This window comes from Natronoarchaeum rubrum, from assembly GCF_024494695.1.
Genome location: NZ_JANHDP010000001.1, coordinates 1 through 445,910, shown reverse-complemented (window position 1 = coordinate 445,910; position 445,910 = coordinate 1). Strand labels below are relative to the sequence as shown.

463 protein-coding genes, 5 tRNA genes, 1 rRNA gene, 1 other RNA gene and 4 pseudogenes (1 of these 474 running past the window's edge) are annotated in these 445,910 nt (G+C 67.5%); 224 read left to right on the top strand and 250 right to left on the bottom strand.

Annotation, left to right across the window (positions count from 1 at the left end):
- Positions 1–487, top strand: partial view of a metallophosphoesterase gene (locus NO931_RS02365; protein ID WP_256391018.1) — the 3' portion only. Its footprint begins 236 nt before the window's first position; 487 of the gene's 723 nt are visible here — the last part of the coding sequence; the start codon falls outside the window, past its left edge; the stop codon is at positions 485–487.
- An 81-nt stretch (positions 488–568) separates the two neighbouring features.
- Positions 569–1,027 (top strand): SHOCT domain-containing protein, encoded by a 459-nt coding sequence (locus NO931_RS02360; protein WP_256391017.1) that lies wholly within the window; start codon positions 569–571, stop codon positions 1,025–1,027.
- A 46-nt stretch (positions 1,028–1,073) separates the two neighbouring features.
- Here NO931_RS02360 and NO931_RS02355 read toward each other — a convergent pair whose 3' ends face one another.
- Positions 1,074–2,345, bottom strand: a complete 1,272-nt coding sequence (locus tag NO931_RS02355; protein WP_256391016.1) for an NAD(P)/FAD-dependent oxidoreductase — start codon at positions 2,343–2,345, stop codon at positions 1,074–1,076.
- 254 nt (positions 2,346–2,599) lie between these two features.
- Here NO931_RS02355 and NO931_RS02350 point away from each other — a divergent pair, with 254 nt between their 5' ends.
- Positions 2,600–3,838, top strand: a complete 1,239-nt coding sequence (locus NO931_RS02350; protein ID WP_256391015.1) for a threonine synthase — start codon at positions 2,600–2,602, stop codon at positions 3,836–3,838.
- 83 nt (positions 3,839–3,921) lie between these two features.
- Here the strand turns inward: NO931_RS02350 and NO931_RS02345 are convergent, their stop codons facing one another.
- On the bottom strand, positions 3,922–4,230 hold the full coding sequence (locus tag NO931_RS02345) for a HalOD1 output domain-containing protein (protein WP_256391014.1): 309 nt from the start codon (positions 4,228–4,230) through the stop codon (positions 3,922–3,924).
- Between the two features lie 133 nt (positions 4,231–4,363).
- Positions 4,364–5,044 (bottom strand): HD domain-containing protein, encoded by a 681-nt coding sequence (locus NO931_RS02340; protein ID WP_256391013.1) that lies wholly within the window; start codon positions 5,042–5,044, stop codon positions 4,364–4,366.
- Between the two features lie 251 nt (positions 5,045–5,295).
- Here NO931_RS02340 and NO931_RS02335 point away from each other — a divergent pair, with 251 nt between their 5' ends.
- Positions 5,296–7,113, top strand: coding sequence for an ATP-binding protein (locus NO931_RS02335; protein WP_256391012.1), 1,818 nt, complete (start codon positions 5,296–5,298; stop codon positions 7,111–7,113).
- An 80-nt stretch (positions 7,114–7,193) separates the two neighbouring features.
- Positions 7,194–8,258 carry an HTH-type sugar sensing transcriptional regulator TrmB gene (gene trmB / locus NO931_RS02330; protein WP_256391011.1) on the top strand — a complete coding sequence of 355 codons (1,065 nt, stop codon included), beginning with the start codon at positions 7,194–7,196 and terminating at the stop codon, positions 8,256–8,258.
- An 87-nt stretch (positions 8,259–8,345) separates the two neighbouring features.
- Here the strand turns inward: trmB and NO931_RS02325 are convergent, their stop codons facing one another.
- The 3 genes from NO931_RS02325 to NO931_RS02315 form a co-directional block, all read right to left on the bottom strand.
- Complete coding sequence (locus NO931_RS02325; RefSeq protein ID WP_256391010.1) at positions 8,346–11,099, bottom strand: hypothetical protein; 2,754 nt, start codon at positions 11,097–11,099, stop codon at positions 8,346–8,348.
- A gap of 120 nt (positions 11,100–11,219) precedes the next feature.
- The gene (locus tag NO931_RS02320) at positions 11,220–11,849 is read right to left on the bottom strand and encodes a fibrillarin-like rRNA/tRNA 2'-O-methyltransferase (RefSeq protein ID WP_256391009.1); all 630 of its coding nucleotides are present in this window, start codon (positions 11,847–11,849) and stop codon (positions 11,220–11,222) included.
- Entirely contained in the window at positions 11,846–12,685 is an 840-nt protein-coding gene (locus NO931_RS02315) for an NOP5/NOP56 family protein (protein ID WP_256391008.1), read from the bottom strand. The genes NO931_RS02320 and NO931_RS02315 overlap by 4 nt, the downstream gene beginning before the upstream one ends.
- Before the next feature lie 188 nt (positions 12,686–12,873).
- On the opposite strand from NO931_RS02315, the gene NO931_RS02310 reads away from it, so the two are divergent.
- Positions 12,874–13,971 (top strand): Gfo/Idh/MocA family protein, encoded by a 1,098-nt coding sequence (locus tag NO931_RS02310; RefSeq protein WP_256391007.1) that lies wholly within the window; start codon positions 12,874–12,876, stop codon positions 13,969–13,971.
- A 39-nt stretch (positions 13,972–14,010) separates the two neighbouring features.
- Here the strand turns inward: NO931_RS02310 and NO931_RS02305 are convergent, their stop codons facing one another.
- Positions 14,011–15,240 carry an MFS transporter gene (locus tag NO931_RS02305; protein WP_256391006.1) on the bottom strand — a complete coding sequence of 410 codons (1,230 nt, stop codon included), beginning with the start codon at positions 15,238–15,240 and terminating at the stop codon, positions 14,011–14,013.
- A 379-nt stretch (positions 15,241–15,619) separates the two neighbouring features.
- Here NO931_RS02305 and NO931_RS02300 point away from each other — a divergent pair, with 379 nt between their 5' ends.
- The gene (locus tag NO931_RS02300; RefSeq protein WP_256391005.1) at positions 15,620–17,107 is read left to right on the top strand and encodes a proton-conducting transporter transmembrane domain-containing protein; all 1,488 of its coding nucleotides are present in this window, start codon (positions 15,620–15,622) and stop codon (positions 17,105–17,107) included.
- Positions 17,097–19,526, top strand: a complete 2,430-nt coding sequence (locus tag NO931_RS02295) for a DUF2309 domain-containing protein (protein WP_256391004.1) — start codon at positions 17,097–17,099, stop codon at positions 19,524–19,526. Before NO931_RS02300 ends, NO931_RS02295 begins: the two co-directional genes overlap by 11 nt.
- Before the next feature lie 152 nt (positions 19,527–19,678).
- Here the strand turns inward: NO931_RS02295 and NO931_RS02290 are convergent, their stop codons facing one another.
- Positions 19,679–20,401 (bottom strand): hypothetical protein, encoded by a 723-nt coding sequence (locus NO931_RS02290; protein ID WP_256391003.1) that lies wholly within the window; start codon positions 20,399–20,401, stop codon positions 19,679–19,681.
- 187 nt (positions 20,402–20,588) lie between these two features.
- Here NO931_RS02290 and NO931_RS02285 point away from each other — a divergent pair, with 187 nt between their 5' ends.
- Positions 20,589–22,370: an acyl-CoA dehydrogenase family protein gene (locus NO931_RS02285; RefSeq protein ID WP_256391002.1), complete on the top strand. Its 1,782-nt coding sequence runs from the start codon at positions 20,589–20,591 to the stop codon at positions 22,368–22,370.
- Positions 22,371–22,383: 13 nt separating this feature from the next.
- Here NO931_RS02285 and NO931_RS02280 read toward each other — a convergent pair whose 3' ends face one another.
- Positions 22,384–23,301 (bottom strand): HhH-GPD family protein, encoded by a 918-nt coding sequence (locus NO931_RS02280; protein WP_256391001.1) that lies wholly within the window; start codon positions 23,299–23,301, stop codon positions 22,384–22,386.
- Positions 23,302–23,525: 224 nt separating this feature from the next.
- Between NO931_RS02280 and NO931_RS02275 the strand changes: the two genes are divergently transcribed.
- The 3 genes from NO931_RS02275 to NO931_RS02265 all read left to right on the top strand — a co-directional run bounded on the left by NO931_RS02275 (position 23,526) and on the right by NO931_RS02265 (position 26,241).
- On the top strand, positions 23,526–25,310 hold the full coding sequence (locus tag NO931_RS02275; RefSeq protein ID WP_256391000.1) for a sensor histidine kinase: 1,785 nt from the start codon (positions 23,526–23,528) through the stop codon (positions 25,308–25,310).
- 50 nt (positions 25,311–25,360) lie between these two features.
- Complete coding sequence (locus NO931_RS02270) at positions 25,361–25,690, top strand: ribbon-helix-helix protein (RefSeq protein WP_256390999.1); 330 nt, start codon at positions 25,361–25,363, stop codon at positions 25,688–25,690.
- Between the two features lie 119 nt (positions 25,691–25,809).
- Positions 25,810–26,241 (top strand): type 2 periplasmic-binding domain-containing protein, encoded by a 432-nt coding sequence (locus tag NO931_RS02265; RefSeq protein WP_256390998.1) that lies wholly within the window; start codon positions 25,810–25,812, stop codon positions 26,239–26,241.
- A 99-nt stretch (positions 26,242–26,340) separates the two neighbouring features.
- Here the strand turns inward: NO931_RS02265 and NO931_RS02260 are convergent, their stop codons facing one another.
- The 3 genes from NO931_RS02260 to NO931_RS02250 all read right to left on the bottom strand — a co-directional run bounded on the left by NO931_RS02260 (position 26,341) and on the right by NO931_RS02250 (position 29,351).
- Complete coding sequence (locus tag NO931_RS02260) at positions 26,341–26,694, bottom strand: cupin domain-containing protein (protein WP_256390997.1); 354 nt, start codon at positions 26,692–26,694, stop codon at positions 26,341–26,343.
- A 156-nt stretch (positions 26,695–26,850) separates the two neighbouring features.
- Positions 26,851–29,112 (bottom strand): CDC48 family AAA ATPase, encoded by a 2,262-nt coding sequence (locus NO931_RS02255; protein WP_256390996.1) that lies wholly within the window; start codon positions 29,110–29,112, stop codon positions 26,851–26,853.
- Positions 29,109–29,351, bottom strand: a complete 243-nt coding sequence (locus NO931_RS02250; protein ID WP_256390995.1) for a DUF7127 family protein — start codon at positions 29,349–29,351, stop codon at positions 29,109–29,111. Before NO931_RS02250 ends, NO931_RS02255 begins: the two co-directional genes overlap by 4 nt.
- 184 nt (positions 29,352–29,535) lie before the next feature.
- Between NO931_RS02250 and NO931_RS02245 the strand changes: the two genes are divergently transcribed.
- The 7 genes from NO931_RS02245 (at position 29,536) to ggt (ending at position 37,278) form a co-directional block, all read left to right on the top strand.
- Positions 29,536–30,327, top strand: a complete 792-nt coding sequence (locus tag NO931_RS02245) for an alpha/beta fold hydrolase (protein ID WP_256390994.1) — start codon at positions 29,536–29,538, stop codon at positions 30,325–30,327.
- 123 nt (positions 30,328–30,450) lie between these two features.
- Positions 30,451–30,681 (top strand): hypothetical protein, encoded by a 231-nt coding sequence (locus tag NO931_RS02240; RefSeq protein WP_256390993.1) that lies wholly within the window; start codon positions 30,451–30,453, stop codon positions 30,679–30,681.
- A gap of 228 nt (positions 30,682–30,909) precedes the next feature.
- Positions 30,910–31,983, top strand: a complete 1,074-nt coding sequence (locus tag NO931_RS02235; protein ID WP_256390992.1) for a PstS family phosphate ABC transporter substrate-binding protein — start codon at positions 30,910–30,912, stop codon at positions 31,981–31,983.
- A 30-nt stretch (positions 31,984–32,013) separates the two neighbouring features.
- Positions 32,014–33,090, top strand: a complete 1,077-nt coding sequence (gene pstC, locus NO931_RS02230) for a phosphate ABC transporter permease subunit PstC (protein ID WP_375142017.1) — start codon at positions 32,014–32,016, stop codon at positions 33,088–33,090.
- Positions 33,087–34,640, top strand: coding sequence for a phosphate ABC transporter permease PstA (gene pstA / locus NO931_RS02225; protein ID WP_256390991.1), 1,554 nt, complete (start codon positions 33,087–33,089; stop codon positions 34,638–34,640). Before pstC ends, pstA begins: the two co-directional genes overlap by 4 nt.
- Complete coding sequence (pstB, locus tag NO931_RS02220; RefSeq protein ID WP_256390990.1) at positions 34,637–35,575, top strand: phosphate ABC transporter ATP-binding protein PstB; 939 nt, start codon at positions 34,637–34,639, stop codon at positions 35,573–35,575. Before pstA ends, pstB begins: the two co-directional genes overlap by 4 nt.
- Before the next feature lie 71 nt (positions 35,576–35,646).
- Positions 35,647–37,278, top strand: a complete 1,632-nt coding sequence (ggt, locus tag NO931_RS02215) for a gamma-glutamyltransferase (protein ID WP_256390989.1) — start codon at positions 35,647–35,649, stop codon at positions 37,276–37,278.
- A 12-nt stretch (positions 37,279–37,290) separates the two neighbouring features.
- Here ggt and NO931_RS02210 read toward each other — a convergent pair whose 3' ends face one another.
- The 3 genes from NO931_RS02210 to NO931_RS02200 all read right to left on the bottom strand — a co-directional run bounded on the left by NO931_RS02210 (position 37,291) and on the right by NO931_RS02200 (position 38,919).
- Entirely contained in the window at positions 37,291–37,428 is a 138-nt protein-coding gene (locus NO931_RS02210) for a hypothetical protein (RefSeq protein WP_256390988.1), read from the bottom strand.
- Positions 37,429–37,525: 97 nt separating this feature from the next.
- Entirely contained in the window at positions 37,526–38,491 is a 966-nt protein-coding gene (locus tag NO931_RS02205; RefSeq protein ID WP_256390987.1) for an alpha/beta fold hydrolase, read from the bottom strand.
- On the bottom strand, positions 38,488–38,919 hold the full coding sequence (locus tag NO931_RS02200; protein ID WP_256390986.1) for a hypothetical protein: 432 nt from the start codon (positions 38,917–38,919) through the stop codon (positions 38,488–38,490). The genes NO931_RS02205 and NO931_RS02200 overlap by 4 nt, the downstream gene beginning before the upstream one ends.
- 232 nt (positions 38,920–39,151) lie before the next feature.
- Between NO931_RS02200 and pyrB the strand changes: the two genes are divergently transcribed.
- The 3 genes from pyrB (at position 39,152) to NO931_RS02185 (ending at position 43,458) form a co-directional block, all read left to right on the top strand.
- Positions 39,152–40,081 (top strand): aspartate carbamoyltransferase, encoded by a 930-nt coding sequence (gene pyrB / locus NO931_RS02195; protein ID WP_256390985.1) that lies wholly within the window; start codon positions 39,152–39,154, stop codon positions 40,079–40,081.
- Entirely contained in the window at positions 40,078–40,536 is a 459-nt protein-coding gene (gene pyrI, locus NO931_RS02190; RefSeq protein ID WP_256390984.1) for an aspartate carbamoyltransferase regulatory subunit, read from the top strand. The genes pyrB and pyrI overlap by 4 nt, the downstream gene beginning before the upstream one ends.
- Before the next feature lie 249 nt (positions 40,537–40,785).
- On the top strand, positions 40,786–43,458 hold the full coding sequence (locus NO931_RS02185) for an alpha-amylase family glycosyl hydrolase (protein WP_256390983.1): 2,673 nt from the start codon (positions 40,786–40,788) through the stop codon (positions 43,456–43,458).
- A gap of 57 nt (positions 43,459–43,515) precedes the next feature.
- Here the strand turns inward: NO931_RS02185 and NO931_RS02180 are convergent.
- The 5 genes and pseudogenes from NO931_RS02180 to rpl7ae form a co-directional block, all read right to left on the bottom strand.
- Positions 43,516–44,472: pseudogene (locus NO931_RS02180) on the bottom strand (formate/nitrite transporter family protein); the annotation flags it as partial.
- 154 nt (positions 44,473–44,626) lie between these two features.
- Entirely contained in the window at positions 44,627–45,091 is a 465-nt protein-coding gene (gene ndk, locus NO931_RS02175) for a nucleoside-diphosphate kinase (RefSeq protein ID WP_256390981.1), read from the bottom strand.
- Positions 45,088–45,411, bottom strand: a complete 324-nt coding sequence (locus NO931_RS02170) for a 50S ribosomal protein L24e (RefSeq protein WP_256390980.1) — start codon at positions 45,409–45,411, stop codon at positions 45,088–45,090. Before NO931_RS02170 ends, ndk begins: the two co-directional genes overlap by 4 nt.
- Positions 45,412–45,413: 2 nt before the next feature.
- Positions 45,414–45,638, bottom strand: a complete 225-nt coding sequence (locus NO931_RS02165; RefSeq protein WP_097007461.1) for a 30S ribosomal protein S28e — start codon at positions 45,636–45,638, stop codon at positions 45,414–45,416.
- Positions 45,639–45,647: 9 nt separating this feature from the next.
- Complete coding sequence (gene rpl7ae / locus NO931_RS02160) at positions 45,648–46,010, bottom strand: 50S ribosomal protein L7Ae (protein WP_256390979.1); 363 nt, start codon at positions 46,008–46,010, stop codon at positions 45,648–45,650.
- A 261-nt stretch (positions 46,011–46,271) separates the two neighbouring features.
- On the opposite strand from rpl7ae, the gene tmcA reads away from it, so the two are divergent.
- Positions 46,272–48,650: a tRNA(Met) cytidine acetyltransferase TmcA gene (tmcA, locus tag NO931_RS02155; protein ID WP_375142027.1), complete on the top strand. Its 2,379-nt coding sequence runs from the start codon at positions 46,272–46,274 to the stop codon at positions 48,648–48,650.
- Between the two features lie 9 nt (positions 48,651–48,659).
- Here tmcA and NO931_RS02150 read toward each other — a convergent pair whose 3' ends face one another.
- Positions 48,660–49,385, bottom strand: a complete 726-nt coding sequence (locus NO931_RS02150) for an SDR family NAD(P)-dependent oxidoreductase (RefSeq protein WP_256390977.1) — start codon at positions 49,383–49,385, stop codon at positions 48,660–48,662.
- A gap of 113 nt (positions 49,386–49,498) precedes the next feature.
- Between NO931_RS02150 and NO931_RS02145 the strand changes: the two genes are divergently transcribed.
- Both NO931_RS02145 and NO931_RS02140 read left to right on the top strand, forming a co-directional pair.
- Positions 49,499–49,978 (top strand): DUF456 domain-containing protein, encoded by a 480-nt coding sequence (locus tag NO931_RS02145; RefSeq protein ID WP_256390976.1) that lies wholly within the window; start codon positions 49,499–49,501, stop codon positions 49,976–49,978.
- A gap of 54 nt (positions 49,979–50,032) precedes the next feature.
- Positions 50,033–50,248, top strand: a complete 216-nt coding sequence (locus NO931_RS02140; RefSeq protein ID WP_256390975.1) for a hypothetical protein — start codon at positions 50,033–50,035, stop codon at positions 50,246–50,248.
- 65 nt (positions 50,249–50,313) lie between these two features.
- Here NO931_RS02140 and NO931_RS02135 read toward each other — a convergent pair whose 3' ends face one another.
- Both NO931_RS02135 and NO931_RS02130 read right to left on the bottom strand, forming a co-directional pair.
- Positions 50,314–51,144: an ABC transporter ATP-binding protein gene (locus tag NO931_RS02135; RefSeq protein WP_256390974.1), complete on the bottom strand. Its 831-nt coding sequence runs from the start codon at positions 51,142–51,144 to the stop codon at positions 50,314–50,316.
- Between the two features lie 10 nt (positions 51,145–51,154).
- On the bottom strand, positions 51,155–52,795 hold the full coding sequence (locus NO931_RS02130; RefSeq protein ID WP_256390973.1) for a hypothetical protein: 1,641 nt from the start codon (positions 52,793–52,795) through the stop codon (positions 51,155–51,157).
- A gap of 174 nt (positions 52,796–52,969) precedes the next feature.
- Between NO931_RS02130 and rtcA the strand changes: the two genes are divergently transcribed.
- A complete protein-coding gene (rtcA, locus tag NO931_RS02125; RefSeq protein ID WP_256390972.1) occupies positions 52,970–53,998 on the top strand; it encodes an RNA 3'-terminal phosphate cyclase in 1,029 nt (342 codons plus the stop codon).
- Positions 53,999–54,024: 26 nt separating this feature from the next.
- Here the strand turns inward: rtcA and NO931_RS02120 are convergent, their stop codons facing one another.
- Both NO931_RS02120 and NO931_RS02115 read right to left on the bottom strand, forming a co-directional pair.
- Entirely contained in the window at positions 54,025–55,743 is a 1,719-nt protein-coding gene (locus NO931_RS02120; RefSeq protein WP_256390971.1) for a glutamate--tRNA ligase, read from the bottom strand.
- 119 nt (positions 55,744–55,862) lie between these two features.
- Positions 55,863–56,384 (bottom strand): HPP family protein, encoded by a 522-nt coding sequence (locus tag NO931_RS02115; RefSeq protein WP_256390970.1) that lies wholly within the window; start codon positions 56,382–56,384, stop codon positions 55,863–55,865.
- A 90-nt stretch (positions 56,385–56,474) separates the two neighbouring features.
- On the opposite strand from NO931_RS02115, the gene nucS reads away from it, so the two are divergent.
- Positions 56,475–57,227: an endonuclease NucS gene (gene nucS / locus NO931_RS02110; RefSeq protein WP_256390969.1), complete on the top strand. Its 753-nt coding sequence runs from the start codon at positions 56,475–56,477 to the stop codon at positions 57,225–57,227.
- Positions 57,228–57,242: 15 nt separating this feature from the next.
- On the opposite strand, the gene mutS is transcribed toward nucS, so the two are convergent.
- The 3 genes from mutS to dacZ form a co-directional block, all read right to left on the bottom strand.
- Positions 57,243–59,990 carry a DNA mismatch repair protein MutS gene (mutS, locus tag NO931_RS02105; protein WP_256390968.1) on the bottom strand — a complete coding sequence of 916 codons (2,748 nt, stop codon included), beginning with the start codon at positions 59,988–59,990 and terminating at the stop codon, positions 57,243–57,245.
- A 66-nt stretch (positions 59,991–60,056) separates the two neighbouring features.
- Positions 60,057–60,839 carry a mechanosensitive ion channel family protein gene (locus tag NO931_RS02100; protein ID WP_256390967.1) on the bottom strand — a complete coding sequence of 261 codons (783 nt, stop codon included), beginning with the start codon at positions 60,837–60,839 and terminating at the stop codon, positions 60,057–60,059.
- Position 60,840: 1 nt separating this feature from the next.
- Entirely contained in the window at positions 60,841–61,659 is an 819-nt protein-coding gene (dacZ, locus tag NO931_RS02095) for a diadenylate cyclase DacZ (RefSeq protein ID WP_256390966.1), read from the bottom strand.
- 132 nt (positions 61,660–61,791) lie between these two features.
- Between dacZ and NO931_RS02090 the strand changes: the two genes are divergently transcribed.
- The gene (locus NO931_RS02090) at positions 61,792–62,517 is read left to right on the top strand and encodes a ribosome assembly factor SBDS (RefSeq protein WP_256390965.1); all 726 of its coding nucleotides are present in this window, start codon (positions 61,792–61,794) and stop codon (positions 62,515–62,517) included.
- Between the two features lie 27 nt (positions 62,518–62,544).
- Here NO931_RS02090 and NO931_RS02085 read toward each other — a convergent pair whose 3' ends face one another.
- Positions 62,545–62,850 carry an FUN14 domain-containing protein gene (locus NO931_RS02085; protein ID WP_256390964.1) on the bottom strand — a complete coding sequence of 102 codons (306 nt, stop codon included), beginning with the start codon at positions 62,848–62,850 and terminating at the stop codon, positions 62,545–62,547.
- A gap of 280 nt (positions 62,851–63,130) precedes the next feature.
- Between NO931_RS02085 and hflX the strand changes: the two genes are divergently transcribed.
- Positions 63,131–64,429, top strand: a complete 1,299-nt coding sequence (gene hflX / locus NO931_RS02080) for a GTPase HflX (protein WP_256391381.1) — start codon at positions 63,131–63,133, stop codon at positions 64,427–64,429.
- Positions 64,430–64,685: 256 nt separating this feature from the next.
- Here the strand turns inward: hflX and NO931_RS02075 are convergent, their stop codons facing one another.
- Entirely contained in the window at positions 64,686–66,125 is a 1,440-nt protein-coding gene (locus tag NO931_RS02075) for an NAD(P)H-hydrate dehydratase (RefSeq protein ID WP_256390963.1), read from the bottom strand.
- 71 nt (positions 66,126–66,196) lie between these two features.
- Entirely contained in the window at positions 66,197–66,475 is a 279-nt protein-coding gene (locus tag NO931_RS02070; RefSeq protein ID WP_256390962.1) for an acylphosphatase, read from the bottom strand.
- A gap of 87 nt (positions 66,476–66,562) precedes the next feature.
- On the opposite strand from NO931_RS02070, the gene NO931_RS02065 reads away from it, so the two are divergent.
- The gene (locus NO931_RS02065) at positions 66,563–67,648 is read left to right on the top strand and encodes a presenilin family intramembrane aspartyl protease PSH (RefSeq protein ID WP_256390961.1); all 1,086 of its coding nucleotides are present in this window, start codon (positions 66,563–66,565) and stop codon (positions 67,646–67,648) included.
- Positions 67,649–67,657: 9 nt separating this feature from the next.
- Here NO931_RS02065 and NO931_RS02060 read toward each other — a convergent pair whose 3' ends face one another.
- Both NO931_RS02060 and NO931_RS02055 read right to left on the bottom strand, forming a co-directional pair.
- Positions 67,658–68,656 carry an ornithine cyclodeaminase family protein gene (locus NO931_RS02060; RefSeq protein WP_256390960.1) on the bottom strand — a complete coding sequence of 333 codons (999 nt, stop codon included), beginning with the start codon at positions 68,654–68,656 and terminating at the stop codon, positions 67,658–67,660.
- Positions 68,657–68,727: 71 nt separating this feature from the next.
- Positions 68,728–68,967 (bottom strand): DUF8015 family protein, encoded by a 240-nt coding sequence (locus tag NO931_RS02055; RefSeq protein ID WP_256390959.1) that lies wholly within the window; start codon positions 68,965–68,967, stop codon positions 68,728–68,730.
- Between the two features lie 390 nt (positions 68,968–69,357).
- Between NO931_RS02055 and NO931_RS02050 the strand changes: the two genes are divergently transcribed.
- A complete protein-coding gene (locus tag NO931_RS02050) occupies positions 69,358–70,665 on the top strand; it encodes an MFS transporter (RefSeq protein WP_256390958.1) in 1,308 nt (435 codons plus the stop codon).
- Positions 70,666–70,700: 35 nt separating this feature from the next.
- On the opposite strand, the gene NO931_RS02045 is transcribed toward NO931_RS02050, so the two are convergent.
- On the bottom strand, positions 70,701–71,144 hold the full coding sequence (locus tag NO931_RS02045; protein ID WP_256390957.1) for a DUF3054 domain-containing protein: 444 nt from the start codon (positions 71,142–71,144) through the stop codon (positions 70,701–70,703).
- An 85-nt stretch (positions 71,145–71,229) separates the two neighbouring features.
- Here NO931_RS02045 and NO931_RS02040 point away from each other — a divergent pair, with 85 nt between their 5' ends.
- From NO931_RS02040 to NO931_RS02030, 3 genes are all read left to right on the top strand, one after another.
- Positions 71,230–71,667, top strand: coding sequence for an acyl-CoA thioesterase (locus NO931_RS02040; RefSeq protein ID WP_256390956.1), 438 nt, complete (start codon positions 71,230–71,232; stop codon positions 71,665–71,667).
- A 126-nt stretch (positions 71,668–71,793) separates the two neighbouring features.
- Positions 71,794–72,144 carry a helix-turn-helix transcriptional regulator gene (locus NO931_RS02035; RefSeq protein WP_256390955.1) on the top strand — a complete coding sequence of 117 codons (351 nt, stop codon included), beginning with the start codon at positions 71,794–71,796 and terminating at the stop codon, positions 72,142–72,144.
- Between the two features lie 47 nt (positions 72,145–72,191).
- The gene (locus tag NO931_RS02030) at positions 72,192–72,446 is read left to right on the top strand and encodes a hypothetical protein (protein ID WP_256390954.1); all 255 of its coding nucleotides are present in this window, start codon (positions 72,192–72,194) and stop codon (positions 72,444–72,446) included.
- A gap of 50 nt (positions 72,447–72,496) precedes the next feature.
- Here the strand turns inward: NO931_RS02030 and NO931_RS02025 are convergent, their stop codons facing one another.
- Positions 72,497–73,147, bottom strand: a complete 651-nt coding sequence (locus NO931_RS02025) for a DUF8170 family protein (protein ID WP_256390953.1) — start codon at positions 73,145–73,147, stop codon at positions 72,497–72,499.
- Between the two features lie 125 nt (positions 73,148–73,272).
- On the opposite strand from NO931_RS02025, the gene NO931_RS02020 reads away from it, so the two are divergent.
- Positions 73,273–73,683: a helix-turn-helix domain-containing protein gene (locus NO931_RS02020; RefSeq protein WP_256390952.1), complete on the top strand. Its 411-nt coding sequence runs from the start codon at positions 73,273–73,275 to the stop codon at positions 73,681–73,683.
- Positions 73,684–73,721: 38 nt separating this feature from the next.
- On the opposite strand, the gene NO931_RS02015 is transcribed toward NO931_RS02020, so the two are convergent.
- Positions 73,722–74,606 carry an alpha/beta fold hydrolase gene (locus NO931_RS02015; RefSeq protein ID WP_256390951.1) on the bottom strand — a complete coding sequence of 295 codons (885 nt, stop codon included), beginning with the start codon at positions 74,604–74,606 and terminating at the stop codon, positions 73,722–73,724.
- Positions 74,607–74,704: 98 nt separating this feature from the next.
- On the opposite strand from NO931_RS02015, the gene NO931_RS02010 reads away from it, so the two are divergent.
- Positions 74,705–75,094, top strand: a complete 390-nt coding sequence (locus NO931_RS02010) for a DUF3006 domain-containing protein (protein ID WP_256390950.1) — start codon at positions 74,705–74,707, stop codon at positions 75,092–75,094.
- Positions 75,095–75,163: 69 nt separating this feature from the next.
- Entirely contained in the window at positions 75,164–76,201 is a 1,038-nt protein-coding gene (locus NO931_RS02005; protein WP_256390949.1) for a ComEC/Rec2 family competence protein, read from the top strand.
- Between the two features lie 29 nt (positions 76,202–76,230).
- Here the strand turns inward: NO931_RS02005 and purF are convergent, their stop codons facing one another.
- The 4 genes from purF to NO931_RS01985 form a co-directional block, all read right to left on the bottom strand.
- Positions 76,231–77,673: an amidophosphoribosyltransferase gene (purF, locus tag NO931_RS02000; RefSeq protein ID WP_256391380.1), complete on the bottom strand. Its 1,443-nt coding sequence runs from the start codon at positions 77,671–77,673 to the stop codon at positions 76,231–76,233.
- A gap of 321 nt (positions 77,674–77,994) precedes the next feature.
- The gene (locus tag NO931_RS01995; protein WP_256390948.1) at positions 77,995–78,168 is read right to left on the bottom strand and encodes a 50S ribosomal protein L37e; all 174 of its coding nucleotides are present in this window, start codon (positions 78,166–78,168) and stop codon (positions 77,995–77,997) included.
- Positions 78,165–78,404 carry an LSM domain-containing protein gene (locus tag NO931_RS01990; protein ID WP_256390947.1) on the bottom strand — a complete coding sequence of 80 codons (240 nt, stop codon included), beginning with the start codon at positions 78,402–78,404 and terminating at the stop codon, positions 78,165–78,167. The genes NO931_RS01995 and NO931_RS01990 overlap by 4 nt, the downstream gene beginning before the upstream one ends.
- Before the next feature lie 149 nt (positions 78,405–78,553).
- Positions 78,554–79,228: a helix-turn-helix domain-containing protein gene (locus tag NO931_RS01985; protein WP_256390946.1), complete on the bottom strand. Its 675-nt coding sequence runs from the start codon at positions 79,226–79,228 to the stop codon at positions 78,554–78,556.
- Between the two features lie 93 nt (positions 79,229–79,321).
- Between NO931_RS01985 and NO931_RS01980 the strand changes: the two genes are divergently transcribed.
- Both NO931_RS01980 and NO931_RS01975 read left to right on the top strand, forming a co-directional pair.
- Positions 79,322–80,416, top strand: a complete 1,095-nt coding sequence (locus NO931_RS01980; RefSeq protein WP_256390945.1) for an ABC transporter ATP-binding protein — start codon at positions 79,322–79,324, stop codon at positions 80,414–80,416.
- A complete protein-coding gene (locus NO931_RS01975) occupies positions 80,413–81,270 on the top strand; it encodes an ABC transporter permease (RefSeq protein WP_256390944.1) in 858 nt (285 codons plus the stop codon). The genes NO931_RS01980 and NO931_RS01975 overlap by 4 nt, the downstream gene beginning before the upstream one ends.
- Before the next feature lies 1 nt (position 81,271).
- Here the strand turns inward: NO931_RS01975 and NO931_RS01970 are convergent, their stop codons facing one another.
- Complete coding sequence (locus tag NO931_RS01970) at positions 81,272–82,333, bottom strand: M20/M25/M40 family metallo-hydrolase (protein ID WP_256390943.1); 1,062 nt, start codon at positions 82,331–82,333, stop codon at positions 81,272–81,274.
- A 103-nt stretch (positions 82,334–82,436) separates the two neighbouring features.
- Between NO931_RS01970 and NO931_RS01965 the strand changes: the two genes are divergently transcribed.
- The gene (locus tag NO931_RS01965; RefSeq protein ID WP_256390942.1) at positions 82,437–82,730 is read left to right on the top strand and encodes a hypothetical protein; all 294 of its coding nucleotides are present in this window, start codon (positions 82,437–82,439) and stop codon (positions 82,728–82,730) included.
- 100 nt (positions 82,731–82,830) lie between these two features.
- Positions 82,831–83,787 carry an Rv3626c family coenzyme F420 biosynthesis-associated protein gene (locus NO931_RS01960; protein ID WP_256390941.1) on the top strand — a complete coding sequence of 319 codons (957 nt, stop codon included), beginning with the start codon at positions 82,831–82,833 and terminating at the stop codon, positions 83,785–83,787.
- Positions 83,788–83,837: 50 nt separating this feature from the next.
- On the opposite strand, the gene NO931_RS01955 is transcribed toward NO931_RS01960, so the two are convergent.
- From NO931_RS01955 to NO931_RS01945, 3 genes are all read right to left on the bottom strand, one after another.
- Positions 83,838–84,044, bottom strand: a complete 207-nt coding sequence (locus NO931_RS01955) for a DUF8527 family protein (protein WP_256390940.1) — start codon at positions 84,042–84,044, stop codon at positions 83,838–83,840.
- Positions 84,045–84,046: 2 nt separating this feature from the next.
- Positions 84,047–84,418 carry a nuclear transport factor 2 family protein gene (locus tag NO931_RS01950; RefSeq protein ID WP_256390939.1) on the bottom strand — a complete coding sequence of 124 codons (372 nt, stop codon included), beginning with the start codon at positions 84,416–84,418 and terminating at the stop codon, positions 84,047–84,049.
- Positions 84,419–84,491: 73 nt separating this feature from the next.
- Positions 84,492–84,668 (bottom strand): hypothetical protein, encoded by a 177-nt coding sequence (locus NO931_RS01945; RefSeq protein WP_256390938.1) that lies wholly within the window; start codon positions 84,666–84,668, stop codon positions 84,492–84,494.
- A 112-nt stretch (positions 84,669–84,780) separates the two neighbouring features.
- On the opposite strand from NO931_RS01945, the gene NO931_RS01940 reads away from it, so the two are divergent.
- Positions 84,781–85,167 carry a DUF7987 family protein gene (locus tag NO931_RS01940; protein WP_256390937.1) on the top strand — a complete coding sequence of 129 codons (387 nt, stop codon included), beginning with the start codon at positions 84,781–84,783 and terminating at the stop codon, positions 85,165–85,167.
- Positions 85,168–85,233: 66 nt separating this feature from the next.
- Here the strand turns inward: NO931_RS01940 and purM are convergent, their stop codons facing one another.
- Complete coding sequence (purM, locus tag NO931_RS01935) at positions 85,234–86,208, bottom strand: phosphoribosylformylglycinamidine cyclo-ligase (RefSeq protein ID WP_256390936.1); 975 nt, start codon at positions 86,206–86,208, stop codon at positions 85,234–85,236.
- Positions 86,209–86,353: 145 nt separating this feature from the next.
- Here purM and NO931_RS01930 point away from each other — a divergent pair, with 145 nt between their 5' ends.
- Positions 86,354–86,581 carry a DUF2249 domain-containing protein gene (locus tag NO931_RS01930; protein ID WP_256390935.1) on the top strand — a complete coding sequence of 76 codons (228 nt, stop codon included), beginning with the start codon at positions 86,354–86,356 and terminating at the stop codon, positions 86,579–86,581.
- Positions 86,581–86,880, top strand: coding sequence for a cupin domain-containing protein (locus NO931_RS01925; protein WP_256390934.1), 300 nt, complete (start codon positions 86,581–86,583; stop codon positions 86,878–86,880). Before NO931_RS01930 ends, NO931_RS01925 begins: the two co-directional genes overlap by 1 nt.
- Before the next feature lie 52 nt (positions 86,881–86,932).
- Here the strand turns inward: NO931_RS01925 and NO931_RS01920 are convergent, their stop codons facing one another.
- The 7 genes from NO931_RS01920 to NO931_RS01890 all read right to left on the bottom strand — a co-directional run bounded on the left by NO931_RS01920 (position 86,933) and on the right by NO931_RS01890 (position 96,100).
- The gene (locus NO931_RS01920; RefSeq protein WP_256390933.1) at positions 86,933–87,640 is read right to left on the bottom strand and encodes a hypothetical protein; all 708 of its coding nucleotides are present in this window, start codon (positions 87,638–87,640) and stop codon (positions 86,933–86,935) included.
- Positions 87,641–87,769: 129 nt separating this feature from the next.
- A complete protein-coding gene (locus NO931_RS01915; RefSeq protein ID WP_256390932.1) occupies positions 87,770–89,458 on the bottom strand; it encodes a bacterio-opsin activator domain-containing protein in 1,689 nt (562 codons plus the stop codon).
- Positions 89,455–89,937: a response regulator gene (locus NO931_RS01910; RefSeq protein WP_256390931.1), complete on the bottom strand. Its 483-nt coding sequence runs from the start codon at positions 89,935–89,937 to the stop codon at positions 89,455–89,457. The genes NO931_RS01915 and NO931_RS01910 overlap by 4 nt, the downstream gene beginning before the upstream one ends.
- Positions 89,930–93,295 carry a PAS domain S-box protein gene (locus NO931_RS01905; RefSeq protein WP_256390930.1) on the bottom strand — a complete coding sequence of 1,122 codons (3,366 nt, stop codon included), beginning with the start codon at positions 93,293–93,295 and terminating at the stop codon, positions 89,930–89,932. Before NO931_RS01905 ends, NO931_RS01910 begins: the two co-directional genes overlap by 8 nt.
- Before the next feature lie 137 nt (positions 93,296–93,432).
- Positions 93,433–94,719: an O-acetylhomoserine aminocarboxypropyltransferase/cysteine synthase family protein gene (locus NO931_RS01900; protein ID WP_256390929.1), complete on the bottom strand. Its 1,287-nt coding sequence runs from the start codon at positions 94,717–94,719 to the stop codon at positions 93,433–93,435.
- Positions 94,720–94,917: 198 nt separating this feature from the next.
- Complete coding sequence (locus NO931_RS01895) at positions 94,918–95,226, bottom strand: DUF7521 family protein (RefSeq protein WP_256390928.1); 309 nt, start codon at positions 95,224–95,226, stop codon at positions 94,918–94,920.
- A 208-nt stretch (positions 95,227–95,434) separates the two neighbouring features.
- Positions 95,435–96,100 carry a helix-turn-helix domain-containing protein gene (locus tag NO931_RS01890; RefSeq protein ID WP_256390927.1) on the bottom strand — a complete coding sequence of 222 codons (666 nt, stop codon included), beginning with the start codon at positions 96,098–96,100 and terminating at the stop codon, positions 95,435–95,437.
- A 169-nt stretch (positions 96,101–96,269) separates the two neighbouring features.
- Here NO931_RS01890 and NO931_RS01885 point away from each other — a divergent pair, with 169 nt between their 5' ends.
- Positions 96,270–96,539, top strand: coding sequence for a DUF2249 domain-containing protein (locus NO931_RS01885; protein ID WP_256390926.1), 270 nt, complete (start codon positions 96,270–96,272; stop codon positions 96,537–96,539).
- A gap of 212 nt (positions 96,540–96,751) precedes the next feature.
- Here the strand turns inward: NO931_RS01885 and NO931_RS01880 are convergent, their stop codons facing one another.
- Both NO931_RS01880 and NO931_RS01875 read right to left on the bottom strand, forming a co-directional pair.
- A complete protein-coding gene (locus tag NO931_RS01880; protein WP_256390925.1) occupies positions 96,752–97,963 on the bottom strand; it encodes a TIGR04347 family pseudo-SAM/SPASM protein in 1,212 nt (403 codons plus the stop codon).
- Positions 97,960–98,379, bottom strand: coding sequence for an Htur_1727 family rSAM-partnered candidate RiPP (locus NO931_RS01875; protein ID WP_256390924.1), 420 nt, complete (start codon positions 98,377–98,379; stop codon positions 97,960–97,962). The genes NO931_RS01880 and NO931_RS01875 overlap by 4 nt, the downstream gene beginning before the upstream one ends.
- Positions 98,380–98,510: 131 nt before the next feature.
- Between NO931_RS01875 and NO931_RS01870 the strand changes: the two genes are divergently transcribed.
- Positions 98,511–99,602 carry a TIGR04053 family radical SAM/SPASM domain-containing protein gene (locus NO931_RS01870; RefSeq protein ID WP_256391379.1) on the top strand — a complete coding sequence of 364 codons (1,092 nt, stop codon included), beginning with the start codon at positions 98,511–98,513 and terminating at the stop codon, positions 99,600–99,602.
- Between the two features lie 287 nt (positions 99,603–99,889).
- A complete protein-coding gene (locus NO931_RS01865; protein ID WP_256390923.1) occupies positions 99,890–100,735 on the top strand; it encodes a M14 family metallopeptidase in 846 nt (281 codons plus the stop codon).
- Positions 100,736–100,931: 196 nt separating this feature from the next.
- Here NO931_RS01865 and NO931_RS01860 read toward each other — a convergent pair whose 3' ends face one another.
- Positions 100,932–101,381: a UPF0179 family protein gene (locus tag NO931_RS01860; RefSeq protein WP_256390922.1), complete on the bottom strand. Its 450-nt coding sequence runs from the start codon at positions 101,379–101,381 to the stop codon at positions 100,932–100,934.
- 347 nt (positions 101,382–101,728) lie between these two features.
- On the opposite strand from NO931_RS01860, the gene NO931_RS01855 reads away from it, so the two are divergent.
- Complete coding sequence (locus NO931_RS01855) at positions 101,729–102,967, top strand: MFS transporter (protein WP_375142016.1); 1,239 nt, start codon at positions 101,729–101,731, stop codon at positions 102,965–102,967.
- Between the two features lie 278 nt (positions 102,968–103,245).
- Positions 103,246–104,163, top strand: a complete 918-nt coding sequence (gene uvsE / locus NO931_RS01850; RefSeq protein WP_256391378.1) for a UV DNA damage repair endonuclease UvsE — start codon at positions 103,246–103,248, stop codon at positions 104,161–104,163.
- A gap of 39 nt (positions 104,164–104,202) precedes the next feature.
- Here the strand turns inward: uvsE and NO931_RS01845 are convergent, their stop codons facing one another.
- From NO931_RS01845 to NO931_RS01835, 3 genes are all read right to left on the bottom strand, one after another.
- Entirely contained in the window at positions 104,203–104,595 is a 393-nt protein-coding gene (locus NO931_RS01845) for a DUF5820 family protein (RefSeq protein WP_256390920.1), read from the bottom strand.
- A gap of 64 nt (positions 104,596–104,659) precedes the next feature.
- Positions 104,660–107,338 carry an AAA domain-containing protein gene (locus NO931_RS01840; protein ID WP_256390919.1) on the bottom strand — a complete coding sequence of 893 codons (2,679 nt, stop codon included), beginning with the start codon at positions 107,336–107,338 and terminating at the stop codon, positions 104,660–104,662.
- Positions 107,339–107,428: 90 nt separating this feature from the next.
- Positions 107,429–108,325, bottom strand: a complete 897-nt coding sequence (locus NO931_RS01835; protein ID WP_256390918.1) for a DUF8048 family protein — start codon at positions 108,323–108,325, stop codon at positions 107,429–107,431.
- Between the two features lie 151 nt (positions 108,326–108,476).
- Here NO931_RS01835 and NO931_RS01830 point away from each other — a divergent pair.
- Positions 108,477–108,549, top strand: a tRNA-Gln gene (locus tag NO931_RS01830).
- Positions 108,550–108,739: 190 nt separating this feature from the next.
- Entirely contained in the window at positions 108,740–109,792 is a 1,053-nt protein-coding gene (locus NO931_RS01825) for an NAD(P)/FAD-dependent oxidoreductase (RefSeq protein ID WP_256390917.1), read from the top strand.
- A gap of 69 nt (positions 109,793–109,861) precedes the next feature.
- Here the strand turns inward: NO931_RS01825 and NO931_RS01820 are convergent, their stop codons facing one another.
- Positions 109,862–111,412 (bottom strand): multicopper oxidase family protein, encoded by a 1,551-nt coding sequence (locus NO931_RS01820; protein WP_256390916.1) that lies wholly within the window; start codon positions 111,410–111,412, stop codon positions 109,862–109,864.
- Positions 111,409–111,792, bottom strand: coding sequence for a DUF302 domain-containing protein (locus NO931_RS01815; protein WP_256390915.1), 384 nt, complete (start codon positions 111,790–111,792; stop codon positions 111,409–111,411). Before NO931_RS01815 ends, NO931_RS01820 begins: the two co-directional genes overlap by 4 nt.
- A 269-nt stretch (positions 111,793–112,061) precedes the next feature.
- Here NO931_RS01815 and NO931_RS01810 point away from each other — a divergent pair, with 269 nt between their 5' ends.
- Positions 112,062–112,988: a complex I NDUFA9 subunit family protein gene (locus tag NO931_RS01810; RefSeq protein ID WP_256390914.1), complete on the top strand. Its 927-nt coding sequence runs from the start codon at positions 112,062–112,064 to the stop codon at positions 112,986–112,988.
- Between the two features lie 78 nt (positions 112,989–113,066).
- Here NO931_RS01810 and NO931_RS01805 read toward each other — a convergent pair whose 3' ends face one another.
- Positions 113,067–113,564 carry a redoxin domain-containing protein gene (locus NO931_RS01805; protein ID WP_256390913.1) on the bottom strand — a complete coding sequence of 166 codons (498 nt, stop codon included), beginning with the start codon at positions 113,562–113,564 and terminating at the stop codon, positions 113,067–113,069.
- Between the two features lie 171 nt (positions 113,565–113,735).
- On the opposite strand from NO931_RS01805, the gene NO931_RS01800 reads away from it, so the two are divergent.
- Positions 113,736–114,005 carry a DUF7571 family protein gene (locus tag NO931_RS01800; protein WP_256390912.1) on the top strand — a complete coding sequence of 90 codons (270 nt, stop codon included), beginning with the start codon at positions 113,736–113,738 and terminating at the stop codon, positions 114,003–114,005.
- A 246-nt stretch (positions 114,006–114,251) separates the two neighbouring features.
- Positions 114,252–115,055: a DnaJ domain-containing protein gene (locus NO931_RS01795; RefSeq protein WP_256390911.1), complete on the top strand. Its 804-nt coding sequence runs from the start codon at positions 114,252–114,254 to the stop codon at positions 115,053–115,055.
- A gap of 50 nt (positions 115,056–115,105) precedes the next feature.
- Here NO931_RS01795 and NO931_RS01790 read toward each other — a convergent pair whose 3' ends face one another.
- Positions 115,106–116,305 (bottom strand): tRNA sulfurtransferase, encoded by a 1,200-nt coding sequence (locus NO931_RS01790; RefSeq protein ID WP_256390910.1) that lies wholly within the window; start codon positions 116,303–116,305, stop codon positions 115,106–115,108.
- Between the two features lie 131 nt (positions 116,306–116,436).
- Between NO931_RS01790 and NO931_RS01785 the strand changes: the two genes are divergently transcribed.
- Positions 116,437–116,604: a hypothetical protein gene (locus tag NO931_RS01785; protein ID WP_256390909.1), complete on the top strand. Its 168-nt coding sequence runs from the start codon at positions 116,437–116,439 to the stop codon at positions 116,602–116,604.
- Between the two features lie 148 nt (positions 116,605–116,752).
- Here the strand turns inward: NO931_RS01785 and dpsA are convergent, their stop codons facing one another.
- Both dpsA and NO931_RS01775 read right to left on the bottom strand, forming a co-directional pair.
- Complete coding sequence (dpsA, locus tag NO931_RS01780; protein WP_256390908.1) at positions 116,753–117,286, bottom strand: DNA starvation/stationary phase protection protein DpsA; 534 nt, start codon at positions 117,284–117,286, stop codon at positions 116,753–116,755.
- A gap of 126 nt (positions 117,287–117,412) precedes the next feature.
- Entirely contained in the window at positions 117,413–117,670 is a 258-nt protein-coding gene (locus NO931_RS01775; protein ID WP_256390907.1) for a DUF8593 domain-containing protein, read from the bottom strand.
- Between the two features lie 287 nt (positions 117,671–117,957).
- On the opposite strand from NO931_RS01775, the gene NO931_RS01770 reads away from it, so the two are divergent.
- The 3 genes from NO931_RS01770 to NO931_RS01760 all read left to right on the top strand — a co-directional run bounded on the left by NO931_RS01770 (position 117,958) and on the right by NO931_RS01760 (position 122,553).
- Positions 117,958–119,925, top strand: a complete 1,968-nt coding sequence (locus NO931_RS01770) for a PAS domain S-box protein (RefSeq protein WP_256390906.1) — start codon at positions 117,958–117,960, stop codon at positions 119,923–119,925.
- Positions 119,926–120,009: 84 nt separating this feature from the next.
- The gene (locus tag NO931_RS01765) at positions 120,010–121,299 is read left to right on the top strand and encodes a DUF7405 family protein (protein WP_256390905.1); all 1,290 of its coding nucleotides are present in this window, start codon (positions 120,010–120,012) and stop codon (positions 121,297–121,299) included.
- Positions 121,300–121,479: 180 nt separating this feature from the next.
- Positions 121,480–122,553: a DUF7350 domain-containing protein gene (locus tag NO931_RS01760; RefSeq protein ID WP_256390904.1), complete on the top strand. Its 1,074-nt coding sequence runs from the start codon at positions 121,480–121,482 to the stop codon at positions 122,551–122,553.
- A gap of 84 nt (positions 122,554–122,637) precedes the next feature.
- On the opposite strand, the gene NO931_RS01755 is transcribed toward NO931_RS01760, so the two are convergent.
- Together NO931_RS01755 and NO931_RS01750 are read right to left on the bottom strand one after the other, a co-directional pair.
- Positions 122,638–124,074, bottom strand: a complete 1,437-nt coding sequence (locus tag NO931_RS01755; RefSeq protein WP_256390903.1) for a hypothetical protein — start codon at positions 124,072–124,074, stop codon at positions 122,638–122,640.
- Between the two features lie 2 nt (positions 124,075–124,076).
- Positions 124,077–125,351, bottom strand: coding sequence for an outer membrane protein assembly factor BamB family protein (locus NO931_RS01750; RefSeq protein WP_256390902.1), 1,275 nt, complete (start codon positions 125,349–125,351; stop codon positions 124,077–124,079).
- A 93-nt stretch (positions 125,352–125,444) separates the two neighbouring features.
- On the opposite strand from NO931_RS01750, the gene NO931_RS01745 reads away from it, so the two are divergent.
- A complete protein-coding gene (locus NO931_RS01745) occupies positions 125,445–126,563 on the top strand; it encodes an aminotransferase class V-fold PLP-dependent enzyme (RefSeq protein WP_256390901.1) in 1,119 nt (372 codons plus the stop codon).
- A gap of 31 nt (positions 126,564–126,594) precedes the next feature.
- Here the strand turns inward: NO931_RS01745 and NO931_RS01740 are convergent, their stop codons facing one another.
- Positions 126,595–127,014, bottom strand: coding sequence for a VOC family protein (locus tag NO931_RS01740; RefSeq protein WP_256390900.1), 420 nt, complete (start codon positions 127,012–127,014; stop codon positions 126,595–126,597).
- 86 nt (positions 127,015–127,100) lie between these two features.
- A complete protein-coding gene (locus NO931_RS01735) occupies positions 127,101–127,328 on the bottom strand; it encodes a hypothetical protein (protein ID WP_256390899.1) in 228 nt (75 codons plus the stop codon).
- A 124-nt stretch (positions 127,329–127,452) separates the two neighbouring features.
- Between NO931_RS01735 and NO931_RS01730 the strand changes: the two genes are divergently transcribed.
- Positions 127,453–128,088 carry an SDR family oxidoreductase gene (locus NO931_RS01730; RefSeq protein ID WP_256390898.1) on the top strand — a complete coding sequence of 212 codons (636 nt, stop codon included), beginning with the start codon at positions 127,453–127,455 and terminating at the stop codon, positions 128,086–128,088.
- A gap of 19 nt (positions 128,089–128,107) precedes the next feature.
- Here the strand turns inward: NO931_RS01730 and NO931_RS01725 are convergent, their stop codons facing one another.
- Positions 128,108–128,524 (bottom strand): DoxX family protein, encoded by a 417-nt coding sequence (locus tag NO931_RS01725; protein ID WP_256390897.1) that lies wholly within the window; start codon positions 128,522–128,524, stop codon positions 128,108–128,110.
- A gap of 170 nt (positions 128,525–128,694) precedes the next feature.
- Positions 128,695–128,769, bottom strand: a tRNA-Arg gene (locus NO931_RS01720).
- 96 nt (positions 128,770–128,865) lie between these two features.
- Between NO931_RS01720 and NO931_RS01715 the strand changes: the two genes are divergently transcribed.
- The 3 genes from NO931_RS01715 (at position 128,866) to NO931_RS01705 (ending at position 130,934) form a co-directional block, all read left to right on the top strand.
- Complete coding sequence (locus NO931_RS01715; RefSeq protein WP_256390896.1) at positions 128,866–129,720, top strand: geranylgeranylglycerol-phosphate geranylgeranyltransferase; 855 nt, start codon at positions 128,866–128,868, stop codon at positions 129,718–129,720.
- A 141-nt stretch (positions 129,721–129,861) separates the two neighbouring features.
- Entirely contained in the window at positions 129,862–130,479 is a 618-nt protein-coding gene (locus NO931_RS01710; protein ID WP_256390895.1) for an RAD55 family ATPase, read from the top strand.
- A 47-nt stretch (positions 130,480–130,526) separates the two neighbouring features.
- The gene (locus tag NO931_RS01705; RefSeq protein ID WP_256390894.1) at positions 130,527–130,934 is read left to right on the top strand and encodes a CoA-binding protein; all 408 of its coding nucleotides are present in this window, start codon (positions 130,527–130,529) and stop codon (positions 130,932–130,934) included.
- A gap of 27 nt (positions 130,935–130,961) precedes the next feature.
- Here NO931_RS01705 and NO931_RS01700 read toward each other — a convergent pair whose 3' ends face one another.
- Positions 130,962–131,312, bottom strand: a complete 351-nt coding sequence (locus tag NO931_RS01700) for a DUF5798 family protein (RefSeq protein ID WP_256390893.1) — start codon at positions 131,310–131,312, stop codon at positions 130,962–130,964.
- A gap of 100 nt (positions 131,313–131,412) precedes the next feature.
- On the opposite strand from NO931_RS01700, the gene NO931_RS01695 reads away from it, so the two are divergent.
- Both NO931_RS01695 and ffs read left to right on the top strand, forming a co-directional pair.
- Positions 131,413–131,832 (top strand): DUF7548 family protein, encoded by a 420-nt coding sequence (locus tag NO931_RS01695; RefSeq protein WP_256390892.1) that lies wholly within the window; start codon positions 131,413–131,415, stop codon positions 131,830–131,832.
- Between the two features lie 167 nt (positions 131,833–131,999).
- Positions 132,000–132,311: signal recognition particle sRNA (gene ffs / locus NO931_RS01690), an RNA gene on the top strand.
- 156 nt (positions 132,312–132,467) lie between these two features.
- Here ffs and NO931_RS01685 read toward each other — a convergent pair.
- The 3 genes from NO931_RS01685 to NO931_RS01675 all read right to left on the bottom strand — a co-directional run bounded on the left by NO931_RS01685 (position 132,468) and on the right by NO931_RS01675 (position 133,975).
- A complete protein-coding gene (locus tag NO931_RS01685) occupies positions 132,468–133,343 on the bottom strand; it encodes a mechanosensitive ion channel family protein (RefSeq protein ID WP_256390891.1) in 876 nt (291 codons plus the stop codon).
- A complete protein-coding gene (locus NO931_RS01680; RefSeq protein ID WP_256390890.1) occupies positions 133,343–133,588 on the bottom strand; it encodes a YhbY family RNA-binding protein in 246 nt (81 codons plus the stop codon). The genes NO931_RS01685 and NO931_RS01680 overlap by 1 nt, the downstream gene beginning before the upstream one ends.
- Before the next feature lie 114 nt (positions 133,589–133,702).
- A complete protein-coding gene (locus NO931_RS01675; RefSeq protein WP_256390889.1) occupies positions 133,703–133,975 on the bottom strand; it encodes a ribonuclease P protein component 4 in 273 nt (90 codons plus the stop codon).
- A gap of 274 nt (positions 133,976–134,249) precedes the next feature.
- On the opposite strand from NO931_RS01675, the gene NO931_RS01670 reads away from it, so the two are divergent.
- The gene (locus NO931_RS01670; protein WP_256390888.1) at positions 134,250–134,624 is read left to right on the top strand and encodes a DUF7344 domain-containing protein; all 375 of its coding nucleotides are present in this window, start codon (positions 134,250–134,252) and stop codon (positions 134,622–134,624) included.
- A gap of 124 nt (positions 134,625–134,748) precedes the next feature.
- Here NO931_RS01670 and NO931_RS01665 read toward each other — a convergent pair whose 3' ends face one another.
- Positions 134,749–135,153 carry a hypothetical protein gene (locus NO931_RS01665; protein WP_256390887.1) on the bottom strand — a complete coding sequence of 135 codons (405 nt, stop codon included), beginning with the start codon at positions 135,151–135,153 and terminating at the stop codon, positions 134,749–134,751.
- Positions 135,154–135,236: 83 nt separating this feature from the next.
- Here NO931_RS01665 and NO931_RS01660 point away from each other — a divergent pair, with 83 nt between their 5' ends.
- Both NO931_RS01660 and fen read left to right on the top strand, forming a co-directional pair.
- A complete protein-coding gene (locus tag NO931_RS01660) occupies positions 135,237–135,839 on the top strand; it encodes a GNAT family N-acetyltransferase (protein WP_256390886.1) in 603 nt (200 codons plus the stop codon).
- A gap of 132 nt (positions 135,840–135,971) precedes the next feature.
- A complete protein-coding gene (gene fen / locus NO931_RS01655) occupies positions 135,972–136,952 on the top strand; it encodes a flap endonuclease-1 (protein ID WP_256390885.1) in 981 nt (326 codons plus the stop codon).
- A gap of 43 nt (positions 136,953–136,995) precedes the next feature.
- Here fen and NO931_RS01650 read toward each other — a convergent pair whose 3' ends face one another.
- The 5 genes from NO931_RS01650 to NO931_RS01630 form a co-directional block, all read right to left on the bottom strand.
- Complete coding sequence (locus NO931_RS01650) at positions 136,996–138,141, bottom strand: ABC transporter ATP-binding protein (protein WP_256390884.1); 1,146 nt, start codon at positions 138,139–138,141, stop codon at positions 136,996–136,998.
- A gap of 36 nt (positions 138,142–138,177) precedes the next feature.
- Entirely contained in the window at positions 138,178–139,101 is a 924-nt protein-coding gene (locus NO931_RS01645; RefSeq protein ID WP_256390883.1) for a carbohydrate ABC transporter permease, read from the bottom strand.
- Positions 139,098–140,087 (bottom strand): carbohydrate ABC transporter permease, encoded by a 990-nt coding sequence (locus NO931_RS01640; RefSeq protein ID WP_256390882.1) that lies wholly within the window; start codon positions 140,085–140,087, stop codon positions 139,098–139,100. Before NO931_RS01640 ends, NO931_RS01645 begins: the two co-directional genes overlap by 4 nt.
- Positions 140,088–140,105: 18 nt before the next feature.
- Positions 140,106–141,416, bottom strand: a complete 1,311-nt coding sequence (locus NO931_RS01635) for an ABC transporter substrate-binding protein (protein ID WP_256390881.1) — start codon at positions 141,414–141,416, stop codon at positions 140,106–140,108.
- Positions 141,417–141,718: 302 nt separating this feature from the next.
- Positions 141,719–142,162, bottom strand: coding sequence for a hypothetical protein (locus tag NO931_RS01630; RefSeq protein WP_256390880.1), 444 nt, complete (start codon positions 142,160–142,162; stop codon positions 141,719–141,721).
- Between the two features lie 151 nt (positions 142,163–142,313).
- Between NO931_RS01630 and NO931_RS01625 the strand changes: the two genes are divergently transcribed.
- The 4 genes from NO931_RS01625 to NO931_RS01610 all read left to right on the top strand — a co-directional run bounded on the left by NO931_RS01625 (position 142,314) and on the right by NO931_RS01610 (position 146,684).
- The gene (locus tag NO931_RS01625; protein WP_256390879.1) at positions 142,314–143,720 is read left to right on the top strand and encodes a class II fumarate hydratase; all 1,407 of its coding nucleotides are present in this window, start codon (positions 142,314–142,316) and stop codon (positions 143,718–143,720) included.
- 256 nt (positions 143,721–143,976) lie between these two features.
- Positions 143,977–144,213 (top strand): HVO_2901 family zinc finger protein, encoded by a 237-nt coding sequence (locus NO931_RS01620; RefSeq protein WP_256390878.1) that lies wholly within the window; start codon positions 143,977–143,979, stop codon positions 144,211–144,213.
- A 111-nt stretch (positions 144,214–144,324) separates the two neighbouring features.
- Positions 144,325–146,241, top strand: a complete 1,917-nt coding sequence (gatE, locus tag NO931_RS01615; RefSeq protein WP_256390877.1) for a Glu-tRNA(Gln) amidotransferase subunit GatE — start codon at positions 144,325–144,327, stop codon at positions 146,239–146,241.
- Between the two features lie 158 nt (positions 146,242–146,399).
- Complete coding sequence (locus tag NO931_RS01610; RefSeq protein WP_256390876.1) at positions 146,400–146,684, top strand: hypothetical protein; 285 nt, start codon at positions 146,400–146,402, stop codon at positions 146,682–146,684.
- On the opposite strand, the gene NO931_RS01605 is transcribed toward NO931_RS01610, so the two are convergent.
- From NO931_RS01605 to NO931_RS01595, 3 genes are all read right to left on the bottom strand, one after another.
- Positions 146,681–147,562, bottom strand: a complete 882-nt coding sequence (locus NO931_RS01605; protein WP_256390875.1) for an RNA methyltransferase — start codon at positions 147,560–147,562, stop codon at positions 146,681–146,683. The two genes, NO931_RS01610 and NO931_RS01605, sit on opposite strands and share 4 nt — an antisense overlap.
- Positions 147,555–148,088, bottom strand: coding sequence for a DUF8114 family protein (locus NO931_RS01600; RefSeq protein ID WP_256390874.1), 534 nt, complete (start codon positions 148,086–148,088; stop codon positions 147,555–147,557). The genes NO931_RS01605 and NO931_RS01600 overlap by 8 nt, the downstream gene beginning before the upstream one ends.
- A gap of 75 nt (positions 148,089–148,163) precedes the next feature.
- Positions 148,164–149,264, bottom strand: coding sequence for a GNAT family N-acetyltransferase (locus tag NO931_RS01595; protein WP_256390873.1), 1,101 nt, complete (start codon positions 149,262–149,264; stop codon positions 148,164–148,166).
- Positions 149,265–149,577: 313 nt separating this feature from the next.
- Between NO931_RS01595 and folP the strand changes: the two genes are divergently transcribed.
- Both folP and NO931_RS01585 read left to right on the top strand, forming a co-directional pair.
- Complete coding sequence (folP, locus tag NO931_RS01590; protein WP_256390872.1) at positions 149,578–150,798, top strand: dihydropteroate synthase; 1,221 nt, start codon at positions 149,578–149,580, stop codon at positions 150,796–150,798.
- A gap of 168 nt (positions 150,799–150,966) precedes the next feature.
- Positions 150,967–151,644, top strand: a complete 678-nt coding sequence (locus NO931_RS01585) for a 6-hydroxymethylpterin diphosphokinase MptE-like protein (protein ID WP_256390871.1) — start codon at positions 150,967–150,969, stop codon at positions 151,642–151,644.
- A gap of 66 nt (positions 151,645–151,710) precedes the next feature.
- Here the strand turns inward: NO931_RS01585 and NO931_RS01580 are convergent, their stop codons facing one another.
- The 4 genes from NO931_RS01580 to NO931_RS01565 form a co-directional block, all read right to left on the bottom strand.
- Positions 151,711–152,682, bottom strand: coding sequence for a quinone oxidoreductase family protein (locus tag NO931_RS01580; RefSeq protein ID WP_256390870.1), 972 nt, complete (start codon positions 152,680–152,682; stop codon positions 151,711–151,713).
- 135 nt (positions 152,683–152,817) lie between these two features.
- Positions 152,818–153,840, bottom strand: a complete 1,023-nt coding sequence (locus tag NO931_RS01575) for a TIGR04024 family LLM class F420-dependent oxidoreductase (protein WP_256390869.1) — start codon at positions 153,838–153,840, stop codon at positions 152,818–152,820.
- Complete coding sequence (locus tag NO931_RS01570; RefSeq protein ID WP_256390868.1) at positions 153,837–154,613, bottom strand: SDR family NAD(P)-dependent oxidoreductase; 777 nt, start codon at positions 154,611–154,613, stop codon at positions 153,837–153,839. Before NO931_RS01570 ends, NO931_RS01575 begins: the two co-directional genes overlap by 4 nt.
- Before the next feature lie 128 nt (positions 154,614–154,741).
- Entirely contained in the window at positions 154,742–156,286 is a 1,545-nt protein-coding gene (locus NO931_RS01565; RefSeq protein WP_256390867.1) for a hypothetical protein, read from the bottom strand.
- Between the two features lie 392 nt (positions 156,287–156,678).
- Between NO931_RS01565 and priS the strand changes: the two genes are divergently transcribed.
- The 7 genes from priS to bcp all read left to right on the top strand — a co-directional run bounded on the left by priS (position 156,679) and on the right by bcp (position 163,281).
- Complete coding sequence (gene priS / locus NO931_RS01560; RefSeq protein WP_256390866.1) at positions 156,679–157,887, top strand: DNA primase small subunit PriS; 1,209 nt, start codon at positions 156,679–156,681, stop codon at positions 157,885–157,887.
- On the top strand, positions 157,884–158,882 hold the full coding sequence (locus NO931_RS01555; protein ID WP_256390865.1) for a DNA replication complex subunit Gins51: 999 nt from the start codon (positions 157,884–157,886) through the stop codon (positions 158,880–158,882). The genes priS and NO931_RS01555 overlap by 4 nt, the downstream gene beginning before the upstream one ends.
- Positions 158,883–159,067: 185 nt before the next feature.
- Entirely contained in the window at positions 159,068–160,633 is a 1,566-nt protein-coding gene (locus NO931_RS01550; protein WP_256390864.1) for a methyl-accepting chemotaxis protein, read from the top strand.
- A complete protein-coding gene (locus tag NO931_RS01545) occupies positions 160,633–161,487 on the top strand; it encodes a 2Fe-2S iron-sulfur cluster-binding protein (RefSeq protein ID WP_256390863.1) in 855 nt (284 codons plus the stop codon). The genes NO931_RS01550 and NO931_RS01545 overlap by 1 nt, the downstream gene beginning before the upstream one ends.
- Positions 161,484–162,116: a hypothetical protein gene (locus NO931_RS01540; RefSeq protein WP_256390862.1), complete on the top strand. Its 633-nt coding sequence runs from the start codon at positions 161,484–161,486 to the stop codon at positions 162,114–162,116. The genes NO931_RS01545 and NO931_RS01540 overlap by 4 nt, the downstream gene beginning before the upstream one ends.
- Positions 162,113–162,700: a plastocyanin/azurin family copper-binding protein gene (locus NO931_RS01535; RefSeq protein ID WP_256390861.1), complete on the top strand. Its 588-nt coding sequence runs from the start codon at positions 162,113–162,115 to the stop codon at positions 162,698–162,700. Before NO931_RS01540 ends, NO931_RS01535 begins: the two co-directional genes overlap by 4 nt.
- 95 nt (positions 162,701–162,795) lie before the next feature.
- Entirely contained in the window at positions 162,796–163,281 is a 486-nt protein-coding gene (gene bcp, locus NO931_RS01530) for a thioredoxin-dependent thiol peroxidase (RefSeq protein WP_256390860.1), read from the top strand.
- Between the two features lie 15 nt (positions 163,282–163,296).
- Here the strand turns inward: bcp and NO931_RS01525 are convergent, their stop codons facing one another.
- Together NO931_RS01525 and glpK are read right to left on the bottom strand one after the other, a co-directional pair.
- Positions 163,297–164,361: a DUF7973 family transport facilitator gene (locus NO931_RS01525; protein WP_375142015.1), complete on the bottom strand. Its 1,065-nt coding sequence runs from the start codon at positions 164,359–164,361 to the stop codon at positions 163,297–163,299.
- Positions 164,362–164,363: 2 nt separating this feature from the next.
- Positions 164,364–165,902: a glycerol kinase GlpK gene (glpK, locus tag NO931_RS01520; RefSeq protein ID WP_256390859.1), complete on the bottom strand. Its 1,539-nt coding sequence runs from the start codon at positions 165,900–165,902 to the stop codon at positions 164,364–164,366.
- A 253-nt stretch (positions 165,903–166,155) separates the two neighbouring features.
- Here glpK and glpA point away from each other — a divergent pair, with 253 nt between their 5' ends.
- The 4 genes from glpA to NO931_RS01500 are packed head-to-tail and all read left to right on the top strand — an operon-like array spanning position 166,156 to position 171,793.
- Positions 166,156–167,946: an anaerobic glycerol-3-phosphate dehydrogenase subunit GlpA gene (gene glpA / locus NO931_RS01515; RefSeq protein WP_256390858.1), complete on the top strand. Its 1,791-nt coding sequence runs from the start codon at positions 166,156–166,158 to the stop codon at positions 167,944–167,946.
- Entirely contained in the window at positions 167,936–169,231 is a 1,296-nt protein-coding gene (glpB, locus tag NO931_RS01510; RefSeq protein ID WP_256390857.1) for a glycerol-3-phosphate dehydrogenase subunit GlpB, read from the top strand. Before glpA ends, glpB begins: the two co-directional genes overlap by 11 nt.
- A 49-nt stretch (positions 169,232–169,280) precedes the next feature.
- The gene (locus NO931_RS01505; RefSeq protein WP_256390856.1) at positions 169,281–170,621 is read left to right on the top strand and encodes an anaerobic glycerol-3-phosphate dehydrogenase subunit C; all 1,341 of its coding nucleotides are present in this window, start codon (positions 169,281–169,283) and stop codon (positions 170,619–170,621) included.
- A gap of 17 nt (positions 170,622–170,638) precedes the next feature.
- A complete protein-coding gene (locus tag NO931_RS01500; RefSeq protein ID WP_256390855.1) occupies positions 170,639–171,793 on the top strand; it encodes a Cdc6/Cdc18 family protein in 1,155 nt (384 codons plus the stop codon).
- A gap of 31 nt (positions 171,794–171,824) precedes the next feature.
- Here NO931_RS01500 and NO931_RS01495 read toward each other — a convergent pair whose 3' ends face one another.
- Both NO931_RS01495 and NO931_RS01490 read right to left on the bottom strand, forming a co-directional pair.
- On the bottom strand, positions 171,825–172,901 hold the full coding sequence (locus NO931_RS01495) for a DUF368 domain-containing protein (protein ID WP_256390854.1): 1,077 nt from the start codon (positions 172,899–172,901) through the stop codon (positions 171,825–171,827).
- A 118-nt stretch (positions 172,902–173,019) separates the two neighbouring features.
- On the bottom strand, positions 173,020–175,854 hold the full coding sequence (locus NO931_RS01490; protein ID WP_256390853.1) for an oligosaccharyl transferase, archaeosortase A system-associated: 2,835 nt from the start codon (positions 175,852–175,854) through the stop codon (positions 173,020–173,022).
- Between the two features lie 339 nt (positions 175,855–176,193).
- On the opposite strand from NO931_RS01490, the gene NO931_RS01485 reads away from it, so the two are divergent.
- Entirely contained in the window at positions 176,194–176,976 is a 783-nt protein-coding gene (locus NO931_RS01485; protein WP_256390852.1) for an HAD-IIA family hydrolase, read from the top strand.
- A 194-nt stretch (positions 176,977–177,170) separates the two neighbouring features.
- Entirely contained in the window at positions 177,171–178,064 is an 894-nt protein-coding gene (locus tag NO931_RS01480; RefSeq protein WP_256390851.1) for a hypothetical protein, read from the top strand.
- Between the two features lie 176 nt (positions 178,065–178,240).
- Here NO931_RS01480 and NO931_RS01475 read toward each other — a convergent pair whose 3' ends face one another.
- The 7 genes from NO931_RS01475 to NO931_RS01445 all read right to left on the bottom strand — a co-directional run bounded on the left by NO931_RS01475 (position 178,241) and on the right by NO931_RS01445 (position 187,550).
- Positions 178,241–178,693, bottom strand: coding sequence for a universal stress protein (locus tag NO931_RS01475; RefSeq protein WP_256390850.1), 453 nt, complete (start codon positions 178,691–178,693; stop codon positions 178,241–178,243).
- Between the two features lie 5 nt (positions 178,694–178,698).
- On the bottom strand, positions 178,699–180,384 hold the full coding sequence (locus tag NO931_RS01470; RefSeq protein WP_256390849.1) for a VC_2705 family sodium/solute symporter: 1,686 nt from the start codon (positions 180,382–180,384) through the stop codon (positions 178,699–178,701).
- Entirely contained in the window at positions 180,381–180,845 is a 465-nt protein-coding gene (locus NO931_RS01465) for a DUF4212 domain-containing protein (RefSeq protein WP_256390848.1), read from the bottom strand. The genes NO931_RS01470 and NO931_RS01465 overlap by 4 nt, the downstream gene beginning before the upstream one ends.
- A 23-nt stretch (positions 180,846–180,868) precedes the next feature.
- A complete protein-coding gene (gene acs / locus NO931_RS01460) occupies positions 180,869–182,854 on the bottom strand; it encodes an acetate--CoA ligase (RefSeq protein WP_256390847.1) in 1,986 nt (661 codons plus the stop codon).
- A 263-nt stretch (positions 182,855–183,117) separates the two neighbouring features.
- On the bottom strand, positions 183,118–185,022 hold the full coding sequence (locus NO931_RS01455) for a bacterio-opsin activator domain-containing protein (protein WP_256390846.1): 1,905 nt from the start codon (positions 185,020–185,022) through the stop codon (positions 183,118–183,120).
- Positions 185,023–185,168: 146 nt separating this feature from the next.
- Positions 185,169–187,127, bottom strand: a complete 1,959-nt coding sequence (acs, locus tag NO931_RS01450) for an acetate--CoA ligase (RefSeq protein WP_375142014.1) — start codon at positions 187,125–187,127, stop codon at positions 185,169–185,171.
- Between the two features lie 90 nt (positions 187,128–187,217).
- Positions 187,218–187,550 (bottom strand): BsuPI-related putative proteinase inhibitor, encoded by a 333-nt coding sequence (locus tag NO931_RS01445; protein ID WP_256390844.1) that lies wholly within the window; start codon positions 187,548–187,550, stop codon positions 187,218–187,220.
- A gap of 116 nt (positions 187,551–187,666) precedes the next feature.
- On the opposite strand from NO931_RS01445, the gene NO931_RS01440 reads away from it, so the two are divergent.
- A complete protein-coding gene (locus NO931_RS01440) occupies positions 187,667–188,434 on the top strand; it encodes a DUF2797 domain-containing protein (RefSeq protein ID WP_256390843.1) in 768 nt (255 codons plus the stop codon).
- A 24-nt stretch (positions 188,435–188,458) separates the two neighbouring features.
- Here the strand turns inward: NO931_RS01440 and NO931_RS01435 are convergent, their stop codons facing one another.
- Entirely contained in the window at positions 188,459–188,944 is a 486-nt protein-coding gene (locus NO931_RS01435; protein ID WP_256390842.1) for a hypothetical protein, read from the bottom strand.
- Between the two features lie 159 nt (positions 188,945–189,103).
- On the opposite strand from NO931_RS01435, the gene NO931_RS01430 reads away from it, so the two are divergent.
- Positions 189,104–189,511 (top strand): DUF7994 family protein, encoded by a 408-nt coding sequence (locus NO931_RS01430; protein ID WP_256390841.1) that lies wholly within the window; start codon positions 189,104–189,106, stop codon positions 189,509–189,511.
- 37 nt (positions 189,512–189,548) lie between these two features.
- Here the strand turns inward: NO931_RS01430 and NO931_RS01425 are convergent, their stop codons facing one another.
- The 4 genes from NO931_RS01425 to NO931_RS01410 form a co-directional block, all read right to left on the bottom strand.
- On the bottom strand, positions 189,549–190,682 hold the full coding sequence (locus NO931_RS01425) for a multicopper oxidase domain-containing protein (protein WP_256390840.1): 1,134 nt from the start codon (positions 190,680–190,682) through the stop codon (positions 189,549–189,551).
- A 145-nt stretch (positions 190,683–190,827) separates the two neighbouring features.
- Entirely contained in the window at positions 190,828–191,247 is a 420-nt protein-coding gene (locus NO931_RS01420) for a universal stress protein (protein ID WP_256390839.1), read from the bottom strand.
- Between the two features lie 72 nt (positions 191,248–191,319).
- Positions 191,320–192,072, bottom strand: coding sequence for an SDR family NAD(P)-dependent oxidoreductase (locus tag NO931_RS01415; RefSeq protein ID WP_256390838.1), 753 nt, complete (start codon positions 192,070–192,072; stop codon positions 191,320–191,322).
- 181 nt (positions 192,073–192,253) lie between these two features.
- Positions 192,254–192,700 (bottom strand): universal stress protein, encoded by a 447-nt coding sequence (locus NO931_RS01410; RefSeq protein WP_256390837.1) that lies wholly within the window; start codon positions 192,698–192,700, stop codon positions 192,254–192,256.
- 131 nt (positions 192,701–192,831) lie between these two features.
- Between NO931_RS01410 and NO931_RS01405 the strand changes: the two genes are divergently transcribed.
- From NO931_RS01405 to NO931_RS01395, 3 genes are all read left to right on the top strand, one after another.
- Positions 192,832–193,848: a DUF7544 domain-containing protein gene (locus NO931_RS01405; RefSeq protein WP_256390836.1), complete on the top strand. Its 1,017-nt coding sequence runs from the start codon at positions 192,832–192,834 to the stop codon at positions 193,846–193,848.
- 77 nt (positions 193,849–193,925) lie between these two features.
- Positions 193,926–195,029 carry an NAD(P)/FAD-dependent oxidoreductase gene (locus tag NO931_RS01400; RefSeq protein WP_256390835.1) on the top strand — a complete coding sequence of 368 codons (1,104 nt, stop codon included), beginning with the start codon at positions 193,926–193,928 and terminating at the stop codon, positions 195,027–195,029.
- A 64-nt stretch (positions 195,030–195,093) separates the two neighbouring features.
- Positions 195,094–195,453: a thioredoxin family protein gene (locus NO931_RS01395; protein ID WP_256390834.1), complete on the top strand. Its 360-nt coding sequence runs from the start codon at positions 195,094–195,096 to the stop codon at positions 195,451–195,453.
- A gap of 31 nt (positions 195,454–195,484) precedes the next feature.
- Here the strand turns inward: NO931_RS01395 and NO931_RS01390 are convergent, their stop codons facing one another.
- Positions 195,485–195,721: a DUF2249 domain-containing protein gene (locus tag NO931_RS01390; RefSeq protein ID WP_256390833.1), complete on the bottom strand. Its 237-nt coding sequence runs from the start codon at positions 195,719–195,721 to the stop codon at positions 195,485–195,487.
- A gap of 136 nt (positions 195,722–195,857) precedes the next feature.
- On the opposite strand from NO931_RS01390, the gene NO931_RS01385 reads away from it, so the two are divergent.
- Positions 195,858–196,556 carry an SDR family NAD(P)-dependent oxidoreductase gene (locus tag NO931_RS01385; RefSeq protein WP_256390832.1) on the top strand — a complete coding sequence of 233 codons (699 nt, stop codon included), beginning with the start codon at positions 195,858–195,860 and terminating at the stop codon, positions 196,554–196,556.
- Positions 196,557–196,614: 58 nt separating this feature from the next.
- Positions 196,615–196,704: pseudogene (locus NO931_RS20795) on the top strand (helix-turn-helix domain-containing protein); the annotation flags it as partial.
- A gap of 69 nt (positions 196,705–196,773) precedes the next feature.
- On the opposite strand, the gene NO931_RS01380 reads toward NO931_RS20795, so the two are convergent.
- Both NO931_RS01380 and NO931_RS01375 read right to left on the bottom strand, forming a co-directional pair.
- Positions 196,774–197,265 (bottom strand): histidine kinase, encoded by a 492-nt coding sequence (locus tag NO931_RS01380; protein WP_256390831.1) that lies wholly within the window; start codon positions 197,263–197,265, stop codon positions 196,774–196,776.
- 164 nt (positions 197,266–197,429) lie between these two features.
- Positions 197,430–197,621, bottom strand: coding sequence for a hypothetical protein (locus NO931_RS01375; protein ID WP_256390830.1), 192 nt, complete (start codon positions 197,619–197,621; stop codon positions 197,430–197,432).
- 146 nt (positions 197,622–197,767) lie between these two features.
- On the opposite strand from NO931_RS01375, the gene NO931_RS01370 reads away from it, so the two are divergent.
- A complete protein-coding gene (locus tag NO931_RS01370; protein WP_256390829.1) occupies positions 197,768–198,277 on the top strand; it encodes a hypothetical protein in 510 nt (169 codons plus the stop codon).
- 162 nt (positions 198,278–198,439) lie between these two features.
- Here the strand turns inward: NO931_RS01370 and NO931_RS01365 are convergent, their stop codons facing one another.
- Together NO931_RS01365 and NO931_RS01360 are read right to left on the bottom strand one after the other, a co-directional pair.
- On the bottom strand, positions 198,440–198,586 hold the full coding sequence (locus NO931_RS01365; protein WP_256390828.1) for a zinc ribbon domain-containing protein: 147 nt from the start codon (positions 198,584–198,586) through the stop codon (positions 198,440–198,442).
- The gene (locus NO931_RS01360; RefSeq protein ID WP_256390827.1) at positions 198,583–198,735 is read right to left on the bottom strand and encodes a DUF7837 family putative zinc-binding protein; all 153 of its coding nucleotides are present in this window, start codon (positions 198,733–198,735) and stop codon (positions 198,583–198,585) included. The genes NO931_RS01365 and NO931_RS01360 overlap by 4 nt, the downstream gene beginning before the upstream one ends.
- Positions 198,736–198,917: 182 nt before the next feature.
- On the opposite strand from NO931_RS01360, the gene NO931_RS01355 reads away from it, so the two are divergent.
- Both NO931_RS01355 and NO931_RS01350 read left to right on the top strand, forming a co-directional pair.
- Positions 198,918–200,216 carry an inorganic phosphate transporter gene (locus NO931_RS01355; RefSeq protein ID WP_256390826.1) on the top strand — a complete coding sequence of 433 codons (1,299 nt, stop codon included), beginning with the start codon at positions 198,918–198,920 and terminating at the stop codon, positions 200,214–200,216.
- 72 nt (positions 200,217–200,288) lie between these two features.
- Entirely contained in the window at positions 200,289–200,738 is a 450-nt protein-coding gene (locus NO931_RS01350) for a universal stress protein (RefSeq protein WP_256390825.1), read from the top strand.
- Positions 200,739–200,811: 73 nt separating this feature from the next.
- Here NO931_RS01350 and NO931_RS01345 read toward each other — a convergent pair whose 3' ends face one another.
- Positions 200,812–201,660, bottom strand: a complete 849-nt coding sequence (locus NO931_RS01345; protein WP_256390824.1) for a GNAT family N-acetyltransferase — start codon at positions 201,658–201,660, stop codon at positions 200,812–200,814.
- A gap of 221 nt (positions 201,661–201,881) precedes the next feature.
- Here NO931_RS01345 and NO931_RS01340 point away from each other — a divergent pair, with 221 nt between their 5' ends.
- Both NO931_RS01340 and NO931_RS01335 read left to right on the top strand, forming a co-directional pair.
- Entirely contained in the window at positions 201,882–202,667 is a 786-nt protein-coding gene (locus NO931_RS01340) for an HpcH/HpaI aldolase family protein (protein ID WP_256390823.1), read from the top strand.
- A 31-nt stretch (positions 202,668–202,698) separates the two neighbouring features.
- On the top strand, positions 202,699–204,606 hold the full coding sequence (locus NO931_RS01335) for a formate/nitrite transporter family protein (protein WP_256390822.1): 1,908 nt from the start codon (positions 202,699–202,701) through the stop codon (positions 204,604–204,606).
- A gap of 11 nt (positions 204,607–204,617) precedes the next feature.
- Here the strand turns inward: NO931_RS01335 and NO931_RS01330 are convergent, their stop codons facing one another.
- Positions 204,618–206,051, bottom strand: a complete 1,434-nt coding sequence (locus NO931_RS01330) for a dihydrolipoyl dehydrogenase (protein ID WP_256390821.1) — start codon at positions 206,049–206,051, stop codon at positions 204,618–204,620.
- Between the two features lie 105 nt (positions 206,052–206,156).
- Here NO931_RS01330 and NO931_RS01325 point away from each other — a divergent pair, with 105 nt between their 5' ends.
- The 3 genes from NO931_RS01325 (at position 206,157) to NO931_RS01315 (ending at position 210,383) form a co-directional block, all read left to right on the top strand.
- The gene (locus NO931_RS01325; protein WP_256390820.1) at positions 206,157–207,749 is read left to right on the top strand and encodes a succinic semialdehyde dehydrogenase; all 1,593 of its coding nucleotides are present in this window, start codon (positions 206,157–206,159) and stop codon (positions 207,747–207,749) included.
- Complete coding sequence (locus NO931_RS01320; RefSeq protein ID WP_256390819.1) at positions 207,746–208,822, top strand: SDR family oxidoreductase; 1,077 nt, start codon at positions 207,746–207,748, stop codon at positions 208,820–208,822. Before NO931_RS01325 ends, NO931_RS01320 begins: the two co-directional genes overlap by 4 nt.
- Positions 208,823–208,910: 88 nt before the next feature.
- Positions 208,911–210,383, top strand: a complete 1,473-nt coding sequence (locus NO931_RS01315) for a lipase maturation factor family protein (protein WP_256390818.1) — start codon at positions 208,911–208,913, stop codon at positions 210,381–210,383.
- Between the two features lie 23 nt (positions 210,384–210,406).
- Here the strand turns inward: NO931_RS01315 and NO931_RS01310 are convergent, their stop codons facing one another.
- The gene (locus tag NO931_RS01310; RefSeq protein ID WP_256390817.1) at positions 210,407–210,811 is read right to left on the bottom strand and encodes a DCC1-like thiol-disulfide oxidoreductase family protein; all 405 of its coding nucleotides are present in this window, start codon (positions 210,809–210,811) and stop codon (positions 210,407–210,409) included.
- Between the two features lie 154 nt (positions 210,812–210,965).
- Between NO931_RS01310 and NO931_RS01305 the strand changes: the two genes are divergently transcribed.
- Positions 210,966–211,136, top strand: coding sequence for a hypothetical protein (locus NO931_RS01305; protein ID WP_256390816.1), 171 nt, complete (start codon positions 210,966–210,968; stop codon positions 211,134–211,136).
- A gap of 55 nt (positions 211,137–211,191) precedes the next feature.
- Here NO931_RS01305 and NO931_RS01300 read toward each other — a convergent pair whose 3' ends face one another.
- Positions 211,192–211,377: a hypothetical protein gene (locus tag NO931_RS01300; RefSeq protein ID WP_256390815.1), complete on the bottom strand. Its 186-nt coding sequence runs from the start codon at positions 211,375–211,377 to the stop codon at positions 211,192–211,194.
- A gap of 136 nt (positions 211,378–211,513) precedes the next feature.
- Here NO931_RS01300 and NO931_RS01295 point away from each other — a divergent pair, with 136 nt between their 5' ends.
- Positions 211,514–212,236, top strand: a complete 723-nt coding sequence (locus tag NO931_RS01295; RefSeq protein WP_256390814.1) for a DUF8081 domain-containing protein — start codon at positions 211,514–211,516, stop codon at positions 212,234–212,236.
- Between the two features lie 8 nt (positions 212,237–212,244).
- On the opposite strand, the gene NO931_RS01290 is transcribed toward NO931_RS01295, so the two are convergent.
- A complete protein-coding gene (locus tag NO931_RS01290) occupies positions 212,245–213,216 on the bottom strand; it encodes an MBL fold metallo-hydrolase (protein ID WP_256390813.1) in 972 nt (323 codons plus the stop codon).
- A 91-nt stretch (positions 213,217–213,307) separates the two neighbouring features.
- Positions 213,308–214,195: a DUF6920 family protein gene (locus tag NO931_RS01285; protein ID WP_256390812.1), complete on the bottom strand. Its 888-nt coding sequence runs from the start codon at positions 214,193–214,195 to the stop codon at positions 213,308–213,310.
- Between the two features lie 94 nt (positions 214,196–214,289).
- Here NO931_RS01285 and NO931_RS01280 point away from each other — a divergent pair, with 94 nt between their 5' ends.
- The 6 genes from NO931_RS01280 to NO931_RS01255 all read left to right on the top strand — a co-directional run bounded on the left by NO931_RS01280 (position 214,290) and on the right by NO931_RS01255 (position 221,010).
- On the top strand, positions 214,290–214,868 hold the full coding sequence (locus NO931_RS01280) for a DUF7978 family protein (protein ID WP_256390811.1): 579 nt from the start codon (positions 214,290–214,292) through the stop codon (positions 214,866–214,868).
- Between the two features lie 65 nt (positions 214,869–214,933).
- Positions 214,934–217,411, top strand: a complete 2,478-nt coding sequence (locus NO931_RS01275; RefSeq protein ID WP_256390810.1) for a penicillin acylase family protein — start codon at positions 214,934–214,936, stop codon at positions 217,409–217,411.
- A complete protein-coding gene (locus NO931_RS01270) occupies positions 217,408–217,836 on the top strand; it encodes a hypothetical protein (RefSeq protein ID WP_256390809.1) in 429 nt (142 codons plus the stop codon). Before NO931_RS01275 ends, NO931_RS01270 begins: the two co-directional genes overlap by 4 nt.
- An 87-nt stretch (positions 217,837–217,923) precedes the next feature.
- The gene (locus NO931_RS01265; protein WP_256390808.1) at positions 217,924–219,297 is read left to right on the top strand and encodes an MATE family efflux transporter; all 1,374 of its coding nucleotides are present in this window, start codon (positions 217,924–217,926) and stop codon (positions 219,295–219,297) included.
- An 85-nt stretch (positions 219,298–219,382) separates the two neighbouring features.
- On the top strand, positions 219,383–219,604 hold the full coding sequence (locus tag NO931_RS01260; protein ID WP_256390807.1) for a YMGG-like glycine zipper-containing protein: 222 nt from the start codon (positions 219,383–219,385) through the stop codon (positions 219,602–219,604).
- A gap of 197 nt (positions 219,605–219,801) precedes the next feature.
- A complete protein-coding gene (locus tag NO931_RS01255) occupies positions 219,802–221,010 on the top strand; it encodes an AI-2E family transporter (RefSeq protein ID WP_256390806.1) in 1,209 nt (402 codons plus the stop codon).
- A gap of 72 nt (positions 221,011–221,082) precedes the next feature.
- Here the strand turns inward: NO931_RS01255 and NO931_RS01250 are convergent, their stop codons facing one another.
- Positions 221,083–222,357, bottom strand: coding sequence for a metallophosphoesterase (locus tag NO931_RS01250; RefSeq protein ID WP_256390805.1), 1,275 nt, complete (start codon positions 222,355–222,357; stop codon positions 221,083–221,085).
- Between the two features lie 206 nt (positions 222,358–222,563).
- Positions 222,564–222,737, bottom strand: a complete 174-nt coding sequence (locus tag NO931_RS01245; protein WP_256390804.1) for a hypothetical protein — start codon at positions 222,735–222,737, stop codon at positions 222,564–222,566.
- A gap of 95 nt (positions 222,738–222,832) precedes the next feature.
- On the opposite strand from NO931_RS01245, the gene NO931_RS01240 reads away from it, so the two are divergent.
- Positions 222,833–224,254 carry a carotenoid oxygenase family protein gene (locus tag NO931_RS01240; RefSeq protein WP_256390803.1) on the top strand — a complete coding sequence of 474 codons (1,422 nt, stop codon included), beginning with the start codon at positions 222,833–222,835 and terminating at the stop codon, positions 224,252–224,254.
- A gap of 305 nt (positions 224,255–224,559) precedes the next feature.
- On the opposite strand, the gene NO931_RS01235 is transcribed toward NO931_RS01240, so the two are convergent.
- From NO931_RS01235 to NO931_RS01225, 3 genes are read right to left on the bottom strand one after another with little or no spacing between them, the layout of a single operon-like run.
- Entirely contained in the window at positions 224,560–225,465 is a 906-nt protein-coding gene (locus tag NO931_RS01235) for a carbohydrate ABC transporter permease (RefSeq protein ID WP_256390802.1), read from the bottom strand.
- Between the two features lies 1 nt (position 225,466).
- Positions 225,467–226,387 (bottom strand): carbohydrate ABC transporter permease, encoded by a 921-nt coding sequence (locus tag NO931_RS01230; protein WP_256390801.1) that lies wholly within the window; start codon positions 226,385–226,387, stop codon positions 225,467–225,469.
- 14 nt (positions 226,388–226,401) lie between these two features.
- Entirely contained in the window at positions 226,402–227,730 is a 1,329-nt protein-coding gene (locus NO931_RS01225; RefSeq protein ID WP_256390800.1) for an ABC transporter substrate-binding protein, read from the bottom strand.
- A 130-nt stretch (positions 227,731–227,860) separates the two neighbouring features.
- Between NO931_RS01225 and melA the strand changes: the two genes are divergently transcribed.
- Positions 227,861–229,168: an alpha-galactosidase gene (gene melA, locus NO931_RS01220; protein ID WP_256390799.1), complete on the top strand. Its 1,308-nt coding sequence runs from the start codon at positions 227,861–227,863 to the stop codon at positions 229,166–229,168.
- A 240-nt stretch (positions 229,169–229,408) separates the two neighbouring features.
- Here melA and NO931_RS01215 read toward each other — a convergent pair whose 3' ends face one another.
- From NO931_RS01215 to NO931_RS01200, 4 genes are all read right to left on the bottom strand, one after another.
- A complete protein-coding gene (locus NO931_RS01215) occupies positions 229,409–230,590 on the bottom strand; it encodes an ABC transporter ATP-binding protein (RefSeq protein ID WP_256390798.1) in 1,182 nt (393 codons plus the stop codon).
- A 128-nt stretch (positions 230,591–230,718) separates the two neighbouring features.
- Positions 230,719–231,534: an SDR family NAD(P)-dependent oxidoreductase gene (locus NO931_RS01210; protein ID WP_256390797.1), complete on the bottom strand. Its 816-nt coding sequence runs from the start codon at positions 231,532–231,534 to the stop codon at positions 230,719–230,721.
- A gap of 49 nt (positions 231,535–231,583) precedes the next feature.
- Positions 231,584–232,765 carry a galactonate dehydratase gene (gene dgoD, locus NO931_RS01205; RefSeq protein ID WP_256390796.1) on the bottom strand — a complete coding sequence of 394 codons (1,182 nt, stop codon included), beginning with the start codon at positions 232,763–232,765 and terminating at the stop codon, positions 231,584–231,586.
- 815 nt (positions 232,766–233,580) lie between these two features.
- Positions 233,581–235,572 carry a beta-galactosidase gene (locus NO931_RS01200; protein WP_256390795.1) on the bottom strand — a complete coding sequence of 664 codons (1,992 nt, stop codon included), beginning with the start codon at positions 235,570–235,572 and terminating at the stop codon, positions 233,581–233,583.
- A gap of 97 nt (positions 235,573–235,669) precedes the next feature.
- Between NO931_RS01200 and NO931_RS01195 the strand changes: the two genes are divergently transcribed.
- The 5 genes from NO931_RS01195 to NO931_RS01175 all read left to right on the top strand — a co-directional run bounded on the left by NO931_RS01195 (position 235,670) and on the right by NO931_RS01175 (position 239,677).
- Positions 235,670–236,455: an IclR family transcriptional regulator gene (locus tag NO931_RS01195; protein ID WP_256390794.1), complete on the top strand. Its 786-nt coding sequence runs from the start codon at positions 235,670–235,672 to the stop codon at positions 236,453–236,455.
- Between the two features lie 43 nt (positions 236,456–236,498).
- Positions 236,499–237,869 (top strand): sulfatase family protein, encoded by a 1,371-nt coding sequence (locus tag NO931_RS01190; RefSeq protein WP_256390793.1) that lies wholly within the window; start codon positions 236,499–236,501, stop codon positions 237,867–237,869.
- A gap of 152 nt (positions 237,870–238,021) precedes the next feature.
- Complete coding sequence (rdfA, locus tag NO931_RS01185) at positions 238,022–238,630, top strand: rod-determining factor RdfA (protein ID WP_256390792.1); 609 nt, start codon at positions 238,022–238,024, stop codon at positions 238,628–238,630.
- A 154-nt stretch (positions 238,631–238,784) separates the two neighbouring features.
- Entirely contained in the window at positions 238,785–239,114 is a 330-nt protein-coding gene (locus tag NO931_RS01180; protein WP_256390791.1) for a hypothetical protein, read from the top strand.
- An 83-nt stretch (positions 239,115–239,197) separates the two neighbouring features.
- Complete coding sequence (locus NO931_RS01175) at positions 239,198–239,677, top strand: pyridoxamine 5'-phosphate oxidase family protein (RefSeq protein WP_256390790.1); 480 nt, start codon at positions 239,198–239,200, stop codon at positions 239,675–239,677.
- Between the two features lie 52 nt (positions 239,678–239,729).
- Here the strand turns inward: NO931_RS01175 and NO931_RS01170 are convergent, their stop codons facing one another.
- From NO931_RS01170 to NO931_RS01155, 4 genes are all read right to left on the bottom strand, one after another.
- Positions 239,730–240,605 (bottom strand): CBS domain-containing protein, encoded by an 876-nt coding sequence (locus tag NO931_RS01170; RefSeq protein WP_256390789.1) that lies wholly within the window; start codon positions 240,603–240,605, stop codon positions 239,730–239,732.
- Between the two features lie 65 nt (positions 240,606–240,670).
- A complete protein-coding gene (locus tag NO931_RS01165; RefSeq protein ID WP_256390788.1) occupies positions 240,671–241,156 on the bottom strand; it encodes a universal stress protein in 486 nt (161 codons plus the stop codon).
- A 109-nt stretch (positions 241,157–241,265) separates the two neighbouring features.
- Positions 241,266–242,510 carry a hypothetical protein gene (locus NO931_RS01160; protein WP_256390787.1) on the bottom strand — a complete coding sequence of 415 codons (1,245 nt, stop codon included), beginning with the start codon at positions 242,508–242,510 and terminating at the stop codon, positions 241,266–241,268.
- A 77-nt stretch (positions 242,511–242,587) separates the two neighbouring features.
- Positions 242,588–243,385 carry a VOC family protein gene (locus NO931_RS01155; RefSeq protein ID WP_256390786.1) on the bottom strand — a complete coding sequence of 266 codons (798 nt, stop codon included), beginning with the start codon at positions 243,383–243,385 and terminating at the stop codon, positions 242,588–242,590.
- Between the two features lie 118 nt (positions 243,386–243,503).
- On the opposite strand from NO931_RS01155, the gene NO931_RS01150 reads away from it, so the two are divergent.
- Positions 243,504–244,217: a peptide-methionine (S)-S-oxide reductase MsrA gene (locus tag NO931_RS01150; RefSeq protein ID WP_256390785.1), complete on the top strand. Its 714-nt coding sequence runs from the start codon at positions 243,504–243,506 to the stop codon at positions 244,215–244,217.
- A gap of 37 nt (positions 244,218–244,254) precedes the next feature.
- Here the strand turns inward: NO931_RS01150 and NO931_RS01145 are convergent, their stop codons facing one another.
- Both NO931_RS01145 and NO931_RS01140 read right to left on the bottom strand, forming a co-directional pair.
- Positions 244,255–244,593, bottom strand: coding sequence for a DUF7853 family protein (locus NO931_RS01145; protein WP_256390784.1), 339 nt, complete (start codon positions 244,591–244,593; stop codon positions 244,255–244,257).
- Between the two features lie 110 nt (positions 244,594–244,703).
- Positions 244,704–245,048 (bottom strand): 2Fe-2S iron-sulfur cluster-binding protein, encoded by a 345-nt coding sequence (locus tag NO931_RS01140; protein ID WP_256390783.1) that lies wholly within the window; start codon positions 245,046–245,048, stop codon positions 244,704–244,706.
- Positions 245,049–245,126: 78 nt separating this feature from the next.
- On the opposite strand from NO931_RS01140, the gene NO931_RS01135 reads away from it, so the two are divergent.
- Together NO931_RS01135 and NO931_RS01130 are read left to right on the top strand one after the other, a co-directional pair.
- Entirely contained in the window at positions 245,127–245,303 is a 177-nt protein-coding gene (locus NO931_RS01135) for a hypothetical protein (RefSeq protein WP_256390782.1), read from the top strand.
- A 35-nt stretch (positions 245,304–245,338) separates the two neighbouring features.
- A pseudogene (locus NO931_RS01130) lies at positions 245,339–245,636 on the top strand (heavy metal translocating P-type ATPase); the annotation flags it as partial.
- A gap of 66 nt (positions 245,637–245,702) precedes the next feature.
- On the opposite strand, the gene NO931_RS01125 reads toward NO931_RS01130, so the two are convergent.
- The 3 genes from NO931_RS01125 to NO931_RS01115 form a co-directional block, all read right to left on the bottom strand.
- The gene (locus NO931_RS01125) at positions 245,703–246,695 is read right to left on the bottom strand and encodes a glycerophosphodiester phosphodiesterase (protein WP_256390781.1); all 993 of its coding nucleotides are present in this window, start codon (positions 246,693–246,695) and stop codon (positions 245,703–245,705) included.
- Positions 246,696–246,833: 138 nt separating this feature from the next.
- On the bottom strand, positions 246,834–247,913 hold the full coding sequence (locus NO931_RS01120; RefSeq protein WP_256390780.1) for an inositol monophosphatase family protein: 1,080 nt from the start codon (positions 247,911–247,913) through the stop codon (positions 246,834–246,836).
- Positions 247,914–248,155: 242 nt separating this feature from the next.
- Positions 248,156–248,230, bottom strand: a tRNA-Glu gene (locus NO931_RS01115).
- A gap of 197 nt (positions 248,231–248,427) precedes the next feature.
- On the opposite strand from NO931_RS01115, the gene NO931_RS01110 reads away from it, so the two are divergent.
- The 3 genes from NO931_RS01110 to NO931_RS01100 are packed head-to-tail and all read left to right on the top strand — an operon-like array spanning position 248,428 to position 250,844.
- Positions 248,428–249,180, top strand: a complete 753-nt coding sequence (locus NO931_RS01110; protein WP_256390779.1) for a sensor domain-containing protein — start codon at positions 248,428–248,430, stop codon at positions 249,178–249,180.
- Positions 249,181–249,215: 35 nt separating this feature from the next.
- The gene (locus tag NO931_RS01105; RefSeq protein WP_256390778.1) at positions 249,216–250,100 is read left to right on the top strand and encodes an aldo/keto reductase; all 885 of its coding nucleotides are present in this window, start codon (positions 249,216–249,218) and stop codon (positions 250,098–250,100) included.
- Between the two features lie 24 nt (positions 250,101–250,124).
- Positions 250,125–250,844: a class I SAM-dependent methyltransferase gene (locus NO931_RS01100; RefSeq protein ID WP_256390777.1), complete on the top strand. Its 720-nt coding sequence runs from the start codon at positions 250,125–250,127 to the stop codon at positions 250,842–250,844.
- Between the two features lie 86 nt (positions 250,845–250,930).
- Here the strand turns inward: NO931_RS01100 and NO931_RS01095 are convergent, their stop codons facing one another.
- On the bottom strand, positions 250,931–251,617 hold the full coding sequence (locus tag NO931_RS01095) for a DUF5518 domain-containing protein (protein ID WP_256390776.1): 687 nt from the start codon (positions 251,615–251,617) through the stop codon (positions 250,931–250,933).
- Positions 251,618–251,873: 256 nt separating this feature from the next.
- On the opposite strand from NO931_RS01095, the gene NO931_RS01090 reads away from it, so the two are divergent.
- The 3 genes from NO931_RS01090 to NO931_RS01080 all read left to right on the top strand — a co-directional run bounded on the left by NO931_RS01090 (position 251,874) and on the right by NO931_RS01080 (position 257,874).
- A complete protein-coding gene (locus NO931_RS01090; protein WP_375142026.1) occupies positions 251,874–253,565 on the top strand; it encodes a Na+/H+ antiporter NhaC family protein in 1,692 nt (563 codons plus the stop codon).
- 134 nt (positions 253,566–253,699) lie between these two features.
- Positions 253,700–257,608 (top strand): glycoside hydrolase family 97 N-terminal domain-containing protein, encoded by a 3,909-nt coding sequence (locus tag NO931_RS01085; RefSeq protein WP_256390774.1) that lies wholly within the window; start codon positions 253,700–253,702, stop codon positions 257,606–257,608.
- A gap of 68 nt (positions 257,609–257,676) precedes the next feature.
- Entirely contained in the window at positions 257,677–257,874 is a 198-nt protein-coding gene (locus NO931_RS01080; RefSeq protein WP_256390773.1) for a hypothetical protein, read from the top strand.
- Positions 257,875–257,937: 63 nt separating this feature from the next.
- Here the strand turns inward: NO931_RS01080 and NO931_RS01075 are convergent, their stop codons facing one another.
- The gene (locus NO931_RS01075; RefSeq protein WP_256390772.1) at positions 257,938–258,186 is read right to left on the bottom strand and encodes a hypothetical protein; all 249 of its coding nucleotides are present in this window, start codon (positions 258,184–258,186) and stop codon (positions 257,938–257,940) included.
- A gap of 111 nt (positions 258,187–258,297) precedes the next feature.
- Positions 258,298–259,812 (bottom strand): glutamate-cysteine ligase family protein, encoded by a 1,515-nt coding sequence (locus tag NO931_RS01070; protein WP_256390771.1) that lies wholly within the window; start codon positions 259,810–259,812, stop codon positions 258,298–258,300.
- Positions 259,813–259,915: 103 nt separating this feature from the next.
- On the opposite strand from NO931_RS01070, the gene NO931_RS01065 reads away from it, so the two are divergent.
- Positions 259,916–260,323, top strand: coding sequence for an HIT family protein (locus NO931_RS01065; protein ID WP_256390770.1), 408 nt, complete (start codon positions 259,916–259,918; stop codon positions 260,321–260,323).
- Between the two features lie 73 nt (positions 260,324–260,396).
- Positions 260,397–260,912 (top strand): DUF8173 domain-containing protein, encoded by a 516-nt coding sequence (locus tag NO931_RS01060; protein WP_256390769.1) that lies wholly within the window; start codon positions 260,397–260,399, stop codon positions 260,910–260,912.
- A 28-nt stretch (positions 260,913–260,940) separates the two neighbouring features.
- Here NO931_RS01060 and NO931_RS01055 read toward each other — a convergent pair whose 3' ends face one another.
- Genes NO931_RS01055 through NO931_RS01040 form a run of 4 tightly spaced genes read right to left on the bottom strand, consistent with a single transcriptional unit; the run spans position 260,941 to position 263,564 of the window.
- On the bottom strand, positions 260,941–261,348 hold the full coding sequence (locus NO931_RS01055; RefSeq protein ID WP_256390768.1) for a DUF7577 domain-containing protein: 408 nt from the start codon (positions 261,346–261,348) through the stop codon (positions 260,941–260,943).
- 42 nt (positions 261,349–261,390) lie between these two features.
- Entirely contained in the window at positions 261,391–262,101 is a 711-nt protein-coding gene (locus NO931_RS01050) for a LysE family translocator (RefSeq protein ID WP_256390767.1), read from the bottom strand.
- 52 nt (positions 262,102–262,153) lie between these two features.
- Positions 262,154–262,981 (bottom strand): arylamine N-acetyltransferase family protein, encoded by an 828-nt coding sequence (locus NO931_RS01045; RefSeq protein WP_256390766.1) that lies wholly within the window; start codon positions 262,979–262,981, stop codon positions 262,154–262,156.
- Entirely contained in the window at positions 262,974–263,564 is a 591-nt protein-coding gene (locus NO931_RS01040) for an NADPH-dependent FMN reductase (RefSeq protein ID WP_256390765.1), read from the bottom strand. Before NO931_RS01040 ends, NO931_RS01045 begins: the two co-directional genes overlap by 8 nt.
- Before the next feature lie 208 nt (positions 263,565–263,772).
- On the opposite strand from NO931_RS01040, the gene cysK reads away from it, so the two are divergent.
- On the top strand, positions 263,773–264,720 hold the full coding sequence (gene cysK / locus NO931_RS01035; RefSeq protein ID WP_256390764.1) for a cysteine synthase A: 948 nt from the start codon (positions 263,773–263,775) through the stop codon (positions 264,718–264,720).
- A 115-nt stretch (positions 264,721–264,835) separates the two neighbouring features.
- Positions 264,836–265,399 (top strand): PH domain-containing protein, encoded by a 564-nt coding sequence (locus NO931_RS01030; protein ID WP_256390763.1) that lies wholly within the window; start codon positions 264,836–264,838, stop codon positions 265,397–265,399.
- Positions 265,400–265,438: 39 nt separating this feature from the next.
- On the opposite strand, the gene NO931_RS01025 is transcribed toward NO931_RS01030, so the two are convergent.
- Both NO931_RS01025 and NO931_RS01020 read right to left on the bottom strand, forming a co-directional pair.
- On the bottom strand, positions 265,439–266,662 hold the full coding sequence (locus tag NO931_RS01025; RefSeq protein WP_256390762.1) for a helix-turn-helix transcriptional regulator: 1,224 nt from the start codon (positions 266,660–266,662) through the stop codon (positions 265,439–265,441).
- 91 nt (positions 266,663–266,753) lie between these two features.
- Positions 266,754–267,089: a DUF7344 domain-containing protein gene (locus tag NO931_RS01020; protein WP_256390761.1), complete on the bottom strand. Its 336-nt coding sequence runs from the start codon at positions 267,087–267,089 to the stop codon at positions 266,754–266,756.
- Between the two features lie 218 nt (positions 267,090–267,307).
- Here NO931_RS01020 and NO931_RS01015 point away from each other — a divergent pair, with 218 nt between their 5' ends.
- The 3 genes from NO931_RS01015 (at position 267,308) to NO931_RS01005 (ending at position 270,626) form a co-directional block, all read left to right on the top strand.
- Positions 267,308–269,545: a bacterio-opsin activator domain-containing protein gene (locus tag NO931_RS01015; protein ID WP_256390760.1), complete on the top strand. Its 2,238-nt coding sequence runs from the start codon at positions 267,308–267,310 to the stop codon at positions 269,543–269,545.
- A 44-nt stretch (positions 269,546–269,589) separates the two neighbouring features.
- Positions 269,590–269,952, top strand: coding sequence for a cupin domain-containing protein (locus tag NO931_RS01010; protein ID WP_256390759.1), 363 nt, complete (start codon positions 269,590–269,592; stop codon positions 269,950–269,952).
- 95 nt (positions 269,953–270,047) lie between these two features.
- Positions 270,048–270,626 (top strand): MBL fold metallo-hydrolase, encoded by a 579-nt coding sequence (locus NO931_RS01005; protein ID WP_256390758.1) that lies wholly within the window; start codon positions 270,048–270,050, stop codon positions 270,624–270,626.
- Positions 270,627–270,654: 28 nt separating this feature from the next.
- On the opposite strand, the gene NO931_RS01000 is transcribed toward NO931_RS01005, so the two are convergent.
- The 3 genes from NO931_RS01000 to NO931_RS00990 form a co-directional block, all read right to left on the bottom strand.
- Positions 270,655–271,455 carry an ATPase gene (locus tag NO931_RS01000; protein WP_256390757.1) on the bottom strand — a complete coding sequence of 267 codons (801 nt, stop codon included), beginning with the start codon at positions 271,453–271,455 and terminating at the stop codon, positions 270,655–270,657.
- Positions 271,452–271,724, bottom strand: coding sequence for a DUF5827 family protein (locus tag NO931_RS00995; RefSeq protein ID WP_256390756.1), 273 nt, complete (start codon positions 271,722–271,724; stop codon positions 271,452–271,454). Before NO931_RS00995 ends, NO931_RS01000 begins: the two co-directional genes overlap by 4 nt.
- A 94-nt stretch (positions 271,725–271,818) precedes the next feature.
- Positions 271,819–272,493, bottom strand: a complete 675-nt coding sequence (locus NO931_RS00990) for a DUF2391 family protein (protein WP_256390755.1) — start codon at positions 272,491–272,493, stop codon at positions 271,819–271,821.
- 115 nt (positions 272,494–272,608) lie between these two features.
- Here NO931_RS00990 and NO931_RS00985 point away from each other — a divergent pair, with 115 nt between their 5' ends.
- Positions 272,609–272,821, top strand: a complete 213-nt coding sequence (locus NO931_RS00985; protein WP_256390754.1) for a DUF7120 family protein — start codon at positions 272,609–272,611, stop codon at positions 272,819–272,821.
- Between the two features lie 155 nt (positions 272,822–272,976).
- Entirely contained in the window at positions 272,977–273,702 is a 726-nt protein-coding gene (locus NO931_RS00980) for a ThuA domain-containing protein (protein WP_256390753.1), read from the top strand.
- A 74-nt stretch (positions 273,703–273,776) separates the two neighbouring features.
- Here the strand turns inward: NO931_RS00980 and NO931_RS00975 are convergent, their stop codons facing one another.
- Positions 273,777–274,235 (bottom strand): DUF7992 family protein, encoded by a 459-nt coding sequence (locus NO931_RS00975; protein ID WP_256390752.1) that lies wholly within the window; start codon positions 274,233–274,235, stop codon positions 273,777–273,779.
- A gap of 225 nt (positions 274,236–274,460) precedes the next feature.
- Between NO931_RS00975 and NO931_RS00970 the strand changes: the two genes are divergently transcribed.
- Positions 274,461–274,682: a hypothetical protein gene (locus tag NO931_RS00970; protein ID WP_256390751.1), complete on the top strand. Its 222-nt coding sequence runs from the start codon at positions 274,461–274,463 to the stop codon at positions 274,680–274,682.
- Positions 274,683–274,744: 62 nt separating this feature from the next.
- Here the strand turns inward: NO931_RS00970 and NO931_RS00965 are convergent, their stop codons facing one another.
- Positions 274,745–275,911, bottom strand: a complete 1,167-nt coding sequence (locus NO931_RS00965; RefSeq protein ID WP_256390750.1) for a phytoene/squalene synthase family protein — start codon at positions 275,909–275,911, stop codon at positions 274,745–274,747.
- A 132-nt stretch (positions 275,912–276,043) separates the two neighbouring features.
- Here NO931_RS00965 and NO931_RS00960 point away from each other — a divergent pair, with 132 nt between their 5' ends.
- Positions 276,044–277,210, top strand: coding sequence for an acyl-CoA dehydrogenase family protein (locus NO931_RS00960; protein WP_256390749.1), 1,167 nt, complete (start codon positions 276,044–276,046; stop codon positions 277,208–277,210).
- A 2-nt stretch (positions 277,211–277,212) separates the two neighbouring features.
- Here NO931_RS00960 and NO931_RS00955 read toward each other — a convergent pair whose 3' ends face one another.
- Positions 277,213–277,512, bottom strand: a complete 300-nt coding sequence (locus tag NO931_RS00955; protein WP_256390748.1) for a PadR family transcriptional regulator — start codon at positions 277,510–277,512, stop codon at positions 277,213–277,215.
- Positions 277,513–277,633: 121 nt separating this feature from the next.
- Between NO931_RS00955 and NO931_RS00950 the strand changes: the two genes are divergently transcribed.
- Positions 277,634–277,975, top strand: coding sequence for a DUF7111 family protein (locus NO931_RS00950; RefSeq protein ID WP_259371386.1), 342 nt, complete (start codon positions 277,634–277,636; stop codon positions 277,973–277,975).
- 110 nt (positions 277,976–278,085) lie between these two features.
- The gene (locus NO931_RS00945) at positions 278,086–279,105 is read left to right on the top strand and encodes an alpha/beta fold hydrolase (protein ID WP_256390747.1); all 1,020 of its coding nucleotides are present in this window, start codon (positions 278,086–278,088) and stop codon (positions 279,103–279,105) included.
- A 48-nt stretch (positions 279,106–279,153) separates the two neighbouring features.
- On the opposite strand, the gene NO931_RS00940 is transcribed toward NO931_RS00945, so the two are convergent.
- The 3 genes from NO931_RS00940 to coxB (NO931_RS00930) form a co-directional block, all read right to left on the bottom strand.
- Complete coding sequence (locus NO931_RS00940) at positions 279,154–279,423, bottom strand: DUF7410 domain-containing protein (protein ID WP_256390746.1); 270 nt, start codon at positions 279,421–279,423, stop codon at positions 279,154–279,156.
- A gap of 35 nt (positions 279,424–279,458) precedes the next feature.
- Complete coding sequence (locus NO931_RS00935; RefSeq protein WP_256390745.1) at positions 279,459–280,304, bottom strand: cytochrome c oxidase subunit 3; 846 nt, start codon at positions 280,302–280,304, stop codon at positions 279,459–279,461.
- Between the two features lie 125 nt (positions 280,305–280,429).
- A complete protein-coding gene (gene coxB / locus NO931_RS00930) occupies positions 280,430–281,179 on the bottom strand; it encodes a cytochrome c oxidase subunit II (protein ID WP_256390744.1) in 750 nt (249 codons plus the stop codon).
- Between the two features lie 206 nt (positions 281,180–281,385).
- On the opposite strand from coxB (NO931_RS00930), the gene NO931_RS00925 reads away from it, so the two are divergent.
- From NO931_RS00925 to NO931_RS00905, 5 genes are all read left to right on the top strand, one after another.
- Positions 281,386–282,876 (top strand): heme o synthase, encoded by a 1,491-nt coding sequence (locus tag NO931_RS00925; RefSeq protein WP_375142013.1) that lies wholly within the window; start codon positions 281,386–281,388, stop codon positions 282,874–282,876.
- Positions 282,877–282,904: 28 nt separating this feature from the next.
- Positions 282,905–283,621, top strand: a complete 717-nt coding sequence (locus NO931_RS00920) for a DUF7546 family protein (RefSeq protein WP_256390743.1) — start codon at positions 282,905–282,907, stop codon at positions 283,619–283,621.
- 43 nt (positions 283,622–283,664) lie between these two features.
- Entirely contained in the window at positions 283,665–285,917 is a 2,253-nt protein-coding gene (locus tag NO931_RS00915) for a PAS domain S-box protein (protein WP_256390742.1), read from the top strand.
- Between the two features lie 84 nt (positions 285,918–286,001).
- The gene (locus NO931_RS00910) at positions 286,002–286,670 is read left to right on the top strand and encodes a response regulator (protein WP_256390741.1); all 669 of its coding nucleotides are present in this window, start codon (positions 286,002–286,004) and stop codon (positions 286,668–286,670) included.
- Positions 286,667–287,329, top strand: coding sequence for an RAD55 family ATPase (locus NO931_RS00905; protein ID WP_256390740.1), 663 nt, complete (start codon positions 286,667–286,669; stop codon positions 287,327–287,329). Before NO931_RS00910 ends, NO931_RS00905 begins: the two co-directional genes overlap by 4 nt.
- Before the next feature lie 69 nt (positions 287,330–287,398).
- Here NO931_RS00905 and NO931_RS00900 read toward each other — a convergent pair whose 3' ends face one another.
- Positions 287,399–288,418: an aldo/keto reductase gene (locus NO931_RS00900; RefSeq protein WP_256390739.1), complete on the bottom strand. Its 1,020-nt coding sequence runs from the start codon at positions 288,416–288,418 to the stop codon at positions 287,399–287,401.
- A gap of 218 nt (positions 288,419–288,636) precedes the next feature.
- On the opposite strand from NO931_RS00900, the gene NO931_RS00895 reads away from it, so the two are divergent.
- Entirely contained in the window at positions 288,637–289,086 is a 450-nt protein-coding gene (locus NO931_RS00895) for a universal stress protein (RefSeq protein ID WP_256390738.1), read from the top strand.
- Between the two features lie 54 nt (positions 289,087–289,140).
- Here the strand turns inward: NO931_RS00895 and NO931_RS00890 are convergent, their stop codons facing one another.
- Positions 289,141–289,545, bottom strand: coding sequence for a DUF5518 domain-containing protein (locus NO931_RS00890; protein ID WP_256390737.1), 405 nt, complete (start codon positions 289,543–289,545; stop codon positions 289,141–289,143).
- A 176-nt stretch (positions 289,546–289,721) separates the two neighbouring features.
- Positions 289,722–290,339: a GAP family protein gene (locus tag NO931_RS00885; protein WP_256390736.1), complete on the bottom strand. Its 618-nt coding sequence runs from the start codon at positions 290,337–290,339 to the stop codon at positions 289,722–289,724.
- Between the two features lie 220 nt (positions 290,340–290,559).
- On the opposite strand from NO931_RS00885, the gene NO931_RS00880 reads away from it, so the two are divergent.
- The 4 genes from NO931_RS00880 (at position 290,560) to NO931_RS00865 (ending at position 294,713) form a co-directional block, all read left to right on the top strand.
- The gene (locus NO931_RS00880) at positions 290,560–291,588 is read left to right on the top strand and encodes a Gfo/Idh/MocA family protein (RefSeq protein ID WP_256390735.1); all 1,029 of its coding nucleotides are present in this window, start codon (positions 290,560–290,562) and stop codon (positions 291,586–291,588) included.
- A 178-nt stretch (positions 291,589–291,766) separates the two neighbouring features.
- Positions 291,767–292,819, top strand: coding sequence for an ABC transporter ATP-binding protein (locus NO931_RS00875; protein ID WP_256390734.1), 1,053 nt, complete (start codon positions 291,767–291,769; stop codon positions 292,817–292,819).
- The gene (locus NO931_RS00870; RefSeq protein ID WP_256390733.1) at positions 292,816–293,565 is read left to right on the top strand and encodes an ABC transporter permease; all 750 of its coding nucleotides are present in this window, start codon (positions 292,816–292,818) and stop codon (positions 293,563–293,565) included. The genes NO931_RS00875 and NO931_RS00870 overlap by 4 nt, the downstream gene beginning before the upstream one ends.
- A 98-nt stretch (positions 293,566–293,663) precedes the next feature.
- Complete coding sequence (locus tag NO931_RS00865; protein WP_256390732.1) at positions 293,664–294,713, top strand: PAS domain-containing sensor histidine kinase; 1,050 nt, start codon at positions 293,664–293,666, stop codon at positions 294,711–294,713.
- A gap of 50 nt (positions 294,714–294,763) precedes the next feature.
- Here the strand turns inward: NO931_RS00865 and NO931_RS00860 are convergent, their stop codons facing one another.
- Positions 294,764–295,375 carry a DUF420 domain-containing protein gene (locus tag NO931_RS00860; protein WP_256390731.1) on the bottom strand — a complete coding sequence of 204 codons (612 nt, stop codon included), beginning with the start codon at positions 295,373–295,375 and terminating at the stop codon, positions 294,764–294,766.
- A 239-nt stretch (positions 295,376–295,614) separates the two neighbouring features.
- Here NO931_RS00860 and NO931_RS00855 point away from each other — a divergent pair, with 239 nt between their 5' ends.
- The 3 genes from NO931_RS00855 (at position 295,615) to NO931_RS00845 (ending at position 298,169) form a co-directional block, all read left to right on the top strand.
- Positions 295,615–296,031, top strand: a complete 417-nt coding sequence (locus NO931_RS00855) for a cobalamin B12-binding domain-containing protein (RefSeq protein ID WP_256390730.1) — start codon at positions 295,615–295,617, stop codon at positions 296,029–296,031.
- Entirely contained in the window at positions 296,028–297,161 is a 1,134-nt protein-coding gene (gene meaB / locus NO931_RS00850) for a methylmalonyl Co-A mutase-associated GTPase MeaB (protein ID WP_256390729.1), read from the top strand. The genes NO931_RS00855 and meaB overlap by 4 nt, the downstream gene beginning before the upstream one ends.
- Before the next feature lie 69 nt (positions 297,162–297,230).
- On the top strand, positions 297,231–298,169 hold the full coding sequence (locus tag NO931_RS00845; RefSeq protein ID WP_256390728.1) for an alpha/beta fold hydrolase: 939 nt from the start codon (positions 297,231–297,233) through the stop codon (positions 298,167–298,169).
- Positions 298,170–298,217: 48 nt separating this feature from the next.
- Here the strand turns inward: NO931_RS00845 and NO931_RS00840 are convergent, their stop codons facing one another.
- Positions 298,218–298,610, bottom strand: a complete 393-nt coding sequence (locus tag NO931_RS00840; protein WP_256390727.1) for a Zn-ribbon domain-containing OB-fold protein — start codon at positions 298,608–298,610, stop codon at positions 298,218–298,220.
- Entirely contained in the window at positions 298,607–299,773 is a 1,167-nt protein-coding gene (locus NO931_RS00835) for a thiolase domain-containing protein (RefSeq protein WP_256390726.1), read from the bottom strand. The genes NO931_RS00840 and NO931_RS00835 overlap by 4 nt, the downstream gene beginning before the upstream one ends.
- A 228-nt stretch (positions 299,774–300,001) precedes the next feature.
- On the opposite strand from NO931_RS00835, the gene NO931_RS00830 reads away from it, so the two are divergent.
- The 6 genes from NO931_RS00830 (at position 300,002) to NO931_RS00805 (ending at position 305,125) form a co-directional block, all read left to right on the top strand.
- The gene (locus tag NO931_RS00830) at positions 300,002–300,409 is read left to right on the top strand and encodes a DUF7541 family protein (protein ID WP_256390725.1); all 408 of its coding nucleotides are present in this window, start codon (positions 300,002–300,004) and stop codon (positions 300,407–300,409) included.
- A 67-nt stretch (positions 300,410–300,476) separates the two neighbouring features.
- Complete coding sequence (locus NO931_RS00825; protein WP_256390724.1) at positions 300,477–301,079, top strand: HAD family hydrolase; 603 nt, start codon at positions 300,477–300,479, stop codon at positions 301,077–301,079.
- A gap of 86 nt (positions 301,080–301,165) precedes the next feature.
- Complete coding sequence (locus NO931_RS00820) at positions 301,166–301,411, top strand: DUF6684 family protein (RefSeq protein WP_256390723.1); 246 nt, start codon at positions 301,166–301,168, stop codon at positions 301,409–301,411.
- A 200-nt stretch (positions 301,412–301,611) separates the two neighbouring features.
- Complete coding sequence (locus tag NO931_RS00815; protein ID WP_256390722.1) at positions 301,612–303,405, top strand: cbb3-type cytochrome c oxidase subunit I; 1,794 nt, start codon at positions 301,612–301,614, stop codon at positions 303,403–303,405.
- Positions 303,406–303,508: 103 nt separating this feature from the next.
- Complete coding sequence (locus tag NO931_RS00810; RefSeq protein WP_256390721.1) at positions 303,509–304,663, top strand: hypothetical protein; 1,155 nt, start codon at positions 303,509–303,511, stop codon at positions 304,661–304,663.
- A gap of 180 nt (positions 304,664–304,843) precedes the next feature.
- Complete coding sequence (locus NO931_RS00805) at positions 304,844–305,125, top strand: DUF7520 family protein (RefSeq protein ID WP_256390720.1); 282 nt, start codon at positions 304,844–304,846, stop codon at positions 305,123–305,125.
- A gap of 29 nt (positions 305,126–305,154) precedes the next feature.
- Here the strand turns inward: NO931_RS00805 and acs (NO931_RS00800) are convergent, their stop codons facing one another.
- The 5 genes from acs (NO931_RS00800) to NO931_RS00780 form a co-directional block, all read right to left on the bottom strand.
- Positions 305,155–307,134 carry an acetate--CoA ligase gene (gene acs, locus NO931_RS00800; RefSeq protein ID WP_256390719.1) on the bottom strand — a complete coding sequence of 660 codons (1,980 nt, stop codon included), beginning with the start codon at positions 307,132–307,134 and terminating at the stop codon, positions 305,155–305,157.
- Between the two features lie 134 nt (positions 307,135–307,268).
- Positions 307,269–308,969, bottom strand: a complete 1,701-nt coding sequence (locus NO931_RS00795; RefSeq protein ID WP_256390718.1) for an acyl-CoA mutase large subunit family protein — start codon at positions 308,967–308,969, stop codon at positions 307,269–307,271.
- A gap of 98 nt (positions 308,970–309,067) precedes the next feature.
- Positions 309,068–309,379 (bottom strand): PDGLE domain-containing protein, encoded by a 312-nt coding sequence (locus NO931_RS00790; RefSeq protein WP_256390717.1) that lies wholly within the window; start codon positions 309,377–309,379, stop codon positions 309,068–309,070.
- Positions 309,376–310,014, bottom strand: coding sequence for an energy-coupling factor ABC transporter permease (locus NO931_RS00785; RefSeq protein WP_256390716.1), 639 nt, complete (start codon positions 310,012–310,014; stop codon positions 309,376–309,378). The genes NO931_RS00790 and NO931_RS00785 overlap by 4 nt, the downstream gene beginning before the upstream one ends.
- Before the next feature lie 61 nt (positions 310,015–310,075).
- Positions 310,076–310,621: a tRNA (cytidine(56)-2'-O)-methyltransferase gene (locus tag NO931_RS00780; RefSeq protein ID WP_256390715.1), complete on the bottom strand. Its 546-nt coding sequence runs from the start codon at positions 310,619–310,621 to the stop codon at positions 310,076–310,078.
- A 177-nt stretch (positions 310,622–310,798) separates the two neighbouring features.
- On the opposite strand from NO931_RS00780, the gene NO931_RS00775 reads away from it, so the two are divergent.
- Entirely contained in the window at positions 310,799–310,951 is a 153-nt protein-coding gene (locus NO931_RS00775) for a hypothetical protein (RefSeq protein ID WP_256390714.1), read from the top strand.
- A gap of 96 nt (positions 310,952–311,047) precedes the next feature.
- Here the strand turns inward: NO931_RS00775 and NO931_RS00770 are convergent, their stop codons facing one another.
- Positions 311,048–311,833 carry a DUF7344 domain-containing protein gene (locus tag NO931_RS00770; protein WP_256390713.1) on the bottom strand — a complete coding sequence of 262 codons (786 nt, stop codon included), beginning with the start codon at positions 311,831–311,833 and terminating at the stop codon, positions 311,048–311,050.
- A gap of 180 nt (positions 311,834–312,013) precedes the next feature.
- On the opposite strand from NO931_RS00770, the gene NO931_RS00765 reads away from it, so the two are divergent.
- Together NO931_RS00765 and NO931_RS00760 are read left to right on the top strand one after the other, a co-directional pair.
- Positions 312,014–312,499, top strand: coding sequence for an Lrp/AsnC family transcriptional regulator (locus tag NO931_RS00765; RefSeq protein ID WP_256390712.1), 486 nt, complete (start codon positions 312,014–312,016; stop codon positions 312,497–312,499).
- Complete coding sequence (locus NO931_RS00760; protein ID WP_256390711.1) at positions 312,496–313,632, top strand: pyridoxal phosphate-dependent aminotransferase; 1,137 nt, start codon at positions 312,496–312,498, stop codon at positions 313,630–313,632. Before NO931_RS00765 ends, NO931_RS00760 begins: the two co-directional genes overlap by 4 nt.
- 101 nt (positions 313,633–313,733) lie before the next feature.
- Here NO931_RS00760 and NO931_RS00755 read toward each other — a convergent pair whose 3' ends face one another.
- Positions 313,734–314,672 (bottom strand): DNA-3-methyladenine glycosylase family protein, encoded by a 939-nt coding sequence (locus tag NO931_RS00755; protein ID WP_256390710.1) that lies wholly within the window; start codon positions 314,670–314,672, stop codon positions 313,734–313,736.
- Positions 314,673–314,777: 105 nt separating this feature from the next.
- Between NO931_RS00755 and cysS the strand changes: the two genes are divergently transcribed.
- Positions 314,778–316,223 carry a cysteine--tRNA ligase gene (cysS, locus tag NO931_RS00750; protein WP_256390709.1) on the top strand — a complete coding sequence of 482 codons (1,446 nt, stop codon included), beginning with the start codon at positions 314,778–314,780 and terminating at the stop codon, positions 316,221–316,223.
- 51 nt (positions 316,224–316,274) lie between these two features.
- Here cysS and NO931_RS00745 read toward each other — a convergent pair whose 3' ends face one another.
- From NO931_RS00745 to gatC, 3 genes are all read right to left on the bottom strand, one after another.
- Positions 316,275–319,553, bottom strand: a complete 3,279-nt coding sequence (locus NO931_RS00745) for a DUF7289 family protein (protein WP_256390708.1) — start codon at positions 319,551–319,553, stop codon at positions 316,275–316,277.
- Positions 319,554–319,692: 139 nt separating this feature from the next.
- Positions 319,693–320,961, bottom strand: a complete 1,269-nt coding sequence (gene gatA, locus NO931_RS00740; protein ID WP_256390707.1) for an Asp-tRNA(Asn)/Glu-tRNA(Gln) amidotransferase subunit GatA — start codon at positions 320,959–320,961, stop codon at positions 319,693–319,695.
- 2 nt (positions 320,962–320,963) lie between these two features.
- Positions 320,964–321,242 carry an Asp-tRNA(Asn)/Glu-tRNA(Gln) amidotransferase subunit GatC gene (gene gatC, locus NO931_RS00735; protein ID WP_256390706.1) on the bottom strand — a complete coding sequence of 93 codons (279 nt, stop codon included), beginning with the start codon at positions 321,240–321,242 and terminating at the stop codon, positions 320,964–320,966.
- A 349-nt stretch (positions 321,243–321,591) separates the two neighbouring features.
- Between gatC and NO931_RS00730 the strand changes: the two genes are divergently transcribed.
- Positions 321,592–322,551, top strand: coding sequence for a transcription initiation factor IIB (locus tag NO931_RS00730; RefSeq protein WP_256390705.1), 960 nt, complete (start codon positions 321,592–321,594; stop codon positions 322,549–322,551).
- A 73-nt stretch (positions 322,552–322,624) separates the two neighbouring features.
- On the opposite strand, the gene NO931_RS00725 is transcribed toward NO931_RS00730, so the two are convergent.
- Positions 322,625–323,500: a universal stress protein gene (locus NO931_RS00725; protein ID WP_256390704.1), complete on the bottom strand. Its 876-nt coding sequence runs from the start codon at positions 323,498–323,500 to the stop codon at positions 322,625–322,627.
- A gap of 175 nt (positions 323,501–323,675) precedes the next feature.
- On the opposite strand from NO931_RS00725, the gene NO931_RS00720 reads away from it, so the two are divergent.
- Together NO931_RS00720 and NO931_RS00715 are read left to right on the top strand one after the other, a co-directional pair.
- The gene (locus tag NO931_RS00720; RefSeq protein WP_256390703.1) at positions 323,676–324,152 is read left to right on the top strand and encodes an NUDIX hydrolase; all 477 of its coding nucleotides are present in this window, start codon (positions 323,676–323,678) and stop codon (positions 324,150–324,152) included.
- Between the two features lie 191 nt (positions 324,153–324,343).
- Positions 324,344–325,360, top strand: coding sequence for a Na/Pi cotransporter family protein (locus tag NO931_RS00715; RefSeq protein ID WP_256390702.1), 1,017 nt, complete (start codon positions 324,344–324,346; stop codon positions 325,358–325,360).
- A gap of 42 nt (positions 325,361–325,402) precedes the next feature.
- Here the strand turns inward: NO931_RS00715 and NO931_RS00710 are convergent, their stop codons facing one another.
- Complete coding sequence (locus tag NO931_RS00710) at positions 325,403–326,476, bottom strand: sodium:calcium antiporter (protein ID WP_256390701.1); 1,074 nt, start codon at positions 326,474–326,476, stop codon at positions 325,403–325,405.
- Positions 326,477–326,557: 81 nt separating this feature from the next.
- Positions 326,558–326,737 carry a hypothetical protein gene (locus NO931_RS00705; RefSeq protein WP_256390700.1) on the bottom strand — a complete coding sequence of 60 codons (180 nt, stop codon included), beginning with the start codon at positions 326,735–326,737 and terminating at the stop codon, positions 326,558–326,560.
- Positions 326,738–326,807: 70 nt separating this feature from the next.
- On the opposite strand from NO931_RS00705, the gene NO931_RS00700 reads away from it, so the two are divergent.
- Entirely contained in the window at positions 326,808–327,602 is a 795-nt protein-coding gene (locus NO931_RS00700) for a CBS domain-containing protein (protein WP_375142025.1), read from the top strand.
- 59 nt (positions 327,603–327,661) lie between these two features.
- On the opposite strand, the gene NO931_RS00695 is transcribed toward NO931_RS00700, so the two are convergent.
- From NO931_RS00695 to NO931_RS00685, 3 genes are all read right to left on the bottom strand, one after another.
- On the bottom strand, positions 327,662–328,018 hold the full coding sequence (locus tag NO931_RS00695) for a DUF7522 family protein (protein ID WP_256390698.1): 357 nt from the start codon (positions 328,016–328,018) through the stop codon (positions 327,662–327,664).
- Between the two features lie 69 nt (positions 328,019–328,087).
- On the bottom strand, positions 328,088–328,348 hold the full coding sequence (locus tag NO931_RS00690) for a hypothetical protein (RefSeq protein WP_256390697.1): 261 nt from the start codon (positions 328,346–328,348) through the stop codon (positions 328,088–328,090).
- 128 nt (positions 328,349–328,476) lie between these two features.
- Entirely contained in the window at positions 328,477–329,538 is a 1,062-nt protein-coding gene (locus tag NO931_RS00685; RefSeq protein ID WP_256390696.1) for a phosphotransferase family protein, read from the bottom strand.
- 268 nt (positions 329,539–329,806) lie between these two features.
- On the opposite strand from NO931_RS00685, the gene NO931_RS00680 reads away from it, so the two are divergent.
- On the top strand, positions 329,807–331,024 hold the full coding sequence (locus NO931_RS00680) for an acyl-CoA dehydrogenase family protein (protein ID WP_256390695.1): 1,218 nt from the start codon (positions 329,807–329,809) through the stop codon (positions 331,022–331,024).
- 48 nt (positions 331,025–331,072) lie between these two features.
- Here NO931_RS00680 and NO931_RS00675 read toward each other — a convergent pair whose 3' ends face one another.
- Genes NO931_RS00675 through NO931_RS00665 form a run of 3 tightly spaced genes read right to left on the bottom strand, consistent with a single transcriptional unit; the run spans position 331,073 to position 333,418 of the window.
- Positions 331,073–331,564: a small multi-drug export protein gene (locus NO931_RS00675; protein WP_256390694.1), complete on the bottom strand. Its 492-nt coding sequence runs from the start codon at positions 331,562–331,564 to the stop codon at positions 331,073–331,075.
- 28 nt (positions 331,565–331,592) lie between these two features.
- Complete coding sequence (locus NO931_RS00670) at positions 331,593–332,735, bottom strand: asparagine synthase C-terminal domain-containing protein (RefSeq protein ID WP_256390693.1); 1,143 nt, start codon at positions 332,733–332,735, stop codon at positions 331,593–331,595.
- Positions 332,735–333,418, bottom strand: coding sequence for a PHP domain-containing protein (locus NO931_RS00665; protein ID WP_256390692.1), 684 nt, complete (start codon positions 333,416–333,418; stop codon positions 332,735–332,737). The genes NO931_RS00670 and NO931_RS00665 overlap by 1 nt, the downstream gene beginning before the upstream one ends.
- A 165-nt stretch (positions 333,419–333,583) precedes the next feature.
- Between NO931_RS00665 and purL the strand changes: the two genes are divergently transcribed.
- A complete protein-coding gene (gene purL, locus NO931_RS00660; protein ID WP_256390691.1) occupies positions 333,584–335,782 on the top strand; it encodes a phosphoribosylformylglycinamidine synthase subunit PurL in 2,199 nt (732 codons plus the stop codon).
- A gap of 134 nt (positions 335,783–335,916) precedes the next feature.
- On the top strand, positions 335,917–336,489 hold the full coding sequence (locus tag NO931_RS00655) for a HalX domain-containing protein (RefSeq protein ID WP_256390690.1): 573 nt from the start codon (positions 335,917–335,919) through the stop codon (positions 336,487–336,489).
- Between the two features lie 24 nt (positions 336,490–336,513).
- Here NO931_RS00655 and NO931_RS00650 read toward each other — a convergent pair whose 3' ends face one another.
- The 4 genes from NO931_RS00650 to NO931_RS00635 form a co-directional block, all read right to left on the bottom strand.
- Complete coding sequence (locus tag NO931_RS00650; protein WP_256390689.1) at positions 336,514–338,547, bottom strand: GAF domain-containing protein; 2,034 nt, start codon at positions 338,545–338,547, stop codon at positions 336,514–336,516.
- Positions 338,548–338,600: 53 nt separating this feature from the next.
- On the bottom strand, positions 338,601–339,536 hold the full coding sequence (locus NO931_RS00645) for a thiamine-phosphate synthase family protein (RefSeq protein WP_256390688.1): 936 nt from the start codon (positions 339,534–339,536) through the stop codon (positions 338,601–338,603).
- Between the two features lie 49 nt (positions 339,537–339,585).
- Entirely contained in the window at positions 339,586–340,230 is a 645-nt protein-coding gene (locus NO931_RS00640) for an HTH domain-containing protein (RefSeq protein WP_256390687.1), read from the bottom strand.
- 82 nt (positions 340,231–340,312) lie between these two features.
- The gene (locus NO931_RS00635) at positions 340,313–341,104 is read right to left on the bottom strand and encodes an SDR family oxidoreductase (RefSeq protein ID WP_256390686.1); all 792 of its coding nucleotides are present in this window, start codon (positions 341,102–341,104) and stop codon (positions 340,313–340,315) included.
- A 122-nt stretch (positions 341,105–341,226) separates the two neighbouring features.
- On the opposite strand from NO931_RS00635, the gene NO931_RS00630 reads away from it, so the two are divergent.
- Positions 341,227–341,427 (top strand): TRAM domain-containing protein, encoded by a 201-nt coding sequence (locus tag NO931_RS00630; RefSeq protein WP_256390685.1) that lies wholly within the window; start codon positions 341,227–341,229, stop codon positions 341,425–341,427.
- 10 nt (positions 341,428–341,437) lie between these two features.
- On the opposite strand, the gene NO931_RS00625 is transcribed toward NO931_RS00630, so the two are convergent.
- From NO931_RS00625 to NO931_RS00615, 3 genes are all read right to left on the bottom strand, one after another.
- Entirely contained in the window at positions 341,438–342,208 is a 771-nt protein-coding gene (locus tag NO931_RS00625; protein ID WP_256390684.1) for a class I SAM-dependent DNA methyltransferase, read from the bottom strand.
- A 60-nt stretch (positions 342,209–342,268) separates the two neighbouring features.
- Positions 342,269–342,610 carry a glutaredoxin family protein gene (locus tag NO931_RS00620; RefSeq protein ID WP_256390683.1) on the bottom strand — a complete coding sequence of 114 codons (342 nt, stop codon included), beginning with the start codon at positions 342,608–342,610 and terminating at the stop codon, positions 342,269–342,271.
- Positions 342,611–342,715: 105 nt separating this feature from the next.
- The gene (locus tag NO931_RS00615; protein ID WP_256390682.1) at positions 342,716–342,961 is read right to left on the bottom strand and encodes a BolA family protein; all 246 of its coding nucleotides are present in this window, start codon (positions 342,959–342,961) and stop codon (positions 342,716–342,718) included.
- A 106-nt stretch (positions 342,962–343,067) separates the two neighbouring features.
- Here NO931_RS00615 and NO931_RS00610 point away from each other — a divergent pair, with 106 nt between their 5' ends.
- Positions 343,068–343,652 carry a cupin domain-containing protein gene (locus NO931_RS00610; RefSeq protein ID WP_256390681.1) on the top strand — a complete coding sequence of 195 codons (585 nt, stop codon included), beginning with the start codon at positions 343,068–343,070 and terminating at the stop codon, positions 343,650–343,652.
- Between the two features lie 6 nt (positions 343,653–343,658).
- Here NO931_RS00610 and NO931_RS00605 read toward each other — a convergent pair whose 3' ends face one another.
- Entirely contained in the window at positions 343,659–344,219 is a 561-nt protein-coding gene (locus NO931_RS00605) for a uracil-DNA glycosylase (protein ID WP_256390680.1), read from the bottom strand.
- A gap of 780 nt (positions 344,220–344,999) precedes the next feature.
- Here NO931_RS00605 and NO931_RS00600 point away from each other — a divergent pair.
- The 9 genes from NO931_RS00600 (at position 345,000) to NO931_RS00560 (ending at position 350,562) form a co-directional block, all read left to right on the top strand.
- Positions 345,000–345,179 (top strand): DUF1918 domain-containing protein, encoded by a 180-nt coding sequence (locus NO931_RS00600; RefSeq protein WP_256390679.1) that lies wholly within the window; start codon positions 345,000–345,002, stop codon positions 345,177–345,179.
- Between the two features lie 8 nt (positions 345,180–345,187).
- A complete protein-coding gene (locus NO931_RS00595) occupies positions 345,188–345,628 on the top strand; it encodes an RNA-binding protein (RefSeq protein ID WP_256390678.1) in 441 nt (146 codons plus the stop codon).
- A 359-nt stretch (positions 345,629–345,987) separates the two neighbouring features.
- Positions 345,988–346,692, top strand: coding sequence for an RNase P subunit p30 family protein (locus NO931_RS00590; RefSeq protein WP_256390677.1), 705 nt, complete (start codon positions 345,988–345,990; stop codon positions 346,690–346,692).
- Entirely contained in the window at positions 346,676–347,353 is a 678-nt protein-coding gene (locus tag NO931_RS00585; RefSeq protein WP_256390676.1) for a class I SAM-dependent methyltransferase, read from the top strand. Before NO931_RS00590 ends, NO931_RS00585 begins: the two co-directional genes overlap by 17 nt.
- Entirely contained in the window at positions 347,350–347,829 is a 480-nt protein-coding gene (locus tag NO931_RS00580) for an Rpp14/Pop5 family protein (protein WP_256390675.1), read from the top strand. The genes NO931_RS00585 and NO931_RS00580 overlap by 4 nt, the downstream gene beginning before the upstream one ends.
- Positions 347,830–347,833: 4 nt before the next feature.
- Complete coding sequence (psmA, locus tag NO931_RS00575; protein WP_256390674.1) at positions 347,834–348,613, top strand: archaeal proteasome endopeptidase complex subunit alpha; 780 nt, start codon at positions 347,834–347,836, stop codon at positions 348,611–348,613.
- Positions 348,614–348,760: 147 nt separating this feature from the next.
- Positions 348,761–349,345 (top strand): hypothetical protein, encoded by a 585-nt coding sequence (locus NO931_RS00570; RefSeq protein WP_256390673.1) that lies wholly within the window; start codon positions 348,761–348,763, stop codon positions 349,343–349,345.
- Positions 349,342–349,983, top strand: a complete 642-nt coding sequence (locus NO931_RS00565) for a DUF2238 domain-containing protein (protein ID WP_256390672.1) — start codon at positions 349,342–349,344, stop codon at positions 349,981–349,983. Before NO931_RS00570 ends, NO931_RS00565 begins: the two co-directional genes overlap by 4 nt.
- A gap of 72 nt (positions 349,984–350,055) precedes the next feature.
- Positions 350,056–350,562: a DUF3592 domain-containing protein gene (locus tag NO931_RS00560; protein ID WP_256390671.1), complete on the top strand. Its 507-nt coding sequence runs from the start codon at positions 350,056–350,058 to the stop codon at positions 350,560–350,562.
- A 174-nt stretch (positions 350,563–350,736) separates the two neighbouring features.
- Here the strand turns inward: NO931_RS00560 and NO931_RS00555 are convergent.
- Positions 350,737–350,821, bottom strand: a tRNA-Leu gene (locus NO931_RS00555).
- 83 nt (positions 350,822–350,904) lie between these two features.
- Here NO931_RS00555 and NO931_RS00550 point away from each other — a divergent pair.
- A complete protein-coding gene (locus tag NO931_RS00550) occupies positions 350,905–351,213 on the top strand; it encodes a transcription initiation factor IIB family protein (protein WP_256390670.1) in 309 nt (102 codons plus the stop codon).
- Here the strand turns inward: NO931_RS00550 and NO931_RS00545 are convergent, their stop codons facing one another.
- The 4 genes from NO931_RS00545 to NO931_RS00530 all read right to left on the bottom strand — a co-directional run bounded on the left by NO931_RS00545 (position 351,214) and on the right by NO931_RS00530 (position 354,193).
- Positions 351,214–351,708, bottom strand: coding sequence for a phosphopantetheine adenylyltransferase (locus tag NO931_RS00545; RefSeq protein WP_256390669.1), 495 nt, complete (start codon positions 351,706–351,708; stop codon positions 351,214–351,216).
- A gap of 63 nt (positions 351,709–351,771) precedes the next feature.
- Complete coding sequence (locus NO931_RS00540; RefSeq protein WP_256390668.1) at positions 351,772–352,452, bottom strand: winged helix-turn-helix domain-containing protein; 681 nt, start codon at positions 352,450–352,452, stop codon at positions 351,772–351,774.
- 47 nt (positions 352,453–352,499) lie between these two features.
- The gene (locus NO931_RS00535; protein ID WP_256390667.1) at positions 352,500–353,570 is read right to left on the bottom strand and encodes a glutamate--cysteine ligase; all 1,071 of its coding nucleotides are present in this window, start codon (positions 353,568–353,570) and stop codon (positions 352,500–352,502) included.
- A gap of 107 nt (positions 353,571–353,677) precedes the next feature.
- Positions 353,678–354,193: a metal-dependent hydrolase gene (locus NO931_RS00530; protein ID WP_256390666.1), complete on the bottom strand. Its 516-nt coding sequence runs from the start codon at positions 354,191–354,193 to the stop codon at positions 353,678–353,680.
- Positions 354,194–354,417: 224 nt separating this feature from the next.
- Between NO931_RS00530 and NO931_RS00525 the strand changes: the two genes are divergently transcribed.
- The 8 genes from NO931_RS00525 to NO931_RS00490 all read left to right on the top strand — a co-directional run bounded on the left by NO931_RS00525 (position 354,418) and on the right by NO931_RS00490 (position 362,865).
- A complete protein-coding gene (locus NO931_RS00525; RefSeq protein WP_256390665.1) occupies positions 354,418–355,008 on the top strand; it encodes an AsnC family transcriptional regulator in 591 nt (196 codons plus the stop codon).
- A gap of 207 nt (positions 355,009–355,215) precedes the next feature.
- Positions 355,216–355,773: a plastocyanin/azurin family copper-binding protein gene (locus tag NO931_RS00520; protein ID WP_256390664.1), complete on the top strand. Its 558-nt coding sequence runs from the start codon at positions 355,216–355,218 to the stop codon at positions 355,771–355,773.
- A gap of 206 nt (positions 355,774–355,979) precedes the next feature.
- Positions 355,980–356,969, top strand: coding sequence for a metal ABC transporter substrate-binding protein (locus NO931_RS00515; RefSeq protein WP_256390663.1), 990 nt, complete (start codon positions 355,980–355,982; stop codon positions 356,967–356,969).
- Positions 356,966–357,739 carry a metal ABC transporter ATP-binding protein gene (locus tag NO931_RS00510; protein ID WP_256390662.1) on the top strand — a complete coding sequence of 258 codons (774 nt, stop codon included), beginning with the start codon at positions 356,966–356,968 and terminating at the stop codon, positions 357,737–357,739. The genes NO931_RS00515 and NO931_RS00510 overlap by 4 nt, the downstream gene beginning before the upstream one ends.
- A complete protein-coding gene (locus NO931_RS00505; protein ID WP_256390661.1) occupies positions 357,736–358,572 on the top strand; it encodes a metal ABC transporter permease in 837 nt (278 codons plus the stop codon). Before NO931_RS00510 ends, NO931_RS00505 begins: the two co-directional genes overlap by 4 nt.
- A 286-nt stretch (positions 358,573–358,858) precedes the next feature.
- Positions 358,859–360,955: an acetate--CoA ligase family protein gene (locus NO931_RS00500; RefSeq protein ID WP_256390660.1), complete on the top strand. Its 2,097-nt coding sequence runs from the start codon at positions 358,859–358,861 to the stop codon at positions 360,953–360,955.
- The gene (locus NO931_RS00495) at positions 360,952–362,037 is read left to right on the top strand and encodes a phosphotransacetylase family protein (RefSeq protein ID WP_256390659.1); all 1,086 of its coding nucleotides are present in this window, start codon (positions 360,952–360,954) and stop codon (positions 362,035–362,037) included. The genes NO931_RS00500 and NO931_RS00495 overlap by 4 nt, the downstream gene beginning before the upstream one ends.
- A gap of 90 nt (positions 362,038–362,127) precedes the next feature.
- Entirely contained in the window at positions 362,128–362,865 is a 738-nt protein-coding gene (locus NO931_RS00490) for a DUF7547 family protein (protein ID WP_256390658.1), read from the top strand.
- Between the two features lie 18 nt (positions 362,866–362,883).
- Here the strand turns inward: NO931_RS00490 and NO931_RS00485 are convergent, their stop codons facing one another.
- The 9 genes from NO931_RS00485 to NO931_RS00445 form a co-directional block, all read right to left on the bottom strand.
- The gene (locus NO931_RS00485; protein ID WP_256390657.1) at positions 362,884–363,471 is read right to left on the bottom strand and encodes a DUF8121 family protein; all 588 of its coding nucleotides are present in this window, start codon (positions 363,469–363,471) and stop codon (positions 362,884–362,886) included.
- Positions 363,472–363,588: 117 nt separating this feature from the next.
- Positions 363,589–363,966: a hypothetical protein gene (locus NO931_RS00480; RefSeq protein ID WP_256390656.1), complete on the bottom strand. Its 378-nt coding sequence runs from the start codon at positions 363,964–363,966 to the stop codon at positions 363,589–363,591.
- 169 nt (positions 363,967–364,135) lie between these two features.
- Positions 364,136–364,522 carry an OB-fold domain-containing protein gene (locus tag NO931_RS00475; protein WP_256390655.1) on the bottom strand — a complete coding sequence of 129 codons (387 nt, stop codon included), beginning with the start codon at positions 364,520–364,522 and terminating at the stop codon, positions 364,136–364,138.
- Positions 364,519–365,673: a thiolase family protein gene (locus NO931_RS00470; protein WP_256390654.1), complete on the bottom strand. Its 1,155-nt coding sequence runs from the start codon at positions 365,671–365,673 to the stop codon at positions 364,519–364,521. Before NO931_RS00470 ends, NO931_RS00475 begins: the two co-directional genes overlap by 4 nt.
- A gap of 294 nt (positions 365,674–365,967) precedes the next feature.
- The gene (locus NO931_RS00465) at positions 365,968–366,729 is read right to left on the bottom strand and encodes a proteasome assembly chaperone family protein (RefSeq protein ID WP_256390653.1); all 762 of its coding nucleotides are present in this window, start codon (positions 366,727–366,729) and stop codon (positions 365,968–365,970) included.
- A gap of 5 nt (positions 366,730–366,734) precedes the next feature.
- Positions 366,735–366,917: an RNA-protein complex protein Nop10 gene (locus NO931_RS00460; RefSeq protein ID WP_256390652.1), complete on the bottom strand. Its 183-nt coding sequence runs from the start codon at positions 366,915–366,917 to the stop codon at positions 366,735–366,737.
- Entirely contained in the window at positions 366,914–367,714 is an 801-nt protein-coding gene (locus NO931_RS00455) for a translation initiation factor IF-2 subunit alpha (RefSeq protein WP_256390651.1), read from the bottom strand. The genes NO931_RS00460 and NO931_RS00455 overlap by 4 nt, the downstream gene beginning before the upstream one ends.
- Positions 367,715–367,735: 21 nt before the next feature.
- Positions 367,736–367,909, bottom strand: coding sequence for a 30S ribosomal protein S27e (locus tag NO931_RS00450; RefSeq protein WP_256390650.1), 174 nt, complete (start codon positions 367,907–367,909; stop codon positions 367,736–367,738).
- Between the two features lie 5 nt (positions 367,910–367,914).
- Positions 367,915–368,193: a 50S ribosomal protein L44e gene (locus NO931_RS00445; RefSeq protein WP_256390649.1), complete on the bottom strand. Its 279-nt coding sequence runs from the start codon at positions 368,191–368,193 to the stop codon at positions 367,915–367,917.
- A 150-nt stretch (positions 368,194–368,343) separates the two neighbouring features.
- Between NO931_RS00445 and NO931_RS00440 the strand changes: the two genes are divergently transcribed.
- Complete coding sequence (locus NO931_RS00440) at positions 368,344–368,598, top strand: HAH_0734 family protein (RefSeq protein WP_256390648.1); 255 nt, start codon at positions 368,344–368,346, stop codon at positions 368,596–368,598.
- Positions 368,599–368,622: 24 nt separating this feature from the next.
- Here the strand turns inward: NO931_RS00440 and NO931_RS00435 are convergent, their stop codons facing one another.
- Positions 368,623–368,991 carry a methylglyoxal synthase gene (locus NO931_RS00435; protein ID WP_256390647.1) on the bottom strand — a complete coding sequence of 123 codons (369 nt, stop codon included), beginning with the start codon at positions 368,989–368,991 and terminating at the stop codon, positions 368,623–368,625.
- Between the two features lie 219 nt (positions 368,992–369,210).
- On the opposite strand from NO931_RS00435, the gene NO931_RS00430 reads away from it, so the two are divergent.
- Together NO931_RS00430 and NO931_RS00425 are read left to right on the top strand one after the other, a co-directional pair.
- The gene (locus tag NO931_RS00430; RefSeq protein WP_256390646.1) at positions 369,211–369,609 is read left to right on the top strand and encodes a GtrA family protein; all 399 of its coding nucleotides are present in this window, start codon (positions 369,211–369,213) and stop codon (positions 369,607–369,609) included.
- Positions 369,610–369,669: 60 nt separating this feature from the next.
- Positions 369,670–369,744 (top strand) — tRNA-Met (locus tag NO931_RS00425).
- 215 nt (positions 369,745–369,959) lie between these two features.
- Here the strand turns inward: NO931_RS00425 and NO931_RS00420 are convergent.
- Positions 369,960–370,658 (bottom strand): DUF7344 domain-containing protein, encoded by a 699-nt coding sequence (locus tag NO931_RS00420; RefSeq protein ID WP_256390645.1) that lies wholly within the window; start codon positions 370,656–370,658, stop codon positions 369,960–369,962.
- A gap of 429 nt (positions 370,659–371,087) precedes the next feature.
- On the opposite strand from NO931_RS00420, the gene NO931_RS00415 reads away from it, so the two are divergent.
- Both NO931_RS00415 and NO931_RS00410 read left to right on the top strand, forming a co-directional pair.
- On the top strand, positions 371,088–372,134 hold the full coding sequence (locus NO931_RS00415) for a DUF8173 domain-containing protein (protein ID WP_256390644.1): 1,047 nt from the start codon (positions 371,088–371,090) through the stop codon (positions 372,132–372,134).
- 37 nt (positions 372,135–372,171) lie between these two features.
- On the top strand, positions 372,172–373,104 hold the full coding sequence (locus NO931_RS00410) for a DUF8054 domain-containing protein (RefSeq protein WP_256390643.1): 933 nt from the start codon (positions 372,172–372,174) through the stop codon (positions 373,102–373,104).
- Between the two features lie 18 nt (positions 373,105–373,122).
- On the opposite strand, the gene hpt is transcribed toward NO931_RS00410, so the two are convergent.
- Positions 373,123–373,692 (bottom strand): hypoxanthine/guanine phosphoribosyltransferase, encoded by a 570-nt coding sequence (gene hpt, locus NO931_RS00405; protein WP_256390642.1) that lies wholly within the window; start codon positions 373,690–373,692, stop codon positions 373,123–373,125.
- 112 nt (positions 373,693–373,804) lie between these two features.
- Here hpt and NO931_RS00400 point away from each other — a divergent pair, with 112 nt between their 5' ends.
- A complete protein-coding gene (locus tag NO931_RS00400) occupies positions 373,805–374,146 on the top strand; it encodes a DUF8106 domain-containing protein (protein WP_256390641.1) in 342 nt (113 codons plus the stop codon).
- Here the strand turns inward: NO931_RS00400 and NO931_RS00395 are convergent.
- From NO931_RS00395 to NO931_RS00315, 17 genes and pseudogenes are all read right to left on the bottom strand, one after another.
- Positions 374,143–374,556, bottom strand: coding sequence for a type IV pilin domain-containing protein (locus NO931_RS00395; protein ID WP_256390640.1), 414 nt, complete (start codon positions 374,554–374,556; stop codon positions 374,143–374,145). The two genes, NO931_RS00400 and NO931_RS00395, sit on opposite strands and share 4 nt — an antisense overlap.
- Positions 374,557–374,649: 93 nt before the next feature.
- Positions 374,650–375,153 (bottom strand): hypothetical protein, encoded by a 504-nt coding sequence (locus NO931_RS00390; RefSeq protein WP_256390639.1) that lies wholly within the window; start codon positions 375,151–375,153, stop codon positions 374,650–374,652.
- 27 nt (positions 375,154–375,180) lie between these two features.
- Positions 375,181–375,675: a type IV pilin domain-containing protein gene (locus NO931_RS00385; RefSeq protein WP_256390638.1), complete on the bottom strand. Its 495-nt coding sequence runs from the start codon at positions 375,673–375,675 to the stop codon at positions 375,181–375,183.
- 84 nt (positions 375,676–375,759) lie between these two features.
- Positions 375,760–376,197, bottom strand: coding sequence for a type IV pilin domain-containing protein (locus NO931_RS00380; RefSeq protein ID WP_256390637.1), 438 nt, complete (start codon positions 376,195–376,197; stop codon positions 375,760–375,762).
- A 147-nt stretch (positions 376,198–376,344) separates the two neighbouring features.
- The gene (locus NO931_RS00375) at positions 376,345–377,826 is read right to left on the bottom strand and encodes an oligosaccharide flippase family protein (protein ID WP_256390636.1); all 1,482 of its coding nucleotides are present in this window, start codon (positions 377,824–377,826) and stop codon (positions 376,345–376,347) included.
- Between the two features lie 214 nt (positions 377,827–378,040).
- Entirely contained in the window at positions 378,041–379,801 is a 1,761-nt protein-coding gene (locus NO931_RS00370) for a Na(+)/H(+) antiporter subunit D (protein WP_256390635.1), read from the bottom strand.
- Positions 379,801–381,648 carry a proton-conducting transporter transmembrane domain-containing protein gene (locus NO931_RS00365; RefSeq protein ID WP_256390634.1) on the bottom strand — a complete coding sequence of 616 codons (1,848 nt, stop codon included), beginning with the start codon at positions 381,646–381,648 and terminating at the stop codon, positions 379,801–379,803. The genes NO931_RS00370 and NO931_RS00365 overlap by 1 nt, the downstream gene beginning before the upstream one ends.
- Positions 381,649–383,325 (bottom strand): proton-conducting transporter transmembrane domain-containing protein, encoded by a 1,677-nt coding sequence (locus NO931_RS00360; protein WP_256390633.1) that lies wholly within the window; start codon positions 383,323–383,325, stop codon positions 381,649–381,651.
- A complete protein-coding gene (locus NO931_RS00355; RefSeq protein ID WP_375142024.1) occupies positions 383,318–383,680 on the bottom strand; it encodes a cation:proton antiporter subunit C in 363 nt (120 codons plus the stop codon). The genes NO931_RS00360 and NO931_RS00355 overlap by 8 nt, the downstream gene beginning before the upstream one ends.
- A gap of 2 nt (positions 383,681–383,682) precedes the next feature.
- The gene (locus tag NO931_RS00350) at positions 383,683–384,246 is read right to left on the bottom strand and encodes an MnhB domain-containing protein (protein WP_256390631.1); all 564 of its coding nucleotides are present in this window, start codon (positions 384,244–384,246) and stop codon (positions 383,683–383,685) included.
- A complete protein-coding gene (locus NO931_RS00345; RefSeq protein ID WP_375142023.1) occupies positions 384,239–384,781 on the bottom strand; it encodes a DUF4040 domain-containing protein in 543 nt (180 codons plus the stop codon). Before NO931_RS00345 ends, NO931_RS00350 begins: the two co-directional genes overlap by 8 nt.
- Positions 384,782–384,927: 146 nt before the next feature.
- Positions 384,928–385,248, bottom strand: a pseudogene (mnhG, locus tag NO931_RS00340) (monovalent cation/H(+) antiporter subunit G); the annotation flags it as partial.
- Positions 385,245–385,535 carry a cation:proton antiporter gene (locus tag NO931_RS00335; protein ID WP_256390629.1) on the bottom strand — a complete coding sequence of 97 codons (291 nt, stop codon included), beginning with the start codon at positions 385,533–385,535 and terminating at the stop codon, positions 385,245–385,247. The pseudogene mnhG and the gene NO931_RS00335, both read right to left, overlap by 4 nt.
- Positions 385,532–386,623: a monovalent cation/H+ antiporter subunit E gene (locus tag NO931_RS00330; protein ID WP_256390628.1), complete on the bottom strand. Its 1,092-nt coding sequence runs from the start codon at positions 386,621–386,623 to the stop codon at positions 385,532–385,534. Before NO931_RS00330 ends, NO931_RS00335 begins: the two co-directional genes overlap by 4 nt.
- A gap of 233 nt (positions 386,624–386,856) precedes the next feature.
- The gene (gene coaBC, locus NO931_RS00325; protein ID WP_256390627.1) at positions 386,857–388,098 is read right to left on the bottom strand and encodes a bifunctional phosphopantothenoylcysteine decarboxylase/phosphopantothenate--cysteine ligase CoaBC; all 1,242 of its coding nucleotides are present in this window, start codon (positions 388,096–388,098) and stop codon (positions 386,857–386,859) included.
- A 91-nt stretch (positions 388,099–388,189) separates the two neighbouring features.
- On the bottom strand, positions 388,190–388,756 hold the full coding sequence (locus NO931_RS00320) for a HalX domain-containing protein (protein WP_256390626.1): 567 nt from the start codon (positions 388,754–388,756) through the stop codon (positions 388,190–388,192).
- A gap of 61 nt (positions 388,757–388,817) precedes the next feature.
- On the bottom strand, positions 388,818–389,576 hold the full coding sequence (locus NO931_RS00315; RefSeq protein ID WP_256390625.1) for an NAD(P)/FAD-dependent oxidoreductase: 759 nt from the start codon (positions 389,574–389,576) through the stop codon (positions 388,818–388,820).
- A 214-nt stretch (positions 389,577–389,790) separates the two neighbouring features.
- Between NO931_RS00315 and NO931_RS00310 the strand changes: the two genes are divergently transcribed.
- The 4 genes from NO931_RS00310 (at position 389,791) to NO931_RS00295 (ending at position 393,551) form a co-directional block, all read left to right on the top strand.
- Positions 389,791–390,321 (top strand): type II toxin-antitoxin system RatA family toxin, encoded by a 531-nt coding sequence (locus tag NO931_RS00310; protein WP_256390624.1) that lies wholly within the window; start codon positions 389,791–389,793, stop codon positions 390,319–390,321.
- A gap of 121 nt (positions 390,322–390,442) precedes the next feature.
- Positions 390,443–391,780 carry a Trk system potassium transporter TrkA gene (trkA, locus tag NO931_RS00305; RefSeq protein WP_256390623.1) on the top strand — a complete coding sequence of 446 codons (1,338 nt, stop codon included), beginning with the start codon at positions 390,443–390,445 and terminating at the stop codon, positions 391,778–391,780.
- Positions 391,777–393,312, top strand: a complete 1,536-nt coding sequence (locus NO931_RS00300; RefSeq protein WP_256390622.1) for a TrkH family potassium uptake protein — start codon at positions 391,777–391,779, stop codon at positions 393,310–393,312. Before trkA ends, NO931_RS00300 begins: the two co-directional genes overlap by 4 nt.
- A 92-nt stretch (positions 393,313–393,404) precedes the next feature.
- The gene (locus NO931_RS00295) at positions 393,405–393,551 is read left to right on the top strand and encodes a hypothetical protein (RefSeq protein ID WP_256390621.1); all 147 of its coding nucleotides are present in this window, start codon (positions 393,405–393,407) and stop codon (positions 393,549–393,551) included.
- Positions 393,552–393,593: 42 nt separating this feature from the next.
- Here NO931_RS00295 and NO931_RS00290 read toward each other — a convergent pair whose 3' ends face one another.
- The gene (locus NO931_RS00290; protein ID WP_256390620.1) at positions 393,594–394,424 is read right to left on the bottom strand and encodes a cytochrome c oxidase subunit 3; all 831 of its coding nucleotides are present in this window, start codon (positions 394,422–394,424) and stop codon (positions 393,594–393,596) included.
- Between the two features lie 108 nt (positions 394,425–394,532).
- Here NO931_RS00290 and NO931_RS00285 point away from each other — a divergent pair, with 108 nt between their 5' ends.
- Entirely contained in the window at positions 394,533–395,054 is a 522-nt protein-coding gene (locus NO931_RS00285; RefSeq protein WP_256390619.1) for a DUF6789 family protein, read from the top strand.
- A gap of 3 nt (positions 395,055–395,057) precedes the next feature.
- On the opposite strand, the gene NO931_RS00280 is transcribed toward NO931_RS00285, so the two are convergent.
- Both NO931_RS00280 and NO931_RS00275 read right to left on the bottom strand, forming a co-directional pair.
- The gene (locus NO931_RS00280; protein ID WP_256390618.1) at positions 395,058–395,183 is read right to left on the bottom strand and encodes a hypothetical protein; all 126 of its coding nucleotides are present in this window, start codon (positions 395,181–395,183) and stop codon (positions 395,058–395,060) included.
- A 51-nt stretch (positions 395,184–395,234) separates the two neighbouring features.
- The gene (locus tag NO931_RS00275; protein WP_256390617.1) at positions 395,235–395,465 is read right to left on the bottom strand and encodes a DUF6684 family protein; all 231 of its coding nucleotides are present in this window, start codon (positions 395,463–395,465) and stop codon (positions 395,235–395,237) included.
- 95 nt (positions 395,466–395,560) lie between these two features.
- Here NO931_RS00275 and coxB (NO931_RS00270) point away from each other — a divergent pair, with 95 nt between their 5' ends.
- The 3 genes from coxB (NO931_RS00270) to NO931_RS00260 all read left to right on the top strand — a co-directional run bounded on the left by coxB (NO931_RS00270) (position 395,561) and on the right by NO931_RS00260 (position 398,882).
- Entirely contained in the window at positions 395,561–396,448 is an 888-nt protein-coding gene (gene coxB, locus NO931_RS00270; protein WP_256390616.1) for a cytochrome c oxidase subunit II, read from the top strand.
- Entirely contained in the window at positions 396,445–396,903 is a 459-nt protein-coding gene (locus tag NO931_RS00265; protein ID WP_256390615.1) for a DUF6789 family protein, read from the top strand. The genes coxB (NO931_RS00270) and NO931_RS00265 overlap by 4 nt, the downstream gene beginning before the upstream one ends.
- 101 nt (positions 396,904–397,004) lie before the next feature.
- Positions 397,005–398,882: a cbb3-type cytochrome c oxidase subunit I gene (locus NO931_RS00260; protein WP_256390614.1), complete on the top strand. Its 1,878-nt coding sequence runs from the start codon at positions 397,005–397,007 to the stop codon at positions 398,880–398,882.
- Positions 398,883–398,901: 19 nt separating this feature from the next.
- Here NO931_RS00260 and NO931_RS00255 read toward each other — a convergent pair whose 3' ends face one another.
- A complete protein-coding gene (locus tag NO931_RS00255) occupies positions 398,902–399,534 on the bottom strand; it encodes a plastocyanin/azurin family copper-binding protein (protein WP_256390613.1) in 633 nt (210 codons plus the stop codon).
- A 221-nt stretch (positions 399,535–399,755) separates the two neighbouring features.
- Between NO931_RS00255 and NO931_RS00250 the strand changes: the two genes are divergently transcribed.
- Positions 399,756–400,514, top strand: a complete 759-nt coding sequence (locus NO931_RS00250) for an NAD(+)/NADH kinase (protein WP_256390612.1) — start codon at positions 399,756–399,758, stop codon at positions 400,512–400,514.
- 94 nt (positions 400,515–400,608) lie between these two features.
- Entirely contained in the window at positions 400,609–401,049 is a 441-nt protein-coding gene (locus tag NO931_RS00245; RefSeq protein ID WP_256390611.1) for a DUF7313 family protein, read from the top strand.
- A gap of 501 nt (positions 401,050–401,550) precedes the next feature.
- Here NO931_RS00245 and NO931_RS00240 read toward each other — a convergent pair.
- From NO931_RS00240 to NO931_RS00205, 8 genes are read right to left on the bottom strand one after another with little or no spacing between them, the layout of a single operon-like run.
- Positions 401,551–401,808: a DUF7314 family protein gene (locus NO931_RS00240; protein WP_256390610.1), complete on the bottom strand. Its 258-nt coding sequence runs from the start codon at positions 401,806–401,808 to the stop codon at positions 401,551–401,553.
- Positions 401,801–402,115 carry a DUF7315 family membrane protein gene (locus NO931_RS00235; RefSeq protein WP_256390609.1) on the bottom strand — a complete coding sequence of 105 codons (315 nt, stop codon included), beginning with the start codon at positions 402,113–402,115 and terminating at the stop codon, positions 401,801–401,803. The genes NO931_RS00240 and NO931_RS00235 overlap by 8 nt, the downstream gene beginning before the upstream one ends.
- A gap of 7 nt (positions 402,116–402,122) precedes the next feature.
- Positions 402,123–402,899: a cytochrome b family protein gene (locus NO931_RS00230; RefSeq protein ID WP_256390608.1), complete on the bottom strand. Its 777-nt coding sequence runs from the start codon at positions 402,897–402,899 to the stop codon at positions 402,123–402,125.
- 4 nt (positions 402,900–402,903) lie between these two features.
- The gene (locus tag NO931_RS00225; RefSeq protein WP_256390607.1) at positions 402,904–403,710 is read right to left on the bottom strand and encodes a cytochrome b; all 807 of its coding nucleotides are present in this window, start codon (positions 403,708–403,710) and stop codon (positions 402,904–402,906) included.
- Between the two features lie 2 nt (positions 403,711–403,712).
- Positions 403,713–404,579, bottom strand: coding sequence for a ubiquinol-cytochrome c reductase iron-sulfur subunit (locus NO931_RS00220; protein WP_256390606.1), 867 nt, complete (start codon positions 404,577–404,579; stop codon positions 403,713–403,715).
- 1 nt (position 404,580) lies between these two features.
- Positions 404,581–404,976, bottom strand: a complete 396-nt coding sequence (locus NO931_RS00215; RefSeq protein WP_256390605.1) for a DUF7318 family protein — start codon at positions 404,974–404,976, stop codon at positions 404,581–404,583.
- Positions 404,977–404,979: 3 nt separating this feature from the next.
- Complete coding sequence (locus tag NO931_RS00210) at positions 404,980–405,639, bottom strand: plastocyanin/azurin family copper-binding protein (protein WP_256390604.1); 660 nt, start codon at positions 405,637–405,639, stop codon at positions 404,980–404,982.
- Between the two features lie 59 nt (positions 405,640–405,698).
- A complete protein-coding gene (locus NO931_RS00205; RefSeq protein ID WP_256390603.1) occupies positions 405,699–406,553 on the bottom strand; it encodes a DUF7319 domain-containing protein in 855 nt (284 codons plus the stop codon).
- 156 nt (positions 406,554–406,709) lie between these two features.
- Between NO931_RS00205 and NO931_RS00200 the strand changes: the two genes are divergently transcribed.
- Positions 406,710–407,204: a DUF7321 family protein gene (locus tag NO931_RS00200; protein WP_256390602.1), complete on the top strand. Its 495-nt coding sequence runs from the start codon at positions 406,710–406,712 to the stop codon at positions 407,202–407,204.
- Between the two features lie 17 nt (positions 407,205–407,221).
- On the opposite strand, the gene NO931_RS00195 is transcribed toward NO931_RS00200, so the two are convergent.
- Together NO931_RS00195 and nth are read right to left on the bottom strand one after the other, a co-directional pair.
- Positions 407,222–407,497, bottom strand: coding sequence for a hypothetical protein (locus tag NO931_RS00195; RefSeq protein WP_256390601.1), 276 nt, complete (start codon positions 407,495–407,497; stop codon positions 407,222–407,224).
- 215 nt (positions 407,498–407,712) lie between these two features.
- Complete coding sequence (gene nth / locus NO931_RS00190) at positions 407,713–408,396, bottom strand: endonuclease III (protein ID WP_256390600.1); 684 nt, start codon at positions 408,394–408,396, stop codon at positions 407,713–407,715.
- A gap of 335 nt (positions 408,397–408,731) precedes the next feature.
- Between nth and NO931_RS00185 the strand changes: the two genes are divergently transcribed.
- The 6 genes from NO931_RS00185 to NO931_RS00160 all read left to right on the top strand — a co-directional run bounded on the left by NO931_RS00185 (position 408,732) and on the right by NO931_RS00160 (position 413,905).
- Positions 408,732–409,265 (top strand): DoxX family membrane protein, encoded by a 534-nt coding sequence (locus NO931_RS00185; RefSeq protein WP_256390599.1) that lies wholly within the window; start codon positions 408,732–408,734, stop codon positions 409,263–409,265.
- Between the two features lie 13 nt (positions 409,266–409,278).
- Positions 409,279–409,575 (top strand): hypothetical protein, encoded by a 297-nt coding sequence (locus NO931_RS00180; protein WP_256390598.1) that lies wholly within the window; start codon positions 409,279–409,281, stop codon positions 409,573–409,575.
- A gap of 172 nt (positions 409,576–409,747) precedes the next feature.
- Positions 409,748–410,731 (top strand): phosphomevalonate decarboxylase MvaD, encoded by a 984-nt coding sequence (gene mvaD / locus NO931_RS00175; protein ID WP_256390597.1) that lies wholly within the window; start codon positions 409,748–409,750, stop codon positions 410,729–410,731.
- A 69-nt stretch (positions 410,732–410,800) separates the two neighbouring features.
- The gene (locus NO931_RS00170; protein WP_256390596.1) at positions 410,801–411,241 is read left to right on the top strand and encodes an SRPBCC domain-containing protein; all 441 of its coding nucleotides are present in this window, start codon (positions 410,801–410,803) and stop codon (positions 411,239–411,241) included.
- A gap of 102 nt (positions 411,242–411,343) precedes the next feature.
- Positions 411,344–412,642, top strand: coding sequence for an outer membrane protein assembly factor BamB family protein (locus NO931_RS00165; protein WP_256390595.1), 1,299 nt, complete (start codon positions 411,344–411,346; stop codon positions 412,640–412,642).
- Positions 412,643–412,726: 84 nt separating this feature from the next.
- The gene (locus tag NO931_RS00160) at positions 412,727–413,905 is read left to right on the top strand and encodes an NAD(P)/FAD-dependent oxidoreductase (protein ID WP_256390594.1); all 1,179 of its coding nucleotides are present in this window, start codon (positions 412,727–412,729) and stop codon (positions 413,903–413,905) included.
- 48 nt (positions 413,906–413,953) lie between these two features.
- Here the strand turns inward: NO931_RS00160 and NO931_RS00155 are convergent, their stop codons facing one another.
- The 3 genes from NO931_RS00155 to NO931_RS00145 form a co-directional block, all read right to left on the bottom strand.
- On the bottom strand, positions 413,954–414,301 hold the full coding sequence (locus NO931_RS00155) for a hypothetical protein (protein WP_375142022.1): 348 nt from the start codon (positions 414,299–414,301) through the stop codon (positions 413,954–413,956).
- 142 nt (positions 414,302–414,443) lie between these two features.
- Positions 414,444–414,671: a DUF8119 family protein gene (locus NO931_RS00150; protein ID WP_256390592.1), complete on the bottom strand. Its 228-nt coding sequence runs from the start codon at positions 414,669–414,671 to the stop codon at positions 414,444–414,446.
- Positions 414,671–415,825, bottom strand: coding sequence for a hypothetical protein (locus tag NO931_RS00145; RefSeq protein WP_256390591.1), 1,155 nt, complete (start codon positions 415,823–415,825; stop codon positions 414,671–414,673). Before NO931_RS00145 ends, NO931_RS00150 begins: the two co-directional genes overlap by 1 nt.
- Positions 415,826–416,014: 189 nt before the next feature.
- On the opposite strand from NO931_RS00145, the gene NO931_RS00140 reads away from it, so the two are divergent.
- Both NO931_RS00140 and NO931_RS00135 read left to right on the top strand, forming a co-directional pair.
- Positions 416,015–416,539 carry a JAB/MPN domain protein-containing protein gene (locus NO931_RS00140; protein WP_256390590.1) on the top strand — a complete coding sequence of 175 codons (525 nt, stop codon included), beginning with the start codon at positions 416,015–416,017 and terminating at the stop codon, positions 416,537–416,539.
- Positions 416,533–416,961 carry an FAD synthase family protein gene (locus tag NO931_RS00135; protein WP_256390589.1) on the top strand — a complete coding sequence of 143 codons (429 nt, stop codon included), beginning with the start codon at positions 416,533–416,535 and terminating at the stop codon, positions 416,959–416,961. The genes NO931_RS00140 and NO931_RS00135 overlap by 7 nt, the downstream gene beginning before the upstream one ends.
- Positions 416,962–416,982: 21 nt before the next feature.
- Here the strand turns inward: NO931_RS00135 and NO931_RS00130 are convergent, their stop codons facing one another.
- Complete coding sequence (locus NO931_RS00130) at positions 416,983–418,236, bottom strand: MFS transporter (protein WP_256390588.1); 1,254 nt, start codon at positions 418,234–418,236, stop codon at positions 416,983–416,985.
- Between the two features lie 79 nt (positions 418,237–418,315).
- The gene (locus NO931_RS00125) at positions 418,316–418,909 is read right to left on the bottom strand and encodes a DUF7509 family protein (protein WP_256390587.1); all 594 of its coding nucleotides are present in this window, start codon (positions 418,907–418,909) and stop codon (positions 418,316–418,318) included.
- A gap of 95 nt (positions 418,910–419,004) precedes the next feature.
- On the opposite strand from NO931_RS00125, the gene NO931_RS00120 reads away from it, so the two are divergent.
- On the top strand, positions 419,005–419,406 hold the full coding sequence (locus tag NO931_RS00120; RefSeq protein ID WP_256390586.1) for an ArsR/SmtB family transcription factor: 402 nt from the start codon (positions 419,005–419,007) through the stop codon (positions 419,404–419,406).
- 22 nt (positions 419,407–419,428) lie between these two features.
- On the opposite strand, the gene NO931_RS00115 is transcribed toward NO931_RS00120, so the two are convergent.
- Both NO931_RS00115 and ribH read right to left on the bottom strand, forming a co-directional pair.
- Complete coding sequence (locus NO931_RS00115; RefSeq protein WP_256390585.1) at positions 419,429–420,574, bottom strand: pyridoxal phosphate-dependent aminotransferase; 1,146 nt, start codon at positions 420,572–420,574, stop codon at positions 419,429–419,431.
- On the bottom strand, positions 420,575–420,985 hold the full coding sequence (gene ribH / locus NO931_RS00110; RefSeq protein ID WP_256390584.1) for a 6,7-dimethyl-8-ribityllumazine synthase: 411 nt from the start codon (positions 420,983–420,985) through the stop codon (positions 420,575–420,577). It lies immediately after the preceding gene.
- Positions 420,986–421,219: 234 nt separating this feature from the next.
- On the opposite strand from ribH, the gene NO931_RS00105 reads away from it, so the two are divergent.
- The 4 genes from NO931_RS00105 (at position 421,220) to NO931_RS00090 (ending at position 426,215) form a co-directional block, all read left to right on the top strand.
- Complete coding sequence (locus NO931_RS00105; protein WP_256390583.1) at positions 421,220–421,630, top strand: CBS domain-containing protein; 411 nt, start codon at positions 421,220–421,222, stop codon at positions 421,628–421,630.
- 59 nt (positions 421,631–421,689) lie between these two features.
- On the top strand, positions 421,690–423,039 hold the full coding sequence (locus NO931_RS00100) for a type I restriction enzyme HsdR N-terminal domain-containing protein (protein ID WP_256390582.1): 1,350 nt from the start codon (positions 421,690–421,692) through the stop codon (positions 423,037–423,039).
- 305 nt (positions 423,040–423,344) lie between these two features.
- The gene (locus NO931_RS00095) at positions 423,345–424,334 is read left to right on the top strand and encodes a glutathione S-transferase family protein (protein WP_256390581.1); all 990 of its coding nucleotides are present in this window, start codon (positions 423,345–423,347) and stop codon (positions 424,332–424,334) included.
- 93 nt (positions 424,335–424,427) lie between these two features.
- Complete coding sequence (locus NO931_RS00090) at positions 424,428–426,215, top strand: phospholipase D-like domain-containing protein (protein ID WP_256390580.1); 1,788 nt, start codon at positions 424,428–424,430, stop codon at positions 426,213–426,215.
- Positions 426,216–426,249: 34 nt separating this feature from the next.
- On the opposite strand, the gene han is transcribed toward NO931_RS00090, so the two are convergent.
- From han to NO931_RS00075, 3 genes are all read right to left on the bottom strand, one after another.
- The gene (han, locus tag NO931_RS00085) at positions 426,250–428,154 is read right to left on the bottom strand and encodes a Hef-associated nuclease (RefSeq protein WP_256390579.1); all 1,905 of its coding nucleotides are present in this window, start codon (positions 428,152–428,154) and stop codon (positions 426,250–426,252) included.
- A gap of 96 nt (positions 428,155–428,250) precedes the next feature.
- Positions 428,251–429,606 (bottom strand): MBL fold metallo-hydrolase, encoded by a 1,356-nt coding sequence (locus tag NO931_RS00080; RefSeq protein WP_256390578.1) that lies wholly within the window; start codon positions 429,604–429,606, stop codon positions 428,251–428,253.
- Positions 429,607–429,875: 269 nt separating this feature from the next.
- Positions 429,876–430,967, bottom strand: coding sequence for a DUF7350 domain-containing protein (locus NO931_RS00075; protein WP_256390577.1), 1,092 nt, complete (start codon positions 430,965–430,967; stop codon positions 429,876–429,878).
- 199 nt (positions 430,968–431,166) lie between these two features.
- Between NO931_RS00075 and NO931_RS00070 the strand changes: the two genes are divergently transcribed.
- A complete protein-coding gene (locus NO931_RS00070; protein WP_256390576.1) occupies positions 431,167–431,391 on the top strand; it encodes a DUF8119 family protein in 225 nt (74 codons plus the stop codon).
- Positions 431,392–431,395: 4 nt separating this feature from the next.
- Here NO931_RS00070 and NO931_RS00065 read toward each other — a convergent pair whose 3' ends face one another.
- From NO931_RS00065 to NO931_RS00045, 5 genes are all read right to left on the bottom strand, one after another.
- Positions 431,396–432,016 carry a hypothetical protein gene (locus NO931_RS00065; protein WP_256390575.1) on the bottom strand — a complete coding sequence of 207 codons (621 nt, stop codon included), beginning with the start codon at positions 432,014–432,016 and terminating at the stop codon, positions 431,396–431,398.
- Between the two features lie 308 nt (positions 432,017–432,324).
- Entirely contained in the window at positions 432,325–435,354 is a 3,030-nt protein-coding gene (locus NO931_RS00060) for a PKD domain-containing protein (RefSeq protein ID WP_256390574.1), read from the bottom strand.
- Between the two features lie 201 nt (positions 435,355–435,555).
- A complete protein-coding gene (locus NO931_RS00055) occupies positions 435,556–436,131 on the bottom strand; it encodes a HalX domain-containing protein (protein WP_256390573.1) in 576 nt (191 codons plus the stop codon).
- Between the two features lie 114 nt (positions 436,132–436,245).
- The gene (locus tag NO931_RS00050; RefSeq protein ID WP_256390572.1) at positions 436,246–436,926 is read right to left on the bottom strand and encodes a hypothetical protein; all 681 of its coding nucleotides are present in this window, start codon (positions 436,924–436,926) and stop codon (positions 436,246–436,248) included.
- Between the two features lie 85 nt (positions 436,927–437,011).
- A complete protein-coding gene (locus NO931_RS00045) occupies positions 437,012–438,988 on the bottom strand; it encodes a 3-hydroxyacyl-CoA dehydrogenase/enoyl-CoA hydratase family protein (RefSeq protein WP_256390571.1) in 1,977 nt (658 codons plus the stop codon).
- Between the two features lie 115 nt (positions 438,989–439,103).
- Between NO931_RS00045 and NO931_RS00040 the strand changes: the two genes are divergently transcribed.
- On the top strand, positions 439,104–440,255 hold the full coding sequence (locus tag NO931_RS00040; protein WP_256390570.1) for an acyl-CoA dehydrogenase family protein: 1,152 nt from the start codon (positions 439,104–439,106) through the stop codon (positions 440,253–440,255).
- Positions 440,256–440,273: 18 nt separating this feature from the next.
- On the opposite strand, the gene NO931_RS00035 is transcribed toward NO931_RS00040, so the two are convergent.
- On the bottom strand, positions 440,274–440,585 hold the full coding sequence (locus NO931_RS00035) for a hypothetical protein (RefSeq protein ID WP_256390569.1): 312 nt from the start codon (positions 440,583–440,585) through the stop codon (positions 440,274–440,276).
- Between the two features lie 193 nt (positions 440,586–440,778).
- Between NO931_RS00035 and NO931_RS00030 the strand changes: the two genes are divergently transcribed.
- The gene (locus NO931_RS00030) at positions 440,779–441,333 is read left to right on the top strand and encodes a DNA-3-methyladenine glycosylase family protein (protein WP_256391374.1); all 555 of its coding nucleotides are present in this window, start codon (positions 440,779–440,781) and stop codon (positions 441,331–441,333) included.
- A gap of 3 nt (positions 441,334–441,336) precedes the next feature.
- Here NO931_RS00030 and NO931_RS00025 read toward each other — a convergent pair whose 3' ends face one another.
- Complete coding sequence (locus NO931_RS00025; RefSeq protein ID WP_256390568.1) at positions 441,337–442,317, bottom strand: transcription initiation factor IIB; 981 nt, start codon at positions 442,315–442,317, stop codon at positions 441,337–441,339.
- A 166-nt stretch (positions 442,318–442,483) separates the two neighbouring features.
- Entirely contained in the window at positions 442,484–443,824 is a 1,341-nt protein-coding gene (locus NO931_RS00020; protein WP_256390567.1) for a RimK family alpha-L-glutamate ligase, read from the bottom strand.
- A gap of 94 nt (positions 443,825–443,918) precedes the next feature.
- Here NO931_RS00020 and NO931_RS00015 point away from each other — a divergent pair, with 94 nt between their 5' ends.
- Together NO931_RS00015 and NO931_RS00010 are read left to right on the top strand one after the other, a co-directional pair.
- Entirely contained in the window at positions 443,919–444,989 is a 1,071-nt protein-coding gene (locus NO931_RS00015; RefSeq protein WP_256390566.1) for a succinylglutamate desuccinylase/aspartoacylase family protein, read from the top strand.
- Between the two features lie 174 nt (positions 444,990–445,163).
- Complete coding sequence (locus tag NO931_RS00010; protein ID WP_256390565.1) at positions 445,164–445,472, top strand: DUF8112 family protein; 309 nt, start codon at positions 445,164–445,166, stop codon at positions 445,470–445,472.
- A 124-nt stretch (positions 445,473–445,596) separates the two neighbouring features.
- Here NO931_RS00010 and rrf read toward each other — a convergent pair.
- Positions 445,597–445,718 (bottom strand): 5S ribosomal RNA (gene rrf / locus NO931_RS00005).
- Between the last annotated feature and the right edge of the window lie 192 nt (positions 445,719–445,910).

Here is a 445,910-nt window from a genome sequence, read left to right as displayed (position 1 = left end):
CGAACGGACCGTCGGCGACCTCGCGGACGCCGTCGCGGACGCCGGCGCCGAGTGCTCGCTCGTCGCGGGAAACCACGATACGATGCTCGACGCCGTCGTCGAGGGGCCCGCGGGCGAGCGCGTCGGGAGCGTCGGCGCCGAACGGCGGCTTCCCGGCGCCGACGCCCTCGTCCTGCACGGCCACGAGCGGCCGGACGCCGACGCCGAACTGTACGTCTGCGGGCACGACCACCCCGCGATCGAGATCGAGGGGCGGCGTCGCCCCTGCTATCTCTACGGCGAGGGCGTCCGCGACGGCGCCGACGTGCTGGTACTCCCCGCCTTCACCCGCCTCGCGCCGGGGACGCTCGTGAACCGCGCCCGGCGCGACCGGTTCCAGTCGCCGCTGCTCGATCGCGCCGGCGCGTTCCGGCCGGTCGTTCGCGACGACGACGCCGCGGAGACGTTCTGGTTCCCGCCGCTCGACGAGCTTCGGTCGATGCTGTGATCCGGATCGTCGGCGCCGAGCGGGAGCGAACGCCCCTCTGGCACCGTCAGTAGTTACTGTCTACGCGAGAGAGCGCCACACATGGTCGATGTGAGCCACGAGTTCGTGGCCGAGAAGCTCTGGCTGGTCGTCGCCATCGTGACCCTCCCGCTGACGTCGCTGGTTGCTGTGAGCGGCGCGGTGCTCCCCGAGGTGCTGGCGGAACTGCTGGTCACGAGCATCCCCATCGTCGGCTGGTTCCTCCTCACGCCGCTGCTGTTGTTCTTCGGCGAGGAGATCGCGGACTGGCTCGTCGGCACTGACGCCGATACGGTCGACGCCGACGGCGAACCCGCCGACCGGTCCGACGACCCCGTCGAGTCGCTCAAGCGACGGTACGCCGCCGGAGAGATCGGCGAGGCCGAGTTCGAGCGCCGGCTCGACCGGTTGCTCTCACAGGGGGACGGCGAGGCGACGGTCGACGGCCGAGACGCGCCGCTCTCGGATGATCGAGCGGGCGAGCTGTCGACGGAGGACGAGGACCTGCTCGAACGCGAGTAAGCGGCGCGGGCGCCGCTGGTCGCGAGCGTTCGGCGCACAGGAGCGGTCAGAGATCGGCGAGCGCGGTCTGTGCGGCGTCCCGCCCGCTTTCCATCGCCCCTTGGATCGACGACCAGCGGGTGTAATCGCCCGCGAGGTAACAGCGACCCTCGGGCGCGTCCACGCCGGGCAGGTCGTCGAGGCTGCCCGGCGGCTGGGCGAACTGCGAGAACGGGACGCGCTCGGTGCCCAGCAGCTCGAAGTCCGCAAAGGAGCGCTCGGGGTACCACGACGACAGCGCGCGCCGCGTCATGTCGTCGAACCGGGCGGGCTGCTCGTCGCGGTCGCCGAGGAACGTCGCGCTCACGAGGTGGCGGTCATCGGGCGCGTGTTCGGGGGCGATTTCGGAGTTGACGACGACGTGGTTCGGGTCCTCGCCACCGGCGTTCAGAATCAGGCGCTTCCCGGCGTCGAGCGATTCGGAGCGAGGCATCGAGTAGTACTGCGTGACACAGCCCTCGCCCTCGGTCGGGATCGCCTCGACGCCGGTGAGATCGCGCGCCGTCGGCGGATCGGTCGCGACGACGACCGCGTCGGCCGATCGCGTCTCGCCGCCGATCTCGACGGTCGCCTCGGCGTCGTCGGCGTCCACCGAATCGACCGTCTCGCCGGTCGCGATCGTCGCCCCGGCCTCGCGAGCGTGCTGGGCGAGCTGCTCGGGGATCACGCCCATCCCGGCGGCCGGTACCGCGATCCGGCCCTCCGAGAGCATCTTGAAGGTGTACTCGAACACCGTGCTGGAACTCGACAGCGACCGATCGAGCGTGATGCCGCCGTAGAACGGCGCGGCGAAGTTTTCGACGAATCGGTCGGAAAAGCCCCGACCGTGGAGGTACTCGCGGATCGAGCTATCGCTCCCGCTGAAGATCGCCGTCGGCGTCTTGTCTGCGAGATCGCGTCGGAGCTTCAGCGTCCGGAGCTTGTCGGTCGTCGACACCTCGGTGTTGAGTGCCGAGGACAGCAGCGCCGAGCGGTCGCGGAACGGATCCGAGAGGATCGAGCGCTCGCCCTCGCGGGCGATGCAGGCGCCCGGCGTGTAGTAGCGCAGGTCCAGGTCGTCGTAGTCCAACTCGCGCTTCGCCGCAGGATAGGCGGTAAAAAGCACCTGAAACCCCCGATCCATCACGAACCCGTCCTCCCGGGTCGTCCGCACGCGGCCGCCGACCTCGTCCTCGCGTTCGACGATATCGACGTCGACGCCGGCGTCCGCGAGATGCCGCGCGGCGACGAGCCCCGACAGGCCCGCGCCGGCGACGATCACCCGCTGGTCAGTTGACATACCGCTCCGTTGGGACTCCCGGGTCAAAACTTCACGCGTATCGGCGTCGCAGCAGGCTGGTTTGGTGCCGCGAGGCCTAACTCGGACCCGTCAGTAGTCGCCACGCAGCGTGATTTCCCGAGGTGCGAGCCGACGCCGTAGCGACGGGTAAATCCCTCAGTGCGATATCAAATCCGGAGAACGGCGTTTCGGCGGACCGCCCAGCGCAGCATCCGATGGACAGGGCTTAGGGTCCGGCACCGAAAGCGACGACCATGCAAACCAGCGACGCCTTCGCCGGGCTGGAGTGTCAGGAGTGCGGCGAGCGGTTCGACGCCGACGAGCTTCGCCCGTCGAGCCCTGACTCGCAAACTCGTCAGGACGCGGCCGACGCCGCCGGGCGCTGTCCCGACTGCGGCGGCGCGCTCGCGCCGACCTACGACTACGACCGGATCGATCTCGACAGGGAGACGCTCGCGGACCGATCCTTCGACAGCCAGTGGCGCTACCGCGAACTGCTGCCGTTCGAACCTTCGGCCGCGGTGAGCGCCGACGAGGGCGGGACGCCGCTGGTCGAGGGGTCGTCGCTGGCCGACGAGCTCGGCGTCGGCGAACTGTACGTCAAAGACGACGGGCGAAACCCGACCGGATCGACGGCCGACCGCGGGCTGTCGGTCGCGCTGACCGCGGCGCGCGAGCGCGGCGTCGAGGCGGTCGCGCTGGCGTCGACCGGCGATGGCGGGCAGTCCGCGGCCGCGTACGCGGCGCGCGCCGACGTCGACGCCCACGCGTTTCTGCCCTCGCGCTCGACGTTCACGAACAAGGCGATGGTCAACGTCCACGACGGCGAGATGACGGTCGTCGGCGGGCGGATCGGCGACGCGCTCGACGCCGCCGCAGAATCGATCGCGGAGGAGGGCTGGCACGACCTGGGCTGGTTCGCGACGCCGTACCGCCACGAGGGCGCGAAGACGGCGTTGTTCGAGATCGTCGAGCAACTGGACTGGGAGATTCCCGACGCCGTCGTCGTGCCGACCGGCGCCGGCGTCGCGGCCGTCGGCGTCCACCGGGCGGCGACGGAACTGGAGCGACTCGGATTGATCGACGAACTGCCCGCGATCTACGTCGCGCAGGCCGCCGGCTGCGCGCCGATCGTCGACGCCTGGGAGGCCGGACACGACGAGCCCGAGCCGGTCGAGTATCCCGACACGATCTGCGGCGGCATCGAGATCCCCGATCCGCCGGGCGGCGCGCTCGCGCTCGACGCCGTCGCCGAATCGGGCGGCGGCGCCGTCGCGACCGAGGATCCGGACATCCTGGACAGCGCGATCGCGGTCGCCGCCAACGAGGGGCTGGAGGTCGACGCCAGCGCCGCCGCGGCGGTCAGCGGCGCCTGGGAGCTCTCGCGGACCGGCGAGTTCGACGACTCGGACACGGTCGTCGTACTCAACACCGGCGCCGGATCCAAAACCGACGACGTGCTCAGGAGCCACCTGATGGGCCAGGGGATCTGAGCCGTAGTCCGACGGAGACGCGCCGCTGACGGTGCCGTACTCGGAGCGCAGAACGCGGCCGCTAGCGGCGTCACCTGGCGTTCTCACTCGTCGACCGGCCGCGCCGCTATCGCCGCCGCGGTGACCGTGATCTCGTACCCGGCGTACGGAAAGACGACGGTGCTGCCGGCGTCAGACCCGACCAGCGACTCGTGGAGCGAATCCAGCGCCTCCGGATCCACGCTGTCGTACAGCGGCGCGAGATCGGCCGACGGGACACCCTCCAGCGTCCCGACGAGGGCGACGACGGCGATCGACGGCGCGTCGCCCGGACACGCCTCTAGCTGAACCCTGTACGCGCCGTCAGCGTCGTCGTACTCGATGACAGCGTCCGGCAAGTTGGGGGCCGCCATGACAGCCAGGTCATTTAAACACCATGGATGATCAACCTTTGGATTAATAAGTTAGGCAAAATCCGAAGTGTCGGGCTCTCGGGTGAGCAGTAGTCCGTGTGGGCGGCAGAACGCTCGTCCGCTGGTCACCGCCTCACTCGCCGCTGTCGATCGCCGCGACTTCGTCGTCGAGCCAGTCCTGAAACCAGCGGACGCGCTTGAGCCGCCGGTGGGCGATGCTTTCGGCGGCGTCGGTCTCGACGCGCTCGGCGGCGTCCCGCCCGCGTTCGAGCACGCGTTCGACCATCTGTCCGGCGTCCATATGCGTCCGGGCCTCGTAGCCCATGCGCAGCAACATCAGCGCCGTGCCGTTGGCGCCGACCTTGTCGAGCAGGTCCGCCTCGATCACACACCGCGTTTCGAGCGACAGGTCAGTCAGATCACCCTGGTAGGAGTGGTCGCGGACGGCGCGACAGACCTCGTCGACGAACGACTCGGGATACTCTCCCCGGTTCTCGAGGTACTGCCGCGCGACGCGCGCGCCCTCCTCGGCGTGGACGTCCTGATCGGCGTCGAGCTTGGCCACGTCGTGGAACAGCGCGGCGACGCGCGTGACGTCGACGTCGGCGCCCTCGGCGCGCGCGATCTCCTCGGCCAACTCGACCACGTTCAGGATGTGGTTGTGGCGGTACTCCGCGGAGTGCCACGGGTACCACCGCATCCGCCCGCCCTCGTCCTCGTTCTCGACGCTGGCGGCGAGATACTCGTAGACGAACTCGGACATGTCCGCGAACTCCTCGGCGGAGACTCGGGAGTCCTTTATTTCAACCCCCACGGAACCACCTCAGAGAGACGAATCCGGTACTCATTCTTGTCCGAACAAAGGCGTGTTCGACTCTTTAGCGTTACGCAGGCGTCGCCGCCGCTTCACGCCCGCCTCGAAACCGGTCCGAGAGCATACTCTTCCCGCGACAGACCTCCGCAAACGGGGTCCGACCCGCGGCTTCGGAGCCGCAGCGGTCGACTCGTCACCCCCGGCGCAGGCGAGGCCGAGTGACGCGAAGCTATATGCCCGTCGAGCGGCGTATGACCAAGCCAGCGATGCAACTCCGGCGAAAATTCCTGTTGGCGTTCGTACTCGTCGCGCTGACGATCGCCGGAGTGCTCGTCGTCACGTTCGACTCCCAGCGCGACGCCGCCGTGGCGTCGGCCAGCGAGGACGCGGCCGAACAGGCCGAGCTGGCGGCCTCGACGATCGACCGACAGCTGGTCGAGAAGCGACAGTCGATCGCGATCGCGGCCGATCACCCGGAGCTCGTCGACCCGGACCGTGTCACGCGGCGCCAGCGCGTCGCGACGATCAGAGAGCAGACCGACTTCGAGGGAGTGTCGGTCGTCGCGGCCAACGGGACGATGACGGCGCTCGCCAACGAGGACGGGACCGGCGGCGACGCCGTCGGCGGGGACTTCAGCGATCGGGCGTACGTTCAGGCGGCACTGAACGGGAGGGTGTACGTCAGCGATCCGTTCACGGCCAGGACCGGCAATCGCATCGTCGTCGTGAGCGCGCCGATCCGATCGGACGGCGAGATCGTCGGGACGCTCAACGGGGCGTTCTACCTCTCGGGCAGCGCGCTGTTCGCTCCGATCGAGAGACAGAGCAACTACGACACCCAGATACAGGTCACAGAGGACGGTGAGGCGCTGTACGCGGACGAGGAGGCGATCGACTCGCCGGTCGATGGGAGAGCGATCGTCCACACGACCGGTTGGACTGTCACCGTCGACCGGCGCCGGTCGACCGTCACGGCCCAGATCCGCCGCCTCGCCGTCGCGCAAGCCGTCGCGGGCATCGTGATGCTCGGGGCAGTCGCGCTGTTCGGCCTCTGGATCTACCGGTCGGACATCAGGCAGGCCGAGCGACTGCGCGACCAGTTCCGCCGCATCGAGAACAGGGAGTACGACCACCGCGTCGATCTCTCGGGAAGCACGGAATGGTCGGAGATCGGCGCGAGCGCCAACCGCTTGACCGAGACACTGGCGCGCCGCGAGCAGATGCTACTCGTGCTCAACAGGCTGCTCCGACACAATCTCAGGAACTCGCTGAACGTCATCGTAGGTCGTGCGGACCTGATCGCCGGCGGCGACGGCGACCGTGACGAGGACCACGCCGACGAGATCCGATCGACTGCCGGGGAGTTGCTCCACCTCAGCGGCCGCGCCCGAAAGACCGAGGCGTTGATCACCGACGACCACGCGGGTTTCGGAACGCCGGTCGACGTCGCCTCCGTCGTCGCCAAGAGAGTGGCGGCGTTTCGGAAGAACAACCCGGACGCGACCGTCGAGGTCGACGCGTCCGACTCGGCGTACGCGACTGTCGGGAGCGAGTTCACGACGGTGGTCGACGAGTTGCTCGCAAACACGGTCGATCACGCCGGTCCGGCGCCGAACGTGCGCGTCACCGTCGCCCGCGTCGACGGGTGTCTCGGCGACGCGACGGCCGAGCGGTCGAATACCATCCGCTGGAACTGGTCCGGCGGAAACGCGGCGTCGGCGGACGCTGCGGGTAGCCGAATCGCGGCGTCAGAGTCCTGGTTCTCGCAGGACCGCGACGACGCCGACGGACGGGATCCACAGCGTCTCGGCGCGGCGTCACCGCGGCGCGACGACGAGGTCGTCGAGATTCGCGTCACCGACGACGGGCCGGGCGTTCCGCCCGAAGAGCGCGCCGTGCTGTCTGGCGAGCGCGAGATCGACCCGCTCCACCACACCGCCGGTCTGGGCCTGTGGCTCACGGACTGGATCATCTCGCAGGCCGGCGGAACCGTCGACATCGACTGCGACGACGGGACGACGGTGATCGTCCGGCTCCCGGTCGCGTCGGCGCCCGAGGACGGCGATTGAGCGGTCCCAACTGCGTTCGATAACTGAGTGCTACTGCGCTTTCAATAAATCATTTACCACGAGAGGTTCGGTACTACGGTATGAGCTCCGACGACCTGCGCGTGACGATGAAACGTGTCGGCGACCGCTTCGATCTCGGGGAGTACGAGATCGACGCGTATCTCGCGGTGATGGAACACGGGACGCTGACGGCCAGCGAGATCGCCGAGCGGACCGACATTCCACAGCCTCGGGTGTACGACACGGTGCGCAGCCTCAGCGACCGCGGGCTGGTCGAACTGCGCGAGTCGCGGCCGATGAAGATCATGGCCGTCGACCCGGGAGACGCGTTCTCGGACGTACGCACGTCGCTGACAGACATGATCGACGAACTGGAGGCCCGCTACACCGCGCCGGCGCGGGACACGGAAGCCGTCTCGCTCGTGAAGTCCCGATCGACGATCCTCCGGTACGTCGAGGAGGTGATCGAGGCCGCCGAGTACGAACTCGCGCTGTCGCTGACGCCGGAGCTGCTGGAGCGCTACGAGGACGAACTCGCGGCCCAGCGGGCCAACGGCGTCAGCATCGACCTGCTGTTGACGCCGGGACGGGACGCGCCCAGCCCGGACGAGTTCGAGTATCTCGACGTCTGCACGGCTGCGCGGGCGCGACGCGGGATCACGACGCCCGTGATCGCGGTCGCCGACGGCGAGTACTCGATCTATGCGACCCAGGACGCGATCCGGGACAACGACCGGGATCGCTACGGCGTGATCTTCAATCGCTCGGCGCTCGGCTTTCTCATCTCGGGCTTTTTCGGGACCGTACTCTGGACGACGGCCATGGAGACGCTCGCCGAGGACGGCACCGACCGGCCGTTCCCCCGGCGGTACGCGTCGATCCGTCGCTGCGTGAAGGATCTGCTCGACGTCGAGGGCAATCTCTACGCCACGATCGAGGGCCGGGACGTGGAGACGGGCGAGTCGCGGCTGGTCAAAGGCCGCATCGTCGACCTGTCGTTCGAGACGAACGAGGAGGTCGCCGGCCTGACCGTCGACACCGGCGACAGGCGCGTCGAGATCGGCGGCCAGGTCGCCGCCTACGAGGCCGTCGAGGCCCACGAGATCAGGATCGGCCGCAACGAGCCGCCGGCGCCCGTTCGCTGATCGGGCGCCGCCAGTTCGGCACCGGAACCGCCCGCTACTGCGCTCGACTACCGACGACTGGCCCGTCGCGAGGACGCGCTCGCGCGGTCAGCCGTCGACCGGAATCGCCGCGATGACGTGGTGTTCGCGGTAGACGAGGCGGACGACGCGAACGTCCCCGGAGGCCTCGACGGTCGTCGTGTCGCCTTCAGTGACGGTGTCGTCACCCCAGTCGAGCGATCCGTTGGACCCCTCGCCGGCGTACACCGACAGCCGGTCGGCGTCGATCTCGTCGCCGCCCGCGTGTTCGATGGTGACGGTCCCGGCGTCGGCGTCGTAGTCGGCCTCGAAGGTGGCGTCGGGCGCGACGACGTGCGTCCGGACGTCGACAGGCTCGTCGGGCAGAGTCCACTGGACGACGAGTTCGGTACCGGCCTCGAACTCCCCGAGTTCGATCTCGTCATCCTGTTCGAGCGTGTCGTGGCTGTCGGCCGGCTGCACGTCGGTCGCGTCGCCGTCGGCGAGCACTCGGAACCCGTCGGCCTCCCGCTCGACCTGCTGGTGGTACGTTGCGACGACCTCGCCGTCCCGGCGCTCGAAGGAGAACGCGCTCTGGGGCTCGGTGGTGAACCGGAAGACCGGCCAGCGGTGTTCGGTCTCTTTCGGCAACACCACGCGAACGTGCTCGTCGACCCCCACGTCCTCGAGCGTGACGCTGTCGCCGTCGCTCAGGCTGTCGTACTTCTCGGCGAAAGGTCGGGCGCCGTCGTCGCCGTTCGGGTACCCGTCGCCTCGCCGGACGACCAGTCGGTCGGGATCGGCCTCCTGTCGGCCGACGTAGACGAGTTCGAGCGTCTCGTCGTCGGCGTCGTAGACGCCCTCGATGGACTCGTCGGCGGTGAGCGTCCGGCCGAGGATGTCCGCGGAGTCGCGACCGGCGTTCCAGACGAGCTCGACGAAGGAGAACGGGTCGGCGTCGATCGTCAGCGCGTCGCCGGGAGCGAAACTGTCGTACTCGTCGACGGGCTGGACGGACGCCGGGTCGCCGTCGACCCGCAGCGTGAGCGACTCGGCGGGGATCGCTTCGCCGTCCTCGTGCTCGACGGTGACGGTCCCGGCGTCGGCGTCGTACGTCGTCGCGACGCGCGCGTGCGGCGTCACGGTGTGTCGTGCCACCTCGACCGGCTCGTCGGGAACGGTCCACTCGACGACGACCTCGCTTCCGGTCGGGACTTCGCCGAGATCGACCGTCTCGCCTCGGTCGAGCGTCTCCGTGACGTCCGCCAGCTGGGTGTCGGCGGCGTCGCCGTCGACGAGGACGCGGAACTCGTCGGCGGGACGCGACTGGTCGCCGTAGTAGTCCGCGACCAGCCGATCCTCGCGCCGGTAGAGATGGAGCCGCGGCGGCGAGGCGTTGAAGTACAGCAGCGTCGGTCGCCCGCCGGACGGACCGGCGGGAACGTCGAGCCTGAGTGTGACGGCGTCGCCGATTTCGACGCCCTCGACGGTGACGGCGTCGCCCGCGGTGAGCGTGTCGTAGGCGTCCGCGAACTGCTCGGTCGTCGCGGTCCCGTCGGCGCTCCGGTGGACGAGCTGCAGCTTTTCGGGGTCGGCCGCGCGGTCCCCTCGATACGCGATCTCGACGGTACCGGCGTCGTGGTCGAACTCGGTTTCGAACTGGTCCTCGCCGACGACGTCCCGGGCGTAGACGTACTGCACGTCCTCGTCCTCGTCGTACCAGCGCAGCGCGGTCGCGGCCAGCGGGTCGGTTTCTAGGGCGAGAGTGTCGCCGACGCCGAACTCGTCGAACTCGTCGGCCGGCTGGCTGTCGGCGCGCTCGCCGTCGTGCCACAGCTCCAGCTCCGCGGCGTCGACGCTCTCGCCGCGGCGGTGTTCGTACTCGACCCGGCCCTCGCCGGCGTCGACCGCGGCGCGGATCGTCGCGTCCGGCGCGGCCTCGCGGTCGCGCTCGGGCGGCAGTTCGGAGACCGTCTCGACGTAGATCGCGTCGCCGCGTTCCACGTCGGTCTCGGTGACGGTGCCCGGATCGATCTCGCGCAGCATCGCGTCGAGTTCGTCGTCGTCGATGCTCGCGCCGTCCGCGGGGTACAGCAGATACGCGTTCTCGACGGTCCCGGTCTGCTGGCTCGGATACGCCTCGAATCCGGCGGCCACCGCCGCCAGTCGGTCCTGCCCGATCGCCGGGAAGATCGGCCCCTCGACGGTCGGGAGGTAGGTCACGAAGGTGCTGTCGCTCAGCCGGGCGAACGTCTCGGGCAGGCGGTCGTCCGATTCGACGATGGCGTCGACGTCACCCCGCGCCGCGTCGGCGGCGGTCCGAACGCGATCGACCGGGGGTTCGTCGGCGGTGGCGCTGGCGAACGCGATCAGGTCGTCGGTGCTGGCGAACGCGAGGGTCTCGCCCTCGGCGATCCGCCACTCGTCGCCGGCATCGATCTCGGTACCGGGCTCGGGACTGTCGAACGACCCCGTCGCGACGCCGAACGTGTTCTCGTAATCGCTCGATCTGACCAACAGGATTCGGTCGACGTTCTCGGGATCGACGCCGTCGATCGAGTCCGTAACGCCGACGAGTTGCGGCCCGAAGTCCTCGCTCGCGTCGGCGTCGTCGGGCTGGGAGAGCGCGATCGACCGGTACTCGACGTCGACAGCCGATTCCGCGGGCACCGCTGCGAGGGCCGCGGCGAGCCCGTCCGGAACGTCTTCCTCGGCCTCGATCGTGGCCGGCTTCGGCTCGCTGTTCGGCGAATCGTCTACGTTCTGGTCGCTGACGCAGCCGCCCAGGGCGGCGATCGTGACGACGCTTCCGGAGAGAAAGTGTCGCCTGGAGGGATTTTGCACGCTATCGACACGTATCCGTCGTTCCGAATAAAGTTTCCGCAAATTCTCCGAAATTATAACGAACCGGCCGTAGCTGACCGGGCACGATCCGAGCGGAGTACTCCGTCGGGCAGCGCTCCATCACTTCGGCGTCGCGACGACGCCGAGGTGGTCGTTGTGGAACAGGTCGAGCCGCTCGGTGTCGAGGATTTCGAACTCCTCGTCGAGTTCGGCGAGCACGTCGTCGAACACGTCGCCGGGCTCGGCGGTCACGTCCTCGCTGCGGGCCTTGTACGCGGCGATGAGCCGGCCGTCGTCCGCCAGGAACTGCCGGTTGAGCGTCGACACGCGGGCCTGTCCGCTGGTCGCGACGTCCTGCACGACGGCGTCGAGATCACTCTCGACGACGTGGGCGTACGTCTCAGGTTTGCGGGCGTCCTTGACCAGGGGGAACAGCCGGTCGCGGTCCGCCGCGGCGTCGAGCAGGTCGCGCGCGGGGCGGCTCGCGAACTCGACGGCGTAGGTCGGCCCGGCGAAGTCGGCGACGTGGCTGACGGTGGTCCCGCTCGCGGCGCCGAGATAGAGGACGCGGTCGCCGCCAGAGAGCCCGGTGTCCATCCCGAGTTCCAGCATCGCGCCGAGCTTCGAGCGGCGGGCGTCCCAGAGGCGCCACCCCTCGTCGGTCGGCTCGCCGTACACCGGCGTCCCGCGCGTCGCGAGCCGGTCCTCCTCGTCGAACTCGCGCCGCGTGACGCCGTCGGGGAGGCTCACGCGTCCTCACCTCGCGAGCGGATGCGCTCGATGCGCCCGTCGAGTTCGGCGTCGAGTTCGGGCTTGCGCTCGCCCGAGTAGTGATCGACGCGGGCGGCAATCGAGAGTTTGCCCGCCAGCGCTCTCGCCGCCGAGCCGCGTTCGTCGGGGTCGGTGCCTCGCACGTACTCGTGGGTGAAGATCACGCCGTGCTTGGGCGAGGGACCGCGTCCTCGGAGGTGTGCGAACAGCGCGTCTTCGGCGCCGAGCACCTGAACGGTGCCGCTTGGCTTCCTGGCGAGCGACTTCAGGTCGCCGGCCAGCGCGATCAATCGAGCGGCCAGCACCGGCCCGGCGAGCGCCGAGAGGTTCGGTGCCACTTCGGCGGCCCGGCGCTCGACGAAGCCGCGGAGCTCGTCGCGCTCCTCGGCGAGGTCGTCGACGCGCTCGGCCAGCGAGACGAGTCGGCGCTCGGTCGGCTCCTCGGGGTCCCTGTCGGCGAGATTGCGGGCGTAGGAGACGCCCGTTCCGGCGTCGTCGTACAGGCTGCCGGCCCACTCGGCGACGCGCTCGGCGAGTTCGTTGGCGGTGCGCTCGCAGTCGTCCATCGATCGGACGGCGTGGACGAGTTGCTTGTCGTCGGCGCCCTCGGACGCCGAAACTTCCTCGCGCGCCGCGGCGAGCGCGGCGTCCCGAAGCGCGTCGTAGTACGACTCGGCGTCGTCGGCGAAGCCCGACTCGACGGCTCGTGCCGGCCAGTCGTCCGGCGTCTCCGTCGCGCCGGATCGGACCCGCTCGGCGGCCGCGTCGGCGTCGCCGGGGTCGAGTCCGGCGAACCAGCCCTGATCGCTGCTCATGGGCGTCGATTGCGGGCGGGGGCGATTAACCCCTTTGTTGTCGCCGTCGCGGCGAGGTGTCACCGCGGTGTCGCCCCGGCTCGTCGTGACAGCTCGTCGTCGTAGACCGCGGCGTCGCGATGCCGACGCCGCCCCCGGGGCTGCCGCCCGCCCCCGTCGCTTTTGTCGCCTGCAGGCGAATATACGGTATGAGCGACCCAGACCGTGACGCCGTGCGCGTTGGCGTCGTCGGCCTCGGAGGGATGGGGCGCATCCACGCCGAGAACGTCCGGGACTTCAACCACGAGATCCGGGCGGGGGTCGACGTCGCCGCCGACACGCGCGAGAGCTTCGAGCGGGACTTCGACGCCCGGACCTACGAGAGCCACGAGGAGATGTACGACCGCGAGGACCTTGACGCGGTCATCGTCACGACGCCGAACAAGTACCACGAACCGGTCGCAGTCGGGGCGCTGGAGAACGGCCTGAACGTGCTCGTCGAGAAGCCCCTGGCCCACACGCTCGACAGCGCCGAGCGCATCGCCGAGACTGCCCAGGCCGCGGAGGGATTCTGCATGGTCGGCTTTCACTACCGCTTCTCGGGCGCGTCGTCGATGTTCAAGGCCTACCAGCGCAAGGGCCAGTTCGGCGAGATCAAGCATATCGAGGCAAACTACGTGCGCCGGCGCGGCATCCCGGCGCCGGGGTCGTGGTTCACGAACCGCGAACTCGCCGGCGGCGGCGCGTTGCTGGATCTGGGCGTCCACGCGGTCGACCTGGCGCTGTACCTGCTCGATTTCCCCGAGGTGACCGAAGTGGTCGGCGAGACGCGCTCGGAGTTCGGCGCCGACGAGCAGTACGCCGACCCCGACAACTGGAGCAGCGAGTGGACCGTCGGCTCGGAGACGTTCGACGTCGACGACTCGGTCAGCGCCTTCCTCAAGTGCGAGAACGGCGCCACCGTCTCGCTGGAGTCGGCGTGGGCGACCAACCGCGAGTCGATCGACGAGTTCACCGTCCGCGGGACGGAGTCGGGCGCGCGCTTCCAGATGGGCGAGGACGACCTGACGATTTTCGACACCGGCCTCGACGGCGGCGACCACTACATCGACAGCGAACAGACCGCCCACCCGGAGGTGACCGGCTGGCGCGCCGAGAGCAAGACGTTCCTCGACGCCGTCCTCGCGGGACAGCCGCCGGTCCAGAACTCCGTCGAGGAGGGCGTGCAGGTCCAGCGCGTGCTCGACGCGATCTACGAGTCGAGCGAGCGGGGCGACGAGCACGCGCTGCGGGTGTCTCGGGAGTGAGCCGCGGCGTCCGTTCGTCGGCGTCCGGCCCACCTCCCGTCAGTCGCTGGTTTGGGCCTCCAGCGACGGGTTGACCTCGCCCGTCTCGGCGCGGACGCCGACCAGCAGGACGACGCCCGCGGCGACCGGGATCAGCGCGCAAGCGACGTACACCGGCGCGAAGCCGACGGACTCGACCAGCGGCAGGGAGACGAGCGGGCCGAGCGCGCCGCCGACGTCGCCGAGCACGTTGTTCGTCCCCATCGCTCGACCCATGCGCTCGTCGGGGGTGAGGTCGGCGATCAGCGCCATCATCGGGCCGGTCGTGCCGCCCTGTCCGGCGCCGATCAGCACGCACGCCGCGACGATCCCGGCGACGCCGTCGGGGCGGGGCAACAGCAGGAAGCCGACGCCCGAAATCAGGAGCGATCCGAGGACGATCGGCACGCGGTAGCCGTACAGGTCGCTGAGCTTGCCGCCCGCGAGCATCGAGATTGAGCCGGCCAGCACGGTCACCGCCATGAGAGCGCCGGAGGTGCCCTGCGCGTCGAACCCGAACAGGCCGATCTCCCGGAACTCTAAAAATAGCACGAGCGTCGAGAACAGCGCGCCCACGTACGCGAAGAAGACGCCGAAGTTGACGAGGCCGACCGTCAGCGCCGGCAGGCTTCGTTCGATCTCCCACGGCTTGACCGAGCCGCTCGCAGCCTCGACCGCGTCGCCGTGGGTCTCGGGGACGATCCGGTAGGCCAGCACGCTCGCGAACAGCGCGAACCCGGCCGCGAGCACGAACGCCACGGCGACGCTGTAGAGTTCGCTGACGACGCCGCCCAGCACCAGCCCGGCGGGGAAGCCGAAGGTGATGCCGGCGCGGACGACGCCCATGCTCGTGCCCCGCGAGGCCGACTCGCTGACGTCGGCGGTGATGGTGTAGGCCGTCGCGAACACGAGCGCGCTCCCGATCCCCCAGCAGACGCGGGCGACCAGAAACCAGAACTCGGGGAACGGCGCCGTGACGGCGACGACGTACCCGAGCGTGGCGACGCCCTCGACGAACAGCCCGACGACGAACGGCGTCCGCGTTCCCGCACGATCGACGAGCGCGCCAGCGGGCGCGTTCGCGAACAGCCGCGTGATCCGGTTGGCGCTCAGGATGACGCCGACGAGGAACGGCGATATTCCGAGCACCGCACCGAGATTCGGCAGGATCGGGAAGACGACGCCGCCGCCGAAGCCGACGAAGAACGTACAGGCGATGACGGCTGCGACGATGCGGCGGCTGTCATTCACTGTGCTCCTGACTAACCGGTCAGCCGGTATAACGCCTGTGAAGACGGCCGTACGACGCCGACGAAAGCGTGAGCGTCCGCGGGCGCCCGTCCCACCGCAATCGAGGCCGATCGGCCCGACCGATCGCGCGAAACGGGACGGTTCGACCTCTCTGGAACGAGCGGTGGCTGTCGTGGTCAAAAGTATTCGTGCCGATAGATCCGCGATCTGCAAGATCATAATGTTCTTTAACGACAGTCTAAGGAACGATTTGTTCGTACCAAAGGCTATAATAACCAGTTCGTTCTATAGTGCTGGTAACCACGACCGGTTCGCGCGAACCCGCCGCGGCGTCGCGCCGAGGACTCGGGTCGCTCGGACCGGTCGGGACGACCGAACAATGGCTGGCCACACACGCTCGAACGACGCGGGATCGCTCTCGGAGACGACGACGCCGTCGCGGTCGGCCCTCCCGCGAGCCTCGACCCTCGCGGTCTGGACGCTGTTCGTCCTCGGCCTCGGGACGCTCGCGCTGTCGATCCGAACCGGGAACGCGTGGGCGATCGAGGGGATCGTCCGGATCGACGGGCTGACCGCGCTGATGTGGGTCGTGGTCACCTTCTTCAGCGGCATCGTCCACAGCTACTCGCGGCGCTACATGGCCGGCGACGCCCGGATCGAGGGCTTTTTCGCTCGCGTGCTGGCGTTCACGCTCGTCGTGATGACGATGGCAGCGGCCGATCACGTCGCGCTGTTCGCCGCGACGTGGCTGGCGATGGGGCTGCTCATGGCCGACCTGATCGGCCACGAGCGCGACTGGAAGCAGGCACGGGTGGCCGCCGGCGTCGCGCGCAGACACTTCCTCGCCAGCAGCGGGCTGCTCGCCGCCGGGATCGCCGTGCTGGGCTGGACGACCGGCGCGACCTCGATCAGCGGCATCCTCGGGAGTCTGGGCGAGGTCCCGACGACCGCCGCGCTGGTCGCCGGCGGGGCGATCTTCCTCGCGGCGATCGTCCAGTCGGCGCTGTTCCCGTTCCAGACGTGGCTACTCTCCTCGATGACGGCGCCGACGCCGGCCTCGGCGCTGATGCACGCCGGCTTCGTCAACGCCGGCGGCGTCCTGCTCACCCGGTTCGCGCCGCTGTTCGCGGACCGCACGGCGGCGATGTCGCTCATCGTCGCCGTCGGCGCCGTCAGCGCCCTGCTCGGGCAGGCGCTGTTGCTCGTCCAGACCGACATCAAGAGCGAGCTCGGCGCCTCGACGCTCGCGCAGATGGGATTCATGATCCTGCAGTGTGGCCTCGGCTTCTTCGCGGCGGCGATCACCCACCTGATCCTCCACGGGTTCTACAAAGCGTACCTGTTCCTGTCCTCGGGCGCGACCGTCGAGCAGACGACGCCCGGCGGCCACCACCACGACGCGACCGACCCGCTCGGCGTCGGCGTCGGGCTGCTGACGGCGCTGGGTGGCGGCGTCCTGTTCGCCGTGCTGACCGGGAAGGGGACCGAGCTGAACAGCGGCCTCGTGCTGACGCTCGTCGTCGTCCTGACGACGCTGCACGCGACTCGCGACGTGCTCCGCCGGTCGACGCTCCCGCCGACGATCAGGCTCGTCGGGACGCCGCTGGTCGTGCTGACGGCCATCGGCACCTACGCCGCGATGTTCAACGCCATCTCGACGCTGCTGTCGGACGTCCCGGCGACGACGGCGCCGACCGAGCTGACGGTCGTCCACTACGGCGTCGCCGCCGCGTTCGCGCTGGCCTACGTCGTGACGACGCTGGGCTGGCATCGCAAGAGCAGGCGCCTGTACGTGGCGCTCGTGAATCTCTCGCAGCCGGATCCGGACACCCTTCTCACCACCAAGGAGGACTACAATGACGCTTGAACAGGACCACGTCGACGACAGCATCGAACGCGCCGCCGAGGCGGTCGGCTCGGTCTGGCCCATCCACTCCTTCGTCACGGCCAACCCGCTCGCCGGGCTGGAGGACCGCTCGTTCGACGAGGCGGTCGCGGAGGCGAACGAACTGTTCGGTGGCCGGGGCTACCCCGAGGCCTCGACGTTCCGTCGCGCCTGGGCGGACGGCCGGATCGATCCGGACGTGCTGCGCTCGGTGCTGGACGACCACGGAGTCGAGGGCGAGCCGGCGGAGCTTCTCGACGAGTTGGAGGCCGCCGAGTCGCGTAGCGAGGGCGACGCCGAGACGAGTAACCACGCCGACCCGGCGACCGAGGCGGTCGATCAGGTCCTGACGAAGTGGCTCGCCAAGTTCCTCGACGAGGGGCTGGCCGAGTGGTCGATGCCCGACCGCGAGGAGGGCTTTTACGCCGCGTGGCGCAAGATGGCGCCGCACGACGACGAGATCCCGAACTGCGGGGCGGCGTCGGACCTCCCCGAGACGCCGACGGCGGCGATCGAAACGGCCCTGTCGGACTACCCGCAGGGGCGCTGGGAGCCGATCTTCGAGCACCACCTCGCCGCGCTGCCGGGCTGGACCGGCTTCCTCAAGCAGCGCGCCGACGCCGACGGCGATCCCTGGCAGGCGGCCCACCCGATCTCGCTGACCGAGTATCTCGCGGTGCGCCTGACGCTCGCGGAACTGCTGGACGCCCCGATCGAGCCGGACGATCCGGAAGCCGGTGCCGGAGCGAGCGACGCGGAGGCCCGTGAGGGGCCGCCGCTGGCCGAACTCTGGCTCACCGCCTGGGAGAAGAGCTACCGCCGGCAGCTCGTCGACGACGTCGATCGCTCGGCCGACGAGTCGGAGGGCGACGCGACGAACGAGCGCCCCGCCTCGCAGCTGGTGTTTTGCATCGACACGCGCTCGGAGATCATCCGCCGCCACATCGAGGCCGCCGGGCCGCACGAGACTCACGGCTACGCCGGCTTCTTCGGCGTCCCGATGCGCTACAGCGAGTACGATTCGGACGTCGAGATCGACGCCTGCCCGCCGATCGTCGACGCCGAACACCGGATCGAGGATCGCCCGGCCGAGGGGCACCACGAGCACGCCGAGACGTACGACATGTGGACCCGGCTGGCGTCCGCGGGCCGGAAGCACCTCAAGGCGCTCAAGACCAACGTCGCCGCGGCGTTCACGTTCGTCGAGGGCGCCGGGAGCGCCTACGGCGCCGCGATGGCGTCGCGCACGCTCGCGCCCTCGGCCGTCCACGACCTGACCGACGCCGTCGACGGGCGGCTCCCCTCCGCGGCCGAGTTCTGCTCGCCGACGGTCGATCGCCCGGCCGACGCCCACGATCACGGCGACGCGCTCCCCCGCGGGCTGACGCTGGAGCAAAAGGTCGAGTACGCCAGATCGGCGTTCGAGCTGATGGGCTGGGAGCAGTTCGCGCGCCTGGTCGTGTTCACGGGCCACGCCAGCGAGACGACGAACAACCAGTTCGCGTCGAGCCTGGACTGTGGCGCCTGCGCCGGCAACCCCGGCGGCCCGAGCGCCCGCGTGCTCGCGGCGATCTGCAACGACTCCGAGGTCAAGGCGGCGCTCCGCGAGTCGGGGATCGACGTGCCCGAGGACACCCTCTTCCTCGCGGCCGAACACAACACGACGACCGACGAGATCGAACTGTACGATGAGAGTGCGCCCGAGAGCCACCGCGAGGATATTCAGCGCCTGCGCGAGGATCTCGCGGACGCCCGCGAGGCCGCCACCGCCGAGCGCACCGAATCGATGCGCGCCGACGACGACGACGGCGTCCGCGAGACCGAGCGCCGCGCCGCCGACTGGGCGGAGACGCGCCCCGAGTGGGGCCTCTCTGGCAACGCCTCGTTCGTGATCGGCCCGCGCGACCTGACCGAGGGCGTCGATCTCGACGGCCGCGCGTTCCTGCACTCCTACGACTGGTCGACCGATCCCGACGGCGACGCGCTGGAAGCCATCATGACCGGGCCGCTGGTCGTCACCCAGTGGATCAACAACCAGTATTACTTCGCCACGGTGGACAACGGCGTCTACGGCAGCGGCTCGAAGGTCACTCAGAACCAGGTCGGCAACGTCGGCGTCTACCAGGGCAACGGCGGCGACCTGATGACCGGGCTTCCGCTCCAGTCGCTCAACGTCGACGACGAGCAGCCCTACCACCAGCCGCTGCGCCTGCAGACCGTGATCCACGCCCCGACCGAGCGCGTCACCGAGATCATCGCCGAGCACGAGGACGTGGCGCGCCTGCTCGACAACGGCTGGCTCGACCTGTCGGTGATGGATCCCACGAAGGACGACGACGTGTTCCACTACGAGGGCGACCTGGAGTGGGAGCCGAGACTGCCGATCCCCGTTGCTCACTGAGAACCGCGGTCACGCCCCGCGACGCAGCAGGTTTCGTTCTCGGAGTCCCGCCGAGCTACGTCCGAGTCCGAGGCGTGATCGGTCGCCACCCGGATCTCGGCGGCGTTCCACACACCCCGATCACTCGTCGGCATCGGCGCCCGCTCTTTTGATCACTCGTCGGCGCCGGCGCCCGAACGACGGGCGAAGGCGTACGCCAGCCCGCCGACGCTTGCGAGAGCGGTTCCGACGCCGAAGCCCGGCATCCCCGAGTCGGCGGACGCTTCACCGTCAGTCTCGGCATCCTCGTCGGCGGCGTCGCGCTCGTTCAGATCGCTCACCTCGTCGACGGCGTCTGGCTCACTGACCTCGACGACATCATCAGCGGTCGCGTCGCTTCCCGAGGTTTCGCCTGTTGCGGTTTCGTTCGAGACCGATCCGTCGGCGGCGTCCGAATCCGCTTGCTCGCCCAGCAGGGTCACTTCCGCCGTATCCCCGACGAGCGGGGAGCCGTCGTCGAGTCGAGAGAGCGAAATCGATAGCGTCTGGTCCCGCTCGATTCGCTCCTCGAGCCGGATGGTGACGTTCCGGCGTCTGGTGCCGGCGTTGAACGTTCCCTCTGCAAGTGTTCGATCGGAATCCTGCGACCGGATAACGTAGGCGACGTCGATCCCGGTCCGCACCGCCGCGAGCTGTATCGCGACGCCGTCGCTCGTCTGATCGGCGAACAGCACCGCCGCGTCCCCCTCCTGGGCTGCGCCGGTGCCTGCGATGCCGAGCGCTGTCAGGCCCGTTCCGATCGCCCGGAGCAGGCAACGACGACTGCAGCGGTCGCTCTCGTCAGCGGGCATCGTCGATCGCCCCTCGATCGCGAGGTCGGTGCATCGATCGATCACTTGGCAGTCCACGGAAATAAACGTGGGCGTGAAGCTCGATGTGGCGTTCTCGGTCGTGACCGTTGCAGACGGGGCAGCGCACGCGTCGTATCCCTCTGCCGCGACGGGGCCTCGCGTCGGGGGCGCCGCACGCGGTGGGCCCAGAACGCCGATGGTTTATCATATTTCACACCAACTATCATCTACAATGACGTCGGGTTCGATCGACTACGGGCGGCTGGACGAGGGGCGGAACTGCAACTACTGGGAGGTCGATCCGACGCTCCAGTTCGAGGCGCGGCGGATCTACCCGGACGCCGAGTTCGAGTGGGCCGAGGACGTGCTCTCCGAGTTCGGGGCGGTGCTCGGGGAGCGGATGGCCGACACGGCCGACCGCATCGACGAAGCGGGCCACGAACTCCGTTCGTTCGACAAGTACGGGAACCGCCGCAACGAGGTCGAGTACCACCCGCTGCTCCGCGAGCAAGAGGAGATCGTCTACGAGCGGTTCGGCGTCACCCACGACGCCTTCCACGCGCCGCCGGGTCGCGACGAGCCGGTCGGGTTGAGTCACACGCTGTTGATGCAGGCGCTGCTGTCGTACGTCGACAGCGGCTTTTGCTGTCCCGTCTCCATGACGACCGGCGCCGCGATCGTCCTCGACAAATTCGACGACGGCGACTTGGAGGAGTACTTCGAGGCGCTGACCGCCCGCGGCCTCGACGAGCACATCGAGGGCGCGATGTTTCTGACCGAGGAACAGGGCGGGTCGGACGTGGGGGCCAACGAGACGCGAGCCGAGCGCACCGACGACGACGGCGTGTACGAACTGTACGGCGAGAAGTGGTTCTGCTCGAACATCGACGCCGAAGGCGCGCTCGCCCTCGCGCGGACGCCGGACGCGCCCGAGGGCACCGAGGGGCTGTCGCTGTTCCTCGTCCCGCGGACGAAGCCGAACGGCGCGGTCAACGACTCGCACTTCCGTCGGCTGAAGGACAAACTCGGCACCACGTCCGTCCCGACGGGCGAGATCGAGTTCGAGGGCGCGGAGGCGTACCTCGTCGGCGAGGAGCGGAAGGGGTTCAAGTACATGGCGGAGATGATGAACTTCGAGCGGCTGACGAACGCCACGGGCGCGGTCGGCGTGATGGGACGCGCGCTACTGGAGGCGAAGGTCCGCGCCGCCAACCGCGAGGCGTTCGGCAGTCCGATCGAGGAGTACCCGCTGATGCGACGCGATCTCGTGGACCTCTCGGTCGATTACGAGGCCGCAGTGGCCTTTTCGTTCGAGGCGGCGCGGCTGTACGACGAGCGCGAACACGTCGGCGACGACGCTGCAGCCTACCAGTTGATGCGTCTGTTCGTCCCCGTGGCGAAGTACAAGACGGCCCGGATGGCAGTCGACACGACCTCCTACGCGATGGAGATTCTGGGGGGCAACGGGTACGTTCGCGAACACACGACCGAACGCCTACTTCGGGACGCGCAGGTGCTCCCGATCTGGGAGGGGCCGTCGAACGTTCTCGCGCTCGACGTGCTTCGGGCGCTGAACCGGGAGAACGCCCACGAGGCGCTGCTCCCCTACGTTCGGAAGAAACTCGACGCCGTCGAGCACCCGGCGCTCGAATCGGTGGCCGCCGAAGTGGAGTCGGCGTTCCGCGACCTGCAGGACGCGCTGGGGACGCTCGCCGTCGAGGACGACGAGTACGCGCAGTACCACGCCAAGCGGCTGTCGGACCTGCTCTTCGACGTGGTGACGGCCGCGCTGTTCCTCGACGAAGCCCAGTGGCAGATCGACGAGGAAGCGGACGGACGCAAAGCGCTCGTCGCACGCCGGTTCGTGGAAACGCGGTTCGGCGACGACGACGCCTACGGCGTCACGTCCGGCAGTCGATTCGCCACGGAGGACGACGTTTTCGCGTCGATCGTCAAGTACGATTCCGTCGAGCCCGCGTCGCTGCTCGACGCCGAAGCCCGAGCGAGCGAGTGAGTCGGGCGACGCGCTACTGCCGAAGTCGGGCGACGACGCCGTTCTCGCGCTCCTCGGTCTCGACGAGTTCGTCGCCTTCGAGATCGTCGAGCAGGCCGCGCAGCCACTCCCGGCCGTACTCGCCTCCGGGTGCGTAGTCCACTCGGATCCGCGGCCCGATCTCGTCGAGTTCGAGTTCGTCGTGTTCGCCCAGCAGCTTCACGACGCGCCCGCGGAACTGCCGGCGACTTCCCTCGAAGCTGGGCTGCGTGGGAACGTCGGGCGCGGTGAAATCGCCCGTCTCGTAGGCGTGACACCACGTCCGCCACGGGCAGCCCGCCTCGTCGCAGGCCGGCGTCTTCTCGCAGGCCACCCCGCCGAGTTCCATGATCGCGTTGTTCCAGACGCGGGACTCGCCCTCGGGCATGAGTTCGGCGGCGGCGTCCTCGAAGGCGGCGTCGTCGTCCGGCACGTCGAACGCCCGATAGAGGACGCGCTTGACGTTCGTGTCGACGACGGCGTCGCCGTTGTTGAACGCGAAGCTCGCGACCGCGTTGGCGGTGTACGGTCCGACGCCTTGCAGCTCTTGCAGCCCGTCGGGCGTCGTCGGGAACTCGCCCCCGTGATCGTCGACGACCTGTCCGGCGGCTTCGTGGAGGTACCGCGCACGGTTGTTGTACCCGAGGCTGTGGTCGGTCCAGAACGCGACGACCGCCGAGCGGTCGGCGGCCGCCAGATCCGCGACCGCGGGCCACCGATCGAGGAACTCGGCCCAGGCCGTCTCGACCCGCGAGAGCTGGGTCTGCTGGCTCATCACTTCCGAGACGAGAATCTCGTAGGGGTCGGTCGTTTCCCGCCACGGGAACGACCGGTGGTCCGCCTCGTACCACTCGATCAGGGCCCGCTGAACGGCGTCCGGCTCCTCGGGGACTGCGCCCGGCGCTTCGCTCATCAGCGTACCGGAGGCGCCTACTGCAGTTGGGTCTGGCGGTTCGTCTCGTCGGACGGTCGAAGCGTGCCCGAATCGCCAAGTTCGATGCGGTCGCGGTCGGGACGTATCTTTTTGGTATCGGAGCGGCAACGTGCGATCCAGTACTACGCAACAATCGGGAGCTATCGAGGAGTCCACCCGGTGACTGATCGCGACGCCGACCGCGGTCGAGATGCGAGACGAACATGGCACTCGAATACACGCACTACGTCGTTCCGTACGTGCTGGCCCTGTTGATCAGCGTCGCGCTCGTCGCCAGACTGTGGCGCTACCGGGACCGGCGGGGTGCCACCGGGTTCATCTTCGACGTGACGGGGCTGATACTGCTCTCGGCCGTCTACATCGTCCAGCTCGTCTCGACGGATCTCTCGGCCAAGCTGTTCTGGTGGAACTGGCGGTTCGTCCCGATGACGTTCATGGCCGCGGGCTACATGATCACCGCGATCGAGTACACCGACCACGAGGAGTGGCTCACCTACCGGACCGGCGCCGCCATCGCCGCCATCCCGGTGCTTTCGCAGTTGCTCGTCTGGACGAACGACGCCCACGGCCTGTTTTACGGCTACGAGTACGACGCCGCCGCGAACCTGCTGATTCCCTCCTTCGGGCCGCTCTACTGGCTGTTCGCCTCGGTCGCGGTCGGCTATCTCCTCGTCGGCATCTACCTTCTCCTCGAGCTGTCGCTGACCCAGCGAGCGTTCGTCAAGCAATCGACCATCCTGGTGGGCAGCATCCTCCTCGTGCTGGTCGGCGAGTTCGTCTGGTGGCTCGGCCTCGTTCCGATCGATCCGCTCCCGCTGACGAGCACGGTCAAGGTCGTCGGCTTCCTCTTCGGCGTCGCCCGGTTCGAACTGCTCGACATCGTTCCCGTTGCCAGAAACAAGGTCATCGAGAACATGCGCGACGGCGTGTTCGTCGTCGACCGGACGAACCGGGTCGTCGACGTCAACGACGCCGGGCGCCGGCTCGCGAACGATCCCGATCCCGTCCGAAAGCCCGTCGACGACGTGTTCGACGCCGACCTCCTCGCGCAGGGAGACGACGACTCGCGCACCGAAATCGAGCTCTCGGTCGGCGGCGATCCTCGGCACTTCGATTTTCAGGTCACGCCCCTGTACGACCGGGCGGGAGCACAGAACGGGCGCCTGCTGGTCTTCCGTGACATCACGGAGCTGAAGCGCCGCGAGGAAGAGCTATCCATCCTGAATCGTATCGTCCGCCACGACATCCGAAACGACATGACGATCATCGGGGGCCGGGCCGACCTGCTCGCGGAGCACGTCGACGATGCGGGACGGGTACATCTCGACGCGATGGACGAGAGCAGTCGACACGTCGTCGAACTGACCGAGAACGTCGGCGATCTCATGGCTGCGATCACCGGCGACGAGTCGATCGAGCTCGAACCGATCGACGCGGTCGGGGTCCTCCGGACGCAACTGGAGCAGGCGCGCCAGCGCTTCGACGACGCCGAGTTCGTGGTCGAGGAGGAACTTCCCGAGGGCTGCTACGTCGCGGCCAACCAGATGTTCTCGTCGGTGTTCACGAACCTGTTCAACAACGCCGTCCAGCACCACGACGACCCGCCCTGTCGCGTTCGCGTCTCGGTCGAGTGCGACGATACGACGGTGCGCATCGAGGTCGCCGACGACGGGCCGGGGATCCTCGAATCGCGGCGCAAGGAGGTGTTCGGCCGCGGCGAGAAGGGGTTGGACAGTACCGGGACCGGCGTCGGGCTGTATCTCGTCGATACGCTCGTCGAGCAGTACGGCGGCGAGATTTCGGTGGGGGAAAGCGAGTCGGGCGGGGCGCGGTTCGTCATCGAACTCCCGCTGGTCGAAGATCCGTTCGGGCGCCCATCTGCGCGGTCGACCGGAGCGGCGGCGCGCGATGCGTCAGCGGCTTCCGACGCCGATGCCGCGACGGCACCGGATGCCGACGTGCCGCCCACGCCTGACCACGACGAGTGAGATATCGCGCAGCCGAAAGCCGTTTCATCCCGCTCGTCCCAACTGGAGGTATGACACTCGACGACCTGACCGAGGACATCGAGGAGAGGTACGAAGCGCTGGACGGCGACCTCGACGCCGATCTCGACGAGGGGACCCGCCGAGAGCTGACGATGCTGTTGACCGCGCTCGACGAGGACGACGCCGAGGACATGATCGAGGAGGCGGTCAGCCTGCTGTTTCAGAGCACCGTCGAGTCCGGCAAGCTCGATTTCCACCTCCGCAGCGCCTACGACGTGACCTACGACGAGTACCTCTCGGGAATGACCTACGAGGAGATGACCGGCGCCGCGCAGTTCCCGCAGGCCCAGCAGAAAGACGAGCGGCGGTATCAGTTCTGACGGTCGGATGAGTTTCCGGGCCAGTGCTGAATCAGGCGATTCGGTAGCTACGCGGGTGAGTTGAACACTGCCTCGATGTACCGGGAACGTTTTTATCGCTTCGCTCGCCACAAATTCATGTGAATCGTCGATCGACTCTCTCGATGATCGGCTCCGGGATGACGCTGGGGGCCGCTGGCTGTCTGTCTTTGGAAGCCGCCGGACCTGTGAATTTTGAGCTCCTGAACTTCACCGAAGACCGACACCAAATCGAAATCACGATATCCGAACGGGAGGGCGATATCGTGCTGGACGATACCTACGAAATCTCCGAGCGGAGCCGGGGACCTGCCGTTATTCGGGAAGCGGGAATTACCGAGGCGAGGAACGGAGACTGGTTTACAATCTCTATCGCGCGTCAGGGAACCGACCCCGAAGAAGGAGGGTACCGAGTGACGTGCAATAAAACCGAGTCGACGGAAAATCTGTTCCTGGCCGAGATTCGGGAGTACGAGGACAGAGACTACGTTTATTTTGAATTTGACCAGTCTACCTGTAGCGGCGGTCTCTGACATAGTGTCCGAACAGGTCCCATCTCACCGTTCACTCGACGCGGCTCCCGTAACGACCGCTACTCTCACGACTGATCGGATGAAATACGCCCTCGGCCACTAGTCGACCACCACCGCGTCGTCGGCCTCGTTCGGCGCACCCACCACGAACAGGCGCGCGGGCTCCAGCGCCGTCACCTGCCGCTCGGTCGATGGCTCGACGACCAGCACGTCGCCTTCCGCTAGCTCGAACCCTTCCTCGCCGACCGAGACGTGAAAGCGACCGTCCAGCACGAGATACAGCTCCTCCTGGTGCTCGTGGTAGTGGCGATTGTTCTCCTCGCCCTCCTCGAACTCCCAGACGCTCGGACGCATCTCCTCGGGCCGCGTCTCGTAGCCGATCGCCCTGATCGTCGGTTCGATCCCCTCGACCTCTCGCTCCTCGATCTCGTCGACGGTGACTTTCGAGTACACGATCCGAATGTCGGCGTCGAACGCAAAAAATCCCGGTCGCGCGGCGGCAGGGCTGGCGAATCTGCGGTGTGGAGAGAACTGCCGTTCGGCGTCGAGACGCCGCGGCGAAAATGAAAGTGACGCGTCAGCGGGGCGGTGCCGAGCGAGTGCGGGCGCTTACTGGAACGTCCGGGTGACGTCGCTTTCACCCGTGTCGGGCTCGGTTCGGTCGAGTTCGCTTTCCAGTTCCTCGTAGCGCTCGCGCACCTCGTCGGTGACGCTCGGACCGACCTCGTCGAGCGCCTGCTCGAAGTGCTCGCGGCTGATGCGGACGTTTCCGACGCTCTCGTCGATCTCCTCGGGGCTCACCGAGTTGATGAACTCCCGGGAGGCCGCCATCGAGGCCTCGCGCGTGATCGCCTCGATGTCGGCGCCGACGTAGCCCTCGGTCCGGCTCGCGAGCCACCCGAGGTCGACGTCGTCGGCCAGGGGCTTGTTGCGGGTGTGGACCTCGAAGATCGCCTCGCGGGCGTCCTCGTCGGGCACCGGCACGTGGACGTGGCGGTCCAGGCGACCGGGGCGCAACAGCGCCGAGTCGATCAGGTCCGGCCGGTTGGTCGTCGCGATCACGACGACGTCCTCCAGCTGTTCGAGCCCGTCGAGCTCGGTCAGCAGCTGCGAGACGACCCGTTCGCCGACGTTCGAGTCGCCGCCGCCGCTGCCGCGCTCGGTGGCGATCGAGTCGATCTCGTCGAAGAACACCACGGTCGGGGCGTTCTCCCGGGCCTTGCTGAACACCTCGCGGATGCCCTTCTCGGACTCGCCGACCCACTTGCTGAGCAGCTCGGGGCCCTTGATCGAGATGAAGTTGGACTCGGCCTCGTTGGCGACGGCTTTCGCCATCAGCGTCTTGCCGGTCCCCGGCGGGCCGTACAGCAGGACGCCCTTCGCGGCCTCCATGTCCATCGTCTCGAACACCTCGGGGTACTCGAGGGGCCACTGGATCGTCTCGCGCAGGCGCTCTTTGGTGTCCTCGAGGCCGCCGACGCTGTTCCAGGTGACGTCGGGCACCTCGACGAACACCTCGCGCAGCGCGGAGGGCTCGATGCCCTTCATCGCCTCGCGGAAGTCGTCGTTGGTGACCTGCAGCGATTCGAGCAGCTCGGCGTCGATCTCGTCGGCTTCGAGGTCGATCTCCGGGCGCACCCGGCGCAGGGCGTTCATCGCGCCCTCCTTGGTCAGCGACGCCAGATCGGCGCCGACGAACCCGTGGGTGTTCTCGGCGTACTCCTCGAGATCGATGCCGTCGGCCAGCGGCATCCCGCGGGTGTGGACCTGCAGGATCTCCTGGCGACCCTCCTTGTCGGGCACCGAGATCTCGATCTCGCGGTCGAAGCGGCCGCCGCGGCGCAGCGCCGGGTCGATGGCGTCGACGCGGTTCGTCGCGGCGATCACGGTGACCTCGCCGCGCTCCTCGAGCCCGTCCATCAGGCTCAGGAGCTGGGCGACCACGCGGCGTTCGACGTCGCCGCCGGCCTCCTCGCGCTTGGGCGCGATCGAGTCGATCTCGTCGATGAAGATGATCGCGGGCGACTGTTCTTCTGCCTCCTCGAACACCTCGCGGAGCTGCTCCTCGCTCTCGCCGTAGTACTTCGACATGATCTCCGGGCCGGAGATCGTCTCGAAGTGGGCGTCGACCTCGTTGGCGACGGCTTTCGCCATCAGCGTCTTGCCGGTCCCCGGCGGGCCGTGCAGCAGGACGCCCTTCGGCGGCTCGATACCGAGCTGCTGGAACAGCTCGGGGTGGCGCATCGGCAGCTCGATCATCTCGCGAACCTGTTCGAGCTCGCTGTCGAGGCCGCCGATGTCCTCGTAGGTGACGCTGGGGGTACCCTCGCTGGTGGGGCCCTCGGCGCTGATCTGCTCGGCGGGCGTCTCGCTGATCTGGATGTCCGTCGAGTCGGTGATGACGACCGTCCCACCGGGCTCGCTGCTGGCGATCTTCAGCGGGACCGACCGGCCGTTACCGGACATCGGGCCAAAGGAGAGCGGGAACGGGACCGTCTGGCCCTCGGTGACCGCCTGGCCGCTGAGCTTGTCGCGCACCAGCGGGCCGATGTTGCCCCGGATCCGAAGGTTCTGGGGGAGCGCGACCGTCACGCTGGTCGCGGGCTGGACGTCGGCCTTCTCGACCTCGACGCGGTCGTCGATGCCGACGCTTGCCTCCTGGCGGAGTCGGCCGTCGATGCGGATGACGCCCTGCCCCTCGTCCTCGGGGTAGCCCGGCCAGACGCGCGCGACCGCGCGGCTGTCGTTGTCGCCCTCGATGACGATGTAGTCGCCGTTCTCGAGGTCGAGCTCGCGCATCGACCCCCGGTCGATCGCGGCGAGTCCGCGACCGGCGTCTTTCTGTTTGAGTGGTTTTACGGTAAGTCTCATGCCTCGGCCTCCAGTTCGATGGTGAGCACGCCGTTTTTGATAAACGCTTGCGCGCCCGTCTCGGGGATGTCGAGTTCGAACTCTTCACCGTCCTCGGTGACGACGATCACCGCGTCGTCGAGGACGTCAACGGTGCCGTCGACGCCGACGCCGAGGTCGGCGACGATTTCCGTTTCGTCGTCGTATTCGAAGCGTCGAGCGTACTGCCCGTCGCGCTCCGAGAACTGTTCTACGTTCATTCCTAACCATAAGTTAGTCAGCATACTATATATACCTTTCGCAGAAAATCGGGATATAACGGGGGTTCTGCGGCTATCGGATGAAATGCGGTTCACACCGGAAACGCGCAGGGTAGTACCGACGGCGAACTCCGTCGAGCGCGCATCGCGGGGGTTTATGTCCGCTACGATCCAACGTATCTTTATGAACGAGGTCACCCAGCACGGTCGATCGACGGCGTACCGTCGGTTCGACCGGGACGCCGAGGGACCGACGCTGCTGTTCGTCCACGGGAGCGGCGGGTCGAGCGCGGTCTGGAAGAGCCAGGCCAGGCTGGCCGACGAGTATCCCGTCGTCGCGATGGATCTGAGCGGCCACGGCGACTCCGAGGACATCGACGCCGACCCCGGCTATTCGACGCTGTCAGTGTACGCCGACGACGTCATCGCGGTCGCGCGCGAGGTCGACGCCGAGGTGCTGGTCGGTAACTCGCTGGGCGGCGCCGTGTTGCTCCACGTCGCGCTCGAACGCGATTACGAGCCCGACGCGCTCGTGCTGGCGGGCACCGGCGCCAGACTCTCGGTGCTCGATGACCTGCTCGACTGGCTCGACGACGACTTCGAGCGGGCCGTCGAGTTTCTCCACGGCCCGGATCGACTCTTTCACGACCCGGACGAGGAACTTCGCGAGGCATCGAGCGCGATGTTCCGCGCGACCGGGCAGGACGTCGTTCGGCGGGATTTCCGAACCGTCCACGAGTTCGACGTTCGGGGCGAGCTTGATCGCGTCGACGCCCCGGCGCTCGCGGTCTGTGGCGCCGAAGACCAGTTGACGCCGCCGTGGTTCCACGAGTACCTCGCCGAGAATCTCCCCGACGCCGCCTACGCCGCGATCGAGGACGCCGCACACATGGCGATGCTCGAACGCCCCGGCGCGTTCAACCGCGTGCTGACGCGGTTCGTCGAAGGGCTGGAGGACAACGGGACGATCGAGTAAGATCGCTCGATCCGAGCGAACGACGGCAGCGACCCCGTCGGTCACCGAGACGCGACGCCGATCGCAAGCGGAGATTCGACGCCGACCGCAAGCATTTCGTATACTTTTTCGGAACAGTCGTGTATGTCCACCGACCCGTACGTCCGGTCGATACGCGATATTCTGCTCGTGGTCGTGATCCAGCTGGGGATGTGTCTCTTCCTCCTCGCCGAAATCGCGAGCGCGGTCAACGACTACGGGACGTCTTTCGGATCGCTCGCCGTGCTCGTCGGTGCCCTGACGGCGGGCGGAGCGTTGCTGGTTCTGGGGTGGGGGCCGGAGCCGGGGTCCGACGCCGACGCGCCGTCGGAGTAGCGTCGGCGCCACGACGAAGTGACTCGACCCACCGAGCGACGAACCGCGACGAACGACACACGACATAGCTTTTCTGTCACTACCCGTGGGCGGTGCGATCGCAGACGAGTTGCCGGAATCCGGTGACGAAGACCAGTCCGTACCGGTACATAGCGGTACGCGGTACTCCGTCGCCGAATATATAAAAATTATAACACTACTTGTAGGGGCAGCGGGTTTCTTCACTCGATGGCACCCAACCGATCCGACTCCGACCGGTCGAACTCCTCCCGACGAACGTTCCTCGCCACGACTGGCGTCGCCGCGAGCGCGGCGCTCGTCGGCTGCCTCGGACAGGGCGAAGAGGGAAGCGGCGGTACGGGACCGCTGACCGCCGACGGCTCCTCGACGGTGTACCCGATCACGTCCGACGGCGCGTCGGTGTGGAACTCTAATCCGCCCGCCGACGACGAGGAGTACTGGGGCCCCAGTCAGTACGGCATCGACACGGACAAGCCGATGGCCGATTACTGGGCCGGCCTCTACGGCTTCGAGGCCAACGACGACGGCACGCCGCCGCTTCAGGTCAACGTCGGCCTCAGCCACTCCGGTACGGGTATCGAGAAGGTCGCGAACGGACAGGTCGACATCGGCGACGCCAGTTCGAACGTGGCCAGCGAGCTGCCCGACGCCAGCGAGGAAGAACTCGAGAAGTACACCGACCACGTCGTCGGCCGCGACGGCCAGCCGGTCGTCGTCAGCAAGGAGATCTACGACGCGGGCGTGACTGAACTCAACGGCGACCAGGTCCGTGGCATCTACACCGGCGAGATCACCGAGTGGTCCCAGATCGACAAGTACGACGGGCCCGACAAGGAGATTCAGGCGGTCGGCCGCGCGGTCGGCTCCGGTACCGACACGGCGTTCCGCGCCAACATGCTCGGCGACCCCGAGGCAGAGATGGAAGTCGACGTCCGGCAGGGCCAGAATCAGCAGGTCCAGACGACCGTCGCCAACTCCGACAACGCCATCGCGTACATGGCGCTGGCGTTCGTCGACGAAAATCGCGTCCCGGCGATTTCGCTGACACTGGAGGGCACGACGTACACGCTGGGCGAGAACCTCGGTTCTGAGGATTACCCGCTCTCGCGTGACCTCCACTGCTACACCTACGAGGGTACCAGCGAGAAGGAGGCTGCGTTCCTCCGCATGTTGCTCAGTGAGTACGGACAGCAGAACTTCGTCGCGCCGAACAACTACTTCAAGATCCCGCCCGCAGAGCGCGAGGAGCAGCGCTCGAAGCTGCCCGAGCCGTCGAACTGAGCCGCGTCGCCGTTCAATCACCGATATTTTATGTCAATATCAGGACCACACCAACAACTGAAAGATCGATTCGGGGTCGAGACGGCCGACGACAGCGTCGTCGCAGCGGCCGCCGCTGGAGGACTGTGCCTCGTCGCCACTGCGGGGATGTTCCTGCTCGGCTCGCAACTTACCGCGATTCCGCTCGCGGGGTTCCTGTTCACCGTCGGGTACGGCCTGTTCGTCCATCAGGCCCAGACTGCGAAGGCGCTGAGCTTCCTCGCGACGATCGCGACCGGAGCCGTGCTCGCGCTGATCTCGGTCTACCTGATCATCGAGGCGCTCCCGGCGATACGCGAGATGGGTCTCGGAATGTTCACCAAGGCGTCCGAACCGATGTGGCGAACCCGCGGCGAGGAAGTGTACTCCCTCGTGCCGATGATGTGGGGCACGCTCGTGACGACGATTCTGGCGATGCTGATCGCCGGGCCGCTCGGCGTCGCGGGCGCGCTGTTCATCAGCGAGATCGCGCCCGACGCCGTCCGCGAGATCGTCAAGCCCGCCGTCGAGACGCTCGCAGGTATTCCATCGATCGTCTACGGGTTCATCGGCTTCACGATCCTCAACGACTACATGATGGCGAACATGGACCTGCCGACGTCGGGCAGCTTGGTCATCGTCGGGCTCGTGGTCGGACTGATGGCGCTCCCGACGGTCGTCTCCGTCGCGGAAGACGCCATCTCCAGCGTCCCCGAGTCGATGAAAAGCGGCTCGCTCGCGCTCGGCACGACCGACTGGCAGACGATCAAGAGCATCACGATCCCGACGGCGTTCTCGGGCGTCTCCGCCGCGGTGCTGCTCGGCGTCGGTCGCGCGGTCGGGGAGACGATGGCGGCGACCGTGATTCTGGGCCACGCCCAACGTCTCCCAGAGCCGCTGTACGACGTCTTCGGTAACACCGAGACGCTGACCAGTCTCATCGCGAGCCAGTACGGCGTCGCGAGCAGCACGCACATGAGCGCGCTGTTCGCCGCCGGGGTCGTGCTGTTCGTCAGCGTGACGGCGCTCTCGATCGCATCGCAGTACGTCGAAAACCGCATGCAACACCAGTTGCAGGGTGACTCATGAGCGGCGAAGCCGATACTCGAACCGCCGCGCCCGCTCTCGGCGCGTTCGACCGCGTCGCGCTGGGCATCGTCGGCCTCTCGATCGTGACGTTCCTGCTCGGCTGGACGACGCTGTTCGAGCGCACGGCCCCCGACACCGCCGTCGCGGGCCTCTCGCTGTTCACGCTCTTCGGCGCAGTGTTCCTGTTGGCGGGTGCCGGACTGGTCGGCGCCGGGCTCGCGTCGTACGTCGGCGTCTTCGAGACCACCGCCGACCAGTACACCGGGATCGGAACCGGCGTCGGGTTCGGCGTTCTCGGGTTCGCGGTCGGCGGGCTGGTGACGACGATCGCCTTCGGCGTCGGCGCGACCGGCAGCGTCGCGGCGGGGATCGGCCTCGCGCTCGTGACCGTTGCAGTGGTCGCCGTCCTTCCCGAAGACCTCGGTACGACCCTCCCGGTCGGGCTGCTCTCGCTGGCCTGGGGCGCGCTGCTGGTCGCGGGCATCGTCGACGCGAGCTGGTTCTGGAACCCGCCGTCGCTGGAGGCGACGTTCCACGCGCCGATCGTCGTTCCGCTGGTAACGATCGCGCTCAGTCTGCTCGTCGCCTGGAGCGGCGCGATCGTCGCGGAAGGGTTCGGCAGTCAGGGCCGCCAGAACGGCGCGTACCTGCTAATCGGGCTGAACGCCTTCGGCATGATCGCGGTGCTGCTGTTGCTGATCCTTTTCGTGGTGCGCAAGGGGCTGCCGAAGCTTCTGGAGGGCGCGCAGTTCGGTCCCGGACTGAGCATCTCCGTTCCGTTCATCACGAACGGCGTCTCGCTGAGCCAGCAGTTCAACGGCATCTTCCCGGCGATCGTCGGCACGGTCTGGCTGGTGATCGGCGCCGTCCTGTTCGCGGTTCCGATGGGGATCGGCGCCGCCGTGTTCCTCACCGAGTACGCCGAGCAGGGCCGGTTCACGGCAGTCGTCGAGACCGCCACCAACGCGCTCTGGAGCACGCCCAGCATCGTCTACGGCCTGTTCGGCTACGCGTTCCTGGTTCCCCGGTTCGGCAACAGCAACTCGCTGCTGGCCGGGATGTTCGTGCTCGGGTTCATGCTGCTCCCGCTGGTCGTGATCACGAGCCGGGAATCGATCAAGAGCGTCCCCGACGAGTACCGCGACGCCAGCGCCGCGCTCGGCGTCAACCAGTGGCAGACGATTCGCAGCGTCGTCCTGCCCGCGGCCATGCCGGGCGTGATCACCGGCGTCATCCTCGGCGTCGGCCGGATCGCCGGCGAAACGGCGCCGATTCTACTCGTGACGAGCGGTCAGCCGTTCCCGTCGCGCGCGCCCAGCGTGCTCGGCTCGTTCCGGTTCGTCGCGACGCCGCCGTTCGTCCAGAACGAGGCGCTGCTGCAGGCGTCCAGCGCGCTTCCCTACCAGCTTTACGCCGTCATCACGGCCGGCGTCGGACAGGAAGAAGCGTTCGGGTGGGGGACCGCCCTCGTGCTGCTGATGGTGGTGCTCGGCTTCTACGCGATCGGCATCGCCTCGCGGATCTACTTCAGGAGGAAACTACACCAATGAGTGAACAATCGACGACATCGACGCAGGTGGAACAGCCGACGGACGACTTCGGGAGCGGCGACCCCGCCGCGAACACGCACACGGTCGACGCCGAAACCGACGAACAGCTCGACGAGTCGTGGGTCGAGTACGAGTTCGAGGACGACGCCGCGATCTCGGTTTCGGATCTGGACGTCTACTACGGCGACGACCACGCGATCGACGGCATCTCGATGGAGATCCCCGAGGAGAGCGTGACCGCGCTGATCGGGCCGTCGGGCTGCGGGAAGTCGACGTTCCTCCGGTGTCTCAACCGGATGAACGACCGCATCGACAGCGCCCGCGTGGAAGGCACCGTCGAGGTCGGCGAGGAGAACATCTACGAGGGCGACACCGATCTGGTGAAGCTTCGGAAGCGCGTCGGGATGGTGTTTCAGAGTCCGAACCCGTTCCCGAAGTCGGTGCGGGACAACATCGCCTACGGCCCGCGGAAACACGGCGACCTGAACACCGGCCTGCTCGGGCGGCTGCTCGGCAACGACGACCGGCAGCGCGAGGACGAACTCGTCGAGCGCTGTCTGCGACAGGCGGCCCTGTGGGACGAGGTCAACGATCGACTCGACGACAACGCGCTCGGCCTCTCGGGCGGACAGCAACAGCGCCTCTGCATCGCGCGCTGTCTCGCCGTCGATCCCGACGTGATCCTGATGGACGAGCCCGCGAGCGCGCTCGACCCCGTCGCGACGGCGAAGATCGAGGATTTGATCGAGGAACTCGCCGAGGAGTACACCGTCGTCGTCGTCACGCACAACATGCAGCAGGCCGCGCGGATCAGCGACCAGACCGCGGTGTTTCTCACCGGCGGCCAGCTCGTCGAGTACGACCGGACCGACAAGATCTTCGAGAACCCCGAGAGCGACCGGGTCGAGGACTACGTCACCGGGAAGTTCGGATAACACCGCCGCGTCGCCGCCGCGTCGCCGTCGCCGCCGAAGGATTTTCCTGCCGTCCGCGCGGGCACGGAGGTATGCCGGACGCCGACCCCGATCTCGACCGCTTTACTTCCCGCCGGTCGACCGTCTACGCCCCGAACGGAATCGTCGCGACGAGCCAGCCCCTCGCAGCGGAAGCCGGAATCGAACTGCTCCGCTCGGGCGGCAACGCGTTCGACGCCGCCGTCGCGACCGCCGCCGCGCTCAACGTCGTCGAACCGACCAGCACCGGACTCGGCGGCGACGTGTTCGCCCTCTACCGGACCGCCGACGGCGACGTCGGCGCGATGCGAAGCTGCGGCGGCGCGCCCGCCGACGCGACGCTCGAACGCGTCCGCGACGCCGTCGCGGAGAATCGGGACGCCGACCCCGAGGACGTGACGATGCCCGAAACCGGCCCGCACACGGTCACGGTTCCGGGAACGGCGCGGGGGTGGGAAGCCACCGTCGAGGAGCTCGGGCGGCGTTCGCTGGCCGACGCGCTCGCACCCGCGATCCGGTACGCGACCGACGGCTACCCGGTCTCGGAGGTGATCGCGGACGCGTGGCGTCACGGCGAGGAGCTGTTCGAGGACCCGAACGCTCGCGAGGCGTACCTCGTCGACGCCGAGCGCGCGCCCCGCGTGGGCGAGACGGTGCGATTGCCGGCGCTCGGCGAGACGATGGAGCGGATCGCCGAGTCGGGGGCCGACGTCGTCTACGAGGGCGAAATCGGCGAACAGATCGTCGACGCGGTGCGGTCGAAGGGCGGGTTCCTCTCAGAATCGGACCTCGCAGCGTTCGACCCCGAGTTCCTCGATCCCGTCAGCGCGACGTACCGCGGGACCGAGGTGTACGAGCTGCCGCCGAACAATCAGGGGCTGATCGCGCTGGAAGCCCTGAAGATCGCCGAGGAGCTGGGGGCGGGCGACGAGCCGTACGACTCACCCGAGCGCGTCCACAAGTTCGCCGAGGCGGCGAAGCTCGCGTTCCACGACGGCCACCGGTACGTCACCGACCCGGAGTACGAATCGATCCCGCCGCTGCTCGACGACGACTACGTCCGCGAGCGCGCCGGCGCGGTCGGCCGCGAGGCGATCGACGACGTGGACGTGGGAGCGCCCCGCGGCGCCGGCGAGGACGCCGACACGGTTCTGCTGACCGTCGCCGACGACGAGGGCAACGTCGTGTCCTACATCAACTCCCGGTTCGCGGGCTTTGGCAGCGGCATCGTCGCGGGCGACACCGGCATCGCGCTCCAGAACCGCGGCTGGTCGTTCTCGCTCGACCCCGACCATCCCAACCGGCTCGAACCGGGCAAGCGGCCGTTCCACACGCTGATCCCCGCAATCGCGCGGTTCGACGCCGACGACTGGGCCGCATTCGGCGTCATGGGCGGGTACATGCAGCCCCAGGGCCACGTCCAGGTGCTGTCTAATCTCGTCGACTACGGCATGCCGCTCCAGCGCGCGCTCGACGAACCGCGCTGGCGCTACCGCGAGGAGGGACGACTCGCGGTCGAGGGACGGTTCGACGGCAACCTCGCGACGAAGTTAGTGCGCAGGGGTCACGACGTATCCGTCCTGGAACCGGCGAAGTTCGGCGGCGCCCAGATCGTCCGGAACCGCGAGGGGACGCTCTCGGGCGCGACCGAGCCGCGTAAGGACGGCACCGTCAGCGGCTTCTGAACGCCGATCGCCTCAGGCCTGCCACGCCCGGTGCATCGTCGTGTCCGACCGGATCCAGGCGTCGTCGTTTTCGGCGTCGTAGATCTCGATGTCGCCGCTCTCGGTCTCGCGGCCCTGGTACCTGCCCGGCCCGTCCGATCGTTCTGCCATGCTGTCTCACAGAGTAAGCTGATGCTATATGAGAGTAACGGCAGATCGGACGCCGGAAATCTGACACTGACCGACAAAAAAGAGACCCCGATCGCCGTCAGTCGGCTTCTTCGGACACTGCGCCGGCTTTGACCTTCTCGACCTCGACGCCGACGTCCTCGGGCGTGATGGTGTCGGGCAGCGCCTCGTCGCGCTCGCCGGTCACGTCCGCGAGGATCTCCTTGAGGTAGGCGTTGAACAGCGTCGGATTCTCGCTCATCGGGAAGTGGCCGATGTCGGCCATCTCCATCGCCGTCGCGCCCTCGCCGACGCCCTCGGCGATGTCGCGGGCGTCTTCGGGCGTCGTCAGGTAGTCGTACTCGCCGTTGATCGCGTACAGCGGCGTCTCGCTCGCGTCGATATCACCGAGCTTGTCGCGGTAGTCGTGGTCGACCGAGTAGTAGTACAGGTCGCCCTTGAACACGCCGTTGGCGCCCTGCTCGTAGTGGTACATCGTCTCCCTGCGGGCGTGTTCGGGCCCCTGGGGCGCCATCAGCCCCCAGCAGGAGTAGGCGTTGACCTCGGTCGTGTTGACCTCCGGGTGGTCGAGCCAGTCGATGTAGAAGCCGGGACTGTGCGCGCCGGCCTCCAGTCCGATGATCGCGCGGAACCGCTCGGGGTACCAGTCGGCCAGCTCCAGCGAGACGTTCCCGCCCATCGAACAGCCCATGTAGATCGGGTCCTCGAGTTCGAGCGCGTCGGCGATGGCGACGATCCGCTCGGCGAACTCCTCGCCGGTCATCGAGTAGTCCTCCTCCCACCACTCCTGGCTCGTCGGCGGCGCCGACTTGCCGTGATACGGGAGATCGTAGGCGATCACGCGGAACTCGTCGGTGATCTCCTCGTCGCGGAGCACCTCGCGCCACTCCTGGTTGTTACAGCCCGCGGTGTGCTGGCACAGCAGCGGGATGCCGTCCTCCGGGCCGTTCTCCTCGAAGTACACCCGGTGCTCGACGCCCCCGACGTCGACGGTGACGTAGCGACCGGTGACCTCGTCGACGGCGTCGATGTCTGCGGCGCTCATGAGCCACCTCCGTCGTTGTGGGCCTCGCGCATCAGATCCAGCGCGCGCTGGAACGCCCGCAGGTTCTGGAAGATCTTCTTGTTGTCGCCCGTCAGTTCGAGGCGATTCTCCTCGTTCCGGACCGCGGCCCGGTAGTTCGAGGCGATGATCTCGTGGTTGAACGCCGGCGGCGTCTCGGCGACGAACTCCTCCCAGGTCTCGCGGTCGCCCTCGACGCCGAACTCCCAGCGGTTGTTCAGCGCCGGGCTCGGGACGACTTCGTCGATCTTGCCGCCGTCCATCTCGATCAGGAACCGCTCGTCGCCGATGTCGACGTAGAAGTTGGTGTCGAACTTGTCGTGGCCCCGCACCTCCATCTCGGGGTCCTCGTTAACCGTCTCCTTGTACTGTTCCCACCAGCCGTGGCTTGCGAACTCGGTCGTTGACACGTAGTATCACGCCCGTTCGGGCTCGCTGTGGTACCACCACGCTCCGGATAAACCGGGTCGATAGTTCGTCCGTTCCCGGCACCGGTACCGCGCGCGTACCGCGGGTAAGGTCGGAGTGTCGACGGTTAACGGCGGACTGGCTGGCGGTCGACCCCCACTGGCGAGTCCGACTGCGAGCACGGATCGGACTCAATGGGGAGATTCAAGAGGGACCGGCGACGCCAAGCTAACAATGCGGCACGAGCACCTCGTCACTGCGAAACAGCTGTCCCGGGACGACGTCGAGGCGGTTCTCGACCGCGCGGCAGAGATCGCCGCGAACCCGGCGGCCGTCCGGGAGCGCCACGCGGACAAGCTGCTCGGTCTGCTCTTTTTCGAGCCGAGCACGCGAACGAAGATGAGCTTCGAGACGGCGATCAAGCGCCTCGGCGGCGACGTCGTCGACATGGGGTCGGTCGACTCCTCGAGCGTCAAGAAAGGCGAGAGCCTCGCGGACACCGTCCGCGTGATCGAGGGGTACGCCGACGCGCTGGTGCTGCGCCACCCCCAAGAGGGATCGGCCCGGATGGCCAGCGAGTTCGTCGACGTCCCGCTGGTCAACGCGGGCGACGGCGCCGGCCACCACCCGACCCAGACGCTGCTGGACCTGTACACGATGCGCGAGGCCGCCGACGGGCTGGACGACCTGACCGTCGGCATCATGGGCGACCTGAAGTACGGCCGGACGGTCCACTCGCTGGCGAACGTGCTGACGAACTTCGACGCCCGCCAGCACTTCGTCAGCCCGGAGAGCCTCAAGCTCCCGCGAAGCGTCCGCTACGACCTCCACGAGGCCGGCGCGAAAGTGCGGCAACACACAGATCTGGAGACGATCCTCCCCGAACTCGACGTGCTCTACGTCACGCGGATCCAGCGCGAGCGGTTCCCCGACGAGAACGAGTACCGGGCCATCGCGGGCGAGTATCAGATCGACGCCGACACGCTGGAACAGGCGTCCGACGACCTCGTCGTGATGCACCCGCTGCCCCGCGTCGACGAGATCGCCCCCGAGATCGACGAGACCGACTACGCCCACTACTTCGAGCAGGCGCACAACGGCGTCCCGGTGCGGATGGCGCTGCTGGACATGCTTCTGGAGAACGCACGGGGTGACGAGGAATGAGCGAACACGAGCTGCGCGTCAGCAAGATCCGCAACGGCACCGTGATCGACCACGTCCCCGGCGGGCAGGCGCTGAACGTGCTCGCGATTCTCGGCATCGACGGCTCGGGCGGCGAGGAGGTCAGCGTCGGCATGAACGTTCCCAGCGACCGACTCGGCCGCAAGGACATCGTCAAGGTCGAGGGCCGCGAACTCAGTCAGGGCGAAGTCGACGTGCTCTCGCTGATCGCGCCCGACGCGACGATCAACATCGTCGACGAGTACGACGTCGTCGACAAGCGCCGACTCGACCGCCCCGAGTTCGTCGAGGGGATCCTCTCGTGTCCGAACCGCAACTGCATCACGACCGACGACGAGCCCGTCGACTCGAAGTTCGAGGTGCTCGACGACGAAGTTCGGTGCGTCTACTGCGAGACGATCATCCGCGAGGAGCTGGCGGCACACATCGACAGCTGACCCTCCGACGCGACGCCCGTTCGGGTCCGTCCCCCGATATTCCTACACGATTTTATCTAATTTTTCTAGACTGTAAGCGTGTATTACAAGTGTGAAGAACTATCTCGTAACACGTATCGTGCTAGCGAAATCCGATCTGCGGTCGTTTGTTGACGGCTCCCGAGTATGCTCCCCGTTCGTCGGTGCTGACGCCGACGACGCCCCCCGCTCCGGCGCTTCGGAGCGGACCGAACGGGGGTCGGTGGCCGCGTGAGTTCGGACGACGACGGTCCCGACGGCGGAGTTCGACGCCGGTCGTTCCTCGGCGGCCTCGCCGGCCTCGGGGCGCTCTCGCTGGCTGCGGGCGAGCGTTCCGCCGTCGGAATCGAAGCTGCCGACGGCCACGCGGGCGAGACGAGCGCCGGGCCGCCCCGGTTCACGAACGCGGGCGGCGGAATGGCCGCGCTCGACGACCCGCTCGGGACCGACGCCGACCATCCCGCGGCGGCCAAGTACAACTGGTCCGACGACACCGGAACCGAATCCTACCCTCGCGACGGGCTCGCACCGTGGAATCCGAACCCCGACGCCGACTACGAGTGGTCGGTAGTCGACAGTCCGTCCGGTAGCTCCGATCCGCTCGGCGTGTACGAAGACGCCGTCGCCGAGCCCGACGGCAGCGTCGTGAGCTTCGAGGCCGAGGTGCCCGGCACCTACCGGCTGGAGCTGACCGAACGCGCGCCCGACGGCGAGACATCGACCTACGAGAAGACGATCCGAGTGTTCCCGGAACCCTCGGTCGATCCCAACTACCCCCAAGAGCAGACGCGTCCGCGGATCCGGCTCGACGGCGAGTACGACGTCGACGCCGGAGCGGTCGTCGTCGACGCCGACGTCGCGGCGAACCCCGACAACCTCGTCGCGGCGTCGCAGCTCGACGTCGAGTTCCTCGTCGACGACCGGTCGTCGATCGACGGCATCGACGAGGACTGGATCGTCCGCGAGCCCCGCGACGGCGGCCGATACGAGGTCGCGCGGCGCCTCGAAATTCCCGAGAGCGAGCTGGACGCCGACGACGAACAGCTCTCGGTGTACGGTGTCGCCTACGAGCATCCGGATCACACGGCCTCCGACGACGGCGAACCGTACCACGCGCCGAGCGTCGCCGATCAGGTCCGGGTCGACTACGAGAGCGGCTCGGCGACGGTGAGCCGGGCGAACGAGCCGCCCGAGTGGCTGTCGAACGCGACAATCTACGAGATTTTCACCCGTCGGTTCGCGGGCGGTCCCGAGGATCAGACGACGTTCGGCAAGCTCGAAGAGCGCGTCAAGCACCTGTCGGAGCTGGGCGTCGACGCGCTGTGGATGACGCCGATCCACCCGGCCTTCGCGACCGACGAGCGCAGCGACGGGTTCGTCCACGGGTACAACATCACCGATCACGGCACCGTCGATCCCGGGCTGGGGACGATGGCGGAGTTCGAGTCGTTCGTCGAGACGTGCCACGAGAACGATATCCGGGTCGTGTTCGACCTCGTGCTCAACCACACCGCCGACGGCGAGCATCCCAACCACGACGAGGCCGCAGACTGGTACCGCTGGCAGGCCCAAGGCGAGGTCGGCGACTACTACGGCTGGGGCGACCTCGCGAACCTCAACTACAACAACACCGCCGTGCGCCGGTGGGCGCTCGACGTGGTCGATCAGTGGGCCGGCATCGTCGACGGCTTCCGCTGCGACGTCGCCTGGGGCGTCCAGCACAGCATGTGGAAGGAACTCTCCGAGCGCGTCCGGCGCGAGCACTCGACGTACGACGGCGAGCGCATGCTCATGCTCGACGAGTCGTTGCCGCCGGACCCGCGCTACGACGAGGCCGAGTTCAACCTCGACTACGGACGGGACGCCTCCTACGCGTTCCGGAACCAGATGGTCTCCGGGGACGCTCCCTGGTGGGGCGACGGCGGCACGATCGCCGACCTCGCGACGATCGACGAGAACCGGAACGGCAACGGCTTCCCCGAGCACGCCCGGTTCCTGCAGTTCATCGAGAACCACGACGAGTCCCGGACGATCGTCGACGTCATGGAGACCCGCGGGGTCGACTACGAGACCGCCAAGTCGATCCAGAAAGCCGGCGGCGCGGCGACGTTTACGCTCCCCGGCGTCCCGCTGCTGTACTACGGCCAGGAGTCGGGAATGCGAACACCACCGGGCGAGCTCGACTACATCAGCCACTACATCGAGAACGCTCGGGGCTACATGAACTGGCCCGACCGCACAAACCCCGAGGAGGGCGAGTGGGACCAGGAACTCGTCGACTTCTACGCGAGCCTGATCGAGACCCACGACCTGCCCGCGCTGGCCGCCGACGCCGCGATCGACCCGGTCGAGCACGAGAGCGACGACGACCGGGCGTTCGCGTTCGTCCGATCGATCGACCCGTCCGACGACGACCCCGATCCCGGACAGCGCGTGTACGTGTTCCTCAACTTCGCCCCCGAACCCGCGACGGTGTCGGTCGAAGGCGACCTGAGCGCCGCGGAGTACGTCGGCGAGGCGGGAACGAGCGTCGACGCGACCGACGCCGGCATCGAGGCCACCGTCGAGAGCGTCGCGGTCGTCGACGCCGTCGAGACGATCGACCCCGCAGACGCTCGCGATCCGACCGAGGAGCAACCCGACGACGGTCGGGACGACAGCGACGGCGGCCAGAGCGATGACAGCGACGGCCTGCAGGACGGCGACGACGCCGATGGCGGGAGTGGTTCGAACGGGAGCGGCGCTGACGGCACCGACGAGGACGACGGCACAAACAGTTCGGAGACGGACGATTCGAGTAGTGACGACGGCCTGCCCGGCTTCGGCGTCGGAACCGGGCTGCTCGGCGCGGTCGGCGGCGCCGGTCTCGCAGCAAAACGGCTCGTCGAGGACGACGAGGAGTAAGACCCCGTCAGTGCGGCGTCAGTCGTCGCTTTTTTGCGGATTCGCGCTCTCCGGGTCCCCGTGTTCCGGCTCGTTCGCCGGCACGTACGAGCGTCCGACGAACCCGCCCAACAGCCACTCGCGGACGCCGAGCTGTCGCTTCGGACCGCTCTCGCGGGCAGTTTCGAGGCGGCGCTCGGTCGTCTGGAAGTAGTTGACGACGGTGACCAGCAGGACGCCGCCGAGCGTGTTGCCCAGCAGAACGGGCAGCACGAACCCAGTGAGGCCGGGCCACAGCGCGGCCTGGCCCTGGATCACGAGATACAGCATCTCGGTGAACGAGACGACGACGTGGAATAAGTTCCCGAACGGGACCGCCAGAAAGGCGATGTAGACGAGCGCGAGCCGGGAGATCGTGTCCCGCGCGGAGAAGTCGAGCCAGACGACGCCCGCGACGATCAGCCCGGCGAAGCCGGCCTTGAAGAACAGGTCCCAGAACGGCGTCTCAATCCCCTTCATCGCGATCGACGTGGCCGCCGCGGCGCCGCCGCTGGACAGCACGCCGGTTTCGGCCAGCACGAGCGCGCCCAGCCCGCCGCCGACGAAGTTGCCGATCAGGACGATCGTCCAGACGCGAAACAGCGCCGGGAAGCTCGCGAGCCGTTCGAGCACGAGCACGACCGGCGGGAGCGTGTTCTCGGTGTAGAGCTGGTAGCCGCCGAGGATGATGTAGATGAATCCGAGCGGGTACAGCAGCGCGCTCAGGATCGGGTTGCCGCCGGTCTCGGCGTACAGCGAGGCGTACAGCAGGAACGTGATCGTGATCGCGAAGCCGGCGGCGAGCCCGCTGAAGAACAGCTCGCGCGGACGCGTGCCAATCTCCTCGTCGGCCGCGACGATGATCCGTTGAAATATCTCGTGGGTCTCGAACCGGTCGCGGACGACAGCCCCGGCGGCCGGCGCCCCGTGACGCGACCGCTCGACGGCGTCCCGGATCGACTCGTCGGCGTCGTCGGGCTCCTTCGCATCGCTCATGGACGGGCGCAATCCTTCCTCGGCCAAAACAGATTCCCTTTCGCGCGGGTCGGGCGACGAGCGCGGCGAGCGACGAGAATCCACTGCGTCGTGACGCCGACGCGAAGACGGCAGTCGCTGTCGACGCTGCGTTACGAAAGAGAAACCGACGGCGCTACTCGTAGAGCCAGCTCGCGTCGTGCTGGTCGTACTCGACGAGTTCGTCGTCGTCGAAGAACAGCTCGATCTCGCGTTCGTTCGCGCCCTCGTCCTCGTGGTCGGCGGCGTGAACGACGTTCCGGCCGAGATCCAGCGCGTAGTCGCCCCGGATCGTGCCGGGTGCGGCCTCCGCGGGATCGGTCGCGCCGATCATCTGGCGGACCTGCCGGGTGGCGTCCTCGCCCTCCCAGACCATCGGGACGACGGGACCGGACGTGATGAACTCGACGAGGTCGTCGAAGAACGGCTTGTCCTCGTGCTCGCCGTAGTGCTCTTCGGCGTGCTCGCGGTCGAGCACTTCGAGCTTCATGCCGACGAGCTTCAGGCCGCGCTCCTCGAACCGGGAGATGATCTCGCCGGCGAGCCCGCGCTGGAACGCGTCGGGCTTGACCATCACGAAGGTTCGTTCGCGCTCGCTCATTCTTCGTCGTCCTCGGACTCGGCGTCCTCGTCAGCCTCGGTGTCGGACTCCGAGTCCTCCTCGGCCTCGACGCCTTGCTCTGCGTCCTGTTCGTCCTCGGCTTCCTCGGCGGCTTCGGCCTCGGCGTCCGCGGCGCGGCGCTCGCGGCTTCCGCCGGACTCGGTCCACTCGACGTCGCGAGGTTCGCGACCGAGGTCGGCGTTCTTCTCGCACTTACTGGAGCAGTAGTGGATCGTCTGGCCGCTCGTTCGGACGAGCATCGTGCCCGTTCCCGGGGGGATGTCGCCGCCGCAGTAGTCACATTCTCTCGTCTGGGGCATCGTCACTGACCTCCGATGGAGTCGGCTTCGCGTGCGGTCTCGCGGAGCTGGAGGACGTCGCCCTCTCGGACGGGGCCCAGAACGTTCCGCGTGATGATGCGGCCCTGGTTTTCGCCCTCCCGGATGCGGCACTTGACCTGCATGGCCTCGCCGTGCATCCCGGTCTTGCCCACGATCTCGATCACTTCGGCGGGCGTGGATCCGCTTTCAGACTCTTCTGCGCTCATGGGAGATCTCTACTGAAGGTCCTCGACCTTGTTGGCGATCTCCTCGACGTCGTCGGACGCCTCGCCGGCGTCGACGATCGCCGCGGCGGCGCTACCGACTTCCAGCCCGGCAGCGTGACCCACGTCGTCCTGGGTCTCGATGAAGACGACCGGAATACCCTTCTCGTCGGCGAGCTCGGGCAGGTGCATCACGATCTCCTCGGGCTGGACGTCCTCGGCGACGTAGACGAGCTCGGCGTTGCCGCGCTCGACCGCCTTGGTCGTCTCGTTGGTTCCTTTCTTCACGCTTCCTGTATCTCGGGCGACTTCCAGGGTGTCAACGGCGTCGTCCTGGAGGTCGGCTGGGACGTCGAAGTCTACGTATACTGGCATGTGTTGGATCACCTCCCGCGCGTGGGCTCGCGCTCCCCTGCCGTCCGGACGGCGTGTTGGGCCGTCCGCTCCGACCGCCGCGACGGCGGCCGGCGACTGTCCTGTGTGGCTAGGAGCATCATCAACCCCGCGCAGGCTGTAACCTTTCGTTGCACACCACCCCATAAAAGCGCTTTCAAACGCGAGAGGCCGTGGGAGGGCGACACACGCCGGGCAGCGCCGCTCCGCCGTCGCGCCACGACCACGCGCCGAGGACAAGAGATTACTTCGCCACCCGACAACGGACCGACAGTGACTACTCCCGCCGTCGCCGCCGCGCTTCGCGAGGAGGCCGCCGCGCTCGACGAGCGCCGCCTGCTGGTGCTCGCGGGCGACCGAGACCGCTGTTACGACGCCGCAGCCGAATCGCTCGACGCCGCGGACGTCAACCGCGGCGCGACGACGCTGCTGGGTCCCGACGACCGCCTGGGCTGCGAGCAGGTCGAGCAGCGCCGCGCGATCGAACTGCTCGGAACCACTCGCGACGCAGTCGCGATCGACTGCCACGACGCGCTGCGACCGAACGCGGTCGGTCGGGTAGTCGGCGCGGTCGACGGCGGCGGCCTGCTCGTCCTGCTCGCGCCGCCGCTGGACGAGTGGCCCGAGCGCCGCGACGGCTTCGACGAGAGCCTTGCCGTCCCGCCGTTCGCGGTCGACGACGTGACGGGGCACTTCAGGCGACGGTTTGTCGAGACGCTGCGCGCCCACCGCGGCGTCGCGATCGTCGACGTCGACGCCGGCACCGTCGAGGACGACGGGCTCACCGATCCGGCTCCCCGACTCGTCGGGCGGGACGCCGAAGCGACCGCGGCGTCGGCCGCCGGAGGCCCGTTCCCGGCCGAAGCGTACGAAGCGTGCCTGACCGGCGATCAGGCCGACGCCCTGAGCGCGCTGGCGGCGCTCGGGACTGCCGGGGACGACCGGTGCGAAGGAGATGTCGGTGACGAACAGGCAGTCGTCATCGAGGCCGACCGGGGCCGGGGAAAGTCCAGCGCGGCGGGGCTGGCCGCCGGGAGCCTCGTCGCCGACGGCGCCGACGTGCTCGTGACCGCGGCGGAGTTCCGTGGCGCCCGCGAACTCTTCGCGCGCGCCGACGAGCTGCTGGCCGAACTGGACGCGAACGGCCGGAACGACGCCGACACAGCGGCGTCGAACGGTCGAGACGTTCCGCGTCGGATCGACCGCCCCGGGGGAGGTTCGCTAACCTTCGCGGAGCCGACCGACGCCGTCGAGCGAGTCGGCGAGGCCGACGCGGTGATCGTCGACGAGGCCGCCGCGCTGCCGGTCCGCCTGCTCGAAGGCTTTCTCGACGCCGATCGCGTCGCCTTCGCGACGACCGTCCACGGCTACGAGGGCGCGGGCCGGGGGTTCTCGGTTCGGTTCCGCGATCGACTCGGCGAGAGCCGCCACGAGGTGACCGACGCGACGCTCGCCGAGCCGATCCGCTACGCGGCTGGCGATCCGGTGGAAGTCTGGGCGTTCGACGCCCTGCTGCTGGACGCCCGCCCGCCGGTCGAGCAACTGGTCGCCGACGCCGATCCCGAGACCGCCGAACGGCGTCGGCTCGACGCCGACGATCTGCTGGCCGACCCGACCCTGCTGCGCGAGACGTTCGGCCTGCTCGTGCTCGCTCACTACCGCACCGAGCCGAACGACCTCGCACGGCTACTGGACGCGCCGAATCTCGCCGTCGAGGCGCTGCTCGTCGACGGTCACGTCGTCTCGGTCGCGCTGCTGGCCCGCGAGGGCGGCCTGCCGGCGGCCCTGCGCGCCGACATGTACGACGGCGAGCGCGTGCGCGGGAACATGCTGCCCGACGTGCTGACGACGCAGCTCCGCGACGAGGACGCCGCGGCGCCCGCCGGCTGGCGCGTCCTCCGGATCGCCACGCATCACGCCGCGCGCTCGCGCGGGCTGGGCTCCGAACTCCTCTCGGCCGTCCGCGAGCGGGCGAGCGCGGCCGACGGCGCGGGCCTCGACTGGGTCGGCGTCGGCTACGGCGCCACGCCGGAGCTCCTCGATTTCTGGGCATCGAACGGCTTCGCGACGCTACACCTCTCGACGACGCGCAACGACGCCAGCGGCGAGTACTCGGCGATCATGCTCGATCCGCTGACCGACGCCGGCCGCGATCTGCGAGATCGGACCGCGGCGCGGTTCGCGCGCCGGATCCCTTCGGTGCTCTCGGATCGGTTGGCCGATCTCGATCCCGACGTCGTGCGGGCTGCGCTGCGAGCTGTCGACGCCGACCCCGAGCTGGAGCTGACCGACTGGGAGTGGCGCGTCGTCGTCGGGTCGTCCTACGGGCCGGGACTGTTCGACGTCTCGCCGCGGCCGTTCAGACGGCTCGCCGCGGCGTACTTCCTCGACTCGGATTCGCGCTCCGACGGCGACGCCGGGGAACGGCGTCTCGACGACCGTCAGGAACGCCTGCTCGTCCTGCGCGTTCTGCAGGCCCGCGACTGGGAGACGGTCGAGGAACGCCTCGGCTTCCACTCGTCGGGCCAGTGCATGCGCGCGGTCGGCGCCGCGTTCCGGCCGCTCGTCGATCGATACGGCGGCGACGTGGCGCTGGCCGAGCGCGAGCGGTACCGGGAGTAGCGACGGCGCTCAGGCGAAGATCCGCTTGCGGACGAACTCCGGCATCGCGCGGATGAGCCACGATACGAGCCGCCAGCGCCGCGTGACGTAGGCGTGCGAGCGCTCTTTCTCGATCGCTCGCCGGATCTGCGCGGCGGCGGTCTCGGGCGAACACATCCAGAACAGGTTCTCGCCCATCGCCATCTCGGTGTCGACGAAGCCGGGCTCGATCGTCGTCACGGTTATTTCACCCGCACCGTTCGCAGCGTTGTACCGCAACCCCTCCAGGTAGTTCGAGACGAACGCCTTCGAGGCGCTGTAGGCCGGCGCGCCGCCGTTGCCGAAGCGCGAAGCGACCGAGGAGATGCCGACGAGATGGCCGCCGCCCCGTTCGCGGAAGTACTCCATCGACGCCGTCGCGAGGGCGGCGAACCCGCGGACGTTCACGTCGATCGTATCTCGCTCGGGCTCCCACTCGGCGTCCCGGTTCTCGTACCCGACGCCGGCGCTGAGCACGACGAGGTCGACGCCGCCCATCGCCTCGGCGAGTTCTCGGAACCCCGCTCGCGCGTCCTCGGCGTCGGTCACGTCCATCGCGGCGACGTAGGCGTGCGTCGACAACTCGCCGCCGATCTGTTCGAGCAACTCGGTGCGCCGAGCCGCGAGGCCGACGTCGTAGCCCGCCTCCGCGAGTTCGTGCGCGAGCGCTCGGCCGATCCCCGACGACGCGCCGACGATCACGGCGTTTTTCGTCATACCACGGGATTGCGAGGGTCGGCCCCTAATCGTTGCGCTCGTTGTCGGGCGCTGGTCGCTCTCGGACGGCTGTGAGGCCAATTCCTATACGGTTCCCGCACATTCCGTCGGGTATGGTAGACGTCGCGTTGCTGGTCGCCGTCGCGCTGCTGATCGTCGGCGTCGTCGGAAGCATCGTTCCGCTCGCGCCCGGCCCGCCGGTCTCGGTCGTGGCGGTGCTGGGCTACTGGGCCTACAGCGGCTTCTCGGAACCCAGTGCGTTCACCGTGGTCGGCCTGGTGCTCGTCGGCGTCGTCGCGTTCTCGGCGGACTTCCTCGCGAGCGCCGTCTCGGCCAAGGCCGGCGGCGCGTCGTGGGGCGTCTCTGCGATCGCGAGCGTCGTCGGGATCGCACTGCTGCTGGTCACGGGCCCGCTCGGGATGATTCTGGGCGTCGCCGTCGCCGTATTCCTGCTCGAACTGCGGCGCCACCAGGACGTCCGCCGCGGGCTGCGCACCGCGGCGGCGACGACGATCGGCATCCTCGGCGGGACGGCCGTCCAGGCGCTGTTGACCTTCGGGATGCTGATCGGGTTCGTGCTCGCGGTGACGTAACGGCGATAGTGGATCGTCCGAACCGTTATACATCGAACCGATCTACAGCGAGGTATGTCGACCGATGGATCGGAGTCGAACGGAGGCCTGTACGGCCGCCTCCCGTTCGGCGTGAAACTCGGATTTGCAGTGATCGCTTTGGTCTACGGCGCGGCGATACTGACCGACACGATCGAGGACCCGATTCCATCGGACGTGTGGGCGGTCGTGTACTTCGCGGTAGCTGGTGGACTCCTCCTCCGCGCGGTGCGTCTGCACAGGCAGTCGTGAGTAACCGAGTAGGCAGCCGTGAGTGACTCGCTGTGATCGAATCCCGGAACGGGAGGCCGGATTCCCTATGCGGAGTCTGCGGAGGATTCCGCTTCGGAGTGCGCGTTCTCGGTCGTGACATCCAAGAACACGTCTTCTAGCGTCCCGTCGTCGCCTGTTTCCATGCGGTCTTTGAGTTCGGTGGGCGAACCTTCCGCGACGAGTCGACCGTCGTAGAGGATGCCGATCTCCGTGGCGATGTCTTCGACGACAGGAAGGATGTGTGTCGAGAGGAAGACGGTGGTGTCGCGGGCCGCGAGGTCGGTGATCGTCTCCCGAACCGTTCGAGCGGCGCGTGGATCGAGCCCGGACGTCGGCTCGTCGAGGAAAACCACGTCGGGGTCGTGCATAATCGCCTGTATCAAGCCGGTCTTCTGTCGCATTCCTTTCGAGTACGTTGCGATCCGCTGATCGGCCGCGTCGGCCAGATCGAATCGGTTGAGCAGGCCTTCGATCCGGTCCTCGATCGCGGCCGGAGTCATGTCGCGCAACCCGCCGTGGTATTCGAGTTGTTCGCGGGCGGTGAACTCCTCGTGGAGCGGCGGTGACTCGGGCAAGTACCCGATGTGTTCGATGAGGGCCTCGCGGTCGGTGACCGACACTCCGGCGACGCGTCCGAAGCCGTTCGTCGGTGGCAGTAACGCCGTTAGCATCCGCACCGTGGTCGTCTTCCCCGCGCCGTTCGGACCGAGAAACCCGTACACGGACCCGCGTTCGACCGTGAGATCGAGGCCGTTGACCGCCGTCGTCTCGCCGTACTCCTTCGTCAGCGTTTCCGTGCTAATCGCCGGTCGATCACGCCTTCCGGTATCGGTCTCGTACTCGTTCGCCGTCGGTGTGTTCGCGCTGTCGGTCATCGTTCCGTAGTCACCCGATCTGGTAGTCCCGAAATCGCCGTACAGCCGTTCTGAATGCCGCCCTCGTGACGGCGCCGACGAGGAGAATAGTGAGAAAGAGAGAGCCGATCTGAACGGCGAGGGCAGGCACGCCACGCGCTGCGACGGACTCGTAGACGGACGGAGCGTTTCCGAGGAAAGCCGGCACACTGGCGAGCACCACGATGGCGAAGACCGATCCGAGTCGCAGGAACGGACTCAGCCCGTGTTCCGCGAACACCGGAACGTCAGTGAAGAAAAACGGTGTGGGAACGAACTCGTGGCGATCGACACCGAGACCGACCGCGAGTGCGACCGATGCGGTACAGGTCGACACCGCAACGCCGACCAGAGTGATCGCGATCGTCTGTACGGCCCCGACGACGCTCCCGAGTCCGAGCGGGACGACGACGAGCACGACGAGCGGCGTACCGACGACGGTCGCGGCCAGCACCAGACCGCCGACGAACTGCCGCCCGTCGACTGTCGTGAACAGCATCGGCAAGGTTCGGTACTCCGTTCCGAGCGGTGCAGACGCGAAGGCGATGCCGGCCGTAAGTCCAAGGCCGATCGAGAACAACAACAGGAGGCCGTTGGGCCCCGCGCCGCCGAGAGCGACCGCCGGGAATCCGATCACGCCGACGAGAAGTAGTACGTATCCGATCGACAGCAGGCCACGCGGGACGCGGCGCTCCATCAGCCAACGCTCCCTGGCAATAGTGAGTACGGGCCGAGAGACGTACTCCCCGAGAAGACGCTCTATCCAGCCCTCGCTAATCAGCGAGTGAGAGCCGTCGATTCCGGTCGAACTGACTGGATCGCTCTCCCACACCCTGCGAGCGAGGGCCGTAGTCCCGGCCGCGAGGAACGGGAGCGAGACGACGAGGAGTCCCAGTGCACCCGCCGCGTACCGAACCGACCCGACCGAGTACTCGAGGCTTCCGGCGAGCGCCAGGTCGACGAACCACGCCAGCGGAAACGCGCCGAACGCCGCGACCAGCGGGGCAATCGAGGGGGACAGTTCCTCGAGAATGTTGACGCCGACAATGAGCGGTATCCAGCCGAACACGACGAGGAGGTCCCTGTAGAAGCCGACGCGCGCGAGTCGGAGTGCGACGAGACGAATCGTGAGCCTGCCGATGGTTCCGAGTGCGGCGGCGAGCGTCGCCAGGCCCGCAACCGCCACGACGACCGTGACCGCGACGACCGGCGATCGGAGCCCGACCGCGATACCGACGGCGACGCCGAGTGTCGGCACGGCGAGGGTGGCGAGCAGTCGCGCGTAGACGAATCCCAGAAGTCCCAGCGCGGCCGTCCGTTCGGGGACGGTCGTCAACAGCAGGTCCGGGTTCAGCCGCTCGATCCGAACCTGTGTGTACTGTGAGCTTCGCCACGCGAGCCAGACGAACGCGAGACTCGCGAGGAGGCTCAGTTCGCCGTCGGGGAGAGGCTGGCCCGCAGCGAGATCGCGTCCCAGTGAGCGGCCGAGCCAGCCGAGGCCGACGGCGAGTGCGATGAGGACTACAAGGAGGACGGGTCGGCCGGTCAGCGGACTTCCGAATTCACGATGCTGGCGCGTCCACTCGACCCGTGCGATCTCTGCCCCCTGCCGAAGCCACGTTCGAACGTTCATCGTACTGGTCGAATCCGTATCCGCCGTGGGAGCCAGGACCGTCCGTTCACGGTGATGTCAGTGTATTTACACCGTTCATCCTATAATAGTCTCACGGATAGTCGGCGAGCGCTGTCGGTCGTCCGAACGGCGACCGCGCGATGGACTTTTAGTTCGCCGAGTGGACGTATCGCCGTGATCGAACTCGACGGCGCCGAGGGCGGCGGCCAGATCGTTCGCTCGGCGCTCTCGCTGGCCGCGCTCACCGGTAAATCCGTCCGCATCGAGAACGTCCGCGGCGCCCGAGACGACCCCGGCCTCAAGCACCAGCACCTCGCGGCGGTCGAGCTTCTCACCGCAGTCTGCGACGCCGATGTCGAGGGCGCCGAACTCGACGCCGAGACGCTGACGTTCGACCCGGAGCCGCCGTCCGGCGGCCGGTACGAGGTCGACGTCGGAACCGCCGGCAGCGTGACGCTCGTGTTCGACGCCGTGCTCCCGCTGACGGCGGCGATCGACGAGCCGCTCGCGGTGACGGTGGGGGGCGGCACCGACGTCGAGTGGTCGCCGCCGATGGACTACTTCCGAACGGTCAAGCTGCCGCTGCTCGAACGGTTCGGCGTCGACGCCGCGGTCGAGGTCGAACGGCGCGGCTTCTTTCCCGAGGGCGGCGGCACGGCGACGCTGGAACTGTCGCCGTCCGATCCGGATTCGATCCGGCTGGTTGAGCGAGGGGAGCGACGCGGCGTTCGCGTCTGCTCGGTCGCCTCGGAGAACCTCGCCGACGCCGAGGTCGCGGAGCGACAGGTGAAGGGCACAGCGGCCGCACTCCCGGCCGCCATGGACGTCCTCGACCGTTCGGCGCGGTACGTCGAGAGCCCGTCGACCGGCACCGCGCTGACGATCCGCGCCGAGTACGAGCGCTCGCTGGCGGGCGCCAGCGCGCTCGGCGAGCGCGGGAAGCCGGCCGAGGAGGTCGGCGAGGACGCAGTCCGCGAGTTCGCCGCGTTCGACGAGAGCGCGGCCGCAGTGGATCGCCACATGGCCGACCAGTTGCTCGTCTGGCTGGCGCTGGCTGGCGGCGAACTTACGATTCCGGAGGTCACGAATCACGTCGCGTCGAGCGTCGATCTGTTCGGCGCGTTCGGCGTCGACGTCGAGATAGAGCGCGGTAGAGAAAACGAAGCGACGCGAGTGTCAGTCGGCGAGACGCTCGATAGGTGACGGTTCCGCCGGCAGCTGAACCGATCTCAGGGGTGCGCGTAGTACGCGACCGACTCCTCGTCGTCGTGGCGATCGACTCTCGCGAAGCCGATGCGCTCGAACTGGACGACCTCGTCGGCGTCGGTGTCGGCGAACTCGGGTTCGGCGGCGCCCTCGACGTCGCCCTCGGGCGTTCGCATCCGGACGGGAACGGACTCGTCGGCGGGCGCCCAGTGGATCACGTCGACCCCCTCATCGCGGACGGCGTCGATGTCGTCGCCGGTGAACTGGAAGGCGTCGCGCGTGTAGCGCACGCAGCCCAGTCCCTTCAGCCAGACGCGCTCCTCGCGGTCGGGCAGGTCCTCGGGTTCGACGAGCACGGCGCCGCCGACGGGGATCTCGCGGGTGCCGCGGTCCTCGTGGTCGGGGTGGCGCGCCGGCTCGGCGGCATCCGGGCCGCCGCCGGTCAGCGCGACTTCGGTCCCCTCGCGGACGAAGAAGTACCGGTCGGCGCCGTCGTCGACGAGATCGCGGTTGTTGGCGTAGACGCTCGACATCGCGAGGTCGACGTTGCTCGTCGACGTTCCGAGTTCGACCATCGCGTCGGTGACGGCCTCGCCGCGGATGCCGCGCCGACTGACGCTCGCGAGCGTGGGGGCGCGCGGGTCGTCCCAGCCGTCGAGGTCGCCGTCGTCGATCAGCTCCTTGATCGTCGACGTGCTCATCTTCACGTCGTAGGCGTCGATCTGGACGTGGCCCCAGTGGATCACTTCGGGGTACTCCCAGTCGAAGTAGTCGTAGACGAACCGCTGGCGCTTCGCGGAGTCCTGCAGGTCGATCCCTCTGATGATGTGCGTGATGCCCAGCAGGTGATCGTCGATACCGCTCTGGAAGTCCAGCATCGGCCAGCAGCGGTACTCGGCGGCCTCCTCGCGCGGGTGGGGCGTGTCGATCATCCGGAACGCGACGAAGTCCCGGAGCGCGGGGTTCTTGTGCTCGATGTCGGTCCGGACGCGCAGGACCATCTCGCCGCTCTCGTACTCGCCGTCGACCATCGCCTCGAACTCCTCGCGGGTGGTCTCGGCGTCCTTGTCGCGGTGGGGGCAGGCCTCGCCGGAGTTCTTGAGATTCGAGAACTCCTCGCCGGAACACGAGCAAGTGTACGCGCCGCCGGCCTCGATCAGCTCGCGGGCGTGCTCGTAGTACGTCTCGACGCGGTCGCTGGCGAGATACGTTTCGTCGGGCTCGAAGCCGAGGTACTCGATGGCGTCGAGGATCTCGTCGTAGGCGTCAAGGTCGGGGCGCTTGGTTTCGGGGTCGGTGTCGTCGAAGCGGACGCAGAACCAGCCGTCGTACAGCTCCTTGTACGTCCCGATCACCGCGGGCATCCGAGCGTGGCCCAGATGCCAGGGGCCGTTCGGGTTCGGTGCGACGCGCATCCGGATCTGGTCGTACTCGTCTGCGTTGGGCAACTCGGGAAGGATCTCTTCCTCTTCGTCGTCCTCGCTGTCGAGTTCGTCGAGTTCCTCGGGCGCGATCTCGCCGAGGCGCTCGCGGCGCTCCTCGTGGTCCAGTCCGTTGATCTCCGCGATGACGCCGCCCGCGACGCCGGGGATCTCGTCGCCGTGCTCCCGGAACTCGGGGTTCTCGCCCATCAGCGGACCCATGATCGCGCCGACGTCGGCGTCGCTCTCGTGCTTGACGGCGTTGATCAGGGCGTGCTTCTCGGCCTCGCGCTCGATTTGCTCTCGGAGGTCGTCGTTCATTACTCCGGAGTATCGGCCGGGGCGTCAAAACTGCGGTGGATTGGCGTCGACGAGCGGCCCGGTTGCCGAGTGCGCGTCGGCGTCACCGTCGCCGGGCCGACGCCGAAGCGACAGCGGCGTCACGATCGAATGGTCATCGACTCGGACGTGGCGGCGTCGAACGTCGCCCACGCTCGCAGCGCGAGTTGGTGGAACCCGACCAGCGTCGTCACGGCCGCGAGGATGATCGCACCGGTCCGCGGGCTCGGCAGGATGCCGAGCGAGACGATCAGCGTCGTCGCACAGGCCGGCGGGTGGTTCACGTCGGCGGCGAGCATCCCGACGCTCGTCGCGGCGACCGACAGCCCGCCGGCGACCGCCATGCGCAGCACGCTCGTCGAGAACGGCGCGAGCGCGACCGACAGCGAGACGCCCGGCGCGACGAGCCAGTGGGCCGCCAGCCCGGCGACGACGCCGACCGCGTGGCCCCCGATCACTCGCCGCGGCGCGACGACGGCACCGGTGCGCGAGCGCGCCAGCAGAAACGCTGTGGGACCCAGGCTCGGGAACACGAGCGGGCTTCCGGTCGCCCACGCGAACGCGCCCAGTACCCCGACGAGGACGCCGGCGTACGCGCCCGTGAATCCGGTGTCGCGGAGCACGGGGACTACTTCTCGGGATGCCGGAAAAGCCTCTCGCCTTCCGACGGCCGAACGGTCGCCTTATGCCCGTGAGGGCGCTACGCAGGGCCAGTGACAGCAAGGGAAAACCACCGGTCGGCGCGCGCCGACACCGTCGTCGACCCGGACCCTGACGCGGCCGCCGAGCGCGTCGACGACGGCATCGAGGAGGGGGCGTTGATCACCGTTTTCGGCCGCTGTACCGTCGAGTACGACGGGCGAGCGTCGAGCACGCTCGGGCCGGGCGACCGCCACGTCATGCTCAAACCCGACGGGTCGATCCTCGTCCACACCGACGAGGGCCAGCAACCCGTCAACTGGCAGCCGCCGGGCTGCACGCAGGACGCCGAACTGGCGGACGGCGACCTCAGAATCCGGAGCCGCCGTTCGACGCCCGACGAGCGCCTCGACGTCCGGTTCGAGCGCGTGATCCAGATCTCGGCGTTCGCGGTCGACGACGCCAGCGAGCTTGCAATTTCGGGCACCGAGGAGGACCTCCGCGAGCGCATCCTCGACGACCCCGAACTGCTCGAAGCCGGCTTCACGCCGCTGGCCACCGAGCGCCAGACGAGCGCCGGCGCGGTCGACATCTACGGCGAGGATCACTCGGGCCGGACGGTCGCCGTCGAACTCAAGCGCAAGCGCGTCGGGCCGGACGCGGTCGGCCAGCTCCGGCGGTACGTCGACGCCCTGGAACGGGATCTCCACGACGACGCCGAGCTCCGAGGGATGCTCGTCGCGCCGTCGGTGACCGACCGAGCCAGAGAGCTGCTCGAACGGAACGGGCTGGAGTTCGTCTCGCTGACGCCGAAGACGAGCGAGTAAGGGCGGGCGCAGGAATCAGTTTTCGAGTTCGCGCTGGAGCTCGTCGAGCAGCTGCAGGGCCTCCAGCGGCGTCGTGTCGGCGAGGTTGGCGTCGCGGAGCTTCGCCGCGACGGAGTTCGGGACGCGGTCGCCGCCGTCGCCGACGGCCTGCCGGATCGCGGCGTCGCCCGCTCCCTCCGCGAACGGCGGTTCGTCGGCGTCCGGCGCGCTCGCGGCGCCAGCATCCGACGGCGCCGCGGACGCGTCGGCGTCCTCGTCGAGCAGCGTCCGCGCCCGCTCGACGACGGCGTCGGGCACGCCCGCCATCTTCGCGACCTCGACGCCGTAGGACGCCGTCGCCGGGCCGCGGCTGAGCTCGTGATCGAAGGTCACGTCGTCGCCCTCGCGGTGGGCGGCGAAGTGCAGGTTGGCGACCCGATCGAGGTCGTCGGCGATCGCGGTCAGGTCGTGGTGGTGGGTCGCGAACAGCGTCGTCGCGCCGACCTCGTCGTGGACGTACTCGGTGACCGCCTGCGCGATGGCGAGCCCGTCGGCCGTGCTCGTGCCGCGGCCCACCTCGTCGAGCAGGACCAGCGAGCGCTCGGTGGCGGCGTCGAGGATCTCCGCGAGCTCGGTCATCTCGACCATGAACGTCGACTTCCCGCTGGCGATGTCGTCGCTCGCGCCGACGCGAGTGAACACCCGATCCACGAGCCGCAACTCGGCGCGCTCGGCGGGAACGAAGCTGCCGAGCTGGGCGAGCACGACGATCAGCGCGACCTGGCGCATGTACGTCGACTTGCCGGACATGTTGGGGCCGGTGATGACCGCGAAGTCCTCCGCCGGCCCGAGGTCGGCGTCGTTCGGCCGGAACCGCTCCTCGGTGCGCTCGACGACCGGATGGCGGCCCGTCTCGATCCGGATGCCGTCGCCGCCGAGTTGCGGGCGCGAGTAGTCGTGCTGGGCGGCGACCGTGGCGAGCGAGACGAGCGCGTCCAGTTCAGCCAGCGTGGTCGCGAGCGCCTGCACGCGCTCGGCCTCGTCGGCGACAGCGGATCGGACCTCTCGGAATAGCTCGTACTCCAGATCGTCGGCGCGCTGCTCGGCGCTGATGATCTCGTCCTCCCGTTCCTTGAGTTCGGGCGTGTAGAACCGCTCGGAGTTCTTCAGCGTCTGGCGGCGCTGGTAGTCCTCGGGAACGGCGTCGAGATTGGGGTTCGTGACCTCGATGTAGTAGCCGTGGACCGAGTTGTGGCCGACCTTCAGCGAGTCGACGCCGGTGCGCTCGCGCTCGGTGGCTTCGAGGTCGTCGATCCACTGCTTGCCCGAGCGTTCGGTCGCGCGCAGCTCGTCGAGCTCGTCGCTGTACCCCTCGCAGATCACGCCGCCCTCGGTGACCTCGATCGGCGGATCCTGCTGTATCGCGCCGCCGATCAGTTCGCGGACGTCCGCCATCTCGTCGAGGCGCTCGCGGAGGTCGACCAGCCGGTCGCACTCGACGCCCGAGAGCACGTCGCGCAGTTCGGGAACGACGTCGAGCGTGTCCTTGAGCGATCGGAGGTCCCGGGCGTTCGCCCGGCCGCGGGCGACCCGAGCGATCAGGCGCTCGACGTCGTACACGTCCCGGAGGAGGTCGCTCGCGGCTTCGCGCCGCTGGAGGCTCCCGACGAGTTCCTCGACGGCGTCGTGGCGCGCTTCGATCTCCTCGCGGTCGATCAGCGGCCGGCGCAGCCAGTCTTTGAGTTCGCGGCTCCCCATCGCGCAGGACGTCTCGTCGAGCACGTCGATCAGCGCCGACCCGGCCTGATCGTGGACCGACCGGCGCTCGAACAGTTCGAGGCTGCGGATCGCGACCCGATCGAGCACCATGTACTCGCGCGGGTCGTAGCGAGTGAGCCGATTGATGTAGTCGAGCGAGCCGACCGCCGGATCGTCGCCCGAGTCGGACGCCGAAGCGTCCGCGTCGTCCCCATCTTCGGCGTCAGCATCGCTTTCGGCGGCGGCGTCGGGATGCAGTTCGGTGTAGCGTCCACCGCGCGTGTACTCGGCGTACGCCAGCAGGGCGCCGCAGGCGCGCACCTCGACGTCGCTCGCGAGCAGCGAGTCGGGCGCCCCGAAGTACGCCGCGACGCGCTCGGCGGCGGCGTCGAACTCGAACGTGCGCTCGTCGTGTGGCGTCACCATGCAGTTCGCGGGGAACGGCTCGCCCGAGGCGTCCGGCCCGAGGATCGCCTCCTCGGGGTCGAACCGGCTGATCTCGTCGCGCAAGGCGGCGTCGGCGTCGACCGCGGTGGCGTAGAAGTCGCCCGTCGAGACGTCGAGCAGCGCGAGGCCGTGCTCCTCGCCGTCGGAGGCCAGCGCCGCGACGAAGTTGTTGTCCTCGGTGTCGAGCAGTTCGTCCTCGGTGAGGGTTCCGGGCGTGACGATCCGGGTGACAGCGCGGTCGACGACGCCGCTGACCTCGTCGGGGTCCTGTACCTGATCGGCAATCGCGACCCGATACCCGGCGTCGAGCAGCGTCTCGACGTACGACTCGGCGTTGTCGATCGGGATGCCGGCCATCGGGTACGTCCCGGTGGAGTCCTCGCGCTTGGTGAGCGTGATCTCCAGCAGGCGCGCGATGGCTTCGGCCGCATCGCAGAATGCCTCGTAGAAGTCGCCGACCTGAAAGAGCACGAGCGAGTCGTCGTAGCGATCGCAGAGCTCGTAGTACTGGGACATCATCGGCGTCAGATCCTCGCGCCGATCCGCCATCTTCTCGGGGGGCCCGAGCGCCGCGTCCATGCCAGAGACCAGCAGTCGGGCGCAAAAATACCCTCCGCTCCGGGGTCGCCGCGACGCCGATCGGTCCTACCGCGTCCGCGCGATGCCGTGCTCGAACACCTTGCGATTTGGAACGATGAACTCCTCCTCGTCGTTCTCGATCCGGGTCACCAGCAGGTCGACCTCCTGGACGATCCCCTCGCGGTCGCCGATCCGCACCTCGTCGCCGATGCCGTAGGGCTGATTCAACAGGAGGTACATCCCCGCGGCGGCCGAGGACAGGAAGTCCTTGAACGCGAGCCCGCCGAGGAACACGATGCCGAAGAAGTACACGGCCAGCAAGACGAGCAGCGCGAGCGTGTTGACGCCGACCTGACTGAGTGCGATCAACAGAGCGACGTACAGCACGGTGTATTTCACCGCGAGCGGGAGAAGGGTGATCTCGGGCAGCTTGACGTCGCGCAGACGCTCGCTGGTGACCAGTTCGGCCTTGTCGGCGACGATAAATCCGAGAATCATCACCACTACCGCGACGAACAGCTTCGGGACGAACGCGGCGACGCCGACCCAGAACGACGGCGCCTCGAAGAAGTTCGCGACGCGGATCGCCGCCAGGATCGAGACGCCGTAGACGAACCACGAGGTGAGCCGGGCCAGTAGCGACACCGTCGACGTCCCGAGGCTTCGCGCGGTGCGCTCGAAGGGCGTCCCCTCGACCGCGTCGGGTACGCCCGCGGCGACCAGTATCTGCTTGTTCACGCGCCCGACCACCAGCCCCAGTGCGAGCCCGACCACCAGCAGGATCAGCGCGACGACGACGGGTTCCTGGAACACCGAGAATCCGTCGGTGAGCGCCTGCAGCGGGAGCATGTCAGTAGTTCTCCGGGTCGATCTCGAGCACCAGTTCCCCGCCCTTGAACGCCCGCACGAGCCCGTCGCTCTCGCTGAGGACGATCGCCGTCGCGTTGGTGTCGCGGGTGATCGCCCCGGCGGCCATGTGCCGGGTTCCGAGCCCCTTCGGGATGTCGACGCCCTCCGCGGCTGGTTCGAGGTAGCGGTAGGCGCTGACGATCTTGCCGGCGTCGCTGATGACGAAGGCGCCGTCGAGCCGCGAGAACTCCTTGAGCATCACCCGCACGATCGGATCGCCGACGTGGACGTGGGACTTCTCGAAGGGGTTGTAGCTCAGCGGGCGGGACTTGTTCATCACCTTCCCGGCGTCGCCGACGACGAACAGGGCGCCGACTGGCTTGCCCTTCTGGCCCTTCTGCCCGAGCTCGATCGCGACGTCGAACACGGCCCGGATGACGTCCGGCTCGGCCCTGGAGTTGACGAACAGGTCGTAAATGCCGGACCCCTCGGCGGGGTTCGCCCTGACGCGCGTGATAGAGTCCACGTCGTCGGCGAACAGGCCCATCGCGCACAGCAGATCGTCGCCCTCGTCGACGGTCCCTTCGTCGACGGCGCCCTCGATCGCGAACTCGATGCGTTCCGACGCGTTCTCGAACTGGACGGGCAACTCGACGTAGGCGTCGGCGCCGTGGACGTTCTCCGGTCCGACGAGGATCACGTCGGGGTCGTCCTCGTCGAGGTCGTCGAACCGCTCGTAGTAGGAACTGCTCGGCGAGAACAGTAAGATCCCGTCCACGTCGTCGAACAGATCGCCGAACAGTTCGCGTAGGTCCGACATCGGCCGTACCAACTTGGCGGCGGGAGAAAAGGTTTTTGTGAACGACCGATTCCGGCGACGACCGCGAAAATCGAAGAACTGCGAGGCGCCGTCGGGAAACACATTTTTATCCCCGCCGCTTTACCCACAGATATGATATCGCTTGACGATGCGGTGACGGCGCGCCTCGAATCCCACGGAGAACGGTTCGAGGTGCTCGTGGATCCCGACGCCGCCCTCGAAATCAAACGCGGCGAGTTCGACGGCGAGCTAGAGGACGTGATCGCCGCGGAGGACGTCTTCGAGAACGCGAGCCGGGGCGACCGACCGGCCGAATCCGACCTCGAGGAGGTGTTCGGGACGACCGAGCCGCTGGAGATCATCCCCGAGGTGATCCAGCGCGGTGAGATCCAGATCACGGCCGAACAGCGCCGCGAGATGCAAGAACAGAAGCACAAGCAGCTGGTCAACCAGATCACGCGCAACGCCGTCAACCCCCAGATGGACGACGCGCCCCACCCGCCCGACCGGATCGAAAGCGCGCTGGAGGACGCCGGCTTCGACGTCGATCCGATGGAACCGGTAGAAGAGCAGGTCGACGAGGCCCTCGACGCGCTCCGACCGATCATTCCCATTCGGTTCGACGAGGTCACAGTCGCCGTGCAGGTTCCCCCGGATCAGGCCGGCAGCGCGCAGGCCCAGCTCCGGGAGTTCGGCGATCTCCAGAGCGAGGAGTGGCAGGGCGACGGCTCGTGGATCGGCGTGCTCCAGTTCCCCGCGGGACTACAGAACGAGTTTTTCGACCGTGCGAACGAAGTCACCGGCGGCGAAGCCGAGACGCGAATCGTCCGGGACGAAGACGACATCAAGACGCAGTAGCGCCCGAATACCGGCGGTCGGAGCCGACTATCCCCGCTTGAAGCCGATCAGGAAGCCGCCGGTGAACCCGGCGCCGATCGACAGCGAGGAGATGATCGGCTCGATCCACCCCGGATCCTGCACCTTTTCCTGCGTGCTGACCAGACCGTTCGTCAGCCGGTTCCAGTCGACGGTGAGAATTCCCTTCGATTCGAGGAACCGAAACACCGCGAGCTGGACGCCGACGATCACCGCGAGCAGCTTCGCGATCTTCTTGGCGGCGAAGCCGATCAGCGCGCCGATCGCGGCGCCGCTGCCGAGTTCTAGACCCAGTTGCTGGGGGTCAAGTTCCATACCTGAACAAGGTAACCCTACCTTATATGACCTTTGTGGCTCGTCGTGCCGCCGAAAGACTGTCCTACTCCGGATTCTCTCGAAAAATCCGGCCCGAAAGTAGCCACTAACGGTAGTTATATTGTCAACACGACGGGGATCGGACCGCCGTTCGGCGTCTTGCCCCGGGGACGCGTCTGACTGTCGGTTGCCGTTTCGGACCGGCGTCGCCACCTGCCGACGTTTAAATACGACGAGCGCCTACGTGAGCGCACGAAGCGACCGCTCGAACGCACCCCACATGATCGCGATAATCGCCAAGCGTGTCGACGACGGAACCGCCGATACGTCCGAGATCAGCGAACTGGCGCGCGCGGCGGGCTACACCGTCGCGGGCGAAGTCACCCAGAAGCGCCGCGAGGATCCCGCGCTCGAAATCGGCGAGGGCAAGGCCGAGGAGATGGCCGCCCGCGTCGTCGAGGCCGACGCGGACGCGGTGATCTTCGACAACCGACTCGATCCGTATCAGACGTACAACCTCGGGAAGAAGCTACCCGAGGGCGTCGAGGTGATCGACCGGTTCACGCTGATCCTCGACATCTTCGGCCAGCGCGCCCAGACTCGGAAAGCGCAGCTGCAGGTCGAACTCGCCGAGCTACGGTACGAACTTCCGCGCGCCGAAGCCAAGGCGAGCCTGGCGAAGCGCGAGGAGCGGCCCGGGTTCATGGGGCTCGGCGAGTACGACGAGAGCCGCGAAGAGGACATCAAAAAGCAGATCAGCCGGATCAAAGACGAGCTCGACCGGATCGCGGTGACCGAGGAGCAGCGCCGCGAGCAGCGCCGCGAGTCCGGGTTCGATCTGGTCGCGTTGGCGGGCTACACGAACGCCGGCAAGTCGACGCTGATGCGCCGGCTCGCCGCCGACGTCGACGTCGACGAGAACGAGGATCTCCACCCGGACCTCGACACGACGGCCGAGAGCGAGGACCGGCTCTTTACGACCCTCGGGACGACGACGCGCAAGCTCGACTTCGACCGGCGCAACGTGCTGTTGACCGACACGGTCGGGTTCATCAGCGACCTGCCCCACTGGCTCGTCGAGTCGTTCAAGTCGACGCTCGACGAGGTGTACCGGGCCGATCTCGTCTTGCTCGTCGTCGACGTCAGCGACCCCGTCGAGGAGATCCGCGAGAAGCTCGTCACCAGCCACGACACGCTCTACGAGCGCAACGAGGCGCCGATCGTCACGGTGCTCAACAAGATCGACAAGGTCGACGACGAAGAGCTCGCCGAGAAGCGGGAGGCGCTCTCGGCGCTGGCGCCGAATCCGATCGCGGTCAGCGGCAAGGAAGGCCGAAACGCCGAGGAACTCCTCGCGCGGATCGACGACGAACTGCCCGACTGGGAACGCGAGCGGCTCGTCCTACCGATGACCGAGGACACGATGAGCGTCGTCTCCTGGATCCACGACAACGCCCGAGTCAACGACGTCACCTACGGCGACGAGGACGTCGTCGTCGACTTCGAGGCGCGCCCGGCGATCGTCGAGCAGTCTCGCGCTCGCGCCGGCGATCTCTCCCGCCCCGTCGAGTCGGCGTGACGCTCGCACCACCGTAGCGACGTGACGCTCGCACCACCGTAGCGACGTGACACTCACACCACCGTAGCGGCGTGCCGCCGCCGCTGCGCGAACGCTCTGTTCTACAGGTTTATCCGCGATCGGGCGGCCACCCGGCGTATGTCCTGACGGATCGTCCCGCGGCGAGCAGCGAGTGCGCGACGCACCGCCGCGAGATTCCCGACCGCGTCGCCTGTTCGCTATCCTCCGTACGGCGACCGCCGTGGACGTCGATTGCTCACTCGGCGTCGTTCCACAGCGCGTCGGCAACAAGCGGTGGCAGGTCGGTCGCCACCAGCCCGTAGCCGTGCTCCTCGACGGCGAGATCGCCCGCCCGCCCGTTGGCGTACGCCCCCACGCCGGCGGCCTGCACCGAGTCGTCGATCGCGGTGACCAGCGCGCTCGTCACGCCCGCCAACACGTCGCCGGTGCCTCCGACCGTCATGCCGGGATTGCCGGTGCGGTTGACGCGCGTCGTCTCGCCGTCCGATATCACGTCGTGAGCGCCCTTGACCAGTAGCGTCGCACCGATCTCGCCGGCGAACGACTCCACGAGGTCGGCCCGCTCCTCCCAGTCGTCGGCCGCCGGACCGCCCATCTTCTGGAGCTCGCCCTGGTGGGGCGTACAGACGATTTCGGCCTCCCTGTCGACCTCGGGGACGACCTGTAAGGCGTCGGCGTCGACAATGACCCGGCCGCCGTAGGAAGCGAGGAACTCCCCCACCGCGTCGAGCGTTCCCTCGTCGTCGCCGAGTCCCGGCCCGATCAGCACCGCGTCCTGGTCGGCGGCGAGATCGAGCAGCTCGTCGACGTGACCAGGTGCGAGCGCGTCGCCGGTGAGCGGTTCGACGATGAAGTTCTCCGAGAACCCGCGCACGTCCGGGGCAATCGCCTCGGGGACGGCGACGCGAACGAGATCGGCACCCGCCCGAAACGCCGCCTGTGCCGACAGCGCTGGTGCGCCGGAGTAGGGCCCGCCGCCGATCACCAGCACCTCGCCGTGGTCGCCCTTGTGACTCTGCGGGTCGCGTTCGAGCGCGAAAAGGTCGCCGCGTTCGACGAACAGCTCCGCCGCCTCGGGGATGCCGATGTCGGCCACCGTCACGTCGGCGTCGAGCTCGGTCAGCCCCGGTTTCTGGTCGTGGAACGTCACGACGCGGTCGGCCTCGACAGCCCCGCCGGGCGCTTCCCCGGTGTCAGCGTCGACGCCGGAGGGTACGTCGACCGCGATCACCGTCGCATCGGCGTCGTTGATCGCGCTGGCGGCCGTCGCGGCGGGCTCGCGTAGCGCGCCGGCGACGCCGGTGCCCAGCATCGCGTCGACGATCACGTCGGCGTCGGGCAGGTCCAGAGCCCGGGAGTCTTTGACCTCCACGGTCTCGTAGTCGCCCGCTTCCAGCGCCTCCCAGTTCTCGCGGGCGATCTCGGTCCCGATCGTCTCGGCCCGCCCGAGCAGGTGGACCGAAACGTCGTACTCGTCGAGAAAGCGCGCCGCGACGAACGCGTCGCCGCCGTTGTTGCCGCGGCCGGCGACGATCGCGACCGTAGATTCCGGCTCGGCGTGCTCGCGGACGGCCCGGGCGACGGCGTTGCCGCTCGACTCCATGAGTTGCTTGCGCGGGACGCCGAGCGCCTCGGCGTTGGCGTCGACAGCCGCCATGCGATCGCTCGTGATCATGGTCGCCGCTTCGCCGCGCGGCGGCAAAATGATGCCGGAGCGCGTTCTCCCGTCGATCGCCGGGGGCCCGGCTATCGCCTGATGGAGAACTCGTCTTCGCCCTGCGGGTCGCCGTACTCGACCTCGATGTCCTCGACGTCCGCGGCGGGGCTGCCGGTGTGGCACCACTCGACCATCTCCTCGACGGCGTCTTCGGGACCCTCGAAGACGGCTTCGACGCGGCCGTCCTCCAGGTTCTTCACCCATCCGTCGACGCCGCGCTCGCGGGCGTTCTCCCGCGTGTTGGCGCGGTAGAACACGCCCTGAACGCGGCCGGAAACGAACACGTGTGCGCGCGTACGCTCTGCCATAGGTGAGTGGTCTCTCGCCGCCTTGAAAAAGGACCGGGACCGGCCGACAGCGCAACGCCGATAACCCCGGGGTCGCAATCGGCAGGTATGAACGATCGCGCGCGGCTCTACGCCGCCGTCGCCGGAACGGTCCTGCTGTTCCTCCTGGTGCAGTTGGGCGCGCTGGCGCTCGTCGAGCCGTTCGTACAGAACGACTATCAGGCCGTCGAGGATCCGTCGGACCCGACCAACGGGCTCATGTTCTTCGCCGTGATCCTCGCCGCGACGGGCGGGATGTTGCTGATCATCAAGTACGACTCCGAGTGGCTGATCCGCGCGATGATCATCGGGACGAGCGGAATGCTGGCGTGGTACGTCGTCGCGGCGATCGCGCCGGTCGGCGTCGTCTCGATCGGCGGAGGATCCGTCGCGCTGCTGCCGATCCTGACGGCCGTCGCAGTATCCGGGGGACTGCTCGTCCATCCGGAGTGGTACGTCATCGACACCGCGGGCGTGTTGATGGGCGCCGGCGCGGCGGGGATGTTCGGCATCAGCTTCGGAATTCTGCCGGCAATCCTGTTCCTGCTCGTTCTCGCGGTGTACGACGCGATCAGCGTCTACGGCACCGAGCACATGCTCACCCTCGCGGAGGGCGTGATGGACCTGAACGTGCCCGTGCTGTTCGTGATCCCGACGAGCCTGTCGTACTCCTTTCGCGACCTCGGCGCCGGCCAGGAAATGACCGACGACGTGTCGGACGAAGCTGCCGACGGCGGGATGGCTTCCGAGACGATCGAGAGCGACGACACGACGGAAGACGAGGTGGCCGACGGCGATACTGCCGACGAGAAAGCGGCAGCCGGGCCAGCCGAGGACGAGGGAGTCCGCGACGCGCTGTACATCGGCCTCGGCGACGCCGTCATGCCGACGATTCTGGTTGCGAGCGCCGCCGCCTTTCTCCCCGTTGACGCCGTGCCGCAGCTCTCGGTTCCGGTGGTCACCCTGAACCTCCCGGCGCTGACGGCGATGCTCGGGACGCTCACCGGCCTCCTAATCTTGCTCCGGATGGTGCTGAAAGGGCGCGCCCACGCCGGGCTCCCGCTTCTCAACGGCGGGGCGATCCTGGGCTATCTCGTCGGCGCGCTCGCGAGCGGCGTCACGTTCGCCCAGGCGGTCGGGATCGCGTCGTTCTGATTCTCTCTCCTACTTGCCCGTGAGGGCCTCGCTGGCGGCGGCGAACTCGATCTCCGTTCCGAGCCCGCGTTCCTCAGCTTTCTCGTAGAGTAGCTGCGCGCCGGCGACCGTCTCGATGCCGGTACCGCCGCTGTCGAACACCGTGATCTCGTCGGTCGACTGGCGGCCCGGCCGCTTCCCGGCGACGACCTCGCCGAGTTCGGCGTGGACGTGCTCCTCGGTGACCGCCCCCTCCTCGACGGCGTGGATGAACGAGCCGGCGTCCGCGTCGACGCGCTCGCGGAGGTCGACGACGTACGTCGAGCGCTCGATCGTCGTGGCGTCGAGCTCGAACTTCTGGGGGTTGTACTGGCCCATCGCGGTGACGTGCGCGCCCGGTTCGAGGTCGTCGCCGTCGAACACCGGCCGGTTGGCGTTCGTGGCGGTGATCACCACGTCGGCATCCTCGATGGCGGCGGCGCTCGACTCGACCGGCCGGACTTCGGCGTCGAGCCGGTCGTCCATCTCGTCGGCGAAGCGCTCGCGGTGCTCGCGGGTCGGCGAGAACACGTCGACGGTCTCGAACTCGCGAACCGTCGCGGTCGCCCGGACCTGCCCTCTGGCCTGGGCACCGCTGCCGATCACCGCCATCGAATCGGCGTCCTCGCGAGCCAGCGCGTCGACGCCGACCGCGCCCGCGGCGCCGGTCTTGAACGGGTTCATGCTAGCGCCGTCGAGCACGGCGCGGGGCTCGCCCGTCTCGGCGTCGAACAACTGCGTCATGAACCAGGCGTCCGCGGCGCCGAAGCCGGCTGAGTAGACGTACCCGCCCATCGCGCCGGTGTCGGGGAGTACGGCGGCGTACTCGGTGAGCATGCCGGGCGGCTCCGACTGCAGCAGCTTCGTGCGCGGTTCGGCCGGCGCGCCCTCGCCGCGCTGTCGGTACCCCTCGCGGACCGCGTCGACGTACTCGGCAGGATCGGCCAGACCGTCGACGGCGTCGCTGCTCAGAAATCGTGCGGTGACCATGTCAGGCAGTTAGCGGCGAGAACAAAAAGCGTGGCCGGTTACAGACGGAGAGAGATAGCGAAGGAGAACGTTCAGTCGGCGTTGACCGGGCCGACCTGCGGCGACGCCGACGCGTCGTCGGCGGCCGGGGCGGTGGCCTCCTGACCGACCGGCGCGTTGACGAACAGCGCGTGCCCGACGATCAGCAGACCGACCGTGGCGGCGACGGTGACTGCGCTGGTGATAGTGACGCCGGCCATCGAGAGCGATCCGGAGAGGCCGAGGAGGGTGAGCGGGATGAGGCCGAGGACGAGGTCGTAGTAGCCAGTCATAATGTATTCTATAGTATGAGGAATATGCATATAAGAGTTTCCCATAGGAGGGCGATATTTCATCAGTTAGCGATCCATAGTCAATCTATTCTCAACACGACCTGTATACAGTGAATCTCTATATCCAACTCATAACTTATGAGAATATAGATGGCGATGGGTTCTCTAAGTAGGTGGTCGTAATTTATCCACGCAAACGCTCGTAGTCCAAAAAACAGGATCTGAGGAAAAGTCGATCTTCAACTCTCCGAAGGCGGTCGAAAGAGTCGATGCACGAAACGAATATTCGACCGGTAGATAGTTCCGATATATCAGTTTCCGTAGATCGATCGCCGGTGACGGGCGGCGGGTACCGACGCCTTGAACAGAGTGTCCACGCTACGCACACCCGTGAACTCGAACGACCGAGCGATCGTCGGGCTGGTGGTACTCGGTCACGCCGCCGTCCACACCTACGAACTATCGATCCCGGTGCTGGTGACCGTCTGGCTGACCGAGTTCGGGACGACCGAGGCGGTGATCGGCGGCGTCGTCACGGCTGGCTACGCGCTGTTCGGACTCGGCGCGGTCCCCGGCGGCGTGCTGGCCGATCGGCTCGGCTCGCGCACGCTGATCGCCGCCTGTCTGGCTGGTATGGGCGGTTCGTTCGCGCTGCTCGGCCTGACGCCGACGGCGCCGACGCTCGGCCTGGTTGTGATCGCTCTCTCGCTCGTGCTCTGGGGTGCCGCTGCGAGCGTCTATCACCCCTCTGGCCTGTCCCTGATCAGCACCGGCGTCGAGGAGCGCGGCACCGCCTTCGCCTACCACGGGATGGCGGGCAACGTCGGCATCGCGTTCGGCCCGCTGGCGACGCTGGTGCTGCTCGAAGTGCTCCCGTGGCGCGTCGTGACGCTGCTACTCGCCGCCCCGGCCGCCATCGGCGTCGCGCTGGCGCTGCGGATCGATGTCGACGAGACGGCCGCCGTCGACGAGAGCGACGCCGAAGCTCTCGGAAGCGACGCTGGGGCCGCGGACGGTGAGCCGAGCGCCGACGCCGATGCGCGCCCCGACGGCGGCTCGAAGACCGACACGGTCGACAGCCTCCCGGCGTTCCGCCGCGGGACCCGGGAGCTGTTCGCCGGGCCGTTCGTCGCCATCTTCGCGATCGTGATCCTCTCGGGGCTGTTCTACCGCGGGTTCCTGACGTTCCTGCCGGACATCCTCGGCGGGTTCGAGGTGTTCGAGACGGTTCGCATCGCGGGCACGGCGTTCGCGCCCGATCGGTACGTCTACGTCGGCATCCTGACCGTCGGCGTCGCCGGGCAGTACGCGGGCGGCAAGCTCACGGATCGAGCGCGACCGGAGGTCGGCATCGCGATCGCGATGACCGCCCTCGCCACGCTGGCGATCGCGTTCCTTCCGGCGTCGAACGCAGGGATCGTCGCGTTTCTCGCAGTCTGTGCGCTGCTGGGCTTTTTCCTCTTTTTCGTCCAGCCCCAGTACCAGGCGGCCGTCGCCGACGCGACGCCCGCGGGGCGACGGGGGCTCTCGTACGGCTACACCTATCTGGGCGTGTTCGGCGTCGGCGCGCTGGGCGGCGGCGTCGCCGGCGCGATCCTGACGTGGGGCTCGCCCGGCGCGCTGTTCGCCGTCCTCGCGGCGATCGCAGGGACGGCTGCGGTCGTTGCGACGCTGGCGCTGCGAGCGCGATCAGGATAATAAGGCCGTCCGAGAGACGGGCAGATGCAGTTCGATCAGTCGAGGAGACTCGCGACGGCGACGCGCCAACCCAGCAGCACGACGAACACGCTTCCGGTCACGACGAGCGGGAACGGCCAGGCCGCCGACCCCTCGAACAGCGGTGACGTCCGCAGGATCAGGCTGATGTTCGCGCCGGCGATCCACGCGACGGTCACGTACCGCGCGGTGGCGAGCGGATCGTCGATCACGCCGTCCTCGTACACCCCGGCGAGGACGGCGGGGATCGGCCAGCCGAGCGCAAAGGGGAGGACGGTCATCAACGAGTCGACCGGCGTCGCGAACGCCGCGGCGCCGTAGTGGCTGTACAGCCCCCAGCCGACGACCGCGACGATCGCGAGCAGATCCCCGGCCGCGACGGCCAGCGCCCGCCGCGGGTCGCCGACCGTGGGCCGAAGCCGTTCCCCGACGGAGCGAGCCTGCGCGCTTTGGCGTGACATGTGGATGGCTCGGGACTCCAGAACTATCGGTGTGCGGGTTTCGGCTCGACGCTGCACTTTTCCATTTCGCCGGGGAAGTGTACCCATGCCAGCGCTCTGCGACACGTACCTCGAGAACCGCCACCGCGTCCAGCCCAACCACGCGAACAACTACGAGACGGCCCACGGGGGCAACGTGATGAAGTGGATGGACGAGGACGGCGCGATGTCGGCGATGCGCTTTGCCGGCCATCCCTGCGTCACCGCGAACGTCGACGAACTCGACTTCAAGCGACCGGTGCCCGTCGGCGACACCGTCCTCGTGGAGGCGTTCGTCTACGACGCCGGGCGCACGAGCGTCCGGGTGTGGCTCAGAGCCTACCGAGAGAACCCCCGTACCGGCGAGACCGAACTGACGACCGAATCGGACTTCGTGTTCGTCGCCGTCGAGGACGGCACCCCGGTCGAGGTTCCGGAACTGTCGGTCGAGAGCGAGCGCGGGGAGGAACTCCACCAGTACGCTCTGGAGAACACCCAGAGCTGAATTACGCGTCGCGATCATCGGCGTCCGGATCCGCCCCGCCGGGAAGGCCACTTTTATGCGGGTCGATCCTCGTAGTTGAGGTATGCACGTAGTTTCCCGTCTCGCGTCCCCCGGGGGGTGGTGCCTGTGAGCGTCTCCGAGGCCGAAGCGGAGCTCTCGGAGGACGAGCGCGCCGGTCTGGAGCTGGTCCGGGAAACCGGCGGGATCCACCAGAGCGAGTTCTGGAAGGAGCTGGACATCTCGTCGCGCAAGGGGAGTCGCATCATCGAGTCGCTGGCCGAGAAGGAACTCGTCGATCGCGAGGAGACGATCTACGAGGGACACAACACCTACCACATCTCGCCGACCGCACGCGACCTCGATTTCTCCCTGCTGATGGCCGGCGACATGCTCTCGCCCTTTATCGGCGAGGAGGAGATCGACGGCCAGAGCGACGCCTTCTCGCAGTGGATGATGAACCTCGCCTACGAGGAGTAGTCGGTCCCGCTGTTACGTTTATTTACCACCTTGCTCTACCGTCAGGTATGGCGCTAGAACGACTGCGCAGGTCCGCCGCACAGCCCGACGACCGACACGACGACGAGACCGACGCGACATCCGGTGAAGACGCCGACGCGACGTCCGGCGAGGAGGCCGCCCCGGCGTCCGCGGACGACATCCCCGAACTCGACACCGGCGGCGCCCGGCTCGGGACGATCAAGAAGGCAGCCGGCGTCGCACTCGCGGCCGCGACGGTCATCGTGGCCGTCCGCCGACTCCGGGGCCCCGGCGACGAGTAGCCGCAATCGGAACTCGCCGCGAGCCGCTCCGGTCCTCGCGTCGATCGTTGTTACGGTAGTTCCTCGACACCGGCTGCCAGTTCGGACTCCGTCCGCCAGACGTGGAGCCGACCGGCCTCGTCCGCTAGCTCGAACAGCGGCGTCTGCATCCCGCTGTAGGGGTTCGCCGGATCGGCGTCTGTGTCGATCGCCGCGGCGTCGAGCCCGTCGTACTCGCGCTTGAGAAAGTGCGTCTTCTCGAAGTAGTCGGGTTCGGTGACGACCGTCCCCTGCTCGACGAGGAAGCCGCCGCCGTCGTGCTCGGCGACGCCGACGATCAGGTCGGCGTAGTCCGCCAGCAGCCGGAACTTCAGGTAGGTGTTCGTCCACTCGCGGCGCACGTCGACCATCAGGAACGCGTAGGCGTCGCGTCGGCGGTTGAGCCGGTCCTTGACCAGCTGGAGCCGGCGAACCTCCGGCGTCCCGTAGCTGCCGAGTACGAAGTACGACCGGTCGTGTCTGAAGACCGGCGTCAGCTCGGCGACGGCGCGCTTGAGGTGTTCGTACTCCTCGGGCGTCAGCGAGCGGCCCGGCAGGTGCTCCTCGGCGTCCGCGAGCACGGCATCGGGGTCGGGGGCATCGGAGTCAGCGGTAGCAGCGTCGGCAGCACCTCCGGAGGGCTCCGGGGCGGCGTCGCGCGACGGCGTCTCGTCGTCGACCATGTCCGGCGGCTCTCGCGGAGCGGTCAAATAGCTGTTCCTCCCGGCGGGACGCCGACGATGTTTCGCCGACAACCGATTTGGTTGCCACCGAAACGGTTATTGTCGAACGGGAACAACGTAGTCGTATGAGCCGCACCGACGCGCCCCCGGCGGAGATCGAGCGCGAGCGCCGGCGCCTCGACGTCGTCACGCAGGAGACCCGCTTCGCCCTGCTCCAGGATCTGCTGGGCCACCCCGAGGGGCTACCGTCGCTCAAGGAACTCGACTACGTCAACCCCTCCAAGAGCCGGTCGACGATCCACGGCCACCTCCAGACGCTGATCGAGGCCGGCATCGTCGAAGCGGTGACGCTGTCCGAGGACCGCCGGAGCCGCGACCTGCCGTACACGTTCTACGGCGTCACCGAGGCGGGCCGCGAGTTCCTCGATCGGCACGATCTGCTGCGGGCCGAGTCGACGCTCCGCGAAATCTACGATCGCGTCGAGACGACCGACGAGATCGAACGCTACGAGCGGGCGCCCCGGCCCGAGCGCTGACGCCGGCGTCCCCGTCGCGTCGAAGCCGTTTCGCGCCGTTAGCCGTCGAGGTGCTCCAGCAACAGCTCGTTCACCGCCTCGGGCGCTTCCACGTGGACCCAGTGGCTCCGCGTCGGAAACCGCTCGACGCGCACGTCGTCGCAGTACCGCGCGCTCTTCTCGACGAGTTCCGGCACGAGCGCCGGGTCCTTCTCGCCCCACGCGATCAGCGTCGGCGCCGTGACGCGCTCGCGCGGCGGCTCGTCGGGGCGGCGGGCCATCGCCCGGTACCAGTCGAGCATCGCCGTCAACGCGCCCGGCTCGGCCCAGCTCTCGCGATAGCGATCGAGATCGGCGTCGTCGAACGTGTCGATGCGCGCGGTTTCCTCCAGCGCGCGAGCGAGCCCGGCGAACTCGTCGCGCGCGAGCCACCACTCCGGAATCCGAGGGAGCTGAAACGCGAAGACGTACCAGCTCCGGAGCACCTGGCGCGGGCTCGACCGGAGCGTCTCGCGAAAGGCGGTGGGATGAGGAACGTTCAGGATGCCGAGTCGATCGACGTACTCGGGGCGCCGCAGCGCGAGGTCCCAGGCGACCATGGCGCCCCAGTCGTGGCCGACGACGTGCGCCGACGACTCGCCCTCGGAGTCGATCAGCGCCGCGATGTCGGCCGAGAGTCGACTGACCTGGTAGGCGTCGAGTCCGGCGGGCTTGTCGCTCAGGTTGTACCCGCGCTGGTCCGGCACCAGCACCCGGTAGCCGGCGTCGACCAGCGGCTCGATCTGGTGGCGCCACCCGTAGAAGCAGTCGGGGAACCCGTGCAGGAGCACGACCAGCGGGTCGTCCGCGTCACCGGCGGCGACGACGTGCAGGTCGACGCCGTTCCCCGATCGCCGGATCGATTCGGCCGACTCCATTTCGAGCGCGTCGGCGTCGATACCCATAGGCGTCCTGACGAGATGCACGACAAAGTGGTTCCGGGACCGCAGTCGCCGCCCGGGAGCCGCCACAGGTTCAAATACGACTCCGCACCACGCGGCGTATGACGTTCGCTCGACGCGAGTTCGTCGCGACGCTCGTATCGTTCGCCGGAGCCGCGCTGCCGTTCGATATCGGCAGTTCCGACCCCGAGCAGGACGCCGATGCCGCTGATCGATTGGGCGACGCCGAACTGACCGGCGTCGTCGACAGGATCGAGGGCGAACTGGCGGTCGTCCTGCTCGAACGGGCGGAGGAGACGATCGCGCAGCGACTCGTCCAACTCGATCGGCTCCCGGCGAGTGCCCGCGAGGATGGAGCCGTCCTCTCGGTGCGGCTTTCGGACGGCGAGATCGACGGGCTGCGACACGACGCCGCGGCGACGCGGCGCCGACGCGTCGCGGCCCGGGAGCGGTTGAACGACCTCGCGGAGGACGGGTCGGACGCATCGTGACGAGCGCGGCGCATCCGACCAGCGCGGCCGCCACAACGACCAAGAGGGGCCAAACCATGGGTTCAGTGAATGGATCGGCGATCGGCCACCGGCGTCGTGGTCGTCGTCGCGCTCCTGTCCGGCTGCGTGGCGGGAGTCGGCGACCCCGGCAGCGGCGCCGATACGGACGACACGGGAGAGCTGAACGTCCACACGATCGACGTCGGACAGGCCGACGCGACGCTCGTGGTCGGGCCGACCGGCGAGACAATGTTGATCGACTCGGGCCACTGGACCGACGACGGCGAGATCGTCCTTTCGTACCTGCGGGACCGGGGCATCGAGCGGCTCGACTACCTCGTGACGACCCACGCCCACGCCGACCACGTCGGCGGTCACGCCGAGGTGATCGAGTACTACGAGACCGAGGCCGAGGGGATCGGCGCGATCTACGACTCCGGGACGGTGTCCACGTCGGAAACGTACGGCGACTACCTCGACGCGGTCGAGCAGTACGACGTGACGCTGCACCGTGCACAGGAGGGCGACGAAATTCCGATGGAAGGTGTCGACGCCGACGTGCTGCATCCGACCGCCGACAGCGATCTGGAGGAACTCAACGAGAACAGTCTCGTCGTCCACCTCGAACACGACAACGCCGGGTTTCTGTTCACCGGCGATGTCGGCACCGAGGAGGAACGTCGCCTCGTCGACGAGTACGACGACGACCTCTCGTCGACCGTCTACCAGGTCGGCCACCACGGCAGCTACTCCAGTTCCTCCGACGCGCTGCTCGACGCCGCGAGCCCGTCGCTCGCGGTGATCTCGGCGCCCTACGACTCGCCGTACGACCACCCGCACGACGAACCCCTGGAACGGCTCGCCGCGCGCGACGTCACCACCTACTGGACCGCGATCCACGGCACCGTCGTCTTCACCAGCGACGGCGACGCCGTGCGGGTCGCCACGCAGAGCGAGGCGACGACGGATCCCGCCGAGTTCGAGGACGCCGAGCCGTCCAACGCCGATCCGACCGATCCGGTCGAAGAGCGGGGCACCACGGCGCCATCGCTCGGCGGGCCAGCGGCTTCCAGTCCCGCGGCTCCGGGTGGGCAGGTCGTCGGATGAGATAGAATCTTGCGGCAGAACGAGCGCGCTCAGTCGTCGGCCAGCGGCGACGCTCCCTCGATCTCCGGGCGGGTGACGTCGCGGTCGGTCTCCTCGCCCTCGATGTCGTAGGGGTACTCGCCGGTGACACAGCCCAGACAGAGATCGCCCCGCGAGGAGTCCAGCGCCTCGGCGACGGCGTCGATCGAGAGATACGAGAGGCTGTCGGCCTGAATCTCCTCGCGAATCTCTTCTGTCGAGCGGTCGGACGCGATCAGCTCCTCACGGGTCGCCATGTCGATGCCCATGTAGCAGGGCGCGATGATCTGGGGCGCGCCGATCCGGACGTGAACTTCCTCGGCGCCGACGTCTTTGAGAAGCTGGATGAGCTGCGTCGAGGTCGTGCCCCGTACGATGCTGTCGTCGATGATCGTGACGGTCTTGCCCTCGATCGTGCTCTTGATCGGGTTGAGCTTCAGGCGCACCGCGCGCTCGCGCTCGTCCTGCGTCGGCATGATGAACGTTCGGCCGACGTAGCGGTTCTTCATCAGCCCCTCGGCGAACTCCAGATCCTCGCCCTCTTCCTGTGCGGCCTCGGCGTAGCCGCTGGCGAAGGCCCGCCCCGAGTCGGGGACCGGCATCACGACGTCGGATTCGACGCCGCTTTCGGACCAGAGCTGGCGGCCCAGTTCGCGGCGCACCTCGTAGACCAGCTTCTCGTCGATGACGCTGTCGGGGCGCGCGAAGTAGACGTGTTCGAAGAAGCAGTGAGCCGTGTCGTCGCGGTCGAACAGCTGATAGGTGTCGTAGCCTGTCCCGTCCTTGTGGAGGACGACCAGCTCGCCGGGCTCGACGTCGCGGACGAGCTCGCCGTCGAGCGTGTCGATGGCGGCGCTCTCGCTAGCGAGGATGTAGCCGTCTTCGAGTTCGCCGATACAGAGTGGCCGATTTCCTTCGGGGTCGCGGACGCCCAGCACGGTGTCGTCGTGCATGATCGTCAGCGAGTACGAGCCGTGGATCCGCTCCATCGTCCGCTTCACAGCGCGCACGAGGTCCTCCTCCAGCAGGTTCCGCGCGAGGTCGTGGGCGATCACTTCGGTGTCGCCATCGGAAGTAAAGGCGTGGCCCATGTTCGCGAGCTCGTCTCGGATCTCGTCGGCGTTGACGAGGTTGCCGTTGTGGGAGAGCCCGAGCGACCCGCTCTTGAACGACACCGAGAACGGCTGCGCGCACGAGGAGTCGACGCTGCCCGCCGTCGGGTAGCGGACGTGGCCGATCCCGACCGAGCCGTTGAGCTCCTCGACGTCGGACTGGTCGAACGCGTCGCCGACCAGCCCCATCTCGACGTGGGTGTGTTGCTGGAAGCCGTCGTGCGTGATTACGCCTGCCGACTCCTGGCCGCGGTGCTGGAGCGCGTACAGGGAGTAGTAAAGCGGCCGCGCGGCGGCGCGGTCTCGCAGCGAGACGCCGACGACGCCGCACTTCTCGGTCATACCGTCCGGGTTCGCGACCCGCCCGTCTGACATGGGCGTTCGTACCCGACCATCGGGGATAAATCCTCGCAAATGTGTTTCGACCGGGGCGTCCACCGGCAAATACTATACACGATCGTGCATACGACAGCACCGTCGACCGACGCGACGGCGCGACGCTAGCGTGGCCGGTCAGGGTGGTCGGAATGAGGTGATTGGGCATCCCGCGTTCGCCAGGCGTCCGATTATCTCGGCAGTCGCGCTGCGAGGGGATGCTCCTCTTTAGCGATCGATGAAGCCGACGCTACGCGGTCGACGAACGAGAAGAAAGAACGGTCGAGATTACTCGCCGGCCTTCGACTGCCACTCGTAGCCGCGGCGCTTGGCGGACTTGCCGAAGCCACACGACGAGCACTTCTTTTTCTTCACGTGGTAGGACTTCTCGCCGCAGCGGCGGCACTTCACGTGAGTCGTCTTGTTCTTTTTGCCCTGGCTCGGGGTTCCTGCACCAGTCATGGATTGATCGAAACGACGTTATCGCCGCGTATAATGGTTGTGTCTTCGACCGACTCCTCCTCGGAGACGGTGTCGGGCGTGTCGCTCGCGGACCCCTCGACGGCGTCTTCCAGCACGAGATTCATGTGCTGATCGTAGCCGGCGAGGGTCCCCTCGAAGATTTCGCCCCCCTTGAGCTGCACCTGTACGTCGTCGCCGAGTGACGCCTCGAGCACGTCCAGCGGTCGTCCGCTCATACGCCAATTCGCACCCGACGTGCGTATAAACGTACCGGTGGAGAGTCGACGCCGGCGGGGTTCGACTGCCTCAGATCGGCCCACACCGGTGTCGAAGGCGTTCTGTGGGGCGATTCGACGGGAACGTGCTGCAGCAGTGGTCCCGGCTGTCAGCCGGTCGGGCCGGGACCGTCCAGGGCGGCGTCGACGAGCTTCGCCTCGGCTTTCTGGAGGTGATCGCTGGCCGTCTGGGGAGCACAGCCGAGTTCCTCGGCGATCTCCTCGTGGGTCGCGCCGCGCGGCTGGTCGTAGTACCCAAGCTCTTGTGCAACCTGGAGCGCCTCGTGTTGCCGGTCGGACAGCGCGGTCGCCGGGTCGTCCCGAGTGCCGCGGAAGCGCCCGATCTCGTCGATCCGGACGTCGATCGCGTCGGGCACGTTCTCGATGGCGTCCTGCAGCGGTCCGGTGTCACCCACGACTCGACCGTGCATGGCTCCGTCGCGGTAGACGACAGGCGTCCGGAGAACGAAGCCGCCCTGGTGGCCGGCTTCGTGGATCGCATCGAACAGCGGCGTCTCCAGGGGTCGCATCACGAGGAGAGCGTACGCCCGCCGGTCGTCGATCTCGGAGACCTGCACCGACTCGACGCCGGGAGTGTCGATAGCCTCCGCGGAGAACGCCGCGGCGTCGCCGTTGATGGCGAACAGCAGCGTCTCGACCCCGTCGATGGTAGTGTTCGCCTCCAGTATGCGGGCCTCCTCCACCTCGGGCGTGTTCGCGAGCAAATTGAAAAACGCCGGCGCCCGTTCGGGGTCGATCCGGGCACTCGCTCGAATGTGTTTCACGGGTTATCTCGTCGTTCGTCGCCATTAATAAAGGGCGCTTCTATACCTCACGGAACGCTCTCCGTCGAGACGCCAGTAGCATCTTCCGAGACGATGTCGAGAACATCACGGAACCAGACCGACGGCGATGCGGAGGAACCAACCGACGTCGCGGACCGGCAGACCGCCCCGGTGGACGAATCAGACGACGGAGCGAACGGAATCTCACTGTCGATCGCAGTGGACAGCCTCTCGCTGACCTACGGGGACGGGACGGAAGCGATACGCGACATCTCACTGACGGTTCCCGATGGTGAATTTTTCGGCTTCCTCGGCCCGAACGGCGCCGGCAAGACGACGACGATCAAGGTGCTGGCGACGCTGCTGGAACCGACCGGCGGCACCGTGGTCGTCAACGGCTACGACGTGGCCGAGGCACGAACGGCCGTCAGGGCGTCCGTCGGCTACATGGCCCAGGAGACCAGCGTCGACGAGGAGCTGAGTGCGCGCGAGAATCTCGAGTTCGCGTGCGCAGCCTACGGCGTCGCGCGCCGTCGGCGAGACGAGCGGATCGAGGAACTGCTCGATCTCGTGGATCTCGCTGACGTCGCGGACGTGCCGGCCGAGCGGTTCTCCGGAGGGATGAAAAAGCGCCTCGACGCCGCGACCGCGCTCGTCCACGACCCCGAGCTGGTTTTTCTGGACGAACCGACGACGGGCCTCGATCCGAAGGCGCGGAACCGACTCTGGGACTACTTCGAGCGCATCAACGACGCGGGGACGACGATATTTCTCACGACTCAGTATCTGGAGGAGGCGGACGCGCTGTGTGATCGGCTGGCGGTCATCCGCGACGGCGCCATCGTCGCGGACGGCACCCCCGACGAGTTGAAGCGCCGCATCGGCGGCGAACGCGCCGAGATCGAGGTCGACGGGGGACGACGAGCCGTCGAGTCGGCAACGACGGTCGCTCGCGACAGCGGCGTCCTCGGACCGGCGGCGTCAGTCGAGGCGACGGACGCCGGCGTCGGCGTCTCCGCCCCCGACGCCGGCAAACTGGGACCGGACCTGCTCGTCGCGCTCCGCGAGGCTGGCATCACCGTGACCGGGTTCGACATCGAGGAGCCGACGCTCGACGACGTCTTTCTGGCGATCGCCGACGGGAGAACCGACGACCTCGACGCGGCCAGCGAGGAGGAGGCGGCATGAGCGCGACGGACATCGACGCCGAGGCGCCGACGGGGAACACGTTCGCCGGCGACGTCTTCGTCAACTTCAGACGGTGGAACCGCAAGGTGGTACGGAGCCCGACCGCGTTCGTCGTCGAAATCGTCGTCGGGGCGCTATCGCTGCTCCTGTTCGCGACGGTGTTCGGTGACGTCGGCGAGATCGCGCTGGAACGTGCGGGCTTTACCGGCGTCGACTACGTCACGTACCTGCTCCCGGCGGTGTTGCTACAGGCGACGATCGGGTCGTCGTTCAACTCGGGGATGGGGCTGGTCGGCGACCTCGAGAGCGGCATGTTCGAGAAGACCGTGGCGTCCCCGATGAGCTGGACGGCGGTACTCGCCGGCAAGTCCGCCTCGGAGCTGCTTCGTATCGTCGTGCAGGTGCTCGTCGTCCTCGGGTTCGGCGTCGCGGCGGGCGCGACCGTCCGGACGGGACTGGCGGGCGTCGTCGGCGTCGTCGGAATCTGCCTGCTCGTCGCCGGCCTGTTCGTGTCGATCGCGAACGCGATCGGGGTCGTGACCGGCGACGAGGAGGTGGTCAACGCCGCGACGATGCTGTTCATGTTTCCGCTGCTGTTTCTCTCGCCAGCGTTCATCCCGATGACCGACGGCGTCGAGACGCTGGCGACGTTCAATCCGGTGACCTACGGCGTCGACGCGATCCGGGCGCTGGTGCTGGGCGAGGACGTGATGACCGTTCTGGAGGTGACGCGCTTCGGCGGCATCTACGACACGCTCGTTCCGGCCGTGGGCGTGCTGGTCGCGCTGAACCTCATTTCTGGCACGATCGCCGTCTCGCTGCTGGCGCGGGCCAGTAGCGCGAGCGCGACCTGAGTCAGGACAGGTCGACGCCGAACTCCTCGTACTCGCCGGCCAGCTCGGCGAAGCCGGCGAGCAGTGCGGCGGCGGCGTCCAGATCGGACGCGTCGATCACCTCGACCGGCGTGTGCATGTAGCGGTTCGGCAGTCCGAGGTTGAGCGAGGGGATCCCGCCCTGCTGGACGTAGAACGCGTCGGCGTCGGTGCCGGTCCGGATGCCCGCCGCTTCGAGCTGGACGTCCACGTCCTCGCTTTCGGCGGCTTCGCGAACGGCGTCGACGACGACCGGGTGGTTCGCGCTCCCGCGCGTGACGACCGGCCCCTCGCCCAGCGACACGTCGCCCGTCCGGTCGTTCGGCGCGCCGGGATGGTCGGCTGCGTGGGTCACGTCGACAGCCACCACGGCGTCCGGCGCGAGGTCGAACCCGACCATGCGCGCGCCCTGAAGGCCGACTTCCTCCTGAACGGTGCTGACCGCACAGACCGTCGCGTCGACGTCCCGCTCGGCCGCTCGGCGGAGCGCCTCGGCGGCGGTCCAGACGCCGACGCGGTTGTCGACGCCGCGCGCGGCGAGCCGGTCGCCTTCGAGATCCTCGATCGTCGTCGAGACGGTGATCGGGTCGCCGACCTCGACGAGGTCGCGGGCCGACTCGCCGTCCTCGACGCCGATGTCGACGTGTTGCTCGCGCACGTCGTCGTACCCGTCGTCGCCTTCCTCGCGGAGGTGGATTGCGGTCTGGCCGACGACGCCGCTAACCGGGCCGTCGGCGCCGTGGATCGTGACGTGCTGGCCCTTCGAGACCGACTTGTCCGAGCCGCCGATCCGTCCGAGGTGGACGAACCCGTCGTCGTCGATCCGCCGGACTATAAATCCGATCTCGTCGGCGTGCCCGGCGATCGCCACCGTCGGGTCGCCGCCCTCCAGCACCGCGACCGCGTTGCCGTACTCGTCGGTCCGAACGTCGTCGGCGAACTCGGAGACGTAGTCGACCCAGACGCGCTGGGCGGCGGTCTCGTAGCCGGAGGGGCTCGCGGTCGTCAGCAGGTCGTCGAGAAACTCGCGCTGTCGGTCGTCCATACCGCCACTTGCGGGGCCAGCGTTTCAAATGCTCGGTCGGAGAGGCCTGCGCCTGCAGGGGGTGACCCCCACGCCTAAGTCCGTCCTCGACGAACGTCCGGACATGGCAAAGATCACGCTGTTCGAGTTCAATCCCGAAGGGAACATCCAGATCGGTCCGAGCGGCGAGGGCGAAGAGGGCCTGCTCAGCATCGCGACGGGCGAGGACGCCGAGCTGGACGAAGATATCGAAGAGGACGATGAGAGCGGCGGCGGCCTCGCCAAGGTGATCGTCCCGCTCGTGGCGCTGATCGCCATCGCGGCGGCGGTGCGGTACGTCTCCGGCGGCGAGGACGAAGAAGAACTCGGCGAGGAGTCCGGCGGCCGCCTCGACCAGTTCAAGACGACGACCGAGTGATCGGCGGCGTCGAGCCGGAAGCGGCGTCGAGACGAGGCGACGCCGGCGGCGCACGGCGGTCGGGAGAAAGGTTTTGGCCGCAGAGGCCTTCGTTCGAGTAATGAGTCTCTATCGAAGCGTTCGCGCGGTCACGGGGGCGTCCGGAACGGGGGCGATCGACTGGGACGCCGTCGCCGAGGCCGCCAAGGCAAGCACCGACCCCGGCTCGCTCGAACTGAGCGAGGCCGAGCGCTCGGGGTACGCGGCGGACGTCCGCGAGGCCCGCGACGCCGTGGGCGCGGTCGGCAGCGTCGAGTTCGACGTGCCCCGCACCGTCGAGGTCCAGAACCGCCACCACTGGATCGACGCCAACGTGGAGACGTTCTCGCGAGTCATGGCGCCCCTGGAGGAGCACACGGAGGTGGCGCTGCCGGGCGTCTCGCGCGTACTCAACACCGGCACGATGAGCTTCATGCTCGCCTTCCTCGGGCGAAACGTGCTGGGTCAGTACGACCCGCTGTTGCTCGCGGAGGGCGACGCCGATCACGCGCTGTACTTCGTCCACCCGAACATCCACAAGGTAGCCGAGACGCTCGACGTCGAGTACGATCGGTTCCGCCGCTGGATCGCGTTCCACGAGGTAACCCACGCCGCCGAGTTCGGCGCGGCGCCGTGGCTCTCCGATCACCTCGAAGAACGCATGGAAGAGGGCATCGAGGCGCTGTCCGCCGGCAGCCTCGACCGGGAGGCGTTCCGCGAGCTCGACGCCGCGATGACGGTCGTCGAGGGGTACGCCGAGTTGCTGATGGACCACGCCTTCGACGACGAGTACGCCGACCTCCGCGCGAAGCTCGACGCCCGCCGACGCGGCCGCGGCCCGATCGCGCAGTTCGTTCGGCGCGCGCTCGGCCTCGGGATGAAGCGCCGCCAGTACGAGCGCGGAAAGGCGTTCTTCGAGCGCGTGGTGGAACTGCGCGGTATCGAAGCGGCAAACGCCGTCTGGACGTCGCCCGAGTATCTCCCGTCGGACGCGGAACTCGACAACCCCGACGCCTGGGTGCAGCGAGTCGACCCCTGATCGGCCGTCCGGTCGCAGCGAGCCGCGCTGACCGTAGCGTGGCGTCGCCGTTACAGACGGAACGACCACTTGAAGTACGCCACGAACGCGAGTCCGACGAGGACGCCGCCCAGCCCCGAGAGTGCGACGACGAGGAGCGACGCTTTCGCCTGGAGCGCGACCGTCACACCCGAGACTGCGAGCAGCGCGACGAGCGCACTCGCGAGGTAGCGGTTCCCGCCGCCGTCGGTCGCCTCCTCGCGCGTCGGTCCAACCACGGTCAGAGCCTCCGCGGCGCGCTGACGTGCATCGCGACGAACGACCAGTCCCCGTTCTCGCGTTCGAGCGTGGCGCTCCACCGCGTGTCGAACGTCCAGCGCTGTCCGGTCTCCGTGTCGGTCCACGCCAGGTCGACCTCGTCGCCGAACCACGCGAACCCCTCGCGCTCGGTGACGTCGAGAGCGGTCGACTCGACGTGCCAGTCGTCGGTCGTCCGCGTCTGCTCCCGGAGCGCGGCCGCGATCTCGTCGGCGCCGAACAGCGACTCCTCGACGCCGAACTTGACGGTCGCGCTCTCCGAAAAGTACGGGACGAGCGGGTCGCCCCGCCGAAGCGCCTCGTAGTACTCGCGGACGGTCTCCTCGGCGGTCATACGAGAGACAACGCCGAGGGGTGGCTTGAAACCGCCGAATCGCCCTCGCCGACCGCGTCGGGACGCCGCGGCGTCAGTCCTCGACGGCTCGCGCCAGGAGCGACGCGATCGCCCAGATGACGAGAGACACCACGAGGAGCGACGCGATCAGCATGGGGATCTCCGGCCCGCCGGGGAGTGCCAGCACGAGCAAAAGCAACTGAAGCGCGATGATCGCGTCGAGTCGCCGACGGATGCCAGCGTCGTCCATACCGACGCATTTCGTCGGGGATAATTCATCGTTTCGCAACGAGAATAGTACCCGGGGTTGTCGGCGTTCCCGCGGACGGTGCTTATTTGGCAACTCGGCGGGAGTTGGTGATATGTGCGCCGCTGACGTCGGATCGAACGACGGCGGATTGCTCGAGTCCCGAGCGAGCAATGCCGCGCTCGGACTCGGGTATCTACTGGTCGGGATCGGGTTGGCGTACAGCCTCGCGGTGAACTCGATCGGGCTGTTCGCCGCCGTTCTCGTGGGTGTTATCGGGCTGGTCGTGCTTTCACTGGCGATCCTCGTCCGTCGGGAAGGGCTGATAACGGCCGAGAACAAGCTCATCGGCGCCTTCGTGCTACTGGCGATGGCGCTGCTGTTCGGACTCCACGAACTGACCGCACTCCCGTCGGAGATTATCTTCGGCGTCGTCTTCGCGGTCGGCGTCGTCGTCCCGCACCTGCTGCTGGACTACACCGACTACGGGACACCGAAGTGAGTCCGGTCGGGCGCGGAGCTACGCCCGCGGTGTAAACGGTCGAAAAATCGCGACGCCGAACCGCGTTTACAGCTCCAGCCCGCGGATCGCGACGCCGTCACCTTCCTGCACTTCACCGATGACCCGCCCGTCCGTGGCGTCCGCCAGCGCGTCGGCGTCTTCGGCGTCGAGCGCGGCGACGAACCCGGTGCCCATGTTGAACGTGCGGTGCATCTCCTCGTCGGTGACGTTGCCCTCCCGCTGGACGAACCCGAAGACGTCCTGAGCGGGCAGCGGATCGGTGATCTCGTAGCGGTGCTCGCCCAGCCGTTCGAGGTTGGTCCAGCCGCCGCCGGTGACGTGGGCCGCGGCGCGGACGCCGTGCTCGCGCATCGGGCCGAGCAGGTCGGTGTAGAGTCGCGTCGGCTCCAGCAGTTCCTCGCCGATCGTCCGATCGGGGTTCGGCGGGAACGGGTCGTCGTACTCGTGCTCGCGGGTGACGGCCTCGCGGGCAAGCGTCAGCCCGTTCGAGTGGATGCCGCTGGAGGGGAAGCCGACGAGCGCGTCGCCCGGCTCTGCGTCGCCGTCGAACGTAGCGTCCTTGGGCGCCAGTCCGGCGCAGGTGCCCGCCAGATCCAGCCCGTCGATCACGTCGGGCATCACGGCCGTCTCGCCGCCCAGCAGCGCGAGGCCGGCCTCCTCGGCGCCCGCCGCGAGGCCGTCGCCGACCTGCTCGGCGAACTCCTCGCTGGGCTCGTCGACGGCGAGATAGTCGACAAAGGCGACCGGCTCGACGCCCGCGGCGACGAGGTCGTTCGCGTTCATCGCCATGCAGTCGATGCCGACCGTCGAGTAGTCGCCCAGCGCCTCGGCGACCAGCAGCTTCGTCCCGACGCCGTCGGTCGCCAGTCCCAAGAATCGGTCGCCGATGTCTAACAGGCCGGCGTACTCCGTGTCGACGACGTTGCCCACGGCGTCTAGCAGCGCCGCCGTCGCCGCCTCGCTCTCCTCGATGTCGACGCCCGCCTCCGAGTAGGTGAGGCGGTCCTCGTCGTCACTCATACCGAGAGAGCGCACCGCTGCCGGCAAAAGCCCACCGGTATGACCGGACCGATCGGCGGCGTCCGGCGGCGCGTCGACCCGCAGATGCGTTGCCGAACACGTTCGGGGGAAGCCCGAGGGCGGCATCGAACCAACCGTCGAGTGCATGACGACGATCGACGCCCGAGAGATTCCGCCGGTACAGCGCCACGACAAGATCCACGAGGCCTTCCACGACCTGGAGAGCGGCGAGACGCTCACGATCGTCAACGACCACGAGCCCAAGCCGCTGTTCTACGAGATGCAGGCCGAGATCGACGCGTTCGACGCCGAGAACTACGAGGTCGAGCAGCGCGCGCCCGAGGAGTTCGTTGCGACGTTCCCCAAAAAATAATGGTCTCGCTCCAGTCGCTCGACGATCTCGACGGCGAACCGCACGCCGAGCTGTTCCCCGGCGAGGAGCCCCAGACGATCCGACTCTCGCTGGACGCCGGCGAGGAGATCGCACCCCACCAGCACCCCGACCGGCAGATCGTCTTTCACCTGCTGTCGGGCGCCGTCGACGTGACGCTGGGCGAGGAAACGCACGAGCTCGCGCCGGGCGACGTCGCGCGGTTCGACGGCGATCAGTACGTCTCGCCGAAAGCCGTGGACGACAGCGAGGCGCTGCTGGTGCTGGCCCCCCGCGAGTAGCACCGTCAAAAATACGAGAAATCGGTCGGTTTCGTTTCGGCGATCGACGCCGTTAGTCGTCGTCCGATGTCGTGGCGCGGGCCGTTTCGCCGTCGCCCAGCACGCCGTCGACGTACTCGGCGACGTGGTCCTTGCTCGCCAGCCCGACGCTGATCCCGATCGCCAGCGCGAACGCGAGCGCGATGCCCAGCGTCGCGGCCCTGACGACGACGAGGACGATCCCCGTGTGGAGTCCGAGCAGGTCGAGCACGATCACGCCGGCCACGAGGTACAGCGCGGCCTGCACGAGGCCACCCACGGCGGGTTCGGCGGCCGTGCCCTCGACGGGCTCCCACCGGGCGGCGCGGTCCCCGACCGCGGAGGCGACGATCGACGCCAGCGCGAGCAGGCCGAGGCCGACCACGACGAACGTGGCGTAAAACAGGAGGTCCGAGGCCAGTCGACTGATCAGCCCGATGCGAAGAATCGTGACCGCGATCGCGCCGCCGACGACGTAGCCGTAGAGTTCGAGGACCGCCTCGGTCCCCTCGCGCAAGTCGCCCGGCCCGTCCCCGCCGGTGGCCCCCAGCGGCGTCCGTTCTAGCTGCCCGAAGATTCCCAGGCGGGCGATCGCGTCGGTCGCCTTCTCGGCCAGTTTCGGGCTGACGTACGCCACCAGCCCGAGAATGATCGCCGCCCCGATCAGCTGGGGCAGGAGGTCGATACCGGTCAGGATCGTCTGTCGCAACGTCGTCTCGAGGTTGTCGATGATTACACTCATGATAGTTCTCCTCTTCGGAGTTCGTCTCGAAATCAAACCAACGGTAAATAGTATTTGCTATATATTCTGAAGCATCGGTGACGAAAGATTCGAGAAATCGAGGTCGATCGGCGTCGCACCCGGCGAGACCTACTCCTCGTCGGGGTCCTGAAACAGGGCGCCGAAGATGCGGTTCTCGGCGGTCCGAAGGTGCTGTGAGAACGTCGCCGGCGCGATGTCGAGCGACTCGGCGATCTCCTCGCCCGAACTGTCGCGGGGCCACTCGAAGTACCCGGCGTAGTACGCCGTCTTGACGACGGTGCGCTGGCGATCCGTCAGATCCTCGTGGAACGCCGACAGCATCCTGTTCGTCCCTGCGTCGTCGCGGGTCACCTGACGCTGGGCGCGCAGCTCGGCCGTCGGGTAGCTCTCCTGGACCACTTCGACGATCTGGCGCACGTCGGCGCCTTGCGGGAGCTGCACCGCGAGGTGGAAGTCACCGCCCTCGATCGTCGCCGCCTCGACGTAGCCGCCGTGGGTCGCGACGGCGGCCTGCACCGACGGCTCGCCGAACCGGATCTCGAAGCGGAGCCGTCCCAGATCGTCGTCGAGGATCCGGATCGACTCCCAGGCCGGGAGCGCGTCGACGAGCGCCTTCAGCGCGTCGTCGTTGCCCGCCGGCGTCGATCCGTAGGCGAGGTACTCGTCGCCGCCCGCCGGGACGACCTGTTCGAGGCGGATCTCGTCGTCCGTGCGCTCCTCGACGTCGAACTCGGCGAACACGTCCTCGACGCGGAAGTTGGCCTCAATGACCTCGTCGCTCAGCAGCGCGCGCTTGCGCTCGACGGCCGCGATGGCGTGCCCGACGATCTCGCCGAGCTGGCCGATCACCTGACGCTCCCGGTCGGCGAAGGCGTCGGGCCGATCCGCGTACACGTTCAGGACGCCGTAGATCGTCCCTTCGTGGACGATCGGAATCGCCGCCGACGAACGGGCGCCGCGCTCTTTGACGTACTCGCGCCACGGTTCGTACTCGTAGTCCTCCGCGACGTTGCGGGTGACCTGAATCTCGCGGGATCGGAACGCCCGACCCGTCGGGCCTCGACCCTGCGGATCGTCCTCGTCGGCCGTGATCGTGATGTCGTCGAGATACCCTTCGACGCCGGCCTCGGCGCGTAGCTCGAACTCGTCGGTCGCGGCGTCTAGCTCGCCGACCCACGCGAACTCGTAGGACGCCGAGTCGGCCAGCGCCTCGCAGACGGTGCGCTCGATCTCCTCGCGCGTCGACTGATCGATCACGGCGTCGGTGATCTTCCTGACGACGCCGTTGAGCTGGTTCAGCGCGGCGAGCTGTTCGCGGTGGCGTTCGAGCTGTCGTTCGCGGGCCTTGCGCTCGATCGCGTGGTACACCGAGCGGACCAGCAGGTCGGAGTTGATCTCGTCTTTCACGAGATACTCCTCGGCGCCGCGCCGCAGCGCCTCCAGACCGACCTCTCGGTCGCGTAACCCGGTGAGGACGACGATCGGGACCGTCTCGGTCCGGTCGACGACCCGCTCTAGGGTTTCCAGCCCCTGGCTGTCGGGCAGATCGAGATCCAGCAGAACGACATCACGGCGCTGCTCGTCGAGTCGTTCGAGACCGTCGGCGAGGCGGCTCTCGTGGATCAGCTCCAGCTCGTCACCCCGATCGCCGAGTTGCTGTTGGCCGAGTATCTCGCCGCCGGGATTGAGCTCCCGGTCGGACAGCTCGCGAGCGTCGTTCAGAATTTCCTCGATATATCGGGCGTCGCCCGGGTTATCCTCGACGAGAAGCACGTTCAGCGGTGACGCGTCCGTCATTCTTCCCCCGCGTTCCGCGTCGGCTCGACGTCCGGTTCCGGCGGCAGCTTGACGAGCGTGAACCAGAACTCCTCGAAGGACTGCACCAGATCGACGAACTCGTCGGGATCGACGGGCTTGGTGAGATACGCGTTCGAGTGGCGCTCGTAACTCCGAACGATGTCGTCGGTCGCCGACGAGCTGGTCAGCACGACCACCGGGATGTGCTTGAGGATCTCGTCGGTCTTGATTTCTTCGAGCACGTCCGTCCCGTCGATCTTCGGAAGATTCAGATCCAGCAACACGAGGTCCGGCGTCGGCGCCGAATCGTACTCGCCGCGCTGATAGACGAAATCGAGCGCCGACTCGCCGTCGCGGACGACGTGGAGATCGTTGTTGATCTTCGCCTCCGCGAACGCCTCCTCGGTGAGGCGCACGTCTCCCGGGTTGTCCTCGACCAGCAGGACGTCGATCGATTCGGCCGACCTGTGCTCAATCATCGGTGTCCTCTCGAGCGGGCACGCTAAAGTAAAACGTCGATCCCTCGCCGGGCGTCGACTCGACCCAGATATCGCCGCCGTGGCGCTCGACGATCCGCCGACAGAGCGCCAGTCCGATCCCGGTGCCGTCGTGTTCCTCCCGCGTGTGGAGCCGGTTGAACACCTCGAACACCCGATCGACGTGCTCGGGATCGATGCCGATGCCCTCGTCGCCGACCGAGATGACCCACTCCTCGCCGTCTCGTTCGGCGTCGACGTGAACCTTGGGCGGTCCGTCCTCGCTGTACTCGATGGCGTTGCTCAGGAGGTTCTGGAACACCTGCCGGAGCTGGCCGCTGTCGCCGTACACCTCGGGGAGCGGATCGGCCCGTATCTCGGCGTCGCTCTCGGCGATCATCACCTCCAGATCCTGGATCGCGTCCTCGTAGACGATCTCCAGATCGACCTGCTCGAACGGATCTCCCCGCGTCTCGACGCGAGAGTACTCCAGCAGGGCGTCGATCATCTCGCGCATTCGCTCGGCGCCGTCGACCGCGAACTCGATGAACTCGCGGCCGTCCTCGTCGAGTTCGTCGGCGTACCGCCGTTCGACCAGCGACAGGTAGCTCGACACCATCCGCAGGGGCTCCTGGAGGTCGTGGGAGGCCGCGTACGCGAACTGTTCGAGGCGCTCGTTGGACTTCTCTAGCTTTCGCCGGCGTTCCTTCCGTTCCGTAACGTCGCGGACGACACCGACTTCCTCGTGTCTCTCGTCGGTTTCGATCGTCGCGAACGTCCCCTCCGCGGGAATCTCGCCGCCGCCTTTCGTCCGGAGCGACGCCTCCATCGTCGGCTCGTCGTCGTCCCCGGTCGCGGCCGCCGACACCATCTCCCGCGAGTCCTCGATCGTCGCTTCGTCGACTACCAGGGACGCGTGTGCGCCGACGAGTTCCGCGGGGTCGTAGCCCGTCATCTCGGCGTACGCGTCGTTGACCATCGTGAAGTAGCCGTCCTCGTCTTTCACGTAGATCCCGTCCTCGATCGTCTCGACGATCGTCTCGTACTTGGTCAACTCGCGCTCCCTGGCCTTCTGCTCGGAGACGTCTCGCCCGATCCCGGCGAGGACGGTGTCGCCCGCGGGGTTCTCGACCGTCGTCGCCGAGAACTCGTAGGGGATCCGTTCACCGTCGCTCGTCACGAGATCGGCTTCGACGAGGACGCTTCCCTCCTCGAAACCGTCCGCGACCGCGGTCGCAATCTTCTCGGCGTCCTCCTCGAAGAAGTCGAGCGCGTCCATCGACGCGATTTCGGGGAGAGAATACCCCGTCACGTCGGCGACGCTCTCGTTCCAGCGCCGTAGCGTGCCGTCGGGGTCGAGTACGTAGAACAGGTCGTCGATCCCGTCGATCACGTCGTCGAGGTACTCGCTGTACTGTTCGAGGGCGCGCTCCTGTTCTTTCCGCTCGGTGACGTCGATCGCCATCGTCATCCCGGCGAACACGTCGCCGCGCTCGTCGGTGATCGGCACCGCCTGAAAGATCCACTCTCGGTCGGCGTACTCGAGTTCGACGGAACTCTCCTCGCCGTCCAGTGCGGACTGGAATGCGGGTTCGAGGGTGTCAGCGGTCTCGTCGTCCCAGGCGTCCCGAAACGAATTGCCCTCGAGATCCTCGGGGTCGACTGGGATTCGATCGAACCCCTGGCCCGCCGCCAGGGTGTACTCCAAGTCGTGATCGAACAGCGTCACGACGCCGTCGGGGAAGTGCTCTGCGAGCGTCCGGTACCGGCGCTCGGACTCCTCGAGTTCCCGCTCGCGCTCCTTGCGCTCGGTAACGTCGCGGAAGTACACCGACAACCCCGTCTCCGAGGGGTACGCACGGACCTCGAACCAGGCGTCGAGCGGCTCGGGGTAGTACTCCTCGAACGACACGGTCTCCTGATTCTCCATCGCGCGCTCGTAATGGGGTTTGAACAGCCGTTCAGTGGCTTCCGGGAACTGATCCCAGACGTACTCGCCGACCAACTCCCAATCCTCCGGGTTGATCAGCTGGTGCGCTTGCTCGTTGATGTGGGTGAACCGGAACTCCTCGTCGAGCGCGAAGAACGCGTCGGAGACGCGGCCGAACACCTCGCCGAGTTCGGACTCGAGTTCGTCACGCTGCCGGCGGAGCTGGCGCTCGCGGCGCTTGAGTTCGGTCACGTCCTCGCCCGCGACGACGACCCGATCGACCGACTCCTCCTCGGCGTCGAGCAGCGGGACGGCGTTGATGCGGAACCACCGTCGCTCGCCGTCCGGCCGGTCGATGGCTATCTCCTCGTCCGCGACGGGCTCGCCGCTCTCGAGCACTCGCGCGGCCGGAAGTTCGTCGGCCGAGATCGGCTCCCCCTCGGTGTCGTAGACGTCCCACTGGTCAGCGTCGTGGAGATCGCCGACATCGCCCGACTCGGGCAGGCCGAGCACGTCGCGTGTTCGCCGGTTCGACAGCACCGCCTCTCCGTCGCTGTCGTACACGGCGATCGCGACCGGTGCGGTTCGGAGCAGCTTCTCGTTGAGGTCGCGCTCGCGGCGCAGATCGCGCTCGCGTTCGCGGCGCTCGGTCATGTCGCGGGTCACCTTCGCGAACCCCTGGAGCGTGCCGTCGTCGTCCCGGACCGCCGTGATCGTGACGTTCGCCCAGAATCGCGACCCGTCGGCGCACACGCGCCAGCCCTCGTCCTCGACCCAGCCCTCTGCCATCGCGGCGTCGAGGTTCGCGGCCGGGACGCCCGCTTCGCGGTCCTCGTCGGTGTAGAACGTCGAGAAGTGCCGCCCCACGATCTCGTCCTGGGCGTACCCTTTGATTCGCTCTGCGCCTTCGTTCCAGGTGACGACCCGGCCGTCGGGATCGAGCATGAAGATGGCGTACTCCTCGACGGCGTCGACCAGCGAGCGAAAGCGCTGTTCGCTCTCCTGCAGTTGGCTCTCGTCGACGGTCTCCGACTCGGCGCGGAGGACGCCGACGCTCCCGCGGAATTCGCCGTCCTCCTCGACGAGCGCGATCCGGAGTTCGTCGAAGCCGGCGTCCGCGACGGGCGCGCTCGGCAGCAACTCCAGCGTCGCCGCCTCGCTCTCGTCGTCGCGAAGCTCCGCGACCGTCTCGACGGCGCGCGGGACGTCGTCGCCGAGGATCGCCGCGGCGTGCTCGCCCACGAGATCGCTGCGATCCTGGCCCACCGCGTCGACGACCGCGTCGTTCGCGTCGACGATCCGCGCATCGGCGTCGAACTGGACGAGCCCGTCGTCGACCGCGTCGACGAGCGTCCGATAGCGCTCCATTCTCACCACGTCGTTCGAGTTCCCCGGCGAAGCCGATCCGGCGAACCCCCCACCCTCGCTCATATAGATAGTAGTCGCCCCAAGAGCGGATAAAACTCGCGCCGGTGCCGTCGCCGTAGCGGTGTGCGGTCGACGGCCGGCGCTCGCCGTCGAGAACCGACAAAATGGGGGCTGTGCGGCCGTCTGCGGGGATCAGCCGCTCACTCGGTCGCTTGCTCGATTGCCTGATCCAGGTCGGCGACGATGTCCTCGGGATCTTCGAGGCCGACCGACAGGCGAACGAGATCCGGCGTGACGCCGCTGGCCATCTGTTCTTCCTCGGTGAGCTGCTGGTGGGTGGTGCTCGCGGGGTGGATGATCAGCGTCTTGGCGTCGCCGACGTTCGCCAGCAGGCTGGCGAGTTCGGTCGACTCCGAAAGCTCGCGGCCGGCCTCCTCGCCGTCCGAGAGGCCGAAGGTGATCATGCCGCCGTAGCCGCCGTCGAAGTACTCCGAGGCGGTGTCGTGGGTCTCGTGGTCCTCCAGACCGGGGTAGGTGACCCACTCGACCTCCGGGTGGTCGTCGAGGTGCTCCGCGACGATCTGGGCGTTGTCGGAGTGGCGCTGGACGCGCAGGGGCAGCGTCTCCAGCTTCTGCAGGGTGACCCAGGCGTCGAACGGCGCCTGCTGGTTGCCCAGGTCGCGCATCGACCGGGCGCGAGCGGTGAAGGCGAAGGCGGCCTCGCCGAACGTCTCGCGGAAGTTCAGCCCGTGGTAGGCCGGGTTGTCCTCGGCGATCTCCGAGTAGTCGCCCTCCTCCCAGGGGAACGAGCCGCCGTCGATCAGGACGCCGCCGACCGTCGAGCCGCTGCCGTGGATCCACTTCGTCGTGGAGTGCCAGACGAGGTCGGCGCCGTGCTCCAGCGGGTTGCAGAGATACGGCGTCGCGAACGTGTTGTCGACGAACAGCGGCGCGCCGTTGTCGTGGGCGATCTCGGCGACGCGCTCGATGTCGGGCGTCACGAGCGCCGGGTTGCCGATCGTTTCGAGGTGGACGTAGGCGGTGTCCTCGTCGATCGCCTCCTCGTAGGCCTCGTAGTCCAGCGTGTCGACGAAGCGCGTCTCGACGTTCCGCCGCGGCGCGGTGTGGGTGAAGTAGGTGTACGTGCCGCCGTACAGCGAGGACGCCGTTACGATGTTGTCGCCCGCCGAGGCGAGCGTAAAGGTCGCGAGGTCCAGCGCCGCCATCCCGCTCGACGTCGCGATGGCGCCGACGCCGCCCTCAAGCTCGGCGAGCCGGCTTTCGAGCATCGCGTTCGTCGGGTTCATGATGCGGCTGTAGATGTTGCCCTTCTCTTCGAGGGCGAACAGCGACGCGGCGTGCTCGGCGTCGTCGAACACGTACGACGTCGTCTGGTAGATCGGCGGCGCTCGCGATCCGGTGGCCGCGTCCGGTTCCTGTCCCGCGTGGACGCTCTGCGTGTAGAATCCTGGTTCGTCGTCGCTCATAGCAACCGAACCGTTTCGGCTCCGTGTAAATAAACCCTGACGCGAACCGGTGACGCCGGAGAACGACAGTTGCCACTATCTCGGAGCCGTCGGAGGTGCGGACGACTGGAGGCGGAGCGACGCGTCGCTACCGGCGTCGTCGAACGCGGCGATCGACGTTGTGGATCGGCACCCCGTCTATCGGTTCGATGCGCCGGCTCAGACCGTATCGATGGTGTCGGCCATCGGGGTTCGCTCGGCGTACAGCGAGTACGCGAGCGCGACGAAGCCGATCGCGGTGAAGACGCTCTGAACGGCGATACTGGTGAGCAACCCGGCGCCCAGCAACTGGTGGAGCCCGCCGCCGAAGAACGTCCCCATCGTGACCAGTCCGAGGCCGACGCTCAGCGACCGCAGCGCGGCGGAGTTGGTGCGCGCCGCCGCGCGGTGGGCGAGCGCGCTGATCGTCCCGCCGAACACGAGCGTCACCGTGTTGGCGATCACGATGATGGCCGAGAGGTGATCCACGTCGATCACCTCCGTCCGGGCCCGACTGTCGCGTTCGGTGATCGGTCCGTCGACTCCTCGCGCGCCGATCCGGGACGTCGATCGCCCGTCGACGCGGTGCGGCGGTCCGAGGGTCGGTGAGCTGGTGGCATATCTGGCAATACCTACCGGTTGATTCGACGGAAGAACACGTAAAGCGGCGTCGAGATTCCCAGTCGTTGAGAACGAGCTACTGTTCGATCTCCGGTTCGAGTTCGCTATCGGCGTCCGGCAGATCCGAGACGAACCGCTTGACGACGCGCTCCTCGGCGCGGTGGAGCGTCTCGCTGCACGTCGACTTGGCGCAGCCGACGGCCTCCGCCAGATCGGTCACCGAGCACCGACGCGGCGTGTCGTAGTAGCCCCGCTCGACGGCTTCGACCAGCAGTTCTCGCTGGCGATCCGTCAGCAGCCGGGAACTATCGACGCGCTCGCGGACGAACTCCACCTCGAAGTCGAGTCCGAACGTCTCCAGTTGCTCGCCCAGCACCGAGAGCCGGTCGCGCGAGGCCGTCACGTCGACCGACGCGTCGCCGTCCTGGATGTCCATCGGCAGTTCGATCGGGACGCCGGACTCGCGGGCCGAAAACAGCAAGAGCGGCCGGGTCGTCTCGAACTGGACGAGAACCCGATCCTCGCTGCCCTCGAGGATGTCGACCGAGGTCAGCACCTCGTGGGCGTCCATCCCTTCAAGCACCGCGGCGGGGTCGGGCGCCGTGATCCGGACCAGCCCGAAGCCGGCTTGCTCGCCGGGCATCGCGGCGAGCACTCTGAACGTCGCCTCGGGGAACTCCGTCGATACGTCCTTGATCCACGTTCCGTCGGGAAGCGTGACGGTGAGTCGTGCCTGTGTCATGGGTTCGTCGCTGCGGGCCGCTCGCTTCGCGCGTCGATCCGTCGTCTCGAATCGCTCCGTCGTCTCGCGCTAGTCCGACCCAGCGGGCATCGCCGCGGACGCCGAAGCGTCGGTCGCGCCGAACGTGTTCGGGGCAATTCGGGTAGCGCGTCGGCCCGAACGATCGGGTATGGAAACGCTCGCAGACCGCGCCGTGGAGGCCGTCGACGCGCCGGCGTCCCGACCGCGGGAGACGCTCGACGTCCGCAACCTCGGGCCGCCCAAACCACTCTCGGAGACGCTCGAACTGCTACCAGAACTCGACGACGAAACCGTCCTCGTGCAGGTGAACGATCGCGCCCCGCAGCACCTGTACCCGAAGCTCGACGATCGCGGATACGTTTACGACACCGTCGAACTCGACGACGCGACGGTGACGGCGATCTGGCGCGAGGACTGACGCCGCCGGCCCCGCTGCGGTCTCTCGCTGCGCGGTCCGTCATCGCCCGAACGTAATTGTGCCGAACACTAAAGGCCACCCGCCGTTCCTGCTCCGTGAGAATTGATCGGCCAGCCGTCGCCGCGCCGCTCCGGCGTCGATCCGAGGGTGCCGGCGCCCAACCGAGCGCCGCTGTCGACCCGAGGATGCCGACACCGATCCGAGCGCCGGCGTCAGTCCGAGGGCGCGGGCGGCGCGGACGGTTCGCCGGCGCGCTCGGCGTCGGTGAGATAGCACTGCGGGTCGGGCGCGAACGGATCGTCGTGTTCCGCGAGCGCCCGCAGCCGCGAGCCGCCGCGACAGATCTCCTGGTACTGGCAGTCCGCGCAGCGGCCCTTGAGGTGTTTCTCGCGTTCGCGGAGCCGGGCGAGCAGCGGGTTCGACTCGTCCTCCCAGATGTCGCCGAACGATCGGTCGCGCACGTTGCCGAGGCTGTACCCCTGCCAGAACTGCGTGAGGTGGACGTCGCCCTGATAGTCGACGTCGGCGACGCGCTCGCCGGTCGGATCGCCGCCGTTGCGTCGCAGGTACCGGTAAATGCTGTCGGCCCGAGCGTCGCCGAGTTCCTCGCGCGCGTACTCGACGAGGAACCCCGCGTCGGCGTAGTTGCCGACGAGCAGCGTCTCGATCTCCTCGCCGCGCTCGCGGTACTCGCGGGTCATGTCGCAGAGCCGGCGCACCGCCGCGCGGCGCTCGTCGGTCGAGAGGTCGACGTCGCTGATGTCGGCGCCGCGGCCGCCGTAGTCGAGGTGGTAGAAGCAGAAGCGATCGACGCCGACGTCCGACAGCAGGTCGACGACGCCCTCCAGATCCTCGGCGTTGTGGCGGGTGATCGTGTAGCGCAGTCCCGTCTTGAGGCCGACGTCGAGACACGATCGGATGCCGTGGACCGCCTCCTCGAAGGCGCCATCCTTGCCCCGGAACTCGTCGTTGCGCTCGGGGAGCCCGTCGACCGAGACGCCGGCGTACGCGAGCCCGGCGTCCCGGAGTTCGCGGGCGCGGTCGCGATTGAGCAGGGTGCCGTTCGTCGACAGCACGGGTCTGAGCCCGCGGTCGGCGGCGTACTCGACGAGCTCGGGCAGGTCCTGGCGGGCGAGCGGCTCGCCGCCCGAAAACAGCACGACCGGCGCGCCGTAGTCGGCGAGATCGTCCAGCAGGTCCTTGCCCTCCTCGGTGGTCAGCTCGCCGGGCGCCGACGCCGACTCGGCGCCGGCGTAGCAGTGCGCGCAGCGGAGGTTGCACTGCTTGGTGACGTTCCACACCACGACCGGTCGGCGCTGCTTTCGCTCGGTGATCTGGGGCTTTTTCGACTCGCCGGCGGCGTCGTAGCGCAGCCCGTCGCCCTCGGCGTCGAGGTCGCAGAGCAGTTTGCTGATCGAGATCATTCGTCCCACTCGTGCTGGCGGCGCTCGGTTCCGGACTCGGGCGTGGCGTCCTCGCGAGCTTGCGAGTGAGGGCTCGAAGCGCTATGCGCTTCGGCGTCCTCGCCGGGCTCGCCCAGCGAGTGCGTCGAGAAGCGGTGGATATCCGAGGACTCGCAGACCCAGACGTCGTCGGCGAACCAGCCGAACAGCCGGCTGGCGTGCTCGTGGGCCTTCTCCGGCGTCGGCGCGCTGACGCTGCCGACGTGGCGCATGACTCCGCCCGGGCTCTCCTGAGCTTGCGACGGAGAGCTCGAATCACTACGTGATTCGGCGTCTTCGCGAACGAACACGTCCCACTCGGGCAGCGGGTCGCCTCGCGGTTCCTCTCCCACGCGAGCGCGCGTCGACTTCTCCAGCTGCGTCGATCCGTCGTCCATGTGGGGTCGAACGAACCCTCCTTAAATATCGGTCGCGCTCGGTTTCAGAATCTGGGAACGGAAGGGGGCTACATCAGACGGGATCGCAAAGTTGCGCCGTAGACGACCGCGCGGATCACGAACAGGAGGGCATCACAGTGCACGTAGACACCGACCGCCGACCGCTCGTACTGATCTGGGAACTCACGCAGGCCTGCGAGCTGGCCTGCGACCACTGCCGGGCCGACGCCGTGCCGGACCGGCATCCGGACGAACTGACGACCGCGGAGGGAAAGCGCTTGCTCGACCAGACCGCCGAGTTCGCGGAGAACCAGCTGATCGTGCTCTCGGGGGGCGACCCGCTCAAGCGCGACGACCTCGTCGAACTCGTCGACTACGGCACCGACGCCGGGCTGAACGTCTCGCTGACGCCCAGCGGCACGCGATCGCTGACCCGCGACCGGCTGGCCGACCTCGCCGACGCCGGGCTCAAGCGCATGGCGCTTAGCCTCGACGGCGGCTCGGCCGACACCCACGACGCGTTCCGCGGCGAGGCCGGCAGCTTCGAGGAAACGGTCCAGGCCGCAGAGGACGCCCGCGATCTGGGCATCCCCTTACAGATCAACACCACCGTCTGCACCGAGACGGTCGACCGGCTCCCCGAGATCCGCGATCGCGTCCGCGAGTTCGGAGCGGTGCTCTGGAGCGTGTTCTTCCTCGTCCCGGTCGGCCGGGGCGCCGCGCTCGATCCCGTCCCGCCCGAGCGCTCCGAGGACGTGATGGCGTGGCTCCACGGCGTCGCCGACGAGGAACCGTTCGGCGTCAAGACGACCGAGGCGCCCCACTACCGCCGCGTCGGCATCCAGCGCGCCGAGAAGGAGGGCGACGGTAGCGGGGACGCGAGCGGCCGCCGACGCCGCGGCGGTATCACCGCCGGCGACGGGTTCGCGTTCGTCAGCCACGTCGGCGAGGTGTACCCCTCGGGGTTCCTGCCCGAGTCGGCCGGCAACGTCCGCGACGAGTCCGTCGTCGACATCTACCGCGACGCGGAGCTGTTCGAGCGCCTGCGCGACGCGGACGAACTGCGCGGGAAGTGCGGCGCCTGCCCCTACCGGAACGTCTGCGGCGGCAGCCGCTCGCGGGCGTACGCGACGACCGGCGACCCCCTCGAAAGCGATCCGCTCTGCCCGTTCGTCCCCGAGGAGTACGACGGCCCGCTGCCCTGGGAGCGCGCCGACGCGTAGCGCGATCGCGGCTCGCCGACCCGGTCGGCGACGGTCGGCGAAAAACTACTGCGGGGCCGGGAACCGACCAGACATGCCTACCTACGCCGCTGCCGTCCCGGACCACGATGGGGAGGTGGCGCGTGACGGACGCGCTGGCGATCGGCCAGCGACCGGACGTATGGGCTCGGGAAGGAACAGCCCCGGCCCCGCGTACTGCGGGATTTTAACCGATCGACCGTCGGTTGCGTCAGGACGCTCACAGCGAGACCGAATCCGATAAGGGTCGTCGTGAGTAGTGTCGATCAATGCGAGTCGAACAGTTAGGCGAGGGGGAGCCCGAACTGGCGGTCGTCGGGGGGATCCACGGCGACGAGCCGTCCGGCGTCGACGCCGTCGAACATCTGATCGAGGCGTCGCCGCCGGTCGAGAAGTCCGTCCTGCTGGTGATCGCCAACGAGCGCGCGATCGAGGCGGGAGAGCGCTACCTCGACGCCGACCTCAACCGCTCGTTCCCCGGCGATCCCGACTCCGAGGCCTACGAAGAACGGCTGGCTCACGAGTTGAGCGAGCGCCTGGCGGGGACGACGGCGTTGGCGATGCACGCGACCCAGTCCCACCCCGAGCCGTTCCTCGTCGCCGACCGGGTCGACGATCTCGTCGAGCGCCTCGGTCGGACGTTGCCGGTCGATGCAGTCGTCGACACCGGCGAGTTCATCCAGGGCCGGCTGTTTCGGTCGGTCCGAACGGTCGAGATCGAAAGCGGACTGCAGGGGTCCGAGGAGACTTCCGCCGCAGCGATCGGGATCGCGGTCGCGTTCTTAGAGGAGATGGGCGCGCTGTCGGAAGAGACGGCTGACGACCTCCGCGAGCGGTTCGGCGTCGCATCGAGTTCGGCGTCGGAGTCGGTTCCCGTGTTCCGGCTGACCCGCTCGGTGCCCAAGACGGGGACCGGCGATCATCTCGTCTCGGCGAACAACTTCGAGCTCGTCGACGCCGGCGATCGGTTCGCGAGCGCCGACGGAACGCCGATGGTCGCCGACGAGTCGTTCTACCCCGTCTTGCTCTCGGCCGACGGGTACGACGAAATCTTCGGCTACGCGGCCCAGAAGATCGCGGAGCTCCCGAGGGAGCGCCCGGAAAACGCGGAGTGACGCCGTCACTTCGCTTCGATCGTGACGAGCCCTCGCTCGCCGACGAGCGGAGCTCATCGAGCATCGGCTCGGCTTCGCCTCGCCAAGACGCTACCGCTCGCGAGGGCGCCGCGGAGCACAGCTCCGCGAGCCCTGCTTCGGCTTCGCCGCAGCAGGACGCCGAAGCGCGTTGACCGTCGAGCTACGTATCGAGCAATCAGTTCTCGTCGGGCGCGAACTCCACCAGCGTCAGGTCCCGATCCAGCATGCAGTGGTCGTGTGGCGGCTCGCCGACGATCTCGTCGATCCGGCGCTCCTCGTCGAACTCGACGCCGTCGGGTTCGCAGAACTCGTGGCTCGGGCACTCCGTGTGCGGACACGGCCCTTCGAGGCTGACTTTCGAGCCCGCGTAGGCGTTCCGCGCCGAGACGTTCGCCCGAACCGGCGCGGGTTCGACCTCGACGGCCGTGACGCCGCCGTCGTGCATCGCGCAGTCGAGCACCTGCGCGTTGTCCCGCACCGTCGTCACCTCGTACTTCGTTCCTTCAGAGAGATTCAGACACTGGCTGCGGTACGGACAGCCCTCGCAGCCGCTGGCCTCGCCGTGGTAGACGAACTCCTCTCCCAATTCGGCGAGCCGCGTTCCGATGAGCGTCACCTGCCCCATGCGTTCGCGTAGCGATTCAGCGCGGTTACGCTTTTCGGGGCACTGGATGTCCGAAGTCGAACGTGACCGGCCCTGTCGAAATCCGGGTTCTTCGATCTCTCGTCGTCGGAATAGCTGCTAGATAGATATACATACTGCTCGCCGGTCGTTCTGTCAAGAGCAAGTGATGTTCGCGGTACCTTGTTGAACAGAGAGCGCGTATCGCTCACTGACCAGTCACCGTCTGACTACATCCAAGAGCGACTGATCGAGTGAGTGTACCGGCCAAATGCTCCGATATATGTGTCCGGTCGGTTGATCCGTAATAACAGAATATACTAGCCAGCTCTTCGTTTGCCAGTACACGAATGGTAGGTGGCACAGGTGGTGGGATCGGAGGGGCGATCTCCGGGAACATTCTGAAGTATTACTTATACAAATCGACGAAAGCGGTCGAATTCTATCGACCCGTCATGTATCTCTTCTTTCTGGCCCAGGGTCTTTCTTTCACACAGATTGCAATTCTGGAGGCGATCTACAACCTGACGACGCTGTTCGGAGAGATACCGACCGGCTACGTCGGCGACCGCGTCGGACGACGTAACAGTCTCCTCGTCGGAACGTCGCTCATCTCCGTGACGCTTCTCGGCATCGGCTTGTCGAGCTCGTTTCTCCCGCTGGCGGGCCTCTACGTCTGCTGGTCGCTGGGTTACAACTTCCGCTCCGGGAGCGAAGACGCGTGGCTCTACGACACGCTCACCGACGATCTCTCGGAAGACGAGTTCGCTCGCGTACGGGGGCGCGGAGAGTCGGCGGCGTTGGCCGTCGGAGCCGTTGCGGCGATTCTCGGTGGGTATCTCGGCAGCATCGACCTCTCGTATCCCTGGTTCGTCGCCGCGGGCGTGACGAGTCTCGGGGTCGTGGTGCTGCTCACGCTCGACGAACCCGAGACGTACAAGGAAACCGCGACCGAGGAGTTGAGCCTCCGCCGGACGGTCCGTATCGTGAGGGATGTCCTCGCTCGTCGTCGTCTGCGAGCGTTCTTGCTCTACTACTACGTTCTGTACGCCGCGGTCACGTACCTCGTGTTCGTCTTCCTCCAGCCGATTTTCGAGACGGTGGTTCTCGACCTCGGCGTCCCGCAATCGCAAGTCGAAGCCCTGCTGGGATGGTTCTATGCGGCGTACAGTCTCGTCGGTGCGGTGCTCAACTACTATACGGGGGCGATCAGGGAGACGATCGGGCTGCGGATGTGGTTTCTCGTCCTCCCGTTCGCCGTCGGTGGCGCGTTGATCGGGATGTACCTCCTGCCGGTGCTTGCGCTTCCGACGTTCCTCTTGATTCGAGGGGTCTCGGACGTCACGCGATCGTTTGCCGGACAGTACATCAACGATCGGGTCGAGACGCTCGGTCGCGCCACTGTTCTGAGCGCGATGGCGATGGTCAGCGGTCTCGCCGTCGTCCCGTTTCAACTCGGGAGTGGCGTCGTATCCGACGCCGTCTCTCCGCTGTTCGCACTGGGTGTCGGTGGTGTCGTTCTCGTCGTCGGGGCGGCGGCCATTCTCCTCTGGGAGGTTCCGATCGGCGATGGATCAGTTCAATACTGAGTTCCGCGCTAGCCCGGTCACTCCGAACGTTACGGATCGAAAGCAGTTCAGATGCTAGATTCACCCCCTGTATCTAACAATCGGCGGGACTAGTCCGGGCAGTGGCTGAGGGATTCATCAGAGCAACGTGCCGTGTAGCGACCGCGACCGACGACACCGAGACTCCCAATTCCCGGAGACGGTCGCATTGCCGGCTCACCGCGGACTAGCCCTCGTCGCGGGGGGTTCGGTGCACCCGTGTGGTTATCTGGATAGAGCGCCAACCGGATGCCACGCCGATGTTGGGCTACGCCTGTTTGAATCGGACGCTGAGAGAGCACGAGCCCCCGCTGCGATGCAATCGCGGAATGCAAAAGAAGACCTGGGAGTCACGGGGTCTCGACTACGCATCCGAACTCGCGTTGCAGAACTTCTCCGACCTGTACGAGATCCTGCGCTGGAACGTCGACCACGACATCTACTTCTACCGCTGCACGTCCGATCTGGTCCCGTGGAACTCCGAGTTCGAACTGACCGACCTGCCGGACTACGACGAGATCGAACGGATTGCGGCCGACTGTGGTCGGCTTATCCGCGAAAACGGCGTGCGATTCACGTTTCACCCGAGCCACTGGTGCAAGCTCGCCAGCGAGTCCGCCGAGACCGTCGAGAACTCCCTTCGAACCCTCGAAGTCCACGGCGCGTGGCTCGACCTGTTCGGCCTGCCTCGGACGCCGTACTACAGCATCAACGTTCACATCGGCGCCCACTACGGCGACAAGGAGGCGACGGCCGCTCGCTTCCGGGATGCCGTAAACCGTCTCTCGCCCGCCGCCCGCGAGCGCCTGACGGTCGAGAACGACGACAAGGAAGGACTCTGGAGCGTCCCCGAACTGGTCGAGGCGGTCGCGGAACCGCTCGGCGTGCCCGTCGTGTTCGATTACCACCACCACCTGTTCACGAGTCGAGGACGCACGTACAGGGAGGCCTTCGAACTGGCCGCGGAGACGTGGGGCGACGTGCGGCCGATCGCACACTACTCCGAGCCCGCACGGCTGTACGGGGAGGACGCACGTCCACAGGCGCACGCCGAGTACGTCTCGACGGTACCCGACTGGCTGCTCGACGGCGCGGACGTGATGCTCGAAGCCAAGTCGAAGGAGCGAGCGTTGCTGCGATACCGAGACGGAACTGATCCGATCGTCAGCACGTCGTAGTTGGGGGCGGGGGTCAGGGCGTCAGTTTGCGTTCTGTCCCTACTCTCGACCGGTCAACTCGTCGAGCTTCTCGAAGTACTCCTCGCGGGGGATCTGATACAGTTCGCGGTAGTCGACATCGCCGTCGGCGAACCGCTCGGCGAGGGTGACGGCCCCCGCGACGGCGTCCGAACGGTCCTCGTAGCTGTCGGCCGAGCGCTCCACGTCGGGTTCGAGATACAGCGTGACGTTCCACGCCGTGCCGGACTCGACCGGATCCGATCGGGCGGGACGCCGAGAGGGGCGCCCGCTCGTCAGGTAGATCGTCGGCATGCACTCGGGCGGAAACGCCTGCGAGTCGAACACGTCCGGGCGGTAGGCCAGCACGCTCCGCCCGTCGGGCTCGTCGTTCCAGACCACCCAGTCGTCGGGCAGGTCGTCGTAGTCGGTCACGGGCGGGAGTACTCGGCGGGGCGTCAAAAGCGGTTCGCGACTCGCCTGTGATCGCGTCGAGGGCCTACTGCTTCGCCCAGTCGACCATCCGGGCGTACCGGTCGTGCGTTCGCAGCGCGTCCGCGTCGCCGACCAGCACCAGCGAGCGCTTGGCCCGCGTGAGCGCGACGTTCACGCGGCGGTAGTCCTCGAAGATCGGGCTGTCGAGGTCGTCGGTCGCGACGAACGAGACGATCACGACGTCCTTGCTCGACCCCTGGAACCGGTCGACCGTGTCGACCGCCACGTCCTCCGGAACGCGCCGGTCGATCTCGGCGACCTGCGCGCGGAACGGCGCGATCACGGCGATCCGGTCGCGATCGATGCCCGCGCTCGCGAACTCGTCGATCGCGTCGGCGACGCGCTCGGCCTCGACGGCGTCGGTGTGGCGTCCGGCGTCGCCCTCGACGTCGAGCATCGCGACGCGATCTTGGAGGTCGGCGGGGAGGGCGTCTACGTCGACGCCGTCGAAGTCGCCGAGGCTTCGACCGGCGACCTCGGGCGTGGCGGGCCGCAGCTCGCCGTCGTAGAACTCCCGCGAGGCAAAGGCCTGGATGCGCTGGGCCATCCGGTACTGGCGGTCGAGCATCACCGACGCCGCGGGGTACTCGTCGATCATGCGCTCGAACAGCGACGTCGAGAGCTCGGTCTCGCTCCTGACGACGGGTGGAAGCTGGTGGTGGTCGCCGACGAGCACGAACCGGTCGGCGAGGTTGATCGCCGCCAGCGTGTTCGGCTCGGTGAGCTGGGACGCCTCGTCGACGACGGCGGCGTCGAACGACTGCTCGCTCATCACTCGCGAGCCGCAGGTCGCGGTGGTGGCGGCGACGACCGGCGCGTCCTCCAGTTCGGCGGCGCGCCCCTCCGGGCTGTCGTCCGGATCGTCGGGGTCGGCGCGCTCGTCGAGCAGCAGATCCCGCATGTCCTCGCGGACGCCGCTTTTCGTCCCCACGCGAACGATGTCCTCGAACCCTTGATCGCGCAGGGCTTCGAGCGCGTTGTCGACCGCGCGGTTCGTGAACGCCGATAGCAGCACGCGCTCGCCGCGCTCGACCATCGCGCGAACTGCCCGGGCGATCGTGTACGTCTTGCCGGTGCCCGGCGGGCCGTGGATCAGCGCGAGGTCCTCCGCGGTGACGGCCTTCCGCACCGCTTCGTCCTGGGCGTCGTTGTTGTCGATGAACGTCTCGGACGTGCTTCCGAATTCGGGTTCCGTGCGCCCGAACAGCACGTCCTTCCGGCGCGGGTCGCCCTTGAGCACGGCGTCGTGGAGCGCGGTCAGCATCCGGTCGACCGAGAGCTCGGAGGGGTAGACGTCAATCCGGGAGAACTCGACGGGCTCGTCGGTCGTGACGACGATCTCGTCGGCGCCGAGCCGTTCGACGCGCCCGAGTTCGGCGTGGCCGTCGACCGGATCGCCGTCGCTCGCCAGCACCACGTCGCCCTCGCGGATCTTCGAGACGGCGTCGCCCGAGCGCTCGGCGCGCAGCTCCCAGCGACCGCCCGGAAGCTCGGACTTTCCTACGAAGTCGAGCCCGATCACCGCGCGGTCGTCGTCGGCCCGCTCGGCTGCGGTCTGTTCCCAGAGCTTGGCGTACTCGGCGTGGACCGTCCGGCGCTCGGTCTCTAAGAGTTCGTAGAATCGCTCGAAGTACTCCTGTTCCTCGTCGGGCACGGCGCGGCCGATCTGACCGGCTTTGGACTCCTGATCGAGCCGCCCCGAGACGACCATGCAGGCGTCCTGCTCGAAGCAGTACTCGCACTTGGCGTCGGCCTCGTGGCCCGTCGGGACGCTCATGCCGTGTTCCATCGCCGCGATTTCGTTGCGCGCGCGGACGACGAAGTCGCGGAGCCCCGGCCCGATAGAGAACTCCTTGGCCGGCGAGAGATCGCCCGTCGCTTCGCCGCGGTCGAGCGTCGTGTTCTTCGTGTAAAGCAGCGTTCCGGTGTCGGCGGGGACGCCCTTCTCGTGGAGCATCAGGCCGTAGGAAGCGGCCTGGATCTTGTCCTGGAAGCGCGGGTCGCGCTTCGTGTTCTTGCCGGTCTTGAGTTCGACGGGCATCCCCCGGCGGATGGCGTCCGCGCGACCCTTGATGCCGAAGCGGTGGCTGATCAGCAGCTGCTCGCTGCGCCACTCGTCCTCGTCGGTCAGCGTCCCCTGGGCGAGCCAGCCGTCGACCGCCGCGGCGTTCTGTCGCACCTCCTCGGCGACGGCGTCGGCCTCCCGGCCGAGCAGCCCGAGCTGGAGGCCCGCATCGGCGACCCGGTCCTCGACGGCTTCGTCGAGATCGCGGCCCCGGAGCAGGTCGCCGAACACCTCGTGGACGACGGTCCCCTTGACGACGGGGTAGTTCAGCGGGATGCCGGAGATCTTGTTCAGGTAGTACATCCGCGGGCACTGCACCCACGAGCGGACGTCGGTCACGTCGACGAGGAAGGATGGCTCGACGACGACGTAGGAATCGCCGGTCGTCGCGTAGCGCTCCTCGCCGTCGTAGTCGTCGCGCTCGGCGTCGGTGACGGTTAGCTCCATTCCCGACTCGACGTACTCGGCGGTCTCTGCCCACTTGCCCCACAGTGTGACGGTCACCGGCTCGAGATCGGCTTCGCGGCGGACCTGCAACTCGACGAGGTCGCGCTCGCCGTACTGCGTGGAAATCTCGCGCACGTCGCCGACGTCGACGACCTCACCCCTGATCTGCACGCGCTTGGGTCGGTCGCCCGCGGCCAAAAGCACTCGGGTTGCGGACTGTTGGCTGCTTTGGACCGCTCCCGTCACCTGCGGCGTCGACGGTCAGCGTTTCACGACGACGGCGTCGCGCGACTCGGCGATCTCGCGCTCCTCGTCGGCGTTCGCTCGCTCGTAGAGGTCGGCCGCCTGCCGGTGATGGAGCTTCCGCGCGGCGTCGAGCGCGTCCCGGTCGACGTCGACTTCCGGCGCGATCTCGGCCTCCCAGACGTCGGCGTCGACGACGATCACCGCTCGGTCGTCGACGGTCAGCGGGTCGTACTCGGTGGCGTCGTTTTCCGGACCGATCAGATCGTGGCGCGCGATGGCTTCGAGCACCTCGATCACCTGCTCGCGGTCGACACCGCGGGGCGTCAGGACCTCGTCGACGAACGACGAGTCGATCGGCGCCGAGACCGTGCCGGACTGAGGGGTTCCCTCGGCGTCGGCGTCCTGCTCGAGTGCGGCCTCGGCGATCGGATCGCTGTCCAGTGACTCCTCGGGCACCGGCTCGTCGCGGTACGGCGTCCCGTCGGCGAACCGGACCGGCTGGAGTTCCAGCGCCGTGTCGGCCGCCGGCGCTGGGGCTCCGGTCGGCATCGCAGCCGCGGCGGCTCCCTCGTCGATTTCGTCGGGCTTGAACAGCAGCGGGTTGTCCGGATCGTACGCCTCGGGATCGAGTTCCAGCCCCTCGGTCACGATGGGGCGCGGGATCGGCATTCTCGCGTCCTCGCCGACGTGTCCCGCGACGGTGTCGTCGGGGACCTCGTCCTCGGGTACCGGCACCAGCGCCAGCCGCGGCACGTCGCCCTCCTGACGGAGTCGCCAGACGACGGCCGACCCGTCGGGGAGATCCACGGTCTCCGTCTGGTCGGTGACGTCCACGGCGAAGACACCGTCCCCGCGGTGCAACTCGACCATTCGATCTCTGTCGACGTCCGTTCCGATCGGGTTCTGCGCCATACGCTGGATTCGCCGTAGACGGTGAAAAGCGGGCTTTCGAGATAATTGCGGCGTCCTTCCGGGGCGTGTCGTCCGTCGACCGCGGGGCTGGTGGCATCTCGGAGAAGAAAAGTAACACTATTGTGGCGCCGACGGGTAATTCGCGATGCGGAGTCCCGTGGTGTAGTGGCCAATCATATGGGCCTTTGGAGCCCATGACGGCGGTTCGAATCCGCCCGGGACTACTTCTACTGCGAACGTTTCCTCGAACTCGTCCCGAAATACACTGGATCATGCTGTCCTCGACAGTCGACCCCGTCTCGTTCCACGTACACAATTCGTACCAACCCTTACAGGACGAGCAGTAGCCACTACACATCGTGGAGGCCGACGCGACGGTGCGTCGAGCGCTCCAGCACGACTGACCGACAACGCATGGAACGAACAGTCGTCCTCGGCGGCGGAGAGGCGGGCCTGATCGCCGCGGCGTACTTGGAACGCGCGAGCGAAACCGACGTGATCGTGGTCTCCGATCGGGCGCGCCACGTGTTCTCGTTTCGCCTCTATCGGGTGATCGAGGGAATGCCGTTCGACTGTGCGACGCTCGATCTACGGGACGCGTTCGGCAACAAGGACATCACCGTCGTCCGGGATCACGTCCGAGGTCTGGACGCGACAGAGAAGCGAGTCGGCCTGCGGAGCGGGTCGTTGCAGTACGACACGCTCTTGATCGCGCTCGGCGCCGTGACGAGACTCGACGCCGCGGATCGCGGCCACGTGTCGGACGTCAGGACCGACGCCAGAGAGATCCGGCGAGCGGTACGCTCCGACGACGTTTGCGACGCCGTCATCGTCGGCGGCGGCCCGGTCGGCGTCGAGACGGCGGCGACGCTCGCGTCTCTCGGGGTCGACCTTGACGTCTCGCTGCTCACGTCGGGCGAGCGGCCGCTCGAAGATTTTCCGCAGCGTGCGGGGAGCATCGCTGAGGGGGAGCTAGACCGGCGAGGCGTCGACGTCCGGACGGGGACGCGCGCGACCGAGGCGACGGAGAACGGCGTCGTCCTGGATGGAAAGCGTGTCGAGCGCAGCGATCTGACGATCTGGGCGGGCGGCGTGGAGCCGAACCCGGTGATCGAGAGCTTCGGCCTCCCGCGGAACGAGCGCGGCCTGCTCGTCGACGCCTCCCTGCGCTGTCGGGACGCCGACGACGTGTACGCGGTCGGAGACGTGGTCGACTATCCGGGAAAGGTGAAAGACGGCTACTCCGCGGGGCTGGAAGCCAGGCGAACCGCGAAGAACGTGCTCCGGGGCATCAGGGGACGGCGACCGATAGAGTACGACGAGCGATGGCATCCGAGAATCGTCTACCTCGGACGGACCACCGCCCTGCTCGCGACGAACGGGATCGTCCACTGTGGATCGTTGCCCGCGATTCTGCGGGCGATCTCCGCCAGGAGCTACCCGTTCTTCTGGAAACACGTGTACTAAACGCGTGCCGACCGTGTTTGACGCGCCCGGGAGACCGCAGTGAAACGATTGTACCTCGGGAGGAGAGGATCACCGGACGTATCGCAGCACGCGCGCCATTCCGGATTCGAGGTGGTAGAGGTTGTGACAGTGGAACAGCCAGTCGCCGGGGTTGTCCGCGACGAAGTCGATGGTCACCTCGCCCATGTGGGGCGGGACGATCACGGTGTCCTTGACCGCGTCGCCGACCTGGAAGAAGTGCCCGTGGAGGTGCATCGGGTGGAGCACCGGGCTGCGGTTCACCATCCGGATCCGCACGTGGTCTCCCTCGCGGACGCGAAGCGGGTCGGCGTCGGGGTAGGCCTGTCCGTCGATCAACCACTCGGCCGATCCGCGGGCTTGCGACAGCGTCAGGTCGAACTGCTGATCCGGTTGTCCGTCGATGCCCTCCAACGGCGAGCGAGCCTGAAGGTCCCCGTACTGGAGTCGCTGCCCCTCCGAGGACGGCAGGCTCGGCGACTGGTCGCTCCCCTCGTACCGGACGACGGCGCGCGCCGGCGGTTCGTCGCCGTCGAGCGCGTCGGCTCGGAGCTCCCACGCGCCGGGAGTGTCGGCCTCGACGACGACGTCGTACCGTTCTCCCGATCCAAAGACGAACGAGTCCGCCGCGACCGGTTCGACCGGCCGGCCGTCGGCGTGCGTGACGTTCAGTTCGTGCCCGGCGATCCGGACGCGGAACGCCGTCGCGCTCCCGGCGTTGACGAACCGGAACCGGACGCGCTCGCCGCGCCGGACGCCGAACGTCGGCGGGGAGTCGGGGAGTCGGCCGTTGACCAGCAGGCCGGCGTACGGCGGGCGCCTGTCGCCCATCTGGCCACCCATTCCGCCGCCCGGTCCGCCGTCTCCGCCGCCCATTCCGCCCGGTCCGCCACCCCCGCGGCCGCCGCCACGGCCATCGGAGCCGCCACCGCCCATTCCGCCGGGGCCGCCTCCTCCACCAGGACCGCCTCCTCCGCCCATTCCGCCGGAGCCGCCGCCGGAGTCGAGTTCCGAAAGTGGCCGGGGCTCCCCTTCGAGGTAGTCGTCAAGAACGACGACGTACTCCCGGTCGTACTCGACGTGCGGGTCGGACTCCTCGACGATCAGCGGGCCGTAGAGCCCGCGATCGAGTTGGAGCCCGACGTGGCTGTGGAAGAAGTACGTCCCCGCGGGTTCGGCCCTGAATTTGTAGGTGAACGTCTCACCGGGCGAGATCGGCGGCTGGGTGACGTTCGGGACGCCGTCCATCGCGTTCGGCACCGGGACGCCGTGCCAGTGGATCGTCGTCCCCTCCGAGACGTCGTTGGCGATCTCGGTCTCGATCACGTCGCCCTCGCTCACCCGGAGTTCGGGCCCGGGGAACTCGCCGTCGTACAGCCAGTTCTCGGCCGAGGCGTCGGCGCCCGGCTGCACCGGCCCCGGCGCCGCCGTGAGCGCGTTCGACGCGTCCGCGGGAGCGTCGACGGGGTCTCGCGGGGGCGCTGGCTGGTAGTCGTCTCCCGGGGCCGCGCCGTCCCGATCGAGACAGCCCGCGACAGCGCTCGCCCCGACTGCGCCGAGAGACTGCAGGAACCGGCGGCGGGAGGTAGACGGCGGAATCACAGATCACCCAGCGCGCGGTCGAATCGGTCGGCGGCGTCCTCCGCAACAGCGTCGAGGTCGGGGTCGTCGGCGACGCCCAGGAGTCGCTCCGGGTCGACGGCGCTCACGACGATGTCGTCGTCGCTCTCGTAGACGACGACGTTGCACGGCAACAGCGCGCCGAGTTCGATATCGGCGTCGAGCCCCTGGCGGGCGAGACCCGGGTTGCAGGCGCCGAGGATGCGGTACTGCCGGAACTCCTCGTCGAGTTTCTTCGCGAACGTCGCTCGGACGTCGATGTCGCTGAGGACGCCGAATCCCGCGTCCTCGAGGGCATCGACCGTCTTCTCGACGACCGAGTCGAACTCACCGTCGACCTTCTTGCTCACAGTATAGTCCATACTACACAAGTCGGCTTCGATCAGTGATGAGTGTTGCGGCAAAGAACTTAGTTCCCCAAAAGGCGATACTATGCAGCCGGATAGCAAAAAGATCCATCCCGACACCACCGGAACCTGTCGATATTTTCCAGCCAACTAATTGTGCTATTCGCACAATTATGAAAAGGCGGCATCGATGATCAGCACCGCTTCGGAGGTCGTCGGTCAGTTCCACCTTCAGCAGCCGCGGCGCACCGGTGTTTTACACCCGGTCTCCGCGTACTGCCGGTATGAACGTCCTCGTCACCGGCGGCGACGGCTTCGTCGGCCGACACCTCTGCGCGGAGCTTCTCTATCGCGGCCACGACGTCACCTCACTGTCGCGAACGCCCGACCCGTCGGTCCTGCCCGACGCGGTCGAACTTGCGGAGGGCGACGTGACCGACTATGAGTCCATCGAGGGCGCGTTCGAGGGAAAAGATGTCGCGGTGAACCTCGCGGCGCTGCCGCCGCTGCACCAGCCGCCGAAGGAGACCAGCCACGACAGCGTCTGCATCGGGGGGTCGATCAACGCCGTCGAGGCCGCGGAAGAACACGGTATCTCGAAGTTCGTCGAGATGAGTTCGCTCGGCGCGGATCCGAACGGCGATACCGCCTACTGGCGGACCCAGGGACTCGGCGAGAAAATCGTCCGCTACTCGGAACTCGACTGGATCGTCTTCCGGCCGTCGTTCATCTTCGGCGAGGGCAGCGAGACGTTCACCTTCGTCAGGCGCCACACCACGCCGTACGTGACAGCGCTCCCGGACGGCGGGGACCGCCCCCGATTCCAGCCGATCTGGATCGGGGACTGCGCGGAGATCTTCGCGGACGGCATCGAAGACGACGCGTACGACGGCGAGGTGTACGAGCTGGGCGGTCCCGAGGTACTCTCGTTCGGGGAGGTCACCCGCATGCTCTACGAGGCCGACGGAAAATCAGTGGAGATCGTTCCGGTGCCGATGGGGCTCGCGACGGTCGCGCTGTACGCCGTCGACCCGATCCCGTCGATCCCCCTCGGCGTCGATCAGGCGCGGGCGCTGAAGATGTCCAACGTCACCGATCACAACGATGTCGGGGCGTTCGGGTACGAGATGTCGGATCTGACGACGCTCTCGACGTACCTCGACGGCGGGCGTCGACACAGACCGAAGAGTCGTCCCGTTCCGAACGACTGACCAGACATTCCGGTATAGAGCGCGACGGGACGGCGTGCAGTCGATCCGCGAGGCGGCGGTCGGACGTGCCGCGCACAGTCAAGCGGTGGTCGTCTCGGCCACAGCTTCCCGAACGGTCTCGACGACTGCCGCAAAGTCCGTCTCGCCGTCGCTCTCGACCCAGCGGTACGTGATCGTCCCCGCGGCGTCGAGAACGAAGATGCTCCGCCGGGCTGCCTCGAACTGATCGTACATTTCGGGATTGACGACGCCGTACTCGTGGATGATCTCGTGATCCCAGTCCGATATCATCGGGAAGTTGAGCTCTTCCCGCATGATCCAGACGTTCTGGGCCGGCGGGAGATCGACGCTGATCCCGTACACTGCGGCGTCGAGTTCGTCGAAGCGGTGCATCGAATCCCGGAAGGCGCACATCTCGGCGGTACAGCCGCTGGTGAACGCCGCCGGGAAGAACGCCAGGACGACTGGATCGTCGCCGAGCGCTTCCGTGAGCGCGAACGGTTCGATGTCGTTGTACGCGTCGCCGCCCGCTTTCGGGAGTGTGAACTCCGGTGCCGAATCGCCTACGTCGAGCATACCACAGATACGGCGCCGAGCGAGTAAAGGTTCTACCGCGGGTCTCGCTTCGCGCGAGAGGGGTTCGACGAGCAATCGAGACAGCGGTCGGGATCGCTCTCTGCGGGGTGAGAGTGCTACCGTGGGCGTCAGGTATTTGGTAGATGGTCACATGCATCAAATTGGATCGACATGCAACCGTGCCACAACTGTCAGGCGGTCATCGACGAGTACCTCTTGGACAAAAAACTCGAACCCCTGCGCGACCTCACGGTCGACGACTTCAACCTCTGTGCGGACTGCACGACGGTCGTCGACGACGCGTGCGTGGAATGTGGCGGCGCGGTCTACGTCCCTCGGAACGAAAACGAGACGCCCGATTACTGCCCGGCCTGTCGCTCCAGTCGGCTCGAGCGAACCGGCGTCGACCCCGGTTGGCACTGCGAGAGCGTCTCCGCCTGAAGCGGTCCCGAGACGCTTTTTCATCAGTTTCCCAAAGCGAGTAGCCCCGGAACCCCCCGTTGGCTGCGACCTGTGACGGCGGTATCGACATCGTCACGGATACGTACAATACATGTGCCAAATAATTTTGGCTACGACTGATCTACGAAGCCACTCCTCGAAACGATTGGATCGACGACACGTATTATAGCGCTCCGACATCTATGCAAAAAATATTTTTGCTCTCGGATAGAGCACTTGATTAAGATGGATCGTCCGTACAGCATTCTCGGCGTGGATCCGGGGGCGAACGAGGAGCGCGTCCGCGAGGCGTACCGGACACTGATGAAGACTCACCATCCGGACCACGGCGGCTCCACCGAGACGTTCATCCGGATCAAGGAGGCCTACGAGGCGATCCAGCGCGGCGACGCCGCGAGCGGAACGCGCCCCGGTAGCGGAGCCGGCTCGGTGCGGCGTTCGACGGACGGCGGAACGGCGACGAGAACCGGAGGAGCGGCGGCGCCGACCCGCGGGACCGCTGTCGAGCCCACCGAGCACGCCGACCAGTCGGCGGTCAACTGCTGTAGCGGCGTCGGGCTGGAACTCCGCGGCCAGTATCTGACCTTGCGACTGGTCGCGCTGATCAAGGACGCCGACGTGGGGGCGTTCGTCGCCTCACACATGCTGGACGGGCGCGACGAGCGGACGGTCGCGTTCTTCACCGTCGAGAACGCGAGCGACCGAACTGTTCGATGGCGGGGCAACCAGTGTCTCTCCTTCGTCGGCAGCGACGGACGCAGCTACGAGAGCGCCGGCGAGTACTGCGCCTCCGACCCGAAGCTCCCGTCGGGTTGGACGGGCTCCGACGTCGCCGTCGAACCGGGAGCGCAGTTGCAGGCGGTCGTCATCGCCGAGGAGTTCCCGGCCGAAATCGACGTGGCTGAGCTCGCGTACACCCAGAACGTGTTCGCCCGGGCCGGCGCCGGCAGCGGGATCGAGGACAAAGAGCGGTTCCGCTTTGCGATCGGGTCGAGCGTGAAGCCGCTGCTCTCGCGACCGCCGTTCTGAGGAACCGCAGCTACGAGACGGCGCCGACGCCGCGGGCGAACCGCGACCGTTCAGACCGGGTCGACGCCGCGGCCCAGTGCCAGAACCTCGGCGTCCGCGGCGTCGCGCTCGGCGCGCTCGAACAGGTCGTCGGGTTCGCGGGCTTCGATCGTCGCCGCGCGGCCGTGCGTCTCGGCCTGATCGGGCGCGAACCGGTTACAGCCGGCCGGAATCGTCGCCGTCGAGTACGTCCCGATGTCTTTCGCGCGCTCGATCAGCTCTTGCTTGTCCACCGACAGCAGCGGTCGGTGGATCGGCAGGTCGGTCGCTCGACTCGTCACGCCGAGATTCATCGCGGTCTGACTGGATTTCTGGCCGATCGCCTCGCCCGTCACGATCCCGACGGCGCCGGTCTCTTCGGCGACGTGCTCGGCGAGTCGGTACATGTACCGGCGGAACGCGAGCATCCGACCTTCCTCGAACGTCTGCGCGAGAAGGTCGACCGTCTCGCCGGCGTCGACGACGCGCAGGTCGAACTCGTAGTTCGGCGCGTACGACGCCAGGGTGCGGACCGACTCGACGGCGCGCTCGCGGTGGTCGACGCCGCCGTAGTCGCCCAGATCGAGGTAGACCGGGACGATCGGACTGCCGCGGCGCAGCACCTCGAACGCGGCGACCGGCGAGTCGATGCCGCCGCTGATCAGCGCGACCAGCGGCTGCTGGGTGCCGACCGGAAGCCCGCCCGGCCCAGACACTTTTTCGAGAAAGATGAACGCCTGGCCGTCGCGGATCTCGACGAAGAACTCCAGGTCGGGGTCGTCGAGGTCGACCTCGGGCTCGAACTCGTCCTCGACGCTCTCCCAGATCGCCGTGCCGCCGAAGCGCTGGACGTCCTCGCTGTCGAAGGGCACGTCGCGATCGGCGCGGCGGCCCCGGACCGCGAACGCGCCCGCGTCGTAGTGCTCGCGGGCGGCCCGAACCAGCGCGTCCTCGATCGGTTCGCGCTCGGCCGGCACGACGACGGCGGCGCTGGCCGAGACGACGCCCGGCGCGCTCGCGGCGGCTTCGACGGCCGCGTCGACCTGCGCTTCGCTGGTGTGGATCAGCGGTCGCGACCAGCGGCGCTCGACCTCGCCCTCGATCCCCCGGTCGGCGACGAGCGCCTGGAGGTTTGCGATCAGGCGCCGCTCCATGGCCCCCTGGACCTTGCTGCTCTTGGTGTTGAGTTCCCCGTGGCGGACGAGGACCGTGTCCGCTCCCGGCGGTTGCATGCCCGCCCGTACTCGGCGGTAGGATATACGCGCTTTGGACGCCGCGTCGTGGCGCGATCGGATCGTCTCCACTGCCAGAAACTTAGGCAGACCAAAACCCTTTTAGATTTAGGCCCGCCTAATCAAACTCGATGGACGCCGAGGCCGACACCGAACGTACGCAAACCGTCGACGAGGAGGAAGCGGACGACCACGTCGTAGCCGCCTGTGAGACCTGTCCGGGCAAGACGGTCTTCACCGAGCAGGACAACAACGACGCCTGGATCGCAACCGACCTCGCAGTAACGCCCGAGCGCTAGCTGCTTCTTCCTGACGCTCTGCTCTCGACGGGCCGGATAGTGAGATAGAGGCACCGAGGAGACTGCTCCGGAATATCGAACGATCGATAGCTGCCCGCGCGGGTGAAAGAGACGTCGACTCGTCTACGGGCGGCGCCGCGCCGTCAGCTCACCACTTGGTGAGGGAGTCTTCCGCGAGGAAGTGCTCGATCTCGTGGGCGAACTCCTCGAGGTCCTCGAGCTGCTCGCGGAGCAACTCCGAAGTCGCGTAGTCGCCGAGGTTCTCCGCGAGTTCGATGTGCTCGCGGACCCGCTCGATGATGTCGCCGTACATCTCCTCGTCGTTTTTCATCATCGTGCGGACCTCGTAGATGTCCTCGGGTTCGGGCTCGACGGGCGAGCGCTCCTGGAAGTCCGCGGGCCGGCTCGTGGGGACGCCGCCCAGCGCCTGGACGCGCTCGGCGATGTGGTCGGCACCCTCGCTGGCGGTTTCGTACGCCTCCTGGTAGAACAGGTGGAGGTCGCGGTACTCGGCGCCGTGGACCGTCCAGTGGTGCTTGCGAAGCTGGTGGTACAGCACCTCGGTCGCCGCGAGGTCGGTGTTCAGCGCGTCGATGAGCTGTTCGGCCTTGTCCTCGTCGATCCGAAGGGCGTTCTCCTCGACGGTACCGTACTCCTGACGGACGGGCTTCTGGGTGCTCATTGCGTTCGATACGTTCGTTCGCCACCCTATTAAAGATTCCCTATACGAAAAGACTTCTTTGGCAACCCTAAAAAATTATTCGGCGGAAAAGAATCTGTCGAGGTCAATTCGACGCGGTGACGCCGATCAGTCAGGTCGCGGCGCCCGCGCCACGACCTCGTCGTCGGTCACCGTTTTGACGCGGTCGGCGTCGATCCGATAGGTGTCGCCGTCGCGATCCTTCCAACCGAACCGGGCCTTGACGCGGTCGAGCAGATCCGGATCCGGATCCACTTCGATCTCGTTACCGGTGACGCCCGCGACTCGTCCCAAGGAATTCTCGTCAGCGTCGACGATCGGCTTCCCCACGTCCCGTTCGGTCGCGTCGGAGCGATCGCTGGTCATCCGTTTTCGTTTGAATCGTCGCGCTCCCAGAACATAAGCGCGGGGCTGCGACACACCGATTCGTAACGGTAATTGCGCAAATGTGGCTATGGAGGGAACGGACGCTAGAAATATTCGGGAAGAATAGATCGATCGAGGAATGATGCGTACTCACACACGGTTGATCAGCACGTAGACAGCGATGAACGGAACAAAAAGGATTATTACTCGATGTTCCCTCGCGACTGACACGCAATGACCTGCAGGAACCGTGCCGGACGACGGCGGTTCCGGGTGGTGACGTCGGGATGACCGACGGCAACCGCGTCCTCTGTCTGAGCGTCGACGCCGACGCAGCTGACCGGATCGCCGCGCCTCTGGAGTGGTCGTACCCCCGGATCACCGTGATCGGCACCGCCGACCCCGGCGAGGGGATCGACCGCGTCGAGGACGGCGACGTGGACTGCGTCGTTACCGATCGGGCGACGCTCCGGGAGCAGCCGGATCTGTTTTCGAGTTTCCGACGGCGGCATCCGAACCTCTCCGTACTCGTCGTCTCTCCCTACGACGCCGAGGACGGGAGCGGAACGGCGCTGGCGGAGGTCGTGGACTTCCTCGACGGCGTCGACGACGAGGCGTTCGGGGGCTGGGTCGCCAACGCCGTCGTCGCCGAGCCGGGCGACGACGGTCCGCCCGGGGGCAACAGGCCCGAGGACGTCGTCCGGGACGTGAGGCGCGGGCTCGTCGACGCCACGTCACCGATGGACATCGAACACGCGGTCTGCGACCAGCTCACGATGGGCGGGCGCTACGCGTTCGCGTGGGTCGGCGAGTACGACCCGGGCGAGCGCCAGGTCGTCCCCTGGGTGACCAGCGCGGCGGCCGACGACTGGCCGACCTCGACGACGTTCGGCATCGGGACCGGGCCGACCTCGACAGTGCTCGAACGCCTGCTGCGGACCCGCGAGACGCAGGTCGTCGAGGACATCGCGGCCCACGCGGAAGACGTTCCCTGGCGGGACGCCGCCGTCGAGCGGGGCTGTACCGCCGCGATGTTCGTCCCGCTGACCGCCGACGGCGAACTCCGCGGCGTCCTCGGCGTCTACGCGGACGCCGACGGCGGACTCCGCGGGGTCGACCGCAGCGCGATCAGCGAGGTCGGCGAGACGACCGCCCACGTGCTCGACACGATGGCGATCCGCGGCGAGTACGACCAGCAAGAGCGCGTGCTCCGGCGGTACGAGCGCCTCGTCGAGACGGTCGGCGACGGGATGTACGCGCTCGACTCGGGCGGCCACTTCATGACCGTCAACAACGGCCTGCTGGAGATGACGGGCTACACCAGAGAGGGCCTGCTCGGCGAACACGTCTCGATCCTGCTCGACGACGCCGACGTCGAGCGGCGCCGCGAGACGATCGACCGGCTCCGGGACGCCGACGACGAGACGGAGGCCCTGGAGATAACGATCGAGTGTAAGGACGGGACGACCGTTCCCTGTGAGAACCAGATCGCGCTGTTGCCGCGCGACCACGACGAGTTCGGCGGCACCGTCGGCGTCATCCGCGACATCACCGAGCGCAAAAAGCGCGAGCGCGAACTCGAACGCCAGAACGAGCGCCTCGAAGCGTTCGCCAGCATCGTCAGCCACGACCTTCGCAACCCGCTGTCGGTCGCGCAGGGGTACCTCGACATCGTGGCCGAGCGGGTCGGCGAGAGCGACGCCCTGAACAACGTCCGCGACGCGCTCGATCGGATGGAAGACATCATCGGCGACGTACTCGCGCTCGCGCGCCACGGCCAGACGGTCACCGAGACCCAGCAGGTGACGCTTCGGGGCGTCGCCGAGGACGCCTGGTCGACCGTCTCGACGGGCGACGCCACGCTGGAGATCGTCGACTCCGGGCCGCTCGCGGCGGACCGATCGCGGCTGCTCCGACAGTTGGAGAACCTGTTCCGGAACTCGATCCAGCACGGCGCCGCGGACGTGACGATCCGGGTCGGACTACTCGACCAGTCGGCGCCAGACGCCGACGATCAGGACGGCCCGGCCCGATCGACCGGGTTCTACGTCGAGGACGACGGACCTGGGATGCCCGAGGAGATCCGCGAGCACGCGTTCGAGTCGTCGTTTACCACGTCCGACGAAGGGCTGGGCATCGGCCTCTGGGTGGTCAGGGAAGTCGCCAGCGCACACGGCTGGACGGTCGAGGCGACCGAGAGCGACTCGGGCGGCGCCCGCTTCGAGTTCGGCGACGTGCGCAAGCGCCCGGAGTGACGGCGGCGCCGGATCGAAATTCCGATCCGCGGCCGACCGCCGCGACCAGAACCTCCTTGCAGTTCCGGCCCCTAATCGGACGCGATGACAGACCCCGCGTCAGAACGCGGTATCTCCCGTCGCGAGTTCGCAAAAGCCGCGGTCGCGATCGGCGGCGCGTCGGCGTTCGCGGCCTGTACCGACCGCGAGCAGGCGCCGGACATCCCGACCGGCCCCGACGACCTCTCGTCGTTCCCGACCCGTCAACACGCGTGGAACGACGCACTCGCGACCGACGAGCACGGCAACGACGTCCCTCCGCGACACCACGTCCTCGTCTTTTTGAACCTCCGGAACGGCGGCACGCCCGACGGCGACGGCCGCGAGCAGGTCGAGGCCGCGCTGCGGAACCTCGAACGAACGTACCAGCGCGACCCCGAGGGGCTGCTGTTCACCGTCGGCTACTCGCCGGCCTACTTCGATCGGTTCGACGCCGACCTCCCCGACTCGGTCGGGCTCCAGCAACCCCGGGCGCTGACCGAACTGGAGGACCCGGAGCTCGACCAGCAGGACGCGGTCGTCCACCTGGCGAGCGACTACGCGCAGGTCGTGATCGGCGCCGAGGAGGCGCTGGTGGGCAACCGCGAGGAGCTCAACGGCGTCGAGATCACCGAGAACGTGAGCGGCGTGCTGGAGAAGGCCGATCGGCGGACGGGCTTCATCGGCGACGGGCTCCCGGCGGAGAATCAGGACGTCGCAGGAATCCCCGACTCGGAACCGGTGCCCGAGGACTCGCCGCTGTACATGGGCTTCGAGTCCGGCTTCGAGAAGAATCAGGCCAGCGAGGACCGCGTCTCGATCGCCGAGGGCCCCTTCGCGGGCGGGACGACCCAGCAGCTCTCGAAGATCCGCCTGCAGCTCCAGCAGTGGTACGAGCAGGACAGCCGCGAGCACCGCGTCGCCTCGATGTTCTGCCCGGCCCACGCCGAGGAGGGCCGCGTCGAGGGAACCGGCGAGAACCTCGGGAACGAGAGCGGCGTCGGCGAGTGCGCCGAGGACGTGATCGAGGACGCCAGCGAGTCCGGCGTCGTCGGGCACGCCCAGAAAACCGCCCGCGCCCGCGACGAGAACGACTCGCCGATCATGCTCCGGCGGGACTTCGACTCGACCGACGACGGCGTCGCGGGGCTGCACTTCCTCTCCCTGCAGCGCTCGATCGCCGACTTCGTGGAGACGCGCCGGCAGATGACCGGCGACGATATCGCGGAGGACACCGCCGTCGGCACCACGACGAACAACGGCATCAAGCGCTACATGACGGTGACCCGGCGCGGGAACTTCCTGCTCCCGCCGCGATCCCAGCGCGCGCTGCCGACGCCGCGGCCCGACGCCTGAGCGGCGTCTCTCCTCGCGGAGGTCGACGCCGGCGCTCGGCGTCTGACCGCACAGATCGCGACGCCGATGCGGGATCGGTGACGCCGATTCCGGGCGATGACGCCGACTGCGCCGCGACGGCGACGCCGCGGCGGCGTCGGAATCAGAATTGATATCCGGGTTCGCTCGCTACGAGGCCGTATGGAGCGACGCGAGTTTCTCGCTGCCGCGGGCGCCGTCGGTGTCGGAGCCACCGCAGGCTGCGCGGGCCTGTTCGAGACCGACGAGAACACCGAGGGCACGGGCGGTGAGCCGGCCCTGGTCGAGAACCGTCCCGAAGCGGTCTACTACCCAACCCACCGCGAGGGGATGAAGATGGCGGGCATGGGGATGGCCGGCGATCTCTCGGTCGGACTGATGTACTCGTACCCACATCGGTTCTGGACGATGGAGGCCGGGGGTACGAACCAGGTTCCGATCCGGGACGAGGACGACGTCCACCTGATGGTGACGCTGTGGGACGCCGACACCGAGACGGTGCTGCCGGTCGACAGCGGCGTGGGCCTGACGATCGAGCGCGACGGCGAGGTCGTCTCCACGAAGCCGCCCTGGACGATGCTCTCCCAGAACATGGGCTTTCACTACGGCGACAACTACGCGCTCGACGGCGACGGGACGTACACCGTCACCGTGAACCCGGGCAACGTCACGGCGCGGCGTCTCGGCGCGTTCGAGGGGAAGTTCGAGGACGCCGGCACCGTGGAGATCGAGTTCGAGTACGCACAGGCGACCCGGGACACGATTTCTTACGAAACGTTCGAGGACCAGCAGGGAACCGAGGGCGCACTGGATCTGATGCCGATGGGCAACATGCCGGTGTCGACCGTTCCGGCCCGCGAAAACCTGCCCGGCACGGTCGTCGGCGAGGGCACGAGCGGCGACGCGGACTTCGTCGCGACCGTGATCGAGGACCCGTCGTTCGCCGACGCGCCTGCGTACTTCGCGGTGTCGCCGCGGACGCCGTACAACGACATCCCGCTGCCGACGATGGGGCTGTCGACGACGGTCGAGCGCGACGGCGGATCGGTCTACGACGGCTCGCTTGACGGGGCGCTCCACCCCGACCTGGGCTATCACTACGGCGCTGGCATCGACGGCGTCCAGTCGGGCGACGCCGTGACGATCACCGTCGACACCACGCCCCGAATGGCGCGTCACGAAGGGTACGAGACGGCGTTTCTGGAGATGCCGCCGGTCGAGTTCACCGCCGAGTGATCGATCGCGGTGGCGATTCCGCCGGTCGACGCCGTCGCGTGAGCGGTCATCGCTTCGACGCCGTCGCGCCGAATCGGCGGCCGCTCACGCGACGACCGGGCGCGAGATAGTCCACAGCGAGACCACCGTGTAGCCGACCATCAGCGCCGCCAGGGGCGCGTGGACCCGCAGCGCCGAGCGGTCCGACGGCGCGTACTCGACGACCACGGCGTGAGCGGCGACGACCGCGACGAGGTGGCCCGCGACGATCAGCACCACTTGCGACGCCCAGAATCCCTGCACCGACAGCCACGACAGCGGCGCGATCGGGGCGGCCGCCGGCGAGACGTACCCCCCGACGACGCCGACGAGCTGCCCGACGTTCCTCACGACGAACGGGTAGTTGTGGCCGATCTCGTAGGCGACGGCGATCGGAAGCAGCGTCGGCGCGAACGCGAGCGTGGCGGGCCGCCAGCCCGGCGATCCGGCGACGCGGGCGGTCAGCGCGGCGACGCCGACGAACGCGCCCACGAAGAGCGCAACGCCGAGGAGGTACAGCAGTACGCTCGCCTGCGGGCCGAGTCCCGTCGCGTCGCGAAGCGAGAAGAGGATGCTCCGGTACTCCGGCGTCCCGGTGAATGCGTCGAAGCTGACCGTGTACACCGCCGCCACGGCCACGGCGACCGTCCCGAGCGAGCGCACGGGAGTCGTACAGCCCCGCCACGGCGGGCGCAGGCCGACCGCGTATCCGTCGTCCGCGCGGCGCACGTCGAGCGGCGCGACGCGACCGAACAGCCGGTAGAGGACGGCGAGCGCGTCGGCTCGCCGGAACCACGTCCGACCGAACGCCAGCCCGCCGACCAGCATCGCGACCGCGTAGCCGAGGACGAGTACGGCGGTGCCGACGGGCGAGCGCGGGAGCACGGTGAGGTTCTCTGCGATCCCTACCCAGGCGAGCAAGCCGACCAGCGCCGGCCACTCGCCGAGCCGTTCGGGGTAGCTCGCGAGCGCGATCTCGGCGCCTTCGATCCGGGCCAGCGCCTCGTAGACGGTCCGCCAGGGGGAGAGGATCGGCCAGGGGTCGCCGACCAGCGCGGCGAGCAGTGCGACGCCCTTGAGCCAGACGGCCCACACGAACAGCGTCGCGACGTTCTCGGCGGGCGTCTGCGGGCCGACGAAGCCGACGACGACGGCGAACGCGACGATCGCGAGGAAGCCGATCCGGGCGACCGCCGCGACGGCGCCGCCGATCGGCGCCGGAATCCGGACCGACCGGGACGGCGCGCTCGCCGCGGCGTCTTCGGCATCGAGCGGCGCGGCAACCCCGGCGTCGTGCGACGCGGGCCGCGATCGAGTGAGCGCGAGCAGGGTCGCCGTGAGCGCGACCGTCGCGGCCGCCGCGCCGAACAGAAGCCACAGGGGAATCGGCGCTTCGAAGCGCGTCCCGCCGACCTGGTGTGCGCTCGCGATGCCGGATATCGAGAGAACCGTGAGGGCGACGCCGAACGCGACGCGCCGAAGCAGGGGGCGAAGGCCGATCACGGTCACGCCTCGTAGTTCAGCGCGACGACGCGCCCGTCGCTGTAGATTGCGAGGAGTTCCTCGTCGCCGTCGCCGTCGATGTCGCCCGGCGTCGGGGGCGCCAAGACGGGAACGTCGCGCTCGTAGGCGGCGAGTTCGTCGCCGCTCGAGGGATCGAGCACCGCGACGAGGCCGTTCGCCGCCGCGACGGCGAGTTCCGGCTCGTCGTCGCCGTCGACATCGCCGAGGCTCGGCGCCGGAACGATGGTGTCACCGCCGACCGAGATCTCCGTCTCCCACTCGCGGTCGCCCGACGCGGCATCGAGCGCGACGACGCGCCCGCCGCGAACCGAGACGTACGCCTCCGGGTCGCCGTCGCCGTCCCCGTCGCCGACGGCGCTGACTCTCGGATCGCCCTCCGTGGTGACCGTCCACGCTCGCTCGCCGGATTCGGGATCGAGCGCGGCGACGACGTCGCCGTCGTTACCGGGCGTCGCGACGACGAGTTCGGGCCGACCGTCGGCGTCCACGTCAGCGTCGACCATGCTGAAGACCGGGATGTCGATCCGGCGCTCGACCGTTCCGTCGGCCGCCAGTAGGACGACGCCCTCGTCGGAGCCGACCGCGCCCTCGGCGGAGCCGACCGCGATCTCAGTCGTACCGTCGCCGGTGAAGTCACCGACCGCCGGTTCGGCCCAGACGGTCCCGTTCAGCGCGCGGTGCCACAGCGGCGTCCCGTCGGACGCGACGGCGTAGGCGTTCCCGCGGAAGTCGACCGCGACGACCTCCTCGCCGGGAGCGTCGGTCAGGTCGACGAGCACGGGGCGGCTGTAGCCGATGTTCTCGAACCCGCGGTCCCAGAGTTCGGATCCGTCGGTTCCATCGTACGCGACGAGTGCCCTCCGACCCGTCCCGACGAGCACGTCCGGCGTACCGTCGCCGGTCACGTCCGCGATTCTCGGATCCGAGAACGTGTGGATGTGGCAGTGCTCGATCGGCATTCCGGCCTGCCAGTCGATCTCGCCGGTCCCGCCGTCGAGCGACGTCAGCGCGCACGAGGTCGGCGTCATGCTCGCGTCGTCGCCGACGTCGTTGATCGGCGCGATCACGTCCGCGCCGCCCGCGCGTTCGACGACCGCGACGGGGTGGTGGTTCCCCGTGTGATCGCGAGCCGTGTCGCTGACCCACTGCTCTTCGAGGGTCCCGCCGTCGTCGGCGAACTGCACGATGCCGACGACGAGGCCGGCGACCAGCACGGCGAACACCAGAACGACGGCGACGACCGTGGTTCGCTTCATCGCCGGAACTTGTCCGGCAGCGTCGAAAAAGGCTACGCGTTCGGCCTCGGCGTCGCGACGCCGTTTTCACGTCAGGCGACCGTAGTATCGCGCATGACCCCCGAAGAACTCCGCGCCGACGTGCCGGCGCTCGACGAGACCGCGTACATGAACTTCGGCGCGAGCGGGCCGAGCCCCCGCCGCGTCGTCGACGCGGCCGAGTCCTGCCTGGAGCACCACGAGTTCGAGGCGCCCGTCGCCGAAGGGATGTACCCCGCGGCGTTCGACCTGTACGACGATGTTCGGGAGCGTGTCGCCGACTTCGTCTGCGCCGATGCCGACGAGATCGCGCTCACCCAGAGCACGACCGACGGGATCAACCGGATCGCGGGCGCCGTCGAGTGGGAGCCGGGCGACGTCGTCGTTCGCACCGACCTCGAACACCCCGCCGGCGTCCTGCCCTGGGAGCGCCTCGAACGCCGTCGCGGCGTCGAGGTGCGCGTCGTCGAGACCGACCGGGGGCGGATCGACGTCGAGGAGTTCCGCGAAGCCGTCGAGGGCGCGAAACTGGCCTGCTTCAGCGCGCTCTCGTGGAACTACGGCACCCAGCTTCCGGTTTCCGAACTGGTCGACGCCGCACACGAGGCCGGCGCGCTGGCGCTGGTCGACGCCGTTCAGGTCCCCGGCCAGGCGCCGCTCGACGTCGACGAATGGGGCGCAGACGCCGTCGCCGCGGCCGGCCACAAATGGCTACTCGGGATCTGGGGCGCCGGGTTTCTCTACGTCGACGACGACGCGGTGGCGGACCTCGAACCCGGGTCGGTCGGCTACCGGAGCGTCGAGGAACCGGACGCAGACGACTGGCAGTTTCAGGACGGCGCCGCGCGCTTCGAGGTCGGAACGACCAGCCCCGCGCCGTACGCCGCACTCGGCGAGGCGATAGACGTCTGCGAGGAGCTCGGCCTCGGAGCGATCGAGGACCGCATCGCGCGCCTGGCCGGCCGGCTCGCCGACGGCGTCCCGGAGGAGCGGCTTCTGAGTCCCGCCGAGCCCGAATCGGGGCTGGTCACAATCGACGTCGACGATCCCGAGACGACCGTCGAGCGACTCGAGGACGCCGGAATCGTGATCCGGGACCTGCCCGATCCCGAAGCGGTCAGAGCCTCGGTCCACGCCGTCAACACCGAGGAAGACGTCGATCTGTTGCTCGACGCGCTCGACGAGGAGTGGTGATCAGGAGCTAGATTCGATTCGGGCGCCGACGCTACGGTTCGAGCAGTTCGATCAGGTTGTCGTCCGGGTCCCGAACGAAGAGGATCCGCGTTCCGCTCTCGGTCGTCTGTGGCTCGCTCAGCGTCTCGACGTCGTTCGGAAGCGCCTCGTAGGTCGCGTCGAGGTCTTCGACCTCCAGTCCCAGGTGCTTGGCGCCGGCCTGGTTGATCGCGCCGCCCGTCGCGTCCTCGCCCTCGGGCTCGTACTCGACGAGTTCGACGCGCGCGCCGTCAGCATCGAGGTGGGCGAACGTCCCGGCGGCGCCCTCGACGCCGACGCCGGTGGCGAACTCCTCGCCCGACACCGAGAAACGGGCGAGCACGTCGAGGCCGAGCACGTCGCGGTAGAACTCGATCGATCGGTCGAGGTCGGTCACCGTCACGCCGAAGTGGTGTGCGCTGGGGTCTGGCATACCAGTGCAGCCGCGGGCCACCCGAAAAACGGCTTCGACTCCCGGCCGATTCGAATCGTCGCGTCGGCGAGTCCGCGGCGTCGCGATCAGTCCTCGCCGAGAACGAGAACGAGCCGGCCGTCCCCGAGCATCCGGTCGATCTGCTCGCGCGGGAAGTGGCCGTCGCAGTCGTCGCCCGCGAACGCGACGTGCTCGTCGGTCGCCTCGGTGACGGTCGCCAGTGAATCGCCCGATCGGTGGCGGTACAGCACCGTCGTTCCGGGTTCGAGGGCCGCCGAGGTGACGCTGCGGTACGCGTCGTGAGATGCGTCCATGCTCTCTCCGCACCCCGTGGAGGGCATGGCTCTTGTGGTTGACTGCCCGCTACCGTACAGGAATTCGAGGTGTTGGCGTCTGCTCCGGCCTACTTTCTTCACGACGCCGACCGACGTCACGAGTATGAACGTGCTCGTCGCCGGCTCGCACGGACAGGTCGGCCAACACGTGACGGCGTCGCTCGCGAACAGCGACCACGACGTTCGCGGGATGGTGCGCAAAGAGTCTCAAGCGTCTGATATCGAGTCGATCGGCGCCGAGCCGGTCGTCGCGGACCTGACCGGCGACGTCTCGCACGCCGTCGAGGGCGTCGACGCGGTGATCTTCGCCGCGGGATCCGGCGGCGAGGACGTGTGGGGCGTCGACCGCGACGGTGCGATCGGACTCGTCGACGAGGCCGAATCTCGGAGCGTCGATCGGTTCGTGCTGCTCAGCTCGATCAACGCCGACCAACCGGAGAACAGCCCCGAGGCGCTGCGGGAGTATCTCCGGGCGAAGGGCGAGGCCGACGAGTACCTGCGGGAGAGCGACCTGACGTACACGATCGTCCGGCCCGGCCCCCTGACCGACGAGGACGGCACCGGTCGGATCAAAACTGGTCGCAATCTCGATCGGGACGGCGTCGACATCCCGCGCGAGGACGTCGCCCGGACGCTGGTCGCCGCGCTCGGAGAAGCCGAAACCCACGAGACGACGTTCGAACTCGCCGCTGGCGACGACCAGATCGAGGAAGCGCTACGAAGTCCGGTAGAGAACTGAGTCGCGACGATCGTCGGCGTCACTGAGGATCCGTTTCGGGCGACGGTCGGGTGTACCAGAGCGCCCAGAGAATCAGCACGCCCTGGAGCGGGAGCCGACCCCAGCGAACGATCGCGGAGGGATCGCCCCCGCCCGGCAATCCGTCGATGACGACGCCGTGGGTCGCCATGTAGACGTTTGCGGGGAAGATCGCGACGAGTAACGCGACCGTCGCCCACGCCGCGTACTGCCGCGTTCGCGGGAGCAACAGCCCGATTCCGACGGCGATTTCGGCGAGGCCGGACAGATAGACGAGCGCGAGCGCCGCCGGAAAGATCGGCGGTACGATCTGGACGTACAACTCCGGCACGACGAAGTGCAGGACGCCGGCGACGACGTACGCCGGTGCCATCAGATAGAGCAACGGGCGTTTGAACCGGCGTAGTACATCCTTCATCGTCACGGGCTACCTCTCACAGCACTGAAACGGTTTCGCTCTTCAGTGGGAGAATGTGGTATGCGCTGCAGGATTCGACTCCGGTGCAGACGCGAGCGCGGCGAGCGTTTGTGTGAGTCAAATCCATTCGAGGGACAGATTCCACTCCGCACGTCTATTCGTCGGGAAAATGGGCGCTGCAGGATTTGAACCCGCGACAGCTTGGTCCGAAGCCAAGTACTCTGTCCAAACTGAGCTAAGCGCCCTGTGCACATCAGTCCGGCCGAGCCGGATTTAAACCCACTGATTTCCCTGTACGGGGACCGGGTCATTTATTCGGGGGCGGTCGGACAGTAGCGGGTATGAGTGTCGGAGCCCGGATTCGGGGCTACGTCGAGTTGACGCGGCCGGGGAACGCCGTCGCGGCGGGTGTGCTGACGTTCGTGGGTGCGTTCGTCGCCGGCGGCGTCGTCGACCGGCCGATCGACGCCGTCGCGGCGATCTCGGCCACGGCGCTGGCGACCGGCGCGGGCAACGCGATCAACGACTACTTCGATCGGGAGATCGACCGTATCAACCAGCCCGGACGCCCCATTCCGCGCGGTGCGGTGAGCTCCCGAGGCGCGCTGACGTTCAGTTTGGTGCTGTTCGCCGGCGCGATCGTGCTCGCGCTGACGCTGCCGCGGCTCGCGCTGGCGATCGCAGCCGTCAATCTTCTCGCGCTGGTCGCGTACACGAAGCTGTTCAAGGGGCTACCTGGCGTCGGCAACGCGGTCGTGGCGTATCTCGGCGGGAGCGCGTTTCTGTTCGGCGGCGCCGCGGTGGGCAACGTCGGGCCCTCGGCCGTGTTGTTCGCGCTGGCCGCGCTATCGACACTGACCCGCGAGATCGTCAAGGACGTCGAGGACATCGCGGGCGACCGCGAGGAGGGGCTCAACACGCTGCCGATCGCGATCGGCGAGCGCCGGTCGCTACACGTCGCGGCCGCGCTGCTGGTCGTCGCCGTCGCGGCGAGTCCCCTGCCCTACCTCTTCGAGATCTTCGGGGCGGCGTATCTGCTCGTCGTGGTCCCCGCCGACGCCGTGATGCTGGCGGCAGTGGTCAAGAGCTACGACGATCCGACGACCGGGCAGCAGTATCTCAAGTACGGAATGTTCGTCGCGGCGCTGGCGTTCGTCGTCGGCCGTGCCGTCGTCGTGGCAGGGGCACAGGCCTGACAGGGACGGCGTAGGCCACAAGAATCCGGCCTGACACTCCGGTAATCAAAAGTAATATATGCCGGTCACTGTAGGTTAACATCAAGACTCTCCGCGATACGGCAGCCGACATCCGGCTGTCCCCGCCACACGAGGGATACTATGTATGACTTGGCCGACGTCCTCCCGGACGCTGAACTCGATCCCGGCACGAATCTGCTGATCACCGGCCCCCCGATGGCGGGGAAACGCCGTCTCGCGCTCGACATTCTTGCGAATGGAACCGACCAGGGAGAAGGAACGATCACCGTCACGACGAAAGACGGCGGAGACAAGATCCTCGACGAGTACGAGAAGCGCGTCGACGACGTCGAAGGCAAGCCGGTCGGGATCGTCGACTGCGTCACGAAGCAACGCGGGGTGGGTAACGTCGAGGACAGCCCGCAGTTAAAGTACGCCTCCTCGCCCGTCGATATGACCGGGATCGGTATCAAGCTCTCCGAGTTCCTGCAGGAGTTCTACGAGCGCCGCGGGCTCACGAAAAATCGCGTCCTGTTGCACTCCGTGTCGACACTGCTGATGTACTCCGATCTCCAGACCGTCTTTCGTTTCCTGCACGTGTTCACCGGGCGCGTCCAGAGCGCCGACGCGCTCGGGTTGTACGTGATCGACTCGACTGCCCACGACGACCAGACGATGAACACCCTGAAGCAACTGTTCGACGGCGTCATCGAAGTCAGCGAGGACGACGTCGACACCCCGACGCTCCGAATCGCTTGAGCGACCCCTCGCAAGCGCTTTTCTCCCCGTAGCCCCTTCGTGTATCCATGTCCGCCGAAGAAACTGCGATCGAAACCGCCCTCGACGCCGGCGTGATCGCCGTCGTGGGCTGCTCGTCGACGCCCGGCAAAGACGCCCACGAGATTCCGAACTACCTGCTCGAGCACGGTTACGAGGTCGTTCCGGTCAACCCCTACGCCGACGAGATCTTCGGCCGGCGGGCGTACGACTCGCTGGCCGACGTCGAGGAATCTGTCGACGTCGTCGACGTGTTCCGACCCAGCGAGGAGGTCGCCGGAATCGTCGACGCGGCGATCGAGCGCGACGACGTAGACGTGATCTGGACCCAGCTGGGCATCGCGGACGACGAAGCGGCAGCGCGCGCCCGCGAGGCCGACAAGTTAGTGGTACAGGATCGTTGCATCAAGGTCGAACACGGAAAGCGCCGCCGGTAGAATCGCTCGCTGGCGACGACCGGAGCGTCAGGCGTCGGCGCTCGGCGACTCCGACGAAGCCGAGGACTCCTCGTCCGAGGACGTCCCGTCGTCCGTCGCCGGCTCCGCGTCGGCGTCTTCGGCGTCGGTCTCGGCCTCGTCGATCGCCGCGTCGGCGAGCACCTGATCGGCGTCGATGCCCTGCTCCTCGGCGATCGCCTTGAGCAAGACGAGCTGTTTCTCGGAGTCGGTTTCGAGCGCCGAGACGCGCTCGTTGGACTCCTCTACCTGTCGTTCGAGCGAGATGACGCGCTCGCGGACGTCCTTGAGCTGCGCGTAGAGCTTTTCGGCGAGGTCGCCGAGTTTCTGGACCTTCTTCGCGGTGGAGCCGAGTCCCATGGGCGCGGGTTCGTGCCGGGCCTTTGTGGGCTTTCCGATCGATCGACCCACAGCGTCGTCGAACGCCGTCCTTATGCAGTGTGCGCTCCCAGTGGCGCGTATGGCTACCGTCCGGACGCCGCCGACGGCGGGCATCGTCGCGAGCGTCGTCACGGTGCTCGTCGTGTTCGTTCCCTTCGTCGTCCTGTCGAGCGCCGAAATCTCCGGGGTCCAGACGTACTACGCCCACGGCGTCGTCGGTCCGTGGCCGATCGCGATGCTGGGACTGCTCTCGATCGTCGCGTTCGCGGCCGGGCGCCAGGGGCGGACCGATCCCGTCACGGCCGCGGGCGCGACGCTCGTGTTCGGCGTCGCGACGGCCGCGATCGCGCTGTACTGGGCCGTTGCGGTGCCCGCGGACCTGGTCCAGCAGCTCGGTACGGCCACGTGGCTCGCGTACCACCGCTGGCTGCTGGCCGTCGCCGCGATCGGTGTGATGGGCAGCGCGCTCTGGTACGTTCGGGCGCTCGACCTCGTCTGAAGCGCCGGCGACGCCGACGCGGCGATGCCGACGTTCGACGATACGTGAGCGACGATTCTCGTCGGCGGTGAGTTCCGGCCACTCGACCGCGGCGACGATCACGCGACGGCGTCGGGGCGAGCGACGAACCGAGTCGAAAGGTCCTTAAGATGCCGGCGGATAGATTGATCTGGACTAGGCCGGGCAGTTAGGCCCTGCTCGAAACCCGCACTATGGTCTTCAGCGGGGGCCGAACCCTGGGTGCGTCCGGACAGACCCGTCCGGGCCCCGGGAGCCGACGTGGAAGCCTCGTCCATCGGGGGCCACGGTTCGCGACGATCGTCCGCAGGGACGTCCCGTCGCGATTCGCCGGCGCCACACCGTCAGGCGCGGAAGCGAGCAGCGGACCGCCGGACGATGGTCGCTCGATGGGTCGCGGGGTGGAGGAGGCAACCGGGCTTCCCCGGCCGGGAACGCCGGGCAACCCCGGGCGTCCGTCCATTCATACTTCGTATTCAGTCGCCGAGCGCGAGCGCCGTCTTTCAGTTCTGCCGTTCGACGCCCGAGCGTCGCGAACGTGGTGCCTCCCGCTGGTCCCGATGGTTACGGCGCCGCTATCAGCCGTCGAAACTGCGGGAAAGGAAAGCGAGCCCGATCTACTCGGCGGGCTGAGGCGTCTCTGCCATCCCGGCCATCGCGAGATCGCCGCTGAGCTCGCGCTGTGGGTACGGGATGTCGATGCCAACCTCGTCGAAGCGAGCTTTGACGTTGGTGACGTACTCGCCGCGCGTCTTGACGTAGTCGGCACGACTCGGTTGATCGATCCAGATGCGGGACTGGAGGCCGACGTCCGAGGAGTTCAGCTCCGTCAGGCGAACCGTCGGCGCGGGATCGTCCATGATGTCGGGGTGGTTCTCCGCTTCCTCGACGATGATGTCGGTCGCCTGCTGGATGTCGTCGTCGTAGCCGATGCCGAAGACGAACTTCAGTCGGAGCTTTTCCTTGGCGACGGGGTTCTTGACGACGTTGCTCGTCAGATCCGAGTTCGGCACCGTCAGCAGTTCGTTGTCGAACGTCCGCACGCGGGTGACGCGCAGGCTGATGTCTTCGACGACGCCGGAGTTGTCGTTCCACTCGATCCAGTCGCCGATGCGGAACGGCTTGTCGGCGTAGATGAACACGCCGGAGACGAAGTTGCTGATGACGTTCTGCGTCGCCAGCCCGATCGCCAACGCGGCGGCGGCGGCGATCGTCGCCAGCGACGTGAGGATGTTACCGAATCCGCCGGCGGCGAACGCGACACCCACTGCCGCGAACAGCACCAATCCCCAGGCGAGGCGCAAGAGCGGCTTCTTGGCGTGATCGTCGAGGTCGCGCCGGTCGAGCGTCCGCCCGACCAGCGGCATCACGACCGCCTTGCCCAGAACGTACACGACGCCGAAGGCGATCAGAAACAGCGCCGCCGACTCGAGGGTCTGTGCGACGACGACCGGGATGCCGACGTTTTCGAGGGCGACGGCGATGACGCCCATCAGTGCATCACCGCTGTGTGCCCGCGGGTGCGGAGCAGGTCAGCGTCGACTCGGTCGGCGAGGTCAGCAGCCAGTTCCTCGGTCGAGGTCCCGCCGCGGGCAGCCCGGAGGAACTTCACCTTCACGAGATCGCGGTCGTCGAGCTGGTCGGCGAGTTCGTCGACCACCGACTCGACGCCGCTCTTCCCGACCCAGACGGTGACATCAAGATCGTGGGCCTTCTGTTGTAAGTCTTCGTGGGCCATGATGGTCCTCTGTTTGGAGTGAAACGGTTTCACTCTTGGGTATCTCGCAGCGAAAATGGTCGTCTCGGCGGGTCGTTCCGCCGGCGTGGGCGAAATCGACGTGCTGCGACGGACTCAGTACGGGTACCGCGACTGGCTGCCGCAGTCGCAGGTGACGACGACGTGGCCGTCCTGCAGTCGCGTCCTGGCGTTCTTGCCGGGACGCAGGTACGCGTCGCAGGCGTCGCAGGTCGACCGCTCGAACGATCTGGGGAACGGTCGCCGCTGGCGCTCGGCGATCCGTCTCGCCAGTCGCACGTAGTACCGGGCGCGGTCCCGATCGCACTCGTCGGTCGCGGCCCGTGCCAACTCGTGAAGTCGCTCGATGCGCTCGTCTGCGAGAGTCATCGGAAAGTGGGGGGAGTGGGGGATTCCGGGGCAGCCAGGACAAGGAGAGAGGACGTCCCGTGTTGCCCCACTGACCAAACTTTGCGAGGGGAACAAGTATTTTTTGCTTTCGCCACCGTGAGACGCCGCTGTGGCGATCCTGCGGCGGCGTTTCCTCCTGAGCCGAGAGAGGGAGCAAGCTGCCCACAGAAAGGCTTTACAGGCGCTCTCGCGAACTATCACCGTTGGCGACGAACCACAATACGTATGCCCCTAAGCCCGGTATCGACGTGTAATGAACGACGATCGCTCCGGGCGTGAGGCCGAGGAGACGACCGACGAAAGTCGGTCGACAGTCTCCAAGAGTCGCGCCTTCGAACTCCTCTCGAACCATCGGCGCAGACACGCGCTGTGGCTCGTCTACAGGCACGACCGCGTCAGCCTGCCCGACATAGCCGAGGAGGTGACCGTCGCCCAGTCCGACGCCGATATCACGGAAATCGATCCGGAGCGCGTCAGGGACACGTACATGATGCTGTACCACTCCGACGTTCCCAAGCTCGCGGAGGCCGACGTCGTGGCGTACGATCAGGAACTGGATATGGTCGCGGCCGGGGAGAACTTCCAGCTCGTCGCCGACATCCTGACCCAGCACTTCGCGGAACCCTAAACAGCGGCGTCCGCCTCCTTCTACCGAACTCGCGGTCTCAAGTCACGTCGTAACCGCTGGTCAGGGGTGTGGGAGAGACCGCCGCGAAAAGTACCGTCGTCGAGCGCTCGCGAGGAGCGGCCGATCAGTCGTCTTCGAGCGCGTCGGCGATGCGCTGGAGCTGTCGGGTCGCGTCGCGCACTTCGTCGCGGAGCTGTCGGACCTCGCGGGTGAGTTCCTCGTTGCCGGGGCTCTCTTCGGCGCCGCCGCGGCCGCCCGGACCGCCGGGGCCGCCCGGACCGGCGCCGCCGGGGCCGCCGCCCATCATGCCGCTCATCATCTGTGCGAACGGGTTTCCGCCCCCGCCGCCCATGCCGCCGGGCGGGCCGCCGCCCATCATCTCTTCCATGCCGCCCTCGGGCGGGCCCTCACCCTCCTCGGCTTCCTCGGCGCGCTTCTCTCGGATCTCCTCGACGCGCTCGCGGAACGACTTCTCCTCGCCGTCCTGTTCGGCCTCGGCTTCGTCGTTCGGGGATTCGTCTTCGGCCATGTCACCCGATTCATCCGCCGGACCGAAAAGGGTTTTCGTCCGGCTCCGGGGCACTTACCGGCGCCGAGGCCGTAGCGTCGCTCATGAGTTTCGCGGTGCTTGGCTGGCCGGGCGACGGACCGACGCTCTCGCTCGATCACGAGCGGTTCAGCTACGCCGGCAAGTTCGTCATGTCCAGCACCGGGAAGGCGGTGGTGCTGTCGGACGCCGACGCGGCGATCACCGACGACAAGCGGGACGACGACTCCGACGCCGTCCTCGGAGCCGTCGCGTTCAACGAGGATCGGACCGACGCCGAAACGCTGTGGTTCCGGTACGTCACCGTCCGGGCGGATCGGCGCGGCGAGGGGCTCGGACCGCGGCTGCTCCGGTGGACCGTCGAGCGAGCGACGAGCCGCGGCTACGAGCGCGTCAGGATCGCGGTGAACAACCCCTTCGCTTACGAGGCCGCCTGGAAGGCCGGGTTCGGCTACACCGGCGAGCAAACGGGAATCGCCGAACTCGTCATGGAACACCCGCCGGAGTCGGCGCTGGGACGCCACGACGCCGGCAACCGGGTCGAACAGTACCGCGACGGGCTGCGGACGTACCGCGGTCGCGACGTGCTGAGCGACGCCGAACGCGAGTTCGTCGCCGCACGGCTCGACGCCGCGCCGCCCGAGCCGATCGAACTCGACGAGTCGTGAGCGATCCGGGTCCTGAACGACCCGACGAGCCGCGAGCGATCCGACCCCTGAACGGCTCGACGAGCCGCGGGCGAGCCCGGCGTCGCCGCGGAAGGACCATCTTCAAATCCTCCCGATTCCTACCCCGAGCAAATGGGTAACTCCGCGCTCCGCGACCTCGCCGCGATCGAGTCGGTGGCGTTCGACGAACTGGAGGGTTCGGTCGTCGCCGTCGACGCGCACAACTGGCTGTACCGCTACCTGACGACGACGGTGCGGTTCACCGCCGACGGGGCCTACACGACCGACGGCGGCACGGAGGTCGCGAACCTCGTCGGCATCGTCCAGGGGCTACCGAAGTTCTTCGAGAACGATCTCTCGCCGGTGTTCGTGTTCGACGGGGCGCCGACGGATCTCAAGAGCGACGAGATCGAGTCGCGCCGCGAGGCTCGCGAGGCTCGCGAGGAGAAGCTCGAAGACGCCAGAGAGCGCGGCGACGACGTCGCCGTTGCGCGACTGGACTCCCAGACCCAGCGCCTAACCGAGACGATCCACGAGACCTCGCGCGAGTTGCTCGAACTGCTCGACGTGCCGATCGTCGAGGCGCCCGCCGAGGGCGAGGCCCAGGCAGCTCACATGGCACGCGTCGGCGACGTGGATTACGCCGGCACCGAGGACTACGACGCCTTACTCTTCGGCGCCCCCGTCACGCTGCGCCAACTCACCAGCAAGGGCGATCCCGAGCGCATGGACTTCGAGGCGACGCTGGCGAAACACGACCTGACGTGGGAGCAACTCGTCGACGTCGGCATTCTCTGTGGCACCGACTTCAACCCGGGCGTCGACGGCGTCGGGCCGAAGACCGCCGTCTCGCTCGTCAGAGACCACGGCGATCTCTGGGGCGCGCTGGACGCCAAGGACGCCCACGTCGAGAACGCGGATCGGCTGCGCTCGCTATTTCTGGACCCGCCGGTCGAGGACGACTACGCGTTCGACGCCGATCCCGCGCCGGACGTCGACGCCGCGCGCCGGTTCGTCTGCGAGGAGTGGGGCGTCGACGCCGACGAGGTTTCTCGGGGCTTCGAGCGAATCGAGGAGTCGGTGACCCAGACCGGGCTCGACAGGTGGACCTGACCGGGTGGCGTCGCAAAGAAAGTGAATCGAACGGCGAACCGGTTTAGAGCTGGACGGACAGCTCCTCGACGTCGTCGAGTTTGCGGTTCCGGAGCGCGTTGCCCGACGACCGATCGAACACGTGAATCGCGTCCTCGGGGATGTGCGCGACGATCGGCTGGCCGGGCTCGACGTGTTGCATCCCGCTGATGTTAGCGACGAACGTCTCCTCGTCGCCGCCTTCACCGAACTGCAGGTAGACGTTGTTCTCGTCGCCCATCGGCTCGACGACGTCGACGACGGTGTCGAAGTCGTGGCGCTCGCCGCCCTCGGTCCTGAGCTCGATGTCTTCGGGGCGGATCCCGAGCACGAGATCGCTCCTGTCCGAGATCGCCTCGACGGTGTCGTCGGAGAGCGCGTACTCGAACTTGTCGTGGACGAGCTTCTCGCCGACCCGTTCGACGTCGAAGAAGTTCATCGACGGCTCGCCGATAAAGCCCGCGACGAACAGATTCGAGGGCTCGTGGTAACACTCCAGTGGCGTGCCGACCTGCTGGAGCTGCCCGTCGTCGAGGATCGCGATCTTGTTCGCCATCGTCATCGCCTCGGTCTGATCGTGGGTGACGTAGATCGTCGTCGTCCCCAGATCCTCCTGAAGGCGCTGGAGCTCGGTGCGCATCTGCGAGCGCAGCTTGGCGTCGAGATTCGAGAGCGGCTCGTCCATCAGGAACACTTCGGGTTCCCGGACGATCGCCCGGCCGAGCGCGACGCGCTGTTGCTGGCCACCCGAGAGTTCGCCGGGTTTCCGGTCGAGCAGGTCGCCGATACCCATCATCTCGGCCGTCTCCGAGACGCGGCGCTCGATCTCGTCGTCGGCCATGTCCGTCGACTCCTCGAGCCCGAAGCTCATGTTCTCCTGAACGGTCATGTGGGGATACAGCGCGTAGGACTGGAACACCATCGCGATGTCCCGGTCCTGGGGATCCCGGCCGACCAGGTTCGTCCCGCCCAGCGAGATCCGCCCACTCGTGACCGTTTCGAGCCCGGCGACCATTCGCAGCGTCGTGGACTTCCCACAGCCCGAGGGGCCGACCAGCACGAGGAACTCGCCGTCTTCGATGTCGAACGACACGTCGTCGACGGCGACGATATCCGAACCGTCGTCGTCGGTGAACACTTTCGTTACGTTGTCGAGCTTCAGATCAGCCATCGTTGTACCTCCGTTTGGTAGATTTCGTTGTCATTGTTACGTTGCGACCCCCTTGGCGAACTCCTCGCCGAACAGGACGTAGATGATCAGCGTCGGGAGCGCCGTCAGCAGCGCCCCGGCCATGCGGAGCCCGAAGTCGGTCCCCTGCTGGGCCTCGCCCAGCCCTGCGAGGATCAGCGTCACGGGCGCGGCCTCGCTGCTCGAGGTCGTGATCAGGATCAGCGCGAACAGCAGGTCGTTCCAGATCTGGGTGAACTGGTAGATCAGGACGACCGCGAACATCGGCGTCGACAGCGGCAACACGACGCGCTGGTAGATCTTGCGGACGCTCGCACCGTCGAGGCGCGCCGCCTCGATCATGTCGACCGACATCGACTTGTAGTACGACCGGAACAGCAGCGTACAGATCGGGATGCCGTAGGCGATGTGGGATAGCGACAGCGCCATCAGATCGCCGTAGTCGCTCGAGAGCCCGGTGATGGCCCAGACCGGCCACAGCAGGTCCGCGAGCGGGATGTACGTCGACCAGATCTGTGACAGCGGCACCAGCACCGCCTGGTAGGGAATGAAGATCCCGGCGATGATCAGCGCCAGGATCGGGATCTGTCCCCGCCAGTCGATCTGGGTCAGCCCGTAGGCGGTCATGCTCCCCAGCAGCGCCGAGATGACCGTCGCAGGCGCGGCGAAGACGAAGCTGTTGATCAACCCGCGGAACAGCGTGTCGAACGCCGTCTGCCACTTCTGGAGCGTGAAGCCTTCGAGCCCCGGCGGCGTGAACGACGCCGTCTCGGTCACGGCCGTCGTCGTCTTGAACGACGTCACGAGGCCCGCCTCGATCGGGGCCATGAAGAACCCGATCAGGGCGAACAGGGCCGCGTACAGCGCGACGCGGTAGATGTTCAGCTGATCGGTCAGCGCCTGCTCGGTCTCCGCTTCGGTTGTCGTCGTTTCTCCTGTCATATTGTCCCCTTCTTGTACTGGTAGACCAGATACGGCGCGACGACGCTCAACGCCAGCAGGAACAGCAGGATGGCGATGGCGGAACCGTACGCCCAGTTGGTGAGACCGAACGCCTCGCGGACCATCATCGTGGGCAGGATGTCGGAGCCGTTGGGCGGCCGGTAGCCGCCGGCGATCGCGTACAGGAAGTCGAACGCCTTGAGTCCGAACACCATCAGCACGACGAGAGCGCTCACGACGGCGTTTTTCAGCTGCGGAATGATGACGCGCCAGTACATCTTGACGGTGCTGGCGCCGTCGACGCGGGCCGCCTCGTAGTGTTCTCGCGGGATCGCCCGCAGCGATGCCAGGAACACTACCATGGCGTAGCCGCTGAACTGCCAGACGAGCGCGAAGATCACCGCCGGCAGTATTAGCTGCGAGTTGCCGATCCACCGGAACGGTCCCAGTCCGACCAGGCCGAGGATGGCGTTGACCATCCCGTTGTTCACGTTGTACATCCAGAGCCAGAACTGGGCCGTCACGACGAACGACAGCGACATCGGCAGCAGATAGATCGTCCGGAACGTGTTCTCGAACCTGATGTTACGATCGACCAGGATCGCCAGCAGCAGCCCGACCGTCATGCAGACCGTGATAAAGCCGAGCAGGAGCACCAGCGTGTTCCTGGCCGCGTCGATGAACGCGGGATCGTTGAACGCCCGCACGTACATCGAAAAGTCCAGATCCGAGTAGTCGGGGCGACCGAACTGCCGGTAGTCGGTCAGCGAGATCAGGAAGTTCCAGCCGATTGCCCCGTAGACGAAGATGGCCATGAACACGAACGGCGGCAGCCAGAACGGCATCGACTGGAAGAAGTCGGTGTTGAGCCGCTCGCGGAGGCCGCCCTTCGACGAGGTAGCGACTCCTCCGTCCGTCCGCAGGTCGGACTCTTCGTCGCCTTCACCAGCCCGTAACCGTCGTATGCGTTCGAATAAATGAATCATGGAAAGGGTGCCCGCCTGTTACTGTTGGGCGGCGTCCAGCAGCCCCGTCGCGGTCGCATCCACGTCGTAGGGGCCGGTGAAGTTGCTGGTGATGACTCCCTTCATCTCGCTCAGCGCGGTCGGGCTAACCGCAAGACCGTGTGCGAGCGTCGGCGGCTTCTCCTCGGCGTTCTGGAAGTCCTCGATCGTCTCGGCGAGGTAGGGGCCGAACTCCTCGGGGTCCGCGTCGGTCCGCGTCGGGATACAACCCTTGAGCGGGTCGAACGCCTGCTGGCCCTCGAGGCTGCCGGCGAAGCGCATCCACGTCTTGGTCGCCTCGGGCGAGGGGTTCTCCCCGCTGTTGCTGTTGACCGGGTAGAGGAACGAGTCGATGTGGAGCGTGTACAGTCCCTCGGTCCCGGGGAACGGCACGAAGCCCCAGTCCTCGTCGTAGGTGAGGTCGTTCGTGCGGTAGGCGCCGGCCGCCCAGTTACCCTGGTGGATGAACGCGGCGTCGCCCTCCATGATCTTCTGGTTGGCCTGGGTGAGGTTGATCGACGCGGCGTCGTCGGTGATGTACCCTCCGAGGATCGTCCCCGTCGTCTCCAGGGCGCTCCGGACGGCGTCGCCGCCACCCTCGCCGTTGACGAACGTCATGTAGGAGTCGTACCCCTCCTGACCGAGCAGGACGACGCCGAACAGCTGGAGCGTCGTCCAGGGACCGGCCATCGCGTGGGCCATCGGCGTCGCATCGGTCTCGGATGCGACGGTGTCCATCGCGCTGATCAGATCAGGGAGACCCGACATCGAGTCGGGATCGATCCCGGCGCTGTTGATGACGTCCATGTTGTAGAACAGGCAGTTCAGCCTGTGGGACCCGATCGGAACCGCCGCGAAGTTGCCGTCGTCAGTCTGGCACTGATTGACGGCTTCCTCGACGTGCGAGTCCATGAATCCCTCTTCTTCCCAGACGTCGGTGATGTCACCGAGCACGCCGTCGTACTGCTGGAAGTTCTTGCCGGGCCAGCCGGCGAAGGAACTCGGCGGGTCGTTCTGCTGGAGACGGTTTGCGACCGTGGTGTCGAGGTTCGTGTTCCCACCGCCGCCGATCGGCTTGAAGTCCGTCGAGACGTCGGAGTGGGCATCCTCGAACGCGCTGGTCAGCTCGTTGATTGCGGCCTCGCCGTCGCCGCCGGTCCAACCGTGGAGCACTTCGAGCGTGTTATCGCCACCGTTTCCACCGTCAGTGACGTTACTCAGGCAGCCAGCGAATCCGAGCGCGCCCGCGGCACCTGTCGCCTGCAGCATCCGACGACGCGTGAGCGTCGAGTTGGAGTCTTGTTCTCTCATGATTATTGTCTCTGATAGAGACTCACATGTACGATGAGGACGAGGTTACTTAATTATTACTGAATTTTTTCTACGGTACTGAGTAAACGACGGCAATATTGAAAAAGTGTGAAGTATGATTTCAACAACTATCTCGGGGTAGGGGCCCCAGAGATGCGTTTCACTCTCCGAAGGGGAACGAGTCGTTCCCACTGGTTTCAGCGGCGTAATTGGCAAACATCCGTCTCACCCGTCGCATTTATATACCATGATGCGGAGCGTCCGGACTGTCCGGGGCGCGGCGTCGTCACCGATTTCGGACATCATCGTTTCGTCCGTGCCGCGTCCATCAGGTCCTGTGCAGTCGACTCTACGTCGAACGGCCCGGCAAAGTGCTCCGTGACGACGGACTTCATGTCGGACAGTTGTTCGGGAGTGACTGCCAGACCGTGAGAGATCGACGGCACTCTGGCCGCGGCAGTCTCGTACTCGCGTATCGCGGTCGAAAAGTACGGACCGAAATCGTTGGTTTCGACGTCGGTTCGCGTGGGCACCGAGCCCCGTGCGGCGTTGAACAGGCGCTGGCCCTCCCTGCTGGCGACGCACCCTAGCCACGTTCGGGTCGCCTCAGGCGCGGGGTTCTCGCCGTCGTCGCCGGAACTCCCCCCATCGTTGAGACAACCAGCGAGGCCCAACGTCCCCGTCACTCCGGCCGTCCGTAGCAGTCGGCGGCGCGAGACGCCGCGGCCGAAGGACCGAGTAACCATCGAGTGTGGACACCTTCGTATCGAACTGATCGGGACGGGATAAAGAACTACGGGGCCGTCGCGGATGGACCGCAGCGGGATGACGAACCGCGGGGCGCGCACGACGCCGTTTTCGGTGGCTTTTACTCCCGTTGCGATGGACTCACACGGTATGACGGAGGACTACCGCACGGAGCAGGACAGCCTCGGCGAGATGCAGGTGCCGTCCGATGCGTACTGGGGCGCCCAGACCCAGCGCGCCGTCGAGAACTTCCCGATCAGCGGGCTCACCTTCGGCCGGCGCTACGTCCGCGCGCTCGGCGTCGTCAAGAAGTCCGCGGCGCGCGCGAACCGCGACCTCGAACTGATCCCCGAAGACAAGGCCGACGCCATCGTCGAGGCGGCCGACGAAGTGATCGCCGGCGAGCACGACGACCAGTTCCCGGTCGACGTGTTCCAGACCGGGAGCGGCACCTCGACGAACATGAACGCCAACGAGGTGATCGGTAACCGCGCGACCGAGATCTACGGCGGCGAGATCGGCACGCGCGAGGTTCACCCCAACGACCACGTCAACTTCGGCCAGTCGAGCAACGACGTCATCCCGACGGCGATGCACGTCGCCGCGCTCGAAGCCGTCGAGAAGGATCTGCTGCCCGCCCTGGAGACGCTCGCCGACGCGCTGGGCGAGAAGGAAGCCGAGTTCGACGGCGTCGTCAAGACCGGGCGCACGCACCTGCAGGACGCCACGCCGGTCCGGCTCGGCCAGGAGTTCGGCGGCTACCGCACGCAGGTCGAGAAGGGCATCGAGCGCGTCGAATCGGTCACCGACCACCTCGCCGAGCTCGCGCTCGGCGGCACCGCGGTCGGCACCGGCCTCAACACCCACGAGGAGTTCCCCCCGCGCGCGGCAGACTACATCAGCGAGGAGACCGGCCTGGCGTTCCGCGAGGCCGACAACCACTTCGAGGCACAGGCCGCCCACGACGCCATGAGCGAGGCGCACGGCGCGCTCCGCGTCGTCGCCGGCTCGCTCAACAAGATCGCCAACGACCTGCGCCTGCTGGCGTCCGGTCCGCGCAACGGCCTGGGCGAACTCGAACAGCCCGAGAACCAGCCCGGTTCCTCGATCATGCCCGGCAAGATCAACCCCGTCGTCGCCGAGGCGGTCAATCAGGTCCACAAGCAGGTCGTCGGCAACGACGCCGCGGTCTCCGCGGGTGCCGCCGAGGGTCAGATCGATCTCAACCTCTACAAGCCCGTGCTCGCGTACAACTTCCTGCAGTCCGCCGAGTTGCTCGCAAACGGCAGCGAGGCGTTCGCCGAGAAGTTCGTCGCGCCGCTGGAAGCCAACGAGGCCCACTGCGAGGAGCAGGTTGAGCAGAGCATGGCGCTGGCGACCGCACTGAATCCCGCGATCGGCTACGACAAGGCCAGTAAAGTCGCCAAGAAGGCGCTCGCGGAGGACAAGACCGTCCGCGAGGTCGTCGTCGACGAGGGGTACCTCGACGAGGAGGAGGCCGACGAAGTGCTCGACCCCGAGACGATGACCCACCGGGGCATCCTCGGCCAGGACTGACGGCTCCTTACCGGTAGCGGGCGGACCGACCGTCCCCTACCCGCGTCGGGCGGACCGACCGCTCGGCTCGTCGTTCGTTTCCGTGACACTTCTCGTACGATCACGTAGGTTTCGCAATTATTGCCGGTAGCGTCGGCTTCCGGAATCGAGTCCGCGCCGTCACGCGATTTTATTCGTCGGATTTCGATGCGTCAACGCCTTACACGGGCGAAAACGATCCAGTGTAGTTTTGAGTGATGAGTGAGAGCTACTAGACATGCACACTTGCCGCGTCTGCAACCGAAGCTTCTCGACGGAGCTCCAGCTCGAACTGCACCGGGACACCTGCGGGGAGGACGAGCTGCTCTGCGGGGAGTGCGGCGAGCAGTTCAGCGAGGCCGCCGCGACGCGCGACGGCTGGCACTACAGCTGCCCCAACGACGACTGCGACGGCGAGGGGCTCAAAGAGGATCTGTATCGCGTATCCGACGTACGGCTCGCCGAACAGCGGTAGGCCGGACGCCGCGGCGCAGGACGTCGGTCAGCCCGTCGTCCGCACGGACGAAGCTCCGGATCGGTCGCGCTTTGGACGGTTTTTTATCGCTCGCCGCCAGAGAGTCCGACAATGACCGACTACGACTACGAGGAGCTGGGGCTCGTGGCCGGCCTGGAGATCCACCAGCAGCTCGACACCGAGACGAAGCTGTTCTGTGGCTGTCCGACCGCGCTTCGCGAACCCGAGGACGCCGAGCGGCGCTTCACGCGATACCTCCACCCGACGAAGTCCGAACTCGGCGAGATCGACGACGCCGCCCTGGAGGAGAGCCAGGTCGACCGCGAGTTCGAGTACCTCGCGTACGACACGACCTGCCTCGTCGAGGAGGACGACGAGCCGCCCCACCGGCTCGACGACGAGGCCCTGGAGGTCTCCCTGGAGATTGCGCAGCTACTGGACATGACGCCGGTCGACCAGGCCCACGTCATGCGCAAGATCGTCGTCGACGGGTCGAACACGACGGGGTTCCAGCGCACCACCAAGCTCGCCGCCGACGGCGAGATCAGCACCGAAGAGGGGCCGGTCGGCATCGAGGACCTGATGCTCGAAGAGGAGAGCGCCCAGCGCGTCGAAGAGACCGACGAGGGCGTGCGCTTCAGCCTCGACCGGCTCGGCATCCCGCTGGTCGAGATCGGCACGAAGCCCGACATCCGGACGCCCCAGCAGGCCCGCGACGCCGCCGAGCGCATCGGCATGCTCCTGCGCTCGACCGGGCAGGTCAAGCGCGGGCTCGGCACGATCCGCCAGGACGTCAACATCTCGATCGCCGACGGCGCCCGCGTCGAGCTGAAGGGCGTCCAGAGCCTCGACGACATCGACGACATCGTCCGCAACGAGGCCCAGCGGCAGGTCGAACTGCTGGAGATCAAAGACGAGCTGGAGGCCCGCGACGCCGAGGTCGGCGACGTGCAGGACGTCACCGACGTGTTCGCCGACACCGACAGCGGCGTCATCCGCGGCGCGCTCGATTCAGGAGGGAAGGTCACCGCGGTCCCGCTGTACGGCTTCGACGGCCTCGTGGGCGCGGAGATCCAGCCCGACCGCCGGCTGGGCACCGAGCTCTCCGATCACGCCAAGCGCCACGGCGCCGGCGGCATCTTCCACACCGACGAGCTGCCGGCCTACGGCGTCACCGAGGACGAGGTCGAGCGCCTGCGCGACGCCGTCGGCGCGGAAGAGGGCGACGCGGTCGCCATCGTCGCCGCCGACGCCGAAGTCGCGGAGAACGCGATCGAGGCCGCCGCCGAGCGTGCCGAGACGGCACTGGAGGGCGTCCCCGAGGAAACCCGCGGCGCCAACGAGGACGGCACCTCCGAGTACCTCCGCCCGCTGCCCGGCGCCGCGCGGATGTACCCCGAGACGGACGTTCCGCCGGTCGAGCCCGACGTCGAAGCCGTCGAAGAGCCCGAACTGCTCACCGAGAAAGTCGAGCGCTACCAGGAGGAGTACGGCCTCGGTTCGGGCCTGGCCGAGCAGGTCGCGTACGGGCGCAGAATGGTGCTGTTCGAGGAACTGGTCGAGCAGGGCGTCTCCGCGAGCGGCGCGAGCGGAGGCTCGTCGGACGAGTCCGACGGCGTCGACGCCACGCTCGCCGCCCAGACCCTCGAATCGACGCTCACCGCGCTGCGTCGCGACGACGTGCCCGTCGAGAACCTCACCGACGAGCACCTGCGCGGCGCGATCGGCCTCGTCGACGAGGGCGAGGTGCCCAACGAGGGGATGGAGGACCTGCTGACCGCGCTGGCCGAGAACCCGGACCTCAGCGCCGAGGAGGCCGTCGAGGAGGAGGATCTCGGCGGCGCCGACGAGAGCGAGGTTCGGGAAGCCGTCGTCGAGGTCGTCGAGCGCAACGAGTCGCAGGTCGCCGAGGAGGGGATGGGCGCGTTCTCGGGTCTGATGGGCGAGTGCATGGGCGCGCTGCGCGGCAAAGCCGACGGCGATCTCGTGAGCGAGCTGCTCCGCGAGGAGATCCAGAAGCGCGCCTGAGCTCGCCGGGGCGCCGTCGGCGTACCATCGTCGGGTTTTGGTCGACGTTTAGCTACCGTTTACCGAGTAGAAGCGTTCGGCAACCGCTCGGCAACTAATTGGTTTCTAATCGTAGCGAGCGTATACTAAGGGGCATCTATCGCGACGGTTCGATCGTCATGGGGAGCAAACGATACCTCTCGCCGCGGGAGATCCTGGGGGATCGCCGCCGCGACCGCCACCTGACTGCCGCCGAGATACTGAGCGACGAACTGGACGACGATCCGAACGACCACACCGCGACCGCTCGACCCGGCACGTCCGACGCCGGATCGACGCGCTCCGAAACGGACCGCGAGTCGGGCGAGCGGCCCGCTCGCGAGGAGTCGGCCGATCGTCGCGCGACGCCGGGCGCCGACTGGCAGTGGCTCGACGCCGAGCGCGTCGAGTCGCGCGACGACTAGTTTTCCGCGTCAGACGCCGTCGCGTCCGCTGCGCTCTCTTTCGCGTCGGTATCCTCCACAGCGGCGTCCGCGTCGTCGCCGTAGAAGTCGAGATGCGCGCTCGCGCGCCGGAAGATGCCCAGTAGCGTCCGGGCCTCGCGCTCGGTCGGGTGGGCGCGTCCGACTAGCCGCCGGAACAGCCGCCCGGTCTTCGCGCGCTTCTCGACGGGGTGGTCGAGCGCTTCGAGGAACTCGGCGAACTGGTCGTGCAGGCGCTCGACGACGGGTTCGTCGGCGCGCTCGACCTCGACGTCCGGGAGCTGATTCGCCTCGATCGCCAGGTTCCGCAGCTCGTACAGCGTGATCGTCGCGGCCTGACCGAGATTGAGCACGGGGTACTCCTCGCTGGCGGGGATCGCACAGATCTCGTCGAGCTGCGCGAGCTCCTCGTTGGTCAGCCCGACGTCCTCGCGGCCGAACACCAGACAGGTCGGCGCGTCGACGGTCGCGAGCCGCTCGGAGAGTTCCGCCGGCGTCGAGAACGGAAACCGGACGTGCTTGCGCGAGTCCTCGTTAGTCGTCGCCGTCAGCGCGACGGTGTGGTAGTTCTCCGCGAGGTGATCGAGCGTCACCTCGTCGGCGTTGGGCAGGATGTCCTCGCGCGCCTGCCCGGCGAAGCCGTACGCCTCGCTGTCGCGGCTCAGGTCCGGCGGATCGACCAGCTTCAGGTCCTCGAAGCCGAAGTTCTTCATCGCACGCGCGATGGTACCGACGTTGCCCGACGTCTGGGCGTCGACGACGGCCACGGCCGGCGGCTCGCGGCTCGGGGACGACGCCGCCGCGGAATCGTCGGCGTCGGCCGATCCGTCCTGCGGTTCCGTCTCGGACCCCTCAGTCATCGCTGCCCGGATACTCCTGTGAGAGGTCGAGTTCCTCGTCGCGCATCTCCTTGCGGTCGGAGGCTTCCCACTGGTCTCGGAGCTCCTCCTCGTCGATCTCGGGGGGTTCGGGCAGATCCTCGGGGTCGGTCTCGACGTGGCTGATCCCCTCGTAGCCCTCCGGCGCGCGCCCGCCGTCGAGGAACCACTCGTGGAAGGCGTCGCGGAACTCCTGGTCGCCGGCGTACCGGTCGCCGCCCTCCTCGCGGAACCAGTAGATCAGGTCGTCCTCGTGCTCGGCACAGAGGATGACCTCGGCGACGGGTTCGCCGTACACCGCCTCGGCGGGGTTGCACTCGGTGATGTTCTCGTCGCCGTGGATCAGCCAGCAGGCGTCGCAGACCGAGTCCGCGATGTCCGACAGCCGGACCAGTCGCTTTCTGGTGTCCTCCGAGAGCTCTTCGAGCGGTCGGAGCTCGCCGTCGTCGGTGAAGACCTCCTCCTCGTCGAAGCGCCACCCGCGGAGGCCGATGCTGACCTTGCTCATGTCGCGACGTATCCGCCCCACGAGTAAAAAGAGCGCGTCTGGCGACGAGCCAGGGTCCGGACAGGAACGACGGAATCAGTAGCTGTGTCGCTCGCAGAACCCGACCAGCCAGTCGGTTCGGTCGGTCGGATCGTACCCCTCGATCGGCGCCGCGCCGTCGGCATGCAGCGAGCGAACCCCGAACGCGGTCGGGCTGCCGACGCCGCCGACCGGGACCGCGTCGTCGCGCTGGAAGCCGAAGCGCGACAGCATCTGGTGGGAGAAGGCGTCCTGGTGGACGGCGACGGCGTCGGCGTCCGAGCGCGCGGAGACGATGGCGTCGAGCAGCGACGCCTCGGCGTCGCGGTCGTCGAGCGCGAGCGGGACGCGGTCGACGACCCTGACGACCCGTCCTTCGCCCTCGGGCGGGCGGCGCGACGCCACGACTGCGCCCGCCACGGGGTCGCCGTCGCGGCGCGCGACGTACGCCTCGTAGTTCCACGCCGGGTTGCGGAAGCGCCAACGGTAGAACGCCTCGTCGCGGTAGGCGTGGATCGCCGCGGGCACCTGCCGCCGGTAGAGTTCGGCGAACGTCTCGGGCGGCACCGACTCGTAGCGGTCGACCGACAGCGGATCGGTCGAGGGGGCGATTCGATCGCACGCCGCGGCGTACCCGCGCGCCGCCGTTCGGCCGATGCGGGCCAGCGGTTCGCTCAGGTCCAGCAGCGCGCCGGGGTCGCTGACGCGGTAGTACGTCGAGAGGCGGCCGACTTCGGTCCGATCGCGGACGTCGCCGCCCGACGCTTCGGCGAAGTCGATGCAGAAGGCCGGCTCGGCGTCCCGATAGGCATCGACGGCCTCCCCGACGAGCAGGGCGGGCAGTCCGCGATTCCGGTAGGCGGGGTCGACGACGGCCTCGCAGGGTTGGACGGCGATCCGCGTCACGTCACCGAGCCGAACCCGTAGCGGCCACAGTCCCGCTGCAGCGACGAGTTCGCCCCCACGCTCGGCGACGAAGACGGGGACGGGATCGAGATACGGATTCTCCTCGTAGGCCCAGGCGAACCGCTCGACCGGGGAGACGGCGTCGTCGCGAACTCGCCCGGCGAGAGCCAGATACGCCTCGCGATCGGTACGGCGGTATCGACGGATCGCCAGCGTCGCCTCTTCGCCGGTCGCCTCGCCGAGGGCACTCATCGCCGACGCGGCGCGACGCGGGCGCCCGGACGGCGTGGTCGTCGTGAGTCTGTGCGTTCGTTCACGACCGACGATGCACCGCCCTGTCAAATAAGTAAACGCGGCGTAACGAGCGACGCCGTCGGCTTAGGTCGGGATACGGACTAATAGTAGCTGACCGGTCCAGAGGCAGTTAGATCAGATCTCCGACTGATTCGAGCTCGGTGGCGGCGCTCCTCAAGCGAGCGGTGCCGCGCCGGGTCGGCACGGCGCCGAAGCAGCACCTCGGGACGCGACCGGTCCGCCTATGGGCGTCGGGGCCAAGCAACAGAGTATGCGAACCGTCGACGCCGCGGGGCTGGGCATCGGTGACGACCATCCGCCGCGGATCATGGGCGTGCTGAACGTCAGCGAGGAGTCGCCGTACGACCCCAGCGTCTACGACGACCCCGGCGAGGCGGCGGCGTACGTCGACGAGGAACTGATCGGCGAGGGCGCCGACATCGTCGACGTCGGACTGGAGTCGGCGAACAAGCGCCTCGACGTGCTCAGTGCGGAAGAGGAACTCGACCGGCTGCACGTCGCTCTGGAGACGATCGAGAGCGTGAGCGGCGACGCCGTCTTCTCGATCGAGACGCGCTACGCCGAAGTGGCTGAGGCTGCGTTAGACGGCGGCTTCGACATGGTAAACGACGTCTGCGGGTTCGCCGACCCGGCGATGCCCGACGTCTGTCGGGAGTACGACGTCGCCGTGGCGAAGATGGCGAGCCCGCCGGATCTCTCGCGGCCGGGGGCGATCTCGGACGTCGACTGGAGCGAGCGCAAGTCGCCGGAGTGGGCTGATCGGGCCGACTACGTCGACCGACTCTACGAGTCGCTCAAACAGAACGGGCTGACCGACAAGACGATCGTCGACCCCGCCTTCGGCGGCTGGAGCGAGCGAAAGACGCTCGCGGAGGATCGCGAGACGTTCGAGCGGCTTCGCGAGTTCCGCGGACTCGGCCGGCCGATGCTGGTCTCGATCAACCGGAAGAACTTTCTGGGCGATATCGTCGGCCGCGACACCGACGAGCGCCTGCCGGTCAGCCTCGCCGCGACGGCGATGGCCGTCGAGCGGGGCGCACACGTGATTCGGACCCACGACGTCGCTGAGACCAGAGACGCCGCGAGGATCGGCGATCGGTTCGCGCCGGAACTGGCGTCGGCGTCGGCCGACGGCGTCTCGGTCGCGGAACTCGACGTGCGCACGCCCGACGAGGCGCGGCGTCACCTCGACCGGATCGGCGGCGATCAGCGGCGGGCAGACGCCGTCGGCGCCCGCGCGTTCGAGGTGTCGGGCCTCGACGCCGGGGGGCGAGACCGTCTCCTCGCGGCCGCCGAGGACGCCGGCGCGGTTGCGGTCCCGGGCGACCGAGCGACCCTGCTCGCCGGGTCGGTCGGAGCGCTTCGCCGCGTCGCATCGTCGGTCGACGATCGAACCGGGCGAGAAACGACGAAATCGGGCGAAGCCCCTGGAAAATCGCTCTCGGTGGCTCTCGGGGAACTGTTGCAGTAAGAGAAAGCTTATGCCAGAGGCACGAAAACGATTGGGTGGAAGCCGGAAGGGGCCTCGGGTAGGGGTACTTGCAGGCGCCATTCCGGCCCACATCAGCGGCTTGTGCAGACGGTACGGCGTCGAGCGACTCGCTCGCTCGACCGACACCGTCTTTATCGGAGGACACACGTGATCTGGAGCGACTGGTGTCCGATCTACGAGCGGATTCTCGAGGACTTCGGCTTCGACAGCGACGCCGACGAGCGGGCGCGAGACGTCCTCGCGGAACTCGTCGGCGAGTTCGACTGCGACGAGCTCCCCGATCTGGACGGCGCGACCGCGGCCGTCGCGGGCGCCGCCCCGACGCTCGAAGACGACGTCGAGATCGCTCGCGAGGCCGACGCCGTCGTCGCCGCGTCGACGGCCGCCGATCGCCTCGCCGAGCGGGGCGTCGGCGTCGACCTCGTCGTGACCGACCTCGACGGGCGGCCGGCCGCCGCGGTCGAGTTCTCGCGTGCGGGCACGCCCGTCGCGGTCCACGCTCACGGCGACAACGTGCCCGCCCTTCGGGAGTACGTCCCGCAGTTCGACGAGCGATATCTGTTGCCGACGACGCAGGCGGAGCCGACCGGACCGGTCCGGAACCCCGGCGGCTTCACCGACGGCGACCGGGCGGCGTATCTCGCGGACGAGCTGGGCGCCGCGCGGCTGACGTTTCCCGGCTGGAACTTCGACGATCCCGCCGTCGGCGAGCTGAAACGCCAAAAACTGCGGTGGGCCGAGCGACTGCTCTCCCGACTCGAACGCGAGCGCGACGAGCGCTTCGACGTGCTCGACGGGCGACGCGAAGGCATCGAGCGGATCTGACGCCGAAGCGGCGTCACGCCCGAAGCGGAGAACGAAAAGGAGCGCCAACGAACTGCGAGTCGCCGGTCAGGGATGCAGGACGACCTTCCCGCTGCTCTTGCGGTCCTCGATGTACTGGTGGGCCTCGGCGGCGTCCTCCAGCGGGAACGACTCGCCGACGATCACTTCCAGATCGCCGCCGGTGAGCTTCTGGGTGAGTTCGGGGACGGCTTCGAGCACGCGGCCGGGATCGTTCTGCATCGCGCGCCCGAGGTGGTAGCCGATCACGGTCTTGTTCTCGAACAACAAGCGGCCGGTGTCGGCAGACGCCGTCTCGCCGCTGGCGGCGCCGTAGGTGACGATCCGACCGAACGTCGCCAGCGCGTCGAGGCTGTCGTGGAACACGTCGCCGCCGACGCCGTCTAACACCAGGTCGACGCCCTCGCCGTCGGTGAGTTCGTCGATCTCCTCGACGAAATCGTCCTCGACGTAGTTGATCGGATGGTCGCAGCCCAGTTCGGCGGCCCGGTCGAGCTTCTCTTGGCTGCTCGCGGTGCCGAACACCTCGGCGCCCGCCGCCGAGGCGAGCTGGACCGCCGCGGTGCCGACGCCGCCGCTGGCGGCCTGGATCAGCACGCGCTCGCCCTCTTCGAGGCCGCCCCAGCCGAACAGGCAGCCGTGGGCGGTCAGGAACTGGACGGGGAAGCCGGCAGCTTCGTCGAAGCTCATCTCCTCGGGGATCGGGAACAGCGACTGGGGGTTCGCGAGGACGTACTCGCCGTAGGCGCCGGTGTCGACCATCGCGACGACGCGGTCGCCCTCGTCCAGATTGACGCGCTCGCCCGTGGCGTCGATCCGCCCCGCGGCTTCCATGCCGGGGACGTACCGCGGCTCCGGGCCGCCGAGGTACTTGCCGCGGCGCTGCATGATGTCCGCGAAGTTGATCCCCGCGGATTCGATCTCGATCCGGACCTGCTCGGGGCCGGGCTCGGGCAGGTCGCGCTCGACGGATTCCAGCGCGTCGGCGTCGCCGTACTCCGTCACTTCGATCACGTTCATGGGATCGTATTGCACCTCCTGAATGATAAAATAAGCCCAACGTGAGACAACACGTGGTCGGTTGTCGGTGTCTCGAACGGGTGAAGTCGGCGTCTCGGACGGTCGAACGGTGACGGATCGGCGTCGAGCGGAACGTTACGCGTCGGACGTGAGCGCGTCGATCGTCGCATCGATCGCCTCGCGGTCCGCACCGCGCGGGAACGCCAGGGCGACGGCGTCGAGCCCTTCGATCGCCTCGAATGCAGCCACTCGCTCGCGAGCCGTCTCCGGCGTCCCGGCGGCCGCCATCTCGTCGAGCACGTTCTCGGCGACGAGTTCGACGGCGCGGTCGCGCTCGCCGCTGGCCCACGCCGACGCGATGTCGGTCGCCAGTTCCTCGTGGCCCTGTCGAGCCAGCGAATCGCGGTAGTAGGTTCCCATCCCGCCGACGTAAAAGGCGAGATGCTGGGCCGCGAGCGTCCGGGCCTCCTCGCCGTCCTCCATCGCGCAGGCCGGCAGCGACAGCGTCACGCGGACGTCGTCGGGATCGCGGTCACCGAGTTCGGCGCCGCGGCGCAGGTCGTCGAGTCGCTCTTCGAGGCCGTCGGGCGTGAACGTCGTCGCGTGCCAGCCGTCGGCGAACCGGCCGGCGAGTTCGACCGACTTGGGTCCGAGTCCCGCGACGTCGATCGGCGGCGGGGTCTCGGGCGGCTCGAAGCGAAGCCGAAAGCCCGAGAGCGTGAACACGTCGCCGTCGTACTCGACGGGCTCGCCCTCGATCACCTTGCGGATGATGTCAACCGTCTCGCGCGTCCGGCGGAGCGGGCGCTCGAAGTCGGCGCCGTGCCAGCCCTCGATCACGGCCGGACCGCTCGGGCCGATGCCGAGGCGGAACCGGCCGTCGGTAACCTCCTGGAGCGTCGCGGCGGTCTGGCCCAGCAGCGCGGGCGAGCGCGAGTAGACGTTGGCGATGCTGGTGCCGAGTTCGATCGCGTCGGTGCGCTCGGCGACGACGCCGAGCGTCGAGGCGGCGTCCCGGCCCCACGTCTCGGGGAGCCAGGCGCGCTCGTACCCCCGATCCTCGGCACGATTCGTCATCTCGGCGATGGCGTCGACGCCGTCCTGCGCCGCGACGGGCAAGTGGATCTCGCGGTCGGCGGTCGAGTTCGATCCAGTCATGAGTCGGGAGATTTCATGAGATCGGGCGCGCCGGCCGCGCGGATCGTCTCGCCGACGACGTACGACGACGCCGGGCTCGCGAGGAACTGCGCCACGTCGGCGATCTCCTCGCTCAGGCCGATCGTGCGATCGACTTCCTCGCGGTCGATCTCCTCGGCGGTGACGCCCATCTGGGATGCGACGCCGGGCGTCGCGACGTAGCCCGGCGCGATGCAGTTGACCCGGACGCCGTCGTCGGCCCACTCGTGGCCCAGCGTCTTCGTGAGGTTGATCACGCCCGCCTTCGCGGCGGCGTAGTGGCTCATGAAGGGCGCGCCGTCCTGCCCCGCCTCGCTGGAGAGGTTGATCACGACGCCGCCGCCGTCTTTGAGTTCCTCTTCGGCGGCCTGCGTGCAGTGGTACGTTCCCGTGAGATTGATGTCGACGATCCGGTTCCAGCCGTTGGGGCTGATGTCCTCGAAGTTCGCCATGAAGGAGGCGCCGGCGTTGTTGACCAGTACGTCGAGCCCGCCAAACACTTCGACGGTGGTCTCGACGAGCGCCTCGACGGCGTCCCGATCGGTCACGTCGCACTCGACTGCGACGGCCTCGCCGCCGGTCTCGCGCTCGCTGATCCGCTCGGCGACCGGATCGACGTTGTCCTCGTCGCGCGAGCAGATCACGACGTCGACGCCGTCGGCGGCGAACCGCTCGGCGATCGCTTTCCCGATGCCGCTCGACGCCCCGGTCACGATCGCCGTCGACCCCTCGATCCCGAACCGATCGCCCGTCACCGTCGCTCGACCTCCCTGCGTGCCGTGGTACACATATGCACCCGTGAGTACACAGTGAACTATCTTAAAGTTGGCCCGGAGATCACCCGGCGTGATCCGCCGGTCGACAGCGATGCCATTCCTCGGCGTCACTCCTCCCCGTCGCCCATCTCGACCGGGGAGAGCTGCGTGACGAACGCGACCGGCGTTTCGCCGTCGTCGCGGCGGCCAGCCAGCGCGATCGCACCGTCGTCGCGCACTGTGGCGGCGGACACGACGCCGTCCGCCTCGGAGAGGGTCAGTTCCTCCGCGAGAGATCCCTCCTCGCCGAGCAGCCCGACCCACGGCTGGTTCTCGCGCGCGCCCGCCGCGACCCAGCCCGCATCACCCGCGTCGGCGAGCGTCCGGAGCGCGGCGTCGGCGACGGTCTGTTCCCACTGGACGTTCCCCTCGCCGTCGAGCCCGGCGATCCAGCCGTCCCCGAACAGCTGGTTCTCGCGGAGCGGGCGGACGTACTCGTAGCTGCCGGCGGTCCCGACCGCCAGGAACCCGTCGCCCGAGCGCCGAACGTCGGCGATCGCGAGGTCCGTCGAATCCGAGCCCTCGCCACCGGCGTACTCGTAGGTCGAGGCCCAGCGCCGGCCGCCCGCCGGGTCGACGCCCACGAGCCACCCGTCGGCGGGGTTCGAGTCGGAGGGCCCGTCGGTCGTCGCCGCCCCGGCCAACAGATAGCCGTCCGCGACCGCGCGGACCGTCGTGAACGCGTCGTAGCGCTCGTCGGCCGACCACGTCGCGCGGTCCGCGCCGTCGGGAGCGTACGTCCGCTCCCAGGTCAGTCGTCCCTCGGCGCCGATCTTCGCCAGCCAGCCGTCGCCGCGCCTGACGTCGTCGAACGACGCGCCCAGCGTGACGCCGGCGAGCAGGTAGCCGCCGTCCGACGTCGGGACGCCGTCGCGGAACACGTCCCGGTAGGATTCGACGCCGGAGCGTTCGTACGTCCGGAACCACTGGCTGGTGCCGGCGTCGTCGACGCCCGTGGCCCACGGGTACTTCCGGTCCGGGGCATCGGCGTCGTCCGGGGAGGGCTCGTGGCTCCAGCCGACGACCACCCACCCGTCGGTCGCGGGGAGCACGCACTCGACCGCGTCGAACGCGCGATCGCCGTCGCCGCCCTCGGTGTCCCCGGCCGCGTACGTCGCGTCGAACGTCGTTGTCTCGGGCCCCTCGACGCCGACGAGCCAGCCGTCGCTGTCGTTTTCGCCGGTCGAACGGACGCCGCCGAAGACGACTTCCTCGGGACCGTCGTCGGGGTCGGACGCGTTCGTGGTCCCGCCGGTCGTCGCGTTTCCATCGGTCCCGTTCGGCGTCGCGTTCGCGGCGGTCGCGTTCGTGGCGTTCTCATCGGTCGCGTTGCCGCCGCCCGGTCGAATCGAGGCGACGGAGCGCCGACCGACCGCCGCCGAAAAGGCGCTCGGGCCGTCGCCGTACGTCGCGTCCCAGGCTGCCGAGAGCGCCGACGGCTCGTCGGGGGGCTGATCACCCCCGGTCGACTCGTTGTTGGTGTCGTCGTCCTCCGTCGGCGACACACGGGCGCCGGTGATGATAAGTCCGGCGCCGATTGCCGTGATCCCGCCGACGCCGATCAATCCCAGCAGCTGGCGGCGGGTCGGCCCGTCGTCGCCCTCGTCGCTCATGCCGGGGGGCACGCACCGTTCGGCGTTAGTTATACGGGGGCAAACTTGACGCCGGGGCGCACTTTCGGATCGGCGTCACGACGCCGATTCGCGGTCGGCCGGCCTACGGCGCGTAAGGCGGCCTTACCGACGACACGTCGACGCGGGCGGCGACAGCTCGATCGCGTGTGACGGCGTCGCAATTCGGGGCCGTCGATCGTACTGCGTTTCTCCGAAACCGCCGCCAGAAGCGATCAGTTCGGCGTCCGCATCGGCCGGGCGCACCCACCCACTGCGTCGCGACCGGACGAACGTCGATACGGTCGCCTTACTGCCCTCTGAGCGCTGACAGGAATCCCCGACCAGCGCGTAAGGGTAGCTTTAGGAGCCCCCCGTTCATACGAGGTGAACCGATGGAGGAGCGTACCCGCGCGTACCTTCGGGGTCGGTTCCGGGACTACTACCGACGGGCCTCGATCGCGCCGCCGCCGGACGCAAGCCAGCGCGAGTGGGGCTTTATCCCCTGGACCGAGGGTCCCGGGACCACGATGGTCCGCCACCGGTCGCTGTTAGAGCTGGGTGCGCTCGACGAGTTTCTGGCGCGCAAGCGACCGCGCCACGTCTACTTCTCGGCGGGGCGCTACGACGACCCGAGCGCGGGCAACATGAACCGGAAAGGGTGGCGCAGTTCGGATCTGGTGTTCGACCTCGACGCCGACCACCTGCCCGGCGTCTCGCCGACCGAGGACAGCTACGAGAAGATGCTCGCGGTCTGCAAGGACGCCCTGTTTCGCCTGCTCGACATCCTCGAAGACGACTTCGGCTTCGAGGACTTGACGGTCGTGTTCTCGGGCGGCCGGGGCTACCACGTTCACGTCCGCGACGACGGCGTCCGAGCGCTGGACCGCGAGCAGCGCCGCGAGATCGTCGACTACGTGCGCGGCATCGACGTGGAGTTCGACCACCTGATCGAGCACAAGGCGGTGGGCGGGACGGCGGGCCGATCGAGCCCGGCGCACAAGCGCTCGCTGGTCACCGACGGCGGCTGGAGCCGCCGAGTCCACGACCGGCTCGACGCCTTCGTCGACGAGCTGCTCGAACTCCCCGAGGAAGACGCCCTGGAGAAGCTCAGGGAGTTCGACGGCATCGGCGAGGGGAAGGCCCGCGGCGCGCTCACCGCCGCGCAGAACAACCGAGCGCAGATCGCGGCGGGCAACGTCGACGTCCACCCCGCGTTCTACCAGCTCGCGCGCATCCTCTCGGAGGACGTGCTCGAAACCGGGAGCGCGCCGATCGACGAGCCGGTGACGACCGACACGAACCGGCTGATCCGGCTGCCTGGCAGCCTCCACGGCGGAACGGGGCTGCGCGTGCTGCGGATCGACCGGGACGATCTGGCCGAGTTCGAGCCGCTGACCGACGCCGTCACCGAGCAGTTCGTCGGGCAAGATATTCGGATCGACGTGACCGGAACCGAAGACATGCCGGGCGGGTCACAGGACAGCGCGACGATCAGTCTGGGCGGCGACAGCTTTACAATCGAGCCGGGTGCACAGACAGTACCTGAACACGTGGGCGTCTACCTGATGGCCCGCGGCCACGCCGAGAAGGAGAAAGAATGAATCTCGACGACCTCCGTTCCGTCCAGAGCAAGGAGCGACAGAAAGACAGCCTCCAGCACCTGCGGGACAGCTTCTACGAGGACGTCGGGGAGTACGTCGCCGAACTCAAAGACGAACGCGACCGGGCCGCCGAGCGCGCCGAGGACCCCTTTTCCTCCGAGGAAGTCGGCCGGCTCACCGACAAGATCGAGACCGCCGAGGAGGTCGTCGAGGCGATCTACGAGCGCCGGATGGGGAAACTCGTCAAACGTGCCAGCCTCGCCGCGGCGGGCATGCCCTCCGACGAGGAGGGGTTGACCGCCGAGGAACAGGACCTGTTCGAGGACCTGGTCGACCGCATCGAGACCAACAAGGCCCACGTCCTCGACGTGCTGTCGGGCGACGTCGAGGCGTCGGCTGGCGGCGCCGATGCGGGGACCGACGATCCGACGGCGAGCGACGCGGACGCCGGGGCGCCGCCGAGCGCCGGCCGAACGGCTCCGCCCTCGTCGGACGCCGAGTCCCAGTCGCCGGACGCCGAGGCTCAGCCGCCGGACGCCGCACCGCCGCCGGTCGACGGCGGGCGGAGCGACGCCGACGACGCCGATTCGTCGGCGGATCGACCGACGGGCGAGGCGTCCTCGGTCAGCGCGGCCGACCTGATGGGCGGCGGCGACGAACCGGCCGAGGGGAGATCGCCGGATTCGGATCCGGCTGCCGACAGCGGAGACGCGACGGCCGACGACGTCGAGGGCGGCGCGGCGCCGTCCGGAAGCGCGGCGCCGAGCAACGACGGCGGGATCGAGGGTGACGCCGCGCCGGCGTCCGAAGACGGTCCCGGCCGACCGGACACGCTCGACGAGGACCGAACCACCGTCCGCATCACCAAGGACGTGGGCGAGATCTTCGGCGTCGACGAGCGGGAGTACGAGCTGACCGCCGAGGACGTCGTGACGCTGCCCGAGACGAACGCCGAGCCGCTGATCGAGCGCGACGCCGCCGAGCGGCTGGACTGACGAAGCCACCGTGCTGAGCGGGTTCTTCCGAGCACGACCGCGACCGACAGCGGCGGCATCTACCAGCCACGTGTGGAGACGAGATCGGCGAGTGCGCCCCGATATCCCGGTTTTTGGGCGAAGTTCCGTTGAATTTGGGAGAGAATCTGAAATATCCTCTTTACTGCGGAACGTGCAGCGATCGTATGCCATTTGCTTTTGCCCGGGCGCTCGCCCGAGATCTGGCTCCCGAGGTCAGACAGCAGATCGATCCGCGGACGAGTATCACCGGACAGTTGCTCGCGGTGGGGCTCGCGCTCGCCGCGCTGGCGCTGGTACTGCTCACCGGCGCCGTCTGGTGGGTGACGACGAGACTCGCTGCGACGCCGGCCCAGGCAGACGCCGTGTTCGGCGGCGCGATCTTGCTGCTGGGCGTGTTCGTCACCGCCGAGGCGTTCGCCCTCGTCGCGGTCCGTCAGTCGGTCGTCGGCGGACTCCGGACGCTAGATCGGCGGACGCAGGCGGTCGTCGATCGGAGTCGCTTCGACGACGAGTTCGAGATCGGCCGGGACGACGAGATCGGCCGGCTCTCGTGGAGCGTCGCCGAACTTCGCGACGAACTGGGCGCGCAGGTCGACGCGGTCGAGTCGCTCAACCGGGAGCTGGCGTCGGTCGCGACGGCCCAATCGCGGACGCTCGCCGCCTGCGAGCGCGGCGATCTCACGCGGCGCATGGACGAGGACACCGACGTCCCGCAGTTCGACGCGATGGCGCTGAACTTCAACGCGATGATGGACAGAACCGAACGGCTCGTCGGGGAGGTGCGGACGTTCAGCCGCACCGTCTCCGAGGCCGCGACCGCGACCGCGGACAGCGTCCAGAGCGCTCGGGCCGCCGCGGGCGACGTCGCCGACTCGACCGAGTCGATCAGCGAGGGCGTGATCGAGCAGCACCAGCGCGTCGATCGGACGGCGACGGCGACCGGAGATCTCTCGGCCAGCGTCGAGGAGATCGCCGCCGAGGCCGACGCCGTCGCCGAGCGGTCCGAGCGCGCCGCCCGGACGACGCGCGAGGGCGGCGCCGCCGCCGAGGCGGCGCTCGCAGAACTCGACGTGATCCGAGACCAGACCGATCGATCGGTCGCCGACGTGGCCGCGCTCCACGAAATGATGGGCGACATCGGTGAGACGGCCGACAGGATCGCCGAAATGGCAAAGCGGTCGAACAAGATCGCGATCAACGCGCAGATCGAGTCCGCTCGGTCCTCCGGCGGCGACGCCGCGCACATCATCAGCAGTCGGATCAAGAAACTCGCGGACGACACCGGCGACGCGGCCGACGAGATCGACGCGCTGGTCGAGTCCTTGGAAGCACAGACCGAGGAGACGCTAGCGGGCATGCGGGAGACGGAGGACGCGGTCGATCGGGGCGCCGAGACGATCGAGACGGCGTTCGACGCGCTGGAAGACGTCGAGGCGGTCGTCGAGGACACCAGGGCCGGCGTCGAGGAGATCGACGACGCGACCGATCGACAGGCCGAGCGCGCCCAGGAGGTCGCCCGGGCAGTCGAGCAGGTGCGCCGGATCGGCGAGGCGACCGCCGAGGAGGCGGGCGAGGTCGCGGAGCGCACCCAAGAGCAGCGGGCGGCAATCGACGCGGTGAGCCGGCGCATCGAGCGGCTGTCGTCCGCGGCCGACGACCTCGACGAGCGCCTCGACGCGTTCACGGTCGGGCGGGCGACCGAGACGACGCGGCGACGAGGTGCCGCCTGATGACCGATGACGGAATCGAACTCCGTGATGATTCGGACGCCGATCGATCCCCCAACGACCGACCGCGCGAGCCGGACCCGGAGCTGACGCCCGAACAAGTGGTCGAGGCCCAGACCAGCGCGATTCGGAACGCCGACCGGGAAGGCGATCCGACTGGTTCGTCAGACCCGCAGAGAGCGCAAGACCGGATCCTGCGGACGCTGTTCGCGTTCGCCGCACCGGCGTTTCGACGCCGCCACGGCGATTTCGAGGGCGTGGCGGCCGCGATGACGAATCCGATCTATCGCCCGCTGGTCGCCGCCGAGACCGTCGAGCGCGGCCCGATCGACGTCGACGGCGACCGGGCGGTTCAGAAGGTGCTCGCCCGGCCGGAGGACGGCCGGGACCGCACCTACGAGTTCGTCCTCGAACGCCAGTCCACGGGCGAGCACGAGGGGTGCTGGCTGATCGCCGCGATCGACATGGTGTACGTCGGCGAGAGTCCGGCGTTTCAGCGCCGTCCGACCGTTGAGTTCGACGGCCGGGCGATCACGTGCGAGGAGGGAGCCACGCTTCGCGACGTACTGCTCCGGGCGGAGGGGCGATCGCCGTACAACGACGTCTCGCAGGTGGCGAACTGCGGCGGGAACGGCCTCTGTGGGACCTGTGCCGTCGAGGTCTGTGGCGACGTTGACGATCCCTCGGAACGCGAGCGTCGGCGTCTCGAACTGCCGCCCCACTCCGGCGACGACGATCTCCGGCTGTCCTGCCGGACGACCGTACAGGGCGACGTCTCGGTCGTCAAGCACGACGGCGTGTTCGGCCAGCACGTCGCCGACGGCAGTGCCCCGTCCGACGAGGAGGACGACCGATGAGCGACGCCGGCCGATCCGACCTCCACGACGGCGTCGGCACGAACCGATTTCTCGTCCTCGGGGCGCTGCTGGGCGCGATCGGCTGGGCGGCGACGCAGTACGTCGCCTGGAACCCCGGCGTCGTCCTCGGCGCGGTCGGCGTCGAGGGGACGACCGCGATCGTGCTGGGTTGGCTCGGCGCGACGCTGCTGATGGCGACTGTGGGCCTGACCGTCGCGTCGCGGGCGGTGCGGTACAGTCCTCCGCTGTGGATCTGGACCGCGTTGGTCGGCGTCGCGACCGCCGTCAACCTCTCGGTGGTGATCGGCGTCGCGCCGCGGTCGGTCGCGCGCTACGCGCTGTGGCACCCCTGGATCGTGGCGTTCGCCCTTGGCTTCGCGCTGACTGCGATCCTCGCCCGCGGCCGGAATCGACTCGCGTACGCCGCCGGCAGCGCCGGCAGCCTGCTGGTGCTGGCCGCCGCGGTGACGTTTCCGATGGCGACCGGAAGCGTCGTCTTCCTGCTGACCGGCGCCGTACACGCCGGTCCGCTACTCGTAGACGCCTACACCGCCCCGCCGGCAACGGCTGCAACTGACGACGTCGCTCCGACCGACGACGCCGCTCCGACGACCGCTCGAAACCCATGACTGACCAGATCGACGCCGACGCGACCGACCGACGAACAGCACTTCGACTTGCCGCAACGGCGCTCGCAGGTAGTCTTGCGGGCTGTCTCTCGAACCCGTGGGAGCCGGGCGCCGAGCCCGCGGACGACGCCGACGCGTCGGCTGCCGACGACGGCGACGCCACCGACGACTCCGAGGAGCCGTCCGCGTCGGCGTCAACCGGCGAAAACGAGACCGCCGGCGAGGCGGGCGACACTGGCGAGCAGTCCGGTGAGACGACCGGACAGTCGGGGGCAAACGGCGACGACTCGCCCGAGCCGGATCTCGTGGTCGAAGTCGCACCCGACGGGTTCCAGTTCGACCCCTCGACGTTCGAGATCGAACGCGGCGACACCGTTCGCTGGGTCTGGCGGGCGGGCGGACACAACCTCCGCGTCCGGTCGAAGCCCGACGAATCTACGTGGAGAGGAACGCCGGGATCGGCGTCGGACACCTACGCCGAGGGGTACGAGCACGTCCACACGTTCGAGGCGGCGGGCGACTACGAGTACTTCTGTGCCCCACACCAGACGCTCGGACTCGAAGGCAACTTCTCCGTCAGGTGACGGAAGAACGCCCCACGGCGTCGCTGGGGGGTCGCCGCGGCGTCCCGATCCCGGCAAGCAAAACCCGTTTTGCCGTCGGCGCTCACCAAGTGGGTATGCTCGATATCGGCGACGAGGCGCCCGAGTTCGAACTGCCGGACCAGCGCGGCGAGACGAGAACGCTCGCTGAGTTCGAGGGACAGCGGGTCGTCGTCTACTTCTACCCGCGGGCGGATACGCCGGGCTGTACGACAGAGGCGTGTAGCTTCCGCGACGCCTACGAGGAGTTCGCCGAGCGCGACATCGCGGTCGTGGGCATCAGCGACGACCCGGTCGAGGACCTCGCGAAGTTCGCCGAGAAGCACGACCTGCCGATCGCGCTGCTGTCGGACGAGTCGGGCGAAGTCGCGAGCGCGTACGACTCCTACGGCGAGAAGAACATGTTCGGCAACACGTTCGACGGCGTGTTCCGCAACACGTACGTCGTCGACGGTGCGGGCCGAATCGCGGCGACGTACGAGGGCGTCGACCCCGAGGATCACGCCGAGGAGATCCTAACCGATCTCACGTACGACGACAACGCGGAGAACGGAAACCGGTAGGCGGGCTGTTGCCGATCAGAGCCCGAGGTAGCCGGAGTTGGGAAGGATGTCGAGCAGGTACAGCACGCCGATCGCGAGCGTGTACAGGAAGATCGACATCGCGGGCGGGTCGACGTGGGTCCCCGAGTGCGCGTAGGCGATCCGCTGGGTGACCTCGCCGAGCAGCGCACCGACGACGCCGCCGAAGATCGCCGCGAGCATCACGACGAGCTCGCTGCCCGTCCCGCCGGCAGCGACGACGGCGAACGTCGAGCCGCCGAGCGTGATGTGGTGGGTGACCGGGAAGTTCTCGACGCCGAGATTCAGGAACAGCAGGCTGGCCGCCGAGATGCCGTAGGCCATGAAGATGCTGCCGGTCATGATCCAGGTCCAGCCGCCCAGCGCGCCGCCGACGAGACCGATCGTCGTGACGCCGGACCACGTGTACTGCTGGGGCAGCCACGGCTCGACGGTGAGCCGACCGCTACCGTCGCCGCGTTCCTCCTCGCGCTCGAACGGCGTCATGTCGAAGTAGCCGTCGCCGCGCGGACTCCCGATCACCGGGTAGCCGAAGATCGGCCGCGCGAGCAGCGCGGTCGCGAACACGGCGAACGCGATCGTGTCGAACGGCAGGCTGAGGCCGTTGAACGTGCGGACGATCAGCATCCCCAGCACGCCGAAGACGGCACCCACCGCGAGGATGTCGGGCTTCGTACCGAACGCGTAGAGGATGTTCTTCCCGAAGTGGTAGTCCCAGTCCGGGGGCTCCATCTCGCCGTACCGCATGCCCGCGTACGACGTCGCCGCGACGCCGCCGGCGAAGGCGACGTGCGGGCCGGTGACGGGACCGAACCCGATCGTGTTGGTGACGCCGGACGCCAGTTCCATGCCGCCGAGTTCGGTGAACTCGCTTCCCGGTCCGGCGAGCGCGGCCAGGCCCTCGCCCAGCAGGACGACGAACCCGGTGAACACGAACGACGGCAGCGCGCCGATCGCCGCGCCGAACGCGCCGCCGGCCGCGGCCGCGAGCACGAGCACGATGAAGTGCTCCCACTCGAGGCCGATGACAGGGACCTGCATGACGGCCATTTCCAGCGTCATGCTCAGTCACCCCCGTCGCGGGCCCAGTCGAGCGATCGATCGACGGCCTCCGACCAGCGGTCGTACTTGTCCTCGTAGTCGGCGCTCTGGTCGGGCTCGAACTCGCGGTCGATCTGCCAGTTGTCTCGGAGTTCGTCGGCCGTCTCCCAGTAGCCGACCGCGAGTCCCGCCGCGTACGCCGAGCCGAGCGCGGTGGTCTCGTCGACCTCCGGGCGCGCGATGTCCGTGTCGATGATGTCGGACTGGAGCTGACAGAGGAAGTTGTTCTTGACCGCGCCGCCGTCGACCCGCAGCGTCTGCATGTCGATGCCGCTGTCGGCCTCCATGGCCTCGGCGACGTCGCGGGTCTGGTAGGCGATCGACTCCAGGGTCGCCCGGACGACGTGTTCCTTGCGCGTCCCACGGGTCATTCCGAGAATCGTCCCTCGGGCGCGCTGGTCCCAGTGGGGCGCGCCCAGCCCGGTGAAGGCGGGGACGAAGTAGACGCCGTCGGTCGAATCGACGCTGCGCGCGAGTTCCGCGGTTTCGGCGGCGTCGTCGATGAGCTCCATGTCTTCGAGCCACTCGATCGCGGCGCCGGTGATGAAGATCGCTCCCTCCAGCGCGTACTGGACTGGCTCGCCCGAGCGCTGGAAGCCGACGGTCGTCAGCAGCCCGTGGTCGCTCTCGACGGCCTCGTTGCCGGTGTTCATCAGGAAGAACGACCCGGTGCCGTAGGTGTTCTTCGCGTCGCCCGCGTCGAAGCAGGTCTGGCCGAACAGCGCGGCCTGCTGGTCGCCCAGTGCGCCCGCAACGGGGACCTCGGCGTCGAGGAACCCGTCGGAATCGGTGTGCCCGTAGTAGTCCTCGTCGCTGGAGGGTCGTACCTCCGGCAGCATCTCGCGGGGCACGTCGAACTCTTCGAGGAGTTCGTCGTCCCACTCCATGTCGTGGATGTCGAACAGCATCGTCCGCGAGGCGTTCGTGACGTCGGTGATGTGGTTGCCGGTGAGGTTGTAGATCACCCACGTGTCGATCGTGCCAAAGAGGATCTCTCCCTCCTCGGCGCGCTCTCGCACATCCGCGGGCCGCGCGCGTTCGGTCTTGATCGGGTCGGCGTTGTCGAGCAGCCACTCGGCCTTCGTCGCCGAGAAGTAGGCGTCGGGCTCCAGGCCGGTCTTGGCCTGCACGTCGTCGGCCTTGCCCTCCTCCTGCAGCTGTTCGATCCGGTCGGTCGTCCGCCGGTCCTGCCAGACGATGGCGTTGTGGATCGGCCGCCCGGAGTCGGCGTCCCACAGCAACGTCGTCTCGCGCTGGTTGGTGACGCCGATCGCTTCGAGCTGATCGGCGCCGATGCCGGCTTCGGCCAGCGCCTGCGTGATGACGTCCTTGGTGTTCTCCCAGATCTCCCGGGGGTCGTGCTCGACCCAGCCGGGTTCCGGGTAGATCTGTTCGTGCTTCTCGTAGGCGTTCGCCACGACCTGCCCGCCGTGGTCGAACACCATGAATCGCGTGCCGGTCGTGCCCTGATCGACAGCGCCGACGTAGGTATTCTCTGTCATGGTTTGATCGAACTGGCCGGACCGATCGTCCGACCCACGCCGCTGTTTTACTGACAGTGGCGCGTTGTCAGTAAACATAAGCCACATTCATTATAAATGTTTCCTAAATCGGCTTCCTTTCGAGACCAGTGAGGAAATACAATGCGAAATCGCGTTTTGATCGAATTGTTAGCGGACTCGATCGAGTTCTTTACCAGATAGCTCGGAATAGCGGTAAAGTAAAGTGGACGGGGCGCTACGATTCACGAGACGAATGCCAACGAGTACCGAGGTCGTGGTCGTCGGGGGCGGTTCGACCGGCACCGGCATCGCGAGGGATCTGGCGATGCGGGGGGTCGACGTCGTCCTCGTCGAGAAGGGGAACCTCACCCACGGGACGACGGGGCGCATGCACGGGCTGCTCCACAGCGGCGGGCGATACGCCGTGTCGGACCAGGCCAGCGCCGAGGAGTGTATCGAGGAGAACCGGGTGCTCAGGGATATCGCGAGCCACTGCGTCGAGATGACGGGCGGGCTGTTCGTCCAGCGACCGGAGGACGACGACGAGTACTTCCGCGAGAAGCTGGAGGGCTGTCGGGAGTGTGGCATCCCCGCCGAGGTTCTCTCGGCGGAGGAGGCCCGCGAGGTCGAGCCGTACCTCGCGAAGGACGTGAAACGCGCGATCCACGTCCCCGACGGCGCGATCGATCCGTTCCGGCTCTGCGTCGCGAACGCCGTCAGCGCCGAGAACCACGGCGGGCGCGTCGAGACCCACGCCGAGGTGACCGACGTGCTCGTCGAGGATGGCGAAGTCGCAGGCGTCGAGGTGCGCCACGACAGCGGGCCGGGCAAGCGCGAGCACGCGACGCCCGGCTCGACCGAGGAGATCCACGCCGACTACGTCGTCAACGCGACGGGCGCGTGGGCCGGCCAGCTGGGGGAGATGGCCGGCGTCGACGTCGAGGTCCGCCCCTCGAAGGGCGTGATGGTCGTGATGAACGCACGCCAGGTCGACACGGTGGTCAACCGCTGCCGGCCGAAGGGCGACGCCGACATCGTCGTCCCCCACGAGACGACCGCGATCCTCGGGACGACCGACGAGGAGGTCGAGGATCCCGAGGACTACCCCGAGGAGCAGTGGGAGGTCGACATGATGATCGACACGCTCACCGAACTGGTGCCGATCCTCTCGGAGGCCCGCACCGTGCGATCGTTCTGGGGCGTCCGACCGCTGTACGAGCCGCCGGGCACCGGCACCGAGGACCCGACCGACATCACGCGCGATTTCTTCCTGCTCGACCACGACGAGCGCGACGACCTGCCGGGGATGTCCTCTATCGTCGGCGGCAAGTTCACCACCTACCGGATGATGGCCGAGCAGATCTCCGATCACGTCTGCGAGAAGCTCGGCGTCCGCGCGCGCTGTCGGACGGCCGAGGAACCGCTGCCGGGCAGCGAGGACGAGATGGCGCTCGACGAGGCGATGGACCGGTTCGGCCTACGATCGCCGGTTGCCCGGCGCAGCACCCAGCGGCTCGGCAGCCGCGCCGAGGACGTGCTGGATACGAACGAGGCAAACCCGGTCATCTGTGACTGCGAGAGCGTGACCCGCGCGGAGATTCAGGACGCGATCGGCCAGTCCGGCACGGACCTCAACGCCGTCCGGATCCGGACGCGCGCGTCGATGGGCAACTGCCAGGGCGGCTTTTGCTGTCTCGGGATGGCCCAGGAGCTCTCGCCCCAGTACGACGAAAAAGCGGTTCGAGACGCCTACGACGAGCTGTTCCAGGAACGCTGGAAGGGCGAGCGCCACGCGCTGTGGGGCGAGCAGCTCTCGCAGGCGATGCTCAACTACGCCCTGCACGCGACGACGATCAACGCCGACGGCGACCCGGCCCGCACCGGCGAGTCGGTCGACTTCTCGGCGTTCGACGACGGGCGCCCGGGCGCGACCGAGTCGACCGACGAAGGGACGTTCGACAGCGGGGTGCGCGCGACCGACGGTGGACGGAGCGCGGACGACGCCGAGGACCCGCTGCAGGATGGAGGCGACCATGGCAATTGAGGACGACGTGCTGGTGATCGGCGGCGGCGTCGCCGCCGTGGCGTCCGCGCTCGCCGCCCGCGAGACGGGCGCGCGCGTCCGTCTGATCGCGCACAAGCAGAGCACGCTCCGGCAGGCCAGCGGGCTGATCGACGTGCTCGGCTACCATCCCGAGGGCGCCGACGACGAGAGCCGGACGGCGCCGATCAGCGACCCGTTTGCGACGCTCGACGACGTTCCCGAGGGCCACCCTTACGAGCGCGTCGGCGAGGAGGCAGTCCGCGGCGGACTCGACCTGTTCGACGACGCCGTCGGCGACGCGTACGCCGGCGGTCACACCGACCGCAACGCGCTCGTGCCGACCCACGGCGGGACGGTCAAGCCGACCGCGCGGTACCCTTCCGGCGCGGCCGCTGGGCTCGCCAGCGACGAGCGCGACGCCTTCCTCGTCGGGTTCGACGCGGTGACCGGCTTCGACGCCGACGTGGCGGCCGACCACCTCCGCGCGGCGGGCGTCCCCTTCGACGTCCGCGGCGCGACGCTCCGGTTCCCGGGCGACCTGCGCGACGACGCCAAGCTGACGCGGTACGCCCACATCCTCGATGAGAACGACGGGATCGAGGTCGACGGGCGCACGCTGCCGGCGCGCGAGGCGCTCGCCGAGCGCGTCAAGTCCCACCTGGGTGGCCACGAGCGCGTCGGCTTCCCGGCGATTCTGGGCGACGCCGAGCCGGCCGGGGTGCGGGCCGACCTCGCGGACTCGCTGGGCGCCGACGTGTTCGAGGTGCCGATGGGACCGCCGAGCCTCCCCGGGATGCGCCTCTCGGACATGCTGTTCGAGGCGCTGGAAGATGCCGGCGTCCACGTCGAGACCGGCAACCCCGTCGTCGACGTCGAGGCCGACGGCGACCGCGTCGATCGCGTGATCGCCGAGCACACCGCCACGCGCGTCCCCTACCGCGCCGAGCAGTACGTGCTCGCGACCGGCGGGCTCGTGGGGAAGGGCATCCGGTCCGACCGCGAGCGCGTCTACGAGCCGATCTTCGACCTGCCGATCCCCCAGCCCGAGGACCGCTACGACTGGTTCGAGGACGGCGCGTTCGACGACCACCCGTTCGCCCGCTTCGGCGTCCCGATCGACCGCGAGACGCGGCCGCTGGACGCCGACGACGAACCGGCCTACGAGAACCTGCGAGCCGCCGGCGCCGTCGTCGGCGGCTACGACTTCGCGGCCGAGAAGTCCGGCTCGGGCGTCTCGCTGGCAACCGGCTACGCCGCCGGCACCGGAGCGGGTGAGCGCGCGTGAGACCGACCGACTACAGACTGCGATCGAATCCACTCCGAAGTGATCCCCAATGAGTGATGCCGAAACTCCCGACGACTACGACGTGACGGACGATGAGCCGACGACCGGCGACGACGAGTTCGAGCCGGTACAGGTGTTCCCCGAATCCGAGGACATGGACCTCCGGCCCGGCTCGGACGACTGCTACAAGTGCTCGACCTGCGACACGAACTGTCCGGTCGCGGAGGTCGACGACGACTTCCCCGGCCCGAAGTTCCAGGGGCCCGAGCAGTGGCGCCTCAAGCGCAAGGACGACCACGATATCGACGAGTCGATCCAGAAGTGCTCGAACTGCATGCGCTGTGACAGCGCCTGCCCCTCCGAGGTGCCCCTGAGCCAGATGCACAACACCGCGAGAGGCTCGTTCGTGGAGAATCAGATGGACAAGCTCTCGCCGGAGTACATCCGTAACCGGATTCTCTCGAACTACCGCACGTCGGCCTGGCTGGCGTCGAAAGTTCCGCGCCTCTCGAACTTCATGATGAACTTCGGCCCAGCCAGGTGGGTGATGGAGAAGACGCTCGGCGTCACGGCCGAGCGGGACTTCCCCGAGTTCGCCGAGGAGACGTTCCGCGAGTGGTGGGTCGACCGCGGCGGCGCGCAGGTGCAGAACCCCGACAAGCGCGTGGCGTACTTCCACGGCTGCTACTCGAACTACAACACGCCCGAGGTCGGCAAGGCGATGGTGGAGGTGTTCGAGGAGTTCGGCTACGAGGTCATGGTGCCCGATCAGGGCTGCTCGGGGACGCCGATGTTCGCCAACGGAATGTTAGACGACGCGCGGCGTCACGCCGAGACGAACGTCGAGAACCTCGTCGCGGCGATCGGCGAGGGCGCCGACGTGATCGCTTCCTGTACCTCCTGTTCGCTGTCGCTGCGCCAGGAGTACCCCGAGCTGTTCGACATCCACGGGATCGAGGACGTTTCCGAACACACCTACGAAGCGCTGGAGTACCTCCGGATCCACGAGGATCTGGAGGGTGAACTGGAGGGTTCCGAGGTCGACTTCCCCGATCTGGCGTACCACGCGCCGTGTCACGCCCGCAACCAGGGCCTCGACGGACAGGCCATCGAGGTCGTCGACCGGATCGACGGCGTCGAGGCCGAAGACGTCGGCGACTCCTGTTCGGGCATCTCCGGAACCTACGGCTGGAAGGCCGAAAAGTACGATCTCTCGATGGAGATCGGCGAGGAGATGTTCGAGCACATGGAGTCCGCGGAAGGCGACGTCGGCATGACCGAGTGTCCGACCTGCGCGATGCAGATGGGTCACGGCACCGGGTACGAGATTCGCCACCCGCTAGAGGTGCTCGAGGCCGCGCTCGTCTCGGAAGACACAACACCGGCCTAATTACTACTTCCCTCCAGATGGATCTGAGCGAGCGCATCGCGCGGCGGCTGGAGACGACCTCGGGCGGGGGGTTCATCGTCGACGAGAGCGCGCTGAACCCGGCGGTCCACCTCCCCGAGCCGGTCGGCCGCGGGTCGGTCCTCGAGCAGGTTCTCGACGCGCTCGGGCCCGTGTTCGACGGCGAGTGCCCCCAGGACATCGCGGTCTGGGGCCCGAGCGGCGGCGGGAAATCCGCGGTGCTGACGGCGCTTTTCTCCCAGCTCAACGAGAGTCTCGGCCGCAGCGAGGACGCGATCTGGACGTCGACCCGCGGCACGGCGGCCGTCGCCCGGGCACAGTTCGCGTACGTCGACGCGCGCCGGACGGACAGCGACTTCCAGTACTACCACGCGATCCTCGAGTCGATCTCGCCAGATCCCGTCCCCCGGCGCGGCGTCGGCACCGACGAACTCCGCGAGCGACTGAACGAGACCGTCACCGAACGGACCGGCGCCGTGGTCGTCGCAGTCGATCACCTCTCGGAGACCGACGACGACGTCGCTCACGTCCGGTCGCTGCTGGAGCCGGTGGCCGCCGGAACGTCGCTGGTGATCGTCGCCGAGGAGCCCCTGACCGAGTGGAGCGGCCGCTCCGTGGAGGTGCCCGCCTATCGCCCCCACGCGCTGGTCGACCTGCTCACCGAGCGCGCGTCCTACGGGCTGGCCAGCGGCGCGGTGACCCACGATCAGGCGCGCCGGATCGCCGACTGGGCCGACGGCGACGCCCACGACGCGCTGGCGGCGCTGTTCGGCGCGGCGATCGCGGCCCAGCGCGACGACGCCGGGCGCGTCCGGGAGCGTGACGTGGAGGCGGGGATCGATGCCGTCCCGGACGACTGCGTCCAGATCGGGCGCGTGCTCTCGCTGCCGGAGAACCGGCGATCTGTCCTCGCCGAACTGCTGGCGACCGACGGCCACCGACAGCCGATCAGCGACGCCGCGGCGGCGATCGGCGAACGGACCGACCTCTCGCCGAGCACGGTTCAGCGGTACCTCTACGAACTCGCCGAGGACGGACTACTGACGCGAGAAGCGATCGAGGACCGGGACAGCAACGGCCGGCAACCCACGCGAGTTCGACCGCGCTTCCCGACGCTGGTGTTCGAGCGACTCGAACGCCGATCGCGGCTCTGAGCGGGTCGCGCTCGAAAACGGCGGCCGGAACTCACTCCTCGGACGCGGCGTCGACCGCCGAGGTGCGTCCGCCGCGGGAGTCGACGCCGCCGTCGCTCTGTGACCCGTTCTCGTCCGCGTACTCCAGATCGTCGGTGTAATGATCCAGCGCCAGCACCGCGCCGGCGCCCGCGACGGCCGTCAGCGCGGCGGCGCCGGCGGCCAGCGCGACCGCCGCGAGCGACGCCGAGAACACGCCGCCGGCGTCGGCGATCCCCGTCGCGACCGGGCCGGGACTGGCGTCGGCGACGTGGGTCACCACGTCGCGGAACGGAACGAGCACGCCGCCGACCATCAGCGCGACGAGGAAGGCCAGCGTCCGGTCGCGGTGGTGGTCGAGCGCCCACTTCACCGCGTGGGCGATCGAGAGGACGCCGATGGCGGCGCCCGAGAGGAAGGTGACGACGACGACGCCGGAGTCGAGCAGCGCGTCGACGCCGCCGCCCCCCGCCAGCGCGACGAGGTCGTCGAGGAACGTCGTGAGCGCGTCGAGCATGTAGTAGTACTGTCCCAGCACGAGCAGGAAGAACGCCCCCGAGACGCCCGGGAGGATCGTCGCGCTCACCGCGATCATCCCCGAGAGGAAGATCAGCGGGAGCGCGTGGGGCGCCGAGCCGTCGCCGAGGAACGCCATGCTCCCCGCGAGCGCGACGCCGACGGCCGCGACGAGTTTGGTCTGGGAGTCGTCGAGCGACACCTGCCGGCCGAGCACGACCGCGGAGGCGCCGATCAACCCGAAGAAAAACGCCGCCGTCAGTCCCGGATACGACTCGGCGAGCGTCCCGACGACCTGGGAGACCGCGACGATCGCGGTCGCGATGCCGCCGCCCAGTGCGAGCAGAAAGCCGATGTCCATTCGACGGAGTCCGTCGGCGAGTTCGGCCCGCGCGTCGGCGTCGTGCGGCCGCAGCGCGTGGCCGAGGAGCCGCGGGTCCACGTTCGTGATCGCAGTGACGAGGCGCTCGTAGATACCAGTGATGAGCGCGATCGTTCCCCCCGATACGCCGGGAACCATGTCGGCGGTCCCCATGAACGCACCCTTGAGGTAGATCGAGATCCAGGATCGCATTCGTCTCCACGTTGAGCGAGGCGCCTGAAAACCGTTCCTGTCGGGGCCATCGATCCGATCGACGAGAGAACAGCAAAAACGCGTCGTCGAAGAAGGAATCGCGCAGTTCGGCGGAGCGTCAGGCCCGAACGGCGACCGGAGCGATCTGCGCGGTCGTGTTGCCGCCGGAGTCGTCGGAGCCGGAGCCGCCGTCGGAACCGGAGCCGTCGTCCGAACCGGAACCGTCGGTCTCGTTACCGCTGCCCGACTCGTTCCCGCCGTCGTACTCGCCGAGGTCGACGTCGACGGACTCGCCGTTCAGCACCGCACTCTCGGACACGGTCGTCGTCCCCTCGTAGGAGATGCTGGCGTTCGAGTTCCAGCCGTCGCGCTGGTAGTCCGAGCGCGAGACGTCGTCGCCGGCGACGATCGTGTAGTCGGTGGTCGCGTTCACCGCGCTGTCGGTGTAGCCGTCGGCGGGACCCAGCTCGTCGTTGGTCGCGTACGGCACGGTGACCGAGAACGAGCCGTCCTCGCCCGTCTGGACCGCCTGGGAGTACAGGAACGGCCGGTTGGCGTTGGTCTCCAGTTCGACCGCGACGACGACGGTCTGGTTGGGGTCGGCCTCGCCGGTCAGCGTCGCGCCGTCGACGCGCTCGAAGGTCTTGACCGACGACTCCATCTCCACGTTCTGATAGCCCTGCTGTTGGATCGCGAGCCCGGTACGCACGGACTCGTTGTAGCCCGTTGCGATGGGTCCGGTCGTCCGCCAGGAGAGCTGGTTCCCGGTGGGCAGGAAGCCGACCGCCGAGAACTCCTCGTTCTCGTGGACGAGCCTGTAGTTGCTCATGCTATCAGCGTCCTGGAAGTACAGCCGGTTCAGCGTCGTGTTCTGGAACGCCTCGGTCTGGACGTCGATCGTCCCGTCGACGCTCGGCGGCGAGGTCCACTGGCGGATGGCGCCGAACTTCTCGCCGGCCATCTGGCCGTCGATCATCACGTAGCGAGTGTCCTCACCCTCCTCTTGATCGGAGGCGCTGTTGGCGACCTCGCGGAGCTCTTCGGTGGTCATCCCGCTGATCCGTTCGTCGGTGTCACCCGACGCGGGCAGAGCGTCGAGCAGCAGGTTCGCGCGCTCCTCGGTCTGGGCCTGCAGGAACGCGCTCGCGGGGCGGGCGTTCTGCTGGAACGGGTTGGCGACTGCGGGCCGTTCACCTTCGACGGTGATCCAGTGGCCGTAGTCCCACCACGACATGACGCCGTAGGATCCAGCGGGATACGCGAAGTCGTCGGTCTGTGAGTAGCTACCGTAGTACGCGAACGCTTCATCTTCGCCCCCGTACGTTCCGGGTTCGGGGGTGTTGTCGTTCATCCATTCGAGACTGTCGTCCCAGGTCGTCACCTCGCCGGGGCCGCGGGCGTTGGCCTGCTGGTAGGCCGTGGCGCCGCCGGCGCCGAACGAGACCGCGAGCGGGAAGATGACCAGGACGATCGCGGCCGCGACCGCGAGCACCTGGTACGTCTCGATCTCCTCGACGCGGTCGAACGACGGGATGCCGAGGAGGCTCGTCGCGCCGCTCAGCGCGACGGCGTTCAGCACCGCCACGACGACGGCCAGGTAGTAGTGGAACCGGACCTGCGAGAGCGCCATCATCGTCGCGAAGACGGCCCAGACGGCCACCAGCAGGTGCTCCGACCGGTAGCGGTCGGGCGACGTCAGCGCGCCCAGCACGAGCCAGCCGAAGCCGACGATGGCGACCAGGTAGGTGAACCCGTAGCTCTGGAACATGTACGCCATCGCACCGCCGGGCTGGGAGAGCGTCGTCTGGGCCTCCTGGATGGTGAGCGCGGCGTCGGACTGGCCCATCAGCAGCGCTCGTTCGATCTGGGACCAGATCGTCCCGACCACGTCGGGGACGATCAGCATGCCGACGACGATCGCGGCCACGCCGATCGCGCCGACCGCGAGCGGGTACGACTGGGCGTCGCGATCCTGGCGCTCCCAGACGCGGGCGAGCCAGGCGAGGAACACGCAGCCGACCGCGACCGCGAGGGCGAGCGCGACGTGGAGCAGCGACATCGTGGTCGGGCCGGTGAAGCCGAACGTGTCGAGGCGGGGCAACAGGAGCACCGCGCCGACGGTCAGGCTGATCGCGCCGACGATCGCCACGTGTTCGGGACTGCGACCGTGGAGCACGTCGACGACGAGCGCGATCGTGAAGAAGGCGCCGAAGATGCCGACCAGCACGACGCCGGGCGGCCACGTCCAGAGGTACAGCGCCAGCGCGACGCCCGCGAGCACGCTCCACTTGAGCGTTCCGCGCAGGCCGCTCCAGTCGCCGTCCTGGAACTGCTCGAACACCGGCTTCTCGCGCTCGGCGACCGTCAGGGCTACCATCATCGCGAGCACGGCGATCGACTGGAACAGCACCTCGCCGACGTGGTGGTCGGTGAACCCGACGACCGAGCGCAGCAGGAAGACGCCGGGCAGCAGCGCCAGCACGAGGACGGCGAAGAGGCCGCCGATCCGATCGCTCAGGCGCTTGCCGATGAAGTACACCGGCACGGCGACGAGCGTCCCGAGCACCGCCGGAGCGACGGCAAAGAGGATCGCCGCCTGTCGATCACCGGGCGATCCGAGCCCGAGGATCAGGATCCCGGCGGCGATGAGCTGGTCGAACAGCGTCCCGAACTGTCCGGTGCTCGTCCCGAAGGGGAACTGGGTCCACGGGTCGAACGGCATCGTCGACAGCCAGTTGTCGACCGCGAACATCGTCTCGCGGTAGTGGTAGTAGGCGTCGTTTCCAATGAAGTACACCGAGTCGTCCCGGACGACCGAGTCGTACGACTGGAACCGCACCCACAGCATGTACAGCATCATCACAGCCAGCGCCGGGACGTGATACCAGCGCTGCGCGAGGTCGACGAGGGACTCAGAGGATCCGACGTCGACCTGTTCCGTGTCCGTACTCATCATCAACGACGAGTCCCATACGGAGAATAAGCCTTGTCATCTACGCACGGTCGCGGCGCGCAGCGCTTCGTGTGCCACGACGCCGTTTTGCCGCGGTAACGGCGCCGAAGACGCCAAAATAGAAACGGCCGACGCTGCTGTACCGACCGTTCGATCCGTCTCCGACTGGCGCGTATGACGCGAGTAGCTGCAACGAACCGGCGACTTGACGGGATATTTCTGACACGTACCGCGCGGGCGCGCCCGAGTGATCGCGACCCGAAGGCGGAACGCGAGTCACGTTCCGACGAGATCGCGCCACGCCCGCAGCGTTATCCGGATTGCGACGAAAGAGAGCGCATGAGCGAATTCCGCGGTGCGATCCTCGACGTCGACGGGACGATCGTGCTCGGCGACCGGTCGATCCCCGGCGCCGGCGACGCCATCGACGCGCTTCGGAACGCCGGACTCGAACTGCTCCTGTTCTCGAACAATCCGACCAAGCGCCAGGACCACTACGCCGAGCGCCTCGCCTCGCACGACATCGAGATCGACGCCTCGCGGTTCCTGACCGCGGCGACCGTCACCGCCGAGTACCTCGCCGACGCCCACGCCGAGGACGACCTACTGGTGATCGGCGAGCCGGGGCTGACGTCCCTGTTGCGCGAGCGCGACCTCGCCCTCGGCGCCGCGCCCGACGAGGCCGACGCCGTCGTGGGATCGATCGACCGAAAGTTCGACTACGATCAGCTCGCCAAGGCGCTGTGGGCGCTCGACGACGACGGCGTCGACTTTCTCGGCACTGATCCCGACGTGACGATCCCGTCCGAAGACCGTCTCGTCCCCGGCACGGGCGCTATCCTCGGCGCGATCTCGGCGGCCGCCGGCCGCGAGCCCGACAGGATTCTAGGCAAGCCCTCGGAGGCCGCGACCGAGGCCGCGCTGGATCGGCTCGGCGTCCCCGCAGAGTCGGTGCTGGTCGTCGGCGACCGGCTCGACACCGACATCCAGCTGGGCGAGCGGGCGGGGATGACGACCGCGCTGGTGCTGACGGGCGTGACCGATCGCGATGACGTCGCGGCGTCCGACGTGACGCCGGATCACGTCTTAGAGTCGATCGCCGACGTCGAGGAGCTGCTGTAACGTCGCTGGAGTTGTTCGCGCTCGCTGCGCGGCGGTGACGTGTTCGCCGCGTCACGTGGATCTGTGCTCACTGCGGCGTCGCCAGAAACAGCAATTTGGCTCTTTTGGGGACTGAATCAACCGTTGGGTAGCTGTGCTTATCAGCCGGGAGTAGCACCCAAAAACTTATTAATTAACGTAGGTGTCGCCATGGTATGAACCGTATATCTCGGCGTCGAAGTCTCCTCCGCGCTACCAGCGGACTCGCGATCACTGCTTTGAGTGGCTGTCTCCTTTTCGGGATCAGCGGGAGTAGCTCAAGGTTCGATCTTTCCATTAATGTGGCTGGGACGGAATTGCGGACGGCGTTCTCCCTTGACCAATCGGAACTATCTCCTGAACAGATGGGGATCATTGATGCATTACGCGAAAACGGTACGACGGTGGGGTACGACCAGCCCAGATTTGAGGATGGAGAGATTCTCCATCTCGATGGATCGTATCACCGTATTGTGGTTGCGGACACCGGGTCAGAGACGATTCGTCGTCCTGTCTTGAAAGTCGAGATGATCGATGAGAGCAAGATATCTGAGGACCCAGTTCCCTTGAGTAAATATGATGAATCCGCGTACAAGGTTGTTCACGAACCCGTTCTTGCAGCGCAACGGGTTGAAGAGGTAACACGACAAATTTTCTATACGGAAGCAACTCAGCCTGAGCAGTTACAGCCTAAACCCCAGTACAAATATGTCAAATACCAAGACGAGGTGTACCGACTGGAGGTTACCGAACAGGACATTGAGGCAGACCAGATCGAGTACACATGGGCTGACCTTCCGACGGACGAGACGTCTATCGAAGAAGCCATTCGTGACCAATATGAGATCCTCGATGTCGCTACAATGGATCTCTCTGCTGATGCACGGTCAATTCTCGAAGAAGCTATCAACACACCACCATACGAAGGTACAAGTCCGTTTTCAAATGCCGAAGAGGAACTACTTGAGGCCCTCAATACGAAGCAACAGGATGTCGGTACCGATACGCGGTGGATCGTATTTCAAGAGAGATTCTACCAAGCGCGCATCAACTGGTCACACAGCGACTAACATACAAAGGTGGGAGGCTGTATCTCAATAAAGGAGATCCAGATTTCCTGGCCTTCTTTAAGTCAAGTATCTACTACATGTGAGCCCTGTATCGACCGATCAGCCGCACAACCGCATCGGCTGCCAACGGTTTCAACAGGCCGACAAAAATCGATCGAGTCGTCGTGGTGCCGATCTTACCGAGCGTCGACGACGAGCACCGGGATATCCGTCGATCGCAGCGTCCGCTCGGTGACGCTCCCGAGCAGCGCGCGCCGGATGCCAGAGCGACCGTGCGAGCCCATCACGACGAGGTCGATGTCGTGATCCTCGGCGTACTCCTCGATCACCGAGTGCGGGCGGCCGGACGCGACGTGTTCGACGATGTCGATGCCGCGTTCGCGTCCCCGATCGGCGACGACGCGGGTCGCACCTTCCGCGCGCTCGCGGACTTCGTCCATCTCGCCCCAGTTGCCCTGCTCGATCCGGTCGAGCTGTTCGGGCCCGAGACTCAGGCTCATCGAGTCCGTGTCGACCACGTACAGCGAGTGGAGTTCGGCGTCGTAGGTCTCGGCCAGATCGAGCGCGTGCTCGACCGCCACCTCGGCGGTGTCGCTTCCGTCAGTCGGAATGAGGATTTTCTCGTACATGGGTCTTAGTCGTCCGCGGGCGCGTCACCGCCGTCGGTCGCCACGACGTCCTCGGCCGTTCGGTGCTGGCCCATCGGCTCGGGGCTGTGACACTGGCGAACGACGCGCTTGGTTTCCAGGTCCGGCTCCTCGGTCACCAGCGAAACGACGATGGTGACGACGAACACGACCGGGACGGCGATCAGCGCCGAACCGATCGCCGGGACCCACGTCTCTAGTGGCGCCGACAGCGGCGCCGAAACGCCGCCGAGGTAGTTCGGCAGCACCTCGTTGATCATCGGGATCGTCCAGACGATCAGGCCGGTCGTCATGCCGGCGAGCGCGCCGGGACGGTTCGTGTTCTCCCACCACATGCCTAGGAAGAACATCGGGAACAGCACCGCGCCGGCCAGCGAGAACGCGTACGACACCAGCGCGGCGATCGGCGCCGCGGGGTCGAGCGCGGCCAGCGTCGTGATGACGCCGAGCGCGATGATGCTCAGGCGGCCGACCAGCACCTGCTGGCGCTGGGTGGCTTCGGGGTTGATGATGTTCGTGTAAATGTCGTGCGAGATGGCCGAGGAGCCCGCGATGAACAGGCCCGCAGTCGTCGCGATCGCCGCGGCGATCCCGCCCGCCGCGATGAGGCCGACGAACCATTGCGGGAGGTTGGCGAGTTGGGCCGCCAGCACGACGATGACGTCGCCGGCCGCGCTCGTCATCCCCGGATCGCCGTACACCGCGCCGATCTGCTCGCCGTAGAGGTTAGTACCGAACGCCGCGAACGCCGGGGCGCTCCAGTACAGCAGGCAGATGAAGAACAGTCCCCACACCGTCGACCAGCGGGCGGTGCGCTCGCTCTCGACCGTGTAGAACCGAACCAGAACGTGTGGCAGCCCGCAGGTCCCGACGACCAGCGAGAAGCACGTCGCGATCCAGAGGTAGTACGGCTCGTTGACGAACGGCTCGCTGAACTCGGTGCCGAGTTCGGAGATCAACATTCCGTACTCGATCTGGGGCAGCAGCGTCGAGTACCCCTGCGTGAAGCCCGTGACGAACAGGCCGGCGAGGAACGCGACGATGAGGATGACGTACTGGACTGCCATGTTCTTGGTCGCGCCCAGCATCCCCGATATCGTCAAGTACCCGACCGTGATCGCCATCATGAACACGACCATCGACTGGTAGCCCGAGAGGCCGGGCAGGCCGATGTCGCCGAAGATGTACAGGCCGACCAGCCCCATGCCGCGGGCCTGTCCGATCGCGTAGACGAACCCGATCAGGAACGTCGTGATCGCCGCGATGGCCCGGGCGCCGTCGGAGTTGAAGCGGTCGCCGACGAAGTCCGGCGCGGTGTACTTGCCGAACCGGCGCAGCTGGGCCGCCATGAAGATCAGCAGGATGAAGTAGCCCGTCGTCCAGCCGACGACGAACGCCAGACCGTAGAAGCCCGACAGCGCGATCAGCGCCGCCATCCCGAGGTACGACGCCGCCGACATCCAGTTGGCGCCGATCGCCATCCCGTTCTCGACGTTCCCGATCGAGCGGCCGGCGACCCACATGTTCTCGGTGTCGGCCACGCGGAAGACGAAGCCGATGGCCAGGAACAACAGCAGCATCCCGAGCACGATGATCGCCGGCGCGAGCTTGAACGAGACGTTGAGCCCCTCCGGAAGCAGGCCGGACTGGAGCACGGCAGTCGGGACCGTCATTCCGCGTCACCTCGGTCGGTCCGCGTACCGCCGTCGGCAGCCGCGACGGATTCGTTGCTCGTCTCCTCGACCGTCGCGTGGTCGATACCGTACTTCTCGTCGAGCGCGTCGCGCTTGCGCGCGTACCACAGCGAGAGGATCAACGCCCCCGTCGGTGCGCCGAACGCGACCAGGAAGTAGTGCCACGGGAAGCCCAGCACCGGCATCTCGGTCGTCATGACGCCGGGAGCGAGCCGCGTCAGCGTCACCGGGCCGAAGACGACGACGGCCCAGATCACGAAGCCGGTCCAGACGATCTTGAGGTGATCGCGCATGAACGGCGTGCTCGGGTTCAGCAGATTCACTTCGCTGCTGAGGTAGTCGGTTCGTTGGTGGTCCTGTGCGGCCTGCGTCGCGACGCCGCCGTCGCTCGCGAGCGGCGCCTCGTCGTCGTCCGGATCGTGCGTAGATTCGTTTGCCATTGTTGGATACCGTGTGCGGTCGATCAGTCGCTCTGTACTTTCTGCTGGATGTCGTCGACGATGCCTGGATTACGCAGCGTCGACGTGTCGCCCAGCTCCTCGCCGTTCGCAACCTCCTCGAGGAGGCGCCGCATGATCTTGCCCGAGCGCGTCTTGGGGAGTTCCGGCGTGAAGATGATCTCTTCCGGACGAGCGATCGGGCCGATGGCGTCCTCGACGCCCTCGACGACGCGCTCGCGTAGCTGCTCGTCGCCCTCGGTGCCTTCTTCGGTGATGGCGTAGACGTACACCGCCTCGCCTTTGACTTCGTGATCGCCGCCCACGACGGCGGCTTCGGCGACGCCCTCGACGCCGACGACGGCCGATTCGATCTCCATCGTTCCCAGCCGGTGGCCCGAGACGTTCAGCACGTCGTCGATCCGGCCGAGCACCGTGATGAACCCGTCCTCGTCGATCTTGGCGCCGTCTTCGGGGAAGTAGATCCACTCGTCGTTCTCGGGGTCGGAGTACTCCGCCCAGTACTCGTTGATGAACCGCTCGTCGTTCTTGTACACCGTCCGGAGCATGCCGGGCCATGGCTTCTGGACGGTGAGGTGGCCAGCTTGGCCGGGCTCGACTTCGTTCTTGTTAGGATGGATCACCTTGGCGTCGATGCCGGGCAGCGCCGGCCCCGCTGAACCGGGTTTCATCTCGTTGATGCCCGGTAAGGTGGTGACCATCATGCCGCCCGTCTCGGTCTGCCACCACGTGTCGACGACCGGGCAGGACTCGTCGCCGATGTGTTTGTAGTACCACTTCCACGCGCGGGGGTTGATCGGCTCGCCGACCGTTCCGAGCAGGCGCAAGCTCGACAGGTCGCGGCTGGCCGGCCAGTCCTCACCCCACTTCATGAACGCCCGGATCGCGGTGGGCGCCGTGTAGAAGATGTCGACCGCGTTCTGCTCGACGATCTCCCACAGGCGATCCTTCTCGGGGTAATCGGGCGTCCCCTCGTACATCATCGTCGTCGTGCCCAGCGCGAGCGGGCCGTAGACGATGTACGAATGCCCCGTGATCCACCCGATGTCGGCGGCACACCAGTACGTGTCCTCGGGCTTGATGTCGAGGACGGACTGGGCCGTCCAGGCGACGTACGAGAGGTATCCGCCGGTCGTGTGTTTCGCGCCCTTCGGCTCGCCGGTGGTGCCCGACGTGTACATCAGGAACAGCATGTCCTCGGCGTCCCGGTCGACCGGCTCGACCCGGGCGCCGTCGTGGGTGTCGACCAGTTCGTCGTAGTCGTGCTGGTTGTCGGCCAGGTCGTACGGAAGTTCCTCGCCGAGTCGATCGACGACGACTACATCTTCGACCTCGTGCTCGACGCCCGCGAGCCCCTCGTTTGCCTTCTCGATGTGGTCGAGCGCGTCGCCGCGGCGGTAGTAGCCGTCGCAGGTGACGAGATACTCCGAGTCCGCCGAGTTCATGCGCGTCGCGAGCGCGTCCGCCGAGAAGCCCGCGAACACCACCGAGTGAGGCGCGCCGATGCGGGCGCAGGCCAGCATCGCGATCGGCAGCTCCGGGATCATCGGCATGTGCATCGTCACGACGTCGTCCTCCTCGACGCCGAGGTCGCGCAGCGCGGCGGCGAACTCGTTGACCTCCCGATAGAGGTCCTGATACGTGTACGTGCGCGTCTCACCGAGTTCGCCCTCCCACTTGATCGCGGCCTGGTTCTTCCGGCCGTTCTCGACGTGCCGGTCGACGCAGTTGTACGCCGCGTTCAACTCGCCGCCGACGAACCACTCGTAAAACGGGGCGTCCTCGTCGTCGAGCACCTCGTCCCACTCACTCTCCCAGTCCAGCAGGTCGGCCGCCTGCTCCCAGGCGTCGGGCCAGTTCTCCTCGAACTCCTCGTAGATCGCCTCGTCCGAGACGTTGGCCTGCTCGACGAACTTCTCGGGCGGCTCGAAAGAGTCCTGTTCCATCAGTCGCGCTTCGAGTTGTACGTCCGGATCGCTACCGTCTCCCATGATACGAGCTAACTATAATCTACGTTAATGGTAAATCAGGCATCTAGCTGTACTAAACTGTTGGAAATTCTCACTGCGTTTTTTATCAGATTGGCAAAACCCGCTGACTGCGTCCGGGTCCGGGTCGAGTAGTGCCGCTCCGACGGCGTCTGCCGAGCGACCGTCCGCCGCTCTCGCGCCCCGCAGCGGGCACTCCGGGATCGGTCGCGGTTGCGACGCGACGCCAGTTCTAGGTGTTTAAATTTCGCCGCTGCGCGTCGCGGTCACTCGCCGCCGACCGATCCCTCGAAGAACGTGTCGAGCAGGGCGCGCTGGCCCTTTCGGAGATGGTTGTGCAGCGTCGGCGAGGAAACGTCCATCGAGTCGGCGACTTCCTCGGCCGTCGAACCGCGCGGCCAGTCGAAGTACCCGGCGTAGTAGGCCGCTCGCAGCGTCGCCTCCTGACGATCGGTCAGCTCGTCCTCGACGCCCTCGCGGAACTCGCGGACGGTCCGGACGGGCCGCTCGGTCTCGCGCTTCCCGACGAGTTCGGTGGCGGGAAACGCCGTCCGGAGGCCGTCGACGACCGCCCGGAGGTCGGCGTCCTGCGCGACCTCGGCGACGAGGTCGGCATCGCCGTCCTCGAACACCGCGTCGGTGATCGTCGCACCGTGGGCCGCCAGCGTCAACAGCGGCGAGTCGCCGACGACGACGAACTCCAGCAACGCGCCGTCGCCGTGGGTCTCGACCAGCCGGACCTCCTCGACGCCGCGGTGTTCGACCGCCCGATCGAACACGTCGCCCGGCGGAGCGCCTTCGACGGTGACGTGAAACAGCAGCGACGACGCCGAGACGGGAACGATCGATTCGAGGACGAACGCACAGTCGAGATGCTCGGACGCGTCGACGAAGAAGGCGCCCTCGTCGCGACAGCGAAACTCCAGTTCGACGGCGGCGTCCGACAGCAGGAGGTTCCGGCGCTGGATCGCCGTCAGCGCGTGTCCGATCCGCCGACCGAGCGCGGCCAGTTCCGACCGCTCCCACTCCTCGGGCGCGCCGCGATCGGTCGCGACCACGAGGACGCCGTAGGTCGTCTCTCGATGGGAGAGCGGGACGGCCGTCACCGCCTCGGCGTCGGTCGAGTCGGCGTCTTCCCGAGGATCGTCAGCGACGATATCGGCGAGCGAGCCGTCCATCTCGGCCTCGCGAACGGCGTCGTCGCGGACCGCCTCGATCCACGGCGGGGCCGTCGACCGCTCGTCGAACTGCTCGGCCAGCGCGTCGACGGCGGGACGGTCGATCCCGGCCAGCGCGGTCGGTGTCGGCCGCTCGTCGGTCAGGTCGCTGGTGGCGATCCACGCGCCGGCGTACTCTTCGCCCCGCGCCAAGCGCTCGCAGACGGTCGCCTCCAGCTCGTCGCGGTCCGACGCCGACAGCACGGCGTCGTCGACCGCACGGATCCGATCGCCGACCTCGGTCCGGCGCTCCAGTCGCTCGGCCCGTTCGCGCAGTTCTTCGGCCCGCGTGTCGCCGTCGGACGACGCCGCCTGGGCTAGATCGCCCTCCCCACCGTCGGACGGCGTAGCCCGGGACGCATCGTCCACTTCGGCGTCGGCGTCCGAGAGCTCGGCCGCGATCGTCGCCTCGTCGACCGCCCCGAGGACCCGATCGAAGCTCTCGAAGCTCTCCCACCCGCCGACCGACAGCACGACCCGGGGATCGACGCCGTCCTCGACGAGCAGCGTCCGGGCGAAGTGCGCACGGAGGTCGACGGGGGTGACGTCCGCGAGGCGGCCGTCGCCCGACCGGTCGGCCGCCCGACCGGCGACTTCCGAGACGAGCATCTGGACCCGCCGCGGCGAGACGCCGATCACCGGCTCGTCGGCGTCGATCTCGTTGCTCTCGACGTACCGGTCGAGCGATCGCCGCAGGTCCGCGGAGAGGTAGGCGATCCGGTCGCGCTCGCCCGACGCGGTCCGGACGTCGAGCAGGGCGCCGGACGACCGGTCCTCCGCCGACCGGACATCCTCGGGCCGTAGCCGGACCAGTTCCGCCGTTCGAAGGCCGGCCTCGCCGATCAGCCGGACGACGAGCGCTTTCCGGTAGGTCTCGGCGCTCTCGACGAGCCGCCGGTACTCCGGGGCCGACAGCGCGCCGTCCTCAGCGCTCTCCCGCGCGAGTGCGCTCATCTTTCGTGATAGTCTGCAGGGGCGAAGTTAAGCGTTCGCGTTGCAGCAGTCGTCTCAAAACCGTCAAGAATCCCGTGACGGAGAGAACCTGCGGGCCGATCCGGGCGGTATTTCGCCGACGTCCGAATCTGCGAAACCGATCGTCGCTACTCGTCGCGGACGGCCGATTTCAACTCGCCGACGATCTCGGGGTTCCGGAGCGCGCTGGTATCACCGAGCGGCTCGCCGCGGGCGACGCTCTGGAGCAGCCGGCGCATGATCTTGCCCGAGCGGGTCTTGGGCAGTTCGGTGGTGAAAACCACCCGCGAGGGCGCGGCGAACTCGCCGATCGAGCGCTCGACGTTCTCGACGATCCGACGCCGGAGGTTCTCGTCGCCGGTGCGGCCGCTCTCGGTGCTGACGTACGCGAACACGCCCGAGCCGTCGTCGTCCGTTCCGACGACGACCGCGGCCTCGGCGACGCCCTCGACCTCGACGATGCTCGATTCGAGTTCCATCGATCCCAGCCGGTGGCCCTCGACCGACAGCACGTCGTCGAGTCGGCCCAGCACCGTGACGTAGCCGTCCTCGTCGACGCGCGCGCCGTCGCCGGCGTCGTAGCGCCATCCGTCCTCGGTTTCGGTCCAGTACTCGGAGACGTAACGGCTGTCGTCGTCGTGGAGCGTTCGGACCATCGCCGGCCAGGGCCGGGTGATCGTGAGATAGCCAGCAGAGTCGTCCGGCACCGGCTCGCCGGCGGCGTCGACGACCTGCGCGTCGATGCCGGGCAGCGCCGGTCCCGCGGAACCGGGCTTCATCTCGTCGACGCCGGGCAGCGTCGCGATCATCATCGCGCCCGTCTCGGTCTGCCACCACGTGTCGACGATCGGGCACTCGCCCCCGCCGACGTGCTCGCGGTACCACTCCCAGGCGCGGGGGTTGATCGGCTCGCCCACGGTGCCCAGCAAGCGCAGGCTGGAGAGGTCGTGGCGCTCGGGGTACTCTCTGCCCCACTTCATGAACGCCCGGATCGCCGTCGGCGCGGTGTAGAACACGTCGACGGCGTTGCGCTCGACGATCTCCCAGATGCGGTCCCGATCGGGGTAGTCCGGCGACCCCTCGTAGAGCATCGTCGTCGTGCCCAGCGCCAGCGGCCCGTACACGATGTAGGAGTGGCCCGTGATCCAGCCGATGTCCGCCGAGCACCAGTACGTGTCCTCCGGACGCAGATCGAGGACGGCGCGGCTGGTCCAGGCCACCTGCGAGAGGTATCCGCCGGTCGCGTGTTCGACGCCTTTCGGCTCGCCGGTGGTGCCCGACGTGTACATCAAAAACAGCAGGTCTTCGGCGTCCCGCGGCACCGGCTCGACCTCGGCGCCGGTGTGGTCGCGGAGGAGATCGTGGTAGTCGAGCGAACCGTCGTCGACGTGCGGAAGGGCGTCGCCGAGCCGATCGACCACCACGCTGGTCACGTCGTGGTCGACTTTCAGCAGCGCGTCGTCGGCCTTGCTCTTGAGATTGAAGGCGTTCCCACGGCGGTAGTAGCCGTCGCAGGTCACCAGATACTCCGAGCCCGAGCGTTCGAGTCTGGTCCCGAGCGCCTTCCCCGAGAGCCCGGCGAACACGACCGAGTGGGGCGCGCCGATCCGGGCGCAGGCCAGCATCGCGATCGGCAGTTCGGGGACGACGGGCATGTAGAGCGTGACCACGTCGTCCTCCTCGACGCCGAGGTCGCGCAGCGCGGCGGCGAACTCGTTGACCTCCCGATACAGATCCTGATACGTGTAGGTGCGCGTCTCCTCCAGTTTCCCCTCCCACTTGATCGCAGCCTGGTTCTTCCGACCGTTCTCGACGTGCCGGTCGATACAGTTGTACGACGCGTTCAGCTCGCCGCCGACGAACCACTCGTAGAACGGGGCGTCCTCGTCGTCGAGCACCTCGTCCCACTCGCGCTCCCAGTCGAGCATCGCGGCCGCTCGCTCCCAGCACTCGGGCCAGTTCTCCCGGAACTCGCGGTGGACGTCGGAGTCGGTGACGGCGGCGTCGGCGACGAACGACTCGGGCGGCGAGATCCGGTCGGGGCCGTCGAGGCGCGCCTCGAGATCCGACCTGTCAGTCATTCTCATGGTACTCCCCCGCGCGAGAAAATAAGTGTTCTCCCGAAGCGGTCGCCCGCCGGCGATCCGACGCGACCGGGACGACCGCGAGCGATGCCCTCAGACGGACGCGCGCGTCTCGGCGGCGCAGTCCGCGTCCGCGGCGGTCAGCGCGGCTTCGATCTCGTACGTCCCGGGAGATGGTGCGGGCCAGTCGCACTCGACCGTCAGCGTCCCGTCCGGGGCGATCGTCTCGGTGCCCAGCACCTGCGCAAACGCGCGTCCCTCCCCGTACCGCCAGACCGTTTCGTCGCCGTCGCGCGCGACGAACTCGGCGCGCTGGGCGTCGCCGAACGAGAGCTCGACCGGCTCGTCGCCCTCGTTCCGAACCGTGAACCGCAGCGCGACGCCATCCGCGGTCGCGTCGGCGTCGAGCCGAGCCGCCAGCGCCATACGCAGTCGTCGGCCCGGCGCGACGTGACGTTTGGGACGAGACGGGAGACTGACCGGCCGAGCGCGCGAGCCGCCGAGCGGAGGGCATTTATCGGACGCATGCCTACCGACGGGCGATGCAGGTGGTCGGCTACGAGACGGCGTCGGCGCCCGACGAGGACGCCGCGCTGCTGCTCGCGGAGGGCGACGGCGGCGTCGAGCGTCGGCCGCTGGCGCCGGGCGACGAGCTGGCCTACCGCCTCGACGATCGCCACTGCGCGGGGACGATTCACGACGGCGGCCACGTTCCCTGCGACGCCGATCGGGCGCCGTACTGCGACGCCCATTCGAGCACCTGGGTGTGCGCGCGCTGCACCGGCACGTGCCTGAAAGACGAGATGGACTGCTACGAGGAGCACGCGGTGTATCTCGCGGCGTTCGCGCCCGACATCTTCAAGATCGGCGTCACGCGCTCGTGGCGTCTCGACACGCGGCTGCGCGAGCAGGGCGCCGACCGCGCCGCTCACCTCCGGACGGTGTCGAACGGTCGAATCGCCCGCGAGATCGAGGCCGAACTCGCCGCCGATCTGACCGATCGGGTGCGGGTGCCCGACAAGGTCGCCGGGCTCCACCGCGCGGTCGACGCCGACGCCTGGGAGGCGGTGCTCGACGAGCTCGATCACCTGGAGACGTTCGCCTTCGACTACGGACTCGATCTCTCCGTCCAGCCGGTCGCCGAGACGATCGCCTCCGGAACGATCAGGGGGACGAAGGGGCGCGTGCTCGTGCTCGAATCCGGCGGGAGCGAGTACGCCGTCGACCTCCGGGATCTGGTGGGCTACGAACTGGAGCCGGGAAAAGTGGAGCGCGAACTCCAGGCGAGTCTCGGGGCGTTCGGGGAGTAGCTGGCTATTCTGAGCGGCCGCGGTCTAATCGAGCCGGAGCGTCAGGTCGCGGTCGGCGAGCAGTTCGCGCATCCGCGCGGCGCCGGCTTCCGGCTCCCACTCCGAGAATGTGTAGTGACGATAGGGATGGGTAAGCCAGGAGTACTCGCGGTGGGCGTACAGCTCGACGACGCCGGTCGCCTCGCGGACGAGCGTGACGTGGAGTTGCTTGTCGGCGAGGGGCGACTCGCGCCGGACCCAGCTCCCCGCCGAGAGTCGGCCGTCCGCGCGGCGCTTGAGCGACGCGATCGGCTCGCGCTCGAACTCCATGTCGCGGAGCGTCTCGCGGATCGCGTCGAGCGAGCGCGACACCGTTCCGACGTACTCGGCGGGATCGAGCGTACAGATCGCGTATCCGCCGAGCGGTTCCTTGATCCGGTGGAGCGCCGGTAGAACGCGGCGTCGAAGCCGGGTGACCCGATCGACCGGGGCAGACCGTGACTGGGTGTCGGGGGAGTCGGGCGTGCTCACGGATCACAGACTCCGCCGATCCCACAATAACGTTTCGACGAGTCTCTCCGTGCGTGTACGGCCGTCTCGGGACCTCTCGTGAGCGATACCGACACCGGACGCCGGGGGTGGAATCCCGGTGACCCAAAGAGTTACTGTCAGCACAGCATACGATCACTCGTGAAGCAATCGAGCTATCGGTACCTCGGGCTGCTCGACCTGCTGCTCGTGGCGGCGCTCGTCGGCCTCTTCGGCCCCGTGGCGCTCACGGAGAGCGTCGCCGTGCCGGGAATGGCGGTCGCCGGCGCGCTCGCGCTGCTGGCCGGGACGGTCGCGGAGCTGTCGGTGGGGCCGGTCGTCGTCACGTGGCGCCATCTCATCGGCGCGTCCTACGCCGTCTTCGCGCTGGCGGTGCCCAGCATCTACGCGCCGTCGGTGCTCGCAGGATCGGCCGGCGGAGAAGAACTTCTGCTGTTCGTCGCGGCGGTCGGCGGCGGATTCTCGCTGCTGTTCTACGGCGTCGACGTCGCCCGCGACGGCCGCCACTTCGAGATCGACGCCGACGTCGAGCGGGCGATCGGCCGGTGAGCGTCGGCGCCGAAAGTCGGTCCGAGAGCGGGGCCGTTCAGCCCTCGTAGCCGGCGTAGTTCATCAACTTCGAGAAGATGTCGGTGTCCATCGCCGACTCGTAGACGATGCCGCCGACCATCCCGCCGGGGTAGAAGTTCTTGTTCATCGCGTGGCTGACCTTGTGACAGTGCATCAGGTAGATGCCGGGATCGGCGTCGGCCTCGAACTCGACGGTCTTGCGCTCTGCGGGCGCGATGTTGACCACGTCCTGCTCGTACTGGGCGGCCTCGGGGACCTGCGATCCGTCCTTCTCGACGATCCGGAAGCGGTGGTTGTGCGTGTGGATCGGGTGGCTCATGTACCCGTTGTTGGCGAAGTGGATGCGGACGGTGTCGCCCTCGGAGACGATCACCGGCGAGCCGTCTTCGGGGTGAAGGGTTCGGGGCGCGGACTTGCCGTTGATCGTGAACACGTCGGGATCGCGGTTGCGCGGGCTGTAGGAGACGTCCTCGCCGGCGAACTGGCGGTTGAGCCGCGAGTCCCAGTCTTTGAGCGTCATGAACAGCTCCCGGTCGGCCGGCTCGTACCCCTTCGGATCGACGCGGAAGAAGCCGTACATCCCCATGTCGATGTGGCGGTGGGTCTGATAGTGGCAGTGGTAGAGGTGCGTGCCGGGGACGTTCGCGGGGATCTCGTAGGTGTGTTTCTCGCCGGGATCGACGCGAATGCCCGTCGTCGTCGGGACGCCGTCGTTCTCCCAGGTCTTGCTGACGCCGTGAAAGTGGACGGTGTGGGGCATGTCGCCGTCCGTGTTGTCGAACGTCACCTCCATGTCGTTGCCCTCGGTCGTCCGGAGGATCGGACCGGGGACGCTGGGGTCGCGGTCGTCGGCCTGGAACGCCCACACGCGGGGGAGCTCGACGGGACCGCCCATCGTCTCCATCGGGTGGGGCTGGTGGACGGCCGTCTGCGAGCTGAGCGTCACGCTCCCGCCCTGCTCGTCGACCTGCACGACCTCCGGCGGCGAGGTCGTCGGGAGGTCCGCGGCCGCCGACTGCTGGGCCGGGGTCGCCGAGTCCTGTGCCGGGGCCGTACAGCCCGCCAGCGCCAGTGCGCCGGTACCGCCGGTCGCCGCCACGAACTCGCGCCGAGAGATGTCCGATCCGGGTGCGCCGATGTTGTCGCTCATTGTGTACACCTCGACGTAAGAAGACCCAGAATATAACGGGGAAAACTGGTTCTCAGCGCGTGGGAACGTTGCGAACATGTTCGGGTGGGATGTCGGGCGGCCGGTCGAATCGCTCGAGAGCCCGGTAAGGCCGGCTTTCTGGCACTCAGACCATGAACACTGGCCGATCCGTCGATCTCGTGACCCGATCGGCGACGCTCCCGACGCGGTTCGTCCGCTGGTGAGAGTGGCCCTGAAAGCCGATGACGATCACGTCGGCGTCGATCTCGTCGGCGTACCCGACGATCTCCGCGTCGGGACGTCCGTGGCAGACCTCAGTGACCGTCGCGACGCCGTCATCGTCGGCCCGTTCCGCGACATCGTCGGTGAGATCCTGTCCGCGCTGTTCGAGTTCGTCGAGCACGATCTCGGCGCTGCTCAGCGCGGGTTCGCCGTACCGGCTCGTGTCGACGACGTACATCGCGTGGACCGTCGCGTCGTACTCGCGGGCCAGCGAGAGCCCGTGTTCGATCGCTCGATTCGCCGGGTCGCTGCCATCCGTCGGAAGCAGTATTGTCTCGTACATCGGATCACCTCGTGCGTTCGTACCACGACGTCCCTGAAGTACGTGAGCGCGGGCCGGCATCCCGGGCGCCCGCTACACCTTCGTGATCCCGCCGTCGACGACCAGCGACGCGCCGGTGACGTAGCTTGACGCTTCCGAGGCGAGGAACGCGATGACGTTCGCCAACTCCTCGGGGTCGCCCTGACGGCCGACCGGAATCGCCGAGACGGCGGCTTCGATCTCCTCGTCGCTCGACACGCGCTCGGCCGCGCCGGTGTCGATCATTCCCGGCACGACAGCGTTGATCGTGACGCCGTCCGGTCCGAGATCGATCGCCGCGCTCCGGGTGAACCCGACCATCCCAGCTTTGCTCGCCGCGTAGTGTGCGAGGTTGCCGGCCCAGCCGACCCGGCCGCCCGCGGCCGAGGAGACGTTGACGATCCGCCCGTACCCCTGTTCGCGCATCGTCGGACAGACCGCCTGCGTGCAGTAGAACGCTCCCGTCAGGTTCACGTCGATGACGCGCTGCCAGTCCTCGGCCGACAGCGCCGCGAGATCGGCCGTCGGGAAGATGCCGGCGTTGTTCACGAGCGCGTCGATCCGTCCGAACTCCTCGATCGTCTCCTCGACGGCGGCCTCGACCTCGGCTTCGTCGCTCACGTCGACTTCCAGCGCCAGCGCGGACTGGCCCCGCTCCTCCACGGCGTCCGCGACGTCGTCGCGCTCCGCTGCGACGTCAGTGACGACGACGTCGGCGCCTTCCTCGGCCAGTCGAAGCGCCGTCGCTTTCCCGATCCCCCGCGCCGCGCCGGTGACGATCGCCACGCGATCGGTGAAGTCTAGCATACAGTCGCGAGTGCCACGTCGGGAGAGGTATATTGCGGGTGTCGGTCACTCCGAGGGGACGCCGGAACCGAGCAGGCTCCAGTGTGGGACGCCGGAGCGGATACTGCCGTCGCCGAACGCCGATGCTGATCGGGTGCCGCGGTGTGGAACGACGTACGGACGGTCGATGCCGACGCCTCGGTCACCGAACCAGCGTCACCCGGACCGGCGCGCGGAACGCGACGGCCTCGGTGACGCTCCCGAGCAGGATGCGTGTCTCTTCCTCCCGGCCGTGGCTCCCCATCACGATGGCGTCCGTGCCCTCGCGCTCGGCGTGCTCGACGATGACGCGCCGGGGATCGCCGACCGCCGTGTCGGTCTCGATTTCGGCGTCGTGCTCGGCTGCGGTCGACCGGACGTCGTCGAACAGTTCCGATTCGAGTTCGCGGGCGCGAGCCATCCACTCGTCCGAGCCGTGGAGCGGTTCGGCGTCCGGATCGAAGTCGACCGGGTAGCTGTAGCCCGGTTCCGTCGGGTCGATGACGTGGAGCGCGGTGATCTCGGCGTCGGGGTGTTCCGAGAGCGCGACTTGCAGGGCCTGGAACGACAGCGGCGATCCGTCCACGGGAACGAGGATCGTGTCGGGCATATGTGGTCGTACCACGGCCGATGGCATAAGCGTCGAACTGCAGTGGGCGAGAACGACACCGACCACAGCGGGCATAATCCGCGGTAGAGCCCCTCCAAACGTATTCCTATGGGGGTGAGGTTACCACTAGTATGACATGGCACGCCCTGTCCGCGCTCGACGACGCGCTGACGGCGACCCGCAGGCTGCTGTTGCCGTTCTCGCTCCGGGAGTGGCTCACGCTCGCCGTCGTCGCCTTTTTCGTCTCGGGCGCGACGGCCTTCGAACCGAACGCCTCGTTCTCGCTGGGCGACAGCGGGAACGGCGCGGCACCGGTGAGTCCGACGCCGGGACCGGGCGTCTTCGAGGGCGGGCTCACGGCGTCGCAACTCCAGTTGCTCGTCGGCGTCGTCGTGGTCGCGCTGCTCGTCGGCCTCGCGCTGGCGTATCTGGGGGCGGTGCTGGAGTTCGTGTTCGTAGAGATCCTCCGCGAGCGCGAGATCGGGATCCGCGGCCGCTTCGGGCGATACACCGACGCCGGCGCGTCGCTGTTCCTGTTTCGGCTGGCCGTCGGCGTCGTGGTGCTCTCGGCGGTCATCGGCATCGTCGGACTCGTGGTGCTGACCGGCGGGCTGTTCGTGATCGCGCTCGTCCTGCTGTCGCCCGTCCTGTTGCTCGTCGGCGTCGGGCTGTGGCTCGTGCTGGCGTTCACGGCCGACTTCGTCGTTCCGGTGATGATCGTCGAGGAGACCGGCGTCGTCGGCGGGTGGCGCGCCTTCTGGCCGGAACTGCGCGCGGAGTGGCGCCAGTACGCCGTCTACGCGCTCGCCCGCCTCGTGCTCGGCGGCGTCGCCAGCGTCGTCGCGGGGATCGGGTTCGTCGCCGCCGCCGTCCTGCTGGGGATTCCCTTCGGAATCGTCGCGGGCGCACTGTTCCTGCTCGGGCAGGCGCTCGGAACGAGCGCGATCGGACTGGCGCTCGGTGGCGCCGTCGCCGCGCTGTGGCTGCTGGGCGTGCTCGTCGTCGGCACGACGTTCGTGCAGGTGCCGATCCAGACGTACCTCCGGTACTACAGCCTGCTCGTCCTCGGCGCCGTCTCGACGCCGTTCGATCTGCTGGCTGACGTGCGCGCGGAGATAACCGACGCGTCGGGCGACGCGGAGCGGTGACCGAGGCGAGGCAGTATTTCGTTGCTCGCGCACAGCCGCTCGCCATTTAACCGTCCTGACGCCCTACCTCCGGTCGAATGCACACCGACGAGACTCTCGACTACGACGTCGCCGTGGTCGGCGGCGGCCCCGCCGGACTGACGACCGCGCTGTACGCGACTCGCCTCGGCCTGGACACGCTGGTCGTCAACCGGGGCGGCGGCCGAGCGGCGATGATGCAGGACACGCACAACGTCATCGGCGTCACCGAGGACGTCTCGGGCAACGAGTTCCTCCAAACGGCGATCGAGCAGGTCAAAGAGTACGGCGCCGAGTACCGCCAGGGGTTCGTCGAGGATGTCGAGCCGCTGTCGGACGCCGAAGACGAGCAAGACGCCGACGACGGGGCGGGCACCGCCGAGGGGTTCCGCGTCACGACCGGCGGCGAGACGGTCGCCGTGGCGAGCGTCGTGCTGGCGACCGGCTTCTCGGACGAGCGGCCGGACCCGCCGCTTCCCCGCACTGGAAAAGGACTACACTGGTGTCTCCACTGCGACGCGTACATGTTCGTCGACGAGCCGGTGTTCGTGATGGGCGCGGGCGACTCGGCGGCCTACGTCGCGATGATCATGCTGAACTACACCGACGACGTCGACCTGCTGACCCGCGGCGCCGAGCCCGAGTGGAGCGACGAGACCGAGGAACTGCTCGCGAACCACCCGGTCGACGTGATCACCGAGGACGTGACCGGCGTCGAGAACGACGAGGACGGCTGGCTGGAAGCCATGGAGTTCGAGGACGGCACGACGCGGGAGTACCGCGGCGGCTTCCCGATGTACGGTTCGGACTACCACGCCGAGCTGGCCGACGCGCTCGATATAGAGCGCGAGGACGACGGCACGGTCGCGGTCGACGACCACGGGCGCACGTCGGTCGACGGCGTCTACGCGGTCGGCGACCTGACGCCGGGGCACAACCAGATTCCCGTCGCGATGGGCGAGGGCGCGAAGGCCGGCATCGCGCTCCACATGGACCTGCGCGAGTTCCCCCGCGACGCCGACGAACTCGACGAGCAGGGACCGGTCAGTGAGGCCGAAGTACCGGCAATCTCGCCGGATCTGCTCGCGACCGCGATCGAGCACGAGGGCCACGCCGGCGGTCCGCGGCGCGAAGCCGAAGCCGAGGCCCCCGGAGACGACTGATCCGGCCGCTGCGGAGAGGCAGGTCGGCGAAAGCCGAAAGCATCCAGATACTCACTCTACACCAATGACGAACACGCAACTCGATTCCGTTCCAGACTACGATGACGATCGCCCGGTCGAACTCGCGAGCGGCGAGGAACTCGACGCGCTGGTCGCGGCGAACGACCTCGTCCTGGCGGACTTCTACACGAAGGGCTGTACGCTGTGCCAGTCGATCGAGCCGGTCGTCGGCAACGTCGCCCGCGCGACCGACGCCGTCGTTGCGACGCTGAATCCACAGAAGGACCTCGCGCTGGTCGAGGAGTACGACGTTCGCAGCGTCCCGACGCTACTGGTGTTTTCGGAGGGTGAACTCGTCGAGCGCGTCGCCGACGGCTTCGTCGAGACCGAGCGGCTCGTCGAGTTGGTCGAGCAGTACGAGTAAGGTCGAACAGCACGGGGAACCGCGCCCGCGATCAGGCGCGTTCGATCTCGACGCGCCAGAGGTCGTCGTCGACCTGCGTCGTGTCGTGGGTGTACCCCTTCCGTTCGAGCACCTCGTACAGCGGCACGGGCTCGAAGCTGTTGACCAGCGTCAGCGTCTCGTCCGCGGGGAGATCCTCCAGCGCCGACATGATGTCGCCGAACGGTTCGCCGTCGATCTCCCTGACGTCGAGTTCCCGACCGCCGTCGCCCGTCGTGTCGATGCTCATACGCGAACGGACGGCGGGCGACGGAAAAGGGGTTGTCCCGATTACGTTCGCCCAGCGAACGGTCGAGAGCGGCGTCCCGCCCTCGGCGGTCACGACGACCCGTAACGGTTTGAGCAGCGGCGTCGAAGCCGCGACTATGAACACGACTGCCGTCGTCGCCGGCGTCGGGCCGGGACTCGGAGCGTCGGTCGCCCGCAAATTCGCGCGAGAGGGCTGCGACGTCGCGCTGCTCGCCCGCACCGAGTCGTACCTGCAGGAGCTCGCGAGGGAGCTGGACCAGACCGACGGCGCCGGGCTGGCCGTCCCGACAGACGTGACCGACCGCGAGGATGTCGCGGACGCCTTCGACCGAGTCCGCGACGCGTTCGGCCCGGTCGACGTCCTCGTCGTCAACGCCAGCGGCGGCTCCTGGAAGGGGCTCCGCGAGATCGACGCCGAGGAGTTCGATCGGGCGATGGCGGTCGGGCCGCGCGGCGGGCTGCTCTGCTCGCAGGCGGCCGTCGACGACATGCTCGACGGCGACGGCGGAACGATCATTTTCACCGGCGCGACCTCGGCCGTTCGCGGGCGCGAGGGCGCGGTCGGCTTCTCGGCCGCGAAGTTCGCCGTCCGCGGGATGGCCGAATCGATGGCCCGCGAGCTGGGGCCCGAAGGAATCCACGTCGCCCACGCCGTGATCGACGGCGGCATCGAGCCGCCGGACCGTGCGGTCGACGACCCCGAGGAGTACCTCGATCCGGACGCCGTCGCCGAGAGCTACTGGCACCTCGTCGAGCAGGACCGCAGCGCGTGGACCCTGGAGCTCGATCTCCGCCCGCACGTCGAGGAGTTCTAGGCGAGGTACTATCTGGAGCTCTCGCATCGCTCGACCGACGAGAACGGGAGCGACCGTGACGACGGCGGTCGCAGACGAACTCGGCGTCCAGCGGCGGACCGCCGAAGATCACCTCCGGGACGCCGAGAGAAAGCTCGTCGACGCTGTCGTTCCGGCTCTAGTGAGCGGCCGGGCGACAGACGCTCTCGTCGCGTCGCCGCCGAAAAAAGTGCGCACTTCAGCGCCGCAGCGCGACGACGCCGACGCCGAGCACCAGGCCGTACGCGAGGTGCGCGATCAGGCTCGGGATCGCGAGGTTCGGCAGCGGCGGCGCGCCGGCGAACCCGACCGCGCTCAGCCAGATCGGCATCGCGAGTCCCGCCGCGACGAGCCACAGCGCGGCGCCGAAGAGCGCGCCGGCGCCGACGACTGCGCGGCTCGTGGGCACGTACCGCTCGATGCCGGGCCGCATCACGATCGCCGCGAACACTAGCCCGAACAACACGCTGTGGAGCAGGTGGACCCCCCAGCCGGCGGACACTCCCTCCAGTCCGTACATCGCCGGGATCGCCACCTCGACGGCACCCGGCATCAGGACCGTCATCAGCACGCCCATGACGACGCCGCCGAACAGGCCGCCGACCGCGCCGCCGGCCCACGTTCGCGCGTTCGATACCTCGATCTCCTCCCCCCCGACGACCTCGGTGGGCTCTCCAGTTCTGGATGACATTTCGGTTCCTCTGGCAACTACTAGGCCACCAGCGAACAACTACCTATCTGCCGCATACGTCCCGTTAGGCTCCGATACGGCATCGATTGTCCCGTCGACGGTCGGAGCGACAGACCGAGGCTACAGCAGTCCCAGCGCGGCGACGACGTGGGTGATCAGCGCGATCAGCAACACCTAGATCGCGGAGGCATCGCGAACAGCACGACGAGGTCCCGGAACCGGATCGGGATGCCGCCGAACAGATCTATCATCGGGCCGACCGCCGAGAAGACGATCAGCTGCGAGATAGACAGCACCGCGACGAAAAAGCGCGCCGTCGGCGCCGCCTCGACGACCGGCAGCGCGGGGATGAACATCTCCGTGATGCCGATGATCGTCGCGGGCGCGACGAGTTCGGGATCCCCAGCGCCGCGATGTTCGGGACGAGCGGCTCCCGGCCGATAGCGATCGGGGCAGACCGCCGCGCCCCAATGAACTTCCGCCGCGGCGGCGTAGTTCGGGTGTGACTCGCATACAGCAACTGACCGGAGGTGGCGACGCCGACACCGGACCGACGCGGGACGCAGACCGGGAGGGATCGAACCTCGGGCGGAAACTCGCAGCCGCCCTCGCGGTCGGCGGGGCGGCGTATCTCGCACTCCGCCGACTGCGGTCGGCGGCCCAAAGCGAGGGCGGGCTGCCCGGCGCGAGCTCGCTCCCGATCGGCGAGCCGGGCACCGACGAGACGGGAGAGCCGGCCGACCGGGACGACGAACCGATCGAGGACGCGCCGGGCGAAGACCGCACTCCGGAGGAGATCGCCGAGCGAGTCGGCGGGGACGTCGACGCGAAACCAGCCGAACCGGGCGAGATGGCGATCGACGAATCAGTCGTCGAGGACGCCGTCGACGAGGCCGAACTGGCGACTGCTGAGGAAGGCGACGCCGCGACCGAAAACGACGAACGGGACGCCGAAGCCGACGAGCGCGAAGATGACGACGCAACCGAAGACGACGAGGAAGGCACTTCGTAGCGACCGACGCCGGTCCGCGAGCGGGAGCTCGAATCCGTGACCGGCGAGAAGCAGTTCACCGTCGAGCTGGAGGACGAGGACGGAACGATGATCCGCCGGTACTCGCGTCGGCTGTCGATGATCGACGGTGCGTGACGCCAGTCGACGGCCGCGACCAGACGGCTACAGCTCGTACCGGACGACGGCGTCGCTGCCGCACTCCGGGCAGTGCTCGGACTCCGGCGCGAGGCTCGTCCCGCAGTCGCGACACTCGAAAAGCACGTCCGAACTGTCGGGCCCGCCGATCAGCTGCTTGATCGCCCGGATCATCGCTGTGGATCGACGACTTTCGAGCAGTCGGGACACTCCGCCCAGACGCCGCCCCCGCTCTCGGCCTCGTACTCGATCAGGAGCTGCCCGGTCGGCACCGTCGCGCCGCAGTTCGGGCAGTCGCCGAGGTCGGCCTGCTGTGCTGTCACGCGTTCGTCCGGGCCGCGGGAGGTGCTCGGCGGGCGATCGGTGCTGAACTCATTAGGCCGTGTATCCCACGGCCATTACAAAAATCCCCGGCAACCGGAGCGAAAGTGAACAACGGAACGAAACGGCCGCTCCGGAACGGAGAGCCCAAGCGCATAGAAAGACTGTCCTCGTAAGCGATAGTATGGTAACGGCGCTGCTCGTCGTCGGGCTGTTCGTCGCCGCGTTCGTCGGATACAACATCGGCGGTTCCTCGACCGGCGTGGCGTTCGGGCCGGCCGTCGGGAGCCGGATCGTCGGCAAGGTGACCGCGGCGGCGCTGTTTACCGTATTCGCGCTGCTGGGCGGGTGGACGGTCGGCCGGAACGTCATCGACACGATGAGCAGCCAGATCGTCCCGGCGAGCCAGTTCACGCTCGCGACCAGCGTCGGCGTGCTCTTCTTCGCGGGGGCGTCGCTGCTGCTCTCGAACCTCTACGGCGTGCCCGCCTCGACGTCGATGACGTCGGTCGGTGCGATCGTCGGCCTCGGCATCGCCACGGGGTCGCTGAACGAGGCGATCATGTTCCGGATCGTCTCGGCGTGGATCGTCGCGCCGCTGTCGGCGTTCCTGGTCGGGATGGTGATCGGCCGGTACCTGTACCCGCACCTCGACGCGCGGTTCACGTTCACGCGACTGGAGAGTTCGCTGATCAGGTTCGATCGAACGGGGGCGATCCCCAGACCAGCGTTCAACGACCGGGCGACGCCGCGGGACATCCTCGGCTCGGGACTCGTGCTCGTGATCGCCTGCTACATGGGCTTTTCCGCGGGCGCGTCGAACGCGGCCAACGCCGTCGCCCCGCTCGTCGGAAACGGATCGATCTCCGTCGAGCAGGGGATCCTGTTGGCGATCGGCGCCATCGGCCTCGGCGGCTTTACCATCGCGCGCCGGACGCTCGCGACCGTCGGCGACGGCATCACCGACCTGCCGATCCTGGCGGCGCTGATCGTCTCGTCGGTCGGCGCGACGATCATCACGATCCTCTCGCAGCTGGGCATCCCGGCCAGCCTCGCGGTGAGCACGACCTGCTGTATCATCGGACTCGGCTGGGGGCGGGCGAGCCGCGCGGTGACGCTGGCAGAGGCCGCGAGCGTGGCTACCGATCCCGACGTCGCGCAGCTCGACGCCGACGCCGGGCCGGAGCTTTCGACGGGAGCGCTCGGCGCCGAGTCGGCCGACGACTCGCCACCCAGCGGGCCGACGGTGGGAACGCTCGCCGGCACCGAAGCCGAACAGCAGGCCGAGGCCGAGCAGCGACAGGAAGTCATCGAGGAGAGCGACGACGCCGAAGTGGCACCGATTGGCGAGGAGGAGCTCGACGAACTGGCCGCCGAGAGCCTGTTCGATCCCGCGGCCACCAGTCGCATCGTGTTCCTGTGGGTGCTCACGCCGACACTGTCGGCGATCGGCGCGTACGTTCTGTTCTTGCTGGTGCTCTGAGCCCGACGCGTGGACGGCCGGCACCGGGAGCCGACACCCAGAGCTATCACGCCGATCCGCGTGACCGACCACATGAGCGCACACGTGCTCGTCGCCGTCGACGGCTCCGAGGAGTCGCGACACGCCCTCGAACACGCCTTCGAGCTGCCGGGCGTCGACGTCACCGCGATCACCGTCGTCGATCCGTTCGACGTCGATCCGCTGACGCCCGGCCTCCAGTCGCCGCTGGGACAGGCCGGCATCCCGGCGTACTCTCAGGAGTGGTACCAGAAGCAGTGGGACAACGCTCACGACCTCCACGCGGAACTGCGCGAGCGCGCCGCGTCGTTCGACGGCGAGTTCGACAGCGTCGTCAAACTGGGCAAGCCGAGCAGGGAGATCCTGCAGTACGCGGACGAGCACGAGATCGACCAGATCGTGATCGGCGCCGCGAGCGACGACACGCTCTCGCACGTGTTACTCGGGTCGACGGCCAAGCGAGTGACCCAGCGCGCTCCGGTGACGGTGACAGTCGTTCGCTGATCGGCGGTCGCAATTGTCGCCGATCGAGGATCGGCGTCAAGCGGTCGATGTCGTGCGCATCGGCGACGGAGTCTCAGATGTGCGAGTCGTCGTACGACTGGTCCGAACGCGAGGCGTGGCTGTTCCCGCACTCGCCGCACTCGTAGCGGTCCATCTGATCGACCGACACGTCGAGCGATCCGCAGTTGCCGCAGTAGAAGCCGTACCGATCCTCGAAGTCCCCATCCTCGTAGACGGCAAAGAAGGCGGCCGACGTCCCCGAGTGCGCGTCGTCCGCGTCGACGTACAGCCGCTCGCCGTCCTCGGTCATCACGGTCCTGTGACCGTCGCGCTCCTCGGTGTTCGGGAACTCGGTGGACTCGGTCGGATCACCCGTGGCGTCCGCAGCGGACTCTTCGGCGTCGCTCGACGCCGTTCTGTCCTCGCCGCTCGACGATTCCGCGTAGGTGTACTCGACGAACGACTCGCCGCCGATCTCGACCTCGCGGTCGTCGATCTGCTCGAAGCCGAGCCGTTCGGCGAACTGCGGCCCCTGCGTACTCTCCTCGAGCGGGTAGATGCGGATCTCGTCGGCGCCGTCGTCGCGGAGTTCCTCGCGGGCCGTCTCGAACAGGGTCGTTCCGATTCCCTTTCCGCGGTGCTCGGGATCGACGAACAGCCACCTGATCTCGCCGGCGTCGTCGGTCGCGCGGCCGACGACGACCCCCGCGACGGTCGTCTCCTCGACCTCGTCGTCGGTCTCCGCGACGACGTACGTCGCCTCGGAATCGCCCGAGTCGCCCGCGAGCCGGTCCTGTCCGAACTGGTCCTCGACGACCGCGTCGATCTGCTGGGGACTCAGCGCGTAGCCCGCAGTCATCGTGCTCTCGACGAGTTCGCGTATCCGCCCTTCGTCGTCGGAGTGGACGTCGCGTAGGTGCACGTTAGAAGGTTCGATCGCGAATCTCAAAAGCGGCGGGTGCGGCGTCCCGCGGCGCGCGTGGGACGAGCGGCGTCTCGCTGCACGCAGGGCGTGACTCGCTGTACGCGGGACGTGGACAGCGTCCCGCGATACGCGGGGCCGAGTGACGTTCCGCGACGCAGAAGCGGCGAGCGACCGTCCGCGACCGGGGCTTTTTGAATTCAGGCATGGCACGTTGGAGCATGAACGAGACGCCGCGAACGAACGCGCTGCAGGAGACGGTCGAGTCCGGCGAGGCCGCGCTGGGCGTGCTCGACAACGCCTACAGCCCGACGATGGTCGAGTTCTACGGCGAACTGGGGCTGGACTTCGTCTGGCTCGACCTCGAACACGCCGGCCCGAGCCCGGCCGACGGGCCGAGCCTCGAACACCTGCTCCGGGCCGCCGAGCGCTCGGGCGTCGAGGCGCTCGTCCGACTGCCCGAACCCGACCCGGCGCTGGTGCGCAAGGCGCTCGACGCCGGCGCGCGGAACCTGTTCGTCTCGCGGATCGAGACCGCCGAGGAGGTCCGACAGGCGGTGCGGGCCGCACGATTCCGCTACGACGGCGAGCCGGGCGACCGCGGGATGGCGTCGCCCCGCGCCAGCCGCTGGGGCACCGCGGACGACTACGTCGACGTCGAGGACGCCGAGACGATGGTGGGCGTGACGATCGAGAACCCGACCGCGATCGAGAATCTCGACGAAATTCTGGACGTGCCCGAACTCGGGTTCGTGTTCGCCGGTCCGCTGGACATCTCGGTCGCGCTGGGCTACCCCGGTGAGCCGACCCACCCCGAGGTCGAGGAGGCCGTCGAGGAGATCGAGACGGCGGCGTTCGACGCCGACGTCCCGCTCGGCGGACTCGGATTCGGGCCGGACGACGTCTCGGCGAAGATCGACCGCGGCTACCGGATCCTCAACGTCGGCACCACGACCGGTGCGGTACAGCAGTCCGTCACGGGGTGGCTCGACGAGATCGAACGGTGACGCGGACGGATCACCGCGTGGAGGGACACTCGTGAACGATCCCGACCGCTCCGCCGACGAGAGAGTCAGTGGAGCACAACAGAATCCTTCCGGCCGCCGGGATCGGGTCGATTCGAACAGCACGGGGCTACAGGACCCCGACAGACCCGATCCCGAGGAATCGGTCCGCGAGGCCGTCGAGCGCTCGCGCAGCGGCGCGCCCGCGGTCGGCGCCGTCGTCAGGGACCGGTTCTCCTCGGACGAGGTGTTCCAGCGGATCGTCGCCGCGGCCGACGAGGAGATCACCTCCGGGAGCCGCGAACTGTTCTTCAGCGCGCTGGCCGCCGGCTTCGCGATCACGATCACGTTCCTGCTGTACGCCTCGCTGTACGCCGAGACCGGCGGCGATCCGGTGCTGAGCGCGCTGCTGTACCCGCTGGGGTTCATCTACATCATTATCGGCCGGTATCAACTGTACACCGAGAACACGCTCCCGCCGGTCGCGCTGACGATCGAGCGGATCGCGAGCGTCCCGGCGCTGCTCCGCAACTGGATCGTCGTGCTGGCCGGGAACTTCACGGGCGGCACGCTCGGCGCCCTCGCGTTAGCGTACGGCGGCGTCTTCTCGCCCGAAGCGTCCGCCGTAGCGGCCGACATCGCCCGCGAGGGGATCGCGACCGAGTGGTGGTCGCTGTTCTCGAAGGCGGCGTTCGCGGGACTGGTCGTCGCGGGCGTCGTCTGGGTCGAGTACGCCGCGCGGGACACGATCTCGCGTCTCACCGTGGTCTACCTGGCGTTTCTCGCGATCCCGCTGGGCGGGTTGTTCCACTCCGTAGTCTCGTTTACCGAACTGGTCTACCTGACGCTGTACGCCGACGCGGCGTTTCTGACCGGGCTGTGGCAGTTCGTCGTCCCCGTCCTGCTGGGCAACACGATCGGCGGCGTCGTGCTGGTCACCGTCGTCAACTACTACCAGACGAGCGAGCACCGTCTGGAGTCCGCGCGGTTCGAGGGCGCCGACCGACAGCTCGATATCGACGAGTGGCTGCTCGGCCGCTTCGCCGGCCGATCGTACGTCCCGCTGATCGACACCGCCGACGACCTCGCGGCCGGCGACGCCGCGTTCACCATGCTCGTCCCGATCGCCAATCCCCGAACCGAGACACAGCTCGTGGATCTGGCCTGCCGGATCGCCGGCGAGCACGAGGACGCCGCGGTCCACGTCGTTCACGTCGTCCAGACGCCGGGGCGCTCGCCCCGCGGGTACGGCGCGGCGCAGCGACGCCGGATCGTCGCCGATTCGGACGCGCTGCTCGAAGACGCCCGCGAGACGGCGCGGCGTCACGACGTCGCCTGCGAGACGTCGACGGTCGTTTCCCACCGATCGTTCGAGGAGATCTTCGACATCGCCGAGCGCGAGAACGCCGACCGCGTCCTGATGAGCTGGGGCGACAACCGGCTCTGGGCGGCCGGCCGAGCCGAGCGACCGCTGAGCGAGCTGACCCGGCAGCTCCCCTGCGATTTCCTCGTGCTCGACGGCGACGACGTCGACGCCTCGCGCGTCCTGCTGCCGACCGCGGGCGGCCCTAACTGCGAGCTGAGCGCCGAGGTCGCCCGCGCGCTGCAGGACTCGGCCGACGCCGAAGTGACGCTGCTACACGTCGTCGACGGGCCCGACGAGCGCGACGCCGGCGAGCAGTTCCTCGCGGACTGGGCCGCCGAACAGGGTCTGGACGACGCCGCCCACGCGATCGACGACTCGGGCGACGTCGAGGGGGCGATCGGGCGCGCGGCGGCCGACCACACGCTCGTCGTGATCGGCGCGACCGAGCGGGGGCTGCTCTCGCGGCTCGCGACCGACTCGCTGCACTACGACGTGATCGACGAGGTGGACGTGCCGGTGCTGTTCGCCGAGCGGGCGAGCGACCGGAGCCTGCGCGAGCGACTGTTCGGTCGCTGACGCGGATTCTCCTACTCCGACCCCATCGTCACGTCGCTCCAGTCCGGCGTTCCGGCGTAGGGAACGTCGGCGAGTTCGTCGAACGCCTTGAGCAGGACCTCGTTGCGCGCCGGGTGGACGTGGATCGGCTCCGCGACGTCTTCGACCGTCCCGTCGCCGCTGCGCAGCGCGACGAGCACCTCGTGGAGCAGCGTCGGCGCCTCCTCGCCGACGATGTGACAGCCCAGGATCTCGCCGTCCGGCGCCGCGAGCACTTTGGCGAACCCGCGGTCGTCCTTCGAGACCATTCCCATCGGCACGTCCCCGTACTCGGCGCGAGCGGTCTCGTACTCGACGCCGTCGTCGCGAAGCTCGCCCTCCGTCTGCCCGACGCTCGCGACTCGGGGTGCGGTGAAGATCGCGTGGCCGAGGCCGGTGTAGTCGACCCGCCGCTGGCCGTCGAGCACCGCGTTGCGCGCCACGACGCGCGCCTCGTAGTCGGCGGCGTGCTTGAACAGCGGCGGGCCCGCGATATCGCCGAGCGCCCAGACGCCGTCGACGCTCGTCTCGAGGTAGTCGTCGGTCGCGACGAAGCCGCCGTCGTCGGTCTCGATCCCGCCCGCGTCGACGGCCAGACGATCGGTGTTCGGCGTCCGCCCCGTCGCGACGAGCAGTTCGTCGCCGGCCACCTCGATCTCGTTCCCGTCCGTAGAATCGTCCTCAGTTGCGGGCTCGGCCGTCACGACGATGTCGCCATCCCGCTCCTCGACGGCGGTCGCTTCGTGGCCGGCGTAGACGTCGCAGCGCTCCTCGAATGCCGCGGTCACTGCCTCGGCGACGGCGTCGTCCTCCCGGGGAACCAGCCGCTCGCTCCGGCCGACGATCGCCACGTCAGTGCCCATCGTCTCGAAGAAGTAGCCGAGTTCGGCGCCGACGTAGCCGCCGCCGAGGATCACCAGCCGGTCCGGACGCTCGTCGAGATAGAGCGCTTCGGCGCTCGTGAGGTGGTCCGTCTCTTCCAGCCCGTCGATCGGTGGGACCGACGGCCGGGCGCCCGCCGCGACGACGACCTGTTCGCCCCGGAGCTCCTCGCCGTCGACCGCGACCGTCCGCTCGTCGACGAACTGCGCTTCGGCGTCGAACAGCGTCTTGCGGTCCGAGTCGCGGAGCTGTCGCTCCATGTGTTCGGCCTTCTCGAACACCGTTTCACGGACCTCCGCGGTGATCGACGCGAAGTCGACGTCCCCGAGATCGGCGTCGACGCCGAAGCGCCCGGCGCGCCGTATCTCCGCGATCACGTCGGCCCTGTGGATCAGCCCCTTCGAGGGCACGCAGCCCCGCGTGACGCAGGCGCCCCCGAGCGGTCCCGGTTCGACGACCGCCACGTCTCCGCCCCTGTCGGCCGCGGCGTCGCCGACCGCGGTCCCCGATCCCCCGCCGATCACGATCAGATCGAACTCTCGCATGACTCCGGTTACGAGCGATCGGATGGTAAGCGCTAGTCCCGACCACTCGATCCGATGGCCGTCCCGGCAGGAACTTTAAACGTCGAAAGAGTGTATCATACGAGCATGAACACGGAGTGGGCCGACGCGGATCGATTGGCCGCGCTGCGCGAGGGGATCACCGCGGTCGACGAACGCGACGAGATTCCCGTCGAGGCGCCCGCGACCGGCGAGCAGATCGGGGCGATACCGGCGTGTACGGACGAAGACGTCGCCGCGGCGACCGAGCGCGCCCGCGAGGCCCAGGACGACTGGGCCGAGCGCCCGATCGAGGAGCGCGTCGCCGTGATCGACCGATTCCACGACCTGCTGCTCGACCGTCGCGAGGACGTGCTCGACCTCGTACAGGTCGAGACCGGGAAGTCCCGGCGCGACGCCGTCGAGGAAGTGATGGACGTCGCCGTCACCGCTCGCCACTACGCGAACCGCGCGCCGAAGCTACTGGCTTCCGAGCGTCGCTCGGGCGCGATTCCGCTGGCGACGAAGGCGGTCGTCCACCGGCAGCCGGTCGGCGTCGTCGGGCTGATATCGCCGTGGAACTACCCGATCGTGCTGACCGTCTCGGACGCGCTGCCGGCGCTACTCGCCGGGAACGCGGTCGTCTGCAAACCCGCCGAGGGGACGACCCACGCCGCCCTGCTCGCGCGCGAACTCCTGATCGAGGCGGGGCTCCCGGCGGACCTGTTCCAGGTCGTCAGCGGCCGGGGCGAGGCGCTCGGCGAGCCGCTGATCGGCGGCGTCGACTTCGTCGGCTTCACCGGCTCGACGGCGGTCGGACGCGAGGTCGCCGCGCTGGCCGGTCGGAACCTGGTCGGCTCGTCGCTGGAACTCGGCGGCAAAAATCCGCTGCTCGTCCTCGACGACGCCGATCCCGAGGCTGCGGCCGCGGGCGCTGTCCGCGCGTCGTTCGCGAACGCGGGCCAGCTCTGCATCTCGACCGAGCGGCTCTACGTCCACGAATCGGTCTACGACGCGTTCGTCGACGAGTTCGTCGCCGCGACCCGCGACCGCTCGCTCGGCGCGGAGATCGGCTTCGGCGCCGACGTGGGGTCGCTGCAGTCACAGGCGCAACTCGACAAGGTGCGCTCGCACGTCGAGGACGCCGTCGAGAAGGGTGCTGATGTGCTCGCGGGCGGACGCGCCCGTCCCGATCTGGGGCCGTACTGCTTCGAGCCGACGGTGCTGGCCGGCGTGACGCCGGAGATGGACGTCCACGACGAGGAGACGTTCGGCCCGGTCGTCGCGCTCTACGAGGTCGGAAGCGTCGACGAAGCGGTCGAGCGCGCCAACGACTCCGAGTACGGCCTGAACGCCTCGATCTGGACCGGCGACGACGCCCGCGGCGAGCGCGTCGCCGAGCGCATCGACTGCGGGACGGTCAACGTCAACGAGGGGTACGCCGCGGCGTGGGCGTCGATCGACGCGCCGATGGGCGGGATGAACGACTCGGGGCTCGGCCGACGCCACGGCGACGTGGGGCTGACGAAGTACACCGAGAGCCGGACCGTCGCTACCCAGCGGTTCGCGCCGATCGGGCCCGGCCCGCTGCCCGACAAGCTCTGGGCGGCCGGACTCGTCCCGGCCCTGCGCGCGTGGAAGCGGCTGAGCGAGCTTCGGCGTCGACGCCCCTGGACGAACCTACCGGGGTGGCGCTCGTGACGGTCTTCCTGACCGGGTTCCCCGGATTCCTCGGCTCGGCGCTCGTCGAGCGCCTGCTCGATCGCGATCGAGGCGTCGCCTGCCTCGTCCAGTCGAAGTACCGCGAGGACGCCGAGCGGCGGGCCGCCGAGCTGGCGGGCGACGACTGGGAAGAGCGGATCGACCTGTACGAGGGCGACATCACCGAGCCGGATCTCGGTCTCGACGCCGACGACCGGGAGCACCTGCAGGACGCCTGCGACGAGGTGTTTCACCTCGCCGCGGTGTACGATCTGGGCGTCAGCCGGGCGGTCGGCGAGGCGGTCAACGTCCGGGGAACCGAACACGTCCTCGACTTTGCGGAGAGCATCGCCGACCTCCGGCGGTTCCAGTACGTCAGCACCTGCTACGTCAGCGGCCGCCACGACGGCGTCTTTACCGAGGACGACCTCGACGTCGGCCAGTCGTTCAACAACCACTACGAGGCGACGAAGTTCGAGGCCGAGGTCGCGGTCCAAGAGCGGATGGCCGAGGGGCTCCCGGCCACGATCTACCGGCCCGCGATCGTCGTCGGCGACAGCCGGACCGGCGAGACCGAGAAGTACGACGGTCCCTACTTCCTCGTGCGCTTTCTCCTCGAACAGCCCGGCGTCGCCACGCTGCCGCGGACGCCCGGCGCCGGCGACTGCGAGGTCAACGTCGTCCCGCGGGAGTACGTCGTCGACGCCATCGACCACCTGAGTGGGCTCTCGAAGTCCGAAGGCGAGGTGTACCAGCTCTGCGACCCGAACCCGCCGACCGTCGCCGAGATGACCGCGGCGTTCGCCGCGGCGACCGACACGCGCGTCCTCTCGGTGCCGGCGCCGAAGGGGCCGACGAAGCGGGCGCTCTCGCTCGGCCCGGTCCGCCGGTGGACCGGCATCGAACCGGCGGTGATCGACTACTTCGACCACCCGACGCGGTACGTCGGCGCCACCGCGCGCAAGCATCTGGCGGGGAGCGGCATCGAACCGCCGCCGTTCGGGAGCTACGTCGAGACGCTGGTCGAGTTCGTCCGCGACCACCCCGAGATCGGGTCGGCTGCGAAAACCTGACGAGGAGTCCGTCGCGTCGGCGCCATGCCGTCTGCGGGCAGCCGCGTCGGCGCCATGCCTTTGTCCGTCGACCGACTCACGACGCCGTATGTGGCTCGGCGAGCAGTACTGGCTCGTCCGCTTTCTCTTCCAGCGCGGCCTCGCCGCGATCTATCTACTGGGGTTTCTCGCCGCCGCGCGGCAGTTCCGGCCGCTGGTCGGCGAGGACGGCTTGCTGCCGATCGACCGGTACGTCGAGCATGCCTCGTTTCGGGAGCGCCCGAGCCTCTTTTACCGGTATCCCAGCGACCGCGCGATCGGCGCCGCGGCGTGGAGCGGCGTCGCCCTCTCGGCGCTGGCGCTGCTGGCGGGCCCGTACTGGCTTCCGGAGCCGCTCGCGATCCCGGCGTCGATGCTACTGTGGGCCGCGCTGTGGCTCCTCTATCTCTCCTTCGTCAACGCCGGCCAGCTGTTCTACGGCTTCGGCTGGGAGTCGATGCTGCTGGAGACCGGATTTCTGGCGATCTTTCTGGGCGCCGGCGACGCCGCGGCGCCCGCGCTGGTGGTCTGGCTGCTCCGGTGGGTACTGTTCAGAAATATGTTCGGAGCGGGGCTGATCAAACTGCGCGGCGACCAATGTTGGCGCGACCTGACGGCGATGGACTACCACTACGAGACCCAGCCGATGCCGAACCCGCTCAGCTGGTTCGCCCACCACCTGCCCGACCGGGTCCATCGCGCCGAGACGTTCGGGAACCACGTCGTCGAACTGCTGGTCCCGTTCCTCTACTTCGCCCCGCAGCCGTTCGCGTCGATCGCGGGCGTCGCGACGATCGGATTCCAGGGCTGGCTGATGCTGACGGGGAACTTCTCGTGGCTCAACGCGCTGACGATCGTGCTCGCGGTCAGCCTGTTCAGCGACGGCGTCCTCGCCGCCGCGCTGCCCGTCGCCGTTCCCTCGCCGACGCCCGCGCCGGTCGGGCTGGAACTCCTGGCGCTCGTGCTGGCGGTCGGCGTCGTCGCCCTGAGCGTCCAGCCCGTCAAAAACATGCTCTCCGAGCAGCAGGTGATGAACACCGCGTTCGACCCGCTGCACCTCGTCAACACCTACGGCGCGTTCGGCTCGATCACCAGGCAGCGCCACGAGATCGTCGTCGAAGGGACCGACGACGAGGTCGTCACCGACGACACGGAGTGGCGAACCTACGAGTTCCCCGGCAAGCCGACCGACTCGGGCCGGCGGCCGCCCCAGATCGCACCCTACCACCTCCGGCTGGACTGGCAGCTCTGGTTCGCCGCGATGGCGCCGACGCCGCGACGCCAGCCGTGGTTCACGCGCATGCTCGTCGATCTGCTGGAGGGCGACGAGGGAACCCTCGGTCTCGTCGCGGAGAACCCGTTCCCGGACGACCCGCCGGAACACGTCCGGGCGATCCGATACCGGTATCGGTACACGACGCCGGAGGAGCGGGCGAACACCGGCGACTGGTGGCGTCGCGAGCGCGTCGGAACGGACGTCGGAGCCACGTCGCTGGAGGAAGTCCGTAGCGGGGCGTCGCAGCATCGGCGTCGACGCCTGTGAGTGGCGACCCCGGAGCCGGCCGCTCAGTCGCCGGACCCGCGCTCCTCGTCGCCCGCGTCGCGACGGGCCGGCGGCGTCGTCGACATCAGCTTGCCGGCCGTCTCGCGGTTATCGGCGATCAGGCGGTAGACCCGTTCTCGGACCCGACCGTAGTCCTCGAACTGTCGCCCGAACTCGATGGCGTCGACGAGTTCCTCGCGCACGTCCGAGCGAACGATGGCTTCCTCCATCGCCGCGCCGCAGGAGTACACCTCGCCGTCGGCGACGAGGTGGGCGCACTCCTCGTAGTCCTCGGGGAGCCGGTCGCGAAGCTCCGAGGTCAGGTCTGCGAACCCGACGATCCGGAGGTCCGAGCGGTCGTCGACGAACTCCGCCCACCACGTGCAGAAGCCGCAGTCGTCGTCGTAGACGAGCGTCGCTTCGGTCATGGTTCCGACTACGGACTCCCGGCAACTAACGTTTATCCACTCGGGACCGGCCGGGGCGTCGAGCCGAGACGCCGACGCCAGCCGGACGAACCGAGACGCCGACGCCAACCGGCAGAGCCGTGAGGCTTACTGCCCTCGCGGAGGACGGTCGACCATGGAGCGGTTCGCGCGCCTGATCGTCGCCGGCGGGCTCGCGCTCGCGGCGGGGCTCTGGATCGCGACCTTCGCCGAGGCCCGGACGGCGGCGTGGCTGCTCGGCGTCGGCGTCGCCGCGCTCGGCGCCGGGGCGAACGTCGCAGGCGTCGTCAGCGAACTGGAGCTGTGAACGGCTGCGTCGGGGTCCGACGCCGCAGCCCGGCGGCCGAGGCACCGTCGCGTCGTCAGGTCTCGCTCGACGAGTGGTGCGTCCACTGCACGAACCTGACGAACGACGACGACCCGCAGGCCGCACACTCGGTCGGCGCCTCGAAGCTGTGGCCGCCGTCCTCGGCGTAGGCGGTCCCCGCGTACACTGCCTGGCAACCCTCGCAGACGTACCGCTCCGGTTCTTCTGGCTGATGCGCCATGTGCGAGTCCACAACGCGATCCGTAATATCCGTGGGGCCCCAGCACCGACGCTCGGGACCGGCGCGGGGCGCTCGACCGCGAGCGGCCACCGCAGCAGTGATGCCGGTCCGGCGAGAGCGCCCCGGTAGAGCTACGATGCCCGGAGAGTCGTTCGTCGTCGCGATCAAGGAGTCCGCCCGCGAGCGCAACGACGGGGTCGAGCGGCTGGTCGCGGACGCCGGACCGCGGCGTCGCTACGACTCGCGCGACGACGCCGAAGCGGAGGCTGCCGACCTCTCGGCCAGCGGCGGCGACGTGCGGCTGCAGGCCGTCGCACCCCGGGACGACACCGACGCCGACGCGTATCTCGTCGGCGCGAGCCGCTCCGACCCGCCACTACCCGAGAGCGACCCGGAGGACGGCTGGCGGTACGCCGTGACTGCCGACCAGTACGGCGCGCTGGGCGAGGCGTTGCTGACGGCGGGCGACGGTGTGGCGACGCCGCTGGACCACTATCTCCGCCGCGAGTTCGACCTCTCGCGGGACGCCGAGCTGGCGGTCGAGGTCGACGCCGATCCCGAACCGCTGACAGCGCCGGAGCAGCCCGGCGCGTGGCGGCCGGACTGCGAGTTCGCGGTCGCGATCGCCGGCCGTCGCGTCGCCAGATACCGCTGCGAGATCAAGACCGGTGACGGCGGGCTGGAGCGCAACCAGCGCGCGATCGCCGAAGCGACGGCGAGCGAGACGCCCGCGCTGCTCGCCCGTGTGGACGTGTCCGAGCTCCCGATAGAGTACGAGATCTCCTTCGAGCGTCTCGGGAGGACGGACGCCGACGCGTCCGACGCTCCCGCACAGAAGACGGTCGACGACTGGGGCTGACCGAGAAGCTACACGATCGAGTCGATCGCCGGCGGTCCGTCGGCGAGGCGGTACCCGTCCGCGGTGTGCTCGACGACGCCGTGGCGCCGCAGGTGATCGAGGTGCGCGTACGCCTCGCCGGGGCCGTGGAGGACGTGGATACCCTCCAGCTCGCCGAACAGGCGCGCGCTCACCGTCCACGCGTCCGCTGGGCCGTGGGCGTCGAGCACGTCGACGACGCGCTCGGTGCGCTCGCGGTGGTGCTCGACGATCGCCCGCGCGCGCTCGCTCGGCGCCTCGATGACGTTCCGGTGGCCGGGCCAGGCGCGCTCGTAGTCCCGGTCGACGATCCGGCGCAGGCTCGCGAGGTATCGCTCCAGCGGCCGGTCGACCCGGAGGTCCGCGCCGCCGACGTTCGGCGTGTACTCCGGCAAAATCGCGTCGCCGACGAACGCCTCGCGCCCCGCATCCGTCTCGAACTCGAAACACGTGAGCCCGGCCGTGTGGCCCGGCGCGTGAACCGCCCGCAGCGTCCGGTCGCCGACCGAAATCTCGTCGCCGTCCGCGATCGTCTCGACGGTCTCGGGCGGGTCGACAAGCGCGTCGGACTCCAGCATCTCCCGAAGCCCCGCGCGCTTCTCGGTCGGCATCCCCCACTCCTCGAAGATGGTTTCGTGGCGCTCGCGGAGCGCCGCCCGGGCGTCGGCGTCCCGGCGAACCATCGGGGCGTCGGCCTCGTGGACGACGACGCGCGCACCGCCGACGCGCTGGATCGTCCCCGCGAGCCCCGCGTGGTCGGCGTGCCAGTGGGTCAGGATCACCGCGTCGATGCTCTCGAAATCGTGCCCGCGCTCGGCGAGGCCGGCTTCGAGCTGCTCGCGGACGGCGGGCGTCGCGACGCCGGTGTCGACCAGCGCCGTCTCTCCGCCTGCATCGAGAAGGTACGCGTCGTTGTTCCCCTCGAACTCCTCGTTGTCCAGCGCGATCGGATGGACCTGCACGGATCGTCGGAGACGGGCCAGCACCGTCAATGTTTCCGGCGCCGGCGTCTCCCGCCGGTCATCGTCGTTCCGGCGTGGACGCCCCCGTCGGTCAGCGCCGTTCCGACGCCGCCGGCCGGTGCTCGAAGTCGGAGATCGTGGCGCGCCAGTAGGGAAGGTCTCCTTCTGGGAGATTCCACTCGACCTCGGCGACCGTCGGCACGAGCACGCCGTTTCGCTCCCGGTAGTCCCAGAACCGTCCGGTCCACCGGGTCGGCTCGAAGCCGTCGTCGACCGCCCGCGGCCGGTCGTCGGCGACGACGCGCTCGACGAGATTCTCGTCGTCGAACTCGAAGACCAGCGAGACGGTCGTGTCCTCGTGCTCCAGGGTCGCCCGCGCGGAGCGCTCGTCGATCGAGTCCCACCGGACGCCCGCGCCGGGCAGCAGCGCGGTCGGGTACCAGACGGCCTCCGCGAGGTAGCGCTGCAACTCGCCGGCGTCCAGTTCCGGCGACGGGTCGGCGTCGGCGACCGTGAGCACCGAAAGCAGTCTGGCCCGAAGCGATCCCTCGCCCTCGACGTAGGCGTCGACGACGCGCACCGGGACGAACGGCGCCAGCCGAACCGTGGCGTCCCAGACGAACCCCGGGGGGTCGACCGTGACGCGCTGGGTCGCTTCCAGCGGCTTCCAGTCCGAGTTCGCGTCGCCAACGCGGAACTGGCCGCGCTGTTCCAGTCGGACGGTGCGGCTGTGCGGTTGCCCCTCGTCGAGCACCGTCTCGAAGTACCGGCGGACCGGGGCGGGGAGGTCCGCCACGTCGTCCGGATCGAACGTCCGTTCGGGGCGGGCGGCCGCGGCGTCGAGCAGCCGCGCTCGGTCGGTCTCGGCGTCGGTCCGCAGCGACCTGACCGCGGCGACGGCCGCGACGACGGCGGCGAGGACGACCGCGGCGACGGCACCCCTCGATCGAGCGGTCGGAGCATCCAGATTCCACTCCATAGGCGGGATAGGACGCCGAAGCGGATAAACGCGCAGCGGTGGACGAGGGTGTCGAATCCACCAGCTATATCACGCAGGTGGGACAGTCCCCGGTGTGAGCCTCACAGATCGAATCGACGGGCGGACGATCGGACTCGGAGCGACGACCGGCGTGGCGGCCTACGTGCTGGGCTACCTCGTCACGTACGTCACCCAACGCGGCGCCGTCGAGGAACGGCTGGAGGGGTTCAACGCCGTCGCCGAGCTGTTCGGCGGCGACCCGATCCCGGCGTGGAAGGCAGTCGGGTGGCTGTTCTACAACGCCCACTTCGTCGACACCGAGCTACCGGGCTTCGGCGGCACGCAGACTCGGAACTTCGTCACGAGCGCCGACGGCGGCTCGATCGCGCTGCTATTCTTAGTGCCGGCGCTGGTCCTGCTCGGCGCGGGCGTCGCGGCCGCGACGCTCTCGCGCGCCGCGACGGCGGCCGACGGCGCGACGGTCGGCGCGCTCGTCACCGCCGGCTACCTCCCGCTCGCGACCGTCGGCGTCGTCGTCTTCGGCTACGCGGTCGGCGAAGGAACGATCGCCCCCGACGCGATCACGGCGGTGCTACTGGCCGGCGCAGTCTATCCCGCGGTGCTGGGCGGACTCGGCGGCGCGCTCGGCGCTGCGGTCAGCCAGTCGAACTGACGCCGGATCGCCGCCTGCGATAACCACCACAATTATCATTACGGATCGGCGTCTCGGTGTCCGTGGTGACTGACGAAACTACGCGCCGCGGCGTGCTCGCGGGCGTCCTCGCGGCCGGCGTCGGCGGACTCTCGCTTTCCTCGGCCGCCGACCTGCTCGACCAGTTTGCGCCCCTGTCGGGCGACGCCTGGGACGCCGCCGATCGATCGCTCCCGGACAGCGTCGAGAGCCCCTACGGCGACGCGAGCCTGTACGTCGACGACTACGGTATCCCCCACGTCGAGGCCGACGACGAGCGCGCGGCCTACTTCGCGGTCGGCTACGTCCAGGCGTTCGACCGCGGCTTCCAACTCGACCTCCAGCGTCGCCAGATGCGCGGCCGACTCTCGGAGGTCGCCGGCGAGGCCACCGTCGAGAGCGACGAGTTCCACGTCGCGATGGACTTCGCGGGCGCCGCCGAAGCGACGTGGGAACTCGTCGCCGACACGCGAGTCGCACCGTTCGTCGAGGCGTACGCCGACGGCGTCAACGCGGCGTTCGAGAGCGAACAGCTCCAACTGGAGTTCGAGCTGCTGGGCTTCGAGCCCCGGCCGTGGACCCCCGCGGACTCGATGCTGATGGAAAAGCAGATCTCGTGGGACCTCACGGGGAGCTTCGTCGAACTGCGCCGGGCGCTACTTCGGGAGCAGCTCGGCGAGGATCTCCTCAGCGAACTGTATCCGCGGCGTCTGGACCACGACGTACCGATCCTGCGGGCGTCGACCGACGGCGTCGGCGGCGTCCGCGGACGGAACGCGGGAAGCGGCGGCGCTACCGACGACGCCGGGAGCGCCGCGGCGTCCGGACGCTCCGAACCAGCCGATACCGAAGGCTCCGCGCCGGCCGACATCGAACGTCCCGCGCCGATCGACGCCGACCTGACCGCGTGGCTCTCGGGATTCGAGACGCCGACCGGCGTCGGCTCGAACAGCTGGGTCGTTTCGGGCGAGCACACCGACAGCGGTTCGCCGCTGCTCGCGTACGATCCCCACCTCTCGCTGATGGCGCCCCCGGTCTGGTACGAGCAGCACGTCGAGACGCCCGAGCGCTCGGTGCGGGGGGCGACGTTCCCGGGCGTCCCGTTCGTCATCGCGGGCGCGAACGACAGCGGCGTCTGGTCCTTTACCAACGTCGGCGCGGACGTGCTCGACTGCTACCGCTACGAGGTCGACGACGCGGGCGACCGCTACCGATACCGGGGCGAGTGGCGCGAGTTCGACGTCGAGGAGCGCGAGATTCCGGTCTCGGGCGGCGAGGATCGAACGCTCGATCTCAAAAAGACCGTCCACGGCCCGATGATCGAGCGCGAGGGCCGGCGCGTCGGCGTCGCCTGGACCGGCCACACCGCGACCCGGACGACGGTGGCGATCGAGGAGTTCGGCCGGAGCGAGGGGCTCGACGACCTGCGCGAGTCGACGCGGAAGTTCGACCTTCCGACCCAGAATCTCGTGTACGCGGACGCCGACGGCCGGACGATGTACTACGCCACCGGCAAACTCCCGATCCGGCGGATCGACGGCGAGGCGGTTCGAGGCGACCGGATCTTCGACGGCTCGGCCGGCGAGGGAGAGTGGGAAGGGTTCGAGCCGTTCGGCACCTCGACGTGGGACGGCTTCGTCCCCTTCGAGGAGAAGCCCCACGCGATCGACCCGGACGTGCTGGCGACGGCCAACCAGCGCGTCGCGGACGACCCCATCCACTACGTCGGCGCCGACTACGCGACGCCGTACCGCGGCGCGCGGATCTACGAGCGCCTCGACGCTGCGGTGTCCGAGGGCGAGGCGATCGACCACGAGTTCCACCGTACGCTGCAGAGCGACGTTCGGGACGGGCGCGCCGAGCAGTTGGTCCCCGAACTGCTCGCCGCAGTGAACGACAGTACAGACGCCGACGATCGACTCACTGAGGCCGCCGCCACGCTCGACGAGTGGAACTACCGGATGGACCGGGACTCCCGGGGCGCGCTGGTGTTCGCCCGGTGGATGGATCACTTCCGACAGCGGACCGCCGACCCGACGTTCTCCGACGCCGATCTCGATGAGTCGTACTATCCGAACGACTGGGTGCTCGCGACGCTGTCGGCCGACAGCGCGCTGTACGACGATCGCTCTCGCGCCGAGGCGATGGTCGCCGCCCTCGACGAAGCGCTGGCGGAGATCGACGCCGAAGACTGGTCGACGTACGGCGACTGGAACTCGACGCGGGCGATCGACCACCCATTCGGTGCCCAGGCGCCGTTCCTGAACTACGACACGCTGGCGGCGGACGGCTCGTCGGCGACGGTGAAAAACTACCGCGTCGATTCGGCGGTCGGCTCCAGTTGGCGGATGGTCGTCGAACCGGGCGGCGACGCCACCGCGATCCTGCCCGGCGGGAACTCGGGCGACTACTTCTCGGCGCACTACGACGACCAGTTCGAGCGCTGGCTCGACAACGACCAGAAGCCGATGAACCGGACGATAGAGGGCGAGGAGACCGTGGCGTTCGAGGGTGAGTCGTCGTGAGTTCGAGCGAGCGAAGCGGCGACGCCGACGCGACGCCGGACAACGCCAGGGCGACACAGGAGGACGCCGAAGCGGCATCGGGCGAAACCGGAAATCGGCTGCACGAGGCCCTGGATCAGGCGCGGATGCGGCGGCGATCCCACGCCGTCGCGCTCGCGGGGGCGGCGGCGCTGGGGCTAGTGTTCGCGTGGCTCCACTGGCTCGGTCTCGTGCTCGGCGGCGCGCTGGTCGCGCTGGTCGCACCCAGCATCCGGCGCGGGGTCGCGTACGCGCTGGCGTTCGGCGTTCTCGTGCTGGTCGCGTTCGCGGTCGCGATCGGCGACGCGGCGCTGCTCGTCCCCGAGATGCGCCCGATCGTCTACGTCACCGTCGGCGCCGCGATCGGGCTGCCGCTGTTCGGCTCGCTGGCCCGAGGGATCGTCTGAGAGCGGTCCCACGAGGCGCCGGGCCGAAATCCAGCCAGCGCGTCCGGGACCGTTACCCTCATTCGTCGATTCGACGTTCGGACCGGTATGGACGGCCTCCGAGCGCGCGTGCTGTCGGTCTGGCGGCGGACGATCGCGCTGTCGTGGCCGATCGCCGTCCAGCAGACGTTCAACACGCTGATGCGGACGGTCGACGTGATCGTCACCGGGCTGTTCTCGCCGGCCGCGGTCGCCGCGGTCGGGCTGGCGGACCTGTACGCCCAGCTCCCGCTGCGGGCCGGACTCGGACTGGGCTCGGGCGCGATCGCTCTCTCCAGTCAGGACACCGGCCGGGACGACGCCGACACGCGCGATCAGGCGATCAGCCAGGCGCTGCTGATCGGGTTTCTCGTCGGCATCCCGCTGGTCGGCGTCGGCGTCGTCGCGGCCCGCCCGCTGATCGCGCTGCTGGGCGCCGATCCCGAGGTCGTCGCGATGGGCGGCACCTACCTCGCGATCGTGTTCGCGGCGGCGCCGATGCGCATCGTCGGCCTCGTGGGCGCGCGATCGCTCCAGGGGACCGGCGACACGCGGACGCCGATGCTCGTCAACATCGCCGCGAACGGGCTCAACATCGCCGGCACGGTCGGGCTGGGCCTGGGAATCGGCGTCCTGCCCGAACTGGGCGTCGTCGGCGTCGGGGTCGCGACCGCCGTGAGCCGGACCTTCGAGGCCGTCGCGTTCGCCGTCGCCTTTCTCAGCGAGCGGACCGAGCCCGCGCTGCGGCGGCCGACCGATCCGACGATCGCGCGCCAGCTCGTCGCGGTGAGCCTGCCCAACTTCGCCGAGGGGATGAGCACGTCGCTCGCGAACTTCCCGTTCAACGCCTTGCTGCTCACCTTCGGGACGAACGTCAACGCCGGCTACCACATCGGGCGACGCATCTACCAGCAGATCGCCGGGCCGCTGTACCGCTCGTACAACGTCGCCGCGAGCATCGTCGTCGGCCAGTCGCTCGGCGAGGGCGAGCCGGCCCGGGCTCGCTTCGAGGGGCAGGCCATCGCGGCGCTGAGCGTCCTCACGCTCGGCGCCGCCGGAATCGTCCTCGTCGCGGGCGCCGATCCGCTCGCGGGCGCGTTCACCAGCGACGCTGCCGCCCGGCAGTACGCCGCCACGTTCGCCCGCGTGTTCGGCGTCTCGATGTTCTTCTTCGGGATCTTCTTCCCGTTCGCGGGGAGCCTGCGCGGCGCCGGCGACACCAGAACGCCGTTCTACGCCAACCTCTCCGGGACGGTGACGTTCCTGCTCGGCTTCTCGTACCTCGCCGCCGTCACGTTCGACTACGGGCTCCCGGGCGTGTACGCCGGAATGGTGCTGTGTTACGCCTGGTGGGCGCTCGTCGTCACCGCGGGGTTCCGCCGGGGCGACTGGGCCGACACCGCGGCGTCGATGATGGCCGAGCGGGCCGACGCCGGGGGGTGACCGAGCGCGCTCCGCGCACCGCGCTGCGCTGGCAATACGTAGGGTGATAGGTACGTTTATTCGTCTGGTTGGCGTACGTATCGGTATGGAATCCAAACGTCTCAAGCGCGCGCTGAGTCGCGCTCGACACGCCGCGATCGGCGCGGGCATCGGCGGTGCGATCGGTGGGCTGTTCAGCAGAAACGCCGCGAGTTCCGGCGCCGCGCTGGGCGCGCTCGTCGGCGCGACGCTCGGCGAAAAGCGGGTCGGCGTCGAGTCCCGCGTCAAAGAAGTGGCCGAGAAGCGACAGTCCGCCGGTTCGGACTGAACGACGAACCCGTTCGGTAGCCCGGGGGAGAACACGCCGATTTTCCACGGTGGCTGAAACCAGCCGCGTCGAACAGCGGCGCTTCTCGAGCTGCGCCGAAGGCGGCATCGGTACCGAGACGGCGTAAGTTCCCGGTCCCCGGAAGTTCAGTTCGTTCGTGAAGTTCCGTTAATAGCTCCGGAGTCGTACTCCCACCCATGAGCGAAGCTGATTCTCGGATGCGGAACGTCCGCGGCTGGCCGGGACGCGAACATCTCGGTTGGTGGGCACTAGGTGTCGTGCTGCTGGGAGTGCTCGGTCTCGTCGTCCGCGAGTACCTTCCGTGGCTCGTGTTCGGGCTGTTCGTGTACTACGTCGCGCGACCGGTCACCGAACGGCTCGAAACGCGCATCGCATCGCGGAGCCTCGCCGCGGCGCTGACGCTGTTCCTGTTCGTCGTCCCGATCGTCACGATGATTGGGACGATCTTGCTGGTCGCGCTCGGACAGCTTGCGAGGGCAGCCGCGAACCTCCCCGCCGACAGGATCCTCGCGCAGTTGCCGATTCAAGTCACCGATCTCCCGAACACGCCGTCGGAAGTGTACGACACGACGCTGGTGCTGATCCAAGAGCCGTCGGTTCAGACGCTGATCGGCTCCGTCGGCGGAGTGGTCGGCGCAGTGGGCGCGACGCTTTTCAACCTATTCATCGCGCTACTGATCGCCTTCTTCCTGCTGATCAGCGCCCGCGATATCGCGGACTGGTTCGAGGTAAACGTGTTCGGCGAGGACAGTCTGGCGGTCGACTACCTCTCGACCGTCGACAGAGGGCTGGGTTCGGTCTACTTCGGCTACACGATGACGATCTTCGCAGTTATCCTCCTTTCGGCGCTCGTCTACGGACTGTTCAACCTCGTCGCACCGGGCGGGCTCGCGATCCCCTCGGCGGTGCTGTTCGCCGTCGTCACCGGCCTGTTCACGCTCGTCCCGCTGGTGGGCCGGTCAGTGATCTACTTTACCATCGCCGCCATTCTCGGCGTGCAAGCAGCGACGACCGATCCGCGTCTGGTCTGGTTTCCGGTTGCGTTCCTCGCGGTGATGATCGTCGGGTTCGACAACCTCGTCAGGACGTACATCCGGCCGTACCTCTCTGGACGCCTGCTCAACACCGGACTGGTCATGTTCGCGTACCTGTTCGGGCCGCCGCTGTTTGGCTGGTCGGGTATCTTCCTCGGGCCGTTCCTGATGCTGTTCATCGTGACGTTCGTCCGGATGATCCTCCCCGTGCTGGCCGACCCCGAGCGCGAGCGCGTGCCCGTCGTGTCCGAGCACACGCTCGACGAGTACGCCGAGAGTGTCGAGAGCGTCAAGCAGCGCCAGGCAGAAGCGCCGTCCGATGCGGATCGGACCGACCCCGGACCGGGGTGAGCGCCAGGCGGGCGAGCGTGTCCGGCCGCCATCGGCCGCGACGAGCGCTCGGTTGCGCCGGACCGCGGGTCGTCACTCGTCGTCGACGACCGTTCGATCGGGAATCGCCGACTCCCGTTCCGGTCGCTTCGAGATCGCCCGCTGGAGGAGCGACAGCTCCGAGGGGTTGGGCTTCCCGACCTCGTCGTACTCGACGACGACGTCGCCGCTCTCCTCGAAGACCCGGAAGTAGCTCAACCGAAAGGAGGGGTAGAACACCGGCGGCAGGACGCCGATCCGGGCCGACGATCGGGTGAACCGCTTGAGCCACGTCCCGGTGTTGATCACCGCGCGGCCGTCACGGCGGCGCAGCGAGGCGCGGTGGGTGTGACCGTAGACGAACGCCGCGACGTCCGGATGGGCCTCGAACACCTCGCTCGCGCGGTCGAGATAGGGATCGGAGACGTCCTCGGGCACCTCGAATAGCCCGAACCGGGAGAGCGTCTTCCGGACGTCCCGGACGAGGACGTACAGCGGCACCGCGATCACGCCCAGCAGGACGGCGATCGCGAGGTTGACGGCGATGACCGCGTCGAACAGCGATCCGACGATCCCCAGCGCCCGAAATGCGTCGTGGACGAGCTCCAGCGGCGTCGCCCACACGCCCGAGACCGCAAGGATCACCAGCAAGAGGTAGCCGAGGCTGATCTGGAACGTCAGCAAGAACGGGAGCGCCGCGTAGCGCAACAGCGGGTTCATCTCCCGGTAGAAGTAGTTCGAGGCGATCCACTCGGGAATCTGTTCCATCGGCGTCACCGACTGGATATCCTTGAGCCAGTTGTACTTGCCCCGGTGGGAGAGCTGGCCGGCCTTGCTCGTGAAGTGGCGGTTGACGAAGTAGCCGAGCGGGTTGGCGTAGGGATTTCCGAAGTCGGGCACCCGGTTGTGGTCGTCCTCCTGCATCCCGTGCTCTATCCAGATCTCGCGGTCGCCGACCGGTCGCGTGATGGCGACGGACTGGTCGAGGTCGACGTTGTACTCCGCGAGGCGGTCGACGTACTCGTCGTAGGCCGCCAGTTCGTAGTCGTGGTTGCCCGGAATAAACGTGATCGGCACTTCGGCGCCGGTCGCGCGGAACTGTTCGAACAGCTCCGGGTAGCGCTCGACGAGCGCGTCGAACTTGTCCAGTCCTTTCAGTTCAGTGAACTCCCAGAGCCCGAACGCGTCGCCGTTGACGATCAACTCCGCGTCCTCGTCGCTCTCTTCTAAGTCGCGGAGAAAGCCGAGCAACTCCTCCTCGAACTGGACGTCCCTGAGCGCCTCGTCGCCGCCGACGTGCATGTCGCTGAGGAAGTAGTACGTCGTCATGGGGTCGCTCTCGTGGACCGCGTGTTCGATGGTCCACGAGCGATCTCGCCGATCGCAGACATAGTCCGGTACCTGTCAGATATAGCCGGACTGACCTAAAGCCGTACTGTCCACGTTGCTGTCGTCTGCTTGCGAGCGATCATCGGGAGTTTCGACACCGTGCGCCGTCGGGCGCTCACCGCAGCTGGCGGCCGCGGCGGTCAGACTCACTGCTCGCTGTCGGCGGTCGCTTCCTGCCACGATTGCGCGTCGAAGAACGACTGTAGCGCCATCAGGACGCCCACGTACGCACCGAAGGCGATCATCATCGTCGGGACGACGAGCGCGAGAACGAGGCCGCCAATCGTGTTCGCTCCGGTAAGCTGTATTGTGTGTATCATGCATTTCTGATGCCGCTACTTCCTCTTAAAATTCCGGTTGTACTCGACCGATCCCGGGCCGCCGAATTGATACCGACACCCGTCGACTAGACGGTGTGACGACCCGATCTCCCTACGAACTCGGGTTCCGGTCCGTCGAACGGGAGTACAGCGATCGCCCGCTGGACGTCGAGGGGACGATCCCGCCGTGGCTGTCGGGCGCACTCGTACGGAACGGACCGGGGCGGTTCGAGGTCGGCGGCGAGCGCGTCAACCACTGGTTCGACGGGCTGGCGATGCTGCGCCGGTACGCGTTCTCGGACGGAGACGTGCGCTACACGAACCGGTTCCTTCGCACCGAAGCGTATCGGACGGCGGAGACCGGCGACGGCGCGGGCGAGTTCGCGACGGGGAACGGCGCGCTGGAGACGCTGGGGCGCTGGCTCCGTGCGCTCGGGCCGCCAGAACCGACGGACAATGCGAACGTCCAGGTCGTCCGATTCGGCGACGAGTACGTCGCTCTCACGGAGGCGCCGCGGCGAGTCGCCTTCGATCCGACCACCCTGGAGACGGAATCGGAGTTCGCGTTCGACGACGACGACGTCGTCGAACACCTGGCGGGCGCCCACCACGTCGTCGACGACCACCGCGGGGAGACCGTGGGCCACTCGGTGCAGTTCGGGCACCCACACCGGTTCCACCTGTATCGCGTGCCCCACGGCAGCGACCGCCGCGAACGCGTCGCGACGGTTCCCGCGAGAGGCCCGGGCTACGTCCACAGCTTCGCGCTGACCGCGGACCACGCCGTGTTGATCGAGACGCCGCTGCAGATCGACGTGCTTGGCGCGCTTTCGCCGTGGACTGAGGGCCTGCTGGACCTGCTGGAGTATCGCCCCGAGAACGGAACGCGGATCGCCGTCGTCGACCGCGAAAGCGGGAACTTGGTCGCGGAGCCGACCGTAGAGCCGGGGTTCGTCTTCCACCACGTCAACGCGTTCGAGGCCGACGACGAGGTGGTGATGGACCTCGTCGAGTACGAGGACGCCGGCATCGTCGACGCGCTCGGTTTCGACGCGCTACTCGGTGCCGACGAGGACCCCGGCGTCACCGGTCGGCTCGTCCGGTACCGCGTCGATCCCGAGACTGGGGCGACGTCGAGCCACCGGCGCTACGACGGTGGGATCGAACTACCGACGGTCCCCCGGGACGTCCGGACGCGACCGTATCGCTACGCCTACGGGCAGGCGACCGCGCGCGAGGGCGCGAACGGGCTCGTGAAAGTCGACCTCGAACGCGAGACCGCGACGGAGTGGTTCGAGTCGAGCGTCTACGTCGAAGAGCCGCGCGTCGTCAGGCGTCCCGACGCCGACGCGGAGGACGACGGCGTCGTGATCGCGACGGCGCTCGACGCCGACCGAGAGCGGTCGATACTGCTGGTCTTCGACGCGGCGACGCTCGAGGAGCGTGCCCGGGCGCCGCTGCCCCACGTCGTCCCGTTCGGGTTCCACGGCCGATTCTTCCCCGAGGCGGTCACGTAGCGCTATCGAGAATCTCCCGAGAGTATCGAAACGTATCCCCGACAGCTGCTCCTCGATCGGTAGTATATGGAGCCAAAGTACCTATATTAGAGCATAAATCGCGCGTCGATTTCGGAGAAATGGGTGCCTTATGCGACCATATATTTCCAGGTAGTCTATTATCTCACCATACTGGGTAGTTGTAGGAATGTACTTTGACTAAGCGGAGACAGAATTGACATCTTTGCCACCGGATGAGCCAAACGAACGCCGAGGGGCGTCAGCAGGTCACGCCGTCGAGAAACCGGTCGCGGGAAAGAGGGCGATCAGCTGCCCTTCATCCCGCCGCTCGCCAGCCCCTCGACGACCCAGCGCTGGATGACGGCGAACAGCAGAACGACGGGCGCCATCGTCACCGTCGCGGCCGTCAACAGCAGCTCCCAGGCGACGCTGTTCTGCGATTGGAACAGCTGGAGGCCGAACGGAAGCGTCCGTGTCGACGCCGTCTGGGACAGGATCGACACGAGCAGGAAGTCGTTCCACGAGAGGATGAACGTGTAAAAGCCCGCGACGGCGATTCCCGGCAGCGACATCGGGATGATGATGCGCACCAGGATATCGAGCTGCGAGCAGCCGTCCATCTTCGCCGCCTCGTCGAGCGACTCCGGGATGTCGTCGAAGTAGCCCTTCAGCAGCCACGTTCCCAGCGGGATGCCGCCCACGGAGTGGGCGATGATGATCCCGAGGTAGGAGTCGATGAGGTTCAGCGTGAACATCAGCAGGTAGAACGGGATCAGGATGAGCACCAGCGGGAGCATCCGCGTTCCCAGGAACGTCATGAGGAACACGTTCTTACCCGGGTAGTCGAACCGGGACAGCGAGTAGGCTGCCAGCGTGCCGACCGCGAGCGTCAGCACCGTCGTCGCGGTCGCGATGATCATCGAGTTGATGAAGTACTGCTGGAACTGTCCACGCGAAAGGGTCGTCACGTAGTTGTCGAGCGTGAGATCGCCGAGCGACGGGATCAGTTGCGTCGAGTACAGGAAGTCGGGCGACGTGAACGTCGCCATGACCATGTACGCGACCGGCAGCAGGAGAAACGCCATGTACATCCCGAGCACGGCGTACACGCCGAGCGCTCGACGGATCGACATGTCCTCGTCGAGCCAGGCGTCGATTCGTTCGACGAACGATCGATCCGGTGTCGTTTGCTGTGCGGTATCTGTCGACATATCAGTCTCTCGCCTCCAGTTTCACGTAGACGACGGTGAACGTGAGCATGATGATGAGCATCACGACCCCCATGCTGGCGGCGTACCCCAGCGCGTACTGCTGGAACGCCTGCTTGTAGATGTACGTGGCCAGCACCTCGGTGTTGCCCAGCGGGCCCCCGCCCGTCGAGAGGTATACGATGTCGAAGTTGTTGAACGTGAAGATCACGTGCAACACGATCATGATCATCGACACGTAGGAAATCTGGGGCAGCGTGATGTAGCGGAACCGCTCGAGCGGCCCCGCGCCGTCCAGTCGAGCGGCCTCGTACTGGGTGTCCGGGATCGACTTCATCGACGCCAGCAGTGCGATCGCGTAGAACGGGACGTTCCGCCAGACGTGCATGATCACGACGAGCGGAAACGCCACGCCGGGGCGGCCGAACCACGAGGCCGTCTCCATGCCAAGCTTTGCTAGCAGGATGTTAACCGGCCCGAACCCCGACTGGGTCATGAACCGGAAGATGATCACCATCACGATGACCGGCAGCACCCACGTGATCATCGAGAGGCTCCGGAAGACCCCCGCGCCCGGGACCTTCTCCTTGAGCGCCAGCGCCAGCCCGAGCCCCAGCAGGTACTGCAGCGACACCGCGAGGCCGGTCAGCAACACCGTGTGCCACAGCGACTCCCGGAATATCGGGTCTTCCAGCATCGCCGCGAAGTTCTCGAGGCCGATGAACACCTTGGCCTCTGGGTTCAGCAACGAGGCCTCGAAGAACGCGAGGTGGATGCCCCGGAACGTCGGGTAGAGGATGATCACGCCGATCAGCAGGGCCGCCGGCAGGATCATCGCGTAGCCGAGCCACGTCTCCGAGAGGAACGAGCCGAACGTCTCCCGGTAGTCGGTGAGCGGCCCCTTATCTTCGGTTCTCGTTGACATTGATCTGACGGGGCTTAGAGTTCACTCTCGAGACTCTTGAGTTCGCTGTGGAACTGATCGCCCGCGTTGTAGGGGTCGGTTTCGCCGTAGGCGACCTCCTGCATGTAGGTGTAGAACTTCTGCCGGACCGGGCCCCAGCCGATCTTCGCGAGGGCGCGACCGGTGCCGAACACGTCGGTGAACGGCGCCCAGTTCTCGTTGTCGATCGTCGACTCGACGTCCTCGTGGACGGGCGTCATGAAGTCGCCGGACTTGTCTTCGGCGCCCTTCGTGAGCACCTCGGGATCGGTCCAGGCTGCGAGGACGTCCTTGGCGCGCTCCTTGTTGTCGGAGTGGGCGTTGATCATGATCGGCTTGACCTCGAGGAAGGTGCCCTGCGAACCGCCCTCGCTGTAGGGCAGGTGGGCGACGCCGGTGTCGTTGTCGAGCAACTGGGTCGTCGCATCGGTGTCGTTGATGTTTTCACCGGAAGTCCAGCCGCGAAGCCAGGTGCCGCACTCGATGAACGCGAACTGCCCGTTGAGGAAGCCGGGATCGTTGACCTGCCAGCCGGTACCCAGCTGATCGGGGTTCCCGACCGGGTTGTCGGCGGCGTAGATCTGGAAGTACCAGTCGTCGAAGATCTGTCCGAGCGCGTCGGCTTCGATGTTGAGCGACCAGGACTCGCCGTCCGGCACGTAGAGCTGGTCGGTGTGCTGGTAGACGTGGGACATCCACTCCTGGAACCCGCGGACGCTACCGTCCTTGGTGCAGTTGTGGTACCCCCACATGTCGTCGTACTCGCGGTTGACCATCCGAGCGATCTGCTGGAACTCGGCGGCCGTCTCCGGCGGTTCCTGACCGAGCTCGTTGAGGATGTCCTTCCGGTAGATGAGCGCGCGGCCGTTCCCCGTGTAGGGGAGCCCGTACAGCTCGCCGCGGTACGTCATCGCGTCGACGGCGCTGTCGACGAAGCCGTCCCAGTGGTCGAGCCCCTCGGCCCAGTCGCCGAGCGGTTCGAGGTGCCCGGCCTTGACGTACTCCGTCAGGTGGCTCAGGACGCCCTCGATCGCGTCGGGGTCGCCGGTCCGGGCGCCGGTGAGGAACTTCTGGCGGAGGTCCTCGTAGGAGAAGCGGGCGACGGTGAGTTCTTCGCCGGCTCGCTCTTCGTAGTTTGCGAGAAATTCATCCTTCCAGATGGGCGGCGTGCCGTCGTTCGGGAACGCGTACTCCCACAGCAGCGCTTGCTCGGAGCCGTTGCCACCGCCACCCAGGCAGCCGGCGAGGCCTGCCGCTGCGGCGCCGCCGCCGAGTCCCTTGGTGAACGAACGTCTGGTAAGTCCGGACGAGTTGTCGTCTGTCATTGGGCAATCCCTAACAGAACAGTTGAGGGTGATCCCCATATATATCTTTCCCAAATTGTCATTCACAATACCCCCTCGACGGGGTGAACGGCACTACATTTATTATGCTCTCCCGGAGAGTGGATGGTGTATGCCCAAGATCACCTTCATCGGAGCGGGTAGTATGGTGTTTGCTACCAAGCTCGTCGGGGACATCCTCTCGTTCGACGAGCTCTCCGATAGCACGATCGCGCTGATGGACATCGACGAACACCGCCTGGAACAGACGACCGAGATCGCCGAGTCGATGGTCGAGAACGAGGATCTCGACGCCACGGTCGAGGCGACGACCGACCGCATCGAGGCTCTCGAGGACGCCGACTACGTGCTGAACATGATCAACGTCGGCGGCACCGAGCCCTTCGAGAACGAGATCCGCATCCCCGAACGGTACGGCGTCGAGCAGGCCATCGGCGACACGATCGGTCCCGGCGGCATCTTCCGCGGCCTCAGAACCATCCCGGAGATGCTGGACATCGCCGGCGACATGGAAGAACTCTGTCCCGACGCCTTGCTGTTGAACTACACGAATCCGATGTCGATCCTCTGCACGACGATGTTCGAGGCCACCGATATCGAGACGGTCGGGCTCTGTCACTCCGTTCCTCACACCGCGGAGGCGATCGCGGACTACGTCGACGTCCCCGAGGACGATCTGGACTACTGGGTCGCCGGCGTCAACCACGTGGCCTGGTTCCTCGATGCCGAGTTCGACGGCGAAAGCGTCTATCCGGACCTCCGCGAGGCGATGGAGGACCCCGATATCTACGAGCGCGACACGGTCCGCTTCGAGATGATGAAACACTTCGGCTACTTCCCGACCGAGTCCTCCCACCACATGTCCGAGTACGTTCCCTACTTCCGGACCGACGAGGAGATCATCGAGGAGATGCAGGGAACCGACTACGCCGAACGGATGCCGACGGCGACGTATCTCGAAGGCTGGAAGGAACGCTCCGAACAGCGCGACTCGCCCGAACTGGACGTCGACCTCGAGGAAGTCGGCGTCGAGCGCTCCGAGGAGTACGCCTCCCGGCTCATCCACTCCCGCGAGACCGGCCAGCCCCGGCGGCTCAACCTCAACGTCAGCAACGAGACGAACGCTATCGAGAACCTGCCGAACGACGCCTGCGTCGAAGTGCCGGTGCTCGTCGACGGGACGGGCCTTCACCCGTGTTCGGTGGGAGAACTGCCGTCGTCGGTCACGACGTTCTCCCAGCAGCACGTCGCGGTCCAGCAACTCGTGGTCGAAGGCGCTCTGGAGAACGACCGCGAAAAGATCCACCGGGCGGTCAAGCAGGACCCACTCACTGCGGCGGAGCTCACCCTGGACGAGATCCACGAAATGACCGAGGAACTGCTCGCCGCCAACGACGCGTACCTCCCACGCCTGAACTAACGCGTGCTGCGCTGAGAACCGGACGCCAGCCGCTCGCCAACGCCCCGTTTCTGGTCTGGTCGATTTACCACGACGCTCTCTCGATAGCTCACGCTGTGAGCGTTCAGAGGACTGGAACCGTCGACGAACTAGAAACTGCCAGCGGCCGACGCCGTACGCGGACACGGCCGCTGGTCGGAACGATACCGAACGACCGCATCCGGAAAAGACGACGACGCGGGACGCCGCTGCGGAGGAGGCTCAGTTGACGCCGATCTCGACGCCGCTGACGTCGTCCAGCCCGGCGAGCGCCTCGACGTCGTCGCTGTCCGGAGGCGCACGGTTCCGCAGCGCCTCGCCCGTCTCCCCGTCGAACAGGTGGATGCGGTCCTGCGGGAACTGCACGGAGATGGACCGACCGGACTCGATCACGATGTCGCCTTCGAGCGTCGCGGTGTACTGCTCGCCGCCGACGTCGAGGTACACGTAGCTGACGTCGCCCAGCGGTTCGGTCACGTCGACGGTCGGCGCGATCGCGTTGTGGGTCCCCGCGGGAACCGCCTTGACGTCCTCGGGACGAATGCCAAGCGTGAACCGGGTCCCTTGGCCCTCGATGTCGGCGTACACGTCGTCTTCGAGTTCGTACTCGAACTCGTCGTGGACCAGCGTCGGCGTCGCGCCGGCCGTATCGAGCGTCACGTCGAAGAAGTTCATCGACGGCGAGCCGATAAAGCCCGCGACGAACTGGTTCGCCGGCTCGTGGTAACACTCCAGGGGCGTGCCGAGTTGCTGGATTTCGCCGTCGTTGAGGACGGCGATCCGGTCGGACATCGTCATCGCCTCCGTCTGGTCGTGTGTCACGTAGACGGTGGTGACGCCGAAGTCCTGTTGAATCTCCTGGAGTTCGGTGCGCATCTGCGTCCGGAGCTTGGCGTCGAGATTCGAGAGCGGCTCGTCCATCAGGAACACTTCGGGTTCCCGGACGATCGCCCGGCCGAGCGCGACGCGCTGTTGCTGGCCACCCGAGAGGTCGCCGGGCTTCTTGTCGAGGTGATCGCCGATGCCCATCATCTCGGCCGCGTCCTGAACGCGTTCGTCGATCTCGGCTTTCGAGAGATCGGTCGTCATCTTCAGTCCGAACGCCATGTTCTCACGAGACGTCATGTGAGGGTACAGCGCGTAGCTCTGGAACACCATCGCCATGTTACGGTCCTTGGGCTTCCTGTCGGTGACGTCCTCCCCGTCGAGAAAGATCTTGCCGTCGGTAGGGTTCTCGAGTCCGGCGATACAGCGTAGCGTCGTCGACTTCCCACAGCCCGACGGGCCGACGAGGACGACGAACTCGCCGTCCTCGAACTCCGCGTTGAAGTCGTCTACCGCGACGATATCGCCGCTGGTGTCGCTGAATACCTTTCGCAGGTTTCGGATGTCCAGATGTCCCATGGTAGATAGAGCATGACAGTCTATGTTAAATCTTTCTACGTCCCGGGGTACGTCCCGGAGGACGGCGAGCGATCCGCGGCGTCGATACCGACGCAGTGCGTTTCCGATATGTGAACGGCGGGCGGGGCTCACTCACTCTCGGTGCGGAACTCCCGATACACGCGATCCTCCATCACCTGACTGCGCCCGCCGTCGATCAGAATGCTCTCACCGGTGATGAACGTCGCGTCGTCGCTCGCGAGGAACGTAGCGAGCCCCGCGACGTCGGCCGGCGTTCCGAGTCGGCCGACGGGGTGGATCTCCTCGGTGTACTCGTACTCTTCTCCCAGTTCGTCGCGCGTGCGTTCGATTTCGACCCAGCCGGGGTTGATCGTGTTGACGGTGATCCCGCGCGGGCCGAGCTCCAGCGCCATCGCGCGGGTCATCCCGTTGATCCCCGCCTTGACGGCGTTGTAGGGAAACATTCCGGGCATCGTCAGAAACGCGTGGTTCGACGACGTGTTCAGCACGGTCCCGCCCGACGGCATGTGCTCGACGGCGTGTTTCGCGCAGAGCCAGAACGACCGGAAGTCGGTCTCGACGACGAACTCCCAGTCGTCGATCTCGGCGTCGGCCGCCGTCGTCTCCGTCTGGACGCCGGCGTTGTTCACCAGCACGTCCACGCGGCCGTACTCGTCGACGGTGTGCTCGACGAGCGCCTCGATCTCGGCCGGGTCGCGCATGTCCGCCCGCACGAACGTCGCCTCGCCACCCTCATCACGGATCGACTCGGCGACGGCCTCGCCGGCGTCCCGGGAACGGCCGGTGACAACGACGGAGGCGCCTTCGGCGGCGAAGCGACGGGCGACGCCCGCGCCGATGCCGCGCGTCGAGCCGGTGACGACGACGACGCGATCCTCGTGACGTGACGGTACGGCGTCTGCAGGTGGGGTTGTCGAAACCATCTCCGTCCGAACGCTCGCGTTCGACCGAGAAATAAGCTCGGAAAGCGCGTTACCACTCGGCGACGCTGCCGTCGTCGTGGCGCCAGACGGGGTTGTGCCAGTCGACGTCCTGCTCGGCCTGCTCGCGGACGTACTCCTCGTCGATCTCGACGCCGAGACCCGGCCCCTCCGGGATCTCGACGAACCCGTCCTCGTAGTCGAACACCGAGGGATCGGCGAGATAGTCGATCACGTCGGTCGTCTCGTTGTAGTGGATATCGAGGCTCTGCTCCTGAATCAGGGCGTTCGGCGAGCAGGCGTCGACCTGCACGCACGAGGCGAGCGCGACCGGCCCGAGCGGGCAGTGGGGCGCCATCGCCACGTCGTAGGCCTCGGCCATCGACGCGATCTTCTTGACCTCGGTGATCCCGCCGGCGTGCGAGAGGTCGGGCTGGATCAGATCGACGACCCCCTGCTCGAACAGCTCCTTGTAGTCCCAGCGGGAGAACATCCGCTCGCCCGTGGCGATCGGCGTCGTCGTGTGCTGGGCGATCTCCGGCAGCGCGTCGTTGTGCTCGGGCAACACCGGCTCTTCGAGGAAGAACGGCTCGTGGGGTTCCAGCGCCTGCGCGAGTCGCTTGGCCATCGGCTTCGTGACGCGCCCGTGGAAGTCGACGCCGATGTCGATCTCGTCGCCGACGGCCTCGCGCACCTCGCGGAGCCGATCCGCCGCCGCGCTCACCGTCGCCGGATCGTCGATCCGTTCGATCTCGGGCGTCGCGTTCATCTTCAGCGCGGTGAAGCCGGCATCGACCTGCTTCCGGGCTTGCTCGGCCACGTCGGAGGGCCGGTCACCGCCGATCCACTGGTACACGCGGATCCGGTCGCGCGCTGCCCCGCCCAGCAACTCGTGGACCGGCGCCCCCAGCTGTTTGCCCTTGATGTCCCACAGCGCCTGGTCGATCCCGGCGATCGCGCTCATCAGAATCGGACCGCCGCGGTAGAACCCGCCGCGGTACATCGTCTGCCAGTGGTCCTCGATCCGCGAGGGATCTTCCCCCAGCAGATAGTTATCCATCAGTTCCTCGACCGCCGTCAGAACCGTTCGAGAGCGCCCCTCGATCACCGGTTCTCCCCACCCGACGGTGCCATCTGCCGTTTCGACCCGTAGGAACAGCCACCGGGGCGGCACCTCGAACAGTTCGTAGTCGACGATTCGGTTTCGCTCGCCCTCCGCGTCATTCCGAGACATGGTGTGATCGTAGTAGCGGATTTGCGAAGCGACCATTTAATCATTGTGACCTCATCGCGACGACCACCGGAGCTTGTTCATGATATGTGAACACGGAGGCGAATAGAACCGGTCACGTCCATACACCGAAGCAATCGCACGACGCCACTCCGAGCCGACGAACACCACCGAAACGAACTGCACCGTCGGATTAAGCCTGGGACCGACGAACGTCGCGTTCGACGCCAGTCGCCCGAGGCGTGTGCGACAGGCCCACATACACCACATCCGTTCACGATATGTGAACATTAGGGGTGATCCGGGAAAATCCTCCCGTCGGAAAACGTCGTGACGTTGGCACTCCGCGCACGCACCGAAGTCGACGCCGCAGATCAGAGCGTCCGGCACGCCAGCGTCGAAATAACAGTCGTACTACTGTTATCCAGAGGAGGCGAGGAACCGATTCTGAATAACAAGCGTACGCTTGTTATACAATGTCCGATGCCGCCACGACGTGCGGACGGATCAAAGCGACGCGTTGATCGATAGAGGTGCGACGAAGCACAGAAGCATAAATTATTACTTTATTATTGAATATATTCATAATTAATCCGTCACTACGTCCCCATTCACAAGAGAAACCACTGTAAGAGGCGCTTAAGTTCCTGTATTGCGGGAAGCTCCAATCATGTCATTCGTCGTCTCCTATTACGGGTGCTGTTCCGCTATTCCCACATTTATAGCATCTAAACGCATAAAATACGGTTTTAGAGATTGTACCGACGAACGGTTCAAAAAGACAGGAAAAGAAGTATTTCTCGTAGCTACAAGATATATTACTTCTTTGAACCACTGACTGCCGACACTTCCGAGTCGACTACCGCCACGTCGAACGCGTCGAGCGTCGGTCCGCCGACGACGAACTGGGCGTCCGACGGGACGTCGAGCGTCACCCGGTCGCCGGTGAAGTTCGTCACCCAGGTGTAGCCGTCGCGTTCGGCGGCCCGAACGCCCTGAGGGAATCGCTGGGCGTACGCGACGCCGGCGGCGTCGAGGAGGTCCGTCGCGAGGGCGTCAGCGAGTTCGGCTTCCGGCCAGCACCCACAGTACGTGACTGTCCCGTCGCCCGCGGAGCGGCGTCCGATCGCCGGCGAGCCGTCCGCTTCGCCGCTCCGGTAGGTGCCGCTGCGCTCGGCGTCGTCGAGCGAGAGCCAACCGGCCCACGTCCGGAAGTCGTACTCGGCGCCGTCGTAGGCCACGCGCGTCTCGATCTGCTCGGGCACGCTCTCGTGACGTTCGACGCGCAGGCCGGCGAGATCGGCCAGCGGCCCGGGCGCCAGCGAGTCGTGGAGCTGATTGTACTGGTCTTTCTCGCCGGTACGGGCGCCGAGGAGGAGGTGGCCGCCGGCGTCGACGTACTCTTCGAGGTGTGCGGCGAGATCCTCGTCGGCGAGATACAGCGTCGGCGCGACCGCGGCGGCGTACTCGTCGAGCGACTCGGTCGGCGAGACGACGTCGACCTGGACGCCGCGAGCGCGCAGCGCGTCGTAGTACGCTCGGAGGTGGCTCCAGTAGTGCCAGTCGGGCGAGTGGGGCTGGTGGCCGGTCGCCCAGAGGCTCTCGTAGTCGTGTAGCAGTGCGACCGGCGCGTCGACCGGCGCCAGCTCGAACAGCTCCTCTGCGGCCGCCGTGGCGTCGTCGTAGCCTCGATCGGGCGAGCCGTCCTGACGCCGAAGCCCGGCGTGGTACTGCTCCTGGCCCTCCTGACAGCGGCGCCAGCGGAAGTACAGCACGGCGTCGGCGCCGTGAGCGACCGCGTGGTGGGCCCACAGGCGCATCGCGCCGTCGCCGGGCTGGGGCGCGTGGGGCGGCCAGTTGACGTCGCCGGGCTGCTGTTCGAGCACCCAGAACGGCTCGCGCTTGGCGCCGCGGTAGACGTCGTGGTTCAGGCCCACCTGGTCGGGGTCGCCGGCGCGGAGTTCGTCGGGCGTCGCTTCGCCCGGACGCCGATCCTGAGCGAACCCCGTCGGGTACGAGTCCCACCCGAGGAAGTCCAGATCGTCCGCGAGCCGGTGGGAGTCGAGCGGGAAGTCGCCCATGAAGTTGTGGGTGACGAACCAGTCGTCGTTGGCGTCCCGGAGCAGGTCGACGTGGAGCCGGTTGTACTCGGCGACGCTGTCGTTGCTGAAGCGATCGTACGCCAGCAGGCGCGAGGGGTGGTGTTCGGCGGGCGTCGGTCCCGGCGGCTCGACGGCCTCGAACGAGTCGTACTGCTGGCTCCAGAACGTCGTCCCCCAGGCCTCGTTGAGATCGTCGACCGAATCGAACCGATCGCGAAGCCAGTCGCTGAACGCCGCGCTGCAGTCCTCGCAGTAGCAGTTGACCGTGTCGTGACAGCCGAACTCGTTGTCGGTCTGCCAGCCGGCGACGTGCGGGTTGTCGGCGTAGCGCTCGGTCATCTCGCGGACGATCCGCTCGGTCTCCTCGCGGTAGGTCGGCGAGTTGAAGCAGGTGAACCGTCGGCTGCCCCCCTCGCGGCGCGTCCCGTCAGCGTCGCGCTGGCAGACGTCGGGATGCTCGTCGACGAGCCACTTCGGCGGCGTCGCCGTCGGCGTACACAGCACGGCCTCCATGCCGTGCTCGCCGATCAGGTCGATCGCCTCGTCGAGCCAGTCGAACGCGAACTCGCCGCGCTCCGGTTCGATACGACCCCAGGAGAACTCCGCCATGCGAACGTACTCGATGCCGGCCTCGGCCATCTGTCGGACGTCGGTCTCCCAGCGCTCGCTGGGCCAGTGTTCGGGGAAGTAGCAGACTCCGATTGCCATACCACCACCCCGGAAGGGGGCCACCATATTTCTTTCCGACCGCGGATTTTCACGATACGTGAACAGGTTTATCATCCGGGAGCGCTCTACTGGGGGCATGGATCACTTCGCGGTTCCGGCGCCCGACGATGTCGAGGGCCGGATCGCCAGCACCACCGTGACGAGCTTCCGGGTGATCGAAGCGCTCCAGCGACGGGACGGCGCCGGGGTGACCGAGCTCGCCGAGGAGCTCTCGCTCGGGAAGGGGACCGTCCACAAGCATCTCAACACGCTCCGGGAGATCGAGTACGTGGTCAAAGAGGACGGGAAGTACCGCCTGAGCCTCGGCTTCCTGGGACTCGGGGCGAGCGTCCGCGCGCGAATGGACCTGTACGAGACGGCCCGCGAACCCCTGGAGAAGCTGGCCGAAGCGACCGGCGAGGTCGCGAGCGTGATGATCCCCGAACACGGCTGGGGGATCTACCTCACGCGGGTCTCCGGGTCGAACGAGCCGCCGACGGAGCTGTACGAGGGAGAGCGCGTCCCGCTGACGGCGACCGCCGGCGGCAAGGCCATCCTCGCGTACGTCCCCGACGAGGACCGGGAGCGCATCTTCGAGGAGTACGGCTTCCCGAAGCTCACTGAGAACACGATCACGGACCGGGAGACGATGCGCGAGGAACTCAGGACGATCCACGACGATCGGATCGCCCACGACAGGGGCGAACTCGACCTCGAACAGCACTGCGTCGCCGCGCCGATCACGAACTCGGACAACGACGCCGTCGGCGCGGTGACGGTGTCGGGACCGGCCGACAGGATGCGCGAAAAGGCCGTCGAGTTGGACTTCCCGAGCATCATCGGCAGCACCACAAACTCCATCAGGAACCGGTTCGTCGAATGATCGCACGGCACTCGACCACATCGAAGCGACCACCTGAACGACCATGACGCACTCGCCAAACGAGACGACGGCAGGAACCGACGGCGCGCCGCCGAACGTGCTTGTGTTGATGACCGACCAGCAGCGGTGGGACACGCTGGGCGCCTACGGGAGCCCGATGGATCTCACGCCGACGCTCGACACCCTCGCGCGACGGGGGACGGTCGTCGAACGCGCGATCTCGCCCCAGCCGGTCTGTGCGCCGTTCCGCGCGGCGTTCCACACGGGACGGTTCGCGACCGAGGCCGGCGTCTGGCGGGAGTCGATGGCGCTCGACGAGGCCGAGCCGACGCTCGCGCATCACTTCTCGGAAGCGGGGTACGACGTCGGGTTCGTCGGGAACTGGCACGTCGGCGGTGCGTTCGACGAACCCGTCGCCCCCGAACGGCAGGGCGGGTACGTCGACTTCTGGCGCGCCGCCGACGTTCCCGAGTTCACCACGCAGCCGAACGAAGGGCACCTGTTCGACGGCGAGGGGAACGAAGTCACCTTCGACCAGTACAGAACCGACGCGTTCACCGACTTCGCGATCGACGCGCTCGACGAGCTGTCGGAGCCGTTCTTTCTCGTCGTGTCGTATCTCGAACCCCACCACCAGAACGACCGGTGGGAGTTCGTGGCGCCCGACGGCTACGCCGAGCGGTACGAGACCGATCCGTACGTCCCGCCGGACCTGCAGGACTTCCCCGGCGACTGGCAACGCGAGCTGCCGGACTACTACGGGATGGTCGAACGGCTGGACGAAGCCGTGGCGGAACTGCTGGACGCCCTCGACGAGCGGAGCGTCCGCGAGGAGACGGTCGTCGCGTACACGTCAGATCACGGCTGTCACTTCCGGACGCGCCCCGGGGAGTACAAGCGAACGCCCCACGAGTCCGCGGTCCGCGTTCCGGCGATCCTCGCAGGACCCGGGTTCGACGAGGGCCGCGACGTGAAGCGGGTGACCAGTACGATCGACCTGCCGCCCACGCTGCTCGACGCGGCGGGCGTCGACGCCCCCGACGAGATGCACGGCGAAAGCCTCCTGCCGGTCGTTCGCGGCGACGAACCGGACGACGACGGAACGGCGTTCATCCAGGTCAGCGAGTCGCAGGTCGGGCGGGCGCTGCGGACGGACCGCTGGAAGTACGCCGTCGCCGCGCCCAAGCGCACGGGCTGGCGGGGCGGCAACGGAAGCCCGGCGAGCGAAATCTACGTCGAGCGGAACCTGTACGACCTGCGGCGTGACCCCGCCGAGCGAGTGAACCTCGCCGGTCGGCCGAACTATCGGGAGGTCGCGGATCAGCTCAAAGAGACGCTTCTGGAGTACATCCGGGAAGTCGAGGGCGCGGAACCGACGATCAAGCCCCTCGAAAAAGGATACAAGGAGTACTGAGAGAACGACGATGATTCGACGACCGACGCCGACGCGTCGTCCCGGCCGGCCGAAACGCGGCGTCCGACGGCCGTCGACCGACGACCGCAGTCCGACCGCATCGTCTCCGCGAAGCGATGGCTTGGTGACGACCGTCACAGAAACGATTCACAATGACTGACACGACCGATCGGCCGTCGAGCAAGGTCGCCAGACTGATCGACGAGCACAATCTCGACGGGTTCGGCGACGAACTCGAAGCGCGCTGGACCGCCGAGGGAGACGATCGAATGAGCCTCCGCGATCTCGCGGACCACTTCAACAAACGACTACTGGAACGAACGCTGCGCGACGCCGAGGCGGACGCGTTCGACGCCGACGGAATCTACGACCGACTCGCGGGCGAGGAGGTCAGCAGCGGCGTCCGCACCGAGACGCGAACCCGGCTCGAACGCGACGGCGTCGACGTCGATCGGCTCGACCGACAGTTCGTCACCTACCAGGCGATCCGGAGCTATCTGCAGGAGTACCGCGACGCCGAGTACGAGGGCCAGTCCGATCGGGAGAAAATCGAGAAGGACCGACGGAGCATCCGCCGCCTGATGGCGCGCACGGAGTCAGTGACCCAGGAACGTATCGAGAACCTCCGGGACTCCGGACGCTTCGACCTCGATCAGTTCGAGGTGTTTCTCGACGCCCAGATTCTCTGCGAGAACTGCGGCACCCAGCACACGGTCGCGGAACTGTTCGAGCAGCAGGGCTGCGAGTGTCAGCGAGAGTAACGCGGACATATCATCGCTCCCTGACGCCAGATTGAGGCCGATACGGAGCAGACGATATCGTCGCGTGCAAGGCGTCATTAGAATGCGACGTGATATTCCCAGAGCCCGATCAGGTGATGACATCCTTTACTACGCTGCATACGAAAGTGACTCTATGGCCGAAGAAACGGAGAATGACGGCGAAGACGTATCCATATCGGTGGAGATCAACGGAAACTACGACGACGTGGTGACCAAACTTCGGTCGCCGGACGGCAGAAGCGGCGTCACCGAGTCGATCGCGGACGATCTGGACGTCCTGCTGGAGACGATCGTCGAGATGAACGGCGGGACGCGCAGCGCGATCGCCGAGCGGCTTCCGGCGGAGATGGCGGTCGAGTACGACGCGGAGGCCGTCGTCGAAGCTCTGCAGGTACTCGCGCGGTACGACCTCGTCGTGCTGGAGGACAACACCTGGAAGCCGGGCCCCGAACTCCCTGTGTGAGTGTCGCCCGGGACGACCACCGAACGCCGTCCCGTGCCCCGCCGAGTCCTTCGTTTTTGTGGGCCGTTCCCGTAGTCACTGCTATGTCGATCGACGAACTGGGGGAGTTCGGCCTGGAACGGATGGACGACGACGCGATCGGGGGGTTCCTGTCGAGCCGGGGCGTGGGCGTGCTCGCGCTGCCCGACGACGACGGCGCGTACCAGATCCCGATGTCGTACGATTACGACGACGAGTCGGCGCTCTACTTCACGTACCAGGTGGGCGAGGAGAGCCGCAAGCGCGAACTGAGCGACGCCGCCGGGAGCGCGGACTTCCTCGTCTACGAGGCCGACACGGCGTACAACTGGGAGTGCGTCCAGCTGTCGGGATCGATCGAGGCGGTGCCGGAATCCAGGCGCGACGCGGTCCGCGAGGAACTGGATGGAGCGTGGCGCCCCGCGGTGCTGGACGACCCCGACCTGTCGGCCGGGGTCGCGCTCTACGAGTTCCAGATCGAAGACCGATCGGGCGTCAGACACACCGGGCTCCCGCCCGGGTTCGAACCCGACGACACCGCCTGACAGCGGTTTGTCGACGACGGGGCGGACGGCAGGCGCCGAGACCGAGGGGCGATCACGCCGGGACGGAGAGCATCATCACCGTCGCCGTTCCGTCGATCGCGACCTCGCCGTCCGCTCCGTACAGCCGGGTAGTCAGCCTGTAGCGGTCCGCTCCCAGCGACTTCACGAACTCGCAGATCGCGGTGACCGTCTCGCCGACGTCGACCGGTTCCCGGAACGACAGATCCTGCGAGAGATATATCGTAAGCCCGGGGATCCGCGCCAGCGCGGCGCTGATCAGCCCGGCCGCCAGCAGGCCGTGGACGATCCGGCCGCCGAACCGCGTCCGGGCGGCGTAGCTTTCGTCGAGGTGGAGACGGTTCGTGTCGCCGCTCGCCTCCGCGAACGCCCGGACGTCCGCGTCGTCGATCTGCTTGGTGAACCTGACGCGGTCGCCGACGTCGATCTCGCCTCTGGTCTCGCGGTCCTCGTGTTCGAACTCCCAGCCCTCCTCCGCGTAGGAGACGCCGATCCGCGGGTCAGATTCGCCGCGCTCCTCGGGCCGTCCGGGGACCAGTTTCGGAACGTAGTAGGACACCTCGCCGGTCGTGACGACGCCGACGATCTCCTCGGCCTCGGTGACGACGAGTCGCTCGACGCCGTGGTGTGCCATCTCGCGTACCGCGTCCTCGATCGTCGCATCCGGTGCGATCGTCACCAGCGGCGAGGACATCATCTCGCTCGCCGACACCGCCGCGGCGTCGCGCCCGGACGCGAGAAGGTCGACCACGTCGGTCTGCGTGACGATCCCCCGAGGGTCGCCGTCGACGATCACCGCCCCGACGTCGCCCTCGCGGAGCGTCCGCGCGACGGTTCGCGCGCCCGCGGACCGTCCGAGGACGTCGACGTCGCTGATCATGATCTCTTCGACGGACAACGAGCCGAGCATACGCGTGCTTCGATCCCGCCGGGCAAGAAGCTATCCGGGACCGCCGACGCGCCACACCGGAGACACTAAACGTCCTCGCGGTCGTCCGCGGCGGCGCCGAGCCCCGCGATCGCTCTGGGCTCCGCACTCCGGACGAGGTAGACGTCGTAGGTCGGATCGTCGGAAACCTGCGCGCCGACGCTGGCGAGCGGCGTCACGATCCGGCCGACGTTCTCGCTGCCCACGAACAGGACCGTCGGATCGTGCGCCAGGGCGAGTTGCTCGACGCGATCCGCCAACTCCTCTGGGGGCGGATACTCCCGGATCCGCTCGGCCTCGAAGGCGACGTCGGGCGCCACGTCCGCGACCCGCTCGCGAAGCGTCTCGACGGCCGCATCGACGTCGAATGACTCCCCCTCGCCGATCCAGCCCTTCTCGCGCGCGAACCGTTTTCGCTCCGGGACGACGCTCACCGCGACGACTTCTTGCCCGAGCGCGTCGCCGTACTCGACGGCCCGAGCCAGGGCGGCCTCCGACAGCGTCGACCCGTCGAACGGGACTACGAACGTCATAGGTACGATGTGACTCCGAACCACAATCAACGGAGGGGGCGCGCCGTCGGTCGCCGTGACGCACCCGCGCAGCTCGCGACCGGGACAGCGGCGCCGCCGCGTTCGCACGTCACAGGCGCTCTCGAAGCGCCCAGACGTCCGCCTGGGGATCGAGGTTCGACGGCTCGGCGCCGCGCTCGGTCAGGATGCCGGCGTGGTACAGCATCGCCTTGAGCTGGAACACGGTCGGCGAGTGGTACGTCTCGCCGTCCGCGAGCGGCCCGACGCGCAGTTGGCCCTCGGGCCCCAGCGCGCGACGCCGGACGTCGTCGGTACCGCGAACGAACAGCTCGATCGTGAACGTCGGATGGAGCTCGTGGAGGTAGGTGACGAGCTCGACCAGCGTCGGCGCCGCGATGCCGTCGTCGTGCATGTGCTGGAGCTCCTCGACGAGCAGCTGCGTCGCCGGGTACGCGTAGACGACGCGGCGTGCGAGCTGCCCCCACCGCGGCGCCGCCTCGCAGAAACGCCGGCTCGATCGCTTCCAGCCCTCGAACGCGTCGAGCGCGGCGTCGACCGACCCGTACTCGCGGAGCGCGAACCGGACGACCTCCCCGCCCAGCTGCGTCAGTTCGGTCCGGGTCGGCGTCACGTCGACGAGATCGAGGAACTCGGCGCCCTGACGAGCGCCCTCGACTGCTCCGACGACCCGCCGCTCAACGATCGTTTCGGTATCCTCCGGATGGTACGCCGCAAGCGGGTACGCGAGGTAGTTTTTCGGATGATTCAACGAGAACGATCGGTCGGCGACGCCCTGCGCGCTCGCCTGGAACCGGATCGCGTCCGTCTCGGTCGTCGTCCGGTTGCCCACGACCCGCGGGCGTTCGATCGGCTCGACGGCGCCGTCGGCGTCGACGCCGAGGACGCCGACGTTCAGCTCCCGAGCGAGCGTTCGGGCGGACTGGGAGATCGACGCCGACGGCGCCGCGACGTAGGCGGCGTTGGCCTCGTGAAGCCGGTCGTAGGCCTGCACGACGCCGCGTTCGACGTCGACGCGACCGCTTTCGGTTCGGCCCTTGGCCTCGATCGCGACCAGCGGCGGATCGTCGCCGAGTCGGTCCGCGGCCAGCCACTCGTCGTCCAGCGTCCGGACGCCGACCAGATCCGGGTAGCCGGTGCCGACGCGGACGTGGTTGAACGGCGCGAGCGTCTCGCGGATCGCCGGGTCGATCGGCTCGTCGGCGAGCCAGCGCTCCCGGGCGAACTGCGTGTCGACGACGGCGTAGCCTCGGCGCCGTTCGTCGTCGGGAAACAGGCGACGCTTCGCGTGGGCCAGAACGTGGGGCTCGGTCATCGCCCCCGCCGCGGCTGCCATGCTACGGACGGCTCTCGGGGATCGTAATCAAACTACCGCGAACGGGGAGAGCGCCGACGCCGCAGCGACGGCGTCGGTCAGAACGGGAACAGCGAGTCGGCGTCGGGGTCGCGCTCCAGCAGCTCGATCTCGTGGCCGTCCTGGTCCTCCGTGAACGCGTACATGTCGTCGCAGCTCTCGGGATCGCGGTACTCGGCGGCCTCCCGAACCATGAGCTGGTCCCAGTCGTCGTGCAGGTCGTCGATCCGGACGCAGAGGTGGCCCCACGCGTCGCCCATGTCGTAGCTCCGGCCGTCGTAATTGTAGGTGAGCTCGACGGCCATCGCCTCGGGGGCGGCGTCTTCGGGCTTCATGAAGTAGTTCGCGAACGTGTCGGACTCCCAGCGGCCGGTGTGCTCGTACTCGAACTTCCGGGTCCAGAAGCCCAGCGCGTCGTCGGCGTCCTCGACGCGGATCATCGTGTGGTCGAGCGACCACAGCGCACCCTCGTCGGGGTCGCGCCGGACGATCTCGACCTCGTGGCCGTCTGGGTCCTTGACGAACGCGTAGCTGCCGCCGCAGGACTCGGGGTCGCGATAGTCCTCGACGCCCTCGTCCATCAGCTGCTGGTAGTACTCCTCGAGTTCGCCGTCGGGGACCCGCACCGCGATGTGGCCCCAGGCGTCGCCGAGTTCGAGGTCGCTCTCGCCCTCGTTGTGCGTGAGTTCGAGCATCGCGCCCTCCTCGTGCATCTCCTCGGGACCGAGGTAGACGATGGTGAAGTCGTCGCCCTCGTGACGGTCCTTCTCCTCGTAGTCGAGGTGTGTCTGGTACCACTCCAGCGATTCCTCCAGGTCCTCGACGCGCATCATGACGTGGTCCAGCGTTCCGTCCATACCAATTCCTACGTCGGTGCCGGGCAAAAACATGGTGAACCCGGACAGCTGGTCGCTCGAACGCCGGTGCCGTCTCCGAGGGCGAAGCACGGAAATCCGCGCGGAACCAGATACGGATATGACCGCAACGGACGAACCGGCGCTTCGGTCGCCGGCTGAGAGCGCGGTGCCCGCGTCGACCGCCACGCGCACGGCGACGTTCGGGATGGGTTGTTTCTGGGGCCCCGACGCCCGGTCCGGCGCGATGCCGGGCGTCGTCAGGACGCGCGTCGGCTACGCCGGCGGGACGACGCCCGATCCGACCTACCACGACCTGGGCGACCACACCGAAGTCGTTCAGATCGAGTACGATCCCGAGCAACTGGCGTACGACGATCTGCTCGATACGTTCTGGTCGAACCACGCCTGGGCGTCGGCGTCGCGCAAACGCCAGTACCGCGGCGTCGTCCTCGCTCACGGCGACGAGCAGTTCGAGACCGCGCAACGGCGTCGCGACGAGCAAAGCGAGTCGGGGCTCGTCGCAAGCAAAGCGCAGCGACGGCGTCGCGACGAGTTGGCCGACCGGTCCGGCGAGACAGTCGCGACCGATGTCGAGCGGCTCGACGAGTTCTACCTCGCGGAGGACTACCACCAGAAGTACGAGCTTCGCTCGACGCCGGTCGTCGGCGACGAACTCGCGGAGCTGTACGGCGACGCGTTCGTCGACTCGACCGTCACCGCGCGGCTCAACGGCTTCGTCGCCGGCCACGGCGACGACGAACTCCGCGCGTCGTACCTCGACGCGCTGGATCTTCCCGAGACGGTGATCGCGGAGCTACGGCGGCGGTTCTGACCGACGGCGTCCAGTTCTGCGTTCGACGCCGTCCGGACTACGCCACCGCGGACGCGCCTGACTCGAGGGCCGTCGAGACCTCACGCAGCAACCGCTCGATGGCCGCCCGCTCCAGTTCCCACTCGTCGGTTGCGCACTGGTAGGTCGCCAGGGCGTTCTGCATCGCGGCCAGTTCGTCGGCCTCGAAGCTCGCCGACCCGGCGTCGAGCCGCTCGAACGCGCGGTAGAGCGCGATCGGCGGGGCGTCCTCGCCGGGCGTCCCATCGTTACCTCGGGCCCGTTCGATCCGGTCGAGGAGGACGTGGTGGAGTACCCACTGGTCGGCCGCAGCGAGCGAGAGAGGCGTCGAATCGGTCGATCGAGACGTGGCGGACATGTCGAAACGTCTACCGAGAATGCAAGGACTCGAATGCAATAAGAATTGCTAACAAGTACCATTGTCCGGGCGAGTCGAGAAGCACTCGTCTTCGCTCCGATGTGGCGGCGCTACTCACGCGACGACGGGCGCGGCAGCACCTGCCCCCAGAGGTACTTGTCGAGTAATCCGACGTGGAGTGGTTCCTCGACGTCGATCTGGCAGGATAGGCGCGGGTACCCAAAGCGGACCGCAGCGGCGTCGTGCCAGTGGGTCGGCTCCGGCGCCGGGTCGACCTCGACCGTGCAGGTCGAGCAGAGTCCCCGCCCGCCGCAGTTCGCGTACCGGGAGACGCTCCCGTAGACCGGGAAGTCGCGTTCGAGGAGCGCGTCTCTGAGAGTCGTGCCCCGGTCGACCTCGATCGTCGTTTCGGTCCCGTCCGGTTCGACGACCGTCACGGGGAGCCGCTCGTCCATGAGCGTCCCTACGGACCGAACCCTGATCAGCGCGGGGGAGGCACAAAGACCATACTCTCAGGGTTGCTACCGTTCCCCATGGGCCAGCGAAACTCAGGCAAAGCCGTCGAGTGTCGGTGTACGCGCTGCAAGTTCAACAGCAACGGTTCCTGTGGCTATCAGGGGCGGATCCTGATCAACGCGAACGGGGAGTGCGAGATGATGGAGGAGGGCTTTGGCGGCGACCGCGGACCGTACGGCGAGTCAACCGAGTAGCAACCCGTCGAGACGATTGGCTTGCTTTCCAAAGGATTCCCGGAGGCACGGACGCCATCGAAGCGGCCGACGTGACGCTGATGCGCGACGCTCCGCTCGACGTGGTGAAAGCCATCCGCATCTCCGATGCGACGCTCCAGAAGATCAAGCAAAATCTGGTGGGCGCTCGGCTACGACGCGGCGATGATCCCGCTCCCGTCGCTCGGCCTCCTCCAGCCGGTGCTGGCGGCGGGCGCGATGGCGTTCTCGTCGGTGTCGGTGCTGACCAGCAGCCTGCTGTTCCGGCGGTACACGCCCGACCGCGAGTACGAACTGCTCGGGCGGGTGCGGTAGCAAGCGGTCGCTGCCGCCGACAAAGAATCGCTTTGTATCGGGAGTGGCGCCGCTTGATCCCCCGATTCAGTCGAGCAATCCGGGGTAGTCGGCGATGATTCCATCGACCCCTGCGTCGACGAGCTGCTCCGCCTGATACCAGGTCCCGACTGTCCACGTGTTTACTGCCCGTCCCTCGTCGTGAGCGCGCTCTATCAGATCGATATCGGCGAACCCGGGGTCGTCGATGTAGTAGGCATCGTTGAAGAACGGCGACCCGGCGACCATGTTGTACGGCGGGTGAAGCGCTTCGCAATCGTACTCGTCGGTAATCTCGAGTCCGACGTCGATCGAGTCCCAGAACAGGAACGCGATCGGAATGCCGGCGTCGTACTCGCGCGTCGTCGCGAGCGCAGCCTGCATGAACGACGATACGAGAACGTGATTCTCGAACTCGGAGGCGATGTCGAGCACGCGTCGGGTAAACGGCCGCCAGACATCTTTCCGAGCCTCGAGTTCGTCACCCTCCACCTTCTCGGCGAATCGAACGTCGGTATCGCCGGGATTCTTCAGTTCGATGTTGACAGCTACGCTCGGTGGGATCGCCGACAGAACCTCTCGCAGCGTCGGCACCGTCTCGCCGCTCTCGAGAACCTCGGCGTTTCGCACCTCCGAACAGGGTGTCTCCCACACGAGCGTGTTCTCGTGGTCAGTGAGGCCGCGCTCTCCGCCGTCGCGCGAAGCGAGACGGTCGTCGTGGAAGACCACGACCTCGAAGTCATCGCCCTCGTGGGGACGCCCGCCGCAGGGCACCACGTCGATCTCGATCATGTCGGCGCTGCGCTTTGCCGCGCCGTCGCCTTTTCCCCCTCTCGAGGCGCTTTCCACGGCGGCGACCGTGTTTTCTGGATACACGCCCGCGAACCCACGGTGTGCGATCAGCGACGTCGACTCGTTGCCCGACGACGTACCGTCGCCGTGACCCTCCGCACTGGCAGTCCCTCCGACGTACGATCCAAGTACCGCTGCACTCGTCCCTTTCAGCACGGCCCGCCGATCGATGGTTGGAATCCCCAACATTGCGTGAGATAGTGACCGCAGCCCGCATAATAAAATATTTTATAAATTTATTTTAATATATGTATCATTACCTGTAGCTACCCGCTACGGACGAAGGCCGCAGCGGGCCGTACAGCCCGCGACGGGCGTGGTCGCTGGCTAGCGTTCGAGCGTATCGATCGGTCTGGTGAGCCAGTCTTTTCCGGAGTCCTCGAGCAAGTCGAAGAAGTCGTCGTGAAGTTTACCGTTCGAGGCAACGACGCTCCCCGCAAGTATGCTGTCGAGGTCGGTGTTTCCGTCAAAGTCGGTCACCGTCCCGCCCGCCTCTCGGACGAGCAGCGCCTCGGGTGCAACGTCGACCGGCTTGAGATCCTTCACTGAGACGGTGTCGAACACGCCCTCAGCGACGAACGCCAAGTCGGGCGCGGCGGCCCCAAGCAGTCGCGTCCCCTGTGTGTACGAAAAGAGATACCGCCACAGACCCATGTAATCGAAGTCGTTGGCAGTCTCCTTGAGGTAGAACCCGACCCCGTGGAACGAGTCCTCGACGGCTTCGGTGTCCGTGACAGACAGCTCCGTCGGCGCCGAGTCCTCGGCGACGAGATCGTAGCCGTCGCTCCGGAACTTGTAGGCACCTTCGTCTCGCACCGCGACGTACACCTCGTCCCGGAGCGAGTAGTACATCACGCCAGCGTACAATTCGCCATCTTTCGTGACGGCGATGTTGACGCCGAAGTGGGGGATTCCCTTGGAGAAGTTCGTCGTTCCGTCGAGCGGGTCGATGATCCAGACGTACCCTCCCTCGAGCTGACCGCCCTGCTCCTCGCCGTACAGCGCGTGATTCTCGTCCTCGAAGTCGTCGCCGAGTTCTTCCTTGATCGTCTCACGGATCAGGGTCTCCGCCTCCGTATCGACCTCCGTAAGGAGGTTTTGAGAGTCCTTCTCCTCGGCTTCTCCGATCTCGCCGAAGTAATTCTGATGCAACTGGGCAGCCTTTGCGGTGGCCAAGACAGCGATCCTGAGGTAGCGATCCTCGATCGGCATCTGTCCCTGAAGGTCTTCGATTTCGACACCTTCGCCATCGCCTTCTTGGGCAAGTGCGCTGAGAACACCGTTGGAGCCCATGATTCCTGCCGCCCCTGCAGCAGTCCCAGTCACACCCGCCAACTTTAGAAACCGTCGACGAGCTTCGCTCTCGGTACCGCCCGCGCCTCCGCAACCGCCATTGCCATCGGACATGGTCCACGTCGAACAGCAACGATCAAACACATAAATTTAACATAGTTAAATTTCAGCCATACATACCAGGTTTGCCAAATTTCTTGCGCGAATAACATCAAGTGTGTTGCAAAACGTTCTTCTCACAAAGACGACCAGTCAACAGGCGAAAATCAGACACCTTCTCGGGAGGCGATATACAGTCCTCGATGACCGAGGGAGCACTGTGTGAGGGGAACTGCGATACCACGGAAGAATGGAAGTGCTCCGTCAGGGATTCGAACCCTGGTCCTTGCCGTGAGAGGGCAAGATGATTGGCCGGACTACACCAACGGAGCTTACCTGTACCCTGTGAGGTACGCATCCAATCGTAGCGACGAGATACGTTTAACAGTTGCGTTTCGGACCGTCATTGTGTCCGGGTATCGCATACCAGAAGCCGACGACGGACGGGAACGCGGGACGTTGCGAGCGCGGATTCGGACTCGGAAAATCGGTTTCGGGGTTTATGACGGAGCGGATACCAGTATCGGCCATGGCACGACAGCCTGACGCGCTTCGAGAGTACGTTCCCGGGTCAACTCGGGAGTTCCTCGCCGCGCCGCTCCGGGGACAGACGTACAGGAATCTGCTCTATCTCGCGCTCGCGTTCCCCCTGGGAATGGCGTACTTCCTCGGGCTGGTGATCGGCGGGTCGTTCGGGCTCGCGCTGTTGATCACGTGGATCGGGCTGCCGATACTGCTCGGGACGCTCGCCGCGACGACGACGGTCGCGAGCTTCGAAGCGAGCTTGGCGAGTCGATTGGTGGGGACGGACGCCGCCGTACCATCGTCCGTTAGCGGATTTTCGGCGAGGGACCGCATCGCGTTCCCCGGAGACGGGTTCGTGACCTCGGTCGCCGAGCTACTGACCTCGCCGGTGATCTGGACGAGCGTCGCACTGGTGCTCTCGAAGTTCGTGTTCGGTATCGTTTCGTTCTCGCTGCTCGTCACGGCCGTCTCACTCTCGGTCGCCCTGCTGGGCGCGCCGCTGCTCTACGACGCCTCGTCGGTGACGGTCGGTCTGGTGGGGCCGTCCGCGGCAGGAGAGTACAGCACCGGTCCGCTGGTCGTCGACACGCTTCCGGAGGCGCTCGTCGTCGCTGCGTTCGGCGTCGTCGTCACGCTCGTCGCGCTGAACGCGCTGAACGCGGTCGCGAAACTACAGGCCGCGTACACGATGTCGATCCTGCGCGTCGGCGCCGGACGGGCCGACGACGGACGCTCCGACGCGTCGGCGCGAACGTAGGGTAACCTTTTGCCGATTGCCACTCATCGTCCGGTATGCAAACGCGACCGCTCGGGAAGACGGGGCACGACAGCACCGTGGCGACGTTCGGCGCCATCGCGCTCAACTGGCTCGAACAGGAGGGCGCGAACCAGATGGTCGAGTTCGTGCTGGATCGCGGCGTCAATCACTTCGACGTCGCGCCGGAGTACGGCGACGCCGAACTCAAACTCGGGCCGAAGCTCCGCCAGCACCGCGAGGAGATTTTCCTCGGCTGCAAGACCCAGAAGCGCGATTACGAGGGCGCGGCGCGCAAACTCGACCAGTCGCTGAACCGCCTGGGCACCGACCACGTCGAACTGTACCAGATCCACGGGCTGGAGTACGAGTCCGAACTCGACGAGATCACGGGCAAGGGCGGCGCTCTCGAAGCGATTCGCGACGCCCAGTCGGACGGGAAGGTCGACCATCTGGGACTGACCAGTCACGGCGACCCGCAGCTGATTCTGGAGGCGATCGAGCGCATCGACGACCTCGACTCGCTGATGTTCCCGATGAATCCGGTCGTCGCCGGCAAGGACGGCGACGAGTACGACTACGAGGCGGTACTGGACCGCGCGGAGGAGGAAGGCATCGGAACGCTCGGCATCAAGGCGTTCGCCGGCGGGTCGTGGCCGCCGACCGACGAACTGCCCGAGGAAGATCGGCCGTACGCGAACTGGTACCAGCCGGTCGACGACCCCGAGGAGATCCGCGAGCGCTTCGACTTCGCCGCCGCGCAGGGGTTGACGAGCGTCATCACGCCGGGCGACCCGAAGCTCGTCGCGATGGTGCTCGACGCCGCCGGGCGGTTCGACGGGATGGACGAAGCCGCCCAGCGGTCGCTCGTCGAGCAGGTGCGCCACGACGATAGCCCGGTTCCCGAACAGCTCCACCACTGAGTCGCGAGGACTCAGAGAGATTTCGTGGACGTCCCGAGCACGGTCGCGACGGCCCTGGAAGATCGACCGGTCGCCGGAACGACCTGTCTGGAAGCAGGCGCCGGCGTCGGTAACGCGACCGCGGGGCTGCTCGCGGCGGGCGCCGGGCGGGTCTACGCGGTCACGAACGACGCGGACCACGCGGGGACGGTTCGCGAGCGCGTGACGGGAGCCAACCCCGATCGGAGCGTCGCGCTGGAAGCCGACGTCCGGGCGCTACCGCTGGCGGACGATGCCGTCGAGATCGTCACGGCCCACGCGCTGTTCAACGTCGTCCCGCCCGCCGATCTCGACGCCGTCGCGTCCGAGTTGACCCGCGTCGCGGCGCCGGGCTGTCACCTCGTCGTCGACGACTACGAGCCGCTGCCGGCCGACGCCGACGTCCGGTCGCTGTTCGCCCTCGAAAACGCTGCCTCGCAGCTCGCCGACGGACGCCCGGCGCTCTCGTTCTACCCCACGGCGGTGCTCCGACGCTTCTTCGAGGGGTACGGCTGGGAGTTCGACCGCGAGCGAACGCTGCTCGCTCCGGTTCCGTGGACGGAGAGTCACGTCGACGCGCACGCCGAGAGGGTGCAGTCTCGGGCCGCGACCCTCCCCGAAAAACAGCGTGAGCGGTTCGTCCGCGAGGCCGACCGACTCGCCGACGCGATCGGCGAGGAGCGGGCGGGAGAGATGTACAGCGTCGCGATGCGACTGCCCGACTGATCGAGCACCGGTAGCGTCGCCCAATCGCCTGCCGACCCCGAGTGCGGTGGACGCCGCGGCGCGTCGTCAGACCGCGTTCGGAATCGCTATCGGTCCGCGATGACCGCGCCGGCGTAGCCGCCGATCGCGCTCAGGACCACCGTGATCACCGCCGAGGCCACCAGCATGGCGACGATCAGCAGTCCGATCTCGACTGCGTTCACCGCGAACGCCCCGCCCGCGAGGAAGACCAGCAGGAGCGCGTACGGCGCCGCGAGCGCAAGTCCGGCGAGGGCGCCGACCCGGAGGCCGTTACCGCTCCGCTGGACGTAGCCGGCGACGCCGCCGCCGACCACCGGCGAGAACGGGACGAAGGAAGCGACCGCCGAGACGACCGCGCCGACGACGGCGAGGACGTACCGGTCGTCGATCACCAGACCGGTTCCCTCGCGGCGTCCTCGAAGTCGGCGGGAGTACACGAGGAAGCCGATTCCGACGACGACGAGCGCGGCGCCCGTCACCGCGAGGCCGATCCCGCCCCAGACCATGAAGCTGTGGATCGCGTCGACCAGTTCCGCCTCGGTCATGATCGTCGAGGTGACCTCCAGGTCGGCGACGATTTCCTCGGCCGTCGCGGTGTCGCCGGTCCCGTAGACGGCGATGCCGGCCGCCGCCATTCCCAGGCCGGCGGCGGCGATCAGCAGCGAGACGATCGCATCGAAAACCGCGTTCAGCGTTCCCGATCCCTCGACGCGCGGCGAGTCGCGACTGTCGGTCGATGTCGTGGGTTCCATACGCCTACGTTAGCCGCCCACCATCATAAAACGGCGATCGCAGTTTCAGGGCCTGAAGCCGCAGCTACCTGCGACAGATCCACGGTCGGAGTGCGGGAAGTCGCACGAACGGCGACAACAGTCCAGCAACCAGGCGTCAACAACGGGCCCCAGAGCAACAATAATTATTTTTAGTTATATTACTCGACGCTCTAGCATGTCCGATCACTTCGGCATCCTCGCGCTGGCGCCGCCGATCCTGGCGATCGTCCTCGCGATGACGACCCGGCAGGTGCTGGTGTCGCTGTTCGCGGGGGTCTGGATGGGCGCACTGCTCGTCGCCGACTGGAATCCCATCGCCGCCACGGCGCTGACGATGGACTGGCTGGTCGCGGTCGTCCGGTCGCCGTTCGACACCAAGTTCATCATCCTGATCCTGTTCATGGGCGCCGGGGCCGCGTTCATCTATCGCTCGGGCGGGATTCTGGCGCTGGAACGCTGGATCGGCGACCGGGTCGACACCGCTCGCGAGTCCCAGATTCTCACGTGGCTGATCGGCGTGTTCATCTTCTTCGATTCCTACACGAGCACCGTCGTCACGGGTAACGCCACTCGGGAGCTCGCCCAGGAGAACCGCTCGTCCCGCGAGATGCACGCCTACGTGCTGGACTCGACGACCTCGCCGGTGACGACGTTCGGCCCGGTGTCGAACTGGATCGGATTTCAGGTGTCGATGATCATCGCCGGGTTCGAGGCGGCGACGTTCACGACCGAGGAGCTCGGCGTGACGGCGTTCGGGCTGTTCCTGCAGTCGATCCCGTGGAACCTCTACTGCTTCATGGCCTTCTTCATGGTCGGGTTCATCGCGATCACCCAGCGCTTCTTCGGCCCGATGCTGAACGCCGAGTGGCGAGCGCGCTCGACCGGGGAGACGATCCGGGAAGACGCCACGCCGCTGTCGGACGTCTCGGCCGACGTGGGCGAGCCCAGCGAGAAGAACCCGACGCTGGTGAACTTCTTCGTGCCGATCATCGTGTTGCTCGTGGTCGGGCTCGTCTCGATGTGGTATCTCGGCGGCGGCCACCAGCCCGGCGTCGACATCGCCGAAGCGTTCCAGGAGACCGACGTCGCGCTCGGGCTGCTGTACGGCGCGTTCGCGTTCATGGTCACGGGGTTCGTCGGCTCGCTGGCCTACCGGACGATGGACCTGGAGGAGGCCAGCGAGACGATCATCGACGGGTTCAACACGATGATGATCGCGCTGGCGATCATCGTGCTCGCGTGGGGGATCGGCTACGCGGCCGAGCAGGTCGGCACCGCCCAGTACATCGTCGACCTGCTGGTCGGCAGCGGCGTCCCCGGCGGGTTCCTCCCCCTGCTCATCTTCATCGCCGCGATGTTCGTCGCCTTTACCACCGGCACGTCGTGGGGAACGATGGCGATCCTGACGCCGCTGGCGATCCCGCTGGGCTACGAACTCGTCGGACCCTCCGTGCTCCCGGTGCTGGTGGGCGTGCTGTTCGGCGGCGCCATCTGGGGCGACCACAGCTCCCCGATCAGCGACACCACGGTGATGTCCTCGATCTTCGCCGGGTCGGACCACATCGACCACGTGAACACGCAGGTGCCGTTCGCGGCGACCGCCGCGGGCGCCACCATCATCGTCCTGATCTTGTACGGCTTCGGCCTCCGGAGCCCGCTGGTCGCGCTGCCGCTCGCGTTCGTCCTCACCGCTGCGGCGACGCTGGCGCTCAACAAGCTCGACGCGCGGCGCAAGGGGCTTCCGGAGGTGATGCCGACCGCCGAAGCCATCGAGAACGGCGAGGTCGACGTCGAGCGCGTCGAGAAGGGGACGGTCGACGGGAACAACGGAAGCTACGATCTCTTCGAGACGGTCCCGGTGGTCGCGATCGGCGTCGTGGTCGCGTACGTCTCTCTGGTGTTCGTGTTCGCGACGCTCGGGGGGTGAGTCCGGGACGGCGCCGGAGCTCGGCCCCAGATCGTCCCCGACGTGCGACCGCGGTATCGTTCCTAACAGAATGAATGAAAATTTTCTTCATTGATAGATACATTTATCAGGACAATTCCTCCCATCCACACGTGATGTTCGAGGAAAACAACGAGCAACAATCCGCAGGGATCGGCCGACGCGGGTTCGTCGGCGGCATGGCGTCACTGCTGGCCGCCTCGGCGTACTCGCTGTCCGTGCCAGAGGATGTCGCTGCGGAGGTTTCGGGGGGAGACGACTCGCCCGTCCAGACGGTCCGGTCGCCGGACGGGTGCGTCGAGGTGACGGTCGACGTCACCGACGGGGTACCTCGGTACGATCTGGAGTACGACGGCACCGCGATCGTCGAGGAGTCGGCGCTGGGCTTCGAGTTCCAGAACCAGCCGACGTTCCGGGAGGGAATCTCCGTCACGGGGACCGAGCGGTCGTCGGTCGACGAGACGTGGGAGCCCGTCTGGGACCGGTACGACGAGATCAGGGAGCACTACAACGAACTCCGGATCGGACTCGACGAGATCGGCGACATGAACGCTCGGTCGGGGACGCTCGAAATCCGGGCGTTCGACGACGGGATCGGCTTCCGGTTCGTGTTCGGCGAGGCGTTCGGCGACTTCGTGATCTCGTCCGAACGTACCGAGTACAACTTCGCGGGCGATTACACGTCGTGGTGGATTCAAAACGACTGGAACAGTTTCGAGTACGAGTACAAGCGGACGCCGCTGTCGGGGATCGACGCCGCGCTGGACGACGCTATCGCCTCGGAAGGCGGCGACGGCGTCCACACGCCGGTGACGGTCGAAACCGACGACGACCTGTACGTCGGCGTCCACGAGGCGAACCTCGACGACTACGCCTCGCTGGGGATCGCGCCGAAGGGCGACTCGACGAACATGGAGTCGACGCTGGCGCCGCTGCCCGACGGGACGAAGGTCTCGGCGTCGGCGCCGCACGTCACGCCGTGGCGAACGTTCCAGATCGGGACGCGCCCGGGCGAACTGATCGAGTCCAGCCTCAACCTGAATCTCAACGAGGAGTACGATCCCGAGGTGTTCTCGCAGGGCACCGACTGGATCGATCCCCAGAAGTTCATCGGCATCTGGTGGCTGATGATCACCGGCCGCGCCGACTGGGAGTACAATCCGAACACGGACACATTCGATCCCGACTCGAACCCACCAGGCGACCGCGTCGGAAACCACGGCGCCCAGACCGGCCGCGCGAAGCTGTACATGGACTTCGCCAGCGAGCACGGGATTCCCGGCGTGCTGATCGAAGGCTGGAACGTGGGCTGGTCGAGCTATCCGGGCGACGGGAGCGCGTTCGACTACACCCAGCCGTACCCTGACTTCGACCTGCAAGAAGTCACCGACTACGGCCCGAGTCTCGACGAGCCGACCCAGATGACGATGCACAACGAGACGGCGGGGGACTTCCAGAACTACGAGTCACAGCTCGACGGCGCGTTCGGCCTGTACGACGATCTGGGCATCCGGACGATCAAGAACGGCTACGTCTCCGACAGCGGTAACCTGGCTGGCGAGGGCCACAACCACCACAATCAGGTGCTGGTCAACCACCACACGCTCGTCGCCGAAACCGCCGCCGCGAACCGCCAGATGCTCGATATCCACGAGCCGATCCACCCGACCGGGCGCCGCCGCACCTACCCCAACATGATGACCCGCGAGGGCGTCAAGGGCCAGGAGTACGACTCCTTCGGCTTCGTCAGCCCCGAGCATCACGTCACGTTCCCGTTCACCCGAATGCTCGGCGGTCCCGTCGAGTACACGCCGGGCATCTTCGACATGAGCTCGGGGTCGGGCGGCATCGAGGCGACGCGCGCCAAGCAGCTCGCGATGTATCCGACGTACTTCAGCGGGCTGCAGATGGCCGCCGATCTACCGAGCTCGTACCTCGCCGAGCAGCCGGCGACGCTCGGCGTCGGCGAGGTCGCGCAGGCCGAGTGGGCCGACCTCGACGGCATCGGGACGGCCGCGCGCTGGGCGAACGCGCAGGGCGAGCAGTACGTCGAGTTCGATCCCAACTCGGTCGCTCCGGGGTCGACGGCGACGTGGACCGTCGAGGACGTCGACGAGAGCGGCGAGTACGACCTCCACCTCCGGTACGCCAGCGACGAGGAGAACAACGCCGTACCGGCCGGGACGCCGCGGACCGCGACCGTGCTGGTCGACGGCGAGGAGCGCGCGCAGGTGGAGTTCCCGACGACCTACTACTGGGACACGTGGAACGCGATCTCGACGACGATCGAACTGGACGCGGACGACAACGAGATCGCGGTCGCGCTGACCGACGCGGACGCCGGCGGGTTCAACCTCGACTCGATCGCCGTCACCGAGACGGGCGAGTCGATGCCCGATCCCGACGAGGCGCCGATCCGCGGTCCCACGGTGCCCGAGTTCCAGTTCATCGAGGACGTCCCGGCGGCCTGGGACGACACGCACGTGCTGGGCGCCGATATCGGCGACTACTCGATCACCGCCCGGAAAAGCAGCGAGGAGTGGTACGTCGGCGCGATGACCGACGAGTACGGCCGCGCGCTCGATATCCCGCTCGGCTTCCTCGGCGACGGGTGGGAGGGCCCGGACGACGACTGCGACCACCACCGCGGGCGCGGCGAGGGCCACGAGAAGGGCCGAGGCAAAGGTCACGAGAAGGGTCGCGGAAAGGGTCACGACGAAGACCGCGGAAAGGGCCACGAGAAAGACCGCGGAAAGGGCCACGAGAAGGGTCGCGGTAAAGGCCACGAGAAGGGTCGCGGAAAGGGTCACGAGAAGGGCCGTGGCAAGGGCCACGACAAACACGGGGCGGAGCCGTACGTCGCCGAGATTTACTCGGACGGCGCCGACGCCGCCTTCGACGACAACCTCGCGGACGTGCGGATCGACGAGGTGCTCGTCGACGCCGACACGACCGTGCTGGCCTCGATGGTCGGCTCTGGCGGCACCGCGATCCGCCTCCGGCCGGCCGACAAGAAGGAGCGCAAGAAGCTGCCGACCTACGAACCGCCCGAGCAGGACGTCACGATCGACATTCAGGACGAGACGTTCGTTCAGGAGCCGTTCATCTCCGGCTCCGGCGAGAACGTCGGCGACTACGTCGGCGGGACGAACGTCGAAGTGCTCGTCGACGGCGACGTGGTGGCGCCCGCGAACGTCCGCCTGCCGCCGAACTCCTCCGGCGAAACGGACACGATACCGTACACCATCGACGAGACGGGCACCTACGAGGTGACCGTGCGATCGGCCGACGGTGAGACGCTCGCGTCGAACACCGTGACCGTCAACCCGCCGGAAGTCGTCACGACGCTCTCGGACCCCTCGGGCGACGACTACGGGCCCGGCGAGTACACCTACCCGACCAGCGGCGCGTTCCAGGACGGCGCGTTCGACCTGCTGGAGCTGACAGTCGAACAGACGCCGAGCTTCTACCGCTTCACGTTCGAGGTCGACAACCTCTACGACACCTACGGCGGCGACTACGGCTTCTCGCCCCAGATGTTCGTCATGTGGGTTCGCGACCCGAGCCAGAGCGGCGGGACGACCGGCACGCTCGACGACCTGTTCGCGACGGCGTCGTTCGAGGAGCCGTGGCAGTACCGCCTCGAAGTCAGCGGGTTTACCCTGAGCGCCGTCGACGCCGGCGGGTCGGCGCTGACCGACGACGACGGCAACGTCGTCAACCCGACGACGACCGCCGACCTCGACAGCAACACCGTCACGATCCGGATCGCCCGCGAGGCGTTCGACGGCGCCGACGCGGCCGACCTGGAGGTCGTGCCGATGGTCCAGTCCGAGAACTTCGGCACCCTTCGACCGGTTCAGGCGGGCGCGCCGGGCGGCGGCGTCTTCGGCGGCGCGCAGGACGGCGCGGTCGGCTCGGCGCCGCGCATCATGGACCTGATCACGCCCGACGGCGTCACGCAGCAGGAAGCGCTCGCGTACTCGGCCGGCGAACTGGCGACGATCCCGTTCGTCGAACTGTAGAACACCCGACGCGTCAGCGACGCGATCGGGACGAACGCCTTTCTTTTCGCGGCGCGTCACGGGGCGTGATGGACGGCACTCGCTTCGAGATCGAACGACCGGACGGCGACGAGCGCGGCGTGCTGGTGCGCTGCCCCGAACACGGCGAATCCGTCGAGTTCCAGCCGGGCGAGCGCGGCGGCGCGTTCTACTGCTCCGGCTGTGCGCTGGAGGTCGAGGTACGGGTCCACCCGCCGGACTGGCGGGATCTGGGAGAACGGTGCTGATCGGCGCTCGCTCGGCCCGGCGATCGCCACCAGTCAGTCGCTCGATCTGAGGTCAGCCGCCGATCACTCGCCCGGGCGGACGCCGGGTGCGGGACCGGCGTCCCGACCGGCCGAGCGCACGCGGCGGTTGACGGCCGCAACGACCCGGACGGCGAAGGCGACGTGCAGGACCGTCCCGAGCGACGCCGCCGTCAGGTAGCAGATCGACAGCGCGCCGTTCCGGGCGAGGAAGCCGGCGGGATCGACCAGGAACGACAGCACCGTGAGCGGTCCCAGCACCATCGACACCACGACGGCCGCGAGTGCGTCCATAGTTCGTTCGAGAGCCGAAGATCAAATAAAGATACGTCGAACGGGCGTCAGACGCCGAAGCGACGCCGACTCCGCACCAGCGGTTTCGAGGGCGAGCGCGAACGATCCTACTCAGTCCCAGTCCGCGAACGGTTCGTCGGCCGCCGAACGGCGGACGTACTCGGCTTGCATCTCGGCGACCGCATCCTCGAACGCGAGGCCGTCATTGAGCGCCGCCCGGACGCGCTCGAGCTTCCAGCGGCTCGGCGTCGTTCGATCCGCCCACCGCGCCTCGATCGGGTCGAGATACGTCTCGATCGTCTCCGCCTCGACGCCCTGCTCGCGGAGGCCGCGCCGAGCGATCGAGAACAGCTCCTCGTAGATGATTTCGGCGTCTGTCGTCCGATCGCCGTCGGCCGTGACCCACACGAGATCGGCGTCGAGGCTATCCTCGACGGCCGCGTAGAAGCTCCGTTCCGCGGCGTCCCGGTCGAGCGTCGTGATCGGGTGATCGGTCGCGACGAGCCCGCGGAGGAGGCCGGCGACCAGACAGAGCAGACCGACGTTGTCCGCGACCGTCGGCTGGGTCGGCAGCGGGCGGTACTCGATGCGGATCGAGCGCCGGTCGCCCTCGCCGACGGGCTGGCCGCCGGTGACCGCGCGCACCCAGCGCCAGTAGGTGCCGCGCTTGTGATCGAGCTCCCAGAAGCGATCCTCGAACGTCTCGCGGGACCCGTCCGTGACCCACTCGCGGAGGAACGGCGCGCAGGTCGGGTCGGCGACCAGCGCGTCGAGGACGTCCGCCGCGGACGCCAGATCGTCGGGGACGCGGACCTTCTCCCAGGCGTCGTCGATCGACTGCTCGAAGACGGGCACGCGAAGCTCGTGGTACGTCTCGTCGAGCAGTCCGGCGGGGTCGTCGGGGTCGTACAGATCAGCCGGGAGCAGCGGCGAGTTCGTCGCCAGCGCGAGTACCGGCCCGAGCGTGCGGATCGCCGCGGCGTGATACTCGGGGAACGACGCCGCGTCGGGAACCTGGACATGGGGCTGGATAGAACTTGTCAGCGACTCGATCAGGATCGTCGGAAACGCCCGGTCGGCGCCCGGTACCGAGAGCGACACCGTCCCGCCGGCGCGTCGCAGAATGTGGTTGTCGATCGCGCAGTACCGCGGCGAAGGCGTCATGTTCTCGGCGACGGTGACGCCGCCGCGGTCCTCGACGGCCGAGAGATACTCGCGAGTCCCCTCCTCGGGCGGGCGGGTCCACATCGCGTCGAGGACGAAGGTCAGGCCCGCATCGTCGGCTGCCGACCGAGCGGTCCGGACGTTCCGTTCGAGCTGGGCCGCCTGCGCGGCGATCCCGTCGCCGTCGAACGGCTCCGCGGCCGTGTTGAACTCGGCGTTGTGCAGCCCGAGTTCGCGGTCGCAGGGGCCCTCGAAGACACCGTCAGGTACTCTCGCGAGTCGCCCGCGCTCATCGACGGCGTAGGCTTCCAGTTCGATCCCGAGGCCGAACCCGGGGTTGTCGAGCCGACCCGCGCGCAGATCGGCGGCCAGTCGCCCGGCCTGGTCGTCGACGCGCCGCTCGAACTCCGCCAGCGCGTCGCCGCGCAACGACCGCTCGACGAGTGCCGCAAGCTCCGTCATGACCGAAACGTGGCGCTGCTGGGCCATAGACCTGTGGAACGGCGGGCGACCGGTGGAGCGGCGTCGAGGCAACACCTAAGTTGGTTGACCGAATCGATCCGGTATGAACGACTGTGCCTTCTGTCGCATCGCCGACGGCGAGGGCGACGCCCGCGTCCTCTACGAGGACGAGCGGACGGTCGCGTTCCTCGACGAGAACCCGGCCGTCGAGGGGCACGCGCTCGTGATTCCGAAAGCCCACTGCGAGGACGTGCTCGCGGGCGAGGCGTCGACGGCGACCGCCGTGTTCGACACTATCCGCACGGTCGCGCAGGCGCTCGACGCCGCGCTCGACCCCGAGGGGTTCAGCGTGTTCCACTCCTCGGGACCGCTCGTCGGCAACGTCGAGCACGCCCACGTCCACGTCGTGCCACGACGGACGGACGACGGCGTCCACGTCTCGCTACCGCGTCGAAGCCTCTCCGAACGTGAGGGCACCCGCATCGCCGCGGCGATCCGGGCACAGTTCTGAGGCCCGCGACGTCGCCCGCTCGACCGGCCGACCGAGGGCGAACACCTTTTGTCCCCCGATATGTCTGTTCGGCATGATCGAACTCTTCGGCGCGGGCGCGGTCGGCTCCGTCACGCTACAGACCGTCGACATCACGCTCGAGAACCCGATCGAGGGCGTTCTCGGCGGCGCCGTGACGGCGTTTCTCTCGACGCTCGTGTTCGGCGCCGTCGCGCTCGCGATCCGTCCCGATTACGTCGACCGCACAGCGGCGTCGTTCCTCGACGATCTGGTCGGCTCCTTTCTCTACGGGCTGCTCGGTCTGGTGGGCGTCGCGTGCGCGACGTTCCTCTTGGTGATATCTTTCATCGGCATCCCGTTCGCGCTGCTGCTCGTGCTCGTCGCCTACGTCCTCTGGGCGATCGGCTCGGCGATCGCGTTTCTGGCGATCGGAGACCGGCTCGTCGCGAACCGCGAGAATCGGCTCGTCCCGCTCGCCGTCGGCGCCGGGATCAACGGCGCGCTGGTGCTGAGTGGGATCGGCGGACTCGTCGCGCTGTGTATCGGCGCCGCCGGTTTCGGCGCCGTGGTGCGCCGCTGGCTCGAATAGTCCGGCGCCGCCGGTTGCGGTCCTGAAATCAGAGCCTGCCGACGCACTGCTCGCAGTAGCGGACGTCTTCGGGGTTCGGCGCGCCGCAGTGTCGACAGCGAACGCCCGCGTCGGTCGTTCCCCCGGCGGTCCGGGTCGTGGCGCTCTGTGCTGACTGGGTGCCAGGCTGCGCAGCGGCGCTCGGCGAGCGGTCCGATCCGGACTCGCCGCTCGATACGCTCGACGAGGTCTCACCAGTCCCGTTCGCGAGGAACTCGTCGATGGGGGCCGACTCCAGCGACTCGTCGGTCTCGGCAGCCATCCGCGCGACGAGTTCGTCGTCGCGGAGCCACGACAGCAGTCGGAGCAGTCCGAACAGCGCGAGCGTCGGAACGAGACACAGCAGTATCGTGATCGCGAGTTGCACGGCGGGCGGGGCCGCACCCGTACTCAGCATGGGTGGTACACACGGGAGCACGTAAATATCTCTATCGGCTCGTCACGCCAGCCCGGTCGTCCCGACCCAGAGGAACGCCGCCCCGAACCCCGCGAGGACGACGCCGCTGAGCGCCGCCACCGCGGGCGCCGCGGCGTCGACGCGCCGCCCCGTCGCGACGAGCGCGGCGGGGAAGCCGACGATCCAGCAGCCGATCCCCGCGAAGAAGCCGACCAGCAGCGCCGGGCTGCCGGTCTCGACGACGAGCGTCCCCGCCAGCGCGTCGCCGACCGCCGGCGCGTAGGAGAGTACGTCGAGCCGGCCGGGTTCGAGCAGCCCGACGCCGACGGTGAGCCAGAACGCGATCTGGTAGGGGTTCGTCAGCGCGAGCACGAACGCCTTGCGAAACCCCTTCGAGTCGGCGTCCACGCCCGCACCGGCCGAGGACTCCTCGGCGTCGTCCGCGCTGAACGACCGCGCGGCGTCGGCGTCCCGCAGCGCGCCGACCGCGAAGTACAGCATCAGCACGCCGCCGAGCAGGTAGAGTACGGCGCGAAGCCACGGCGTCCGATCGACGACGGCGACCGCGCCGACCAACGCCAGCGCGAAAAACAGCGCGTCGGCCAGCATCGCGCCCAGACCGGCCCGGAATCCCGCGGGCCAGCCCCGGAGCACGCTCTCCTCGGCGATGATCGCGTTCATCGGGCCCGGCGGCGCAGCCAGCACGAGGCCAAAGAGGACTCCGACCGCGGCCGAGAGTGCGAGCGAGGGCACGGGAACGACTGAGCGAGAGGCGAACAAAAATCCGACGAACGCGGTTCGACGCTCAGTCGGGACCGTACGCGATGCCGAACTCGGAAGCGAGCAGATCGTGCCATTCCTCGGGGTCGACGGATCGCTCGCGCTCCTCGCCGTCGACCACCCGCGTCAGCGAGTCCGGCGAGAGCTTCGCGTAGCCGCGGTCGGTCGAGCGCGCGACGACCGGCTCGTCGGTGAACGGCGATTCCGGCGCCGTCGCGAGGTACTCGCAGGTGGCGGCGAAGTACTCGCGCTCGCGGTGCCGATCGCGGAACACGTATCGATCGGACCAACTCTCGTCGCGCGGTTCTCGAAACCGCGTCAGGAAGTCGGCGTCGGGGCGATCGCTCTCGACGACGCGCCAGTCGACGCCCGCGGCGTCGGTTCGCGTCTCGCCGTCGAGCGGGAGGGGACGCCGCATCGAGGGGACGCCCAGCCCCGCGTCGACGAGGTAGCGGCGGTCGAGGTCGACAACGTGGGCGAGGTGGTTCGCGGGCGGCCGCCCCTCGCCGTCGTCGCCCAGCACCATCGCGGCGACGCGGTCCGGATCGTAGCCCAACTCGGCGAGCAGCCAGCCGAACAGGCCGTTCAGTTCGTAACAGAAACCGCCGCGCTCGCGTTCGACGATCTTCTCGTAGAGGTCGGGATACGTCCGGGAGACGCCCTCGCCGTCGCGCTCGCCGAACGGATCGCCGGCGACCGCGAGCGTCTCGAAGGGGACCGACGTGACGTGAGCGCGCTGGAGTCGTTCGAGCGTCTCGCGGTCGGCGCCACCGGAGGCGACGGTACCGAGGTCGACGCTCGCGGGGTCGACGCCGATCCGTTCGAGGTAGGCCGCGGGATCCAGCCTAGTCATCGGCCGCCTCGGCGAGAGCGTCGCGGCGCTCGGCGGCCAGTTCGGGATAGTTCTCGACGCCGGCGTAGGCGGCGACCTGCTCGCCCAGTCGGGCGACGCGCTCGGCGATCCGCTCGTCGTCGATCTCGCCGTCAGCGACCGTCGAACTCGAACTGGGGATCGCGACCTCCGTGGGGAGGACCCAGGCGTTCAGCGTCCGGCAGACCGACCGGAGGTGGTCCAGCGGCGCCGTGGGGAACTCCCCGCCGGCGACCTCCATCAGGCCGACCGTGGTGCCGCCGAACTCGTCGCGCCCGCAGTAGTCCAGCGCGTTCTTCAGCTGGCCCGAGTACGAGCCGTGGTAGTTCGGCGTCCCGATCAGCACGGCGTCGGCGCGCTCGACCGACTCCCGAAGCGCCGCGGCGTCCGCCGACTCGGGGTCGTCCGGATCGTAGGCGGGGAGATCGTACTCGCGTAGATCGAGGAGTTCCGTCGTCGCGCCCGCCGACCGGGCCGACGCCAGCGCCGCGCGGAGCGCCGTTCGCGTCTTGCTGTCGTCGCGCAAACTGCCACAGACCGCGACGACGCGCACGTTTCGGTCCATTTCGTTACGAGAGCGTAGTCGCCGGAGGGCCAAAAGCGCTCGCTGAAGCGGATTACTGTAACTGATCCGATAGTACGGCTCGGCAGCAGCGGCGTTCACGTCACCGCCGCGGACGGTCGAGTCGCTGGGCGGTCCCCGGCACTGGAGGTCTCAAAGCACGCCATACGACGGATCGACGCTTACCGCCGGCGAGGGCGTAGGATCGGTGATGTCGCACGTGGAACGAGCGGACGAGCGGTCGGAGCGAGACGTCGCCGAGGGCGTCGACGAGCTGATCGGCGGGACGCCGCTGCTCCGCCTGGACTCGGTCGCGGAGAATCTCTACGGCAAAGTCGAGGCGAGCAACCCCTACTCGGTGAAAGACCGGATCGCCCGTGAGATGCTCGACGCCGCGGAGGCGGCGGGCGAGCTGGGGCCCGGGGGCGTCGTCGTCGAGGCGACGAGCGGAAACACGGGCATCGGACTGGCGGCGGTCAGCGCGGCCCGCGGATACGACTGCGTGCTGACGATGCCCGAGTCGATGTCCGAGGAGCGCCGCGCGTTGCTTTCCGGCCTCGGCGCGGAGCTGGAGCTGACGCCGGCCGAGGATGGGATGGGCGGGGCCAACCGGCGCGCCGAGGAGATTGCCGACGAGCGGACGGACGCCGTGCTCGCCCGGCAGTTCGAGAACGAGGCCAACCGGCGCGCACACCGGCGGACGACGGGCCCCGAAATCTGGCGGGCGACGGGCGGCGACGTCGACGCCGTCGTCGCGGGCGTCGGGACCGGCGGAACGATCACCGGCGTTTCGGAGTACGTCAAGGAGGAGCGCGGCGACGAGTCGCTCACGTCGGTCGCCGTCGAGCCCGCGGCGTCGCCGACGCTGTCGGAACTCAGTTCGGCGAGCCACGACATCCAGGGGATCGGTCCCGGATTCGTCCCGGACGTGCTCCGGACGGAACTCGTCGACGAGGTTCGGGCCGTCGCGGACGCCGACGCCAAGGACGCCGCGCGAGCGCTCGGGCGCGACGAGGGGCTGCTCGTCGGCGTCTCCTCGGGCGCGGCGGTCGCCGCCGGCGCCGAGTACGCCCGCGAACAGCCCGACGAGACGGTCGTCGCGGTGCTGCCCGACACCGGCGAGCGCTACCTCTCGACGGACCTGTTCGACGACGCGTAGCGACGGTCCCCGTCCGAGCGCGTCGCGAACGTCGGCGCGCAAACGCCTAAGTGGACGTTCGCGGATATCAGCACGTGTCTCCGAGCGACCGAACGCCGCGCCGACGAGCAGGCCGATGACCACCCGGCAGGCCGCCCGCGACGAGCGGATCGAGGGCGCGAGCTGGCTCCACCTGACGGACGACGAAGCGCTACAGTGGGTCGGCCGCCCCTCGCGGTTCACGCTCGTCCCGTCGCTGGCGCTCGCGGGCGTGATCGTGCTCGCCGGGGGCGTCTTCGAGATCGTTCTGGGACGAGTCACCGACGGGTCGCTCCCGTGGCCGATCGCGTACGCGCCGCTGGCCGTCGCGCTGGTCGGCATCGGCGTCGCCGCGTGGACGTACGTCGACTGGCTGCGCCTGCTGTACGTGCTCACTGACGAGGAGATCTACGTCAAGCGGGGGCTCGTCTCGCGGAACGTCAGGCAAGTCCGGCTCGACCGCGTCCAGAACACCGCCTACGACCAGACGACGGTCCAGCGGCTGCTGGGCTACGGCGACGTGCGGATCTACACCGCCGGGACGGGAACCGAGGACGTCGTCTTCGAGAGCGTTCCGCGACCCGAGCGGGTGAAAAACGTGCTGACGGAGCTGTTGAGCGAACAGGCGCCCCGGTCGCCACAGGAACGCGGCGGCGTCTGAGCGGCGCCACCGAAAAAGCGGCGTCCGACCGCCCCGGCCTCACTCGTCGTTCTCGAACGGCGAGCCCGCGGCCTCGGGCTCGTGGCCGTCGAGGCTGATGATGTTCTCGCGGCCGACCCGAAGCTTCGAGATCTGGCCCTCCTCCTCCATGTCCGAGAGCAGCATGCTGACTTTCGACTTCGACCAGCCGGTCTCCTCGACGATGTTGACCTGCTTCATCCGGCCGCCGTTCTCCTCGAGCAGGCTGGTGACCCGATCCTCGTCGGTCAGCAACTCCTCCTCGGGGACGCCGTCGTCGGGCTCGTCGGGGCCGTCGTCGGTCGCCGGGGTCGGGTCCGCGGCCGCTCCGTCGGTCGTCGTCCCGGAGTTCGTCCCGGCGATGACGCCGCCGTCGCGGCGCCAGGCGACCGCGCTGCCGACGCCGAGCAGGAGGACGACGACGCCGGCGATCATCATCCAGGGGTCGCTGTCGCCGCTGGCGGGCTTGGTCGCGGTGTCGTCGGTCGGACCGACGGCGTCCCGCGGTGCGAGTTCCGCCCGCGGCTTTTTGTCCGTGAACTCTCTCGGCCCGACCCAGGTGACGGTGTCGCTCGTCGCGAGACTATCGTTCGAGAGCGTCCGCCCGTCGGTCGGGGACGCCTCGTCGAACGCGACGCCCTCGCCGCGCTCGAAGACGATCGACTGGTCCTCGCCGACGTAGAGGCCGCCCTCGAACACGTCGCCGACGATCAGGCGCTCGCCGTCCTCCTGCGCGAAGTTCGACCAGTGGAACGACATGGTGACCACGCCGGGACGGTTGAGCCGCTCCTCTCGGATGCGGGCGTCCTTGCGGAACGTGCTGGCGTTCATCTCGCGGTCGGTCGCCGACGCGCCCGCGTCGACGAGGCTGGTCGCCTGGCTCCGGAACCCCTCGTACAGCGGGTGGCTCTCGTTGGTCCGGAACTCCTCGGCGAACGACTCGAACTGCTCGCGTTCGGACTCGTTCGCGAGGCGGCGCTCGTAGCTGAACGTCCACACGGCGGTACCGTTCTCGTGGACCGTGATCCGGAACGCGACGCTGTCGAACTGCTCGGTTTCCTCGGACTGCTGTGAGAACCCGCCCGGAGCGTCGGTCTGGGCAACCGACGCCGAGTCCAGCGTCGGCGCGGCGTCCTGGGGCGCCGTCCGGTCGATCGGCCCCGCGTCGACGGCCGGAACCCCGGCGAACAGCGCCGCAACCAGGAAGATACCCGTCGCGAGACCGACACCCAGCGATCCGTTCATCCTGTGCTAGTCGTCGATGGGCGATACAAAAGGCCTTGCGACCTCGTGGTCACCGACCTTCGAGTGGTCAAAGAAGCCTACGGAGCGATGTTTACGGCAGAATCGGTTCGGCGTCCTCGACGGCGTCGACGACGACGCCGCGGTTCGGTTCGTACGACGCAAGATCGACGTCCGCGAGCGCGGGGAGATGAATGTGGTGAAGCGAAACGTGAACGTCCTCGATGCGCTCGGTCGTGACGCCATCGGACGTTTCGTGGGTCGCGACGCGGCGGGCGACGGTCCTGAGGTCGATCGGCGTCGACGCGTCAGCGAGCACGGTAAGCGTGGTTCGCCGGCGCTCGTCGGCAAGCGTGCGGAGGAGATTCCGGGAAGAAGAACGTTGCCTTTCGGACAGTTCAGCCACGGGCTGTGGTGATGAGTCACTCATGATTTGGAATCCCGGTTGCGTGCTTGACGAAAGAATCCGAGTCGGCCTAACCGATTCTTCTAAGATATTAGGCCGATTTTCGCGGCGATGAGCGGGTCGGTCGGTACAGCGATGGATATCGGGGTCACTCCGCTCGTGATACTCGGCGCACTCCGCTCGAACGCCGAGAGGGTTCCTTCAACGGAACAATGTTAAGTGACGATCGTGAATAATTGTGCATGGCTACCGGGGGACCATCGGATGGGGCGCTCGCAGCGGTCGATCGAATCGGATCGGCCGCCGAGCCGGTGACGGCGAGCGAGCTTGCGGAGGAGTTGGGATGTACGCGCCGAAGCGCCTACGACCGCCTGGAGCGTCTCACCGAGGAGGGGGACCTACAGACCAAGAAAGTCGGCGCCAGAGGGAGAGTCTGGTGGCGACCGAGCGGGCAGACGTGGGGAGCGTCCGACGACGCCCCAGAAGAGGACGCGACGGAAAGCCCCGACAGGGGCGACAGCAGAGAGCACGACAGCTGGATTCGCCAGCAGCGCGACGAACTGGAGCGCGAACTCGACGAAGTGTTCGAGCGCATCGACGACGCGTTCTACGCGCTCGACGAGGAGCTGCGGTTTACCTACGTCAACGAGCAGGCCGAGGAACTGCTGGAGCGCAGCTCCGAGGAACTGCTCGGGGTAGCGCTCACCGATGCGTTTCCCGGGACCTCGTTGGCCGATCAGTTCCGCGAGTGCCTGGAGACACAGGAGCCGACGAGTTTCGAGACCTACTCCGACAGGCTATCGTTCTGGCTCGAGGCGAACGTCTACCCCTCCGAAAGCGGGCTCTCGGTGTACTTCCGGGACATCACGGAGCAAAAGCGACGCGAACAGGAACTCGAACAGTACGAGCGCATCGTCGAAACCGTCGACGACGGCGTCTACGCGCTCGACGACGATGCTCGATTCGTGATGGCGAACAAGTCGTTCTGTGAGATGATCGGACGGGGGCGGGAGGAGCTGATGGGCGAGCACGCAACAATCGCCTACGAGGATCACACGCTAGCCGAGCGGGCCGCCGAAGCGGCGTCGCGAGTCAGCAGCGGCGAGCGTGACATCGCGACCATGGAGTTCGATCTGGTGACGGGCGAGGGTGATCGTATCCCCGTCGAGAACCGGTTCGGACCGCTCCCCTACGGCGACAGCGAAGGTCGCTGCGGCGTCGTCCGCGACGTGAGCGAGCGCAGACGGCGCGAGCGAACACTCGAACGCCAGCGCGAACGGCTGGAGACGCTCAACGAACTCAACGCGGTCGCGCTCAGCATCACCGAGGCCGTCGTCGCCCAGTCCACTCGCAGTGAGATCGAACGGGTCGTCTGCGAGTCTCTCGCCGACTCCGATTCCTACGAGTTCGCGTGGATTGCCGGCGTCGATCCCACGACCGAATCGTTCAAACCTCGCGTCGAGGCCGGCGTCGACGGCTACATCGACGACGTCTCGATCTCCGTCGACCCCGAGGACCCGACCGGACAAGGGCCGGCCGGCCAGGCGGTGCAAACGCTCGAGATGCAGATCGTCGAGGACGTGTTCTCGGATCCGGACTTCAAGCGGTGGCGCGACGTCGCGCGCGAACACGGCTACCGGTCAGTCGCCATAGTGCCGATCACCCACGAGGAGACGATCTACGGCGCCCTCGGCGTCTACGCCGATCGTTCCGACGCGTTCGCGGGGGAGGAACGGCGGGTGCTACGCCAACTGGGAGAGGTGACCGGCCACGCGATCGCCGCGGTCGAGCGAAAGCGAGCGCTGATCGGCGACGAACTCGTCGAAGTGGAGCTCCGAATCCGGGACGTGTTCGAATCGCTCGGCATCGACGCCGAGTCGGACGGACGGATCGAGATCGGTCGGACGGTCCCGCTGGGCGACGACGAGTATCTGGTCTACGGAAGGGCAGCCGACGGCGGGGAGAGCGTCGTCGAAGACCTCGCCGAGGCCCGGCCCCACTGGAAGGAGCTATCGTTCGTCGACGGGGCGCCCGGAAAGTTCGAGGTGGTGTTCGACGAGCCGCCGGTGCTCACGACGGTCGCGTCGCTCGGCGGGCGCGTCGACGAGGCCGTCGTCGAGGACGGCGACTATCGCATGACGATCCACCTCTCGCCCGGCGTCGACGTCAGGCAGGTCATCGACTCCGTCCGGGAGGCCTATCCGGACGCCGAGTTCGTCACTCGGCGGCAGATCAGCCGGCCCGACGGTGCGACCGACGGGACCCGCGACGTGTTCACCGAGGAGCTGACCGATCGACAGCGCGCCGCGCTCGAGGCGGCCTACTACGCCGGCTTCTTCGAGTGGCCACGGACGAACTCGGGCGAGGAGGTCGCCGAGTCGCTCGGGATCTCTGCGCCGACGTTCCACCAGCACGTCAGGGCGTCCGAGCGAAAGGTGTTCGCGTCACTGCTGGCCGGCGCCGCACCGACCGGCGACTGAGCGACGCCCCGCCTTTGATAGGCGTCGGCCGGGAAACTCCACACATGGGACACGAGACGACCGCGCCCGGTGACGTCGGATCGGCGATCGACGGCGAGAAAGGCGGCATGTGGTTCATGCGCGACCCGCTCGGCACCGAAAACCTCGGGTTCACCGTGCTGGAACTCGAGCCCGAACGGAGCGGCATGGAACACGACCACGGCGACGACGGCCAGGAGGAGGTCTACTACGTCACCGAGGGCCGGGTCGAGGTCGACGTCGGCCCCGACACCGTGACGCTCGACGAGCACGAGGCGCTGCGGATCGATCCCGAGGAACGTCGCCAGATCCACAACCGCGGCGACGAGACGGCCCGACTCGTACTCGCGAGCGCGCCGACCGACGAGGGGGCGACCTCGACGCCGTAAGGGGCCTCCGCGACGCCGTCGCGACCGCGGCACGATTCGAAGGTCGAACTGACGAGGCCGACAGGGCCAAAGCGACGCGGCGAAAACGGCGTCGTATGATCAGCAACCTCGCGCAGGGCGTCCAGTCGTTCACCAGCAACGTCTTTCTCGTCGACGGCGAGCGCACGGTGCTCGTCGACGCCGGCGCGGGCTTCGACGTCGTTTCGGCCGTTCGCGACCGGACGGACGCGCTCGACGCCGTCGTCCTGACCCACACCCACCCGGACCACGTGGGGAACCTCGCGGATGTCGTCGAGGCGTTCGACGCGCCCGTCTACGGCTTCGACACCGAGCAGCCGGGCGTCGAGCGCGAACTCGCCGACGAGGCGACGATCCGACTGGGCGACCACGAGTACGTCGCGCTGCACACGCCGGGCCACAAGGACGATCACCTGTGTCTGTACGCCGCCGACGCCGGAATCCTGTTCGCTGGCGACCTGATCTTCCAGAACGGCGGGTTCGGCCGCACCGATCTCGACGAGGGCGACCGCGCGGCGCTGATCCGGAGCATCGATCGAGTGAGCGAACGCGTCGACGCCGACCTGCGGGCGCTCCACGCCGGGCACGGCCCGAGCGTCGAGAACGAGCCGTACTCGCACGTCGAACTGGCCGGGAAGATGGCGCGACAGCGCTGAGAGATAGTCGATAACGCCGTCGGTCCCGTCAGTCGGCGACCGCGAGCAGTTCGTCGTAGGCTTCTTCGTAGGCGTCGGCGACGGCGTCCGGATCGGTCCGGCGCTCGTCGACGAGCGCCGGGAGGTCGACGCGAGCGACCGGGTCGATCTGCTCGACGACGTCCTCGACGCGGCGCTCCAGCCGGCCGTCGCGGGCGCTCCGGCTCGCGACCTCGCAGGCGCGCAGGTATCGCTCGCCGTCGTACAGGCGCACCCGTGCCGGCTCGACCACCGCGACGGCGTCGACGACGAGATCCTGGAGCGGTCGCGCCACGTCGCCGTAGGACTCGATCACCGCCCGCTCGCGGCGGTCGATTCGCTCGGCGAGCGCCTCGAACGCCGGCAGGTGTCGGCGGCGCGTCTCCTCGTTCAGTTCGTCGACGGTCGCGACCCGCGGCGCGTCAGCGAGCGCGAGCGAGTCGCCGGCCGACGCGGGCACGTCGGCGTCGGCGTTGACGACGAACGAGTCCGCGACGCGGTCGAGCACGAACTGGCGTCGGGCCGCCCCGATGAGGCCGGTGCCGGGACCCGGCGAGGGGCGCCAGAGTCGGTGGACAGGGTTGATCTCCTCGGGCGCGACGTCGGCCGCGCTGGCCGCGGCCAGCCGCTCGGCGTCTTTTCCGTACAGCCGGCCGTCGTCGACGGCTCGCCGGTAGTCGTCGTGGTCGAACCAGTAATCGTTGCCGGCGCGGGGCTTGAAGCCGACGGCGTCAGTGCGGGCCACCAGCCCGGTCGAGAACGTCGTCTTGCCGGCGTCGACGCGGTCGCCGCCGGCGACCAGCAGCTTCATTCCTCGGTCGCGAGCCCGTAGTAGCCCGGTTCGTCGTCGTCGCGCGGGTCGGCGACGACGAGATCGTCCGAGTTCGAGATGACCCACGGGATCGCCCAGTCGAGCAGGATCGTCTCCGTCTCGGCGTCGATCTCGGCGTCGGGATCGAGCTCCTGGAGCATGCGGGCGATCTCGTAGACGGTGTACATCTGGTCGGGGTCGAGTAGCTCCGCGGGGGTGTAGAAGTCACAGGGGTGGAGCTGGTCGAACTCGTCTTTGGAAACTGGCATGGAAGCGAGTAGGCGCGACCGATCGGTAAAAGGCCCGATTTCGGCGTCCGGAGAAACCCGCCTGGCGTCCCTACTCGACGGAACGGTCTCCCGATCAGTTGTCGAACGGCAGGTCGTCGAACGAGAACTCCTCCAGCGAGAGGTCGGTCCCCTTGCTCTCGCCGGGCAGGATGTCGCCCAGCGCCCCACCGATCGCCGCGACCGACCAGATCACCGACACCTGACAGATCGTCTGCCACGGATCGACCCAGTCGATTCGGCCCCACAAGGTCATCGTGAACGTCGACGTGACCAGCGCGACCGTCAGCACGCCCGCCAGCCGCCGCGGCACGACGCCGAGGATCGGGTTCGTGATGAGCACTTCCTGAAGATCGGCCCAGTACAGCAGCCCGATCGTCATCACGACGACGAACGCGACGTTGCCGATCAAGAAGGCCGGGTGAGCGGCGAAGAACGCACCGATCTCCGAGACGTCCTCGACGAGCATCGGCAGCGAGATGAGGAGGCTCCCGACGAACGACTCGGCGATGTCCTGAGAGGTGTACTTGTCGATGGTTCTGCCGAACGTCGCGCTGCCGGGGATGCGGTGGGCCATCCGCACCGTCCGGGAGAGCTGTTCGTGCTCCTCCGGGTCGTCGACGGTCCGGCGGAGAGCTTCGAGTTCGTCGAGCAGGTCCGCGACGTCCGGATTCGCGGGAATGTCGTCGGGGTCCGCGCTCGCGTGGCGTCTCCCGTCCGCCCCCGCGTCGCCGTTCCGCTGGCTGTTCATGCGCAAGGGCAGCGACCGACTCGACAAAGCGTTTGCGTCCGCGAACCGAAGGATGCGGGGCCGACGCACAGCCCCGTCAGCCTTATATATGGCTCGGGCAAAGCCCCACTGTCAGATGCCGAAAACAAATGTCAACGTTCCGGAGCACCTGGAGATGCAGATCGCGCAGATGGTCGAGCAGGACGAGTTCGTCGATCGCAAGGAAGCGATCGAGGAACTGCTCTCGACGGGACTGAAAGCCTACAAGACGAGCGGGCCCATGGACGACGAGGACCAGGGGTTCGAGGACGACGGGATGATGGGCCACGACGACGAGTACGTCTTCTGATCGTCCCCGTTTCGCGCGCGACGCCGACCCCGTAGCGTCCGGCCTCTCGACCCGAGCGCCGATGGCCCGCCGAACCGATCACGGACCGCCCGCCGAACTGGCGCCGACCGCCCCGGAAGCGTTGTGCCTTTCACAGTTGGCGTTGACGCCGACACATGGTTCGCGTCACCGTCTGGAACGAGTACCGCCACGAGCGAGAGGATGACAACGTCGCCGAACTCTACCCCGAGGGGATCCACGCCGCGCTGGCCGACGCCCTGGAGGAGCGCGGCCACGACGTCCGCACAGCCACGCTCGACGAAGACGACGAGCACGGTCTCTCCCGGGACGTGCTCGACGACACCGACGTACTGCTGTGGTGGGGCCACCTCGCCCACGACGAAGTGAGCGACGAGGTCGTCGACCGGGTCGTCGAGCGCGTCCGCGACGGGATGGGCTTTCTCCCGCTGCACTCGGCGCACTACTCGAAGCCGTTCAAGCGCCTGATGGGCACGAGCTGCTCGCTCAAGTGGCGCGAGGCCGGCGAGCGCGAGCGCCTCTGGACGGTCGAGCCGGGCCACCCGATCGCCGAGGGGATCGACGAGCAGATCGTCGTCCCCGAGGCCGAGATGTACGGCGAACGCTTCGACATCCCCCAGCCCGACGCGCTGGTGTTCGTCAGCTGGTTCGAGGGCGGCGAAGTGTTCCGCTCGGGCTGTTGCTACCGCCGCGGCAGCGGCCGGATCTTCTACTTCCGTCCCGGACACGAAGAGTATCCCATCTACGATCAGGAGGAGATCATCACCGTGATCGACAACGCAATCGAGTGGGCGTCGCCGACCGACGGCGTCGAGCCGAACTTCTCGAGCGTCGAGGCGGCCGAGCCGATCGGCGAGGAGTAACGGCGCCGACGCGGCGAAAGCGGCGTCGCACGCTGGACGCCGGCGCCCGGGTCACGATGCCGCGCCGCGATCGCTCAGTCGAAATCGGGCAGGTCGTCAGGGGCTTCGTAGTCGGCGTCCCAGTCGACGTACTCCTCCTCCAAGACGTCGGAGACGATCTGGCCGAACTCGGTCATCGCGGCGTTGATCCCCGAGACGGTGCCCCACGAGTCGAGTTCGGGGTGGTACTCGCGCTCGCGCCAGTCCTCTGGGATGCCGGGAGCGCTGTAGCCGACCCGGTCGGCGAAGTCGTCCCAGAAGAAATCGAACGAGCGGAACAGTTCGAGATCCCGCGCGATGGCGAACTCCTCCTCGTCGAGGTCGGTATGTGCGCCCCACTGGTCGAACGCCTCGGCCCACGCGCCCTCCCGCAGAAAGGCTTCGAGGTCGTCGCGGTGGTACTCGGGGTTCTCCTCGAGATGGTCGCCCTCGTAGTCGTCGGGTACCTGTTCGACCAGTTCCGGCGGCTCGGGCGGATCCACGTCGAGACTCATGCCGAGCAGTTGGTGCGACGGGGCAAAAAGGGTTCCTCGCGCGCAGCGTGGCGGAGCAGACGCCGGTAAGTGGCGGGGTGGCGTCACGCCCGCCCCGGAAGCGCCCCGCCCCGGAAGCGCCGAACTGCGGTTTCGCGGTTCGGCGGCGCCCGAAGCCGAACGACTCGCTTCGGCACGTTCGCGTCATCCCGTAATGTATTTGTCACGTGGTCGCGTCGGGAAAGTATGGCCTCAGTGAAACGCCTCTACGGTCGTTGCGACGAGTGGCTAAAGAGCCTCTCTCGCGGCCCGTATGCGGTCTTCTTGGGGGCATCGGGCGGTATCGGCGTTCTCGTAGCGGGGTTGCTGGTGAGCGGAGAACTCTTCGTCGTGCAGGCGCTCGCGATGGCGCTCGTCATGTTCAGCCTGGAGTGCGTGTTCGGACTGCACCAGACGACCGAAGAGTGAACAAGAGCGTTGCGTCCGGCGATTATCACGGTCGAGCAACGAGATGGCGCGACGATCGACCGTCAGTGACTGTGGAGCGGCGCCTGCTCCATCTGCTCGCGGAGATCCTCCAGCGCCGCCTTCTCGACGCCGCGCTCGAACTGCGCGATCAGCGAGATCACTTCGGGTTTCGGCACCTTGACGCCGCCCTCGCGCAGCACGTCCTCGGGACGTTCGCGGAGTTCGCGGATCGTCCCGACCGCGAGCAGGTAGGGGATCGCCCACGCCGCGAGCGTGTTGCCGCGGTGCTCGGGCAGGGCTTCGAGGTACACCTGCGCGTCGTCGAGATACCCCGACGCGCGGTCGGTGACCCGCTCGACGACCGACGCCACCGGGCCGACGTTGCGCGAGTCGGTGACCGCGTCCTGCTCGACGTCGACCTCCGAGAGCCAGGCCTCCGGCAGGTAGACGTTGTTCTCCTCGCGGTAGTCGTCGCTGACGTCCTTGGCGACGTTGACCAACTGCAAGAGGAGTGCGAACGACCGGGCGTTGGCCTCCAGCACGTCCTCGCGCTCGGAATCGACGCCGCGGGCCAGCAGGTTCGTGACGAGGTCGCCGACCGTGCCGGCGGCGTACCAGCAGTACTCCTCTAACTCGTCGACGGTGCCGATGCGCAGGCCGCCGTCGTCGGCGTAGCGGTCGACGAACTCGGCCATCCCGCTAACGAGTTCACGAACCGGGCCGCGGATCGCCTCGCGGTCGGCCGGCGGGAGCGACTCGTAGGTGCGGACGATGCGGGGCGCCGCGGCGACGACGCGCCAGTCGTCGGCGTCCTCGCCGGGTTCCTCGGGAATCCACTCCTCGACGTTCCGGCGGAACCGGTGGATCGGCGCGTCTTCGGGCAGTTTGACGCCGCGGTGAGGCGTGGCGTCGGGGTCGGCGCTTCCGGCCGCGGCCGTCCCATCGACATCGACGGCCCCGCCGTCCGTGGTCGTCTCCAGGGCGCGCTCCCCCGAGAGCGCCTCGTCGTACTGCTGTAGCAACTCGCGCTGGACGCCCGGCGGAATGTGGCCGGCGTCCTCGACGGTGTCGGCGACGCGACAGAGGAGATACCCCACGCAGATCCGCGAAGCCATCGGCTCCTCCAGCGCGTCGATCGTGATCGCGAACGTCCGGGAGACGTCCGAGACGGCGTCGAAACACCACGCCAGATCCTCGTCGAACGTCGTCTCCATATGGGCGTCGGCCATGCTCGTACTATCGTCTCTAGGGTTCCACAATAAAAAGGCCTGAGGCATCGGTCGACCACGGCGGGCGAGTTTGTCACGGTTTTTGATGCCGATAATGGGAACTGTGAAGTCGGGCGCCCCGAAGATTGGCACATGGAGTTCGGACTCAGCCAGGAACAGCGCCAGATCCGTGACACGGTCGCCGAGTTCGTCGACGAGGAGGTCGTTCCGCGCGCCGGCGAGATCGACGAGACCGACGAGTTCCCCGACGACCTGATCGACGAGATGAGCGAGCTCGGGCTGATGGGGATGCCGTTCCCCGAGGAGTACGGCGGCGCGGGGCTGGACTACCACAGCTACGCGCTGGCGCTCGCGGAGATCAGCCGCGGCAGCGGCGGGCTGGGCACGATCGTCGCGGCCCACACCAGCCTCGCGGGCAACATGCTCTACGAGTTCGGCGACGACGACCAGAAGGAAACCTACCTGACGCCGCTCAACGAGGGCCGCGATATCGGCGCGTTCGCGCTGTCGGAGCCCGGCGCCGGCAGCGACGTGCCCGCCATGGATACGACCGCCGAACCGGTCGGCAGAGAGGACGGCGAACCCGAGGAGTACGTCGTCAACGGCGGCAAGCTCTGGATCTCGAACGGCTCGGTCGCCGACACGGTCGTCCTGTTCGCCAAGACCGACGAGGACGCCGGGAACAAGGGCATCTCGTCGTTCGTCGTCCGGCCCGAGGAGGACGACGGGTTCCACGTCGAGGGGACCGAGCACAAGCTCGGCGACAAGGGCTGTCCCACCGCCGAACTGCGCTTCGACGACATGCACGTGCCCGCCGAGCGGCGCCTCGGCGCCGAAGGCGAGGGGTTCGTCCATGCGCTCAAGACGCTCAACGCCGGCCGGATCACGATCGCGGCCCGCGGCGTCGGCATCGCGCAGGCCGCGCTCGACGCCGCGGCGGAGTACGCCAACGAACGCGAGCAGTTCGACCAGCCCATCGGCGAGTTCCAGTCGATCAAACACAAGCTCGCGGACATGGACACCAAACTCCAGGCCGCGCGCATGCTGATGCACAAAGCGGCGGACCGGAAGATCCGCGGCGAGGACTACGTCAAGGAGGCTGCGCAGGCCAAGCTGTACTCCTCGGAGATTTCCCGCGAGGTCGCCAACGAGGGGATCCAGATCCACGGCGGCTACGGCTACACGAAGGACTTCCCCGCCGAGCGGTTCTACCGGGACGCCAAGCTCAACGAGATCTACGAGGGGACCAGCGAAATCCTGCGCAACACGATCGGCGACCGGGTGCTCGACGGGCGCTGAGGTTACGAATCGTCCTTCGGGACGTCCTCGTCGACGTGCTCACGGAGCCACGCTACGTGCTCGTCGAGCCGACGCCGACCACCCTCGGTGAGCGAGTAGCGATCCGCCAGCCCCTCGGTACGCACTTCCAGAAACCCCGAGTCGACCAGCGCCTCCAGCGTGCCGTAGAAGCTCTTGGGATCGATGCGCTCCTCGTAGTGGGCTTCGAGCCGCGTCTTGAGCTGCTGGCTCGACAGTTCGCCCGCGCCGGCCAGCAGGACGCAGAGATCGCGCCGCCGCCCGCTGCGTAAGAACTTCGTCATGCGCGAGAGGCGGCGCGCCGCGGCATCAAAGCTTGCGCTTCGGCCGTCGATCCCAATTGACCGCGCGCCGGCCGTCCGAGAAACCGACAGCTACGACTATCGCGACTCCCTACGCCGGAGCATGACCGACGCCGACGACGCCGCTGCGGACGCAACGAACGACGAAGCCGACGCGGACGCTGCGGACGACGGCGAAGCTACTGCGGAGGCCGACGGCATCGCGGCGCGCTACCGCGTCGCCGACGGCGAGCGCGTGCTCGCGTTCGACCGCGACGGTCGCACGGCCGCAGTGGCGCAAAACGTCGACGGCTACGCCATGCTGAAAGTGCGCCCGACGCCGGACGGCGACGAGCTCGAACGGTACTACGGCTTCGACATGGCGCTCGATCACGCCGCCGAACTGCTCGGCGTCGCGCCGCGGGAGCTGCCCGTCCCCGACGCCGCCGCCGACATGGGGATGTAGCGCGATCGACGAACGACTGAAGGCATTGCTGTCGGCCGGTTCACAGGATAGTTCTACAACGCCACCCGTAATATCAAAACCCATTTGCAGGAACGGACCGAATCGCGATCGTGACCGATCCCGACGCCGCCGGACCGTCGGCCGGCAGGCGGGCGGTGCTGGCGATCCTCGGCGCCGCTGCCTCGCCCGCCCTCGCCGGCTGTCAGACGGACTCGTCGACCGCGAGCTCGCCCGACGAAGGGAACGATCCGGGGAACGCGACCGGCGACCAGCGCGGCGACGCCAACGCGTCGTCCGACGAGAACGACGACGCCGACGCGTCGGCAGGCGAGGCCGACGACCGCAACGCCTGGACGGTCGAGACGGACGTTCCCTACCGCGAGAGGCCCCAGCGGACGCTCCGCGCGGACGTGTATCGCCCCGCCGACATCGACGCCCCGCCGGTCGTCGTCCACGCCCACGGCGGCGCCTGGCGGTTCGGCGACAAGGGGTTCCGCCCGCTGTTCGGCCGCCTCGCGGCGGCCGGGTACGCCACGGTCGATATCCAGTACCGACTGAGCCACGAGGCGACGTATCCCGGACCGGTCCGGGACGTCGCCGGCGCGGTGCGGTGGGTGCGCGCGACCGCCGACGAGCGGGGCATCGACCCCTCGCGCGTCGCGCTGGCGGGCTACTCCGCGGGCGGCCACCTCGCGGGGCTGGCGGCGATGGCCCCTAATCTCGACGCCGTCCAGCCCGAGGGGTTCTACCCGAACGCCGATCCGGCTGTCGACGCGTTCGTCGGCAACGCCGGCGTCTACGACTTCACCGCCGCGGGGTACGGGAACACCGTGCTGATCAGGCAGTTCCTGGGCGGGTCGCGCGAAGAGCGTCCCGACCGCTACGAGCAGGCGTCGCCGATCTCGCACGTCGACGCCGACGCCCCGCCGGCGCTGCTGTGTCACGGCACTGCGGACCGGATCGTTCCGTTCGAGCAGTCCGAGCGGTTCGCGGCCGCGCTCGATGACGCGGGCGTCCCGGTCGAACGGCTGACGGTCGACGGCGCCGGCCATCTGTTTTACACCGCCGACCGACGGCTCGACGCCATCGCCGACGCGCAGATCGAGTTTCTCGACGGGGTAGTGAAGTGAGCGGACGCCGCGTCGCGGCGTCTGAGACTGGTTCGGGTCGCCCCGCGACTACCCGAGCACCATGTACGCGAACAGCAGGAAGAAGTAGAGCACGACCAGACTGCCCAGCACCTTCATGCGGAACACTTTGATCTCGTCGGTCTCGCCGCGGTAGGCGTCCTGAAACGCCTCGCGCTCGGCGTCGTCGATCCGATCGGGATGGTCCAGCCCCTTGTGGAGCGTGCGGTGGCGTTCCTCGTGGAACGCCCGATCGCAGTACGGACACTGCTGGGCGGAGGCGTCCTCGGGAACGCTCACGACGGGAGACCGGTCAGGCATGAGTGAGACGGGAGTGGAAGGGTCGTCGGCGTCGATCAGAGCGACGCGCCGACGTAGAGGACGACGACCAGGAACACCCAGACGACGTCGACGAAGTGCCAGTACATCGAGACGGTACTGATCGAGACGTGACGCTCCGAGGAGTACTGGCCCAGCAGCGCACGGCCGAACACGATGCCCAGCAGGACCGCGCCCAGCGAAACGTGCAGGCCGTGGAGGCCGGTCAGCGCGTAGAACCCGTTGTTGAACGCGCCTTCGAGCACGCCGAAGTTCTCGTGGATGAGGAACTCGTAGTACTCGTACACCTGACCGCCCAGGAAGATGAGGCCGAGCCCGAGCGTGGTGCCCAGCAGCGCGACGAACCGTTTGCGGTTCTCGTTGAGCAGCGCGACGTGGGCGTAGTGCATCGTGAAGCTGCTCGCGATCAGGATCGCCGTGTTGGCGAACACGAGCCAGCCGGTCAGGTGGATCCCGATGTCGCCGAGCCCGCCCACTCGGAGGAAGAAGTAGTAGACGAACAGCGCGCCGAACGTGGCGATCTCGGTGCCGAGGAACGTGAGCATCCCCCAGCGCAGCTTGGATTCGTGCTTGTGGTCGGCTTCGCGGTTCCAGAAGTCGCTGACGAACGCGTGGTACACCCAGCCGTAGAGGCCGAGCAGGAACACTGCGGTGCTAGCGACGAAGAGGCCGCCGCCCAGCGTCGTCGACCCGAAGATGTTCCGCTGGGCCAGCACGTACAGCGCGGCCCCGATGTAGAATCCCGATCCGCCCAGCGCCGTGATGAAGGGCCACCAGCTCGCCTCGCCGAACCCGCGCGGGAAGTCCTGCACGGCCGGGAGGTGGTGCCCGTGGTCGTCTGACGTGTCGTCCGCTACGGTCATACCGTAGGGTTGCAATTGGACTACCAAAAATCCATCCAAGCGCGTCCGCGAGCAGGCCGTCGCGAAAAGTCGGGATCGAAGGCGTCGAGAGCGATCGAAACCGCAGGCAGAGAGCTCGCTGGCAGTTACTGGAGGCTGGCGGAGGCGTTACCGCCGCCGTTCTCTTCCATGCGACTTGCCATCTCTTCCTCGAAGTTCTCCTGGGTCTGAACGTGAGCGGTAAACAGCATCGTCGAGTGGCCGACGCCACAGAACTCCGTACAGTAGCCCTGGAACTGGCCGGTTTCCGTCGGCGTCGTCGTGATCGTGTTGACGGTGCCCGGGCGGGCCTGCTGCTTGAGGCCGAGCTCGGGCACGTGCATCATGTGGAGCCAGTCCTCGGCGGTGATGCGGAAGTAGACCTGTTCGTCCTCGGGCAGGTACACCTCGTTAGTCGTCTGGACGCCGTCGTACTCGCCGGTGTAGTTGAACTGCCAGGCCCAGGTGTTCGTCGCGGTCACGTCGATGACGAAGTCTTCCGAGGGATCGGGCTGGTTGTCCGGACCGACGGTGCTGATCTGCGGACTGGCCATCACCTGGAACGCCGCGAAGCCGACGAACAGCAGGATGATCGCGGTCGCGATCGTCCACGTGATCTCCAGCCGGCGGTTCTCCTGGGTCGGCTGCGGGTCGTCGTTGTTCCTGAACTTCAGGACCGCGTAGATGAGGATCCCTTCGACCAGCAGCGTGATCGGCAGGGCGACGACGAGCAGCTTGTCGTTGAGCTCCTGGATCATCCGGGCGGACTCCGACGCCTGGGCGGACGCCGGTGCCGCCACGAGGAGCAAGAGCGTCGCCGCGGACAGCGCGATCAGGGCCTTCCGCGTTCTCTTCATGGTGCTCGAAGTTTTGGATCTCTCGGTTAAATATGTGCTGACTTCCCGAGCGGGACGCGCTCCGATCGCGGACGGAGGTGCGGCTACCCGGCATCGACCGCTCCGGCGAATCCTCATTCGACCCGTATTCGGGAGGGGGAATCGAAGCGGAAGCGCGGCGACTAAATACGTAGAGTCGAAGATACACAGAAGGAGGAACGATCGTCGTGACCACTACTACGCCGGCGGAATCGACGGGGGATAGCCGGCCGTTCCCGCTCGTCAAAAGCCACGAGCGGTTCACCTGGCTGCTCGCGGCCGCCGTGATCGGCGTCTACTTGCTGATCGTCGTCGGGGCGACGACCGCGCTGACCGACGCCGCGGCGGCCTGCGGCTCCTGGCCGGGCTGTGGCGGCCAGCTGTCGACGCCGCCGAGCGGCGACCTCGCGATCGCGTGGGGTCACCGTCTCGTCGCGCTGGTCGTCGGCGCGACGGTGCTGACGGTCGCGGTCGTTGGCTGGCTCGGCGGCGTCGCGCGACGCGTTCGCGGCACGCTGGCCGTCGCAGTCGCGCTGTACGCGGTGCAGGTCGGGATCGGTGCCGCGACGGCGACGTCTGGCGCGGTCGGCGCGCTCTCGACGCTGCACCTGCTCTTCGGTACCGGCATCTTCGCGTCGCTCGTGCTGTCGCTCGCGTGGACGCTCGAAGCCGACACCGCAACGCCGTCCGACCGGGATCCGGTCGGCCGCGTCGACGACGACGCCGAACCTGCCGCGGAGATCGGTGCCGACGAGTCCGACGCCGTCGACGAGGTGCCGACGCCGGAGGTGCCCGAGAGCGCGCTGGGGCGTGCAAAGCTCACCGCGTTCGCGTACTTCCGGCTGATGAAGCCGCGCCTGATGTGGCTGCTGTGTCTCGTCGCGTCGGCCGGCATGGCGCTGGCGGCCGGCTCCGGACAGTCACTGACGGTCAGGACGATCCTGCTGACGCTGGGCGGCGGCGTGCTCGCCATCGGTGCAAGCGGGACGTTCAACCACGTGCTGGAGCGCGACATCGACCGGAAGATGGCGCGGACATCGGACCGGCCGGTCGCGACCCACCTCGTCCCGGTCCGGAACGCGCTGGCCTTCGCCGGTCTGCTGACGCTCGGGTCGCTGGCGCTATTTATGCAGGTGAACCTGCTCGCCGCCGCGCTGGGGTTGGTCGCGATCCTGTTCTACAGCGTGATCTACACGCTCGTGTTGAAGCCCAACACCGTACAGAACACCGTGATCGGCGGCGCAGCGGGCGCCCTGCCGGCGATGATCGGATCGGCCGCGGTCACCGGGAAGATCGGCCTCACGGGACTGGCGCTGGCGGGCGTGATCTTCCTGTGGACGCCGGCGCACTTCTACAACCTGGCGCTGGCGTACAAGGAGGATTACGCCCGGGGCGGCTTCCCGATGATGCCCGTCGTCCGCGGCGAGGCGATCACCCGAAAGCATATTCTGCTGTATCTGGCGGCGACGCTGCTGGGCGCGAGCGCGCTTTCGGCGGTCGCCGACCTGGGCGTCCTCTACGCCGTGACGACGGTCGCCTTCGGCGCCGCGTTCCTGTGGGCCGTCGTCAGGCTCCACCGCGAGCGCACTGAGGGCGCCGCCTTCCGGGCGTTCCACGCCTCCAACGCCTACCTCGGCGCCCTGCTGATCGCGATCGTCGTCGACGCCATGGCGATCTGAGGCCGGCCGCTCGATCTCACACACCCCAATGACAGAACTCGCAACCGCCGACGAGCTGGAACGCTTGCTACCGGACCGCGAGACGCTACTGCTGTACGCCGTCGCGCTCAACACGGAGGTGTTGCTCGTTCTGCTGTACCTGCTGGTGACCGGCTCGACGCTGGGGACGTTCGGCATCTACGGGCTGGTCTGGATCACCGTCGGCGCGTGGGCGATCTACAGGACGGATCCCGCACCGACAGACCCGCGGCGGCGTCGCACCGCCGCGGCGATCGCCGGCACGTACTTTTTCGTGCTGGCGCTCATCCAGGGGCTCGTCACGCCCGGCCCGACGCTCGCGGCGCGCCTCGGGCTCGACGCCGCGGCGGCCGTCGACGCGTCGGTGTACGCGACCGGGTTCGGCACGACCCTTCAGGGCCCGCCGGGGATCACCCCCGCGATCCACTACACCGGCGCGTACCTCGATCTCACGCTCGTGCCGGCGTACGTCGTCGGCTACGGCGCGCTGGCCTATCTGGTGTACGCGACGATCATCGACGCCGCGCGCGCGTCGGTGTCGGGACTGCTCGGGCTGGTCTCCTGCGTGAGCTGCACCTGGCCGCTGATCGCCTCGCTGATCGCCGGCGTCACCGGCGGCTCGGCCAGCGCGCTCACCGGCGCCGCGTCGGGACTCGGCTTCGGCGTCTCGACGGGCGTGTTCGTGCTGACGGTCGCGCTGTTGCACTGGCGCCCGTTCGGTCGGTAACTACCCGAACATAGAAGTAGACCAGCCGTATCACAGTTGTAGCATGCACGGCGACGACGATCCCGTAGCCGACGGTCTCTACCGGACGATATTCCAGGAAGCCGACATCGGGATCGCGATCAACGACCCGGAAAACGGGACGTTCGGTGATGTCAACCCACGATACGCGGACATGCTCGGTTACGACGCCGAGGAGCTCCGCGACATGCGGATCGACGCGGTCAGTGCCGACAATCCCTCGTTCGATCAGGCGGCCGCCGAAGAACGGATGCAGCGAGTGCTCGACGGGGAGCCCCAGCAGTTCGACTGGCTCTTCGAGCGCAAGGACGGGACGGAGATCTGGACGGAAGTGAGCCTCAGGCGGACGGCGGTCGATGGCAACAGTCGTCTGCTCGCGTTCGTCCGAGATATCACCGAGAGCAAAGAGCGGGAGCGGGACCTGGAGTTCTTCGAGGAGATGGTCGAGAGCACGGGAGTCGGTATCGGCGTCTACCGACAGGACGGCGGCGTCGAGTACGCGAACGACGCGTTCGCCGAGACGCTGGGCACCGACAGCCGAGTGCTCACCGGGGCGAAGATCTGGGAGATCAACCGCGGGATCGACCGGGAGCAGTTCGGGGAGTTCTGGAACTCCTTCGAGGAAGGGGAGACGCGAACGCGGGAGGCAACCTACACGCACGAAGGCCGTGACGTGCCCGTCGAGACCGTCACGACCCGCAAGGAACTCAACGGAACGCTGTACGACTTCGGGACGATCCAGGACATCTCGGAGCGCAAGCACCAGGAGAAACGATTTCAAGCGTTCGTCGAGCAGTCGAACGACATCATCACCGTGCTCGACGCGGCCGGCACCTATCAGTACCAGAGCCCCTCCTCGAAGCGGATTCTCGGCTACGAAAGCGACGAACTGCTCGGCGAGTCGGCGTTCGAGTTCGTCCACCCGGACGACAGGGAGACCGTCGTCGAGCAGTTCCAGCGCGCGCTCGGCGAATCCGAGGAACCGCCGGCGGTCGAGTATCGCTTCCGGCACGCGGATGGGTCGTGGCGCTGGGTAGAGTCCCGGGGGTTCAACCGACTCGGCGACTCCGTCGTCGACGGATTCGTCGTCAACAGCCGGGACGTGACCGATCGGAAGGAACGCGAACGCCAGATCGCGGACCTCCACGACGCCACACGACAGATGGTTCAGGCCGCCGACGCGGCGGAGATCTGCGACATCGCGGTCGAGACGGCCGAGACGGTGCTGGACCAGCCACTCGTCGGGGTTTGGCTGAGCGAGGAGGGAGGCGAACGGCTCGAACCGGTCGTCGCGACCGACGACGCCGAAGCGCAGGTTGAGATGGGATCGATCGACGCGGGTGACGACAGCACCCTGTGGCGCTCCTACGAGTCGGAGGAGTCGATCGTCACCGGCGGCCCGGATGTCGAGTCCGAGCCGAACGACGCCGCCGTGCACGCTCATCGACGGATCTCCGTCCCGCTGGGAGAGCACGGCGTGTTGCTGATCGGATCGTCTGAAAGCGTCGGGCTCGACGACAGCGATATCGCGCTCGCGAAGCTGCTCGGGGCGAACGCCCAGACCGCACTGGAGCGCAACGAGCGCGAACAGCTGCTCGAACACCAGACCGACCAGATGGAGTTTTTCAACTCGATTCTGAGACACGACGTGCTCAACGCGATCACCGTGATCAAATCCCGCGCGCAGTTCCTCGAAGCCGAACTCGACGGCGAGCAGCTGCGGGACGTCGAGACGATCGTCAGGTGGAGCGACGACGTCAAGGAGATCGTCCAGCGGGTTCGGACCGTCCTCGAGACGCTGACGGGGGGCAGCGGCACGCAGCTCGAACGGATCGACCTCGGCGACGAGCTTCGAGCGGAAGTAGAGCGCGCCCGCCCGACGTATCCCGACGTCGCGTTCGAGATGGAGATTCCCACGGGCATCGACGTTCGAGCGAACGAACTGCTCGGCGACGTGCTCGGCAACGTGCTCACCAACGCCGTCGAGCACAACGATCACGACGACCTCCGCGTGTCGGCGACCGTCGAACGCCGCGACGACGGCGTCGTGACCCGCATCGCCGACAACGGGAGCGGCGTCGACGACGACCGGAAGGAAGCGATCTTCCGCCGCGGCGAGACGGGCCACGCGAAGTCGGTCGGCTCCGGATTCGGACTGTTCTTCGTCGACGCGATGGTGACCGAGTACGGCGGCGACGTCTGGGTCGAGGACAACGACGACGGCGGCGCGACGTTCGTCGTGCGCCTTCCCGACCCCGATCGGGACGGCGGCGAGTAACGGTCTGGCGTCTCGACTCGAGTCGCGCGAACGACGGGACGATCGGAGCCAACTATATCCGGGGGGAGGTTCTACCCGACCAGCATGGATACCACCGATTCGACGGTCATCCTCATCGTCGAAGACGAGCCGGACATCGCCGAGACCTACGAACGGTGGTTGCAGTCAACGTACGAAGTACGGATCGCTCCTGACGGCCCGACCGCGCTCGAACGACTCGACGAGACGATCGACGTGGTGCTGCTCGATCGGATGATGCCGGAGATGTCGGGCAGCGAGGTGCTGGCCGAGATTCGCGACCGCGAACTGGGGTGTCGGGTCGCGATGGTGAGCGCCGTCGATCCGGACTTCGACATCATCGAGATGGGGTTCGACGAGTACGTCACCAAGCCCCCGGAGCGCGAGGAACTGCTCGAAACGGTCGAGCGACTGGTCGACCGGGCGTCGCTCGACGACGAGTTGCAGGAATACTACAGGCTGGTCGCCCGCCGGAGCGCGCTCGAAGGCGCGAAGACGAGCGAGGAACTTGCCGAGAGCGAAAAGTACGGGGAACTGGTCGACCGAATCGAGGCCGAACGCGAGACCGTCGACGAGGATCTCGGAGACATGGCGTCCGATACGGGGTTCGTCGGCGCCGTACGCGAAATCATGAGTGAAGAAGACCAGCCGATCACGGACGACGAAGACGGATCGCTAGTCGACGGCGGTGATCGAACGGCCGACGACCACACCAAGCACGGGGATCGAGGATGAGCTCGGCGTACGACATCACGGGCGTGCTTCGGGACGACATGATCGGGGAGCTCCCCGCCGGCACGAGCGTCCTGATCGACGGGCCGTCGATGATCGGGAAGCGCGAACTCGCGCTCCGACTGCTCGCCGCCGGCCACGAGGCGGGCGACGGGATCCTCTGTGTGACGACGAGCGACGACGCCGCGAGCCTGCTCGACGAGTTCGAGCGCCAGATCCCCTCGCTGGAACGCGACCGGATCGGCGTCGTGGACTGCTCGGGGAGCGATCACCGGCGGACGATCGAGGAGATCGCGACCGAGCGGGTCGCCTCGCCGGGCGATCTCACGGGAATCAGCATCGGCACGGCGAAGCTCCTCCAGCAGTTCTCGAAACACGACGTCGAGGACGTCCGTCACGGACTGGTGTCGGTGTCGACGCTGATCCAGTATCTCGACATCAACACCGTGTTCAAGTTCCTCCACATCTACACCTCCCGGATCAACGACACCGACGGACTCGGGATCTTCACGGTCGACGCCGGAACGCACGATCGCCGGACGATCGACACCATCACCAGCGAGTTCGACTGCGTCATCGAACTGCGAGAGGACGACGCCGGAGATCGGGAGATCCGGATCAAGGGGCTCTCGGGCGTTGACCGCAGCTGGCATCCGTACTGAGGGGCTCGCAGTCGGTGGTCGGACCGATCGTACCACGGTCGGTGGTCGGGCCGAGCACCTCGACGACGCTCAGTCCCGATGGCCCCAGCGTCGCCCCTCCTCGTCGTAGCGCGCTTCCGAGATGCGGGCGTGCTGGTCGTCCGAGAGGTCGACATCGACGGCGCCGACGTTCTCCTCTAGCTGGTCGGGCGTCCGGGCGCCGACGATCGGCACGCAGGTGAACTTGCTCTGGTCGATCAGCCAGCGCAGCGACACCTGCGCGGGCGTGGCGTCGGCCTCGTCGGCCACGGCGCGGATCTCGTCGAGCACCTCCCAGCCCCGCTCGGAGACGTAGTACTCGTCGAAGTTGGGGTCGATCTCGCCGCGGGAGTCGTCGGGCGCCTCGACGCCGCTTTCGGTGCGCTCGTACTTGCCCGTCAGGAAGCCGCCGGCCAGCGGCGAGTACGGACAGACCGCCAGATCCTGGTCGGCGCAGACGTCGAGATAGTCGACGACGTCGTCGCGGTACGCGGCGTGAAACAGCGGCTGGGTCACGTCGAACCGCTCTAAGTCCTCGACGTCGCTCTTCCAGAGCGCCTTCGTGAGCTTCCAGCCGGCCATCGTCGAGGCGCCGAGGTGGTTGACCTTGCCCTCGCGGACGAGCTCGGTGAGCGTACGTAGTGTCTCCTCGATCGGCGTCTCGTCGTCCCAGCGGTGGATGTAGTAGACGTCGAGGTAGTCCGTTCCGAGACGGTCGAGCGTCCCCTCGATCTGGGCGCGGATGTGCTTGCGGCCGAGTCCCGAGTCGTTCGGACCGGGCTCGCCCCAGCCGTCGAAGGGGAAGTAGACCTTCGAGGCCAGCACGAAGTCCTCGCGGTCCCGCTCGTCGAGCCACTCGCCGATCCACTCCTCGCTCTTCCCGTTGGGGTTGCCGTAGACGTTGGCGGTGTCGATAAAGTTGACGCCCTGCTCCTCGGCGGCGTCGAGCAGGTCGTGCGCCTCGTCTTTGGTCGTCTCGGTCTGGCCGCCGGTCTCCCGGCCGAATCGCCAGGTGCCGAAACACAGTTGCGACACTGTCGTCCCCGTCGAGCCGAGTTTCGTGTACTCCATACTCGGGAGTGTGCTACGCTGCGGGGTAAGCGGTGGGGTTGCGGCGGAATCGGCTGGGGTCGCGGCGGGATCAGTTGGCAACCGGCCGGCGGATCCGCGACGGCGTCAGCGTCGACCATCGCGACAGCGGCGTCGCCGCGAGGCGACCCACCGTCGCCGACCGTGCCGCGGCGCGCCCGACACCCGAGACATTTGTGTCTCGTCGTGGACGGACACCTGTGCCGTCCCGAGTCCTGGTGGCGTACGACGAATCGACTCAGGCGAACTTCGCGCTACGGTACGCGCTGTCGACGCATCCCGACGCCGAGATCCGCGTCCTGCACGTCAACGACCCGCGGGAGTGGTACGATACGGGCGACGTCGACGGCTACGCGTACGAGGAGTCCTACAGGCGCTCCCAGGAGTCCGCGGAGCGACTCCTCGAACAAGCCGAGGGGATCGCACAGGAGGACGACAGGGAGATAACGACGGATATCGCGGAGGGCAAAGCGGCTCCGACCATCGTTCGCTACGCCGAAGAGCACGGCTTCGACCACGTCGTGCTCGGAAGCCACGGTCGCAGCGGGCTGTCGCGGTTGCTGCTCGGGAGCGTCGCCGAGCGCGTCGTCCGACGATCGCACGCGCCGGTGACGGTCGTCAGGAACGAACAACCACTGCCGGAGACGTGAGCCGTCGAGGTCCGAAACCGCGGCAGCAGCATGACAATGGCGTTCGTGTGTTGCTCACGCCTTGGTCCGGGTCATTCCGCGGGAGACCCGCCGGCCCTTCGCCCACGAGCCGATCATGCCGCCCAGAGCACCGGGTACGGCGTAGAACGTGAGCATCAGTAGACCGATGACGAGCACGCTGAACGACGCCACGAGACCGCCGAACAGCAAGGTCGAGAAGGCCGTGACGGCCAACAGGATGAGCGATCCGAAGACGGTAGCGACGCCGCCGTGAAGCGCACCGGAGGTCGTCGATCCCGCCGCGAGGTAACCGGCGGTAAGCCCGCCGAGCACGCCGATCGTTCCCCAGTACAGCACCACGACCGAGGCGGCCGACCCCACGTAGATCAGCCCGCTCACGATACCGAGCAGGAGCGTTACTGCGAATCCAGCCACGACAGCCGACCATTTGATGTCCATGATCGTGTATATCTACGTCGTCAGGTGGCTTAACCGAAGTTACTGGATACAGCGCACACGATCGCCCGAGCTGCAGACGTAGCGCCGCTTGCCTGCTGATGCGATCGGTTCCGACAGCGATACTCTTTCGTGAGATCGTCATCGAGCCACGATCGCGCCGGCATCGCACGTATCGGTCAACCGAGGAGGTTGTCGAGCGTCATCGCGAGGAAGAATACGATCACCACTTCGTTGACGATCCAGGCGTTGTCGTTCATCCAGTTTCGGACCGTCGGTAACGCGGCTTCAGCGCGCTCGCCGAAGGCGACCAGCACGAGCGACGGGAGCGCGAGGACGAACAACGTGAGCAGAACGAACGGGGCGGCGTCGGTCACCGGGGCGTCCTGAGAGACGAGATAGGAGCCGACGGCGGCGGACGTGAGCAGATCGGTCGGGAAGAAGCCGAGAAGGAGAAAGCCGAGACGGAAAGAAAACCGGGGCGTCGCGGAGCCGAGCTTCCCCATCCACCGCGGCGGCTCGGACTCCTCTCTGGTGCGGTACGTGTGGACCATCGCGAACAGGAGCGCGACGAGGACGACCGCGCTGAGGGTCGTGTTCGAGGTCCCCTGGCCGGTCGCGCCGACGCCGAGCGCGTACGCGAGCGCGACGACGAGCGAAATCGAGAGCCCCGCGCCGACGACGAACGCCGCGGAGTTTCGACGCCAGTTCTCGCTGGTCGCCAGGAAGATGGCGCTGAGAAGCTGGGGCCCCGCGACCATCACGACCACCAGGGGCAGGATTTCGAGGAAGCTCACGGGCGGGTCACCGCCGGAGGGGATCCGAGCGACGTTCCGGGCGTCCGCCGATCAGTCTGTGGCATCCCGCGCGATCGTCGAGGGCGGGGGCGTACTACGGGGAGTGTCCCGCAGTTCGTCAGGTCGCGGACCAGTGTCGACATCGTTCGTACGTGTCGATATCTACGGGCGACGCCAAAAACGCACAGTCATAAACCGCTCGGACCGGAAGGCCCGGACAATGACAGTTCGGATCGCGGGAATCGGACTCGGCGGGCTCGGATTGCTGGAACTGGAACAGTTCGCGGCGATGGACGGGGTCGAGGTCGTCGCGGGCGTCGATCCGTCCGTCGCGGCTCGAGACAGGTTCATCGAGGCGTTCGAACAGCCGGTGTACGAGACGACCGAGGAACTCCAGGCCGACCACGACGACCTCGACGCGGCGACGGTCGCGTCGGTCCACGCGGGCCACTTCGAGCAGGCGACAGCCTGCATCGAGGCCGGGCTCGACGTCCATCTGGAGAAACCGATGGTGACGACCGTCGACGAGGCCGTCGCGCTGGTCGACATCGCCGACGACCGCGAGGCGCTCGTCCAGGTGGGCTACCAGCGCCACGTCGACCCCTACTACGTCGAGTTGCGCCGGCTGATCGAGGCCGGCGCCGTCGGGACGCCGCAGATGGCGCACGCCCACCTCCAGCAGGACTGGCTGCGCGACTACGCCCAGAGCTGGCGGGGTAACCCTTCGCTGTCGGGCGGCGGATTTCTCTACGACTCGGGCTCGCACGTCATGGACGCCCTGCCGTGGGCGCTCTCGGGCGAGCCGATCGAGGTCGCCGCGCTGACCGACGACCGCGGCGAGGGGATCGAGATCGACGCCGCGATCTCGGCGCGCTTCGAGCGCGACGACGGCGTCGTGACCGCCAGCGCGGGCGTCTGCGGCGATGGGACCCGGACGCCGGACGTCGACGACGGGCTGACCGTCTACGGAACGGAGGGGAGCCTCCACTACGACGGCGAGTCGCTCGTCCACGTCGAGCGCGGCGGCGAGGAGCGCACGGTCGAGGTGGACGGCGACGACGACTTCGAGACGCTGACGCGGAAGAAACTGGAGAACTTCGTCGCCGCGATCCGCGGCGAAGAGGAGCTGGTCGCGCCGCCGGAGGACGGCCTGCGCGCGATCGCGTTCGCCGAGGCGACGGTGCTGGCCGCCGAGCGCGGCGAGACCGTCGACGTGCAGGAGCTGGTCGACGCCGCGCGAACGCGCTGACCGGGAGTGCGGCGTCGACACCGGTGTGACACTGGCCTCGAAGCGACGACGCCGGCTCCGAAGCGACGGGGACGCCGGTGTGACGCCGGCTCCGAAGCGGCGACGCGACGGACGACGCCGAGCCGGCCGCGGCGCCCAAACCGAACCGCCTTTTCGCGTCGACTCCCGAGACTCGGGTATGACAGACGTGCTCGTCGCCGAGGACGTGCAGAAACGCTACGGCGACGCGACGGCGCTCGACGGCGTCACGCTGACGGTGCGCGCGGGCGAGGTGTTCGCGCTGATCGGGCCGAACGGCGCGGGCAAGACTACGCTCGTTCGGGCGCTGACCGGGACCACGGCGCCCACGGAGGGCTCGGTAACGGTGTTCGGCGAGGCGCCGACGGCCGTCGCCAGAGAGCGGATCGGCGTCCTCCCGCAGGATTTCTCGCCGCCGGGGCGCCTGACCGGGCGCGAACTGATCGAGTACTACGCCGGGCTGTACGACGACGCGATCGCTCCCGACGAGGTGCTCTCGACGGTGGGACTCGCCGACGACGCCGACACCTGGTACGAGAAGCTCTCGGGCGGCCAGCAGCGCCGGGTCTGTCTCGGCGCCGCGCTGGTCAACGACCCCGAGCTCCTCTTTCTGGACGAGCCGACGACCGGGATCGACCCCGCGGGACGCCGCACCGTCGCCGAGCGCGTTCGGGCGCTCGCGGCCGGCGGGACGACGGTGTTTCTCACAACCCACGACATGGACGAAGCCCAGCGACTGGCCGACCGCGTCGGGCTGCTGGCCGGCGGCGAGCTGGTCGCGATCGGCCGGCCCGAGGAACTGGTTCGCGAGCACGGCGGCGACGCGCGGCTGTACGTCGAACTGGACGCCGACGGCGCCGACAGCGAGGCGACGATGGCATCGACGCCCGATCCCGAGACGGTCGCGGCCGACCTCGCCGACGACGGCGTCGCTGCGACGCCGACGGAGCGCGGCGTCGAGATCACCGGGATCGATCCGACCGAGATCGGTACGGCGGTCGAGACGATGGAGAGTCGGGGGATCGCCTACTCCTCGCTCACCTGGCGTGAGCCGAGTCTGGAGGACGTCTACATGGAACTGGCCGGCGACGAGGAGGGCGGCGCGGGCGGCGACGCCGCGGCTCGGGCTCGCAGGGCGGTGCCCGGGGGTGAGAGGGCCAACGGTCCTCGAACGACGTCAGCGCGAAGCTCTGACGGAGGTGAGTCGCGATGACGACGACCGGGCGCGTCGCCGCGGAGTTCGACGCCGCGTGGCGATCCTTCCTGCGCCGGAAGACGGCCGTCTTCTTCACCTTCTTCTTCCCCGTCTTGCTGATCGTCATCTTCGGCGCGCTCGTGCGCACCGACCCGGGCGGCGGCGGCCTGTTCACCGAGCCTGCCGAGTACTACGTGCCGGGCTACGTCGCGACGGTCGTGCTCTTTACGCCGCTCTCGCGGCTCGGCAGCACGGTCGCGCGCCACCGCGAGGGCAACCGCTTCGAGAAGCTCGCGACGACGCCGCTGTCCCGCGCCGAGTGGCTGGCGGCGCGCACGCTCGTCAACACCGTCATCATCGGCATCGCTAGCCTGCTCGTACTCGTGCTGGTCGCGGTCCTGACCGGCGCCGCGCTGCCGCTGTCGCCGCTGCTCGTCCCGTTCATCGTCTTCGGCGTCGTGCTGTTTTGCGGCGTCGGCGCGGTGCTGGGTGCGGTCACCGAATCGCAGGACGGCGCGGTCACCGCGAGCAACACGATCGGGCTTCCCCTCCTGTTTCTTTCCGACACGTTCGTCCCGCCGGAGATGTTGCCCGAGTGGTTCGGTCCGCTCCAGAACCTCTCGCCGCTGACGTACTTCGCGCGAGGCGTCCGGTCGCTGACGCCGGGCTACGGTGGCGACCCAGTGGGCCCGCTGCTGATACTCGCGGTGCTGGCGGTGCTCTCGTTCGCGGTGGGTGCGTACGCGATCCCGCAGACGGACTGAGCGCACCGATCGGCCGCCGTCCTGCGAATTGTCAAGTGAAAAACCCTCGATATTCGGGGGAACACTCGCACTTTAGTTGTCCGGTACCAACTGCGACTATGGACGGGCAGGGCGACCCGGCATTGCCGGACGCATTTGACGATCTCAACGTCGGGATCACGCTTCGTGATCCCGAGACGGGCGCGACGCTCGACGCGAACGAGCGCGTGCAGGAACTGTACGGCTATTCACTCGAGGAACTCAAGCAGATGAACGTGGGAGACTACACCCCGCCCTCGACGACGCTCTCCCAGGCGGAGGCGCTGCGCCGGATCCGTGCGGCCGCCGACGGCGATCCACAGGAGTTCGAGTGGCGGATACGACGATCGACCGGCGAACTCATCTGGGTCCAGGTGCGCCTGGAACGGTCGTCCATCGATCGGACCTCGTGTGTGCTGGCCGAGGTGCGCGATATCACCGATTACAAGGCACGTGAGCGCCGTCTACATCTCCTCAACCGCGTCGTCCGACACAACCTCCGGAACGAGGCGAACCTGCTCATCGGGTACGCCGACCGGCTCAAGACGGCGATCGATCAGGCGCGGCTCGAAGACGAGGTCGAGACGATCCTCGACATCGCCACGGAGATCGGGACGATGAGCGACTCGATCCACCAGATCGAAGAGATCGCCGACCCCGAGGCGACGAAGCGCAAGGCCACGAATCTCGGCGACCTCGTCCGGAATCTCGTCGAGGAGCATCGATCTGGTCACCCGGACGCCGACCTGACCGTGGAGGCGGAGTCCGACGTCTGGGTGACCGCCGACAACGGCCTCGACTACGCGATCGGACACGCAATCGAAAACGCGATCATCCACAACGATCGGGACGTGCCGAACGTGACCGTGACCGTGAGAGACGATCCGGAGAGCAAGCACGGTCGCGTTCAGATTGCGGACGACGGACCGACGATCTCGGACGTCGAAATCGACGTTCTCGACGAGGACGTGACGACGAACAGCACGTACCACGGCTCCGGGATCGGCCTCTGGGTGATGCAGTGGTGTGTCGACTCGCTGGGCGGCGAACTCCGCTTTGAGGCGAACGATCCCAGAGGAAACGTCGTCGAGTTCCTGCTGCCCAGAACGAACGACCGGCCGGCGGCGTAGGGCGACGCCGCCAGCCGGGTCAAAACTGCCCGAGGAGGAGAACTGCGGGGCTACAGGGGGACCGCCAACAGCGCCGGCTCGAACGTGTAGCCGTACGCGTGGTTGAGGATGACGTACGTGACGACGCCGAGCACGAGGCTGAGAATCCACGATCCGGCGGCGATCCGCCCGACCTTCGCGTGGGGCGTGTTCCGAAGTTCCGCGGGCGTGTGAGTCATCCCGAGCAGGAACGCGTACAGCACGACCGGCATCGTCACGACCGACAGCACGATGTGGACGAACAGCATCGCGAAGTAGCCGTAGCGCACGAGATCGGGGACGGTGTCGGCGATCGCCTTCTGGCCGCCGCCGCCGACTTTCGGGAGGTACATCAGCAAGAAGAGGATGATGAGCACGAACGCCGCGCTCATCGCCGCCCGGTGCTTGTCGACCTCGCCGTTGCGGATCCAGTACCAGCCCGCGCAGAGACAGATGACCGCCAGCGTGTTCACGACCGCGATCGCGTGGCCGAGTAGGCTGACGCCCGACTCGGAGATTTCGGGGAACAGCGGGAGCCAGCCCCCGAACGTCGCTGCGACGAGGGCGTAGCCGACGACCGTCAGCAGTGCGGTGACCGCCCCGACGTTGTCCTTGACTCGTTGGCGCGGCGTTGCTGTCGCCATGCCCGGGGGTTAGGAAGCGGCCGCTATTTTCCTGTCGCTTCGGTGCGGCGAACGTCGATCGGAGCAGACCGATCAAAAGCGCATCGATCGGCCCGCTCGTGATCCGGTACGACGCCGGACGGCACCCCGGCGTGACGCCGACGCCGAACCGCACGACGCCGACATCGGATCGCGCGGCGCCGCGGAACCGGCCGATTTTATCATCAACGTTTAAACGATTCGCCGGACTACTCGTAGGTATGAGCGCCGACCAGAAGCAACGGTCGATCCGCTGTCTCGTGGCCAAGGTCGGATTGGACGGCCACGACAGGGGTGCACACGTCATCGCCCGGGCGTTCCGAGACGCCGGGTTCGAGGTGATCTACTCCGGGCTGCACAAGGCGCCCGAGGAGATCGTTCAGGCCGCCGTCCAGGAGGACGTCGACGTGCTCGGCATCTCGATCCTGTCGGGCGCACACAACGCCCTGATCCCGAAGGTCGTCGAGGGGTTAGAGGAGTACGGCGCGTTCGAGGACACGCTGTTGCTGGTCGGCGGCGTCATCCCCGACGAGGACAAAACGGAACTCAAAGCGCAGGGCGTCGCCGAGGTGTTCGGACCGGGAACCGAGCTCGAAGAGACGATCCAGTTCATTCGCGAAAACGCACCCGAACGATGAGCGGCGACGGCCAGGGGGAGCAGATCGCCGACGCAGACGAGACGCCGGCGCTGATCGCGGACCTGCTCGACGGCGACCACCGCGCGCTGGCCCGCGTCATCACGAAGATCGAGAACCGCGCGCCGGGCTACCGCGAGCTCGTCTCGGCGCTCCACGAGCACACCGGGAACGCGGCGGTCGTCGGCGTCACCGGTAGCCCGGGGTCGGGCAAGTCCACGCTCGTCGACAAGCTCGCCGAGGAGTACCGCGACCGCGGGCTGACCGTCGGCGTCATCGCGGTCGACCCCTCCTCGCCGTACACCGGCGGGGCGGTGCTGGGCGACCGGATCCGGATGGCGTCGACCGTCGGCGACATGGACGTGTTCGTCCGATCGATGAGCGCCCGGGGGAACCTCGGCGGGCTCTCGACGGCTACCTCGGACGCCGTGAAAGCGCTGGACGCCTTCGGCAAGGACCGGATCATCATCGAGACCGTCGGCGCCGGCCAGAACGAGATCGACGTGGTGCGGGCCGCCGACACGGTGGCCGTCCTCGTCCCGCCGTCCAGCGGCGACACCGTCCAGATGCTGAAAGCGGGCATCTTGGAGATCGCCGACGTGTTCGTCGTCAACAAGGCCGATCTCGACGGCGCCGACCGGACGGTCAAGGAACTCCGGGAGATGATCGAACTACGAGACGACGTGAACCCGGTTCTCGGGGCGGACAAGCACGGTCCGGGCGGCGGATCGACGCCGAACGGCGGCGCCGACGAGAACCCCGAGAGCACCGCGGGAACACTCGACACGGTGGAGGGGGAGGCGGCGACGTGGTCCCCGCAGATCGTCGAGACGGTCGCCACGCGCGGCGAGGGCGTCGACGCCGTGCTCGACGCGTTCACGGCCCACCGCGAGCACGTCGCGGCGACGGGGCGCGCCGACGAGCTGGAACGGACGCGGTACGCCGAGGAGATCCGAACGCTGCTGCGCGACGACGCCGCGGGGCTACTCGAAGAGGAGATCGAGCGCCGCGGCGGCATCGACGAACTCGTCGACACCGTCGTCGCCCGCGAGACCGACCCCTACGAGGTCGCCGACGACCTGCTCGGTCCGCTGCGCGAGTGCGTCGAGGAGCGAGAGCGCGACGCCGACTGATCGGGCGATCCGGTCAGCCATCTCGCCGAAGCCACCCCATCTAAGTCGACTCAGAACTAAGAACACGGTATGAAGCTCCGAACCCTCCTCGCAGGTGCCGCCGGCGCCGTCGGCGCGACCGCGCTCGCGAATCGCGCGATCGCCAGATCGGTCGACGACCCCCAGCCGGGCGTGCACGGCGAACACCGCACCTACCGCTGGCGCGGCATGGACATCGCGTACACCGAACTGGGCGATCCCGACGATCCCGACATGGTGCTGTTTCACGGCGTCGGCGCCGCGGCGTCGAGCCGCGAGTTCGCCGATATCGCCGGGACGCTGGCCGAGGAGCACCACGTTCTCGTCCCCGATCTGCCCGGCTTCGGGCGCTCCGATCGCCCGCCGCTGGTGTACTCGGCGTCGCTGTACGAGGGGTTCGTCACGGACTTCCTGCGGGACCTAACCGACGAGCCGATCGTGCTCGCGTCGTCGCTGAGCGGCTCCTACGCCGTCCAGGCCGCCCGCGACGTCGACGTCTCGCGGCTCGTCCTGATCTGCCCGACCGACGAGTCGATGCCGGGCCAGCGCGTCTGGCTGCGTAGTCTGCTGCGGACGCCGCTGGTCGGCACCGCGATGTTCAATCTCGTGACGAGCAAGCCGGGGATCCGCTACTTCAGCGCCGACCACGGCTTCTTCGATCCCGAGAACGTCGACGACAGCTACGTCGAGGACCGCTGGCAGAGTGCCCACCAGCCCGGCGCGCGCTACGCGATGGCGTCGTTCATCAGCGGCTTCCTCGATCCCGACGAGAATCTCGACGAACATCTCGAAGCGCTCGACGTGCCGACGACGCTCGTCTGGGGCCGCGAGAGCGAGACGACGCCGCTGAGCGAGGGGCGGACGCTGGCCGAGCACGCCGACGCGCGGCTGGTCGTCGTCGACTACGCGAAGTTGCTGCCCCACGTCGAACATCCCGACGCCGTGCTCACGCTGCTGGCCGACGACCTCGCGATAGCGGACCAGAACTAAAAAACGACCGCGCCGGTCCGTGTACCGACGCTTACTTTCCGGCCCGTCTCACCGACGCTCGAACACCAGCAGCCGCTCGCCCGTCGTCTCGGTCGTCTCGACGTCGACGCCGACGACCTGTCCGGTCTCGACGGCCTCGGGAGCGACGTCGCGGAGCTGGCCGGTGAGTCTGACTGAGCCGAAGTCGGCGATCGCGACGACGTAGGGCGCGTCGTCGGTGAAGTTCGGCGTCGCGACGTGCGTGACGGTGTACGTGTCGATCTCGCCCGACTCGGGGAGCGGTTGCTCGGACAGGTCGACGTCGCCGCAGTCCGGGCAGACCCGTCGCGGCGGCAGCGAGCCGTGGCCGTTCGAACACTCCAGGAAGTAGCCCTCGTCGGCCGCGATGGCGTCGAGCGCGTCGTCGAACCCCTCGTTCCGGACGTCCTCGCTGTCACTCATTCTTGGACCTCCATGACGTGGACGACGGCGCTGGCGACCGTCCCGCCCGCGTTGTGCGCGACCCCGACGTCGGCGTCGGGCACGGCATCGCTGTTGACGTGATCGCCGCGCAACAGTTTGACGACATCCGCGATCTGACCGACCCCGGTCGCGCCGACCGGGTGGCCCTTGGCCTTCAGACCCCCCGAGAGGTTGACCGGATTCTCGCCGCCAGCCGCGGTCTCGCCCCGCGTCGCGGCGTCGATGCCCTCGCCCGTCTCGTACAGGCCGAGCGACTCGATCGCGAGCACTTCGGCGATCGTGAAGCAGTCGTGGACCTCCGCGAGGTCGACGTCGGTAGCCGAGATCTCCGCCTCGGCGTACGCTTCCACAGCAGCCTCGTCGGCGGCCGGCGACGTCGCGAGGTGCTCGCGGTCGTGCAGCGCGAGCTGATCACCGCCCTGTCCCGTCCCGGTGATCGCGACCGGGGCGTCGATCCCCTCGCGCTCGGCGTACTCCTCGCTGACGAGGACGGCCGCCGCGGCGCCGTCGCTGATCGGACAGGAGTCGTACAGCCCGAGCGGTTCGGAGACCATCGGCGCGTCCAGCACCTGCTCGACGCTGATCTCGCTGTTGTACTGGGCCTGGTCGTTGTCGAGGGCGTGCTCGTGGTTCTTGACGGCGATCTCCGCGAGGTCCTCCCGGGTGCCGCCGAACTGCTCGAAGTACGCCCGCGCCATCAGCGCGTACGCGCCGGGGAACGTCATCCCCTGGCGGACCTCCCAGAGGTCGTCGGCCGCGATCGCCAGCGCCTCCGTCGCGCCCTGCGTGCCGAGGTTGGTCATGCGCTCGGCGCCGCCGACGAGCAACACGTCTGCCTCGCCGTTGCGGACGTCCTTGACGGCCTGTCGGACGCCGGCGCTGCTGGACGCGCAGGCCGTCTCGTAGCGCGTCGCCGGCGCGCGGATCCCCGCGGCCTCGGCCATCAGCGGCCCCTGGTGGCCCTGGTGCTCCGCGAGTTCCCCCATGAAGTTTCCATAATAGAGCGCCTCGACGTCGACCCGGTCGACCCCCGCGTCGGCGAAGGCTTCGGCGCTCGCCTCCCCGAACAGGTCCCGACCGGTCCGTTCGGGCGCGTTCCCGAACGCCGTCACACCGACCCCGGCCACTCGTACGCCTGGCATGTGTCCCGGTAGGCCGTCGAGCGGATATATGTCTTGGGTGCCCCCGAACCGGCAGTTCGGAGTAAGCGCGGCGTAACGTCGTGTTTCGGGCGGCTCGGAACGTTGCCGGACGCCGACGAAGTGCCCCACGTCGATCGCTGCCTCGACAGGACCCCGATCGCCGCGAGCGCCCGAGGCCGGCCTCGCGATTCCGGTGGCTTTCTATACGTCGCGCCGCTAGGTCGACCTATGACGGAGGAGCCCGGACTGAGCGATCAGTACCGGAAGTCGAGTCCGTGGCCGCTGTTGATCGCGCTCGGTCTCCCGCTCTCGGAGATCGGCGTCATCCTGGGGCTGTATCCCGTGGCCGTAGGGGGCCTGTTGCTCCTGCTGGGGAGCATCGCGGGCATCCTCAGGGAGACCGAGTACGTCGGGAGCCCCTGGCCCGTGTTCGCCGGGATGTCCGCGGTCCTGATCGTGGTCGGGATCGGCGTGTTCTTCTACGTCGGCGGCTCGCTCGGCCTCGGCGGCGGCGCGCTGACGTTCGACGGGAGCTCGCTCGCGCTGCGCGGGCTCTCGATAGCGACCGCCGGCGTCATCGGCGTCGTCGGCGCCGTGGTCGGCCGCTCGCGGACGCGAGCCCAGCCCGGCGTGTAAGCGGGGCGATTCAATCCGTTCTGCCAACCGACATCTTATTGCACCGACACGATCGTTCTCGACTACGATGAGCGCCGAGCGAGCGATCGTTTTCGACCTCGACGGTACGTTGCTGCATTTCACACGCGACTACGGCGGCGTACTCCGAGACGCCATCACCGACGTCGTCGCCGAGGTTCCCGAAGGAGCTCTGGAAGCATACGACCGCGAGTTTTACGACCGGTTCGAGCGTTGCGAGCCCGACCCGATCTACGAAGCGTTCGCGGAGTTGGATCTCGACGCCGCGCCCGACGAGCTTCGAGCGGCACTGCGCGAACGCGAAGTTGAGATGTGCCAGCCCCACGAGGACGCCGCCGCGGACCTCGAACGTCTCGGACGCGAGTTCCGCATCGGCGTCCTGACCAACGGCGTCCCCGAGTGGCAGCGCCACAAGCTTGACGCGTACGGGCTGGACGAGCACGTCGACGCGTTCGTCGCCTCCTACGAGGTCGGCGCGCACAAGCCCGACGTGGCGCCGTTCCGCGAGGTCGAAGACCGCCTCGACGCCGACGCGTATGCGATGGTCGGCGACGACGACGCCGACGTCGAAGGCGCGCGAGTCGCGGGCTGGACCGCCCACCGGTACGACGGCGACGGGTTCGGCGACCTGCCGGACGCGATCGAGTGGTGAGGTGCCGCGAGGACGCCGTCGCGCAGTGGCGAGGCGACCGGCTGGAAACAGAATCTATTTCTGGCCCGCCCCGCAACCGACGCGTAATGTCACGCGAACCGTTCGACCGGGAAGCCCTGCTCGACCTATCGGTCAACATCATCCCGCTGGGCATCCTGGTGTTTTTCTCCGGGCTGTACATCTTCGCCAACCCCTGGGGATTCGACCCGGTGTTCAGCACACTTCAGTTCTCGATCATGGGACTGATCCTGATCGCGCTGCTGGTGCTGACGTACATCTCCGGAAAGGCTGTCGAGCGCGACGAGCGGCGTTACGGCGAGGACGAGCACTGACCGTTCGCGCCGTCGAGCGTCCACAGTTCGAGCGGTCGTCGTTCTCACACTGCCGCGTTTACCCGACAGCAAACCCGTGGTAAGCGGGCACACGAATTGCACGAACCGAATACGTTCGGCAGTGGAAAGACGAACCTTTCTTTAACAAGCAATCCTGACTTCCGTGCATGGTAAACGGACAAGTAATCCTGACAGTCCTCATGGGGGCCTTCCTCCTGGCCGTCGCCGCGGGGCTGACGCGCCTCGAGAGCTGGGGTTCGTACACCCCGGCGGGCGGCGGCGGGGTCGGCGACGAGACGGCCCACGGGCATCGGGAGAAACCGGGTGGGATCCTGCGCTGGTTGACGACGGTCGACCACAAGGACATCGGCATGCTCTACGGAACGTACGCCGTGATCGCGTTCGCGTGGGGCGGTATCGCCGTGATGCTGATGCGACTGGAGCTCAGCCTCCCGGGCGAGACGATCATCGGCGCCTCGACGTACAACGCCCTGCTGACGAGCCACGGCATCACGATGCTGTTCCTGTTCGGGACGCCCGTGATCGCCGCGTTCGCGAACTACTTCATTCCGATCCTGATCGACGCGGACGACATGGCGTTCCCGCGGATCAACGCCATCGCGTTCTGGCTGCTCCCGCCGGCCGCACTGCTGGTGTGGGGCGGCTTCTTCCTCGCGCCGTTCATGGACGCCGTCGCCGGCGCCCAGACGTCGTGGACGATGTACCCGCCGCTATCGACCTCGAGCACGGCGATGGGGACGCCCGCGGGACCGAACGGCGTCATCAACGCTGGGGCGGACATGATGATGCTGGGGCTGCACCTCTCCGGGATCTCGGCGACGATGGGCGCGATCAACTTCATCGCGACCATCTTCACCGAGCGCGGCGAGGACGTGGGCTGGCACAACCTCGACATCCTCTCGTGGACGATTCTCACCCAGTCCGGCCTGATCCTGTTCGCGTTCCCGCTGCTGGGCAGCGCGCTGCTGATGTTGCTCGCGGATCGTAACTTCGGGACGCTGTTCTTCGATCCCGCCGGCGGTGGCCCGATCCTCTGGCAGCACCTGTTCTGGTTCTTCGGTCACCCCGAAGTGTACATTCTGGTGTTGCCCCCGATGGGGATCATCAGCTACGTCCTGCCCAGATTCGCGGGGCGTAAGCTGTTCGGGTTCAAGTTCGTCGTCTACTCGACGCTGGCGATCGGGGTGCTATCGTTCGGCGTCTGGGCTCACCACATGTTCGCCTCCGGGATGGATCCGCGCCTCGAGGGGGCGTTCCTGGCGGTGACGCTATCGATCGCCATACCGAGCGCGGTCAAGACGTTCAACTGGATCACGACGCTGTGGAACGGGTCGGTCAAGCTTACGGCGCCGATGCTGTTTTGCATCGGATTCGTCTCGAACTTCATCATCGGCGGTGTCACCGGCGTGTTCCTCGCCGCGACCCCCGTCAACCTGGTGCTCCACGAGACGTACTACGTGGTCGGGCACTTCCACTACGTCGTGATGGGCGCCATCGGCTTCTCGGTGTTCGTGGGCCTGTACTACTGGTTCCCGCTGTACACCGGCCGGATGTACCAGCAGGCCCTCGCGAAGTGGCACTTCTGGCTCACGATGATCGGCACGAACGTCGTGTTCTTCGCGATGATCCTGCTGGGCTACGGCGGCATGCCCCGCAAGTACGCCAACTACGAGTTCCCGATCGGCCCGACGGGCATGTTCACCGACCTCCACCAGATCGCCACGTTCGGTGCCATCATCCTGTTCGTCGGCCAGCTGATCTTCCTGTGGAACTTCGTGACCTCCTGGCTCGAAGGACCGAAGGTCACCGACGACGACCCGTGGGACCTCGCAGAGCACGGGATGAAAGGCCGCGAGTGGGACTGGTTCGGCGAGAACAAGCTCCTCCCGATGACCGACGGCGGCGAGGAGGACGCCGACGTCGCGACCGACGGTGGAGAGCCTGTCGACGCTGACGGCGACGCCGACGAGTAGTCGGCAATCGCGCTTCGACCGTCCGGAATCCGTTTTTGCTCCGGTTCTTTTTATCACCGCCATCGTGACGTACTTTTTTACCACACGGCCGGGTACTCTGACTATGATCCTGCAGGCCCTCCATCGGTCGGTCGACGCCGAAAGCGGCCCCGAGCTGCGCGAGTACGGATCGCTATTCATCGTGTTGCTCGCGTCGCGCTTACTGGGCGAACTCGTCATAGATGGGTTCGAAGCTACACGGGGGCTGCTGTCGGACGCACTCGCTCCGCAGCTGGTGGGCGCGGTCGTGTATGCGGCGCTCGGGCTGACGGTACTCGGCGCCGCCTACGCCGCGCGCCGTCGCCTGCGTCCGACACGGACCGCCCCGGAGCGACACGAACTGTTCACGCTCGCCGGGGCGACGGCGATGTTGCTCCTGTTCGGCGCGTACCTGTTGCACGGCGCTGTCGACCTTCCCGCGTTCCCCGGGGACGTCGTCGGCTCTCTCTTGGCCGGGGGCGTGACGGCGGGTGCGGGGCTGCTCTACGCCAGCAGTCGCGGTATCGACCTGCGGATCGGAACTCCGAAGCGCGATGCCCTCCCTGCGGCGGCCCTCACGATTCTCATCGCCGCGCTCGCGGGAGTCGGATGGGTCGTCGCGCTCGAAGTCGGCGGGAACCCCGTCTTCCGACCGACGTTCGTCGGCGTGTTCGCCCCGGAGCCACAGCTTCGGATCAGCGAGTTGCTCTGGAACGCGGTGCTTCCGAACCTATGCGTCGGCGTCGGGCTGGGTGTCCTGTACAACGGCGCCGTTCAGGAGGAGTTGCGCGATCGCGTCGGGACTGCCGCTGGCACCGCCGCGGTCACGGCACTGATCGGCGTCACGGCGTGGGGATCCGGCGAGTTCAGCCGGACCGTCGACGCGCCCCCGACGGTCGTGCGCGCTACTGTCGTCGTCTTTCTGGCAGTATTGGCAGCGATGCTCGCCATCCGAGCCACCCGAATCCTGCAGCAGAGACGAGACGCCGTCGCGACGCCCATCGCTGCGGCGTCGGCGAGCGCGCTCCTCGTCTCGCTCGCCCTGATCGTCGCCTCCGCGTTTCGGTGGTATCCGCCGGGCTTCGTCGCCAGTGGCGTCAGCTACGCGGTCGTCGGAGCCGCCGCCTGCGTCGGGTACGAGCGGTCGCGCTCGGTCTGGGCGCCCGCGCTGGCGTTCGCGGCGTACCTGTTCGTCGTGGATCCGGACGTTGCACTACACGTTTCGAGAGCGCTGCTCTGAGTCGGTGAAAATGGGCGGTTCGACGCCGCGGCGTCAGCTCAGGACGATGACGAAGCCGGTCAGGAACATCATCGTCACGATCGCGCCGAGCACGAGCCCGAGCAGTTCCTTCTCGCTCATAGTAGAACCCAGGCGCGACGAGTGGAAAAGCCTATTCCTTCCAGGACCGACCGTTCGAACGTGACAGACGCCGAATCGACGTTCGAGGGGATCGACGCTGGCGAAGGGCTGAACGGCCGACGGTTCGTGATCGGGCTCTACCTGGCGCTGGTCACGATCACGGCGACGATGGGCGCGATCCTCTCGGTGGTGCTCACCGAAGTCGAGACGTCACTGACGCTGTTTGGATTCATCAGTCTCCCGCCGACGGCGGCCGGGTTCGCGCTGTACGGCGGCCTCACCGTCGGCGCGATACTCGGCGTTCCGCTGCTCGCGATGTTCTATCTCTCCGAAAAGCGGTAGGCGCCGATTCCGAACGAGAGCGGTCCCGATCAGTCCCCGCCGACCTGCTTCTGGATGTCGTCGACGATCTCGGGGTTGCGCAACGTCGACGTGTCGCCCAGCTCCTCGCCGTTGGCGATCTCTTCGAGCAGTCGGCGCATGATCTTGCCCGAGCGCGTCTTGGGGAGTTCCGGCGTGAAGATGATCTGCTCGGGGCGGGCGATCGGGCCGATGGCGTCCTCGACGCTCTCGACGATCCGTTCGCGGAGTTGGTCGTCGCCCTCGGTGCCTTCTTCGGTGATGGCGTAGACGTACACCGCCTCGCCTTTGACTTCGTGATCGCCGCCGACCACGGCGGCTTCGGCGACGCCGGGGACGCCGACCGCTGCGGACTCGATTTCCATGGTCCCGAGTCGATGCCCGGAGACGTTCAGCACGTCGTCGACGCGACCGAGGACGGTGATGTAGTCGTCCTCGTCGACCTTGGCGCCGTCCTCGGGGAAGTAGATCCACTCGTCGTTCTCGGGGTCGGAGTACTCCGCCCAGTACTCCGAGACGAATCGCTCGTCGTTATCGTAGAGTGTTCGGAGCATGCCGGGCCATGGCTTCTGGACGGTGAGGTGGCCGGCCTGGCCGGGCTCGACTTCGTTCTTGTCCGGGTGGATCACTTTGGCGTCGACGCCCGGCAGCGCCGGCCCCGCTGAACCGGGTTTCATCTCGTTGACGCCGGGCAGCGTCGTGACCATCATGCCGCCCGTCTCGGTCTGCCACCAGGTGTCGACAACCGGGCAGGACTCGTCGCCGATGTGCTTGTAGTACCACTTCCACGCGCGGGGGTTGATCGGCTCGCCGACCGTTCCGAGCAGTCTGAGGCTCGACAGGTCGCGGCTGGCCGGCCAGTCCTCGCCCCACTTCATGAACGCCCGGATCGCGGTGGGCGCCGTGTAGAAGATGTCGACCGCGTTCTGCTCGACGATCTCCCAGACGCGATCCTTCTCGGGATAGTCGGGCGTCCCCTCGTACATCATCGTCGTCGTCCCCAGCGCGAGCGGGCCGTAGACGATGTACGAATGCCCCGTGATCCACCCGATGTCCGCCGAGCACCAGTAGGTGTCCTCGGGATCGATGTCCAGCACCGCCTGGCTGGTCCAGGCAGCGTACGAGAGGTACCCACCGGTCGTGTGCTTGACGCCCTTCGGCTCGCCGGTGGTGCCCGACGTGTACATCAGGAACAGCATGTCCTCGGCGTCCCGGTCGACGGGCTCGACCCGGGCGCCGTCGTGGGCGTCGACCAGTTCGTCGTAGTCGCGGTACTTCTCGCCGAGGAAGTGCGTCAGCTCGTCGCCGAGCCGATCGACAACCACGATGTTTTCGACGTCGTGCTCGACGCCGCGGAGCCCTTTGTCGGCTTTCTCCTTGTGATTGAGCGCGTCGCCGCGGCGGTAGTAGCCGTCGCAAGTGACGAGATACTCCGAGTCCGCCGAGTTCATCCGCGTCGCGAGCGCGTCCGCCGAGAAGCCCGCGAACACCACCGAGTGGGGCGCGCCGATGCGGGCACACGCCAGCATCGCGATCGGCAGCTCGGGAATCATCGGCATGTAGAGGGTGACCACGTCGTCTTCCTCGACGCCGAGGTCGCGCAGCGCGGCGGCGAACTCGTTGACCTCGCGATACAGATCCTGATACGTGTAGGTGCGTGTCTCGCCCAGTTCGCCCTCCCACTTGATCGCGGCCTGGTTCTTCCGACCGTTCTCGACGTGCCGGTCGACGCAGTTGTACGCCGCGTTCAACTCGCCGTTCACGAACCACTCGTAGAAGGGCGCGTCCTCGCCGTCGAGCACCTCGTCCCACTCGCGCTCCCAGTCCAGCAGGTCGGCCGCGCGCTCCCACGATTGGGGCCAGTTCTCCTCGAACTCCTCGTAGATCGCCTCGTCCGAGACGTTGGCCTGCTCGACGAACTCCTCGGGCGGCTCGAAAGAATCCTGTTCTTCCAGGCGAGCCTCCAGCTCGACGTCGGGATCGTCTGTCATGGCGTACGTTCACGTGCACAGCACGCGGGGATAAACGTTGGCCTCGGTCGACTGGATTTCCGGGAGAGGGCGGCGGGGCAGGCTGCGATCGCAGGCGTATGAATCCAGCCCGTCAGCGCACTGAGACGGCCGGCTCAGGCCAGGCCGATCTCCTCCTCGTAGGAACCGTGGGCCGCCTCGAACACCCGCATGATCTCGCCCATCGTGGCGTAAGCCTTGACGGCCTCGATGATCGCGGGCATCGTGTTCTCGTCGGCTGCGACGGCGTCTTCGATTCGCTCTAAGGCGTCGGCGACGGCGTCGTCGTCGCGCTCGTCCTTGACGTCGGCGAGACGCTGGCGCTGGCGCTGCTCGACCGTCTCGTCGACTTTGAGAATGTCCGGGCGGGTGTCCTCCTCGATGGTGAACTCGTTGACGCCGACGACGACCTCCTCGCCGGACTCGACGCGCTCCTGGTACTCGTAGGACGCCTCCTGAATCTCGCGGTGGAAATAGCCCCGTTCGAGCGCCGTCAGGACGCCCTCGCGCATCGAGCCGTCACCCATTTCGCGGATCTCTTCGAGATACTCCATAGTTCGCTGTTCGGTCTCGTCGGTCAGCGCCTCGACCGCGAAGCTCCCGCCCATCGGGTCGACGATGTCCGCGGCGCCGGACTCCTCGCCGATGATCTGCTGGGTGCGCAGCGCCACACGGACGGCTTTCTCGCCGGGCAGCGCGAGCGCCTCGTCGAAGCTGTTGGTGTGCAGGCTCTGGGTGCCACCGAGCACGCCGGCCAGCGCCTGGATCGTCACGCGGACGACGTTGTTCAGCGGCTGCTGGGCGGTCAGGCTCTGGCCCGCGGTCTGAGTGTGAAACTTCAGTTGTTTCGACGCCGACGCGTCGGCGTCGTACCACTCGTCCATCAGGCGGGCGTAGATCCGCCGGGCGGCTCGGAACTTCGCGATCTCCTCGAAGAAGGAGTTGTGACAGTTGAAGAAAAAGGAGAGTTGGGGCGCGAACTCGTCGACATCCAGCCCGCGGTCGACGGCGTCCTCGACGTACGCGAACCCGTCGGCGAGGGTGAAGGCGAGTTCCTGCACCGCCGTCGAGCCGGCCTCGCGGATGTGATAGCCCGACACCGAGACGGGGTTGAACTTCGGCGTCTCCGCCGCCGAGAACTCGATCACGTCCGTCACGAGATCGAGCGACGGCTCGGGCGGGATCACCCACTCCTTCTGCGCGATGAACTCCTTGAGCATGTCGTTCTGGAGGGTGCCGCGAAGCTCCTCGCGCGGGACGCCCTGCTGGTCGGCGATCGCGACGTACATCGCGTAGATCACCGGCGCGGAGGGGTTGATCGTGAAACTCGTCGACACCTCGCCGACGTCGATCCCCTCGAACAGGATCTCCATGTCCCGCAGCGTGTCGACGGCGACGCCCTCCTTGCCGACCTCGCCGTCGGTCAACGGGTCGTCCGAGTCCTTCCCCATCAGCGTCGGCATGTCGAACGCGGTCGAGAGCCCGGTCTGGCCCTCGTCGATCAGGTAGTGGAAGCGCTCGTTGGTTTCCGTCGCGGTGCCAAAGCCCGCGAACTGGCGCATCGTCCACGTCCGGCCGCGGTACATCGTCGGGTAAACGCCCCGGGTGAACGGTTCCTCGCCCGGGAACCCCAGATCGTCGAGATAGTCGAGGTCTGCCACGTCGTCGGGCGTGTACAGCCGATCGACGTCGAGGTTCGAGACGGTCGCGAACCGTTCTTTGCGCTCGCCGTGGCGGTCGAGCGTCGGATCGAGCGTCTCCGATTCCCACTCCTCGCGACTCTCCCTGATCGACGTGAGATCGCCCTCGTCGTACATGGGTGCAAGTTTTGCCGGGCTAATGATGAAGATTCGGGTGGTACGGAGTGGCCGATCGCGGAGAAAGGCGTCGAAAAAGTCGTCGAACGGTCAGTCCGTCAGCTCTCGGTCGCGAGCAGCCGGGCGAAGCCGACGCCGAGCGCGAGCGTCAGCGCGGTGCCAAGCAGTGCGGCGCCGAGCGTCCCGAGGTGCGGACCGAGACCCGGAAGCGCGTAGCCCGAGAGGAGGCTCACGTCCGTCGCGACGGCGGACGAGGCCGCGCCCGCCGCTTCGGCGGCGTTCTCCATCGGTTCGGAGTAGCCCACGCGTGCGGCCGCCCACGCGAAGACCGGCGCGAGCAGGACCATGACGGTCAGGCCGGCCAGCGAACGCTGGACCCACTCGTCGTCCGCGGCGGTGCGGACGCTCACGCGCTGATCCCCTCCGGGCTGCGCTCGCCGGTCTCGACGCCGGTGCGGGCGAGCAGGCGGTAGCCGACCAGCGTGAGCAGCCCCTCACCGAGGCCGAGGACGGCGTGACCGCCGACCATCACGGCGACGACCGAGAGCAGTTCGCCGCCGAAGGCGGGCGCGGTGCCGAGCTGGAGGCTCGCGGACGCCGCCGCGGCCGTGATGCCGACCCAGCCGCCCGCGACCATCGCGAGCGGTTCGCTGCGGTCGGCGAGAGCGGCGTAGACGGCGTAGCCGACGTACGCCTGGACGATCGCCATGTTCCAGACGTTCGCGCCCAGCGCCAGCGCGCCGCCGTCGGCGAACACCAGTGCCTGGACCGTCACGACGAGCGCGACCGCCAGCGCGCCGAGGTGGGGACCGAGCGCGATCGCGGCGAACGCGCCGCCGACGAAGTGGGCGCTCGTGCCGCCCGGGATCGGCCAGTTGAGCAGTTGAGCGGCGAACACCGCCGCGGCGACGACGCCGAACAGCTGGATCCGGTACTCGGTCAGCGAGTCGCGCGCTCGCGTCGCGGCGACCGACAGCACGACGCCGGCCAGCGCGAGGAACGCCCCCGCCATCCACGGGTGCAGGTACCCATCAGGTGTGTGCATCGCACGTTGCTTTCACAGGACTGACTATAGACGTACCGAACCGAACGGCGCCGAAAGAAGATTACTCGTCTTCGGGATCGACGACTTTCTTCCCGGTGGCCATCGGGACGACCCGCTGGTCGGCGTCTTCCCACTCCCGATCGAGTTCCCGGCCCTCGAAGATTCGATCCAGGAAGACGGCCAGCCCGGCGACCTCCGAGTGGGGCTGGTTCGTGACGCCAACGTTCCAGTCGGCGGCCTCGTACACATCGAACGACACCTTCTCGGCGCCGACGACGATCAGCAGCGGCTCGCCGTCGTCGTCGCGAGAACTCCTGATCTCGTCTTCGACGTCCTGCACGCGCTCCCCGTACATCGTGAGGTGGACGATCCGGCCATCCCAGTCCCGCAGGAGCGCCTTCGGCGAGTCGGTCACTTCGGCTTCGAAGGGGCCGCCGAACCGGTCGGTGATGTCCCGGACCGTCTCGGCGGCCTGGCTCCCGCCGGCGAAGATCGCCCGGTCGGCGCCGAGCGCCCGCGCCGTCAGTCCGACGTGCGTCGTCATGCGGTCGTCGCGCCCCGGCCGGTGACCGAGCCGCAGGACGGCGACCGCTGGCTCCCCGTGCATACGTTCGGCCTCGCACGGCGCAGGTTAGGGGGTTTCGCTTCCGGGGCGCCCCGAGCGGACCGGGCGGTCGAATCTTGCAGCCCGGAACGCCGGGGACGAAGGTTATTCGACCGCAGATTTCCAAAGAAACTTTACACGAAACTTAAAACACCCGGCAACTATCCACGAACAAGTGGAATGACCGGGAAGAGCGAGGCGATCGAACGGTGCGCGTACTGCCGGAGCTACGTTCCGGTGACGCCGGTGAACGTCGGGCCGCGGTCGGCCGACGAGAACGCGCTACGGGCGGTCGTGACGATCTGCGAGGGCTGCCAGGACGACGGACTGTAAGCGCGAGAGTCCGGTCGACGATCGGCGGCCGGAAATGGAAGATGGTACAGTGCAAGCGTCAGGACAGAGCTATTCTGCGATGCGGTCGGACGCCGACTACTTGACGACGGCGGCCCGATCGTCGTCGCGAAGCCGCGCCGTCGTCGCCTCGGCGTCGTACTCGACGACGCCGGCGTCGTCGAGTTTCGGCAGGTGGACGTGGTGCAACTCGGCGGCGATCGCCGCGCGGTTGCGTGCCGCCCACTCCGATTCGAGGTCGGCGGCGATGTCTCCCGGGGAGACGGCGACCGCGTCGCGCTCGGCGAGCGCCCGCACCACGCGTCGGCGCCGATCGTCGGCGATCGAGCGATCGTCGAGTAGCGACTCGATCCCGGTCCGCTCGGCCGTCGCATCGGCGTCCGCTGACGCCGCCGCGCTCGGCGTGGCGGCGGCCCGCGCTGACGACGTGGCGTCGTCGCCGGTCGTGTCCACGTCGGACGCCGCTGCCGAAGCGCCGAACTGCTCGGTGAGCCGGGTCGTGTGCAGGCCGAACGCGAGCCCGAGCACGGCGCCGGCCGAGGCGACCGAGACGAGATGGAACAGCGACTCGACGACGATTCGCTCGCCCGGCCGGGCCGCAACGACCGCCCAGCCGGCGACGACGCTGAGCGCGACGACGCCGACGAACCATCCCTGAGCGACCGTGTACACCTCGGTCTGGTCGAAGTCGTTCGTGGCGAGCCAGTAGCCGCCGTACATCAACACGGCGGGCATGGCGCCCGCCGCAGCGAGTTCGATCCACCACTGCTCGAAGGGGTCCGGCGACGCGACGACGTACATCACGCCGACGAGCGCGACGACGAACCCGATCCCGGTCGCGGCCCACTCCCCGAGAGAGGGCACGGAAGGACCCCCGGTGCGGTCGTGTAGAGCCATCGTGCCGCTAGTTCGATAGCACGGCGACATTATTCTTTCCCCGAGTGTGAGTACGATGAATTATCTCCACTCGTTCCCGAATCTCCATACGAAACGCACCTTCGCGATGCAGAAACCCTTTTGTGGTCGCCTTCGTCTCCCTGTGGTATGAGCAAGCGCGAACTCCTCGATCTGCTCTTAGAGAACGCCCGCTACTCGACGGCGGACCTCGCCCGGATGACCGATCTCGACGAGGACGAGGTCGTGGCGACCGTCGAGGCGCTCGAAGACGAGGGCGTGATCAAGGGGTATCAGGCGGTCGTCGACTGGAACAAGGTCGCCGAGGAGCGCGTGCGGGCGTCGGTCGAACTCAACGTCACGCTCGACCGCGAGACGAGCTACGGCGATATCGCCGAGCGGCTCGCCAAGTTCCCGCAGGTGACGACCCTGCGGCTCGTCAGCGGCGACTACGACTTCGAGATGGAAGTCGAAGGCGAGTCGATGCAGGAGGTCTCGAAGTTCATCAGCGACAAAGTCGCGCCGGTGCCCGAGATCACCCAGACGGTGACCCACTACGTGATGGACACCTACAAGGATCGCGGGCTGCAGATGAGCGACGGCGACGACGACGATCGCCTCTCGGTCTCGCCATGAAGGTCAGCGATCGCGTCGAGGCGGTGCCGCCCTCCGGCATCCGACGGTTCTTCGAACTGGCCGAGGAGATGGACGACGTCATCTCGCTGGGCGTCGGCGAGCCCGACTTCTCGGCGCCGTGGGCCGCCCGCGAGGCCGCCATCGCATCCTTAGAGCGAGGCCGGACCTCCTACACCGCCAACCGGGGCCGCAAGGACCTCCGCGAAGAAATTGCCGCCCACGTGGCCGAGCGCTACGGGTTAGAGTACGACCCCGACGACGAAATCATCGTGACGACCGGCGTTAGCGAGGGCGTCGACGTCGCGCTCCGGGCGCTGGTCGACCCGGGCGACGTCGTCGCGGTGCCCCAGCCCTCCTACGTCTCCTACGAGCCGGGGATCACGTTCGCCGGCGGTCAGCCCCTGCCGGTGCCGACCAGCGACGACGAGTTCAAGCTGACAGTCGACGCGCTGGAGCGTGCTGGAGCCGCCGACGCCGATGCCCTGCTGTACTGCTACCCCAACAACCCGACCGGCGCGATCATGACCGAGGAAGACTTGCGGCCGGTCGCCGCCTTCGCGCAGGAGCACGACCTGACGGTGTTCGCCGACGAGATCTACTCGGAGCTCACTTACGGCCACGAGCACACGTCGATCGCGACGCTGCCGGGGATGCGCGAGCGGACGGTCGTGTTCAACGGCTTCTCGAAGGCCTTCGCGATGACGGGGCTCCGGCTGGGCTACGCGCTCGCGCCGCCGGAAGCCGTCGCCGGGATGAACCGCATCCACCAGTACTCGATGCTGTCGGCGCCGACGACCGCCCAGTACGCCGCGATCGAGGCGCTGCGCAACTGCGAGGAGGAGGTCGCCGAGATGATCGGCCAGTACGATCGCCGCCGCCAGTTCGTGCTCTCGCGGTTCGAGGAGATGGGCATCGACTGCTTCGAGGCCGAGGGCGCGTTCTACGTGTTCCCCGAGGCGCCGGGCGGCGACGACGAAGCGTTCGCCGAAGACTTGCTGCAGGAACACGGCGTCGCCGTCGTTCCGGGGTCGGTGTTCGGCGAGGACGGCGAGGGGCACCTCCGAGTGTCGTACGCCACCGGACTGGACGATCTTCGGGAGGCCATGGACCGGATCGAAACGTTCGTCGAGTGAGGGTCCGGACCGGACGACCCGCTTCCTGACACCCAGCTACCGACCCGGCTACGAACAGCTCGAACGCCCTCGAACAAAATTCAGGGAGAAGAGCGGTCAGATCACGCCTCGTCGCGCGTCCGGAGGTAGTGAAACACGTACGTCTGAACGTACCCGGCGTACCCTCCACCGTCAGAGCGCGGCTCTGACGAGCCTCCGATCGCTTCGCTCTCGGAGACACCAAACGCCTCCCGGATCGCGCGCGAGGTGTCTCGGTAGTTCCCACGATCGCACTCGGGGTAGTAGTCCTCGACGGCAGTCTTGATCCAGGTGTCCAGCGGCACGGCCTCCAGATACCCGAGCGAGAACAGCAACACGCAGTCGGCCACCTTGTCGCCGACGCCGACGAACCGCGTCAGCTCCTCCCGGGCCTCCTCGTACGGTAGGCCCTCGGCGTCGCGCGGGTGCGCCTCGCCACCGGCGACCATCTCGGCGGTCCGGACGACGTAGGGCGCCCGGTAGCCCAGCCCCAGCTCTCGCAGTTCCGCCTCCGTCGCGGTCGCGAGCTGGTCGGGCGTCGGAAACGCGTGATACGTCCGCCCCTGAAACTCGACCGCGTCGCCGTACTCGCGGGCCAGCGTCGACACCATCGTGTGGATGCGCGCGACGCGCATCTGCTGGGAGCAGATAAAGGCGATCAGCGTCGGGAAGGGCGGATCGTCGACGAGGCGCAGCCCGCGGGCGTAGTCGTAGGCCTCCGCAATCAGAGGATCGTCGGGCGCGACCTCGAAGATCGACGGGAGATCGTCGTCGAGGCGCAGGAGCGTTCGAACCGTGTCCTCGGCGTCGCCGGTGCTCTCCCACTCGATCGCGTCGGCAGTCTGCCGAACCCGCAGCACCTCGTCGTCGATCACGGTGCAGTACCACGGCTGGCCCTCCGGAGCGTCCTCGTACATCCGCCCGTCCTCGCGGCGCCAGAGATACGACTGCCCGCTCTCGAGCGTGGCGTAGAGGTCGATACCACCCGGAAGCGACTGGTTCGGGATCGCGCCTGTCGGCATCTATCAGTCCGGTAGGACGGTGCCGGTTTGGGGCTTTCGAGTGGGCCGCGAGGGGAGTCGGGACTCCGACGGATTCAAGCGCCCGCTACGTGAAACGACCGGCAGATGACGCTGCACGTATCGAACTCGTTGACCGGCGAGCGAGAGCCGTTCGAGCCCCAAGACCCCGACTCCGTGCTGCTGTACTACTGCGGCCTGACGGTCTCGGACCTCGCACACCTCGGACACGCCAGGTCGTGGGTTCACGTCGACGTGATGCACCGCTGGCTGGAGCAGTTGGGCTACGACGTCCGGCACGTCGAGAACTTCACCGACGTCAACGAGAAGATCGTCGCGCGCGTCGGCGAGGACGAACTCGGCGAGAGCGAACCGGATGTCGCCCGCCACTTCGTCGAGGAAGTGCTGACCGACATGCGCTCGCTCAACCTCAAGCGCGCGGACGTCTACCCCCGCGTCAGCGAGCACGTTCCCGAAATCGTCGGGATGGTCGAGACCCTGGTCGAGAAGGGCTACGCCTACGAGGCCAACGGCTCGGTGTACTTCGACGTCTCGGAGTTCGAGGAGTACGGCAAGCTCTCGAACCAGAGCCTGGCGGACATCGAACAGCAGGGCGACCCCGACGAGCGCTCCGAGAAGCGCAACCCCGCCGACTTCGCGCTCTGGAAAGCCGGCGAAGCCCATCCCGACGACGCCCCTTCAGGGGGCGAAACCTGGGACTCGCCGTGGGGTGAGGGCCGCCCGGGTTGGCACATCGAGTGCTCGGCGATGAGCACGACCCACCTGGGCGATTCGATCGACGTCCACGTCGGCGGGCGCGACCTCGTCTTTCCCCACCACGAAAACGAGATCGCCCAGAGCGAGGCCGCCACCGGCGAGCAGTTCGCCAGCTACTGGTTGCACGTCGACCTGCTCGAAACTGCGGGCGAGAAGATGTCTTCGAGTCTGGAGAACTACTTTACGATCCGGAACGCCGTCTCGGAGTTCGGCCCGAACGCGATCCGCATGTTCCTGCTGTCGGCGGCCTACGACAACACCCAGACGTACAGCGAGGCCGCTCTCGACGAAGCGGTCGAGCGCTGGGAGCGGCTCGAACGGGGTTACCGCACCGCGGTCGACGCAGCGGACGACGTCGACGCCCGGACGAAAGTCGAAGACGACGAGTTGCGCGACGCCGTCGCCGAGGCTCGCGAGGAATTCGCCGAGGCGATGAACGACAATTTCAACACCCGCGAGGCGATCGCGGCGCTGCTCTCGGTCGCGACGGCGGTCCACCGCCACGTCGACGAGCGCGACGAGTACGACTACCGCGCGCTGTGTGACGCCGTCGAGACGTTCGAGGAGTTCGGCGGTGACGCGCTGGGCTTCGCGCTGGCGGGCGAAGCGGACGGCACGGCGCGTCTGGCAGAGGAACTGGTCGAACTCGTCGTCGAGGTGCGAGAGAACGAGCGCGAGGCAGGCAACTACGAGCGGGCGGACGAGTTGCGCGACGAGCTAGCGGCGCTCGGCGTCACCGTCGAGGATACGGCCGACGGCGTCGAGTATCACTTCTGAGAGCCGCTACGTTCGGAATTCGGCGTCGAGGTGACGCCGGTTTCGGGCGAGCTACTCCGAATCGATGACGATCTGGTTGTTCTCGATGTTGACGGTGTAGGTGTAGTCCTCGTTCTCGTCAAGCGGCGAGCCGTTGGGACCCTCCGTGATCGTCTCGCCACTGCCGTCCGTCCAGTGTTCGTCGGTGATCTCGTAGAGCATCACCACGTCGTTGTAGTCTGCCGAGGAACGTCCATCGACTGCGTCCTCGAAGTTGGCCCCCGTCTCGTCCAGTTCGAAGGCGATCACGAACTCACCGTCGTCGAGTTCGAGCGTGTCGTCGGCGTTGAGTCGCGATCCGAGCATGTCCTTCATACCGCGCTGACCGCCCGCGGGCTCGACGTGCGGAACTTCGTCGCCGTCGCGGAGAATCTTCAGCTGATTCTGGCTACTGCCCGGATCGTACTCGATCGTCGATTCGACCGGGTCGTTCGATCCACAACCGACCTCGAAGTGGCGCGTGCCGTCGATCATCTTCGAGGTGCCGGCGTAGCTTCTGGTATCACCACAGAGCCGGAACCGGTAGTCCATCTCCACCGAGAACCCGGTCCCCGGTTCGAGGCCGTTCAGGTCCTCGCTACGGACTTCGGGCACCGCCGGGTGGTTGATGTCGTCGTTCCACCCCGCACCGGGGTAGCCTCGCGCATCGAGACGCGGGTCCGGCCACGGCTCTCGATACGTCGCGCTGGAGTTCGGTGGGTTGGTAACCAGATCCAAGCTGATCGGCCCGTGCGAGAGGAGCGGGGCGTTTTCGATCTTCGTCCGCTTGAGCGAGATGTCGTAGTCGAACTCTGTTTCGGCGGTCGTACTGGATACGCGAATCGTGTGTTGGCCCTCTGCGAGAGAGTTCGCGATGAGCGTCACATCGGATCCACCGTCTTCGACCGCCACTCGACCGCCGGACGGTCCGAGCAGTTCGACGCGCGGTGACGTCTCGGTCGACGAGACGGCGACTTCCACGTTGTCGCCGTCGCGCGCGTCGAACGTAACGTCCTCGTAGTAGAACGTCTCATCATCGGCATCTGGCGACGTTTCGCGGAGTTCGAGACGATACGAGACGCCTTCTGTCTCGGTTGTTACTCGGATGAAGTACTCCCCGTCCTCCGGCAGCGTCGTCGTGATCGTGTTGTCGTTCTCGGCGACGAGTGTACCGTCGGACCGGTACAGCTGCAAGGTCACACTGTGGGTTTCGAAGTACCCGCTGGAAGTCGCTTCACCGTAAATCTCTACCTCATCTCCCGCTGATCCGTCGAATTCGACATCCTCGTGATACGTACAGTCATTTTGCCACCAAGGCCCCTGACAGTCCTCCGAATCAGTGTCGTCTAGGTACGATTCACCGTACTCCCCGTACGCAAGACGATCCAGATCGTATCCGCTGTATCCCTCGTCCAGCGATTCGCCGTCTGGATCGCGGAGTAGACTCTCGTCATCACTCGACACGCGGCTGCTCGTCTTCTGCCAGTACGACAGCGAGTCGAGGTCGCCGTCATCGTTGGCTACGGACTCCAGCTCTAGCGACGGATAGAGATCAGCCCTCCGGCCGTCGTTCGAGAACTCGCTCCCGAGAATTGTCGCCCGGGCGTCGAAGGACTCCAGTTCGGGGTCACTCGGCCCCGTCACCTGCCCGTCCTCGATGACCGCGGTCGTTCCATCGCCGATCCGTTCGAGCGCGTTGTCGTAGTGGAAGTCGACGTCACGGATCTGGCCGTCGAAGCCGCCGATGAGCGAGCCGTACACGGCGAGGCCGCTGTCGAGCGTCATCTCCGCGTCCGGCGCGTAGATGACGCCGGTGAACTCGTCGCCGCTCAGCGAGACGCTGGCGGTCGAGGGCGCGTACCAGAAGTTCTTGTAGGAGCGATCTCCCGCGACCGTAACGTCGCCGTCGACCGTCACGTCGGTACTCGAGAAGATGCGGGCCTGATTGGCGTCGCTCCCGATCACTTCGACGGTTGCGCCGTCCTCGACGCTCACCCCGCTTTCGGCGGCGATGACGACGTCGCCCGACGAGGTGTCGAGCGTCAGCGTGGCGTCCTCGGGCACCGTCAGCGTATCGAGGTGGTACACGCCCGAAGAGAGCGTGACCGATCCGCCCTCGGAGAGGACGAGTTCGTCGGCGGTCATGGCGCTCGTATCGCTGTTTTCGGCGTTCGTTTCGATCGCGTCGATCGTGTCCACGATTTCGCCGTCGATCGACGGCGGCGCGTCGACATCCGCGTTCTCGTGCTCCTCCCCGTCGATCGAGTTACCGCGACCTGGTATGTGGATGGAGCCGCCAGCGAACACGTCCCCGTAGAAGTCGAAGTTGCCGTTCAGCGTCACGTCACCGGCGCTGGCGATCTTCCCCGTCTTGGAGTCGTACGCGCCGCTGTCGTCGTACGGAGCCATCTGCGAGTCGTAGCCGTCGAAGAACACCCTGTTGAGGTTGCTCGGATTGAACGGAGATCCGGTGTGGAGCGCCCCGAACGTGTCCGGATTTGCGATCGTGAAGTCGGCGGGCTGGACCGGCGCGCCCAGCGGCGAGGTCGCCACGACCGCGTCTCCGTCCCAGCGTACCGTTCCGGCTGCGCCGACCTGTTCTTCGAGGTAGCGGTACCAGGCATCAGCGTACTGGTTCCCCTCGATGCGGATCTCGATGCTCCAGACCCGGTCGGTGTCGTCGAGGCAGCCAAACAGGTCCCGTTGCATTTTGGCTCGGCGCTGCTCGGAGATAGACCGGTTTTGTTGTGCTTCGACGGTCGAACCCGACAACGAACTGTTGTCCGGGTCGACGTTCGTCGCCGGGAAGTTGATCGAGCGAACAGTGCGACCGCCCTGCGTCTGCTTGCTGATCGTCAGATCGGGCTGGGAGATCATTGTCGGCGATCCGCCGTCGGATCGCCAGACGCCACCCGCCTGAAAACCGACGGTGCTACCGTCGCGCTCGTACTCGAGCGTGCCGATGTCCATCCGGGCCTCGCAGCTACCGGCCGCCGTTCGTCCCGGGTTGATCTTGAAGATCATCTCCCCGTCGTCGGCGACGGACGCCTGCCCCTCCTGGAAGTCACCCAGCGTAAGTTCCGTCTGGCGATCGCCAGGTGAACTCGCGAGCTCGCTGAGGTCGGTCCCGACCTGCTGCATCGACGTCTCGGCGCGATCGAGCGACGACTCGGTCTGCATCGTGTCGATCAGCGACATCCCTCCCAAGGCGACCAGCGTAGCACCGAACAGTACTAACCCGAACAGCAGTACGATGCCGACGACGGGCGAGAGGCCCCGACGGTCGTCGGAGGAGCCGGCACCATGATTCATATTATAACTAATCTACAGCTATGACGCAATAAAACCTTCCCTACCTTTGCTGTCACGTTCTGTCCAGTAAAGCACAGTAAAGAGCATCACACCCGCGATTCGTCTTCGCGAGGGACCGTAGGGCCGGGGGTTCGATGACTTAGTCCAGCGCGCTCGCCGCGCGAACGATCGTCTCCTCTCCGAAGGCCGGCCCAATCAACTGCAGCCCGACCGGCAGCCCGTCGGTCTCGCCGGCCGGCACCGAGATGGCGGGCAAGTCGGCCAAGTTGACGGGCGTGGTGTTGGCGTCCGCGAGATACATCTTCAGGGGGTCGTCGAGGCTCTCGCCCAGCTCGAACGGCGGAATCGGCATCGTCGGACTCGCCAGCACGTCGGCGTCGGCGAGCGCCTCGTCGAAGTCCTGTTTGACCCACGCACGGGCGTCCTGTGCCTTCTTGTAGTACTTGTCGTGATACCCGGCCGATAGCGCGTACGTGCCGAGCAGGATCCGGCGCTTGACCTCGTCGCCGAAGCCCTCGCGGCGGGCTTTCGAGAACGCCTCGTTCCAGTTGCCCTCGAACCCGCCGGAGTGTCCGTAGCGGACGCCGTCGAACCGCGCAAGGTTCGAGGACGCTTCGGACATCGCGATCACGTAGTACGCCTCGACGGCGTGCTCGACGGACGGAAGGCTCACTTCGTGGTAGCTCGCACCCTGCGCTTCGAGGTCGTCGATCGCGCTCCAGAACTGCTCGACGACGCCCTCGTCCGCGCCGTCGAGGAGTTCGGTGGGGACGCCGATCTCCAGCCCGTCGACGTCGCCGTCGGCCGCCGCGGCGTAGTCGGACTCAGCGCCTTCTTCGCGCGTCGTCGCGTCGTTCGGGTCGGGGCCGCTGATCGCATCGAGCAGTTCCGCGGCTTCCTCGACGGTCGGCGCGAGCGGGCCGATCTGCTCTAAGCTGTTGGCGTACGCGACGAGCCCGTAGCGAGAGACCAGCCCGTAGGTCGGCTTGATGCCGACGACGCCGCAGAAGGCCGCGGGGCAGCGCACCGAGCCGCCGGTGTCCGATCCCAGCGCGAGGTCGGCCTCGCCCGCGGCAACCGCGGCGGCGGACCCGCCCGAGGAGCCGCCGGGGACGTGCCCCGGCGCTGCGGGGTTGTCGGTCGCGCCGAACGCAGAGGTTTCGGTGGTCGTCCCCATGCCGAACTCGTCCATGTTGGCCTTGCCGGCGACGTCGGCGCCGGCGTCCTTGAGGCGCTCGACGACGGTCGCGTCGTACGGCGGGACGTACTCCGCCAGCATGGCAGAGCCGCAGGTCGTCCGAATCCCCTTGGTCGAGATGTTGTCCTTGACGGCGACGGTCTTGCCCGCGAGCGGGCCGTCGTCGTCGCCCGTCGCGGACTCCTCGGTGATGAAGATGTTTTCCGACATGATCAGGAGACGTTCGGGCCCTTGAAGTAGCCGTTCTCGGTTTCTTCGGCGTTCTGCAGGGCTTCGTCCTGGGTGAGCCCCTCGTGTTCTTCGTCGGGGCGCATCACGTTGACCAGGTCGGCCTCGCGGTCGACTTCGGGCACCTCGTCCAACGTCTCGAAGTAGTCGAGGATGTCCGCGAACTGCGCGGCGAACTCGTCGACGGTGTCGTCGTCGAGGTCGACCCGCGCCAGCTCGGCGACGTGACGGACCTCCTCGGGACCGGCGGGCGTGTCGCTCATGCACGGAGGAACTGGCGGGCCGGGAGTAAGCATTTCGATTACGGGCCCTCGTCCACTGCGTCGACCGCGGGTACGCGGTCCGTCATACCGACTTCGCGACCGCACGAGCCACTGGCAGGACGAGCAACGCATCGGGCCGCAGGGTCGACCGCCTGGGGTCTTTCGACGGAGCGTGAGCCGCGGGTCGACGCGTCCTGACGGCGGCGTTCTGACGAGGCTTAGACAAACCTGATGATTGTCGTGAATCGCCGGCAGACGCCGTCACGACCGAATATTTTAAGTCGCTGGAGATACAACATAACAGTGTGATTGAGGGTTTCCCAGCCCCGGCTGTCTCACCAGCACCACAATGACCGACACCAGCATCCGAGAGCGCACGAGCGACGAGCGATCGACCGAGTCCGAATCCGAGAGCCTCGCCTGTCCTGAGTGTGGCGGCAAGCTCGTCTCGGACGAGGAGCGCGGCGAGACGGTGTGTGCCGACTGCGGGCTCGTCGTGGAGGAAGACGAGATCGACCGCGGGCCGGAGTGGCGCGCGTTCGACGCCGCCGAGAAAGACGAGAAATCCCGCGTCGGCGCCCCGACGACGAAGATGATGCACGACGACGGCCTCTCGACCAACATCGGCTGGCAGGACAAGGACGCCTACGGCCAGTCGCTGTCCTCTCGCCAGCGCGAGAAGATGTCGCGCCTGCGCACCTGGAACGAGCGCTTCCGTACTCGGGACTCCAAGGAGCGCAACCTCAAGCAGGCGCTCGGCGAGATCGACCGCATGGCGTCCGCGCTCGGGCTGCCGGACACGGTCCGGGAGACCGCCAGCGTGATCTACCGCCGCGCGCTCGACGAGGATCTGCTGCCGGGGCGCTCGATCGAGGGCGTCGCGACAGCGTCGCTGTACGCCGCGGCGCGCCAGGCCGGCACGCCGCGTAGCCTCGACGAGATCGAGACCGTGAGCCGCGTCGACCGGGCGGAAGTCGCACGAACCTACCGCTACGTCGTCCGCGAACTCGGCCTCGAAATCCAGCCCGCCGATCCCGAGCAGTACGTCCCCCGATTCGCCTCGGAACTCGAAATCTCGGACGAAGCCGAGATGCGCGCCCGCGAGCTGCTCCGGAGCGCGAAGGACAGCGGCGTCCACTCGGGCAAGAGCCCCGTCGGGATGGCCGCGGCCGCCGTCTACGCCGCCGCCCTGCTGACCAACGAACAGGTCACCCAGAGCGAGGTCGGCGAGGTGGCGTCGGTCAGCGAGGTCACGATCCGCAACCGCTACCACGAGCTGCTCGACGCCGACGACGCCGCGCCGGTCTGACAGCTTCGACGACGCCGCGCCGCTCGGACGCCACCGCGGCCACGGCGGCGTCACAGTCGCCGCGGCGACTGACTTACTCTCCCTCGTCTCGACCGCGAACCGTCAGCACCGGCGCCGGCGCCGTCCGGAGCACGCGCTCGGTGACGCTGCCGAGCAGGACCCGGTCGACGCCGCGGCGTCCGTGCGTGCCCATCGCGAGCAGATCGATCTCCTCGTCCTCGGCGTAGGATCGGATCTCGCGGGGGATCGAGCCGACGATCGTGTCCGTGACGACGTCGACACCAGCCTCGCCGGCCTCCGCTCCGGCGTCTTCGACAGCCTCGTGGGCGCGCTCTTCGAGCTGGTCGATCATGAGATCGGCCCGCACGTCGACGCCGACGGCCATGACGTCGACGACCGAGAGCACGTGCAGCGTGGCGTCGTGGCGCCGAGCCAGGTCGACGGCCCGTTCCATGGCGCGGGAGGCGTGCTCGCTCCCGTCGGTCGGCACCAGGATCGAGTCGTAGGGGTACTCGACGCGGACCTCCTCGTCGGCTCGCACTGTGAGAACTGGCACCTCCGCGCGCCGGACGACGTGTTCGGCGACGCTGCCGAGCAGAAATCGTCGGATGCCGCCCTTGCCGCTGGTGCCCATCGCGACGAGGTCGGCGTCGCGCACGTCGGCCGCTTCGAGGATCGACTCGCCGGGTTCGCCCTGCACGACCTCGCCCTCGAAGTCGACGTCGCGGACCGCGGCTCGCTCGCGCGCGCCCTCGATCACGTCCTCGCCCTCGGCTTCGAGCGCGTCGCGAACGTTGGTTCCGACCGTCGTGACGCTGTCGCGGTTCGTGTCCGCCACGTACAGCGCCCGGACCTCGGCGTCGCAGTCGGCCGCGACGTCGAGCGCGTGATCGAACGCGGCGTTGGCGGGCTCGCTACCGTCGACGGCGACCAGGATTCGATCGTACATACTCGCCACTTGATTCCGGATCCACTTAGTACGGCCCCCGGTGCCGGGTCGGGGCGACGCCACCGCGGCGGCGCTGCCCCGGGCCGCCTCCGGGGCAGCGCCGCCTGCCCCCGAGACGGCGTCGCGACGACCGCGGAACGGTGCCTACTTCCCCCGGGCGTCGCAGAGAGCGCGTATGGAGACGACGCGTCACTTCGTCGCCACCGTCTACGTCGTCAACGACGGCGCGACGGCGCTCCACGAGCACGACAAGCTGGACATGTGGCTCCCGCCCGGCGGCCACGTCGACCGGGACGAACTCCCCCACGAGACCGCGCTCCGTGAGGCCCGCGAGGAGACCGGGCTGACGGTCTCGCTGCTCGCCGACGCCGACGGTCCCGAGTCGGAGACTGCCCGATCGCTCCCCCAGCCCCGGCAGTTCCTGCTGGAGGACATCAACGTCACGCCGGAGGGCGTCGGCCACCAGCACGTCGACTTCGTCTACTACGGCGAAGTCGAGCACCGCGACATCGCGCCCGCGGCGGGCGAGCAGGACGCCGACGACTGGGAGTGGTTCGCGCCGGCGGACCTGCGAGCGCGAGCGGACGAACTGGCCGACGACGTCGTCGAGGTCGGGATCGACGCCATCGAGGCGGTCGAGGGCAGTCGCTGACGTCACGAGTATCCGGTTCGATCGACCGAACGGTTCATCGCTGCAGAGTTCCCGATCCGACTCGCATCCAGCAATCCCGGTTCTATGCAACGTTTTACCCGCGGTGGCGCGTATGATAGCCCGGGTGAGGACACATCAGCTCGGAGACGGAGCAACTGTCCAGTCGTTCTCCGGTAGTGCTCGCGCTTCAGGTGTCCGTAACGATCGTTCTGTTCCTGTTCGCCATTCGATTGCTCGGGTCGTCGACCGACGCGCTCACGCCGTTTCTCAGGCGGGTTCTCGGGCGGATCGTCGTCGGAGACTGGTCGGCGCTCGGCCTCGGCTGGTTCGCCTCCTACGTGTTGGCGAACGGGTCGATCGTCGCCGCCCTGTCGCTTTCCTTGTTCAAGTCGGAGTTGCTTCTCCCGTCGCAGCTGTTCCTGATGATCGTCGGATCTCGGCTCGGCGGGGCCGCAGTCGTCGTCTTCGTCGGAGCGTTCGACTACCTGAACGAGGAACTCGATACGGTCCGCGAGTCGACGAGCCTCGGGCTCCTCACGTTCTTGGTCACCCACTCGATCTACTTGCCCGCACTGGCGCTTGGATACCTCTGGCTGCCGGCGATCGAGAGCGTGGAAGGGCAGACACGGCTGCTCCCCGAGTCGGACGCCGCCGTCCGCGACGTGGTCTCGATCGGAGCAGAGGCCATCGTCGAACTCGTCGGCGCCGGGATGGCGTTCGTCCTTGCGATCGGGCTCATCTTCCTCAGCCTTCGGCTGTTCGACCGAGTCCTCGACAGCGTAGACAAGCGTCAGCTGCGCCAACGGTACGTCTCGAAGCTGAACGACAAGTGGGTGTCGTTCGGGCTCGGACTCGTCGTCACTGGACTGACGACCAGCGTCGCGTTCTCGCTCGGCATCGTCGTCCCGCTGTACAACCGCGGGCACGTCAAGCGAGACGAGATCGTGCCGTTCGTGCTGGGTGCGAACGTCGGGACGCTCGTCGATACGCTCATCGTCGCGATCGCTCTCGACACGGCCGTCGGCGCGCTCACCGTCGTCGTGCTGCTGGTCGTCGGATTCGTCCTCTCCGTGTCGGTGCTGGTGTTCTACGAAACGTACGGACGGCTCGTCGCCGCGGCGCAGCGTGAGCTCGTCGGGTCGACGTGGTACTTCGTCGGCTTTCTCCTCTCGCTGTTGCTCGTCCCGCTGCTTCTCGTCGCCGTCTGAGGCGCTCGCCGCAGCGGACCAGTCGCGTCGGCGGCGAGACAACTAAAAGTCGTGCGGGAAGTACGAGATTCGCACGAAGAGATAGACGAAGTACAGGGCGATCAACAACACCGCGCCGACCCGTCCCAAGTGTCGTTCCTCGGCCGTCAGGGATCGCTCCCAGGTCTCGCCGAGGCCGAGTCGCCGAGCGATCGCGCTCAGCGCGTCGCCGATATCGTCCTTGGTCAGGAGGTACGTGAGCAGGAGTCCCGCCGTCACGGTCTCCATCGGCAGGTCCCAGTAGACGAGCGGTTCCGGCACGTGGTACGTCGACAGCAGCGACCCGAGACCGATACCGAGGAGCGGATTGGTGATGTTGCTACCGATCAGCGTTCCCAGAGAAATTCCCTCGGCTCCTTCGCGCAAACCGACGATAGCGGTCGTCATCTCCGGGGACGCGGCGCCGACGCCGAGCACGACCACGCCGATCAGCGATCCTTCCAGACCGGTCTGAGCCACCACGAACCCGACGGACCGGAACAGGAAGTGCGCGGAGGCGACGACCACGACGAGGCCGACGAGCGACACCAGAACGTCGCGTCTCGGGTCGTCGGACGGCAGGCGTGTCCCCTGACGCTGGAGAACCTCGTTCCGCGTCGTGTACAGAAAGTACGTGTACGACACGAAGACCAGCAGGAGAACGGCGCCGTCGACGCGCGACAGAACCCGGTCCCAGGCGAGCAGTAACGTGAGCAGCGTCGTCCCGATCATCGGAGCGTACCCCCGGAGAAGAAACTTGCGCGAGAACCGGAAGCCGCCCACGGTCAGGACGACGAGTCCCAGCACCAGGGTCTGCTGGACGACGTCCGATCCGATGTTGCCGCCCAGAACGGTCGCCGAGAGGATCATCGGGTCGCCGACGCCGAGGACGATCTGCGACGACGCGACGACGTGCGAGGCGATCTCGGGGAGGCTCGTCCCGAAAGAAAGGACGGTCAGTCCGATCACGGCCTCGGAGAGCTCGTAGTACTTCGCGATCCGGACCAGCTTTCGAACGACCACTTCCGCGGCGAGAACCAAAGTGATCGCTGACACGATACCGATGATCGCGTGGCCGCCGCTCCCATCCACCCACATCTACCTTCGAGTTCCCGTCGATCGGTAATAGTCGCTTGCGTGGAACCGATACTCCGAAATCCACGGCCGACGGTCTGGACGTTACGGGTCGCTCTCACCGGCGGCCAGCGCGTACTCGGCGAACGGACTGACCGCTTGGATGCCGTCGACATCGGGACCGTCGCTATCGAGCACAGTCGACACCGATCGATCGTGACCGCGGACCGGATTCGGCTCGGATTTAAGCGCCCGGAGCGGGTAGCTCGTCTCGTGATCGAGCACGGCCGAACACCCGGCCGACGGGAGGTGTACGATGTCGGATGGAAGTGACGACGACGCGAACCTGACGCTGATGGAGTTCGAGGAAGTCCGCGTCGACGAGTACATGACGACCGACGTGGCGACGGTCGGCCCCGACGCGTGGGTGACCGACGTCGTCGACCGGATCAAGGAGGGATCGCAGTTCGACGGGCTCCCGGTCGTCGACGCGGACGACCAGCTGCTGGGGTTCGTCAGCGCCATCGACCTGCTGGAGATCTACGGGGACGAGTCGGTCGAGGAGGTCATGCGCCGCGAACTCGTCGTCGTCCGCCCCGAGATGAGCGTGAAAAACGCCGCGCGCGTCATCTTCCGGACCGGCCACCAGTTTCTCCCGGTGGTCGACGAGGACGGCGAGCTCCTCGGGATGTTCTCGAACGGCGACGCCGTCCGAAGCCAGATCGAGCGAACGACGCCCTCGAAAGTTCAGAGCACGCGGCAACTGCTCGAACGGCAACACGAGACGTCCGTCGGCGTCGACGAGCGAGAAGTCGCCGTCGACGCGCTGATCCCCACCCAACGGGAGGTGTACGCGGACGAACTCGAAGGGCGCAAGTACGAACTCAAGAACGACCTCGCCGAGCCGCTGATCGTCGTGTCGTACGGCTCGAAGACGTTTCTCATCGATGGTCACCACCGCGCGATGGCTGCGCGGAGTCTCGATCTCGATCGGACCTCGGCGTACGTGCTCACGGTCTCGCCGGACGAGGTCGAGGAACTCGGGTTCGAGACGGTGGCCCGCCGCGGCGGGCTGGACTCGCTGGCTGACGTGGACGTCAACGACTACGTGCAGCACCCGCTCATCGAGAAAACCGAGCCGGACCGCTGAGCGCAAAGAGGACGATAGAAGCGGTCGAGGAGACGCGACGACCTGCCGGCCGATCGCGGTTACAGTTCGGCGTCCGCGAGGTCGATGATATCGAGGATCGGAACGTCGGGATCGCGATCGATCGAGACGAACACGCCCTCGTACCGGCTGCTCGGAAAAACCAAGACGATCACGTTCTCGAACACCTTGATTCTGGCCTGCTGCTCGCCGACGGCCATCTGCTGGCCGATCTCGTCGTTGGCGATCCCGTCCGAGACGAGATTACGGTAGAGCTCGTCCAGCCGCTCTCTGGAGTAGCGCTCGCGAACGTCATCGCGGATGAACGCCACGTCGTAGTCGAGTTTCCCGAAGGTCGCGACCGCACGCAGATCCTCCCCCGCCATCGACTGTAGCTCGTCGCTAAACTCCTCTACCATGGGCGGTCAGTTTCCTGCAGCCTCGTAAAAAGATTGCCAGTCGCCACCGCTACGGGAGACGAGCGATCGTCAGGAAAGCGTCGCCAGCGCGACGCCGACGACCGCCGCAGCGACGAACAGCCCGGCGACGGCCAGACCGACACGTCGACCGTAGACGTGTGCCAGCAGTCGGACGCTCGACGCCGCAATCGCGAGGACGCCCAGCGCCAGCGCCAGATCGCCGGCAGGACCGGTGACTGAAGAAACGGAACCCGTGAAAACGGTCGCCGCCCCGAGCACGAGCGTCGTCCGGAGTACCGCGCCAGTATCGATGTTGGAGTGTATCGTCACAGCGTATCACCGTCTGGTCTGGAAGTCTTCGTGTAAACGTACCGAGCGGCGAGAGAAAAACGATCCGACCCACTCGACGACCGCCGAAACGGGACACCCCACGGTTGAATCCCCTCAAGACGCCGGGTCTACAGCTCGATCTCGCCCTCGGCCAGCGCGAGCGCGTACTCGGCCAGCCGAGGGACGCCGTCCTCCATCTTCGGGTACAGCGGGTCGGCGGCGTTGCCCTCCAGGTGGCGCCGGTAGAACATCTCGCCGAGCGCGCCGAGCTTGTAGGCCGCCAGCACCTGATAGAGCCGGCGGTGCTCGAATGCGATGCCGGTCCGCTCCTCGTAGCGCTCGAACAGTTCCTCGCGGGTGGGGTAGCCCTCGCGCTCGGTGAACGGCTGGAGCAGCTCCGGCGTCGGCGGGTCAGGGTCTCCGGGATCGCGCCAGAACAGCGCGAGCAACCCGAGATCTGTCCGCGGGTCGCCCAGCGTCGAGAGCTCCCAGTCGAAGACGGCGGTGAGTTCCGGCGGCGTCCCGGGCGCGAACATGAGGTTGTCGAGCTTGAAGTCGCCGTGGACGAGCGTGTGAGGGTGCTCCTCGGGGACGTTCTCCATCAGCCAGCCCGTCAGCTCGTAAATCTCGGGCACCTCGCGATCCTCGCTGGTGACCTCGAACGCCCAGGTGTACTGCTCGGACCAGCGCTGGACCTGCCGCTCGGTAAAGCCCTCCGGATAGCCGAACTCGCCCAGTCCGACCGCGTCGTAGTCGACGTCGTGGATCGCCGCCAGCGTGTCGATGACCTCCTCGCCGAGGCGCCGGCGGTGCTCGGGCGTCGCGAAGCGTTCGGGCTCGTCGTCGCGGGGTACGTCGCCGCGGGCGCGCTCCATCAGGTAGAACTCGCTGCCGATCACGTCGCGATCCTCGCAGACCAGCACCGTCGTCGGGACCGGCACGTCAGTCCCCTGCAGAGCGTCCATGACCCGGTACTCGCGGGTCACGTCGTGGGCGGTGTCGGCCGTCTCGCCGGCCGGCGGGCGGCGCAACACGAGGTCGCGGTCGCCCCAGGTCACCGCCAGCGTCTCGTTGGAGTGGCCCTCCCCGAGGCGCTCGTACTCGAACGCGTCGGCCGACCCGAGTTCGACGTCGAGATACGACGCCAGCGCGTCGTCGTCGACCAGTCGGTCGAGGTACGCGTCGGTCATGTCGGCGTCGCGCCTCCGTCGCTCGATGCCCCGCTTCGGCGTCCGGACGCCGCGCTTCGGCGTCGAGACGCCGCTTCGACCGCGGCGTCGCCCGCTCGTCTACGCATCGGCGCCGATCCACCGAATTTTACGCGAACGTTCATGTTACTCTCGTACGGTGAACGTTGGCAAGTATCTTGGGCCACGGGAATAAACGAAACCGGCGTTGTTCGGATCGCACGACGCCGTTCGGGGGCAGCTTTTTACAACTCAACTCCGATGATCGATTATGGAGTACGACGATCCCGAGCGCGGCCGCGCGGCCGCCAAGCGGACGCGAGAGTTCGTCGACGAGGTCGTAATCCCGGCCGAGCGCGAGTACCTCGGAACGGAGTCCGTCCCGGACGAGGAAATCGAGGCGCTCCGCGAGCAAGCGCGCGAGTACGACGTGTACGGCCCGCAGATCCCCGAGGAGTACGGCGGGCTCGGGCTGGACTTTCGCGAACTGTTGCCGGTGTTCGAGGAAGCCGGGCGGAGCCTGCTCGGCCCGACCGCGCTGCGCTGTGGCGCGCCCGACGAGGGGAACATGCACACCCTGGAGATGGTCGGCACGGACGCCCAGAAAGAGCGCTGGCTCGCCCCGCTCGCGGCGGGGGAGGCCCGATCTGGCTTCTCGATGACCGAGCCGATGCAGGGCGGCGGGTCGGACCCAAAGATGCTGCGGACGACGGCCGAAAAAACGGGCGACGAGTGGGTGATCGACGGCCACAAGTGGTGGACGACGCAGGGCAGCGAGGCCGACGTGCTGCTGGTGATGGCCCGGACCGACGAGGACGCACATCCCTACCAGGGAACCTCTATCTTCCTCGTGCCCGCGGACGCCGACGGCGTCGAGATCGTCCGCGACATCCCCCACCTCGGCGGCGCGCCGATGGGGATGAGCCACGCCGAGATCCGCTACGACGGCGTCCGCGTGCCCGAGGAGAACCTGCTCGGTGCGAAAAACGCCGGCTTCGCCATCGCCCAGGAGCGGCTCGTCCCCGCGCGGCTCACCCACTGCATGCGATTCCTCGGGATGGCCGACCGGGCGCTCGACATCGCGACAGCGTACGTCAGCGAGCGCGACGCCTTCGGCTCGTCGGTCGCCGACAAGCAGGCGGTCCGCTTCGACGTGGCCGACCACCGCACGCAACTCCACGCCGCGCGGACGATGGTGCGCCACGCAGCCGGGCAGTACGCCGACGGCGCCGAGGCTCGCGTCGAGGTGGCGATGTGCAAGACGTTCGCCGCCAACGCGGTGCAGGATGCCATCGACTCCGCGGTGCAGTACTGCGGCGGCAACGGCATCGGGAAGGACCTGCCGCTGGCCGATTTCTACGAGAACGTCCGCCAGTTCCGGATCGTCGACGGCGCCGACGAGGTTCACCGGCGGACGATCGCGAAGAACGCCTTCGAGGAGCCGCGGACGGAGGAGCTGGAGCCGATCACGCGCTTCGGAGAGTTCTAGAGCAGCGGCGTCGAGACGCCGCCGCCCGACCGGCCGGCGCGAGGGCGCTCAGACGATAGCGCCCAGACTCTCGACGCCGTAGAACGACGCCGCCGCCAGCGCGGCCGTCCAGACCAGCAGGCTGCCGGCCATCCACGATGCCACGTCGCGGCGCCCCGAACCCAAGGAGAGCGCCAGCACGGCCGCGAGGTGGGCGCCGGTGCTGATCGGCGCCGCGAGCGCGAGCCCGGGCGTGCCGTACTTTTTCCAGAGGCGCTTCGCGCGCCGGACGCGCTTGGAGGGTTCGTCGTCGGGGTCGCCGAATCGGCGCCGGACGAACGCCAGCGCGCGGTCCGAGCCGACGATCACGAGCAGGACGGTCGTCAGGTTGCCCGCGAACGCGGCGAGCGCGACGAGAGCGGGGTTCATCCCGAGCGCCACGCCCGCGGGCACGACGACCAGCACCTCGACGACGGGGATCGCCGCCAGCAGAAAGACCAGCGCGTAGCCCAGCGGACCGTCGACGCCCGCGAGCGCGTCAGTGCCGATCGTCGGATCCATTCGGTTCCCCTATCCGCTGCCCGCTCCTTTATTCGTCGATCCGCGACCGGACGTACTCGGTGACGTGATCGTCCATCCTGCGCTTGAACCCGGCCTCGCGGGCGAGCCGATCCAGCTCCCGGGCGGCGAGGCTGCCGTACTGGACGGCCTTCTTCTCGCGGAACGCGACGCGGTCCGGGACGAACTCGCGGGCCGCGAGTCTGAGCGCGCGCTTGCGCTCGCCGCGGTCGTCGACGAGCGCGTCGCCGGGCAGCCGGAGTGCGGTCTCGACCACGCGATCGTGGAGCAGCGGCGCGACCGGCTCGACGCCGGCGGCCCGGAGCGCGAGGACGTCCCGCTCCAGTTGGTCGGGCAGCGTCGCCAGCATTTCGTCGCGCGCGCCGCGCACGGTGTCGGCGTCGACACGCGGGTCCTCGGGCGCCCGGGCGACTTTCGCGTACCCGCCGAACAGCTCGTCGGCGCCCTGCCCGACCGCGAGGTGGGTGTAACCGTCCGACGCGGCGCGCTCGGCGACGAGATAGAGTGGCAGCGCGATCTGGACGGCCATCGCGTCGGGCCGGTCGATCGCCCGGGCGACCCGCGGGACCGCGCGCTCGACGTCTCCGACTGTGAACTCGACGACTCGCAGCTCGCGGTCCATCGCGTACGCCGCGGAGCGAGCGGCGTCGAGGTCGTGGCTCCCGGGAAAGCCGCCGGCGTACAGCGGCGCGTCGATCCCGGCGGCGTCGAGGCCGGACGCGACGACAGCCGAGTCGACGCCGCCCGAAAACGCCACCGCAACCTCCATATCGGGGTCGTCCGATGCCGCCGACGCCGCGGCGTCGACGCCGTCCCGCACTGCTGTTCGGAGTTCCGCGACCGCCGTTTGTTCGTCCGCGAACGGCACCGGATCGGGGAGCGTCCAGACCCGCTCGAGCTCGGCGTCGCCGGGGCGCCGGACGTGTCCCGCGGGGAACGAGCGGGCGTTCGCGAGGCCGGTCGGCGACGGTGTCCACTCGCCGGTCTCCTCGTCGACGAACAGCGGGTAGCGCCCCAGAACGTCGCGGACGAGCGTCTCGTCGGCGTCGTCGCGATCACTCGGCAACGCGCCCGCGAACCCCGCGGTCCCGACCAGTGGATCGGCGTCGTCGAGCGCCCGGCGGACGAACTCCGGCGGGGCGCCGTGTAGCATCAGAACAGTTCGAGCAGCTTGGCGATCATGCGGCGCTTGGCGCCGCCCGCGGCCTGGCGGAAGCTGATCCGCCAGGGCGTTCGCTTGCCGTCGACCTCGGTGCGGCCCTCGCGGACGGCGTCGAGAATTCCCTCGACCGAGCGCTCGTCGGCGTCGACGCGCGTGACGGCCTGGCCGACCATCTCGCTGATGTGAGCGTCGCTGCCGGCGGTCTTGGGCAGTCCAAACTCCTCGGCGAACGTCCCGGCCTGTCTGTTGCCGCGGCCGGTGAGCAGCCGGGAGTTGTACACCTCGATGGCGTCGGCGGCGGCGAGTTCGTCGCGCGTGATGTTCGCCATGACGCCGTGGCGCGACTCCTGGAAGGGATGGGGGACGACGGCGATCCCGCCCTGCTCGCGGATGCGATCGAGCGTCTCGCCGAACGGCAGCCCCGGCTCGACGGGTTCCTCGAGGCCCAGCCCGAGGACGTGGCCCGCCTGACTGGTGATCTCCATGCCGGGGATTCCCACCAGCCCGTAGTCGGGGGCCTTCCGGGCGGCTTCGAGGCTGGCGTCGAACTCGTCGTGGTCGGTGATCGCCAGGGCGTCGAGGCCGATCGCCTCGGCCTGCTCTAAGAGGAGATCGACCGGATCCCGACCGTCGTACGACAGCTCGGAGTGGGCGTGTAGCTCGACCGACAGCACGGGGGCACCTTCGGACGGTGCCCCCAAAAACACCTCGGTATATCGGGCGTGGCGTCAGAGAGTAGCACGGAGGTCCCGTAGAATCGGGCGCTCGGAATGCGAATCGACCAACACGTTCGTGCACATGGAAACGCCTTTACCGACCCTGAGTCAACAGGGAGGTGAATGAGTCTCTCCGATCCGGACCGGGACCTCGTCGTCGAGGAGCTCGGCCGGGAGCCGACCCCGGCCGAGGCGGCGCTGTTCGAAAATCTCTGGAGCGAGCACTGCGCGTACCGCTCCTCGCGCCCGCTGTTGGGCGCGTTCGACAGCGAGGACGACCGCGTCGTCGTCGGGCCGGGCGACGACGCCGCGGTCGTCGCGCTGCCCGAGTACGCCGCGGGCGATTCGGCGGATGCGGACGCCCCCAACGGCGAGACGTACGTCACGATGGGCATCGAGAGCCACAACCACCCCTCCTACGTCGACCCGTTCGACGGCGCCGCGACGGGCGTCGGCGGCATCGTCCGGGACACGCTCTCGATGGGCGCGTACCCGATCGCGCTAACCGATTCGCTGTACTTCGGTGACTTCGACCGCGAGCACTCCAGATATCTGCTGGAGGGCGTCGTCGAGGGGATCAGCCACTACGGCAACTGCATCGGCGTCCCCACGGTCGGCGGGAGCGTCGACTTCCACGAGGACTACGAGGGCAACCCCCTCGTGAACGTCGCCTGCGTCGGCCTCGTCGATGACGACCGACTGGTGACGGCGGTGGCACAGGAGGCGGGCAACAAGCTCGTCCTGTTCGGGAACTCCACGGGGAGAGACGGGCTCGGCGGCGCCTCCTTCGCCAGCGAGGATCTGGACGAGGACGCCGAGACTGAGGACCGCCCCGCGGTTCAGGTCGGCGACCCCTACGCCGAGAAGCTGCTGATCGAGGCCAACGAGGAACTGATCGACGAAGGGCTGATCGAGTCGGCCCGCGACCTCGGCGCGGCCGGTCTCGGCGGAGCGTCCAGCGAACTCGTCGCCAAGGGCGGGCTCGGCGCCGACATCGAACTGAGCGAGGTCCACGAGCGCGAACCGAACATGACCGCCCTGGAGTACCTGCTCGCCGAATCCCAGGAGCGGATGTGCTACGAGGTCCGGCCGGAGAACGTCGACCGCGTCGCCGAGATCGCCGAGAAGTTCGAACTGGGCTGCTCGGTGATCGGCGAGGTCACCGAAGGCAACTACACCTGCCGGTTCGAGGGCGAGACGGTCGTCGACGTCGACGCCGAGTTCCTCGGCGAGGGGGCGCCGATGAACGACCTGCCTCACGAGGAGCCCGCGGAGCAGGAGCGCGACCTGCCCGACGCCGAGCTCGCCGAGGCGTTCAAGACCGTGGTTTCGGCGCCCAGCACCGCGAGCAAGCGCTGGGTGTACCGGCAGTACGACCACGAGGTCGGCGTCCGCACGAGCGTCGCGCCCGGCGACGACGCCGCCGTGATGGCGATCCGCGAGGCCGAAAACGAAGAGTCGCCCGGCGTCGGCCTGGCGCTCTCGGCCGGCGCGGCGCCGAACTGGACCGACGCGGCTCCCTACGAGGGCGCCCGCGCCGTCGCGCTGGAAAACGCCACCAATCTCGCCGCGAAGGGCGCAGCACCGCTCGCCGCGGTCGACTGCCTCAACGGCGGGAACCCCGAGAAGCCCGACGTGTACGGCGGGTTCAAGGGGATCGTCGACGGGCTCGCGGACATGTGCAGTGAGCTGGACGTGCCCGTCGTCGGCGGCAACGTCTCGCTGTACAACGACTCCCAGCACGGCCCGATCCCGCCGACGCCGACGCTGGCGATGACCGGCACGAAGCCCGGCTACGACGCGCCACCGCTCTCGGTCGAAGCGGAGGGCGAACTGCTGCTGGTCGGCGATCTCGCTGCCGGCGGCGACGCGGACGCTCGCCTCGGCGGCTCCGAGTTCCTCGCGCAGTTCGACGGCACCGACCGGTTCCCCGAGCTTCCGGACGCGCCGGGCGCAGTCGTCTCGGCGCTCGCGCGAGTGGCCGACCAGGACGCCACGCTCGCGGTCCACGACGTCAGCCACGGCGGCCTCGCCGTCTCGCTGGCCGAGATGGTCACCGACGACGCCGGCCTCAACGTGACGCTGCCAGACGGCGTCGATCCGACCGCCGCGCTGTTCCACGAGCAGCCCGGTCGTGCGCTCGTCCAGACGAGCGACGCCGAGGCCGTCGAGGCGGCGTTCGAGGGCGTCGCACCCGTGGCGCATCTCGGGACGGCGACCGACGACGGCCGGCTCTCGATCGCGGCGGGTGAGACGACGATCGTCACGGACGCCGACGCGATCGGCGACTGGCGGGCCGTCATCGAGCGCGAACTCGACTGAGCACGGTTGGGGCGCCGGGGAATCGCGTAGTTCCGTGATCCTGTCTCTTCGCGGTCAGTTTTCTCGCGAGTCGTTATATTGAAGTCAATAGATTGAGAAAGTAAATACAATGAACGGTACAGGGGTCGAAACTGATGGCAGGGTCGGATGAGCCCGCCGTCCTGATCGTCGAGGACGAGCCCGACCTGGCGGACCTGTACTCCGCCTGGCTGGCGGAGAAGTGTACGGTCCGGACGGCGTACAACGGCAGCCAGGCGCTCGACGCCATCGACCAGCACGCCGACATCGTACTGCTCGACCGTCGGATGCCGGGACTGTCCGGCGACACGGTACTCGACACGATCCGGGAGCGGGGGCTGGACTGCCGGGTCGCGATGGTCACCGCGGTCGAGCCGGACTTCGACATCGTCGAGATGGGGTTCGACGACTATCTCGTCAAACCGGTCTCGAAGCGGGATCTGACCGACACCGTCGACCAGTTACTGTTGCGCTCGGCGTACGACGAGCAACTTCAGGAGTTTTTCGCGCTGGCCTCGAAGAAGGCGATCCTCGACAAGCAAAAGACCGAGGCCCAGCTCCGCGCCAGCGAGGACTACGCGCGACTCGAAGACCGACTCGCCGTGTTGCGTTCGGACATCGACGATACGATGGCCCGGCTCTCCGATCGGAACGCCTACGACCGGGCGTGTCGCGACATCTCGCGGTAGGAGCCGCCGCTCTCGTTCTCGCGTTCACCGTGACAACGTCGTCACGCCGGTGACCTCGAAGCGCGCGCCGCGTCGCTCGCCCTCGGTCGGCGCCAGCGTCAGCTCCCAGCCGTTGGCGTCGGCGATCTCGTCGGCCATCGCCGGCCCCAGCCCGGGCAGCGAGAGCGCCGCGGCGTACTCGGGATCGAACACGTCCGCGCGCTCGTCCTCGGGGATCGGCGGCGCGTCGTCGGCGACGTAGAACCCGTCCCGGTCGTCGAGCCGACCGACGTGGACCGCGGCCTCGCTCTCGGCTCGCCCCGCGGCGAAGCGCAACAGCGCGGCGAGAAACCGGACGAAGCGGCGCCGATCGACCCGGACGCTGGGATCGTCGATCGCCCGGACGGTGACGTCGTCGACGCGCTCTGCGGCGTCAGCCGCGGCGTCGGCGAGCGAGACGCGCTCCCGGGCCGTCTCGGCGCCGGCGGCGCCGGCGACCTCGCGGACGTCGGCGACGAGACGTTCGGCGATCGCCAGCTCCTCCGCGGCGGCCGCCCGACCAGGAACGCCGTCGTCCGACGCCGGAGAGCGGCCGGCATCGGCCGGCTGGTTTTCGGCGTCGGTCGGCTGGTTTCCGGCGTCGGTCGGCTGACCGTCGGCGTCGACCGTCGCGTCGGCCGACCGGCCGCCGGCGTCGATCGTCACGCCCGCCGCCCCCAGCGCGTCGCGGGCCGCGGACAGGCGCCGCTCGATGTCGCGAGAGAGCACGGCAGCGACCGTTTCCATGCGGTTGCGCTGGCGCTCTAGCTCCTCGGTCCGACGCCGAAGCAGCTGTTCGCGGTCGGTCCGGTCCAGCGCCGCCTCGACGTTCGCGGCGAGGATCCCCGCCAGCTCCAGGTCAGTGTCGTCGAACTGGTCGGGGCGAGGCTCGCCGGCCATCAGGACGCCACAGTCGCCGATCGGGACGATCAGCTCGCTGCGGACCGGCGTGTCGGGGTTGTAGACGCCCGGCACCTCGCGAAGATCGCCGTACAGCTCGGCGTCGCCGCTGCGGAAGACGTCCCAGATCAGCCCCTCGTTCTCGGCGAAGTGGGGCAGCCCGCCGATCTCGTCGTGGGTGCGGGCGGTGGCGGCGACGGGATCGAGCCGGTTGCGCTCCTCGTCGAGCAGCCAGATCCCGCTGAGTTCCAGGTTCAGCAGATTCGCAGCCGCCTCGACCGCGATCGCGCAGATTTCGTCGGGATCGTCGGCGCCGAACAGCCGCCGCGAGACGTCGTGGAGCGCGGTGAGGACCCGGTCGTACTCCTCGCGCTCGGTCACGTCGCGGATCACGCCGACCGTACCGTCGGCGCCGTCGATCGGCAGGGGGACGAGCTGGACGTCGCCGACCTGTCGACCGTCGGCACCCTCGCAGGTCACGCTGAAGCGTCGCTCCGCGGCCGCACCCTCCCGAACCGCGACTGCGGCGTCGGCGAACGTCGCGGCGCTCTCGGCGTCGAGCGTCGTCTCGCTCGCGAGGTCGTCGACCGTCGTCCCGATCAGCGCCCGGCGGTCGGCGCCGAACAGCCCCTCGGCGGCCTGATTGGCGCTCGTGACTCTCCCGTCGGCGTCGAAGGTGACGACGGCGTCGTGAACGGCCTCGACGATCGTCGCGTTACGCGCGAGTTCGCGATCCAGTCGGTTCGAGTCGGTGACGTCTCTGATGAACACGGAGACGCCGCCGTCGGCGGCGACGGCGCGGACGTCGAACGATCCGTCCGGAGAATCGCAGTCGATGCGGAACTCCAGCTCGACGTCGCGCGGGCGGTCCTCGGCGTCGCCGCCCGGCGACTGTGGAGTCGGAGCGCCGGACGCGTCGGTCGCCGCGGCGTCGCCGAACGTCTCGCGCAGCGCGGCCGCGACGTCGCCGGGAAGCACGTCGCCGGCGCCGGCGCCGACCAGTTCCTCGCGCGGCCGATCGAGAAACTCCGTCGTAGCGGCGTTGACCCACTCGATCCGCCAGCGTTCGTCGATGGCGACGTAGGCGTCGCTGACGCCGTCGAGAGCGCGTCGCGCGGTTCGCTCGTCGGGATCGATCATCGGTTCGACCGGCGTCGATGTCGGTGCTGCGAGGGGATTCGAAGAGGAACTACTTACGTTTCGTGGCCGCCCGTCGCCCGCTCGGCCAGGTCGACCGCCAGTTCGGCCGCCTCGACCGCGGTCCGCCCGAGTACGAAGGTCACGGGCTCGATGCCGAAGGCGCCGCGGTGAAACAGGACGGGCGGCACCTCGCCGCGCGTTGCCATCGCCTCGCGCAGGTGTTCGCCGCGGTCCTCGTACTCGGGGTCGAACTCCAGGGGCTCGATCCCGCGCTCGCGGGCCGCGGCGAGCAACTCGTCGCTCGTGGCGACGTTCAGCGCCGCGCGGGCGTCCGGATCGACGCTCCGCGCCGCCAGCACCGTCCGGGCGACGTGCTCGGAGGCGCCGAACTCGGGGTTGGCGGGCACCTCGACGCTCCCGCGCATCCGGTAGATGCGCCCGGGGATCGCAGCCACGTCGGTCGGGTCGGCGGCGTCCGGCAGCGCCATCCCGACGTTCGTCCCGACGTTGGGGACGTGCTCGACCATCGCGTCGGTGCCCGCGAGCAGACGAGCCGCTCGTCTGACGGAAGCGAGCACGTCGCGCTCGGCGAGCACCTCCGAGTCGGTGCCCCGGACGCACAGATCGCAGCCCAGGCCCTCCAGTTCGGGCATCGCCTCCTCGTGGGCGGCGCAGATCGGCCCGCGGTCCTCGAACGCCTCGACGAGCGCGAGCAGTTCGGCCATGGCGTCGACGCCGTCCATCCGGTCCTCGTCGAACCCGTCGGCGATCCGCTCGATCGTCTCGATCATCCGCGGGTCCTCGCTGAACCGCTCCTCGACGGCGACGTTGCCGTTGACGAGGTTGCTCACCGCGGCCTGCGTGACGCCGATCCGGTCGGCGATCTCCTGCTGGGTGAACCCCCGCTCGTCGAGCGCCGCGGCCAGCATGGCCCGCGCGGTCGGAACGAAGCGCTCGACGACGATCTCGCTCGGGAGCACCAGCGACATACGACCGGGTAGTGACGGCGTCGTTAAAAGTGCCGCGTCCGGACGCAGCTCACCGTCGCGCCGGACCGATGATTTCGCCCTCGGTCGGCTCGGCCACGGGCGACGCAACGAGCCGGCCGTTCTCCGTCGCCGTCCCCGTCCACTCGCAGTCGACGCAGCCCAGCAGTCCCTGACCGTCGACGAGATCGCCGCCACAGTCCGGGCAGCCGTCCGGCCGGACCGGCTCGGGCGCCGGCGCGGTGCCCAGCGGCGTCGGCACCTCGCCGGTCCGGAGCGTCGCGATGGCGTCCGCGACGGTGTAGGTGTCCTCGCCGTCGCTGTGGGGGTAGACGCCGTGGAGGCGATCGCCGCGATAGACGGCGACGGCGATCAGCGGCGTGACCAGCACCGCCGCGTCGGCGTCGGTGAACGTCGCGGACGTCGTCCGGACCTCAAACGGCGGCCGGACGCTCACGCCGCGGCGGTCGGCCCACCGCTCGAACCGCCTGAAAACGTCGACCACCTCGCGGAACGAGCGGTCGTCGCCGAGCGACACCTTGTCCGGCCAGCCGCGCAGCACGACGGCGTCCACGGCACCGTCCGACTCGCTGGCACGCAGCGTTTCGATCTGGGAGTCGATCGGTTCGAGCAGCATCGGCGCTCGAACGTGGCACGCCACCGTCGTCTCTGCTGTGGCTCCGCGGTTCTGGGTCATCGGGTGGAACTTCGACGGGACCGCTGATAACCGTGTGTTGCAGGTCGACCGAAAACTCCCGTCCGGTGACCCGCCCGATAACCTACAGGTTCGAGGCGCCGGAGCCGCCGTCGATCGGGACGGCGACGCCGTTGACGTAGCTCGATTTGGGCGAGCTGAGGAACGCGACGACCTCGCCCAGCTCCATCGGGTCTCCGATGCGCTCGGCGGGGTTGCCCTCGGCCCAGTCGTCGAGCCCCTCCTCGTAGCTGTCGTACTCGCCCCGATCCATCGACTGCTCGATCAGCTCCTCGATCCGGGCGGTTTCGTGGGAGCCCGGCAGCACGGCGTTGGCCCGCACCTCCGGGGACAGCTCCTTCGAGAGCGTCTTCTCCAGCCCGATGACGCTCATCCGGACGGCGTTCGACAGCACGAGCTGGTCGATCGCCTCCTTGACGCTGCGGGAGGTGACGTTGACGATGGTGCCGCCCTCGCCGTCGCGCAGGTGGGGCTCGGCCTCGCGCACGAGCCGGACGACGCTCATCACCAGCAGGTCGAACGCCTCGTACCAGTCCTCGTCAGTCGTCTCCAGAAACGGCCCGCTCGGCGGCCCGCCCGCGCTCGTCACGAGGTGGTCGACGGTGCCGAACTCGTCGACCGTTCGCTCGACGAGTCGCTCGATGTCGTCCTTCTCGGTGAGGTCGCCGGGCTGTTCGACGACCTCACCCGACGCCACGTTGCGGATCTCCTCGGCCGCGTCGGCGAGTTGCTCCTCGTCGCGACCGTTGACGACCACGTTCGCGCCCTCTCGCGCGAGCGCTTTGGCGGACGCCTTCCCGAGGCCGCTGCTCGATGCCGTGACGAGCGCCGCGTCGCCGTCGATCTGCAGGTCCATGCTAGAGACGGGTGCGAGCGACCTGATAAATGGTTCGCGTCTCGGGAGTCGCGAGAGAACAGTCTACGCTTCGGCGATCGCTTGGCCCCACAGTTACGTCGAGGGTCGTCGTAGCGACGCGCGTGAGCACGACAGCGCCAGTCGACGAGGGGGAACAGTACACCGTCGAAATCGACGAGATGGGCGAGGAGGGCGACGGGATCGCCGACGTCGAGGACTTCGTGATCGTCGTCCCCGACGCGTCGATGGGCGAGCGCGTGACGGTCGAAATCGAGAGCGTTCAAGACGATTTCGCCACGGCCGAGGTCGTCGGCTCCGACTGAGCGTCGGCGCTCACGCTCTCTTTCGAAGCGTCCAGACCTGCACGGAGTCGCCGTCCTCGATCGTGGCGTCCGCTTCGATCGTCTCGAACCCGCCGCGAACGGTCCACTCCTCGAACGGCGAGCGCCGTGCCAACAGCTCCACCTCGCGCTTCGGCAGCATCTTCAGTCGGTGCGATTCCGCCACTACCCGACTCCCGTCGGGATCGTACAGCTCGTTTTCGACCGTGAATTGCTGTTCGACCTCGTCAGTGATCCTCGTTCGTGTCCGGAACTTGTAGGGCACCTCGCGAAGTTCGACGCTCTCAGTGCGCCACTCGCCGTACGTCTCGGCGATCAGCTCGAAGCTCGGGACGAACACGTCGAAGACGAACCGGCCGCCGGGCGCCAGCGCGTCGTAGACGTTCCGGAGTGCGTCGAGTTGGTTCTCGATCGTCAGGAGGTGCTGCACTGCGTTGAACGGGCAGTATGCGAGTTCGTACTCGCGATCGACCGCGAAGTCGGTCATGTCCGCCCGCCAGACTGATGGCTCAATCCCGCGCTCGGCGGCCCGCTCGCGGAGAAAAGCGAGCATCTCGGCCGATCGATCGAAGCCGTCCACGTCGCAGCCTTCGGCGAGCGCGTCGAGGTAGATCCGTCCCGTTCCGCAGGCCAGTTCGAGCGCCGGTCCCTCGGCGTCGCGCGCGAGCGCCGCGTAGAGTTCCGAATCGCCGCGGTCCATCTCGCGCATCCGCCGGTCGTACAGCTCGGCGCGAAGCGTCGCGTCGGCGTCGAGCGTCGCCATACGCTACGGACAGATGGTCGGTGTAAAAATATTACTCCGGTGGGGCTTGCGTGCGCCGACTCAGGCGTTCAATTTCTCGCCGAGCTCGCCGCGCTCGTCGAGTTCCGCGAGGATGTCGCTGCCGCCGACGAACTCGCCGTCGACGAACGTCTGGGGGATCGTCTCCCAGCCGCTGTGGCCTTCGAGGGCGTCGCGGTGGGCGTCGAGCGCGTCGAGCACGTCGACGGTCTCGTACTCCTCGCGGTGCTGCTTGATCAGCGTCAGCGCGCGGTCCGAGAAGCCACACTGGGGCATCAGCTCGTTGCCCTTCATGAACAGGACGACCTCGTTGTCGGCGATGGCGTCGTCGACGCGCTCCTGTACTTCCTCGGGCGAGAGCTCTGACTCGGGTTCGAATGCCATGGGTTCTAGTGGTGCCCGGCGGGGGAAATGCCTACCGCACGCGCGTGGCGCGGACGCCGCGGCCGCGCCGGCGTCGCGACGCCGAGAGATCACCGGTCGACCGGATCAGCCGTCGTACTCCTCTGGCGCGTACGTTTTCAGCTCCATCGCGTGGATATCCGTCGTCATCCGATCGCCCAGCGCGTCGTAGACGAGTTCGTGCTGTTCGACCAGCGACTTGCCCTCGAACGCCGGCGAGACGACCAGCGCGGCGAGGTGGTCCTCGTCCTCGGGCCCGCGGGGCTGGGTGACCTCGGCGTCGGCGTCGGGGAGTTCGGCTTCGATCAGGCTCTCGATCTCCTCCAGATCCATGCGCGAGGGAAGGCGGTCCGGTGGGAAAACGTTGCCCACTCGGCACTGTCGTAGGGACGCCAACGCTCAACCGGCGGGGCGTGGTAGGCCCGCCCGGGGATCACTCGTGGCACGTTCAGGCACGACCATCGACAATCCGAAGACCGGCGAGCACGTGACGTTTCTCGAAACGGCCGACGAAACGGACGGCGACCGACTCCGGTTCGAGTACGACATCGAGGCCGGCGGGGCAGCCATCGCGCCCCACTCGCACCCGCGCCAGCGCGAGCGGATCGAGGTCCGGTCGGGGGTGCTGTCGGCCCGCGTGGGCGGCGAGGAGGGAACGGTGTTGACGGGCCAGACGCTCCTGATCCCGGCCGAGACGCCGCACTACGTCTGGAACGTCGGCCCCGAGCCGGTGCGCACCGTGGTCGAACTCGACCCCGCGCTCCGGACCGAGGAGTTCTTCGAGACGACGTTCGGGCTGGCCCGCGACGGCGAGACCGACGCAGACGGACGCCCCTCGACGCTCCAGTTCGCGGTGCTGGCCGACGAGTTCGCCGAGGAGATAGCGTTCGAACTGGGGCCGGATCCGCTTCGGCGTCCCGCGACGGCGCTGCTCGGAGCGATCGGGCGAGCGGCGGGCTATCAGGGGACGTATCCGGCGTACACGAGAGAGCCGGTCGAAGCCGAGCCGCCGCCGCGACGCTGAATCGGCTCAGCCCCGCTCCAGCGCCGTCGCGAGGGCGTCCTCGATCGGCTCGGCTTTGCTGCGGTCGTACAGCGCCGCGGCGGGATGAAAGCAGGGGACGACCGTTCGGCCGTCTACCTCGAACTCGCGCCCGTGGAGGTCGGTGATCGTCTCGTCGGTGTCGAGGAGTTCGCGGGCGGCGAAACTGCCGAGCGGAACGAGGACCGCGGGATCGACGCGCTCGATCTCGGCGTCGAGTACGGGCGCCCACGCCTCGATCTCGTCGACGTGCGGGTCGCGATTTTCGGGCGATCGCACCTTGACGACGTTGCTGATGTAGAGCTCGTCGCGGTCGTGTCCGACGGCGTCGAGCGCACGGTCGAGCTGTTGGCCCGCCTGCCCGACGAACGGCGCGCCCTGCTCGATCTCCTGGGCGCCCGGCGCCTCCCCGACCAGCATCGCGTCGGCGTCGAGCGGGCCCGCGCCGCCGACGAAGCGGTCTGGGTCGAACTGGTCGTCGGGGACCGCGGCGAGGGCGTCGGCGAACTCCGACTCGTACTCCCAGCCGGTGTCGTAGTCGGTGGGCATTCTCGGATCGTGGTACGACGCTTCCGGAGAAAGTGGTTAGGTGGAGTGGATGCCGGACGCGCGCTTTCTTGAAGAGCAGTTGCTGTCTACGACTCGTCGAAAGCCCCCGCCGCGCTTTCTGGAACTGTACTGGACGACAACACCACGAAAGCCCCCGCCGCGCTCGACCGGTTGCGGCTCGCTGTCTCCGAAAATCAGAGATTTTCGGGATGACGAAAGAGCGCTCCGCGCTCTTTCGAACCACGCTCCTCACTTCGTTGCGGTCCTTGCGTCGCCTCTCCGGATCGAGCGCGCGGCCCCTTTCAGTCCCACCCGACCGCAACCTCGGCCTCCCCAACCGACTCCTTCAGTCGCTCCGCTCCTTCAGTCGTCCCTCGCACGGCGCTGTCTCGTCACAGGGACTCGACAGCGCGCGCCACCGCAGCCGCACGGCCCGGCGCGCCCCTGTGGCGCGCCAACGGGGAAGGGCAGGTGTGTGTGCATGTTCCTGGTGGAATGAAAGGGCGAGGCTCGGTCGCGCGTTCTCAAGCGGCTCTATCCGAGCGGAGCGAGGATATCCGCTTGAGAACGCGCGAGCGGGCCGAGGGCTTTCGTGGTGTTCTTCGTCGAAGTTGCAACTGCTAGGGCCGAGGGCTTTCGTAGTGGTCTCACCGGTAGCCGAGGCGGCTACTACAAAGTCCGAACCGAAGCCGGCCCTCCCGTGATCGAACGTCTCCGTTGTTCCTAGAACCGGTCGGGCAAATCAGTCCCTTTTTACAGGCAGAAAGGGAACGACGAGCCATGAGCTTCGAAGAAGACGACAGCGTCATCCTGCACGACGAGCACAGCGACTACGACGGCGAGGAGGGGACGATCAAGCAGGTCATGGAGACGATGTTCGGCGACGAGACCTACACCGTCAGCTTCGAGGAGGGTCAGGAGACCGGCGTGCCCGAGGACAACCTGGAAGCCGCCGAATAACCGCCCAGATGCCGAGCGTCCCGTTCCACTACGTCGACCTGCGAACGTTCTGCTACGCCACCGAGGACGACAAACGCGTCGAGGCGGCGCTCCGTCACTACCTCCCCGAGGAGTTCGAAATCGAAGTCGCCCCCACGGAGGGCCACCACGGCGACCGGATCGTCGTGCTCTCGGCGCGCGTCGAGACCGCCGACGAGATGCGCCACGTGCTCGGTCAGGTCGCCGAGCTCGACCAGATCGACCGCGTGATGGACGAACTCGACGAGCGAGTCGACGAGAACTGCTCGCTATTCTTGCGGCTCGACAAGCAGGCGGCGTTCAACGGGCGCTCCGAACTCGGCGAGGGGATCACCCTCCGCGCGAAGGTCGAGGCCTACCCCGCGAAGCAGGAAGCGGCCGTCGAAAACGCGCGCGAGGCGTTCGAGAACGTCCGCGAAGGCGAATACTAACGCCGAACCGGAGCGGACGGCCACCCAACGTTTCTGACCCCTGTGCCAGTCCGACACAAGGCTTATTGTGCGGGCTGTCGACTTGCGAATCGTTACCACGATCCGCGTGGGTGAGTATCATGCAAAACTGTCCGTACTGCGACTCCGACCTGATTGGAACCGCAAGCCGCAGGCGCACCCGCGGTGACGCCACGCCCGGGCGAAAGAGCACCGGACCGGAGCTGGTCTCCTGTCCCGACTGCGGGGAAGTGATCGACGGGTTCTCCCCGCACTGACCCGACCCGACCGGCACCGCCGACAGAGCGCACGCCATTTTCCGGAACGTAACTGCAAAGACCCGCGGCGAGGCTGGTACTGGTATGTACGAGGCGGTCCACGCCCGGCCCGACGGCGACGCCACGGTCTCTCGACTCGCCCGCACGGCCGCCGACCTGGGGTACGACGGCGTCGTCGTGCGCAACCACAGCGACGCCAAGGCCGACTACGACCCCGAGACGGTCGCCGAGTCGACGGGCGTGGACGTCGTCGACGGCATCGAGATCCGCGCCGACGACCCACAGCAGGCCAGCGGTGCCGTCGGCAACTACCGCGGGAAGCGGACGGTCGTCGCCGTCGACGGCGGAACGAACGCGCTGAATCGCTTCGCCGTCGAGCAGGAGCGCGTCGACGTGCTGGCCCACCCGATGGCGGGCGACGGCGACGTCAACCACGTGCTCGCCAACGCCGCGCGCGAGAACGGCGTCCGGATCGAGTTCGACCTCTCGCGGGTGCTGCGGGCGACCGGCGGCCGGCGCGTGCAGGCCCTTCAGGCGCTCCGGAAGCTCCGGGAGATCGTCGACCACTGCGACGCGCCCTTCGTCGTCAGCGCCGACGCGCGCTCGCACCTCCAGTTGCGCGCGCCCAGAGAGTTGCAGGCCGTCGGCGAGGTGATCGGGTTCGAGCCCGAGGCGATCGAGGCGGGGCTGCGCGAGTGGGGGAAAATCGCCGAGCGCACCCGCGAGATCCGGTCCGAGACGTTCATTGAGCCGGGGGTCGAACGTGGACGGTATGAAGAAGACTCTTGAGGACCACGCCGCCCGCTTCGACGAGATGGCCGCGGAGTACGACGACTCGAAGAGCGAGGAGTACCGCGCCTGCGCGGAGCTGGTGATCCGCCACGCCGCGCCCGAGGCCGACGACGTCGTGCTCGACCTGGCGACGGGCACCGGCGCGATCGGGCTGGCGCTGGCCGACGATGCGGAGTTCGTCGTCGGCCGGGACATCAGCGAGGGGATGCTGGAACAGGCCCGCGAAAAGGCGGCCGATCGGGGGATCGAGAACGTCGAGTTCGGGGAGGGGCGGTTCCGCGAGCCCGGCGTCGATCGGAATATCGACGTCGTCGTCTCGAACTTCGCGATGCACCACCTTTCGGACGAGGAAAAGCGCGAGGCGATCGAGGCGATCGGCGCCCTCGAACCGACCCGGTTCGTCCTCGGCGACGTGATGCTGTTCGGCGAAGCCGATCCGTCCGAGCCGTTCTACAGCCCAGAGGTCGACGATCCCGCGACGGTCGGCGTGCTGGCCGACGCGCTCACGGACGCCGGCTTCGCGCTCACCGCGGTCGAACAGGTTCACGAGCAGGTCGGCGTGCTCGTCGCCGAGCGGCCCGGCGGCGCGGTCGACGCCGACGCCGCCGCGGCGACCGACGCCGCGTCCCGCGACGATGCCGACCAAGAGTCCGCATGAAACACCTCCCCAAGCACCTCCGGCCGCGCTGGCGCTACCTCGCGGTCGGCCTCGAAGGCTGGCCCGACGCCGACATCGACCGGGGCGACTTCCAGCGCGAGCTGTGGTACGCCGGCCAGAACCTGCTGGGCGACGCCGGCAGCGCCGACGCCGATCTCACGGTGCTGGATTTCGACTTCGCCGACGGCACCGGCGAGACGATTGTGCGCGCCCGGCACGGCCACGTCGGCGAGGCCCGCGCCGCGCTGGCCTGCCTCGACGCCATCGACGGCGACGAGATCGCGGTGCGGGTCCGGGGCGTCAGCGGCACGATCCGAGCCTGTGAAGAAAAGTATTTAGGACGCGCTCCGGAATCTTCCCAAGAGAGAACGGTCGCGTTCGAGGGCGCGGAGCGGCCCGCAGTGGCGCGCGAGGAGTTGGTCGACGTTCGGGCCGACTCCGCGTTCGTCGGCGCGACGGACCTCGATTTCGAGTGATACCATGCAGGGACAAGCCCAACAGCAGGCCTACGACCGGGGGATCACCATCTTCTCCCCGGACGGACGGCTCTATCAGGTCGAGTACGCGCGCGAAGCGGTCAAACGAGGCACGGCGAGCATCGGCATTCGGACCGCCGAGGGCGTCGTGCTGGCGGTCGACAAGCGGATCCGCTCGCCGCTGCTCGAAGGCACGAGCGTCGAGAAGCTCCACAAAGCCGACGACCACATCGGCATCGCGAGCGCCGGCCACGTCGCCGACGCGCGCCAACTGATCGACTTCGCCCGCCGGAACTCCCAGACCAACCGGCTGCGCTACGGCGAGCCGATCGGCGTCGAGACGCTCACCAAGGAGGTCACCGACCACATCCAGCAGTACACGCAGGTCGGCGGCGCGCGCCCCTTCGGCGTCGCGCTGATCGTCGGCGGCATCGAGAACGGCGAACCGCGCCTCTACGAGACCGACCCCTCGGGGACGCCCTACGAGTGGAAGGCCCTGGCCGTCGGCGCCGACCGCGGCGAGATCCAGGAGTTCCTCGAGGAGAACTACGACGAGGGCGGCGATCTGGAGTCGGGCATCGTGCTCGCGCTCGAAGCGTTGGCCTCGGTCAACGACGGTTCGCTCAGCCCCGACGGCCTCGGGATGGCGACCGTCGACGCCGAGAGCGAGCAGTACGTCGAACTGACGAGCGAGGAGATCGGCGAGTACCTCGAAGCCGAGGGCCTCCTCGACGACGAGGAAGACGACGGCGAGGAAGACGCCGACGACGAGACCGACGAGTAACGTCCGATCCTGGGCCGGTCCCCGGGTCTTTTCGCGGGTCGCTACGTCCGACAGCCGTCGCTGTCGGGCACGGTCCACCCGACCGGCCGGGGAACGAGCTATCCAACGGGCCAACGGTTACGGACGCCGCCGTGGAAACTCCGGACGATGTCGTCTCTCGCCGGTGTGATCGACGACGAGCGCGTCAACGCCGCGCTGTCGTGGGGGATCGTCGGGCTGGTAGCGTTCGCGGCGGTCGAAAGCCTGCTCGGCGACGAACTCCTGTGGGCCGGGCTGGCGACCGCGACGGGCGCGGTCGCCGTGCTACCGCCGCTGCGTGCCGGTAACGCGCGAACGATGGTCTCCTGGGAGGTGCTGGCGCTGACGGCGGTGCCGCTGGTCGGGCGCTCGCTCGGCGTCGTCACGCAGGTCGCGACGTATCTCGCCGTGGCGACGCTGTCGCTGCTGATCGCCGTCGAGATCGACTCCTTTAGCTCGGCGGCGATGACGCCGCGGTTCGCCGTCGGCTTCGTCGTCGTGACGACGATGGCCGTCGCCAGCCTCTGGACGATCGCGCAGTACGTCGCGGACGCGTTGCTGGGAACGTCGTCGCTTCCGGGGCAGACGCGGCTGATGTGGGACCTGATCCTGGCGACCGCGGTCGGGCTGGGCGCTGGCCTGCTGTTCGAACTGTACTTCCGGAGGTACGTCAGGAGCGAGGCCGACGAGTTTTCCGACGGTGACACCGCATGAGAACCGTCGCCGGGCGCAGCGTCGACTCGGTCGCCTGGATCGTCGTTCGCGCCATGCAAGCGATTCTCGCCGTCATCGTGGCGTACGCGGCGGTCACCCGACAGTTCGGCCTCGTGATCAACACCGGCATCCCGCTGGCGATCACGTTCCTGCCACGCGCGCTCGAACGTAAGTACGACTACGAGATGGGCGGCGGGCTCGCGCTGTGGATCGCGAGCGCCGCATTCCTCCACGCGATCGGCTCACTCGGCCCGTACACGATGTTCGGTTGGTACGACCAGGTGACTCACACGCTCTCGGCGACGCTCGTCGCCGGCGCTGGCTACGCCATCGTCGTCGCGATCGAGGCCGACCACGACGGCGTCGTGATCCCGGGGCGGTTGCGGGGCGTGTTCATTCTCCTGTTCGTGCTCGCCATCGGCGTCCTCTGGGAGATCGCCGAGTTCGCGTCCAGCGGGCTCGCGACCCTGATCGGCGGCAAGGCCGTCCTCGCACAGTTCGGCGCCAGCGACATCGCGCTGGACCTGCTGTTTAACGCTATCGGAGCGACGATCGTCGCGATCTGGGGCACCGGCTACTTCGACGGGCTGAGTCGTCTGCTCGCACGGCGGATCGATTGGGTCGAGGAGGACCGATAGGAGCGTGGAGACCAGTTTCGCGGACAGAGACCGGAAGCTGCATTTAATACCGACGTGTCGTGAACCGCTGGCATGGCTCCACTCGCAGCGATCACGATCGGCGGCAGAGAGCTCGATCCTGCCCTCGGCGGCGTCCTCGCAGTAGCCATCGGCCTCGCAATTGCCGGCTTCGGCGCCTACGACTACGTCGAGCAGAACGACGCCGTGGAGAACGCCGTCGAGGTGAACGCCACGGTCACCGAACTGAACATCGACACAGTCTCGAACCGACGCGCCGCCCCCGACTACAAACCCGAAGTGACCCTGGAGTACTCCTACCAGAGCGAAACGTACACGGGCGGAAGCGTGTTTCCGGCGTCGATTTCGAAGGACTACGACACCAAGTCGGCCGCCGAGTCACAACTGGAGGGGTACGCGGTTGGTGAGACGACCACCGCGTACGTCGATCCTGACGCGCCGGGCGACGCGTTCCTTCTGAAGGAAACGACGAACGCGCCGCTGAAGTTCGCCGGGATCGGCGGGTTCCTGATGCTCCTGGGTGGGTGGTCGGTGTTCAAGCGGTGGGTAAGAGGTTCGTGACGCGTTTGGCAGAGATATCGCGAGCAAAAGACACGCGCGCGTTCGCCGACGTTCGAGACGGTATGTGCGGGACCGGATTCGAACCGGAGGAAGACTCGCTTCGCTCGTCTTCCAGGGTTCGACTCCGCCCGTTGCGATTCACAGACCGCTCACGTCCGTTCGCGGTCAGAAGAATGCGCGGGACCGGATTCGAACCGGCGGACTCCTACGAGACAGCGTCCTAAGCGCTGCGCCGTTGGCCTAGCTTGGCTACCCGCGCTCGGCGCGGAATTCGCCCGAGGAAACCAAGAACCTGTCGCTCCGGAGTCGGGCTTATGTGGCCGGGGCGCCAACGATCGGTCGATGTACAGCGCCCGCGAGCGCGTCGAGAACGAGGAGTGGATCGAGGAACTCGACGACGTCGCAGCGGCGATCGATCTCGACGCCGACGCGCGGTCGACCGCAGTCGACCTGTTTCTCTCGAATCTACCGGACGAAGAACGATCCAAGCGAGCGGTGCTGGCGGCCAGTCTCTACGCCGGCGCGCTGATCGAGAGCGACGCGCGCTCCCAGGGGGTCGTCGCCGACGCCGCGGGAGTCGCACGGCTGACGATCCAGCAACGATGGAAAGAGATCCTGCGCGAAGCGGGGATGGAACCGCCGAGCTGGTAATCAGTCCGGCTGGACCCGCCCGCGGCCGTCGCTGTCGGGCGTCATGGTGCCGTGCTCGTCGATCTCGCCCCGGACGATGCGGGTACTGGAGATGATCTCTCCGTCGTCGGCCGTGACGTGATCGACGACCTCGACCGACAGCGGGTCGACGCCGCGGTCCTCGCGCAGTTCGTTGATGCGCTCGGCGCCGTCGATGGTTTCGGGCGAGACCACCAGATAGTCGAAGCGCGGTTCCGTCGCGATGCCGGTCGGGTCTTCGAGCGGGCGGATCTCGTACTCGCGGTCGTACTCGTCGGCGAAGGCGTCTAGCTCGCCGGCGAGGTCCGCGCGGCGCTCGTCGTAGGGGCGGACGTACCGGTCCTCCGAGCGGGTCTTCGGCGCGAGCTCGTCGCTGGTCAGGCCGATTGTGACGTCGCCCAGCTCGAACGCGCGATCGAACAGGGCGCGGTGACCGTCGTGCACCGGATCGAACGTGCCCCCCAGCGCGACGTTCATACCCGTCGTTCAGCGGGGCGATGCTTAAAAGAGTCGGAGTTCCGGAGAACTGGGGGTCGGTCCTCAGTCGGCGAGCTCGTCGCCGCTGTCGTCGCCGACGTCTTCCTCGTCACTCGCATCGTCCTCGTCGTCCGCGGCGTCGTCGACGGTGATCGTCACCGGGTCGTCGGTCCGCTTCGTCGGTGCGGGCTCGTCGTCGCCGAGGTATCGATCGAGGTTGAAGACGGCGTTGAGTTCGGCCTGGACCTGGCCGGCGACGCCGCCGACGAGGTCGCTGGGCGCGATCGCGGTGTACTCGTAGGGGTTGTTGCCGGCGCCGGCGCTCTCGCGCTTGTGGCGCTCGACTTTCTCTTCGTCGTGGAGCTCCGCGAGCGCTTCACGGACCGTGCTGGGGTATAATCCCGTGCCCTCGGCGATTTCCTCGCTGGTGCTCCCGGGGTGTTTGCGGAGGTAGACGAAGATCCGCGCGCGCGTTTCGGTATCGAGAATCCACGACAGCAGGTCGACGAGACCCTGATCGAACTGTTCGACGGCTCGGTCGGCCTCCTCTTCGAGTCGGTCGCGGGGGCCGCGTTCGCCGTCCTCGCCCGTCACGCCGGCGTCGTCGGACGCCGTCGCATCCGCGTCGACGTCCGACGCATCCGCGTCGACGTCCGACGCAGCGGCGTCGTCCGCAGTCGCGTCGTCGGCGTCCTCGGGCGCGTGATCGTCGTCCGCCCCGTCGTTCGAGTTCTGGGAAGACATGAGTCCTTTCTAGAAGGACAAAAGTCGCAAGGGCATAAAAGCCTTGTTTAGAGCAGTAGCGACCGTCGGAGCGCCGCTTCGCCCTGCGAGTCGAGCAGGCGGCGCTGCATCGCGGCCCCGCTCTCGGCGTCGTACAGCTCGCGGATGCCCGAGACGCCGAGGCGCTCGCACTCGGCGTCGACGAGCTCGCCGAGTTCGACGACGTCGCCGTTCGGCCGAACGAAGGAGGCCTCGCGGCCGTACCGGAGCGCCCGCCACTTGTTCTCGTCGAGCAGTTCGCGGCGGATCTCCGTACCGGACTCGCCGTCCTCGTAGCGCTCCGCGAGGTCGATCACGAGCGCGTGGACGTACTCGACGAACGCCAGAATCCGGTCCTCGTCGGCCTGGCCGTCGGGCGTGCGCACTTCGACGGTTCCGATGCCGGAGTGAGGGCGCACGTCGTACCACAGCTCCCCGCGGTCGTTGATCGAGCCCGTCTCGATCATCGTGCGCTCGAACTCGCGGTAGTCCTCGAAATCCTCGAAGCGCGTCGGCATCCCGGTGTTGGGCAGCGCCTCGAAGATCTTCGCGCGGGCCGACTGGAGGCCGGTGTCGAACCCGTTCCAGTACGGCGAGTTGGCCGACAGCGCGAGCATCGGCGGGAGGTACCAGCGCAGTTCGTTTGCGATCCACGTCGCCTTGTCAGCGTCGTCGACGCCCACGTGGACGTGCAGTCCGGCGGTCGTGTTGCGGTGCTGCGGGTACTGGATCCGTTCGAGCTGCGCCCGGTAGCGGGGCTTCTCGGCGTGTTCTAGCTCGCGCCACTTCGCGGTCGGATGCAGCCCGGCGGCGGCGATCCGATAGCCCTGGGCGGCGGCGTGCTCGACCAGCGCCGAGCGGATCGCCGAGAGCGTTTCGGGAGCGTCCGCGAGCGAGTCGATCTTCGGCGTCTGGGTCTCGATCACGAACTTGAACAGCTCGTGGTCGAGGCGGCCCTCCAGAATCTCCGGGGGATCGGATTCGTAGACGAGCTCGTCAGTACCGGACGCGGGCCGGCCGTCCTCGTCGACGACGAAAAACTCCTCTTCGATGCCCAGCGTCCCGAGTTCGTCGAACACGTCGGCCGAACCCCCTTCCATCGCACGACGCTTGGACAGCCCCGATTAAATAGGATGCGGACTCCGGCAGGCGAGACGCGCCGGGCTGGGCGATACGGGCGGGACGACGCGACGGCGGACGGATCGTCTCAGATCGACGTCAGCACGGCGCTCGCCGCGAGGAACGATCCTGCAGCGAGCAGGACGTAGTTGGCGACCGTGTTCCGCGCCGGCGTGATGTCGAGGGAGATCGACCAGCCCGAAACGGGCCAGAACGGTCGAATGCCCATCGGCGTGATCACGTCGGCCAGCAGGTGCGAGACGATCGCGAGCGTTCCGATCAGGAACCCGAACTCACCCAGCCCGGTCTCGAAGCCCGGGACGCCGACCCACGCTCTGGCGCCGAACTCGCCGACCGTGGGCGCGATCAGGAGATCGGCGACGAGGCCGACGACGATGCCGACCGCCAGCACGAACAGGACCGTGTGAGTGGGGCCTCGGTGGGAGACGCCCGGTAGCCGCGTGTCGACGTCGGGCAGCATCGCCAGCCACAGCAGGACGGCCCCGCCGCCGAGCGCGAGCGCCGGCAGACCTCGACCGAGTAGCCAGGCGAGGAGGGGCGCGTACAGCCCCAGAGCGACGCCGTAGTGGCCGAGTTTGAACACGAACGTCCGATAGGCGCGGGGGGCTCTCGTACCTGTCGGTCGGCGGCCTCGACCCCGCAGAGGCGATCGGCAATTACCTTTCCCCACGGACTAGCTGTCGTCCACCTGGGCGTACGAATGTAACGTATTGTCGAACATCTACCGCAGCGAGCGGTATATTCTTCTCTAAATTTAGGAAAGGAATGTCGAAAGTAGTTTATGTGAACGTCCTCAAACTTCCGCGCATGGTCGAACTGGATGATACGGATCTGAGCATCCTCGAGTTGCTTGCGGAGGATTCCCGCCGGCCGTACAGCGAAATCGCCGACAAGGTCGGCGTCTCGCCGCCGACGGTCTCCGACCGCGTCGATCGACTGGAAGAGGTGGGCGTTATCGAGCGGTTCACCCTCGATATCGACCGATCGACGCTCCGGGACGGCGTCGGCGTCCTCGTCGACGTCCACCTCCAGCCCGGCTTCGAGACGGAGGTCATGGAGAGTCTGGCCGGCGCCGAGTGCGTCGAACACGCGTTCGCGACGGCCGACGGCCACGTCGTCGCGAAGGCGACCGTCGACGAGACGGAGATCCACTCCGTGCTGACCGACGCCGTCGAGATCGGCCGCATCGTCGAGTACGACGTCCGGTTGCTGATAGACTCGGCCTGGCAGCCCCAGATCGACGGCCCCGACGCCGGCGTCGCCTGCGAGGAGTGCGGTGCGACCGTCGAAGACGACGGCATGACGGTCGACATCGACGGCCAGTCCCGACAGTTCTGTTCGTCGACCTGCCGGAATGCGTACGAGGAACACCTCGAAACGATCAAGCAGTCGGCGTAAGCGGCGGCAACCGGACGCTTGCGGATCGTCGGCCTCGCCGCAAGTTGCCGAACGAAAGTCGTCCTATTTATCGGGCGCGACCTCGGAGCGACGGAGTTCGCTCGCTTCGCGCCCGTGACCGGCAATCGACCGGCACGCGAACCAGTTATTTCGTCAGCAGACCCGCTAACAGGCTTTTGCGGCGTCCTCACCTAGTGCCATCCGTTCATGAGCAACGATCCCAGATTTGACAGGAGAGCGTTTCTGCGCGCCAGCGGTGCCGTTGCGGTGGGGGCAGCCGTCGCTGGCTGTACCGACACCGGAGGCGACACACAGGAACCCGCCGACGGCGGCAACGACACCAGCGACGGCGTCACCGGCGACAACGAGACGATGGGCAACGAGACGGACGCGAACGAAACGGCGGGCAACGAGACTGACGCCAACCAGACCGCAGGTAACGAATCGGACAGTAACCAGACTGGGAACGCGTCGGCGGGCGGCGGAGACATGGTCGAGGTGATCGCGGGGCCGGGCGGCGATCTGGTGTTCGAGCCAGCCGAACTCTCGATCGACGCCGGCACGACGGTGCGATGGGTCTGGGATTCGGACAACCACAACGTCGTTCCGACGAGTCAGCCCCAGGGAGCGAACTGGGAGGGCTACCCGGAGATCGCGAACGCGGGCACAGAGTACGAACACACCTTCGAGACGACCGGCACGTACGAGTACGTCTGCGAACCCCACGAGGCGGCGGGGATGGTCGGCTCGATCACCGTCGAGTGATCGGCGGAAGCAGCCGGTCTATTTTGCGGCTCGTCAGCTTCGGCGACGGCTCCCAGTTCGCCGTCCCGAGCAGTCGCGGTAGCAAACCGTATGCGGGCAGCGTTTCGTCAGACGATTATTAACAATCAGACTTCCGATGGCACTGATTATTAACACTGACTCCGTAGATAATAACACTTTTATTCGAGGGGTGACGATTGGTGAGTATGAGAGAGACGAGACGGTCCGTCCTGAAGGGCGGAGCTGGGTTACTCGCGGCGGGCGGATTGGCCGGATGTACCGACGTTCTCGGATCCGGTAGCGGGTCCGGCAGCGGCGTGCAGGCGTCGTTCTACCTGCTGTACGACTTCGCCGATCAGATCGCTGGCGAGGAGACAGACGTCGAAAGCATCGTCCCCTTCGGCCAGCACGGGCACGGCTGGCAGCCCTCGGGGCAGGTCCAGAAAGACATCTACCAGTCGTCGGCGTTCGTCTACATGGGTGAGGGGTTCCAGCCGTGGGCCGACGACATCGTGACTAACCTACGAGCGGATGATGCCGGCGTAACGATCGTCGCGGCGCGCCACGGCATCGACCTGCTCGGACGGAACGCGAGCCACGGGCACGACGAGGGACACGGGAACGAGAGCGGGGACGACGGCCACGACCACGGAGACGCGACGGGCGACCCCCACTTCTGGCTCGACCCGGTGCGGGCGAAGCAGGCCGTCGACAACGTCCGCGACGGACTGATCGAGGCCGATCCGGACGCCGAAGAACAGTTCCGCGAGCAGGCCGACGCCTACAAGTCCGAGATCGACGATCTGGACGCGACGTTCGAGTCGAGTTTCGAGGGCGCCGAACAGACCCACGTGCTCGTCGCCGGCCACAACGCCTTCCAGTATCTCGGGAACCGGTACGGCTTCACCGTCCACTCGCTGTCGGGCATCTCGCCGGACGAGGAGCCCAGTCCGCAGGCGATCGGCGAGGCCCAAGAAATCATCGAGGAGCACGGCATCGAGTACGTGCTGACGCCGACGATGGAGTCCGACGAGGCGGCCAACAGACTCATCAGGGACACCGATGCGACCGAGGCCCTCGAGGTCTCGGCGCTGTCGGGCGTCAAAGAGGAGTGGATCGACCAGGGATGGGGCTACCTGGAAGTGATGGAAAACGTTAATCTGCCCGCCCTGACGAAGGCATTACACGCAGAATGAGCGTCGTCGAACTCCAGAACGTCGGGTTTGCCTACACTGATGTCCCCGTACTCGAGGAGGTCAGTCTCTCGGTCGAGGAGGGCGAGTTCCTCGGGCTGGTCGGGCCGAACGGGTCGGGTAAGTCGACGCTGCTCCGGATCGCGCTGGGCCTGGAGGCCCCCGACACCGGTTCCGCCAAACTGTTCGGCGAGAACGCTCGCGAGTTCGACGACGGCCACCGCATCGGCTACGTCGCGCAGGGCGCCACGAGCGGCGACCGGCGCATTCCGGTCACCGTCAGAGAGGCCGTCACGATGGGTCGGTTCCCCCACGCTGGCTACGGCCGACTCGACAGCGACGACCGGGCGGCCGTCGAGGACGCCATGGCGACGACGGGCGTCGCCGACCTCGCGGACCGCAAGCTGGAGGAACTCTCGGGCGGCCAGCGCCAGCGGGTGTTCATCGCGCGAGCGCTCGCGTGCGAGGCCGACCTGCTCGCGCTCGACGAGCCGACCGTCGGCGTCGACGCCGAATCGCGGGACGCCTTCTACGACCTGCTCGGCGAGCTCAACGACGACGGGATGACGATCGTGCTGATCGAGCACGACATCGGCACCGTCACCGAGTACGCGACGACGGTCGCCTGTATCAACTGCTGTGTCCACTACCACGGCGATCCCGAAGGGTTCGCCGAGAGCGACGCGCTGGCCGACGCCTACGGCGCGAGCCAGCGGATGTTGGAGCACGATCCGGGCCACACCCACACCCACGACGAGGAGGTGTCCCGATGATCGGGACGATCGTCGAGATGCTCGGCTTCTCGTTCATGCAGCGCGCGCTGCTGGCCGGCCTGTTCGTCGCGATCCTGGCGCCGCTGGTCGGCTCCTTTCTGGTGTACCGACGGATGGCCTTTATCGGCGACACGCTGGCCCACGTCGCCTTTGCCGGCGTCGCGATCGGCGTCTACATGCGGGAAGTCGTCGGACTGAGCGGCGTCACACCGTTTCTCTCGGCGCTGGTCGTCTCGGCGCTCGCGGCGCTGTTGATCCAGTTCCTCTCGGATCGGACCGGCGCGTACAACGACGTCTCGATGGCGATCGTGCTCTCGGGAGGGTTCGCGCTGGGCACCGTCGTCATCAGCCTGACGGGAGGCATCGCGGTCAGCATCAGCCAGTACATCTTCGGCTCGATCAGTACCGTCTCCTGGCAGCACGTCCGGATCATGGCCGCCCTGACTGTGCTGGTCGGCGGCGTCGTCGCGGTCAGCTACAAACACTTGCTGTACATAACGTTCGACGAGAGCGCCGCCCGCGTCGCGCGCCTCGACGTGGATCTGCAGAACAGCTTGCTGGTCGTGCTGACGGCGCTGGTGATCGTCGCGGCCATGCAGATCATGGGCGTGATCCTCGTCGCGGCGATGCTCGTGGTGCCGGTCGCCGCAGCAGGCCAGATCGCGCCGAGCTTCAAAGCGTCGGTGCTGATCGCGATCGTCCTCGCCGAGATCTCGGTGTTCTCTGGCGTCACGCTGTCGTACACCCACGACGTGGCGGCCAGCGGCGCCATCGTGCTGGTCGCGATCGGGCTGTACGCCGCCACGGCCGCGGCCGACCGCTACGTCGCGTGAGGACGCCGACAAGCTACGCTCGTCGAGCCCTCGAGCGGTTCGTTGCGCGAGGACGCCGAAGCGCGAGGCGCTTCGAGCCTGCCGCGCTTCGCTCGGCGGGACGCCGACGCCGCCGCGTCGTCGCTCGAATCCTCGACCGCCCCCGGAACCCGTGTGAACGAATGTGAACTATTTCCCGCCCATGACGCCCGATGGGCAAAATAGTTGCGCGATGGGTTCGACATTCTTATATCCCGAGAGAGGTCGGGGTGCTTTTTGTAGTGGATATCCTCAGCATCGACTAGCGATGGGAGCGTTATCGGACCTGTTCGGGCCGGAGCGCGTGGCCGTAGTCGGCGCTACAGACAGGGAGGGATCGGTCGGCCGGGCGATCCTGACCAACCTGCAGGCCGACTTCGACGGCGACGTCGTTCCGATAAACCCGAACCGCGACGCGGTGCTGGGACTCGACTGCTACGAATCAGTGGCGAGCGCGCCGCCCGTCGACCTCGCGGTGGTGGTCGTGCCGCCGGGGATCGTGGTCGACGCCGTCCGCGAAGCGGGCGAGCAGGGCGTCGACGACGTCGTCGTCATCACCGCCGGGTTCAGCGAGACCGGCAGCGAGGGCGCCGCGCGCGAGCGCGACCTGATCGAGGTCGCCGAGGAGTACGACATGAACCTCGTCGGCCCCAACAGCATCGGCATCATGAGTACGCCGAACGGACTGAACGCGACGTTCGGCCCGGAAAACGCCGAGTCGGGATCGATCTCCTTTATGAGCCAGTCGGGCGCGTTCATCACGGCGGTGCTCGACTGGGCCAACGACCACGATCTGGGGTTCAAGGACGTCGTCTCGCTCGGTAACGAGGCCGTCCTCGACGAGACGGACTTCATCCGGGAGTGGGGCGACGACCCCGACACCGACGTGATCATCGGCTACCTCGAAGGGATCGACCACGGGCGTGAGTTCATCGACACCGCCCGCGAGGTCGCCGAGGACACCCCGATCGTGCTGGTCAAGTCCGGCCGCACCGAGGCCGGCGCGCAGGCGGCGTCCTCCCACACTGGGACGATCGCCGGCAGCGAGCAGGCCTACGAGGCCGGGCTCGACCAGTCGGGCGTCCTCCGAGTCGATACTGTCGAGGAGATGTTCGACTACGCCCGGATGCTCTCGGACCAGCCTACGCCCGAGCGCGACGACGTGGCCGTGATCACCAACGCCGGCGGCCCGGGCGTGATGACGACCGACGCGATCGGCGACTCGCGGCTCGACCTCGCCGACTTCTCGGACGAGACCCTCGAAACGTACGGCGAGATGCTGCCCGACGAGGGCAACATCTACAATCCCGTCGACGTGCTGGGCGACGCGCCCGCCGAGCGGTTCCGCGAGGCCCTCGACATCGCGCTCGAGGACCGCGGCGTCGGCGCGGCCGTGATCGTCGCGGCACCGACGGCGGTGCTGGACTTCGAGGAACTGGCCGACATCGTCGCCGAGGCTCGCGAGGAGCACGACGCGCCGATCGTCGCGGCGCTGATGGGCGGCGAGAGCACCGAGGCCGCCGCGAAGAAACTCCAGGACAGCGGCGTCCCGAACTACTTCGATCCGGCGCGGGCGATTCGGAGCGTCGGCGCGCTCTCGGAGTACCGCGACATCAGCGAGCGCGCTCACGAGCCGCCCCGCGAGTTCGACGTGGATCGCGAGCGCGCCCGCGAGATCCTCGAGCGCGTCGAGGGGCGCAACGACAACAGTCTCGGCGTCGAGGCGATGGAGCTGCTCGACGCGTACGGCGTCCCGACGCCGGAAGGCGCGGTCGTCGACTCGCCGGACGAAGCCGAGTCGGTCGCCGAGGGGATCGAGGGCGACGTGGTGATGAAGATCGTCTCGCCGGACATCCTCCACAAGTCCGACATCGGCGGCGTGAAGGTCGGCGTCGAGACCGACGACGTCTACGACGCCTACGAGGACCTGATCACCCGGGCGCGCAACTACCAGCCCGACGCCTCGATCATCGGCGTCCAGGTCCAGGAGATGGCAGATCTGGACGAGGGCACCGAGACGATCGTCGGGCTGAACCGCGACCCGCAGTTCGGCCCGATGGTCCTCTTTGGACTTGGCGGGATCTTCGTGGAGGTGCTGGAAGACACCACCGTGAAGATCGCGCCGATCAGCGAGCCCGAGGCCCGCGAGATGATCGACGACATCCAGGCGGCGCCGCTGCTCCGGGGCGCCCGGGGCCGGACGCCCGCCGATCTGGATTCGGTCGTCGAGACGCTCCAGCGGCTTTCCCAGCTCGCGACGGACTTCCCGGCGATCCTCGAACTCGACGTGAACCCGCTCGTGGCGGGCCCCGACGGCGTACAGGCGATCGACCTTCGACTCACCGTTGACAAAGACGAACTATGACCAAGACGCTACTCGTCACTTCGACCGAAGAAGGCACCGGCAAGACCGCCGTCTCGGTGGCGCTCGGGCTGCTGGCCCAGGAGCGCGGCCTCGACGTCGGCTACATGAAACCCAAGGGAACCCGCCTGCGCAGCCGCGTCGGCAAGACGCTCGACGAGGATCCCATGCTCGCCCGCGAACTGCTCGATCTCGACGCCGAGATGCACGAGCTCGAGCCGGTCGTCTACTCGCCGACCTTTATCGAGCAGGCGATCCGCGGCCAGGAGTCGGCCGAAGATCTCCACCAGCAGATCACCGAGCACTTCGACTCGCTGTCTGCCGGCCGGGACCTGATGATCATCGAGGGCGGCGGCTCGCTGACGACCGGCGGCATCGTCGACCTGACCGACGCCGACGTCGCCGAGCGGCTCGACGCCGAGGTGCTGCTGCTCGCCGGCTACGGACAGCCCGGCGACGTCGACGACGTGCTGGCGGCGGCGCGACACCTCGAGGACCGGCTCTCGGGCGTCCTCTTTAACGCCGTCAGCGACGACGCGTTCGACACGCTCGAAACCGACGTCGCGCCGTTCCTCGAAGGCGAGGGCGTGCCCGTCTTCGGCGCCCTGCCCCGCGAGCAGGATCTGGCGGGGATCACCGTCGCCGACCTCGCGGACGAACTCGGCGCCGACGTGCTGACCGACGTGCCGACCGACGCCTACGTCGAGCGGTTCAGCGTCGGCGCGATGGGCAGCGACGCCGCGCTCCGGCACTTCCGGCGCACCCGCGACGCCGCGGTGATCACCGGCGGCGACCGCTCGGACATCCAGACGACCGCGCTGCAGGCGCCGGGCGTCGAGTGCCTGATCCTCACCGGCGGCCACCGCCCCTCGGGCGCCGTCGTCGGCAAGGCCGAGGAGAAGGGCGTCCCGATCCTGGTCGTCCAGACCGACACGCTGACCACGATCGACCGCGCCGAAAACGTCGTCAGCGAGGGCCGGACCCGAGACGCGACCACCGTCGAGCGCATGCGCGCGCTGCTGGCCGACCACGCCGACGTCGACGAGATCCTCGCCGGCGCGAGCGCGAGCGACGACGACGACTGATCGGCGCCGAGCGCCCCGGTGACCGAGCGCGCCGCCGACCGCACGCTGCGACCCGCCCACTTTTTGTTACGCGGCCGCCAACGCGATAGCATGAGCGACAGGCGCGACTCCCGCGACGAAGACCTCGCCCGCACTGCCGGCGATCTCGCCGACTCGCTGCGCGAGCTCCGCGACGAGGTTGGTCCCCGTCAGCGCCCGCCACGCGGTCCCTTCGGACTGCCCCGCCCGCCCACGCCCCGCGAGGTACTCCGCTTCACCGACGAAGTCGCCATTCCGGCGACGATCGCGATCCTGGAGGTCAACATCAAGCTGCTCGAAGCCGTCCAGAAAGCGATCCGGCTCGCCGAGACGGAACGCCGCGCGCGCGAGCAGGGCGAGGAGGCAGCCGATCGAGCCCGGGAAGGCGGCCGCGTCGTCCGCGAGGGCGCCGGCCGGGTCGGCCGCGAGACGCTCGATCGCCTCGACGACGCGCTGGACGACCTGCAGACCGCCGTCGAGGAGGGCTCACTTCCGCGCGAGGAGACGGCCCGCGAAATTCTCACCGAAGCGCGCGAGCTCCGGGCCGACCTCGAAGCGCAGGTCCGAGACGCCGAAGGAACGGTCGCCGAACAGCGGCGTCGCGAGCGCGAGAACGACCGCGAGGCCGGAAGCGAGCGCGACGCCGGGATTTCGGCGTCCGACGACGGGAAGAACGACGACACCGACGGTGCGGACGACGGAACCGACGACGAGGACGTTGGCCCGCAGGTCGACGTCGACGCCGAGCTGCGGTCAATCAAGGACCAGTACAACGATGACGAAGGCGACGAGGACGACGAAGACGAGTGAGAGGGCGGTGGCGGAACTCTATTGCTGACCGAGCGCCGGGAACTCCAGTTCGAGCTGGCCGTCGAGTTCGTAGCCGCCGTCGAGCAGTGCTGTGCTGTCTAACTCGATCGTGCTGTCGATCACGAGCGCCGTCGCGCGATCGTAGCCCGGCGTGACGACGAGATCGATCGTGCTGATCGTCTCGTCCGCGAGATCGTCGAGGTCGTCGATCTCGATGATAGCACCGGGCTCGTCGCGAGACGTCGAGAGAGTAACGGCCGGCGGCGGCGACGAGTCGCCCTGCACCGGCGAGGCGAGGGCGACCTCCGCGGGCGTCCCCTCCGGCGCCGGCGGCATCCAGACGTGCAGTTCGATCGATTCGACGGACGTTCCCTCCCGGTGCCAGATTTCGGTCGAGAGCTCGATCCGGCCGTCCGAGACCGCGCCGTCGGCGCCGATCGACCCGATCTCCTCGCCGTCGGCCGCGAACTGCAGGCTCTTTCGACGCTCCGAGTCGGCGTGAACAGTCGGCGACGAGAGCGCGGTCTCCGAGCGAACGGTGCCACAGCCGGCGAGCGCACTCGCGCCCGCGGTCCCGAGCGCCGCGAGACACGTTCGTCTACGCACGGCGCAACCACCCGGACTGCCTGCGAACGTCGGATCGAGCCATTGACAGACGCATCTCGTGCTGTCCTGAAAAACGTGTGCGAAGGTCAAACGCCGCTTTGTCCGATTCCCACCCGATCACTCGGCACGCGCTTGGCGTCGACGCCGGTAGTCCGGTACCGGCCGAACGACGCCGAAGACGAATCTGTTGCCACCTAAGCCGAGCGCGAGGCCGAGAAAGAGCCTCGTGAAGGCGCCAACGGGGTGCGCGTCGAGTGTCGTCATCCAGACGATCCCGCCCATAGCTGCCACACCGGCGACGAACAGCGCCCACAGCCCTACGCGGCTTCGATCCGCCGCGGCGAACAGACCGCCGCTGACGAGCGCGATCACCGCGGCGATCCACCACTGACCGGTCGCCGACAGCGTCCCGTCCAGCAGGAGGAAGATGAAGAGGTTCGAGGCGGCGAGCACGAGGTCCTGCAGTATCAGCCCCCGCTCGGTCGTGTCGGTCATACGAACGGCTTCTGCGCGCCGCCAATAAAATGTTGCGCGGGCGGAAGTAACTCGCCGGCGCGCTCACTGGACAGGCTCTCATCTTCGGTCCGAACCCACTGTTCGCGCCGACGCGCTCACTGTGTCGGTCGAAACCTCCACTCCCAGCCTGTTGTTCGCGCCGTCGCGCTCACTGGACAGGCTGGAAGCGGTACCCGTCCCACTCCTGGCTCTCGGGCTCTTTGATGCCGACCTCGGGATCGCGGAGCTCCGCGGCGTAGACGGGTTCGACTTCGTCGCCGATCTCCACCTCGGCGTCCTCGGCGACCTGGCCAACCGCGCGCACCGATTCGCCGTCGATCTCGAACTCGACGATCGCGATCGTGTTCGGTTCGCGGACGCCCGGCGGCGTCGCGGTGCTTTCCGTCCAGGTGATCACCTCGGCGGTGTGCTCGCTGAGGTCGATCGTCTCGACTGCCTCGGCGCCGCCCAGACTCCGCGGGTGGGTCGGGTACGAGATCGAGCCGTCCTCGTAGCGCTGTGCTTCCATCGGTGGTGCGTCGTCGTGCTCGCTCATTCTGCTGCCTCCATGATTGCGGTGATGACGCAGTTGCCGAACCCGCCGACGTTACACGTCAGCCCGACGTCGGCGTCGACCTGCCGCGGGCCGGCCTCGCCGACCATCTGCTCGTAGATCTCGACGGCCTGGGCGACGCCGCTGGCGCCCAGCGGGTGGCCCTTGGACTTGAGCCCGCCGGAGGTGTTGATCGGGCGTTCGCCGTCGCGCTCGGTGGTCCCCTTGTCCATCTCCTTCCAGGCCTCGCCCTGCTCGGCGAAGCCCAGCCCCTCCATCTGGAGGAACTCAAGGATGGTGAACATGTCGTGCAGTTCGGCGACCTCGATGTCCTCGGGACCCAGGCCGGCCATCTCGTAGGCCTGCTCGCCGCTGTCGACGACGCCGTTCATGACCGTGGGGTCGTCGCGCTCGTGGACGACGTGGGTGTCGGTCGCGCCGCCGATGCCGCTGATCACCGCGTACTCGTCGGCGTACTCCTCGGCGACCGACTCGGGGCAGAACAGCAGCGCCGCGCTGCCGTCCGTGATCGGGCAGAAGTCGTACAGCCGGAGCGGGTCGGCGATGATCGGCGAGTCCAGCGCCGTCTCGACGTCGATCTCCTTCTGGAACTGCGCGTTGGGGTTGTCGACGCCGTTCTTGTGGTTCTTCACGGCGACCTTCGCGAGACTCTCGCGGGGTGCGTCGTACTTGTGAAGATATCTGCGGGCGGTCATCCCCGCGAAGCTCGGCAGCGTCAGGCCGTGCTTGTACTCCGCCGGATGGGTGATCGAGGCGATGATGTCGGTCGCCTCGGCGGTCGTCTTGTGGGTCATCTTCTCCCCGCCGACCAGCAGCGTCATGTCGCTGGCGCCGCTAGCGATCGAGCGCCACGCGGCGTAGATGCCCGCGCCGCCGCTGGAGCTGGTCTGGTCGATGCGCTCGGTGTAGGCGGGAATCGCCCCGATGTCGTGGGCGAGCAGGTTCGGGACGCCGCCCTGGCCCTCGAACTCGCCGCTGGCCATGTTCGATACGTACAGGTGCTCGATCTCGTCGGGGGCGACGCCGGCGTCGTCGAGACACTCCTCGGCCGCCTGCGAGAGGAGTTCCCTGATCCAGGCGTCGCGCTGCCCGAACTTCGTCATCGAGGCGCCGATGACTGCAACGCGGTCCATGGTGCCACACTCACCCCTCGGAATAATATAATCCGTGGTATGTGACCGAAGGAACGTGTTACGCCAGACGGTCGTTCGACAGCCGAATGGCCGGGCGCGGCGCTCGGGCCGCGCCACCGGAAGAGCTTTGATCTTCCGAGCTCGCACTCGCTTCGCTCGCGCGAACCGGGGGAAGGGCAGGCCCGCGGTGCGGTCGCCGTCGCTGCGCGGTACGGTTCCGTGGGCAGTGCTGTGCGGTTCTGGGAAACACAAAGGCGAACGAACGCCGTGAGCGACCGAAGGGAGCGAGGGCTCTCAGCCGATGTAGCGCAGGTCGTCGTCGCTCGGGACGTTGGGCTGTTGTTGCTGTTCCATCTCCTGGATCTTGCCGATGACCTCCTCCATCTCCTCGGCGCGGTCCTCCAGGTCGGCGAAGTCGACCTCGAACTCGAGTTGGTCCTGCAGGATTTCAAGGACGGCCTGGGCGCTCTTGGGATCGACGAGGTAGCCGCTGGTCTCGCCCATCAGACAGGCCGCGTCGACGCCGCGACGCTCGCCCAGCCCGAGCAGGAGGCCGCTGACGCCGACGATACCGCCGGCGGGCTCGTCCTCGCGGAACTCGACGCCGTGGCCTTCGAGCGCCTCGACGAGCGACTCGTCGGTGGCGGCGCCGAGCACGTCGTACTCCTCGATGAGCTCGCCCGTCGGGACGCCGCCGAGCGCGTACACCTCGGCGACGTCAAAGTCCTCGGCGACGTCGAGGAAGGCGTCGGTCAGCCGGTAGTGGCCCTCGTTGCTCTGGGCCTGGTTGTCGCCCGTGAGCACGAGCAGGTCCCGACCCTCGGTCTCGACGGCGTGGAACTCCGCGCTGGTGAGCTCGGCGACGCCGTCGTCACCCACCTCGACCTGCGGCGGGAAGTGTTCCGAGTAGACCCGGCGCACGAGCGTGCTATCGAGCTCTTCGAGCACGTGCTCGGCGGCGAGCTTGCCGACGTGGCCGACGCCGGGCAGCCCCTCGACGAGCACCGGATCGTCCAGTTCGGCCTCAGCGACCGCCTCGATGTCGAGTTCGTCCATACGGCTTACTCCCGGTCGCGCCGCTTAAGTGAGCGTCGGTACTCCCCGTAGGAATCCTCGGGATCGAACGGCGCGGGCGCGCTGTTGACGGCGTCGGCGCCGCAGTCGGGACAGTCGGTAGAAAGGGTGTACACCGGGCGATCGTGGCGCTCGTGCCACGCCGAACACACCCGGATGTCGGCTTTCATTCCTCGTCGGTGCGCCGGTCGCGGTGGAAGCCGCCGGTGCCGCCGATCTCCTCGATGGCCGCGATGGCTCGATCGGCGCTCTCCTCGAGTTGGGACTCGGCGGTCTTGTAGTTGGGCGCTCGCACCTTGATGCGGTACTCGGGCGAGCCGACGTAGGTCACTTCGAGGTCGACCTCGTCGGGCACTTCGCCGTTGCCCTCGGCGGCCTGCAGCGCCTCCTTGATCGCGTCGACGCCCTCGCTGGTGCCGCATTCGAGATCGACGTAGCCGGTGACGTCGACGTACGGCACGGAGACGTTCTCGCGGGCCGTCTCGACGAGCGCGTCGATATCGTCGTCGTCGAGCTCGGTCGGTTCGAGCGCCTCCTGACCGTGGATCGCCGCCTCCTCGAAGCCGGCGTAGAGGCTGCCGAACTCCGCGAGGAGTTCGTTGGCGACCCGGGCGTACTCGTCGTCGTCGACGTCCTCGCCGAACGCCAGGAGCATCCAGTTGTCGGCCTTCTGCTCGTTTTTCCACTCCTGGATCTTGTCCGAGCGCTGGTGGTCGTTGACGTCCTTGATCGAGAGGTCGATCTGCTGGGCGTCCTCGTCGACGTCGAGCACCTTGGCGACGACCGTCTGTCCCTCGCGGACGTGATCCCGGACGTTCTTGATCCAGCCGGAGGCGACTTCGCTGATGTGGGTGAGGCCGCGCTTGTCCTCGTACTCCTTGAGGTCGACGAAGACGCCGAAGTCCTCGATCTCGTCGACCTCGCCGACCACGAGTTCGCCGGATTCGGGCCAGCCGCTATATTGCATTCGGGATCACCTCGCGGGCGTTCACCGCGCCTCGACCGTTTCGAGAACTTCGCCCTCGAAGGCGGCCTTGCCGCCGGTGGGGCGCGCGAGCGTGTGTCCGCAGACGGCGCAGGCGACCTCGCTGGAGGCCTTGCCGAAGACGACCTGTTCGTTCTCGCAATCCGGGCACTCGACGCTGAAGTAGTTTCCTGCCATTGTGATCACTCCTGGAACGTCAGGCGGCCGGCGCGCCATCCGTCGCGGAGGTGGGCCTTGCCGCAGTCGCCGCAGCGGTACTTGAGGTCGGTCTTCTTGGTGGGCTTGTCGCCACCGGGCACCTTCGAGAACTTACCGTCGTTCCCGATGCCCTTGTTGCGGCGCTCCTGTCGGTCGATCCACTTCATACCGGTCTCACGACCGCGGCGGACCTTCTCGACCTCGTGCTCGTTGTGCTCGTTACAGTGCGGGCAGTACGTGTTGAATCGGCGTGGCATCTCCATAGATATCGATCTCCTTGCGACGACGTTGGCAACGGTCGCTTAAAACGCGTTTGGTTCGGACCAGCGGCGCGTCGTTCGGATCGCGCTCGCGCCGGAGCGAAGCGTGCGAGTCTCGAAGCGCTTAATTGGCGTTCGTCCGAAACCCCGCCCATGAAGCGACTCATCATCACCGGGGATCCGGGCGTCCGCCGGGACGGCGTCGTTGAGGTCGACGGCGAGGAGCTGACGCTGTTCCAGATCAACCGCAACGGCGATTGGCACGGCCCCGAAGAGGTCCAGCTGTGGTGCGTCGCCGGCACCGAAGACGAGCGCGAAGCCTACGACAGGCGCGAGTACATCCCCCACTTCCTCGACGTCGAGCGCCTCGACGCCGGCGACGTGACGGTCGTCCAGAAAGCGGGCTGAACCCCGGCGGTTCGCGGGAAGCGCTCAGTCCCCGAGGCCGTCGATGAGAAACTCGGCCGACGAGCGGTTCGTCGCCAGCGGGATGTCCTTGACGTCGCAGACCCGCAGCAACGCGGAGATGTCGGGCTCGTGGGGCTGTGCGGTCAGCGGATCCCGCAGGAAGATGATGCCGTCGATGATCCCCTCGGCAACCTCGGCGCCGATCATCATGTCGCCGCCGAGCGGCCCCGACTCCTTGCGTTCGACCTCCAGATCAGTCTCTTCCATCAGTCGCTTGCCGGTCGTTCCCGTCGCGAGCAGCTCGAAGTTCGAGAGCGTCTGCTCGTGGTTCTGTGCGAACTCGATCATCGAGGGTTTCTCCTCGTCGTGGGCGATGAGCGCGAGACGTGTCATACCCGTGCCTCGTCGGACGAACAGTTAGTCGTTGTGCACTCCGCGACGGCCGAACGATTTAACACCGCAAGGCAGAGAATCACGTCCGATGCGGAGTCAGGAACGTGGAACGTGTCGTGATCGCCAACTCACGCTGGCGATACGGGGCCGCCGTACCACCGTTACCGACTGATGCCCGGGGGGTCGACGCTGCAGATTCTGCAGAACCGGGTTCGAGCGATGATCAACAGCGGCCGGTTCCTCCGGTTCGCGACGGTCGGGCTGGCCGGGACGACGGTCGATTTCACGATCCTGATCGCGCTCGTCGAGCTTCACGGGGTCCCACCCGAACTCGCCAAGCTAGTCGGCGCCGAGACCGCGATCATCGTGATGTTCGTCGTCAACGAGCACTGGACGTTCTCGGAGTGGGGGCGAACGGGCTATCGGCCGCTGCTCAGGCGACTGCTCACGTCGAATCTGGTTCGCACCGGCGGACTGGTCGTCGCCACGAGCGTCCTCTGGCTGCTGGTGTACTACGCCGACGTGCAGTATCTGGTGGCCAACGGCGTCGGAATCGTCTGTGGCTTCGTGGTGAACTTCCTGGCCGAGAGCTACTTCACCTGGCGAGTACATCGGTAGGAATCCCCACAGGGCGCCCGAAACGCAACCCTTAACTAGCGGACGGCGGTACGAAATGGTAGCGGGATGGGATAGCCAGGAGATTCCGGCGGGCTCATAACCCGCAGACCGGTGGTTCAAATCCACCTCCCGCTATACTTTTGCCGAACTCGATACTGCGAGACGTTTTATCGTCGAGCAGTGCTGAGTTCGGCAAATATCGTCCGGAGTGGATTTGAACGAGAGAAACGCGAGCGCAGCGAGCGAACGGAAACGACCGAGGTTCAAATCCACCGTCCGCTCCCGTCCAGCCCACGAAACCAGCGAGAACGAAGCCGACCCGAAACTACGACACGGCGCCGATAACCCGATTACAGCGGGATGTTTCTGAGACCGTCCGGAGAGCCGTCCGCAGACCGAGTGGTGTCCCGCCCCATCCAGTCGATCAGATCGCGAAGCGTGGCATCGACCGGGAACGCGTCAACACCGTCGACCCGGTGATCGTCGGCGTCGTACGCGAGAAATCCGGCGTCGTCGAGTTTCGGCAGATGGCAGTGGTGGAGTTCGAGCGCCGCGGCATCTCGGTCGACACCGGACTCGGCCGCGATGCGGGTCGCCAGCGCGTCGAGATCCATCGCGCCGTCGTTGCTGGCGACGTGGCGCAAGACTGCGCGACGCCGACGGTCGGCCAGCGCGTCGATCGCGGCGTCCGGGTCGGCGACGCCGGCCGCGAGGCCGAGAGCGCGCTCGAATCGCGCCGCGCGCTCCGTCGCGATGGCGCCGTCGTCAGACAGGTCGATCAGACCGACGGCGTCGAGGTGGGGCAGGTGAACGTGCCGAAGATCGAGCGCCACGTCGCGGCGGTGCCCGTCGTCGACAGCTTTACCGCCGGTTTCGGCGGCGGCGACGCGCGTCGCGAGGATGTCGACCGGCGTGGAGCCGCGGGCGGCCAGTAGCTGTGTCAGCGCGGCTCGGCGCCGACGGTCGGCGAGCGACTGGAGGACAGCGTCAGTCTCGCGGTCGCCGTCTTCGGACCCGATCTGGGTTTCGGGAAGAGTGTGCTCGGTCATCAGTTCGATCGACGGCCGGGACGAGCATGGCGTGCGCTCCTAAAGAGTTAGTATCGCCGACGAGGGAGGTTCGATCCGCGAACCGACATCGGCGACTCGTCGGGCGATTTTTTAGAGCTGCTGTCCGAGAGCGGTCCGGCCGAGATCGGCGAGTCCGAACCTCGGGATGGTTTAAGCTAGCATTCATCGTACAGGGGGCGCGGTACGGGCGCACTACCGGCGCCGGAGCGCGACGTGCCGTCGTCACGGAGCGGCGCGGGAGAGCGACACCGGCGCCGATCACACCGGGACAGAGCGCTCGGAACGGCCCGGACCAGCCGACTGGGCAGTACCCGTCTGCGAGCCGAAAGTAAACTCAGCCAGATCGGTCGGGTACGAAACGACTTCTGGAGTAACTACTTGCCCGCCTTGAGGGTACGAACGCGTGACATGAAACGTGCGTGGGCGATCCTGACGGTCGCGGTCCTCGTCTCGCTGGTGGTCGTTCCGGGGGCAGCGGCCGCTCAGGAGACGCGAACGGGGGGAACAGTCGTGATCGAGGAAAACGAGACCGTCGAGGGACTGACGGTGATCGGCGGAACGGTCGTGGTCGACGGAACCGTCGACGGCGACCTGACCGTCGTGGGCGGTTCTGCGACGGTCGACGGGGACGTGACCGGCGATATCGAGTCCGTGACCGGCGACCTGCGGATCGACGGGACTGTCGGCGGCGACGTCGACGCGGCGGGCGGCAACGTCAGGCTCGGGTCGGAGGGGCAAGTCAACGGGTCGCTGTCGGCCGCAGCGGGCGGCGTGTCGATCAACGGCGTCGTGACCGAGGACGCCGAGATCGCCGCCGGATCGATCTTCCTCGGAGAGAACGCGCGGATCGGCGGCGACCTGACCTACGCCGGGGAACTCGAACAGAGCGGCGGGGCCCAGGTCGGCGGCCAGATCGTGCAGGACGCCAGCGTCGTGGCCGGCCCGGTCCAGTACCCGATGGCGTTCGAGTGGGTTCTCGCGGTCTACGCACTGTTGATCAACCTGCTGCTCGGGATCATCCTGCTCGCGCTGGCGCCCGGATTCGCGCGCGACGTCGCCGACAGAGCGACGGGGTCGATTCTCGGGAGCGTCGGCATCGGGCTGCTCGTGTTGCTGGGAGTGCCGATACTGCTGGCGCTGCTGGCGATCACGGTCGTCGGCATTCCGCTGACGCTGGCCGGAACGTTGCTGTTCGTGCTGTACGTCTGGTTCGCGACGGTGTACGGTCGCTTCGCCGTCGGCGCGTGGCTGATCGGCCTCGTCGGCGCCCGGAACCGCTGGATCGCGCTGCTGGTCGGACTGATCCTCGTCGGGTTGCTGGCGCAGATTCCGTTCGTCGGCCCCGCGATCTCGGGGATCGTGACGCTGATCGGCGTCGGCGCCGTCGCGCTGGCGCTCAGGGACGCCCGTCGGGAGCGTGGCGAGTTGCGACGGAGCAGGGACGAGCAGCCCTGACCACAGTTATTTTCACGGCATTCGGCGAACGACGACCATGGCCAGCGACGACGCCTCCGTTCTCGGTCGGTTGCGTAAGCCGAAGTACACCGGCGAAAACAGGTGTACGCCGTGTACGATCCTCAACGTCGGGATCGCCGTCGCCGCGAGTTCGATCGTCGGCGTCGTCGCCGCGCCGGCGGTCAGCGACGCTGCGGCGGGCGGCCTCGCGGCGTCGCTGCTCGTCGCTTGTCTGGGCGCGATCTACTTCCGGGGCTATCTCGTTCCGGGGACGCCGACGCTCACCAAGCGATACCTCCCGGATCGCGTTCTCGCGCTGTTCGACAAACACCCCGTCGAGGACGCCCAGTTCGTCGAGGCTGAGCCGGCCGCCGACGGTCAGACGACACGAGAGCGCGAGGGCGGCGCCGACGCCGAACGGCAGGACGCCGTCGACCCCGAGCAGTTTCTGCTCGACGCCAACGTCGTGGCGCCGTGCGAGCGCGAGGACGACCTCTGCCTGTCCGACGAGTTCACCGCGCGTCTCGAAGCGCAGACCGAGCAGTTCCGCGAGCAGTCGCCGGACGCCGCCGCGGTGGCGTCCCTGTTCGAAGCCGATCCCGAGTCGGTGACCGGACGCGATACGACCGAGTTCCCGGCGTTCGAGGTCCGCGAGCGCCTCCGCAAGTGGCCCTCAGATGGCGCGCTCGTCGCCGACGTCGCCGCCGACCGCGCGCTTCGCGAACAGTCCGACGGCTGGACGGCCATCCCCCGCGAGCAGCGGCTCAAGATTCTCGAATCCCTGCGTTCGTTCCGCGAGACCTGCCCGCTGTGTGCCGGTCGCGTGGAACTCGGCACGGAGACCGTCGAGTCGTGCTGTCGGTCCTACGAGGTCGCGACCGCCAGCTGTCAGGACTGCGGCGAGACGCTACTGGAGTTCGATCCGTCCGTGATCGAAACGCCCGAAAGCGAGAAAGAAGCCGCCAACTGACGGCAGGATCGCCGCGGCTCAGCCGTCGCCGTGCTCGTCGACGATCACGACTTCGGCGTCCTCAACGTCGACGTTGATCAGCGTCTTGGCCGAGTAGTCCGTCGATTCCAGGGCGTTCTCGCCGCCGACCTTCTTGATCACTGCGACGACGTCGACGACATCGGCGCCGATATCTTCGAGCGAGCCGAGGATCGCCTCGAGCGTCCCGCCGGTCGAGAGCACGTCGTCGAGCACGAGCACGCGATCGCCCTCGTAGACGTCGTTGATGTACATCTCCGACTCGGAGTAGCCGGTCTCCTGGAACAGCGCGACCTCGCCGTCGAGGCCGTACTGTCGCTTGCGGATGACGACCAGCGGGATGTCCGTCATCAGCGAGACGGCCGTCGAGATGTGGATCCCCATCGCAGCGGGCGTGACGATCTTGTCGACGTCTTCCAGGTCGGCCTTGCGGATGATCCGGATGACGATCTCCCGCAGCAGCTCGGGTTCGAGCATCGGGACGCCGTCGCTGATCGGATGGACGAAGTAGTGGTAGCCGTCTTTCTCGATGATCGGCGCGTCGAGGAGCGACCGCTTCAACTGGTCCATGGTGGAACTACCGTAGCCGCGAAGTAAAGATGACGATACCACCCGCAGGACCCTCACGATCGTTCCGACGCGGTCGCTACCCTTACTAACGGCTGGCACCTACGTCCGATCAATGAACCCCGCTACGAACACCGCCGACGAGTCGTCCGACGCCCGACCGCCCGACGGGACTCGAAAGGCGACGCTCCGCTGTCCGGACTGCGACCACCGGAGCCCGCCGGCCGGCGACTGGATCTGTCGCAGCGTCGGCGACAGGCGGATCATGCGCTGCCCCGAGTGCAACGCGGTGATCGAACGACGGCCGACGTTCGCCGACGACGGCGAGGACCGGTCGCGAGTGCTGGCGACGCTGAACAGCACCGCACACTCGGCGTTCGTGCGGTCGTTGAGCGCCGTCCGCGTCGGCATCAGTGCGCCGGCTCGCGCCGTCGCGGACGCGGTCGACCGCCGTTAGGCCGCGGGACCGTACCAGCGCCGTAGCTCGTTGCGGTTCCCGTTTTCGTCGTGCCAGTACACGATCACCGTCCGGTCCGGCGGGACGCCGTAGATCGTCAGCTCGTCGCCGGTGGTCACGTTCGGTTCCTTCCCCCAGGTGTCGAGCGTGACGTTGTCACTGACGAACGCGACGCGATCGCCCTGCAACGTCCGACCGGAACGGTGTTGAGCCGTCAGCGTCTCGTTGGCTTCGTCGTACGTGAACCGAATCTCGACGGTCGGCGTCTCCTCGCCCAGAAACCGATCGTCGAAATCGAACACGACGACGCCGACGACCACGGCGCCGATCAGCGTCACGACTACCAGCAACAGCTCGCCGATCACCTGTGCGCTAGCTCGGCCATCGGCGTCGAACGTGTCCGGTAACATTGAACCTTCCTGCAGGGTGGCGCCGTCCGAACCGGACGACGCCGACCGACGTATCGACCACCTCTCGCCGGAGACATCTAATAGTTTCCCGGCTCACCCGTCCCGGCGTTCGACCTCGTAGGAGGCGAGTTCGGCCGCGCTATCGGAGGTCGCACTGAGCCAGACGACCCGAATCTCGGTCTCCGGCGGCAGGCCGCGCTGGAGACGCGGATCCGAGCGGTCGTCGGTCAGAACGTACCCGACGGAGTCGTTGTACCCGATGTAGGCCGCGCTCCCGGGACCGATGCCGTTCTCGCTGTTGGCCCAGTCGTGACCGCTGTTGTTCCCGATGCGCTCGCCGTCGACCGACACGACCACGGTCCCGGGGTCCTCGATCCGTTCGCCCGAGACGTTGGTGATCGCGACCTGCTGGTCGCTGGCGCCGAACTGCTCGAACTCGAACTCGGTGTCGGGACGCTCCTCGGCGTTGCCAAAGAGCACGAACGCGGCGAATCCGATCGCGGTCCCGACGACGATCAGACCGACGACCAGAGCGACGAACTGGGCGGTCGAGATCGGTAACGACTCGTCGGAGTGCTGTGGGTCAGTGCTGGCCATGAGCGGGCTGCCGGCGGAAACCGGGCGTTAGTTGCGAGATTCGACCTCGTACTCGAAGAGGATTGCGGAATTGTCCGCGTCTTCCGGGTTCCAGACGATCTTGATTTCGGTTCCGGCGTCGAGGCCGGGTTCGGAGTCTGGTATCGTCGAGTCGCTCGCATTGATCCCGGTACCGGAACTGTCCTTCGCGAAGAACACGTCCGTCTGCGAGTCGATCTCGCCGTCGGCGTTCGCGAAGCTGACACCCTGTTCGGCCAGCACGTTCGTCCCGTTTACCGTGACGTTGATCGCGTCGGTGTCGGTGATGACGTCACCGCCGTCGTGGTACAGCCGCACCTTCATGTTATCGTCCCCGTACTGGTCGACCTCGAAGTTCACCTGCGGCGCCGTTTCGAGCTCGTCGTCCGAAAGGTCGAAAATGAAGAGTCCGGCGAGTCCCGCCAGAAGCACGACGATGCCGACGAGCAACACGACGCCGATCACCTCCGATTGGCCCCGCTCAGTGTCGGTGTCTCGATTCATGGCACCGTCCACGGAACCAACCGTAATAAATCGGCAGGGAAAACGAGCTACCGCCGCGACGACCAGGAGGGCGTCGAAATCGCGCTATCGAAGGTCGTACTCGTACTCCGAGAGTACGACGGACTGGCTGCCGTCGGAGGAAGTCCAGACCAGCGCCACAGTCCCGGTATCGCCGGATAGCCGCGAGTCGTCGATTGCCGCCTCGTCGCCCGCCGAGATGGGCTCGTCGCCGAAGAGGCTCTGATCGTCGAGTGTCGTACCGACGAGATCGGCGTCGACGTCGCCGACGACTCGGACTTCGCCGGGCATCACCGTGTCGCCGCCGTCGTGCTGGACCGTCAGGCCGTCGGGCGTTTCTTCCCACTCCCAGATGACCTGTGGCGCCGTCTCTTGACTACCACCGACGTCGAGGACGAACGCCCCGACGACCGCGGCGCCGACGACCGCCGTGCCGAGCAGCAGTGTCATGCCGAGCATCGATGCGACCGCGCGATCGTCCGCTGAAAGTGGATCGAACTGCATGTGTGATCTCTCGGTCGGAGGACGCCGAGTTGCGGGGACGCCTCACCGATTGCCTAGCAGTTACTTGTGTTTGAATATGTATCTTACTGTCCAACTAACAAGATCTCGCGGGCGCGGGACGCCAGCGTTCAACCGGCGACAGCGGCGTCACGTGATCCGCGAGAGCACCGTCCGCGCCTCGCCGACGTCGAGCAGACCGCTCGCGATCGATAGCGCCACCCAGATCGCAACGCCGAGTCCGATGACGCCGATCAGCGACGCCATCGAGGAGACGCGGGGCATCACGAGCGCGACGCCGAGGGCCATGCCGGCCGACACCGCGACCACCTGCGCCGCGGTCCGGACCAGTCGTCCCCAGCGTAGCGGAAGTTCAGTATGCATGACGTAAACGTTGCCCGCGACGTAGAAGCCGAAGGTGAGTACCGTCGCCATCGCGGCGCCGGCGGCGCCGTACGGCGGGATCAACAGAAGATTGAGGACGACGTTGCCCGCGGCCGTGATCCCTTTGCCGATGGCGCGCTCGCGGGCCCGACCGAGGTAGTCCAGGCCCTGGGTCGTCACGAGGTTGATCGCCTGGAACACGACGTAGACGCTCATCACCTGCACGACCAGCGTCGCGGCCGCGTAGTCCTGACCGAACACTAGTGTGATGCCCGGATCGGCGACGAGCAGGAGGCCGGTCGCCGCCGGGACGTACAGCAGGAGGACGTACCGGAGACTCGCCTCGTACATCCGCGCGGCGCGCTCGTACTCGCCGTTCGCTTTCTCCTCGCCGTAGGCCGGCGAGACCGTGAAGCCGATCGAGCGCGCCGGCACGTCCAGAAACGCCGAGACCTGCTTGCCGACCGTGTAGAACCCCGCCGCCGCCGGTCCGGCCAGCGTCCCCACGAGAATCGTGTCGACGCGCTTGTCGATCGTGTTGGCGCTCCGGGTCGCCGTCAGCGGGACGCTGTACTCCAGAATACGCCGACGGAGCCCCTCCTCGCGCTCCGAGTCCGGCTCGTAGTCGACGTACAGCTGCGTGTACAGGATCACGGCGCCGACGATCGCCGCGAGCGCGGCGGCGACGACGTAGCCCAGCAGCGCGCCGACGCCGCCCAGACCGAGCAGCACGAATCCGACGGCGAAGACGACCCGGGCGAGGCTGTTGGTGATCCCGACGCAGGCCGCCAGCGTCACCCGGGAGAAGCCCTGAAACAGCACGCTGAAAAAGGACTGAAACGAGATCGCCGCGAGGTACAGCGCGCCGACGACGAGATACGGCCGGAGATCGGGCTGGCCGACCAGATCCGCGATCAGCCCGCCGCCGATCAGCAGTCCGAGCGCGGCGACGACGACCAGCGCGAATCGGGCGGTGAAGCCGATCCGGAGCACGTGGTGGAGCTGGCCGCCGTCGTCGTCGTCCTTGTACTCGTTGACGTACCGGGCCGTCGAACGGCCGAGACCGAGGTCGCTGAACAGCCGCGCGACGCCGACGATCGAGATGGTCAGGTACAGCAGGCCGTACTCGTCGGGCGAGAGCAGGTAGCGCGCGAGGACGACCAGCAGCGCGGCGTTGGCGACCATCTTGACGCCGCGGGACAGAAACGTCGCCGAGAGCCCGCGCGAGAACCGATCTATCAGCGACATCGCGCCACCCCTCCCGACGCCGCCGGGCGGTGCGACCTGAGTCCTGTCACGGGCCGGACTACGAAGAACGGAAACTTGGTTATGCTCGGCTTTCCCGGCGACGGGAACGGTAACCACTGGTTGATCGAGAGGTGAGGCGTCGATACGCGGTGGAAAATGACTGCGACGCGGCGGCGGGACGCCGAGCGAGAGCCCGTCGAGCGCGCCCCGCCGGTCAACCCAGCAGAACGGCCAGCAGGACGAGCGTCGCGACCAACGTCACGAGCAGGATGCTCGTCCCGAAGCCCGCCCGGAGCGGGTGGGCGTACTCGTCCTCGACGCGATCGCCCAGCGGCGTCGCCGCGACCGCGGACTCGGGATCCGCTGCGACGTCGGTGACGAACCCGACGAAGCGAACGGCGGCGCGGTCGACCGCAGCGTACAGTTCGGTGACGCCGACGACGAGCCCGCGCGTCCCGTAGAACGCGATCGGGTTGTAGATCGCGTCGACGTCGGGCACCTTGCCGACCTTCTTGAGCGGACCTTTGAGGATCACGAAGCCGACCAGAGCGATGGCCACCAGCACGAGCACCTCGCCGACGTGGAACGCCGTATAAGCGCGGTAGTTCTCGATGGCGTAGTCGCTGTACGGCAGTAGTTCGTACAGCGCCGGCGGTCTGATCCCGAACAGCACGCACAGCGCCGCGACCGAGATCAGCCCGACGCTCTGGCCGCGGTTGGCGTCGAGGACCTTCCCGTCGTAGCTACCGTGCAGGAACGCGTGGTAGCCCAGTTTGATGAACGAGAGGAACGTGCCGACGCCACCGATCAGCAGCAGGTACCACAGCACGTAGACGTGATCGAACCCGAACAACGTGACGTACTCCTTGTGGGCCGCCTTGACGACCATCCCCTTCGAGACGAACCCGTTGAACAGCGGGAACCCGCCGATCGACAGCGCCGCGACGCCGAACGTGGCGGCGGTGATCGGCATGTCGCGGGCCAGTCCGCCGACCTTCTTCAGGCTCTCCTCGCCGGTCCGGTAGATCACGACGCCGACCGTCATGAACAGCAGGCTCTTGTAGAGGATGTGGTTGAACACGTGGGCGAACGCGCCGGCGGTCGCGAGCTTCGTCCCGAGGCCGACGCCGGCGATCATATAGCCGACCTGGGACTGGATGTGATACGACAGCAGGCGGCGCATGTCCGACTGGAGCAGCGCCATCGTGGCGCCGAAGACGGCCATCGCGCCGCCCATGTACGCGATCGTCATGTGCCCGTCGGGGAACGCCCGGTACATCGCGTACACGCCGGTCTTGGTCGTGTAGACACAGAGGAACACGGAGGCGGCGATGTGGGGCCGCGGGTACGTGTCGGGCAGCCAGGCGTGGAGGCCGACGAACCCGACGTTGACGCCGATGCCGACCGCCGCGAGGACGGCCGGGACGCCGCTGACGATCCCCTCGCCGGTGAAGAGGAACGTGCCGGCCTCGGCGTAGTGCCAGACCAGCGCCGCGAGCACGAGGCTCCCGCCGATCCCGTGCAGGACGGCGTAGCGGAAGCCCGCGCGGACCGCCCGTCCGCCGTAGTGCCAGACCAGCAGCGTCGAGGTGACGGCCATCAGCTCCCAGAAGAACACCAGCGTCAGCCAGTCGCCGGCGAACACGGCCGCGAGGCTCGTGCCGACGTACGACAGCGCGTAGGCCGTCTGGGTGCGCTCGGCGTCGCTCGCGTAGGAGTAGACGACGGCGACGAGCCCGATGAACGAGAAGATCAGGCCCATCAGCCGGCTAAAGGAGTCGACGTTGTAGAGTACGGCCTGGAACGCGCCGAACAGTTCGACCTGCAGGTGCGCGCCGGCGGGGACGAGCCACGACAGCGCGAGCGCGCCGGCCGTCGCCAGCGCGCCGACGCCGTGGCCGACCTTGCGGGGCAAGACGGCGACCAGTAGCGCGGCGATGAGCACCAGCGCGGCCGGGGGAACGACGTCCAGCATCAGAACGTCACCCCCGTCAGGATCTCCTCGATCAGATGCAGGAACACGGCCTGATACGGGACCACGCCGAGCACGACCGCGCCGGCCGCGACCGCGAGGATCGGGCCGAGCATCAGCCAGGACCCCTCCTGACCGGTCCAGCCGACGGCTTCCCAGTCGCCGGTCGTTCCGCCGTGGCCGTGATCTCCGTGCTCGTCGTGGACGACGTCGTGGTGATCGGTATCGTCATGCGAGTTCTCTTCCGCGTCCGCTTCGGCGTCTACGGCCTCGGCGGCGTCCTCCCGGCGTTGCTCCTGCTCGTCGGTCGAGAGGTGATCGCTCGGGTTGCGATCGACCGCGTACGTTCCGGTCGAGGGCGACGCCGAGTCGTCGGCCTCGTCCGGTCGATCGTCGGCGTCGTTCCCGACGCCGTCGGTCGCGACGGCGGGGCCGGAGCCGGTTCCCGCCGCGGCGCCGAAGCGACCGCCGATCGGCCCCTCCAGCAGCGGCTTCGAGTCGGCCTCGCCGGGCGACTCGAAAAAGGCGCCGTAGACCACCGGCCAGAAGTACGCGATGTTCAGAATCCCCGAGACCAGCAGCGCGATCGCGAAGATCGTCTGCTCGACCTCGACGGCGCCGATCAGCAGGAACCACTTGCTGACGAAGCCGGCGACCAGCGGGATGCCGGCCATCCCCGCCGCGGCGACGGCGAACGCCGCCATCGTCAGGGGCATCCGCTCGCCGATCCCGTCCATCTCGCTGATGTAGTCGGTGTGTGTCTCGACGTGGATGAACCCCGCACAGAAGAACAGGGTGAGCTTCATGAACGCGTGGGCGGGGATGTGGAGCAGTCCGCCCTTGACGGCAGTCGGGCCCAGCAGCGCCAGCCCGAGCACGATGTAGGATAGCTGGCTCACCGTCGAGTACGCCAGCCGGCGCTTGAGGTGGTCCTGCCGGAGCGCGATCAGGCTCGACACGAGGATCGTGAAGGCGGCGACCGCAGCGAGGTAGATCCCCACCCCGAGGTCGGCAACCACTGCCGGACTGTACACCTCCAGCACCAGCCGCGCGATGCCGAAGACGCCGCTCTTGACGACCGCGACGGCGTGGAGCAGTCCCGACACCGGCGTCGGCGCGACCATGGCGTCGGGCAGCCAGGAGTGCAGCGGCATCAGGCCGGCCTTGACGCCGAACCCGGCCGCCAGCAGCGCGAACGCCGCCTTCGCGAGCGTCGGGTCGGCGTTCCCGAGCGCCTGGGCCGTCGCGCCGAACGTCGTCGTGTCGGCGAGCACGAACACCAGCACGGTGCCCGCGAGCACGAGCACGCCGCCGCCGAAGAACGTGTAGGTCAGATACTTCCGGCCGGCGGCGCGCGCCTCGCCGTCCTCGTCGTGGGCGACCAGCGGGTAGGTCGCGACCGACAGCAGCTCGTAGAACAGGAAGATCGTCACCAGGTTCGCGGCGAAGGCGATCCCCACCGCGGCCGAGAGGCTGGCGGCAAAGGACGCGAAAAAGCGCGTCTGGGCGTGCTCGTCGAGCCCGCGCATGTACCCCACGGCGTAGAACGACGTGAAGATCCACAGCAGGCTCGCCAGCAGGGCAAAGAGGACGCCCAGCGCGTCGGCTTCGAGCGCGAGCCGGAGCGGTGGCCCGTTAGGAACCGGCGCGAACTCCAGCGCCGGCGCGCGATAGCTCTCGCCGCCCAGCACGCCCGGCACCATGCTCGCGACGATGCCGAACTTCGCGACGGCGGCCGCGACCGACCAGCTGTCCCGGATATTCGGGTGACGATACGACGCGACGATCAGCACGATCGCGACGGCCGAGACGAGCACGGCCGCCAGCGGTCGCAGGGATTGTTCGACCATCTATCGGACCACCTCCGTCACGAACGGATTCAGCGCATCCGCGAACTCGGCGCCGGCGAACCCGAGCGCGACCGCCAGCAGCGCGGCGGCGACGAGCGCGACCTTCAGGCCGAGCGACGCGCCCGGCGCGTCTGCGATATCCTGCTCGACCGCGTCGACGCCGGCGTCGCTGTCGCCGTGGGACGCCTCGGTATCATCGTCAGCAGCATCGGTACCACCATCAGTTGCGGCGTCGGCGCCGCCGTCAGCAGCCACCCCGGCAGCGGCGTCGACGCCCGCCGAGGGCGCCGCGCTCCGGGGCGTGAAGTACAGTCGCTCCAGGAATCGCGCGGCGTAGGCCAGCGTCAGCACCGTGCTGAGCAAGATCACGGCGGCGACCGGCCAGATCCCGGCCTCGACTGCGCCCAGCGCGATGTAGAACTTCCCGAGGAAGCCGACCGTCGGCGGGACGCCGACGAGCGAGAGCGCCAGCACGGCCATGGCGCCCGACTGGAACGGCGCTTCGCGGCCGAGCCCGGAGAGTTCGTCGAGCGTGCGCGCGCCGGCCGTCCGCGCGAGCCCGGCGGCGGCGACGAACAGCCCGCCCTTGATGACGCCGTGCCCGATCAGGTGGACGACGGCGCCGACGATCGCCAGCCGGGCCGCGTCGGGCGACGCCGCGGGATGAACCGCGATCCCGACCGCGGCGACGACCAGCCCGAACTGCGACACCGACGAGTACGCGAACACGCGCTTGACCCGCGTCTGGGTCACCGCCAGCGCGCTGCCGGCGACGACGCTCACCGAGGCCAGCGTCACGACCGCCCACGCGGCGGCGGGCACGGCCTCGAAAAAGGCCGGCGTGAACACGTCGAACGCGATGCGGGCGAACGCGTACGCACCCGCCGTCGAGACCAGCGCCGAGATGTACGCCGTCACTGCGTCCGGCGCTTCGGCGTAGGCGTCGGGCTGCCAGGCGTGCAGCGGGTAGATCGCGGCCTTGACGAACAGGCCGACCGTGATGAACGCAAAGCCGGCGACGACGAGCGTGTCGGTGTACAGCGGCCCGTCGACGAACGCCGCGTTCCCGGCCAGCGCGGCCGCGAGATCGGCCATGTTCAGCGTGCCCGTCGCCATGAACAGGTAGCCGACGCCCAGCAGGTACAGCGAGGCGCCGGTCGTCCCGACGAGCAGGTACTTCAGCGCGGCGACGGCGGCGTCGGGCCGCCGATCGGAGGCGACCAGCGCGTACGTCGCCAGCCCGACGATCTCCAGAAAGACGAACAGGTTGAACACGTCGCCGGTGAGCACGACGCCCATCAGCCCGCCGTTCAGCAGGAGAAAGGCGGCGAAGAAGGCGTTCCCGCGCGGCCCGGTCGAGCGCGCCATCGCGAGCACGCCCAGCGAGACGACGACGATCAGCAGCACGACGATCGCCGAAAGCTCGTCGGCCACCAGCTCGATGCCGACGGCGAACTGCTCGGGGCGGCCGTAGTCTCCGAGTTCGTGGAGGACCTCGCCCTGTCCGCCGTAGACGGCGTTCGCGAGCCACGCCGCGAGCCCGCCTTCCGCGAGCAGCGTTGCGACCGCGATCGCCCAGCCGGTTCGCTCGCGGACGACGCCCGCCGCGAGTGCGATGGCCGCCGCGATCAGCGGCAGCACGATCAGTCCGACCGGCGCCAGCGAGACGTCACTCATCGGCGCGCACCTCCCGGAGGACGTCCTCGCGGAGCGTCCCGTACTCCGAATAGATGCGCACGATCAGCGCGAGCGCGACCGCCGTCAGCGCGACGCCGACGACGATTGCGGTCAGCACCAGCACCTGGGGCAGCGGGCTGACGTAGGGGCCGCCGCCCTCGCCGTGGATCACCGCCGTCGAGCCGCCCTCGACGTAGGCGCTCGCGATGAAAAACAGGAACAGGCCGGTCTGGAACAGGTTCAGCCCGATCACCTTCTTGACGAGGTTCGGGCTGGACACGACCATGTACAGCCCCGTCCCGACGAGCAGGGCGAACAGTACGTACGCGTACCGCGTCGCGAGTAGATCTATCAGCGTCATCGACTATCACCTCGCTCGGGTCGCTCCGCGCTCCCATCGCTTCGCGATCGTTCCGAAGATCGCTCACCCCCATCCCCTGCAAGCCGTCCCCCGCCGCTGAATCCGGCGGCGATGACGAAGAACAGGCCCACGACGACGCCGGCGACGATCGGCATGATGCCGATGATCTCGACGCCCTCGAGGGCGTACTTCTTGCCGTGGTAGATCTCCAGGGCCGACTCGTACAGTCCGTGTTCGAGGAATCGGCCGTCGATCGCGACCGGAATCAGCCCGATCAGCGCGAACGCGAGCACGCCGCCGCTGGCGAGGCCGACGACGACGCGGTTCGACAGCCACTCGCGGGTCGGCTCGATGCCGAAGGCAAAGGCGATCATCAGGATCGTCGCGCCGATGATGGCGCCGCCTTGGAAGCCGCCACCGGGCGAGCCGCCGCCGTGGAACGTCAGGTACAGCCCGTAGGTGAACGTGAACGGGACGATCACGCGCACGGTCGTCATGATCACCTGACTCTCGACGTAGGGCTGGTTCTCGCCGACCGGCTCGTACTCGTCGTTACTCACCGGTGAACACCTCCGTTCGCAGCACCAGCAGCGCGGCGATGCCGGCCGCGAACACCACGACCGCCTCGCCGAACGTGTCGAATCCGCGGTAGCCGGCGAGCACGGCCGTCACGGCGTTCTCGACGCCGGTGTCCTCGTAGGCCGCCTCGATGTAGTACTGGGTCACCTCGGGGTTCGACCAGATCGGCGCCGACTCGCTGCCGACCTCGGGGAACGCGGGCACGGTCGCCAGCACGACGAGCGTGAACGCGCCCACGACGAGCAGGCCCGTCGGATGGGGGCGCTCGAACGTGACGTCGGTCGGCGGGTGGACGGTCTTCGCGATCGTCAACAGCAGCAACAGCGTCGTCACGCCGGCGCCGATCGCCGCCTCGGTCATGGCGACGTCGGGCGCGAGCAGGACGGCGTAGAAGATCGCCATCCCGAGGCTGTAGGCCGCGAACACGATGATCGCGGCGAGCACGTCCCGGAAGATCGCGGTCAGCACCGCCGTGGCGAGCACGAACGCGAACAGCACGATACCGATCGTGGGGATCACGCCGACTCACCTCCGTCAGAGCGGTGCGCTGACGAGGATCGCGATCCCTCGGATCGCTCACCCACCTCTTCGTCGACGCCGTCGCGGGCGGGCTCCGACGCGTCGGCGTCGCCGCTGCGATCCGGCGCGAGATCCCGCGCGGTGCGGTCGTCGTCGGTCGTCCACGGCTCGATGCCGTCCTCGTCGGCCGCCCGGGCGATGGCGTGGGCGGCGGTCGGGTTCGTCAGGAAGATGAACAGCAAGAGTAGCACCGTCTTCGCGGTGGTCGCCTGGACGCCAAGCGAGAGCGCGACGGCCGCCAGCGCGAAGCCGGCGCCGAGTGTGTCGGCCTGCGAGGCGGTGTGGGCTCGCGAGTAGATGTCCGGCAGCCGGATGACGCCGACGGCCGAGACGAGCGTGAACAGCAGGGATCCCGCCAGCAGGACGCCGATGGCGACCAGCCGGGCGGTCTCGACGGCGCTCATATGATCCCACCCCGCTCGACGGTGAACTTCGAGATCGCCACGGACATCAGGAAGTTCAGCAGCGCGTAGATCAGCGCGATGTCCAGGAACGACGACTCCCCGAGACCGACCGCCAGCAGCGCGAGGATCACGACGGTGTTCGTGCCGAGCACGTTCACCGCCAGCACGCGGTCCTGCATCGTCGGGCCGTCGACGGCCCGGTACAGCATCGCGACGGCCAGCACGACGAACAGCGCGGCCGTCCCGAGGAACAGGTCGGTCGCGAGGTCACCGGTGGCGACGCTCACGCCGACTCACCCCCGGCGTCGTCGTCGGCGTCGGCCTCTTTCTCGGTCTCCGAATCGTCCGATTGCTGGAGCACTTCGGCGTCGCCGCGCTCGCGCGGGCTGTCGATCCGCATCGCCCGGCGCCCGTAGAACACGAATCGGACCCACCGCTCCAGACTGCCGTCGAACAGCCCCTCGCGCGAGACGGGAAGCAGCGAGTGGACGTACAGGTCCTGCCCGCGCTCGCGGACGGTGAGCGTCCCGGGCGTGAGCGTGATGCTGTTGGCCAGCGTCGTCACCGGCAGCGCGCCCCAGACCGCCGCGTGGATCCGCGTCATCCGCGGGTCGATCTCCGCGCGGGGGTTCAGGATGACGGTCGCGACCTGCAGGTTCGCGATCACGATCTCCCAGAGCAACACCGGCGCGAACACGCACCAGCGGGCTATTCGGGCCAGCGAGGCGCCGACTTGCGGCGGGCGGGCGAACGTCACCTGCGAGAGCACGATTGCCGCGATCAGCGCGGTCGCGACGCCGGTGACGAGGTCGAAGATGCCGGCGAAGCCGCCGACAACCTGGTAGAAGACGAACGAGATCAGGAACGTCCCGAGGAACCGGCTGGCGCTGGCGGGCGCGACGACGCGCGCCGAGCGCCGCGGGTGCTCGACGGGTGCCTCCTCGGTGTCGAAGCGGTCGTCCCGGCTCAGCTCGGACTTGAGCGGTTCGAGCAGCGGCTGGCCGGCGCCGGGATCGTACTCCGGGTCGAGCACGATCCGGTCGACGCCGGTCGAGACCGCGCGGGCGCCGACCACGCGCGCCACGTCGGAGGGGCTAAAGAGGTACTCGTCGGCCCCGAGCACCGTCGTCTCGACGGTTAGCTCGTCGATATGCTCGCCAGCGTCTTCCTCGGTCCACACCTCGATCCGGTCGAGGAGGTCGCGACCGGATTCCTCCAGCTCCGAACCGGGGAGCTGCGTGCTATCGGCCGAGATCACGTAGGCGAACGTGATGTGGGCGTCCCCGTCGGACGCGTCGAGCGCGGACTCGACGGCGTACTCGACGGTCCGACGGAGCGTCGCCGACTCCTCGACGGGCACCAGCGTGTGGGTCACGCGGGATCGCCCTCCGTCGGGGGATCGGGCGGGCGTCGATCGCGCCCCGAAAGCCCGGAGAGCGATCCCGACGCTGGCCGTATCGCGGCGCCGCGTCCGGATCTAGTTGCATCACTCATGGCTCTGTCTGTTGTCCGAACCAAGCGGTACCCCGAGGAAAACAATTTCGTTCTCGGCCCGTCGCTGCCGGTCGATCACGGCAAAATTGGCAGTGGAGCTGCCCGAACGAACGGTCAGTCGACGACGCCGACGAGCCGGTCCGCGACCGCGCCGCCGAGCGCTCGCTTCGACCCCTCGAACGCCTCGGCGTCGTCGGCGTCGACGAACAGGGTCCGCGTCTCGTCGGCGCCCATCACGCTCGCGTCGTTCGCGACCACGAACGCGAGGTCGACCCGGTCGAGCGTCTCGCGGGCGGCCTCGGCCATCTCGGCGTCGGCGTCCGAACGATCGCCCTCTCGATCGCCCGCCGCACCCGCAGTTTCGGTCTTGAAGCCGACGATCGGCAGGTCGGGGCGGGCCTCGCGCACCGCGTCGATCACCTTCGGCGTCGGGTCGAGGTTGAGCGTCAGCTTCTGGCCCGACCTGATCTTCCGGTCGCGTCGCTCGACCGTGTAGTCGCCGATCGCCGCCGTCGAGATCAGCGCGTCGGCGTCGGCCGCGGCGTCGAGCGCGGCGTCCCGGAGCTCGGCGGCGCTCTCGACGCGGCGGTAGTCGGCGTAGCCGAGCGATCCGTCCGGGCCGAGCGCCGGCTCGTCCGGATCGTTCGACGGGGCGTGCGGGCCGACGACGCCGTGAATCAGCGTCACGTCGGCGCCCCGGACGTAGCAGGCCTTCGCGACCGCCCGACCGGTTTTGCCCGACGAGCGGTTCGTCAGGACGCGCACGGGGTCGATCGCCTCCGCGGTGGCGCCGGCGGTGACGACGACGTGCTCGCCGTCGAGCGGTCGGTCGACGGCCGCGCGGGCGGTCGCGAGACAGATGCTCTCCTCGGCTGCGATCTTGGCCTTCCCTTCCTCGATTCGCGGGTCGACGAACTCGACGCCCCACGATTCGACGCGCTCGATCGCCTCCAGCACGCCGGGGTGGTCGTACATCGGTTCGTGCATCGCGGGGGCGATCACGACCGGCACGTCGGCACCCAGCGCCGTGGTCGCGCAGGTCGTTACGGGCGTGTCGTCGACCGCGCCGGCGATCTTGCCGACCGTGTTGGCCGTCGCCGGCGCGATCAGGAACACGTCGGCCCAGCCCTCGCGGCCGCAGAGCTCGACGTGCTCGACGGCGCCGGTGAGTTCGGTGACGACCTCGCGGTCGGTGGCGAACTCGACGGCCCACGGGTGGACGATCCCCTGCGCGCCCCCGGTCATCACCGCCCGCACGGCGGCGCCGCGGCGGCGGAGCTCGTGGGCCAGTTCGACGGTCTTGACCGCCGCGATGGAGCCACAGACCCCGAGCGCGACGTTGACTCCCTCCAGCATCGGACGACCATTCTCGCGGGGCCGACAAAACGTTGTCGCGGCGGCCGGCGGCGACGCTACGTGGTCGATCGGCCGGGAGTCGAAACCGGGCTCAGAATCGATCCGACAGCACGAGATCGAACGCTTCCTCGTCGTCGAGTTGCCGGAGGGACTCGTCGAGCTCCTCGCGCAGGTGCTCGAATCGCGCCGTCAGATCGGCGAACTTCTCGCTGCGCTGGAGCACGGAGCGGGACTTCTCGGCCTCCAGCGCGGCCCGCTTCGAGGCGACCGCGAAAAACTCCTGCAGCTTGAGATCGTAGGTTGCCCGCCGAAGCAGGTGGTCGACCGTCGAGAGCAGCTGCTCGCCGGTGACCGGCTTGAACAGGTAGTCGTCGAACGCCATCTCGATGATGTCGAAGTCCGGCTCGACCGCGGTGACCATCGCCACCTGGCAGGTCAGCCCGCGGTCGCGGATTCGCTCCAGAACCTCGTCGCCGGTGAGGTCCGGCATCCGCCGGTCGAGCAGCACGACCTCGACGTCGTCGTCGAGGCTCTCTAACGCCTCCTCACCGCTGTAGGCCACACGAACCGTGTGGTGCTGGCGGAGCTGCTCGGCGTAGACGCGAGCGACGCGAGGATCGTCGTCCACGACGAGAACGATGCCGCGCTGTTCGTCCATCTGGTATCAACTGGTTGTCCAAGGAGGTAATACTTTTGGGGGCCGCGTGTTAGCAGTCGTACTATTCGTCGGCGTCGACGCTGGGGTGCATCGTCGGCGTCTCGTCGAGCGGTTCCGCGCTCCGCTCGGCCAGCCGGTCGCGCGCGTCGGCCTCGCGCGCCCGACGCTCGGCATCGTCGATCTCCTCGCAGCCCGGCGGCACCTCGCGACCTCGTCCGGTGAAGTACCCCTCGGGCGCGACCCAGTCGTGATAGAAGTTGGCGTCGGACTCCTCGATCGCGGTCAGCGCGACGGCCGAGCCGTGCCCGGCCGCGACGATCGCCTGATGCGGACGCCCGGCGATCCGCCCGGCGGCGTACAGCCCCGGTACGCGCGTCCGACCGTGCTCGTCGACGCCGACGTACGTCTTCGACCCGCGGTCGATCAGTTCGACGTCGAGGGGATCGAGATAGGAGACGTCGGACCACGACGCGGCAATCACGCGGACCGCGGCGCGTTCGTCGCCGTCCGCGAGTTCGATCCCGAAGTCGTCCTCGCGCGGGCGGACGTCGACGACCCGCCCCGAACGGAACTCGCAGCCGGCCGCCTCGGCCTGCTCGCGAAGCATATCGAGATACAGTCGGGCGTCAGTCCCCGCCGGAATGCCGGGGTAGTTCTCCAGGCTGGCGTTGCGTTCGAGGATCGATCCGTCCGCGGCGTCGGCTCCCGTCCGGCCGGCCGACGGGTCGACGATCAGGGTGTCGAGCCCCGCCCGCGCGGTGAAGACACCCGCCGAGAGTCCGGCGACGCCGCCGCCGACGATGAGCACGTCTCGGGTCATCGCTTCGAGGTCCGCACCGCGGGAGTATGAACGCGCCGGACGCGTCGCGGCGACCGGCGCCGAAGCGGAAGCCGCGGCGTCCGGACGCCGATGCGAAAACCGCCAACCCCGAGACGCCGTCGCGCGTTCGGCCCGACGCCGCGACACGTCGCAAAACGGTCGCGAAGACGCCGAGGCGCGTAACACTTACTGTCGCGCCCGCAAACGTCGAACCGTGGACAGAGTCGAGGTGAGTACGGACGTCTACCTCCCGCCCGAGGAGATCTACGCGTTCCTCGAGGACTTCCCTCGCTACGCCGACTATTCGGAGTACCTGGAGGAGGTCCGCAAAGACGGAACGGGCGAGGAGGGAACCCGATACGATCTGGAACTTTCGTGGTGGAAGCTCAGCTACACGGCTCGCTCGGCGGTGACCGACACCGACCCGCCCGAGCGGATCGACTGGCGACTCGTGAAGGACATCCGCGCGCGAGGCCACTGGCGCGTCGACCATCAGCCGGAGGCCGCGCCGCCCGACCGCGAGACGGCCAGCCGGGTCCGGCTTGTCATCGAGTTCGACGCCGACAGCGCGAACTCGAGCGCGCTCGACCTGCCCGCGCTGGTCTCGATCGGCTGGGTGATCGACAAGCTCCGTCCGAAAGTGCTCGACGAGGCCGAAAAGATCGTCGAGCGCATCGTCGCCGATCTGGAGGGCCAACGACGGGAGGTCGACCTTCGGATCCACGAGGCGCCGTCGTCGGTCTGAGCCCCGCACCGTCGTCCCCGGAACGGGCGCCACGATCGGGAGAGACGGACGGCTGCAGCGACCGAAGGACAATACACTTATTGTACCCGGAAGAATGGCCGGTAATCATGGTGGTCCCCGCGTGCGCGTGATCGTCATCGGCGCCGGCGAGGTCGGGCGCAGCATCGCCGCCAACCTCGCGGACTCCAACGAGGTGGTGGTGGTCGAGCGCGACCCCGAGATCGTCGAGGAGCTCACCTACTCGCTCGACGTGCTCTCGATCGCCGGCGACGGGACCTCGCTGGACGTCCTCGAAGACGCCGACGTCGAGGACGCCGACATCGTCATCGCGAGTACGGACAACGACGAGACGAACCTCGTCGCCTGCGGGACGGCCAAGACCGTCTCCGACGCGTTCACGATCGCGCGCGTCAAGAAGACGAATCTGCTCGACACGTGGCGCCGCGCCAAGGGCGCCTTCGGCGTCGACTTCATGGTCGGGAGCGACCTGCTGACCGCCCACGCGATCGTCCAGATCGCCGGGCTGCCCGGCGCCCACGACGCCGACGTGTTCGCCGGCGGCGCGGTGCGGATGGCCGAGTTCGAGATCGACGCCGAGAGCCCGATCGCCGGCGAGACGATACAGGAAGCCGACCGGTTCGAATCGCTGACGTTCGCGGCGATCTTCCGCGAGGGCGAAGTGACGATCCCCCGCGGGGACACCCAGATTCGCGCGGCCGATCGGCTCGTCGTGATCGGGAGTCCCGAGAGCGTCCAGGACTTCGCGACGCAGTTGTACCCCGCCGAGGCCCGGAACGGCGCCGAGGAGATCGTGATCGTCGGCGGGAGCGACATCGGCTTCCAGGCCGCCCGCATCTTCGAGGAGCACGGACTGAGCCCTCGCCTCATCGAGCAGGACCCCGACCGCGCCCGCGAACTCGCCGAGGAACTCCCCAAGACGACCGTCATGCAAAGCGACGCGACCGACACCGAGTTCCTCTCGCGCGAGCACGTCGGCGATTCGGACCTGCTGATCTCGACGCTCGAAAACGACCAGAAGAACCTGCTCGTGTCGCTGCTGGCCGAGCGCCAGGGCGTCGATCGCACCGTCACCGTCGTCGAGTCGCCGGATTACATCGACCTGTTCGAGGCCGTCGGCGTCGACATCGCGATCAACCCGCGCGAGGAGACCGCCGAGGAGATCACGCGGTTCACCCGCGAGGGCGAGGCCGAGAACGTCGCCATGCTCGAAAGCGACCTCGCGGAGGTCGTCGAGTTCGAGGTCGACCGCGACAGCCTGCTCGTCGGGCAGACGATCCAAGATGCCATGGCCGATCTACCGGAGTGCGTCGTCGTCGGCGCGATCACGCGCGACGGCACGCACATCACGCCGCGCGGCGACACCCGCGTCGAGGCGGGCGACCACGTCGTCGTGTTTCTGGCCACCGAAGTTCTCGACGACGTCCTCGAGAAGCTATGAGGCTCCGCGTCGACTGGCGGGCCAGCGTGAGCCTCAGCGGCACCGTTCTGAAGTACCTCTCAGTGGCCTTCGTCGTCCCGATCGTCGTCTCCTTGCTGTACGAGCAGGAGGACCTGCTGGTGTTCGTCGCGACGATGGCCGGCACGGTACTGGCGGGGACGCTGCTCGAACGCGTCGGGTCGGCCGAGGATCTGGGCGACAGGGAGGCGTTCCTGATGGTCGGGCTGACGTGGCTGCTCGTCGCGCTCGTCGGCGCCGTTCCCTACGTGCTCGCCGGCACCGGGACGATCGCTCAGCCGGTCAACGCCCTGTTCGAGAGCATGAGCGGCTTCACGACCACCGGATCGACCGTCATGCGGGACATTTCGGTCGGAACACACTCCCGGGAGATCATGATGTGGCGCCAGCTCACCCAGTGGCTCGGCGGGATGGGGATCGTCGTCCTCGCGGTGGCGATCCTCTCCGAACTGTCGGTCGGCGGCGCACAGCTGATGGAAGCCGAGGCGCCCGGCCCCGGCGTCGAGAAACTCACGCCCCGGATCGCCGAGACGGCCCGCGCGCTCTGGCTGGCTTACGTCGGCTTCTCGATCGCCGAGGCCCTCCTGTTGTTTCTGCTGGGCGTCACCGAGATCGCGCCGAACATGACCGCCTACGGTGCGATCGCACACACGTTCACCACGATGCCGACCGGCGGGTTCTCCCCGCAGGCGCGCAGCATCGAAGCGTTCTCGTGGGCCGTCCAGTGGGCGATCATCCCGTTCATGGTCGTCGCCGGGACGAACTTCGTGCTGTTCTGGCAGGTGATCAGCGGCGACTGGCGCGAGGCGGTCGCCGACAGCGAGTTCCGCTTCTACGCGGGCGTCCTGGCGTCGCTGACCGCGATCGTCAGCGCCCTGCTGTTCGTCGACGGCGGGCTGGTCGACGCCGAGAACGTCGGCCGGGTCGCGGGCGCGATCGAGCCATCGGTGCGCCACGCCGCGTTCCAGGTCGTCTCGATCGTCACGACGACGGGCTACGCCAGCATGAACTTCGACGTCTGGAGCCCGCCGGCCCAGTACGCGCTCGTGTTCGCGATGTTTTTGGGCGGCTCGGCGGGGTCGACCGGCGGCGCCATCAAGATGATCCGCTGGCTGGTGATCCTCAAGTCGATCCGCCGCGAGCTGTTCACCACCGTTCATCCCGAAGCGGTGCGCCCGGTCCGGCTCGGCGGCACCGCGCTCGACGAGACGGCGGTGCGAGGCATCTACACGTTCACGCTGCTGTACTTCGTTCTGTTTCTCGTCGGCGCCATGCTGCTCGCGCTCGACGCCGCGCGGGTCGACGGGTTCGAGATCGAGGTGATCGGCCTGATAACCGCCTGCGCGGCGACCCTGGGCAACATCGGGCCGGGACTCGGAACGGTCGGCCCGATGGGGAACTTCATCGACTTCCCGTGGACGTCGAAGCTACTGATGGCCGGCCTGATGTGGATCGGTCGTCTGGAGATCTTCCCCGTACTCGTGTTGCTGACGCGAGCGTACTGGCGGTCCTGACCCGGCGTTTGCAAGCCGCTGGCACCGTCGAACGGCCGATTGCGTCGTAAACACGAAAGCTTATGCCGGATGGCGCGACGAGCAAGCGCAGAATGGCGCTGCTAGATCGTATGCGATCGCTGCTCGATGGGGCCGAGGAGACTATCTACGAATGCCGTGTCTGCGGGACGAACACGCCGGCCGACGCCGAACGCTGTCTGGAGTGTGGCTCCTCCGAGATCGCCGCGTTCGACATCTGACCTGTTTGTCGCCGGGAGGACGTTTCGCTCGGAGGCCGCCGATCACGCGGCGGCGCCGACGTACAGCGTGACCACCAGAAACACCCACACCGCGTCGACGAAGTGCCAGTACATCGACGCCGTCGCGACCGCGGTGTGGCGCTCTTCGTCGAACTGCCCGCGCAGGGCGCGCGCGAGAACGATCCCCAGCACGATCACGCCGAGAACGACGTGGAGACCGTGCAGTCCAGTCAACCCGAAGAAGGCGCTGAAGAACACGGAGGTGACGGGAACGCCCTCGACGACGAGGAACTCGTAGTACTCCAGAACCTGCCCGCCGACGAAGGCGACGCCGAGCAGCACGGTCACGGAGAGCCACGCCAGAAAGCGCCGGCGATTCCCCTCGCGGATCGCGCTGTGGGCCGCGTGTAGCGTGACGCTGCTCGTCAACAGGATCGCGGTGTTGGCGATCACCAACGACGTTATCAGTGGCGGGAGTTCGCCCGGCGGCCACTGACCGCCCCGGACGAAGAAGTAGTAGGCGAAGCCCGCCGAGAACGTCATCACGTCCGTCAGGACGAACACGAACATCCCCCACTGGAGCGCGCGCCCGTGACCCGAGTGCGCGCGGCGCCAGTAGTTCCGGACGAACGCGTGGTACACCCAGCCGTACAGTCCACCGAGAAACGCCAGCAGGCCGCCGATCGCCAGCCCGAGCGCCACGGGCGGCGGGACGAGCGACGCCTCGGTGTTCCCGATGAGTGCCAGTGCGACGCCGCCGTAGATGCCGGCCGCGCCCGCGCCGGTCACGAGCGGCCACCAGCTCGCCTCGCCGAACCCCGGCGGCCAGTCCTCGACCGCCGGGCCCCCTCTGTGGTCGGTCTCGTCGGTCATGTATGTTCGTTCCACGGCCTCCGGAAAGTAGCTAGGACCCGCTCGAGCGCTCTACGACCGGTCGAGCGCACTGGGTGATTTTGTGCCGGGGCGCCGTACCATCCCACGATGAGCACCCCCGACGAACGGACGGATCTCACCGACCCGACGGTACCCGGCGACGTCGAAGATCTGGAGGCGAGCCTCGACATCACCCCGCGAGTGGTGCTGTCGGCGTTCGTCGGCGGACTGGTCGGGATGGTTCTGATGACGCCGGTGCTGATCGGACTGCCCGCGTTTCTCGGACTGTTCGAGGCGGCGCCGCTGATCAACATCACGGAACTCGGCCGCGTCGTCGGGATCGAACCGAGCCTGCCGTTGGGGCTCGCGGTGTTCCTGTCCGGCGGCGTGATCGCGCTCCCGCTGCTTTTCACGGTCGCCGGCGGCTTCCTCCCGCCCCAGCAACCGCGAGAGCTGCGCGGGGTGGTCTTCGCGACGATCATGTGGACCGGCTTCGTCATCGCCTACTGGCCGGGGGCCCAGTCGGCCGTTCTCTTCAGCGCGCTCTCGCTGCTCGGCCACTGGGTGTACGGCTACGCGCTCGGCACCGTGATGGAGCGGCTGGCGTACATCCCAGATCACACGGTCTGAGCGTCAGGGCGGGAGGCTGGCGCCCGCGAACACTACCAGATACGCGACGGCCGTCGCGAGCGTGACGGCCAGCACGACCAGCAGGTACGCGAACGAGCCCTCCGGCGTGTAGATCGACGGGAACTGCACGGTCCGACGTTCGACCCGCTCGGCCGTCAATCCGGGGGTTGTCGGCGGTCGCTACTGATCGCCCGCGGCGTCGAGTTCGATCGCGCGGGACGCGTGGTAGGTCGCGAACGCGAGCACGACGACCGGAAACAGCGTCAGCACGTGGGTCCCGATCGACGACACCGTCCCCCGTTGCCAGGGGTAGACGACGAGAAACAGCAGGTCCAGGAGCAGCAGGATGACGATCGGGATGAAGTTGATCGAGACGTCGAGCAGCGTCTCGCGGCGGACCCACTCTAGCATAGGCGCGGTGTCGACGCCCCGGGACATAGTTCCCGGGCCTCGGCGCGAGAGCGGCGGGGCGAACGCTTATTTTTCGATTCGATGTATTCAGCACGATGGTACGAGCGCGTCAGATCGCTTGGACTGCGGTCGCGGTGCTCGTCGTTTCGGTCCTCGCCGCGGCGCCGGCCGCCGCCGCGCCCGATTCGATCACCGAGGAGCTCGTGCGCGGACTGAACCGGCGGTTGCTGTACATCGCAGTCCCGATCGGGCTGCTCGTCGAGTTCATCCTGCTGTACACCGTCTGGCGGTTCCGGAACAACGACGATCCGAAGCCGACCCGGACGAACCGCGACCTCGAGATCACCTGGACGGTGGCGACCGCACTCGTGTTGCTGTTCGTCGGGGCGGCCTCCTACGCCGTGTTGACGAGCCCGTTCGTGGCGGCGGTGCCCGAACTCGGTGGACAGGGGCCCGGTGCGGGCGAGCCGGATCCGGCCGACGCGCCGCCCGACGCCGTCGTCGTGGAAGTGACCGCCGAGCAGTGGAGCTACAGTTTCGAGTACCTCGGCGCCGACGTCACCACGGGAGAGGAACTCGTTGTACCGACCGACCGGCCAGTGTACCTGTATATCACCTCCGAGGACGTGCTCCACTCGGTCCACATCCCGAAGCTCGGCCTCAAGCAGGACGCCTTCCCCGACCAGTACACGCTGATCCAGACGCGACTCGCCGAGACGGGCCAGTACCGCCTGTACTGCGCCGAGTTCTGCGGGGTGGGCCACGCCACGATGAACTCGACGGTCCGCGTCGTCGGCGAGGAGAACTATCGCGAGTGGCTCGACTCCCAGTCTGCGGGGACCGCGAACGCGAGCGATGGCAGTCAGGCGAACGCGAGCGATGGCGACCAGGGTAACGCGAGCATCGACGCCCGCGTCGAACCCGCCCACGGGGGACAAGCATCGATACCCGCGTCGAACGACCTCGCCCGCGGGGGAGCATGAACAGGCCCGCCAGCGCGATCGCCGGTGGCGTCGCCGGAACGACGCTGCTGTCGCTGTTGCTGTTGCTGCTGGAAGTCGAGACCCGATCGGCGATCCAGGTGTTCGACGTCATCGCACGGTTCGTCGGAACCCCCGGAAACACGACCGTCGGGTTCGCGCTGTTCGTGATCGCCGGCGTCGTCGCCTGGCCGCTGCTGTTCGTCGCGCTCGAACCGCGCCTCCCGCGCGGCCCCGATCCGGCGGCGCGCGGCGTCGTGCTGGGAACGATCCTCTGGGTCGCGTTCGTCGTCACCGGCCGAGGAGACATCGGCGGGCCGCTGCTGGTCATCTTCTCGGCGTTCTCGCTGTTCGCCCACTGGGCTTACGGCTTCACGCTCGGGGCGGTCTACGGGCGCCTGCTGGATCGATCGGACGAGAGGCCACTGACCGCCGACGGAGCGGCCGGGAAATCATGAGCGGCCGAAGAGCCCTCGACATTTCGATAAAACGCTTTACCCGGAGTCTCTCGAACGTACGATCGAGAGGGCCGGTCTCGGCCTCACGGGGGATTCAATAGATGTTCGATACCGTCTCCGGACTCGCAGTCGTGACGCTCGCGCTCTCGCTCGTCGCCGGCTACCGGTACGTCGGCGACGACGGCGAGACGGACCGCCCACCGGATCGGCGTGCTGACGGGGGGTACGGCTCGCCGGTGGTCGGCATCACCGACCACGGTAAGCCGACGGGGCTCATCAGGTGGTTCACGACCGTCGACCACAAGGACATCGGGATACTGTACATCCTGTTCGGCACGGCAGCGGGCCTGTGGGGCGCGACCGACGGGATGATGATCCGGACCGAGCTGTTGACCGCCGACTCGACGATCTGGGGCCTGGAGACGTACAACGCCATCTTCACGACCCACGCGTTCACGATGCTGTTTTTCTTCGTGACGCCGGTGTTTTTCGGCATCGCCAACTACTTTCTCCCGCTGTTGCTCGGGGCCGACGACCTCGCGTTCCCCCGGATCAACGCCATCGCGTTCTGGCTGCTCCCGCCGGCGCTCCTGATGGTCCGGGGCGGCCTGCTGACCGACCTCCTGGGGAAGGCCATCGCCCCGCTCGGGATCGATCCGTCCCCGCTGCTGGCGCTGCAGCCGGTCGCCACGGGCTGGACGCTGTACACGCCGCTTTCGATCCAGATGGAGAACCCCCAGATCACCGTCGCGCTGCTGGGCCTCCACCTCAGCGGCGTCGCCTCGACGATGGGGGCGATCAACTTCATCGTGACCGTGTTCACCGAGCGCGGCGAGGACGTCGGCTGGCACCGCCTCGACATCTTCTCGTGGAACATCCTCGTCACAAGCGGGATCATCGTGTTCGCGTTCCCGCTGCTGGGCAGCGCGATGGTGATGCTGATCGCCGACCGTAGCTTCGGAACGACGTTCTTTACGACCGACGGCGGCGGGGCGTTGCTGTGGCAGCACCTGTTCTGGTTCTTCGGCCACCCCGAAGTGTACATCCTCGTGCTCCCCGCCTTCGGCATCACCAGCCTCGTGTTGCCGAAGTTCTGCGGGCGGCGCCTCTTTGGCTTCCAGTTCATCGTCTACTCGACGATCGCCATCGGCGTGCTCTCCTTTGGCGTCTGGGCCCACCACATGTTCGCGACCGGGATGTCACCGGGGCTGCGAGCCAGTTTCATGGCCGTCTCGCTGGCGATCGCGATCCCCAGCGCCGTCAAGGAGTTCAACTGGATCGCGACGCTGTGGAACGGAGACATACGTCTGACGGCCCCGATGCTGTGCCTGCTCGGTAGTTTGAGCACGTTCGTCATCGGGGGGATCACCGGCGTCTTCCTCGCGGCGATCCCGGTGAACCTCGTCTTGCACGACACCTACCACGTCGTTGGCCATTTCCACATGATCATCGTCGGCATCATTCCGCTGGCGATGATTGCGGCGGGCTACTACTGGTTCCCCATCCTCACCGGCCGGATGTACAACCGCCGGCTCGCACGGTTTCAGGTGCTCCTGATCATCGTCGGGACGTTCGTCACGTTCATGCCGATGCTGCTGCTGGGCTACGAGGGGCTACCGCGGCGCTACGGCACCTACCCGGCACAGTTCACCCCGCTCCAGCAAACCGCCTCGATCGGCGCGTACATGCTCGGCGTCGGCGTCGTCCTGTGGGTCGTCAACATGGTTCAATCGGCGCGGGTCGGACCGGTCGTTAGGGACGCTGACGTCTGGAACCTCAAGGAGACGGGACAGTTCACCCGCGAGTGGCAGTGGTTCGAGGAGCGACTCGAAGAAGCCGAGCGGGAAGAGGAAGCCGAGGTGCGAAACGACGGTGATCCCGGTCCGAATTCCCGCGATGGCCCTCAGGAGGGGGACGGCCATGAAGGGGGAAGCAGTACGAGTGGAGACGCCGGGCGCGAGGAAAACGACCGGTCGTAGCGACCCGATCGATCGGGGGCTACTGCTCGTCGTCGTAGCCGCCGTACTTGATGAAGAAGTACGCCAGCGCGAGCGTCGAGACCATCGCACCCATCGTGCCGACCGCGAGGCTCAGGGCGTTGCTGGGGACGACCGGTCCGGTCGGACCGCCGCCGGTCTCGGGACCGCCCTCCTGCACGACGACCGAGCCTTCCATGCCCGAACCGACGTGGGGTTCACAGACGTACTCGAAGGTGCCGGTCGTCTCGAACGTGTGGCTGTACTCGGTGCCCGCGTTCGCGATCTCGGGGTGGCCCTCCCACTCGGCGCCCTCGGGAACGCTTCCGGGCGCGATGTTGTGGTTGTCCGAGTCCCAGGTCCAGTGGACCGTGTCGCCCGGCGCGATCACGCGCTCGGCGGGGTCGAACACGAGGTCGCCGCCGGGGCCGACCACGACTTCCCACGTCTGGCCGCCGCCACCGGCGCCGCCACCGGACTGGTTGCCACCGCCCGACTGGTTCCCGCCACCGGACTGGTTCCCGCCGCCGGACTCGTTGCCCCCTTCCTGTGCGCTCGCCGCGGCGCTCGCGGCGCCGGCGGCCGCGGCCGTTCCCGTCGCCGCCCGCATGAACGAGCGACGGGAGACGTCGTCGCTACCGTCGTGTGCTGCCATACCCGGGGCTTGGCGCTCGCGGGTACTGAATACTTTGGTTCGCGTCGGCAAGGGACCGCCCGCCGCCGGCCGGACGACTGGAAGTCGTAGGGGCGCTCTCACCGGTACGTGACGAGAGCGGGTCCTCTCAGCCGTCGCGTTCGACGACGAAGCGCGTGAACGCGACTCCCGGCGGGCGCGAACCACGCAGTCTTTTGTATCGCGACCACTACCCAGCGGCCATGGAGTCGATCGGGATTCTCGTCGAACCTGGCGACGCGGCCCAGCGGGCCCCCTCGACGTCTGCGCTCGTCGAACGCGTCGAGTCGTCCGGCGCCGAGGCCGTCGTCGGGGACGCCGGGGATCTGCTCGATCGGTCGCTCGACGCCGTCGTCGCTCGGGGCGAACGCGACGTGGTGGAACTCGCCCGCCGCGACGCAGACGTGCCGGTCCTCCCCGTAGACGCGGGATCCGGTGTACGGTCGGTCCCTGCAGGCGCGCTCGACGCCGCGCTGACCGCGGCGACCGACGGCGAGTACGAGCGCCGCGAACGGACGCTGCTGGCGCTTTCCGTCGGCGGCGAGCGCGTCGGTCGGGCCGCGTTCGACGTCATGCTGGTCACCGAGGAGCCGGCGAAGATTTCCGAGTACGCGGTCCGCGCGGGCGGCGACCGAGTGTCGCGCTTCCGAGCCGACGGGGTCGTGCTGGCGACGCCCGCCGGCTCGGCGGGGTACGCCGCCGCCGCGGACGGGCCGGTGCTCGCACCGGGCACCGGTGTCGCGGTCGTCCCGGTCGCGCCGTTCGCGACGACCCACGACCACTGGGTGCTCGATCCCGAGCAGGGTATCGAGTTCACCGTCGAACGCGACGAGGGGCCGGTCGAACTGCTCGTCGACGACCGCCGGAGTCGGACGATCCCGCCGCGAACGCCGGTGTCGGTCGCGGTCGACGGCTCGCTGTCCGTGCTGGTCGGCCCCCACAGCGTCTCCCACTGGCCCTGACCGCTCGCGCCGCGAGCGGGGTGGACGGCCCCCGCGGCGGTCGAACGGGGACCAATTGGAAAAACACTAATGTCCTAACCACAGACTGTCGAGTATGAACCCGGATACGATGTTCGGCCCGCTGGACGTGCTGTTGCCCCACGTCGAGTACGTGTTCCTCGTGCTGGTGCTCGTCAACGCGGTGACGCGCTTCCTCGCGCAGCGTCACTACGTCTCCCAGTACCGGGACGGCGGCGCCGACGCGATCGACCGCTACGCGGTCCACGACCTCTCGAACGTGCTGCTCGTGCTCGGCGCGTTCTACTTCACGACGATCACGCTCCACGCCGGGACGATCCTCAGCGTCCTCGCGCTGGGTCTGTTCGTCACCGACTTCTTCGAGTTCGAGGCTCGGAAAGTCGAGGCCCGCAAGGAAGAGGAGCTCGGACGGCCGAAGGGAGCGCTGGCGGCCTGGACGCTCGTGCTCGCGTACGCGCTGTTCCAGAGTCTCTTCTTGATCCTCGAACAGTCCGCGCTCTGGGGCAACATCGTCTAACGGCGCGCCCTTTCTCGGGCCGACCCGATCTCTTCTGCCGATCACGGCACAGTTCTCGATCCGACCAGCGGCGCGGAAGTGACACGGGCGCAGTTCGTCGCGACCGACATTCGGTCCAGATAACAGAGTGCTTCTCAGCGTCCGTGCGTGACGCCGACGAGCGGGCGATCGAACCAGCGCGGGACGTCGTGTCCGCCTCAGTACGTGCGCGCGACACGGACCGCGAGCCAGCCGGTAGTATCGTCAGATAGCTGCGCGCCGTCATCGATCGGCCCCGACGCCCGCGCTCGCCGGGCGAAGCCGCCCAACCGATCGGAGTCGGCTTCCGGACGACGCCGAACCTCGGCGTCGAAGCGTCCCCGAGCGGGGCAAGCGCAATCGAACGTCGACGGCACCGACCGTGTTCACTCGTTCGATAGCGTCACCACTCGCCGGACTGACGGACGAGAACGAAGACGGAGAAACGACGACCGAAAGCTGGCGTCGGAGAGCGCGACGTTTTTACTCGGCGTACGCGGACCGGGCCTGCTGGTAGGCGGGGATCAGGAACCAGAACACGATCGGTCCCAGAAGCATCATCGCGACCATGGCGTCCATGAGGACGATCCCGATCGCGTCGTACGTGCCCGGGTTCTCCGGCACCGGTGCCGTCAGCTGCGGGCCGTCGAACTCCGGCGTCCGGTACCAGGTCGCTAGAACCATCCACAACAGCCCGGCAGCGCTGAAGATCGTGAACCCCTTGATGAACTCGTCAGCCATTACCCGATAGTTGGTCGGCGTCGTCTTTATCGTTTTCCATTTCCTCGGCCCTGAAGCGGGTCGAGAACACGTAGACGACGGCGCCGGTCAACACCAGTCCGACGCCGGCCAGCGCGCCGACGGGGTCGACCTCGTCGACCTCGGCGGTCCCGCGATCGGTCGCGGCGTCGACGACCGCGAGACCGGCGACTACCAGCAGGATCGCGATCAGCATCGAGAACACCATGACGACCTTGTAGACCGCCATCGGGACGGGGACCTCGCGACGGAACGAGCCGGCGGCGGAGTCGTCGTCGGAGCCAGCCATCGCGTGGCTATCGCGGCGGCCGCAGCCGGTAGTAGCGACGGTTGAGGTTGTACATGTACCCTTCCTGCATCGCCTTCAGGACGCCGTAGGTCACGATGCCGAGCACCGCCGGCAGGATGAACGCCAGATCGAAGAACATCCCGGTCGTCACCAGCGGCATCTGGCTGGCGAAGAGGTTGTACTGAGCGAGGAGCGTCAGCGTGAACGAGAGCAGGACGCCGGTGACGCCCAGCGCGGCCCAGAACGGCTCCTCGACGGGACGACGCGCGCTCCCCTTGTTGAGGAACGGCACCAGCGCGATCAGCCCGAGGATCGGGCCGTGGATGGCCACGCCGAACACGCTGTCGGACATGAGCTTCTGTCCGCCGAGGATCGCCAGTTCGGGGTTCAGCGGGTTGGTCTTGAGCAGTCCGAACGACCAGTAGAGATACCAGTCGGGCTGGATGACCGAAGGCGTCGAGCTGGGGTCCGCGGCGCCGCCCAGGTGGGGCGGGAGCGTCGCCGCGAGGAAGATGATGATCCCGACGAAGAAGCTGACGATCGCGAGGTTACGGATCGTCTCGTGAGGCCAGGCCGGGAAGCCGAGCACGTCACGCTCGACGTAGTCGGACTCCTGTCGGAGATCCTGATCCTCGCGTCGGGCTCGCTCGAAGTACTCGTAGGTCAGCCGGGAGAGCCCCTGCGTGCGCTCCTTGCGCTCGCGCCACGTGGGCGTCTCGTCGTCCGGCGGGACGATGCCAGTGCCGCTGCCGTCAGTTCTGGGTTCGGATTCGTCGTCGGTCATGGTATCAGTGGGGTTCGGCGATGCCCTGCATCCACACGATGCCGACGTGGAGCGCGATCAGCGCCGTCACGACGAACGGCATCAGGAACACGTGGATGATGTACATTCGCATCAGCGTCGGCTGTCCGAGCGCGAAGCCGCCGAAGACCAACTGCGCGGCCCAGCTGCCGACCAGCGGGACCGAACGGGCCATCTCGATGCCGATGGTACCGGCCCACAGCGCGAGCTGGTTCCACGGCAGGAGATAGCCGCTGTAGCCAAAGAGCAGCGTCAGCAGGATCAGCAGGACGCCCAGCAGCCAGTTGAGCTCGCGGGGTTCCTTGTACGCGCCCGTGAAGTAGACGCGCAGCATGTGCAGGAACACCGCGGCAATCATGAACTGCGCGGCCCAGCGGTGGATGCTCCGGATCATGTACCCGAAGTTGAGCTCCGCCAGGATGAACAGCATCTGGTCGTACGCCAGCGCGTAGTCGGCTCCTTCGGCCGTAATCGTCCCCGGCGCGTAGTAGAACCCGAGCAGCGCCCCTGTTATCGCCAGTACGACGTACGCGACGATAGAGAGCGACCCGAGCGAGTACAGCGGGTACCAGTACCAGAACTTGTTGTCCAGGTCGTACTGCTCGGTGTGGCTCTTGGGCATCTGGAGGTTCATCTTGTAGTACATGTCCTCCAGCAGCTCCAGATAATCGACGATCCGAAGCCGCTTGTCCAGCCACATCAGCGTGACCAGATAGGACTTCTCGATCGTCGAGAGGTCCTTCGTGTCGAGCCACGAATCGTGGTCGAAGTCGTCTTTCTTTTCTAAGCTCATTGTTATCCTTGGCCTCCGACGGTGTCACCCGGCCGCGGCAGCGCGACGAACTGCTGTTGCAGGACGGTGAAGGGATCGTACACCGACTGGTGGCAGTTGCAGTAGGTGAGATTCTCCGCGCCGTAACCGGCCGATCCCGAGTGCATCTGGAATCCGGGGACACAGCAGTAGTGCGTACAGGAGTTGAGGTACGCGATAAAGCCCTGATCGGTGGTCTCGGAGAGCCAGTCGTCGTCCTGAGCCGCCTCCTCGATCGCCGTGCTCCGGATGATCTGAATCGAAAGCTGGTTTTTCGGTTCCAGATCCTGGGAACGCCAGGTCGCCTGGGCCGGTTTTCCCAGCCCAGCGTCGCCGACGCCGGTGCCGAATTCTTGGTAGTCGTCGAAGTGCTCGACGAGAACCTTGTCGCCGCCCGAGAACTCGGCTTCGGTCTGCCAATCGTACTGTTGACCCGCATACCGGAAGTAGTTGTCGCGGTCCGCGTCGGGCTGGACCGCGGGGCTGGTCTGGCTGCCGCAGTACTGGAACCAGGTCGTCGAGTAGGTCGTGCCAGCGATCTCCGCCTCCGCGACCTGAATCTCCTGGCCCGTCGACGTCTCTTCGGTTTCGACTTCGGGCCAGACGCCGCGAAGGGCGCCCTCCTCGTCGATCTCGATCGGAATCTGGGGCATCCCGCGGGGCGCCGGACCGCCGACGCGCTCGATGCCCATGTACTGCGTCGGGCCACCACCGGCGCCTGCCGGCGTCGTCAGACTGTCGGCGGTCACCGCGGAGGTGATGCCGACGCCCGCGAGCGCGGAACTGCCGACGACGCCTTTGACGAAGCGGCGACGATCCGACTCGACCGGATATTTGTCGCTATCTGTCATGTTATCGTTTGTAGTAGGGGTACACTGCTCGCTTGAACTGTTCGACCATGTCGCCGCCGAGCTCGTTGCCGTCGGCGTCTTCCTCGCGGACGTAGAGGTCCTCCCACTTGCGACGCCGCTTCTTGACGATCATGACGTCCGGGAGGAACTCCTTGCGGTACAGCGCGAGGATGAAGGCGAGATCGATGAAGATCAGCCCCAGGATCGTCCCGAGGAACATGTTCGCGGGCTCGCCGGCCGGGCCCGCCGCCCAGCCGCTCGTGAGACCGTACGCGAACAGCCCGACGAAGACGATCTCGACGACCGTCAGCAGGACGATCGCGATCGCCGCCGCGGTGCTCTCCCGGGGCGGCTCGTAGCGGTGAATGTCGCCGTAGGTGCTTCCGGTGGATGACATCGTTTAGTCTTTCTTGTTGGGGTAGCTGGTGTTTGCCGACTCGCCGTACTTCAGCAGGTAGAACGTGAACCCGATGGTCGCGAAGATGGCGAGGAACGTCGCGGCGCCGATGTAGTGTTTCTGCATCGGCACGCCGATGTCGTGGGGATCGAACTCGGCTGCGGCGCCGCCACCGCCGCCACCGCCGCCTTCCTCGACGGTAACCGAACCCTCCATGCCGGCCGCTGCGTGGGGTTCGCAGACGTAGTTGTACGTCCCGGTCACCTCGAAGGTGTGTTCGTGTGTCGTGCCGGCGTCCGAGATCTCCGGATGCCCCTCCCACTCCGCGTCGCCCGGAATGTCCTGGGGCGCGATGTTGTGGTTGGGAGAGTCCCAGGTCCAGACGACCGTGTCGCCCGGCGCGATCGACAGTTCAGCGGGCTGGAACACGTTCTCGCCGCCCGGTCCGACGACGACCTCGTGCGTCGTTCCGGCGCCGCCCCCGGACTGGTTACCTCCGCCCGATTCGTTTCCGCCACCGGTCTGGTTCCCGCCGCCGGACTCGTTGCCCCCTTCCTGGAGGGCCGGCGCGTCCTGAGCCGCGGCGGACGAGCCCGCGGCACCTGCGGCCGCTGCGGCGGCGGAAACGCCGCTGGCCGTCTTCATAAAGTCCCGCCTGTTCATACACGAAATGGTCAGGGGTGAGTTCGCTTAAACCCACCGATGACGCCGTCTCGGTTCGGCTATTCGGAGCGCTCGTCGCCGGTCTCGGCGGGTTCGAGGACGGCGTCGCCGTCGCCCGACGCGTCGATCGGCAGGAAGTCGGGGCGCTCGCCGTCCTCCAGCCCCACCGATCGAAGGCGTTCGCGGTACTCCTCGGCGCGGAACCGATCCGAGAGCCGCGCGTTGGCGACCGTCACGAACAGGAACACGCCGATCACGAGAAAGCCCAGGCCGGCGACGCCGGTGACCATCGAGGTGCCCGGCTGGGCGCCGCCGACGGCCACGTAGTACACCGACGCCCCGAGCAGCCCCAGCCCCGCGAGCAGTTGGGCGGCCGCGACGAGTTGCAGCATCAGGTTCCCCCGCTCGTCGCTCTGCTCGGGGACCTCCTCGGGGTGGGGCAGGAGAAAATCGCCCTCCGGCGCCGGATCGGGCTCGTACTCCGGCATCGAGCACAGCGCGACGGTCGGCTTGACGTCACGGAGCACCGTTCCGGTTCCCTCGACGGTGCCGTCCGGATAGATCAGCGCGTAGTCTGCGTCGGAGTACGCGAGCAGCAACTCGTCGTCGCCGTGGCGCACGCGCTCGATCACCGCGAACACCTCTCGCTCGGCGACGCGCCGCTGGAGGTCTTGCTCGACCCTGCCGATCAGCTCGTCGCCGGTGACCCAACTCTCGTCGTCGAATGCGGCCTCCCACTCGTCGACCGACATCTCTGCCATGTCGGCCGGGCCGAAATCGTCGAAGTCGTACTTGTCCTCGACCTGCGCGCGCAGCTCCTCGACGGATCGGTCCTCCGACTCGTCGGGATCGCCCGCGTGGGACGCCGATTCCGATCGATCCTCGCCGAGGGGCTCGTCGGAGGACTCGCTCATTGGTCGAACGTAGGAACGCCGCCCTCGTTAGCGTGACGGTTGCGGTCGATCGGCGGCGAGGGGGCGATGCCGACGCGGGGACGCCGGAGCGGGATCGTTCCCGCGGACCGGGAACGTTTCGCGTGCTTTAACCGCCGGTCGTCCTAACTCCCGACGATGGCCGAAACGCTCACCGCGGCGATCGTCGCGGTGCTTGTGACCGCCAGCTTCCCGCTGTATCTCTACGGGGCGTGGATCGTCATCGACGCCGAGACGGTGACCTGGGACGTGCTGATCCACCACCTGAAGTACATCGCGGTCGCGCTGGCGCTCACGACGGTCCCGATGGTCGTGTGGATGATCCCGCGCGCGTTCGACCAGTGGGGGCCGATGCTCGCGGTCCACATCTTCTTCGGGCTGCAGGCGTACGCGCTCTTGCTGGTCGCGCTGACCGGAATCGTCCGCATCTTCCAGGTGAAGTGGCAGTCGGACCTGTACCGCGAGCCCGACGAGGACATCGACATCAGCGAGCTCCACGAGCACATGAGCGCCTGGCGCTGGCGGCTCCGCATCGGGGTGTTCGGCTACCTCCTGTTCTGGCTGCTCGCGTACATCGTCGGGATGGTTCGGTTCGCGTACGAGTATCTGGTGCTCGCGCGGTACCTGCCCTGAAAAACGTCGGTGGTTCGTCAGCTCTCGAACGGCGGCTCGTCCCGGTGGTTGTCCGGGTTCTCCTGCTCGCTCGCCTCGTCCTCGTGGTCGTCGGCCCAGTCGCGCGTCTCCTCTGCTTCCTTCTCGTCGGCGTCCTGACGGGCCTCCTTTTCCTCCTCGGTCAGCTCTTCGTCGTCGCGGGCCTGCTGTGGTTTGCCGTCCTCCTCGTCCTCGGCGTTTTCGAGGTCGACGTCCGGTTCGTGCGGGTTCTCCTCGTCGACGTGTTCGGCCTCCCGCGGGTCGTTGTCTGACATAGGTCTCCCCCGCGTCTGGGTTCGCCGTCCGCGCCTAAAGGGACTGGGCCAATGAGTCTTGGTCGATCGTCGCGGGAACGTGGTCGGGCCGGGATCGGCGATCGTCGTCCGGACGCCGCCGGTGCGGCTGTAGGACGCCGTCGACGCCGCTGCGGGCGCCAGTCGAACAGTGAAGTTGTACCGCAGCCCGGTTTCCGAGCGCGAGCCAAAAAGCGCTACCAGGCTTCGCCGCTCGCGAGGTCGACCTCGCCATCGCCCTTCTCCGAGGGGCAGATGTCGGCGAGCACGCAGTCGGCGCAATCGGGGTTCCGCGCGGTGCAGGTCGCCCGGCCGTGATCGATGAGAAGGTGGGTGTACTGCTGCCAGTGCTCCTCGGGGACGATCTCCATCAGCTCCGGCTCGATCGCCTCGGGGCGTTCCTCCTCGGTGAGGCCGAGCCGCCGGGAGATGCGCTGAACGTGCGTGTCGACGACGACCCCCTCGACGACGTCGTGACCGTGCTGGAGAACGACGTTCGCGGTCTTGCGCCCGACACCTTTGAGCTCGGTCAGCTCGTCCATGGTGTCGGGAACCTCGCCGTCGTGGTCCTCGACGATCGCGGTACAGGAGCTCTTGACGTAGTCGGCCTTGCTGTTGTAATAGGTGATCGAGTTCAGGTCCTCGGCGAGTTCCTCCTCGTCGACCGCGGCGTAGTCCTCGGGCCCGTCGTACTTCTCGAAGAGGTGCTCGGTCTCCGTGTTGACCCGCTCGTCGGTACACTGTGCGGAGAGGATCACGGCGATCAGCAGCTCGAGGCGACTGGAGTACCGCAGCGAGATCGTGCTGTCGGGGTACTCCTCCAGCAAGCGGTCGATAACCTCCTCCGCCTGCGCGTCGCGCGTGTCCAGCGGCGTTCCCATACCTGCGCATGCGACCGCGGTCGTTTCAGCGGTTCGGTTCCGGCGCGGACGACGGGCAGGGGCGGCGTTCACGAGAGCCAGCAGATGTCCCGAATATCATCGGGGCCAGACCTACTTGAGTATCCGCCATACGAACGGCCAGACGACGCGGTGCGGCGGCGGCCGTCGACAGCACGCCGTCGCACTCCATAGCGACCGCTCCGTGCAGCCCCGGTGGGCCGAAACCGCCGCTACGTCGACGTACGGGGCTCGTTAGCCGCTTTTTTCACCACCTGGGAACCGGTTTCGGGGTTTAGGTATCCAAGTGCCCAACCTGTAGATGTGAGGTGACACAGATGGCAACCAACACTGAGCGCGCTGGGGCCGACCTGTTCGGCCGCGGACTCGCGCTCGACGTAAACGGCGGCTGGGGTGGCTACTGGATCGCGATGCTACGGCTGCTCACCGGCTACTGGATGTTCCACGCCGGGATCACGAAGCTGATGGAGGGCGGCCTGATGATGGACGCGACCGGCTGGATGCAGTACGGCGCCCAGGGGACGCTCGTCCACCCGATCACCAACTGGTTCGCCCAGAACGCTGCGTGGCTGCCGAACCTGATGATCCCGATGGGCGAGACGCTGATCGGACTCGGGCTCATGGTGGGCTGCCTGACCCGGCTGGCGGCGTTCTTCGGGACGTTCCTGATGGTGTTCTTCTACGTCGGGAACGCCGGCTTCGGCCACGGCTTCGTCAACGGCGACCTGATGGGGCTGCTGTTGATGGTGACGATGGTCGTGTTCGCCGCCGGACGCGTGCTGGGCATCGACGGCTGGCTCGTGAACACCGAATTCGCCGAGAACAACGCGTGGCTGCGCTACCTGATCTGAGGAGGACACAACGATGAAGCAACCAAACGAACTCACGAAGGCTGACAGAATCGCCATGCTCGGCGGCGGGATCCCGATCGCACTCGGGATCGTCGTCCTCGGGCTGATCAACACCCTCGCCGACGCGCCGGCCGCGCCGGTCGTCGAGGAGGGGACCACCGTCGCGACGCCGCTGATCCCGGTCGACCTGCGAGTCGGGCTGGTGCTGCTGGGCCTGCTGGTCTGGGCGGGATACGCAGTGTACAAGCTCGGCATCGCGCCGACGGCCGACGGGCAGGTCGGCGGCGCCGGCACCGGACAGCCGCGGTGACGACCTCGATCGGACGCGACGACTGACGACGCCATCGTTTCGCAACCGAGCGCTGTTTTCGCGGTCGGAGGCTGTTTTTCTGGACGACTGCGAACTCCCACGAGGAGGAGACGGATAACTACGAATCGGAACATCCGGCACATTTAAGCGCGAATCGCAACGCCATGGTGGTATGAAAGCCACCGCGATGGCCCATCCGATCCAGGGGCTCGTCAAGTACCACGGCATGCGCGACGAGCAGTTGCGGCTCCCCTACCACGACAGCATCAGCGTCTGTACGGCGCCGAGCCACACCAGAACGACCGTCGAGTTCGAGTTCGACCGCGAGGAGGACGTCTACATCGTCGACGGCGAGGAGCTCGAGGGCCGGGCCGCCGAGCGCGTCGAGCGGGTCGTCGACCACGTCCGCTCGGAGTCCGACGCCGCACACTCGGTGTACGGCGTCCGCCTCGAAAGCGAGAACAGCTTCCCGACGAACGTCGGGCTGGGCTCGTCGGCGTCTGGCTTCGCCGCGGCGGCGATGGCGCTGGCGGAGGCCGCCGAACTCGACTGGTCGCGCCCCGAGATTTCGACGATCGCGCGTCGCGGGTCGGCGTCGGCCGCCCGAGCGGTCACCGGCGCGTACTCGCACCTCTACGCGGGCATGAACGACGAGGACTGCCGCTCGGAGCGCATCGAGACGGACCTCGAAGACGACATGAAGATCGTCGTCGGGCTCGTCCCGGCGTACAAGGAGACCGAGCAGGCCCACGAGGAAGCCGCGGACAGCCACATGTTCCAGGCCCGGATGGCCCACATGCACGAGCAGATCCAGTCGATGCGCGACTCGCTCCGCGAGGGCGATTTCGAGGACACCTTCGAACTCGCCGAGCACGACTCGCTGTCGCTCGCGGCGACGACGATGACCGGCCCCGCCGGCTGGGTGTACTGGAAGCCCGCCACGCTGAAGATCTTCGACGCGGTCCGGAAGCTCCGGGACGAAGAGGGAATCCCCGTCTACTTCTCGACCGACACCGGCGCCAGCGTCTACGTCAACACGACCGACGAGCACGCCGAGCGCGTCGCGGAAGTCGTCGAGAACTGCGGCGTCGAGACGGCGATCTGGGAAGTCGGCGGTCCGGCGCGGATCCTCGACGAGGACGAAGCGCTGTTCTGAACGCCACCGTCGCGGAGCACCTCGTCTCGTCCCCCGCGTACTTCTCCCGGCGCGTCGGACGTCTAGACGATGCGGACGATCGAATCGGCGCTCGAGATCGACGCCCCGCCGGAGGACGTCTGGACGGTGCTGACGAACTTCGACGAGTACGTCGAGTGGAACTCGTTCATCCCGAGGGCGTCGGGCGATGCTCGCAAGGGCGGTCGGCTAGATCTAAAGATCGACCCGCCGGGCGCCAGGGAGTACACGACCGAACCGAAAGTCACGGTCGTCGAGGAGCCCCACCGACTGGTGTGGCTGAGCCGAGTCGGATTCCCGCACCTGTTCGACGAACGCCACTCGTTCTCCCTGGGGCGGGCCGACGACGCCACGCGGTTCCGGCACCACGTCGTGTTCGGGGGCGTCCTCGTTCCCCTGTTGCTCCGCGAAGACGCCGTTCGGCGCGGCGTCGACGCGATGAGCGTCTCGCTGAAACGACGCGTCGAGCGTCGGGCGCCGGTTCGGGCGTAGACAGTCGCGTATCGCGGGGCGACTCCGCCACGAGTCCGCCGAGCGTTCGGTACGGCTCGCTGCCGCGGAAGATATTACTCCCCTCCGCTTTCAGTTAATAGAATGATGGATCGGAACGTTCCCCGTAGACAGGTCCTCGCCGGGACCGGAAGCCTTTCTGCGGCAATTATCTCTGGCTGTTTCGGGAGCCCCGACACCGAACCGGCCGCCGAGTGGCCCTCCTACGGTAACGACTTCGGAAGCAGCGGACACAATCCGGACGCCACTGGACCGGTATCGGATCCTGACGGCGATACGACGCTCGAAGTCGCGTGGCAGCGGACGATCGACCACACTGGAAACCGAGCGCCGGTCGTCGGAGATGGCTCTGTGGTTCCGAACGGCGCGCTGAACGCCCTCGACGCGTCGACGGGAGAGGGCGACTGGACGGGCGAGTTCGAAACGCCGAACTTCGCCGTCTTCGGCACCGTCCTGATCGACGGAACCGCGTACGTCCACGCGAACGACGGTCGGCTCGCAGCGTTCGACGCCGCCGACGGAGAAGAGCGCTGGACGAAACGGCTCCAACCCCGGACCGCACCGGTCGTTCGGGAGGGACACCTGTACGTCCGGGGTCGCAGTCACTTGGTCACTGACGACGGATTCGAGTCGAAGTACGGATCGGACGCCGTCGAGGCGTTCCCGCTGTACGAGATCGATCCCGAATCGGGCGACAGCGAAGTCGTACAGGCGTACGTGCGCCGGGACGGCGACGATCCATCGGCCGCCCGCTTCTCCAACGAGGTCGCCGCGGTCGGCGGCGCGGTCGCGTTTCACACCGGGACCGACCTGCGCGCGGTCGACCTCGACACCGGCGACGAGCGCTGGGTGTTCGAACGGGACTCGTTCGGGGAAATGGACGGGCGGATTCCCGTCGGAGCGAACGGCACCGTCTACACCGCTACGAACCCCGACGGCGAGACGCCGGTACTGTACGCCGTCGACGCGGCATCGGGCGAGATGCGGTGGGAGTTCTCCCGAGAGCGCTTCGAGAGCGGCGTCGGCGATCCGACCGTCGCCGACGACGCCGTGTACGCGACCCACCGCGAGGAGTTGGTGGCACTGGACGCCGACAGCGGCGACGTGCAGTGGTCGGTAGAGCTCCCCAGTCTGCCGAGAGCGCCGAGCGACGGTCTGCATCCGAAACCGGTCGTCGCGGACGGCGTGGTCTACGCGACCACCGATCGTCGACTCTGGGCCGTCGACGTGGAAAGCGGGAGCAGGGCACTGGCGTACGAACTCGCGGACCCCGACTATCCGACCCGCGATTTTCTCTCCGGGCCGACTGTCGTCGACGACCTCGCGTACGTGCCTGCGGGCGGCGACGACACCGCCGCCTTGTACGCGTTCAAGGCGGCCTGACGGTCGACCCCGACGTCGGAAAGCGCGTCGCGGGGGCTTCGACCGAGACGCACTTCTTTATCGCACGAGCCCCAAACTCACGCCATGCGAGTCCTCGTCCTCGGCGGCGGCTACGCCGGCGTCGCGCTCACCAGGCGCCTCGAAGACCGACTGCCGAACGACGTCGATCTCCTGCTCGTCGACGACACCGGCGAACATCTCGTGCAACACGAGCTCCACCGCGCGATCCGGCGCCCGGCGATCGTCGACGAGATCTCGATCCCGCTGTCGGACGTGACCTACCGCGCCGACGTGAAGACCGCCGCGGTGACCGGGATCGACGCCGACGAGCAGGCGGTGACGCTCGCCGACGGCGAGGAGATCGAGTACGACGCCTGCGCGGTGTGTCTCGGCGCCGAGACGGCCGACTACGGGATTCCGGGCGTCACCGAACACGGCCAGCCGCTCAAGCGCCTGCCCGACGCCGAGGCGATCCGCGCCGACTTCCTCGACGCGCTGGATCGGCCCGACGGTCGGGTGGTGATCGGCGGCGCCGGTTTGTCGGGTGTCCAGACCGCCGGCGAACTCGCCGCGCTCGCCCGCGAGGAGCTCGGCAGCGTCGACGCCGGGCCGGAACTCCTGCTGTTGGAGCAGCAGTCCAGCGTCGCACCGGGGTTCGACGCCGCGTTTCAGGACGCCATCGCACAGGCGCTGCGCGATCGGGGCGTCCGGATCCGGACCGACGCGGTCGTTGCAGGCGCCGACGGCGACAGCGTCACGCTGGCCGGCGACGAGGAGATCGCGTGCGAACAGTTCGTCTGGACGGGCGGCATCACCGGCACCGCCGCGCTCGACGGCGAACGCCCGGGCGTCCGGGGCGACCTGCGCATCGCCGACCGGACGTTCGTGCTCGGCGACGCGGCGCGGGTCGTCGACGCCGACGGCGGGCCGGTGCCGGCCAGCGCGCAGGCCGCGGTTCGAGAGGCCAGAGCCGTCGCCGAGAGCGTCGTCCGACTCGTCGATCAGGAGCAAGAGACCGAGAGCGGTGACGAGGGCGAGGCGCTCTTTCCCCCGCGACCGGAGCAGTTCAGGTTCGACGCTGCGGGGTGGGTCGTCAGCGTCGGCGACGGCGCCGTCGCCCAGATCGGCCCCGCGGTGCTCACCGGCCGGGCCGCGAAAGCGGCGAAGGCGGGGACCGGCGCGGGCTATCTCGGGTCCGTCGGCGAAATCGAGCGGGCGCTCGATCTGGTGTACGACGAGCTCGGCGCAGCCGGCGATCGGTGAGCGAATAGGACCGGTCGGTGCAGCGGTGACGGCGCCGACGGCTCGGCGTCACGTCGGGACGCCGTAGGCGCCGATGCCCTCGATGCCGGGAACGAACAGCGAGAGCACCACGAACACGACGAGCACCGCCAGCCAGGCGACCAGAGTGATCAAGATCGCCTCGATCCAGCCGCCGGGATAGCGCCGGTTGATGATCCACAGGTACGCGATGAAGGCGAGAATGCCGCCGATCAGGGGCACGAAGAACTCGATGATCCCCCAGAGCAGTCCGCCGATCAGCGCTGTCCCGATCGCGTACGTGTAATCCTCGACGTCGACGATGACTTTCGCGCCCGCGTAGATGCCGAAGCCGCCGATCAGCAGGCTCACCGCGAACACGACGACCGCCGCGAGGATCGAGCCCCCGAACCCGCCGGTCTGCAGGCTGACCACGGACGCGACTGCGGAGTCAAGTACCATACCGCGACGTACCGCGTCCCACCTGTTAGCTATACGTCGCCTATCGGTCTGGACGGCCGCGTAAGCGCGGGTTATCGGTTCACCCGTTCTCGCCGGGGCGTCGCCACGATCCGACGGCAACGGTGTACGCGACCGCGCCGGCAAAGGCCACCGGGTAGTACACCCAGCGCGGCCAGCCCAGCCGCGTGACGACGCCGAGCAGGAGCACCACCCAGACCGCGATCGCGAGCGCGTCGACGACGAAGCGGCGGCGGTTAACGGCGAGAAATCGCGCGAGCGACCGGGGGACGCCGTCGTCGCCTGCCATCAGAACCGGACGCCGTTGACCGCGGTCATCTGGTACGCTGCGGTGCCCCAGGTGAAGTTCTGCCCCGGCCACCACGTCCGGGCGTTGTTGAGACCGCCGACGAGGACCCACTCGTCGGGGCGCTCGGGATCCGGCCGGAAGTTGACCGAGCCGCTGTCGCCGTCGTCGAACGTCGCCTCGCTGCCCCATCTGAGCTGTCCGCGGCGACACCGATCGCCCGCGTAGCAGGTGACGCCGTCGACGCCGTGGATCTGCCCCTCGGTGTAGCCCGTCCGGGCACCGAACTTCCGCAGTGGTTTCTCCCGGGCCTTGAGATCCGCGAGTCCGATCCGAGTGAACTGGCCCACGACGGTCGAAGGACCGGGGGCGACGACGCCGTTAGTCGGCCGGAACTCGTCGGTCGGTCGCGCCAGCACGAAGTCCTGCGTGGGGAACTGCTCGTCGACGCGCCCGATTTGCTGCTCGGACTCCTCGTCGACGAACAGGAGTAGCGGCTCGCCCGACGCATCCTCCGCGCGACCGGAGTCGTCGCCGTCCCCGCGGAACAGGTGGTTCGACGTGACGAAGTAACGCCGCCCGTCCGCGTCGAACAGCGAGGGTGAGAGTGTCCCGAGCGATTCGGCGTAGCCGCAGGGGACGCCCCCCGGAACGCCCGGTAGCGGAAGCTGATCGGCGTACTCGATGCTGCCGTCCGCGTCGCCGTCCGTGCCGCCGTCGCCGGACAGTTCGAGCTCCTCGACCGTGCTGGTGACGAAGTCGACACTCCGGAGCAGTTCCGACAGCCCGTCGGTCAGCAACGACTCGGCGTCGGGCAGCACGTCGACGGCGATCGATGCCATCGGCGCGTCGTAGCTCCCCGGTACGACGGCGCTCCCGAGCAACCCGGGCACGTCGGCGTCGACGAGCCGATCGTGGACCCGGAACGCGCCGGTGACCGCACGGTACCAGTCGCCCGGAACCGTCTTCGTTCGCGGGCGCAGCGACGACGGGTCGTCCGGCTCCTCGCGAGCGTACGCGTAGGTGATCGTGACGGGATCGTCGCCGGCCGCGAGCACGTCGTCGATCGGCGACAGCGCCGCGATCCCCACCGCAGCGCCGCCGTTGACGCCGGCTCGCAGGAGCTGCCTGCGCGTCGTCGCCCGGTCGTCACTCATGGTCGGTCGACCCGATCGCCGCGGTGGCGACTGTCCGTGCACCCGATACTGCCCCCGGTCGGCGTCCCTGCGCGTCCACTCTGACCCCCGATACGCCGGGCTACCACGCCCCGGCCCATCAACCTAACAGCAAAATAGCTCGGGCCCGCTTCCGGAACGTTTAGCATCGGGACCCGGCGAGTGTATGGCATGGGCCTGTTCGATTCGCTGTTCCGGTCGAACGACGTCCTCGGCATCGCCGAGGAGACCCTGGAGTTCGCGCTGCAGGCCTCCGAAGACACCCATCCCAACGAGTACATGGGCATGCTTCGGGGGACCGAGGCGGGAGAGCTGGGGCTCGACTGGGACGGGATGGTGATCACGGACGTGCTCGTCATCCCGGGCACCGAGTCGAACAGCGTCAGCGCCACGGTCAAGACGAACATGGTTCCCAACGACAGGCACTCGCTCGGATCGGTCCACTCGCACCCCAACGGCGTCCTCCAGCCGAGCCAGGAGGACCTGGGGACGTTCAATCGCGGCGACGTTCACATCATCATCGGCGCGCCGTACGGCCGCGACGACTGGCAGGCGTTCGACCCGCAAGGCGAGCCGCGCGGTCTGGAGGTGATCGACGTGGAGTTGCCCGACGCCGAGGAGTTCTTCCACTTCGACCAGCACGATATCGACGAGGAGCTGCGTGACGAGGAGTACGACGGAGGGCGAGGATGGTAACGGTCGTCGCGCAGGGCACGTTCGACATCCTGCACCCGGGCCACGTCCACTACCTGCGGGACGCCGCCGCGATGGGCGACCGGCTCGTCGTGATCGTCGCGCGGCGCGCGAACGTGACCCACAAGGAGCCGCCGATCCTGCCCGACCGCCAGCGCGTCGCGATGGTCGACGCTCTGGAGGCGGTCGACGCCGCCCGGATCGGCCATCCCGAAGACATCTTCGCGCCGATCGAGGAGATCGATCCGGACGTGATCGCGCTGGGCCACGACCAGCACCACGACGACGACGCCATCGCCGCGGAACTCGATCGGCGCGGGATCGACTGCGAGGTGCGACGGGCGTCGGCCAGAGAGCCCGAGTTCGAGGGCGAGTTGCTCTCGACGGGGACGATTATCGACCGGATTCTCGACGAGCGCGAGTAGGTTTCGCCGATTTTCGCGCCGTCAATCGAATATCCACAGCAGCGCCGCCAGCGCCGTCGCCGCGGTGAGCGTCCCGGCCAGCAGCGCGAACGCGATCCGGAAATCGGCCGCCTCGGAGAGGAAGCCGACGATCGCCGGAGAGATCGCGCCGGCGCCCATCAACAGCGCGCGCACCGCGCCGAACCCGCCGCCGGCCATCGACTCGGGGACGATCGACATCAGGTAGGCGCCCCGGACCGGGCGGAACGCGTGGGAGCCGAGGCCGAGCGAGACCACCACCGCGCCGATTCCGAGCGCCCCCGCGACGCCCGACAGCGTCAGCAGGGCGAGCAGCGACGCCGTCGAGAGGGAGAGCGCGGCGACGATCACGGGCAGGGCGCCGAGGCGATCGCTGGCCTCGCCCGAGATCATCTGGACGAGCGACACCGCGAACAGGGCGCTGTAGAGCGCGCCCGCGGTCGCCTCGCTCACGCCGGTCTCGGCGGTGAGATACAGCGGCAGGAACGCGACCAGCCCGTTGTACGTGAACGAAGAGAGGATCGTCACCGCGACGAACGCGGCGAACCGGCGGTCGCGGAACAGGGCGGCGTACCGTCGGAGATCGGCGCGAAGCGCGGCGCCGTCGGCAGCATCGCCACCGTCGGGGTTGGCACTCTCAGCAGCGGCGTCCCCCGCGTCGCCCCCGAGACGGTGCGGCGTCCGCACGGCGAAGAGCCCGGTCGCCGCGAGCCCGCAGCCGGCGGCGACCAGAAACAGCGTCCGCCAGCCCGCGCCGAGCACGCCCGGGAGCCCCGCGAACAGCACCACGGCGGCCGGCGCGACGACGCCGCCGAACGTCCCGAACGTGTCGAAGATGCCCAGCGCGCGGCCCGTCCGGGCGGGGTAGGTGCGCGAGAGCAACTCGACGGCGACGGTCTTGTGGACGCCCGTCCCCGCGCCCATGACGACCATCGCGAACACGAGGACGACAAACGGCGAGTCGACGACCACGAGGAGGGCGGCGCCGATCGCGACGAGCGCGCCGGCCGTGATCACGCGGACCGAGCCGAACCGATCTGCGAGCAGCCCCGCGGGAAACTGCATCGCGGCGTAGGCGAGCATGAACCCTGTGAAGGCGGTTCCGAGGGTGGCGTTCGAGACGCCGTAGACCGTCTGGAGCGAGCCGAACAGCGGCGGAAACGCATAGCGCAGAAACTTCGCGAGAAACCACAGCAGCGATGTCAAAACGAGGACGTCGAACCGGCCGAGTCGGCGCAGGTTCGAGAACGAAGACATCGGTTGCGTTCGTCCGGTTCTCGTCACAGCCGTGGTAAAGGTATACGATTTGTAACGGGGAATATCGTCGCCCGGCGTCCTACTCACCCTTCGGATCGAGGTCGCCGTGCAGTTCACGGTACATGATGTCAGTGACGAACAGTCGGATCCGGTCGACCAGTTCAGACTCGTCCGCGTAGGAGTACACGGTCGCCTCCCAGCGCCGTGCGACGCCCTGAATCATCGCGCTTCGGACGCCGTCCTCGTGGACGAACACGACGCGCTCGCGGTCGTCGTCCTCCAGGTCGGCGAGCACCGATCCGACCTCGATGCCGACGCCGAGGTTCTTGCCGACCAACGGGACCGCGAAGACGACGACGTTGCTGGCGCGGGCGAACTCGATGGTCTGGGTCGCCGCGTCCATCTCGTCGAGATCGATTCCGGCGTCGACCGCCAGAAAGGCGTTCACGCCGGGATCGGTCCGGAGACTCCCCTGAAGCCGCCGGAGCGTCGCGACGACATCGTCGTGATCGTACGCACCCTCAGACGGGTCCCACTCGGCGAACGGGCCACCGAGTTCCGCGTCGTCCGGGACGACCTCCTCGATCGAGAACGACTTGTACGGCCCCATGAGGTACACCAGAAACTCCTCGTACGGCACGTCACCCAACCGGTCCACGATCCGACGGCGCATATCTACTGCGCCTCACGACAGTATATAAACACCCTGATTTTCGAAGACTCTCGACTCGGCAACTGTTAAGATGCGGGAGCGACACGTACGACCTGATGGCGACGAGCGACCCGGTCGACGATCGAGCGCCGCCCGAGGACCCGGAAGACTTGCTCCCCGAGCAGAGCGTGTTGAGCTTCGAGGAGTATCTCGACATGCAGCAAGCGATCGGGAATCCATCGCGCTTTCGCATCCTGTACGCGCTGAAACACCGGGGCGACCTGAGCGCGAACGAGCTCGAAGACGCGGTCGGGATCGCCGCGAACAATCTGCACTACCACCTCGACGAACTCGTCGACGTCGGCCTGGTCCAGAACCGAAAGCGCAAGACGCCGGACAGCGACGGCCTGTACTCGTACTATCGGGCGACGGGGCTCGGAAAAGCGATACTGGAACACGGCGTCGAGGAGCTGATGCGCACGGAAAACGAGTATCGGGACGCGTACTCGACCGAGTAAGCGTCGAAACGGCCAGCCGGGGTTAGAAGTAGCCTTCGTCGTCGAGGCGCTCGACGGCCTCCTCGATGCGCTCCTTGCTGTTGGCGTAGGAGATGCGCGCGTAGCCGGGCGTGCCGAACGCGCTGCCCGGAACGGTCGCGACGTGGGCGTCCTCGATGGCGCCCTCGCACCACGCTTGATCGTCGTCGTCGACCGGGACCATCATGTAGAACGCGCCGGAGGGCTCGGCGACGTCGACGCCGCGCTCGGCGAGCAGGTCGATCAGGAAATCGCGGCGTTCCTGGAACGCCTCGACCATCTCGTCGACAGCGTCGTCGGTGTTTTCGAGGGCCTCGACGCCGGCGTGCTGGACGAAGTTCACGGCACACGACACCGAGTGCGAGTGGAGCTTGCCGGCCTGGTCGATCAGTTCCTCGGGCGCGGCGATGTAGCCCAGCCGCCAGCCCGTCATCGAGTAGGCCTTCGAGAAGCCGTTGATCGTGACGGTGCGCTCGGCCATCCCTTCGAGGGTACCGAGGCTCGTCGGCTCGGCGTCGTAGGTGATCTCCTTGTAGATCTCGTCGCTGATCACGGTGACGTCGTGCTCGACGGCGAGATCGCGGACGCCTTCGATGGCTTCGTCGGAGTACACCGAGCCGGTCGGGTTGCCCGGCGAGTTGACGACGAGCAGCTCCGTCTCGTCGGAGACCGCCGCTTCGAGATCGTCCAGCGCGGGTTCGAGATCGAAGTCGTACTCGGAGGTGTCGACGCGGGTCAGCTCGCCGCCCGCCATCTTCACCATCGCCTCGTAGGACACCCACGCGGGGTCCAGCAGGACGACCTCGTCGCCGTCGTCGATCAGCGACTGGATCGTCTCGTACAGCGCCTGCTTTGCGCCGGGCGTGACGATGATGTTGTCCTCGCCGTAGAAGTCGAGGCCGTCGCCGTGGAGCTTCTCGACGATCGCGTCCTTGAGTTCGGGGATGCCATTGGAAGACGTGTAGCCGGTGTGGCCGGCGTCCAACGCCGCCTTCCCGGCTTCGACGACGTTCTCGGGCGTCGGGAAGTCGGGTTCGCCGACGCTCAGGTCGACCACGTCAGCGCCCTCGGCTTCCAGCTCGGAGGCGAGGTTGCTGATCGCGAGCGTCGCGCTCGGTTCCACTCGTTGCACTCTGTCTGCGAAGTCCATCTATAGTTCCTCCAGTTCGGTTACGAGGTCGATCGCGCTGTTTACCGCCGCTGCTCCCTTGTCGGTACGGGCTCGGGCCTCGTCGGCGCTCATCCCGGGACCGATGATCCCCAGGGTGACGGGTTTGTCCCGGTCGAGGCTCACCTCTGAGAGCTGTCGAGCCGCCGCGTCGGCGATCACCCGATCGTGGTCGGTGTCGCCGGTGATGATGGCACCGAGCGCCGCCACGGCGTCGACGTCCTCGCGGCGCGCGAGTCGGTCGGCCGCCAGCGGCGCGTCGTACGCGCCGGGCACCGACGCCTCGGCGACGATCTCGGCGTCACGCTCGGCGGCCGCTTCGCGAGCCGCCCCAGCCATCTCATCGGTCACCGGAGCGTTGAACTCCGCGACCACGAGTCCGAGCCTCACCATGGTTGTCGGGTGGCTTCGGCGCCTAAAAGAACTACCGTTCCCGATCGCTCGCGCCGCTCTCGGCGGTTCGGAGCGGACGGCTCCGTCGGTTCCACCCGCCGATTCCGGCGTCGACTGGCCTCCGTCGGGTCGAATTCGGCGTTCGTCGAAAACGACGCCGGCGCGGGAGGTCGATTTCGTGGATCCGCATGCGACATACTTATACCCCCCGCACGGCTATGCTACGAGACACCAATGACCACTGACGACATCTTCGTAGGACGACTCATGTCGACCCCCGTCGAGACGGTTACGCCCGACACGCTGGTCGAGGACGCCGCAGGCCGGATGCAGGACAACGAGATCGGTTCGCTCGTCGTCGTCGGCGAGGACAACGCCCTGCTGGGAATCCTCACGACGACCGACTTCGTCGATATCGTCGCAAAGAGCAAGCCGAAAGCCGAGACCACCGTCGAGCGGTACATGAGCACGGACGTTACGACCGCCGCGGCCGGCGACTCGATCCACGACGTGGCCGACCAGATGGTCGAACACGGCTTTCACCACATGCCGGTCGTCGACGACGAAGAGGGCGTCATCGGCATGATCACGACCACCGACATGGCGGCGTACCTCTCGCACGCCGAGGCGCCCGCGCCTGCCTGACGGTTGCCGAGGATCGCGCGCCAGCAGTTACTAATCCTCCCCGCACGAACGATCGGCCGATGGATACGGGAGCGCTTCGCTCGTACGTCGACCGGTCGCGGGAGCTCGTCGCAACCTCGCCGGAGCTCTCCGAGCGCAACACCCAGATCCGGCTCGTCCAGCCGTTCCTGACCGCGCTTGGCTGGGAACTGCACCAGATCGCAGCCGATCGCGACGTTCCGACGCCCGAGGGCTCGGCCACGGTCGACTTCGCGCTGCTGGTCGCGGACGACCCCGCCGTCCTCGTCGAGACGAGCGCCTGCGGCGCGGATCTGGAGCGCGAGCAGGTCGAGCGCCTCGGCCGGACGCTGCTGGCCTCCGGCGTCGACCGCGGCATCCTCACGAACGGCCGCGAGTTCGCGTTCGTCGCGGTCGACGGCAGCGACGGGGCGGCGCCCTCGCTCGATCGCTTCGAGTGCCGATTAGCAGAGCTCCCCGAGCACGCCGCCGACGTGAGCCACTACGCCCGCGAGGCGGTCGAGCAATCGGTCCGGAACGGGCGACGCCAGCGTCGCGAGGCGGCCGACGCGCTCGACGCCGACCGCGAGATCGTGATCGCTGACGTCCACGACCGGCTCGTCGCGACCGCGGGCGACGACGTCGCCGACCGGCTTCGCGCCGAAAGCGAGCGGTTCGTCGAGGACCTAATCGCGTCGCTCCGGGGCGACGAGCCCGAGGAAGAACGAGACGGAGTGAGCGACGCCGACGAGGAGCGAGACGCCGACGAAGAGCGAGACGCCGGAGCCACAGCAGCCGACGAATCGGCGACCGAACACGACGCCGAAACCCGGCCTGAGTCAAACGCCGGGAACGAACCGGCAGTCGATGCCGAAGCCGGGACGGCGAGAAGCGCCGAGACCGTCCTCGACGACGAATCCGAGCGAGCGCTCGAAGCGGTCGCCGGGACCGCCAGCGACGACGGATCGGCACCCGAGCCGGCGGAGGCCGAGCACGAGCGCGCGGCGACCGGGGCGGACGTTCCCGCGAACGCGCTGGGCGCCGCGGTAGCCGAGGACGGCCAGTACGTCGTACGACTGTTCGGCGGTCGCACGTCGGTGTGGGCGGTCGGCCACGCGCGCGCCGCGATGACAACCGCGCAGGCGATCGAGTACCTGCTCGAACGGGGCGCAGCCGACGGACGGGATGCTCCCGCCGACGAGGTGACCGGATCGATATCGCCCCCGTGGAGGCCGGAGGGTGACCACGCGGTGCTCAGAGAAGACGCGGTAGCGAACGCGACGATAGAACTCTCGAACGGCTGGCATCTCGACGCGCGAGTTCCGGTCGGCGTCGCGAAGGCGGCGATCGACCGGCTCGCGGAGCGGGCGGGACTCCGCGCGATGTTTCAGGACGAGTGGGCCGCGGAGTAAGCCGAGCTTACAGCCCGGCGACCAGTAGCAACCCGAGCAACGGCACCACGAGCAGCAGGACCCCGACGAGCGACTTGAAACTGAACAGCTGAAGCAGCTTGATCGGGAGTTTGAACGCGTTCATATTTTCTCGTTCTTCTCCATCCGTATTATCTCTTTTTGTCCTGCTTTGATACTCTAATTTATCTAGTAATATACGTTCCAGCACCAGATATAGGCAGAGAAAGAAACGCGAGAAGTACGCGATCCCGGGCGAACTGACCGCCGGCAACGGGTATTAACGGCTTCGCGAGCAACGGTTCGGCATGCACTCGCTGGTCGACGGGCAGTGGCGGCGGAACGCGTACAGGGCGACCGACGACTCCGGTGAGTTCCAGCGTCAGGAGACGTCGTTCCGGGACCGCATCGAGGCCGATCCCGACGCGCGATACCCCGCCGAGGCGGGGCGATATCATCTCTACGTTAGCTGGGCGTGTCCCTGGGCCCACCGGACGCTCGTCACGCGGGCGCTCAAGGGGTTGGAGGACGCCATCACGGTCGACGTGGTCGACCCGGTCCGGCGCGTCGACGGCTGGGAGTTCGCGCCCGAAAAGGACGGCTGCACGCCCGACACCGTCAACGACGCCGACAAGCTCCGCGACGTGTACACTGCAGCCGACCCTGATTTCACCGGGCGCGTCACCGTGCCGGTGCTCTGGGACAAAGAGCGCGAGACCATCGTGAACAACGAGTCCGAGGAGATCATGCGGATGCTCGACGTCGCGATGCACGACGTCGGCACCAAAGACGTGGACCTCTACCCCGAAGGCTACCGCGACGAGGTCGACCGGCTCATCGACGAGATCTACGACCCGATCAACAACGGCGTCTACCGGGCGGGCTTCGCGACCTCACAGGAGGCGTACGAGAACGCGATCGACGACCTGTTCGGCGCGCTCGATCACTGGGACGACGTGCTCGCCGACCAGCGCTACCTCGCCGGCGACGTCCTGACGGAGGCCGACGTGGCGATGTTCACGACGCTGATCCGCTTCGACGAGGTGTACCACACGCACTTCAAGTGCAACGTCGCGCGGATCGCCGACTATCCGAACCTCTGGAACTACCTGAAAGAACTCTACCAACTCCCGGGCGTCGCCGAGACGGTGCGGATGGACCACATCAAGCACCACTACTACGAGAGCCACCGCGACCTCAACCCCGGCGGCAAGGTTCCGGTCGGTTCCGAACCGGACTTCGACGCGCCCCACGACCGCGACGAACTGCCCGGCGGCCCGCCCGAAGCGCTCGAATAGTTCGGGAGACGAATCGTACGCCGCCACTGCGACCCCACATTCTGCAACCACCTGAGCCACACCTTCTTGTAGGAACACGCGGCGAGAGCATCCGTGTCACACGGGCGCTCGCTCGCCGTCGCGTCGCTGCTCGCACTCGCGCTCGTCGCGACAGCCGCAGGCTCGCCGGCCCTCGCGGACGCCGCGGCGCCGGCGGCGTCGAGCGACCCGATCGAACAGCCCACGCTCCACGCGGTCAACGACAGCGACGCCGACCGCGAGGCAAACGGCAGCGACGCCGACCGCGAGGCAAACGGCAGCGATCGGCCCCGGATCGTCGGCCTCTACCCGAACCCGATCGCGGACGGCGACGCCGGCGAGTACGTCGTCATCGAGGTCCCCGCGGCCACGAACCTGACCGGCTGGACGCTCGGCGACGGCGACCGCGATCTGGCGTACCTGCCGAACGAGACGGTGCAGGGAACCGTCGCCGCGAGCGTCGATCCCGCCGTCGCCGAGAACGCGACCGGCGACGCGGTGACGGCGCTGTCGGGACGCCTGCGACTCGCCAACGGCGGCGAACGCGTCGCGCTTCGGCACAACGGGACGCTCGTCGACGCCGCGGCCTACGACAGCGCTCCCGAAGGCGAACTGTGGCAGCCCAGCCGCGACGCCGACGGTCGCCACACCGACGATCGCAGCGCCGCGGACGCCGACGCGACCGCGGCGGCGAACGGCACCTGGACGCCGCTGGGTGCGACTGACTTCGAGCCGGCGACCTCCAGTCCCGACGCAGTGACGGCGTTCGCGCTGCCGGACGCCCCCGGCCTCCCGGTCGAACGTATCGAGCGCGCCGAGGAGCGCGTGCTGCTCGCGGGCTACACGTTCGCCGATCGGCGGGTTGCAGACGCCTTGATCGACGCACACGAACGGGGCGTCCGCGTCGAGATTGCGGTCGACGACGCGCCGGTCGGCGGCATCACCGATCGACAGGTGAGAGTCCTCGATCGCCTCGACGAGGCGGGCGTCGACGTCTTTGCGATCGGGGGCGAGCACGCACGCTACCGCTACCACCACCCAAAGTACGCGGTGATCGACGACGAGGCGCTCGTCACGACGGAGAACTGGAAGCCGGCGGGGACGGGCGGCCACTCCAGCCGGGGCTGGGGCGTCGTCGTCCACGGGAGCGAGACGGCGGCAGCGCTACGCGAGGTGTTCGAAGCCGACGTGGGTTGGCGCGACGCCGTTCCGTGGTCCGAACACCGGAACGAGATCGAACCCGAGACGGCCCCACCGGCGAACGGGACGTTCCCCCGGCGGATCGCACCCGAGCGGATGGACGCCGAGTCGGTCCGGCTCGTCACCGCTCCCGACAACGCCGAGTCGGAGCTCGTGACCCTGCTGGAGAGCGCCAACGAGTCGATCCTGATCCAGCAAGTGTCGATCGGCGGCCGCGACAACCCGCTGCTGGACGCCACGATCGACGCCGCGCGCAGGGGCGTCTCGGTGAAGATCCTGCTGTCGAGCGCCTGGTACGCCGAGGAGGAGAACCGCAAGCTCGCCGACTGGCTCGAACGTCGGGCCGCGGACGAGGATCTGGATCTGCGCGTCAGGCTGGCGGAGCCACGCGGGCGCTACGAGAAGATCCACGCCAAGGGCGTCGTCGTCGACGAGGAAGCGGCGGTGATCGGGAGCATCAACTGGAACACCAACTCGCTCCGGGAGAACCGCGAGGTAGCGGTGATCGTCGAGGGCCAGGAGGCCGGCGAGTACTACGCGCGTCTGTTCAGAGCCGACTGGCGCGGCGGCATCGAGCGGCTTCCAGTCGGCCTCGGCGTCGCGCTGGTGGTCGGGGCTCTCGGCGCCGTCGCCGCCGCTCGTCGGCGGGTGGCGTTCGAGTAGCGAGAACCCGCAGCGAAATGATGCCGACGCTTGGTCAGACCGGCGAGCTCGTGCTGCCCAGCTCCTCGTCGATGTCGGCCTCGGCCATCTTCTCGATCAGCGAGTCCAGCACCTCCTCGCGGCGGCCCTTGACGTACTTGATCGAGCCGACGACGAGGTGGCCGCCGCCGCTGATGCCGCCGCCGACGATCTCCTCGTCGAGCTCGGTGACCATCGTCGGGATGTCGAGGCGGACACCGTCGCTCCGGAGGACGGCGAAGTCCGGACCGTAGCCGATCGTGATCACGGGGTCGCCCGTCTCCTCGACCTTGCGGTCGTGGACCGCGCCGGTCGTGTTGCCCGGCGCCGGATAGGTGAAGCGGTGCGCGGAGTTTTCGACGTCGATCTGGTAGAGATGCGCGCCGTTCGAGAGCTCCTCGTGTTCGACGTGGGGGAGTACGGCGTCGAGCTGGTCCTCAACGTCGCGCCGGGACTTCTCGGCGAGCGTGTCGACGAGTTCGCGGTGGCGATTCTCGTCGCCGTCGTCGCCGACGTCCAGCACGTCGTTGATGAGGTGCTGCCCGGAGTTGTAGCGGAGCCAGTGAGCGGCGTAGTCCAGCGCCTCGCCCACGTCCTTGAGATCCTGCTCGTCGTACCCCTCCTCGTGGGCGAGTTCGAGGTAGTCCTCCATCGCGTCGGCTTCCGAACGATCCGAGATGCCCGCAACCGCGGGGACGTGACGGAGCTCGTCGGTCATGCCGGGGTAGATCATGCGCGCGAGTTCGACGCACATCATGCCCGTCGTGATCCGGTAATCCTCGTCGTAGAGGTAGGGGTTGACGTGCTCGGTCAGCAGCGACTCGACCGCCTCGGGATCAGGATGGTGGTGGTCGACGACGACGATCGGGATGTCGTAGTGACGCAGCGTCTCGTAGGCCGGCGTGTCCTCCTCGGTGCTGCCGTTGTCCAGCATCAGGAGGAGCGGCAGCTTCTGGCCGTGACGCTCGCGATCCTCCAGCGCGAAGTTGAGATCGCGGGTGGCGTCTTCCATCTCGTAGAACGGCGCCTTGCTCGGCAGGCGCTTGAACAGGTGCCGTTTGGCGTCGGGGTCCTCGTGGACCTCGTCGATGAACCGCTCCAGGGCGAGCTCGACCGGAACGCTCGCGCACATCCCGTCGCCGTCGGCGTGATGCCGGATGCGGATCGGGCGCCCCTCCAGCACCGTCCGGCGGAGCAGGCGCGCGACCGACTCCAGGTCGCCCCGGAGCTTCTCGAAGGCGGGCCACTCGACGAGCGGATCGACGTCCCGCGGCGCGGCGCGCTCCTCGATCGCGGCGTCGAGACGCTGCTCGACGGCGTTCGCGTCTTCACCTGCGAGGACGGTCAGCGAATCCGCTTCGATCTGAACGGCGTCTTCGCGACGCTCGGGTTCGCCGGTGACGCGCACGTAGTCGTCGACGTCGACGTCGGGACGCGCCCGGACGCCCGCCTCCTCGAAGATCGCGCAGGGGACGACGCCGGTCTCGTCGCGGACGTGGAACAGCGTCGGGCCGCCGGTCTGTTTGATCTGGACGACCTGTCCTTCGAGATGGACCGTCTCGCCGAGGATCTCGGTCAGCGAGGAAACGTCGCCGAGATCGTAGTCGTGGGAGACGCTCTCGACGTCGTACTCGTCGAGGGAGACCTCCTCGAACGCGATATCGCCGTTCGCTCGCACTTCGTCGAGTTCGACGACGAACTCGTCGCCGACATCGTACTCGCCGCTGAGGTTGGATTCGTGGACGAGTCCGGAGACGAACTCCGAGAGATCGACGAACACGCCGTAATCGACGACGCCGTTGACCGTTCCGAGGTAGGGAACCCCCTCCTCGACGTCGTCGGGCGTACAGTCCGCACCGAGATCGTAGACGACGGGGGGCTGTTGCTGCCCGTCCCCGCCGTTCGCCTCGTCGGTAGTCATTAGTATCGGCGTTTGACGGCGACCGTGTAAAACGCTTTGCAAGTCGCTCGGGCCGCAAACGGCGGGGAGAGGGCTGTTAGCGACCGGCCGGGGTCCTCAGGTGTGGAACGCACTCATGCAGTTGTACAGTCCCCGCTCGTAGACGTCGGGGTCTTTCCCGATACCGATGTGCGAGCCGATCTTCGCGTCGGCCCAGTAGGCTTCGTGGGGCCCCTCGAAGATCCGGCGCAGGAGGCGCGGATCCAACACCATCTTCACGTATCGATCGTACTCGTCGAGGTTGACGTCGCGATCGGCGTGATACCGGAACCCGTCGCCGTCGAGAGTGAGTTCGAGGGTTACGTCGTCGACCAGCGGGAGCAACACCCGCGTGGGCGACTCGAAGCCGATCGTCTCGCGCTTGTCCTCCAAGCTCTCGTACGCCTCCGGCACGTAGGACTGGAGCTCCTGCAGCGTCGGCGTCGGATCGGCCTCGTAGTCGAACTCTCGCTCGGCCAGCACCTCCTGGATGTACTCCTCTTTCTCCTCGGGGTCCGGCGGCTGGAACGGCTGGGAGACGCTCCCGTCTTCCACGTCGAGATACTCGCCGGTGTTGAGGAACACGCACTGGTGCTCGTCCGGATCGATGTTGCTCGTGAAGTAGTCGTACGCCTCCGCGCGGGGCGGGTTCGCGGTGTACTCGTTGAGGTGAGCCAGCGACCCGGCGAGCACGTACTCGCCGGCGAACGGCATGTAGTAGTCGGGCTCGAACAGGTCGACGAATCGCTCGGCAAGCTGGTGTTTCTCCAGGATCACCTCGCGGGCGGCCTCCTTTTTTTCCTCGTGGGAGTAGTCGATCATCGCCTGCGGGTAGAACTGTGCGGCGCTGTACTGGTGGCAGAGCACGTCGACGTCTCCGTACGCCGCCCGTATTTTCTCGAACGTCGGCTTGGCCATCTCGAAGGGACAGTCGTTGGTGTTGACCAGCGTGTGCTCGCCGTTGTCGATCACGGCCATCGAATCGACCTGCGTCGAGCCGGGCGTCTCGGCCTCGTCGTCGTACCACGTGCAACCGAAGAAGTTGCCGCAGGCCTCCGGGTCGCAGCCGTCGGCGGCGAACACGTTGATGTGCCAGTCGCCGCCGAGATCGAACGGCTCGCCGTGTGGCAACTCGATAACCTCGAACCCGAGCTCCTCGATGGCGTCCTTGAGATAATCCCATCGGTAGTCGTGGATGACGACCGGCGTGTCCGTGTCGAGTCGGCGCATCGACTCGGGGTGGAAGTGATCCGGGTGGACGTGGGAGATGTAGATGTAATCGACGTCGTGGAAGTCCGCCGGTTCGTAATCCGGCGGCGGGTAGTGACACCACGAGCCGTAGTACGCTCCATCGAGCAACCAGGGGTCACAGAGCACCGACCGCTCCTCGTCTTCGACCAGTATCGCGGCCGACTGCAGGTACGTGACCTTCATGCGTCGGGAGAGAGTGCGGACCCCGCCACGGTTTGTAATTGCAGGAGTATCCGCGCAAAGGTGACGTTGTCTGACGACCCGCCGTTCGCAACGTCTCCGTACCCTGCGCTGGGCTGGGCTTAGGCGTCACCGCGATGTCGGGGGCGGCGAGGAGATCGACCGCAAATCACTCCTTACGAAGACGTACGCTTACGAACAGCGTTCTTTCGCGACCCGATTACTTGCCACAACCGAATCGCCACTTCCCCTGTCGCAGCGGCGTCGATCTCCTACTCGCCGACGGTGAACTCCATCGGCTGCATCCCGAAGAACGCCGTCTCGTACCCGTCGTGGCGCGACGCCTGGGGAGGGGTGTCGACAGTGACCGTGACGGCGTCTCCCTGCTGTACCCCCTCGACGGCGGCGCCGTAGTGGAGTCCGACACTGCCGTCGACAGCCGCGTACAGCCGGTCGTCGTACACCGTTTCGTCAGTTTGGTCTCGTCTGACGGTCGCGGACAGGCCCATCTGCGGGATCGGAATCGAATTGTACGGCGTCCGCGGTGAGACGAGCAGATACTGCCGGTCCTCGGCGAATCGCGAACCAGCTGGCAGCAGCGTCGCGGCGAGCTCGGCGTCGCCGCTCGTCGCCGTTCCGAGCGATTGTCCGGGGAGCTCCTGCGGCGCAGGCACCGTCGGGATCGGATCGGCGGCGCCCTCGATGGCACCACCCCCGTGTCGCATGAGCGAAACGGCGTCTCGGGTGCCGCGCCGCGACTCGTCGATTTGGGTGTACTCGAGATCGTAGATGTCGTCGGTATCGTACTCGAACTCGATCTCGACGGTCTCGGCTGACTGGAACTGTCCGGACAGCTCGCCGACAGCGCCGGCACCGACCGGAGGAAGCCTGATCTCGGCGACATAGGCTCCCTCATCGTCGAGGGAGAGATTATCTCCGTAGTGGAATCCCATCCGCTGTGAGAGCATCGTCCAGAGCGTCCGCGACGCCGCGATCTCTCCGCCGTGTCGAAGTTTCAGTCCGGGCTCGACGGGCAACACGACGCCCGTTTCGGCGTCCCAGATCGTCGCCATGAGATGCAGGGAGTCCTCCTCGCCGACTTCGACTCTGTTCGTCGAGGTCCCCGAAACGGTCCAGAATCGGTGTGGAAACGTGTACTGTAGCGCGACGGCGTACTGTCCGGCGCGCGCGCTGCCGTACGTAGCCATCGCCTCGCGACCGGCCGGCATGTACACGGCGTCGGGCCGGTCATCCACCAGCGGAGCGTTTCGCCAGACCGATTCCGTCTCGAAAACGTCGAGACAACCGGTGACGGCTACTCCGCCGATGACAGCGCCCGCCTTCAGTGCATCTCGCCGTCGCATATGCGAACGTCGGGACGCCGCAATGATACGCCTTCTGCTCGCAGCACGAGAGACACGACCGTGCCGCAGCTTTTTTGCCCTGCTGGGCGTACCCCTTGGCAGGGATGACCGTGGACTTTGTGATCGCTTGGCAGAGCTACCATGTCGGTAAGGCGCGTATCGACCGAGCGGCGGGCGTCGCAACACCGAGGAACGAGCGATGAGCCAACTCGATCGGATCGCCGACTACTTCGGCGAGAACCGTTGGGAGGTACTGACAGATCTGGCCTTCGCCATCGCGTGGGTGACGATCGTCTCAATCCTGTTCGACCTGGTCGACGGTCCGCAGTGGGCGTACTACCTGTTCATGTTCTCTGGAGTGCTGGCGTACTACCTCCTGTACGGGATGTCCGAAGCGGCGATTGGGGATAAACAGGGGGAGTGACTCGTCACCACTTGCTGCGACCACGGAACAGGAAGACCAGAAATCCGATCCCGAGGGCAGCTCCGGCTGCTGCGTGTTTCGGTGAGAGACCCCTTGATTCGAGAAATCCTTCGTCGGTGTCGTACCTGTAGGGATCCTCGCTGTTTCGATATCCGACCGGCTCGTACGGCTCTCGTTGCCACTCCGTCTCGCCGTCGGCAGTGCCCCGGAACCAGACCTGGTCTCTGAGTCCTTTGTCCTCGTCGAGGCGTGCCGTCGTCATGCGGAGTTCGCCTTCTACGACCTCGTCCGGACCTTCGCGGAGGTGGATACGAGAGACCGTGGTGTTTTCGTTAACTGGTACTAGTGCTACGTCTCGCGCCGAAATTGTTTGGAGAGTATGGGCGTAGACGTACCCGCCATATGCTCGGGGAGACGGATTTTCGAAGACCACGTCAACCGCTGCAGTGGGCTCGCCGTTGTACGTCGTCTCGACAACTTCGACATCCTGAATTCGGGCGGCAGGTATATCTGGATCTTCGAGGTTGTACTCTCTCTCCAGGGTTTGGTTCAGATCGTCTCCAAGGGTATATATATCCACATTATGAAAATCTTTAGAAACGTTATATCTTCTAGACAAATCCATCTTGGTGGACCAATGCTCACTGTTATTCAACTTTGGACCTTCACGACTTTCATGATATTCGTCTATAACGAAGGAAACAGAAGGTCTAAACATAGGTTCACCCACTCTTTCGTATTTTACATATACACTATGATTAGAATATATTCTGACATTAATGTCATATCCATTACTAGTGTCTTGAGTAGAATCAACTATTTCCGTCTCTTCTAGTAGATTAGTTGGGGCCCCTCCAGTAGGAACACAACTCGTGAACACACATATTAGAATAATAAAGGACACAATCATATGTGTGATTTTATTCATATACACTAACACCCTATGCTGCCATCTATAGAACAGCTAGATTTAGAAATCCGTGCTCCTGACTCAACAGATTTGATTATCTCTCTTTTGGACTTGAATCCTTCAAACGAGATGGTCCCACTTATTTGATCAACAGTCACCGTTTTCTCATGAGGAGTAGACTTGTCGTATACGTTTGCTCCTCCGCGCAACGAATACTGACGATCATATTCTACGGTAGCAGAAGTTCTGACGACATCCGATGCATCGCTGTAAGAATCCGATACAATCGTACTACCGGTTCTTTTCACCATTTTCCATTCTTTGGAATACGTCTGTGAACCAACTCTGATGCCCGACTGTTCCGTCCAAATGGAAGCTTCCTGTGGTGTTGTGACGGCCCCAATGGGTTCCCAGTAAGTACGAGTCTCGCTTTTCTCAGCCAGATACATTGTTTTATCTTTTTCCCCATGGAATATATGTAAATATTGCGTTACTGTCTCTGTCGATTCGATCGGCACACACCTCCCGGCTCGCATGAATGCGCCGGAACCCGAACATATTCTCTTAACTCTCTTTTCCCCGGTGTACCTGCCGGCAGACCGTGGAGCACCCAACCACCTGTTGATCTCTATTTCTCGTGTTTCTACTGTAGTACCACTTGGGGACCAATTGGGATGAGTAGAGAGGAACAGTTTCCTCATCGTTTTGGACGAGAAAGTTCGAGTGTCCACCACTTCTGGGGGTTTTGATCGCCGCTTCTCGATCGTAATTGTTTCGAGGGTCTTTGAACTGTCTTCGACGCGATAACCTTTCGCCTCGTGTCGATATCGTTCCGCCTGCGATGTTACGGTTCTTTCAATTATTTCCTTTTGTGTGTATTCGATAGATGAGATAGAGGCGTTATTCCGCTCAAGTCGATCTTCTTCGAAGACATCCACCGATGGAAGCCGTTCCCAACTCGTTTGCTTGACGTTAGCGATCACGAGAAAGGGAGCCTCGGGATTGAGATAGGATCTGGCGTCAACCTCGACAGTACCGACATACTGGGGATGTCTAATCTCGTGGAGATTCGGATCGGGGCCGGCATCCGCATCGTGAGAAACCGGTCTCCACTCAGTCACTTCTCCCTCGCCCCCTTTTACTCGTAATTCCAGTGACGGATCGTAGTCCCGATCAGCAAGATGGAACGTCTCGGTTTTGACTTTGAAACGTATCGTATCGTCTGGCTTGTACGGTCCTTCAGAGACCTCTTCGACTTTTTTGAACTCAGGGCTCCAGTAATCGTATAGCTCGGAAGAGAGGTCAACTGAGTTACCATCCCCGTCCGTTATCACTAGTCCGGGCGTATCGCTAAATTCGAGACCAATTAGGTCGGGATCATCAGGTCTCCGATCCCGGTCTTGGGCCCGGAAATTCAGTGGCCCGCCGTCCGGATCAAAAGAGTCACTCACATCAATGAGGAGCCGATATCCCTTGTTTTCGGAATCCTCTCCTTCGTCAATCACTTCGATTCGGGGCTCGGGATCACTATTTGTGACCCTGAATTCACCCCTACTATCACCTAGAACATCAGACTTCATATATATCTTATATTCCTCGGGTGCTTTTCCAGCCCAGTATGAAGTTATCGTTAGCACATCAGTCTTAGTGTCATATTTTCGCTCATCAGCTTTGATTTTTTGAAGCTCAGGATCATCTCCAGAAGGAACAAGCTCGGGCGAAACGGCGCCCGGATCCACGCCGTTCAAATCAATCACTGTCTTGTGAATAGCCGTATACCGCTCAGGATCCAAGCGCTCGTGATACGAGTCCACTGGCCCGTTCACGAAGCCTGAGCGCACCAAATCCGGCTCACCCGCTCGGTTAGTGTCGGCAGCCGATTGCCCTCGTCGGTCAGTCACGACGACCCGAACGCGATTCGAGTTCTGGCCACTATCCAAATCAACCGAAAACGAGGTGTCGAACACCTCCCCATTCGCTGGCGCCCACTCACGAACCCGCTCGTCGTCGACGAACAACTCCACAGAGTCGAGATTCCCGAACTCATCAGTAGCATCAACGGATCCGGAGAGCGTTCCGTCGGTCTGCGACATCGTCAGCGAAACCTCCGGACGAGGATCGACGACGACGCTCGTGCCGTTTTCGAACGACGCACTGTACGTGTCGTCGCCGACGTCGGCCAGCGCAGTGAGCTCGTGAGTGCCTGCTTCCCACTCCGTGTCGAGAGTGACGCCGGAGCCGCGACTGCCGTCATCGTCGTGCCACGACACTGACTCGACGTCGTCGACATCCGCACCGTCGAGCCCGTACGTCCCCTCGAAGGGAGCATCACCGGTCAGTAGCTGGGGGCCCTGAACGGAAAGCGACGGAGTAGGCGCGGAGGGACTCGGGGAAGAGGGACTCGCAACTACCACGCGCCGCGTCGCGGTGCGTTCGCGTCCGATCCTATCGTGGACGGTCGCGTTTACGCGAACAGTTCCCGGGCTGGAGAAGGTACGCTCCAGCGATGCGTTGCGGTTGCGATTGATCGTTGCGTTTTCGACCGGCGACCCGTCGATGGTCCAGACGACGTGGCTCAGTTCGACATCGCCCGGGCGGAACGTCGCTGTGAATTCGGCAGGTCGATCGCTGGCGATGCGACGTGGCCCCGAGATGGAGACACCCGGAATGGCAGCCGCGTCGGCTTCGACGTACATCGTATCGGAGTTGGTCCGCCCGTCCGCGTCGGTGACTGTCAGCGTGACGGCGTGCCGTCCTGGCCTATTCGGGACGAACGCCGTCCGGACGCACGTTGCGCAGGACGGCCGAACCGTGCTCCCGTTCGGTCCGGTGATCGTCCACTCGTACTCGACGATATCGCTCGACGCCGCGCGCGAACCGCCACCGTCGAGGAGTACACGGTCGCCAACAGTCGATTCCTGATCGAGGCCGGCCTCGGCGAACGGGGCGTCGTCGCGGTCGACTGATGCCGACGACGCGGGTGTCGCGAGCACGACCGTCGTCAGCGGACCGGTTGCGACGAGCGCAAGTAGTAGCACTCTAGCAAATTTCATCTCGTTAGAGAGGCAATAATGATGCCTTCAGTTATAAACTTGCGGAAGAATCTTCTACGGGCGGAGCAGTAGACGCAGCCTGCACAGAACGATCAAAGCGAGACGGTGACGAGCAGTGGCTGGAGAGAAGATCGGTGACGCCCGTCGGATCGCAGCGTAGTTGCTGGGGCTGTCAGAAGGAGAGCGATCGTCCGCGCAGTATCACTGCTCGCCCGGAAGATCCTGAAACGCGCCGACGAAGTCGTCGTGATCCGAAAGCCCGGACACCGTGTCGTCGACCTGGCCGCGGAGCGAGTCGACCTGCTCGCAGAGTTCGGCGTACTCCTCGCTATCTTCGAGCGCACGGTCGGATTTCTCGGCTTCGAGCAGCGACTTCTTCGAGACGAGCGAGTAGTACCGCTGGATGTCGGCCTCGTAAGCCGAACGAGTCTGTACGCGCTCGACGACGTCCAGCAGTTCGTCCTTCGAGACGGGCTTGACGAGGTAGTCGTCGAACCCCATCTCGATGATGTCGAAGTCGGGGTCGACCGCCGTGACCATGACGACGCGACAATCGTAGCCGCGGTCCCTGATCTTCGAGAGGACTTCGTCGCCCGAGAGACCGGGCATCCGGCGGTCAAGCAGGACGATCTCGACGGATTCTTGCATCTGCTCTAGCGCACTCTCCCCGTCGTATGCGGTCTCGACGGACCAGTCGCTCGTCAGCCAGGCCGCGAAGAGATCTGCCAGCCTCGATTCGTCGTCTACGACGAGTATTTCCACGGGTTGATCGGACATAGTCTGTGTAATTCCGGGCGTCGGTCGAACTGCACGCTCACTTTAGGGCGATGGTAGTAATCCGTGATAAATGCCGCGGCTGTGTGAATCCGATATCGTGTAGGAATGAATACATCATTCCTCGGACTGCTCGAAGAATTGTCCGGCACCGTCGCCGGCGAGATCGGCGAAGACGACGACTTCGAGCGCCGCGAGCGTTCCGGCGAGCAGTAGCATCGCAGCGGGCGTCACCAGCAGCATGACGACGAACACCATTCCGGCGACGAGCAGGTGAAGCAGCGAGTACCACGGGCTGCGAAGCCAGACGTCGACGGCCTCGGAAATGAGCGCTCTCGTTCCGGGCGGCTCCTCGGCACGGACGAGGAGACTGCCCGCCCGAAACGTCAGCGCGACCACGGCGATCAGCGTGTACAGCGCGAGCGCGGCGCCGAGCCAGAACACCACCGAGCCGTTCGCAGTCGCGAGGAGCACGTACGTGACGAGATTCAGCACGGTAAAGCAGATCAACACGGAGAACGGGAGCCCCGGTCGGAAGTACCGTCGAATGGCGGCCGGGAACGTCCGAGCGCGCTCGCGTTCGGAACGCGCCCGCGCGGACCCGCGACGCTCCGCGATCTCGGTCATCGTGGCGACGGCGGCGATACAGATCGGGCCGATCGTCAGCAGCGGAACCGCGAGCACGGTGGCGGCGAGGCTGATGATAGAGACAGGGATGATCTCGTCGTACACGAGGCGTCCGACGCCCCGCAGTGAGTTCCAGAAGTCGCTCGCAGTCACCGTCGCGTTCGCGCTCATCGACGCCGAATTTCCGACCGCGGATCAAAGAACCACCGGAATCCCGGTCGGACGCCGCACGTCTACTTGTCCCCGAAATCGGGAGTTACTTGCCCTCGAACTCGGGGTCGTCGTCACCCATGAAGGCGGTGATTCCTTCCATGAGATCGTCGGTCTGCATCAGCTGGCCGAACGCCTGCGCCTCGATCTCGAGGCCGGCGTCGGCGTTCTCCCAGCCTTTCTCCATGGCGCGCTTGGTGTAGCGCTGGGCGATCGGCGGCCCCGCTGCGAGGTCGGCCGCGAGCTCGAACGCCCGGTCCTGCAGCTCGTCGTTCGCGACGACCTCGTTGACGAAGCCGTAGTCGGCCATCGTCTCGGGGTCGAACCGCTCGGCGGTGAAGATGATCTCCTTGGCGCGGCCCTCGCCGACGATGCGCTGGAGCCGCTGGGTGCCGCCCCAGCCGGGCAGGAGACCGAGGTTGTGTTCGGGCTGTCCGAGCTCGGAGCGCTCGGAGGCGACACGCATGTCGGCGCAGGTCGCCATCTCCATGCCGCCGCCGAGGCAGAACCCGTCGATGCCGGCGACGACCGGGAGGTCACACTCCTGAAGCTTGCCGAACGTCTGTTGGCCGTTCCGGGAGAGCTCGACCGCCTGGATGGGGTCGGCGCCGCTAGCCATGCTCTGGACGTCGGCACCCGCAGAGAACGCCTTCTCGCCCTCGCCGACCAGCAGGATCGAGCGGACGTCCTCGTCGTCCTCGAGTAGGTCGATCGCCTCGCCGAGTTCGTCGAGCAACTCGCCGCTGATCGTGTTCATCCGGTGGGGACGGTCGAGCACGAGTTTGCCGACCATCTCGCCGGGCTTCTCGACGCGAATCGTGTCGAAGTCGTAGCGCGCCCCGCCGTCGGCGTCGCCGCCGCCGTGGAAGCCGCCCTGCTCGGCGGCCTGGGAGAAGTAGTCCGCGGGCGCGTAGCGCTCGGCACCCGTCTCCTCGTGGGCCGATTTGAGCACGTCCAGCAGGTGGTCGAGCCCGGCGTCGTCGGCGAGCTTGGCGGGACCGTCGGGGAAGCCGGCGCCGAGCTGGACGGCCTCGTCGATGGCGTCGGGGCCGGCGACGTCGCCGCCGATCAGGTGGGCGGTCTCGTTGGCCATCACGGCGGTCAGGCGATCGGCGACGAACTCGCTGCCCTCGTCGGTCGGGACGTCGGCGCCGTCGCCGTCCTCGTAGTCGTAAAAGCCCTTGCCGGTCTTCTTGCCGAGCTCGTCGTTCTCGACTTTCTCCTCGAGGAGCGGACAGGGCTCGTAGGCGTCGCCCAGTTCCTCGTGCATGTACTCCAGCACGTGGTAGCTCACGTCGTTACCGACCTGGTCGCCCAGCTCGAAGCTCCCCATCGGCAGGCCCATGTCGTACTTCGTGGTGCTGTCGACCTCTGCGATGGTGGCTTCGCCCTCGTGGACGAGCCAGCACGCCTCGTTCATCAGCGGGACGAGGATGCGGTTGACGATGAAACCGGGCGAGTCCTTGTGGACGCGCACGGGCGTCTTGCCGAAGTCCTCGGCGAGCTCCTCGATCACGTCGAGCGTCGCCTCGTCGGTGTGGGCGCCGGAGATGACCTCGACGAGCTGCATCCGCACCGGCGGATTGAAAAAGTGCATCCCGCAGAACGTCTCTTTCCGGTCGGTGACCTCCGAGAGCTCGGTGATCGACAGCGAGGAGGTGTTGGTCGCGAAGATCGCCTCGTCGGCGGCGTGCTCCTCGACCTCCTGGTAGACGTCCTTCTTGATGTCCATCTTCTCGGGGACGGCCTCGATCACGACGTCGGCGTCGGCGACTGCCTCGCCGACGTCGACCAGCGGCGTCACGCGGCCGAGCGTCTCGGCGGCTTCGCCCTCGCCGATCTGGTCTTTCTCCTCGAGCTTGTTCAGGCTCCACTCGATCTGCTCGTAGCCGTTCTGTACGAACTCCTCTTTGATGTCCCGGAGGTTGACGTCGTAGCCCGCCAGCGCGGCGACTTCCGCGATGCCGTGGCCCATGTTCCCCGCGCCGAGAACTGCTACAGTGTTGATATCGTCCAACTCCATGCGTGCACACTCAACAGGCAGCCGTTTTAACGTTTCCCTCGGTTCGCTTTGAAACTCAGTTTCGGTTTACATCGGGTTACAAAGATATTTATCGTTCAGTATGGAACTGTGTAGCATGGACTTCGGACTATCAGAAGAGCAACGAGCGATCCGCGACGAGGTCCGGCGGTTCGCCGAGAACGAGATCGAACCCGTCGCGACCGAACACGACGTCGACGAGAAGTTCCCGCACGACGTGATGGACGAGGCGGCGAAGATGGGCCTGACGGGCGCGCACATTCCCGTCGAGTACGGCGGCGCGGGCTACACGCCACTCGAGATGTCGTTGATCACCGAGGAACTGTTCGCCGTCGACCCCGGGATCGGCCTCTGCATCACGAGCGCGGCCTTCGGCGCCGACTCGCTCATGGAGTACGGCACCGAGGATCAGAAGGAGCGATTCCTCGAACCGATCGCGAACGGCGAGGCGATCATGGGCGCGGCGATCAGCGAACCCGACACCGGCTCGGACGTCTCCAGCGTTTCCACCGAGGCCGACAAGGACGGCGACGAGTGGGTGATCAACGGCAACAAGATGTGGATCACCAACGGCTCGATCGGCGACTACTACGTCGTGATGTGCAAGACCGACGACGTCGACGACCGCTACTCGGGCTTCTCCCAGATCCTCGTCGAGTCCGATCGCGACGGCTTCGAAGCCGACAAGATCACCGGGAAACTCGGCATCCGTGCATCCGACACCGCCGAGCTGATCTTCGACGACGTGCGCGTCCCCGAAGAGAACCTGATCGGCACGCGCGGCGCCGGCTTCCTCCAGCTGATGAACTTCTTCGACGAGACGCGCACGATGGTCGCCGCCCAGGGCGTCGGCATCGCCAAGGGCGCCTGCGAGCGCGCCCTGGAGTACGCCCAGGACCGCGAGCAGTTCGGCCAGTCGATCAGCGAGTTCCAGGCGATCCAGCACAAGCTCGCGGAGATGCACACCAAGACCGAAGCCGCCCGCCAGCTCACCTACAAGTCGGCCTGGAGCGTCGCGAACGAGGACGACCAGCTCACCGCGCTGGCCTCGATGGCCAAGGAGTACGCGTCGAACGTGGCGGTCGAGGTCGCCGACGAAGCGGTCCAGATCCACGGCGGCGCCGGCTACGTCAACGACTTCGACGTCGAACGGCTCTACCGGGACGCCAAAATCACCCAGATCTACGAGGGGACCACCGAGATCCAGAAGAACATCATCGCCCGAGAGCTGCTCGGGAAGGGGTTCTAAAGTACACCGAGCACTGGCTTACCGGGGCTGTCGTACCATCCACTGATCGAGTTCGTCCGATCGGTAGGCGAACAACAGCGAGACGGTAAACAGCGCAACACTCCCGTAAAGCGACCAGTCCTGAAGTTTCAGCAACAGGTCGCTCAACTCGATCAGGGTGAGAGGAATGTCCGAAGAGGACTCGGTGATAGCTTTGAGTACAATCGGGTTCACGTGGAAGTTCAGTGCTACGAACGCAATAAAAAGGATCACCGCCGCACCGGTAAAGAGACCGTGATAGAACTTTGCCTGCATCAGATTCGCTAACTGCTGGAACTCGTGCTGATCCATGCTATCCACTTCATACTCCGGGAATTATTTAATATCTTGTATTATGCGATCCGGGTAAGAGCTGGAACCCCAACATCCGTCCGACGCTACACCTCTATCTCGTAACACCCTTTGCCGTCCGCTCTAACTCTCCGGCGTGTCCGAGCGAGCAGTCTTCGACGACGCCGAATCCGTTCTCCGCGACGACCGCGTGATGGCCGAGTTGATCGACCGCCACGGGCCGGTCGACCTCGCGCCGGCCGACAGCGAGTTTCGCCGCCTGATCGTCTCGATCGTCAACCAGCAGCTGTCGACGGCGTCGGCCCGCGCCGTTCGCGAGCGCGCGTTCGAACTGATCGGCAAGCCGATCACGCCCGACGCCGTGCTGGCCGCCGACGAGGGAGCGCTGCGGGACGCCGGACTGAGCAACTCGAAGATCGAGTACGTCAGGAACTGCGCGCTGGCGTTTCAGGACCGCGATCTGACCCGCGCGGCGCTTGCCGAGCGCGCGGACGACGAAGTCATCGACCTGCTGACCGAGATCCGCGGCGTCGGCGAGTGGACTGCCCGGATGTACCTCATCTTCGCGCTCGGGCGGGAGGACGTCCTCCCGCTGGGCGATCTTGCCGTTCGGCGCGGCATCGATCAACTCTACGGAGCGGGCGACGCGACGATGGATCGTAGCGAGATGCGGTCGATCGCCGAAGCGTGGCGTCCGTACCGGTCGGTCGCGACGCGGTACGTCTGGCTGGAGTACGAGGACGATTGAGACTCAGACGGCCGTGACGCCTTTGGCTTCGAGCAGTTCCTTGTAGCGGTTGCGGATGGTGACCTCGGAGATGTCGGTGACCTCAGAGACCTGGGACTGGGTGATCTCCTCGTTGCACAGCAGCGGGGCGGCGTACACCGCGGCGGCCGCCAGCCCGACCGGACTCTTGCCGGAGTGGAGGCCTTCCTCCTTCGCCGTGCGGAGCAGTTCGCGGGCGCGCTGTTCGGACTCGTCGGAGAGGTCGAGTTCCGAGGCGAAGCGCCCGACGTACTGTACGGGGTCGGCGGGCTGGATTTCGAGATTGAGTTCGCGGACGATGTAGCGGTAGGTGCGCTTGAACTCCATCTCGTCGATGCGGGAGACCTGCGCGACCTCGTCGATCGATCGGGGCGTTCCGGTCTGGCGTGCTGCGGCGTAGACGCTGGCCGTCGAGACGCCCTCGATGGAGCGCCCGGGGAGGAGGTCCTCGTCGAGCGCGCGGCGGTAGATCACGCTGGCGGTCTCGCGGATGTCCTCGGGGAGGCCGAGCGCGGACGCCATGCGGTCGATCTCACCGAGCGCCTGCTTGAGGTTGCGCTCCTTGGAGTCGCGCGTGCGGAAGCGCTCGTTCCAGGTGCGCAGGCGCTGCATCTTCTCGCGCTGGCTGGAGCTGAGGGTGTTGCCGTAGGCGTCTTTGTCCTGCCAGCCGATGTTCGTCGAGAGGCCGTCGTCGTGCATCATCTTCGTCGTCGGGGCGCCGACGCGGCTCTTCGAGTCCTTCTCGGCGGCGTCGAACGCGCGCCACTCGGGCCCGCGGTCGATCTCGTCTTCCTCGACGACCAGTCCGCACTCGGTACAGATCGTCTCGCCGTGTTCGGTGTCCGACTCGAGCCGGCCGCCGCACTCGGGGCACAGCTGCTGGTCTTCGCTCTCCTCTCGATCGCTCGTTTGCTCTCGGTTCGAGACGGCGCGCTGGCGCTCGACCGTGGTCTGTGTTTCTGTCATGGTTGGGAGGGCGGCGTAGTGATCGGAAACGCTGTGCTCGTCTCTGTGTGCGTACGGAGGGAACGAAAGGGCGTAAGCACTTGACCTAACCATTTGGATGCCGCCGGACGCCGAGCGCACTCCGGCCGGCGCCGACCGAAACTCGGTCTGCGAGACGCCGACGCGACTACTCTTCGAGTTCCGTCTCGTCGGTGTCGGCATCGGCCCGCCGACCGACGTCGACGTGGTAATGCTCGAGGATGTCCCGACCCAGCAACAGCGGGTAGTCCATGTGGCTCCTGTCCTCGACGTTCGCAGCGACGGTGTGTCGATGCCCGCCGACGCCGATGACGATGTCGACGATCGGGCGAACCTTGCTCCGTTTCGAACTACCCGATCGGACGCGCATCTTGCTCTTGATCGGCCCGGCGCCGACATCGGCCGCAAGGCTGGTGTCGATGCTGGTCCGGGTCGCGCCGGTGTCGGACTTGGCGACGACAGTCTTGGAGTCGCTCGTCCCGCTGACCATCACTTCCTCGGTGTACCCGATCGACGCCGCGTCCCCGGGCACCTCGGGTGAGGGCTGCGGGCGGGCCGCAGGCACCGAGTCGTCGAGCGTGTGCGACAACTCCTCGACGCGCTCGCGGTCGACGTCCGCGCCGACGCTGTCGGCGGCCAGCCCGGCGATGAAGGGTGCGGGAGAGCGACCAGTGGCCTCGAAAAACCCCTTGAACCCCGCAGTGGGGTTGACCTCCAGCACGTACCAGCCGTCGTCGCCCTCGATGATGTCGACGCCGGCGTAGTCCAGTCCCATCGCCTCGGTCGCCGCGGTGGCCATCTGGCGGACGTCGTCGGTTAGCTGGTCGGAGGCGTCGCGCACGTCGCCGCCCAGCGAGACGTTCGTCCGCCAGTCGCCCTCGGGCGCGTAGCGGTGCATCGCGCCCAGAATCTCGTCGCCGACGACGTACACCCGCAGGTCGCGGTGGTGCTCGCCCTCCCGCTCGACGAGATCCTGCAGGAACGCGTACCGGTTGCCCACCATCGCGTTGACCGACTCGTCAGGGCCAACCTTCCACGTCCCGCCGCCGTGCGTGCCGATCGCGGTCTTGTAGACGGCCTCCTGGCCGAACTCGCCGCGTCGACGGTTCAGTGTGTCACTGCCCAGCGCCAGCAGCGCGTCGGGAACCGGGACATCCGCCTCGGCCAGCGCGGTGGCGGCGGCGAACTTGTGCATCGCCGTCAGCGTCGCCTGCGGCGCGTTCAGCATCGGCTTCGAGCGAGCGAACACGTTGGCGAGCCCGAGTTCCTCAGCGGGCTGGGCGGTGTTCGAGAGCAACAGCCGGTTCGCGACGACGTCGACGGCCGGTTCGATCGTCAACTCGCCGTCCTCGATGCTGATAGAGGTGTTCTCCGCGCGTAACCACTCCGTGTCGTATCCCAGCGCTTCGGCCGCGTTGAGAATCGCTTTCGTCTCCTTGCTGTTGTGCAGGCTCAGTACTCCCACGGTTAGATCGCCGGCATCGGCCATTACCTAAGACAAGCGGGGAGTGCGTGAAAACGTTATCCGTACTCGCGGCGCCGAGGGACTGATTTATGAGCCTGTGCCGGCAGATAGCACACGTATGAGCGAACAGGAGGGACCGGCCGACGCCGACGATCCGGACGCGGAGAACGAGGCGTTCGTCTACGACTCCGGCGTCGTCGAGCCCGGCGAACGCGTGAACGTCCGGTTCCCGGTCAGCGAGACGTATCTCGGCGATCCGGTGCGGCTCCCCGTGACGATCATCAACGGGCCCCACCCCGGCCCGACGGCGTTTCTCACGGCGGCGACTCACGGCGACGAGCTCAACGGGATCGAGGTCGTCCGCGAGGTCGCTCACGACTGGAATCACGACGTGCTCCACGGGACGCTCGTCTGCCTGCCGGTATTGAACGTCCCCGCATTCCTCGCCCAGCAGCGATATCTCCCGATCTACGACCGCGACCTCAACCGCTCGTTCCCGGGCAGCGAGAGTTCGACGAGCGCCAAACGGATGGCCCACCGCATCTTCTCGAACTTCATCGAACCCTGTGACTTCGGCCTCGACTTTCACACGTCCACGCGCGGGCGCACGAACATGCTCCACGCCCGGGCGAACATGGATGACGAAGAGGCGGCTCGGCTCGCTCAGGCGTTCAGTTCGAATGTGATCCTCGCCGGCGAGGGGCCGAGCGGCACCCTCCGACGGGAGGCGACCGACGCGGGCGTCCCGACGATCACCGTCGAGATGGGCGAAGCCCACCGCTTCCAGCGCGGGCTGATCGACCGCGCGCTCGACGGCGTCGTCAGCGTCCTCGCGGAGTATGGGCTGTTCACCGGGAGTACCGTCCACTGGCCCGGCTGGCGGACGATCATCACCGACGATCAGGAAAAGACGTGGCTCCGCGCCGACGTCGGCGGCATCGTCGACATGCACCACGATCGCGGCGCGCTCGTCCACGAAGGGGAGACGATCTGTTCGATCACGAACCCGTTCAAGACCGACTCAGAGATCGTCGAAGCGCCCTTCACCGGGCTACTCGTCGGCGTCCTCGAAAATCCGGTGGTCTACCCCGGGAACCCGCTCTGTCACCTGGTCGAGCTCGATCCCGACACGCTTCGGGCCGTCGAGCGCGATCAGTACGAGCGCGACGAGGACCCCTACCGGCTCTGACGGGCCACAGGTTTTCGTGCGATCGGGCGGCGAGTGCCCGGCGATGACATCCACTCCACTGGCGAGCGGCAGCCGACCGGTCGTGTATCGGCCCGCCTTTTGTCGAACGTCGCGATGGCCGGTCTTTTGTCCACCGTCGCCACAACGCGCGCGCGAGGAGCGGGTGGCAACCGAATGATCCCCGTGCGCGCGACGCTGACTCAACTGGCGACGGGACTCCAAATCGACGACGGCGCGCACGCCGACTGCGACGACTGTAGTGACACGCTTCGTGAAGGCGCGCCGATCGTCGTCCGACTGACGAACGAGCGTCGCCACTGGTCGGTCGACGGCGTCTGCTGCGACGACTGCGGCTCGGCGAGAACACTGGATGCACCGGGGACTGCCTACGTCGCGGCGCGCGTCGGCGTCACGTCCGACGGGGCGACCCAGTCGCAGTGGGCCTGCCTTGTCGATCCGAAGCCGATCGCGGCGACGCTTTAGAATCCGGACGGCTGAAACTGTAGTACAAAAACGCGCTGTGGACGGCGCAGTCGCTGTGCGGTCGCTGCGCGTTCGAAATGAAAGAACCCCCACGAGCGCGGTGCTCGTGGGGGTGAGTATGAGTGGCAGGCGGCGAGGCAGTGTTCCCAGAGGCTCGCGCACTCCAGTACTTGCTGCCACGTGGGTGAGCTTAACTTCCGTGTTCGGGATGGGTACGGGTGTTACCTCACCGCTGTGGCCGCCTTAACGCCGACCAGCGGAATCGAACCGCCGACGATGGTACCAACCATCGGAAAGACGATGTTAGTGTACGTGCGATCCAGTTAACGCCTGGACTCAATCATCGAAGACGACGATCGTCGTCTCGAAACTGAGCCAATGCGGTATGACTGTGTGGCGATCTTGATTAGTGCTCGCGGACTCAACGTCTCGTTGCCT

Coding starts and splice junctions, on each gene's coding strand:
- NO931_RS00700 (WP_375142025.1), top strand. CDS start 326,808: ATGGAGTTCGAGGAAGTCCGCGTCGACGAGTACATGACGACCGACGTG.
- cysS (WP_256390709.1), top strand. CDS start 314,778: ATGACGCTGCACGTATCGAACTCGTTGACCGGCGAGCGAGAGCCGTTC.
- NO931_RS00620 (WP_256390683.1), bottom strand. CDS start 342,610: ATGGCATTCGAACCCGAGTCAGAGCTCTCGCCCGAGGAAGTACAGGAG.
- NO931_RS01125 (WP_256390781.1), bottom strand. CDS start 246,695: ATGTTGGGGATTCCAACCATCGATCGGCGGGCCGTGCTGAAAGGGACG.
- NO931_RS01500 (WP_256390855.1), top strand. CDS start 170,639: ATGGATCTGAGCGAGCGCATCGCGCGGCGGCTGGAGACGACCTCGGGC.
- NO931_RS00595 (WP_256390678.1), top strand. CDS start 345,188: ATGCCGAGCGTCCCGTTCCACTACGTCGACCTGCGAACGTTCTGCTAC.
- NO931_RS00830 (WP_256390725.1), top strand. CDS start 300,002: ATGACGGAGGAGCCCGGACTGAGCGATCAGTACCGGAAGTCGAGTCCG.
- NO931_RS01350 (WP_256390825.1), top strand. CDS start 200,289: ATGAGCGCACACGTGCTCGTCGCCGTCGACGGCTCCGAGGAGTCGCGA.
- NO931_RS02150 (WP_256390977.1), bottom strand. CDS start 49,385: ATGACGAAAAACGCCGTGATCGTCGGCGCGTCGTCGGGGATCGGCCGA.
- NO931_RS00510 (WP_256390662.1), top strand. CDS start 356,966: ATGAGCGTCGTCGAACTCCAGAACGTCGGGTTTGCCTACACTGATGTC.
- nth (WP_256390600.1), bottom strand. CDS start 408,396: ATGGGAACGCCGCTGGACACGCGCGACGCGCAGGCGGAGGAGGTTATC.
- NO931_RS01645 (WP_256390883.1), bottom strand. CDS start 139,101: ATGACAGGAGAAACGACGACAACCGAAGCGGAGACCGAGCAGGCGCTG.
- NO931_RS00825 (WP_256390724.1), top strand. CDS start 300,477: ATGAGCGCCGAGCGAGCGATCGTTTTCGACCTCGACGGTACGTTGCTG.
- NO931_RS00560 (WP_256390671.1), top strand. CDS start 350,056: ATGGCTCCACTCGCAGCGATCACGATCGGCGGCAGAGAGCTCGATCCT.
- pyrB (WP_256390985.1), top strand. CDS start 39,152: ATGCGGCACGAGCACCTCGTCACTGCGAAACAGCTGTCCCGGGACGAC.
- NO931_RS00430 (WP_256390646.1), top strand. CDS start 369,211: ATGATCAACAGCGGCCGGTTCCTCCGGTTCGCGACGGTCGGGCTGGCC.
- NO931_RS01315 (WP_256390818.1), top strand. CDS start 208,911: ATGTGGCTCGGCGAGCAGTACTGGCTCGTCCGCTTTCTCTTCCAGCGC.
- NO931_RS01065 (WP_256390770.1), top strand. CDS start 259,916: ATGAACGACTGTGCCTTCTGTCGCATCGCCGACGGCGAGGGCGACGCC.
- coxB (WP_256390744.1), bottom strand. CDS start 281,179: ATGAAGAGAACGCGGAAGGCCCTGATCGCGCTGTCCGCGGCGACGCTC.
- NO931_RS01965 (WP_256390942.1), top strand. CDS start 82,437: ATGGCAAAGATCACGCTGTTCGAGTTCAATCCCGAAGGGAACATCCAG.
- NO931_RS01175 (WP_256390790.1), top strand. CDS start 239,198: ATGTCGATCGACGAACTGGGGGAGTTCGGCCTGGAACGGATGGACGAC.
- NO931_RS01920 (WP_256390933.1), bottom strand. CDS start 87,640: ATGAGTGTAATCATCGACAACCTCGAGACGACGTTGCGACAGACGATC.
- NO931_RS01860 (WP_256390922.1), bottom strand. CDS start 101,381: ATGGGGCAGGTGACGCTCATCGGAACGCGGCTCGCCGAATTGGGAGAG.
- NO931_RS00915 (WP_256390742.1), top strand. CDS start 283,665: ATGCACGGCGACGACGATCCCGTAGCCGACGGTCTCTACCGGACGATA.
- NO931_RS00680 (WP_256390695.1), top strand. CDS start 329,807: ATGGAGTACGACGATCCCGAGCGCGGCCGCGCGGCCGCCAAGCGGACG.
- NO931_RS01245 (WP_256390804.1), bottom strand. CDS start 222,737: ATGATACACACAATACAGCTTACCGGAGCGAACACGATTGGCGGCCTC.
- NO931_RS00745 (WP_256390708.1), bottom strand. CDS start 319,553: ATGAATCATGGTGCCGGCTCCTCCGACGACCGTCGGGGCCTCTCGCCC.
- NO931_RS00950 (WP_259371386.1), top strand. CDS start 277,634: ATGACCGACGCCGACGACGCCGCTGCGGACGCAACGAACGACGAAGCC.
- NO931_RS00460 (WP_256390652.1), bottom strand. CDS start 366,917: ATGAAAGCCGACATCCGGGTGTGTTCGGCGTGGCACGAGCGCCACGAT.
- NO931_RS01150 (WP_256390785.1), top strand. CDS start 243,504: ATGACCGCAACGGACGAACCGGCGCTTCGGTCGCCGGCTGAGAGCGCG.
- NO931_RS00100 (WP_256390582.1), top strand. CDS start 421,690: ATGGATACGGGAGCGCTTCGCTCGTACGTCGACCGGTCGCGGGAGCTC.
- NO931_RS00030 (WP_256391374.1), top strand. CDS start 440,779: ATGGCCGAGTTGATCGACCGCCACGGGCCGGTCGACCTCGCGCCGGCC.
- NO931_RS00490 (WP_256390658.1), top strand. CDS start 362,128: ATGAGCGACAGGCGCGACTCCCGCGACGAAGACCTCGCCCGCACTGCC.
- NO931_RS01225 (WP_256390800.1), bottom strand. CDS start 227,730: ATGACAGACGACAACTCGTCCGGACTTACCAGACGTTCGTTCACCAAG.
- glpK (WP_256390859.1), bottom strand. CDS start 165,902: ATGACAGAGAATACCTACGTCGGCGCTGTCGATCAGGGCACGACCGGC.
- NO931_RS02140 (WP_256390975.1), top strand. CDS start 50,033: ATGTCGACCGATGGATCGGAGTCGAACGGAGGCCTGTACGGCCGCCTC.
- NO931_RS00105 (WP_256390583.1), top strand. CDS start 421,220: ATGACCACTGACGACATCTTCGTAGGACGACTCATGTCGACCCCCGTC.
- purL (WP_256390691.1), top strand. CDS start 333,584: ATGAGTCTCTCCGATCCGGACCGGGACCTCGTCGTCGAGGAGCTCGGC.
- NO931_RS01760 (WP_256390904.1), top strand. CDS start 121,480: ATGGAGCGACGCGAGTTTCTCGCTGCCGCGGGCGCCGTCGGTGTCGGA.
- NO931_RS00010 (WP_256390565.1), top strand. CDS start 445,164: ATGATCCCCGTGCGCGCGACGCTGACTCAACTGGCGACGGGACTCCAA.
- NO931_RS01410 (WP_256390837.1), bottom strand. CDS start 192,700: ATGCCCGACACGATCCTCGTTCCCGTGGACGGATCGCCGCTGTCGTTC.
- NO931_RS00760 (WP_256390711.1), top strand. CDS start 312,496: ATGAAGGTCAGCGATCGCGTCGAGGCGGTGCCGCCCTCCGGCATCCGA.
- NO931_RS01940 (WP_256390937.1), top strand. CDS start 84,781: ATGTGCGCCGCTGACGTCGGATCGAACGACGGCGGATTGCTCGAGTCC.
- NO931_RS00550 (WP_256390670.1), top strand. CDS start 350,905: ATGTACAGCGCCCGCGAGCGCGTCGAGAACGAGGAGTGGATCGAGGAA.
- ndk (WP_256390981.1), bottom strand. CDS start 45,091: ATGAGCGAGCGCGAACGAACCTTCGTGATGGTCAAGCCCGACGCGTTC.
- NO931_RS01180 (WP_256390791.1), top strand. CDS start 238,785: ATGGCCGAAGAAACGGAGAATGACGGCGAAGACGTATCCATATCGGTG.
- NO931_RS00200 (WP_256390602.1), top strand. CDS start 406,710: ATGGCCGAAACGCTCACCGCGGCGATCGTCGCGGTGCTTGTGACCGCC.
- acs (WP_256390719.1), bottom strand. CDS start 307,134: ATGACAGACGATCCCGACGTCGAGCTGGAGGCTCGCCTGGAAGAACAG.
- NO931_RS00985 (WP_256390754.1), top strand. CDS start 272,609: ATGCCGAAAACAAATGTCAACGTTCCGGAGCACCTGGAGATGCAGATC.
- NO931_RS01805 (WP_256390913.1), bottom strand. CDS start 113,564: ATGCTCGACGTAGGCGATTCGGCACCGGAGTTCACACTCCCGAAAGCG.
- NO931_RS00185 (WP_256390599.1), top strand. CDS start 408,732: ATGGCAACCAACACTGAGCGCGCTGGGGCCGACCTGTTCGGCCGCGGA.
- NO931_RS01545 (WP_256390863.1), top strand. CDS start 160,633: ATGACCGATGACGGAATCGAACTCCGTGATGATTCGGACGCCGATCGA.
- NO931_RS01480 (WP_256390851.1), top strand. CDS start 177,171: ATGAACCGTATATCTCGGCGTCGAAGTCTCCTCCGCGCTACCAGCGGA.
- NO931_RS01005 (WP_256390758.1), top strand. CDS start 270,048: ATGATCAGCAACCTCGCGCAGGGCGTCCAGTCGTTCACCAGCAACGTC.
- NO931_RS00150 (WP_256390592.1), bottom strand. CDS start 414,671: ATGGCAGGCGACGACGGCGTCCCCCGGTCGCTCGCGCGATTTCTCGCC.
- NO931_RS01195 (WP_256390794.1), top strand. CDS start 235,670: ATGGATCACTTCGCGGTTCCGGCGCCCGACGATGTCGAGGGCCGGATC.
- NO931_RS02285 (WP_256391002.1), top strand. CDS start 20,589: ATGACGTCGGGTTCGATCGACTACGGGCGGCTGGACGAGGGGCGGAAC.
- NO931_RS02165 (WP_097007461.1), bottom strand. CDS start 45,638: ATGAGCGCAGAAGAGTCTGAAAGCGGATCCACGCCCGCCGAAGTGATC.
- NO931_RS00650 (WP_256390689.1), bottom strand. CDS start 338,547: ATGATCGATCCCGACGAGCGAACCGCGCGACGCGCTCTCGACGGCGTC.
- NO931_RS00865 (WP_256390732.1), top strand. CDS start 293,664: ATGGACGGGCAGGGCGACCCGGCATTGCCGGACGCATTTGACGATCTC.
- ggt (WP_256390989.1), top strand. CDS start 35,647: ATGCCGGACGCCGACCCCGATCTCGACCGCTTTACTTCCCGCCGGTCG.
- NO931_RS00410 (WP_256390643.1), top strand. CDS start 372,172: ATGGCCAGCGACGACGCCTCCGTTCTCGGTCGGTTGCGTAAGCCGAAG.
- psmA (WP_256390674.1), top strand. CDS start 347,834: ATGCAGGGACAAGCCCAACAGCAGGCCTACGACCGGGGGATCACCATC.
- NO931_RS00045 (WP_256390571.1), bottom strand. CDS start 438,988: ATGGAGTTGGACGATATCAACACTGTAGCAGTTCTCGGCGCGGGGAAC.
- NO931_RS01635 (WP_256390881.1), bottom strand. CDS start 141,416: ATGAGAGAACAAGACTCCAACTCGACGCTCACGCGTCGTCGGATGCTG.
- NO931_RS00400 (WP_256390641.1), top strand. CDS start 373,805: ATGAACCCCGCTACGAACACCGCCGACGAGTCGTCCGACGCCCGACCG.
- NO931_RS02270 (WP_256390999.1), top strand. CDS start 25,361: ATGACACTCGACGACCTGACCGAGGACATCGAGGAGAGGTACGAAGCG.
- glpA (WP_256390858.1), top strand. CDS start 166,156: ATGCCAACGAGTACCGAGGTCGTGGTCGTCGGGGGCGGTTCGACCGGC.
- NO931_RS01910 (WP_256390931.1), bottom strand. CDS start 89,937: ATGATTGAGCACAGGTCGGCCGAATCGATCGACGTCCTGCTGGTCGAG.
- NO931_RS00520 (WP_256390664.1), top strand. CDS start 355,216: ATGAGCAACGATCCCAGATTTGACAGGAGAGCGTTTCTGCGCGCCAGC.
- NO931_RS00975 (WP_256390752.1), bottom strand. CDS start 274,235: ATGAGTCTCGACGTGGATCCGCCCGAGCCGCCGGAACTGGTCGAACAG.
- NO931_RS00710 (WP_256390701.1), bottom strand. CDS start 326,476: ATGTGGGTGGATGGGAGCGGCGGCCACGCGATCATCGGTATCGTGTCA.
- NO931_RS00315 (WP_256390625.1), bottom strand. CDS start 389,576: ATGACCCGAGACGTGCTCATCGTCGGCGGCGGCGTCGCCGGACTCTCG.
- pstA (WP_256390991.1), top strand. CDS start 33,087: ATGAGCGGCGAAGCCGATACTCGAACCGCCGCGCCCGCTCTCGGCGCG.
- NO931_RS00255 (WP_256390613.1), bottom strand. CDS start 399,534: ATGGCAGCACACGACGGTAGCGACGACGTCTCCCGTCGCTCGTTCATG.
- NO931_RS00675 (WP_256390694.1), bottom strand. CDS start 331,564: ATGGATCCGACGATCGGCACTGACGCGCTCGCGGGCGTCGACGGTCCG.
- NO931_RS02350 (WP_256391015.1), top strand. CDS start 2,600: ATGCAAACCAGCGACGCCTTCGCCGGGCTGGAGTGTCAGGAGTGCGGC.
- NO931_RS00020 (WP_256390567.1), bottom strand. CDS start 443,824: ATGGCCGATGCCGGCGATCTAACCGTGGGAGTACTGAGCCTGCACAAC.
- NO931_RS01695 (WP_256390892.1), top strand. CDS start 131,413: ATGGCTACCGTCCGGACGCCGCCGACGGCGGGCATCGTCGCGAGCGTC.
- NO931_RS00230 (WP_256390608.1), bottom strand. CDS start 402,899: ATGACCGACGACGAATCCGAACCCAGAACTGACGGCAGCGGCACTGGC.
- NO931_RS01025 (WP_256390762.1), bottom strand. CDS start 266,662: ATGAACGGATCGCTGGGTGTCGGTCTCGCGACGGGTATCTTCCTGGTT.
- NO931_RS01625 (WP_256390879.1), top strand. CDS start 142,314: ATGACGGAGGACTACCGCACGGAGCAGGACAGCCTCGGCGAGATGCAG.
- NO931_RS01905 (WP_256390930.1), bottom strand. CDS start 93,295: ATGAGCGAGGGTGGGGGGTTCGCCGGATCGGCTTCGCCGGGGAACTCG.
- NO931_RS00655 (WP_256390690.1), top strand. CDS start 335,917: ATGGCAGGGTCGGATGAGCCCGCCGTCCTGATCGTCGAGGACGAGCCC.
- NO931_RS00920 (WP_256390743.1), top strand. CDS start 282,905: ATGACAGAACTCGCAACCGCCGACGAGCTGGAACGCTTGCTACCGGAC.
- NO931_RS01890 (WP_256390927.1), bottom strand. CDS start 96,100: ATGACACAGGCACGACTCACCGTCACGCTTCCCGACGGAACGTGGATC.
- NO931_RS01750 (WP_256390902.1), bottom strand. CDS start 125,351: ATGAAGCGAACCACGGTCGTCGCCGTCGTTCTGGTGTTCGCCGTGCTG.
- NO931_RS00820 (WP_256390723.1), top strand. CDS start 301,166: ATGTCACGCGAACCGTTCGACCGGGAAGCCCTGCTCGACCTATCGGTC.
- NO931_RS02070 (WP_256390962.1), bottom strand. CDS start 66,475: ATGGCAGAGCGTACGCGCGCACACGTGTTCGTTTCCGGCCGCGTTCAG.
- NO931_RS00940 (WP_256390746.1), bottom strand. CDS start 279,423: ATGCCTGACCGGTCTCCCGTCGTGAGCGTTCCCGAGGACGCCTCCGCC.
- NO931_RS00210 (WP_256390604.1), bottom strand. CDS start 405,639: ATGAACAGGCGGGACTTTATGAAGACGGCCAGCGGCGTTTCCGCCGCC.
- NO931_RS00365 (WP_256390634.1), bottom strand. CDS start 381,648: ATGGTCGAACAATCCCTGCGACCGCTGGCGGCCGTGCTCGTCTCGGCC.
- NO931_RS01630 (WP_256390880.1), bottom strand. CDS start 142,162: ATGGTTACTCGGTCCTTCGGCCGCGGCGTCTCGCGCCGCCGACTGCTA.
- NO931_RS02255 (WP_256390996.1), bottom strand. CDS start 29,112: ATGAGACTTACCGTAAAACCACTCAAACAGAAAGACGCCGGTCGCGGA.
- NO931_RS01660 (WP_256390886.1), top strand. CDS start 135,237: ATGAGTTTCGCGGTGCTTGGCTGGCCGGGCGACGGACCGACGCTCTCG.
- NO931_RS00780 (WP_256390715.1), bottom strand. CDS start 310,621: ATGCACGGGGAGCCAGCGGTCGCCGTCCTGCGGCTCGGTCACCGGCCG.
- NO931_RS00960 (WP_256390749.1), top strand. CDS start 276,044: ATGGAGTTCGGACTCAGCCAGGAACAGCGCCAGATCCGTGACACGGTC.
- NO931_RS01595 (WP_256390873.1), bottom strand. CDS start 149,264: ATGAGTGCCCTCGGCGAGGCGACCGGCGAAGAGGCGACGCTGGCGATC.
- cysK (WP_256390764.1), top strand. CDS start 263,773: ATGTCGCACGTGGAACGAGCGGACGAGCGGTCGGAGCGAGACGTCGCC.
- NO931_RS00250 (WP_256390612.1), top strand. CDS start 399,756: ATGGAGTCGATCGGGATTCTCGTCGAACCTGGCGACGCGGCCCAGCGG.
- ribH (WP_256390584.1), bottom strand. CDS start 420,985: ATGGTGAGGCTCGGACTCGTGGTCGCGGAGTTCAACGCTCCGGTGACC.
- NO931_RS01215 (WP_256390798.1), bottom strand. CDS start 230,590: ATGGGACATCTGGACATCCGAAACCTGCGAAAGGTATTCAGCGACACC.
- NO931_RS00065 (WP_256390575.1), bottom strand. CDS start 432,016: ATGGATTTGTCTAGAAGATATAACGTTTCTAAAGATTTTCATAATGTG.
- dacZ (WP_256390966.1), bottom strand. CDS start 61,659: ATGTCGGACCTACGCGAACTGTTCGGCGATCTGTTCGACGACGTGGAC.
- NO931_RS02130 (WP_256390973.1), bottom strand. CDS start 52,795: ATGAACGTTCGAACGTGGCTTCGGCAGGGGGCAGAGATCGCACGGGTC.
- NO931_RS01670 (WP_256390888.1), top strand. CDS start 134,250: ATGAACGACGATCGCTCCGGGCGTGAGGCCGAGGAGACGACCGACGAA.
- NO931_RS01080 (WP_256390773.1), top strand. CDS start 257,677: ATGGACGGCACTCGCTTCGAGATCGAACGACCGGACGGCGACGAGCGC.
- NO931_RS01090 (WP_375142026.1), top strand. CDS start 251,874: ATGACGACCCGGCAGGTGCTGGTGTCGCTGTTCGCGGGGGTCTGGATG.
- NO931_RS01505 (WP_256390856.1), top strand. CDS start 169,281: ATGAGTGATGCCGAAACTCCCGACGACTACGACGTGACGGACGATGAG.
- NO931_RS01085 (WP_256390774.1), top strand. CDS start 253,700: ATGTTCGAGGAAAACAACGAGCAACAATCCGCAGGGATCGGCCGACGC.
- NO931_RS00455 (WP_256390651.1), bottom strand. CDS start 367,714: ATGCAATATAGCGGCTGGCCCGAATCCGGCGAACTCGTGGTCGGCGAG.
- NO931_RS01340 (WP_256390823.1), top strand. CDS start 201,882: ATGAACGAGACGCCGCGAACGAACGCGCTGCAGGAGACGGTCGAGTCC.
- NO931_RS00145 (WP_256390591.1), bottom strand. CDS start 415,825: ATGAGTGACGACCGGGCGACGACGCGCAGGCAGCTCCTGCGAGCCGGC.
- rdfA (WP_256390792.1), top strand. CDS start 238,022: ATGACTGACACGACCGATCGGCCGTCGAGCAAGGTCGCCAGACTGATC.
- NO931_RS00785 (WP_256390716.1), bottom strand. CDS start 310,014: ATGCACACACCTGATGGGTACCTGCACCCGTGGATGGCGGGGGCGTTC.
- mutS (WP_256390968.1), bottom strand. CDS start 59,990: ATGGACGCGGCGCTCGGGCCCCCCGAGAAGATGGCGGATCGGCGCGAG.
- NO931_RS00565 (WP_256390672.1), top strand. CDS start 349,342: ATGAGAACCGTCGCCGGGCGCAGCGTCGACTCGGTCGCCTGGATCGTC.
- NO931_RS00095 (WP_256390581.1), top strand. CDS start 423,345: ATGCACTCGCTGGTCGACGGGCAGTGGCGGCGGAACGCGTACAGGGCG.
- NO931_RS02085 (WP_256390964.1), bottom strand. CDS start 62,850: ATGGAACTTGACCCCCAGCAACTGGGTCTAGAACTCGGCAGCGGCGCC.
- NO931_RS00285 (WP_256390619.1), top strand. CDS start 394,533: ATGAGCACCCCCGACGAACGGACGGATCTCACCGACCCGACGGTACCC.
- NO931_RS00815 (WP_256390722.1), top strand. CDS start 301,612: ATGGGGGCCTTCCTCCTGGCCGTCGCCGCGGGGCTGACGCGCCTCGAG.
- NO931_RS00545 (WP_256390669.1), bottom strand. CDS start 351,708: ATGAACGTCGCGCTGGGGGGCACGTTCGATCCGGTGCACGACGGTCAC.
- acs (WP_256390847.1), bottom strand. CDS start 182,854: ATGGGAGACGGTAGCGATCCGGACGTACAACTCGAAGCGCGACTGATG.
- NO931_RS00440 (WP_256390648.1), top strand. CDS start 368,344: ATGAAGCGACTCATCATCACCGGGGATCCGGGCGTCCGCCGGGACGGC.
- NO931_RS00795 (WP_256390718.1), bottom strand. CDS start 308,969: ATGTACGACGAGGGCGATCTCACGTCGATCAGGGAGAGTCGCGAGGAG.
- NO931_RS01300 (WP_256390815.1), bottom strand. CDS start 211,377: ATGGCGCATCAGCCAGAAGAACCGGAGCGGTACGTCTGCGAGGGTTGC.
- NO931_RS01700 (WP_256390893.1), bottom strand. CDS start 131,312: ATGGGACTCGGCTCCACCGCGAAGAAGGTCCAGAAACTCGGCGACCTC.
- NO931_RS01200 (WP_256390795.1), bottom strand. CDS start 235,572: ATGGCAATCGGAGTCTGCTACTTCCCCGAACACTGGCCCAGCGAGCGC.
- uvsE (WP_256391378.1), top strand. CDS start 103,246: ATGTTGGGCTACGCCTGTTTGAATCGGACGCTGAGAGAGCACGAGCCC.
- trmB (WP_256391011.1), top strand. CDS start 7,194: ATGAGCTCCGACGACCTGCGCGTGACGATGAAACGTGTCGGCGACCGC.
- bcp (WP_256390860.1), top strand. CDS start 162,796: ATGCTCGATATCGGCGACGAGGCGCCCGAGTTCGAACTGCCGGACCAG.
- NO931_RS00965 (WP_256390750.1), bottom strand. CDS start 275,911: ATGGCCGACGCCCATATGGAGACGACGTTCGACGAGGATCTGGCGTGG.
- NO931_RS00470 (WP_256390654.1), bottom strand. CDS start 365,673: ATGGACCGCGTTGCAGTCATCGGCGCCTCGATGACGAAGTTCGGGCAG.
- NO931_RS01865 (WP_256390923.1), top strand. CDS start 99,890: ATGCGAGTCGAACAGTTAGGCGAGGGGGAGCCCGAACTGGCGGTCGTC.
- NO931_RS01110 (WP_256390779.1), top strand. CDS start 248,428: ATGGCACGACAGCCTGACGCGCTTCGAGAGTACGTTCCCGGGTCAACT.
- NO931_RS01810 (WP_256390914.1), top strand. CDS start 112,062: ATGAACGTCCTCGTCACCGGCGGCGACGGCTTCGTCGGCCGACACCTC.
- NO931_RS01105 (WP_256390778.1), top strand. CDS start 249,216: ATGCAAACGCGACCGCTCGGGAAGACGGGGCACGACAGCACCGTGGCG.
- NO931_RS01535 (WP_256390861.1), top strand. CDS start 162,113: ATGACTGACCAGATCGACGCCGACGCGACCGACCGACGAACAGCACTT.
- gatA (WP_256390707.1), bottom strand. CDS start 320,961: ATGTCGGAAAACATCTTCATCACCGAGGAGTCCGCGACGGGCGACGAC.
- NO931_RS01140 (WP_256390783.1), bottom strand. CDS start 245,048: ATGGACGAGCGGCTCCCCGTGACGGTCGTCGAACCGGACGGGACCGAA.
- NO931_RS02015 (WP_256390951.1), bottom strand. CDS start 74,606: ATGGGTATCGACGCCGACGCGCTCGAAATGGAGTCGGCCGAATCGATC.
- NO931_RS02055 (WP_256390959.1), bottom strand. CDS start 68,967: ATGACTGGCTACTACGACCTCGTCCTCGGCCTCATCCCGCTCACCCTC.
- NO931_RS01145 (WP_256390784.1), bottom strand. CDS start 244,593: ATGTCCGCCACGTCTCGATCGACCGATTCGACGCCTCTCTCGCTCGCT.
- NO931_RS00445 (WP_256390649.1), bottom strand. CDS start 368,193: ATGGAGATGCCACGCCGATTCAACACGTACTGCCCGCACTGTAACGAG.
- NO931_RS00515 (WP_256390663.1), top strand. CDS start 355,980: ATGAGAGAGACGAGACGGTCCGTCCTGAAGGGCGGAGCTGGGTTACTC.
- NO931_RS02040 (WP_256390956.1), top strand. CDS start 71,230: ATGCCAGCGCTCTGCGACACGTACCTCGAGAACCGCCACCGCGTCCAG.
- NO931_RS01880 (WP_256390925.1), bottom strand. CDS start 97,963: ATGATCTCGATCAGCAAACTGCTCTGCGACCTCGACGCCGAGGGCGAC.
- NO931_RS01900 (WP_256390929.1), bottom strand. CDS start 94,719: ATGAGCGACGACGAACCAGGATTCTACACGCAGAGCGTCCACGCGGGA.
- NO931_RS02060 (WP_256390960.1), bottom strand. CDS start 68,656: ATGGTCACCGCACGATTTCTGAGCAGCGACGCCGTCGACGGTCTGGCC.
- NO931_RS02210 (WP_256390988.1), bottom strand. CDS start 37,428: ATGGCAGAACGATCGGACGGGCCGGGCAGGTACCAGGGCCGCGAGACC.
- NO931_RS00840 (WP_256390727.1), bottom strand. CDS start 298,610: ATGAGTGACAGCGAGGACGTCCGGAACGAGGGGTTCGACGACGCGCTC.
- NO931_RS00225 (WP_256390607.1), bottom strand. CDS start 403,710: ATGAGCTTAGAAAAGAAAGACGACTTCGACCACGATTCGTGGCTCGAC.
- NO931_RS00215 (WP_256390605.1), bottom strand. CDS start 404,976: ATGTCATCCACCGGAAGCACCTACGGCGACATTCACCGCTACGAGCCG.
- coaBC (WP_256390627.1), bottom strand. CDS start 388,098: ATGCTGGAGGGAGTCAACGTCGCGCTCGGGGTCTGTGGCTCCATCGCG.
- NO931_RS01730 (WP_256390898.1), top strand. CDS start 127,453: ATGAACGTGCTCGTCGCCGGCTCGCACGGACAGGTCGGCCAACACGTG.
- NO931_RS00130 (WP_256390588.1), bottom strand. CDS start 418,236: ATGTCTTCGTTCTCGAACCTGCGCCGACTCGGCCGGTTCGACGTCCTC.
- han (WP_256390579.1), bottom strand. CDS start 428,154: ATGACTACCGACGAGGCGAACGGCGGGGACGGGCAGCAACAGCCCCCC.
- NO931_RS00570 (WP_256390673.1), top strand. CDS start 348,761: ATGTCGTCTCTCGCCGGTGTGATCGACGACGAGCGCGTCAACGCCGCG.
- NO931_RS01135 (WP_256390782.1), top strand. CDS start 245,127: ATGGGCCAGCGAAACTCAGGCAAAGCCGTCGAGTGTCGGTGTACGCGC.
- NO931_RS01160 (WP_256390787.1), bottom strand. CDS start 242,510: ATGGCAGCCGCGGCGGGGGCGATGACCGAGCCCCACGTTCTGGCCCAC.
- NO931_RS00685 (WP_256390696.1), bottom strand. CDS start 329,538: ATGACCGACGCGTACCTCGACCGACTGGTCGACGACGACGCGCTGGCG.
- NO931_RS01825 (WP_256390917.1), top strand. CDS start 108,740: ATGGAACGAACAGTCGTCCTCGGCGGCGGAGAGGCGGGCCTGATCGCC.
- NO931_RS02065 (WP_256390961.1), top strand. CDS start 66,563: ATGAACGATCGCGCGCGGCTCTACGCCGCCGTCGCCGGAACGGTCCTG.
- NO931_RS01000 (WP_256390757.1), bottom strand. CDS start 271,455: ATGAAGCTGCTGGTCGCCGGCGGCGACCGCGTCGACGCCGGCAAGACG.
- NO931_RS01070 (WP_256390771.1), bottom strand. CDS start 259,812: ATGACGGAGCTTGCGGCACTCGTCGAGCGGTCGTTGCGCGGCGACGCG.
- NO931_RS02120 (WP_256390971.1), bottom strand. CDS start 55,743: ATGAACGACGACCTCCGAGAGCAAATCGAGCGCGAGGCCGAGAAGCAC.
- fen (WP_256390885.1), top strand. CDS start 135,972: ATGGGTAACTCCGCGCTCCGCGACCTCGCCGCGATCGAGTCGGTGGCG.
- NO931_RS01875 (WP_256390924.1), bottom strand. CDS start 98,379: ATGGACGACGGATCGACGCAGCTGGAGAAGTCGACGCGCGCTCGCGTG.
- NO931_RS00380 (WP_256390637.1), bottom strand. CDS start 376,197: ATGCAGTTCGATCCACTTTCAGCGGACGATCGCGCGGTCGCATCGATG.
- NO931_RS01390 (WP_256390833.1), bottom strand. CDS start 195,721: ATGAGCATCGACACGACGGGCGACGGCGGTCGGGAACTCGACGTCAGG.
- NO931_RS01375 (WP_256390830.1), bottom strand. CDS start 197,621: ATGTTCATCCCCGCGCTGCCGGTCGTCGAGGCGGCGCCGACGGCGCGC.
- NO931_RS02355 (WP_256391016.1), bottom strand. CDS start 2,345: ATGTCAACTGACCAGCGGGTGATCGTCGCCGGCGCGGGCCTGTCGGGG.
- NO931_RS00170 (WP_256390596.1), top strand. CDS start 410,801: ATGCGGACGATCGAATCGGCGCTCGAGATCGACGCCCCGCCGGAGGAC.
- NO931_RS01380 (WP_256390831.1), bottom strand. CDS start 197,265: ATGTCATCCAGAACTGGAGAGCCCACCGAGGTCGTCGGGGGGGAGGAG.
- NO931_RS02360 (WP_256391017.1), top strand. CDS start 569: ATGGTCGATGTGAGCCACGAGTTCGTGGCCGAGAAGCTCTGGCTGGTC.
- NO931_RS01120 (WP_256390780.1), bottom strand. CDS start 247,913: ATGTCCGATGGCAATGGCGGTTGCGGAGGCGCGGGCGGTACCGAGAGC.
- NO931_RS00300 (WP_256390622.1), top strand. CDS start 391,777: ATGAGGCTCCGCGTCGACTGGCGGGCCAGCGTGAGCCTCAGCGGCACC.
- meaB (WP_256390729.1), top strand. CDS start 296,028: ATGAGCGGCGACGGCCAGGGGGAGCAGATCGCCGACGCAGACGAGACG.
- NO931_RS00415 (WP_256390644.1), top strand. CDS start 371,088: ATGAAACGTGCGTGGGCGATCCTGACGGTCGCGGTCCTCGTCTCGCTG.
- NO931_RS01255 (WP_256390806.1), top strand. CDS start 219,802: ATGAGCGAAGCTGATTCTCGGATGCGGAACGTCCGCGGCTGGCCGGGA.
- NO931_RS02045 (WP_256390957.1), bottom strand. CDS start 71,144: ATGTCACGCCAAAGCGCGCAGGCTCGCTCCGTCGGGGAACGGCTTCGG.
- NO931_RS01260 (WP_256390807.1), top strand. CDS start 219,383: ATGGAATCCAAACGTCTCAAGCGCGCGCTGAGTCGCGCTCGACACGCC.
- NO931_RS01325 (WP_256390820.1), top strand. CDS start 206,157: ATGAACACGGAGTGGGCCGACGCGGATCGATTGGCCGCGCTGCGCGAG.
- acs (WP_375142014.1), bottom strand. CDS start 187,127: ATGAGAATGACTGACAGGTCGGATCTCGAGGCGCGCCTCGACGGCCCC.
- NO931_RS00040 (WP_256390570.1), top strand. CDS start 439,104: ATGGACTTCGGACTATCAGAAGAGCAACGAGCGATCCGCGACGAGGTC.
- gatE (WP_256390877.1), top strand. CDS start 144,325: ATGACCGACTACGACTACGAGGAGCTGGGGCTCGTGGCCGGCCTGGAG.
- NO931_RS00070 (WP_256390576.1), top strand. CDS start 431,167: ATGAGCCAACTCGATCGGATCGCCGACTACTTCGGCGAGAACCGTTGG.
- NO931_RS01785 (WP_256390909.1), top strand. CDS start 116,437: ATGGACGCCGAGGCCGACACCGAACGTACGCAAACCGTCGACGAGGAG.
- purF (WP_256391380.1), bottom strand. CDS start 77,673: ATGACCGAGAAGTGCGGCGTCGTCGGCGTCTCGCTGCGAGACCGCGCC.
- NO931_RS01015 (WP_256390760.1), top strand. CDS start 267,308: ATGGCTACCGGGGGACCATCGGATGGGGCGCTCGCAGCGGTCGATCGA.
- NO931_RS01665 (WP_256390887.1), bottom strand. CDS start 135,153: ATGGCCGAAGACGAATCCCCGAACGACGAAGCCGAGGCCGAACAGGAC.
- NO931_RS02310 (WP_256391007.1), top strand. CDS start 12,874: ATGAGCGACCCAGACCGTGACGCCGTGCGCGTTGGCGTCGTCGGCCTC.
- NO931_RS02005 (WP_256390949.1), top strand. CDS start 75,164: ATGGATCGGCGATCGGCCACCGGCGTCGTGGTCGTCGTCGCGCTCCTG.
- gatC (WP_256390706.1), bottom strand. CDS start 321,242: ATGAGCGACACGCCCGCCGGTCCCGAGGAGGTCCGTCACGTCGCCGAG.
- NO931_RS01725 (WP_256390897.1), bottom strand. CDS start 128,524: ATGAAGGATGTACTACGCCGGTTCAAACGCCCGTTGCTCTATCTGATG.
- NO931_RS00640 (WP_256390687.1), bottom strand. CDS start 340,230: ATGACCCAGAACCGCGGAGCCACAGCAGAGACGACGGTGGCGTGCCAC.
- NO931_RS00290 (WP_256390620.1), bottom strand. CDS start 394,424: ATGACCGACGAGACCGACCACAGAGGGGGCCCGGCGGTCGAGGACTGG.
- NO931_RS00900 (WP_256390739.1), bottom strand. CDS start 288,418: ATGGAGTACACGAAACTCGGCTCGACGGGGACGACAGTGTCGCAACTG.
- NO931_RS01385 (WP_256390832.1), top strand. CDS start 195,858: ATGAACACGACTGCCGTCGTCGCCGGCGTCGGGCCGGGACTCGGAGCG.
- NO931_RS02275 (WP_256391000.1), top strand. CDS start 23,526: ATGGCACTCGAATACACGCACTACGTCGTTCCGTACGTGCTGGCCCTG.
- hflX (WP_256391381.1), top strand. CDS start 63,131: ATGATCGCGATAATCGCCAAGCGTGTCGACGACGGAACCGCCGATACG.
- NO931_RS00480 (WP_256390656.1), bottom strand. CDS start 363,966: ATGACCGACACGACCGAGCGGGGGCTGATACTGCAGGACCTCGTGCTC.
- NO931_RS00765 (WP_256390712.1), top strand. CDS start 312,014: ATGAGCAAGCGCGAACTCCTCGATCTGCTCTTAGAGAACGCCCGCTAC.
- NO931_RS00265 (WP_256390615.1), top strand. CDS start 396,445: ATGAACAGGCCCGCCAGCGCGATCGCCGGTGGCGTCGCCGGAACGACG.
- NO931_RS00320 (WP_256390626.1), bottom strand. CDS start 388,756: ATGGACGAACAGCGCGGCATCGTTCTCGTCGTGGACGACGATCCTCGC.
- NO931_RS01525 (WP_375142015.1), bottom strand. CDS start 164,361: ATGACGCTGGAAATGGCCGTCATGCAGGTCCCTGTCATCGGCCTCGAG.
- NO931_RS02235 (WP_256390992.1), top strand. CDS start 30,910: ATGGCACCCAACCGATCCGACTCCGACCGGTCGAACTCCTCCCGACGA.
- folP (WP_256390872.1), top strand. CDS start 149,578: ATGCGAACCGTCGACGCCGCGGGGCTGGGCATCGGTGACGACCATCCG.
- NO931_RS01680 (WP_256390890.1), bottom strand. CDS start 133,588: ATGGCCCACGAAGACTTACAACAGAAGGCCCACGATCTTGATGTCACC.
- NO931_RS00495 (WP_256390659.1), top strand. CDS start 360,952: ATGACCAAGACGCTACTCGTCACTTCGACCGAAGAAGGCACCGGCAAG.
- NO931_RS01610 (WP_256390876.1), top strand. CDS start 146,400: ATGGGGAGCAAACGATACCTCTCGCCGCGGGAGATCCTGGGGGATCGC.
- NO931_RS01490 (WP_256390853.1), bottom strand. CDS start 175,854: ATGAGTACGGACACGGAACAGGTCGACGTCGGATCCTCTGAGTCCCTC.
- NO931_RS00995 (WP_256390756.1), bottom strand. CDS start 271,724: ATGCCAGTTTCCAAAGACGAGTTCGACCAGCTCCACCCCTGTGACTTC.
- NO931_RS02090 (WP_256390965.1), top strand. CDS start 61,792: ATGATATCGCTTGACGATGCGGTGACGGCGCGCCTCGAATCCCACGGA.
- NO931_RS00880 (WP_256390735.1), top strand. CDS start 290,560: ATGACAGTTCGGATCGCGGGAATCGGACTCGGCGGGCTCGGATTGCTG.
- NO931_RS01250 (WP_256390805.1), bottom strand. CDS start 222,357: ATGACGACGTACTACTTCCTCAGCGACATGCACGTCGGCGGCGACGAG.
- NO931_RS00240 (WP_256390610.1), bottom strand. CDS start 401,808: ATGGCTGACGAGTTCATCAAGGGGTTCACGATCTTCAGCGCTGCCGGG.
- NO931_RS01925 (WP_256390934.1), top strand. CDS start 86,581: ATGGTCTCGCTCCAGTCGCTCGACGATCTCGACGGCGAACCGCACGCC.
- NO931_RS01365 (WP_256390828.1), bottom strand. CDS start 198,586: ATGATCCGGGCGATCAAGCAGCTGATCGGCGGGCCCGACAGTTCGGAC.
- NO931_RS01800 (WP_256390912.1), top strand. CDS start 113,736: ATGCAACCGTGCCACAACTGTCAGGCGGTCATCGACGAGTACCTCTTG.
- NO931_RS01020 (WP_256390761.1), bottom strand. CDS start 267,089: ATGAGTGACTCATCACCACAGCCCGTGGCTGAACTGTCCGAAAGGCAA.
- NO931_RS00420 (WP_256390645.1), bottom strand. CDS start 370,658: ATGACCGAGCACACTCTTCCCGAAACCCAGATCGGGTCCGAAGACGGC.
- NO931_RS00160 (WP_256390594.1), top strand. CDS start 412,727: ATGCGAGTCCTCGTCCTCGGCGGCGGCTACGCCGGCGTCGCGCTCACC.
- NO931_RS02205 (WP_256390987.1), bottom strand. CDS start 38,491: ATGAGCGCCGCAGACATCGACGCCGTCGACGAGGTCACCGGTCGCTAC.
- pyrI (WP_256390984.1), top strand. CDS start 40,078: ATGAGCGAACACGAGCTGCGCGTCAGCAAGATCCGCAACGGCACCGTG.
- NO931_RS01060 (WP_256390769.1), top strand. CDS start 260,397: ATGATCGAACTCTTCGGCGCGGGCGCGGTCGGCTCCGTCACGCTACAG.
- NO931_RS01355 (WP_256390826.1), top strand. CDS start 198,918: ATGGTAACGGCGCTGCTCGTCGTCGGGCTGTTCGTCGCCGCGTTCGTC.
- NO931_RS01835 (WP_256390918.1), bottom strand. CDS start 108,325: ATGGCGCAGAACCCGATCGGAACGGACGTCGACAGAGATCGAATGGTC.
- NO931_RS00590 (WP_256390677.1), top strand. CDS start 345,988: ATGTACGAGGCGGTCCACGCCCGGCCCGACGGCGACGCCACGGTCTCT.
- NO931_RS00385 (WP_256390638.1), bottom strand. CDS start 375,675: ATGAATCGAGACACCGACACTGAGCGGGGCCAATCGGAGGTGATCGGC.
- NO931_RS01930 (WP_256390935.1), top strand. CDS start 86,354: ATGACGACGATCGACGCCCGAGAGATTCCGCCGGTACAGCGCCACGAC.
- NO931_RS01975 (WP_256390944.1), top strand. CDS start 80,413: ATGAGCGCGACGGACATCGACGCCGAGGCGCCGACGGGGAACACGTTC.
- NO931_RS00835 (WP_256390726.1), bottom strand. CDS start 299,773: ATGCCAGGCGTACGAGTGGCCGGGGTCGGTGTGACGGCGTTCGGGAAC.
- mvaD (WP_256390597.1), top strand. CDS start 409,748: ATGAAAGCCACCGCGATGGCCCATCCGATCCAGGGGCTCGTCAAGTAC.
- NO931_RS01735 (WP_256390899.1), bottom strand. CDS start 127,328: ATGGACGCATCTCACGACGCGTACCGCAGCGTCACCTCGGCGGCCCTC.
- NO931_RS01970 (WP_256390943.1), bottom strand. CDS start 82,333: ATGGACGACCGACAGCGCGAGTTTCTCGACGACCTGCTGACGACCGCG.
- NO931_RS00165 (WP_256390595.1), top strand. CDS start 411,344: ATGATGGATCGGAACGTTCCCCGTAGACAGGTCCTCGCCGGGACCGGA.
- NO931_RS01030 (WP_256390763.1), top strand. CDS start 264,836: ATGACCACCCGGCAGGCCGCCCGCGACGAGCGGATCGAGGGCGCGAGC.
- NO931_RS00730 (WP_256390705.1), top strand. CDS start 321,592: ATGACCGACACCAGCATCCGAGAGCGCACGAGCGACGAGCGATCGACC.
- NO931_RS01640 (WP_256390882.1), bottom strand. CDS start 140,087: ATGATTCATTTATTCGAACGCATACGACGGTTACGGGCTGGTGAAGGC.
- NO931_RS02345 (WP_256391014.1), bottom strand. CDS start 4,230: ATGGCGGCCCCCAACTTGCCGGACGCTGTCATCGAGTACGACGACGCT.
- NO931_RS01465 (WP_256390848.1), bottom strand. CDS start 180,845: ATGGCAAACGAATCTACGCACGATCCGGACGACGACGAGGCGCCGCTC.
- NO931_RS00035 (WP_256390569.1), bottom strand. CDS start 440,585: ATGGATCAGCACGAGTTCCAGCAGTTAGCGAATCTGATGCAGGCAAAG.
- NO931_RS01945 (WP_256390938.1), bottom strand. CDS start 84,668: ATGGACGACGCTGGCATCCGTCGGCGACTCGACGCGATCATCGCGCTT.
- NO931_RS00245 (WP_256390611.1), top strand. CDS start 400,609: ATGAACCCGGATACGATGTTCGGCCCGCTGGACGTGCTGTTGCCCCAC.
- NO931_RS00505 (WP_256390661.1), top strand. CDS start 357,736: ATGATCGGGACGATCGTCGAGATGCTCGGCTTCTCGTTCATGCAGCGC.
- NO931_RS01550 (WP_256390864.1), top strand. CDS start 159,068: ATGCCATTTGCTTTTGCCCGGGCGCTCGCCCGAGATCTGGCTCCCGAG.
- NO931_RS02025 (WP_256390953.1), bottom strand. CDS start 73,147: ATGGTCGACGACGAGACGCCGTCGCGCGACGCCGCCCCGGAGCCCTCC.
- NO931_RS02240 (WP_256390993.1), top strand. CDS start 30,451: ATGTCCACCGACCCGTACGTCCGGTCGATACGCGATATTCTGCTCGTG.
- NO931_RS01190 (WP_256390793.1), top strand. CDS start 236,499: ATGACGCACTCGCCAAACGAGACGACGGCAGGAACCGACGGCGCGCCG.
- NO931_RS00645 (WP_256390688.1), bottom strand. CDS start 339,536: ATGTCGCTGGTGCTCCCGAGCGAGATCGTCGTCGAGCGCTTCGTTCCG.
- NO931_RS02245 (WP_256390994.1), top strand. CDS start 29,536: ATGAACGAGGTCACCCAGCACGGTCGATCGACGGCGTACCGTCGGTTC.
- NO931_RS00390 (WP_256390639.1), bottom strand. CDS start 375,153: ATGGCCAGCACTGACCCACAGCACTCCGACGAGTCGTTACCGATCTCG.
- NO931_RS01855 (WP_375142016.1), top strand. CDS start 101,729: ATGGTAGGTGGCACAGGTGGTGGGATCGGAGGGGCGATCTCCGGGAAC.
- NO931_RS00525 (WP_256390665.1), top strand. CDS start 354,418: ATGGTCGAACTGGATGATACGGATCTGAGCATCCTCGAGTTGCTTGCG.
- pstC (WP_375142017.1), top strand. CDS start 32,014: ATGTCAATATCAGGACCACACCAACAACTGAAAGATCGATTCGGGGTC.
- NO931_RS02020 (WP_256390952.1), top strand. CDS start 73,273: ATGAGCCGCACCGACGCGCCCCCGGCGGAGATCGAGCGCGAGCGCCGG.
- NO931_RS00775 (WP_256390714.1), top strand. CDS start 310,799: ATGACCGGGAAGAGCGAGGCGATCGAACGGTGCGCGTACTGCCGGAGC.
- NO931_RS01455 (WP_256390846.1), bottom strand. CDS start 185,022: ATGAGCGCACTCGCGCGGGAGAGCGCTGAGGACGGCGCGCTGTCGGCC.
- NO931_RS01155 (WP_256390786.1), bottom strand. CDS start 243,385: ATGGACGGAACGCTGGACCACGTCATGATGCGCGTCGAGGACCTGGAG.
- NO931_RS00050 (WP_256390572.1), bottom strand. CDS start 436,926: ATGAGCGCGAACGCGACGGTGACTGCGAGCGACTTCTGGAACTCACTG.
- NO931_RS01295 (WP_256390814.1), top strand. CDS start 211,514: ATGCCCGGAGAGTCGTTCGTCGTCGCGATCAAGGAGTCCGCCCGCGAG.
- NO931_RS00625 (WP_256390684.1), bottom strand. CDS start 342,208: ATGGCGACGCTCGACGCCGACGCGACGCTTCGCGCCGAGCTGTACGAC.
- NO931_RS00725 (WP_256390704.1), bottom strand. CDS start 323,500: ATGTACGATCGAATCCTGGTCGCCGTCGACGGTAGCGAGCCCGCCAAC.
- NO931_RS01740 (WP_256390900.1), bottom strand. CDS start 127,014: ATGCCAGACCCCAGCGCACACCACTTCGGCGTGACGGTGACCGACCTC.
- NO931_RS00025 (WP_256390568.1), bottom strand. CDS start 442,317: ATGACAGAAACACAGACCACGGTCGAGCGCCAGCGCGCCGTCTCGAAC.
- NO931_RS01600 (WP_256390874.1), bottom strand. CDS start 148,088: ATGAGCAAGGTCAGCATCGGCCTCCGCGGGTGGCGCTTCGACGAGGAG.
- NO931_RS00500 (WP_256390660.1), top strand. CDS start 358,859: ATGGGAGCGTTATCGGACCTGTTCGGGCCGGAGCGCGTGGCCGTAGTC.
- NO931_RS00875 (WP_256390734.1), top strand. CDS start 291,767: ATGACAGACGTGCTCGTCGCCGAGGACGTGCAGAAACGCTACGGCGAC.
- NO931_RS00670 (WP_256390693.1), bottom strand. CDS start 332,735: ATGCTACACGGCGCCCCGCCGGAGTTCGTCCGCCGGGCGCTCGACGAC.
- NO931_RS00845 (WP_256390728.1), top strand. CDS start 297,231: ATGAAGCTCCGAACCCTCCTCGCAGGTGCCGCCGGCGCCGTCGGCGCG.
- NO931_RS01995 (WP_256390948.1), bottom strand. CDS start 78,168: ATGACTGGTGCAGGAACCCCGAGCCAGGGCAAAAAGAACAAGACGACT.
- NO931_RS00465 (WP_256390653.1), bottom strand. CDS start 366,729: ATGGACGAACTCGACATCGAGGCGGTCGCTGAGGCCGAACTGGACGAT.
- NO931_RS02170 (WP_256390980.1), bottom strand. CDS start 45,411: ATGCCCCAGACGAGAGAATGTGACTACTGCGGCGGCGACATCCCCCCG.
- NO931_RS01815 (WP_256390915.1), bottom strand. CDS start 111,792: ATGGACTATACTGTGAGCAAGAAGGTCGACGGTGAGTTCGACTCGGTC.
- NO931_RS00205 (WP_256390603.1), bottom strand. CDS start 406,553: ATGAGCGAGTCCTCCGACGAGCCCCTCGGCGAGGATCGATCGGAATCG.
- NO931_RS00360 (WP_256390633.1), bottom strand. CDS start 383,325: ATGAGTGACGTCTCGCTGGCGCCGGTCGGACTGATCGTGCTGCCGCTG.
- NO931_RS02145 (WP_256390976.1), top strand. CDS start 49,499: ATGGTAGACGTCGCGTTGCTGGTCGCCGTCGCGCTGCTGATCGTCGGC.
- NO931_RS01420 (WP_256390839.1), bottom strand. CDS start 191,247: ATGTACGAGACAATACTGCTTCCGACGGATGGCAGCGACCCGGCGAAT.
- NO931_RS01555 (WP_256390865.1), top strand. CDS start 157,884: ATGAATCTCGACGACCTCCGTTCCGTCCAGAGCAAGGAGCGACAGAAA.
- NO931_RS00195 (WP_256390601.1), bottom strand. CDS start 407,497: ATGTCAGACAACGACCCGCGGGAGGCCGAACACGTCGACGAGGAGAAC.
- NO931_RS01980 (WP_256390945.1), top strand. CDS start 79,322: ATGTCGAGAACATCACGGAACCAGACCGACGGCGATGCGGAGGAACCA.
- NO931_RS00635 (WP_256390686.1), bottom strand. CDS start 341,104: ATGGACCTGCAGATCGACGGCGACGCGGCGCTCGTCACGGCATCGAGC.
- NO931_RS02010 (WP_256390950.1), top strand. CDS start 74,705: ATGACGTTCGCTCGACGCGAGTTCGTCGCGACGCTCGTATCGTTCGCC.
- NO931_RS00855 (WP_256390730.1), top strand. CDS start 295,615: ATGAGCGCCGACCAGAAGCAACGGTCGATCCGCTGTCTCGTGGCCAAG.
- NO931_RS02075 (WP_256390963.1), bottom strand. CDS start 66,125: ATGATCACGAGCGATCGCATGGCGGCTGTCGACGCCAACGCCGAGGCG.
- dpsA (WP_256390908.1), bottom strand. CDS start 117,286: ATGAGCACCCAGAAGCCCGTCCGTCAGGAGTACGGTACCGTCGAGGAG.
- NO931_RS00115 (WP_256390585.1), bottom strand. CDS start 420,574: ATGGACTTCGCAGACAGAGTGCAACGAGTGGAACCGAGCGCGACGCTC.
- NO931_RS02030 (WP_256390954.1), top strand. CDS start 72,192: ATGGCGCTAGAACGACTGCGCAGGTCCGCCGCACAGCCCGACGACCGA.
- glpB (WP_256390857.1), top strand. CDS start 167,936: ATGGCAATTGAGGACGACGTGCTGGTGATCGGCGGCGGCGTCGCCGCC.
- NO931_RS00435 (WP_256390647.1), bottom strand. CDS start 368,991: ATGACACGTCTCGCGCTCATCGCCCACGACGAGGAGAAACCCTCGATG.
- NO931_RS01330 (WP_256390821.1), bottom strand. CDS start 206,051: ATGCGAGAGTTCGATCTGATCGTGATCGGCGGGGGATCGGGGACCGCG.
- NO931_RS00605 (WP_256390680.1), bottom strand. CDS start 344,219: ATGCCCACCGACTACGACACCGGCTGGGAGTACGAGTCGGAGTTCGCC.
- NO931_RS02335 (WP_256391012.1), top strand. CDS start 5,296: ATGACCAAGCCAGCGATGCAACTCCGGCGAAAATTCCTGTTGGCGTTC.
- hpt (WP_256390642.1), bottom strand. CDS start 373,692: ATGGACCAGTTGAAGCGGTCGCTCCTCGACGCGCCGATCATCGAGAAA.
- dgoD (WP_256390796.1), bottom strand. CDS start 232,765: ATGTCTCGGAATGACGCGGAGGGCGAGCGAAACCGAATCGTCGACTAC.
- NO931_RS01400 (WP_256390835.1), top strand. CDS start 193,926: ATGCACACCGACGAGACTCTCGACTACGACGTCGCCGTGGTCGGCGGC.
- NO931_RS00075 (WP_256390577.1), bottom strand. CDS start 430,967: ATGCGACGGCGAGATGCACTGAAGGCGGGCGCTGTCATCGGCGGAGTA.
- NO931_RS01715 (WP_256390896.1), top strand. CDS start 128,866: ATGAGTGTCGGAGCCCGGATTCGGGGCTACGTCGAGTTGACGCGGCCG.
- NO931_RS01485 (WP_256390852.1), top strand. CDS start 176,194: ATGAGCGAATTCCGCGGTGCGATCCTCGACGTCGACGGGACGATCGTG.
- NO931_RS00275 (WP_256390617.1), bottom strand. CDS start 395,465: ATGCTAGAGTGGGTCCGCCGCGAGACGCTGCTCGACGTCTCGATCAAC.
- NO931_RS01440 (WP_256390843.1), top strand. CDS start 187,667: ATGCAGGTGGTCGGCTACGAGACGGCGTCGGCGCCCGACGAGGACGCC.
- NO931_RS01075 (WP_256390772.1), bottom strand. CDS start 258,186: ATGGACGCACTCGCGGCCGTCGTGGTGTCGATGGTGCTGGGACCGCTC.
- NO931_RS01795 (WP_256390911.1), top strand. CDS start 114,252: ATGGATCGTCCGTACAGCATTCTCGGCGTGGATCCGGGGGCGAACGAG.
- NO931_RS00260 (WP_256390614.1), top strand. CDS start 397,005: ATGTTCGATACCGTCTCCGGACTCGCAGTCGTGACGCTCGCGCTCTCG.
- NO931_RS01395 (WP_256390834.1), top strand. CDS start 195,094: ATGACGAACACGCAACTCGATTCCGTTCCAGACTACGATGACGATCGC.
- NO931_RS01040 (WP_256390765.1), bottom strand. CDS start 263,564: ATGGACCGAAACGTGCGCGTCGTCGCGGTCTGTGGCAGTTTGCGCGAC.
- NO931_RS00585 (WP_256390676.1), top strand. CDS start 346,676: ATGAAGAAGACTCTTGAGGACCACGCCGCCCGCTTCGACGAGATGGCC.
- NO931_RS00910 (WP_256390741.1), top strand. CDS start 286,002: ATGGATACCACCGATTCGACGGTCATCCTCATCGTCGAAGACGAGCCG.
- NO931_RS00955 (WP_256390748.1), bottom strand. CDS start 277,512: ATGACGAAGTTCTTACGCAGCGGGCGGCGGCGCGATCTCTGCGTCCTG.
- melA (WP_256390799.1), top strand. CDS start 227,861: ATGCCCAAGATCACCTTCATCGGAGCGGGTAGTATGGTGTTTGCTACC.
- NO931_RS01285 (WP_256390812.1), bottom strand. CDS start 214,195: ATGGAGTGGAATCTGGATGCTCCGACCGCTCGATCGAGGGGTGCCGTC.
- NO931_RS01705 (WP_256390894.1), top strand. CDS start 130,527: ATGTCCGCCGAAGAAACTGCGATCGAAACCGCCCTCGACGCCGGCGTG.
- NO931_RS00475 (WP_256390655.1), bottom strand. CDS start 364,522: ATGAGCGAGCACGACGACGCACCACCGATGGAAGCACAGCGCTACGAG.
- NO931_RS01745 (WP_256390901.1), top strand. CDS start 125,445: ATGACCCCCGAAGAACTCCGCGCCGACGTGCCGGCGCTCGACGAGACC.
- NO931_RS01045 (WP_256390766.1), bottom strand. CDS start 262,981: ATGACTAGGCTGGATCCCGCGGCCTACCTCGAACGGATCGGCGTCGAC.
- NO931_RS01170 (WP_256390789.1), bottom strand. CDS start 240,605: ATGCTCGGCTCGTTGTCCGTCGAAGAGATCATGATCAGCGACGTCGAC.
- NO931_RS01770 (WP_256390906.1), top strand. CDS start 117,958: ATGACCGACGGCAACCGCGTCCTCTGTCTGAGCGTCGACGCCGACGCA.
- purM (WP_256390936.1), bottom strand. CDS start 86,208: ATGAGTGACGACGAGGACCGCCTCACCTACTCGGAGGCGGGCGTCGAC.
- NO931_RS00235 (WP_256390609.1), bottom strand. CDS start 402,115: ATGGCTGGCTCCGACGACGACTCCGCCGCCGGCTCGTTCCGTCGCGAG.
- NO931_RS01235 (WP_256390802.1), bottom strand. CDS start 225,465: ATGTCGACAGATACCGCACAGCAAACGACACCGGATCGATCGTTCGTC.
- NO931_RS01415 (WP_256390838.1), bottom strand. CDS start 192,072: ATGCTAGACTTCACCGATCGCGTGGCGATCGTCACCGGCGCGGCGCGG.
- NO931_RS01565 (WP_256390867.1), bottom strand. CDS start 156,286: ATGAGCGACGAGGGCGACGACGGGCCGACCCGCCGCCAGCTGCTGGGA.
- NO931_RS00980 (WP_256390753.1), top strand. CDS start 272,977: ATGGTTCGCGTCACCGTCTGGAACGAGTACCGCCACGAGCGAGAGGAT.
- NO931_RS00990 (WP_256390755.1), bottom strand. CDS start 272,493: ATGAACAGCCAGCGGAACGGCGACGCGGGGGCGGACGGGAGACGCCAC.
- NO931_RS00295 (WP_256390621.1), top strand. CDS start 393,405: ATGGCGCTGCTAGATCGTATGCGATCGCTGCTCGATGGGGCCGAGGAG.
- NO931_RS02300 (WP_256391005.1), top strand. CDS start 15,620: ATGGCTGGCCACACACGCTCGAACGACGCGGGATCGCTCTCGGAGACG.
- NO931_RS00180 (WP_256390598.1), top strand. CDS start 409,279: ATGAAGCAACCAAACGAACTCACGAAGGCTGACAGAATCGCCATGCTC.
- NO931_RS01575 (WP_256390869.1), bottom strand. CDS start 153,840: ATGACTGGATCGAACTCGACCGCCGACCGCGAGATCCACTTGCCCGTC.
- NO931_RS00370 (WP_256390635.1), bottom strand. CDS start 379,801: ATGCTGGACGTCGTTCCCCCGGCCGCGCTGGTGCTCATCGCCGCGCTA.
- NO931_RS00135 (WP_256390589.1), top strand. CDS start 416,533: ATGGTAACGGTCGTCGCGCAGGGCACGTTCGACATCCTGCACCCGGGC.
- NO931_RS00755 (WP_256390710.1), bottom strand. CDS start 314,672: ATGCCGACAGGCGCGATCCCGAACCAGTCGCTTCCGGGTGGTATCGAC.
- priS (WP_256390866.1), top strand. CDS start 156,679: ATGGAGGAGCGTACCCGCGCGTACCTTCGGGGTCGGTTCCGGGACTAC.
- NO931_RS00540 (WP_256390668.1), bottom strand. CDS start 352,452: ATGTCTTCCCAGAACTCGAACGACGGGGCGGACGACGATCACGCGCCC.
- NO931_RS00860 (WP_256390731.1), bottom strand. CDS start 295,375: ATGGCGACAGCAACGCCGCGCCAACGAGTCAAGGACAACGTCGGGGCG.
- NO931_RS00450 (WP_256390650.1), bottom strand. CDS start 367,909: ATGGCAGGAAACTACTTCAGCGTCGAGTGCCCGGATTGCGAGAACGAA.
- NO931_RS02315 (WP_256391008.1), bottom strand. CDS start 12,685: ATGAGCAGCGATCAGGGCTGGTTCGCCGGACTCGACCCCGGCGACGCC.
- NO931_RS00535 (WP_256390667.1), bottom strand. CDS start 353,570: ATGGAAGGGGGTTCGGCCGACGTGTTCGACGAACTCGGGACGCTGGGC.
- NO931_RS00055 (WP_256390573.1), bottom strand. CDS start 436,131: ATGTCCGATCAACCCGTGGAAATACTCGTCGTAGACGACGAATCGAGG.
- NO931_RS01445 (WP_256390844.1), bottom strand. CDS start 187,550: ATGGCGCTGGCGGCTCGGCTCGACGCCGACGCGACCGCGGATGGCGTC.
- NO931_RS02135 (WP_256390974.1), bottom strand. CDS start 51,144: ATGACCGACAGCGCGAACACACCGACGGCGAACGAGTACGAGACCGAT.
- NO931_RS01765 (WP_256390905.1), top strand. CDS start 120,010: ATGACAGACCCCGCGTCAGAACGCGGTATCTCCCGTCGCGAGTTCGCA.
- NO931_RS01475 (WP_256390850.1), bottom strand. CDS start 178,693: ATGTACGAGAAAATCCTCATTCCGACTGACGGAAGCGACACCGCCGAG.
- NO931_RS01055 (WP_256390768.1), bottom strand. CDS start 261,348: ATGCTGAGTACGGGTGCGGCCCCGCCCGCCGTGCAACTCGCGATCACG.
- NO931_RS01210 (WP_256390797.1), bottom strand. CDS start 231,534: ATGGTTTCGACAACCCCACCTGCAGACGCCGTACCGTCACGTCACGAG.
- NO931_RS00395 (WP_256390640.1), bottom strand. CDS start 374,556: ATGTTACCGGACACGTTCGACGCCGATGGCCGAGCTAGCGCACAGGTG.
- NO931_RS00695 (WP_256390698.1), bottom strand. CDS start 328,018: ATGGTAGAGGAGTTTAGCGACGAGCTACAGTCGATGGCGGGGGAGGAT.
- NO931_RS01605 (WP_256390875.1), bottom strand. CDS start 147,562: ATGACTGAGGGGTCCGAGACGGAACCGCAGGACGGATCGGCCGACGCC.
- NO931_RS00810 (WP_256390721.1), top strand. CDS start 303,509: ATGATCCTGCAGGCCCTCCATCGGTCGGTCGACGCCGAAAGCGGCCCC.
- NO931_RS01990 (WP_256390947.1), bottom strand. CDS start 78,404: ATGAGCGGACGACCGCTGGACGTGCTCGAGGCGTCACTCGGCGACGAC.
- pstB (WP_256390990.1), top strand. CDS start 34,637: ATGAGTGAACAATCGACGACATCGACGCAGGTGGAACAGCCGACGGAC.
- NO931_RS00720 (WP_256390703.1), top strand. CDS start 323,676: ATGGAGACGACGCGTCACTTCGTCGCCACCGTCTACGTCGTCAACGAC.
- NO931_RS01885 (WP_256390926.1), top strand. CDS start 96,270: ATGGAAACGCTCGCAGACCGCGCCGTGGAGGCCGTCGACGCGCCGGCG.
- NO931_RS00125 (WP_256390587.1), bottom strand. CDS start 418,909: ATGCGCCGTCGGATCGTGGACCGGTTGGGTGACGTGCCGTACGAGGAG.
- NO931_RS00600 (WP_256390679.1), top strand. CDS start 345,000: ATGAGCTTCGAAGAAGACGACAGCGTCATCCTGCACGACGAGCACAGC.
- NO931_RS00890 (WP_256390737.1), bottom strand. CDS start 289,545: ATGGACATCAAATGGTCGGCTGTCGTGGCTGGATTCGCAGTAACGCTC.
- NO931_RS01950 (WP_256390939.1), bottom strand. CDS start 84,418: ATGACCGCCGAGGAGACCGTCCGCGAGTACTACGAGGCGCTTCGGCGG.
- rpl7ae (WP_256390979.1), bottom strand. CDS start 46,010: ATGCCAGTATACGTAGACTTCGACGTCCCAGCCGACCTCCAGGACGAC.
- coxB (WP_256390616.1), top strand. CDS start 395,561: ATGGTACGAGCGCGTCAGATCGCTTGGACTGCGGTCGCGGTGCTCGTC.
- NO931_RS00935 (WP_256390745.1), bottom strand. CDS start 280,304: ATGACCGTAGCGGACGACACGTCAGACGACCACGGGCACCACCTCCCG.
- NO931_RS02280 (WP_256391001.1), bottom strand. CDS start 23,301: ATGAGCGAAGCGCCGGGCGCAGTCCCCGAGGAGCCGGACGCCGTTCAG.
- NO931_RS01960 (WP_256390941.1), top strand. CDS start 82,831: ATGAGTCTCTATCGAAGCGTTCGCGCGGTCACGGGGGCGTCCGGAACG.
- NO931_RS01165 (WP_256390788.1), bottom strand. CDS start 241,156: ATGACGTTCGTAGTCCCGTTCGACGGGTCGACGCTGTCGGAGGCCGCC.
- NO931_RS01620 (WP_256390878.1), top strand. CDS start 143,977: ATGCACACTTGCCGCGTCTGCAACCGAAGCTTCTCGACGGAGCTCCAG.
- NO931_RS01650 (WP_256390884.1), bottom strand. CDS start 138,141: ATGGCTGATCTGAAGCTCGACAACGTAACGAAAGTGTTCACCGACGAC.
- NO931_RS01470 (WP_256390849.1), bottom strand. CDS start 180,384: ATGACGGTCCCGACTGCCGTGCTCCAGTCCGGCCTGCTTCCGGAGGGG.
- NO931_RS01790 (WP_256390910.1), bottom strand. CDS start 116,305: ATGCAACCGCCGGGAGCGGACACGGTCCTCGTCCGCCACGGGGAACTC.
- NO931_RS01265 (WP_256390808.1), top strand. CDS start 217,924: ATGGACGGCCTCCGAGCGCGCGTGCTGTCGGTCTGGCGGCGGACGATC.
- NO931_RS01425 (WP_256390840.1), bottom strand. CDS start 190,682: ATGAGCGACAACATCGGCGCACCCGGATCGGACATCTCTCGGCGCGAG.
- NO931_RS00905 (WP_256390740.1), top strand. CDS start 286,667: ATGAGCTCGGCGTACGACATCACGGGCGTGCTTCGGGACGACATGATC.
- NO931_RS01010 (WP_256390759.1), top strand. CDS start 269,590: ATGGGACACGAGACGACCGCGCCCGGTGACGTCGGATCGGCGATCGAC.
- NO931_RS01310 (WP_256390817.1), bottom strand. CDS start 210,811: ATGACCGAAGCGACGCTCGTCTACGACGACGACTGCGGCTTCTGCACG.
- NO931_RS01580 (WP_256390870.1), bottom strand. CDS start 152,682: ATGAACGTGATCGAAGTGACGGAGTACGGCGACGCCGACGCGCTGGAA.
- NO931_RS00375 (WP_256390636.1), bottom strand. CDS start 377,826: ATGTCGCTGATAGATCGGTTCTCGCGCGGGCTCTCGGCGACGTTTCTG.
- NO931_RS01710 (WP_256390895.1), top strand. CDS start 129,862: ATGTATGACTTGGCCGACGTCCTCCCGGACGCTGAACTCGATCCCGGC.
- NO931_RS01775 (WP_256390907.1), bottom strand. CDS start 117,670: ATGACCAGCGATCGCTCCGACGCGACCGAACGGGACGTGGGGAAGCCG.
- NO931_RS00615 (WP_256390682.1), bottom strand. CDS start 342,961: ATGGATCTGGAGGAGATCGAGAGCCTGATCGAAGCCGAACTCCCCGAC.
- NO931_RS01685 (WP_256390891.1), bottom strand. CDS start 133,343: ATGGGCGTCATCGCCGTCGCCCTCGAAAACGTCGGCATCCCGGTCGTC.
- NO931_RS00015 (WP_256390566.1), top strand. CDS start 443,919: ATGAGCGAACAGGAGGGACCGGCCGACGCCGACGATCCGGACGCGGAG.
- NO931_RS01675 (WP_256390889.1), bottom strand. CDS start 133,975: ATGACTCTCGCAGACGAGCGCATCGAGCGACTTCACGAGTTGGCACGG.
- NO931_RS01915 (WP_256390932.1), bottom strand. CDS start 89,458: ATGACGGACGCGTCACCGCTGAACGTGCTTCTCGTCGAGGATAACCCG.
- NO931_RS00870 (WP_256390733.1), top strand. CDS start 292,816: ATGACGACGACCGGGCGCGTCGCCGCGGAGTTCGACGCCGCGTGGCGA.
- NO931_RS02100 (WP_256390967.1), bottom strand. CDS start 60,839: ATGCTCCCGCTGCAGGCGCTCACCGACGGATTCTCGGTGTTCCAGGAA.
- NO931_RS01540 (WP_256390862.1), top strand. CDS start 161,484: ATGAGCGACGCCGGCCGATCCGACCTCCACGACGGCGTCGGCACGAAC.
- NO931_RS01230 (WP_256390801.1), bottom strand. CDS start 226,387: ATGTCAACGAGAACCGAAGATAAGGGGCCGCTCACCGACTACCGGGAG.
- NO931_RS02250 (WP_256390995.1), bottom strand. CDS start 29,351: ATGAACGTAGAACAGTTCTCGGAGCGCGACGGGCAGTACGCTCGACGC.
- NO931_RS01305 (WP_256390816.1), top strand. CDS start 210,966: ATGGAGCGGTTCGCGCGCCTGATCGTCGCCGGCGGGCTCGCGCTCGCG.
- NO931_RS00970 (WP_256390751.1), top strand. CDS start 274,461: ATGGCCTCAGTGAAACGCCTCTACGGTCGTTGCGACGAGTGGCTAAAG.
- NO931_RS01405 (WP_256390836.1), top strand. CDS start 192,832: ATGACATGGCACGCCCTGTCCGCGCTCGACGACGCGCTGACGGCGACC.
- NO931_RS01495 (WP_256390854.1), bottom strand. CDS start 172,901: ATGCGATCCTGGATCTCGATCTACCTCAAGGGTGCGTTCATGGGGACC.
- NO931_RS02295 (WP_256391004.1), top strand. CDS start 17,097: ATGACGCTTGAACAGGACCACGTCGACGACAGCATCGAACGCGCCGCC.
- NO931_RS00060 (WP_256390574.1), bottom strand. CDS start 435,354: ATGAAATTTGCTAGAGTGCTACTACTTGCGCTCGTCGCAACCGGTCCG.
- NO931_RS00120 (WP_256390586.1), top strand. CDS start 419,005: ATGGCGACGAGCGACCCGGTCGACGATCGAGCGCCGCCCGAGGACCCG.
- NO931_RS00080 (WP_256390578.1), bottom strand. CDS start 429,606: ATGAAGGTCACGTACCTGCAGTCGGCCGCGATACTGGTCGAAGACGAG.
- NO931_RS00220 (WP_256390606.1), bottom strand. CDS start 404,579: ATGACAGATAGCGACAAATATCCGGTCGAGTCGGATCGTCGCCGCTTC.
- NO931_RS00140 (WP_256390590.1), top strand. CDS start 416,015: ATGGGCCTGTTCGATTCGCTGTTCCGGTCGAACGACGTCCTCGGCATC.
- NO931_RS01095 (WP_256390776.1), bottom strand. CDS start 251,617: ATGGAACCCACGACATCGACCGACAGTCGCGACTCGCCGCGCGTCGAG.
- NO931_RS00580 (WP_256390675.1), top strand. CDS start 347,350: ATGAAACACCTCCCCAAGCACCTCCGGCCGCGCTGGCGCTACCTCGCG.